Below are 450,696 nucleotides of genomic sequence, written 5' to 3' on the forward strand. Positions count from 1 at the left end.
CGGGTCCGGATCAACCACAACGGACTGTCCTTCGCGCGGCTGGACTTCCGCGCCGCCGACGTCACCGACGTGGCGCTCGCGATCCCGGGCCGCCCCGCGCTGGTCCGCGTCGACTGGGTCGAGGTGCGGGCCCTGCTGCCCGGCCAGACCGTGCCGCGGGTCGAGCGGTGGGACAAGCCCGAGGACTTCGCCGGCCTGATCCACGCCGCGACCCGGTGGCTGGGCGGAACGTTGTTCGAGTTCGAGGCGGCGGAGTCGGCGATCTGGATCCCCGTCTCGGCCCGGATGGGCGCACCGGCGACGTCGGGCCAGGTGACCGTCGCGTTCGCGATGCTGCCGAAGTCGCGGACCGGGCTGGGGGTTCACCCGCCGTCAGCGCCCCGGATGACGCGGGTGACCAGCCGGGTGCGCGAGGAGTACCGCGCCCGCGGCCCGGTCGGCCTGGCGACGTCGGCGGCACGGATAGCCATGCGGCAGCTGCGGAGCGGCAAGTGAACGACTACGGCACCCGCGAAGACCCGCACGCCCAGGCTCGCGCGGCTCGGCAACTGCCCCTGCTGCTGCACTCGCTGTCCCTGTTCCGGGAGATCTTCGAGATCGTCCATGCCCACCACCGGATCTCGACGGTGGTCGAGGTCGGCGTCGAGTCCGGGCAGGTCAGCGGCATCTACGCGGAACTCGGCGCGTCCGCGGTGTACTGCATCGACCCCGCGCCCACCGACGCGTTGCGGGCCGCGCTGGCCGAGAACGACGCGCTGCACCTGATCGAGGAACGCTCACCGGATGTGCTCGCCGATCTGCCCGTCGCCGACCTCTACGTGGTGGACGGTGACCACAACTACGCGACCGTCCGCGGCGAGATGGACTGGGTGCTGGCGAACGCGCCGGACGCGGTGATCGTGCTGCACGACGTGCTCTGGCCGTGGTCGCGGCGGGACCTCTACTACCTGCCGTCCCTGCTCGCGCCCGAAGACCGGCATCCGGCCAGCTCGGAGGGGCCGACGGTGTGGCACGACGGGTTGAGCCGGGCCGGTTTCGTCGGGCTCGGCGCGTTCACGGCCGCGCAGGAGGCCGGCGGCGAGCGCAACGGCGTGCTCACCGCGGTCGAGGACGCGCTGTCCGCTTCGGACGGCGGGCGGCAGCTGGCGGTGATCCCCGCGGTCTTCGGCGTCGGTGTCGTGACGCGGAACCAGGCGCTGCTCGAAGCACTCGCGCCGTACCGGGACTCGAAGCTGTTGTCCACCATGGAGAACAACCGGATCGCGCTCTACACGCGGGTCCTGCAGATGCAGTTCGAAGCGGTGGCGCACGCCGAGAACGCCGATGCGATGGCCGAGACGATCGCCTCGCAGCGGCGCGACATCGAGCGCCGCACCGCCGAGGCCGCCGATCTGCGGGCGCAGGCCGACGACCTGCGGCGGCAGAACGAACGGCTGCGCGAGCTGCTCGACGAACGCCCGGCGACGCTCGCCGACCGCGTTCTGCGAAGACGGTGAACCGGGCACGGGCCGGGACGGTCGCGGCCGGCGTCACCTGGGTCCTCGCCGCGACCTGGCTGCAGCTCATGCGCGGCCCGGGACTGCGCGCGTTCGACGTCGTGTGGGCCGAGGACGGCGGCGTCTTCCTCAACCAGGCGATGCGGCATTCGTTGTGGCACAACCTGTTCACGCCGCACGCCGGGTACCTGCAGGTGGTCGCGAAACTGGTGGTCCAGCCCGTCGCCGCGCTGCCGGTCTCCTGGGCGGCCGCGGCTCTGGCCGGGGGCGCGGCGCTGGTGGTGGCGTCGATTTCGCTGCTGGTGTGGTTCCGCAGTGGGCACGTGCTGCGGTCGCCGTGGGCACGGGTGCTGGTGACCGCGATCGTGCCGCTGCTGCCGCAGGCCGGGTTCGAGGTGAACGCGGCGGTCAACGATCTGCACTGGTACCTGGCCTACGCCGCGTTCTGGGTGCTGCTGGCGCCGCCCCGCACGATCGGCGGGCAGGCAGGTTCGGCGGCGGTGGTGGCGCTGGCAGCGCTTTCCGACCCGCTGACCGCACTGGTGCTGCCCGCCGCGATCGTCGGGATCGTGCGGTCACCGCGGCGGCTGGTGGCGTGCGTGGCGCCCGCGGTGATGGCGGTGGCGCTGGCCGTGCAGGGCTGGGTGCACCTGACCCGCGCGGCCGGTTACCGCACGAGCGACACGGTGTGGGGCGAGCTGCCCTCGATCTACGGGCTGCGGGTGGTGCTGAGCGCGGTGACCGGCGACCGGTTGCTGGGGCCGGTGTACGAGCGGCTGGGTCTGGGTCTGGTGGCGGTCGTCGGCGTGCTGGCCGCGCTCGCGGTGGCGGTGGTGCTGTGGCGGGCGGACCGGGTGGCGCGGCAGGTCGTGGTGGTGGCGCTCGCGTGTTCGGTGCTGTACCTGGTGGTGTCGATCGGACTGCGTGGCACGGACGGTTTCCTGGACCGCGCCGGGTTTTCGCTGAACGGCTCCCGGTACACGATCGTCCCGCTGCTGTTGGTGTGGACCGCGGTGGCCGCCGCGCTGGACCGCGTGCGTCCACGGGCGGTCGTCGGCGGGGCGGTCGCGGTGTTCCTGGGCGCGCAGGTGCTGACCGACTGGGGCGCCGCCGGTGTCCGCACCGGCGGCCCGTCCTGGCAGGACTCGGTGACCGCGGCGCGGGCCTCGTGCACCGCGCCAGTGCGCCCACCCCAGCCGACGCCGCTGGTGGCCGAGGAGGACGGCCCGGCCGCCGGACCGATCGTCCCCGGCCCCGACGACGTGACGATCATCGTGGCGCCGGTGCCACCTCCCGGCGAGGAGCTGTTGTTCGCCGTGGTGCTGCCATGTTCGGAGCTGGGCTGAGCGCCGGCCATCCACCACCTGCTCACCCACACCTCGGGGGTGGCAGCACCACCTGGTCCCGCTACCGCGACCGCGACGTGGTCGGCGTCATCCTGTGCAACCACGACGACGCCCGCTGGGCTAGCGGCGAACCGAAAGCCCCACGCGCTGGAACTCCTTGAGGTCGGAGTACCCGGTCTTCGCCATCGCCCGGCGCAGGGCGCCGAACAGGTTCACCGCCCCCTCCGCGTCCGCGGACGGCCCGAACAGCAGGGTCTTCAAGTCCACCTCGACGTCCGGCCCGGCGGCGACCCGGGAACGCGGCAGGTTCGGGTGCGCGGCCGCGGCGGTCCAGTACAGGCCGTGGCCGGGGGCCTCGGACGCGGCGGCGAGCGGGGCGCCGACGACCGTCGCGTCGGCGCCGCACGCGATGGCCTTCGCGATGTCGCCCGAGCTGGTGATCCCGCCGTCGGCGAGAACGTGCACGTACCGGCCGCCCGTCTCGTCCAGGTAGTCGCGCCGGGCCGCGGCCGCGTCGATGATCGCGGTCGCCATCGGCACGCCGATGCCCAGCACGCGGTCGGTGCTCGTCACGCCCGGCGTGTACCCGTGGCCGACGATCACACCCGCCGCGCCGGTGCGCATCAGGTGCATCGCCGTGCGGTAGTCCGACACGCCACCGGCGATCACCGGCACGTCCAGGCCACCGATGAAGTCCTTGAGGTCCAGCGGATCGGCGTCGTCGTGGGCGACGTGCTCCGCGGAGATGATGGTGCCCTGCACGACGAGGATCTCGACCCCGGCCGCGATCAGGTGCGGCGTCAGCTCGGCCGCGCGCTGCGGGCTGACCCGCGCCGCGACCGTCACCCCCGACTCCCGCACGCGGCGGATCGCCTCGGCGAGCAGCTCGGGCTGGACCGGCGCGGAGTGCAGCTCCTGCAGGGTCCGCACCAGCGCCGTGCGGTCGGCGTCCTTGGCGGCGTCCACCAGGCGGAGCAGCGCCTGCTCCGCGTTGGCGTGCCGGGCCCACAGGCCCTCCGCGTTGAGCACGCCCAGACCGCCCAGTTTGCCCACCTCGACCGCCGTCTCCGGTGACACCACGGCATCCGTCGGATGGGTGACCAGCGGGATGTCGAACCGGTAGGCGTCGATCTGCCACGCCGTGGAGACCACCGCCGACGACCGGGTACGCCGCGACGGGACGATTTCCACGTCATCGAGGTCGTACGCCCGCCGCGCGGTGCGTCCCATGCCGATCTCGACCAGATCGCGCACGTCAGGTCCCTTCTCGCCGCCTGTAGTGACGGTTCATTGTCGCTAGGCCATCGGTGTGACGTGCGCAGGGGGTCGTCAGCGCGAGGTGTAGTTGGGCGCCTCGACCGTCATCGTCACGTCGTGCGGGTGGCTCTCCTTGAGGCCCGCGGCCGTGATCCGCACGAGCTGCGCCTGCTGCAGCTGCGCGATGGTCTCCGCGCCCGCGTACCCCATGCCGGACCGCAGACCACCGACGAGCTGGTGCACGACGTTGGCCAGCGGGCCGCGGAAGGCGATGCGGCCCTCGATGCCCTCCGGCACCAGCTTGTCCTCGGACAGCACGTCGTCCTGCGAGTAACGGTCCTTCGAGTACGACTTGCGCCCGTCGCGCGACTGCATCGCACCCAGCGACCCCATGCCGCGGTAGGTCTTGAACTGCTTGCCGTTGACCAGGATCAGGTCACCCGGCGATTCGGCGGTGCCCGCGAGCAGGCTGCCCAGCATCACGGTCGACGCGCCCGCCGTGATGGCCTTGGCGATGTCACCGGAGTACTGGATGCCGCCATCGCCGATCACCGGCACGCCGGCCGGGCGGCACGCCTTGTCCGCTTCGTGGATCGCGGAGATCTGCGGCACACCGACTCCGGCGACGATGCGGGTGGTGCAGATCGAGCCCGGGCCGACGCCGACCTTGACCGCGTCCGCGCCCGCGTCGACCAGCGCCTGGGCGCCAGCGCGGGTGGCGACGTTGCCGCCGACGACGTCGACCGTGTCGCCCAGCTCCTTCTTCAACGTGGCGACCATGTCGACGACCGCCCGCGAGTGACCGTGCGCGGTGTCGACCATCAGCACGTCCACGCCCGCGTCCGCGAGCGCCATCGCGCGCTGGTGACCGGCCGCGCCGACACCGACCGCGGCACCGACGACCAGACGGCCGTCCGGGTCCTTCGTCGCGGTCGGGTACTGCTCGGTCTTCACGAAGTCCTTGACGGTGATCAGCCCGCGCAGCTTGCCCGCGCCGTCCACGATCGGCAGCTTCTCGATCTTGTGGCGGCGGAGCAGGCCCAGCGCCGCGTCCGCCGTGACGCCGACCTGCGCGGTGATCAGGTTCTCGTTGGTCATCACCTCGCTGACCGGGCGGCTGTGGTCCAGCTCGAACCGCATGTCCCGGTTGGTGATGATGCCGACCAGCGTGCCCGCCGCGTCCGTGACCGGGAGGCCGGAGATGCGGAAGCGGGCGCAGAGGGCGTCGACCTCGGCGAGCGTGTCGTCGGGCGAGCAGGTGACCGGATCGGTGACCATGCCCGCCTCGGACCGCTTGACGACCTCGACGGCCGCCGCCTGCTCCTCGATCGGCAGGTTGCGGTGCAGGACACCCATACCGCCCTGGCGCGCCATGGAGATCGCCATACGCGCTTCGGTGACGGTGTCCATGGCCGCGGACAGCAGCGGGACGCGCAGCGTCACGTTCCGGGACAGCCTGCTGGAGGTGTCCACACTGCTGGGGACGACGTCGGATTCGGCGGGCAGCAGCAGCACGTCGTCGAAGGTCAGCCCGAGCATCGCGAACTTGTCTTCCGGGGCGAACTCGCTCGTCATGTGGGTGGCTGACCTTCCTGGGGGTGGCGGGTGAACCTCTCGTCGATGGTATCCGGCGGTGGCCGGGAGGGGCCCCGGGCAGGCGCCAGACGTGACCGGGGAAACTCGCCCCTGTTTGACGGGATCGAAAGGCCCTGGACAAGCGACCCGGTCGGGCGGGTACGGTGCGACGCGTGCCGCACGAAGTGTTGCCCCCCGACCCGTTCGCCGACGACCCGGACGATCCCGCCCGGGACCTGGTCGGCTTCGGGGACGACGAGCTGGCCGAACCGATGGACGCGCAGGCGCGCGCCGAGTTGCTCGCGGACCTGTCGGACCTCGCGGTCTACCAGGCGCTGCTGGAGCCGCGCGGGGTGCGCGGGATCGTGGTCGACTGCGGCGAATGCGATCAGCCGCACTTCCACGACTGGCATCTGCTGCGCGCGAGCCTCGAGCAGTTGCTCGCGGACGGGCGCATGCGCCCGCACGAGCCCGCCTTCGACCCCGATCCGGCCCACTACGTGAGCTGGGACTACTGCCGTGGCTTCGCCGACGGCATCACCGCCACCGAAAACGCCTACTGACCACAGCACGACGAAGGGCCCGGCCGGAAGTTCTCCGGCCGGGCCCTCGCACGTGTGGATCAGTTGCCGCTCGTGCCCGTGTTCGAGCCGACGCCCGCCGGCTGCTGGCCCGTGCCCGCGTCCGGGTTGTCGTACCGGATGGTGCTGCCGGACGTGCCGTCACCGGGCGGCTGGGTGGTGCTGCTCTCGGTGGTCGGGGTCGGCGTGGTCGAGCTGCTCGACGACGGCGGGGTCGGCGTCGTCGTGGTCGGTTGCGGCGTGGTCGTGGTCGTGATCGGCAACCTGGTGGAGCTGGTCTGCGGCGGCGCCGCCGACGTGGGCAGCGAGGTCGACGAGTCCGGCGGCCTCGTGGTCGAACCCGGCAGCATCGAGGCGAGCTGCTGGTGCTCGGCCATCAGCTGGCTGAGGTTCTCCTCCTCGGTGACCTGGGACAGCTTCGCGGCGGCCTCGGCGAGCGCCTGCTGCGCCTCGGCGATGCGGCCCTGGGACAGGGCGATGCTGGCCTGCTGCAGATCGATGCGGGCCGCGGAGGCGGCCTCGACCGACCGCGCGTGGTCGGCGTAGAGGACCTTGGTCAGGCCCCACAGCGTGTCGCCGGGCTGGGCGTCGCGCGCGGCGATGCTGGTGCCGGTGAAGGCGATGGCGAGGACGGCGGCGGCCGCGGCGACGGGCACGAGCAGGCGGCGGCGGTGCGCCCGCTGCCCGTGGCGGCGGGCCAGCGCGGCGGTCTTGATGGTGGTGACCGCGGTGTCGGTGTCGATCAGCTCGGCGAGCGGTTCGCTGTCGATGTCCCGTCGCCAGGACAGCAGCAGCGCGTTGAGTTCCTGGTCACCGAGGTCGTCGGCGATGCCGGGATCGGATCCGCCGAGCGAGTCGAGCAGACCGTCGTCGGCGCGGATCGCGGTGAGGTCCGCCTCGAACTCCGCCTGCGACGAACTCATGGTGGGGTCGAACTCGAGCTCGTCGAGCTCCTGTCTGACGTCTTCGCGATCGGTCACTCAGGCCACCTCCTCGGACGCCAGCGCCTTGCGGAGCCGGGCCAGCGCGCGGTGCTGGGCGACACGGACGGCACCCGGCGTCGAGCCGACCGCGTCCGCGGTCTCCTCGGCCGACAGGCCCACGACCACTCGCAGCACCACGATCTCGCGCTGCTTGTCGGGCAGGACCCGGAGCAGCTGTGCCATGCGCTCGTTCAACTCCCCCTGCAGTGCGCGCTGTTCGGGCCCGATGTCGTTCTCGATCTCGTCGGGGAGCTCGGCGACGGGTTCGGCCCGGTTGCGCGCGGCGGCCCGGTGCGCGTCGGCCACCTTGTGCTGGGCGATGCCGTAGACGAAGGCCAGAAAAGGACGCCCCTGGTCACGGTACGAGGGCAACGCCGTGAGCACTGCGAGACACACCTCCTGAGCCACATCGTCTGCCGAGGCGAACGACCTCTCCTGTCGTCCGACCCTGGCACGGCAGTACCGCACCACCAGGGGACGGATAGCGGCCAGCAGCCGCTCGACCGCCTGGGGATCCCCCTCGACAGCGGCGGCGACTGGCTCATCCAGCCCGTCCCCCACAGTGGCCATCGCAGACAACAGTCCCAGCGTTACGTGTAGGCGTGCAAAATCAACGGCGCGGCGATCCCCACATCGCTCACACCGGTGATACCTACGGTACCTGCCGACACCGGTGTCGCGTATGCGCGGTCGGCTGTGACGCGCCCCGGTCACGGACGACCGAGGCCGCCCAGTATCGCACGGATGCGGCCCGCGGGAGTGTCGATGAGCGAAGCGGCGCGCGGATACGCGAAAAGTTTTCGCCGAACCCGCGCGACCGCGTCAGGAAACGAGTCCGCGGCGGAAGCCGTGTGCGACCGCCTGCGCGCGGTCCCGCACACCGAGCTTGCGGAACAGACGGCGGGCGTGCGTCTTGACCGTGTCCTCGGACAGGTACAGCTCGCGGCCGATCTGGCCGTTGCTCTTGCCCTGGCTCATGCCCCGCAGCACCTGCAGCTCGCGCTCGGTGAGCTGGACGCCGGGGTCGGCCGGCTGGCGCGGCGCGGGCACGGAAGTGCTGGCGAGCGTGTGGGCGAGCGCGGCGACGAGCTCCGGGCGGGACGCGTCCCAGCGCAGGTAACCGCGGGCCCCGCCGGCGATGGCGGCGGCGATGCTGCCGGCGTCGTCGGGAGCGCCGAAGACGATCACGTTGGCCTGAGGGTTGGCGGACACCAGCCGCCGAGTCGCCTCCACCCCGGCCGGCATCGCGCGCTGGGTGCCGACGAGCACGACGTCGACCGGCTGCCGCGAATACCGGGCCAGCAACTCGTCACCGTGCGCTACACAGTCGATGCGACTGACACCGGGGACAGCAGACATCACGCGGGTGAGCCCTTCGCGGACACTGCGTCGGTCGTCGCAGATCAAGACCGTCGTCACGGGTGTTCCTTCCTGCAGCCGGGTGACATTCCATATCCCCTATCGGACGCTTGAGGCCGTACCTTGACACGATCCGGTGGCTTTTTTTGGAAACTCTTCGCCCGGATGTCGGTATGGCCGTCCTGAGCCCCTGACCCCGGGTCAGACCGGTACCCACGGTGATTCACGTGCGAGCCGCCTCCCCTCGGGGTCAGAGCTTAGTAACACTGCGTGTAACACCGCGGCCGTTCTCGATCTGTGCCGGTCCGCGTCGGCGGGCCGCAGATCGGCCGCGATGAGCCCGGCGGGCCAGGACAACGAGGACAGGTCGTACTCCTCCGCCGTCGCCAGCGCACCGGACACCAGATCCCCGGCTCTTCGCTTGTGCCCGGCGGCGCCGAGCGCCGCGGCGAGCACGAGCCGGGACTTCACGACGTGCCGGACCGAGCCGGCGGCCGTGGCCTTCTCCAGCGCCGCCTCGGCGGGCGCGGTGGCCGCCGGGGCGTCGCCCGAGGCGAGCGCGAGTTCGGCGGTGACCCAGCCGAGCCGGACCCGCGTGCGCCAGTTCCGGGCGGCGGCCTCGCCCGCCCGCTCCAGCACCCGGCGCGACGCGGTGAGCCGTCCGGTGCCGAGGTGGTCCGCGGCGAGACCGAGGAGCGCGTCGGCGAGCGCGCCGCCGGCGTCCAGCCCGTCCGGATCGGCCCCCGGACCCGCGGAGGACGCCGGCCGGAGGGCGGCTCCATCGAGCCCGCGGGCGACGCCGTGACCGCCGAGTTGACGGCAGTGGGAGGCCCGGGTGCTCAACGCCAGCGACGCGACCACCGGATCGCGGTCGCGAACGAGACCGGCCAGCAGGGCCGCCGCGGCCGCGTACCGGCCACGCGCGCCCAGGACGATCGCGCCGAGCAGGCGCCGCCGGGGCGAACCCGCCACCGGGAGCACGTCCGGCGACCGCTGGTCACCGAAGGCCGCTCGTCGCAAGTCGATCTCGTGCACGTCAGTTCCCCACCAGGACGTACTCGATGCGGTCGGCCGCCGTCCGCAGGCCGGACAGCAGCTCGACGCGCTCGGGCAGCATCGGGGACCGCCAGCCCGCGCCGACCGCGAACAGGCGGCTGCGCAGCCCGCCGCGGGACACCTCGGGGAAGAGCGCGGGGTCGGCGTTGCCCGCGCGCTCGGACCACAGCACGACCGCCGCGGGCGAGCTGCGCCGGACGGCGGCCGACAGCGCGGGTCCGGGCAACGGCAGCCCGAACAGCTGCGATCCGATCCGGCGGACGGCCAGTCCGGCGGCCAGCACGTGCAGCGGCAGCGGGTCCTGCTCGCCGGGAACCCGGCTGAGCAGGACCGGACGCTGGTTGCGGGGGTGGTCGAGCACCGGCGTCGCCCGCACGATCGCGGCCAGGACGCACTCGGTCAGCAGCGCGTGCACCTCGACCCCGGCCGGGGCGCCGGGCCAGCCCGCGCCGCACGCCTCCAGTACCGGCGCGATCACGCCGTCCCACGCGTCGATGGCACCGGCACCGCCGATCGCGTCGTCGAGGGTCTGTTGCACGGCCCGCCCGTCGAGCGCGACCGCGGCCGAGCGGAGCCGCCGGGCGGCGGCGCCGTTCTGGGCGGCCGTCAGGTGCTCGGCCGGTGGCGGGAGCGGCTGGGCCGGGGTCTCCGGGGCGGCGCCGTCGGACTTCGGCATCTGCTGGAGCGCGTAGCGGGCGGCTTCGGCGGTGGACGCCCCGCGAAGCAGGGCCCGCTGCATGAGTTCGAGGCGCCCGATGTCGGAGGCGCAGTAGCGGCGGTGCTTGCCACCGGTGTGCCTGCTCGGCCCGAGGCCGTAGCGGCGGTCCCAGGTCCGCAGGGTCGACGGCGCGACACCCAGCCGCCGGGCAACGGCGGCCACGGGCATCGTCGGCTCGGCACCCCTGGGACGGCTCACCCGAACCAATATCCCGGTACCACCCGAACGGGGCAACCTGAATCGGTTTCGTTATTTCCCCTGTTTAGAGCGCTGAACTCACGCATCAGGGGGATACCTAACGGCTGAATCGCCTGGTTTTCCTTGAACAACTATTGGCGCGCTTCTAACGTTACCGCCGTTGCGCCATTTGGAGTAATCGCGGCCAACAAAGCAGGGGTGGCACGACCGAATCGGAGGCGGTCACGATGGCAGACACGCGGAGGCTCCCGGGTCCCAATGCCGATATCTGGGAATGGCAGCTACAGGGGTCGTGCCGGGGGATGGACAGCGGCGCCTTCTTCCACCCGGACGGCGAGCGGGGGCCGGCGAGGGCACGGCGGGAAGCGCGCGCGAAGGCGATTTGCCAGTCCTGTCCGGTGCTGCGACTGTGCCGCGCGCACGCGCTCGCGGTCCACGAGCCGTACGGGATCTGGGGCGGCCTGTCGGAGGCGGAGCGGGAGACCATCATCCGGACCGGGAAACCGCAGCTGACCCTTTCCGGCGGCTGACCGGAGAGGAATGACGGACGGCGCCCGGGAGAACGCCCGTCACCCGGGCGCCGTCTTTTTTCGCACGAATCGCGGCCACACGCTCATCGCCGCGTCGATGACCGCCTCCAGATCCGCCGGTTCCGCGCCATCCCGCGCCTCGATCGACAAGCCGTGCAGAACGGTGCCGTAGAACCGGACGATCGCGTCGACATCGGCTTCATCCCCCGCCGTGGCACGCAATCGCGCATCGAGTGCCACAAGGTTGTTCCGCCGCGTGGCCGCGAGGAAATCCCGGACGCCGTGGTTCCGTTCCGTGCAGTTGAGCGCGGCCAGCACGACCATGCACCCGCGCGGCCTGCCCTCGCCGACGTAGTCGCGGGCGGTGTCCCGCAACCAGTGCTCGACGACCTCCCTGGCCGTTCCCCCGTCCGGCGGCTCGTGCCCGAACCGCTCGCGGTAGCGCTCGACCGCCTCCCGGAACAGCGCCTCCTTGCCGCCGAAAGCCGCGTACAGGCTGGGCGAGCCGATGCCCATCGCGGTGGTCAGGTCGGTCAGTGAGGTGCCCTCGTAGCCGCGCTCCCAGAAGACGTACATGGCCCGGTCGAGAGCCGCGTCCCGGTCGAAGGCCCGTGGGCGGCCGCGTGGTGACATGGTTCGCATTCTATAGCGCTCGGCACAGAAGTCGCCTTAATTTCTGTGCCGATCACTACAGAAACGGAGGGCCGATGGGCTCGCTGGACGGCAAGGTCGCGCTCGTGACCGGGGGCAGCAGGGGAATCGGCGCGGCGATCGCGCGGAAACTGGCCGAGGAGGGCGCGGACGTCGCGGTGACTTACGAACGGTCCGTCTCGCGTGCCGACGAAGTGGTCGCCTCGATCGAAGGGCTGGGCCGGAAAGCGCTTGCCGTGCGGGCGGACAGCGCGGACGCGGACGCCCTGATCACTGCCGTGGACCGGGCCGCGGAGGCACTGGGCGGACTCGACGTGCTGGTCAACAACGCGGGGGTGTTTCCGCGCGGGACCGTCGAGGAGATGCCGCTGACGGACCTCGACCGGATACTGGCGGTCAACGTGCGGGCGGTGTTCGTCGCGACGCAGGCCGCCGCCCGGCACCTGCGGCCCGGCGGACGGGTGGTGCATCTCGGCAGCACGCTCGGCGAGCGCGTGACCGGCACGGGAATGAGCGCCTACGCGGCGACGAAGGCCGCCGTGGCGGGGATGAGCCGGGGCTTCGCACGGGACCTCGGGTCGCGGGGGATCACGTCGGTGGTGGTGCAGCCCGGGCCGACGGACACGGACATGAACCCCGCCGACGGGCCGCGGGCGGCGAAGTCGCTCGCACTGTCGGCCGTGGGACGGCACGCCGCGCCGGAGGACCTGGCGGCGACCGTCGCGCACGTCGCCGGACCGGCCGGGGCGTTCATCACCGGCTCGGTCATCACCGTCGACGGCGGCGTGAACGCCTGAGCCACCGCTTCCCCCATGCCACATCGGGGAACGCACCACTAATCGCGGCGTTGGTCCAGCATCTCCGGGCGCTGCTCGAACCCGGCTGACCGGTAGGTGGCGACGGCACCGACGTTGGAGCTCGGGGTGTAGACGATCGCGCTCGAGGAGCCCAGTTCCCGGAGCGCGGCCGCCGCGGCGACGGTGATCGCCCTGCCGTGGCCGCGGCCCCGGTGCTCCCGGTGCACGCCCATCGGTTCGAGCAGGCCGGGCCTGCCCGGTCCGGCCGACCACACCGTTGCCGCCGCCACGGCGTTGCCCTCGTCGTCGTAGGCGACCAGGCAACGGGCGTCGGCGTAGGGCGCGCCGGCCGCCATCACGTGCCACTGCTCGTCCGAGAAAGTCGACTTGTCGAACGAGGCGCGCTGCACCGCGGTGCGCACGTGCGCGTGCCCCGGTCCGATCACCTCGATCCGCAGGCCAGGGTCTTCCACCGGCTCGGTGAGGCCGCGGCACAGCGGCGTCCACGGCTCGTCGGCGTGCCAGCCGTCCTCGAACAGCAGGTCTTTGACCAGCGTCCCCCGTGGCGTCTCGGCGAACACCTTCCCCTGCGGCAGCACACCGCGCTCCGGCTCACGCAGGTCTTCGGCCAGGCGTCGCGCCAGATCCTCGTCGCGCCCGACGTCCGGCGCGAGCGTGAGCCGCAGCAGGTCGGGAGTGTCCAGCAAGCCGATGGCGACGATTCGCCCGTCGCGCCTCCAGGTGCGGACCGCCGCGGCCGTCGCCTCCGCGCCTGCTCGCCAGAACCAGCCCAGGTCACCGGGATGCAACTGCATCGGCGCCCCGTCGTGCTGCCACTCCCGCAGCACGTCGACAACCTCACCCAGGCCGCCGGGCCCGGGCCGGTCCACCTCGATCGCCATGCCCCGATCCCACACCACCACGCCTTCGGAACGCATCCGGATAACGGAGAAGGGCCCTCGCGCGGTGCGAGAGCCCTTCTCTTCGTGGTGTTCGCGTCAGTGCGCGTGCCCGTGGCCGTGGCCGGTGTCCTCCGGCTCCTCGACCGGCTTGTCCACCACGGTGCTTTCCGTGGTCAGGACGAGACGCGCGATGGACGCCGCGTTGGCGACCGCGGAGCGGGTGACCTTCACCGGGTCGACGATGCCGGCCTGCAGCAGGTCGGTGATCTCGCCGGTGGCGGCGTTGAAGCCGTGGCCCCAGCCCAGCTCCTGCACCTTGGACACGACGACCGCGCCCTCGTGGCCGGCGTTGGCGGCGATCCAGTTCAGCGGCGCGGTGAGGGCGTCACGCACGATGCGCACACCCACGGCCTCGTCGCCGGACAGTTCGGCCTCCAGCGCGCCGAGTTCCTTGACCGCGTGCACGATCGCGGAGCCGCCGCCGGGCACGATGCCCTCCTCGACGGCCGCCTTGGTCGAAGCCACGGCGTCCTCGATGCGGTGCTTGCGCTCGTTCAGCTCGGTCTCGGTGGCCGCGCCGACCTTGATCACCGCGACGCCGCCGCCCAGCTTCGCCAGGCGCTCCTGCAGCTTCTCGCGGTCCCAGTCGGAGTCGGTGGTCTCGATCTCCTTGCGGATCTGCGCGATGCGGGCGTCGATGTCGGCCTTGGTGCCCGCCCCGTCGACGATCGTCGTGTTGTCCTTGGTGATCTCGATGCGCCGGGCGGTGCCCAGCGAGTCGAGCCCGATCTCGGACAGCTTGAGGCCGATCTCCGAGGAGACGACCTCCGCACCGGTGACGACGGCCAGGTCGTCGAGGAACGCCTTGCGGCGGTCGCCGAAGAACGGGGCCTTCACCGCGACCGCGACGAGGGTCTTGCGCAGGGCGTTGACCACCAGGGTGGACAGCGCCTCGCCCTCGACGTCCTCGGCGATGATCAGCAGCGGCTTCTTGGACTCGGCGACCTTCTCCAGCACCGGGAGCAGGTCGGCCAGCGCCGAGATCTTCTCGCGGTGCAGCAGCACGTGGGCGTTCTCCAGGATCGCCCGCTGCTCCTCCGGGTTGGTCGCGAAGTGCGCCGACAGGTAGCCCTTGTCGAACTGCACACCCTCGGTGATCTCGAGCTCGGTGGCCAGCGTGGAGGACTCCTCCACGGTGATCACGCCGTCCTCACCGACCCGCTCGACGGCCTCGCCGAGCAGGGCGCCGATGGTCGCGTCACGTGAGGTGACCGTGCCGACCTGGGCGATGTTGTCGCGACCCTTGACCGGGGTGGCCTTGGCCTTGAGCACCTCGATGACCTTCTCCGCGGCGGCCTCGATGCCGCGGCCGAGACCGGCCGGGTTGGCACCGGCGGCCACGTTGCGCAGGCCGACCTTCACCAGCGACTGCGCCAGCACGGTGGCCGTGGTGGTGCCGTCGCCCGCGACGTCGTTGGTCTTGGTGGCCACGTTCTTGGCGAGCTGGGCACCCAGGTTCTCGAACGGGTCCTCCAGGTCGATCTCCCGCGCGACGGTGACGCCGTCGAGGGTGATCGTGGGCCCGCCGAACTTCTTGTCGAGCACGACGTGACGCCCGCGCGGGCCGAGGGTGACCTTGACCGCGTCGGCGAGCTTGTTCACGCCGCGTTCGAGCGCCCGACGAGCGTCCTCGTCGAAGTTGATCTGCTTGGGCATGGAAGTCCTCTCAGACAGCGAAACGCCCCGTCCCCGGCTTTCCAGCGGGGCCCGGGGCGTTCACCGCAGCGCCGTTTGTCAGTTGACGACAGCCAGCACGTCGCGGGCCGACAGGATCAGGTAGTCCTCGCCGTTGTACTTGACCTCGGTGCCGCCGTACTTCGAGTAGATGACGACGTCACCGACGTTGACGTCGACGGGGACGCGGTTGCCCTTGTCGTCGACGCGGCCCGGGCCCACGGCCAGAACCTTGCCCTCCTGGGGCTTCTCCTTGGCGGTGTCGGGGATGACGAGGCCGGACGCGGTCGTCTCCTCGGCCTCGCTCGTCTGGACAACGATCTTGTCCTCGAGCGGTTTGATGTTCACGCTCACCGGGTTGACCTCCACGGGTCGTCGAAAGCGTTGGCAGGTTTGGTGTTTCGGCGCCTACCACCCCGCCGTCGCGGGTGCCGGGGCGTGTGCGGTGCCTTCGATTAGCACTCTAGCCACGAGAGTGCCAGCCGCGCAAGGAGGGTCCACCAGAGCAGCCGAAACGGGTTGTCAAGAGGCTTGACCGGCGTCTTTGTTCCGTGCGGGCTTCAGACGAGCCGCCCGGTGAAGCCACCGGCGCGAAGTCGCTCGTACGCTGCCCGCACGGGTTCGGGCACGAGCTGGTCGATCGCGAATCCACGCTCCGCGTAGACCGTGATTCGCTGGGTGTCGCCGACCAGCATGGTGATCACCCGGTCCACATCTCCGATGGACTCGACGTACTCGTCCAGCGGCTGCGGCCGGGATGCGCAGAGAACGTCGACCTCGGGCCACAGTTTCCGGCAGGTCGCGTAGGCGCGGCGCTGCTGGTACGGGCGGCTGATCAGCGTCACGGTCCGCACCCGGACGTCCCGCTCTTCGAGGAGGCGCCGCGTGAGGGTGATGTTGTCCCCGGTGTTGCCTGCCTCGGTCTCCAGCATGATCGCTTCGCCGGGTACGCCGAGCCGCAACGCCTCTTCGCGGTAGTGGACGGCTTCGCCCCGCGGGAAGCGCTCGACCGTCGTGGGCGCGTTCGCGCCGGTGAAAACGATGAGCGGGAACATCCCCCGGTGGTACAGCCCGGCGGCGCAGGTGGCGACGCCGGAGTCGTGGCTGCCCAGCCCGATCCCGACGTCGGTGGGCCGCGGCTCGTGGTGCATGTCGTGGTAGTTCCAGAGCGTTTCGACGTCGGCACGGAGTTCGCCGGGGATGCGGGGCGAACGCTCGGGCATCGGTGACGCTCCTGATCGGTCGGGACCTGGCTCTCGGCAACTCCGAGCCGACCCAGCTTCCGGCTCACGGTGACACCGGAGTCGTAGCGCGCAGGACGGCGCATGCGCAGGAACTCCATTCTTCGAGACACTTCACTGGTCGACGTCGACGGCAATCCGTTTCGTTACGCGTTGCCAGACGAAGTACTGCGCATGTCCAAGGAGATCACGAAGAACGCGAGCGGACACATCGGCATGAGAGAGCCGGTCACCAACCCGGAAACTCGCGATCGCTACCTCGTCAGCCCACTCATCGAAGAGGCCATCACTTCGGGCCAGCTCGAAGGTGCGTCCACTGAGCGCCACGTTGCGAAAGAGATGATCCGAAGCGGGCGGAACCCCGCGACCCGCAGCGAACGAATGATCCTCAACAACTTTCACGTGATGCAGCGCATCGGAGAACTGCGCAACAAAAAGCTGACTTCTCGACGCCATTCGCGAGCTTCACCGTGCCGTCACGGACGGAAAGCTCGAAAATCCGGACGCATCGGGAAGATTCCAACGCCCGGACGAAGAACGGATCGCCGTGTGGGACGACGGGAACACGGTCCTCCATCGCCCGCCACTCGCGGAGTCACTTCCCGAGCGCATGCAGGGTTGTGTGATTTCGCGAACGGTCACACGGGCGAAGGTTATCTTCCTCCCGTACTCAAAGCCATCACCAGGGCTTTTGGCTGACGGAGTTTCTCTCTGTTTCGAAAATCTTGAATAAGGCTCGTGCGCAATACGCTCAGAGCTTCATCTACACCGAGCAAGACAATAACAACCTGACATACTTCCATCTCTATCATCTGAACATCATCAGGCGTTCCATCGACGAACTGCAGGGCTACCTGTCGGCGAAGATCGAGGAAGAACGCGGACTGCTCATGCGGGAAAAGACGGGCAGAAAACACGCATGGGTCCCGGCGGGGAACATCATCGAGGTTCTGGAAGAGCGCAAGGTCGGCGCCTGAACCATGAGCCGTGACCGGCGGCATCGAAGTCAACAGCAGGCGTCCCCGCGCCAGGCTTCCCTGCCCTCCTTCACCGCGACCGCCGCGATGACCAGTGCGACCACCGGGTCGGCCCAGGACCAGCCGAACAGGGAGTTCAGCAGGAGCCCCGCCAGCAGCACGCCGGACAGGTACGTGCACAGCAACGTCTGCTTCGAGTCGGCGACGGCGCTGGCCGAGCCGAGTTCGCGGCCCGCGCGGCGCTGGGCGAGCGACAGGAACGGCATGACCACCAGTGACACCGCGGCCAGCGCGATGCCCACTCCGGAGTGTTCGGCCGGGTCGGCGCCGAGCAGGCCGCGCACCGACTCGACGGTGACGTAGGCGGCGAGCGCGAAGAACGACACCGCGATGACCTTGAGCGCGGTCCGCTCCCGCGCTTCGGGGTCGCTGCCCGAGAACTGCCAGGCCACGGCCGCGGCGGAGGCCACCTCGATCACCGAGTCGAGCCCGAACCCGATCAGCGCCGTCGACGAGGCGACGGTACCCGCCGTGATCGCGACGATCGCCTCGATCACGTTGTAGGTGATGGTCGCCGCCACCAACAGCCGGACGCGTCGCGAGAGAACCGCCCGCCTGTCCGGCAGAACCGTCCCGGTCATCCCGCCACGACCTCGTTCAGGCACGGCTCGTCGGTCTCCACGGCCAGCACCACGTGGACCAGTTCGCCCAGCGCCTTTTCCAGGTGCGGGTCCGCCAGCTCGTAGCGCACCTGCCTGCCCTCGTAGGTGGCGACGACGAGGCCGCAGCCCCGCAGGCAGGCGAGGTGGTTGGACACGTTGGACCGGGACAGCCCCAGCCGCTCGGCCAGGCGGCCGGGGTAGTTCTCGCCGTCCAGCAGGGCGACCAGGATCCGGCAGCGGGTGGGATCGGCCAGCGCGCGGCCCAGCCGGGCCAGCGCCGCACCACGCGTCTCACAGGTCAGCACAGAGACAACAGTACAGCAGAAGCTGAACTATCACAGGTGGTGACGTAGTGATATGGCCATCTCACTCGTTGGGCGGTGTCGACCCCGGCGCGGCCTCCCTACGTTGGGATACGGCCCGGACACGACTGGAAGGAATGGTGATCCCATGGGTGGTTGCAGCTGTTGCAGCTCGTGCAGTGGCCCCGGATGCGGCTGCTGCGGAAGCTGCTGAACCGGCCTTGAGCCGAGCGGCCCCGGGACTCCAGCGCAGTGGTCCCGGGCCGTTCGTCGTCTACACCGTCAGCACGATCTTGCCGCGCACCCGGCCGCTCTCGCCCAGCTCGTGCGCCTTCACCGCGTCCTGAAGCGGCAGCACCTGCGAGACGTGCACCCGGATGCCCCGCGCGGCCCCGGCCAGGTCCGCTCCCGAGGGTTGGACGTAGAAGCGCCGGTAGCGCGGGTCCTCCGAGGCGTCGTTGCCCTGCGCGTCGATCAGCACGCCGTCCGGTTTCAGCGCCTCCAGCGACCGCCGGCCGTACTCGCCGCCGACCAGGTCGAACACCACGTCCACATCGGACACGGTCGTCGTGAAGTCCACGGCCGTGTGGTCGATCAGCTCATCGGCGCCCAGTGCGCGCAGGAAGTCGTGGTTGGCCGCCCGCGCGGTGCCGATCACGTGCGCGCCCCGCGCCTTCGCGATCTGCACGGCGACGTGCCCGACCCCGCCCGCCGCGGCGTGGATCAGCACCCGCTGCCCCGAGCGCACGTCAGCCAGCGCCTGCGAAGCCGTCAGCGCGGCCGTCGGCAACGCGGCCGCCTCGACGTGGTCCAGTTCGGCCGGCTTCGGCGCCACCATCCCCGACGGCACGGCAACGTACTCGGCATACGCGCCCCAGCGCGACATCACCAGCCCGAAGACCTCCGCGCCGGTCTCCTCGACCACGCCCGAGAAGTCCAGCCCGAGCCGGAACGGCGGCTCGGCGCCAAGGCCGTCGATCGCCCCGGCCCGCAGCTTCCAGTCCGCCGCGTTGATCCCCACCGCGTGCACCCGCACCAGCACCTCGCCCGGCCCCGGCACCGGCACCGGCGCGTCGACGAGTTCGAGAACTTCAGGGCCGCCCAGGGCCCGGACATCAACAGCCTTCATGGTGAAGATCCTGGAACGCCCGGGTATCCGTTGTGAAGAAGGCACCTTCCTGATATCCAGGTACCTCATGGATACCGTCCAGTCCTATCTCCGCGCCTGCCCGGCCCGCACGGTCCTCGACGCGCTCGCCAACAAGTGGACGCTGCTGGTCCTCTCCGCACTGCGCCGCAGCGCCGGCCCGGTCCGGTTCAACGCGCTGCGCCGCCAGCTCGAAGGCATCACGCAGAAGTCGCTCACCCAGACCCTGCGGACCCTGGAGCGCGACGGCCTGGTCGACCGGGCCGTCTACCCCACCGTGCCACCCCGTGTCGAGTACTCGCTCACCGAACTGGGTGCGCAGGTCGGGGAGATGTTCACCGTGCTGGGTGACTGGGCCGAGGAGCACGTCGGCGAGATCCTGTCGGCGCGGGAGGCGTTCGACAACCGGCCCGCACCGCAGCCACTCCGCTGAGGGAAATTCACCCTCCGGACACCTGATGGCGTTCGTCCCGTTTGCCCCGGACCGGCACCGTCGATGGGCCCCACTGGCTTCCCACCACGAGGAGTGCACGTGCCGGACACCCCGAAACACACCCGTCGATCGGTTCTCATCGGCGGCGCCGCCGCGGTCGCGCTGGGCGCCGGACTCACCCGGGCCTCGGCCTCGACCGGCGCCGGTTCCGCGCCAGCCGGCGAGGTCTTCACCCTCGGCGTCGCCTCGGGCGACCCGCTGCCGAACGGCGTCGTCCTGTGGACCCGCCTGGCCGCGAACCCGCTGGCCGAGGACGGCATGGGCGGCATGCCGGGCAAGGCCCTGCCCGTGCAGTGGCAGATCTCCCGCGACGAGCGCTTCACCCGGATCGTCCACTCCGGACAGACGTGGGCCGCGCCGGAGGAGGCGCACAGCGTGCACGTCGAGGCCGACGGTCTCGAACCGGGCACCGAGTACTACTACCGGTTCCGCGCCGGTCGCGAGATCTCGCCGGTGGGCCTCACCCGCACCGCGCCCGCCCCGTGGCAGCTGAGCCCGCTGACCATGTGCTTCGCGTCCTGCTCGCACTACGGCGAGGGCTACTTCACCGCCTACCGCCGCCTCGCCGAGGACCACCCGGACCTCGTCCTGCACCTGGGCGACTACCAGTACGAGTACGCCGCCAAGGCCACCGACGTGCGGACCGTGGCCGGACCGGAAACCGTCACGCTCGCCGACTACCGGCTCCGCCACGCCCAGTACAAGACCGACCCCGACCTCCAGCTCGCGCACGCGACCGCGCCGTGGCTGGTCGTGTGGGACGACCACGAGACCGAGAACAACTGGGCCGACGAGGTGCCGGAAGCGTCGTCGCAGACACCCGGCGCGGCGTTCCTGGACCGCCGCGCGGTGGCGTTCCAGGCTTACTACGAGAACATGCCGCTGCGCCGCAACGCCCGCCCGCGGGGCATCGACATGCAGCTCTACCGGCGCATCCAGTGGGGCCAGCTGGCCACCTTCCACATGCTCGACACCCGGCAGTACCGCGACGACCAGGCCTGCGGCGACGGTGTCAAGGTCGGCTGCGACGAGCGGCTTTCGCCCAACCGGACCATCACCGGCCAGGAGCAGGAGAAGTGGCTCGTCGACGGCTTCCGGAACAGTCGCGCACGCTGGGACGTGCTCGGCCAGCAGGTCGTCTTCTCCGAGATCGACTTCACCGCCGGTTCGCAGCTCGGCTACAACATGGACGCCTGGGACGGCTACAAGGCCAACCGCGACCGCATCGCCTCGGCGATGGGCAATTCCGGAGTCCGCAACGGCGTCGTGCTCACCGGCGACGTGCACCGCCACTGGGCGTCGGAGGTCAAGGAGACCTACGGGCGGCCGGACTCGAAGGGGGTGGGCGTCGAGCTGATCACGACCTCGGTGACCAGCGGCCGCGACGGCGACGACGACCCGTACCAGTCGGTGCTGGACGAGAACCCGCACGTGAAGTTCCACAAGAACCGGCGCGGCTACATCCGCACCCGGTTCACCGCGGACGAGCTGCGAGCCGACTACCGGATCCTGCCCTACGTGAGCAAGCCCGGCGCGGCCGCCGAAACCGCGGCGAGCTTCGTGGTCACCGACCGGGACCCGAGTCTGCACCGGATCTGACACGACGAAGGGTAGTTCCCTACCTCCTTGACAGTGTGTAGTTTTCTCGCTGCACCGAGGGAGGCAGTATGACACCGTTCACCCGCCGCAACGCTCTTCGCGCGCTCGCCGCCGGTACCGCCGGGGTCGCCGTGGTGTCCGCACCGGGCGCGGCGGCCGCCATGACAGGAGCGCGGCAGCGCGCGTTCGCAGCGGCCGCGGCGGAGTTCGGTGTCCCCGAGCCCGTGCTGCTCGGCGTGTCGTACCTCAAGTCCCGCTGGGACTCGCACAGCGGCATGCCGAGCACCGGCGCCGGGTTCGGCCCCCTGCACCTCACGGACCTGCGTGCCGTCGCGGGCGGGGGCAGTCACCACGACCAGGGCACCGACTCGCGCGGCGATTCCGCGCGCGGGGTGCTGACGCCGCACACGTCGTCCGCACTGCAGACCGTCGACCTTGCCGCCTCCCTGACCGGGGTGGACGCCGAGACGCTGCGCACCGACCCGGCGCAGAACATCCGTGGCGGCGCGGCGATCCTGGCCCACTACCAGCGTGATCTCGGGGTCCGCGCGGATTCACCGGCGGCCTGGTACGGGGCCGTCGCCCGGTTCAGCGGCGCGCCCGACAGCGGCACCGCGACGTTCTTCGCCGACGAGGTGTTCTCGACGATCAGGGCGGGCGCGAGCCGGACCACCGACGACGGGCAGGCCGTGACGCTGGCCGCGACGCCGGTGTCCCCGCAGCGGGACCAGGTGCGCGCGCTCGGACTGGCGACCCTCGAGGAGGGCGCGGCCGAGGCACCCGCCGGGCTGGCCGTCAAGTGGATCCCCGCGCCGTACCAGGACCTGGGCGAAGGCAACTACGGCAACTACGACAAGGCCGAGCGCCCGCACGACCAGAAGATCACGCACATCGTCATCCACGACACCGAATGCACCTACGACGCGGCGATCGGTCTCGTGCAGGACCCGACGTACCTGGCGTGGCACTACACGCTGCGCTCCACCGACGGGCACGTCGCGCAGCACGTGCTGACCAAGGACGTCGGCTGGCACGCCGGGAACTGGTACGTCAACGCCAAGTCGATCGGCGTCGAGCACGAGGGTTTCGCGGCGCAGGGCACCTGGTACACGGAGGCGATGTACCGGACCTCGGCGAGGCTGGTGCGCTACCTGGCCGCGCGGTACCGGATCCCGCTCGACCGCGAGCACATCGTGGGCCACGACAACGTGCCCGGCACCACCCCGCCGACCGTCGCGGGCATGCACTGGGACCCGGCGCCGTACTGGGACTGGGCGCACTACTTCGACCTGCTGGGCGCGCCACTGAACGCGCGGCCGGTGCGGCAGCCCACCGGCATGGTCCTGATCAACCCGGACTTCGCGTCCAACCCGACCGGCTTCACCGGTTGTGACACGGCGGATCCTGGCGCGGCGTGCCCGGCCCGCGGCTCGTCGGCGTTGTTCCTGCGCACCGAACCACGCGACGACGCTCCCCTGCTCGCGGACATCGGCCTGCACCCCGAGGGCGGGCCGTCGACCGTGGCGATCTCCGACGTGGGCAGCCGCGTGTCGACCGGACAGCGCTACGCCGTCGCCGAGGTGCGCGGTGACTGGACGGCGGTGTGGTTCCTCGGGCAGCAGGGCTGGTTCCGCTCGGCGGGGGCGGTGCCGGTGCTGGGCCAGGTGGTGACGCCGCGGCCGGGCCTGGACTCGATCCCGGTGTACGGGCGGGCGTACCCCGAAGCCGAGGCGTACCCGGAGGGGATCACGCCGCAGGAGATCGTGCCGCTGCAGTACACGATGCCCGCGGGCCAGAAGTACGCGGCAGGCCCGACGGTGCGGGCGGAGTACTTCTCGGCGACGACCTTCGACCCGGCGTCACACGTCGTGGTGCGGGGGAAGACGAAGTACGTGCAGATCCAGTTCGGGCACCGCTTCGGCTACGTCAAGCTCGACGATGTGACCCTCTCCCGCACCCACCCCTGACCGCGCGAGTCCCACGCTCCCGCGCACGAGTCCCACGCTCGGCGCGGGAGTGGGTCACGCCTCCAGCGAGACGATCCCCACCGGGAGCGCGGGGTTGGCGGAGAGGTCCAGCGCCGACGGCTTCTTCTCCGCCGCCACCAGGTGCGCGCCCAGCGCGGCGATCATCGCGCCGTTGTCGGTGCACAGCCGGGGCCGCGGGACGCGCAGTTCGATGCCCGCCGCTTCGCACCGCTCACGCGCCAGGCCCGACAGACGCGAGTTCGCGGCCACCCCGCCGGAGATCACGAGCGTCCCGATGCCCATCTCCTTCGCGGCGCGCACCGCCTTCGCGGTCAGCACGTCGGCCACCGCCTCCTGGAACGACGCCGCCACGTCGTTCACCGGGATCTCCGCGCCGCGCCGCTCGGCGTTCTCCACCCACCGCGCCACCGCGGTTTTCAGGCCGGAGAACGAAAAGTCGTACTTCGCGTCACGCGGACCGGTCATGCCACGCGGGAAATCGATCGCCGACGGGTCGCCCTCCTTCGCGGCCTTGTCGATCGGCGGGCCGCCCGGGTATGGCAGGCCCAGCACGCGCGCGACCTTGTCGTACGCCTCACCGGCGGCGTCGTCCACAGTGGAGCCGAGCTCGGTGATCGACCCCGCGATGTCGTCCACCCGCAGCAGCTGCGTGTGCCCGCCGGACACCAGCAGCGCCAGGCACGGCGACGGCAACGGACCGTGCTGCAGGGTGTCGACCGCGATGTGCCCGGCCAGATGGTTGACGCCGTAGAGCGGCACGTCCAGCGCCGCCGCGTAGCCCTTCGCCGCCGACACGCCGACCAGCAGCGCACCGGCGAGACCCGGCCCCGCCGTCACGGCGATGGCGTCCACATCGGACAGACCGAGGCCGGCTTTCGCGAACGCGCGCTCGGCGGTCGGCACCATCGCTTCGAGGTGGGCGCGGCTGGCGACCTCGGGCACGACCCCGCCGAAGCGGGCGTGCTGCTCGACGCTCGAAGCGACCTCGTCGGCGAGGAGTTCGACCGTGCCGTCGTCGTGCAGGCGGACGAGGCCGACACCGGTCTCGTCGCAGGAGCTTTCGATGCCGAGAACGATGCGGGACATCAGCCCACCTCCTGCTCGCTGACGGCCGGGCGCATCATCGTGTACGCGTCCGCGCCGGACGGGTGGTAGTAACGCTTGCGCAGACCGATCTGCGTGAAACCGTGACGCCGGTACAGCTCCTGCGCGCGCTCGTTGTCGGTGCGCACCTCGAGGAAGACCGGTGCGCGCACCTCGTCGGCGCGGGCGAGCAGGGCCTCCAGCAGCGCACGGCCGATGCCCTGACCCTGATAGCCCGGATCGACGCCGATGGTGTGGATGCTCGCCTCGTAGTCCCCCCGGCCGCCGACGACCGCGAGCCCGGCGTAGCCGATCAGGACGTCCTCGGGCGAGTACGCGCCGACGTAGTAGCCGCCTGCTTCGAGTTCGCTGTGGAACGCGCGGGCGCTCCACGGGTCGTCGCCCGCGAACAGCATCTTCTCGATCTCCACGCAGCGCGGGATGTCCTTGCGGCGCAGCTTGCCGAGCTTCACGACGTGGTCACCCGCTTCCGCGTGCCGGGCTCGACGGCGTCCGGGCGGCGCAGGTAGAGCGGCGTCAACGGGGCGGGCTCGGCGTTGGCTCGCAGTTCTTCCCGCGCCGCATCGACCAGACCCGCGGTGGCCGGGTAGTAGGGCTCGACGACTTTCGCGCTCAGCTTGTCCGCGTGGACGCGGGCCCCGTCACCGGCGGCGAGGGTGACGGCGAGCTCCGCAGGCGGCTGCACGTGTGGACCATCGGTGCGGTTGCCGTCGGCGTCGTAGGCGGCCCAGTACACCTCGCGGCGACGGGCATCGGTGACGACGTGGAAGGGCTCGTCCACGTCGACCTGCCGCGCGATCGCGTCGAGGCTGCAGACGGGGTGGACCGGAACGCCGAGCGCGTGCCCGAGAGCGGCGGCGGTGGCCAGACCGGCGCGCAGACCGGTGAACGGCCCCGGCCCGGCGCCGACGACGATCGCTTCGATGTCGGTGAGCGCGACGTTTGCTTCACGAGCCGCGTCGAGCGCGTGCGGCGTGATCAGTTCACCATGCGCCCGCGCGTCGAGAGTGACCCGCTCGGCGAGGACGGTGACGCCGTTGCCCGTGACGCCCGCGGCGAGTTCGGCGACCCCGGCGGTCACCGCGGGAGTCGACGTGTCCAGAGCCAGTACCAGCACAACTCTCCAGGGTACGGGCAGGGTGGTGACCTGCGGTTGGCGGGCTGCGCGTGAGGAGTGGGGTGGCGGGGGATGGGGCTCGGGCTCGGCGGGCTGTCGGGTGGGGGCTGCCGGGCCGGGTCGGGCCTGCCGGACCGGGGCTGCCGGGGCGGGTCACCTTTGGCGGGTGGGCGCTGGGCGCGTTGGCGGCCGGTAGGTGGTTGCGTTGGGTGCGACCTCCCCCGCCCCTCCGGTTGGAGTGTTTTAGTCGCTGAGCAGCGACTGAAGCGGGCTGGGGATGAGGGGCGGGGGAGGTCTCGGGCGGTCGCATGCGGCTTGCGTTGCCGGGTGGGGTTTGTGGCGCGCGGGGTGTGCGCGGGCGGCAAACACGGCGCCCGGAAGAGCAAACACGGCGACCGGAGCGGCGCTCGCGGCGGCGTGTTTGCCGGTCGGGAAGGTCAGGTGGGGTTGGGGTCCCAGCTGAGGAGGCGCACCTCGGCGACTGTGCGGAGGTGGTCGCGCATGGCGGTGGCGGCCGCGGTCGGGTTGCGGTCGCGGATGGACTCGGCGATGCGGATGTGCTGGTCCAGCGAGCGCGGTGGACGTCCGGGCTGGCGGAGTGACTCGTTGCGGCTTTCGGTGATCTGGTCGGCGATCGAGGCCATGAACTCGGCCAGCAGGGCGCTGTGGGCGGCGGCGGTGACGGCGGCGTGAAAACGGCGGTCTCCCTCGATGCCGGACTCGCCATCACTGATCTCAGCCGCCATGAAGGTCAGCGCCTCTTCCAGAGCCACCAGATCATCGTCGGTGCGGCGCATGGCGGCCAGTTCGGCCAGCTTCGTCTCCAGCGCCTCGCGGGCGTCGAGGACGTCCGGCAGGCGGCGACGGCGCTCGACCAGTCGATCGACCGGTTCGGCAGCCAGGGTGTCCCGCACCAGGTACGTTCCACCGCCGTGCCGGGTCTCGACCAAACCCTGCACCGCCAGCACCACGATCGCCTGCTTGACCGACGCACGGCTCACCCCGAGCCGCTGCGCCAGCTCACGCTCGGCGGGCAACCGGTCGCCCGCCCGCAGCCCGGCATCGGCGGCGTAGGCCCGGATCCGCTCAAGGACCTGCTCGTACAGGCGCGGACGGGCCATCGGACTCAGCGCGTCGGACACACCCCGGAGCGTACCGGGGCTTGACAGGCTGAGTGGCTGAGCCGCAAAGTGGTCCAGCCACTCAGCCACTTGAATCCCAACGGCGGGAGTTCTCCGATGTCCGCTGAGCTGATCTCGATCCTCGTCCTCGCGGTCGTCTTCGTGATCGCGACGACCCGCTCGATCAACATGGGCGTGCTGTCGTTCGCGGCCGCGTTCGGCGTCGGCACGCTGGCCGCGAACATGGACGCCGACGAGATCTTCGCCGGCTTCCCCGGCGACCTGTTCGTCGTGCTCGTCGGTGTCACGTTCCTGTTCGCCATCGCCCGCGCCAACGGCACCACGGACTGGCTGGTCGACGCCGCCGTCCGGCTCGTCCGCGGTCGCGTCGCGCTGATCCCCTGGGTCACCTTCGCGATCACCGCGCTGCTCACCGCGATCGGCGCGGTCAGCCCCGCCGCGGTCGCCATCGTGGCGCCCGTCGCGCTCGGGTTCGCCGCCCAGTACGGCATCCACCCGCTGCTGATGGGCGCGATGGTCGTCCACGGCGCGCAGGCCGGCGGGTTCTCGCCGATCAGCGTCTACGGCACGATCGTCAACGGCATCGTCGCGAACGAACGCCTCGGCGGCAGCGAAATCACGCTCTTCCTGGCCAGCTTCGTCGTCAACCTGGTCATCGCGGCCATCGTGTTCGTGGTGCTCCGCAAGCGGCAGGTGATCCGCACCGGGACCGCGGACCGCGAACTCGTCGCCGCGGGCACCGGCGGCGCACCACCCCCGCCCGCCTCCCCCGGCACCGGCGCACCCGAGCGCATCCGCCTCAACGCCGCCCGCATCGCGACGCTCGCCGCCCTGGTCGTGCTCGTCGTCGCGACACTGGTGTTCGACCTCGACGTCGGTCTGACCGCGATGACCCTGGCCGTCGTGCTCAGCGTGATCTGGCCCGTGACCAGCAAAAAGGCCGTCAGCGAGGTCACCTGGCCGACGGTGCTGCTGATCTGCGGTGTGCTGACCTACGTCGGCGTCCTGCAGGAGATGGGCACGATCGAGTGGGCGGGCGAAGGCGTCGGCGGCATCGGCGCGCCGCTGCTCGCCGCGCTCCTGCTGTGCTACATCGGCGCGATCGTGTCGGCGTTCGCGTCGTCGGTCGGGATCATGGGCGCGCTCATCCCGCTCGCGGTGCCGTTCCTCGCGCTGGGCACCGTCGGGCCGGTCGGCATGATCTGCGCGCTCGCGGTGTCGGCGACCGTGGTCGACGTCAGCCCATTCTCCACCAACGGCGCGCTCGTGCTCGCCAACGCACGCGAAGTCGACCGCGACTCGTTCTTCCGGCAGCTGCTCGTCTACGGCGGCATCATGGTCGCCGTGGTACCCGCCGTGGTCTGGCTCGTCCTCATCGTGCCCGGTTTCGGCTGACAAGTAAGGAGTTCCCGTGCCCGAACGGATGTTCCCGGCCCTGGCCGCGCCGCCCGAGAAGGAGGCGCTGCGCTTCGGCGAGGTCTCGCTCGACTACGCCGAACTGGGCGCGATCGCCGGTTCCCTCGCCCGGGAACTGCGCTCCCAGTCACCCACCCGGGTGGCCGTATGGGCAACGCCGACCATCCACACGAGCGTCGCCGTGGTCGCGGCACTGCTGGCGGGCGTGCCCGCGGTGCCGGTGAACCCGAAGATCGGCGAGCGGGAACTCGACCACATCGTGAACGACAGCGCCCCGTCGCTCGTCCTGTCCGAGCCCGGTGCGCGGTTGCCGGAGCGGCTGGCGTCCCTGCCGCGCCAGCAGGTCGCCCTCGTCGGCAGCCCCGGCGATCTGCCCGAGGAGCCCGGCGACGAGGCACCGGCGCTGATCGTCTACACGTCGGGCACCACCGGCCCGCCCAAGGGCGTCGTCCTCCCCCGCCGCGCGATCTCGACCACGCTCGACGCGCTGGAGGACGCGTGGCAGTGGACGGCGGACGACGTGCTGGTGCACGCGCTGCCGCTGTTCCACGTGCACGGTCTGATCCTCGGCATCCTCGGCCCGCTTCGCCGCGGCGGCACCGTGCACCACGCGGGGAAGTTCTCCACCGACGTCATCGCCCGCGAGCTGTCCACCGAGGCGACGATGATGTTCGGCGTGCCCACGATGTACCACCGCATCGCGGAGGAGGTGGGCGGCAACCCCGAGCTGGCGGAGGCACTGGGCAAGGCGCGGCTGCTGGTTTCCGGGTCGGCCGCGCTGCCGGTGCACGACCACGAGCGCATCCGGACGGCGACCGGGCAGCGGGTCGTGGAGCGCTACGGCATGAGCGAGACGCTGATGAACACCAGCGTCCGGGCCGACGGCGAACGCAAACCGGGCACGGTCGGGGTGCCGCTGCGCGGGGTCGAGGCGCGGCTGGTCGACGAGTCGGGCGCGGTGATCGAGGTCAGCGACGGCGAGACGGTCGGCGAGATCCACGTGCGTGGCCCGAACCTGTTCACCGAGTACCTGAACCGTCCGGACGCGACCGCGGAGGTGCTGGTCTCAGGCTGGTTCCGCACCGGTGACATGGCCACGCGCGACGCCGACGGCTACTACCGGATCGTCGGCCGCAAGGCCACCGACCTGATCAAGAGCGGCGGCTACAAGATCGGCGCCGGGGAGATCGAGAACGCGTTGCTGGAGCACCCCGGTGTGTCCGAGGCGGCGGTGACCGGTGAGCCGGACCCGGACCTCGGCGAGCGGATCGTCGCGTGGATCGTGCCCTCCGGCGAGCCGCCCGCGGGGCAGGAACTGGCCGATCACGTGGCTCGGCTGCTGTCGCCGCACAAGCGTCCACGGGTCGTGCGGTTCCTGGAAGCGTTGCCGCGCAACGACATGGGCAAGGTGATGAAGCGGGCCCTGGATGCGTGAAACGGCCCGAGCGGTGATCCGCTCCGTGTGCGACGGGTTCACCGAACTGCCCGCCCCGGACCCCGAAGAGTCCGCTGTGGACGGTCCGATCGGCTGGCCCGGCTACGACGACGCGCGGGCGCGGGCCGCTTCCCGCACCGGTGAACACGAGTCCGTGGTCTGCGGGGTCGGCAAGGTCGGTGACGTCGAGGCGACCGTGATCGCCTTCGAGTTCGGATTCCTCGGCGGTTCGCTGGGGCGGCGCACCGGTGAGGCGATCGAGGCGGCGTTCGCCAGGGCGCGGGAACTGCGGACGCCGGTCGTGTCGATGATCGCGACCGGCGGCAGCCGGATGCAGGAGGGCATGGCGGCGCTGACCCAGCTGCAGCGGATCGCGCGGCAGGCGGCGCTGACCAGGGCGGCCGGATTGCCGCAGGTCGCGGTGCTCCGGGACCCGACGACCGGCGGCGGCTGGGCGACGCTCGGCGCGGGCGCGGACGTGACACTCGCACTGCCCGGAGCCCAGGTCGGATTCGCCGGCTCGCGGGTGCGCCCGGAGGGGGACGCCTCCGCGTACACGGCGGAATCCCAGCTCGCGTCCGGGCACGTGGACCAGATCGTCGAGGACCTCCCGGAGCGCTTGGGCCGGTGGCTCACGCTGCTGACCAGCGCGGACGGTCATCCCGCGCCACCGCCTCCCGCCCTCGGCGCCGCGGACCCGCCCGCCGACGGATGGGCCGCGGTGGAAGCCGCACGCGCGGCTTCCCGCCCCCGCGCTGAGTCCTATTTGGATGCCTACTTCGACTGGCGCGAGGACATCAGCGGCGACCGGTGCGGTGGCGTGGACTCCGGTGTGCGGTGCGGGTTCGGGATGCGCGCGGGCGTGACCGTCGCGTATGCGACACAGTGCGGGACCGCGACGCTGCCCTCGGGTTTCCGGATGGCGGCCCGGCTGATCCGGCTGGCCGACCGGCTCGGAATCCCGGTGCTCACCCTGGTCGACACGCCGGGCGCGGCGAACGACCCGGCGGCCGAACGGTCCGGCGCGGGCGCGGCGATCGCCGAAGTGTTCGCGGCGGTGGCCGGCGCACGAGTGCCGGTCACGACACTGGTGATCGGCGAGGGTGGCTCCGGCGGCGCGCTGGCCTTCGCCCACCCGGAACGAACGTGGGTGGCGCCGGACAGCTACTTCTCGGTGACCTCACCGGAAGCGGCGGCATCGATCCTGAAACGCCCGCCGGAGGAGGTCCCGGCGACCGCGAACCAGCTGAAGCTGCGCCCACAGGACCTCGTGGACCTCGGCATCGCGCGCGGGATCGTCTAGATGGTTGATTCCGTGAAGTTGGTGTTAGTGGTCGTAGGCGGTGAGTGATCGTTTGCTGGTCAGGCCGGTGGTCCAGTTGTGCCAGATTGCGGTGGCCATGGCGAGTAGGCGTTGTGCGACGCGGGTGAACACCCCGGCCGGGGTGCGGCCACCGTGCGCTTCGAGGTTGAGCTGGCCTTTGAGGGTGTGGTTGACCGACTCGATGCGCTGGCGGACGCCGCCGAGGTTGCCGTTGCGGTAGGTCTCGTCTCTGCGGTCCGGGCGCAGCAGCTCCAGGCCCATCGTCTCGGTCAGTTGCTTGAATTTCTGGCCGGCGAAACCTTTGTCTGCCAGCAGAACTTGACCTTGGCGGAGGAGAGCGTGGTTGTGCTCGAGCAGGGTGGCCAGGACCTCGCGTTCACCGAGTTTGGGGTTGGCCAGGCACCACATGACCGGCATACCGTCGCCGGTGCACACGAGGTAGAGCTTCAGTCCCCAGTACCACCGAGAGTGTGACGCGCAGTAGCCATAGCTGGCGTGTCCGGCCAGGTCGGAGCGTTTCACTGTTTCCCGCGACCTTCCGCAGGGCACGGGGGTGGCGTCGGTAATCCACAGGTCGTCGAACCAGGACGGGCAACACGTGGCCAGCATGAGGATTGCTTTGCACAGCAACGGGTGCGCGGCTTTCAACCGCTTGTGGTAGCCGGACTGGGACAACATGGCGGGAAACATCGACCGCCATTCGGCATTGGCGTGGATGTGCCGGATCCAGCGGCGCTCGCTGTCAAAACGCTGCAGCACCTGCGCAACAGCCAGCGTGATCAGCTCACTGTCGGTGAGCTCCGGTCGCCGACCACGACCGACCCTGGGTGGCACCACATGATCGTCGATCAGCACGTACAGTGCGGTCAGGAGGGTGTTCAGTTCTTTCGTCACGGTTTGATCTTGAACACCCTCCTCCCAACCCCCCACAGCGGCTCCCCTCACCTGATCTTCACGGAATCACTCATCTAGGGGTGCAGGAGGATCTTCCCCGCCTCGGCTTCGGGGAAGCCCATGATCTGCAGCGCCCGTTCGGCGTCCTCCAGCGGAAACTCGTGGGTGATCAGCGGCGCCGGGTCCAGCAGGCCGGTCGCGAAGGCCCGCACCGCGTGCGTCCAGGCCCGCGACGGCGCACCGAACACGGTGTAGACGGTCACCGCGGCCGTCACCAGGTCCGCGGGGGCGATCGGCTCCGTTTCGCGGCCTGCCAGACCGGTGAGCACGACCCGGCCGCCGCGGCGGGCCATCCGGATCGCCTGGCGGCCGGTGCCCGGTGCGCCCGCGGCCTCGACAACCACGTCGAACCCGCCGGGCGCCGCGCCCGGGGTGCAGAAGCCGGTGGCCCCGCACCGCGAAGCGAGCGCGGCCCGCGACGCCCGCGGGTCGACCACCAGCAACTCGGCCGGTCCGCTCGCGGCGAGCAGCTGCGTCGCCAACAGGCCGAGCGTGCCGCCGCCGATCACCGCGACCCGTTCGCCGGGCACGACCGCGGCCTGCAGCGTCGCCGCCGCCATGCAGGCCGCCGGTTCGATCAGCGCCGCCGCGCGCAGGTCGGCCCCGTCGGGCAGCACATGCAGCAGCCGCGCCGGGATCCGGAGTTCGTCGGCCCACGCGCCGGGCTGGGTGAAGCCCGTCTCGTCGTACTCGGCGACGCACAGGGTGGTGTCGCCGCGGCGGCACGGCGCGCACCGGCCGCAGTTGCGGAAACCCTCACCCACCACGGGTTTGCCCAACAGCTCGGGGTCCGCGCCCGGCCCCAGCTCGACGACCGTGCCGGACCACTCGTGCCCCGGCACCACCGGGTACCGCACGAAACCCTCGGGCCGCGTCCCGGCCAGCAGTTCGCGGTCCGACCCGCAGATTCCCGACCACGCGATCCGCACGACGACCTCGCCGTGGCCGGGGTCCTCGGGTTCCGCCCGCGCGACGCTCAGCTTGCCCGGCCCCTCGATGACGACCGCGCGGCCCATCACCCCACCAGTTCCGGAACGCGCCCGATCCACGAGCCGTGGGGTTCCAGCGTCAGTTCCCGCACGTCGTCGGGCCGCCGGTCCAGGCGCACCACCAGGTGGTCGGACGACAACCGCTCCGCCGAACCCTCGCCCCATTCGACGACCACCGCGGCCGCTTCGAGATCGGTGTCCAGGTCCAGGTCGTCCAGCTGGGCCAGGTCGCCGCCCAGCCGGTAGGCGTCGACGTGCACCAGCGGCACACCGCGTGCCCCCGCGGGATGCACCCGCGCCAGCACGAACGTGGGTGAGCTGACCCGCCCGGACACCCCGAGGCCCGCCGCGATCCCGCGCGTCAGCACGGTTTTGCCCGCGCCGAGCGGCCCGGCGAGCAGCACCAGGTCGCCCGCGCGCAGCATGCGTCCGAGTGACTCGCCGAACGCCACCGTGTCCTCGGCCGTCGGTAACTCGATCATGGGTTCAACCACCGCCAGATCCGGCGCGGGCGGCCCTCGTCGGCCACCCCCGCGCATCGCTGTATCAGGTCGATGAGGTGGCTGTCGACCACCTCGGGCTGTTCGAGCTGCACCATGTGCCCGGCGCCGCGCACCCGCACCAGCTCCGCGTCGGGCAGCTCGGCCGCGATCCGCTCCGCGTGCGAGTACGGCGTGAACCGGTCGCTGTCTCCGCCGACCACCAGCACGTGGGCGTGTTTCAGACCGGCCAGCGCGGCGTAGCGGTTGTGGCTGCCCAGCGTGCCGACGAAGCCGACGAGTTCCTTCACCGATGTCACGGCGAGCATGTCGAGCATGAAGTCGACCAGCCTCGGGTCGACGTCGCGGGAGCCGAACGCGAGCAGCCGCACGGCCTGCCGGGTCAGTTGCCCGCCCGCGGCGCGCACGAACTCGACGAGCCCCGGCTGCCATCCCGCCAGCTCACCGACGCCACGGGTCAGCGGGTTGTACTTGGACAGCAACCCGCGCGGCAGGCCCTTTCGGCCGACCTCGCCCGCCGCGGTGGCGATGAACGCGACACCGCGGACGCGCTCGGCGAACAGCTGCGGGTTCCGCTGGGCCAGTTCCATCACGACCATGCCGCCCATGGAGTGCCCCATCAGCAGGACCGGCCCGTCGGGGGCGACGGCCCTGATCACGGCGTCGAGGTCCTTGGCCAGTTGCTCGATGGTGCTGGCCTTCTCGCTCGCGGGGCCGGACGTGCCGTGCCCGCGGTGGTCGTAGTAGACCTGCCGGACGCGCGGGAGCGTGAGCGAGGCCAGGTCGCGGCGCTGGTAGTGCCAGCTCAGTTGCGACAGGGCGAACCCGTGCACGCCCACGACGGTCAGTTCGGGTTCGCCGCCGTCGGCCGGGTCGATTTCGGACACCGACAGCGGCGTGCCGTCGTCGGCGGCGACGGTCGACGTGCGGTCCGGGTCGAGCGTGCCCAGCGGTTCGGCCACCAGGTGGTCGCGCTGGCGCTGTTGCTGGGCGGTGACCGCGATGGTGGCCGCCGCGGTGCCGGTGACCAGCGCCGCGGCGCCGCCGAGCACGGTGAGCAGGCGGCGGGAGACCATCAGCCGTCCTCCCCCACGTAGGTTCGCCGGATCCGGGGCCGGTACATGCCGGTCACGATCTCGTAGTCGATCGTGCCGATCTTGTCGGCCCATTCTCGCGCGGTCGGCTCACCTTTGCCGCCGTCACCGAACAGGATCACTTCGGCGCCGAGCGGCGGTTCGTCGTCCCCGCAGTCGACGACGAGCTGGTCCATGCACACGCGCCCGGCGACGGGCCTGCGTTTCCCGTGCAGCCACACGTCCATCCGGCCGGACAGGGTGCGCGGCACACCGTCGGCATACCCGGCGGGCACGAGCGCCAGCGTGGTGTCGCGCTCCGCGGTCCACGTGTGTCCATAGGAGACGGATTCGCCCGCCCGGATGCGTTTGGTGAGCACGACCGACGACCGGAACGTCATGACCGGCCGCAGGTCTTCGGGTTCCGGGTTGGGGTTGAGACCGTAGATCGCGATGCCCGGCCGGACAAGATCGAAGTGCAGGTCGGGCCGGTTGAGGGTCGCGGCCGAGTTCGCCAGGTGCCGCAACGGGTTCAGCCCCGCCGCGCGAGCGATCCCGTAGGCCGCGTGGAAGCGTTCGGTCTGCCGGTCGATCGACGGGTGCCCGGGCTCGTCAGCGCAGGCGAGGTGCGACCAGATCGCGACGACCTCGATGTCCGGGTCCGCGGCGGCTTCCTTGACGAGTGCGGGCCAGTCGGCGTCGGGACAGCCGTTGCGGGACAGTCCCGTGTCGATCTTGAGGTGCACCCGGGCCCGGTGGGACGTGCGGCGGGCGGCCTCGGCGATGGCGGCCAGTTCGGTCAGCGAGCTCGCGGAGAGGTCGACACCGGCGGCGATGCCGGTCGCGAAATCGACGTCCGGAAGGTCGAGCCAGGAGAGGATCGGTGCGGTGATACCCCCGCCACGCAGGGCGAGGGCCTCCCCGAGCGAACACGCCCCGAGCCAGGTCGCGCCCGCTTCGAGCGCCGCCCTGGCCACCGGGAGCGCGCCGTGACCGTAACCGTCGGCCTTCACCACGGCCATCGTCACGGCACCAGAGCCCGCCGCCCGGCCCGCGAGCAGGGCAACGTTGTGGCGCAGGGCAGCCAGATCGACGACAACCTCAGCGCGAACAGGATCGGGGAGTTTCATCGCCGGTCATTTTCCCATGGTGGATCGCGGTGGCGTCGCCCGGCGCCTTTGCAGGCGAGGTGACCGCTGGGCGCGCCGCCGTCCGGTAGTCGGTCACCGCACGACCTCCCCCGCCCCTCCTCGCGGGAGGTGTCAGTCGCTGAGCAGCGGGGTCAAGGCGGGGGATCCGGGCACGCCGTGGTTCGGCCCGCGTTGCGGGCAGCGGTTCTCGGTGTAGCAGCTCCGGGCCTTGCCTCAAGCCCCCTCCAACGGCACCCCGTGCAGAGCCTGCCGCGCCTCCAGGTGCCGTCCCCGGATCTCCTCCCCCGCCGCGCCGGACTCCGGCCGCTCCAGCCGTACCTGCGCCTCCATCTCCCACGCGGGCGGCTCCGCAGCTCCGGCCAGCGCCCAGGCGGCTTGGCGAGCCGCGCCCAGTGCTACGTGCTCCGCTGGTTCCGGGACCTCGACGGGGACGCCGAAGACGATCGGGGCGATGGCGCGCACCGCTTCGGACTGGGCGGCGCCGCCGATCAGCAGCACCCGTCGCACCGTCAGGCCTTGCGCCTCCATCGCGTCCAATCCTGCCGACAGACCGCACAACATGCCCTCGACAGCCGCGCGCGCCAGGTTGTCCGGGGTCATGTTGCCGCGACGCAAACCGTGCAGCGAACCGGCTGACTCGGGGAGGTTCGGGGTGCGCTCGCCGTCCAGGTAGGGCAACAGGGTCAAGCCCCCGGCGCCCGGCGACGCGGTCAGGGCGAGCTGGTCCAGTCCGGCGAGGTCGGTGCCCAGCATGGTGGCCGTCGCGGTCAGGACTCGTGCCGCGTTCAGGGTGCAGGCCAGTGGCAGGAAACGGCCGGTGGCGTCGGCGAAACCGGCGACCAGGCCGGTGGCGTCCGCGGGGGCCGCCTCGGTGACGCCGAAAACGGTGCCGCTCGTGCCCAGTGAGACGACGACGTCACCTTCCCCGAGCCCCAGCGCCAAAGCGGCGGCCATGTTGTCGCCCGTCCCGGCCGAGACCAGCACGCCCTCCGGCGTCTCGCCCGCTGCTTCCGCCGGTCCGAGCACCCGCGGCAGCTCCGGGGTCCGGCCGCCGAACGCCCGCGCGAGGATGTCCCGCCGGTAGGCACCTTCGCCGGGCGAGTAGTAGCCCGTACCGGACGCGTCGCCGCGGTCGGTCACCGGCTCGCCGCCGGCCAGGCGCCACGTGAGCCAGTCGTGCGGCAGCACCACGCGCGCCACCCGGTCGGCCAGCGCGGGCTCGTTCTCGGCGAACCACCGCAGCTTGGTGACCGTGAAACTGGCGACGGGCACGGACCCGACGGCCTCCGTCCACGCCGCCGGACCACCCAGCTCCCGCACCAGGTCCCCGGCCGCCTTGCCGGACCGGGTGTCGTTCCACAACAGCGCGGGCCGCACGACCTCGCCGTCATCGTCGAGCGTCACCATGCCGTGCTGCTGACCGCCGACGCCGATCGCGCGCACGCCGTCCAGCAGGCCGTCACTGGCTTCGGTGAACGCGCGCCACCATTCGCGCGGGTCCACTTCGGTCGCGTCCGGATGCGCCGCGCGGCCCGTGCGCACCACCGCGCCGGTGTCCGCGTCACACACCACGATCTTCGTCGACTGCGTGGAGGAGTCGACCCCGGCCACGAGCGTCTGCTTGCCTGTCATGTTCCCTCCGGAACCGTCGCTACCAGCACCTCCACGCCGAGCCCCCGCATCGCGGCGATCTCCCCGGCGGGCGTTTCGTCGTCGGTGACGACCAGGTCGTAGGCGCCGACGTCGCCGTAGGAGCAGGTCGCCGTCCGCCCGAACTTCGAGTGGTCGACCACCAGCACGTTCCGCTGCGACGCGGCCAGCGCCGCGACTTTCAGGTCCGCGTAGTCGCGCACCGGGTGGTACAGCCGCCCGCCGGCGATCGCCGCGGCGGAGACGAACCCGACATCCGGGCGCATCCGGCCCAGCGCGGCGGTGGTGTCCGCCCCGGCGCACGAGTCGAACTCGGTGTAGCGGCCGCCGAGCAGCCGCACCTCGATCCCGTCCCGCTCCCCGAGGATCCGGGCCTCTTCCAGCGAGTTCGTGACCACCACCATCGGGCCGCGGAACCGCCGGACGAGCGGGAACAACGTCGTCGAATCGTCGACGAACACCGTCTGCCCGGCACGCACCTCCGCGAACGCCACCTCGGAAAGCGCTTCCTTCACCGGCAGGTTGAGGGACTCGCGGAAGCGCTTCGCGGTCTCCATCGTCAACGCCGGGAACGCCGCGACCTTGCCTCGCAGCTTGCGCAGCAACCGGCGCTCGGCGAGGTCGTCGAGGTCGCGGTGCATCGTCATCAGGCTGACCCCGAACCGCTCGGTCAGCTGGTCGATGCGGATCTCGCCGCGGTCGATGACGTGCCGCAGGACCTCCTGGCGCCGCTGTTCGACCTCGGCGTCCGGCGGTCTAGGCACGCACGACCGCCTTGATCACCGAATCGTCCTTGCTCGCGACGGTCAGCGCCCGCTCGACCTCGTCCAGCCCGAACCGGTGCGTGACGAGCCGGTCCAGGTCGACCTCACCGGAGGCGGCCAGCGCGATAGCGGTCGGCCACGTGTTGGCGTAGCGGAAGGTGCCGGTGACCTCGATCTCGAAGTTCTGCACGTGCGCCAGCGGCAGCGGGATCTCGTCGCCGCCCATGCCGATCAGCACGACCCGTCCGGCGCGCCCGACCGACCGGATCGCCTGCGCGGCCGCGCCCGGCACACCGGAACACTCCAGCAGCACGTCCGGCGTGAACCCGTCGAGGCCCTCCCGTGAGACGTCGATCGTGCCCGTCGCGCCCAGCTCCCCGGCCACCCGCAGACGGCGCGGGTTGACGTCGGTGACCACGACCTCGCTCGCCCCGAACGCCCTGGCGGTCTGCGTGGCGACGAGCCCGATCGGCCCGGCGCCGGTGATCAGCACGCGGCTGCCCGGCGCGATGCGGGACTTCCGGCTCGCCCACACCCCCACCGACAGCGGTTCGAGCAGCCCGCCCGCGTCGTCGCTCAGCGCGTCCGGGATCGGATGCGCGAAGTCCTCCCGCAGCACGACGTACTCGCAGAACGCGCCGTCGACCGGCGGCGTGCCGAAGAACCGCATGCGCGGGCAGAGGTTGTAGCGGCCGGCCTTGCACTCGGCACACACCGAGCAGGCCACGCCGGGTTCGAGCGCGACGCGCGCGCCGATCTCGTGCCGGTGCGCGTCCTTGCCCCGGTCGACCACCACACCGCTGGGCTCGTGCCCGAGGACCAGCGGCTGCTCCACGACGAAGTCACCGATGCGGCCGTGCTCGTAGTAGTGCACGTCCGAACCGCAGGTGCCGACGGAGGAGACGCGGATCAGGACCTCGTCGGGCGCGGGCCGCGGCACGGGCCGCTCCTCGATCCGGATGTCGTGGATCCCGTACAGAACCGCGACCTTCATCGAGTCGTCCACCCGACGAACTTAACACAAAACTCGATAACTAGAGCCGGACGACCTGCCGGATCGCGTCCGGTATCCCGGACAGGATCCCACTCGCGGACACCGGCGCCCCGTCCGCGGCGATCTCACCGGCCAGCGAGTGCACGTGGGCGGCACAACCCGCCGCGAGCCACGGGTCGAGCCCGGCCGCGAGCAGCGCCCCGACCAGGCCGGACAACACGTCACCGGACCCGGCGGTGGCCAGCCACGACCCGCGCGCGACGTTGACCAGCACCCGCCCGCCCGGATCGGCGACGATCGTGACGTTGCCCTTGAGCAGTACGACCGCGTCGAACTTGGCCGCGGCCTCGCGCACCGACGCGACCCGGTCCTCTCCCGGTGGCCTGCCCATGAGCCGTTCGAACTCGCCCGCGTGCGGGGTCAGCACCAGCGGCGTGCCCGGGTCGCGGGCGTCGAGGACGTCGGGCTGCTGGGCCATCAGCGTTGTCGCGTCCGCGTCCGCGCACACCGGCACCCCGGCGCCGAGGACGTGCGTGAGCACCTCGCGGCCCTCCCGGCCGGTGCCGATACCCGGCCCGACCACCCACGCCTGCACGCGTCCGGCGTCGGTCACCGAACCGGTCGCGACGACCTCCGGCCAGCGCGAGCGCACCACGTCGGCGGCCGGACCGGCGTAGCGGACCATGCCGGACGTGCTCAGCACCGCGGACCCGGTCGCGAGCACCGCCGCACCCGGGTAGGTCGCCGAACCGGCCGCGATACCGGTGACACCCTGGCTGTACTTGTCGTCCCGGGGGCCGGGGACGGGCCAGGCGAGACCGACGTCGACCGGGTCCAGCTGCCGCAGGTCCGGCTCGTCGAGGTCCAGCCCGAGGTCGACGAACTCGACCCGCCCGCAGCGGTCCGGGCCGAGCACGTGGACCGGTTTGCGGGCGCCGAACGTGACCGTCCGGGTGGCTGTGACGGCGTCGCCGGGGACCACGCCGGTGTCCGGTTCGACGCCGCTGGGCAGGTCGACGGCCAGGACCGGCGCGCTGACGTGCTCCAGCAGAGCGGCCGCGTCCGGGCGCAGACCGCCGTGCGCGGACAGGCCCACGATGCCGTCGATCACCAGGTCCGCGGTCGCCAGCACCCGCGGACCGTCCTCGGCTCCGACGACGCGGCCCCGCGCGCGGCGCAGCGCGGCGAGCCCGGCGGGGTGCGCCTTCTCCGGATTGAGCAGCACCGCGGTCACGCCGACGTTGCGCCTTCGCAGGAACGCCCCGGCCCACAACGCGTCACCGCCGTTGTTGCCCGCGCCGACGAGGAGCACGACGTGGCGACCGGCGACCTTGCCGGTGTGCTCGGCCAGCATCTCGGCGGCGTGCACGGAGACCGCGAAGGCGGCTTTGTGCATCAACGCGCCTTCGGCGGTGACGGCCAGCAGCCGCTCCTCAGCGTGACGGATCCGTTCTGTGGTCCAGAAGCCTCGCACGGGTCGAGGCTAGCGGCGCGGAGCGCCTCCGTTGAGGGTGGTGGTGGGGAAGCGGCTGGCTGTCTACTCGACCGTGACGGACTTCGCCAGGTTCCGCGGCTTGTCCACGTCGTAACCACGCGAGCGAGCGATCTCGGCCGACAGCACCTGCAGCGGCACCGTCGACACGAGCGGCTGCAGCAGCGTCGGCACCGCCGGAACCTCGATCAGCTCGTCGGCGAACGGCCGCACCGTGTCGTCGCCTTCCTCGGCGATCACGATCGTGCGGGCACCACGCGCCTGGATCTCGCTGATGTTGGACACCAGCTTCGCGTGCAGCACCGCGCGCCCCTTGGGCGAGGGCATCACGACGACGACCGGCAGACCCTCCTCGATCAGCGCGATCGGGCCGTGCTTGAGCTCACCGGCGGCGAACGCCTCCGCGTGCATGTACGCCAGCTCCTTGAGCTTGAGCGCACCCTCCAGCGCGACCGGGTAGCCGACGTGCCTGCCCAGGAACAGCACCGCCTTCGAGTCGGCGATGCCTCGGGACAGCTCCCGCACCTGGTCCACAGTGGACAACACCTTGTGCACGGCGGCCGACATGCCCTCCAGCTCGGCGAACTCGCGGGCCACCTCGTCCGGGTACTTCGTGCCGCGGGCCTGCGCGAGCGCGAGACCGACCAGGTAGTTCGCGGCGATCTGCGACAGGAACGTCTTCGTCGCCGCCACGCCGACCTCCGGCCCGGCGTGGGTGTAGAGCACCGCGTCGGACTCGCGCGGGATCTGCGCACCGTTGGTGTTGCACACGGCCAGCACGCGCGCCTTCTGGTCACGCGCGTGGCGGATCGCTTCGAGCGTGTCCGCGGTCTCCCCGGACTGCGACACGGCGACGACCAGCGTGTCCCGGTCGAGCACCGGGTCGCGGTAGCGGAACTCGCTGGCCAGCTCGACCTCGACCGGCAGCCGGCACCAGTGCTCGATCGCGTACTTCGCGACCAGCCCGGAGTGGTAGGCCGAACCGCAGGCGACGACGAACACCTTGTCGACCTCGCGCAGGTCCTGGTCGGACAGGCGCTGTTCGTCGAGGATGACGCGGCCGCCCGCGAAGTGGCCGCGCAGCGTGTTGGCCAGCGCCTCCGGCTGCTCTTCGATCTCCTTGAGCATGAAGTACTCGTGGCCGCCCTTCTCGGCGGCGGAGAGATCCCAGTTGACCGTGAACGGCTTGCCCTGCGCGGGCTCACCGCCGAAGTCGGAGATGTCGTAGCCGTCCCGGCTGATGACGACGACCTGGTCCTGCCCCAGCTCCACGGCCTCGCGGGTGTGCTCGATGAAGGCCGACACGTCCGAGGCGACGAAGTGCTCACCCTCGCCGACACCCACGACCAGCGGCGACGACCGGCGCGCCGCGACGATCAGGCCGGGCTCGTCGGCGTGGGTCACGACCAGCGTGAACGCGCCCTCCAGCCGACGGCACACGACACGCACGCTGGCGGGCAGGTCACCGGCGGTGGGGCCGCCGGCGTAGGCGCGGGCCACCAGGTGGGCGGCGGTCTCGGTGTCGGTGTCGCTGGTCATCTCGACGCCGTCGGCTTCCAGCTCGGCGCGCAGCGCGGAGAAGTTCTCGATGATGCCGTTGTGCACGACGGCGACGCGCTCGGAGGCGTCGCGGTGCGGGTGCGAGTTGCGGTCGATCGGGGCGCCGTGGGTGGCCCAGCGCGTGTGCCCCATGCCCGCCGTGCCCGCGAACCGGTCGAGCCCGGTCTCGGCCAGCGCGCCCTCCAGGTTGGCCAGCCGCCCGGCCTTGCGCTCGACGGTCAGCGCGCCCGCGCCGTCCAGCACGGCCACACCTGCCGAGTCATAGCCCCGGTACTCCATCCGGCGCAGCCCGCCGAGCACGACGTCCAGTGCCTGCCGGTGGCCGACATATCCCACGATTCCGCACACACCACCAGCCTAACGAGGGAAACGGGGTGCTCTCCCCCGGCTCATCTCCACCGGAGGGGGAACCACACTTCCGCGAGGATGTTGCGCGGCCGTGCCGGGCCCGGCTGCCCTAAGCTCTCGACCATGGTCAGCAAGCCCAAGGAGCTGCTCGAAGAGCTGTCGCACGAGGGACCGCACGACGTGCTGCGGGGCAATCTCGCGCTCGCCGGATTGCCCGGTGTGGTCTTCACCCCACGGAGCGGCCTGAGCCTGCCCGCCGTCGCGTTCGGGCACGGCTGGCTGCAGCCGCCGGGGCGCTACCGCGGGCTGCTGAGCCACCTCGCGAGCTGGGGCATCGTCGCGGCGGCGCCCGCCACGCAGCTGGGGCCGCTGCCCTCGCACCGGCTGCTGGCCGCCGATCTGCGCACGACGCTCGACATCGTCACCGGCGTGCGGCTGGGCCCGGACAGCATCAGCGTCGATCCGGCGCGGCTCGGTGTCGCCGGTCACTCGACGGGCGGCGGATCGGCCGTGCTGGCGGCGGCTGCTTCGGACGGCGTCCGCTGCGTGGCGACCTACGCCGCGGCGCAGACCCTGCCGTCGGCGAGCGCGGCCGCCGCTTCGGTTTCGGCGCCGGGTCTGCACCTGGCCGCGGACGGTGACCTGGTCGCGCCCGCGATCGGCAACTCCGAGGCGATCGCCAAGGCGTGGGGCGGACCGGTCCAGTTCCGGAAACTCGACAAGTCGACACACCTCGCGGTGACCGAGGGCAGCCACTGGAGCCAGCGACTGCTGCACGGCAAGCCGAAGCACCGGGTCCAGACGCTGGTCCGGGCACTGTTCACGGCGTTCTTCCTGACGCACCTGACGAAGACGGACAAGTACCGGCCCCTGCTGGAGTCGGACGTGAAGCGCGCGGCGATCGACTTCGAGCGCGGCCCGGAGTCGGTCCCCGCCTGACCGGCGCGCGAGTCCCACCCTCCGGGGCGCGAGTGCTGCGTCGCGGGGCGCGAGCCCCACGCTCCCGCGCGCCAGTGCTGCGTTGCGGGGCGCGAGTCGCACGGTCCCGCTCGAGTCCCACGGTCCCGCGCGCGAATCCTGCGTTCCCGAGCGCGAGCCCCACGCTCCCGCGCCCGAGTCCTGCGTCCCCGACCGCGAGTCCCACCCTCCGGGGCGCGAGTGCTGCGTCGCGGGGCGCGAAGCTTGCCGGTCGTGCGCGGGCTGGCGCCGGTGCCCGGCCGAGGGGTCAGGCCAGCCAGTCCTTCGTGGAGTAGTCGTCCTCGACTTCCTCGGTGCGGACGTGCCGTCCGCGCGGGCGGCTGGGTGCTGCGTGCCGGTTCGTGGGCTCGGTGGCGAGGTCGGGGTCTTCGAAGTCCACGCCGAGCGAGTCGTTCGGGTCCGGTTTCTCGGGGCGCTCCCAGCCCGCGGCCGTGGTCCGGCTCGCGCGCTCGTGCAGGCTCTGCAGCTCCGTGGCGGCCTGCTGGACGAGGTCGTCGGCGCGAGCCTGGCTCTCCGCGAGACTCGTCTCGACACGACGGCCCGCCAGGTCGTTGCGGGCGGTGCGCTCGGCGCTGATCGCGTCGAGCTTCGCCTGGAAGCCGCTCACGAGGTCTCCTCGTCGTCCAGCGAACCGCTGATCCGGCCCGTCGAGCCCGCCACCGCGAAGATGTCCCCGTCGACGCGGTAGGCGCGCGAGGTCCGCTCCGGTTCGTCCTGGGCACCGGCGCCGACGGGCGGCATCCCGCCGACCATGCCGCTGTCCGGCACCGTGCCGAGGGTTGCCCCGTCGGCGGCGGGCACCGGCTGGTCGAGGGCACCGGGGTCGCCGAGGGAACCGCTGAGCGCGCCCTCGGTGGCCAGTCCGTCCGCCACGCCGCCGACGGTCGCCGGGACGGTCCCTTCCGTGACTCCGGAGGGATCCACGGGCAGCGGCGAAGGCTGCGAAACACCGTCCGCTGCGGCCTCGGACCGCCCTGCGGTCCCCACCTGCTCAGCGGCCGGATCGGGCGCATCGCCTTCGCCGGGGATGGGCGTGCCCGGCACCGAGTGCCCGGCCTGCTGCCCGTCCGCGGGCTCCTCGCCGAGGGTGTACGTCGTGGGGGTGCCGCTGCCGTCGTCGACGGTGACCACCGTCGGACCGGTCTCGCCCTGCGGGCGTTCCGCCGTGATCCGCAGGCCGGCGTCCTCGAGGTGGATCTTGCCGTCCGGCCCCGGCGTGTAGGCGGGCTGCGCCGGGTCCGCGGCGCCCCAGTTCAGCTGGTAGTCCTTCGCCTCGCCGGGACCGGTGTCGATGCTGATGCCCATCCGGCCGTCCTGGTCCGGTTCGGACATTTCGATCCTGCTGTCACCGCGCTGGACCGTCACGGTGTCCCGCTCCTCCGCCACCGGCGGCACCACCGGAGCAGGAGCAGCAGCGGGAGCAACCGGCGCGGCGGCAGGGGCAGCCGCGGGCACGGCCCCCGCACCACCACCGGACGCCCCACCACCGCCAGACGCCCCACCGCCGGAAGCGGCGCCACCCGCCGAACCGCCAGAGCCACCGGCCCCGGCGGCACCCGCGCTCGGCGTGACCACCGCGGCTGCGGCGCCGACGTCGGCGAACGGGTCGTCCGGCACCTTCTGCAGCTCCGTGTTCAGCGCCGACCACTGGCCCGCCACCGCGACACGCGTGTTCTCGCACATCGTCTGGAAGTCGCCGACCAGCCCGGAGAACCACGTGCAGAAGTTCGACAGGTACTGCTTCGCCCAGGCCTGGACCGCGTCCAGCAGCTCGTCGGACATCCCGAAGCTCGCCCCGGTGATCAGTTGCGAGGCCAGCGCCGGGTTCTGCGTGAACAGGAAACCGGTGAAGTGCTTGAAGTCGTCGGCGCTGGCGTTGCGGCCGAGCTCGGCGATCCGGGCGAGGCGGTCGATCTCCTGCGCGGTCAGCCCGTTCCGCTGCGGCCACGTCTGGAACGAGTACCGCAACACCCACGAAGCCTTGTCGCGGCAGGAACCGGCGATCGCGGCGACGGTGCGGGTGATGACGTCGGCGGCGTGTTCGAGGGACTGCTCGACCGTCTTGACCCCGTCACCGAACTTCGTCCAGGACGCGGAAGCCGCGTTCTTCCCGCCGCCCTCCCACTGGCCGAACAGGTTCTGCATCGCCTGGTTCTGCGTCGGCGACGCGTCCGCGACCGACTCCCGCACCTGCACGATCTCGTTCGCGCCCGCGGTGAACTTGGCGAAGGGGATGTCCCGCTGCTCGTCGTAGCGCTCGACGACGTCCTGCGCGAGCCGGTAGTCGGGCAGGCCGGGCGCGACGATCGCCCGCGCCTTGCTGTAGACCGGCAGCCAGGTTCCGAAGCAGGCGAGACCGGCGTTGCCGGTGTCCAGGATCTCGTTCGAGTTCCCGGCGCCGGGGTCGGTGTCCGAACCCTTCATCGCGTCCAGGCGCGCCTTGCCGTCGTCGACCGCGCGTCGCTGGTCTTCACGCGCGGCGTCGAGGTTCGCGTCGTGCTGGCCCTGCGCTGTGGAGTACGCGTCGTAGGCGTAGGCGCCGTCGCGGAGGTCGCCCGCGTCGAAGTCGAACCGGTCCTGGTAAGACTCCAGCAGCCGCTTCTTCTCGTTGTCGTTCTCGAAGCCGTAGACGACCGGGTCCGCGTTGCCGATGGCGTCGAAGTAGCGGGTCAGCAGCGTGCGCTTGGTGTCGTCGGCGATCTTCGGGTCGTCGACGAGCTGCTGGACCTCCTGGATCGTCGGCAGCCGTGCCACCATCAGCTCGCCGCCGTCCGCACGTCGGCCTGGGTCCGGTCGTCAGCCGCCGTGTAGGACTTGCCCGCGCCGGTCAGGTTGTCCGCGTACACACCGGACGCCCGCACGTAGCTGTCCACACACGCCACCAGCCGCTCCACCCCGGCCCGGTACCCCTCGAACGACTCGTGGTGCTTTCGGCCGAAGTCCCCGGCCGTGATCCGGACCTCACGCAGGGCGGCCAGCGTGTACTTCAGCTGTGTGCCTGCCTCGTCCCGGACCGCGCCCGCCGCGGCGTCCAGCTGCTGCGGATCGACCTCGTACCCGGCCACGACCACTTCCCCTCATCCCATGCCGTCCGCACAGAATGTACCCACCGGGTACGACAGTTCGCAGACAGTTCACGAGACCGACGAGACGACCCCCGCGAGCCGGTCCGCGGCGGTCTGCGCGATGTCCTGCGCCGGAGCCTCGACCATCACCCGCACCAGCTGCTCGGTGCCGGACGGGCGCAGCAGGACACGGCCCTCGTCGCCGAGTTCGGCCTCCACGGCCTGGACGGCCTCGCGCACCAGGTCGGACTTCGCGACCGTCGCCTTGTCCGTGACCCGCACGTTCACCAGCACCTGCGGCAGCTTGCGCATGACCCCGGCCAGTTCGGCCAGCGGCTTGCCGGTCGAGGCGACACGGCTCATCACGCGCAGCGCCGTGAGCAGGCCGTCGCCCGTGGTGGCCAGCGCCGGGAACACCACGTGCCCCGACTGCTCGCCACCCAGCGCGTAGCCGCCCGAGCGCAACTCCTCCAGCACGTACCGGTCACCGACGGCGGTCGTGCGCAGGGTGACCTCGTGGTCCCGCATCGCCAGGTGCAGGCCGAGGTTGCTCATCACGGTCGCGACGAGGGTGTCGTGCGTCAGCTCGCCGCTTTCGGCCATCGCCAGCGCGAGGACCGCCATGATCTGGTCACCGTCCACCAGCTCACCGGAAGAGTCCACGGCCAGGCAGCGGTCGGCGTCACCGTCGTGCGCGATGCCCAGGTCGGCGCCGTGCTCGACGACCATCGCCTGGAGGTCCTCCGGGTGCGTGGAACCGCAGCCGTCGTTGATGTTGATGCCGTCCGGGCCGGCGTGGATGGCGATGACCTCGGCGCCCGCTTTGCGATAGACCTCCGGCGCGGCGAACGAGGCCGCTCCGTTGGCGCAGTCGACCACGATCCGCAGCCCGGTCAGCGGGTGCGGGGTCGCGTCGAGCAGGTGGTCCGTGTAGCGCTCGATGGCGTCGTCGACGTCGGTGACGCGGCCGATCCCGGCGCCGGTGGGCCTGCCGCCATTGCCGTCCAGCCCGGCCTCGATCTCGTCCTCGATGCCGTCCGGCAGCTTGTGCCCCCCGGAGGCGAAGAGCTTGATCCCGTTGTCCGGCATCGGGTTGTGCGATGCGGAGATCATCACGCCGAGGTCCGCCTCCAGCGCGCCGACGAGGTAGGCGACGGCGGGCGTCGGCTGGATGCCCACGCGCAGGACGTCCGCGCCGGCCGAGGCGAGGCCCGCCACCACGGCAGCCTCCAGCATCTCGCCGCTGGCGCGGGGGTCGCGTCCGACGACCGCGACGGGGCGGTGCGAGCGGTCGTGCGCGGCGAGCACGCGGGCCGCGCTGGCCGCGACGGACAGCGCCAGCTCCGGCGTCAGCTCACCGTTGGCCAGGCCCCTGACCCCGTCAGTGCCGAAAAGGCGAGCCATCTGATCCTCTCCTCGAGCCGTGCGACCCCGACAACCTAGCGTCCCCCCCGTTCGACGGTAACGCTCACCTCGGACATCGTCGGGAGGGTGCGTTCCGCTGCACGGACGTGCTTTTCGCACGTTACACACGCACCCTGCGTGTCACTTGTGCGTGAACGACGAAGGCGCCCACCCGGAACCGGATGGGCGCCTTCGCAGGCAGCTGGGCGCGGATCAGCGCTTGCTGTACTGCGGAGCCTTGCGGGCCTTCTTGAGGCCGTACTTCTTGCGCTCGGTCGCACGCGCGTCGCGGGTCAGGAACCCGGCCTTCTTCAGCGCGGGACGGTCGTCGCCGTCGACCTCGACCAGGGCGCGGGCGATCGCCAGGCGCAGCGCACCGGCCTGACCGGAGATGCCGCCGCCGTCGAGGTTGCCGAAGACGTCGAACGACTCGGGCTTCTCGACGGTCACCAGCGGCTCACGGATGAGCTGCTGGTGCACCTTGTTCGGGAAGTACTCCTCGAGGGAGCGGCCGTTGAGCTTGAACTTGCCGGTGCCCGGGACGAGCCGCACGCGGACGACGGCCTCCTTGCGACGGCCGACGGTCTGCGCGGAGCCACCGGCGGCGCGCGACGGCCGCGGGGCGGCGGGCGTCTCGCTGGTCACGACCGCGGCCTCGGTGGCCTCGGCCGCGGGGGCCTCGGCGGCCACTGGGGTCTCGGTCTCGGTGCTGGTCACAGACACTTCCTCACTCACTGGGCGACCTGCGCGATCTTGGTGATCTGGAACGGCTGCGGCTGCTGCGCGCCGTGCGGGTGCTGCGGGCCCGCGTAGACCTTCAGCTTCTTGGCCTGGGCGCGGCCGAGCTTGTTCTTCGGCAGCATGCCCTTGACGACCTTCTCGAGCAGCCGGTCGGGCCGGGTGTCGAGCAGCTCGCCGAAGGAGCGCTTGCGCAGACCGCCCGGGTAGCCGCTGTGCCGGTACGCGAACTTCTGGTCGCGCTTGTTACCGGTCAGGCGGACCTTCTCGGCGTTGACGATGATGACGAAGTCACCGGTGTCCACGTGCGGTGCGTACGTGGGCTTGTGCTTGCCGCGCAGCAGCGTGGCGACCTCGGTCGCGAGCCGGCCGAGCACGACATCCTCGGCATCGATCACATGCCAGGCACGGGTGACATCGCCAGGCTTAGGGCTGTACGTGGGCAAGGGTTTACCTCGTGGTCAACGGTGCGTTTGGGGTCGGGTGCGCGCCCAGCACGAGATACCTGCTGCACGCACAACGACATATAAAGATACCCGCCGGGTTCGGCGACCTTGAAGGCGGGGTGTCCCGGGCTTACATACTAGGGTTACGCGAAGTCGACAACACGGTAATCCGCCTGGAGGGGGCCACCGGCGTGTCCGCGCGTACGAGATCAAGCCTACCGAGGTTCACCGCGGTGCTCGCCACCGCGGGCCTGCTCGCCACGACGCTCACCGCGTGCGGCAGCGCCGTCGCCGGCACACCCGTGCCCAACGGCGAGGACGCCGCCACGTACGTGAGCGCGAAGTTCGACGACACCCTCGAAGGGCTGTCCGACCAGCTCAACCAGAACGAGACGCGCAAGACGCGGACCGACACCGTGGTGCGGTTCGACGAGAAGCGGATCAACCAGACGATCAGCGCCGTGCAGCTCGGCCACCCGCCCGCCCGGCTGAGCCGCAACCACTCGAACATCCGCTCGGACGAATACCTGGACTCCTTCCACCCCGCGGACAGCCCGGTGGAGTACCTGCAGCTGGGCCCGCTCTACGCCGGCCTCGCCCCGACGCCGTGGGTGCAGATGCCCTACACCGCAGGCCAGTACAACGAGTGCTACTGGGAGGGCATGCAGAGCGTGTGCAAGCTGCTCGGCTCGATGCAGACGGCGGTCGAGGCCGGGCGGGCCATGCAGAGCGCGAACAGCAAGCCCGACGGCAGTCTCGAACTGGTCGCGAACGTCAGCCTGTCGGCGTTCATCGAGCAGGACGTGGTGACCTTCCCGGCGACGATCGAGAACGAGTTCACCGCCGACATGAAGGCCCAGACCTTCCGCACCCGGGTCACGCTCGACCCGCGGGGCAAGCTCACCGAAATCCAGATGCAGGGCAAGATCACCGGCAACGGCCACGAACTGGAGGTCGACATCCACTACCGGCTGGACGGCACCCCGAGCGAGAACGACCTGCCCAAGGTGCCGGACCCGTCGCAGGTCACGGTGCTCTCCAACAGCGCAGCGGTGAACGACTTCTACGCCCGCATGGGCGAGATCCAGGGCGGGTGAGCGCCGTGAACCAGCCGGGGTGGTGGGATCCGCACACGCGGCAGTGGGTCCCGCAGGCCGATCCGAACGCGCCGCGGGGCGGGCCGGGGCAGCAGCCATGGTCCGCGCCGGGCCAGCAGCCTGCGGGCGCGCCGACGCCCCCGCAGGCTCCGCAGGGATGGGGGCAGCCCGGACAGTGGAACGTGCCGCAGGGCGGACAGCAGGGAACCCCGAGCGGCCCCTTCCCGCAAGCACCCGGCACGCCGAGCGGCCCCGTCCCGCAGGCCGCGCCGTCGAGCGGTCCCATTCCGCGGCAGGGCCCGCCGACCGGCCCCCAGCCCGGGCAGTGGCAACCGAGCTACGGCGGGTTCGGCGCGTTCGGTGAGCAGAAACCGAAGCGCTCCAAGAAACCGTTCCTCATCGGGGGCGCGGTGATCGTCGTGCTGGCCGCGGCCGGTGTCGGGGCGTGGCTGCTCGGCGTGTTCCAGGGCGACACCCTCGACCAGGCCGCCGTGCAGGACGGCGTGACGAAGGTGCTGCGCGAGGACTTCGGCGAAGGGGACGTCAAGAACGCCCAGTGCCCCGAGGGACAGCCCGTCGAAACGGGTACCACGTTCGAATGCTCGGTGACCGTCGCGGGACAACCGAAGAAGGTCACCGTGCGCGTGCTCAACGACCAGGCGCAGTACGAAGTGGGAATGCCGCGCTGACGAAAAACCAGTGATACCAACGAAAAGAGCCCCAGCGCGACGCTGGGGCTCTTCCACGTTCAGCCGGAATCAGCCGCCGAACATCTTGGTGATGCCGGTGTCGGTCGACTGGTAGCCGTCCGCGATCTGCGGCAGCGCGGTGGCGATGCGGGCCAGGAGGCTCTTCATGTCCTCCAGCGCCTTGTTCCACTCGTCCTGCCGGTCGTGCCACGCCTGCATGGCGTCACCGGTCCAGCTGCCGGTCAGCGGCTGCAGGTCCGACTTCAGCTGCTCGAACAGGTTCTCCAGCTCGCCGCCGGTCTTGGTGCAGTCTTCCGCCGCCTGGTGGATGGTGGCGTAATCGACCTTCATCGGTCCCGACATGGTTGTCCTTTCTGGTCTGGAAAGTCAGGTGGGGTGACGGCGCTCAGGCCGCGATCACAGGCCTTCGAGCGCGGCCTGGAGCCCGCTCAGCTGCTGGTTGACGTCCTGGTCCTGCACCTCGTACTGGACACCGGACGACTTGAGCATCTCGCCGATGTGCTCGAGCGCGTCGTTCAGCTTCGCCGACTTCTGACCGAAAGCGTCCATGACCTCCTGGAACACCTTGGCCGCCGGGCCGGTCCAGCCGGCCTGCGTCGCCTCGATGTTGTTGGCCAGCTGCATGAGGTTCTGGTCCATCGCCAGCTTGGCCTCGGAAACCTTCAGGTGCGCGGCCGCAAATTCTGCCGGATCCCCTTCGAAACCGCCTGCCATGAGGATTACCCCCTTCGTTCGTGGTGTCGTCCGCAACGATCCCAACCGCCTACGGGCTTACGACGACGACCTTGCCATGGCCGGTTCCACCTTGTCCCGCTTTGCGCGGAAGTAGTTGCGAGAGTGAATGCCGCGCTCACCCGGACGTGTGCTCGTGCAATTTCAGACGCTGATGTTCAGCGAACGAATCACTTGTGTGCACGCGTTGTTCACCCGATCCCGCGCGGACTCATTCGCGTACACGCATCCGATGTTCACCTGGACATTGCCCTGCGCGAGCGCGTACCAGTCGATCGCGGCGTTCTGGTCCGACACGGCCTGGTGGTAGAAGACCACCTTCCGGCCGGCGTAGGTCGCGTTCGGGTCGAATCCGGAGTATTCGGCGGCGTTCGCCGCGATCTGCGCGCTCAGCTCCGACACCAGACGGCCGGGGTCCGCCGACGCGTCGTAGGACAGCGGGTGTTCCTGCACCGTCACCGAGTCGAGCCGGTTCTGCGCGTCGGCCGGCCTGATCAGGGTTTCGCGCTGACTCGGCTCGCCGCCCGTCTGCGTCCAGTCCGGCGGCGCCGTGAACTGGTAGTGGTACTGGGCGATGACCTTCCCCGGCGGCGGCTCGTCGTCGCCGTCCGCGGTCAGCACGAGCAGAAGACCGGCGGCCAGCGCGGCGACGAGCACGACCGCGCCGCCGATGATCCACGACAGCTTCGATGTGCGGGCCGGCGCCACCGCCGTCGCCGGAATCCCGCGCGGTGGCGAACCCGGCCCGTGCTGCGCCGGACGCGGTGGGCCCGGCGGCGGGCGCCGCACGCCCCGCGGGTTCTGCCGCGGCACGGCCGGGCCGCTGAACCCGCCGGGCGGAGTCGGCGGGCGCGGGGAGAACCCGGGGCGCGGCGTGTTCGGGTTGCGCACGACCTCCGTGCGCTGCTCGGCGAGCTGCCGCGCGGGCGAGCGTGATGGCGGCGCGGACGGGGCCTTTTGGACGGCGAGCAGCGCGCCGCGCGCCACGACCGTCTCCGGCTGGTCCAGTGTGGTCGGCACGACGCCGGTACGTTCGTGGATCAGGCGCGAGACCATCGGGATCCGGCTCGACCCGCCCACCAGGAAGATCGCGGTGAGCTGCTTCGGCCGCAGCTCGGCCTCCTCGATCGCGGCGCAGGTCAGTTCCACCGCGCGACTCAACGGCGCCGCCACCAGCCGCTCCAGATCCTCGCGCGTGACGTGCGCGTCGGCGAACGGCGGCGGCATCGGGACATCGGTGTAGGCGTGGCGGGACAGCGTTTCCTTGGCTCCGCGCACGTCCTGGCGCAGCACGCGGCGGCGGCGCCGGTCGGCGAGTTCCCTGCCGTCCACCAGCTGCCGCCAGGCCTCCGGATCCGCCGACGAGACCAGCCCACCGACGTGCTCCAGCAGCAGCTGGTCGACGTCGGCGCCGCCGAAGCTGGGATCGCCCCGCGTGGCCAGCACCTGGAACCCACCCCGGTGGCCGGGCACCCGGCTCACCACGCTGACGTCGACGGTGCCGCCGCCGAGGTCCAGAACGGCGAGGGTGGCGCCGGGCCGGTTGCTGATCTCGACCGTGCGGTCGGAGTTGATCTCCTCCGGCGCGAACGTCGCGGCGTGGAACACCGCCGCCGCGACCGGTTCCGGAACGAGCGTGACCTCGCGGGCCAGCCCACCCGCGGCCTGGCGCAGCAGCCGGGTGCGGACCGCGCCCCAGTCCGCGGGGTGGGTGAGCACGAGCAGGTCGACCTCGGCGCCGCCCGCCAGCCGCCGGGCCTCGCTCACGGCACGGTCGAGGACCGCGTGCACGACGTCGGTGACGCGCAGGACGCGTTCGCCGAGCAGCAGCTCGCCCTCGTCGATGCGGCGCTTCGGGTTCGGCTCGTACCGCGACGGATCCATCGCCGCCTGGCGGTCGGCCTCCTGCCCGACGAACAGGGTGCCGTCGGGTGCCGCGTAGACGGACGAGGACATCAGCGGCTGCCCGTCGACGACCGCCACCTGCGGCGGGCGCCCGTTGAACGCGGCCACCACGCAGGTACTGGACGTCCCGAAGTCCACTGCGACGTGCAACGTCACGACGCGCCTCCGTGCCGCGCCGCACGAACACCCGCCACGCCGCGGGCTGACCGTCCCCCGTGGACCCGCCGTGGGGCGTACCCGCCCGAATCCGGTCCACAGTGGACGATACGGGTCACTCCGGCTGGATCCACGACACCTGCATGAGCTGCTTGCCGATCTTGCGGCTGACCATGGTGCCGCGGCCGGGCGGCATCGGGCCCGGTTTGACGTTGCCCAGCAGCTGGCCTTCGTCCTTGCTGCCGTTCATCACGATGCCCGGCGCCGCGATCTCCTTCAGCTTGCCGATGATCGGGTCGTAGGACGCCCGCGACGCGCCACCGGTACGCCGCGCGACGACCATGTGCAGGCCGACGTCCTTGGCCTGGGCCAGGAACTCCGAGAGCGGCTTGAGCGGGTTGGACGTCTGCGTGGCCACCAGGTCGTAGTCGTCGACCACGATGAACAGTTCCGGGCCCTTCCACCAGGACCGGTTACGCAGCTGCTCCTGCGTGACGTCCGGGCCGGGCAGGCGCCGCGTCATCGACCCGACGATGTCCTTGATCATCCCGTCGAGCTGGTTGGACGACACCGCGTAGCCGAGCAGGTGGTTGCCCTCGACGAAACCGAGCATCGTGCGGCGGTAGTCGACCAGCACGATGACGGCTTCCTTGGCGGTGTAGCGCTCGGTGATCCCGCGGGTGATCTGGCGCAGCAGGTTCGTCTTGCCGGACTCGCCGTCGGCGAAGGCGATGAAGTGCGGGTCGGCCTCGAAGTCGAGGTAGACCGGGGCCAGTTCGTCCTCGTTGATGCCGATCGGCACGAGTTTGGTGTGCCGCTGCTTGTCCATCGACAGCACGTCCTCGTACGACACCATCTCCGGCAGCAGCCGCACCTGCGGCGCCGGACGGCCCGGCCACGCGGACTTGATCTTGGCGACCGCGTCGGCCACCCCCGCGCCGATCGTCTCCGGATCGCTGGACCCGTCGATGCGCGGCAGCCCGATCAGCATGTGCAGCCGGTCCCGCGTCAGCCCCCGGCCGGGGCGGCCTTCGGGCACGTTGACCGCGACGCGGCGGTCGATGTCGGACTCGCTGGGGTCACCCAGCCGCAGCTCGAACCGGGTGCCCAGCATGTCCTTGATGGCCGGGCGGATGTCGGCCCAGCGGTTCGCCGACACGATCACGTGCACGCCGTAGGCCAGACCGCGCTGGGCCAGCGCGGTGATCTGCGGCTCCAGCTCCTCGAAGTCGTCCCGCAGCGCCCGCCATCCGTCGACGATGAGGAACGCGTCGCCCCACGGGTCCTGCTCCGGGGTGATCTCACCGCGGCGCTTGCGGTTGCGGAACTCGGCCATCGAGTCGATCCCGAGCTGACCGAACAGACCTTCCCGCTCGTTGGCCAGCGCGTTGAGCTCGGCCACGATCCGGCGCGCCTTGTCCGGCTCCCGCCTCGCCACCGCGACACCACCGACGTGCGGCAGCCCGGACAGGCCGGCCAGGGTGCCACCACCGAGGTCGATGCCGTAGAACTGCACTTCCTCGGGGGTGTTGGCCAGCGACATCGACATCATCAGCGTGCGCAGCAGGGTCGACTTGCCCGACTGCGGGCCGCCGACGATCACGCCGTGCCCTGCCGCGCCGGAGAAGTCCGCCCACAGCGGGTCACGCCGCTGCTCGAAGGGCCGGTCGACGATCCCGATCGGCACCTGCAGCTTGCCGTTGCCGAAGAACCCCACCGGTGACAGACCGCGGTCGTCGGTCGGGTTGAGGTTGGGCAGCAGGGTGTCCAGCGAGTTCGACTCGTCCAGCGGCGGCAGCCACACCTCGTGCGCGGGCGGCCCCTGTCCGATCAGCCGGTCGACGATGACCTCCAGCTCGGTGGGCTCGGTGCCCTCCTCCTGCTGGGGCTTGGGCGCCGCCTCCACCCGCACCGGCTCCGGCTCCGGCTCCGGCTCCGGTGGCAGTTCGACGAAGTCCGGCACGAACAACTGCGGCCGCTTGTCCGCCCGCACCACGTTCGCGACCGGCCCCGCGGCCTGCATCCCGGCAGGCCGGTACGGACCGGACACGTAGGACGCCTTGAACCGCACCATCGTCGAGGTGTCGTACTTGAGGTACCCGGAACCCGGGATCGAGGGCAGCTCGAACGCGTCCGGCACCCCGATCGCGGCGCGCGATTCCGCCGCGGAGAACGTCTTCAGACCGATCCGGTAGGACAGGAACGTGTCCAGACCACGGAGCTTGCCCTCCTCCAGCCGCTGCGACGCGAGCAGCATGTGCATCTGCAGCGACCGGCCGACGCGGCCGATCTGGAGGAAGATGTCGATGAAGTCCGGCTTCGCCGTCAGCATCTCGGAGAACTCGTCGATGCAGATGAACAGGGCGGGCAGCGGGTCGAGGTCGGCGCCGTTCTCCCGGGCCTTCTCGTAGTCCCACACGTTCTTGTAGTTGCCCTTGGCCAGCACTTCCTGGCGCCGGTTGACCTCACCCGCGATGGCGTCCTTCATCCGGTCGACCAGTGTCAGGTCGCCCGCCAGGTTGGTGATGGTGGCGGCCACGTGCGGGGCCTTGTCCAGGCCGAGGAACGTCGCACCACCCTTGAAGTCGACCAGGATCATGTTCAGCGCGGTGCTGGAATGCGTGGCCAGCAGGCCCAGTACCAGCGTGCGCAGGAACTCCGACTTACCGGAACCGGTCGCGCCGATGCACAGGCCGTGCGGGCCCATGCCTTCGGCCGCGGCCTCCTTGATGTCCAGCTCCACCGCCTGGCCGAACTCACCGATCCCGAACGGCACCCGGTAGCGGTCCCGGATCGGGCGCGGCCGCCACGCCTGCTGCACGTCGAACGTCATCGGATCGCCCGGGATGCCCAGCAGTTCCAGCAGCGTCGGGTTGGACAGCAACGGCTCGTCCTCGGTGGCCTCCTGCGCCGCCGACCCCACCCGGTACGGGGCCAGCTTGCGGGCCAGCGCCTCGCATTCGACGACGCTCAGGGTGTCCGGCTTGCCGAACCACTCGATCCCGCCGCCGCTGCGCGCGCCCACGCGTTCCTTTTCCACCACCAGGCGCAGGCCACGGCGGGCGGCGAGGTTGCCCAGTGAGTCGGACAGGTCGACCAGCGTGACCCCGACCAGGCCCTCCTCCAGGATGATCTGCTCCTCGCGCGTGACCTCCGCGTCGTCCAGCACGATCACCACGTGCGGCTGGTCCGGCGACGGCGTCGCGTTGCGGGAGAACCGCGGCCGGTCGCGCAGCTCCGCGTCCAGCCACTGCTCGATCTGAGCCAGCGACCCCGACATCATCCGCAGCTGGCCGATCCCGTCGGCCAGTTCCGGGTGCTGCACGTGCGGCAGCCACTTCGCCCACTCCCACTCGGCCTTCGCCCGGCCCGTGGTGGCGAACGCGATCAACACGTCGTCACAACTGTGGAAGGTGACCAGCTGGGCCAGCATCGCCCTGGTCAGCCCGCGGGTCAGCTCCTTGTCACCACTCAGGCTCACCGCCGCGAAACCACGCAACGTGATCTGCGTCGGCAGGTCCGGCACGATCGAATGCGCGCGCACGAACCGGCGCAGCGCCAGCGTCGCGATCGGCTCCAGCTCGTCCACCGGGCCCGTCTGCGGCGGCACCAGCCGTGTCGCCAGCCGGTGCGAGCTGCGGCCCACCCGCAGGTGCAGGAAGTCCTGGTCGTTCTGGCGGCGCTCCCACATCCGGCGCGACGCGGCCAGCGACCACAACGCCTGCGGATCCGGGTGCACCCACTCCAGCGCGGCCCGCTGGTCCCCCATCGCCTCGCGGGCACGTTCCCGCATCTGGCCGAGGTAACGCAGGTAGTCCTTGCGGTCCTCGTTCATCTCGGCCTTCTTGGCCCCACCGGACTTGCCGCCGCCCGCGAACATGCCGCCCATCGACATGAGCATCATGAGCGGGAACATCAGCGTCAGCGGGCTGCGCGCGGCCGACCCGCCGGTGGTGAACATGACGGTGACCATGCCGAGCGTGGCCACGATCATGACCACCGGCATCATCTTCTGGACGACGTTGCCCGGAATGGTCCGCGGCACCTCGGGCGGGGGTTCGAGGTGCACCTCACCTCCCGGTGGGCGCGGCGCAGCAAGCCGTGGTGACCTCTTGAACTGCAGCGTGCTCACCGAAGGGTCCCCTCTTCGACTCGATGTTGCCCTGCTCCTCCAGCGCCCACACGGTAGCGAACACCGGCCCCGTCCAGGGCCGAGACCGCACAAGCGGCACCGAATGCCTGAAACCACCCCCGTGGCGGAGCCAGGTGCAGTAATACTAGGACCGCCCACCGACAGTCCGGAACGATCCGCGGGCACCGGGTGGGCAGGAATTCACGGGCGGCGGCTGACTCGGACCGGGTCGTTCGGTATAAGTAGCCCGCAGCATTCTCTCGGGTAGGGGGCAGGCAAGTGGCAACGGGCACGACGGTATTCAGCAGGGTGACAGTGGTCGCGCCCCGCACCAGAATCGACGTGGCACTGCCCGCCGACGTCGCGGTCGCCGACCTGATGCCGATGCTCCTGGACATGGCCCGCGAGACGGCGCCGGACGGTGGCGCCCGCCACGGCGGCTGGGCGCTGGCCAAACTGGGCGACGCCCCGCTGGACCCGAGCCGCACGCTCGCCTCGCTCGGCATCGTCGACGGTGACCTGTTGCAGCTGCGCAAGCGCAACGAGAACCCGCCGCCGCCGCTCTACGACGACGTGGTGGACGCGATCGCCGACGCCCAGCCGGACACCTTCCGGCCGTGGACCAAGGAGACGGCGCGGCGCATCGGCCACATCGCGGGCGGGCTGGCGCTGTTCACGGCGGCGCTGGCCCTGTTCATGGGCGGCCCCTTCTTCGGCGGCAACGGACTGGCCGCCGCACTGACCGCGGGTGTCGCCGCGATCGCGTGCCTCGCCGTCGGCGCGACGCTGGCCAAGGCATACCAGGCCGAGGCGACCGGTGTGGTGATCGCGGCCGCCGGCGGGTTGCCGTTCGCCTTCGTCGCGGGCTTCTCCGCCGTGCCCGGGATGACGGTCCGCGCGAACCTGCTGCTCGCGAGCGGTCTCGTGGTGATACTGGCCGCGGTCGCCATCATGGTCGTGGGCGCGGGCATCACGACGTTCATCGCCGCCGCCACGGCCGGGGTGATCGGCGTGATCGCGTTCACCGTCGCGACCCTGATCGCGCATCCGGCCGCCGGCATCGCCGCGGGCACCGCGGCAGGCTCGCTCGCCCTGATCTCCCTGCTGCCGCGCGCCACGATCTGGCTGGCCAAGCTGCCGCTGCCGCACGTGCCCGGCACCGCGGAGGAACTCAAAGAGGACACCACGTTCCCGGACTACACCGAGATCGAGCGCCGCACCGCCGTCGCCCACAACTACATGACGGGCCTGCTGATCGGCTGCGGCAGCGCGACCGCGATCGCCGCGATCATCACCGCGACCGCGCCCGGTGTCTGGGGCATCCTGACCGCGGCCGTCGCGACGATGGTGCTGCTGCTGCGCGCCCGTTCCTACGCCAACGGCAGCCAGGCCGTGGCGCTGCTGACCACCGGCATCGTGTCCGGTGCCGGCATCCTGATCGGCTGGCTGGGCACGCAGGCGCCGATAGGGCGTCTGCTGTGGGTGTTCGGCGCGCTCGTCATCATCGGCGCGGGGTCGCTCGTGGTCGGGGTGATCTTCCCGAACCAGCGCTTCTCGCCGCCGCTGCGCCGCACGGTGGAGATCTTCGAGGCCATCTGCATCGCCACCGTGCTGCCGCTGGCACTGGCCGTCATGGACCTCTACGCGACGCTGCGTCACATCTCGTTCGGCTGAGCATGACTCGAGGGGAAACGCACGTGCGCAGACTCGGGGTGCCCGGCCGGGTGGCGACCGTCATGCTGGCGGGGTCGATCGGGGTGCTGGCGACCGGAACGGCCGAGGCCCAGAGCGGGTACTGGGCGGTGCCGCCGCCCTACGTCGCCAGCTACCTGCCGGGTGACGGCGGGGGCCACAACAGCTTCGACTACCAGCCCAAGAACGCCTGTGTGACCCGCGACCTGGGGCAGCAGGACGTCGTGCTGCGGGAGAAGCCGTGGGGCCAGCAGTACCTGCAGATCGACGAGGCCCAGCAGCTGGTGCGGGCCAAGACCGGGTCGGCCGGTGGCGGTGTCCGCGTCGCCGTGATCGACACCGGGGTCACGCAGCACCCGTACCTCAAACGGCTGGAGGGCGGCGGTGACTACGTCGTCGCCGCCGACAACGGCCTCAACGACTGCGACGGTCACGGCACCGAGGTGGCCGGGATCATCGCCGCGAGCACACCGGCCGACCAGATCGGGTTCACCGGGGTAGCGCCGGACTCGACGATCGTGTCGATCCGCCAGTCCAGCCAGAACTACACCAAACCGGACTCGGCCGGTGGCACGAGCGGTCAGCAGACCGGCGGCCGCCAGCAGAACGACGCCAACGGCGCGGGCACCACGCAGTCGCTGGCCCAGGCGATCGTCCGCGCGGTGAACCTGCACGTCGACGTCATCAACATGTCGGTGGACAACTGCCGCCCCGCGGACGGCTCGATCACCGAAGGCGAGCGTGCCATCCAGGCCGCGGTGCGCTGGGCCGTGGACAACGACATCGTCGTGGTCGCCGCCGCGGGCAACACGTCGGAGACGTGCCCGCAGAACGACCAGGCGGACCCGAACAGGCCGCGGTCGATCGTGACGCCCCCGTGGTTCTCCGACGACGTCCTGTCCGTCGCGGCGATCGACGAGACCGGCGGCGTCGCGCCGTTCAGCGTCAACGGACCGTGGGTCAGCGTCGCCGCGCCCGGCACCAACATCATCTCGCTGGACCCGTCGAAGGGCTCGTCGCAGCTGGCGAACCAGACCATCGAGAACGACAAGGCCACCCCGATCCAGGGCACCAGCTTCGCGGCACCGTACGTGGCCGGGGTCGCCGCGCTCGTGGCCGCGCAGTACCCGCAGCTGTCGGCACGGCAGATCATGAACCGCATCCGGGTGACCGCGCAGCACCCCGGCGCCCAGGGCGGACGCGACAACTTCACCGGCTACGGCGTGGTGAACCCGGTGGCGGCGGTGACCGCGATCGTGCCGTCCGAGGAAGGCGTGGCCGCGGCGACCGCCGAGCAACTGCCGTCCGGGATGCCCGACGACGGGGGCAAGAGCTGGGCGCCGATGACCGTGGCGCTCATTGGCACCGGCGGCGGGCTCGTGGTGCTGCTCGTGGTGATGTTCGTCATGCGGACCATCCGCCGAACACGCCCGACGCGATAGGCGAGCGCCAGCGAGCTGCCGTGCCCTGAACGGAGCTGGGTGGTCATCCCGAAGCCGCCCGTGCGGCGAGGACTATCTCCCTTGGTCTTTAGAGCCCCCGGCAGGCGAGGCTCAGGATGGGGGCGGAGGTCTGGGGCCGTCGCGTGCGGCTTCCGTTGCCGGGTAACGGTTTTCGTGTGGGCAAAGGAACACCCCGCACAGCGGGTGCCGCGCGGGGTGTGTCCTGTGTGGAGTCAGTTGCCGGAGGAGCCCGAGCTGCCCGTGGCCCCGGCCTGCTGTTGCCGGCTGGGGAAGGTGCCCGCGTTGGGGGAGACCGGGACGGAGTCGTAGCTGCGTTGCGCGTCCTGTGAGTTGAGGGATGCGCCGGTCGGAAGCAGGCGCACGATCGCGTCCGGGGCCGGCCTCGGGTCGGTCAGGCCCAGTGCGTTCGCCGTGTTCGCGTCCGGGACGCCGTAACGCAAACCGCGGTCGGTGACCAGGGAGATCGGGCCCGTGGCGAACGACTGCTTCGACGTCGCGGAGCGGATCACGGCGCCGCGGCCTGGGGGCATGTAGAAGTTGTCGATCTTGAGGCCGTCGGGACTCGGCTGGCCGATCTTGATCAGCTTCGCGTCGGCGGGAACCGGGAGCTGGGTTCCGATGTAGACAGCCGTCTGCTGGTCCTCGGTGGCCGGGTCGCCCGGGTTGACGACGTTCCAGCCCAGGCAGGTGACCGGGCTCTGCGACGGGTCCAGCACGGTCGGCAGCTTCGAGGGCATCGTGTCGACCTTGAGCGCGTCGCCGTCGCCGGGCTGGATCTGGCGGATGCTGCTGATCACGTCCGGACGGACCTCGATCGGGCGCGGCGCGGAGTTGGAGTCCGACGAGAACCGGATCAGGTCGGCCACCGCCGGGGACACCCGCTGGATGCCGTTCTGCAGGATCACGTAGCTGTCGCTGGCGCCGCTGGACAGCGGGACCGCGAACACGTCACCGACGCTGAGGCCGAAGTTCTGCAGCGCCGAGAACTGCGACGAGCCGCCCTGCCCCGGGATCGTCGGCGGGGTGAAAGGCGTCACCTGCGGGATGGCGTTCAGCAGGCCGATCGAGATGCGGCGCGCGTTCTGCGGGTTCAGGCCCAGCGCCGCGTAGACACCGGCGCGGCCCGGGTCCAGCTCGGCCCGCACGGTGTTCGCGTTGGGCTGGTTCGGGTTCTGCTCCAACCGGTAGATCAGGTACTGCTTGCCGTTCTCCGCGGTGGCCAGTACGGCCTCGTCATCGCTCAGTTCGCGTCCCGGATTCGGCACACCGGCGAGCACCGTCGTGGCGTTCGTCGCCTGCTGCAGCGCGAGCTGCGTGGGCAGATCGGAGCGGATGGTCAGCTGGTCGCACACCGCCCAGTCGTCGGAGATCCGCTGGTCGGTCGAGGGCAGCAGCTGCGGCCCGTCCACGATGCCGGTCAGCCGCCCGCGCGGGATGTCCTTGAGCTGGTCGTCGGGGACCACCGACGGGGCCACCGCGGACGTCGCCCCGCCGCTCTGGCCCTGCTGCGACATGAGCAACAGCCGGGCCGACGCGAGGTTGAAGGTCGGGATGAGCTGCTTCGGGTTGCCCGCCACGACGTAGATCGCGCCGGACTCCTTGCCGATGACGATGTTGCCGGAGTCCGGCACGGCGGGCTTCGGGCTGATCAACCCGAAGATCACGAAGCCGACGACACCGAGCAGGGCCAGGAGGAAGCCGACGATCGTCGCTCTCCCGTGCGTCCGCATCGGATCGTGGAGCATGACCGAGTCACGCCGGACCAGCGCGGACTGCATGCGGCGCAGGACGAACTGGTAAGCGTGAACTTGCGATTTCGTTGTCGGTGTTGACGGCATTCTCGACCTACTGCTCCCCGAGTCGCGGTACGGTTCCGCAGGATAGCGGTACGGGAATGGGGCGGTGTGGGTTTCTCCCAACTCCGGCTAGGGTCAGGTTCCCGGCCGACTGTCCTGTCGGGGTCGCGAGAGGTACGAGGGGAAGAACGAGCGGATGTCGATCACCACTCCGCCACGTCCGGGCGGGCCGACGGGTTCGCCGCCGCCGAGGGGCCGTCCGCAGGGTCCGCCGCCGCGCCAGGGCAGGCCGGGAGGACCGGCAGGCGGGCCGGGAGGCCCCGCCGGACCACGCGGCCCCGGAGGCCCGGGGGGACCCGGAGGCCCCGGCGGTCCAGGCGGGCCCGGTGGCCGCGGCCCCGGAGGACCGGGTGGTCCCGGTGGCCCGAGCGGTCCGCCGCCCGCGCAGCCGCCCGCCGAACGCCCGGCACCGGTCGCTCCCCCGGCACGCCGCCGCGTCCTGAACACGCGGCTCGGCCCGATCCCGGTGACCAACCTCGTCGTGCTGGAGATCGGGCTGGCGATCGGCCTGATCCTCATCGCGATCAACGAGTCACTGCTCTACGTCGGCATCGGCGTGCTCGCCGTCGCCTTCATCGTCGCGATCCTGCGGTGGGGCGGTCAGTGGTTCACCCAATGGGTGGGTCTGACCATGCGGTACTCGTTCCGCGGCCACGACAGGGCGTCGACACCGCCCAAGCCGGACGCACCGGCCATCGCCGCCGGTGAGGTCTCCGTCACCGGCCCGGAGGACACGCGCGTCAGCCTGCTCCGGCTCGTCGTGCCGGACCTCGTGGTCGCGCACGGCAAGGACCACGAGCTGCAGGAAGTCGGGCTCGCCTGGCACGACGGCACGTGGACCGCGGTCCTGCTCGTCGAGCCGGCGCCCGCCCTGATCACGCAGGCGGGCGGGGCGCCGAGCCTGCCGCTCTCGGCGCTGGCGCCGACGCTGGAGGACCGCGGCGTCGTCCTGGACTCCATCCAGATGATCTGGCACTGCTACCCCGGCAGCGCGGCCCTGCCCGCCGACTCACCTGCCCTGACGTCCTACCTGGAGGTCCTCGGCCCGCTGCCCGCCGCGGCGCGGCGCACGACGTGGGTCGCGATCCGGCTGGACCCGCGGCGCTGCCCGGACGCGATCCGCGAACGCGGTGGCGGCGTCGTCGGCGCGCACCGGGCGTTGATCGGCGCGCTGTCCCGGGTCCGCAACGCCCTGGAGTCGCAGGGCGTGCCGACGCGTCCGCTCAGCCCGGACGAGCTGCTGCGCGCGGGCATCTCGGCCGCGGAGCTGACCGCGGCCGTCGCCGGGGGTTCGCGGGTGACGTTGAAGGAGAACTGGACCAGCGCGACCGCGGCGGGCATCGGTCACGCCAGCTACGCGATCAGCAGCTGGCCGAAGGGCAAGATCACGACCACGCTGAACGCGCTGACGAGCGTCCGGACGCTGTCCTCGACGGTGGCGATGGCCATTTCGCCCGCGGAGGACGAGGGCAAGGTCGCGCTGCGTGGCGTGGTCCGGGTGAGCGCACGCAACCCGCGTGAACTGGACACCGCGGACGAGCGGCTCAACTCGCTCGCCGACCGCGCCGGCGTGTCGCTGACCCCGCTGCGGGGCCTGCAGATCGACGCGCTCGCCGCGACGATGCCGATGGGAGGCACCGCATGAGCCTGCGGCTTCGTGACCCGGGCCGTCACTCGGGTGTCGCGCCGGAGTTCGTGGTGGACCCGGTGCTGCTGGACGCGGTCAGCCCGTCCGGTGACCGGGGCGGCATCGTCGTCGGTTCGGGCCTCAAGGGCGAGCCGCTGACGATCTCGGCACTGCGCGCCCAGCCGACGCGCATCGTGCTGGTCGGTGGTCTGTACCTGGCCCGGCAGGTTGCGCTGCGGGCGATGGCCGTCGGGGCGTGGGTGACCATCGCCACCGGTCGCCCCGCGGCCTGGCAGGTGCTGCCGAAGGCCGCGGGCCAGTCGAACGGCCGTCCGTCGCCACTGGTGACGATCCGGCGGCTGTCACCGGTCGAACTGCCGCGCCCGTCGGAGGACGCCCCGCTGCTCGTGGTCACCGACGGCGGCCCGACCCCGCAGGACCTGTTCCCGCCCCGCTCACCGTGGCACACGACGGTCTACGTGCTGCCCTACCTGCACCCCCAGGCCACGACGATCGCGAACGCGGCCGATGTCGTGTTGATGCAGCGCCTGCCCGCCGGACAGGCCGATCTGGCCGCCCGGATCTGGCGCCTGCCGCCCCAGATGGTGCGCCAGTTGACGACGTTGAAGGACGACCAGGTGGTGGCGCTGGGCCAGAACCTGTGGCGGCCGTTGCGTTTGGTGACGACGCCGAAGGAGCAGCAGCTGCTGGGACCGGTTCGTCGCGGGGATTGAGGCAGGTCTTGTAGCCGCTACGCGGGTTTCTCAAGCGCCGGGCTCGCAAGCTCGCAGTCGATTGCCCCTCCCGGACCCGATCCGTCAGTGTTTTGGCGATCGAGCAGACGCGTCAAGGCGGGAAAACGTGCCTTGACCCGCCTGATCGACCGCCAACGACGGCCGGGGATCGGTTGCGGGAGAGGAAAGCCCGGCAGACAAGGCGCCGGGTCGCCTCCGCGCTGCCGGGCGCAGCCCGCGAACGTGGAGTTCGGCAAACACGGCGCCCCGAGCGGCCAACACGCCGCCGGGAACGGCAAACACGGTGCCCGGAGCGGCCAACACGGCGCGGCGCGCGGCGTGTTGGCCGCTCCGGCTGGCGTGTTTGCCGTTCCGGTTGGCGTGTTGGCTCTTCCGGGCGGCGTGTTTGCTCTTCCGGGACACCACTCACCCGCACAACCGCCGCCCGGCAACGGAACCCGGCCACCCAGCCGCCCAGTCCTCCCCCGCACCCCGATACACAGCCCAGTTCTGCGGCCGATCAGGCGGAGTCAAGGTACTCTTTCCCGCCTTGACACCGCCTGCTCGGCCGCAGAAACAATGAAAAATCGGGGCGGCCACAGTCCCTCCGCGTAGCGGCTCCACACCCCAACCCACACCCCTGTGGACAACCCCTGTGGATTGTGGATAACTCAGGACGCCTCGGAAGCCGCGCGCATGTTCCGCGTCTGCTCCGCCCGCACCGCCAACTCCGAATCCGCCGGGTAGTCGACCCCGATCAGGGTCAAGCCATGCGCCGGAGCCACCGCACTGTCCCGCACCCCACCACGCAGCAAATCCGCCGGCCAGGAAACCGGTCGTCGACCATCCCCGACCAGCAGCATCGCGCCCACCAGGCTGCGGACCATCGAGTGACAGAACGCATCCGCCGAGACCTGGGCTTCCACGACGTGCGTGTCGATGCGCCGCCACGTGAAGCGTTGCAGCTCGCGGATCGTCGTGCCGGTCGCGCGCTGCTTGCAGAACGCGGCGAAGTCCCGCAGGCCCAGCAGTGCCTCGGAAGCCTCGTTCATCGCCGTCAGGGACAGCGGGCGTCCCCACGCGAGAGTGTCGAACCGGTGCAGCGGATCGACGCCCCAAGCAGCGTCGGAGACCCGGTAGCGGTAGTGCCTGCGTACCGCGGAGAACCGGGCGTCGAAACCCTCCGGAGCCACCCGCGCGTCCAGCACCCGCACATCGCCCGGCAGGAACCGGTTCCAGCGGTGCTGCATCCGCTCCAGATCGGGAATGCCACGGGAATCCACCGTGATGCGTCCCGCCGGGCCGGTGAACGGCTCCACGTCCGCGTGCACGACCTGCCCGGTCGCGTGCACCCCGGCGTCCGTACGGCCCGCCACCACGACCGACTTCGGCACGGCGGCGCCAGGGGGCTGCTTGGCGAGCGCCTCCTCCAGCAAGCCCTGGACCGTCCGTCGCCCCGGCTGGCGTGCCCACCCCGAGAACCCCGTGCCGTCGTAGCTGACGTCCAGGCGCAGACGAACGAGCCCGCCCTCCCTGTCGGGAGAAGCGGGCTCGTCGCGGGAAAACTCAGCCGTCAGGACTCGTCCTTCTTGGCGTCGTCCGTCGTCTCGGCAGCAGCCTCATCGGCGCCTTCGGCCGGGTCGGCGGTCGCCTCGGTGGTGGCCGACTCGGGCGCCTCGGCGTCCTGGTCGGTCGTCTCCTCGGCCTTGGCCTCCTCGGCAGCGGGAGCCGCGGCGGCGGGGGCCTCGTCCTTGGCGAACTTGGTCCCGCGAGCCTTCTCGGCCTCCGAGGTGACGGTCTTCTCGGACACCAGCTCGATGACCGCCATCGGGGCGTTGTCGCCCTTGCGCGGCAGCGTCTTGGTGATCCGGGTGTAGCCGCCCTTGCGGTCCGCGAAATGCGGGCCGATCTCGGCCAGCAGCTTGTGGACCACGTCCTTGTCGCGGATCACGCGCTGGATCTGACGCCGGTTGTGCAGGTCGCCGACCTTCGCCTTGGTGATCAGCTTCTCGGCGAGCGGCCGCATCCGGCGGGCCTTGGCCTCGGTCGTGGTGATCTTGCCGTGCTCGAACAGCGACGTGGCGAGGTTCGCCATCATCAGCCGCTCGTGGGCCGCGGATCCACCGAGACGGGGGCCCTTCGTGGGGGTGGGCATTGCTTCTCCTCGTAAATCCGGCCGCTGTCAGGCCGGCGCCCGCCCCGCACGATCACTCACCGGGGCGGGCGGCCGTCCTTACAGCTGCTCCGTCTCTGCGTAGTCCTGGCCGTCGTCGTGGCCGTTGTCCGACAGACCGCCGACACCCTCGGCGGACCAGCTCTCGCCGCCCTCGTAGGAGGCAGCGGCCGCGGTCGGGTCGAACCCGGGCGGGCTGTCCTTCAGCGAGAGGCCGAGGCCGACGAGCTTCATCTTGACCTCGTCGATCGACTTCGCACCGAAGTTGCGGATGTCGAGCAGGTCGGCCTCGCTGCGCGAGACCAGCTCGCCGACCGTGTGGATGCCCTCGCGCTTGAGGCAGTTGTACGACCGGACGGTGAGGTCCAGGTCCTCGATCGGCATCGCGTAGGCGGCGATGGTGTCCGCCTCCTGCGGCGACGGGCCGATCTCGATGCCCTCGGCGTCGACGTTGAGCTCACGGGCCAGCCCGAACAGCTCCACCAGCGTCTTGCCCGCGGAGGCGACGGCGTCGCGCGGGGTGATCGACGGCTTGGTCTCGACGTCCACGATCAGCTTGTCGAAGTCGGTGCGCTGCTCGACACGGGTCGCCTCGACCTTGTAGGTGACCTTCAGCACCGGCGAGTAGATCGAGTCGACCGGGATCCGGCCGATCTCGGCACCCGCCTGCTTGTTCTGCTGGGCAGGCACATACCCGCGGCCGCGCTCGACGACCAGTTCGATCTCCAGCTTGCCCTTGCCGTTGAGCGAGGCGATGTGCAGATCCGGGTTGTGCACGGTGACACCGGCCGGCGGCACGATGTCGGCAGCGGTGACCTCACCGGGGCCCTGCTTGCGCAGGTACATGGTGACGGGCTCGTCCTCCTCGGAGGACACGACCAGTTCCTTGAGGTTCAGGATGATGTCGGTGACGTCTTCCTTCACCCCGGGGACCGTGGTGAACTCGTGCAGCACGCCGTCGATGCGGATGCTGGTCACCGCCGCGCCCGGAATGGACGACAGCAGCGTGCGCCGCAGCGAGTTGCCGAGCGTGTAGCCGAAGCCGGGCTCCAGCGGCTCGATCGTGAACCGGGACCGGGTGTCGTTGATCGGCTCTTCGCCGAGGGCCGGTCGCTGGGAAATCAGCACTTTCTTCTCTTCCTTTCCTGCCGACGCCCGCCATATGACGCCGAAAGGGATGGCGAAGCGGCGGCACGCGGGTGCGCGCCGCCGCTACCGATCACTTCGAGTAGTACTCGACGATCAGCTGTTCCTGAACCGGAACGTCGATCTGCGCACGCTCGGGGAGCTGGTGCACCAGGATGCGGAGGTTCGACTGCACGACCTGCAGCCAGCCGGGGATCGGCCGGTCACCGAAGGACTCCTTGGCGGCCACGAAGGGCAGCATCTGAGCCGACTTCGGCCGCACGTCGATGATGTCGAACTTCTCGACCTGGTAGCTCGGGATGGTCACCTTCACGCCGTTCACGGTGAAGTGACCGTGCGCCACCAGCTGACGCGCCTGACGACGGGTCCGGGCCAGACCGGCGCGGTACACGACGTTGTCCAGGCGCGACTCGAGGATCTGCAGCAGGTTCTCACCGGTCTTGCCGGGGCGACGCGCGGCGTCCTTGTAGTAGCGGCTGAACTGCCGCTCCAGGACGCCGTACGTGTAGCGGGCCTTCTGCTTCTCCTGCAGCTGGAGCAGGTATTCGGACTCCTTGACCCGGCCGCGGCCGTGCTGGCCGGGCGGGTAGGGGCGACGCTCGAAAGCCTGGTCGCCGCCGACGAGGTCAACCTTGAGGCGCCGCGAGATGCGAGTCGCGGGGCCGGTGTAGCGAGCCATGTGTTGTTACTCCTCCCCGTTCCTCAGACCCGGCGCCGCTTGGGCGGGCGGCAGCCGTTGTGGGGCTGCGGGGTCACGTCCTGGATGGTGCCGACCTCGAGACCGGCGGCCTGCAGCGAACGGATCGCCGTCTCCCGGCCGGAGCCAGGGCCCTTGACGAACACGTCGACCTTCTTCATCCCGTGCTCGGCGGCCTTGCGGGCCGCGTTCTCGGCCGCCATCTGGGCGGCGAACGGGGTGGACTTGCGAGAGCCCTTGAAGCCGACGTGGCCGGAGGAGGCCCACGAGATCACAGCACCGTTCGGGTCGGTGATCGACACGATGGTGTTGTTGAAGGTGCTCTTGATGTGAGCGTGGCCGTGGGCCACGTTCTTCTTTTCCTTCCGCCGGACCTTCTTGGCCCCGGCGCGAGCCTTGGGTGGCATGTTCGGGTGTTTCTCCTAGCGCGAGTTGTCGGTCTGTGCGGCGGCAGCGGCGGCCTCGCGGGCCTCCCGCTGTCCCTGCCGGATCAGCGAGCCGGCGTCGGTGTAGAGCTGGCGAAGCGCCATCGGGCGGGCATACAGGGCCTTCGGCGAAACGCACGAATTGTTGCGGCGGCGCACCTGCCCGGCGCCGGCAACGACCTTCTTGCCCTGGATGCTCACTTCTTGCCAGCCTTCTTCTTGCCGGCGACCGTCTTCTTCGGGCCCTTGCGGGTACGGGCGTTGGTCTTGGTCCGCTGACCGCGGACGGGCAGACCGCGGCGCCACCGCAGGCCCTCGTAGCAGCCGATCTCGATCTTGCGACGGATGTCGGCCTGCACCTCGCGGCGGAGGTCACCCTCGACCTTGAAGTTCTCTTCGATGTGGTCGCGCAGCTTGACGAGGTCGTCGTCGGTCAGGTCACGCACCCGGGTGTCCGGGTTGAGCGACGTGGCCGCGATGAGCTCCTTCGAGCGCGTACGACCGATGCCGTAGATGTAGGTCAGCGCGATCTCCAACCGCTTTTCGCGGGGGAGGTCGACGCCGGCGAGTCGTGCCATGGCGCTTGATGCTCCTTCTGGTGTTTCGTCACTCCAGGTGTGCTCCCCGCCCGGTTCCGGGACCGACTCGCGTGTCGTCCGGAGCACTTGCGTGTCCGGTGTCCCGGCCCCGGCCTGGAGTCCGGGGGTCGGCCGGGCCGTGCGGCCCGGCAGGTGCGGGGAGGGTGTTCAGCTGTCCGTCCGCTCTGCGTCGCGCAGGCGGTGATCAGCCCTGCCGCTGCTTGTGCCGCAGGTTCTCGCAGATCACCATGATCCGGCCGTGGCGGCGGATCACCTTGCACTTGTCGCAGATCTTCTTGACGCTCGGCTGGACCTTCACGTCTCCTGCTTCCTTATGCGTTGCTCACCGTGTCACTTGTAGCGGTAGACAATGCGACCGCGAGACAGGTCGTACGGCGACAGCTCGACGACGACCCGGTCCTCCGGGAGGATGCGGATGTAGTGCTGCCGCATCTTGCCGCTGATGTGTGCCAGGACCTTGTGACCGTTCTCCAACTCGACTCGGAACATCGCGTTGGGGAGTGGCTCGATGACCCGACCCTCGACCTCGATGGCCCCGTCTTTCTTAGCCATGTCCTCCGCGTTTCGTGACTTGGTAGAGCAGCGAGTGGCTTCTCTTTCGTACCCGGCACACACGCCACCCCGACCCCGAGAACCCGAGCATTCATGAACACACTGCGAGCACACTGGAACCGGCGTGATGAGTACGCCGACTAGACAGTTTACGCAGCCGGTGTCGCGCCTCGCGAGGCGGGGTGATGTGTGGTAGGCAACGCCACCGACGAGGGTACGCCCGAACGCGCCCGGAGGGGTGAAACCGCAGGTCAGACGTCTTCCAGGAGGGTCAGGACGCGCGGGCCGGCGTCGGTGATGGCGACCGTGTGCTCCCAGTGACAGGCCCGGGAGCCGTCCGCGGTCACGACCGTCCAGCCGTCTTCGAGTTCGACGGTCTCGGCGCTGCCGCCGGTCAGCATCGGCTCGATGGCCAGTGCCATCCCGCTCTTGAGCTTCGGGCCGCGGCCCGGCTTGCCGACGTTGGGCAGGAACGGCTCCATGTGCATCTCGGTGCCGATGCCGTGCCCGCCGTACTCGACGATCTGCCCGTACTCGCGGCCGTCCGCGGCCGACGACGTCTCCGCCGAGGTCTGCACGGCGTGCGAGATGTCGGTGAGCCGCGCGCCGGGCACGGCGGCCTCGATACCGGCGAGCATCGCGGCACGGGTGGCGGCCGACAACGCCTGGTCGGCGGCCGAAACCGCGCCGATGGCCAGCGTGACCGCCGAGTCGCCGTGCCACCCGTCGAGGATGGCGCCGCAGTCCACGGACAGCAGGTCACCGTCGGCGAGCACCGCGGTCTTCGACGGGATGCCGTGCACGATCTGCTCGTTCACCGACGAGCAGATCGAGGCCGGGAAGCCGTGGTAGCCCTTGAACGAGGGCACCGCGCCAGCCGCGCGGATGGTCTCCTCGGCGATCTCGTCGAGGTCGGCCGTGCTGACGCCGGGCTTGGCGGCCTCCGCGACGGCCGCGAGGGTGCGGGCCACCACGATGCCGGCGGCCCGCATCGCCTCGAACTCGCCGGGGCTCTTGATCTCGATGCCGCGGTGGCGGCGGAGCACGGAGGGCACCAGGTTCACGAGCGGGCGTCGAGGGCGTTCACGATGCGGGTTGACACCTCGTCGACCTCGCCGACGCCGTCCACCTTCACCAGGATGGCCGAGTAGTAGTCCAGCAGCGGCGCGGTCTCCGACTGGTAGACCTGCTGGCGGCGGCGGATGACCTCTTCGGTGTCGTCCGTGCGGCCGCGGCCCAGCAGGCGCTCGACCAGGACATCCTCGGGCACGTCGAGCTGGATGACGGCGTCGATCCTGCTGTCCGACTCGCCCAGCATCTCGCCGAGCACCTGGGCCTGCTTGGTGTTGCGCGGAAACCCGTCCAGCAGGAAGCCGGCCTTCGTGTCGGACTCGGCCAGGCGCTCGCGGACCATCTCGTTGGTCACGCTGTCCGGGACCAGCTCACCCGAGTCGAGGTAGCGCTTCGCCTCCTCGCCCAGCGGCGTCTGCTCCGCCACGTGAGCGCGGAAGAGGTCACCCGTGGAGATGTGCGGGATGGAGAGCCGCTGCGACAGCGCTACCGCCTGAGTACCCTTTCCTGCTCCGGGCGGGCCGACAAGAACCAGGCGCGTCATCGCAAGAACCCTTCGTAATTCCGCTGCATCAGCTGGCTTTCGATCTGCTTCACCGTGTCGAGGCCGACGCCGACCATGATCAGCACCGCGGTGCCGCCGAACGGGAAGTTCTGGTTGTTGCCCTCCTGCGTGATGGACAGGAAGAAGTTTGGCAGGATCGCGATGATGCCCAGGTAGAGCGAACCCGGGAAGGTGATCCGGCCGAGTACGAAGCTCAGGTACTCGGCGGTCGGCCTGCCCGGGCGGATGCCCGGGATGAAGCCGCCGAACTTCTTCATCTCCTCCGCACGCTCGTCCACGTTGAACGTGATCGTGATGTAGAAGTACGTGAAGAAGATGATGAGCGCGAAGTACAGCAGGATGTGGGCCCAGCTGGACTGGTTGACCACGTAGGTCTGCAGGAACGCCTGCCACCCCGAGCCGCTCGTCGGGTCGCCGAACAGGCGGCTGATGAGGTCGGGCAGGTACAGCAGCGACGAAGCGAAGATGACCGGGATGACACCGGCCTGGTTCACCTTGATCGGCAGGTAGGTCGACGTGCCGCCGTACATCCGGCGGCCGATCATGCGCTTGGCGTACTGGACCGGGATCCGGCGCTGGCCCTGCTCGACGAAGATGACGCTGGCGATGATCACCAGGCCGAACACGCAGACGAGGGCGAAGACCAGACCACCCTGGCCGTTGAGGATGTTCATGCCCTCGGCCGGGATGCGGGCCGCGATGTTCAGGAAGATCAGGACGGACATGCCGTTGCCGACGCCGCGCTCGGTGATCAGCTCACCCAGCCACATCATGACCGCGGTGCCCGCCGTCATCGTGATGACGATCAGGGCCAGCGAGAAGATGCTGTTGTCCGGGATGATCGACTGCGCGCAGTCCGGGAACAGCTGGCCGCGGTCGGCGAGCGCCACGACACCGGTCGCCTGCAGGATCGCCAGCGCGATCGTCAGGTACCGGGTGTACTGCGTCAGCTTGCCCTGGCCGGACTGGCCTTCCTTCTTCAACTCCTCGAACCGCGGGATGACCACGGTCAGCAGCTGGACGATGATGCTGGCGGTGATGTAGGGCATGATGCCGGTCGAGAAGATCGACAGCTGCAGGAGCGCCCCGCCGCTGAAGAGGTTCAGCAGGGAGTAGATGCCCGACTGGTCGGCACCTGCCTGGCAAGCCTGCACATTGGGATAGGAGACCCCGGGCGCCGGGGTGACCGCACCGATCCGGTACACGGCCACGATCAACAGCGTGAACAGGATCTTCTTGCGCAGGTCCGGCGTGGTGAGAGCCGAGCGAAAGGCGCTGAGCACGCGGGGGACCTCCTCGGCGTCGCCGGTGGGTGTCACCGACGATCGGCTTGGCCGGCACACGGGCCGGCAGGAAACACCAGGTCGCTGGCAAGCCAGCAGCGCTCCGGGGCAAATGTCTCCCCGAAGCGCGTCGCCCGACTCTAACAGCCGGGAGTTGGCGGGCTGTGAGGTAGGCCGTGTTATGGGCTCGGGCCGACCGCACGGTGCAGGGTTTTCCGCCGCTGGGCGAGCGCCCGGCACTCCGGATCAAGAACCGGGTTGTTCCTCGCGCCGGGGTGCGGGTGCCTCTCCCCTGGCGGCGGCGGGTGGGCCCGTCTGCTGCTGCGGGGGAAACGGCGGTTGCGCCGGGAAGCCGTAGCGCGGGGTGATCGGGTCGTAGCCGTACTGCGGGGGCGGCGGTGCGGGCGCTCGTCTGCCCCGGCTCGCGGCCAGGACCGCTGCCACGACGGCGAGCACGGTGGCGCCCACGACGAGCCAGAAGCCGAGCCCCAGCCTGCCGATGGCCGCCACGTCGGCGAAGTTCTGCGCGGCGCCCGTCGGGCGGAAGCTCTCGTTCAGGCTGATCGCCTGCAGGAAGATCGACAGCGTGGTCGCCGCGAGGAAGCCGGCGCCGATCCCGGTCAGCAGCGCGGCGGCGAACTTCACGCCGGGCGTGGACGTGCGCCGCGCGGCGGCGAGGCCGACGGCGGCCGCGATGAGGAGCAGCAGCCCGGCGCCGCCGAGAGCCCAGCCGTTGCGGACCGGTTCGCCGAAGGTCGTCGTCGGGGTTCCCGGAGTGGCTGCTTCGGCGGAGAGGTCCCAGCCGGTCACCGTCAGCTTGAGCTGTGTCGCGCCCCGGAACCGCAGCTCGCCGATGAACAGCGCCAGAAACGCGCCGGTGACGGCGGACGCCGCGGCGAGCAGCGCCAGCACGGAACCCACGATCCGCTTGCCCTGCCACCCGGGCGGCCGCGACGGGACCGGCTGATAACCCATGGGACGTGGTGCCGCCGGGAACGACATGGTCCGATGGTGACACCGCCGCGACGGCCCTCACGTCACGAGAGCGTCACGATCGTCACAGGCCATCCGCAGAGAGCAGCACCTGCGACCGGATGGGCGCACACGAGAACGGCCCGCCGGTCGCGAAGACCGACGGGCCGTGTCACGGGTAAAAAATCAGGCCTCGTTAGCCGAGCCGCCCGCAGCCTCGAGCTTCTCCTTGGCGGAGCCCGAGAACTTGTCGGCGGTGACGTTCAGCTTGACGCCGTTCAGGTCGCCGTTGCCGAGAACCTTGACGAGCTCGTTCTTGCGAACCAGCCCGCGCGCGACCAGCTGCTCCTTGGTGACGTCGCCACCGTCCGGGAAGACCCGGGCGATGTCACCGACGTTCACCGGCTGGTACTCGGTGCGGAAGCGGTTCTTGAAGCCACGCAGCTTCGGCAGCCGCATGTGGATGGGCATCTGCCCACCCTCGAAACCGGCGGGCACGTTCTTCCGGGCCTTGGTGCCCTTCGTACCGCGACCGGCGGTCTTGCCCTTCGAACCCTCACCACGGCCGACGCGGATCTTCTCGCGCTTCGAGCCCGGAGCCGGGCGCAGGTGGTGGATCTTGATGGCCGTCATGCCTTGACCTCCTCAACAGTCACGAGGTGGCGGACGGTGTGGATCAGACCGCGGACCTCCGGGGTGTCCTCACGGACCACGGACTGCCGGATCTTGCGCAGTCCGAGCGTCCGCAGGGACTCCCGGTGGTTGTGCTTGGTCCCGATCTTGCTCTTGACCTGGGTGACCTTGAGCTGAGCCATGGTCAGACCCCCTGTCCCGCGCGCTGCCGCAGCATCCGGGCGGGCGCGACGTCCTCGAGCGGCAGACCACGACGGGCCGCCACCTCCTCCGGACGCTGGAGACCCTTCAGGGCCGCCACGGTGGCGTGCACGATGTTGATCGCGTTGTCGGAGCCCAGCGACTTCGACAGCACGTCGTGCACGCCCGCGCACTCCAGCACCGCACGCACCGGGCCACCGGCGATGACACCGGTACCGGCGCTCGCCGGACGCAGCAGGACCACACCGGCGGCCTCCTCACCCTGGATGGGGTGCGGGATGGTGCCGGCGATCCGGGGAACGCGGAAGAAGTTCTTCTTCGCTTCCTCGACGCCCTTGGCGATGGCCGCGGGAACTTCCTTGGCCTTGCCGTAGCCGACACCGACCTGACCGTCGCCGTCACCGACGACCACCAGAGCGGTGAAGCTGAACCGACGACCACCCTTCACGACCTTGGCGACGCGGTTGATCGCGACGACGCGCTCGAGGTGCGGGGTCTTCTCCTGGCCGGCCCCGCCACGGCCACCGTCGCGGCGGTCGCGGCGGTCACGGCGGTCGCGGTCGTTACCGCCGGGGCCGCCCTGTCCGCCGCCCTGCCGTGTACGTCCCGGCATCAGGCTTTCCTTCCATTCACGAACGTGTGCATCGTCCTCAGAACTCCAACCCCGCCTCGCGGGCGGCGTCGGCCAGCGCGGCGATGCGGCCGTGGTAGCGGTTGCCACCCCGGTCGAACACGACGCTGGAAATGCCCGCATCCTTCGCGCGGGCGGCCACGAGCTCGCCGACCTTGGCGGCCTTGGCCTTCTTGTCGCCCTCGAGCGCACGCACGTCGGCCTCCAGGGTGGACGCCGCAGCCAGGGTGTTCCCGGCCACGTCGTCGATCACCTGGACCGCGATGTGCCGCGAGGACCGGTTGATCACCAGGCGCGGCCGCTGGGCGGTCCCGCCGATCTTCTTGCGAAGCCGGAAGTGACGGCGCGCCTTCGCGACGCGGCGGCGGGTCGAGATGTCCTTGCCGACCGGCTTCCGCTTCTTCGTTGCCGTTTCGCTCATGATCACTTACCCGTCTTTCCGACCTTGCGGCGGATGCGCTCACCCTCGTAGCGCAGCCCCTTGCCCTTGTAGGGGTCCGGGCGCCGCAGCTTGCGGATCACCGCGGCGATCTCGCCGACCTGCTGCTTGTTGATGCCGGACACCGAGAACCGGGTCGGGCTCTCGACCTTGAAGGTGATGCCTTCCGGCGCCTCGATCAGCACGGGGTGGCTGTAGCCGAGGGCGAACTCGAGGTTGCTGCCCTTGGCCTGGACGCGGTAACCGACACCGTGGATCTCGAGCTTCTTCTCGTATCCGTCGGTGACGCCGACGACCAGGTTGTTGACCAGCGTGCGGGTCAGACCGTGCAGCGCACGGCTGGTCCGCTCGTCGTCCGGGCGCTTCACCAGAAGCGCGCCGTCCTCACCGCGCTCGACCGTGATCGGCTCGGCGACGGTGTGCGAAAGGGTGCCCTTGGGCCCCTTCACCGAAATGTTCTGGCCGTCGATGGTCACCTCGACCCCGGAAGGGACGGTGATCGGCTGCTTACCGATGCGCGACATGCCTGCTCTCCCTTCCGTTACCAGACGTAGGCGAGGACTTCCCCGCCCACACCATTGCGCTTGGCCTGCCGGTCGGTCTGGAGGCCGCCCGACGTCGAGATGATCGCGATGCCCAGCCCGCCCAGCACGCTCGGCAGCTCGGTCGACTTGGCGTACACCCGCAGACCCGGCTTGGACACCCGGCGCAGACCGGCGATGCTGCGCTCGCGGTTGCGGCCGTACTTCAGTTCCACCACGAGGTTCTTGTGCTTCTCACCCGGCTCGTCCCGGAAGCCCGAGATGTAGCCCTCGCGCTTGAGGATGTCGGCGATGTTCGCCTTGAGCTTCGAGTGCGGAACCACGACCTCGTCGTGGTACGCCGAGTTGGCGTTGCGCAGACGCGTCAGAAAGTCTGCGATGGGGTCGGTCATCGTCATGGTGACCTTCAACCTTTCTCGCCTGGTTCCCCTGCCGTGCAAGGGCCTGTGGCGAAGTGGGAGCTTCTGTCGTTCCTACCAGCTGGACTTGGACACGCCGGGCAGCTCGCCCGCGTGCGCCATCTCGCGCAGGCAAACCCGGCACAGTCCGAACTTGCGGAACACCGAGTGGGGCCGGCCGCACCGGTTGCAGCGCGTGTAGGCACGCACCTTGAACTTCGGCTTGCGGGCCGCCTTGGCGATGAGAGCCTTCTTGGCCATCAGTTCTCCTTGAACGGGAAGCCGAGCTTGCGGAGCAGCGCGCGGCCCTCGTCGTCGGTGGTAGCGGTGGTGACAACGGTGACGTCCATGCCGCGGGGGCGGTCGATGGAGTCGGGGTCGATCTCGTGGAACATCGACTGCTCGTTGAGACCGAACGTGTAGTTGCCGTTGCCGTCGAACTGCTTGGCCGACAGCCCGCGGAAGTCACGGATACGCGGCAGCGCGATGGTCAGCAGCCGGTCCAGGAACTCCCACATGTAGTCGCCGCGCAGGGTGACGCGCGCACCGATCGGCTGGCCCTCACGCAGCTTGAACTGCGCGATGGACTTGCGCGCCCGGCGCACCTCGGGCTTCTGACCGGTGATGGCCGCGAGGTCGCGGACCGCACCATCGATCAGCTTGCTGTCCCGCGCGGCGTCGCCGACACCCATGTTGACGACGACCTTGACCACGCCCGGGATCTGGTGGACGTTCTCGTAGCCGAACTCGCTGCGGAGCTCGCCCTTGATCTCTTCGCGGTACCGCGTCTTCAACCGCGGCACGATCTTCTCTGCGGTCGTCATCAGATGTCCTTACCGTTACGGCGCGAGATGCGAACCTTCTTGCCGTCCTCGCCGATGCGGTAGCCCACGCGGGCCGGCTTGCCGTCGGAGTCCACGACCATCACGTTCGACACGTGGATCGGGGCCTCCTGCGTCACGATGCCGCCGGACTGCGCGCCACGCTGGGTCTGCGAGATCCGCGTGTGCTTCTTGATCCGGTTCACGCCCTCGACCAGCACACGGTCACGCTCGGGGTAGGCCTTGATGACCTTGCCCTTGGCGCCCTTGTCCTTGCCTGCGATGACGACGACCGTGTCACCCTTCTTGACCTTCATGTTCAGAGCACCTCCGGAGCCAGCGAGATGATCTTCATGAACTTGCGGTCACGCAGCTCACGGCCGACCGGCCCGAAGATACGGGTCCCGCGCGGCTCGTTGTCGTTCTTGATGAGCACCGCGGCGTTCTCGTCGAACTTGATGTAGGAGCCGTCCGGGCGACGCCGCTCCTTCGTCGTGCGGACGACGACGGCCTTGACCACGTCACCCTTCTTCACCCCGGCAGCCGGGATGGCGTCCTTGACGGTGGCGACGATGATGTCGCCGATACCCGCGTAGCGCCGTCCCGAGCCACCGAGCACGCGGATGCACAAGATCTCCTTGGCACCCGTGTTGTCGGCGACTCGCAGCCGCGACTCCTGCTGGATCACGTCAACTCCTGTATGTCGCGCCGGTTCTCACTGGTTCGTGAGCCTGGCGGAACGGAGGAGGCCCGAGGTGGGCCTCCGATTACTTGGCCTTCTCCACGATCCGCACGAGCCGCCACCGCTTGGTGGCCGAGGCCGGGCGGGTCTCCATGAGGATCACGCGGTCACCGACGCCGGCGGTGTTCTCCTCGTCGTGCGCCTTCACCTTGCTGGTGGAGCGGAGAACCTTGCCGTAGCGGCGGTGCTTCTTGCGGTCCTCGAGCTCGACCACGATCGTCTTGTCCATCTTGTCCGAGACGACGTAGCCCTCGCGGACCTTCCGGTAGTTGCGACCGCTTTCCGCGCTCTGGACCGGCTGCGCGGCGAGCTCTTCGGTCTGCTCACTCATCAGGCAGCACCTTCTTCATTCTCGGCGTCGGGGGAAACGGACAGGCCGAGCTCGCGCTCCCGCATGACCGTGTAGATCCGAGCGATGTCGGCACGGACGGTGCGGAGGCGGCGGTTGTTGTCCAGCTGCCCGGTGGCCATCTGGAAGCGGAGGTTGAACAGCTCCTCCTTGGCCTCCTTCAGGCGCAGCACGAGCTCCTCGTTGGTGAGCTCACGCAGCTCTGCGGCGGCGACACCTGCCTGCGCCATCAGAACTCACCACCTTCACGGGTCACGATGCGGCACTTCATGGGGAGCTTGTGGATCGCGCGGCGCAGCGCCTCGCGGGCCTGGGTCTCATTCGGGAAGCTGAGCTCGAACATGACGCGGCCAGGCTTCACGTTGGCGACCCACCACTCGGGCGAACCCTTACCGGAACCCATGCGGGTTTCGGCGGGCTTCTTGGTGAGCGGGCGGTCCGGGAAGATGTTGATCCAGACCTTGCCGCCACGCTTGATGTGCCGGGTGATGGCGATACGAGCGGACTCGATCTGCCGGTTGGTCACGTAGTGGTGCTCAAGCGCCTGGATGCCGTACTCGCCGAAGGTCACCTTCGTGCCACCCTTGGCGGCACCGGAACGCTTCGGTGAGTGCTGCTTGCGGTGCTTGACCTTGCGTGGGACGAGCACGCCTCAGCCCTCCGTCTTCTCGGCCGCGTCCGGCGAGCCCTGCGCGGGCGCCTCGCTGGTCGCGACATCCGTGTCGGCCTTCGCGGCGGCAGCGGCGCGGCCGGCTTCGGTCGAGGTCGGCGTCGTGCCCTGCGCGCCGGAACGGCGCGGGCGCGACGGACGCTCACGGCGCGGACGCTCGTTGGCGGCCGCGGCGTCCCGCTCGGCCTTGGCCTTGAGGCCGCCGACCAGGTCGCCCTTGTAGATCCACACCTTCACGCCGATGCGGCCGAAGGTGGTGCGGGCCTCGAAGAAGCCGTAGTCGATGTCCGCGCGCAGCGTGTGCAGCGGGACCCGGCCGTCGCGGTAGTGCTCCGACCGCGACATCTCGGCACCGCCGAGGCGGCCGCTGCACTGCACGCGGATGCCCTTGACCTGCGACGAGCGCATGGTGGTCTGGATCGCCTTGCGCATCGCGCGGCGGAACGCCACGCGGTTTGACAGCTGCTCGGCGACACCCTGCGCGACCAGCTGGGCGTCGGCCTCGGGGTTCTTGACCTCGAGGATGTTCAGCTGGACCTGCTTCTTGGTCAGCTTCTCCAGCGAGCCGCGGATCCGGTCGGCCTCCGCGCCGCGGCGGCCGATCACGATGCCGGGACGCGCGGTGTGGATGTCGACGCGCACGCGGTCACGGGTGCGCTCGATCTCGACCTTGGAGATGCCGGCGCGCTCCATGCCGGTGGAGAGCAGCTTGCGGATCTTGACGTCCTCGGCCACGTACTCCGCGTACTGCTTGTCGGCGTACCAGCGCGACTTCCAGTCGGTGGTGATTCCCAGCCGGAAGCCGTGCGGGTTGATCTTCTGGCCCACTAGCGGCCACCTGCCTTCTTCTTACCGCTCTTCTTCGCTTCCGGACGCGAAACGACCTCGACCGTGATGTGGCTGGTCCGCTTGCGGATCCGGTACGCACGGCCCTGGGCACGCGGCTGGATGCGCTTGAGGGTCGGGCCCTCGTCGGCGTACGCGTTCTGCACGAACAGCGTGTCCGGGTCCAGGTTGAGGTTGTTCTCGGCGTTGGCCATGGCGCTGGCGAGCACCTTCGCCACCGGCTGGCTCGCCGCGTACGGCGAGAACCGGAGCACGGCGAGGGCTTCGGCGGCGCTAAGACCCTTGATCAGCTCGATCACCCGGCGCACCTTCGTCGGCGAGTCCCGGACGAAGCGAGCCCGCGCCACGGCCACCTGGGCCGGAGCGGTTTCTGGGGCTGTCATCGCTTGCTTTCCCTAACTCTCGTGTGCCCGCTCAGCGGCGGCGCGACTTCCGGTCGTCCTTGATGTGACCCTTGAAGGTCCGCGTCGGGGCGAACTCGCCCAGCTTGTGACCGACCATGGCCTCACTGACGAACACCGGCACGTGCTTGCGGCCGTCGTGCACCGCGATGGTGTGGCCCAGCATGTCCGGGATGATCGTGGACCGGCGGGACCAGGTCTTGATCACGGTCTTCTTGCCCGACTCGTTGAGAGCGTCCACCTTCTTGAGCAGGTGGTCGTCCACGAACGGGCCCTTCTTCAGGCTGCGTGGCATGTTCTCTTACCTCCCTGCTCAGCGCTTCTTGCCGGTGCGACGGCGGCGGACGATCAGCTGGTCGGACGGCTTGCGGCGGCGGGTGCGGCCCTCCGGCTTGCCGTTCGGGTTGACCGGGTGGCGACCACCCGAGGTCTTGCCCTCACCACCACCGTGCGGGTGGTCGACCGGGTTCATCACGACACCACGGACCGTCGGGCGCTTGCCGCGCCAGCGGTTGCGGCCCGCCTTGCCCCAGTTGATGTTGGCGTGCTCGGAGTTGCCGACCTCGCCGACCGTGGCGCGGTTGCGCACGTCCACGTTGCGGATTTCGCCCGAGGGCATCCGCAGCTGGGCGTACGGACCATCCTTGGCCACCAGCTGCACGCGGGCCCCGGCGGAGCGGGCGATCTTCGCACCGCCACCGGGGCGGAGCTCGATCGCGTGCACCACGGTGCCGACCGGGATGTTGCGCAGCGGCAGGTTGTTGCCCGGCTTGATGTCGGCGCGCGGACCGCTCTCCACCTTGTCGCCCTGGCGCAGCTTCTCGGGGGCGATGATGTAGCGCTTCTCGCCGTCGACGTAGTGCAGCAGCGCGATGCGGGCGGACCGGTTCGGGTCGTACTCGATGTGCGCGACCTTGGCCGGGATGCCGTCCTTGTCGTTGCGCCGGAAGTCGATGACCCGGTAGGCGCGCTTGTGACCGCCACCCTTGTGCCGGGTGGTGATCTTGCCCGACGAGTTGCGGCCACCGCTCTTGCTCAGCGGGCGCAGCAGCGACTTCTCCGGCTCCGACCGGGTGATCTCGGCGAAGTCCGACACGCTCGAGCCACGACGGCCCGGCGTCGTCGGCTTGTACTTGCGAATACCCATTGTCTGCTCAGTCCCTTACGCGGCGGGTCCGCCGAAGATCTCGATCGGCTTGCTCTCGGCGGACAGCGTCACGACGGCGCGCTTGATGTCCTTGCGCTTGCCGTACCCGAAGCGGGTCCGCTTGCGCTTGCCCTGCCGGTTCAGCGTGTTGACGCTGACGACCTTGACGCCGAAGATCTGCTCGACGGCGATCTTGATCTGCGTCTTGTTGGCGTCCGGCCGGACCACGAACGTGTACTTGTGGTCCTCGAGGAGCCCGTAGGACTTCTCGGAGATCACCGGCGCGAGCACGATGTCACGAGGGTCCGGGATGGCAACGCTGCTCACTGCGCTTCACTCCCTTCAACCTCACTGGCGCGCGCGGAAGCCTTGACCGGCTTGCCCTTGGTGGGCCCGGCGATGAAGGCGTCGTACGCGGCCTTGGTGAACACCACGTCGTCGTTGACCAGCACGTCGTAGGTGTTGAGCTGGTCGGGGTTGATCAGGTGCACGTTCGGCAGGTTGCGGGCCGACAGCCAGCCCCGCTCGTCCTCGCGGTGCAGCACGACCAGCAGGCGCTTGGCCTGGGTCACGGCCGCGAGGGCCTTCTTCGCGTCCTTGGTGTTGGGCTTCTCGCCCGGCACCAGCTCCGTGATGACGTGCACCTGACCGGCGCGCGCCCGGTCGGAGAGGGCACCGCGCAGTGCGGCGGCCTTCATCTTCTTCGGGGTGCGCTGGGTGTAGTCGCGCGGCGTGGGGCCGTGGACGGTGCCACCGCCGGCGAACTGCGGGGCGCGGGTCGAACCCTGGCGGGCGCGGCCGGTGCCCTTCTGCCGGTACGGCTTCTTGCCGCCACCGGAGACCTCGCCGCGGGTCTTCGTGTCGTGCGTGCCCTGGCGCGCGGCGGCCTGCTGGGCCACCACGACCTGGTGCATCAGCGGCACGTTGGCCTGCACGTCGAAGATCTCCGCGGGAAGCTCCACGGTGCCCTCGGCACTGCCTGCCGGGGTCTTCAGCTCGACGCTGGTCATTCGGTCGCACCACCCTTCGCGGCGGTCTTGACGAAGACGAGGCTGCCCTTGGGGCCGGGAACGGCGCCCTTGATCAGGATCAGGCCCTCTTCGGCACGAACGTCGTGGACGGTCAGGCCCTGCGTGGTGACCTTGACGCCACCCATGCGGCCGGCCATCCGCAGGCCCTTGAAGACACGGCCGGGGGTGGCGCAGCCACCGATCGAACCGGGGGCGCGGTGCTTGGCCTGGTTACCGTGGCTGGCGCCCTGGCCCTTGAAGCCGTGACGCTTCATGACACCGGCGTAGCCCTTGCCCTTGCTGGTGCCCGTGACGTCGACCTCCGAGCCGGCGGGGAACACCTCGGCGGTGATCTCCTGACCGATCTCGTAGCTGTCGGCGTCGGTCGTGCGCAGCTCGGCGAGGTACCGCCGCGGCGTCACGCCGGCCTTCTGGAAGTGGCCGGTCTCGGGCTTGTTGACCTTGCGCGGGTCCACGGCGCCGAAAGCCAGCTGCACGGCCTGGTAGCCGTCGTTGTCCTGGGTACGGATCTGGGTCACCACGTTCGGCCCGGCCTGCACGACGGTCACCGGAACGATCCGGTTGCCCTCGCCGAAGACCTGGGTCATGCCGAGCTTGGTGCCCAGGATGCCCTTAACTTGCCTGTCAGACATGAGTTCTTATCTCCGCCGCTCGCCCAACGCTTACTGGATGTTGACGTCGACGCTCGCCGGGAGGTCGATGCGCATCAGCGCGTCGACCGTCTTCGGCGTCGGGTCGAGGATGTCGATCAGCCGCTTGTGCGTGCGCATCTCGAAGTGCTCGCGCGAGTCCTTGTACTTGTGCGGCGAGCGGATGACGCAGTAAACGTTCTTCTCGGTGGGCAGCGGCACAGGTCCGACGACCGAGGCGCCGGTGCGCGTCACCGTCTCGACGATCTTGCGCGCGCTGGCATCGATCGCCTCGTGGTCGTAGGCCTTGAGCCTGATGCGGATCTTCTGTCCCGCCATGGTCGCAGCTCGTTCCTTCGTCTTGTGCCGCTATCTTCACCCGCGCTTTCGCGCCGGTTTCCGCACGTCAACGCCCTCGCGTCCGATCCACGCGGTCGGGCGTGTCGCGCCCGCTGCGCAGACTGATCCCGCAAGAGGATCGTCGTCGTGCCGGTTGGTCTTCACCGCGAGACGGCCGATGCCGGCCATCTGCCGCGCCCGTGCTCTCCCCCTGGGAACCCACGGACCAGGGCTACTCGCGCCGGGGCGGCCGAATCCGCGAGAGATATCGGCCGCCCCGCAACGAGCAACTCAACTAGTGTCGCACACGTGCTTTCGCAACCCGGCCCCGGGGGTGTATAGGCCCCCGGGGCCGGACGAAATCACTTGATGATCTTGGTGACCTGGCCCGCGCCGACGGTCCGGCCACCCTCGCGGATGGCGAACCGCAGACCCTCGTCCATGGCGACCGGCTGGATGAGCTGCACCGAGATCTCGGTGTTGTCACCCGGCATGACCATCTCGGTGCCCTCGGGGAGGGTCACGACGCCGGTCACGTCGGTCGTGCGGAAGTAGAACTGCGGGCGGTAGTTGTTGAAGAACGGCGTGTGGCGGCCGCCCTCGTCCTTGGCCAGGATGTAGACCGAGCCCTCGAACTCCGTGTGCGGAGTCGTGGTGCCGGGCTTCACGACGACCTGGCCGCGCTCGACGTCCTCGCGCTTGATACCACGCAGCAGCAGACCGACGTTGTCACCGGCCTGGCCCGAGTCGAGCAGCTTGCGGAACATCTCGACACCGGTGACGGTGGTCTTGGTCGACTTCTCGCGGATACCCACGATCTCGACCTCTTCGTTGACGTTGATCTGGCCGCGCTCCACGCGACCGGTCACGACGGTGCCGCGGCCGGTGATGGTGAAGACGTCCTCGATCGGCATCAGGAACGGGCGGTCGAGGTCACGCACCGGGTCCGGCACGTTGTCGTCGACGGCCTGCATGAGCTCGAGCACCGACTCGGCCCACTTCGCGTCACCCTCGAGCGCCTTGAGACCCGAGACCTTGACGACCGGAGCGTCGTCGCCGGGGAACTCCTGCGAGGACAGCAGCTCGCGGACCTCCAGCTCGACCAGCTCGAGGATCTCCTCGTCGTCCACCATGTCGGCCTTGTTCAGGGCCACCACGATGTAGGGCACGCCGACCTGGCGGGCGAGCAGCACGTGCTCACGGGTCTGCGGCATCGGGCCGTCGGTCGCGGCGACCACCAGGATCGCACCGTCCATCTGGGCGGCACCGGTGATCATGTTCTTGATGTAGTCCGCGTGACCGGGGGCGTCCACGTGGGCGTAGTGACGCTTCTCGGTCTGGTACTCGACGTGCGAGATGTTGATCGTGATACCGCGCTGCTTCTCTTCCGGCGCGTTGTCGATCTGGTCGAACGCGCGGGACTCGTTCAGCTCCGGCCACTTGTCGTGCAGAACCTTGGTGATCGCCGCGGTCAGAGTGGTCTTCCCGTGGTCGACGTGACCGATGGTTCCGATGTTGACGTGCGGCTTGCTCCGCTCGAACTTCGCCTTCGCCACTGGAATGTCCTCCTGGACTCTTGCTTTGCTTCACCGGCCGACGTGGCTTAGTCGGACAGCGACTCAATTTGGTCGGTTGGTGCGGACCTCAGGGGGAGCCCCGTGCGCGCCCGCGTTGGGTGCTGGAGGGTGTTACTCCCCCGTCGCCTTCGCGATGATCTCCTTCGCGACGTTCGAGGGAACCTCGGCGTAGGAGTCGAACGTCATCGAGTAGTTCGCCCGACCCTGGGTCCTGGACCGCAGGTCGCCGACGTACCCGAACATCTCGGACAGCGGAACCAGTGCCTTCACGACTCGGGTGCCTGCCCGCTCGTCCATGGCCTGGATCTGACCACGGCGCGAGTTGAGGTCGCCGATGACGTCACCCATGTAGTCCTCAGGGGTGGTCACCTCGACGGCCATGACCGGCTCGAGCAGAGCCGGGCTGGCCTGGCGCGCGGCCTCCTTGAGCGCCATGGAACCGGCGATCTTGAAGGCCATTTCCGAGGAGTCCACCTCGTGGTACGCACCGTCCAACAGGGTCACCTTGAGCCCGACGAGCGGGTAACCGGCCAGGACACCGTACTGCATGGCGTCCTGGGCACCGGCGTCCACCGACGGGATGTACTCGCGCGGCACGCGGCCACCGGTGACCTTGTTGTCGAACTCGTAGAGAGCGCCGTCGCCGGTCGCCAGCGGCTCCAGTTTGATGATCACCTTCGCGAACTGACCCGAGCCACCGGTCTGCTTCTTGTGCGTGTAGTCGAGCTTCTCGACCGTGCGGCGGATCGTCTCGCGGTAGGCGACCTGCGGCTTACCGATGTTCGCCTCGACCTTGTAGTCGGACTTCATGCGGTTGACCAGCACCTCGAGGTGCAGCTCGCCCATGCCGGCGATGATCGTCTGACCGGTCTCCTCGTCGAGCTGGACCTGGAAGGTGGGGTCCTCCTCGGCCAGCTTCTGGATCGCGGTCGACAGCTTCTCCTGGTCGGCCTTCGTCTTGGGCTCGATGGCCACGCGGATGACCGGCTCCGGGAACGTCATCGACTCGAGGACGATCGGGTTCTGCGAGTCGCACAAGGTGTCACCGGTGGTGGTGTCCTTCAGGCCGATGACCGCGTAGATGTGGCCGGCCTGGGCATCGTCCATCGGGTTTTCCTTGTTGGAGTGCATCTGGAAGATCTTCCCGATGCGCTCCTTGCGCTCCTTGGTCGAGTTGATGACCTGGGCACCGGAGGCGACCTTGCCCGAGTAGACCCGGATGTAGGTCAGCTTGCCGAAGAACGGGTGCGCCGCGATCTTGAACGCCAGCGCGGAGAACGGTTCCTCGGTGGACGCCTTGCGCGAGGCAGCGGTCTCGCCGTCGGGCAGGAAGCCCTCGACGGCCGGGACGTCCAGGGGCGAGGGCAGGTAGTCGATGACCGCGTCGAGCATGGGCTGCACGCCCTTGTTCTTGAACGCGGAACCGGCCAGCACCGGGAACGCCTCGCGGGTGACCACGAGCTTGCGGATACCGGACTTGATCTCGTCCTCGGACAGCTCCTCGCCGCCGAAGTACTTCTCCATCAGGGCGTCGTCGGTCTCGGCGACGGCCTCGATGAGCTTGTCGCGGTACTCCGCGGCGGTCTCGGCGAGCTCGGCCGGGATGTCCTCGACCGCGTAGTCCTCGCCCTTCTGGACCTCACCGCGCCAGACGAGGGCCTTCATGCGGACCAGGTCGATGACGCCCTCGAACTCGCTCTCGGCGCCGATCGGCAGCTGGATCGCCAGCGGGCGGACGCCCAGGCGCTCCTCGATGGTCCTCAGCGTGAAGTAGAAGTCCGCGCCGAGCTTGTCCATCTTGTTGACGAAGCAGATGCGCGGGACCTCGTACTTGTCGGCCTGGCGCCAGACCTGCTCGGACTGGGGCTCGACGCCCTCCTTGCCGTCGAACACCGCGACGGCACCGTCGAGCACGCGCAGGTTGCGCTCCACCTCGACGGTGAAGTCGACGTGACCCGGCGTGTCGATCAGGTTGATCTGGTAGTCGCCCCAGAAGGTGGTGGTGGCAGCCGAGGTGATGGTGATACCCCGCTTCTGCTCCTCCTCCATCCAGTCCATCGTCGCGGCGCCGTCGTGCACCTCGCCGATCTTGTAGTTGATCCCGGTGTAGAACAGGATCCGCTCGGTGGTGGTGGTCTTACCGGCGTCGATGTGGGCCATGATGCCGATGTTGCGGACCTTGTTCAGGTCGGTCAGCACGTCGCGTGCCACTGCACTGTTCCCCTGTCTCGAAGCTTGGGGCCCGGCCTGGCTTGTCTCGGCAGCCGGGCTACGTTCACCACCGGTAGTGGGCGAACGCCTTGTTGGACTCGGCCATCTTGTGGGTGTCCTCGCGGCGCTTCACGCTGGCCCCGAGGCCGTTGCTCGCGTCGAGCAGCTCGTTCTGCAGGCGCTCGATCATGGTCTTCTCCCGGCGGGCCCGCGAGAAGGAGACGATCCAGCGCAGCGCAAGGGTGGTGGAGCGGCCCGGCTTGACCTCGATCGGCACCTGGTAGGTGGCGCCACCGACGCGGCGGCTCTTCACCTCGATGCTCGGCTTCACGTTGTCCAGCGCACGCTTGAGCGTGACGACGGGATCCGTGCCGGTCTTCTCCCGCGCACCTTCCAGCGCGCCGTACACGATGCGCTCGGCGAGCGAACGCTTGCCGTCGGTCAGCACCTTGTTGACGAGCTGGGTGACCAGCGGGGAACCGTAGACCGGGTCGGAGATCAGCGGCCGCTTCGGGGCCGGACCCTTGCGGGGCATTAGCTCTTCTCCTTCTTCGCGCCGTACCGGCTGCGCGCCTGCTTGCGGTTCTTCACGCCCTGCGTGTCGAGCGAACCGCGGATGATCTTGTAGCGAACACCGGGCAGGTCCTTCACACGACCACCGCGCACGAGCACCATCGAGTGCTCCTGCAGGTTGTGGCCCTCGCCCGGGATGTAGGCGGTGACCTCGATGCCGCTGGTCAGCTTCACACGCGCGACCTTGCGCAGCGCCGAGTTCGGCTTCTTGGGCGTCGTGGTGTACACGCGGGTGCACACGCCACGCCGCTGCGGACTCCCCTTGAGGGCCGCGGTCTTCTGCTTGGCAGCCTTGTCCTGGCGGCCCTTGCGGACCAGCTGCTGGATCGTGGGCAATGGACCAGCCTTCTGTCGCGTATTGCTTGTTCCGTCTGTGTTCTCCCCGGCCCCCGAGGTCGGGCGTGTCGGCCCGCGTCTGGGCCTCACGGCCGCTGACGTTCCCTCGGATTTTCCGTGGAGCTCCGCTTCGCCGCGACCGTCGCCACGGTGCCGGAGCACCCCCGCTTGGCCGGAAAGCACGCAGAGCGGCCCGACGCATGCCGGGCACAGTCGTCAAAGATACCCGTCGTGAAGCAGGCGACGACATCGGGGGGCCCTAACGGGCTCACACCCGACCGTCGAGAAGGGCCCCGGCGAGAAGGTGATGCGGCGAGTCTAGCGGAAAGGCGGCCCCGCGGGGCCGTTTCGCGGACTCGCGGCTTCCCCGGAGCTGTCGTGAACCGGCAGGTCGGCAGGCATCTTCGGCAGTTCTTCCAACGCCGGAAACCGCCGGGCGATTCCCGCGTGGCGAAAGTGGTCGATCGAATCGGTGAGTTCACCGGAACCCCGCACCGGCCGCGCACGATTGGTGCATCATCCGATACCGAAGGTGCGTTGTCCACCACGGGGAGGAACCGCATGGCGTACGGCAGCCATGGTGATCTGGTCGGCGAGCTGCAGGAGAAACTGCGCCGGATCGACGAGCTGAAACAGAAGGGTGATCAGCGGCAGGCCGCGCTGACCCGGATGAAGGACGAGATCGGCGCGATGTCGGTCACGGTGTCCTCCCCGGACCGGACCGTCACGGTCGTCGCCGGTCCGGGCGGTGGCGTGCAGTCGGTCCGGCTGAGCGAGGAGGCGATGCAGGGCAGCGCCATCCAGCTGTCGTCGACCATCACGACGACGATCCAGGAGGCCGTCGCCGCGGCGGCCCGTCGGCAGGCGACGATCGTGCAGGACGCGCTCGGCGGGCAGAGCACCGTCCTGGAGCAGGTGCTGCAGACCCAGGCGGAGGCGTTCGGCACCAGCGTCGCGGCCTTGAAGGCGACGGTCGAGGCGGAACGCCCCGTGGTGCCGCAGCGGCCCATCGACCAGGGCGCGGACTTCACCGAGGAGGACTTCCTGGCCGAGCAGCAGCCGTCCCGCCCGTCCCGTCCGGAGGTCCACCGCAAGCCCGCCGAGGACGACGACTTCCTGGACCCGTTCGACGAGGGTGAGCGCCGGTGAGCGGCGGTTTCTCGGTCGACGTGGCCGCACTGCGCAGGACGGCCGCGGCCGCGGCGGGCCAGACGTCGCGGGTGGACGCGTTGCGGCGGTCGCTCGGGGAGGCGGACGTGCCCGCGGTGTCGTGGGGTCTGCTCGGCCAGCCCGTCGTGCACACGGTCTACAAGGACTTGCTCGATCAGTTGAAGGACCACCTCACGCAGATGACCGAGGGTTACCAGGCGATCGGCGCGAAGCTGACCACCGCGGCCGACCGGTACGACGGGATGGACGCCGAGGTCGTCGACGCGTTCGAGGGCATCGGCGAAGACCTCGACGAGGCAGCCGAGGGGGCGATCTGACGTGCCCGGAGAAGAGGGATCCCCCATCGACGAGACCGCTCCCGTGAAGATCTACTCGGCCGGGGCGGCGGCCTACGACGCCACCTCGAAGCTCCGGGAGGACCTGAGCGACGGGGATCTGGGCGCGCTCGCGGCGGACGCGGCGAACACGTTCAACACCGCCACGGGCTTCGTCAACGAGGCGGCAGGCACCATCACCGGCATCGTGTCCGACCCGCTGGGCTGGCTGATCTCGAACGGCGTCGGCTTCCTGATCAGCTGGATCGAACCGCTCAACGAGGCGCTCGAAGTGGTCACCGGCGATCCGGAGGCGCTGGAGGCGGGCGCCGACGCGTTCAACCAGCTGGGCGCCGACATCGAAACCCTGCGGGCGGACACCGAGCAGCTGCTCGTCGACGGCCTTGCCGACTGGCAGGGCCCCGGCGCCGCGGCCGCGGGTGAACGCCTCGCGGAGTTCCGGGACGCGCTGCACGGCACGGCGGGCGCCACCGGCGAGATCGCCACCCTGCTCGCCGTCAGCAGCGCCGTGATGAGCGTGATCAAGGACGTCGTCACCAGCATCATCAGCGATTTCGTCGAGTGGCTGATCGTGACGTGGCTGGCCGCGCTCGCGTCCTCCGTCGTCACCTGCGGCGGCTCGGTGGCTTCCGCGGGAGCCGCGACGGCCGTCCGCGCCGGCACGGAGACCATGAAGGTCAACCGCTGGGTGACGAAGTTGAAGTCGATCATCGACAAGCTCCACGACCTGATCGGCAGGATCCAGGGCTTCCTGCGCAAGATCCCCGGCTTCACGAAGCTCAGCGAAAAACTCGCCGACCACACGCTGACCGAAAACCTCACCGGGGACCTGGTCGGCAAGCTCAAGGACGGCACGACGACCCTCGGCGGGGCGATCCGCGAGCAGGCGGGCGAGAAGATCCGCGAATCGGCCGTCAAAGCGGCCAAGGATCAGGTGTTCTCGACCTACGACAACCTGCTCAAGGACGAGAAGGGCGACAAGATCGAGATCCCGGACATCGTGGGCACGGCCGAAAAGGCCACCGAAGCCCTCAAGCCGTTCCAGGACGCCGTCGACCGGCGCACCGCGGCGGGCGATCCCGACATGGACGACGCCGACATCGAGCGCGGACTGCGCTTCTGAGGCGCGAAAAGAAGGGGCCCGGGGCATGCGCCCGGGCCCCTTCCGCATGTCGGAGACCTATTCGTCCTCGTCCGGTTTCGCGTGGTCCGGCTTGCCCGGGTTGGGGTCGCGGGACAGGTCGATGGCCGGATGTCGTGGAGCCCCCTCGGGCGCCGCGTGCCGCCCCTTCGCCGGCTGCGCCTCCTCCGAGCCCTGATCTGCGTTCACAACGCCCTCCTCGTGTCGCATCGGTGTGAACCCGGGTTCACGCTACCTCCGCTCCGGAACACCGACATGACGAAGCCCCCGGCTCCGACGGGGGAACCGGGGGCTTCGCTTCACGAGCCGATCAGCGGAAGTCGCGACCGAAGTCGTAGTCGTCCAGCGGGACCGCGGCACCGGTGCCGGTACCGAACACATCCGGGGTGTAGTAACCGTCGTCGTAGGACGGGATGGCGTACGCCGCCACCCTGGCCTCCTCGGTCGGCTGCACCTGGATGTTGCGGTAGCGGTTGATGCCCGTACCGGCCGGGATCAGCTTACCGATGATCACGTTCTCCTTGAGGCCCACGAGCTTGTCGCTGCGGCCGTTGATCGCCGCGTCGGTCAGGACACGCGTGGTCTCCTGGAACGACGCCGCCGACAGCCACGAGTCCGTGGTCAGCGAGGCCTTCGTGATGCCCATCAGCACCGGGCGGCCCGAGGCGGGCTCGCCGCCCTCGGCCACGACCTGCCGGTTGTTGCCCTCGAACTTGGTCCGCTCGGGCAGCTCGCCCGGCAGGAAGTCCGTGGAACCGGAGTCGATGATCGTCACCCGGCGCAGCATCTGCCGGACGATGACCTCGATGTGCTTGTCGTGGATCGACACACCCTGGGCCCGGTACACCTTCTGGACCTCTTCGACGAGGTGCATCTGCGCCTCGCGCGGGCCCATCACACGCAGCACCTCGTGCGGGTCGGGCGTGCCCTCGAGCAGCAGCTGCCCGACGGCCACGTGGTCGCCGTCAGCCAGCGGCCCGGTCGGGGTGTTGGCCAGGCGCTGACGCTTCGACAGCTTGTCGAAGACGATCTCCTCGCCACCGTCGTCCGGGATGAGCGTGATCTTCCAGAACCGCTCGCTCTCCTCGATGCGCACACGGCCATCGACGTCGGCGATCGGTGCCTTGCCCTTCGGGACCCGGGCCTCGAACAGCTCGGTGACACGAGGCAGACCCGTGGTGATGTCGTCACCGGCGACACCACCCTGGTGGAAGGTACGCATCGTCAGCTGGGTACCCGGCTCACCGATCGACTGGGCGGCGACGATACCGACGGCCTCACCCACGTCGACGAGCTTGCCGGTCGCCATCGAACGGCCGTAGCACATGGCACAGACACCGACGGCCGACTCGCAGGTCAGCACCGAACGGACCTTGACCTTGGTGACGCCGAACGCGATCAGCTTCTCCATGGCCGGGTCGGACAGGTCGTCGCCCGCGTTGAGCACGACGTTGCCCTGGTCGTCGGTGACGTCCGAGGCGAGCGTCCGCGCGTACACCGCGGTCTCGACGTGGGCGCCGCGCAGCACGGTGCCGTCCGGCTGCTTCTCGCCGATCACCCTGGTCACGCCGCGGCTGGTACCGCAGTCGGTCTCCCGGACGATGACGTCCTGCGACACGTCCACCAGACGACGGGTCAGGTAACCCGAGTCGGCGGTCCGCAGCGCGGTGTCGGCCAGACCCTTACGGGCACCGTGGGTGGCGATGAAGTACTCCGCCACCGACAGGCCCTCGCGGAAGTTCGACTTGATCGGGCGCGGGATGTACTCACCCTTCGGGTTCGACACCAGACCACGCATACCGGCCAGCGAACGGACCTGGGTCATGTTGCCCGCCGCCCCGGACTTCACGATCATCGAGATCGGGTTGTCCTCGGGGAAGGCGTTCTCCATGATCTCGGCGACCTCGTCGGTCGCCTGGCTCCACACCTTGACCAGCTCGTTGTTGCGCTCGGCGTGCGAGAGCTGACCACGCTGGTACCGCTTCTCCACCTGCGCGGCCTTCGCCTCGTAGGTGTCCAGGATCTGCTTCTTCTCCGGCGGCACGATCACGTCGAACATCGACACCGTGACACCCGAGCGGGTGGCCCAGTAGAAGCCGGCGTCCTTGAGCCGGTCCAGGACCTGCGCGACCTGCGTCATCGAGTACCGCTCGGCGAGGTCGTTCACGATCGCCGCCTGCCGCTTCTTGGGCAACGGCTCGTTGATGAACGGGTAGTCCGCGGGCAGCAGGTCGTTGAACAGGACGCGGCCCAGGGTGGTCTCGGCCAGCCACGGCTGACCCGGCTCCCAGCCGTTCTCGGTGAGCCCGGCCTCCTGCGTCTTGTTCGGCTGACGGTCCTTGACGCGGATCTTGATCGGCGCGTGCAGGCCCAGCGTCTTGCGGTCGAAGGCCATGATGGCCTCGGACGGCGAGCTGAACGCCTGCCCGGTGCCGACCGCGTTCTCGTCGAGACGGGTCAGGTGGTACAGACCGGTGACCATGTCCAGACGCGGCATGGCCAGCGGGCGGCCCGACGCCGGCGAGAGGATGTTGTTCGCCGACAGCATCAGGATCCGGGCCTCGGCCTGCGCCTCGGCCGACAGCGGCAGGTGCACCGCCATCTGGTCACCGTCGAAGTCGGCGTTGAACGCCTCACACACCAGCGGGTGCAGCTGGATGGCCTTGCCCTCGACCAGCTGCGGCTCGAACGCCTGGATGCCCAGCCGGTGCAGGGTCGGCGCACGGTTGAGGAGCACCGGGTGACCGGTGATGACCTCTTCCAGCACGTCCCACACCTGCGGGCGGGCCCGCTCCACCATCCGCTTGGCGGACTTGATGTTCTGGGCGTGGTTCAGGTCGACCAGCCGCTTCATCACGAACGGCTTGAACAGCTCCAGCGCCATGTCCTTGGGCAGACCGCACTGGTGCAGCTTCAACTGCGGGCCGACGATGATGACCGAACGGCCCGAGTAGTCGACACGCTTGCCGAGCAGGTTCTGGCGGAACCGGCCCTGCTTGCCCTTGAGCAGGTCGGACAGCGACTTCAACGGCCGGTTGCCCGGACCGGTGACCGGACGGCCGCGGCGGCCGTTGTCGAACAGCGCGTCGACGGCCTCCTGCAGCATCCGCTTCTCGTTGTTGACGATGATCTCGGGCGCGCCGAGGTCGATCAGCCGCTTGAGGCGGTTGTTCCGGTTGATGACCCGGCGGTACAGGTCGTTGAGGTCCGAGGTGGCGAACCGGCCACCGTCGAGCTGCACCATCGGGCGCAGGTCCGGCGGGATCACCGGAACGGCGTCGAGGACCATGCCGCGCGGGTCGTTGCCAGTGGCCTGGAAGGCCGCGACGACCTTGAGCCGCTTCAACGCGCGGAGCTTCTTCTGCCCCTTGCCGTTGCGGATGGTGTCGCGCAGCTTGTCGGCCTCGGCGTTGACGTCGAACTCGGTGGCCAGCTTCTGGATGGCCTCCGCGCCCATACCGCCGGTGAAGTACTCGCCGTAGCGGTCGTACAGCTCGCGGTAGAGGCTCTCGTCCGCGATCAGCTGACGCGAGTCGAGCTTGGTGAAGGTCGTCCAGACCTCCTCCAGGCGGTCCAGCTCGCGCTGGGCGCGATCGCGGAGCTGCTTCATCTCGCGCTCGCCGCCCTCCTTCACCTTGCGGCGAACGTCGGACTTGGCGCCCTCGGCCTCGAGCTGGGCCAGGTCGGTCTCGAGCTTCTGCGCCCGCGCCTCGATGTCGGCGTCGCGCTTGGCCTCGATGTTCTTGCGCTCGACGCTGATCTCGTTCTCCAGCGTCGGCTGGTCGTTGTGACGCAGCTCGGTGTTCACGCTGGTGATCACGTACGCCGCGAAGTAGATGATCTTCTCGAGGTCCTTCGGGGCCAGGTCGAGCAGGTAACCCAGCCGCGAGGGCACACCCTTGAAGTACCAGATGTGGGTGACCGGGGCGGCCAGCTCGATGTGGCCCATCCGCTCACGCCGCACCTTGGCACGGGTCACCTCGACACCACAGCGCTCGCAGATGATGCCCTTGAAGCGGACCCGCTTGTACTTACCGCAGTAGCACTCCCAGTCGCGGGTCGGGCCGAAGATCTTCTCGCAGAAGAGCCCGTCCTTCTCCGGCTTCAGGGTGCGGTAGTTGATGGTCTCCGGCTTCTTGACCTCGCCGAAGGACCACTGACGGATGTCGTCGGCGGTCGCCAGGCCGATCCGGAGCTCATCGAAGAAGTTGACGTCCAGCACGTGGGTGCATCCCCTTGGGGTTGATTCGGCTAGAGGAGTCTGGGGACCGGGCGGGGCGGGTCATCCACCCCGCCCGGGCTCCAACGTCATTGCACGACGTCGTCCACCGAGGGCGACTCGTTGCGGGACAGGTTGATGCCGAGGTTGGCGGCGGCGCGCTCCAGATCCTCGTCGTCGGAGTCACGCATCTCGATCGCGGCACCGTCGCTGGAGAGGACCTCCACGTTCAGGCACAGCGACTGCAGCTCCTTGAGGAGAACCTTGAACGACTCGGGAATGCCGGGGTCGGGGATGTTCTCGCCCTTGACGATCGCCTCGTACACCTTCACGCGTCCGACCACGTCGTCCGACTTGATCGTCAGCAGCTCCTGCAGCGTGTAGGCCGCGCCGTAGGCCTGCATCGCCCAGCACTCCATCTCACCGAAGCGCTGACCACCGAACTGCGCCTTACCACCCAGCGGCTGCTGCGTGATCATCGAGTACGGGCCGGTGGACCGGGCGTGGATCTTGTCGTCGACCAGGTGGTGCAGCTTGAGGATGTACATGTAGCCGACGGCGACGGGGTACGGGAACGGCTCACCGGAACGGCCGTCCAGCAGCACCGCCTTCCCGTTCTCCTTCACCATGCGCTCGCCGTCCCGGTTGGGCCGGGTCGACGCGAGCAGGCCGGTCAGCTCCTCTTCCTGGGCGCCGTCGAACACCGGGGTGGCGGTGTTCGTGCCGGGCTCGACGTCGTACAGCTCCTGGTTGAGGTTCTGCGCCCACTCCGGGGTGCCCTCGATCTTCCAGCCCTGGGAGGCGAGCCAGCCCAGGTGCAGCTCCAGGATCTGCCCGATGTTCATCCGTCGCGGCACACCGTGCGTGTTCAGGATGATGTCGACCGGGGTGCCGTCCTCCATGAACGGCATGTCCTCGGCGGGCAGGATCTTGCCGATGACGCCCTTGTTGCCGTGGCGGCCGGCGAGCTTGTCACCCGGCTGGATCTTCCGCTTCTGGGCCACGTAGACGCGGACCAGCTCGTTGACGCCGGGGGGGAGCTCGTCGGAGTTGCCCCGCTCGTCCTCCTCGCGGGAGAAGACGCGGACGCCGATGACCTTCCCGGTCTCGCCGTGCGGCACCTTCAGCGACGTGTCGCGGACCTCGCGGGCCTTCTCGCCGAAGATCGCGCGGAGCAGGCGCTCCTCCGGGGTCAGCTCGGTCTCGCCCTTCGGCGTGACCTTCCCGACCAGGATGTCGCCGTCGCGGACCTCGGCACCGATGCGCACGATGCCGCGCTCGTCGAGGTCGGCCAGGACCTCTTCGGAGACGTTCGGGATGTCCCGGGTGATCTCCTCGGCGCCGAGCTTGGTGTCGCGGGCGTCGATCTCGTGCTCCTCGATGTGGATCGAGGTGAGAACGTCGTCCTGCACCAGGCGCTCGGAGAGGATGATCGCGTCCTCGTAGTTGTGACCCTCCCACGGCATGATCGCCACGAGCAGGTTCTTGCCGAGCGCCATCTCGCCCTCGTCGGTGGACGGGCCGTCGGCGATGACCTGTCCGGCCTCGACGCGGTCGCCCTCCGACACGATCGGACGGTGGTTGAAGCAGGTGCCCGCGTTGGTGCGGCGGAACTTGTGCAGCCCGTAGCTCTTGCGGGTGCCGTCGTCGTGCATGACGGTCACCAGGTCGGCCGAGAGCTCCTCGACGACACCGCCCTGCTCGGCGACGAGCACGTCACCGGCGTCGACCGCGGCACGCAGCTCCATGCCGGTGCCGACCAGCGGCGACTCGGCGCGCAGCAGCGGCACGGCCTGGCGCTGCATGTTGGCGCCCATCAGCGCGCGGTTGGCGTCGTCGTGCTCCAGGAACGGGATCATGGCGGTGGCGACCGACACCATCTGGCGCGGCGACACGTCCATGTAGTCGATCTCCAGCGGGTCGAGCAGCTCGACCTCGCCACCCTTGCGGCGGCCCAGCACCTGGTTCTCGGCGAAGTGGCCGTCGTCGGTCAGCGGCGCGTTGGCCTGCGCCTTGACGAAGCGGTCCTCCTCGTCGGCCGTCAGGTAGTCGATGTGGTCGGTGACCCGGCCCTCGACGACCTTGCGGTACGGCGTCTCGATGAAGCCGAACGGGTTGACCCGCCCGTAGGAGCACAGCGACCCGATCAGGCCGATGTTCGGGCCTTCCGGGGTCTCGATCGGGCACATCCGGCCGTAGTGGCTCGGGTGGACGTCACGGACCTCCATGCCGGCGCGCTCGCGGGACAGACCACCGGGGCCCAGCGCGTTGAGGCGGCGCTTGTGGGTCAGGCCCGACAGCGGGTTGTTCTGGTCCATGAACTGCGACAGCTGCGAGGTGCCGAAGAACTCCTTGATCGCCGCCACGACCGGGCGGATGTTGATCAGGGTCTGCGGCGTGATCGCCTCGACGTCCTGCGTGGTCATCCGCTCGCGGACGACGCGCTCCATGCGCGAGAGGCCGACGCGGATCTGGTTCTGGATCAGCTCGCCGACCGTGCGCAGGCGCCGGTTGCCGAAGTGGTCGATGTCGTCGACCTCGACCGGGACCTCGGACTCACCCTCGCCCATCTTGACCTCGCCCGCGTGCAAGCGGACCAGGTACTCGATGGTGGTGACGATGTCCTCTTCGGTCAGCGTGCCGGACTCGTACGGCAGCTGCAGGCCCAGCTTCTTGTTGACCTTGTAGCGGCCGACCTTGGCGAGGTCGTAGCGCTTCTCCTTGAAGAACAGGTTCTCCAGGAGCAGCTGGGCGCTCTCCTTCGTCGGCGGCTCGCCGGGGCGCAGCTTGCGGTAGATGTCGAGCAGCGCCTCGTCGGTGCCTGCCGTGTGGTCCTTCTCGAGCGTCGCGAGCAGGGTCTCCGAGAAGTGGAACCGCTCGCGGATCTGCTCGGTGGTCCAGCCCAGCGCCTTGAGCAGCACGGTGACCGGCTGGCGGCGCTTGCGGTCGATGCGGACGCCGACGGTGTCGCGCTTGTCCACGTCGAACTCGAGCCACGCGCCGCGGCTCGGGATGATCTTGACGCTGAAAACGTCCTTGTCGGTGGTCTTGTCGACGCTGGTGTCGAAGTACACGCCGGGCGAGCGGACGACCTGGGACACCACGACACGCTCGGTGCCGTTGATGATGAAGGTGCCCTTCTCGGTCATCACGGGGAAATCGCCCATGAAGACCGTCTGGCTCTTGATCTCGCCGGTCTCGTTGTTGATGAACTCCGCGGTCACGAACAGGGGGGCCGCGTAGGTCATGTCCTTGTCCTTGCACTCCTCGACGGAGGCCTTGACCTCGTCGAAGCGCGGGTCGGAGAAGGACAGCGACAACTTTCCGGCGAAGTCCTCGATCGGGGAGATCTCGGTGAGAACCTCCTCGAGGCCGCCGACGGGGTTCTCCTCGCCCTCGTTCACGCGGCGCTCGAACCACTTCTCGTCACCGGTGAACCACTGGAAGGACTGGATCTGCACGTCCAGCAGGTTGGGGGTGGGGAGGGGTTCGCGGATCTTCGCGAACGAGACCCGCTTGGGGGCTCCGGGAATTCCCGTCGGGTTCGGCTCCGTTACAGCCGAGGTGGTCGCAGCAGTGGCCTGGTTCGCGGGAGAGACTGCCAAGATGCGTCCTTCCGGGGACAATGAGCGGTGCGCAGCCGCGTTAGCAACAGCTAAAGCGACTGTCAAGGGTGCCGTGTGCCCACCATCCTAGCTCCCGTGTCCGGGCAGCCTGAAAGAGGGCAGCGCAAAGAAGCAGTCTAGCCCGAACGACGCGTTCTGTCGAGGGGGCCTCTCGATGGGGCCCGGACCTCGATCACGACGCCTTCAGGTACGCCTCCCGGCAGTCCCTCCCGCAGGGCGCTGCCGTTGGCGATAAGCGTGAACCCCCGGCGCCGAAGAGTCAAGGTGCCACGCGGCGAACCCGCCGGTTGGCGCAACGTCATCGCGGTGCGTGCACAGCTCCGACCTGCGGTTTTGCCACGTCCGCGGCAGTCCGCGGCTCATCCGGTGACGAGGGGTCACGGGTGCCACCACGGCGGGCCAAGATCGTTCCGGGTGCACGTGGAGCGATGCTTGCGCGAGCGGGAAGCGGGTGCGCGGGAACGACCACGGCCCGCCGGGCCGGTGCGGGCTCAGCGGGCCGTGCGGCGACGGGAACGGGGTCAGCCGGATGGCGTCGGGGACGCCGGTGGGGCGCCGGAGGCCGGCGGGGCGGTCGTCGTCGGTGTGGGCTGCTCGGAGTTGTAGGTGTTGAGGTCCGACACCTTCCACTTGCCGTCGACGTACTGCAGGTTCAGCCAGAGCTGCGCGCTGCCGCTGGAGGTCTGGTTCTGGTCGGTGCGCGTGGCGGTCTGGTCGACGAACACCATGACCCTCGCGCGGTCGCCCTCGAGCATGACGACAGCACTGCGCGTCGCCTTCACGGTGACCACGATCTTCTGCTGCGGGGCCAGCCGCTCGACCTCGCCCATCAGGCTCGTGTACCGGGCCCGCACCTCGTCGTTGAGCAGCAGGTCCTTCGCCGCGTCCTGGGTCTTGGCGATGTTGTTGAAGTCATAGGAGAACAGCGTCTCCGCGGCGCTGGACCCGGCCTGGCTGACCTCGGCCGTGCGGGCCGTGTCCAGCAGGGCCGTGTTCGACGTCATCGCCTCGGTGTCGTTCGCCTCGATCTTGAAGATCACGGCGGCGGCGGCCAGCACCAGCGCCAGGCCGAACAGGGCGCCGGCCAGGACGTACGGGCTCAGCTTCCGGCGCGGCGGAACCTCGGCGGGCTCGTCAGCGGGCTCCTCGGCGGCCGCGGTCTCGGCGTCCTCGTAGCTCTCGGGCTTCGGCTCACCCGCGTCGCGCGCCTTCGGGCTCGGGCGCGGCCGGGACGGCTCGGCGACCTCCTCCGGAGACTCCTCCGGCGCGGTCTCCTCGGCGGAAGCCTCCTCCGCGACGAACTCCTCGGGCTCGACGGCGTCCTCGTCGTGGGGCCGCGGGCTCGGCGAGGGACGCCGGATTCCGGCGCCGGCGACCTTGGGACGGCGGCGCACCGGCGGTTGCCGGCGAGACGGTGGCATGAGTAGGTCCTCTCCTCGTACGCCTGGCGGCCGTTACTGCCCGCTCACGAGCGGCACGGACCCGATCCCGGAGACCTTCCACTCGTCCCCGACCCGGGTCATCTGCACCTCGAGCCGCAGCGGCTTGGCGGCGGGCTGCGCGCCCTCCTTCGCGACCAGCGTGCTGATCGCGGCGAGGAAGCTCGCCTTCCCGCCGTGCAGGTCCAGTTCCTCCACCGCGATCTCCTGCACGGTGGTGGTCACCTTGGTCTTGGCGTCGGTCATCGCCTGGCGGTAGTTCTGCTCGGTGGCGGTGATCTGGTCGGCCAGCTCCTGGGTCGACACCGCCTTCTGCCGCGCGAAGTAGGCGTCGGGGTCGGTGTAGTCCAGCTCGGTGTACGCCTTGACGGCCGTGTTGCCCGTCCTGATCACGTCTTCGCGGGCCTGCGCCAGGTCCAGGTTGTCGTCGGCCGCGGCGACCCACCACTGGATGCCGAACACGGCGGCCACGATCAGCCCGGCCAGCGCCAGCGCGGCGGAGCCCAGCACCAGGTACCGGCCCGTCCGGTCCTCGCGAGGCTCGTCGCCGGTCACCTCGTACGGGTTCTCCTCGGGGGTGACCTCCTCGGTCTCCTCCCGCGGCTCGTCCGAACTCATAACTCTCCAGACTAGGTAGGTCGGGTCAGGGCAGTCCCAGCAGGCCGCTCAGGCTGGTGATCGACACCGCGGGCGAGCCGGCGACACCGGGGGTCCCCCGCATGTAGGCCAGCTGCTCCTCATCGCGGTCGGAGTTCTGCTGCACCGCCTCCGGCGACGGCGCGACCGGCACGCCGTTGTACGGCGCGTTCTGCGCGCCGCGCACGTCGATCGGGCTGCCCGCCGGCTCCGCGCAGTAGGAGCCCAGGTTCGGTTCGCGCGGGGTGGTCTCCGCGCCCGTCCGGTAGTCGTCCGGGTTCATGTAGCCCTTGGTGCACACCGGCGGGTCGAACAGGTTGAGCGCGAGCCCGAGGTGCGCGGTGCCGTCGCCGGGCGCCACGCTGCGGGCGCCGACGGCCAGCACCGGGTAGCTGACCAGCACCTGCTGGATGCCGTCCTGCCGGGTCAGCAGCAGGTTCGACGTGGTCAGCAGGTTCGCGGTCAGCTCGCCGAGACCGGGTCCGAGGTCGGCGACGAACTGGTTGAGGGTCTGCGCCGCACCGGGCGCGACCTCGATCAGCTTCCGGATGTCGGCGTCCGAGCCCTTGAGCGTCTGCGACAGCGAGTTGAGGTTGGCGCTGAACTCCTTGAGGTTGCCTGCCTGCTGGTTCTGCGTTTCGAGCACCTGCTCACCGGAGTCGAGCAGCTGCACGGTCTGCGGCAGGTACTGCTGCGCGGTCGAGGTGAAGTCGCGCGCGGTGTCCAGCAGCTCCTGCAGGTCGGGGCCGGTGCCGTTGAAGGCGTTGTAGGACTCGTCCACGACGGTCCGCAGCGCGTCCTTGGGCACCGACGAGGCGAGGCTGTTCAGGTCGGTGATGATTTGGTCGGTCCCGATCGGCACCTCGGCCTTGGCCGCCGGGATGACCGAACCGCCCTCCAGGTACGGGCCGCCGTCGGCGACCGGCCGCAGGTCGACGAACTGCTCGCCGACGGCGGACCGGTTCGCGACGACGGCCTGCAGGTTCGCGGGCACCTGCGGCGTGTCCGGCGCGATCTCCAGGTCGGCCTGCAGCCCGTCCGCGGTGAGCCGCAGCTGCCCGACCTTGCCGATGTTGAACCCGCGGTAGGTGACCTCGGCGCCGGTGAAGATGCCGCCGGAGGAGGTCAGCTCCAGCTTCACCGTGTAGCCGGTCTGGCCGAACACCTGGCCCAGCCCGGCGAACCGGATCAACGCGTACACGATCGCCACCACGGAGATGACCAGGAACGCGAGCAGCTGGATCTTCGTCTTGCGGACCAGCATCACACACCCCCCGCCAGCAGGCCGAAGATGCCCGCGACCCCGGTCTGTTGCGGTTGCCCACCGGCCGATCCGGTCGACGGGCCGGTGTTCTGCTGCTGCGCGGCCTGCTGCTCCTGCGGCAGCGGCAGCGGCAGCGGCGGCGGCTGGTTGGCCTGCTGGCCCTCGACGCCGCCGGTCAGTCCGTCCAGCGCGTCCGGCAGCAGGCCGCCGAGCGGGTTCTGCCTGCTGCGGCTGAGGTTCTGCAGCACGTTCTGCAGGTTGAGGTCGATCTTGGCGTAGAGGTTGAAGTAGTCGCCCTTCACGCCGTCGATCGCCGCGTCGGTGAACGGGTAGGTCAGCAGGATCTCCAGCGATTTGGGCAGGTCGGCGCCTGCCTCGCCGAGCTTCTGCAGCGTCGGCAGCAGCGCCCGCAGGTCGGCCACCAGGTTCTCCTGGCTCTTGTTCAGCGTGTCGACGGTGACGCCGGAGAGGTTCTGCAGCGCCTGCAGCATGGTGACCAGCTGCGTGCGCTGCTGCTCCAGCACCCCGATGCCGGGGCCGAGGTCGTCGATCGCGTTGACGATCTGGTCCTTCTGCCCGGCCAGCGTGCTGGAGAGCCGGTTCAGGCCGTCGAGCGCGCGGGTGATGTCGCCGGACTGGGCGTCCAGTGTGGACACCAGCTGCTCGGCGTTGTCCAGCAGCCGCCGGATGTCCGGCTCGCGGCCCTCGGTCGCGGCGTTGAGTTCCTTGGTGATGGTGTTGAGCTGCTCGACGCCGCCGCCGTTGAGCAGCATGGACAGCGCGCCCAGCACCTCCTCCACCTCGACGCTGCGGTTGGTGCGCTCCAGCGGGATCTCGGCGCCGTCGCCGAGCGTGCCCTGTGCCAGGTCGTCGCCCGGCGAGGCCAGCTCGACGTACTTCTCGCCGAGCAGGCTGGACTGCCGGATGTTGGCCAGCGAGTTGGCGGGCAGCTTCACGTCACCGTTGAGCCGCACGGTGACCTCGGCGTGCCAGCCGTCCGGGGTCAGCCCGATCTCCTCGACGCGGCCGACCGGGACCTCGTTGACCTTGACCCCGGCCTGCGGCACGAGGTCGAGCACGTCTTGGAACTGGACCTTCACCGTGTACGGGTGGTCGCCGAGGTCGGCGCCGCCCGGCAGCGGCACGTCGTAGATGCCGCCGAACGAGCAGCCCGACAGGGTCAGCGCCCCGGCCACCCCGGCGGCGACGAGCGCGAGTGCCTTCCTCACTGCGACGCCCCCGTTCCGTAGACGGTCTCCGCGAGCGGCAGCGGCAGCGGCGGCAGTTCACCGTTCTGCAGCGCGTGCACGGTCTGCGCGACCGAGGGCAGCGGCACCGTCTTGTCCAGCAGTGGCGCGATCGAGCCGCACAGGTCACCGATGGCGTCCAGTGCGTCCGGGGTCTGCTTGAGCAGATTGCAGATCATCACGATCGGCGGCTGGGTGAGTTCGTTGATGTTCGCCCGCGCGTCGAGCGTGCCGGAGGAACCGTTGTAGGCGTTGATGACGTTGTTCAGGCCGACCGGCGCGACATCGAGGATCTCGGCGAGCGCGCTGCGCTGGTCCACCAGCACCTTCGTCACGCTGGCCAGTTTGTCCACATTGGACTTCAACCGGTCCCGGTGGGTGTCGATGAACTGCTGCACCGTCGCGAGCGTCGTGCCCAGCTGCCGCACGGTGGCGGCGAGGTTGTCCTTCTCCCCCGCGAGGTAGCCGGAGACGTCGGCCAGCCGCGTCTCGAACTGCCGCACCTGGTTGTCGCTCTGCGCCAGCGTCGTGGTGAAGTCGGCGAGGTTGGAGACGGTCGCGAAGAGGTCGTCCTTGTTGCCGGACAACGTCTTCGACGCCTCGCTCAGCTTGGTGATCGTGTCGTGCAGGGCCTGGCCGTTGCCGTCCACGTTCTGCGCCAGCGTGGTCAGCAGGTCCGAGAGCGAGCCGTTCTGGTTGACCCCGTTGGGGCCGAGCGACTGGCTGATCTTGTCCAGGCTCTCGTACAGCTGGTCGACCTCGACCGGCACCGCGGTGCGCTCCAGCGGGATGGTGGCGCCCTCGCTGATCACCTCGCCGCCGGTGAAGGCCGGGGCGAGCTGCACGTACCGGTCGCTGACCAGGGACGGCGCGATGATCGCGGCCTGCGCGTCGGCCGGGACCCGCACCGACCGGTCGTACTCCATCTCGACCCGGACCCGGTCGCCCATCGGCTGCACCGAGGTCACCTCGCCCATCTCGACGCCGAGCACGCGCACGCTGTTGCCGACGTAGAGACCGGTCGCGCCGGTGAAGTACGCGGTCAGGTGCTTCTTGTCGGCGTCCTTGAGCGTCCACCACAGCACACCGGCCACGACCAGACCGAGCACACAGGCCGCGGCCACACCGCGCGCCAGCGATCGTCCGAAGCGGGTTTCGGTCATTTCTGGTTGCACCCCTCTTCGTTCAGGGGTCCGACCGACGGCAGGATCAGGCCGCAGATGTAGTTGTCGAACCAGTGCCCGTTGCCGACGGTGTTGGTGAACACGCGGATGTAGGGCGCGAAGCGGGCGATGCCCTGAGCCAGCGAGTCCTGGTTGCGCTGCAGCATCCCGGTCAGCTGGTCCAGCGAGGTCAGCACCGGCGTCAGTTGCGCGTCGTTGTCGGTGACGAGTCCCTGCAACTGCCGGGACAGCTCCTGCGCACCGGTCAGCAGCGTCGAGATCGCCTGTTCCCGCGCCGCGACCTCCTGCAGCACCAGGTTCCCGTCCTGCAGCAGGCGCGTCAGCTGCTGGTCGCGATCGGCCAGCGTCCGCGAGATCTGGTTGGTGTTGCTCAACAGCTGCGACAGCTCGGTGTCGCGCTTGGCGATCGTGTCCGACAGCTGGGAGAGCCCGTTCAGCGCGCCGCGCACGTTGTCCGAGGTGCCCGACAGGGTTTCGGACAGCACGTCGAACGATTGGGCCAGCTGGTCCGTGTCGATGTCCTCGACGGTCGTGGACAGGTCCCGGAACGCGTCCAGCACGTCGTAGGGCGCCAGGGTGCGTTCCTTGGGGATCGGCGTGCCCGGGTCGAGGGATGCCTCCCCGACCGGGTCGAGCGCGAGGTACTTCTGCCCGAGCAGGGTCTTGATCTTGATCGCCGCCGCGGTCTTGTCCCCGAGCCAGGTGTCCTTGACCTTGAACGTCACCTTCACCGCGGCGTCGTCCAGCTCGACGTCCATCACCTTGCCGACCTTGACCCCGGCGACCCGCACCTCGTCGTCGGCCTTGAGCCCGGCCGCCTCGGTGAACTCCGCCTCGTACGTCGTGCCCGCACCGATGATCGGCAGGTCGTCCGCGTTCAGCGCGGCGACGAAGGCCAGCACCATCAGCACCAGGCCGACGACCGCGATGGGCACCGGGTTGCGGGACTGGAAGCTCCTCATGCGCCACACCGCTCACGCGTCGCGGGCACGATCGGCAGGTTGATCTCCTGGTTGATCAACGGCGGCAGCGCGACGCTGCCGGTCGCCGAACAGAGGTAGAAGTTGAACCAGGAACCGTAGTCGGCCGTGCGCGCCAGCGCCGTGACCTTCTGCGGCAGGAACTGGATGAAATGCTCCACCAGTGGCTCGCTGTCGTTGAGGCTCTGGGCCAGCCCGCCCAGCGCCGAGATGTCGTTCTTGAGCGGTTCACGTGCCTCGTCGAGGAAGCCCGCGGTCGTGTTGGCCAGCCCGCCCAGCGCGTCGATCGCGTCACCGATCGAGTCGCGGTCCTGAGCCAGGCCGGTGGTGAGCTGCTGCAGCTTGTCGATCAGGTCGGTCAGCTGCGGAGTGTGCTGGTTGACCGCGTCGAGCACGGTGTTCAGGTTGGTCACCACCTCGCCGATCACCTGGTCCTTCCGGGCGATCGTGGTGGTCAGCGACGCGGTGTGCGCCAGCAGGCTGTCGATCGTGCCACCCTCACCCTGCAGGACCTGGATCAGCTCGTAGGACAGCTTGTTGACGTCCTCCGGGTTCAGCGCGCGGAACAGCGGTTTGAAGCCGTTGAACAGCTCGTCCAGGTCCAGCGCCGGCTTGGTGTGGTCCAGCGGGATGGTGCTGCCCGGTTTGAGCGTCTGGTCCTGACCGGTGGTGCCCTGGCCCAGCGAGAGGTACCGCTGGCCGACCAGGTTGCGGTACTTGATCTGCACCGTGACACCGGCGGGCAGGCTGCGACCCTGGTCGACCTCGAAATCGATCTGCGCCTGGCGGCGGTCGACGATCTTGACGTCGGTGACCTGGCCGACCTTCACGCCCGCGATGCGGACGTCGTCACCGGGCAGCACGAGCGTCGCGTCGGTGAACCGCGCGCTGTAACCGGTCGTGTCCTGGGTGTTGATGTTGGCGATGCTGATGCCGAGTACCGCCGTGAACAACACGGTGATCACGACGAACACCGTCAGCTTGATCAGCGGCGCGAGCAGGCCCCTCACTTCACCGTCACCTCCGCCCCGCGGTAGAGCGGGCCGACCAGCAGACCGGACCAGCCCGGCATGTCGGCCGGGTCGATCCCGACCTGCGGGCCGACGAGCTCGGACAGGACACCGAACTCGGCCGCGCTGTTGGCCGGGTTGCCGCCCGCCGCGCCGCCACCGTTGTAGCCGCCGGCGTCGGCGATCGTGTTCGCGGGCTGGAGCCCGTCACTGGCCGAGCGCGAACCGGGCGTCGGCTGCGCGCCGTCCTGGATCGGTCCCTCCGGCGGGTACTGCGGGAACGGCTGCGGGAAGTCCTTGACGTTGTAGCAGCGCGGACCCCGCTTGTCGTCGAAGCGCGGCTCGTCGCGGCCCGGCTCGTACGGCCCGCGCGAGGTGACGATCTCGATCGTCGCGTGCAGGCCGGGCTGGTCCGTGCCCTTGCCGAGCGCTTCGTCCACGAAGGGCACCAGCTCGGCCATCGAACCGAACAGGCACGGGTATTCCGGCGCGTACTTCGCCAGCAGCTCGGCCGTCGGGCGCGAGTTCGCGGCGAAGCTGATCAGGTTGCTCGCGTTGGCGCGCACGAACGATTCCAGGGTCTGCGAAGCGGCGGTCACGTTGCCGTAGAGGGCCTGCAGGTTCTGCTGCTCGTCGAACACCGTCTTCGTCGTCGTCGACAGGTTGTCCAGCGTCTGCACCAGATCAGGTGCCGCCTCGTCGAGGTTGCCGGAGAACTTCGCCAGCTCGCGCAGGTTCTCCTGCAACTGCGGCAGGTGCGGGTTCAGGTCGCCGAAGTAGGTGCCCAGCTCCGACAGCGTCTGCCCGAGCGTCTCTCCACGGCCCTGCAGCGCCGTGGAGATCGCGGTCAGCGTGCTCGACAGCTTCTCGGGCTGCACGGCCTGCAGCACCGGCAGCAGGTTGTCCAGCGCCTCCGACAACTGGATGGCGTTCTGCGTGCGGTCTTCCGGGATCACGTCACCGGCGGTCAGTGTCGCGTCCGCGGGCTGCCGCGGGATCTCCAGCGACACGTACCGCTCACCGAACAACGTTTTCGGCAGGAATCGGGCGCTCACGTTGGCCGGGATCATCTTCGCCGACTCCGGGTCCAGCGCGAGCGTCAGCGTGGCTCCCTCGGCATCCGCCTCGATCGACTTCACCGAGCCGACGATCAGCCCGCGCACCTTCACGTCCGACTGCACCAGCAGCTGGTTGCCGACCTCACCGGCCTGCAGCTTCACGTCCACGGTCTTCGTGAACGCCTTGTTGTACATGGCGATCGACAACGTCACGCCCGCGGCGAGCACCACGATCATGAGCAGGCCGAGCAGCCTGCGGCGCAAGGTCACCACCGTGTGCTCACCCCGCGATCCGGACCGTCACCGAGGTTCCCCAGATGGCGAACCCGATGAAGAAGTTGATGATGGCGACCGTCACGATGCTCAACCGCACCGCGCGGCCCACCGCCACACCCACACCCGCCGGGCCGCCCGAAGCGCGGTACCCGAAGTAGCAGTGGGTCAGGATGATCACGACGCTGAATATCAGCACCTTGATGAACGAGTAGAAGACGTCTTCGGGAGGTAAGAAGAGGTTGAAGTAGTGGTCGTACGTGCCCGCCGACTGGCCGTAGATGTAGATCACCACCAGCCGCGACGCCAGGTACGACGACAGCAGGCCGATCACGTACAGCGGGATCACCGCGACGAACCCGGCGATGATCCGGGTCGTCACCAGATAGGGCAGGCTCGGCACGGCCATCACCTCGAGCGCGTCGATCTCCTCCGAGATCCGCATCGCGCCCAGCTGGGCGGTGAAGCCGGCGCCGACGGTCGCCGACAACGCCAGGCCCGCCACCAGCGGCGCGATCTCGCGGGTGTTGAAGAACGCCGTCAGGAAACCGGTGAACGCCGAGGTGCCGATCGAGTTCAGCGCCGAGTAGCCCTGCAGGCCGACCAGCACACCGGTGAACAGCGTGAGGCCGATCATCACGCCGACCGTGCCGCCGATGACCGCCAGCGAACCCGAGCCGAAGCTCACCTCCGCCAGCAGTCGCAGGACTTCCTTGGTGTAGCGGCGGATCGTGCGCGGCGTCCACGCCAGCGCACGGACGTAGAACGACATCTGATCGCCGAAGTTGTCCAGCACCTCGAGTGGACGGTGGGCGATCCGCTTCGCCGTCTGACCGATGTTCGCCATGATCAGCTCAGCTTTCCGGGGACGATCTGCAGGTAGATGAGCGTGATCACGAAGTTCACGACGAACAGCAGCAGGAACGTGATGACGACGGACTGGTTCACCGCGTCACCCACGCCCTTCGGGCCGCCCGCGGGGTTCAGCCCGCGGTAGGCGGCCACCACGGCGGCGATGAAGCCGAAGATGAGGGCCTTGATCTCACCGACCCACAGGTCGGGCAGCTGGGCCAGCGCCGAGAAGCTCGCCAGGTACGCGCCCGGCGTGCCACCCTGCAGCACCACGTTGAAGAAGTAGCCGCCGAGCACACCGATGACGCTGACCATGCCGTTGAGCAGCAACGCGACGAGCATCGACGCGAGCACGCGCGGCACGATCAGCCGCTGCACCGCGGAGACGCCGAGCACCTCCATCGCGTCGATCTCCTCGCGGATGGTGCGCGCACCGATGTCCGCGCAGATCGCGCTGCCACCGGCACCCGCGACGAGCAGGGCGGTCACCAGCGGGGCGGCCTGCTGCACGGTCGCGAGCACGCTGCCCGCGCCGGTGTAGGACTGCGCGCCGAGCTGACGCGCGAGCGATCCGAACTGCAGCGAGATGACCGCACCGAACGGGATCGCGACCAGTGCCGTGGGCAGGATCGTGACGCTGGCGATGAACCAGGACTGCTGGATGAACTCACGCAGCTGGAACGGCCGCTGGAAGATCCCGCGGATGATGTCCAGCCCGAGGGCGAACAGTTTCCCGGTTTCGCGGAGCATTCCGATCCCGGGAACCTTGGCCGAAGTGGCCGACGAGCTCATGCCCCACCGGCCCCCGGTCCGCGCAACCGGTCGGTGGTCTCGGATCTGCTCGGCCAGCCCGACTGCGGCATCCGGGCGATCTCCTCCTCGGGCAGCTGCCCCTGGTGGTGTGAGGCCACCGGGCCGGTCGGGGCGGCGTGACGGCTTCCCGTGACCACCGCGCGACGCGGGCTGACACCGTAGCGCCGCTGCTCCTCCGGGGTCAGGGATTCGATGATCCCCTCCTGCGCCGCCGGGGGCAGCGTGTGCAGGATCTGCATGACCCGGTCCTTGCGGCGGATCGCGCCCTGTCGCGTCGGCACACCGGGCGTCGGCTGCATCTGCGCGGGAATGCCGGAGACATCCTCGACGCCGCCCGCGTGGTGACCGGCCTCGAACATCGCCTTCTCGGCGGCCATCTGGGCGGTGTCCTTCTCCTCGGACATGCCGATGGGGCCGTCCATGCGGCCGTTGAGGAACTGCTTGACGACCGGCTCCTCACTGGTCAGCAGCACCTCGCGCGGCCCGAACATGACGAGCTCCTTGCGGAACAGCATGCCCAGGTTGTCCGGCACCGTACGGGCCAGGTTGATGTTGTGGGTGACGATCAGGAACGTCGCGTCGATCTGCGCGTTGACGTCGATGAACAGCTGGGAGATGTAGGTGGTGCGGACCGGGTCCAGACCGGAGTCCGGCTCGTCGACCAGGATGATCTCCGGGTCCAGAACCAGGGCGCGGGCCAGTCCGGCGCGCTTGCGCATCCCACCCGAGATCTCACCGGGGAGCTTCTTCTCCGCACCGGCCAGACCGGTCATGTCGAGCTTTTCCAGGACGATCCGGCGAATCTCCGTCTCGGATTTCTTGGTGTGCTCGCGCAGCGGGAACGCCACGTTGTCGTAGAGGTTCATCGACCCGAACAGCGCGCCGTCCTGGAACAGCACCCCGAAGAGCTTCCGCGTTTCGTAGAGCTTGCGTTCGCTGCACCGCACGATGTCGACACCGTTGATCGTGCAGCTGCCGCGGTCGGGCTTGAGCAGGCCGATCATGGACTTGAGGAACACGGACTTGCCGGTGCCCGACGGGCCGAGCATGACCGACACCTCGCCCTGAGGAAGCGTCAGGGACACGTCCCGCCAAATGTTCTGCCGCCCGAAGGACTTGGTCAAACCCTCGACGACCACCTCGGCACCCATCGAACCTCCCGCAGCTCCGACGCCGTGGACAACACCCTGGCACACGCCTGCCCGGCGTCATGAGGGTGCAACGAGTCAAGTCCCGAGCAGGTTACTCACCAGTTTTTCAAGCCACAATCCAGGTGAACGAAAAAAGCGGACCATCCGCACAGGACGGTCCGCTTTTTCGTGATGCGGAATGCGCGAGTTACTTGACGCTGATCTTGGCGCCGGCAGCCTCGAGCTTCTCCTTGGCCGCGTTGGCGGCGTCCTTGTCGACCTTCTCCAGGATCGGCTTCGGGGCGCCCTCGACGAGCTCCTTGGCCTCCTTCAGGCCCAGACCGGAGACGACCTCGCGGACGACCTTGATGACCTGGATCTTCTTGTCGCCGGCACCCTCGAGGATGACGTCGAACTCGTCCTTCTCCTCCTCGGCCGGGGCGGCAGCGGCACCCGGGGCGGCGGCGACGGCGGCGACCGGGGCGGCCGCGGTGACGTCGAAGGTCTCCTCGAACTTCTTCACGAAGTCCGACAGCTCCAGGAGGGTCAGCTCCTTGAAGGCGTCGAGCAGGTCGTCGGTGCTCAGCTTCGCCATGATGGCGTTCCTTTCCTAACGGGTAGTACGGGGTGGGTGGTGGTTCAGCTCTCGGCGGGTGCCTCGTCGGACGCCGGGGCGCCCTCGCCCTGCTTGTCCGCGAGCGCCTGCGCAAGGCGGGCGACCTGGGACGCGGGGGCCTGGAACAGCGCGGCGGCCTGGGACAGCTTGGCCTTGAACGCGCCTGCCGCCTTGGCGAGGAGAACCTCGCGGCTGTCGAGGTCGGCGATCTGGTTGACCTCTTCGACGGACAGCGGGCGGCCGTCCATGTAGCCACCCTTGATGACCAGGGCGGTGTTGTCCTTGGCGAAGGTCTTCAGGGCCTTGGCGGCGTCGACCGGCTCACCCTGCACGAAGGCGATCGCGGTCGGGCCGACGAACAGCTCGTGAAGCCCCTCGATGCCGGCCTCTTCCGCGGCCCGCTGCACGAGGGTGTTCTTCGCAACCCGGTACTTGGCACTGGTGCCGAGAGCGCGGCGCAGCTGGGACAGCTGGGACACGGAGAGGCCGTTGTACTGCGTGACGACGGTGGCCGAGCTGTTGCGGAAGTGGTCCGCGATCTCGGCGACGGCCGCCACCTTGTCCGGCTTCGCCATGGGTCGCCTCCTCTCTTGGCTGGTTGTGACCGCCGTTTCCGAGGAGCCCCTGAACGGAGAAAACGCCCACGCGCAGCAAGCACGGGGCGTTGACGCGCACCGAGGGTGCGCTGCCTCGTTCCTCCTGCGCGGGCCGCCCCTCCGGGGCACTTCGCTTCGCGTCCGGGACGCGAAGAACCAGCGGTCTTCGGTAGAACCGCCGTCCATAATACATGTCCCTTGACAACCGGCGGCGCCACCCGTGAAGCCTCGATGCGTAGTGACCTCGCCACGGCGCGCAAGGCATCATGAGCGGGTGGTGGAGCAGCGACCAGGCCAGCAGCCGGACGACGAGCCGACCCCTCCCGGTGGACAGCCCACGCCCGGGGGCGCGGTCGAGCCCGCCCAGCAGCTCGATCCGGAACAGCTGCGCCAGTTCCAGCAGTTCCAGCAGTTCCAGGACTTCCTGCGCTACAGCGAGGCCCAGCGGCAGGGCAACGGGCAGATGGTCCCCACCCAGAACGCCCCGGTGCAGAGCGCTCCCGGCTACGGAGCCCCACCGGCCCAATCGGGCCCGGGCGGCCCGCCGATGCAGCCCCCGTACGGCGGCCAGCTCCAGCCCGCGCCCCCGCAGCTGCCCGCCCCCCGGCCGAAGATCAAGGCCCCCCGCTGGGCGAAGCGCCTCGCGGGCAAGCTGCTGTCGGCGTTCCTGTTCCTGCTGGTGCTGGTGATCGCCGGAACCCTGCTGTACCGCCACTTCTTCCCCGAGCAGGACCCGGACCTCCCCGCCTCCGAAACCGGCGGCGGCACCTACCACACCAACAAGATCTTCTCGACGGAGCCATACGAAGCGGTCCGGATGGTTTACGCCCAGACCGCCCAGAACCGTCCGGACCTCGCCTGCGGGTCGTTCGACATCCCGGTCCAGCAGAAGTTCGCCGAGGACCTCGGTTATCCCGACTGCCAGCAGGCCGTCTTCGCTCTGAAGGGGCAGGTCACGGATATCAACGAGTACGCCGAGTCGATTCCGAGCTCGGTATCCGAGCCGCCGCCCGGCGACACAGTGACGATCGACTCGTGCCGCTTCACCATTCGGGGCGGGCCTGCACTGGGGACATTCATGGTGCAGCGCGTCGAAAAGGGACAGTGGCTCATCACCGGCCACGAACCGGGCCCGATGACCTGTCCGCCACCGAGCACCACAAGCACTCCGGCAACCTCGACCAGCCGATGACGAAGGGCCCCGGTGCATGCACCAGGGCCCTTCGTGAACAGCTACAGCCGGATCAGACCGCTGCTTCCTCGGTGAGCAGGTTGCGCGTCCGGGCCGGGTCGACGGGGATTCCGCGGCCCATCGTGGTCGAGACGACGACCTTCTTGACGTAGCGGCCCTTCGCGGCGGACGGCTTGGCCCGCATGATCTCGTCGAGCGCGGCGGCGTAGTTCTCCACCAGCTTCTCGACCTCGAAGGACGTCTTGCCGATCACCAGGTGCAGGTTGGCCTGCTTGTCGACCCGGAAGTCGATCTTGCCGCCCTTGATCTCGGTCACGGCCTTCGCGACGTCGGGGGTGACGGTGCCGCTCTTGGGGTTCGGCATCAGGCCACGCGGGCCCAGGATGCGGGCGATCCGCCCGACCTTCGCCATCTGGTCCGGCGTCGCGACAGCGGCGTCGAAGTCGAGCCAGCCACCCTGGATGCGCTCGATCAGGTCGTCGCTGCCGACCGCGTCCGCACCGGCGGCCTCGGCCTGCGCGGCCTTGTCACCGACGGCGAACGCGATCACGCGGACGGTCTTACCGGTACCGTGCGGCAGGTTCACGGTGCCGCGGACCATCTGGTCGGCCTTGCGGGGGTCGACGCCGAGGCGCATCGCGACCTCGACCGTCTCGTCCATCTTGGACTTGGAAAGTTCCTTCGCGAGCTTCACGGCCTCCAGCGGCGCGTACAGCCGCGTGCGGTCGATCTGCTCAGCGGTCTGGCGGTAGACCTTGCTGCGCTTTGCCATGTCTGTCCTTAACTAGAAAAGTGGATCAGTTGTGGTGACGAGCCAGCGCGTGGCTCTCCCACTGCAAGCCCCGAGGGCTTATTCGACCGTGATGCCCATCGAACGGGCGGTACCGGCGATGATCTTGGCCGCTTGCTCGACGTCGTTGGCGTTGAGGTCCGACTTCTTGGTCTCGGCGATCTCGCGCACCTGGTCCCAGGTCACCTTGGCGACCTTGGTCTTGTGCGGCTCGGCCGAGCCCTTGTCGACACCCGCGGCCTTGAGCAGCAGACGGGCGGCCGGCGGCGTCTTCAGCTTGAAGTCGAACGACCGGTCTTCGTACACGGAGATCTCGACCGGCACCACGTTGCCGCGCTGCGATTCGGTCGCGGCGTTGTAGGCCTTGCAGAACTCCATGATGTTGACGCCGTGCTGACCCAGCGCGGGGCCGACCGGCGGAGCCGGGTTCGCGGCACCCGCCTGAATCTGCAGCTTGATGATCGCTGCAAGCTTCTTCTTCTTGGGTGGCATTCCTAGTTCCTATTCACTACCGAGTACCCCACGCGCCTGCCTGCGCGCGAGGGCCAACGATCCAGTCTACTGGACCGTCAGATCTTGGCGACCTGCGTGAACGACAGCTCGACCGGCGTCTCACGGCCGAAGATCGACACCAGGACCTTCAACTTCTGCGCGTCCGCGTTGACCTCGCTGATCGTCGCGGGCAGCGTGGCGAACGGGCCGTCCATGACGGTGACCGACTCGCCGACCTCGAAGTCGACCTCGACCGCCGGGGCGCCCAGCGCGGTCTTCGCCGCGCCCGGCTCGCCCTTGCCCTTGGCGGGGGCGGCCTTCTCGACCTTCGGGGCCAGGAACTTCAGCACCTCGTCGATGCTCAGCGGCGACGGCTTCGACGTCGCACCCACGAAGCCGGTGACGCCCGGGGTGTTGCGGACCGCGCTCCAGGACGCGTCGTTCAGCTCCATCCGGACCAGGATGTAGCCGGGCAGCACCTTCTGCTGCACCTGGCGGGGCTGACCGTTCTTGATCTGGGTGACCTCTTCGGTCGGGACTTCGATCTGGAAGATGTAGTCCTCGACGTCCAGCGTGGTGGTACGGGTCTCGAGGTTGTTCTTGACCTTGTTCTCGTACCCCGCGTAGGAGTGCACGACGTACCAGTCGCCCGGGAGCGTGCGCAGTTCCTTGCGCATCTTCTCCACCGGGTCCTCGTCGTCGTCCTCGGCGGGAGCCTCTTCGACGGGCGCGGCATCGGATGCGGTGTCGGACTCCGCCTCGGCCGGTTCGTCCCCGGCCGTCTCCGCCTCGCCGGATTCGGTGGTGGCGGTTGCGGCGTCCTCGTCGGGCGCTGCGGCCTCGTCCTCAACCTCGGTGGCCGCCTCGACCGGCTCGTCGTACTCGTCGCCGGTTGCGACGCCGTTCTCGGAGGTCACGTTCCGTCCTCTCACTTGATCGCTTGTCGTGTCCGTGCCGGCCCGCGGGACGCGCTCAGCCGAACAGCCAGAACACGCCCTTGCGGAACGCGAAGTCCAGCACCGAGACCAGCGCGACCATGAAGGCCACGAAGACCAGCACCACGGTGGTGTAGGTGACCATCTGCTTGCGCGTCGGCCAGATGACCTTGCGCAGCTCGGCCCACACCTCGCGGAAGAAGCGCACCAGCCTCGCGAATAGCGACGGCTTCTTGTCCTTGCGAGTCCGCTTCGGGGTCGCCCGCCCCTTCTTGACCTCGCCGGCCTTGGACTTGGCGTCAGCGGCCGGGGCTCCGGCCGAAGCCTTGCCCGCGGGACGCGCCTTGTCGCCCTCCTTGGCCGCCTTGCCCGCAGGCCGTGCGGAAGCGCGACGTTCGCGCCGCGCCGCGGCCGTGACCGGACGCGCAGCCCGCTTGGACTCCTGCTCCTGGTCCTTGCCGCCGGCGTCGTTGTCGCTCACGACCACTCCTCCGCTAAGGCACCTACATCGACGCAGGGGTGACAGGACTTGAACCTGCAACCTGCGGTTTTGGAGACCGCTGCTCTGCCAATTGAGCTACACCCCTTCGAGCAATCCAGCCGCTCGCTGGACGCCCTTGACCCTCCCCGCATGCCCTGCGGGGTCAGGCGCCGGACGTTCCAAGTTCGGAAGTCTACGGCAAGCCCTGAACGACCCCGCAACCGAGGGCCTCACTCCGGGCTCCCGCGTGCTTCGCGACACACCGGACGTGCGACTATGGGGGCCATGAGCGCACCCGCAACCGTCACTGCCAGCTCCCGGATCTCCGCCCGCATCGCGGGCATCACGCCGTCGGCCACGCTCGCCGTGGACGCGAAGGCCAAGGAGCTGAAGGCGCAGGGCCGCCCGGTGATCGGCTTCGGTGCGGGGCAGCCGGACTTCCCCACCCCCGACCACGTGGTGGAGGCGGCCGCGAAGGCCGTCCACGAGCGGGTCAACCACGGTTACACCGCGGCCGGCGGCCTGCCCGAGCTGAAGGAGGCCATCGCGGCGAAGACGCTGCGGGACTCCGGCTTCGCCATCGAGCCCAGCCAGGTACTGGTCACCAACGGCGGCAAGCAGGCCGTCTACTCCGCGTTCGCGACGCTGTGCGACCCGGGCGACGAGGTCCTGCTGCTGGCGCCCTACTGGACCACCTATCCCGAGTCGATCAAGCTCGCCGGTGGCGTTCCGGTGCAGGTCACGGCCGACGAATCGACCGGATACCGGGTCACCGTCGAGCAGCTGGAGGCCGCGCGCACCGACCGCACGAAGGTGCTGCTGTTCAACTCCCCGTCGAACCCGACCGGCGCGGTCTACAGCCGTGAGCAGATCGAGGCCATCGGCAAGTGGGCGCTCGAACACGGTATCTGGGTCGTCACCGACGAGATCTACGAGCTGCTGACCTACGACGGCGCCGAGAACCACTCGATGCCGGTCGTGGTGCCGGAACTGGCCGACCAGACGCTGGTCCTCAACGGTGTCGCCAAGACCTACTCGATGACCGGCTGGCGGGTCGGCTGGATCGCCGGCCCCAAGGACGTGATCAAGGCGGCGACGGGCTACCAGTCGCACCTCTGCGGCAACGTCTCGAACGTCTCGCAGCGCGCCGCGCTGGCCGCTGTCGCCGGGCCGCTGGACGTGGTCGCCGAGATGCGCGCCGCGTTCGACTCGCGCCGGAAGAAGATCGTCTCGCTGCTGTCGGACATTCCCGGTGTCGACTGCCCGACGCCGGAGGGCGCGTTCTACGTGTACCCGTCGTTCAAGCAGATCCTGGGCAGGGAGATCCGGGGCGAAAAGCCCTCGGACACGCTCGAACTGGCCGACCTGATCCTGCGCGAGGCCGATGTCGCCGCCGTGCCCGGTGAGGCGTTCGGGACCCCGGGCTATTTCCGGTTCTCCTACGCGCTGGCCGAGTCCGACCTCGTCGAGGGCGTGCAGCGGATCGCCGCCCTGCTGTCCGAGGCGAAGTAACCCGACCTGAGTAACCGGAGCGGCACCTTCCCAACGGGGAGGTGCCGCTCCGGCGTTTCCGGGGTAGCCGGGGCGGGTGGGGAAGAAGGTGCTGATCGGGGTCGTGGTGACCGCGCTCGTGGGCGCGGCGACCGCGGGTGTCGTGTACTGGCGCGGCGATCGCGGGGAGTCGGCCGCGCCACCGAAGCCGCCGGGTTCGGTGATCGGCCCCGGCACCGGCCGCTACGTCGCCCTGGGCGATTCGTACACGTCGTCGCCGAAGACCGGTGCCCGGGCGGGCCTGCCGGCCGGATGTGCCCGTTCGGACAACAACTACCCGCACCTGGTCGCCGCCAAGATCCGCCCCGCCTCGTTCGCCGACGTCAGCTGCGGCGGCGCGACGACCGAGCACCTGACCGAGCCGCAGACCACGCCCGACGGTGTCAACCCGCCCCAGCTGGACGCGGTCACCCCGGACACCACGCTGGTGACACTCGGCATGGGCGGCAACGACATCGGCCTGGTCGGCCTGGCACGGGACTGCCTCACCACGAACAAGGCCGTGTCCCTGTGCAAACCCCGCCTGACCGCAGGCGGCCGCGATGAGCTGGCGACCCGGATCGCCGACACGGCCCCGAAAATCCGCGAGGCGCTCACGGCGATCCACGAACGCGCCCCGCGCGCGCAGGTGGTCGTGGTCGGCTACCCGACGGCCCTCCCGGACGGCACGGGTTGCTGGCCGTTCCTCCCGATCGGCCCGGACGACGTCGCCTACCTGCGCACCTCACTGGCGAAGCTGAACACGATGCTGGCCACCGAGGCCAGACAGAACTCGGCCGGGTACGCCGACACCGCGACGCCCAGCAAGGGCAAGGACATGTGCGCCAAGGCGAGGGTGAAATGGGTCGAAGACGTGGTCCCGTCCTCCCCGGCGATGGAGCTGCACCCGAACGCGGTCGGCGAACGCGGAATGGCCGACGTGGTCCTGGACCTGGTCGACTAGCCCCCCGTTCTCCCCCGGCGAGTCCCACACGAACCGGCAAACACACTGCCCCGACCGGCAAACACGCTGACGCGAACGGCAAACACACTGCCCGGAGCGGCAAACACGCTCCCGACACCGTGTTTGCCGTTCCGGGCACCGTGTTTGCTCCTCCGGGCGCCGTGTTTGCCGCCCGCGCACAAAACCGGCCAGCGACCAACCGCCGCCCGGCAACGAAAGCCGAACCAAGACGTGCCCGGACCTCAGGTGACCGACTACTGCGCGGCGGCGCGCCCAGCCAGCGCCGGAGGCGCTTCCCCGCCAGCCGAAGGCGGCGCGGGTTCAAAGATCAAAAGCGTCCTCGCCGGACGGGCTGGCTCCGGGATGACCAGGGCCCCCGCAGTCCGGCTCACCTTGAGCGGGTGGTCGCTGACGCTCGTTCAGTCCAGGTCGAAGGCCAACCGGATCGCTTCGGTCAGCTCGTGTTCCTGCTCCGGCAGCAATCGGCCGATCTGCTTGCCCAGCGAGGTCTTCCGGATGGTCTGGATGTTGTCGCAGCTGACGACGCTGTCGTGGTCGAGTCCGTTGAGCTTGCCGACCCGCACCTCGGTCGACAGGCCGCGGATGGTGCTCGTGATGGGGGCGATCGTCACGCGGGTCAGGTGCGGGCGGATCAGTTCGCGGGTCAGCACCAGCACCGGCCGGACCTTGTCGAGCCGGGCCGTGTGGATGGGGCGCATCAGTCCAGGTCGTCCAGTGGGGCGGCGTGCTCGTCGATCCCGTCCAGATCGTCGGGCACGCCGCCGGTCAGCAGTGCGATGTCGCGCTCGGCGATGAATCGCCTGCGCTCCCGTTCCAGCGCGCGGAAGACCAGGTCGGCACGGCTCGTGGCCTTGCCTTCCTCCACCACGTGGTCGATGAACGACACCAGCTCGTCCGGCAGACGAACGGCGATCTGCTTGGTCATCCCATTATGGTACCAGTTTGGGATGCACCTCAGCGGACGACGGCCTGCGCCTTCCCGAGCACGGTCTTGCCCTCGAACTTCGCGGTGATGTCGACCCGTGCGCTGCCGTCCTCGCGGACCTCGGCGACCTTCGCGGTGAACTCGACGTCCGCCCCCTCGGGCGCGACCACGACGGGGCGGGTGAACCGGACGCTGTAGTCGACCAGCTTGCCGGGGTCGCCGAGCCAGTCCGTGACGAGCCGTCCGCCGAGCGCCATCGTCAGCATCCCGTGCGCGATCACGTCCGGGAGCCCGACCTCCTTCGCGAACCGCTCGTTCCAGTGGATCGGGTTGAAGTCCAGCGAAGCCCCGGCGTACCGGACCAGCTGGTCACGCGTGACGTGCACCTGCAGCGGTGGCAGCTCCGTGCCCTTTTCGTACGCCATCAGGCATCCTCCCCCCGCACGACGAGCTGCGCCCGTGTCGTGCACACCAGCTCTCCGGCGGCGTCGGTGACCTCGGCGCGCACGGTCAGGAAGTCGTTGCCGGCGCGGGACTTGATGTCCTCGACCGTCGTGGTGATGCTCAGGACATCGCCGGCGTGCACCGGCCGGACATGGCTGAAGCTCTGGTCGCCGTGCACCATCCGGCCGTAGTCCAGGCCCAGCTCGGGATCGGCGACGATCGTGTTGATCGCCTCCAGGTTGATGATCGTGAGGAACGTCGGCGGGGCGATGACGTCCGGATAGCCGGCCGCGCGGGCCGCCTCCGGGTCGACGTGGACCGGGCTGGCGTCGCCGATCGCCAGGGCGAACTCCCGGATCTTCTCGCGACCGACTTCATACGTTGAGTCCGGCGGGTACGTCCGCCCGGTGAACGAGGGGTCCAAAGGCACCCGGGAAGCCTACCTATCCCGCGAGCGCGGACAGAGCCCGTCCGGTCGCCTCGTCGAGCGGGTAGAAGAGCTCGATCGCCAGCTCGGACAGCGTCACGTCGGCCGGTGCGCCGAACGTCGCCATGGTGCTGAACAAGGCCAGCTCGCCGCCCGGCGCGCGGATCCGCAGCGGCACCTCGATCGGACTCCGGCGCGTGACCGGGCGCTCCGGACCGCCGGGCACGGGGTAGCGGCTGACCTCCTCGTGGAGGGACCGCAGTTCCGCGTCGCCGGTGATCCGCACCTGCCGCAGCAGCCGGTCGAGGAACAGCTCCCGCACCTCGTGCAGGTTGACCAGCCGGGCCGCGAGGCCAGCGGGGTGCAGGGCCAGCCGGAACACGTTCGGCCGCGGCGCCAGCAGCTCCGGCGCGATGCCGTCCATCAGGAGGGCCATGCCGCGGTTACCGGTCACCACGTTCCAGCGGCGGTCCACCACGACCGCCGGGTAGGGCTCGTGGTTCGTCAGGATCGTGTCGAGCGCGACGCGGATCGCCGACATCTCCTCGTCGTCGAGGTCGCGCTCGCGGTACGCCGGCGCGTACCCGGCGGCGAGCAGCAGCGTGTTCCGCTCGCGCAACGGAACATCGAGCGCCACGGTAAGCCGCAGCACCATCTCTCGGCTCGGCTGGGCGCGGCCGGTCTCGACGCACGACACGTGACGCGCCGACGTCTCCGCCAGCAACGCGAGGTCGAGCTGGCTCGAGCCTGCGCTGCCGCCGCCACTCCGGCAACAACTCGCCCACCCGGGCCTCGCTCGGCATGCGGTCAGGTTATGCGCCGGTGATCACCGTGGCCATGACCTCGGAGGTCATTGATCCGCATCGGCGGCGCTGCCAGCGTGAAGATCGAATCGAACGGAGGACACCGATGAACACCGCGAGAGCGAGTCTGCGGGCCGACGGGTGGGGCACCGCGATCTTCGGCGTCGTGATGCTGCCCGGCGGGCTCTACCTGTCCGGGCCGCTGGGGCTGCCCGCTCCCTGGTTCGCGCCACTCGGCGCCATGATGCTCACCGGGGGCGTGGCTTTGGTGCTGCTCGCCCGCCGCGCCGGCGTCCGCACCGCGGCTCGGGCCGCCGCGGGGGTCAACGCCCTGGCGGCGGTGGCGATCCTGGCGCTGATCCCTGTGCTGCCGCTCACCGCGCTGGGGGTGGTGTTCCTGCTCGCCGGCGCCGCGTGGGTCGCCACCTTCGCCGTGCTGGAGGCGCGGGCCTGCAAACACGAAGGCCGCCCCGGGAACCGGGGCGGCCTTCGGAAAAACGGTGTGCGCTGGCGTCAGCGGGTTTCCTTGTGAACCCGGTGCGTACCGCAGTTCGCGCAGAACTTCTTCATCTCCAGGCGATCCGGGTCGTTACGCCGGTTCTTCTTGGTGATGTAGTTGCGGTGCTTGCAGACCTCGCACGCCAGCGTGATCTTCGGTCGCACGTCGGTGGCAGCCACGGCAAAGCCTTTCTCTACACAACGAACCCCCCACAGGTGACCTTGGCTTCATCAGCCGACCCCTTGTGGGGGTCCAGGGGGCTTGCCCCCTGGCGGGGGCCTGGGGGTCCGACCCCCAGAGCAATGCGAAGCGGATCCGGCTCACGCACTCCGTGAGCACAGCCCGCCCATCCGCGTAGCGGTGGCCGGACTTGAACCGGCGACACAGCGATTATGAGCCGCTTGCTCTACCGACTGAGCTACACCGCCTTGACCGGCCTTCGGGCTTCGAACAAAAACCCTCGGACCACCGAGCCCCAATACGGAATCGAACCGTAGACCTTCTCCTTACCATGGAGACGCTCTGCCGACTGAGCTATTGGGGCGAGCCAACGTCGCAACGTTGAAGCCTCGAAGAGATTACCTGGTGGACTCTCCGGCCCGCGCAGGGGGGTCCCCTTTCACGTGAGCAACGTCAGGACCGTCTCCATCTTGCGCCCGACCGACCTGGCCGTGCGCGCCTGCAGCCACGCCTCCAGGCGGTCCTCGGCCAGCGGGCGCGAGATCAGGTAGCCCTGGGCCACGTCGCAGCCCATCGCCTCCAGCTGGTCGCGTGCGACGTCCTCCTCGACGCCCTCCGCGACGACCGCCAGGCCCAGCGAGTGGCCCAGCTCGACGATGGACCGGACCACGGCGAGGTCGCCGAGGTCGGTGCCCATGCCGAGGACGAAGCTCTTGTCGATCTTGACCTCGTCCACCGGCAGCTGCCGCAGGTAGGCCAGCGACGAGTAGCCGGTGCCGAAGTCGTCGACCGCCAGCACGATCCCGTGGCTGTGCAGCTCCCGCAGGATCGGCAGCGCCTTCGCCGGATCGGCCATCACGCCGGACTCGGTCAGCTCGAACGTGAGCAGCTCGGGCGGCACGTCGAACCGGCGCAACGCCTCCACCACCTTGGCCGGGAAGTCCTCGTCGGCCAGGTTCCGCACGGACAGGTTGACCGCCACCGAGATTCGCAGGCCCTCGTCCATCCACTTGCGGACCCGGATCAGCGACTGCTCCAGCACGAACCCGGTCAGCACGCCGACCAGGCCCGCGGCCTCGACGGCGGGCACGAACTCGTCCGGGTCGAGCCGCCCGAACTCCGGGTGCTGCCAGCGCACCAGCGCTTCCACGCCGAGGACCTGCTTGCTGGGCAGCGAGACCTTCGGCTGGTAGTGGACGCTGACCTGACCCTCCTCGATGGCCTGCCGGAACTGCGTGACCATCTGGAACCGGCGCAGGAAGATCTGGCCCATGCTGGGCACGTACCCGCGGACCTCCTCGCCGCCGCGGGTGGCGCGCACGGCGACGTCGGCGCGCTGCAGGAGCGCGTCCACGTCCCCGGGGTCGAGGGTGTCGTCACCGGCGGTGCAGGCGTAACCGACCATCGCGTTCGCCTCGACCGTCAGACGGTCGACGGGGTAGGGCACGGACAGCTGGGCACGCAGCCGCGCCGCCGCCTCGTGCACGTCCTCCTCGCGCACGCCCGTGAGCAGAGCGGCGAAGGACGCGCCCTCCAGGCGGGCGAGCGGGACGTCGGGGCCGAGCGCGTCGCGGAGGCGGCGTCCGGCGGCGATCACCATGCGGTCCGCCCACGCGTATCCGAGCGCGTCGCTGACCGCGGAGAAGACGTCGAGGTCGATGCGCAGGACCGCCGCGTCCTCGGAGGCGCTGTGCTCGGCCAGCGGTTCGCGTGCGACCTGGCGGAAACCGGGCCGGTTGAGCAGGCCGGTCAGCGGATCGTGGTAGGCGTCGTGGCGCAGGGTGGCGAGCAGGCGGCGGTTGTCCAGTGCGGTCGCCAGGTGACTCGCCATGGTGCCGAGCAGCTGCACGTCGTACTTGCCGAAGCCACGCCACCGGGACAGCCGGTCGTGCGCCTCGACCACGCCGAGCAGCTGGTTCGCGCTGCGCAGCGGGACGACCAGCGCCTCCTGCGCGCCGCGGCCGAGCAGTCCGGCGGCGATGTCGCTGTTGGCCTCGGTGATCCGGAAGTGCCGGACGTGCGAGCCGGGCAGCCGCAGCATCGGGTCGTCGGCGGGCAGTTCGGCCGGTGGCATCGGCTCGCCCGCGACGACCGCCCGCATGTCCGCGGTCGGTTCGAGCCGCAGCCGCAGCACGACCCGCCCCGCGGAGAGCTGGTCCTTGATGCGCTCGGCGATGGTTTCCCACTCGCTGGCGTTGACGCCGGCCGCGAGGTCGTCGGCGCCGCTGGCCGGGCGGGCCGCGGCCTGCTGCCCGGAGCGGGCGACCATCAGGCTGACGTCGGACAGCGCCTCCATGTCCCGCTGCTCGCGCAACAGGTCGGAGTAGGCCCAGTAGAGCGCGGACAGCCCGGCGAACACGGCGAGCACGAGCGGCCAGGCGTTGGCTGTCCCGGCGATCACGAGGTAGCCGCTCAGACCGACGGAGGCGTTGACGAACCCGACGACGAGGATGCGGCCGGTGAGCCGGAGCGCGGTGCCGATCCGCATGCGGCGGCGCAGCACCCGGACGGCGGCCAGCGCCAGCAGCGTGCTGGCCAGCGGCGCGGTCAGGGTGCCGGCGAGCGCGGCGGGCCAGGTCATCTCGGACGAGCCCATGATCTTCTCGACCAGTCCGGCGACCGCGAACGCGCTGGTGATCTCCAGCAGGAAGGCGCCCGCGTTGTAGAGGACGCGGCCGGAGACCCGGCGGACGACGAGCGTGCTGATCCCGGCCACCAGGTGCGCGGCGAGCACGACCTCGAACGGCGCCACGAAGAAGCCGATGACCAGCGGGATCTCGGTGAAGGAGATGGTCCAGGAGATGCCGGAGCGGACGTCGACGTTGATGCCGAGCTGTTCGGCGAGCAGGAAGGACAGGGCCAGCACCGGGCCGATCCACCAGAGCTTCGCCGAGCCGTGGAAGGGCATCCACAGCGAGACGGCGGCGGCGGTGAGCACGCCGACGGAGAACACCGTCAGCGTGTAGACCCGGAAGCGGCGCTCGTCCGCCTGAGCCTCGGCACCACCAGCGCCGGTGGCTGCCGCCGGGATGGGGGCCTCGGGCCTGCCATCGGAGTCCGGCATGCAACCTCCTTCCACCCATTCGCCCCAGTGCGCCCGCCGGTACTCATCGCGCACGAGATGGTGATCTCAGTACGAATGAGGGGATCACTGTACCCCGGAGGGCGTACTTCGGCCTCTTTCCGGCCGCCATGACATCACCTCATAGTTAACAACGCGCCAACTACGGTGACCAGCGGAGACTTCCGGGTGATGTGAGCTTGCGAGCAGTCGCTCCCGGTAATCACCGTTAAGCGCTTTCCGTCGACTACGACGCGTTCGCCGCGCGCCGCCGTGCTGCGCTCCTCCGGGACGTTCACGATTCCCGGGCGATCGAGATTACGGAAGCCGATGACGCAGCGTGGCCTGCGGCGATACACCCGGGAAAACGATTCCCGCAATGCGACGAGCATCTCAGTCCCGGGCACTGCCGCGACCGGGTCCGTTTATTCCCCCGAGCCGTCCGCTGCAAGCGAACTACCTGCGGAAACAAACCGGACCGCACGAAAGTTGAGCTAGACAGACTCAACCAGGTAGGGAGCAACGAAGATGACCGACACCAGGCTCCTCCCCGTACTGCCTCTCGACGACGACGTCGTGCTGCCCGGCATGATCGTCCCGCTGGAGCTGGACGACGCCGAGACCCGTGCCGCGGTCGATTCCGCGCAGGCCAAAGCGCCGAGCACGTCGTTCCCGGGCATCCGCTCAGTTCCGGCCGCGCAGACCGAAGTCCTGATCGTCCCGAGAGTGCACGGGGAGTACGCCGAGCTGGGCACTGTCGCGACCATCGAGCGCGTCGGCCGTGTCCCGGGCGGCAAGGCTGCCGTCCTGCTGCGCGCCACCCGGCGCGCCCGGATCGGCGACAACGGCGACGGTCCCGGCGCCGCCCGCTGGGTCCACACCGAACCCGTGGCCGAGATCGTCGGCGAGCAGGCGGGGACGCTGGCGGCCGAGTACAAGACCGTCGTGATCTCGATCCTCCAGCAGCGCGGCGGCTGGCAGATGATCGACGCGGTGCAGCAGATCGAGGATCCGTCCGCGATCGCCGACCTGGCCGGGAACTCGCCGTTCCTGAGCACCGGCCAGAAGCTGGAGCTGCTGCGCACGCTCGACGTCGCGGCGCGGCTGGAGAAGGCACTGGAGTGGAGCCGGGAGCACCTGGCCGAGGTCGAGGTGACCGACACGATCCGCAAGGACGTCGCCGAGGGCATGGAGAAGCAGCAGAAGGAGTTCCTGCTGCGCCGCCAGCTGGAGGCGATCCGCAAGGAGCTGGGCGAGCTGGACGGCACCGCCGACTCCGACGACTACCGCGCCCGCGTGGAGAAGGCCGACCTGCCCGAGCACGTCCGCACGGCCGCGCTGGCCGAGGTGGAGAAGCTGGAGCGCACCTCCGAGCAGTCTCCCGAGGGCGGCTGGATCCGGACCTGGCTGGACACGGTGCTGGAGCTGCCGTGGAACAACCGGACCACGGACGTGCACGACATCGCCGCGGCGCGCGCGGTGCTCGACGCCGACCACGCGGGTCTGGACGACGTGAAGGAACGGATCATCGAGTACCTGGCCGTGCGTGCCCGTCGCGCCGAAGCGGGCCAGGGCCAGGTCGGCGGGACGCATGGAGTAGAGACAGGGCGAAGCTCCGTTGAGGGCGGTGGTGGGCGACGGGCGGGAGCCGTGCTGGCGCTGGTCGGTCCTCCGGGTGTGGGCAAGACGTCGCTCGGTGAGTCGGTCGCGAAGGCGATGGGTCGCGAGTTCGTGCGTGTCGCGCTCGGCGGGATCCGGGACGAGGCGGAGATCCGCGGCCACCGGCGCACCTACGTCGGCGCGCTGCCCGGCCGCATCGTCCGCGCCGTCAAGGAAGCCGGTTCGATGAACCCGGTCGTCCTGCTCGACGAGGTCGACAAGGTGGGCGCCGACTACCGCGGCGACCCGACGGCGGCGCTGCTGGAGGTGCTCGACCCGGAGCAGAACCACACGTTCCGCGACCACTACCTCGAGGTCGAACTGGACCTGTCGGACGTGGTGTTCCTCGCCACGGCCAACGCGCTGGAGACCATTCCCGGCCCGCTGCTGGACCGCATGGAACTGGTCACGCTCGACGGCTACACCGAGCACGAGAAGGTCGTCATCGGCCGCGACCACTTGCTGCCGCGTGAGCTGGAGCGGGCCGGGCTGGGCCGCGACGACGTGCGGCTCACCGACGCGGCGCTGAGCCGGATCGCCGCCGAGTACACCCGCGAGGCAGGTGTGCGCGACGTGAACCGGACCATCGCGAAGGTGCTGCGCAAGATCGCGACCCGGGTCGCGCTGGACGAGGCGGCGCTGCCGCTGACCGTGGACGCGGCTGACCTGGAGACCTACCTGGGCCGCCCGCGGCACCTGCCGGAGTCGGCGCTGCCGGCGTCGACCCAGCGGACCGCGACGCCCGGCGTGGCGACCGGTCTCGCCGTGACCGGGGCGGGCGGTGACGTCCTCTACATCGAGGCATCGCTGGCCGATGCCGAATCGGGCGGCTCCGGGCTCACGGTCACCGGGCAGCTGGGTGACGTGATGAAGGAGTCCGTGCAGATCGCGCTGTCCTACCTGCGCTCGCGCGGCGCCGAGCTGGAACTTCCGGTCGGCGACCTGAAGGACCGGGGCGTGCACGTCCACGTGCCCGCGGGCGCGGTGCCCAAGGACGGCCCGTCGGCCGGGATCACGATGACCACGGCGCTGGCGTCGCTGCTGTCGGGCCGCGTGGTGCGGGCCGACGTGGCGATGACCGGCGAGGTGTCGCTGACCGGGCGCGTGCTGCCGATCGGCGGGGTCAAGCAGAAGCTGCTGGCCGCGCACCGGGCCGGGATGAAGACCGTGATCATCCCGCAGCGCAACGAACCGGACCTGGACGACGTCCCCGCGGACGTGCTGGCCCAGCTCGACGTGCACCCGGTGTCGAACGTGCGCGAGGTACTGGACCTGGCGCTGGCGCCTGCCACCACCCCCGTGGCCCAGGCCGCCTGACGCCTTCCGCGAGGCCGCCCTCCTTCCCGCGGGAGGGCGGCCTCCTCGTTTTCGGCTTGTCAGGAACACCCTGACAGTATTAGGTTCCGCCTGACACCAAATTCCAGTGAAGGGCGGGACCATGACTGCGACCGGCGCACGAGTTCTGGCTGCGTGTTCCTTCTGCATGAAGCCCAACACCGAGGTTTCGGCCCTCGTGGCGGGACCGGGCGTGTTCATCTGTGACGGATGTGTGGAGTTGTGCCGTCAGGTGATCGACGCCAACCCCGGCACGATGCCGCAGCTCGCTCCGTGGGAGCAGATCGACGATGTCGAGGAGGTGCTGTCGGCGCTCCCCCGCGTCGCCAGGACCGCAGACCAGGTGGAGCACAACCTGTTGGACTGGGTCCGGCGGGCCCGCGCACTGGGCGCGAGCTGGGCCCGTGTCGGCGACGCGCTGGGCATGGCCAGGCAGTCGGCGTGGGAACGGTTCTCCGGCGACCGGTGAGCGCTCAGCGGGCCGCGCGCTCGCGGTTGCGCAGTCGCGTGATCACGAAGGCCACCAGCGCGATCGCGACCGCCGCGATCACGCCGTACTGGAAGATCCCGGCGTAGTCGTTCACGATGTGCCAGTTCGCGCCGAGCAGGTAGCCGGCCACGACGAAGATCGTGTTCCAGATCAGGCTGCCCAGCGTCGTCAGCACGAGGAACCTGCCGAACGGCATCCGTTCGATCCCCGCGGGCAGCGAGATGAGACTGCGGAAGATCGGCACCATTCGTCCGAAGAACACCGCCTTCGTGCCGTGCCTGGCGAACCACGCCTCGGTGCGGTCGAAGTCGGACGCCTTGACCAGCGGGACGCGCAGCAACAGCGCGCGCGTCCGCTCCCGGCCGAGCCACGCGCCGAGGCAGTAGACGATGACCGCGCCGGCCACCGAGCCGAACGTGGTCCAGGCCAGGGCGCCGAGCAGGCTGAAAGTGCCCTGGCTCGCGGAGAACCCGGCGAGCGGCAGCACCAGCTCGCTGGGGATGGGCGGGAACAGGTTGTCCAGTCCGACGATGACGGCCGCGCCGAGGCCGCCGAGTGAGTCCATCAGCGAAACGGCCCAGCCCGCGAGTCCCCCGAGCGGTTCGGCCTGTGCAAGGTGAAGATCCATGCTTACGACGCTAGGAATCCGGACCGCGCGCGACCATGGGGCAGGGCACCCGATCATTCTGCGGAAAACCTCAGTACCGGCCGTCGGCACCACCGCTAACCTGGACTTATGCCCACAGTGGACCTCCGGCACGCGCTGCGTGTGACGGTGGGGCTCGCGCTCGGCGCGCTCAGCGCGTTCGCCGAGCTGGCCGTCGCCATCGTCGCCACGCTCGCGCTCGTCGTGCCCGCGGCGCGGACCGCGGTGTTCGACGTGACGTGCTGGTTCGCCGAGCTGGAACGATCCCGGCTGCGACGCTACCTGGACCACCCCACCCCCCCTGTCTACCGCGACGTCCGTGCCCTGCGCTATCTGGCGGTCCGCAGCCTGGCGGGCGGGCTCGGCGCCGGGATCTTCGTCCTGATCGGGCTGGGTGTGGCGACGGCGGGGATCACGGCATGGCGGATGCTCACCGGGCACCCGCTCGGCGACGACCAGGACTGGTACGACATGCCGGTCCTGCTCCTGATGGGCGCACTGCTGATCTTCCTGGCGGTGCAGGGGCTCATCGGCGTCGCCGCGCTCGACCGCAGGCTGGCCGACCACTTCTTCGGGCCGACGAAGGAGGAACGACTGCGGATGCGCGTCGCCGCGCTGACCAACAGCCGGGCCGAGGTCGTCGAGGCCGTCAACGACGAGCGACGGCGAATCGAGCGCGATCTGCACGACGGCGTCCAGCAGCGGATCGTGTCCCTGGGCATGCAGCTCGGCCGCGCGCGGAGGGCGAACGATCCCGAGCGGGCGCAGGCGCTGCTGCGTCAGGCACACGAGGAAACCCAGCTGGCGCTGCAGGAACTCCGGGATGTGGCGTGGCGGGTCTACCCGGTCGCGCTCGACGAGGGCGGGCTCGGCACGGCGCTCGAAGCCCTGGCGGAACGGTCGAGCCTCCCGGTACGGCTGAGGTGCGAGCTGGGCGACCGGGTGAGCCGGGCGACCGAGACGGTTGCCTACTTCGTGGCGTCCGAGGCCGTGACCAACGCGATCAAGCATTCGGCGGCGAACCGGATCGACATCGCGGTCACGCGGTCCGGCACGATGCTCACTCTGACCATCACAGACGACGGCGTGGGCGGCGCCCACATCGGGGGCAACGGCCTGTCCGGACTGGCCCGGCGCGTCGGCGCCGCGGACGGCCGGTTCGTTGTGGACAGTCCGATCGGCGGGCCGACGACCGTCGCGGCGGTGCTGCCGTGCGCGTGATCCTGGCCGAGGACTCGACCCTGCTGCGGGAGGGACTGGTCCGGCTGCTCGCCGAGGAGGGCCACGAGGTCCTCGCCGCGGTCGACAACGCCGTCGAACTGCTGGACGCGGTGTCGCGGAATCAGCCCGACGTCGTGGTCACCGACATCCGCATGCCGCCCGGTCACACCGACGAGGGCCTGCGGGCGGCGCTGGAGATTCGCCGCCGGTGGCCTTCGGTCGGGGTGCTGGTGCTGTCGCAGTACGTCGAGAAGCGGTACGCGACCGAGCTGATCACCGACGACGGCGGGCGGGTCGGGTACCTGCTCAAGGACCGGGTCATGCAGGTCGGCGAGTTCCTCGACGCGCTGGAGCGGGTCGGCGCGGGCGGCGCGGCGTTCGACCCGGAGGTGGTCCGGCGGCTGCTGGCGCGCACCACGCACGCCGACCCGCTCGCGACGCTGACCGCCCGCGAGAGCGAGGTCCTGGCGAAGATGGCCGAAGGACACACGAACGCCGGCATCGCGGCCGAGTTGTACGTTTCACAGTCCGCGGTGGAGAAGCACGTCAACGCCATCTTCGACAAGCTGCGCCTGGCAGGCGTCGCGGGCTACAGCCGCCGGGTGCTGGCCGTCCTGCGCTACCTCGGCTCCTGACCCACCGCGAGTCCCACGCTCCCGATCGCGAGTCGCATTACTGTCGAGCATGCTTTCGATGCCTGCCACCCTGCCCGAACACGGCGACGTGCGACTACGCCCCTTCGCCGACGGCGATGTCGACATGCTTCTCGACATGTCGACCGATCCCTACGTCCCCCACACCGGCACGCTGCCCGGGAACGCGACGCGCGACGAGGCGCTGGCCTACATCCGGCGCCAGCACGGGCGCCTGCAGACGGGGTTCGGGTACTCGTACTGCATTTCGGACCGCCGGACCGGCGAGGCGCTGGGGCAGACGGGCCTGTGGCTGGCGGCGGTCGCCCAGGGGCGGGCCAGCGCCGGGTACTGCATCGCGCCGCGGCACCGCGGTCGCGGACTGGCCGCGCAGGCACTGAGCGCCTTGACCGCGTTCGCGTGGACGCTCGAGGACGTGCATCGCGTGGAGCTGTACATCGAGCCGTGGAACACCGCGTCGGTGCGCACGGCCGAGGCGGCCGGCTACGAGCGCGAAGGCTACCTGCGCAGCCACCAGGAGATCGACGGCCGCCGCGTGGACATGCTGCTCTACGCGGCGCTGCGCTGACTCAGGACTCGCTCTCGACGAGGCTTCGCGGGCGCAGGTCGGTCCAGTTCGTCTCGATGTGGTCCAGGCATGCCTGGCGGCTGTCCTCCCCGAACACGATCCGCCAGCCCGACGGCACCTCGGCGAAGGTGGGCCAGAGCGAGTACTGGCCCTCGTCGTTGACCAGCGCGTAGAAGCGCCCGTTGTCGTCGTCGAAGGGGTTCGTCACGCAAGCCTCCAGAGCCGGGTTTGATAACTGAGGCTTACCTTAGTAAGCCGTGCTCAGGGGTGTCCAGCGGCGAAGAAGGTGACGAGGGCGTCGTTGACCACGTCCGGTCGCTCCAGATACCCGTAGTGCCCGGCGTCGGCGATCTCCAGGTACTCCGCCGACGGGATCGCTTCCGCGACCTCGCGCGCCAGGTACGCGGGCAGCCGCAGGTCGTCGGCGAACCCGATGACCAGGCAGGGGACCTCGATCGCGCGGTAGGCGTCGAGGCGGCTTTCGGTGATGTCGAGGTCGAGCTGGGCACGCAGTCCCGGCGTCCACACCGTGGGCGAGAACTGGAAGAGGTCGAGCCAGTCGGCGATCGCGGCGTCGTCGCGGAGCGTGCGCGGCGACAGGTTCTGCAGGGCACGCACCACCGCCTCGTACCGCGGCGGCAGCTCGATGCCGTTGTCCAGCAACTCCTTCTCCGCCGCACCCATCCGCGCCCGCATCAGGTCCTGCCGCCCGCGCGTCGCCATCAGCACCGAAGCGGTGACCAGCTCGGGGCGCGTGAGCATCAGCTCGGTGACGACCTGCGCGCCCATCGACGTGCCGACCAGACGGCACGGGCCGAGCCTGAGGTGCTCGATCAGCCCGGCGGTGTCGGCGACCAAGTCGTCGATGGTGAAACCCGGTTCCGCGGGCGAGATCCCGCGGTTGTCGAACGTGATGACGCGGTACCCGGCCTCGACGAGCGCGGGCACCTGATGCAGGTGCCACACCCGCCCGGTGGCCGCGGTCCCCATCACGAGCACCACCGGCTCACCGGCGCCCGTCTCGTCGTAGCCGATCTTGATCCCGTTGACATCGGCGAACGGCATCCGGCTACTTCACCCCGGTGACGGCGTAGTCGGCGGACCAGTCGAAGGCCGGCTCGCGGCGGCTCACGATCGAGGTCAGGATCTCCCCCACCCGCACCGCGGTGTTGGACAGCAGTGACGCGGTGATGCCGTGCGAGTGCTCGGTCCCGCCCTGCAGGTAGAGCCCGGCCTTGAGGTCCGGCGCCACCAGCCGGTAGTCGCGCTCGACGCGCAGGCGGCCCTGCTCGTCGCGGCGGCACTTCGCGGCCAGTTCGCCCAGCAGCGATGACGGGTCGGCAGGCCGGTACCCGGTCGCGTACACCACGAGGTCCGCGTCCAGCACCGTCTTCTCGCCGGTGGTCAGGGATTCGATCGCCATACGGACGCCGGACTCCGTCTCGTCGACGTCGACCGGGCGGCACGCGTTGAAGATCCGCAGCCGCTCCACGCCCTGCACCTTCTCGCGGTACACCCGCCGGTACAGGTCGTCGATCAGCTCCAGGTCGACGGCCGAGTAGTTCGTGTTGCCGTGGTAGTCCATCAGGCGGCGCTTGACGTCCTCGGGCGCGGTGTAGAACGCGTCGACCGCGTCCGGGTCGAAGATGCGGTTCGCGAACGAGCTGTCGTCGGACGGGCTGTAGCCGTAGCGCGCGAAGACCGAGCAGACCTCCGCGCGCGGGAACCGGTCGTGCAGGAAGGCCGTGACCTCCGCGGCGCTCTGCCCGGCGCCGACCACGACACAACGCGCGGGGTCGGTGATCCGGTCGATCCGGTGCAGCAGCTGGTGGTTGTGCCAGATCCGGTCACTCGTCGTGACACTCTCGGGAAGGTTGGGGCGCAAGCCGGTGCCGAACACGACGTTGCGCGCCCGCATCACCTCGCCGTCGGCGGTCCGCACGTCGAACAGCGTGTCGGCACCCGGAACCGGCGCGATCACGTCGACTTCGCGGTCGTAGGAAACGAGATCGCCGACCTTCTCCGCCGACCACTCCAGGTAGTCGTGGAACTCGATGCGCAGCGGGAAGAGGTTCTTGTGGTTGATGAAATCGACGAGACGTCCTTGACTGTGCAGGTAGGACAGGAAGCTGAACTCGCTGGCCGGATTCCGCATGGTGACGAGATCCTTCAGGAAGGACACCTGCATGGTGGCGTTGTCCAGCAGCATCCCCCGATGCCAGCCGAACCGCGGCTGGCGCTCCAGGAAACGCGCGGTGACCTGGTCGCCGCCCCCGGCGTTGTGCTCGGTGACGGCGATCGCCAGTGCGAGATTCGAAGGGCCGAAGCCGACCCCCACCAGGTCGTAGACCGGAACTTCCTGCGGTACTGGCATGCCCGTCCTCACCGTAGATGTACAACCGAGGCAACCCTAACCTAAGTTAGGGGAGGCTTAACTACTACATTCGGGGTGATGTTGATCCCGAACGAGGAGGACCGATGCGTGTCGCGATGTTCGGCTACCAGACGTGGGGACACCGCACGCTGCGTGCACTTCTGGACGCCGGCCACGAGGTGACGCTGGTCGTCACGCACCCCAAGAGCGAGCACGCGTACGAAAAGATCTGGTCCGACTCGGTCGCGGAACTCGCGGCGGAGCACGGTGTTCCGGTGATCGAGCGCAACCGTCCCGACGACGAAGTGGTCGCACGCCTCAAAGAGGCGCAACCGGACATCATCGTCGCGAACAACTGGCGCACCTGGCTGCCGCCGGAGATCTTCAACCTGCCGCCACACGGAACGCTCAACGTCCACGACTCGCTGCTGCCCGCCTACGCCGGTTTTTCGCCCTTGATCTGGGCGCTCATCAACGGCGAGAAGGAAGTCGGCGTCACCGCCCACATGATGGACGACGAACTCGACGCGGGCGGAATCGTCCTGCAGCGGGCGATCGAGGTCGGCCCACGTGACACGGTCACCGATCTGTTCCACCGCACCGTGGACCTCATCGGCCCGCTGGTGGCGGACGCACTTTCCAAGATCGAGAGCGGTGCCGTGGACCCGGTGCCGCAGGACCGTTCGAAGGCGAGCTTCTTCCACAAGCGGTCCATTGAGGACAGCCGTATCGACTGGACCTGGCCCGCCGCCGACATCGACCTCCTGGTCCGCGCCCAGTCCGACCCGTATCCGAACGCCTTCACCACCCACAAGGGACAGACCCTGCGGATCACGAAGACGTCGGTCTCCCAGGGCCGGTACGGGGGCACCCCCGGCCGGATCTTCATCCCCGAAGGAAACGGCGTGGTGATCGTCGCCGGCGCCGACGCGCGGTTCGGGAAGAACCACGGGCTGCTCGTCGAGCAGGTCCGCCTCGAAGACGGGACGGACCTGGCCGCGACGGACTACTTCAAGACCATGGGCGGCTACCTGGGCCGCTGACAGCCCACACACTGCCCCCGAGCGGCCAACACACCGACGAGAGCAGCAAACACACCGCGCGGCACCGTGTTTGCCGCTCCGGGCACCGTGTTTGCCGCTCCGGGCACCGTGTTTGCCGCTCTGGGACGGCGGGGGCCACCTACCGACCGCCACTCGGCAACGCAAGCCGAACAGCCGACGTACCCGGACCTCTCCCGCCCCTCATCCCAAGCCGCCTTCCCTCCAGCCGGAGGGGCGGGGGAGGTCGCACCCAAGGCGACCACCCACCGGCCGCCAAGCCGACCCCCCACCGGCCGCCACAGCAACCAGCCGTCAGACCGACCACCAGACCGGCACCCACCGGCCCCCACAGCACGCGCAGCGACTACCCCTTCTTCGCCCGGCTGGGAGCGACCCGAGGCGGCTCGTTGGGCTGCTTGGGATACACCGGCGGCCACGGCGCGTCCATCAACCCCGCAGCCATGTCCTTTTCGGACATCGCGAGCAGTGGCTCGATCGACTGCGGCCGCGAGCTCATCTCCGACCACGGATCCCCACGCCGCTCGACCAGCGACGGCACCGTCGCCGACGTCAGCGAACCAGGCTCCACAGTGGACAGCTCGTCCCAGGAGATCGGGCACGACACCTGGCCACCAGGACGTGGACGAACACACCACGCGCCGAACACCGTCTTGTGTGGCGCGTTCTGGTTGAAGTCCACGAAGACCCGCGCCCCGCGTTCTTCCTTCCACCACTGGGCCGTGACGAGTTCGGGGTGCCGCCGCTCCAGCTCGCGCGCCAGTGCGACCGCCGCGGCGCGCACCTGGTACGAATCCCATCGCGGCTCCAGCGCGACGTACACGTGCAGCCCGCGGGAGCCGGTCGTCTTCACGAACGACGCGATTCCCAGCGAGTCGAGCAGGTCCTTCGTCAGCACCGCCGCCTCCCGCACCTGCCCGAAGTCCACGCCCGGCGACGGGTCGAGGTCGATCCGGAGCTCGTCGGTCGACCCCGGCGCCGTCGCCCGGTAGGGCCACACGTGGAAGCCGATGCAGCCGAGGTTGACGGCCCACAGGATGTGCGCCAGGTCCGCCGCCACCAGCGCGTCGCTCGTCGTGCCGTTCGGCGTGGATACCACGGTCGTGGTCACCCAGGGCGGTGTCGACTTCGGCACCCGCTTCTGGAACCACGACTTACCGCTCGCCCCGTCGGGGTAGCGCTCCAGCAGCAGCGGCCGGTCCCGCAGCGTGTTCATCAGCGGGCCCTCGACGGACTGGTAGTAGCGGACCAGGTCGAGCTTGGTGGCGCCGGTTTCGGCGAAGTACACCTTGTCCGGGCTGGAAATGCTGACCTCGGTGCCCTCGATCGGGACGGCGCTCACGCTCTCACCTCGCTGAACAGGGCGGTCAGTTCCGCCGGTGGCACCTCTTCGAGCTGGTCGTAGCGGCACGAGCCCGGTTCCCGGTCGGGCCGGAACCGCACCAGGCGCGTCGCGTGCCGGAAGCGGCCCGCCTGCAGGTGGTCGTAGCGGACCTCGGCGACCAGCTCGATCCGGACCGGTTCCCACGACAGGTCCTTGCCCGCGTTCCACCGGCTCTGCGCACCGGGCATGCGGCGCCCGTCCGCCTCGAACGAGGCCCACTCCCGCCACGGGTGCTGTTCCAGCGCGCCCTCCCGCAGCGGCGCCAGTTCGTCGACCAGCTCGCGGCGGCGCGCGGCGGTGAAGCTGCTGGCCACTCCCATGTGCTGGAGGCGACCGCCGGGGTCGTAGAGCCCGAGCAGCAGCGACCCGACGCCGTTGCCGTCCTTGTGCATGCGGTACCCGGCGACCACGCAGTCGGCGGTGCGCTCGTGCTTGACCTTCCACATGACGCGCTTGTCCTGCTCGTAGGGCAGTTCGCCGGGTTTGGCCATCACCCCGTCGAAGCCGGCGCCCTCGAACCGGGTGAACCAGTCCTGGGCCAGGTCCGGGTCCCGGGTCATCGGGGTCAGGTGCACCCGGGCGAGCGAATCGTCGAGCACTCCTTCGAGGACGTGCCTGCGCCGGTGGAACGGTTCGCCGGTGAGATCGACGTCGTCGAGGGCGAGAACGTCGAAGGCGACGAAGCTGGCCGGTGTCTCCGCCGCCAGTTTCCGCACGCGGGAGGCCGCGGGGTGCAGGCGCAGCTGGAGGTTGTCGAAGTCGAGCCCGTCGCGGGTGACGATGACGATCTCCCCGTCGACCACGCACCGCTTCGGCAGCGCGGCCTTGAGCAGGTCGACCAGCTCGGGGAAGTACCTGGTCAACGGCCGGTCGTTGCGGGAGCCCAGCTCGACCTCGTCACCGTCGCGGAAGACGACGCACCGGAACCCGTCCCATTTCGGCTCGTAGTGCAGCCCGGGTTCGCGGGGCATCTCGTGCACGGCCTTCGCCAGCATCGGCTTGACCGGCGGCATCACGGGCAGGTCCACACGACGATGCTAGGCCGGGAAGGTCGTCCGCGTGCCATCCAAGACGAATCGTCCAACTTCTGGACAGAGTGTAAGCTGACCCCATGCTCGATCTCGAAGCCATCAGGGCCGCCGCCCAGCGAATCGACGGCGTCGCTCACCGGACGCCCGTCCTCACTTCCACGACGCTCGATCAGCGGACCGGCGCGAGCGTGTTCCTCAAGGCCGAGAACTTCCAGCGCATCGGGGCCTTCAAGTTCCGTGGCGCCTTCAACGCGATCGCCCAGCTGACGCCCGAGCAGCTGGCGAAGGGTGTTGCCGCCTATTCGTCCGGCAATCACGCTCAGGCGGTCGCCCTCGCGGCGCGGCTCAAGGGCACGCAGGCCGTCATCCTCATGCCCGAGGACACCCCGTCCTCCAAAATGGACGCGACCCGCGGGTACGGCGCGGAGGTCGTCACCTACGACCGCTACCACGGTGATCGCGTGGCGCTCGGCAACCAGCTCGCCGAGGAGCGCGGCCTGGCGCTCATCCCGCCGTATGAGCACCCGCACGTGATGGCTGGTCAGGGCACCGTCGCGCTGGAACTCCTCGACGAAACCGGTCCGCTGGACACGCTCGTCGCCCCGATCGGCGGGGGCGGGCTGATGGCCGGGTGCGCGACCGCGGCCAAGGGACTGCAGCCGGGGATCCGGGTGATCGGCGTCGAGCCCGAGCAGGCCAATGACACCGAGCTGTCCCTGCGGCAGAACGAGCGGGTGCGGATCCCCGTCGCCCGCACCATCGCCGACGGGCTCGCCGCCGACACCCCCGGTGAGCTGACGTTCTCGGTCAACCAGCGCCTGGTCGACGACATCCTCCTGGTCAGCGACGACGAGATCCGCGAGGCGATGCGGTTCGCGTTCGAGCGGCTCAAGATCGTGCTCGAACCCAGTGGCGCGACGTCGCTGGCCGGGCTGCTCAAGGGTGCCTTCACTGGCCGCGTCGGCGTGGTGCTGTCCGGTGGCAACATCGGCGTCGAACGCTTCCGCGAACTGCTGGGCTGACCACGGTCCGGGTGCCGCCCCGGCGAACCGGCACCCGGACCGGGAACCGAGCCCGCCCAGCGCGGACAGCAACAGCGACTCGGCCAGGAACTGTGTCCCGACCTGTCCCCGCGTGGCGCCGAGCGAGCGCCGCAACCCGATCTCGGCCCGCCGCTCCCGCACCGAGATCACCATCGTGTTCGCGACCCCGACACCGCCGACGAGCAACGCGACCGCGCCCAGCCCCAGCAGCAGCCCGGTGACCGCCTCGCCCGCCACCTCCCACCCGACGAGCGCGCCCGAGTCCAGTTCGGGCGCCAGCGGCGCCGGTTCCAGGATGCCCACGACGGTGAACCAGCGCCCGCCGATCAGCACCTCGATGTCCGGGCCGGCGCGGCTGATTCCCAGCCGTGCCGCCGCGTCCGAGCCGAGCGTCTCCGGGATCCGGTCGGTGCGGTAGACCTTCGCGTCGGCCAGCCGCGCCGTCGCCGACACCGACTCGACCGGCCCGATCCGCGCGACCATCTCCTCCGCCGTGTCCGGTAGCTGCGCCGTCTCACCGGTCATCGTGGTTCCCGGCGACACGGTGAGCAGGTTCGTGCCCAGCGCCGCCCTTCCGATGGCGTCCTGCGGGGCCCCCAGGGTCCGTCCGGAACCGGCGCTCCGCCTAGGGCCGAAAGCCCCGCACCTGCGGTTATCGCAGGCTACGGGCCAGGAACGCGACCGCCGCGGCGGCCACCATGGCCGTCGAAAGCCCCCACGGAAGACCGGCCCACCCGGCGATCGCACCGATGATCACGGGCTCGACCAGGAACCCGGCGAACCCGCAGGCCGCCACGGCCGCGACGGCCCGCCCCGGCGCGTCCCGCTGTTTCCGGCCCGCCGCACTCCACGCGACCGGCACCACACCCGCGACGCCGAGCCCGACGAGCGCGAACCCGAAGACTGCCGCGAGGGGTGCGGGTGCCGCGAGCACGACGACGAACCCGGCGAGCGCCACGACCCCGGCCAACCGCAGGAAGAGCACCGGACCGATCCGCTCGACGATGCGGTCCGCCGCCAGCCGCACGACGATCATGGTGACGGAGAAGGCGAAGTACCCCAGCGACGCGACCGCCGGCCCGGCGCCGGTGATGTCGCTGAGGTAGACCGCGCCCCAGCTGTTCACCGCGCCTTCCACGACGAATCCGCAGAACGCGACGATGCCGAGTGGGATCAGGGCCCGTTCGGGGAGGGCGAACGGCGAGCCTCCTTGCCCGCGGTCGGGGCCCTGGAGGAATCCGGTACCGATCGCCCACAGCGCGATCGCGAGGAGTGTCGCCCCGGCGAGGGGGAAGTGGGTGGTCACGGGCACGTGCCAGGTCTCCATGAGCGCGTCGGCGCCCGAGCCGGCGAGTCCGCCGATGCTCCAGAACGCGTGGAACCCGGCGAAGATCGGCCGCCCGTAGCCGTCCTCGACGCGGGCCGCGTGTGCGTTCATGGAAACGTCGAGCGTGCTGTTGCCGATCCCGAGAACCACGAGCGCGCCGACGAACACGGTGCTGTTCGGGGCGAACGCGACCAGCGGCAACCCGCCGCAAAGGATCGCCGCGCCCGCCACGGCGGTTTTCCGACTGCCGACGCGGGTGATCACCGCCCCCGCGAGGAGCAACGCGGCGACCGACCCGGCCGCGAGACCGAAAAGCCCGGTCGCGAGCTGCCCGGTGCTGAGCCCGAGCCCGCCCTGCACCGCCGGAACACGCGCCAGCCACGTCCCGAACGCGGCCCCGCACACCGCGAAGACGACCGACACCGCGCGGCGGGCACGAACCAGGTCAGTTGTCATGGTGTACCCGGATCGCCCACCCGTACCTGACGCGTTCCGCCGTCTGCCGGCGACGGCGTCGCTGAGACCGACCCGTCAGCTCCGTTCGAGCTCCGTCAGAAAGCGGGCCACCGTGCCCCGCCGCTGAGCCTCGTCCGCGAGCGACTCACCCACGATCCGCTCCGCCAGCTCGACCGCGAACCGGCTCAGTTCGGGCCGCATCTCGGCCGCGATGCGGCCCCGCTGTTCCGTCAGGTCGGCCTCGCCCCGCGCGATCAACCGGCGAGCCTCCTCCTGCGCCTCCGCACGCAGCTCGGCCCGCACCCGCTCGCCCTCTTCCCGCGCCTCGTCACGAATGCGCGCCGCCTCGGCCCGGGCATCGGCAAGCTGGCCCCGATACCGGTTCAACGCTTCGGCGGCTGCCGCCTGGGCCTTCTCCGCCTTCTCGATCCCACCCTCGATCTTCTCGGCCCGTGCTTCGAACAACGCCTCGAATCGGGGCACCGCGAACTTCGCGAGCAGGAAGAGAAGCACCAGGAACGCAACGAGCCCCAACCCGAGCTCGACGTAGTCGGGCACGACCGGGTTGTCCGCTGCCAGCACAGCATTCGCGAGGATCACGGAGACAACCTAACAACAGGCGAGGCCCCGGAGAGGGAAACTGCCCCAGGCCGCGCATCCGCCGACCCGGCGTGCGGCGGGGACCGCCACACCCGCCAGACAAGGTAAGGCAGGGCCGGACGGCCATGCGGGGCCTACCGGCAGTTGGCCCACAAATGGCCCACAACCATCCGCATACGCCTGCACCGGGGCGTACACCTCCGCCGAAACGACGAACGCCCCGCCAACCTGTTCGCGCAGGTCAACGGGGTGTTTGCCCAGTGTGGCGGGTGAGGGATTCGAACCCCCGAAGGCAGTGCCGTCTGATTTACAGAGCGGCGAGCAAAGCGCTCGTGACCAGGCGTTTTCCAGCATGATCACGGGCGCTTGGGGGCGCATTGGGTGCGTCCGCCCTTCCGAAGGGAGGCGTAGACGCTCCGCTCAGGTCTCATCAGGCGGGCCGGGGGGCGAACCAACCCTCGATGACGTCCGCAGACCGGCGCCGGAAGTCCGGATCATGCAGCGCGGCCACGTGCGCGTGGCGCCAGCGCCAGAAACCAGCCTTTTCCAGCAGCTCATGCAAGGCTGCGGCCCGCCAACTCCTCTTGCCCAAACTTCGTCCCGACCCTGCCACACTACGTACACAGCGTGCGACGGAGTGGAGGCGACAGGTTGACCAACTCGGCGACCCCCGAAAGGTGGCTACACGTGGCCCAGGCAATCGCCGCTCCTCCAGACGGTTCCGATGCTGGCGAGGTGATCCGTTGGTACCGGCAGCACCACAACCTCACCCAACAAGAAGCCGCTGACCTGCTCAACACCACCCAGTCGTGGGTGTCCAAGGTCGAAAAGGGCAAGCTCGTGCCCGGCCTCGCCGAGCTGCGCTCCATCGCGGCCAAGCTGCACATTCCGCCGGAACGGCTCGGCGTCCTGCCGGACCACTCCGCCGACGCCGTCCCCAAGCCCGGGCAGGTCAGCGAGGCAGGCGCGCCGCACGAGAGTCAGGAGCGCTGGAAGCTCGTGCGACGCGAGCTGAACGCGAACCGCGCCCTGCTGGGAGACCTCGCCTCCGAGCTGTACCCGCAGGCCCACTGCATCCCCGGGACTACCGTCCTCACTCAGCCGGAGTGGCTGCCGTCCGGGCCGGTCGAGCTGACCGACATTGACCTGTACTGGCTGGCCGAGGCGCTGCCGAAGCCGCCTATCACGGGTGGCATCGCCCAAACCGAGGGTGTCCGGCCGCTGGCCGCGGATGGCAACCACTTCCGGCTCTACTCGCGAGCCCTCCGCGACCTCGCCCGGCCGAAGCTGCTGGACAACCGCGTTAGCTACCGGCTCGCCGAGGTCGACTGGACCGGCGACAAGGGCCGCCTCGGGTTCAGCTACACCAGCTACTTCGACGTCCTGGACGTCTGCGAGGCCGCCGCCCACGAGTTCTCCGATGCGTGGCTCCGCGTCGGACGGAAGCGGCCCAGCCTCGCTCACCTGCCGCTGCGTCGCCACATCGCCGACCCGTTCGACCTGCTCGCCCGTCCGATGCTGCCCAGCATCAACACACTGACCATCCGACGCGACCCGATCGACGGGCACCGGATGTTCCTGCACCGTCGCGACGCCAAGGCCACCGCCGTTGCTGGCGGGATGTTCCACGTCATCCCCGCCGGGGTGTTCCAGCCCGCCGCCCTCGCGCCTGCTCACCAGGCCAACGACTTCTCCATCTGGCGCAACATCCAACGCGAGTACTCCGAGGAGTTCCTCGGCAACCCGGAGCACGACGGCAACTCCCTTGACCCGATCGACTACGAGGACGACGAGCCGTTCCGGTCGTTCGCGGCTGCTCGCGAGGCTGGCGACTTCCGCGTCTTCACGTGTGCCGTGGTGCTCGAACCGCTGACGTTGTGGGTGGAACTGCTGACTGTGGCCGTGATCGAGGCGCCGGTGTTTGACCAGCTCTTCGCCGACATGGTGGAGGTCAACGAGGAAGGCGCCGCCGTGAGCACCGAGGCTGGTCGCCCGACCGTGGGCATTCCCTTCAACTCGGAGTCCCGCGAGCGGTTGAAATCCGAACCGCTCTCGCCAATCTCGCGTGCGTGTATCGAGCTGGCCTGGCAGCACCGGAACATGCTCCTGGCAAGCTGACCGCGTGCGCGTTCTTGTCACCGGCGCTGCCGGGTACCTCGGACACGCGGTTATCGCTGCCCTCGCCGAGCGAGGACACGAGCCGGTGGCTTTCGTGCGTGACGCCACCAAGGCCCCTCGGCAGGCAACAGCGACGGCTGTCGGGGACGTCGAAGACCCGCCGAGCCTCCGCGCCGCGCTCCGCGATGTCGACGGCGTGTGTCACCTCGCGGCCCGCGCACGAGTTCGGGAATCCCTGACCGATCCCCTGCCCTACTGGCGCACCAACGTCAACGGCACGCTCAACCTGCTCGATGCCCTCACCGCCGGGGAGAACCGGGCCAGCCTCGTGCTCGCGTCGACGGCGGCCGTCTACGGCACCACGGCAACCCAGCCCATCCGCGAAGACGCACCGATCGCCCCGACGAACCCGTACGGCGCGACCAAGGCCGCGGCTGACCTCGCCGCGGCCAACGTCGCGGCCACGGGCCAGCTTGGGGCAATCAGCCTCCGCGCCTTCAACATCGCCGGCGCCGTCGACGGCCACCCGGACCGCGACTTCACCCGCCTGATCCCCAAGGTGCTCGCCGTACAGGCTGGCCTTGCCGGGGAGCTGGGCGTCAACGGCGACGGCGAGGCAGTTCGTGACTTCGTGCACGTAGCCGACATGGCGCACGCCTTCGTCCTCGCCGTGGAAGCGTGCTCCCCCGGCGAGTGGCGCGCCTACAACGTCGGCAGCGGCCACGAGTCATCGATCAACGACGTCCTCGCGACCGCCGAACGGGTCACTGGCCAACCGGTGCGGATCAAGCGGAACCCGCCCGCGAACGAGCCGCGTGTGCTGCTTGCAGACAGCCGTCGGATCCGCCAAGAGCTGGGCTGGCAAGCCCCGAACTCGGATTTGTCGCAGATCCTTTCGGACGCCTGGAACGCTCTGACCAGCTCATATGCCACCCGGGAATAGTCCTTTCCGGAATAGCGCGGACGCGACTGCGGATCACCTACCAACGTCGCCTCCGGTGCGGTGTTCTTGGTTCATGACACGGAACACGAACACCACCGAGGCGAGGTAACGATGGGTAAGAAGAGCAGCATGGTTCCGCTGCCGACCGGCGGCAGCGTTCTCCCGAAGTTGGTCGGTGGTCTGGTCGTCCTCGGGGTCCTCACCGTCGTGATCAAGCACCCCAACGACGCGGCGGTCTGGGTCAGAGCGCTCGCCGAAGCCGCGGGAGACGCCATCGACGGCGTCGCATCGTTCTTCCGCCAGATTGCTGGTTAGCTGTCACGTCCACTCGGCAGTCGGCCAACCTGCCGCTCAAGGTCGGCAACCCGCTCCTTAAGCTCCGCCAACGCAGACTCAACCCCCGCTAGTCGATCCGTACCAATGTCCGGTTCTTCCCCCCCGGCGATCCGTTCAAGGTGGTCCGCCGACCATCCCAAGGCGGTGGAGAGTGCGCCGAGCGTGCGCGGATTTCGATCCTTTGGAATGCCGTGCTGGATCTGCCGCAACGTGGCAACCGCGACGCGCGCTCGGCTGGCCAGCTCCGCTTGACCGATGGAGCGCTCCGCCATTCGAGTGTTGATCGCGTTCGCTACAGCCTGCCAGTCCTTCGCCATACAGCCTCCGAGATAGCGCTACTACCAGCGCAAATACTAGCGATCTCCGACCCAACTTAGTTCCCGTTCGTCGCGATGGCGCCACGTTCACCCGATTGGACGCGTTGCCGTAGCGCTACTAGTAGCGCTACTTTTAGCGCATCGCCAGAGCGATGAGGGACCTGAGGCCCTAGGGCCAGGTCCAGCGAATCGACTTCCTGTTCCTTGAAAACTTCATTTACCCGGCCTAGCTCGGAGAAAAGCTAGGGGCGGACAGGTAGCTAAGCCGTAAGCGACCCGCCTAGTCCGTTGCCCATGATGCAAGAAACTGGGCGAAATTCGATTTTTCATCCTCTGACGGCGCCATATCTGCTGTTCAGGGGGGCATCGGGCGGGTGGCGCGACGCTTCACGAGTCGCGCCGCCGCCCGTTCCTAGGTGTCTTTGTCTTTTCTGACGAGAAAGAGTTGATATGGATTCGAATGTGATCGAACGTCCCGTACTGGTGGCACTGCGGCTGTCGGAAGAGCGGGCGGCCGAGGGATATCTGACCGCGCGCCGGGAGATGGTGCGGCTGGCGTCGCGGGTCGCGTCGATTCGCCAGTTGGTGACGGAGCGGCCGATGCGGGCGGACTACCGGGCCGCGTTGCGGGATGCGCAGGCCGCGCATGGCGCGGCGGTGCAGCGCACCGGGCTGGCCTATCAGCGGTGGCATCGGGCTCAGTTGCGTTCCGACGCGCATTGGACCGACACCGCGGGCCGCGCCGCTTGACCCGTCACGACCTGCCAGAGCGGTCACCACTCACTACTGCCAGGCCGGGCCTGGTGATCACGACAACGAGGAGAGCAATGGAGTTCGCACGAATCCCCAGCGTCACGGCCCGCCGAGCCCTGTTCCCGCTGATGGATGAGGACATTACGGCGATGCTGATCGCCGACGACGCCACCGCCGAAGCCGCTGAGCTGGACTCGCTGATCGCTGAGGAGCTGGGCCCCGACTTCGCCGAGATCGATGCGTTAGTCGATCAGGCTGAGCGGGACTTCGCCGCTGCCGAGCAGGTGGAGTCCTTCCGGGTGTCGCGGGAGCTGACTGACCAGGTGCGGGCCCGTCGCGCGGCTCGCCGGGCGGCGCGGGAGTCGCTGCGGTCGCTGCCGGGTCGGTTCGACACGGCCGGTGAGGTGGCGGCGTGATGCGGGCGACCTCGGTTCGCGCGCTGGCGTTGTTCGGGGCGTTGCAGGCGACGTTTTCGGACGTGCACCCCTACTGCGATCAGATCGTTCAGTCCAGCGACGACGCGATCAAGAAGGGCCTGCCGGGGCGGGAGGGCGCCAAGCATTGTGCCCGGCACGTCGCCACCTACACCGCCGGGCAGGCGGTGGCCACGTTCGCGGTAACCGCGGCGCTGGGCTACCGGCTGCCGCTGCGGGCACTGGCCGCGGGCACGGCGGTGAATGCGGTCACGCACTACGTGATCGACCGGCGGGAGCCGTTCAAGCGGTTCTTGCGCTCCCGGTTCATCGGGAAGGGCGGCTACCTCGCCCACGCCACCGTCCAGCGCCGCGAGGGCGTGGTTGATGAGGGCGGCCCCGGCACGGCGCTGATGGAAATGGACCAGGCCACACACCGCCTCATCGGCGTGGCCGCCTCGCTACTCACGACCTACCTGGCCATCCGCAGCCAGGACTGACCACGGAAAGAGAACACATCGATGGACGCCAGAGACATCGCGGCGCGACTGCGCAGCACGGCCACTGAACAGGAGGGAGCCCGCTACCTCGCGGCGCTGGGGCTGGATCGGGAGGCGCTGCTGGCGGTGGCTGCCGCGCTGCGGCTGACCCGGGTGCAGCGCCTGAGTACCCGCAAGCTCACCGAGCGGATTTTGCAGCAGGCGATCGGGGCGCGCCGCAAGTTCGAGGGGCTGCGCACCTGGTGAGCGCACGCCCCGCCGTGAGCGGCCCGCCGCTCACCTTCCACACCCCCTCATTCCCCGCAATCCAGGACTGATCAGGAGAAACGCATGTTCGGCAAGAACAACCGCAAGCCCGGCAGGGAGATCGAGCACTCCCGGGTGCTGGAACTGACCGGCCGCTGCGCCGGATGCGGCAAGCGCACCAGCCGTAAGGCCAACTGCTGCGGCAAGCCCGCTTGCTCCCGCCGCATCGCCTCCCAGCTCTAACCCCCTCGACCACCGTCCTGAAAGGACCGACGTAGCGATGGCGAGCCGGTCGTGCTCTACGTCCGCCGCTGGCTCCCACCGCAGACAGGAGAAAACTACTGTGGGCTTCCACCTTCAGATCGGCAGCGTGTCCGGACCGGTCGTGGTCAACGGCCGGATCTATTACTCCCGCAACGGGGTCTCGGTCAACGGCAGCACCGTCACCGACGCCGTCACCGGTCGCCGGTTGTCCGGCCGCCCGATCCCGTACCCCGAACGCGGCTCGAACATGGTCTGCCGCGGCGAGCAGGTGTGGGTCAACGGTGTGCGCATCGACCCCGAGGAGGGCTGATGCCGCCGCGCTACCGGCCGCCGCGCACCGCCCGCCGCCCGGTGCCGATCACCGACGCCGAATACGAGCTGCTGTGCGCGTGCCGCTGCCCGCGGATGCGCGGCACGCACCTGGCCGGCCACTGCCGGACCGAAGCGTCCGGCAACGACCGGACGGAAAGGGCGGATCGCTGATGCCCCGCCAGACCACCACGCAGGACCCCGGCGCGGCCCGAACCGCCAAGCACGCGACCGCGCCGGGACTCCCCACCCAGCCCACACGAGACCAGAACAGGGAGGCCCCCATGGTGTCACAGACGATCGTTCATCAGGCCGCACGGCGTACTGGCTACCGCTACGAGCTGCTGGTCGCGCCGGTGGAGATCATCGCGCGCCGTCACCGCGAGGGCCAGTCGGCCTCGCAGATCACCCGCTATATGCAGGCCCAGCTCGGCCCGGATCACCGCGCCGCGTCGCGGTCGTTCGTGCAGTGGGTCATCACCGCGGCCGGGGGTGGTTCCCGGTGACCCCGCACCGCGTGATGGTGCCGGTGTGGGCCGAACTGCTGGACACCTCGGGTGAGGTGATCGAGCTGGCCCCGCTCAAGGTCGTGGTTCGTTACCGCGCCGACGACCCGTACGCGGTCGGTCTGGACTTCGAGGTCGGCTCGGATGTGTGGGTGTGCTGGCTGCTGGCCCGTGACCTGCTCGCGGCGGGCCTGGCCCTCACACCGAGGAGCGAGAACGAAGTCGGCGACGGGGACGTGGTGATCCGCCCGGACCGGGACCTGCCGTGGCGGGTGTGGATCGAGCTGTCCTCGCCGTCGGGGACCGGCTGCTACGCGTTCAAGCGGGACACCCTCGCCGAGATCCTGGCCACGACCGAGGCCCTGGTGCCGCGGGGCAGCGAGTCCGGCCGCATCGACTGGGACCACGAGATCGCGGTGCTGGGTGGTGAGGCGGCATGAGCGCCCGCATCACTATCGGCACCACCCCCGCGCGGCTGAAAACCCTGGCCATCCGCCGCTTCGAGACGACCACCGGTCGGCGGTGGCGTGAGGCCACTGAGACGCAGAAACGGACGTGGCTGGCCGACACGGAGCCGGTGGTGCGTGCCGAAGAAGGCATCGCCACGGACGCGGTGTGGCGGGGCGGGGCGTGGCAGCCCGCCGGTCAGGCCGATCTGTTCTCCCTGGCCGGTCCCGACGAGACGGAGGTGCCCTCATGAGCAAGACGAGGTTCGCGTTGCCCCAGCGCAGCAAGCTGCGGAAGGTGTTCTAGCTGGCCCTGGCCGTGCTCGCGGTGGTGTGGATCGTGCGCAACCCGCACCAGGTCCGCGACGGCCTGGACCAGCTCGTGCACGCCCTGTCCGTGGTGTTCTCGGGCTGGGGTGAGCGGTGATGACGGATCCGAGGAGCTGGGCGTTGCGCGTGCTCACTGACGCCGAGTACGCGGTGACGCAATGGACGTCTGTCGTCCGGGAGGGCGCCGAAGGGCGGGTCGGCAGCATGGAGGCCGAGGCCGTCATCACTGACGAGATCTACTGCCAGGCGCTGGAACTCTCCGATCTGGTGCACCGGGCCGCCGCGGCGTTTCGGGCCCGGGCCGAGCAGATCGAGCGGGGTGGCCGGTGATGTCGATGTTCGAGGTGTTGCGCACCTTCGGCACGAAGGCGCTGGTGAAGTTCGCCGCCGCGGTGGGGTTGTTCCTGGTGCTGCACCTGGTCCGGATCGTGCCGGTGCTGATCGCCACGGTGATCGAGGTGTCCATGCGCCGCTTGGACGCCTTCATTGTCGATCAGGCCAGCCGCGCCCCGTCCGGGCCGGTGAACCAGTTCTTCGCCCACCCCAACCCGACACGGGAGGAGGCCGTCCATGTCCGCACCTGAACACCGCCCCACCGGCCACACCGGACAGACCAGCGGCGGCGCGCCGGTGGTGTATCGGGCCGGTGAGGTGGTGGTGCACCAGCCCGTCACCCGCACCGCCCGGGCGGTGTCGTGGGCGGGCTACCACCTTGGCGAGCTGGCCGGGCTGATCGTCCCGATCGGACTCGGCGCCGCGGTGTGGGAAGGCTTTTACGCCCTGTCCGTGCTCACCGCGCTGGGCTGGACCGCCCACGAGGTCAACGCCCGCCGCACCCGCCGGGGACCGTCCACGAAGGACGGTGGTCGGGCGTGAGGGCGACGCGCATCGCGGAGGTAGCGCAGGCGTGGACGGTCGTGGTGGTCATCCCGACCGGGGAGATCGTGGCGGCCGGGAACTGGCCGGACCTGGCCGAGGCCCGCACCTGGGCACGCGCAACCAACCGGTCACGTCTGGCGCGGGTGCGGGCGGTGGTGCCGCTGGTGTCGGCCAGCGGCTTGACAAGCGAGCTGGAAAGGGGTGTGTGGGGATGAGCTGGCAGGACGAGCGGCGCGCGAACCGGCGCGCGGAGGCGCTGATCCGGCGCGAGGACGCCGCCGCGGCAGCGCAGGTCCGCATCGCCGAGCGGCAAGCCGCTGCCCAGATCCAGCGGGCGGAGGAGCAGGCCCGGGCCAAGGCCCGCGAGGAAGCCGCCGACAAGCGCCGCGCCCGGTGGCGCTCGGCGTGGTCGGGGCTGCGGGCGTGGCTGGGCGGGCATGTGGTGGAGCTGCTGATCTATCCGATCGCGTTGCTGTCCTTCGCCCTGGCCGCCCCGTCGATGGCCGCCTACGGCACCGCGGTCTATGGCTCCGCGCTGGGGGCGTTGCTGCCGGGGATCACCGAGCTGGGCATGTGGGCGTTCGCGGTCGCGGTCGTGATCGCGCGGCGCCGTCACCCGGACCGGTCGGTGTGGGGGTTGGTGGCCGGGGTGCTGGTGTTCGGCGCGGTGGCGTTCGGCATCAACTTCACCCACGGCCTCACCGTCGCCTGGGACCACGGCGTGGTGATGGGCATCGGGTCGATCGCCGGGGTGGTGGCCCACCAGCTCACCCTCGCCGGGCCGCCCCGTACCCGCGCCGAGCGGCGGGCGGCGCGGATCGAGCGTGCCGCCGCCCGCAAGATCGCCCGCGTCCGCACCGCCGCCGTGCGGGCGGCGGTCGCCGAGATCGACCCCGACGGCACCGCCCGGCTCGTGTTCGTCCCGGGCCGCTACACCCTGACCCGCCGCGGCTTGACCACCGCGACGGTGCCCGGGCTACCGGTCGCCGAGACCGGCGACTGGGACCGGGCGTTGGCCGATCTGCTCGCCACCGACGCCGCGGCCACCGACGCCGCGGCGGCGGGGGAGATCGAGCCGGACCCCACGCCGCGGGACTCGATCGAGGGCGGCGCGATCGCCACCGCCGACCGAGCCGGTGAACAGCAAAAATCGAGCCGCCGCGGCCCGAAGATCGGGGGCCGCCCAGCCCGGACGATCGGCCAGTTGCGCACCGAACTGGAGAAGTTGATGCGGGCCCGGCCGGGCTCGATCGATCCCACGAAGGCCGAGCAGATCCGCAAGGCGCTGCGCTGCTCACCCAAGTCCGCGCGCGAGTTGCGCGAGCACTACCGGAAGGGACACCAGGACTGATGAACCCGAACCCCGAGCCCGAGGCCGATCTCGCGCGGGTGCACTACCTGCCCACCACCCGCGCCGAGGCCGCCCCGGTAGAGGCGGACACCGAGGTGATCGAGGGCGAGATCGTCACCGACGCCGAGTACCGGGCCCGGCAGAAGGCCCTGGCGATCGAGCGGTACCGCGGCTACCGCCGCGACCTCGTCACCGTGGGGCGGGCCTCCCGGGCAGCGTTCGCCAGCGACCGGGGCAAAGCGTTCTGGAAAGCGACCGGTCGGCACCTGTTCGGCTACCCGATCGCCGGGGCCGGGGTGGTGGCCAAGCGGTGGCGCGACACCCACGGCGCGACCCGCTACGAGCGGCAGATGCAGCTCGCCGAGATGGAGGGCAACCACGAGCGGCTGCTGGAGTGGGAGGCCCGCGACACGGCGGAGAAGCAGCGCCGCCACCAGCGGGTCATGGACTGGGCCGCCGCCCCGGGGCAGTGGCTCAAGGCCGGCGCGCTCGGCGTGGCCGGGGTGGCCGGGTTGCTGCTGGTCCTCGGGGTGATCCTCGCGGTCAGCTCCGGGCACCTGGCCGACGTCATCGGCCCGATCAGTGCGGTGGTGGACGCGGTCGCGTTCGCGGTGTGGTTCCTGGTCACCTACGGCGTGTTCGTGCTGCTCGGCGGCACCGCGGCCGGGTGGTACTACCTGCACCACCAGGGCCGCACCCACGCCAACATGCCCGGCTGGCTGCGGGCGGCACCGGCGAGCTCCGGTGCTGGCCCGAAGGTCGAGGTGGACGAGTCGGTGATCATGAACGCGCTGCGCAACCTCGGGCACCCGGCGCTGAACAAGAAACTCAAGGAGGGCTGGGGCACCAGCATCACCCCGACCTGGGTGCAGCCGCCGCTGCCGCTCGGGCACGGCTGGGAATTCGTGCTCCGCCTCCCGGCCGGGGTGCCCGCGACCAGCATCAACGCCCGCAAAACCGTGCTCGCCCACAACCTCGGGCGGCGCCCGGAAGAGGTGTGGGTCGAGGTCGATGACACCGACCCGATGGCGATGAAATCCCTGGTCCTGGACCCGGGGTCGCTGCGGGAGCCGGTGCCGGACTATCCGCTGCTCGATGGCGGGCAGACCGACTTCTGGACCGGGTTCCCGGTCGGGATCGACGCCCGCTGGAACCAGGTGGACACCCCGGTGTTCGAACGCAACTTCGTGTGGGCCGGGATCATGGGCTCAGGCAAGTCCGAGCAGATCAACGACCTGCTCGCCGGGGCCGTGCTGGACCCGGCGGTGGACATCGACGTGTTCTGCTTCGCCGAGAACAACGACTACGAGTGGCTGCGCCCGATCGCCTCGACCATCTCCATGGGCGACACCGCCGAGAACGTCCAGGCGTGCATGGACCACATCCACGACCTGCACGACTCCCTCGCCGAACGCGGCCGGTTGCTGCGGGAGTACGGCATCAACTCCGTGACCCGCGAGGCCGCGGAACGCGATGACCGATTGCGGCCCCGCATCGTCATCATCGACGAGTGCCAGAGCTTCTTCCGGCAGGACAAGCCCGAGGACCGCCGTGAGCTGGTCAACCTGGTCGTCCGGTTCTTCTCCGCCGCCCGCAAGTACGGGATCGTGCTGGGATTCGCCACCCCGACCCCCTCCGACCAGTCCCTGCCGCGCGACCTGGTCGCCGTCACCACCAACAAGGCATGCCACGCCATCGGCGACAAGACCCGCAACAACGTCGTGCTCGGCGAGAAAGCCTACGAAAACGGGCTCTCCGCGCTGGAACTCAAGCCCGCGGTGAAAAAGGGCGGCAAGATCGTGGCCCTCAACGACGTGGGCACCTCCGTCACCGTCGGGTTCATGGACACCCCCGGTCTCCTGCGTGCCTTCCACCTCACCGGCGACCAGAAAGCCGCGCTCGCGGCCCGCGGTGTCGAACTGCGAGGCGGGCAGGTGCGCCGGGCCGCGATCGAGCAGCCGGTGCAGCGCGACCTGCTCGCCGACGTCGCCGCCGTGCTCCAGCCCGGAGAGGACAAGGCGCCCGCCACCGACGTCTGCTCCCGGCTGCGCACACTGGCCCCCGACCACCGCCCCTACGCCAGCCTCAAGGCCGAAGGGCTGCGGGACCAGCTCGCCCAGCACGGCTGCAAGGTCACCAAGGTCAGCGTCCTCATGGTGTTCACCGAACGTGTCCGTGACGCGCTCGCCGCCCGCGAGGGAGGGAACACCTAACCCCACCGCAAAACCCGCCCCCACACCGCATCCGGGGGCGGGTTTTCCCTCGCTCCCTCCGCTCCCTTCACCCCCATAACCGCAGATCAACCTAGGGAACCGGCACCAGGACGGCCCGAGGGGAATTTTCCCTGCCCACGCACCGATTCCCTCGCCCGCTCCCTGCCGGTTCCCTACCCCCGCACACCCACCAACGACTACACACAGTCACCACTGAGAGGACACCGCCTGCGATGGGACGTCCCCGCTACGACACCGACGACGCACTCAGCCTCGGCGCACTGGCCGCCCACGAAGCCGGACACGGCGTCATCGCCGTCGTGCAAGGCGTGCAGGTCCTGCACTGCCACCTCGGCGCCACCACCGGCTACACCCGCCACCGCAACGTCGATGCCGACCACCCCGAGATCGCGCTGGCGATCCTGCTCGCCGGGCAGGAAGCCGAAGCCTACTGGCTCACCCGCTACGCCGGTTACTGGTTCGGCTCCGCCCTGCGCACCGCCGCCGATGCCGCCGAACACGACCTGCGTGAAATCCGGCGCCTGCGCAAACGCCACGGCCTGTCCGAAAACCGGCTGCGGTCTCACACCCGCTCCCTCGTGCGGCGCCACTGGAACCGCATCGACCGCGCCGGACACCGCCTCTACAGCCGCGGTCGCCTCTCCGGCTCCGCCCTGTAGCAGGCCCCTCGTGCTGCTGCCGGGCCGTCCGCTGGCCCGCGTCCGGGCGGCCCGGCAGCGCCCACCCCACCCGCCGAAAAGAGGTTCGATGCCCACCCGCACCACGCTGGCCGCCGCCGTACTCGGCCTCGCGCTGCTCGCCGCGACCACCGCGTGCGAGATCCCCACCACCGCCACGACCCACGCCAGCCCGGCCGCCGCGTCAGCCGGACTAGCCGGATTGCCGATCGCGCCGGAGGACACCGGCGTCCACTACGACCGCGACGACTGGCCGCACTGGTCGCCCGTGCACGGCACCTGCAACGCCCGCGAACAGGCCCTGCTCGATCAGGGCCAGGGCGTGCGCGCCGACGACCAGTGCCGCCCCATCACCGGAACCTGGATCAGCGCCTACGACGGTGCCACCGTCACCGACCCGTCCACACTGGACATCGACCACGTGGTGCCGCTGGCCGAAGTCGCCCGCTCCGGCCGCATCGAGCACGGCCACCGCGTCGGCCCCCGCACCTGGACCCGCGACCAACGAGAGCGCTACGCCAACGACCCCGACGTCCTGATCGTGGCCACCGCCCGCGCCAACCGGTCCAAAGGCGACTCCGACCCCGCCCACTGGCTCCCCAACCGCGACCGCTGCGGCTACACCACCCGCTGGATCGAGGTCAAAACCCGCTACCACCTCTCCATCGACCAAGCCGAACACGACGCCCTGGCCACCGTCCTCGCGCACTGCCCGGAAGGGGGTGCCCGATGACCACCGAGGGTCCGCTGACCGAGTGGGCGCTATTCCTGGCCGGGATGGGGTGGCCGGTGTTCCCGCTGAAACCCGGCACAAAGCGCGCGCCCGCGATCAAGGAATGGGAGCGGCGCGCCACCACCGACCCCGACCGTATCCGCCGTGCCTGGTCGGGCAACCGCTGGAACATCGCCGTCGCCGCCGGACCAGCCGGGCTGGTGGTGGTCGACCTCGACATGCCCAAGCCCGGGGAGAGCGGCCCGGACGGGGCGGCCGCGCTGGCGGCCCTGGCCGAGCAGCGCGGCGGCCCGTTGCCGGACACCTTCACCGTCACCACGCCCTCGGGCGGGCGGCACCTGTACTTCCAGGCCCCGCCCGGAGTGCGGCTGCGCAACAGTCAGGGGCAGCTCTGCCCGCGGGTGGACACCCGCGCGGGAGGCGGGTACGTGGTGGCACCGGGCTCGGTCACCGAGCAGGGCGGCTACGAACTGGCCGATGAGCGCGACCCCGCCGAGTTGCCCGCCTGGCTCGTGCAGCTCTGCACCGAGAAAGCTACGCCGCGCACCACCGCGCCGCTCGCGCTGCGCACCGGCAACCCGACCGCCTATGGCGCCGCCGCCCTACGCGGGGAGTGCGACCGCATTCGCCGCGCGGACCCGGGCCGCCACAACGAAACGCTCGCCTCAGCGGCCTACACCGTCGGCCGCAAGGTCGGCGCCGAGCTGATCGACCACGCCACCGCCCGCGCCGAGCTGATCGCCGCCGGAAACACCCTCATCGGCCCCCAGCACTGGCCACCCAACCACGCCGAAGTCGCCCGCGTCGTCGACGCCGGACTCACCGCCGGATCGCGCAACCCGGTCCGCCGCAAGGAGGCTGCCTGATGCCCACACCCCGCACTGACTTCGACCGCCCCTTCCGCGGTCTGACCGCCACCATGGTCCCGCGGCGGCCTCGCACACCGGCTGTGTCGTGGGGCGACCTGGACGTCAGCCGGAACGAACTCGCGTGGCGCGCGCAAGCGGCCTGCCGCGACGACCGCGCACCGCAGGTGTTTTTCCCCGAGCAAGGCGGGCGCGCGGCCAAGACTGTCGCGCGAGCCAAACAGCGCTGCACAGGCTGCCCGGTCCGGGCCGAGTGCCTGAACTACGCCCTGGCCCGCCGCGAGGGATTCGGCATCTGGGGCGGGCTCACCGCCCACGAACGCCGCGCCCTGCTCCGCGGACGCCGAGCGCGCCGCAAGTCCGCCCACCGCGATCGGGAGGTTGCGCGGCTGACCCGCGCCGGGCTGACCGCGCGAGAGATCGGCCAGCAGCTCGGGATCACCCCGCGCACCGTCGTCCGCTCCCGCTCTCGCGCGCGCCTGAACCACGAACCCGGAGACCGCAAGGAGTCCTGATCATGAGCAGCACCGCGGACAACGCCCCCGAGCACGGCCAGCGGTTGCGCCTGTGGCCGGTCGGTGCGGGCGGACGGCCCCGGGTGCGGGTGGGGGCCGCACCCGAGACCATCCGCGTGCTCACCGAAGCACTGGACGCCCGCCTGATCCCCGACACCTACGTCTCCGACGGTGCACCGGTGGCGCTGGAGTCCGTCTCCGGCGCGGCCGATCCCACCGCCGGGGACGAGGACGTGGCGCTGCCCCTGTCGGCCAGCCCGCTCAAACCACCACTGCTTGCGTCGCTGCTGGCCGAACACGCCGACGTCGTGCGGCAGCGAGTGGACGAGAAGGGCGACACCGCCGACGTCGAAGTCTCACCCTCGGGAACGGTGCTGTCCGCGGTGCTCGCCCGCCGCTCCTGGCCCGGACTGCCGGTGCTGCGCAGGATCATCTCCACCCCGGTGCTCCGACCGGACGGCACGCTGCTGCAAGCCCCGGGCTACGACCCCGCCACCGGGTTCTACCTCGCGGGCAACACCCACCTGCCGCCGGTGCCGGAGAAGCCCAGCGGCGAGCAGGTCGCCGAGGCGCGGGAATTCCTGCTGGAACGGTTCCTGCGGGACTTCCCGTGGCGCGAGCCCGCCGACCGGGCGAACTACCTCGCGCTGCTCGTCACGCCGATCATCCGGCCCTTCACCCGCACCCTCGCCCCGTTCGGCGTCATCGACGCGTCCATGCCCGGCTCCGGCAAAACCATCCTCGCCGGGTGCGTCGGGCTGCTCGTGGGACAGCGGGTGCTGACCTGGACCGACTCCGAAGACGAACTCCGCAAAGCCATCACCACCGTGCTCGCCGACCAGTGCGGCGCGGTCGTGTTCGACAACCTCGTGGAGGGACACGTGATCGACTCCGCCGTCCTCGCACGGCTGGTCACCGAACGCACCTGGACCGACCGACGTCTCGGCACCAACGCCGCCGCCACCTACCCCAATGACCGGCTCTGGCTGGCCACCGGCAACAACCTGCGCACCGGCGGCGACATGGCCTCCCGCGCCGTGTGGGTCCGCCTCGACCCCAACTGCCCCCGCCCCGAGCAGCGCACCGGGTTCACCATCCCCAACCTCGACTCCTGGATCCTCGACCCCGCTAACCAAGCCACCGTGCTCTGGCACCTGCTCGTGCTCATCCTCGACTGGACCGCGGCCGGTGCCCCCACCGCCGCCGGGGTCCCACAGATGCGGCAGTTCACCCGCTGGGCCCAGCACCTCGGCGGGTTCCTCACCCACCACGGCATCACCGACTTCCTCGGCAACGCCGAACACGCCCGCGAACTCGATGACGACGCCGCCGAATGGCGAGCGTTCCTGCTGGCCTGGCACGACCTGCACGGCGAGCAGCCCCTCACCTCCCAGCAGGTACGGGGGAGCGCCGAAGTCATCATCGGCCCCGACCCCTGGACCGGCACCTTCCCCACCACCGCGACCGGGAAACCACTGTCCACCAAAGCGCTCGGACGGCGCCTCACCGGTCAGCTCGACCGCTGGCGCGGCGACGTCGTGCTACGCAGCGTGCCCGACCCGCACACCAAGATGCGCCTCTACTGGGTCGAACGCACCGGCTGAAAGCTCAAACCCGCGAAACAAACCCGGAAACCCCGCAAACCCCGCAGCAAAACAAGAAAACCAGTCCTGACCAGGGCAAACGACGGTTACAGCCTGCGGGGTTTCACTACTGGCGGCTCATCGCCAAACCCCGCAAACCCCGCAGAGTTGCGGGGTTTGCGGGGTTTGCCAAACCCGCCGAACTCCCCAAACCCCGCAAGTACATCCCCAGGTCAAGAGCCACTTTGCGGGGTTTGCGGGGTTTGAAACGCACTTCCGCCACCTCAGCCTGAACGTCCCCCCCCCCGTACCCGCCGAGCACCCCCGCCTCGATCACCAACGGTGACCAACACAATCGACTCAAGGAGGCTCCCATGCCCCGTAGCTCTGTCGCAGACCACACCGCTACATCTCGGAGGCCCGTCACTGCCATGGGAACCCCGTCCCGATTCCTCACCCTGAAAGCCTTCTGCGAAGAACTCCAGGTCGCCAAGTCCACCTTCTACGACTGGTGCGCGAAAGGCCGCGCACCACGCCACATCAAGCTGCCGAACGGCGAAATTCGCATCCGTCGTGCAGACCTTGATGCGTGGCTCGAATCCCGAGAGGTGGCCGCCTGATGGAGACCAGCCACGACGTCCGTATCTGGGCGATAGAGACGGTCAGGGGCAAGCGCAGGACAACCTACCGAGTTCGATGGCTTGTGGCAGGCAAGAAGTTCGGCGAGTACTTCGCGACAGTTGGGCTCGCTGACAGTTTTCGCTCGGATCTCGTCACCGCATCCCGTAAGGGCGAGGCGTTCGACACCGAGAGCGGTTTGCCTGTCTTGCTTATGCGGAAACTCGCGACAAAGCCGTGGTTCGAATTCGCCCGCGAGTACGCCGACATGAAGTGGCCGAACTCCTCTCCGCGATACCGCAAGTCCACTGCGGAATCGCTAGGACGGATTACGTTGGCCATGACGAGTAACCGCGGCTCGCTGCCCGAGGTAGGAAGCCCGGAAGGGCGGGCATTGCGGCAAGCTCTGATGTCGCTGTTCAACCCACGACGCGGTCAGCCGCACTGTCCGGCCGGATGACTGCCGAGCTGAATACCATCGCCCGGAACAGCCGGAACGTGAACGACCTGGAGAAGCCCGACGTTCTTCGGTCCGTACTGGCCGAACTCGAAACCAACCTGGACGGAAAGCGGGGATCGGCGAACACCGTGCGCATCCGCAAAGCCGCCCTCACCAACTCCATCGACTACGCCATCGAGAAGAAGCTGCTCGCGGGCAACCCGCTCGCCGAGCTAAAGACGAAGAGGCGGAACTACGTGCTCAAGGAAGTCGATCCGGCCTCTGTCATCAACCCGATGCAGGCACGGATGTTGTTGGAGGCAGTCGGGAACGCGGGGAAACCGGGGCCGCCACTGGTCGCCTTCTTCGCCACGATGTACTACGCGGGCTTGCGCCCCGAGGAGGTCGCGAACCTAAGCAAAGCGGACCTCGCGATTCCCGAGCAGGGCTGGGGTGACCTCAACCTGAGCGGTGCGCGCCCCGAGATCGGCAAGGAGTGGACCGACTCGGGAGAGGCAAGCGAAGCGGGTCCGCTAAAGCACCGCGAGGAGAACATCGGCCGGAAGGTGCCGTGCGCACCGGCGCTTACCGAGATCCTGCACAACCACCTCACCCAGTTCGGCACAGCCTCGGACGGTCGCCTGTTCCGCGGCGCCCGGGATGGCGGCCGGGTGGCGAGCAGCGTGTACGGGCGCGTGTGGGCCGCCGCGCGCGAGCTGGTGTTCACGGAGGAGGTCCAAGCTGGCCCGCTCGCCAAGCGGCCGTATGACCTCCGGCATGCGTGCGTGTCAACGTGGCTGAGTGGCGGCGTGGAGCCGACCCGGGTAGCGAAGTGGGCAGGCCACAGCCTCTCGGTCCTGCTGAAGGTCTACGCGAAGTGCCTCGACGGCGGGGAGAAGGCCGCTCGTGACCGCGCTGAGCGCGCCATGCGTGGCTGGTGAAACTCAGGGGCGTATTGGGGGCGGGATGCCGGACTGAGCCAGACCAACCCGGACGTAGCCGGACCATACGAGAACACCCCCGTGCCTGTCTTTGCAGGTCACGGGGGTGTTTGCCCAGTGTGGCGGGTGAGGGATTCGAACCCCCGAAGGCAGTGCCGTCTGATTTACAGTCAGATCCCTTTGGCCGCTCGGGCAACCCGCCATGGCCGGGCGCACCGGCCGGGCAGAAGTCTACCGAACGGTCCGGCGCGCGTCCGAGGGGGGCCAGCGCGGCGCTATGGTGTGGGCCAGCCGACAAGCGAAACGACGAGGTAGGACACGTGGCGGATCCGTCATTCGACGTGGTGAGCAAGGTCGACCGGCAGGAGGTGGACAACGCGCTGAACCAGGCGGCCAAGGAGCTGTCCACCCGCTTCGACTTCCGGGGCGTCAACGCCAAGGTCTCGTGGGCAGGCGAGGAGGCGTTGACCATCGAAGCCGACACCGAGGAGCGGGCGAGCGCCGCTGTCGAGGTGTTCAAGGAGAAGCTGATCAAGCGCGGCATCTCGCTGAAGGCGTTCGAGGCCGACGAGCCTGCCGTGTCCGGCAAGATCTACAAGGTCAACGGCAAGATCCTGCAGGGCATCGCCTCCGACAAGGCCAAACAGATCGCCAAGGTGGTCCGTGACGAGGGCCCCAAGGGCGTCCAGGCGCAGATCCAGGGCGACCAGCTCCGCGTCTCCGGCAAGAAGAAGGACCACCTCCAGGACGTCATCGCGCTGCTCAAGGACAAGGACTTCGGCATCGCGCTCCAGTTCACCAACTATCGCTGACCCAGGACGCCGCGGGGGCGCGGCTCAGCTCAGCAGCAGCGCCGCGTCCCACGGTGCCGGGTTCCCGGCGTGCGTCGCCAGTGCGAGGGCCGCTCCCGCGGCACCCTGCAACAACCCGGCGGCATCGATCTGCTCGCCGGTGTGCAGATGGTGCCGGAACCCGAACCGCGACGACGGATCGAAGGCCGTGAGGAGCCGTGCGGCGACCGCGTCGGCAGCCGGGGAACCCATTCGCCGGGTGATTTGCAGCAGGCCGGCGTCGCCGTGACAGAAGGTCGGGCCCTCGCTCAGGCCGGGACGCTCGACGGCGCCCAGGGCCAACGCGGCGGCCCCCGCGTCGCCCAGTTCGAGCGCCGCCAGGTGCAGCGCGAAAGCCACCCCGGCCGTGCCGTAGCACCACGCCGATCGCGAGGCGGGCACCGCCCGCCCGCTCACCTGCGCCTCGAACCCGACCCGCGACGGCCAGCCCACCCCCGACTCGTCCGTCCACGCCCACCGCAACAACCAGTCGCGGACCACGCGCATCGCGTCCGTCATCCCGGCGACCCGGTGGCCGTGCCGGTGGGCCAGTGACAACAGCACGAGTGGACCACTGATGCCGTGCGCCAGCCCGGCGTTGAAGTCCCCGCGCGGGTAACGCTCGCGGTCCACCTCCACCGTGTATCGATCCGGCGCGCACCACCAGCCGGGCACCTCGACACCGTCGACGACGGTCGGCCGCGTCAGCGCGACAAGGTACTCCAGCACCCGCTCCAGCGCCGACGAGCAACGGTCACCGCCCAGCGCCAGGAGCAGGCGCCCCCTGCCGGTGAGCCCGCTGATCACGTCGTAGTCCGCCATCCCGAGGCGCTCGGGCTTCGGCCACCGCTCGCACACCTCGGCGAGCGCCACACCGGCCTCGCGCAGCAACCCCTCGTAGCCTCCGCCGTGGACCCGCCGGTGGACCAACGCCGCGGGCACCAGTGCTTCCGGCGCCACCTCGCCCGCGGCCACGAGGTGCGCGTGACACACCGATGCCCAGGCCGGGTCATCCGCCGAGAGCACCGCGTGCAGGACGGCGACACCGGGATGACCGCCGAGCAGAGATGGCCCCAGACCCCGCACGGACCGCAGGCGCTCCCCCACCTCCCACGCGACGTCCATCGGGACCGCGGACCGCTGGTCCGCGCGATGCGATCGTCCGGTCACCGTCGTCACAGCGGTCCTCCCCAATGTCGGGTGCAGTCGGCAGACGCGTCACCACGAGCGCGTCGAAACAGCGGCATACCGCGAATGCGCACTGTGGCCCACAGGCTCGTGGCCGCGAGCGCGCCTGTGGGACTCATCGGCCGTGCCTGCCGCGGTCGAGGCGCAGCGCCAGGCCGCCGTGCACCAGTGCATACACCTCCTGCTCGCGCGCCCGGTCGATGCCGAACACCCGGTTGCAGTGCATATGGGCCAGGCTCAGCGCGACGCGCCCGTACCGGTCCGGCGGCAGCTTCGTCCGGTACTCCGCGAGGGCCTGGCTGCGCTGGCTCCACGGTTGGTCCAGTGACGGACGACCAGAGGTATCGATCGCCCCGGCCAGCTTCTCCCGGTTCTCGCGCGGCACAGATCGGCGCAGGTCGAGGGGGACCGTGGCGGCGAGCCACTCCAGGATCTCCGGAGGCTGTCCGAAATGACGGACAAGGTCGAGCACGCTCAGGGCCACCAGCCCGTCCGGCGCCTGCTCGATCATCGCCAGGGCCACCCGTGAATCGGCGTGGAACACCCGCTCGGCGTCGCCGATCGCGTCTGGACCGCCGTACCGCTCGACCTCGGGGTCGTAGCTGTCCAGCACCATCCGGGACAACAGCCCGTCCTCCCGCAGGCCACTCGCCCACGCGTGCAGACGCGGCAACAGCGTCGGCCACAGCGTGTCCGGTTTTCCGGCGAACCGGATCCGGAGATGCGGATCGGGGTCGGCATATCGGACGAAATGCCAGTCCTCCACACCGCTGACCATCTCGTGCAGGCGCGACTGGAGGATCTGCCGCTGCGCCGCGTCACTCGCGTAGAGCTTCGCGTACAACCAGTCTCCGCCGGGCAGTCGCAGCGCGTCGGACCGGGTCCGGCCGGCCGGAACGGGTCGCGCGGGAGCGCGTGTGCCCATCAGCTGGAAGACCACCTCACCCGCGTGACCGCCGAGCCAGCCGTCGCCGTGTGACAGCACCTCCTGGACGACCAGCCGCGGCGTCTTTCGCAGCTCCGCCTGGAACACGGTCCTGTGCCCGGGGTCGTCGAGATCGATCACGATCCGGTTGTCCGAGCTGGTGAGCTGCACCCGGCGGGGCACGTCCCACCGCTCCCGCCACGACCGGACGGCCGCGGACCAGTCGGCCGGAACGTCGAGCATCTCGCGACTGGGCAACCACCGTGCGGGCGCGAGGACCGTCCGTCCATACCGGACTCGCGGGAGGAACGGCGCCGTCGACAAGGCGCCCCACCGCCACGGCAGGCAGGACGGGTTCTCCTGTTCACCCAGCTCCAGGAGGAACCGCGCGACCGGCGGGATGTGCCCGCTACGCGGATTCAGCATCGAGCCGGACACCGGCGTCACCCGCTCGCCGGAATCCAGATCGACGAGGTACAGCTCGTCCTGGGTAGCGCCGACGGCCAGCTCGTCCAGCGCCAGGTCGCGGACATCGGCGACCGCCGGACCGCAGCCGACCGGAATCCGCACCGGCAACCGCTGCGGCACGGAAGCGACGTTCGCCGAGCGCGTTGTCCGCGGACGGCACGCGACCTGCGCGGCTCCGGCAGGCGAACCGTCCCGGACGAGCGTGGTCAACTCGGTGCCGAGCTCGGGCATCAGATGGGCGAACCGGGCGATCGTCGAACCTGCCTGCGGTGACCCGAGGTTCTCGCCGACGACCAAGCGGAACTCCCCGGTGCACAACGCTTCCCAGCTCGACGCGTGAATCTCCGCGCACAGCTCCATCGACACCGGCCGCCGCTCCGGCGGCTCCGGGGCGAGCACGTCGACCGTCTCGTCGTCGAGTTCGACCTCCGTCCGGCCCGACCGCGCCGCGGCCAGGACGAGATCCAGCACCGCGGGGCCGGAGTCCGAGCGGCGTGCGGTGAAATCCGGTAGTCCCAGGCCACGGTTGTCGTCGAGCAGCTCCAGGAGCGGGACCACACGATCACTTCCGTAGCGCTCCAGAAAGCGCTTCCGGTATTCGCCCAACCACACCGGTCCTGCCGTCCTTCCCCAGCGCCACAACACCTCGGCAGCCCGAGCCGCCTCCGCGCCGAGCGCGGCGGGCAAGGTCGCTTCGATGTCCAGCCGCAGATCGGTCTGGATGACATCGTCCGTCTCGTGTAGAGCCCGCATCCGGGCTGCAACGGCTCGCCTGCGCGACCATCGGTCGCTGACAGCGGCGTCGGCGTGGGCAAGGTCGGCGCGGATCGCCACGAGTTCGGCACGCAGCGGATGCGCTGCCGGCACCCGGTCCAGGACGTGCCCGAGCGGGTCGACGCAGTCCGGCGGCGGGTCGAGATCGGTGAGCAGCACTCCGACCTCGACGAGCTGCCCCAGCACTCCCTCGAACCCGGTGCGCCGGAACCGGCGGCACAGCTCCCCGAGCAGATCCGGCCACGAAACCGGAGTCCGGGCCGCCTCCCGCACCGCTCGCACGAGTGGCGTGAAGCGGATCGAAGCTTCGCGGCGGCGGGATTTCTCGTACCGCTCGGGAAGCACCAGGCGATCGCCGCGGACCACAGCCACGTTGTTCACGACCAGAACAGCTCGTGGCAGCACGAGTGGATCCGTTCGCAACCGCCGCAACAGGCCGTCCAACCACTCGGCATCGGTCCGACTGGTCGGACGGTGCCGCTCGCCGAACCGCAGTTCCGGCCGGTCGCCCAGCCGCACCGGCGCAATGCCCGCGAAAAGACCGAACGGCGTGGGCCGGCTGGCCATGCGCAGGTGGTACTTGGCGAGGGCGACGGCACTGCGCCGCCGGACCTTGTCCTTCACCGGCTCGCCGCGCGCCACACGGAGAACGTCACGCGCCAAGCTGGGGCTGGCGGCGTCGACGGCTTCCACCAGGACCTCGTCACGGGCGAGGACCTCCAGCGACGGGAGCGATTCCTCGGCTCGCGGTCGCACGGCGGCGCGCAGCAAGGCCAGTTCGGCACACGTGAACATCGCTCGCCTCCCGGCTGGACGGGTGGCGGGCCACGCGGACCCGCCACCCGGAACTCACGTCAGCAGGACGGCCACAGGGTCGCGCAGATGTCGCTGAAGCCCGACTTGTTCGTCAGCAGGTCGCCTTCCTGCGTCGGAGCGGAGATACGAAGGTCCAGGTCGAAGTCCTCGGGAGCCAGGTTTTCCATGTGATCTCTCCTTCGTTGTGAGCTGTGGCTCATGCCACTTCTCCGAACGTAGAGGATCGTTCAACGATTCATCAAGAGGTTGATTCTGACGTGGTATTGCGCTACAAAGTTGCCTTTTGTCCACCTTCGCCGCACAGGCACCCGTCACGCTGTGGTCTAATTCGGCCGCCGAGAGTGAGGGGGCCCGATGCGCCGAATGATCGCGCTGGTGCTGACGCTGCTGGTCGCGGTGACGACCACGATCGTCCCGGCCGAAGCCGCGCGACGCGGCGACCTGGGCGTCGGTGCTTATCCCCGAGCGATCCGGCTGGAGCACACGCCGTTCCTGCGCGGCAGGATCATCGCCTCCGTCAACAGCTGGGACAGCGGTGGCGCCTTCGCCCGGATCTTCGAGAGCGCCGACGAAGGCGCCTCGTTCCACCAGGTCGGCGAGGTTCGCGATCCCGAGGGCGCGCAGGGCGAGTGCTGCGGCAGCATCTACGAACTTCCCCAGCGCGTCGGCAGGCTGCGTGCCGGAACCCTGCTGTGGGCGGCGTCCTACGGGCAGAACGGTGGCGCCGGCCGTCGCATGTCGATCCGCGTCTGGTCCAGTTCGGACGGTGGTCGGAACTGGACCTTCCGGTCCGAAGCGGCCCGTTCACACAACCACGACGGAGTGTTCGAGCCGGAGTTCACAGTGGACAGTGGCGGTACACTGTGGATCCACTACGCCGACGAAACCGAGGCACCGCGGTACAGCCAGGTGCTCAACCGCGTCGGCTCCACCGACGGCGTCACCTGGGGGACCAAGCAGACCACGCTCGCGATCCCGCCCGACCGGGTCCGTCCCGGCATGCCGGTCGTGCGCGAACTGCCCGACGGCCGGTACTACTTCTCGTACGAGATCTGCAACTACGGCAAGCGGTACTGCGACCCGTACTTCAAGATCTCCGCCGACGGCGCCAACTACGGCGACCCCGCCGACCCCGGCACGCGGGTGGCAACGGCGAACGGCAGTTACTTCCAGCACGCTCACACCGTCACGACCTTCCCCGGCGGACCGAACGGCGTTCGGCTGCTCATGGTCGGCCAGATCTACACGGACAGTTCCGGCCGTCCACTGCCGTCCAACGGTCAGGTGCTGCTCGCCAACGACCACCTCGGATCAGGTGACTGGTACGAGATACCCGCACCGGCGCCGGTTCCGAACGCGCACAACGACTTCTGCCCGAACTACAGCTCGTCACTGTTACCTGTGGACAGTGGGCGCAACGTTCTCGAACTGGCCGCCGACTACGACGGCGGGGTGTGCAAGGTCTACTTCGGCACCGGCCCGGCGTCCTGATACGCCTTGTCCAGTGCCGCGGCGAAGGTCTCCACGGACTGGGCACCGGAAACGCCGTAGCGGCGGTCGAACACGAAGAACGGCACGCCGTTGGCACCCAGCGCACGCGCCTCGTCGATCTCCGCGCGGACCTCGGTCGCGTAGGCACCGTCGTCAAGCACCCGGCGGACCTCGTCACCGTCCAATCCGGCTTCCGACGCCAGTTCAACGAGCGAGCCGACGTCGAACACCGAACGCCGCTCGGTGAAATAGGCGCGGAAGAACCGCTCGGCGACCGCGTCCTGCAGACCGCGCCCCCTGGCGAGCTGCAGCACGCGGTGCGCGTCGAAGGTGTTGCCGATGACCCCGCCGTCCAGGTGGTACTCCAGTCCCTCGACGGCGGCCAGCTGCGTGAGGCGCTCCTCGTTCGCGGCGAATTCGGCCTCGTTGATCCCGTACTTCGAAGCGAGGAGCGCCGCCTTGGGCTGCGGCTCGCGCGGTGCGCTCGGATCGAGTTCGAACGAGCGGAAGGTCACCTCGACCTGGTCACGGTGCTCGAAACCGGACAGCGCGCGCTCGAAGCGCCGCTTGCCGAGGTAGCACCACGGGCACACGACGTCGGACCAGATCTCCACCTGCACGAACTGGCGAACGTCGTGCGGCGGCGGACTATTCCGCGAGGAGGCCGATCAGCCACATGGCGAGCACCTGCTCGGCGTCGGAGCGCGCCTGCGCGGGGTTCTCCGCGTAGGTGATCATCAAGGCCGCTTCGTTCACCGCGCTGAGGATGAGCTGGGCGAGCGCCGCGACCGGAACGGGCTTGAGCAGCCCCTGCTCCACCGCGTCCTCCAGCAGTCGCACGATCAGGCCCAGACCGTGCTCGGCCTCCAGCTCGCGCCAGGCGGCCCAGCCCAGGACGGCGGGAGCGTCCAGGAGCGAGATCTGACGGCATTCGGGGCGCTCGCAGGCATCGAGGAAGGCTTTGAGCGCGTAGAGCAGGACCGTGGCGAGGTCCGGCGCGTCCTTGGTGGCGGCCTCGACCTCGGCCGTGACCTCCAGCTCGACCTGCTCGAACACCGCGCGGAACAGGCCCTGCTTGTCGCCGTAGTGGTGGTAGAGGGCGCCGCGGGTGACGCCCGCGGCGCGAACGATCTCGTCGGCGGGCACGGCCTGGTAACCGCGCTCGGCGAACAGTTCGCGGCCCGCCGCCATCAACGCGGCCCGGGTGCTCTGGGATCGCTCTTCCTGGGTTCGGCGCACACCCCTAATCTGCCATGACGCCGACGAAGGCCAGGATGTGCCGCACCAGCACGGCGGGCTGGTCCTCCGGGACGAAGGCGTAGGAGTCGGCGACCTGGACGAGCCGGGCGTCCGGCAGGAGCGCGGCGAGGCGACGGCCGAGGCGGAGCGGGAAGGTCCGGTCCTCGTCGGCCCACACCAGCAGGACCGGCTTGTCGAACGCGCGCAGCTTCTCCGCGGCTTCCAGCGTGTAGCGGGAGTGCACGGCGCGGAGGACCTTGCGCAAGTCGCGGCGGATGCCCGGCTGCCGGTGCGCGGGCGCGGTGTAGGAGTCGACGATCGCCCGCGGGATCGGGTACTTGGTGAGGCCACCGAAGACGAGCGGCGTCCGGTGCAGTGCCCTGACCTGCAGAAATGCGGCAAGCGGGCGCATCGATCCGGGGATCTGGGCGAGCAGGGTGAGCGGCCTGAACGCGGGCGGGAAGAAGTAGTCGAACGAGTCCGAGGGAGTGAGGACGACGCGTTCGACCCGCTCGGGACGGCGGGACAGCATGATCTGCGTGAGGGCGCCGCCGGTGTCGTTCGCGACGAGGACGACACCGCGGAGGTCGAGCGCGTCGAGGAAGTCCGCGATGAGGTCGGCGAGGCCGGTCGGGGTGAGGTCGGCGTCCGGGTGGAGCGCGGTTTCGTGCGCGCCGAGCGGGAGGTCGAGGGTGAGACACCGGAAGCCGGCGTCGGCGACGTCCGGCGTGACGTGGCGCCAGAGGTTGGCATTGACGAGGACTCCGTGGATGAAGACGACGGGCCGCCCCTCGCCCCGGTCGAAGTAGCGGACGTCACCGTGGCGGAGCGCCACGTGCTTTTCCTGGCCGAGTGCTGGTGAGCGAGTCATGCCGGCGAAGATACATACAAACTGTATGTATGTGAAGTGGCGGGCGCGCTAGGGTGGTTCCGGATCGATCCGGACGGGTGAACGAGGAGCTGGGGTATGAAGGGCATCGTGCTGGCGGGCGGCAGCGGGACACGTCTGCACCCGATCACCCAGGCGGTGTCGAAGCAGCTGTTGCCGGTGTACGACAAGCCGATGATCTACTACCCGATCTCGGTGTTGATGCTGGCCGGGATCCGGGAGATCCTGGTCATCTCGACGCCCGCCGATCTGCCGAACTTCCGGCGCCTGCTGGGATCGGGCGACCAGTTCGGGCTGCAGCTGAGCTACGCGGAACAGCCGAGCCCGAACGGCTTGGCCGAGGCGTTCGTCATCGGGGCGGACTTCATCGGCGACGATGACGTGGCCCTGATCCTGGGCGACAACATCTTTTATGGGCAGGGATTCTCCGGGCGGATGCGACAGGAGGTCAGCGCGCTCGACGGGTGCGTGTTGTTCGGGTACCCGGTGAAGGACCCGCAGCGGTACGGCGTCGGCGAACTCGACGGGGCCGGGCGCCTCGTGTCGATCGAGGAGAAGCCCCAGCGGCCGAAGTCCAACCAGGCGATCACCGGGCTGTACTTCTACGACAACCAGGTGGTGGAGATCGCTCGCGACCTCACCCCATCGGGTCGTGGCGAACTGGAGATCACCGACGTCAACCTGACGTATCTGCGTGAGGGCCGCGCGAAACTGGTCGAGCTGGGACGCGGTTTCGCCTGGCTGGACACCGGCACGCACGACTCGCTGCTGGAGGCCGGACAGTTCGTGCAGGTGCTCGAACACCGGACCGGGGTGCGGATCGCGTGCCTGGAAGAGGTCGCGCTGAAGATGGGGTACATCGATCCGGAGGAATGCCTGGCGCTCGGGCGGAAGCTGTCGAAGTCCGGGTACGGGGACTACGTGGTGGCATGCGCTCGTTCGGCCGGAGCCGTCGGGTAGGTCGGCGTCGCCACGGCGACGGTGCGCGCTCGGACCGCCGTGCTCTGCCGTTGCCCGTGCCGAGGCCCGCCGTGGTCTGCACGCGCGGGCTGCGGGTCGCGGGCGCGTGCGCGGACACCTCGCACGGGTACGAGCAGGCACCTCGCGCGAGCACGAGCAGGTACCTCGCACGGGCACCAACGGACATCTCGCGCGGGCACGAACACGCACCTCGGGCAGGCACGAACGGGCACCTCGCGTGGGGATGAGTGGGCACGGCGTGTGGGGATGAGTGGGCACGGCGTGTGGATGCGAACGGGCACCTCGCGCGGGCACGAACACGCACCTCGCACGGGCACCAACGGACACCTCACGCGGGCACGAACGGACACCTCGCGCGGGCACGAACGGGCACTTCGCGCCGAGATGAGCAGGCACCTCGCGCGGACGCGAACGGGCACCTCGCTTGGGTACGAGCACGAATTGGGCACGTCGTGCAGGCACGAGTGCGCAACTCGCGCGAACACGAAACGGACATCTCGCACGAGCCGGAACGGATAACTCGCGCGCGCACGAGTGTGACCTTCGTGCAGGTACGAGTATGAATGGGCACTTTATGGAGGTACGAGTGCGCAACTCGCGCTAGCACGCGCGGGCATCTCGTGTGGGCGCGAACGGACACCTCACGCAAGCGGCGGGCGAACACGAACGGCCACCTCACACCGACACGAACGGACACCTCACGCACGCACGAGTGAGCCCTTCGCGCCGGTACGCGCACGAATGGGCGCTTCATGCAGGCACGAGTGCGCAATCGCGCGAGCATGAATGGGCGACCTCATGCGGACACCGGGTGGGCTACCCGGCCGACACGGGGCCGCATCGTCGTTACCTCGGAAGCGTCACCACGGGACCGCAGCTCAGAACGGGCCGCGGCGGGCCATGTCCTCCAAGCGCCGGATGCGGTCCTCCATCGGCGGGTGCGTGGAGAACATGCGCGACAACGTCTCGCCGGGGCGAAAGGGGTTCGCGATCATCAGATGCGACTGGGACACCAGCTGGGGCTCCGGAACGAGTGGGGCCCGCCGGGTGCCGGAGTCCAGTTTGCGCAGCGCCGAGGCCAGCGCGAGGGGGTCACCGGTGAGCTGCGCGCCCGAGGCGTCGGCCTGGTATTCACGGGAACGGCTGACCGCCATGCGGATGATGCCCGCCGCGATGGGACCCACCAGGATGATCAACAACGACACCAGCGGGTTGTTGCCCTCGCGGTCGTTGCCGCCGAACACACCCGCGAACATCGCCAGGTTCGCCAGCACGCTGACGACACTCGCGAGCGCGCCCGCCACGCACGAGATCAGGATGTCCCGGTTGTAGACGTGCGACAACTCGTGCCCGAGCACCGCCCGCAGCTCGCGCTCATCCAACAATCCCAGGATGCCCGTGGTGCAACACACCGCGGCGTGACGAGGGTTCCGCCCGGTGGCGAAAGCGTTCGGAGCGGCCGTCGGGCTCACATAGAGCCTCGGCATCGGCTGGCGGGCCGACGTCGCCAGCTCCCGCACGATCCGGTACATCGCCGGCTGCTCCGCCTCCGACACCGGGCGCGCACGCATCGCACGCAACGCCAGGGTGTCCGACTTGAAGTAGGCGTACGCGTTCATCCCCAACGCCACCACCAAGCCGATGAACAACGCGCCACGGCCGAACAGTGAACTGATCGCGATGATGATGGCACTCATCAGCCCGAGCAACAGCGCGGTTTTCACGCCGTTCTGGTGCCTGTGCACGTGCCCTGCGCCTCCCTTGCCAACGCTCATTTTTCCAACGCCCGAAACGGATGTGAAGTTCCTTCGCCGAACTCGGAGCGCGCGCGAGCCCGCATCCGGTTAGTGTTCGACCGGGTACCCCGTGGACGAGTGGGTCACCCACCGGGGAGGTTGGGCATGGGCAGAGCCAACATCAGCCGCCGGACCGCGTTCTCCCTGGTCGCCGGGGCCGGGCTGCTCGCGCTGACCCCCGCGGCGTTCGCGGCGGGCTCACCCGCCGGACCGGCGCCGCGGCTGGTCTCGGTGCCCGTCGGGAGACAGCCCCAGGCGGTGACGGTGAACCCGGTCACGGGAACCGCCTTCGTCGCGAACACCGGGGACCGCACCATCACGATCGTCCAAGGCGGACGCGCCGTCGCCACCGTCGGCATCCCCGGAAGACCGTCCGACCTCGCCGTCGATCCGGCCACCGGGCTGGTCCACGTCGCGAACAGCACCTCCGGCACCACAGTCGTAGTCGACCCGGCCACCTCGGCCACCGTCACGATCATCCCGTCCGGCGACGGCTCCTCGGTGCTCGCGCTCGACCAGCGAACATACAGTCTGTATGTAGGTTCCGGGGATCAGGCGCGGGTGGGCCGGATCGACCTCTTCGGCGGCGTGATCAGGAACACCATCGAGGGGCCGGGCAAGGGGTTCGCGGCCGCGGTGATCGACGAAAGAGCACGCGCGGGTTACTTCGCGAGCCTCCAGACCGGCTCCATCGAAATCCTCGACCTCGCCACCGACACGTTCACGAAGAGCATCCCCGTCGGCGACGGCCCCTCCGGCATCGCGCTGCACCGGCGCACCGGCAGGGTTTACGTCGCGAACTCGGGTATCCACCACCTGTCCGTGATCGACGGCGCCACCCGCGGGGAGACCCGCACGATCCTGCTCCGCAGCGAAGCCTCTTCGGTGGCGGTGCACGAAAGGAGCAACACGGTCTACGCCAACGGCGGGCCGGACGGCCTCGTCCGCATCGACGGCGCCCGCGGTGAGATCACCGGTGAACTGACGCTCGGCATCAACCCCGGCAACGTCGCCGTCGACCAGCGCACCGGCGCCGTGTACGTCACCGACCCGCTGCGCGACCGGCTGCACGTCGTCACCGGATTCTGAATCCTGGAGCAACTCCGGGTATAGGTTCGAAAAGGCAGGAACACGATTCGACAGAGGGAATCCATGAAACTCGGACTGCAAATTCCCGACTTCACCTGGCAGGGCGGACCGGCCACGCTCGGCGGTGATCTCGCCAGGGTCGCCCGCGCCGCGGACGACGCCGGGTTCGAATACCTCGCGGTGATGGACCACTTCTTCCAGATCGGCCAGGTCGGCCAGGTCGAGAACGACATGCTCGAGGCGTACACGACCCTCGGCTACCTCGCCGCGCACACCGACCGGGCCAAACTGCTGACCGTGATCACCGGCGTCATCTACCGCCAGCCCGGCGTCCTCGCCAAGGCGATCACCACCCTCGACGTGCTCTCCGGCGGCCGCGCCGTGCTCGGCATCGGCGCGGGCTGGAACGAAGAAGAGTCCCGCGGACTCGGTTTCCCGTTCCCGCCCACGGCGGAACGTTTCGAGATGCTGGAGGAAACCCTGCAGTACGTGCTGCGGATGTGGTCCGACGACGACGGCCCGTTCGACAGCGACCACATCCACGCCGAGCGGCTGATGAACGTCCCGCAGGCACTGTCCACACCGCACCCGCCGATCATGGTCGGTGGCAGCGGCGAGAAGAAGACGCTGCGGTTCGTCGCGAAGTACGGCGACGCCTGCAACATCTTCAACGGCCCCGAACTCGAACACAAACTCGACGTCCTGCGCGGTCACTGCGAGGCCGAGGGCCGCGACTACGGCGAAATCACCAAGACCGTCTACCACCCGCTGGACATCGGCGCGAACGGCGAAAAGACCGAAGAGCTCAAGACCGAACTGCGCCGGCTGAACGGGCTCGGTGTCGACGCCGCGATCGGCGCCCTCCCCGGAATTCCGAACACCGATCTGATCGAAATCTTCGGCAAGGACATCATTCCCTTCGCCGAAAGCCTCTGACCCCGTCCCCGGCGCGGCGGACGGCAACCACCGCCGCGCCGGGGACGGTTTGTCACTCGCGAAACCCGCTCCAGGTAAGCGCTTTTCCACACGAGGACGCCCGTAACGATCTCCTCCCGCCCGCCGACCTCTGGGTCAAGCCGGTGGCGGCGGGGAGGATTTTCCATGAAGATCAGCGTCTTCGGGCTCGGGTACGTCGGATGCGTTTCGGCCGCATGCCTCGCCGGCGAAGGGCACGAGGTCATCGGGGTCGACGTCAACACCGTCAAGGTCGACCTCATCCGGCAGGGCAAGGCGCCCGTCGTCGAAGAACGCATCGGCGAACTGACCGCCGGTGTCGTGGCCAGTGGCGCGCTCGAAGCCACCACCAGCGTCGGGGAAGCGATCGCGCGCAGTGAGATCTCGCTGGTCTGCGTCGGTACCCCGTCCGCGCCGAACGGCAGCCTGTCCACGACGTTCCTGGAACGCGTGACCGAGGAGATCGGTGGCGCGCTCGCGGCCAAGACCGGTCGGCATACTGTCGTGTTCCGCAGCACGATGCTGCCGGGCACCTGCCTCGACCTGCTGGTCCCGATCCTGGAGAAGTCGTCAGGGCGCACCGCGGGCGTCGACTTCGGCGTCGCCGTGAATCCCGAGTTCCTCCGGGAAGGCAGCAGTGTCAAGGACTTCTTCGACCCGCCCAAGACGGTGATCGGCGAGCTGGACGACGCCAGCGGCGACGCGGTCGCCAAGCTGTACGAGAGCCTTCCCGGTGACGTGTTCCGGGTGCCGATCCCGGTCGCGGAGATGATCAAGTACGCGGACAACGCCTTCCACGGCCTCAAGATCGGGTTCGCCAACGAGCTGGGCGCGATCTGCCGCGCACTGGGCCTGGACTCACACCGCGTGATGGACGTGTTCCTCGCCGACCGCAAGCTCAACGTCAGCCCCGCCTACCTGCGGCCCGGCTTCGCCTTCGGCGGTTCGTGCCTGCCCAAGGACCTGCGCGGCCTGGTCTACGCCGCGCACCGCGCCGACGTCTCGGTGCCGCTGCTCTCGCACGTGCTGCCCTCCAACGAAGAACACCTGCGGCGCGCCTTCGATCTGGTCGCCCGCACCGGCAAACGGCGCGTAGGTTTGTTCGGCCTGTCGTTCAAACCGGGCACCGACGACCTGCGCGAGAGCCCGCTCGTCGAACTCGCGGAACGCCTGCTGGGCAAGGGCTACGACCTCAAGATCTACGACGCCAACGTGAGCCTGTCCCGGCTGATGGGCGCCAACCGCGAGTACATCGAAAGCCGCCTGCCGCACCTGGGGCAGCTGCTGGCCGGCTCGGTCGACGAGGTGCTCGACCACGCCGAGGTGTGCCTCGTCGGCAGCACCGACCCGGCCGTCCTCGCGGCACTGCCCCGGGCGGGCGGCCGCATGCTCATCGACCTCGTTCGCCTGCCCGACGCCGCGGTGCGCCGGACCGAAGAAGGATACGTCGGCCTTGCCTGGTAAAGCGCTGATCCTCGTCGAGAACCTGTCCGTGCCCTTCGACCGTCGGGTCTGGCAGGAGTGCACCACGCTGCGCGACGCCGGGTGGGAGGTGCACGTCATCTGTCCACAGGGGATGAAGCGGGACACCGAGCCGGAAGCCGCAATCGACGGCGTGCACATCCACCGCTATCCGCTGAAAGCAGCGACCGGCGGCCCAGCGGGTTACCTGCAGGAGTACGGGTCGGCGTTGTGGCACACGTTCCGGCTGGCCCGCCGGGTCGGCCCGGTCGACGTCGTGCACGCGTGCAACCCACCCGACCTGCTCTTCCTGGTGGCGCGCATGCTCAAGCGCCGTGGCGCCAAGTTCGTCTTCGACCAGCACGACCTGGTGCCCGAGTTGTACCTGTCGCGCTTCGACCGGGGCAAGGACCTGCTCTACCGCGGCGTGTGCGCGCTGGAGCGGGCCACCTACCGGGCCGCCGACGTGGTGATCGCGACCAACGAGAGCTATCGCGACGTCGCCCTGACCCGCGGCGGCAAGCGCCCGGAGGACGTCTTCGTGGTGCGCAGCGCACCGGTCGTCGAGCGGTTCCACCACGTCCCGCCGGAGCCGGACCTCAAGCGGGGCAAGCCGAACATGCTCTGCTACCTCGGTGTCATGGGGCCGCAGGACGGTGTCGACTACGCCTTACGGGCGCTGGCGAAGCTGCGGGACGACCTGGACCGCACGGACTGGCACGCGGTGTTCGTCGGCTCCGGTGACGCCTTCGACGCCATGGTGGCGCTGTCGCGCGAGCTCCGGCTGGACGACCAGGTCGAGTTCACCGGACGGATCCCGGATGCCGATCTCATCCGCTATCTGTCCACAGCGGACGTCTGCCTCGCGCCGGACCCGATGAACCCGCTCAACGACGTGTCGACCATGAACAAGATCATGGAGTACATGGCGATGCGACGCCCCATCGTGTCGTTCGATCTGCGCGAGGCACGCGTCTCCGCGGGCGAAGCCGCCGTCTACGCCCCGCCGAACGACGAGCTGGAGTTCGCCAAACTCACCGCCCGGTTGCTCGACGACCCGGCGGAACGGGAACGCATGGGTGACCTGGGGGCCGAGCGTGTCGCGGGCCCGTTGTCGTGGGCCAATTCGGCCAGCACGCTACTCGAAGCGTACGACGCGACCCGGCGGTGATTTCCCCACCACCACGGCGAAATCCGCGTCGGAAAAACGCCCGGTCGCGTTTTGAACAAGCCGGTAACCAATCCGGGAACCGCCGCGACGTGGTTTGTGAAAGCCCATCCGCTCGCGGCCGGGCGCATCTCGCGAAAGGGGGAGTGTGGCGTTGAACGACGACACCGTCCGGCTGTCCGTGGTCGGCAGGATCCTGCGCAGGCGCTGGCGCGTCCTCGCCGCACTCGCCGCGCTGGGCGCGCTGGTGGGTGCCGGCGCGTCGCTGCTGTTCTCCCCCGGCTACCAGACGGTCTCGAACGTCCTGTTGCAGGGCGCGCCGGATTCCAGCGAACTGATGACGGAAGCCCAGGTCGCGACGAGTTCCGTGGTGCTCGACCGGACCGCGCAGGCCCTGGCCTGGGGCGTGCCAGGGCCGGGGCTGCGCGATTCGGTGACCGCGGACGTCGCGGAGGGCAACATCGTGGCGATCACCGCCGAGGCCGAGACCCCGGAGAAGGCGCGGCAGCTCGCGGACCAGATCGCCAAGGAGTACGTGAGCTACTCCGCTCAGCTCATCGGCGGCACGGCGGACGCGGCCAGTCAGATCCGGCAGGAGCAGGAGGACGCGCTGCGCCGCCAGGTGCAGGAGACCAACGACCGCATCACCGATCTGGCCGCCGACGTGCGGACCGTGACGGTGGAGAGCGTCCAGGTGCGCACCCAGCTGGAAACGCTGCGGACGTCGCTGACCGAGGCGATGGCGAAGCTGGACGAGCTCGACGGCACCGGACGTCAGGCCCAGATGGTTGTGATGGGTCCCGCCGAACGGCCGGCCGCGCCAGCCGCGCCGACGATGACCCACTTCATCGGCGGGGGCGCGATCGTGTTCTTCCTGCTCGGCGTGCTCGGTCATCTCGTGGGCGCGCGAGTGGACCGGCGGCTGCGCGACGAGACCGAGATCGCCGCCGCGGCGGGCGGCCCGCTGCTGGGCAGCGTGGACGTGCGCGCCGCGCCAGAGGATGCCGCGGCACCCGCGTCCCGGCGCTGGTGGTCGAAGCTGCTCAAAACCGACGTGCCGTGGAACCTTTCCGACCTCAACGCCTCCGCCGACGCGGCCAGCCGCGAGATCCGCTACCGCCGGGTGCTGTCCCGGCTGGGCGACGGGTCCGGGGTGTTCGCCCGTGTCCTCGTGCTGGTCGCCGACGACGACCCGGTGGCCAAACGAGCGGTGGCTCAGCTGGTCTCCGCTGGCCGGGACAGCCGTCCCGAGCTGCGCGTGGTGATGGTCGACCCGGAACGGCCGACCGTGCCCGACGACAACGACTCCGCCGGTGTCCTGCTGGTGGTCGCGAGCGGGAGCCGGACGGGCTGGGAGCTCGTCGCGCTCTCCGGTGCCGCCGCCGACGCCGGGCAGCGGGTGCTGGGTGCCGTCGTCGCCCAGCGCACCGCGGCGGTTCCCGCACCGGACGGTGACGAGCCGGTCGGCGATCAAGTAGTGGCAGGTTCAGCGTGACGGCACCGGAGAACACCCAGAACACACAGCCGCTGCTGGATCTCCAGCGCGTGCTGATCGCGATCCGACGCCGCAGGCGGCTGTGGCTCTCGGCCGCCGTGCTGGGCCTGCTCGCGGGCGCGGTGCTGGCGTTCCTCTCGCCGACCCCGCCGACCGCGGTGACCCGGCTGCTCGTACTGCACGCGGAGGACGCGCCGAACGACAGCGGCACGCTCATCAAGACCGACGTGGCGATCCTGGAGACCACCCGCGTCGCGGAGGCGGCGCTGCGGAAGCTCGGTTCCACCGAACCGCCGGAGCGGTTCGTCAAGTCCTACACCGGCACCGGCCTCACCAACAATGTGCTGGAACTGCAGGTCACGGCGGACAGTTACGGCGAGGCGGTCGCCAAGGCGCAGGCACTGGCGGACGCGTTCATCGCCGACCACTCGGCGCGCATGCAGGCGGCAGCCGACGCGGAAGCGCAAGCCCTGCTGAGCCAGCGCGACCAGATCCAGACCGAGCTGACGGAGGTCGACCGGCAGATCGCCTCCTCCGCGAACCGCAACAGCCAGATCGGCCCCGCCGAGCTGCAGTCGCTGTACGCCCGCCGCGCCGATCTGACCTCACGGGTCTCCGACTTCACCAACCAGGCCAGTGAGGCGAAGATCGGCACACCCCAGCTGGCCGCTGGAACGCAGATCGTGGACGCGCCACGTCCGATGGCCGCATCGCCGCTGGGTTCGCTCGTCACCAACGCGGGCATCGGGCTCGGGTTCGGGCTGATCGCCGGGCTGGGGCTGGCCGCGGTGATGAGCGTGGTGCGGGACCGGCCGCTGCTGCGACGGGAGGTCTCCGCCCACCTCGGCGCGTCGGTCATCGCGCAGCTGCCGAAGCCGCGTCCGTGGCAGAACGGTGTGGCACAACGGGAACGCGTCGCGGCGACAGTGGCCCGCACGGTCCGGGACGGCGGCAGCGTGTCGGTGCTCGAACTCGGGTGCCCGAAGGTCGCGGCGGCGCTCGCGGTCGGCATGGCCGGGCACCTCGGTGACGACGTCCGGATCGTGGACGACCTGCCACACCGTGATGTCACCGCACTCGCGCCCGATCGCGTCATCGACGGCGGTGCCGCCGGGCAGGGCCGGATCGGGGTCGGCACGGTGTCCCCCGGCACCGCGTGGACCGACCTGCGGCGCCTGGGCTCGGAGACCGTGCTGGTCGTGCAGGCGGGGAAGGCGAGCACGCTGTGGCTGCACACCGTCGCCCGCCAGCTGGCCGACCTGGGCATTCCGGTGATCGGTGTCGTGCTCGTCGCGCCGGACCCGCGGGATCGCACGGACGGCACGCTCTGGGACGGGCTGCACACGGCGTTGCGCGGGCGGGCGACCGCCGTGCCGAGGAACGGCACCGCGTCCGCGAACTGGTTCGCCCGGCTGCCCTCCGCCACGACGGGCAGGTCCGAGCAGACGCTGACCCTCACTCCCGTGCACGACCTCCCCACCAAGCAGTTCACCCCGGTGACACCCCCGACCGACAACCCGGAGGCACACGTGAACGGCAAACTGCCCGTCGAGCACGAGAGCTGACCGGCGCATGTGCGGTATCGCAGGAACTTTCCGCTGGCCCGACGGCGGCCCGCTGACCGACCGGCTCACCGAAACGCTCGCGCACCGCGGACCGGACGGCTCGGGCCGCTACGACCACGGCGACGTCCACCTCGGTCACCGGCGGCTGTCCATCATCGACCTGTCCGAGACGGGCGCGCAGCCGATGGTGTCCGGCGGGCTGGCGCTGACTTACAACGGCGAGCTGTACAACGCGCCCGAGCTGCGCGCCGAGCTGGCGGCGCACGGCGTGCGGTTCCGCGGTACCTCCGACACCGAGGTGCTGCTGGAGGCATGGCGGCGCTGGGGCGTGAAATGCCTGCCGCGGCTGCGGGGAATGTTCGCGTTCGGCATCTTCGACGAGCGCACCGGTGAGCTGTTCCTGGCGCGGGACCAGCTGGGCATCAAGCCGTTGTTCTACGTGCGCCGCGGGGACGGGATCGCGTTCGCCTCGGAGCTGAAGGCGCTGGCCGGTGCGGTCGGCGGGCTGCACGTCAACGAAACCACGCTGGTCGCGTCGCTGTTGTACTACTGGGTGCCGGACAGCCGCTGCGCCTACCGCGAGGCGCGCAAGCTGCCGCCGGGCACCTGGATGCGCTGCCATCCGAACGGCCGCGTCGACACCGGCCAGTACTGGAACCTGCGTGACGTCGCGGCGGAGGCGCAGGCGGGGCCGCCCGCGGACCTCGCCGCGGTCGTCGAGGACTCGACGCGCAAGCACCTGCTGTCCGACGTGCCGGTGGCGACGTTCCTCTCCGGCGGGCTGGACTCCAGCTACCTGACCGCGCTCGCCGCGAAGTACCAGCCCGGAATTTCCGCCTACACCATCGGTTTCCGTGCGGAGGACGCCAAGTTCGAGGCGATGCCGGACGATCTGCGCTACGCCCGGACCGTGGCGGAGCGCTTCGGCGTGGACCTGCACGAGATCGAGATCGCGCCGAACGTGCAGGAACTGCTGCCGCACCTGACCTACCACCTGGACGAGCCGATCGGCGATCCGGCGGCCATCAACAGCTACCTGATCTGCACGGCCGCGCGCGAGGCCGGCGTGAAGGTGATGCTGTCCGGGATGGGCGCGGACGAGCTGTTCGCCGGGTACCGCAAGCACCTGGCGAACCTGATCGCGTTGCGGTACCAGAAGATCCCGAGCGGTGTGCGCAGGCCGGCCGCGTCCCTTGTGGACCGGCTGCCGGTGGCCACCTCGAAGCGCGGGTTCCGCTCGGTGCGCTTCGCGAAGCGGTTCCTCTCCTTCGCCGAACTGCCCGAGGAGACCGCGTTCCGGCGCAGCTACACGATGTACGACCGGGACGAGCTGCTCGGGCTCGTGAACCCCGACCTGGCCGGTGCGGTGGACGACGTGCTGACCGAGCACGCCGACACCTACCACGACAACCTGCTGGACGATTTCGTCAACCGGATGTGCCTGGCCGACGCGCGGATGTTCCTGCCGGGCCTGAACCTGACCTACACCGACCGCTCCACCATGGCCGCCTCCACCGAGGTGCGGGTGCCGTTCGTGGACGTCGAGGTGGTCCGGGCCGCGTTCAGCCTGCCCGGCAACCGCAAGATCGCCGGGCGGCAGGGCAAGGCGGCGCTCAAGGAGGCGGCGTCCTCGATCCTGCCGAAGGAGATCGTCTACCGGCCGAAGGGCCTGTTCAGTGCCCCGCTGCGAGCGTGGATGAGCCGCGACCTGGCGCCGCTGGTGCGCGAGGTCGTGCACGACGGCGCGCTGGTCCGGTCCGGTCTGCTGCGGCGCGAGGCGCTGCAGCAGCTGGTCGACGAGGACGCCGCGGGCCGCGAGGACCGGTCCAAGCACCTCTGGCACGTCCTGACCCTGGAGTACTGGTACCGCGGCGCGACCGAAGCCGGTGCGGCCGAGCGAGCAGCGTGAGGAGCCCTGGTGAAACAGGTCGTACAGAACTACAAGAGCGGCGAGCTGGCGCTGCTGGACGTCGAGGCGCCCGCGTGCAAGCCGGGCGGCGTGCTGGTGCGGACCGCGTTCTCGCTGATCTCCACCGGCACCGAGATGATGAAGGTGTCCGAGGCGAGCATGTCGATGCTGGGCAAGGCACGCTCGCGGCCGGACCAGGTCGCGAAGGTCATGCAGAGCGTCGCGACCAACGGCGTCGGCGCCACCTACCGCAAGGTGATGAACCGGCTCGATTCCTATACGCCGCTGGGATATTCGCTGTGCGGGGTGGTCGAAGAGGTCGGCCACGGGCTGAAAGACACAGCCGATGTGTCCGTTGGAGATTTCGTCGCGTGCGCTGGGAACGAGCACGCGCTGCACTCCGAGCTGAACTGGGTGCCGAAGAACCTCTACACGCGCGTGCCGTCCGGGGTCGAACCGCGGCACGCGTCGTTCGCCACCGTGGGTGCGATCGCGATGCAGGGCGTCCGGCGTGGCGAACCGCAGCTCGGTGACGTCGCGCTCGTCATCGGGCTGGGCCTGATCGGGCAGCTCGTGGTGCAGCTGCTGTCCGCGTCCGGGGTACGGGTGGTCGGCGTCGATCCGGATGCCGAGCGGTGCAAGCTCGCCGAACGCCTGGGCGCGTCGGTGTGCGGACACCCGTCCTCCGGTGAGGTGGAGGTCGCGGTCGGCGAGCTGACCGGCGGGCACGGCGTCGACCAGGTGTACCTGGCCGCGGGGGGCAGCACGAACGAACCGGTCGAGCTGGCCGCGAAGCTGGCGCGCGACCGCGGGCGGGTGGTCGACATCGGCAAGTGCCGCCTCGACCTGCCGTGGAACGCCTACTACGAAAAGGAACTGGACATCCGGTTCTCTCGCTCGTACGGGCCCGGCCGCTACGACCCCGAGTACGAACTGGGCGGCCGCGATTACCCGATCGGCTACGTGCGGTGGACCGAGCGCCGCAACCTGGAGTGTTTCCTCGACCTGATCGCGCGCGGCCGGGTCGATGTCGAGCCGCTGATCTCGCACGTCGCCGACTTCGGCACGGCGGTCGAGACCTACCGCAGGCTCGACGAAGGCGAACTCAAGGCCGTCGCCGTGTTGTTCCGGTACCCGGGCGTGGGTCCCGGCCCTGCCGAACCTTCGCTCACCGCCGCGATTCCGGACCGTGCGCCGATCCGCACGTCCCAGCGCATGGGCAAGGTGCGGACCGCGTTCATCGGAGCGGGCAACTACGCGTCCTCGATGCTGTTGCCGCACTTGGCCGAGCGCGAGGACGTGTCGCTGCGGCGCGTGGTCACCACGTCCGCGCTGTCCGGGGCCAACGCCAAGCGCAAGTTCGGGTTCGCCGAGACCTCCACCGACGTCGACGCCACGCTCGCCGATCCGGACATCGACGCGGTTTTCGTGGTGACCCGGCACAGTTCGCACGCCGAGCTGACCCGCCGCGCGCTGCTGGCCGGCAAAGCGGTGTTCGTCGAGAAGCCGCTCGCGCTCAGCGAAGCCGAGCTGGGCAAGGTGCTCGGCGCGATCGAAGAATCCGGCAACGAGGCGCTGCAGGTCGGGTTCAACCGGCGGTTCGCGCCCCTGTTGCACGAGGCGAGGAGCCAGTTCGGACGGCGCATCGGCCCGGCGTCGGTGCGCTACCTGGTCAACGCGGGCCGCCTGGAGCACGGCAGCTGGTACAACCAGGCCGATTCCGAGGGCACCCGGTTCGCCGGCGAGGGCGGCCACTTCATCGACACGGTGAGCTGGCTGCTCGGCGCCGACCCGGTCTCGGTCTACGCCTGCGCCACCCCCGACCAGCAGGACCTGCAGATCCTGCTGCGTTACCCGGACGGCTCGACCGCGGCGATCACCTACGCCACCAGCGGTTCGGCCGGTTTCCCGAAGGAGACGCTGGACGTCGTCGCCGACGGCAGGGTGCTGAAGTTCGACGACTTCGCGCGCGCCTCGGTGTACGCGCGCAAACGCTGGGCCAGCTCGCGCATCCCGAAGGGCCGCGACAAGGGCCAGAACGCCGAGCTGGACGCGTTCGTCACCGCGGTGACCTCCGGCGGCCCGATGCCGATCCCGCTGGAGTCGCTGGTCGCGACCACGCTGGCCACGATCGCGGTGCAGACCAGCCTGGCCAGTGGGGCGCCGGTCCGGATCGGAACGTCCGCATGACCGACACCGGCTGGTACCTGCGGCGGCTGTCGCGGATGGGACCGCGCGAGGTCGCCGGGCGTGCGGCGGACGTGCTGAACCGGCGGCGGCTGCGGGGCGGGCTGCCCGAACCGTCCACTCCCCTGCCGCGGCGCGGGTTCGCCATCACGCTGAGCGAGGGCACGTTCGCCGTCGTCCCACCGGACGCGCGGGCCCGCGTGCTGCACACCGCGGACCGGCTGCTCGACGGGCGCGCCGAGTACTTCGGCGTGGTGCGTCACGACATGGTGAGCCCGGACTGGTCGTTGGACCCGAAGACCGGACGCCGCGCGCCTGCCGACACCTTCGCCTTCGACATCCCCTACCGGCTCGAAGACGTCGTCGGCGACATCAAGCAGATCTGGGAACCGTCCCGGCACCAGCACCTCACCGTGCTGGCCACCGCGTACGCCCTGACCGGCGACAGCCGTTACGCGCAGCGCGTCGCCGACCACCTCAAGGGGTGGTGGGCGGCCAACCCGCCGATGACGAGCGTGCACTGGGTCAGCGGGATCGAGCTGGGCATCCGGCTGCTGTCCTGGGTGTGGGTGCGGCGGCTGCTCGACGGCTGGGACGGCGCGGCCGGGTTGTTCGAGGACAGTCCCGAGGCGCTGCACCAGATCTGGCACCACCAGCGGTGGCTCGCCACGTTTCCCAGCCGCGGGTCGTCGGCGAACAACCACGTCATCGCCGAGGCCGCCGGGCAGCTGGCCGCCGCCTGCGCGTTCCCGTGGTTCCCCGAATCGGACGGCTGGCGGTCGGCGGCCCTGCGTTCGCTCGACGAACACCTCCAGCACAACACGTTCGATTCCGGCCTGAACCGGGAGCTGGCCAGCGAGTACCACGGTCTGGTCCTGGAACTGGGCGTGGCGGCCGCGGTCGAGGCCGAAGCGGCCGGGATCGCCGTGCCGGACTCGCTGTGGGCCACGCTGCGGCGGATGACCGACGCGCTCGCTGCCGTCGTGGACGTCCGGCTGCACCCGCCGCGTCAGGGCGACAGCGACGACGGCCACGGTCTGGTCCTCGACGGCGCCGGTACCGACCGCTGGTCCTCGCTGCTGTCCACCGGCGCCGCCCTCTTCGGACGGCTCGACTGGTGGCCCGCCCCGCGCGGCGGCGACGCCCGCACTCCGCTGCTCGCCGCGCTCGCCCGGTCCCACCCCTCGCCGGACCGGCCGCGCACCCGGACCGACCACTTCGCCGACGCGGGACTGACGCTGCTGCGCACCCCGCCCGGCGACGGCCACGGCGAGATCTGGTGCCGCTGCGACGGTGGTCCGCACGGGTTCACCTCGATCGCCGCGCACGCCCACGCGGACGCGCTGTCGGTGGAGGTGCGCCACGACGGCATCGACATCCTCGCCGACCCGGGCACCTACTGCTACCACGGCGAACCCGAGTGGCGGGCCTACTTCCGGTCCACCCTCGGCCACAACACGGTGCAGCTCGACGACACCGACTCCGCCACCTCGGGCGGACCGTTCCTGTGGACCCGGCACGCGAACACCCGTGTGCTGGCCCGCCCCGGCGGCGGGGTGCTGCGCTGGTGCGCCGAACACGACGGGTACCGCGTGGCCACGCACCGGCGGACGGTCGAACTCGATCCGGCGCACCGCGAGCTGCGGATCAGCGACGAGATCACCGCCGAGCGGCACCACCCGGCGCGGCTGGCGTTCCACATCGGACCCCGCGTCGCCGCCGAACTGTCCGACCGAACGGCCCTGCTCACCTGGACCTCGCGCGGCCGGGAACACGCCGCCGTCCTCGACCTGCCCGCCGGGCTGACCTGGACGCCCCACCGCGGGCAGACCGACCCCCCGCTCGGCTGGTACTCGGCCGGCTACGGCCGCCGCGAACCGGCCACCACGCTGATCGGTAGCGGTCTCACGGGGCGCGGCGGCGTCCTCACCACACTCTTGCGCTTTTCCGACTAGGAGGTGCTTCCGCCGTGCGCGCACGAACGACCACACGAACCCGCTGGGTGATGGTGCTCCTCGGCGTGCTCTCGCCCCTGGCCGTGCTGGGCTGCACCCCGGGCAGCGACCAGGCGAACACCACGATGGCACTGCCCGTTCACGGCGCCTGCGCCACCCTGCCGCCCGGCCCGGCCGAACCGCCCGCCGGAGCGGTCGTCGTCGACCCGGCCATCCCCGGCGACCTGCAGGCCAAGACCAAGGCGAGCCCGGCGGGCACGACGTTCTGGCTGAAACCGGGCACGCACACCCTCGGTACCGACGAGTTCGACCAGATCGCGCCGAAGGACGGCAACCGCTACGTCGGAGCCCCCGGCGCGGTCGTCGACGGTCGTGACCTCAACCGGTACGCCTTCACCGGCAAGGCGAGCAGGGTGACCATCGAGCACCTGACCGTCACCGGATTCGACGCGCCGGACAACGAGGGCGTGGTCAACCACGACTCCGGCGCCGACTGGCTGATCCAGTCCAACCTGCTCACCGGCAACCACGGCGCCGCGCTGATGGCAGGCGCGCGTCAGGTGATGAAGGGCAACTGCCTCAAGGACAACGGCCAGTACGGGCTCAACGCCTGCTGCGGCGAAGTCACCGACCTCCTGCTGGAGGGCAACGAGTTCGTCGGCAACAACGCCGACGACGTGGAGAGCAAGTACCCGGACGGCTGCGGCTGCACCGGCGCGATGAAGTTCTGGGAGGTCGACGGCGCCGACATCCGCGGCAACTGGATCCACGACAACCGCGGTCCCGGTATCTGGGCGGACACCAACAACAACGACTTCCTGATCGAGAACAACCTCATCGAGGACAACGACGGCAACGCGATCTTCTACGAGACCTCCTACAACGCGGTCATCCGCGACAACACGATGAAGCGCAACAACGTCGTCGGCGGCCGCGAGTTCGTCGACCGGGACGACAACTTCCCCACCGCGGCGATCTACATCTCCGAGTCCGGCGGCGACGCGCGGGTGCCCGCCCGCACGGACAAGATCGAGATCTATGGCAACGACCTGGAGGACAACTGGTCGGGTATCACGCTGTGGGAGAACGCGGACCGGTTCTGCAACAGCCCGGCCAACACCTCCACCGGCACTTGCACGCTCGTCGTCGGCGATGTCGCGAAGTGCGCCCCGCCAGGAATCCTGCGCGAGCCGCTGCTGTCCGACTGCCGGTGGAAGACCCAGAACGTGCAGATCCACGACAACCGCTTCGCCGTCGACCCGAAGGCCATCGACTGCCAGGCGATGTGCGCGCGCATGGCCGTGCTGTCCAACTACGGCAGCTCCCCGGACTGGTCGCCCTACCAGGCGGAGACCGTGCCCGAGGCCATCACGTTCGACCAGCACAACCGCTGGTACGGCAACGACTACACCGGCCCGTGGACGTTCGTCGCCCACGACGCCAGCACGCTGGTCGAGCAGACCGAGTGGCAGGCCACGCCCTACCGGCAGGACCAGGGCAGCACGTTCGCGGTGGGAGGTGGCGGTTGATGAGCCTCGCCGAAGCGCGGGGCCGCCCGCTGGAGGACGACTCGGTCCAGGAGGGCCCGAACACCGGGAAGATCCTCGGCGCGATCTGGGCGCTGCTGATCTTCAACACGCTCGCCACCCAAGGCGTCTCGGCGCTCATCCCGGTGCCGCGGCCGGTGACGCAGGCGCTGACGATGAGCGCGGTGGGCATCGCGTTCGCGCTGGCCCTGCTCGCCAACCCGCGCCTGAAGGTCCGGCCGAGCGCGTTCCTGATGCTGCTCAGCCTGCTGCTGGTCGCCAGTTTCGCGAGCAGCGTGCGGATGGAGTCGGGTATCGGATCGCTGTTCCGGTGCGCACGGCTCGGGCTGTTCACCGGGACGTTGTGGCTGATCAGCCCGTGGATGAACGGGTCGATGCGGTTCGTGCGGCAGCACATCGGGGTGCTGACCGTGCTGCTGGCCACGGTCGCCGTCGGGCTGGTGATCTCGCCGGGGTCGGCCATGCCGGAGCTCAACGACGGCCGCTTGACCGGCGTGCTGTGGCCGCTGACCCCGACCCAGATCGGGCAGTACGCGGCGATCGCCGCGGGGCTGGCCGTGCTGCTGTGGATCACCAAGCTCACCGACGCCCGTAGCGTCGCACTCGTCGGCGGGCCCGCGGTCGTCCTGCTGGTGCTGACGCACACTCGCACCGCCACCCTCGGCCTGGTCGTCGGGCTGGTCATCGCGATGTCGTCGATGTGGCTCACCAGCGCGCGGGCGCGCCGGACGTTCGCGTGGGGCATCGCGGTCGCCGGGATCGCGGCGGGACTGCTGGGACCACTGCTGCAGACGTGGATCCTGCGCGGACAGGACTCGGAGAACTTCGGCAACCTCACCGGGCGCGCCAAGGTGTGGGAACGGTTGCTGGACGAACCACGCACGTGGTTCGAAGAGGTCTTCGGCACCGGACTGTCCAACAAGTCCTTCGACGGGCTGCCGATCGACAACAGCTGGCTCGCCGTCTACCACGAACAGGGGTATCTCGGCGTGACGATCGTGGCACTGTTCCTGATCACGCTCGTCGTCGTGGCGGTTTCGCGCCCGCCGTCGCCGCAGCGGGCGTGCGCGCTGTTCCTCATCACCTACTGCCTCGCCGCCTCCTACACCGAGGCCGGGCTCGGCGATGCGTCGCCGTACCTGCTCCATTTGGCTGTCGCGGCTGGGCTGCTCACCTCGCCGGGACAGCGCGCGGGATACCTCGATCCACAAAGGACCGGGTCGTGACGCGCGACGGCGTAACGGTGTCCCGTCCGCGCGCGACCTCCAAGCAACCGGAAGAGGTGGTGGAACCGTGAGCCAGCCAGGGGTTCTGCTCGACCGCGACGGCACGATCATCGTCGACAGCGGGTACGTCGGCTCGGTCGACCGGGTCGAGTTCATCGACGGGTCCATCGAGGCCATCGCGGCGCTCAACCGCGCGGGCATCCCGGTGGCGGTGGTGACCAACCAGGCCGGGGTGGCGCGCGGCTACTACGGCATCGCCGATGTCGAGCAGGTCCACAAGCACATGATCGCCGAGATGGCGCGGCACGGCGCGCACGTCGACCTGTGGCTGTTCTGCCCCTACCACCCGGACGGCATCGTACAGGCGTTCGCTCGCCGCAGCGCCGACCGCAAACCGGGGCCGGGCATGGCGCTGGCCGCGGCGGAGGCGCTCGACCTGGACCTGGCCAAGTCGTGGGTGGTCGGCGACAGCCCCTCCGACGTCGGCCTCGCCCGCGCGGTCGGTGCGAAGCCGCTGCACGTCGGGCCGGCCGGGTCGGCGGTCGACAACGTGGACACCTTCGCCGACCTCGCCGCCGCGGTGCGGTTCATCCTCGGCGACGGCGAGCTGGCCATGGTCACGCGGGACGAACGGCCGGTCAAGTTCCCCGCCGCCCGGTTCCACCGCGCCGACTCCTACGGCGGTGCCTACGTCAACGAGCTGGCCCGCGCGTTCGCCACCGTCGACCTGGAGCAGGTCAGCCGCGCGGCGAAGATCCTCAACGACGCGCACGACCGCGACGCGGCGATCTTCGCCTGCGGCAACGGCGGATCCGCGTCGATCGCCAACCACCTCCAGTGCGATCACCTCAAGGGCGTCCGCAACGGCACCGGCGTCACGGCGCGCGTGCTGAGCCTGAGCACCAACGTCGAACTGTTCAGCGCCATCGCCAACGACCTCGGCTACGAGCACGTCTTCTCCTACCAGCTGCAGTCGCAGGCGCGGCCGGGTGACGTGCTGATCACCATCTCGTCCTCCGGCCGGTCGCCGAACATCGTGCGGGCGATCGACTGGGCCGTGGCGAACGGGATGCACACCATCTCGCTCACCGGTTTCGCAGGCGGCGCCGCCCGCCGTCGCGCCCACGTCTGCCTCCACGTCGACTCCACCAACTACGGAATCGTCGAAGACGCCCACCAGGCGTGCATGCACCTGCTGGCCCAGTACGTCCGACAGTCGAGGATGACCCCAGATGCCGTTGCCTCCCAGACCTTCTGACCGCATGCGCGTCGCGATCAACCTGCTCACCGACGATCCGGTCAACCCCTCGGGCGCGCACTGGTTCTGGACCCGGGTGATCCCCGAGATGGCGAAACGGCTCACCGACGGCGAGTCGTTCCACCTGATGGTGAGCCCGAAATCGCGGCCGACGCACTCCGGGTACGGGCGGGGCGTCGACTACATCACCTACCCGTGGTCGAACGAGAAGCGCAACCTTCGGACGCTGTCCGAGCACGTGTACTCACCGCTGCGCCTGCCGCTGGGCAAGATCGACGTGCTGAACACGCTGATGGCGCCGATCGTCAGGTCGGCGCCGAAGCTCGTGGTGCACATCAAGACCCTGCACGCCTACACGACACCGCAGGCGATCACACCGGCCGCGCGGCTGTACCGGCAGCTGAGCTACCCGCGCACGGCCCGTCTCGCGGACGCGATCATCCTCAACTCGCGCAGCCTCGTCGACGAGGTCCAGCAGTACCTGAAAGTCGATCCGGCGAAGATCCGGCTCATCCCCGAGGCCGTGGACCACGACCTGTTCCGCCCGGGGGACCGGGACGAGGCGTTCGAGCACGTCTCGCGGCGCTACGGCGTGCGGGAGAACTTCGTGTTGTTCGTGTCTTCGTTGTGGCCGTACAAGAACTGCGAGGGTCTGATTCGCGCGTTCGCCGCGGCGAAGTCCGAGCTGGGCGGGCGGCAGCTGGTGGTCGTGGGACCGGGCCGTGACACCGAGTACGTCGGCGAGCTGAAAGCGCTGGCGTCCGAACTGGGTGTGGCGGGCGACATCGTGTGGGTCGGCGGGGTGCCGCTGGAGGAGACCGTGCACTTCTACCGCGCGGCCGACGTGTTCGTGTACCCGTCGCACAACGAGACGTTCGGCCTGCCGATCCTGGAGGCGATGGCGTCGGCGTGCCCGGTGGTCACCTCCAACGTCACGGCGATGCCGGAGACCGCGGGCGGTGCGGCGCTGCTGGCCGATCCGAAGGACTCCGACTCGATCGCCGACCAGATCGTCAAGGCGTGCGGTCCGGAGGGCGAGCGGTTGCGCCTGCGCGGACCGGAACGCGCGGGCGAGTTCACCTGGGCGGCGACCGCCGAGCGGACGCTGGAGGTCTACCGCGAAGTCCACGAGGGGCACGCCGAATGAGGGTCCTGGTCACCGGCGGCGCCGGATTCATCGGTTCGCACACGTGCGACCGGCTGGTTTCGCTCGGGCACGAGGTGACCGTGCTCGACGTGCTCGCCGCGCCGGTGCACCGCGGCAAGCCGGAGCACCTCACGCCCGGCGTCGAGTTCTACGAGGGGGACGTGCGCAACCGCGACCTGATGCGCAACCTGCTGCGCCGCGCCGACGCCGTCTACCACTTCGCCGCCTACCAGGACTACCTGCCGGACTTCGCGAAGTTCACCGACGTCAACGTCACCTCGACCGCGATGCTCTACGAGATCGTCGTCGCGGAGAAACTCGACCTGGCGCGGATCGTGGTGGCGTCTTCGCAGGCCGCGATGGGCGAAGGTCTCTACCGCTGCCCCGAGCACGGTGAGCAGACGCCGGACATGCGGCCGGAGTCGGCGTTGATCCAGGCGAACTGGGATCTGGGCTGTGTGGTCTGCGGCGGGCCGATCGAGATGCTGCCGACACCGGAGCGGATCGCCAACCCGCAGAACGCCTACGGCATGTCCAAGCACGGCGGGGAGGTGGTGGCGGTCAACCTCGGGCGCCGGTACGGCATCCCGACGGTCGCCCTGCGCTACAGCATCGTGCAGGGGCCGCGGCAGTCCGTGTTCAACGCCTACTCCGGCGCGTGCCGCATCTTCAACCTGCACTACCTGCTCGGCAGCGCGCCCACTCTGTACGAGGACGGCCGGGCGATCCGCGACTACGTCAACATCCACGACGTCGTCGACGCGAACGTGCTGGTGCTGACCGACGACCGCGCGGCGGGCCGCGTGTTCAACGTCGGCGGCGGCACCGGCTACACCACGCAGGAGTTCGCCGAGATCGTGCGACGGCAGTACGGTTCCGCGCTGCCGGGCCGGATCAGCGGCGAGTACCGCTTCGGCGACACCCGGCACATCACCTCCGACATCGACGCGCTCAAACAGCTGGGCTGGTCGCCCACGCGGACCCCGGCCGACTCGGTCGCCGAGTACGCGTCGTGGCTGCGCGGCATGCCGGGCCTGGACGCGATTCTGGCCGAGGCTGACGCCACGATGCGCGCGCTCGGCGTGGTCCGCAGGGCGGAAGCGTGAAGGCGTTCCTTCTGGCGGCAGGGAAGGGCACGCGGCTGCGGCCCCTGACCGACCACACGCCCAAGTGCCTGGTCGACATCGGCGGGCAGACGATGCTGGACGTCTGGCTCGACGCGCTGGAGGCGGCGGGTGTCGACGAGGTGCTGATCAACCTGCACCACCTCGCGCCGCTGGTGTGGGCGCACCTCGCCGAGCGACGAGGTGGTCTCCTCGTGCACGCGGTGCAGGAGCCGGAACTGCTCGGCAGCGCGGGCACGCTGTGGGCCAACCGCGGGTTCGTCGACGGGGAGGACATGTTCCTGGCGCTCAACGCGGACAACCTCACCGACTTCGACCTGCGGATCCTGATCGAGGAGCACCGGGCCGGCGGGGCGATCGCGACGCTGTCGGTGTTCCACGCTCCGGATCCGACGCGGTGCGGGATCCTCACAGTCTCCGACGGCCTGATCACCGGCTTTGCCGAGAAACCGGCCGAGCCACCGAGTGACTTGGCCAATGCGGGGATGTACGCGTTCTCCCCCGCCGTCCTCGACCTGGTCGCGCCACCGGCCCGCGACATCGGCTACGACCTGCTGCCGGAGCTCGTCGGGCGGGCCCGCGCCGTCCCGCTCGGCGATTCCTGGTTCCTCGACATCGGCACCCCGGAAGCACTGGCACGCGCCCGGGCGGAATGGCAAGGCAGGCGAGCATCGTGATCATCACCCAGACCCCGCTGCGCATCGGGCTCGTCGGTGGCGGCACCGACCTGCCCAGCTACTACCGCGAGCACGGCGGCCGAGTCCTCAACGCGGCCATCGACAAGTACGTCTACGTCGTGGTGAAGCAACGTTTCGACGACGAGATCTACGTGAACTACTCGCGCAAGGAAATCGTCTCCCGCGTCGAGGACCTGGAGCACGAGCTGGTGCGCGAGGCCCTGCACATGGCCGGGGTCCGCAGCGGCGTCGAGATCACCACGCTCGCCGACATCCCGTCGGCCGGGTCCGGGCTCGGGTCGTCGTCCTCGGTGACCGTCGGGCTGCTGCACGCGCTGTTCGCCTACCAGGGCAGACAGGTGACCGCCGAGGAGCTGGCCGAGCGGGCCTGCGCCATCGAGATCGACCGGTGCCGCAAGCCGATCGGCAAGCAGGACCAGTACGCGGCGGCGTTCGGCGGACTGTGCGATCTGCAGTTCGGGCCCGGCGACGGGGTCGGTGTCGAGCAGATCGAGCTGCCCACCGCGGACCGGCGGAAGCTGCAGGAGGAGCTGATGCTGTTCTTCACCGGCATCACCCGCAGCGCCGACACGATCCTGGGCGAGCAGAACGCCAACATCGGCGACCGGTTACCGCAGCTCGGGCAGCTGCGCGACCTGGCGGGCGAGGCGGCGGACGGCCTGCGCGGCCGGGACCTGTCCGCGCTGGGCACCGCGTTGCGCAAGAGCTGGGAAGCCAAGCGCGCGCTCGCCTCCGGCGTGTCCAACCCGCAGATCGACGAGGCCGTCGAAGCGGCGCTGTCGGCAGGCGCCTCGGGCGCGAAGGTCACCGGCGCGGGCGGCGGCGGGTTCCTGCTGGTCACCTGCCCGCTGGAACACCAGCAGGCCGTGCGCGACCGGCTCACCACCATGCGGGAACTCCCGATCAAACTGGAGCGGCTCGGATCCCGGGTCATCTTCAACGTGCACCGCGACATCTGGAGCTGATGAACACCTCGACGCCCCCTCCCGCCATCCCGCTCGCGCTGCGCCTGCCACTGGCGGCGGTGGCGTTCGCCGCGGCCGCGGTTTCCGTGGTGTTCGCGGTGCTCTTCGCCGGAGACCGTACCGGGACCGGGCTCGACCGGAGCGCCTACGACGCGTTGAAGGGCAGCGTCGACGGGGACGGGTTCGGGTACGACGTGTCCTGGACCATCGGCACCGCGGGTGATCCGTTGTGGGCAGGCGGTCTGGTGGTGATCCTCGCGGCGATCTGCTTCGCGTTGGAACGCAGGCGGCTGGCGCTGCTCTCCCTCGCCGGCCCCGCCTTGACCGGGGTCGTCACGACGGTGGCGAAACCGTTGGTGGAACGTGTGATCAACGGCGACCACCTGTCCTACCCCAGCGGGCACACGGCACTGCTCACCTCGCTCGGAATAGTCGTCGGACTGCTGCTCACCGACCTGTTCCGGCTCGGCCGCGCCCGCGGGCTGCCCCTCGTGCTGGGCCTGGCCCTGCTGTGCGGCGCGGCGATGTCGTGGTCGCAGACCGCGTCCCGGGTCCACTACCTGACCGACACGATCGGCGGCTTCTGCTCCGCGGTCACGCTGGTGATCGCCACCGGCCTGGTCATCGATCGACTAGCCGATCGGGTGAAGGTCAAGGGGTAACGGCGCTTCCCGCCACGACGACTCCTGTAGACGGACAGAGCTACGGACGGGGGCCAGTGGATGAAGACGAGCAGCCGCGTGGCGGCGCTCGCGCTCGGGGCGGGTGTCCTCGCGGTGGCGGGGATCGTCGCCGTTTCCATCCCCGATCCTGCCCCTCCCGTCGGTGCCCCGCCCGTGGCGAACGCCGCCCCGGCTCGATCCGCTCCGCCTGCCGCGGTGTGCGGCAGCCCGTCCCTCACCGGTCCGGCCACCCCGCCACCGGGCGCCGTCGTGGTCCCGTCGGGCAGCAACGCGGACTTCGACTTCGGCACCCCCGGCGCGACGTACTGGTTCGCGCCCGGCGTCCACACGCTGGCCCCCGGCGAGTACTCGCAGATCGCGCCGGGCGAGGACGCGACCCTGCTCGGCGGGCCCGGCGCGGTACTCGACGGCAACCGGGACAACCGGTACGCGATCACCGGACGCGCCACCGGCGTCACCATCCGGTACCTGACGGTCCGCAACTTCGTCGCGCCACGCGACGAGGGCGTGGTCAACCACGACTCCGGCGACGGCTGGACCGTCGAGCACAACACCCTGACCGGCAACCGCGGGGCGGCTTTGATGGCGGGCGCCGCGAACCGGATCACCGGGAACTGCCTGCGCGACAACGGGCAGTACGGCCTCAACGCCTACCAGTCCGGCAACCGGATCACCGGGCTCGTGGTCGAGGGCAATGAGTTCACCGGCAACAACACCGAGGACTGGGAATCCCAGATGCCCGGCTGCGGCTGCACCGGCGCGATGAAGTTCTGGGCGGTGAACGGCGCTGACGTCCGGAACAACTGGATCCACCGCAACCGCGGCACGGGCCTGTGGGCGGACACGAACAACAACGACTTCCTGATCGAGGGCAACCTCATCGAGGACAACGAGGGCACCGGGATCTTCTACGAGATCTCCTACAACGCGACGATCCGCGGCAACACCCTGCGGAACAACGGGTGGGCGACCGGGCGCGAGTTCGCCGGCGAGCGCGACCCGTTCCCGGCAGGTGCGATCTACCTGTCCGAGACCGACGGCGACGCGCGCGTGCCCGCGCGGACCGCGAAGATCGAGGTCACCGGCAACCTGCTGGAAAACAACTGGGGCGGGGTCGTCGCGTGGGCGAACGCGGACCGGTTCTGCAACTCCACGGCGTCCACGACATCGGACTGCACGCTCCTGGTCGGACCGGAAAACACCGCTGTGTGCTCACCCCCGGCGATCACCCGCGAGCCGCTGTTCACCGACTGCCGGTGGTGGACCTCGGACCTGGACGTCCACGGCAACACGTTCACTTTCGACCCGGCCGCGGTCGACGGCGGCTGCCCGGTGGAGTTCTGCGGCCGGATGGCGTTGCTCTCGAACTACGGCAGCTCACCGGAGTGGTCACCCTACCAGGGCGACGTGATCCAGCAGCACATCGTGTTCTCCGCAGGCAACCGGTGGCACGACAACACCTACCTCGGCCCCTGGCGGTTCACGGTTCCGGACATGAGCACGACGGTGACGGCGGCGGACTGGACTTCGGCGCCCTACCGGCAGGACGCGGGCAGCACGTTCGACGGCCGCCCGCACGGATGAGCGGAGGTTCCCATGGGACGCGAACTGTGCGCGGAATCCGAATACCCGGCGGCATTGCTCGCCGTGGCGGCGTACCGGCTGCCGGGCGCCGACCGGGCGTTCCCGGCCGAACCGTTGCCGTCCGCGGAGTGGGACGCGGTGCTCGCCGCGGCGCGCAAGCACCGGATGACGGGCCTGTTGATGGCGGCGATCGCCGCCGGCGCGTTCGCGGCGACCGGTGAGCAGGCGGAGTCGGTCAAGTCCGCGCACGCCCGGAACCAGATGCGGGTGCTGGCGCTGGAGCGCGAACTGCTGCGGGTGCTCGACCTGCTGGAGGGCGCCGGCATCGAGTCGCGCCTGCTCAAGGGCGCCGCGGTGGCGCACCTGGACTACCCGGACCCGGCGTTGCGGTCGTTCAACGACCTGGACGTGCTGGTGCGCGCGGACGACATCGAGCGGACCGTCGAGGTGCTGGGCACCGCCGGGTTCGAACGCACCCTGGCCGAGCCGCGGCCGGGTTTCGACCGGCGGTTCGACAAGGGCATGACGCTGCGCCCGCCCGCCGGGTACGAGCTGGACCTGCACCGGACGTTCGTGCTGGGTCCGTGGGGCCGGATGGTGGACCTCGACGCGGTGTGGGATTCGGGGCAGTCGTTCACCGTCGCGGGTCGTCAGGTGCTCGCGCTGTCGCTGCCGAACCGCTTCATGCACGCGTGCTACCACGCCGCGCTCGGCGACTGGCCCCTGCGGCTCGGGTCGCTGCGGGACGTGGCGGAGATGTTGCGCAGGCTCGACCGCGACAGCTCCGCGGTGCTGCGGCTCGCCGCGTCGTGGGGCGCCGAAGCCGTCGTCGCCGCTGCGGTGGCGGACACGGTGCGGCTGCTGGGTATCAAGGTGCCCGGCCCACTGGCCCGGTGGGCGGTGGCGTACGTACCCAGCGCACGGGAGGAGTCGTGGCTGGCACTGCACACCCACGCCGGGAAGACCTTCACGGCGCAAGCCGTGGCAACGCTGAAGGTGCTTCCCTGGCGGGACAAGCCGAGCTACCTGAGGGCCCTGGTGTTCCCCGACGCGCAATACACGGCGGACCGGCACCGCTCCCCCCTGCGGCGATTCACCTACGCCCTGCGCGAGGTACGCAAAGGCACGCCAGTCAGGTAGCCCTGCCCCGGCTCAGGCCGAGGCGAGCCACGCCTGCTGCAGGAGGGTCATCGACGGCGCGTGCGGTTCCGGCGAAAGCCAGTTGTCCCGCAGCGCCTCCGGATCCACCAGCTCCGGATCCACGCCCCGGCCGGTCCACGTCCGCGCGAACGCGCGGGTGCGTTCGGTGAACACGGCACCGGTGAAGGTCGCTTTCGTGCCGCGTTCCAGGATCTCGCGCGGCAACAGGTCACCGAACACGTCGCGCATCGTCGCGGTGCGGCCGCTCCACCCCCAGAAGCCGGCGGCCCGCGCCATCGCCGCCACGAAGTCCGGCTCGGCGAAGGTCTGCACGTAGCGGCAGTCCAGTTCGGACCCCAGCGCCCGCATCGTCCGGTACGCCACCAGCGCGCAGCGACGGGTGGTGAACTGCCAGGCGTGACGGCCCGCATGCAGGGCGTACGCGGCCGCGTCGGCCGCGTCCCGCTCCGCCAGGATCTCGTCCGCCGCGGCGCGCAACCACGGGCGCCGGTACCGGTTGCGCAGCGCCGCCCGTCTTCGGACGGCCGCCGGGACGAGTGCGCGCGCCACGTCCGGGTACACCCGGGGGCGCACACGGCCACGCGCCTTGAGCACCTTCGTCAGCGGCGTGATGCGCTTGAGCCCGAACACCTCGTCCCCGCCCTCGCCGGTCAGCAGTACTCCGCCGCGCGCCGCGTCCATCATCCGCCACGTCGGGGTGAAGTTCGGTGGCCACACCAGACCGTGCCGCCGCAACACCGCGGTCGCGATCGAGCCCACGGCGTCGTGCTCGTCGCGCACCGTCAGGATGATGCGTTCGGTGATCCCGAGGTGCGCCAGCACCGCGTCCTGCCACGCGGTTTCGTCCGACTCCGGCGCGTCCGGGTAGCGCAGGGTGATCGGCAGTGGCAGCGGCAATCCCGCACGCCGGGCGAGGCCGACGGCCGCTGCCAGCAGTGACGACGAGTCACGCCCACCGGAAAACGCGACCAGGCACGGCGTCCGCGTCAGGTGCGCGAGCAGGATCCGGTCGAGCACGCGCCGCGGCTCACCAGGGACGCCGGGCGGCAACGGGATGAGGTCGTACCCGTTGATCCACCCGCCCGCGATCTCCAGCGGGTCCATTGTGTACAGCGGCACGAGGTGCTCACCTTCTCCCCCGGCGGTCACGGAGCCGGCGGCATCACCGGCTCCGTGACCGGTGGATCGTCACGAGTAGTCGTTGTTGTCGCCGAGGATCGGCACCAGCCAGGTCAGGCTGTCCGGTTTCTGACCGAACAGGTTCGCCTGGGTCAGATCCGTCACCGAGCCCAGGAGCGTGATTTCCGGGATGGCATATGGCTCGCGCATGTGTTCACCTCCCCCCGCTTTCCGGGGGAACAGGAAAATCTCGGCCAGGAGAACATCAGGTCACCGAAATCGGGCCCGCGGCGAAATCCGCGTCCAGCCTGCTCCCGGTCGACTGACCCAGGGTGCGCTCGGACAACGAGCCCACGTCGTCGATGCGGGACGCGGCATATTCTTTCTTCATGTCACTCCTTTCCGTTGCTCGGCGACGAACGGGAAGCCGAAGACCTCACCGTGGATTCGCCCGAATGCGTCAGGCCGTTACGACCGCTCGGCGAGTGTGCTGATGAAGTTGCCCAACCGGTACCGCGATAATTCCTCTCGACGCGCTGGAACACGCTTTCCGCCAGGTACGCTTCATCGGTGGGGATCAGGCGGATCGTGCGGGCTTCGGTGGTCACACCGCGGCTGATCGCGGCCGCGACGCGTGAGGTCGCGGCCGCCGACCGGTTCGGCACCGTCACCGCCGCGGTCTACCAGCTCATCGGCGCCGTCGGCGCGCTCGGGGTGGTCGCGGCCAGCAAGCTCGCTTTCGACGCGTTGCTGCAGCCGGAAAGAGCCCGCTTCGGGCTCACCGTTTCGTTGCTCGCGCTCGCCTTCATGACCGCACTGTCCGGTTCGGTCAGTGCGTTGCAGACGCAACAGCACCGGCTGCTCGGCGAACGCGTGTCGCAGCGGGTCTGGGACAGGGTGCTGGACACCACGGCCCGTGCCGACCTGGTGACCTACGAGTCGTCCGGGTTCGCGACCTCACTCGAACGCGTGCAGCAGAACGCGCTCACCCGGCCGTTCGCGGTGACCACGGCACTGCTCGGGCTGACCGGCAGCCTGCTCGGGGTGGTCACCATGTCGGCGGTACTGATCGGGGTCGAGCCGTTGCTGGTGCCGATCCTGCTGGCCGCCGGGGTGCCCGCGGTACTGCTCGCGCGCTGGGCGAGCCGCACCGAGTTCGCGTTCGCGCACCGGATGACTCCGCTGTTCCGCCGTCGGAACTACCTGCGGCAGCTGCTGACCCAGCGCCCGTACGCGGCGGAGCTGCGGGCGTTCCACTCGACGAAACCGTTGCGGGTCCGGCACGGCGAGCTGAACGACACCATCAACGTAGCGGTGCGGCAGCAGGTCCGGCGCCGCCAGGTGATCGCCGCGCTCACGACGGTCGGGGTCGCGGTGTCGCTGACGGTGGCTTTGCTCGCGATCGTCGGACTCGTGCGTGGTGGCCGCATCGATCTGCCCGCGGCGGGCGCGGCGGCGATCGCCGTCCGGTTGCTGAGCGGCCAGCTCGGCACGCTGTTCACGTCGGTGGGTGGCCTGCTCGAATCGGCGCCGTTCCTCGAGGATCTGGAACGGTTCACCACGTCGGCCCCGCGTCCGTTGCCCGCCGGGGAGAAGCGCCCGTTGACGCGGGGGCTCGTGTTGCGGGACATCAGTTTCCGCTACCCCGAGCAGGAGCGGCCGGCGGTGGACTCGGTGGACGTCGAGATCGGCGCGGGCGAGGTCGTCGCACTGGTCGGCGAGAACGGTTCGGGGAAGACCACGCTGGCCAAGATCGTCGCCGGCCTGTACGACCCGGACCTGGGCACCCGTCGGTGGGACGACGCGGACCTGACGGCGGCCGACGTGCGTGCCTCGGTCACCGTGATCTTCCAGGATTTCGTGCGCTACCAGATGACGCTGCGCGAGAACATCACGATCAGCGACGGCGACCGTCCCGGCAGCGAAGACCAGGTCCTCGACGCGGCGCGGCGCGCGGGAGTGCTGGGCGTGACGCGGGACCTGCCGCACGGGCTGGACACGATGCTGGGCCGCGACCTGGACGAGGGTTCCGACCTGTCCGGCGGACAATGGCAGCGCGTGGCACTGGCGCGTGCCCTGTACCGGGACACCTCGCTGGTGGTGCTGGACGAGCCCGCCGCCGCACTCGACCCGCGCGCCGAGCACGAGCTGTTCACCGACGTGCGGGCAATGCTCGGCGGACGTTCCGCACTGCTCATCTCGCACCGCTTCTCGAGCACCCGGATGGCCGACCGAATCTACGTCCTCGACGACGGACGTGTCGTGGAGTGCGGCACACACGACGAACTGATGGCACGAGCAGGCCAATACGCCGAGCTGTACCGCCTGCAATCCGCCGCCTACCGATGACCGTCTCCCACACGGAACGCGGACTTCGCGCGCGGGCACCCAGAACTCGCGCGCGGGAAGGTGGGACTCGCGGAGGCTCCCGGCGAGTCCCACCTTCCCGCGCGCCGAGTCCCCCACTCACGCACGCGGACCCCGCGCTCGCCACCACCATCCGCCAACGCGAGGGTCCCACCCCCCTCCCGCAACCCGATCCCCGGCCAGCTTGGACGCCAAGGACACTGAAAGATCGGGTACAGCGCCTACCCCGAGACAGCCGTCAGCAACTCATCCAGCACCGCTCCCGAAAACGGCGGCCCCCAGGGCACCACCGCCTCGTACACAGGCACCCGCTGCACCAGATCCGCCAACCACTGAAACGCCAGATCCATCACCACGGGATCCCGCCACCCCAGCACTCGCGGAAACTGGCTCATCCGCACGAACGCCCGCGCCCCCGCCAACCGCTCCACGGACACCCGCTCCGCATCCCGGCTGGGTCGCGGTATCACGCAACCCGCCAACGGCAACGCGCCCGCAGCCACCGAAGACCGCAACGCCAACCGCCCATCCGCAGTCGCCCGCACATCGGACGCCGGCGCGGCATCAGCCAGCAACCGCGCCCCCATCCGCAACCGGTTCTCGGTACTGCCGGGATACACCGTCCCATCCGGATCCACCCGCAGCACGTCATCAGCGACCAACGAACAGCCCCGCCCGCAGAAGGCAGCCGCCAGAGTCGACTTCCCCATCCCCGAAGCCCCCACGAAGGCCAACGCCCGCGAGCCGACTCGAACGGCACTCGCATGCAGCACCAGATGCGAGTTCAACGTCAGATGGACCGCCAAGAGCGCACCGGTCGCCAGCACGGTCAGCAACCCGTGATCGGCGGAAGGATCCAGGAAGTACGTCACCTCACGCAGCAACGGATCGCCCACGAAGTCGCACAACCCCGGATACCGCAGCACGGTCCCGTCGGACGACGTGGCGAGGGTGAAGAACACCCGGCCATCCGCCTTGGCCAGCTCGGCCCGGCGCCGCCCGGCCAACGCCGAATCCGGCACCGCGCGGTCCGCGCCCCGCCGCAGCACCAGATCCGGCTCGCCGCCGTCACCCTGGGGCAGCGCCAGTTCGACGTCGCTCCAGATGGTCAGGCCGTGCGCCTGGTACGTGAAGTCCATCGTGGTCACCTCGCCGATCCGAGTACCGCGTACCGCTCCGCCGTGGGATCGAGCGCGCCGCCGTCGATCTCCAGCCACGAGTGGGCCGAGAAGGCCCCGTCCGCCTCGCGCCGCACCCCGATCCGCAGCACCGGTGACAGCTCGCGCAGCCGGTGCCCGATCAGCAGGCACTGCCGCAGGCACGTGTCTCCGGCAGGCCACCGCGACACCACGAAGTACGAAGCCTGGATCGGCGCGCGGGTGTACCGCGGCAACACGGCGAGCGACGTCGCGCCGGCCGTGCTGGTCAAATCGCACCGCACCCCGAGGTGGCGGCACGTCTCCCGGAGGTCGCGCCTGCGCAGCAGGAACTCGATCCGCACCATCGCCGGAAGCGCCCGCAGCACCTCCCGGGCCAGCCGTACCCGCCGCCTCACCGGTTCTCCCTCCCGGCCAGCCATGCCTGCTGCAGCAGCATCGCCGTCGACGCCGGCGGTTCGACGGACAACCACGCGTCCCGCAACGCGTCCGGGTCCACCAGTGAGGAGTCCGCCCCGGAGCCGTCCCAGCCGAGCGCGAAATCCCGCGATCGCGCCCCGAACCGCGAAGCGTTGAACCTCGGCTTGTCCCGCCGCGCCAGCACCGCATCCGGCAGCAGCCCGTCCGCCACCAGCCGCGTCCCGGCGGCTCGGGTCATGGGCGGCGCGGCGGCGTGGGAGGCCACGAACGACGGGTCCGCGCACGGCTCCACCAGGCGGCAGCCGTACCCCGCCACCACAGCGGCTCGCGTCGCGAAGCCCAGCGCGAAAGCCCGCGTGGCCAGCGCCGAGCGAACACTCGCGCGCCAGCTCATCGGCCGCTCCGCCGTCTCCCGCCACACCGCGCGCCGCAGTTCCGGCCGCAGCCACGGCATCGGAGCCGCGCGGCGGGCCACCACCCGGCGCGCGGCCCCGGGCGCCATGCACAGTGCGAACTGGCCCCAGTCTGCCCGGGTCAACCCCCGTCCACGACGGCGCGCCACCGCCCGCAGCGTCCCGAGCCGGTGCCCGCCCAGCACCTCGTCCCCCGCGTTCCCGGTGACCGGGCTCCCGCCCGGCGCGTGCGCCGCGAGCAGCAGCGTGTTGCCCAGCGCCGCCGGGTAGACCGGGCTCCGCCGGTCGAGCAGTACCGGTGCGACCAGCGGTCCGATGACGTCCAGCTCGTCCCGGACGTCCCTGCGAACCCAGGTCTCCACGCGCAGGTGCCGGATCACCGCTTCCTGCCACGCCGACTCGTTCGCGGCGGCGTCGCCGGGATACCGGAACGTCAGCGCGATCGGCGGCGCGAGCCCTTCGCGCGCTGCGAGATCCATGGCCACCGCGAGCAGCACCGACGAATCCCGCCCACCGGAAAAGGCGATCACACAAGGCTCGCGCGTCAACGCGGGCCGCAACGCCTCTCGGAGCGCTCGCACCGGGTCCGTGACCGCACCGGCCGGAAACGGCGCGGCACCGGAGGGACAGCCGAGCGCGATGTCCACTCCGGACAGCCGCGTGTCAGTGGAGTAGCTCAGCATCGCGGAGACTGCCGAGGAACGCTTCGACGTCACGACGCGCGGTGTCCGCGTCGATCTCGTACTCGTCCACGATCGCCGTCACCAGGTCGTCGAGCGACCGGTCCTCGGCGAGCAACTCGAACAGCCGGGTCCCGACCCCGGTGATCGTGAAGTACCTCGACGTCGACAGGCTCAGCACGATCGTCTCGTCACCGATGGTGCGAGCCGAGATGTCGGATGCCCGAACGCGCATGGCGGCCCTCCTGGAGCTGGCGGCTTCATACCCGAGTCGCCGATGATCACCGGCGCGTTACGGCGAAACGAACCCACGCGGCGCACCGACTCCCAACGGTGACCATCGCCGTCCTGCCCGAACGGAACGCTCTGCCGGATGCCATGCGGCGGCCGATGCTGATCCTGGGTTGGCCCGCCGCCGCGGCGGTCGTCGTGCTCGGTGTCCTGCTGTACCGCGGAAGCACCGCAAGCGCGTTCGACCGGTGGGCGCTGGAGGCGTCCGGCGGCGCCATCCCTTACCCGTCCCAGCAATGGCTTCTGGCGCAGATCGTCGACTTCGCCGGTGAACCGGTCGGCGCCGGGCTGCTGGTGTCCGCGTCGATCGCGATCTGCCTGGTTCTCGGGCACCGGCGTTCCGCGCTGCTGGCGATCCTCGGGCCGGGCCTGTCGGTCGCGGTGACGACGCTGCTGAAACCCGTGGCAGGGCGCACGATCAACGGTCCACACCTGTCGTTTCCGAGTGGGCACACGGCCGTCGTGACCGCGATGGCGCTGGTGTTCGCGTTCGTCCTCGCCGACCGCATCGGACTGGGCCCGCGCGCCGGAACCGCCGCGGTGCTCTACGCCGCGGCCACCGCGGGTGCCGTCGAGGCGTGGGCGCAGTTCGGCATGGTCGTGCACTACCCGAGCGACACGTTCGGCGGCTTCTGCGTCGCCCTCGCCGTCGTGCCTGCCGTGGCGGCGGGAATCGACCGCGTCACGCGTAGGGGCGGAACACCGGCTTGACCGCACGACCGCCGATCCACGGCGCGGGGTCCTCGACGTCCAGCGCCTTGCGGTAGACCGCGCACGCTTGGGCCACCACGTCCACCGTGCGGTCGATGTCGGCCTCGGTCAGCGCACTGCTGACCACGAAGGACGGTCCGAGCACCCCGCCGGCGATCAGCTGCCGCAGGAACAACGTCCGGTACGGCTGGGACGGCCGGAACTCCGTGTCGAGTGTGCCGAAGACCAGGTTGCTCGCCCGCCCGCGCACGACGACGTGCTCGCCGACGCCCATCGCCGCGGCGACGTCCCGCACGCCGGAGGCCAGCCGTTCGCCGAGCGCGTGCAGCCGCGCGGCGACGCCCTCCTCGACGTAGGTGTCCATCACGGCCATCGCGGCGGCAAGCGAGTGCGTTTCGGCACCGTGCGTGGTCGACAGCAGGAACACGCGCTCCCGCGAGTGCCGCAGCCCGCCCAGCTCCATCAGCTCCCGCTTGCCCGCGAGCGCGGACACCGCGAAGCCGTTGCCGAGCGCCTTGCCGAACGTCGACAGGTCCGGCGTCACCCCGTAGCAACCCTGCGCACCGGCCTCCGACCAGCGGAAACCGGTGATCATCTCGTCGAACACCAGGACCGTACCGTAGCGGTCGGCCAGTTCGCGCAGTCCGGCGAGGTAACCCGGGGGCGGCTCGACCGCGGACGCGGCCTCCAGGATCAGGCACGCGACGTCGTGTCGCCGCAGCACGTCCTCGGTCGCGGCCAGGTCGCCGTAGGGGAAGCGCACGGTCAGCCCGGTGATCTCGCCCGGGATACCGGCGGGCATGCCGGTGGTGCCGATGAACCAGTCGTCGGTGGAGAAGAACGGCTGGTCACCGCAGATCGCGACCACCCGCCGGCCGGTCGCCGCACGCGCGAGCCGCACGGCCGCCGTGGTGACGTCGGAGCCGTTCTTGGCGAACTTGACCATCTCCGCGGTCGGCACGGTGGCCAGGAACTTCTCCGCGGCGGCCAGCTCGACGATGCACGGACGCACGAAGTTCGTGCCCCGGTCCAGTTCGCGCCGCACCGCCTCGACGACGCGCGGATGGCCGTGACCGAGGCTCACGGACCGCAGACCCGACCCGTACTCGACGTAGGAGTGCCCGTCCAGATCCCACACGTGCGCGCCGCGCCCGTGCGAGATGACCGGCGCGAGGCCCTCGGGGTACTGGTCCTCACCCTTGGCGTAGGTGTGCGCGCCGCCGGGCACGAGCGCGTGCAGGCGCTCGTTGGCTTCGACGGACCGGGGCAGGGTCTGCGCGTCCATGACTGTCACCTCAGAGTTCTCAAAACTTCGCCGAGTGACGGGGCGCGCCGGTCCCGCTCGGAGGTCAGGGTCACCGGCAGCGGCCACGGGATGGCCAGCTCCGGGTCGTCGAAGGCGATCGCGACGTCCTCGGACGGGTCGTGCGGCCGGTCGATGCGGTAGGACACGTCGGCGGGGTCGGTCAGTGCCTGGAAACCGTGCGCGCAGCCGGCCGGCACGTACACGGTGACCTGGGTTTCGCCGGAGAGCCGGAAGTACTCGACGTTGCGGAACGTCGGCGAATCCGGCCGCAGGTCCACCACGACGTCGAACACCTCGCCGAAGGAGCAGCGGACCAGTTTGGACTCCCCGGCACCGGAGCGCAGGTGCATGCCGCGGATCACGCCCTTGCGTGACCGGGACAGGCTGTCCTGCGCGAACCCGTCCGGGTCGATGCCGACCGACGCCGTCACCTCGCGGTCGAACGTGCGGGAGAAGAACCCGCGCTCGTCGACGTGCGGGGCCGGTTCGAACAGCCACGCCCCGGCGATGGCGGGAACCGGAACGGCTTTCATGCCTTGCTCCTCTCGATGACCGTTTCGGACAGTGTGGCGAACTGGCGCTCCAGGCGCTCGCGAATCACCCGATTTCGCTCTTTCAGGACAGCGATCAGTTCCTCGCGCCGGTCCTCCAACTCGCGGAACTGCTCGATCAGCCGGCCGAAATCGGGTTCCCGCGCGGACTGGCAGAACCCGCCGAGCCCCATCGTCTCCATCAGGACGTCGTTCTTGCGCGCGTAGCCCAGCGACAGCGTCGGCTTCGCGGTCTTCAACGCGCACAGCACGTTGTGGTACCGGGTGGCGACGACGACATCGACGGCGGCCATCTGCCGCATCAGATCGTCCAGCGAGGTCAGCGGTTCCGCCACGATGTCCGCGCCGGGGACGGCCGCGAGGATCTCCGTGATCACCTCGTCGTCGGCCACATCGCCGGTGAACAACCGGACCGGGCGACCCTCGTCGGCCAGCAGGCGCACGAACCGCTTCACCGCGGCCAGGTAGGCGCGGTTGATCTCGTCCGCGCGGGCACGGTCGTCGTTGCCGCCGTGGAAGGCCATCACCCCGACGCCGACCGCACCGGTCGCGGGCCGCGACTCGGGATCGGCGAGCCCGAACGCGAGGTCCGGGAAGACCTCGTCGGCACCCACGTCCACGCCCATCCGCCGCATCGCCTCACGCGAGTGTTCGTCGCGGTAGGACCGGTAGTGCGCCAGCCGCGCCGCGCGCGTGATCACCCAGCGGGTCGCCCGCTTGCGCACCACGTCCGACCCGACGCTGACCAGTGCGACCTTCGTACCGGTCAGCCGGGCCGTGGCGCCGAGCAGGAGCAACGAATACGGCAGCGCCCACGGCCGCAGCGGCAGCGTCGCCTCCAGCACGCCCATGCCCGGCACGATCACCACGTCGTACTTCCGCACCCAGGCCCAGGTCCGGAACGGGTCCAGCAGCTTGCCGAGCACCTTGAGCCCGGCCGCCCGCAGACCGGTGGCGTCGCCCGCGTGCGGCTCGTACCACTGCAGGTGCGTGGCCGGCGCACCATAACGCGCGGTGAGCCGCTCCGGGCCCATCGCGAGGAAACCCAGCTGCGCGTCGGGGTATCGCTCTCGCACCCACCTGATCACGGCGTCGAGCGAGCCGTCGTTGCCCAGGTTGCCCGAACCGAGGATGCCGAAGAACCCGATCCGCGTCACGTGATCAGCCCCGCCTTCCGCAGGGGCTTGCCGCCCAGCCACTCGGCGATGACGCCGTAGCAGCGCCGCCGCTCGCCCGACGACAACGGCGCCCGCCGGATCGCGACGAGGTACCCGGCGAGGTAGGCGGCGAACAACCGCGCCGTCGACTGGCCCTGGCGGCGCGGGTCGAGGTTCGCGCACACCTTCTGCACCGAACCCAGGTTGTCGCCGCGGCCGGGGTGCTCGCGCCGGAAGAACATGACCTCGGGGACCTGCACGAACGTCCCGTACAGGGCCAGCTCGCCGACGAGCTTGCGGCCCGCGTTGTGGTAGCTGTCGTGCGGGGCGATCCGGCGCATCACCGAGGTGCGGATGACGCCGTAGAAGTCGTCGCCGCCCTCGACGAACATGAGGCTGCGGAACCGTTTCGCGGTGTCCGGCGAATCCGTGTCCAGCGTGTAGTCGTAGTTCTCCAGGATCTCACCGCGCTCGTCCACGATCGCCATGTGCGAGTGCGCGAGCACGGCTTCCGGGTGTTCGTCGAGCGCCCGCACGCACTTCTCCAGCAGCTCGGGCGCGAACAGGTCGTCGTGCGCGGCCCACTTGAAGAACTCGCCGCGCGACGCCTGCACGACGAAGTTGTGGTTGGGCGCGGCGCCGATGTTGCACGGCTGTCGCAGGTAGCGGATCCGCTCGTCCTTCGCCGCGTACTTCTCGCAGATCTCCCGGGTGCCGTCGGTGGAGGCGTTGTCGGAGATGACCAGCTCGAAGTCGGTGAAGGTCTGCGCGAGCAGGTTGTCGATCGCTTCGGCGACGTAGTTCTCCCCGTTGTAGACCGGCAGGCCGATGCTCAACCTCGGTGCGTTCGTCATGGGGTCCTCGCTTCCTCGGGAACGTACTCGCGGACGGCGACGTGCAACTGGCTCCACCAGACGAACGCACCGGCGAACGTGGCGCACGCGACGCCCCAGCCGGACCCGACGGCCCCGCCGATCGCGGCACCGGACAGCCCGCCGACGACGTAGAGCGCGGACGCGATGAGCTGGCAGCGCATGCTGCGCTTGGCCGCGCCCAGCGCCCGCAGGCCGGACGCGGCACCGCCGATGAGACTTGCGTTGAAGACGGACAGCGTGGCCGGGATGATCATCGCCTGCGCGGTGTGCCAGACGTCGCCGAGCACCCACTCACCGAGCCGGTCGTTGAGGAGCACCAGCAGCGCACCGCCCCACAACAGCGCGCCGAGCGCCTGGCTGCCGCCGAGCACCAGGCAGAACGTGGTCAGCCTGCGGACGTTGCGCCGCACCACCCGCGCGGCCTCGGGCACCGCGACGAACGCGAGTCCCATCAGGACGGCCAGGAACGGCCCGAGCAGCAGTTCACCGCCGCGCACGGTACCGACGGCCGCGACCCCGGCGATCGCGCCCAGCCCGTACATCCGGATCTGCGACCCGCCGCTGTTGCTGACGTTCTCGACGAGGTAGCGAGGGCCGAGGTCGCGCTGGTCGTGCAGCCACCTCCGCACTCCGGCGACACCCGGCCGCAACCCGGTCTGGCGGTAGCCGTAGAGGGCTGCGACCGCGGCCGCGCCACCCCAGGCCAGCAGGAACGCGACGACGCTGCCGTGCAGGTCGGCCAGCACCATCGCGGGGATCATCGCGACGCCCCACAGCAGGTCGTTCACGAACGCCTTCCGCCCCTCGCCGGAGGCGAAGAACGCGAACCGCCAGCTGTCCTGCAGCAGCAACGCAGGCAGGATCACGCCGAGCGCGATGAACGCGGGCCCGACACTGCCCCCGGCCACGATGCCGGACAACACGCTGACCAGACCCGCCGCGGCGCCGACGGCGAGCGCGGTCGACGACGACCGGGCCACCGCCGGGCGCCACGCCGCGGCGTCGACACCGCTGAACCGCACCATCAGCGGATCGGTCGCGAGACCGCGGGACACGTTGAGCATCACGCCGTAGGTGACCCAGGCCAGGCTGAAGATGCCGAACGCGGTGACGCCCAGTTCGCGGGCCACGTAGATGCCGACGACGAAGTTCGTCATGCTCGACACCGCCTGGTCGCCCAGCCCCCAGGACAGCCGCCCGGCCATGGCGCGCAGCCCCGAGCGCTGGGGCGTCGAGCGGCGGGGGGTCACGCGATCACTCCTTCACGAGTCCGGCGTCGTGCAGCGCGGTGGCCGCAGCGGCGACCGCCTCGAAGCCGAGGCCGGACCGTTGTGCGATGCCGAGCAGGTCATGGTCGCCGTCGGCGAGGTTGAGGACCCACAGCATCGCCATCTGGGCCTGTTTGGCGTCGCTGCGGCCGCCGAGGGAGTCGTACAGGCCGCGCTTGCCGAGTTGCGGTTCGCCGTAGGGGCTGAGGTTCGTGTAGCGGCGGTTGCGGTCGAGAATCGCGAACGCCTCTCGCAGCACGACGAGTGTGTCTTCCATTGCCGAAGGTGAGATGAAGTCCGGGTTGTCGGCGGAGGTGTGGTACTCGGGGTAACCGGCGTACGGCGTCCGGGTGAGTGAGCCGACCCCCAGGTTGAATCCGGGCGAGCAGAACTGCCGCTCGTCGTAACCGTACGGTGAGAAATCGGCGATCCGATGTGGACGGTCACGCAGCGCGTGCTCCAGAACGCGGTCGATCTCGGCGGCGCCGCGTCTCGACCGCTTGTACGTCAGGTCGCCCCGGTCGCCCGCGCACGCGAGGACGATGCCGTGCCGGATCCGCTCGACCCGGTTGCGGGCCAGCCAGGTGATGGCGCCGATCGTGCCGGGCATGAACAGGAAACGGTAGGTGTAGTAGGGGTTTTCCAGGGCCTGCGCGAGTGACACCGCGACCGCGATCCCGGCGAGGTTGTCGTTGGCCAGTGACGGGTGGCAGACGTGGCAGGACACGATCACCTCGTCGTCGACCCGCCCCGGTACGACGTGCTCGCCGTAGCTGAGGTGCCCGTCCGCGAGCGTCGAGTCGATGCGCACCTCGTACTCGCCGTCCGGCAGCGCGTCCAGCGTCTCCTGCGCGAGGCAGAAACCCCAGGTCGGCGAGTAGTAGCTGGTGCGGTAGGGCACCCAGGACGGATGGTCCGGCAGCGTGTGCAGGTGCGGCCGCAGCTCGGCCAGCGTCATGGTCGCCGCGACCGGCACGCTGTATCCGACGACGTGCAGGTTCGACTCCCGGAAGTCGACCACGCGCTTGCCGTCGGCGTCGGCGATGTAGGCGTCGCGGATGTTCCACTCCTGCGGCACCGTCCAGTCGAACACCTGCGTACCGGTGGGCACCTCGTGCCGGTCCAGCGGGATGTGCTCGCCGATGGCGTCCAGCGTCGCGCGGACGCCGTCCCCGGTGATGCTCCGGCAGAGCGGGTACATCCGCTCCACCAGCGCGTGCATCTCCCCTCCGGTGAGCATCAGGTGAACCGCAGCGTGTCGTCGACCGCGCCGTGCGCGCGGTGGTGCTCGAGCCGCGCGAGACGCGTGAAGCTCTGCTCGAACGTCCGGTGCGTGAGCCCGTGCCGCTGGTAGGCGTCGATCAGCTCGACCGCGCCGTCCTTGACCGACCAGTCGCAGGTGAAGCCGGGGACCGCGGCGCGGAACCGGGAGAAGTCGACCCGGTAGGACCGCGGATCGGCGCCCGCCTCCCCGGTGATCCGCCGCCGCGACCCCGGCACGGCCTCGACGACCTGCTGCGCGATCTCGGCGACGGTCACGTTGTTGCTCTCGGTACCGATGTTGAACGCCCTGTCGTGCACCGCTTCGCGCGGCGCCACCAGCGCGGCGGCGAACGCCTTCGCGATGTCCTGGGCGTGCACCAGCGGCCGCCACGGCGTGCCGTCGGAGAGCACCAGCACCTCACCGGACAGCCATGCGTGCCCGACCAGGTTGTTCAGCACGATGTCGGCCCGCAGCCGCGGTGAGAACCCGAACGCGGTGGCGTTGCGCAGGCAGACCGGGCTGAAACCGTCGTCGGCCATGCCGTGCAGATCGTCCTCGACCAGCACCTTCGACTCCGCGTACGGCGTCACCGGCCGCAGCGGCGCGTCCTCGTTCACCAGGCCCGCACCACCCGAAGCGCCGTAGACCGAGCAGGTCGAGGCGTACAGGAACCGGGACACCCCGGCGTCCTTCGCCAGACGGGCCAGCCGGACCGCCGCCCTGTGGTTGATGTCGTAGGTCAGCTCCGGGGCGAGCGCGCCCAGCGGATCGTTCGACAGCGCGGCCAGGTGGATCACGGCGTCCACTCCGGACAACTGCGCGGGCGTGACGTCACGCAGGTCCACCCGGTGGCCGGCCGGGTCCTGCGGTGCCGGGCCGAGCACGCAGTCGTCGAACAGCCCCGAGTCGAGACCGGTCACCTCGTGCCCGGCGGCGGTGAGCACCGGCGCCATCACCGTGCCCAGATACCCCTTGTGCCCGGTCAGCAGCACACGCATGGCTCAGCCCTCCAGCTGGAGACACATCTTCTTGACGTGGAAGGCTTCCGCGTACCGCGCCTGGCATTCGATGCCCCGGATGCGGGCGAGGCCGAGGAAGGCTTCCCGGTCGTACCAAGGACGATGTCGCTGCGAGGGATACTGCCGTTGCAGCAATGCGGCCTTTTTCTCGGCGAGTTCCCGGGCCAGCGGCACGTAGACCGACGGCGTGGTCAGATCGCCGTCCCACTTGACGATCTCGTAACCGAGCGTCAGGTGCCCGCGGAACGCCGTCGGCACGAGCTCGGCGAGACCGCGGTGGTCCTGGTGCGCGTCATCGGTGCGGGGCGCGAGAATCAGGTCCGGATCGGTGCGCGACCGCAGCTCCTCCAGCGCGTTCTTGACCTCGTCCCAGTGCGCGGGCAGCCGCCCGTCCGGCATCTTGAGCACGGTGACGTCGAGGTCCGCACCGGGACAGAAAGCGGTGAGCGCGGCCCGTTCCTCGTCCTCACGCTCGCTGCCTCCGCCGGAGAGCACCAGTGCGTCCACGCGCAGTCCGGGACGGCTCATCGTGAGCAACGTCCCGCCCGCGCCGATCGCGATGTCGTCGCAGTGCGCGCCGAGCACCACGATCCGCTCCAGCCGTTCGGGAACCAGACCGATCACGCCGGCACTCTGTCCTTTTCCCACAACGCCCACGGCCGCACGCCGCGCGTGTACGCCTCGTCCAGGGCGTAGCGCTCCTTCACGGTGTCCGTCGGCTTCCAGAAGCCGCGGTAGGGGTAGGCCAGGAGACGGCCGCGCTTGGCCAGTTCGGCGCACCCATCGGCCACCAGGTCACCGTTCTCCGGGATGTGGTCGAAGACATCCTGCCGCAGCACGAAGTACCCGCCGTTCTCCCACAGCGGCATCTCGCTGACCGCCGTGATCGAACCGACCAGACCGCCCTCGTCCATCTCGACGCAGTGGAACGACGACTGCGGCGGTACGACCATCATCGACGCGCCCGCCCCGGAGCGTTCGAACCGCTCGATCATCTCCGGCAGTGGTGCGTCGGTGAGCACATCGGCGTAGTTGGCGAGAAACATCTCGTCGCCGTCGAGGTGTTCGCGCACGCGGCGCAGCCGCTCCCCGATCGGCGACTCGATCCCGGTCTGCACGAACGAGATGGTCCAGTCGGCGATGTCGGTGGACAGCAGCTCCGCGCGTCCGCCGCGCAGGACGAAGTCGTTGGAAGTGGTTTCGGAGTAGTTGAGGAAGAAGTCCTTGATGTGGTGCGCCCCGTAGCCGAGGCAGAGGATGAATTCGGTGTGCCCGAAGTGCGCGTAGTACCGCATGACGTGCCAGATCAGGGGGCGCGGCCCGACCATGGCCATCGGCTTGGGCACGTCGGAGGCGGTGCCATTGCGCATCCGCATCCCGTACCCGCCGCAGAACAGGACGACCTTCACGATGGGTTCACCTCGACGATTTCCAGGCTGGGGATGGGAAAGACGAGCTTGCCGCCCCACTCCCCGACGTAGGACAGCTGGTGGGTCAGTTCGTCCCGCAGGTTCCACGGCAGGACCAGGACGTAGTCGGGCCGGCCCGCGGCGATGCGGTCCGGCGGCAGGATGGGGATGCGGGTGCCGGGCGTGAACCGGCCGTGCTTGTAGGGGTTGCGGTCGACCGTGTAGGCGAGCAGGTCGGTCCGGATACCGCAGTGGTTGAGCAGCGTGTTGCCCTTGCCGGGCGCGCCGTAGCCGACCACGGTGAGGCCGTCGTCGGCCGCGTCGATGAGGAACCGCAGCAGGTCTCGGCGCACCTTGGCGACCCGCTCGGCGAACTGCGTGTAGCCGGAAAGTTCGAGCAGCCCGGCGGCTTTTTCGCGGGCCAGCACGTCGAGTACGCGCGTGCTCGGCTCACCGGCGGTCTCGGCGGGCCGGGCCCACAGCCGGACCGACCCGCCGTGCGTCGGCAGTAGTTCGATATCCACAAGGGACAGTCCGCCGGAGGCGAGCGCACGTTGCGCCGAAGCCACCGTGTAGTACTGGAAGTGCTCGTGGTAGATCGTGTCGTACTGGGTTTTCTCGATGAGCGTGAGCAGGTGCTGGACCTCGATCGACACCCAGCCGTCGTCGGCGACGAGCGCGCGCAGGCCCTTCGTGAACCCGATGACGTCCGGGATGTGCGCGTAGACGTTGTTGGCCACCACCAGGTTCGCGGGCCCGTACTCCTCGCGTACACCGGCGCCGCTCTCCGGACCGAGGAACGCGGTCAGCGTCGGCACGCCCGCGTCACGCGCGGCCTGGCCGACGTTCACCGACGGCTCGATACCCAGGCAGCGAATGCCCTGTGCCACAACGTGTTTGAGCAGGTACCCGTCGTTGCTGGCAACCTCGACGACGAACGAATGGGCGTCCAGACCCAGCCGCTCGACCGCCCCGGTGACGAACCTGCCCGCGTGGTCCACCCAGGACCGCGAATACGACGAAAAATAGGCGTATTCGGTGAACGTGTCCTCGGGCGTGATCAACGGCGGAATCTGCGCGAGACGGCATTCCGCGCACACCCGCAGGTGCAACGGAAAGGTATTTTCCGACTCGTCCAGTTGTTCCGCGGTCAGGAACAGCTCGCAGGGCGGCGTGGCACCGAGATCGACGACGCTGGCGAGGTTCGCGGAACCGCAGAGCCTGCAGTTGGTCATGCCCCTGATTCGGAGACCGGGCGGGGGCTGTTACAGACCGCGGAACCCCGGCGCGGCACCGATCTCGAAATGAGATGTCGTCTTCACTTGCGGATCTCCAGCGTGCAGCACTTCGGGCCGCCACCGGCCTTGCGCAGTTCGGAGATGTCGACGAGCACCGGTTCGTACCCGCGGACCACGAGCCGTTCCGCCAGATCGGTCGCCTCGGACGGGAGCACTACGTTGCGCCCGTCGGACACCCCGTTGAGCCCGAAGCACTCCGCGTCGGCCGCGGTGGCGAGCACGGCGTCCGGGAACACGCGCGCCAGGACCCGGCGTGATCCGGCGGAAAACGCCTCCGGGTAGTACGCGATCCGCGCCGGTGTGCTGTCGGTGGCTTCGCTGAGCACGAACAGCGCGGTGTCGAGGTGGTAGTAGCGCGGATCGGTCAGCCGCAGCGACAGGACGGGCACGCCGAGCACCTCCTGCGCCTCCGCGTGGGCGGCGGGGTCGGTGCGGAAACCGGTGCCGGCGAGCAGCATCCGGCCGGTCCAGGCGAAATCGCCCTCGGCCTCGTTGACGAACGAGGGCATGACGACCTCGCGGTAGCCGTGCTCGACGAACCAGCGGCGGAAGTGCTCGGCCTCGGCGGCCCGCTGCGGCGCACGGAAGCGTGAGCCGAGCACCCGGCCGTCGACGACCGTGCCCGAGTTGGCGGCGAAGACCATGTCCGGGAGCCCCGGCTGCGGCTCGATCTCCTCGACCGTGTGACCGAGACGGCGGTAGGTGTCACGCAGCTCGCGCCATTGCGTCAGCGCGCGCTCGGCGCTGACCGGCCGCGCCGGGTCCATCCAGGGGTTGATCGCGTACTCGACGGCGAAGAACCGGGGCGGGCACATGAGGTATCGGCGGGTGGTCGGTACCCGTGTCGTCATGTCTCCACGGTATGGCTCGATTCAGGGACACTCAATCGCTGTCTCTTGCTCACAGACCTGCTAAACATTGCGTGTGAACACCCTGGATCAGCAGATCGTTTCGTGTCTCGTGACGAACGCACGCGCCAGCTACGCCGAGATCGGCAAGGTCGTCGGGCTGTCCGCACCGGCGGTCAAACGCCGGGTGGACCGGCTGCTGGAGACCGGCGTGCTGCGTGGGTTCACCGCGGTCGTCGACCCGGAGGCGCTGGGCTGGGGCACCGAGGCGTTCGTCGAGGTCCACTGCCGTGGCAACATCTCCCCGGCCCGCATCCGCGCCCGGCTGGAACCGCTGCCGGAGGTCGTCGCCGCGTACACGGTGACCGGCGCGGCGGACGCGATCGTGCACCTGCGTGCCGCCGACATCCACCAGCTGGAGACGGCGCTGGAGCGGCTGCGCGGGCTCGAAATCATCGACCGGACGGTGTCGACGGTCGTGCTGTCCCGGCTCCTTGAGCGGCCGCCCGATCCCGCGACATGATGTCGACCATGGTCGAACGCATCGTGGCCGAGCGACGGGGCAAGGTCGCCGTCCTCACCGTCGACGCCCCGCAGCGGCGTAATTCGCTCACCGTGGCTCTTTCCGCCGAGCTGGCACGGGCCGTCACCGAGGCGGAGCAGGACGAGAACGTGCACGCGCTGGTCGTCACCGGCACTCCGCCCGCGTTCTGCGCCGGGGCCGACCTGACGACACTGGGCAGCGCGCAGGAGGAGGGGCTGCGCGCGGTTTACGAGGGCTTCCTCGCGGTGGCGCGGTGTTCGCTGCCGACGATCGCGGCCGTCGGCGGCGCGGCGGTCGGCGCCGGTCTGAACCTCGCGCTCGCGGCGGACGTCCGCCTGGCGGGCCCGCGGGCGAAGTTCATCCCGCGGTTCCTCGAACTGGGTCTGCACCCCGGCGGCGGATTCACCTGGATGTTGCAGCGCGCGGTGGGTATCCAGCGGGCGCGGGCGATGACGTTGTTCGGCCAGTCCCTCGACGCGGCGGCGGCTGAGGAGGCCGGGCTGACGTTGCGCACCGTGGACGGTGACCACGACACGTTGCTGGAGGCGGCTCTCGAACTGGCGGAACCGGCGGCCCGAGCGCCGCGCGAGGTGGTACTCGCGACGAAGTTCTCCCTGCGGCAAACCTCGACTATGGCTGAGCATTCCCGTGCCGTGGACACCGAGATCGAGCCGCAGGTGAAATCGCTGAACTCGCCCGGTTTCGCGGAACGACTGGCATCCGTGCAGGCCAGGATCACCACACGGAAGTAACTGTTACCGCCAGTATCGGGTAACCGGGATCACACCCACGATCCTCGTCACAAAACAGGAAGTAAGGTGGAGGTATCGGCGGAAGTGTGCCCACCGGCCACGTGTCGACGAGGACGCAGCCTGTCGGGAGAGAGGGATTCTCTGACCCATGAGCACGAGCACGAACGGCCACGGTGTGCTGTCGGCGAGCCGGCCCACCGAAGTCGCCAAGCTGGACCGCGTGGTCATCCGGTTCGCCGGTGACTCCGGTGACGGGATGCAGCTGACCGGCGACCGGTTCACCTCCGAAGCCGCGGCGTTCGGCAACGACCTGGCCACCCTGCCGAACTTCCCCGCCGAGATCCGGGCGCCACAGGGCACCATCCCGGGCGTCTCGTCGTTCCAGGTCCACTTCGCCGACTACGACATCCTCACCCCCGGCGACCGGCCGGACGTGCTGGTCGTGATGAACCCCGCGGCGCTCAAGGCGAACCTGCGGGACGTGCCCGCGGGCGGCACGATCATCGTCAACACCGACGAGTTCTCCAAGCGCAACCTCACCAAGGTCGGCTACGCCACCGATCCGCTCGAAGACGAGTCGCTGTCTGCGTTCCAGGTCCACCGGGTCGCCATGTCGACACTCACCCAGGGAGCACTGGAAGGCACCGGACTGGGCAAGAAGGACGCCGAGCGCTGCAAGAACATGTTCGCGCTCGGGCTCCTGTCGTGGATGTACCACCGGCCCACCGAGGGTACGGAGGCGTTCCTGCGGGAGAAGTTCGCCAAGAAGCCGGACATCGCCGAGGCGAACATCCTGGCCTTCCGCGCGGGCTGGAACTACGGCGAGACCACCGAATCGTTCGTGACCACCTACGAGGTGGCGCCGGCGAAGCTGGACAAGGGCACCTACCGGCAGATCACCGGCAACACCGCGCTGGCCTACGGCATCATCGCCGCCGGTCAGCGCGCCGGGCTGCCGGTGCTGCTGGGCACGTACCCGATCACGCCGGCGTCGGACATCCTGCACGAGCTGTCCAAGCACAAGAACTTCGGCGTGCTGACCTTCCAGGCGGAGGACGAGATCGCCGGTATCGGCGCCGCGCTCGGCGCCTCCTACGGCGGCGCACTGGGTGTCACCTCGACCTCCGGGCCGGGTGTGGCGTTGAAGTCGGAGACCATCGGACTCGGCGTGATGCTGGAACTGCCGCTGGTCGTGATCGACGTGCAGCGTGGTGGCCCCTCGACGGGTCTGCCGACCAAGACCGAGCAGGCCGACCTGCTGCAGGCGATGTTCGGCCGCAACAGTGAATCGCCACTGCCCGTCATCGCGCCGCAATCCCCCGGTGACTGTTTCGCGGCGGCCATGGAGGCGGTGCGGATCGCGCTGACGTACCGGACCCCGGTGATCGTGCTGTCCGACGGCGCCAACGCCAACGGGTCCGAACCCTGGCTGATCCCCGACGCGACCCAGTTGCCCGACCTGTCGGTCACCTTCGCCTCGCAGCCCAACGCCACGGACGGGTCCGGCGAGTTCTGGCCCTACATGCGGGATCCGGAGACGCTGGCGCGTGAGTGGGCGGTACCCGGCACGCCTGGTCTGGAACACCGCATCGGCGGTCTGGAGAAGCAGGACGGCAAGGGCAACATCTCCTACGATCCGGACAACCACGACCACATGGTCCGGTTGCGGCAGGCCAAGGTCGACGGCATCGACGTGCCCGACCTGGAGATCGACGACCCTTCCGGCGAAGCGCGCGTGCTGGCGCTGGGCTGGGGCTCCACGTTCGGTCCGATCGGCGCCGCGGCCCGCCGCGTCCGCAAGCTCGGCATGCCGATCGCGCAGGCGCACCTGCGGCACCTGAACCCGTTCCCGAAGAACCTGGGCGAGGTTCTGGCGCGCTACGACCGCGTGGTGGTGCCGGAGATGAACCTGGGTCAGCTCGCCTGGCTGCTGCGGGCGAAGTACCTCAAGGACGTGCACTCCTACACCAAGGTCGCCGGCCTGCCGTTCAAGGCTGAGGAACTGCAGCACGTCTTCACCGACATCATCGAAGGAGCGCTGACCCGATGACCGCCACGGATCTCGGTCTTCCCCAGGTCGGTGGTCTGGATTTGGTCCCGACCACGGACGAGACCCAGAAGGCGAAGGACTTCAAGTCCGACCAGGAAGTCCGCTGGTGCCCCGGCTGCGGCGACTACGTCGTGCTCAACACGGTGCAGTCGTTCCTGCCCACGCTGGGACTCAAGCGCGAGAACATCGTGTTCGTCTCCGGCATCGGCTGCTCGTCGCGGTTCCCGTACTACCTCAACACCTACGGGATGCACTCGATCCACGGCCGCGCCCCGGCGATCGCGACCGGCCTGGCCACCACGCGGCCCGACCTGTCGGTGTGGGTGGTCACCGGTGACGGCGACGCGTTGTCCATCGGCGGCAACCACCTGATCCACGCGCTGCGCCGCAACGTCAACATCAAGATCCTGCTGTTCAACAACCGGATCTACGGTCTGACCAAGGGCCAGTACTCGCCGACGTCCGGGCAGGGCATGGTCACCAAGTCCACACCGATGGGTTCGGTGGACACCCCGTTCAACCCGATCTCGCTGGCGCTGGGCGCGGAGGCGACTTTCGTCGGCCGCGCCCTGGATTCCGACAAGAAGGGCCTCACCGAGGTGCTGACCGCCGCGGCCCGGCACCGCGGCTCCGCGCTGGTGGAGATCTACCAGAACTGCCCCATCTTCAACGACGGCGCGTTCGACGTGCTCAAGGACAAGGACGAGGCGGCTCAGCGGATCATCCCGCTCCGTGCCGGTGAGCCGGTGCGGTTCGGTTCCGAGGGTGAGTTCGGCGTGGTGCCCAACCGGTGGGGCGGGTTCGAGGTCGCCAAGGTGGCCGAGGTCGGCGAATCAGAGCTGATCGTGCACGATCCGACGATCACCGACACCGCGTACGCGTTCGGGCTGTCCCGGATCGGCGACCAGAACCTCAACCACACCCCGACCGGCATCTTCCGCCAGGTCTCCCGCCCCACCTACGACGACGACGCCCGCGCACAGGTGGAGCAGGCCCGATCGGCCAAGCCCGCCGACCTGCAGGCGCTGCTGACCGGCAAGGACACCTGGACGGTCGACTGATCCGCACCGACGAAAAGAGGTCCCGCGCTGTCCGTGCGGGACCTCTTCGCGGCCGGGCTTACAGCGGCCGGAAACCGACGCGCTCGGCGTCCTCGGCCGAGCGGAACCACACCTCGGCCACCATCCGCGCGAACTGCGGGGAGTCCGTGGTGCAGTAGCGCAGCGCCGTCACGCTCGCCTTCACCGTGAAGTCCTCCGCCGGGCTCCCGCCACCGGGCCGCGGCATCGCCGAACCCGGCCCGAACGGCCCCGGCGGCACGGCCCCGTGGGACTGCGACGGGGCATCGGCTGCCCGCGGAGCCGGCTCGAACAGGGACCCGCTGCGGCCACCCTCCTCGGGCCGCGTCGGCTCACGCCGCTCGACGGTCCGCATCGACGGCTGAACCGGCTGCGGTGGGTCGAACGCGTGCGCCGAGCGGCGCGGCTGCCGCTTCGGCAGGATCTGCGTGGTCTCGGTGGCCACCTCGTCGTTGGCGGACGGCTGCTGCTCGTCCGCACCGAACGCGTAGGCCGGCGGCTCCGGCTCCGGCTCCGGCGCCGCGAACGGCGTGAAAGGCGTCGCCGCATCCGGCGTCTTCGGCTGCTCGGGTGCGTGATCGGGGTCGAACAGCGACCCGCGCTCCGGCGCCTGGTCCCGCTCGAACAGTGAGCCCCGCTCAGCCGCCTGGCCTGCCTCGAACACGGAGGTCTGCTCGGTCTGGGCGCCCTCGGATTCCGGACCAGCCGCGTGCACGCCCTCGGAGCGCGGCTCGTCCGGCGAACCCCGCTCGAACGCCCTGCGCTCAGCCTGCTCCTGTTCGAACAGGGAGCCGCGCCCCTGGTCCTCCCGCTCGAACAGCGAACCGGCCTCCGCCGCCTCGTCCCGCTCGAACAGCGAACCGCGCTCCGACGCGGCATCCCGGCCGGTGTCACCGAGGTCCCGCCCGAAGGCATTGAACAGCGTGGTCGCCTCCGCCGGAGCCTCCGGCTCCAGCGCACCGGTACCGCGGTACTCTCCCTCGGGCTCCAGCACGCCCGCCCCGCGGTACTCACCGTCGGCGGCCCCGCGGTACTCCGGTTCGTCGTCCTCAGCCTCGGCCGCGAACAGCGAATCGTCGTCGATCTCCGAGCCCGGCTGGTACGACCGCCCGGCCAGGCTGTCCCGCTCCAGCCACGACGGCGCCGGGTGCTCCTCGCCCAGCGCCTCCTCGACGGCGGGCTCCTTCCTCGCGACCGGCGCGGACACCGGGTCCGGGTCGCGGTCGAAGCTTCGCGTCGGCTGCGCGGCCGGTGCGCTCTGCGCGGCGAGGAGCCTGCGCTCCAGGTGCCGGCTTCTCGCCTGGGCCGGTCGTGCCAGGAACAACCAGGTCAGCAGCACCCCGACCACGAATGCCGCCGCGCTCCACAGCCAGACCTGTCCGAAAAGGGACATCCGTGCTGTCCTTCCTCTCCTACCGCGCGGTTACCACTGTGAGTGACGCCGCAGCGGCACGCGCATGACGCGGCCCGCCCCGCGCGTACTTACCGTGTCCGCGCGACGAGGTAGTCCGCGACCGACTCGCACGCGTCCCGCGCGGGCCCGGCCGGCAGGGGGGCCAGCTCCGTCCTCGCCCGCTGAGCGTAGTCCGACAGGGTGACCATGGCGCGGTCCAGGCCGGTCGAGGCCCTGAGCAGGGTCAGCGCCTCCTCGACCAGGTCGTCTTCGGTGATCGGCCCGGCCAGCAGCTCGACCAGGCGCGGGTCGCTGTCCGGGTCGGCCAGCGCGTACAGCATCGGCAGGGTGCGCACGCCCTCCCGCAGGTCGGTGCCCGGGGTCTTGCCGGACTCGTGCGACGGCGACGCGATGTCGATGATGTCGTCGGAGATCTGGAACGCGGTGCCGATGATGTCGCCGAACCGCTGCATCGCGGTGACCACGTCCGGTTTCGCGCCGGAGACCATCGAGCCGAACCGGCCGGACGTGGCGATCAGCGAACCGGTCTTCTGCGCGATCACGGTCAGGTAGTGGTCGACCGGGTCCTCACCCTCGCCGGGGCCGACGGTCTCCCGCATCTGCCCGGTGACCAGCTCGCTGAACGTCTCGGCGAGGATCCGGGCCGCGTCCGTGCCCAGGTCGGACACCAGCCGCGACGCGTGCGCGAACAGGAAGTCGCCGGTGAGGATGGCGATGCTGTTGGTCCAGCGGGCGTTCACGCTGGGCGCGCCGCGCCGCATCGTCGCCTCGTCCATGACGTCGTCGTGGTAGAGGGTCGCCAGGTGCACCAGCTCGACCGCCGCCGCGGCGATCACGACGTCGGAGTGGTTGCCCTCGCCGAACTCGCCCGCCAGCAGCGTCAGCATCGGACGGAAGCGTTTGCCACCCGCCTCGACCAGGTGCGACGCGGCGTCGTGGACGGCCTGCACCTCGCTGCGCGCGGTGTCGCGCAGCAACTCCTCGACGTCGTCCAGTCCAGCGGCCATCGTGCGCAGCAGCTGCTCGTCGGCGATCCGCAGGCCCACGCTCGCGCGCAGCTCCTCGATCGTGCTACCCCGGTGCCGCACTGACACGTTGTCCGCCCTCTCCGCACTCCACCGACCGGTCCTCACCAGCGTAATGGCTGCACCCGGGCCACTTGCCCACCCATTGCGAACCGTCCCGGTGATGCGTGTGACAGCTCCGGCCACACCATCGGGTGAGGTGCCCCACAGGTGCTCCTGACCAGCACTAACGTTCGCGAAGTGACCAGCAGGAGGGCCCAGAACACCATCGTCGCGACGATCATGCTCGGGATGCTGCTGGCCGCGCTCGACCAGACGATCGTGTCGACCGCCCTGCCGACGATCGTGGCCGACCTCGGCGGCGCCAACCACCTGTCGTGGGTGGTCACGTCCTACCTGCTCGCCGAGACGATCATGACGGTGCTGATCGGCAAGTTCGGCGACCTCTACGGGCGCAAACGCGCGTTCCTGGCCAGTGTCGTGCTGTTCCTGGCCGGTTCGTTCCTGTGCGGGTGGGCGGACTCGATGGGCATGCTCGTCGCGTTCCGCGCCCTGCAGGGCCTCGGCGCCGGCGGGCTGATGGTGACGTCGGCGGCGGTGATCGCCGACGTCGTCCCACTGCGTGAACGCGGCAAGTACCAGGGCGCGATCGGGGCGGTGTTCGGCGTCTCGACGGTCGCGGGCCCGCTGCTCGGCGGCTTGTTCGTGGACCACCTGAGCTGGCGGTGGGCGTTCTACGTCAATGTGCCGCTCGGGGTGCTGGTGATCGCCGTGGCGGCGGTCGCGCTGCCGACGGTGAAGGCGTCGGTCAAGCCGCGCATCGACTACCTGGGCATCGTGCTCATCGCACTGGCCTCGACCGGCCTGACGCTGGTGACCAGCTGGGGCGGCACCGAGTACGCGTGGGCGTCGCCGGTGATCATCGGGATGGCGGTCGGCTCGGTCGTGCTGCTGGTGTCGTTCGTGCTGGTGGAGCTGCGGGCCGCGGAACCGATGCTGCCGATGCGGCTGTTCCGCGGCCGGGTGTTCTCGGTGGCGGGCATCCTGAGTTTCGTGGTCGGGTTCGCGATGCTCGGCGGCATCACGTACCTGCCCACCTACCTGCAGCGGGTGCAGGGCGCGAGCGCGACCGAATCGGGGTTGCGGATGCTGCCGCTCGTGGTCGGGATGCTCCTGACCGCCGTGGTCAGCGGCACGGTGATCAGCCGCACCGGGCGCTACCGGCTGTTTCCCATCGCGGGTTCGCTCGTGCTGGCGCTGGGGCTGTTCCTGCTGTCGCACCTGGACGCTTCGACGGGTTTCTGGGTCACTTCGGCGTACATGGTCGTACTGGGTCTCGGCCTCGGATGCACGATGCAGGTGCCCACGATCGTCGTGCAGAACACGTCCGACTACGAGGACCTCGGGGTGGCCACGTCCGGCGTGAGTTTCCTGCGGACGCTGGGGAGTTCGTTCGGGGTGGCGGTGTTCGGCACCATCTACGCCAGCAACCTGCCGCCCCAGCCGAGCACCGAGTCCTATGTGGACGCGATACAGACGATGTTCCTCATCGCATCACCGGTGGGACTGCTCGCGCTGCTGGTCGCCCTGTTCCTCAAGGAGGTCCCGCTGCGGGACACGTCGAAGGCGCTGGCGTCGGGCAACAGCGGTGTCGGGGAGGGTTTCGCGGTGCCGGGTTCCGGCGATTCGCGGCAGGAGCTGGAGAAGGCCGTGGCGACGGTGTGGTCGAAGCAGCGGACCGATCCGGGACCGGAGATCCTGGCCCGTTCGGGTGTTCCGCTGAGCTACGCGCAGGCGTGGATGATCGCGCGGATCTACCGCAACAGCGTCGATGACGGCGATGCCACGCTGCAGGAAATCGCCGACGAAACCCGTGTCCCGGCAGGCATCTTCGAGCCGACGGCCCGTCAACTGGTCGCCGCGGGACACCTCACCGAGACCGACGGGCACTTCACGTTCACCGGCCAGGGCAGCGACACGTTCGCCCGGCTGGTCGGCGCGTGGCGCCTGTGGGTACTCGACAACGTGAGCCGGTCAGACGCCGCGGCGGGCCGGGACTTCACCGCCTGCATCGACGAGATCGCGACACAGCTGATCAGCAACAGCCGCTCGCTGGCCCCCGCCGGCCGCCACGCAAGCCCGGTCGGCTGACCGACGCCCGCCGCTCCCCGACTCCCGCCGAACGACACGCGACGCCCGGTCGGCGGATCACCTACCCGGCCCGGCCCGCCCGGCGACGCACCCTTCCGCGCACCCGACAGTGCCCCGCTGTCAAGCAGGTTGCCTCCGCCCCGCCGCCAGCCTCCGCACTGCCCCGCCGCCAGCCTCCGCGCAACCCGCGCCAGCACTGTCGACGTTCGACTGCCGCCTTACCTCCTGCCCCTGCTGCCCGCCCCGTAGCCCTGCTTTCCCATCTCCCCATGGCCCACCAGCCGTCCGCCCAGCCGCCGCTCCCTTAGCACATCCCACCGACAAAACCCGCACCTCAAATCGTTTTCCACGGGAGTTGTCCACATCGCCTCCAGCCATCCACAGAATCCAGTTCTGTTTCCCACTCCGCCCCTTTTCGGGGCATGCTCGAACCATGACCGAACAAACCCATCCCGGCCGCCGCACCCGCAACCAGGCCGTCCGCGTGGCCCTGGATGAAGCACGAGCACACGGACTCGCCCACCGGCACCTCCGGAAACTGATGCGCGTGGCATCCCGAAACCCTTGCCACTGCGGCGAAGTGCACCACCACACGTGCTCCTACAGCGAGGTCGTGCGAAGACTCCGATCAGGCCGGGCCGCACCGGACTCGGGTTGATCCTTCCGGACGGCACGCACCTGACTCGGAGAAGTTCACGAGGGTGCCGTTCGGCGAGGACTCACGTACGTCCCTTTGGACCGCACCGTGAACACCAATCCCCAGTCACGCAGTATCTGCGTCGCGTGGCGCGCCGTGCCCAACGAAACCCCGTACTCGGCGGCCAACCGTCGTTCAGCGGGCAGTGGCGCGCCCGACCGAAGATCACCTCGTTCGATCCGCTCGGCCAGGTGATGAGCCATGTGCTCGTAGACGTACCCTGGCTCGTCACCCAGGTCGTACATCGCCGAAGCGGTTGCCGTCATGCGGTTTCACGGGTCGGGCTCGACAGTAGCGAGCTGTGGTTCATGGTGACGTCCAGCCAGAACTCGGCCATCGCTCTGGCTGCGACCAGATCCGCCACTCCGATGTCCTGGTGCACACCTTCACCATTGGTGAGCCGCCACGGGTACTTGTGCCCTGGCGTCGCCCGGAGCGTCCATCTGCCACCCTGCCAGTAAACCCGGTGCGCCTCCCGGTTCACGGTTGTCCATCGCTGCTTCGGCCCCATTCCCTCTGCCCCTCACATCGCACTCTCACTGAAAGCCACGCTAGGACGGAAAAGATCGATGAAGCCACAACCGGTCACGCACTTACATGAATTCGTCCCGAGCAGACAACAGAAAGGCCCGCGCCCGGTCACCCGTGAGCGCGTAGCCACGGAAGAACTCGAAGAGGTCGAGGTGGTACTGCACATCTTTGTGCTCGCGGTAGTCCACACGACCGGAGAACAGCTCGACCATGACCAGCCGTTCGTCATAGACGTGGAACGAGTTCAGGGGTGCCGCAGGAACGCCAGCGGTGAGCGGAACGACGCCCACATGGATGTTCGGCCGCTCCGCCAGCGCCACCAGGTGCTCACACTGTCGCACCATTCCCGGTCGACCAATCCGTTTCCACCGGACGGCTTGTTCGGTCAGCAGAACGTGAAACTGTCGCGTCGGGTACTCGAGCACCGTTTGCTGATCGAGCCGCGCCGCTACTGCTTTTTCCACGTCGCGGACCGGCGAAGTCGGCAGCGTCGGCGTGAGGGCAGCACGGGCATACTCCGGTGTCTGGAACAAGCCGCCGATCATCACCGGCAGGAACGATCGCTGGACACCGCACAGCTCGATGATGTGTTTGATTTCGGTCTGGGCACGCCACAAGCCCAGTTCCGCAAGGGCCCGGCCGGACACATGGGCGACGTTCGCTCGCCGGGCGACCGTCACCAGCCTGACGGCCAGTTCGTCCGGCACTTCGAGCGCCTTGACCATGCGTTCCACGTCCCCGACGCTGGGCAGTTCCTTGCCGCGCTCGATGCGGCTGACCTTGGACTGCGACATGGCGCAACGGGCCGCCAACCGTTCTTGCGACAAACCGGCCGCGCGGCGAAACCGCTGCAGTACGGCGCCGAGCTCCGGGCTCGCGGGCCGGTTTCCGTCAGCCGCGATACTCACCGAACGGCACCGCTTCAGCCAGCGCCAAGTCACGCCACCGCCGGTACAGGTCGAGATCCGCCGGGTCGGCGAGTTCGCGGTCGCGCAGGGTGCCGTCCGGGTTGAAGTTGAGGAGCAGCACCGTCTCGTCGTCGAACAGCCAGAAGTCCTGGCTCGGCAGGCCCAGCTCCCGATCCGTGAGATCGAGGATCCGGTAGTCCTCACCTGCTGCGATGTTGCCCGGAATGGCCCACGCGAACAAGTACCGGGTGTAGTCGCTGAAGGGCCGCCGCACCACCTTTGCTCGCTGCATGGTTCTTCCGGCGACAACGTGCTGCCGGACGGAGGCTTGCCAGGTGAGGTTGTAGTCCTCGGGCTTCGGCTCGCCAGCCAGGAACAGCCCGTATGACGCCTGGTCTCGCGGGATGGTGTAGGTCTGCAGGGTCTCCAATCTGAAGGCCGAACGCTCGAACTCGCGAAACAGCGCGCTTGATACTTCGTTGCTCAACGGCACTCGACGGCCTCCGACAGCTTGGGCAGTGCTTCGCGCACTACGGCAAGCGGCAGTTCGACAGCCTGCTCCCCCGCGCCCAACTTGATGCCGCAGGTGACGGCATTGCCCTGGAAGACGACTGTTCCCCGGTCGGACAGATAGACGGTGGGGCAGTCATCGTCGGGACAACCACCGGCGATCTTACGTAACTCCATCCCGCTAGCTTGGTGATCGTTCTTCGAAGAGGCAAGCGACAGGACGCACCAGTCACGCTCCCGCATAAACTTCGATCGAAACGCCCGCCATAAGAAAATGCCCTCCACCCATCAGGGCGAAGGGCACTCCCGGTGACCTGGCCTCAGAAGGCGAAGGCGCCCGCTCCCGCCCAGTCCAGTGCGAAGGCCGGGGCGATGCCGAGCAGCAGCGTGATGATCACGCCCAGCGTGATCGCCGCTGTGGTGAACGCCCCCGGCACCGTCACCGCGGGGCCGTCGGGGGCGGGTTTGGAGAAGTACATCAGCACGACCACCCGCAGGTAGAAGAACGCGGCGACGGCGCTGAACACCAGCGCGATCACCACCAGGGGTGCCATGCCGTCCCGCAATGCCGCCGAGAACACGACGAACTTGCCGACGAACCCGCTGGTCAGCGGGATCCCGGCGAGAGCGAGGAGGAGGAACGTGAACACCCCGGCCAGCACGGGCGACCGTTTGGCCAGCCCGGCCCACGCGGACAGGTGCGTGGCCTCGCCCTTGGAGTCGCGCACCAGCGAGACCACCCCGAACGCGGCGAGCGTGGTGAAGCCGTAGGCCAGCAGGTAGAACAGGGTTCCGGACAGGCCCTCATCGGTCATCGCGAGCGTCCCGACGAGCAGGAAACCGGCGTGCGCGATGGACGAGTAGGCGATCATGCGCTTCACATCGGTCTGGGTCAGGCCGAGCACGGCGCCGATCGCCATGGAGATGATCGCGACGGCCCACAGCACGCCGCGCCACTCCCAGCTGGTCGATTCGAACCCGACGGTCAGCACGCGCAGGATGCCGCCGAACGCGGCGACCTTCGTGCAGGCCGCCATGAAACCGGTGACCGGCGTCGGCGCGCCCTGGTAGACGTCCGGCGTCCAGGTATGGAACGGGCCGACCGAACCCTTGAACAGCAACCCGACCACGAGGAGGCCCATGCCCGCGAACAACAACATGTCCGAACGGTCCGAACCGGCCGCGGCGTTGGCGATGTCGGCCAGCTTGACCGAACCGGCGTAGCCGTAGAGCAGCGCGAGCCCGTACAGGAAGAACGCCGACGAGAAAGCCCCGAGGAGGAAGTACTTGACCGCCGCCTCTTGCGACAGCAGACGCCGACGCCGGGCCAGACCGCACATCAGGTACAGCGGCAGGCTCAGCACTTCGAGCGCGATGAACATGGTGAGCAGATCGTTGGCCGCGCAGAACGTCATCATCCCGCCCAGCGCGAACAACGCCAGCGGGAACACCTCGGTCTGCATCCCGGTCGACCCGGCCTGGGCCCGGTCCTGCACGGTGCCCGGCCGGATCGCGGCCTGCGCGACGAACGCCCCGCCCGGCTCGACCGAGCGGTCCGCGATCAGCAGGATCGCGGGCAGCGCGAGCGCCAGCAGCGTACCCCACAAAAACAGGGCAGGCTTGTCGACCGACACGGCACCGCTGAGGGTGGTCAGGCCCTTGACCGGCGAACCGCTGACGTACACGGCGAGCGCGACACCGGCGGCGGCGAGGCCCACCAGACTGAGCAGCACCTGCGACGGCCACCGCATGTGCCGGGGCAGGAACGCCTCGAACAACACGCTGACGCACGCCGCGCCAAGCACGATCAACACCGGCAGGATCGCGTCGTAGGAGATCTGCGGTGTCGCGATTTGCCCTTGCTGGGCCAGAATCCCGAGCATTTCACTGGCCTCCGTTGAGTGCGGAAAGCGTCGCGTCGACCGACGGGGTCACCGTGTCCAGCACGGGTTGGGGGAAGAAACCGAGCCCGATGATCAGCACGACCATCGGCACCAGGATCGCCAGCTCCCGGCCACCGAGGTCCCTGATCGTCCTGCGGGCGCCCAGTTCGGGTGCGATGGCCGCGCCCGGTCCGCCGCCCGCGCCGATCAGCGCGGTCCCCCGCACCGGGCCGGTCATCAGCCGCTGGTACAGCCACAGGACGTAGGCGGCGGCGAGCACCATGCCGACGGTCGCGAGGATCGCGTACACCGGCTGGGTCTCGAACGCGCCCAGCAGCACCAGGAACTCACTGACGAACGAGTTGGTACCCGGGAGGGACAACGTGGACAGACCCGCGATGAGCAGCATGCCGCCCAGTAGTGGCGTCAGCTTGAACATGCCGCCGTAGTCGGAGATCCGGGTGGACCCGCCGCGGGCGATCACCAGGCCCAGCACCACGATCAGCATGCCGGTCGCGAGGCTGTGGTTGAGCATGTAGGTCACCGCGCCGACGGTCGCCTGCTGGGTGAAGGCGAAGATGCCCAGCGCGATGAACCCGAAGTGGGCGATCGACACGTACGCGACGAAGCGTTTCATGTCCTGCTGCCCGGCGGCGAGGATCGAGCCGTAGAGCACGCCGATCACGGCGAGCACCAGCACCAGCGGCGCCAGGGCTTTGCTGGCTTCCGGGAACATCGGCAGGCAGTACCGCAGGAACCCGAACGTGCCGACCTTGTCGAGCACACCGACCAGCAGCACGGCCACCCCGATGGGCGCCTCACCTGCCGCGTCGGGCAACCAGGTGTGGAACGGCACGAGCGGCGCCTTGATCGCGAAGGCGAGGAAGAACCCGAGGAACAACCAGATCTGGGTGCCCGTGGGCGCGTCCCGCACCACCGTGACCAGGGTGGCCCAGTCGAAGGTCCCGTCACCCAGCTCGTCGGCGGCGAGCGAATAGGCCCCGATCGCCGAGGCCAGCATGATCAGACCGCCGAGGAAGGAGTACAGGAAGAACTTCACCGCCGCGTACTGCCGGTTCGCGCCGCCGTAGCCGCCGATGAGGAAGTACATCGGAATCAGCATGATCTCGAACAGCACGTAGAACAGGAACACGTCGGTGGCGGCGAACACCGCGATGGTGAGAGCCTCCTGCACCAGGATCAGCGCGAGGAAACCACCCGCGCTGCGGTCCTGCGGCAACTTGTCCGCCGTGCCCAGCGCGCCGATGACGATCGGCACCAGGAACGCGATCACGGCGATCATCACCAGCGCGATGCCGTCGATGCCGAAGGAGATGTGCACCCCGAAGCTCGGGATCCAGTCCATCGAGGTGGTCTGCTGCAGGCGGGCGCCCGCCGGCTCGTAGGCAGCCCACGTCGGGATGATCATCGCCAGCTCGACGAGGGAGAACACCACGGCGGCGAGGACGGCGAGCCGGTCGTTGCGGCGCAGCCCGGTGACCACGCACGCACCGACGAGCGGCCAGAGGATCAGGGCCAGAACCCAGGTCATGAGAACCTCACCATCAGCAGTGCGGCGACGAGGACGAACGAGCCGGCCAGCATCGACAACGCGTAGGAGCGGACGAAACCGGTCTGCAGTCTGCGCAGCCGCCCTGACCCGCCACCGAGCGCGGCGGCCAGGCCGTTGACCGCGCCGTCCACACCACGGCTGTCGAGGTAGACCGAGAAGCGGGTGAGCCACATGCCCGGCTTCGCGACCAGCGCCTCGTTCACCGCGTTGCCGTAGAGGTCCTTGCGGGCCGCCTTGACGACGACGGACACGTTCTCCGGGCGTTCGACCGGGGTGTCCCGGCGCCCCACGACGAGCCAGGCGACCAGCACGCCGAGCGCGGACAGGGCGACCGTGATCCACGGGATGAGCGAGTGCGGGATCACGGTGTGCTCGGCCTCGCCGAGTTCACCCAGCGCGGGCGCGAGCCATTCGGAAAGCCGGTCGCCGAGCGCGAAGAACGCGCCGGCGCCGAGCGAGCCGATGGCCAGGACGATCATCGGCGCGGTCATCACCGGTGGCGACTCGTGCGGGTGGAACTCCTTGCCCTCGGCGGTGCGCAGGTCCTTCCAGCGTTCCTTGCCGAAGAAGGTGAGCAGCATCAGCCGGGTCATGTAGAAGGCGGTCAGTGCCGCGCCGAGCATCGCGGCGAGGCCGAACACCCAGCCGCGCCAGCCTTCCTGCCCGAAGGCGGCCTCGATGATCGCGTCCTTGGAGAAGTAGCCCGACAGGAAGGGGAACCCGATGAGGGCCAGGTAGCCGAGCCCGAAGGTGACGAACGTGATCGGCATGTGCCGGTACAGGCCACCGAACTTGCGCATGTCGACCTCGTCGTTCATGCCGTGCATGACCGACCCCGCACCGAGGAACAGCCCGGCCTTGAAGAAGCCGTGCGTGAGGAGGTGCATGATGCCGAGCGCGTAGCCGAACGGCCCGAGTCCGACGGCGAGCATCATGTAACCGATCTGGCTCACCGTCGAGTAGGCGAGCACCTTCTTGATGTCGTCGTAGGCGCAGCCGACGATGCACCCGATCAGCAACGTGACCGCGCCGACGAGCGTGACGATCAGGCGTCCGGTCTCGGTCTCGTTGTAGATCGGGTTGGCGCGGGCGACCAGGTACACCCCCGCGGTGACCATGGTGGCCGCGTGGATCAGGGCCGACACCGGGGTCGGGCCCTCCATCGCGTCCGGCAGCCACGCCTGGAGCGGGAACTGGCCGGACTTACCGCACGCGCCGAGCAGAAGCAGGATCGCGATCGCGGTGATCACGGCGGGCGGCGCGTCGCCGATGCGGTCGAACACGCCCGCGTAGGTGACCGTCCCGAGGTACTTGAACATCAGGAAGATCGCGAGCGCGAGCCCGACGTCACCGACGCGGTTCATCAGGAACGCCTTCTTCGCCGCGGTCGCCGCGGACGGGCGGTCCGAGTACCAGCCGATCAACAGGTACGACGCCAGGCCGACGCCCTCCCAGCCGAGGTAGAGCGTCACGAAGTTGTTGCCCAGCACCAGAACCAGCATGGAGGCCACGAAGAGGTTCAGGTACCCGAAGAACCGTCGCCGGTCGCGGTCTTCGGCCATGTAGCCGATCGAGTAGATGTGGATCAACGCGCCCACACCGGTGATCAGCAGGACGAAGACGAGCGACAGCGCGTCGATCCGCAGTCCGAAGTCGATCTGGAGGTCACCGACGCCGATCCAGGTGAACATCCTGGAGTCGGTCACCTGGCCGTCGCTGCCGAAGAACAGCACCAGGCCGTAGACGAACGACGCGATGACCGTCGCGCACCCGAGGAGGTGACCCCAGCCGTCGGTGCGCCGTCCCCCGGCCAGCAGGACGAGCGCGCCGAGGGCCGGGAACGCGACCAGCAGCCACGATGATGCGATCACGCGGATCCTTTCTGCGGCGCGGAGCGCCTCCGTTGGGAGTGGGCTCCGTCAGTACTTGAGCAGGTTGGTGTCGTCGACCGAGGCCGAGCGGCGGGTGCGGAAGATGGCCATGATGATCGCCAGGCCCACCACGACCTCGGCGGCGGCGACGACCATCACGAAGAACGCCATCACCTGGCCGTCGAGCTGCCCGTTGATGCGGGAGAACGTGACCAGGGACAGGTTCACGGCGTTGAGCATCAGCTCGATGCACATGAACACGACGATGGCATTGCGCCGGACCAGCACGCCGACCGCGCCGATGGCGAACAGCAGGGCCGACAGCAGCAGGTAGTAGGTGGGGGTCATTCGTCGTCACCCTTCCCGACCAGTGCGTGGGCGTCGGGCTGCGGATCGGTGCCCTCGACCTGCTTGCGTTCGGCCTCCAGGCGGGCCGTCGGGGTGGACTCGATGATCGTGGACAGCGACTCCGGCGCGACCGAACCGTCGGGCAGGATCGCCGGCGTCATCACCGAATGGGAGGTGGCGAACACGCCGGGCCCCGGCCGGGGCGAGATGCGGTCGTACTCGCCGCGGAACCGGGCCTCCACGAGTTCCTTCTGCGTCCGGCGCCCGCGTTTCTCGTTGAACGCCAGGACCATCGCGCCGAGGGCGGCGGTGATCAGCAGCGCCGAGGTCAGCTCGAACGGGAACAGGAAGTCGGTGAAGATCATGCGGCCGAGCCCGCCCGCGGTGCCGTCCGGCGCGGGCGCGGGCGTGACGTTGGACAACGCACGGGTGAGCGCGGTGGCCATCAGCCCGGCGATGCCGATACCGAGGATCCCGCCCCACAACCGCTGCCCGCGCAGCACCTCGACGACCGAATCGGAGCTCTCCCGCCCGACGAGCATCAACACGAACAGGAACAGCATCATGATCGCGCCGGTGTAGACGATGATCTGGGTGAACCCGAGGAACGGCGCCTGCTGGACCATGTAGAGGATGCCCAGCGAGAACATCGTGAGGGCCAGGAAGAGCGCCGAATGCACCGCGTTGCGCGCGAAGATCAGTCCGAGCGCGCCCAGCAGGGCGATCGGACCGAGGATCCAGAACGCGATCGCCTCGCCGGTGGAGACCGCCTCCGCGGCCTGTGCCAGCACCATCACCGCACCTCCTCAGCGGTGGTCCCCGCACCCTGGAAGCGGCGCGCCCCGGCTTCCCCACTGTGGCGTTCGTAGCGTTGAACGCCACCAATGCCACCTCGGGGAACTTCGGTCACGCGCGGCAGCGCGGACGTGCGCGTCATTGGATCGCCTCCTCGCGGGACGTTTCCACCGTCTCGCCCGTCGGGACGCCCCGGCCGCGGGCGAGTTCCGGACCGTGCACGTAGTAGTCCTGTTCGTCGTCGCCCAGGCGCATGGGGTGCGGGGGCTGCTCCATACCCGGCAGCAAGGGCGCGAGCAGATCCTCCTTGGTCCAGATCAGGTTCTGGCGGTCGTCGTCGGCCAGTTCGTAGAAGTTGATCATCGTCAGGGAACGGGTGGGGCAGGCTTCCACGCACAGACCGCAGCCGATGCACCTCAGGTAGTTGATCTGGTAGTCCGCGCCGTACCGCTCGCCGGGTGAGTACCGGGCGTCCTCGGTGTTGTCACCGCCCTCGACGAAGATCGCGTCCGCCGGGCAGGCCCACGCGCACAACTCGCAGCCGACGCACTTCTCCAGGCCGTCCGGGTGCCGGTTGAGCTGGTGCCTCCCGTGGTAGCGCGGCGCGGCGGGCGCCCCGATCTCCGGGTACTCCTCGGTGGCCACCTTCTTGAACATCGTGCCGAAGGTGACGCCGAAACCCTTGATGGGGTCAAACAGTCCCATCGGAACCCTCCTTCCCGGCGCCCACCTGGGCAGGCTCCGAAGTACGGACCGCCGCGCGACGCCGGCGCTTCCCGGCGCCCCGCTCGGGCACCTCGGGCACCCGCAGGTCCAGCGGCGGCAACGGGAAACCGCCACCGGTGACCGGCACCGAATCCTCGTCCGGCTGCTTCTTCTCCGGCACCAGCAACGCGATCGCGACCGCGACCACCACGACGACCGCCACCCCGATCAGGATCTGCGCGGTCGAGAGACCACCGTTGTTCCGGATCGCGCGGATCGCCGAGATGATCACGATCCACGCCAGGTTGGCGGGCACCAGCACCTTCCAGCCCAGCTTCATGAACTGGTCGTAGCGGTACCGCGGCAGCGTCCCGCGCAGCCAGATGAACCCGAACAGCAGCGCGAACAGCTTGACCAGGAACCAGATGATCGGCAGCCAGCCCTGGTTCAGCGGCGAGTCGAGCCCGACGAACGGGAACATCCACCCGCCAAGGAACAGGGTCGTCGCGAACGCCGAGACGATCACCATGTTCACGTACTCGGCGAGGAAGAACATCGCGAACTTCATCGACGAGTACTCGGTGTGGAACCCGCCGACCAGCTCCGATTCGGCCTCCGGCAGGTCGAACGGCGCCCGGTTCGTCTCACCCACCATCGACACCAGGTAGATCAGGAAGCTCGGCAGCAGCAGGTAGAAGTACCAGCCGGACGACTGCGCGTCGACGATGTCGCCGGTCGCCATCGACTGCGAGTACAGCACCACGCCGACGATCGACAGGCCCATCGCGATCTCGTAGGAGATCACCTGCGCCGCCGAGCGCAGGCCGCCCAGCAGCGGGTACGGCGAACCCGACGACCACCCGGCCAGCACGATCCCGTACACCCCGACCGACGAGCAGGCCAGGATCACCAGCACCCCGACCGGCAGGTCGACCAGCTGCAGCACGGTCTGTTCCCCGAAGATCGACACCCGGGGCCCGAACGGGATGGCCGCCAGCGCGATCAGCGCGGGCACCGCGGACAGCACCGGCGCCAGGAAGTACACCTTCCGGTCGGCGCCGTCCGGGATGACCTGCTCCTTGAACGGCAGCTTGATCGCGTCCGCGAGCGACTGGAAGTAGCCGCCGGGGCCGACGCGGTTCGGGCCGGGCCGGTTCTGCATCCGGCCGATCGCCTTGCGCTCCCACACGATCAGGAAGATCGTCAGCAGCGGCCCGATCAGCAGGACCACGACGGCCTTGATGAGGACGAGCCACCACGGGTCGTCCGCCAGCAGTTCCGCACGCGTCATCTGCTCCGGTGCCTGTGCCAGCAACGGTGTCATCGCCGCACTCCCTCGATGTTGACGAGCGCTCCGTGCCCGGCGCCGAGATCCCGGCGCAACCGCGAGCCGTCCGAGTTGCCCGGCAGCCACACGACGTCGTCGGGCAGGTCGGCGACCTCGACCGGCAGCGTCACCGCGCCCCGGCTGGTGGAGACCGTGATCTCGTCACCGAGCCCGGCCGCCGTTTTCGCCGACACCCGCGCGACCACCGGCCGCGCCGTCCCGGCCAGGTGCGGCTCGTCCACCTGCGACGATCCCCCGTCCAGCAGCTGCCGCCAGCTCGCCAGCCGCGCCTGCCCCGGGCCGGGTTCGGTGACCGGGATCCGCAGCGCGGTCGACGCGCTGAACGGGACCGGCACGGACTTCGTCTCACCGAGGCGGGACAGGTCGCCGAACGCGGCCGCCGGGGTCTGCGTGAACAGGTCGGCGTCCATCTCGACGGCGAGCGTGTCGAGCACCCGGCAGTCCGGCAGGGCGCCGGTGCCTTCGAGCGTCGCGTCGAACTCGCGGCGGCGGCCCTCCCAGTTGACGAAGCTGCCGGACTTCTCGACCACCGGCGCGATCGGCAGGACGACGTCGGCGTGCTCGGTGACCGTGCTCGCCCGCATCTCCAGGCTCACCACGAACTCCGCACGGGACAACGCCTCCCTGGCCAGCGCCGGATCGGGCAGGTCGTCCAGATCCACCCCGCCGACGACCAGGCCGGACAGGTAACCGCCGGCGAGCGCGCCGACGATGTCGTTCGTGTCGCGGCCCGGTTCGGCGGGCACGCTCACGCCCCAGGCGTCCTCGACCTCGGCGCGCGCCGTCGCGTCGGTGACCAGCCGCCCGCCGGGGAGCAGCGTCGGCGCCGCACCGGCCTCCAGCGCGCCGCGCTCGCCCGCGCGCCGCGGGATCCACGCGACCCGCGCACCGGTCCGTTCGCTCAGTCGCCGGATCGCGGCGAACAGGCCCGGAACCTCCGCCGCTCGCTCGCCGACCAGCACGACCGCGCCGTCGGCTCCCAGCGCCGACTCGACGTCCGCCGCGTGCTCCGGGATCCCGTCGAGCGCGGCTGCCTCGCTGCCGGGAAGGCAGGCCAGCAGCTCACCGGAGGTCTTGCGCACCGACGGCGTCGTCCACTGTCCCAAGTGGACCACGCGGGTCTTCCGGCGCGCGGCCTTGCGGAGGCGGAGGAAGACGATCGGCGCCTCCTCCTCGGGCTCGAACGCCACGCACAGCACCGCGGGCGCGTTCTCGATCGCGCCGAACGTGACGCCGTTGTCCGGCGTCGTGCCCGTCACCTGCGCGGCGAGGAAGTCCAGCTCCTCCGCCGAATGCGCCCGCGCGCGGAAGTCGATGTCGTTGGTATGCAATGCAACGCGCGCGAACTTCGCGTACGCGTAGGCGTCCTCCAGTGTCAGCCGCCCGCCCGCGAGCACCGCCGCGCCGCGGTTGTCGCGGGCCTTGGCCAGCCCGTCGGCGGCGATCCGCAACGCCTCGGTCCACGGTGCTTCCCGCAGCTCGCCGGAGGCGTCACGCACCAGTGGCCGCCGGATCCGGTCCTCCGCCGTGGCGTAGCGGAACGCGAAGCGGCCCTTGTCGCAGATCCACTCCTCGTTGACGTCCGGGTCGTTGGCGGCGAGCTTGCGCATCACCTTGCCGCGCCGGTAGTCGGTGCGCTCGGCGCAGCCGGACGAGCAGTGCTCGCACACGCTCGGCGCGGACACCAGGTCGAACGGCCGCGACCGGAATCGGTACTGCGCGCTGGTCAGGGCCCCGACCGGGCAGATCTGGATGGTGTTGCCGGAGAAGTACGACTGGAACGGCGCGCCCGACGACGTCCGCGAGGCGAGGTCGAACACGTCCGCCGTCTCCGCCGTCCCGATCTGCTGGTGCGCGCCGCGCTCCAGCAGGTCGATGAACGGGTCACCGGCGATCTGCGCGGAGAACCGCGTGCAGCGCTGGCACAGCACGCACCGTTCGCGGTCGAGCAGCACCTGCGACGAGATCGGCAGCGGCTTCGGGAACGTGCGCTTGGTGTCGCGGAACCGCGAGTCGGCGCGGCCGTGCGCCATCGCCTGGTTCTGCAGCGGGCACTCGCCGCCCTTGTCGCACACCGGGCAGTCCAGAGGGTGGTTGATGAGCAGCAGCTCCATCACGCCCTGCTGGGCCTTGTCCGCGACCGGCGAGGTCAGCTGCGTTTTGACGACCATCCCGTCTGCGACCGTCATCGTGCAGCTGGCCTGCGGTTTCGGCATCGGCCGCCCGCCCATCTCGACCTCGACGAGGCACTGGCGGCAGGCCCCGGCCGGGTCGAGCAGCGGGTGGTCGCAGAACCGCGGGATCACCGTGCCGAGCCGTTCGGCGGTGCGGATCAACAGCTCACCCTTGGGCGCGATGACCTCTTCGCCGTCGATGGTCAGCTTGACGTGTCCTTCCGGGACCGGCGTCTCGGTCCGGGGTTCTTCCGGTGCGATCGTCATGCCTGAGCTCCCACCAGTTCACGCTTGTTGCTCTCGCACAGGGCGAGGAATTCGTCGCGGAAGTACTTGATGCCGCTGGTGATCGGGCTGACCGCGCCGTCACCGAGCGCGCAGAACGACCGGCCGAGGATGTTGTCGCAGACGTCGAGCAGGGTGTCGATGTCCTCGGCGGTGCCCCGCCCGTCGACCATCCGCTCCAGGATCTGCGCCAGCCAGTACGTGCCCTCGCGGCACGGCGTGCACTTCCCGCAGGACTCGTGCTCGTAGAACTGGGTCCACTTCATCACGGCCCACGGCACCGAGACGGTCTCGTTGAACACCTGCACCGCTGTCGTTCCCAGCATCGACCCGGCCTCGGCCGCGCCCTCGAAGTCGAGCGGGATGTCCAGGTGCTCGGCGGTGAACATCGGTGTCGACGATCCGCCCGGCGTCCAGAACTTGAGCGGGATGCCGTCCTTCATGCCGCCGCACAGTTCCAGCAGCTCCCGCAGCGTGGTGCCCAGCGGCGCCTCGTACTGGCCGGGCTTCTCGACGTGCCCGCTGATCGAGTAGATCTTCGGCCCCGGCGACTTCTCGCGGCCCATCTTGCGGAACCACGACGACCCGGCGTTGACGATGAACGGCACGCTCGCGATGGTCTCGACGTTGTTCACCGTGGTCGGCGCCGCGTAGAGACCGGCGGCCGCGGGGAACGGCGGCTTGAGCCGCGGCTGACCGCGGCGGCCTTCGAGCGAGTCGAGCAGCGCGGTTTCCTCACCGCAGATGTACGCACCGGCACCGGCGTGCACGGTGATGTCCAGGTCGAACCCGGAGCCGAGGATGTCCTTGCCCAGGTACCCGGCCCGGTACGCCTCGCGCACCGCCGCGGACAGCCGTCGGTACGGGTGCAGAGCCTCGCCGCGCACGTAGATGAAGCAGTGGTGCGAGCGCATCGCGTACGCGGCGATGATGCAGCCCTCGACCAGCGAATGCGGGTCGGCCATCATCAGCGGGATGTCCTTGCAGGTCCCCGGCTCGCCCTCGTCGGCGTTGATGACCAGGTAGTGCGGTTTGTCCTCGTTCGGCGGCATGAACGACCACTTCACGCCCGCCGGGAAACCCGCGCCGCCGCGGCCGCGCAGTCCGGCGTCCTTGACCAGCTGGACGAGCTGCTCCGGCGTGCCGCTCAGCGCCTTGCGCACCGCGGTGTAGCCCTCCAGCTGCTCGTAGGTGGACAGCCGCCAGGAGTTGGGCGAGAGCCAGCGCTTGGTGAGCACCGGCGTCAGCGGATCACTCATTTCTTCTCCACCTCCGGCAGCGGCACGTCCTCCATGACCGGGGCGGTCCAGCCCCGCTCCTCGGCGATTCGCGCGCCCATCAGGGTTTCCGGCGCCTGGGACGGTCCGTCCACCTGCGACCGGTACAGGTCCTCGTCCTCCGGGAAAAACCCGGCCAGCTGCAGCTCGGCGCTCTTGAAGTCGCCCAGCGGCGCGCCGCGCGAGGGCTGCGGCTTCTCGCCGCGCCGCAACGCGTCGACGAGTGCGACCGCGCTGTCCGTGGTCTGGTTGTCGTAGTACTCGTAGTTGACCTGCAGCACCGGCCCGAGGTCGCAGGCCGCCAGGCACTCGGCGTGCTCCAGGGTCACCGACCCCGGCTCACCGGGCGTGCCCGCGGTTTCCTCGTGCGCCAACGGTTGCCCGTCCTCGCCGAGGTGCTCCTGCAGCGTGCGGTAGATCGCGTCGCCACCCAGCGCCGCGCACAGCGTGTTGGTGCACACGCTCACCAGGTGCTCGCCGCACGGCTTGCGCTTGTACATGGTGTAGAACGTGACGACCGCGCTGACCTCGGCCTCGGACAGGCCCAGCTGCTCCGCGCAGAACGTCACGCCCTCCTGGCTGACGAACCCCTGCACCGACTGGACCAGGTGCAGCATCGGCAGCAGCGCCGAGCGGGACTGCGGGTAGCGGGCCATCAGCTCCTGCGCCTTGGCCACGGTGTCCGCGTCGAACAGTTCCTTCATATGGGTCATCGATCCACTCCACCCATGACCGGGTCCACCGACGCGACCGCCGCGATCACGTCCGCGACCAGGCCGCCCTCTGACATCGCCGGCAGGGACTGCAGGTTGACGAAACTCGGTTCCCGCACGTGCACGCGCACCGGCCGGGTGCCGCCGTCGGAAACCAGGTGGAAGCCCAGCTCGCCACGCGGCGACTCGACCGTCGAGTACACCTGGCCCGCCGGGACCTTGAAGCCCTCGGTGACCAGCTTGAAGTGGTGGATCAGGGACTCCATCGACTGGCCCATGATCTTGCGGACGTGTTCGAGCGAGTTGCCCATGCCGTCGCTGGAGATCGACAGCTGCGCGGGCCACGCGATCTTGCGGTCCTCCACCATCACCGGGCCCGGCTCGATCTTCTTGAGGCACTGCCGGATGATCCGCAGCGACTGGTGCATCTCCTCGACGCGGCACAGGTAGCGGCCCCAGCAGTCGGCGTCGGTCGACGTCGGCACGTCGAAGTCGAACTCGTCGTAGCGCGAGTACGGCTCGATCTTGCGCAGGTCCCACGGCAGCCCCGCCGAACGCAGCACCGGACCGGTGACGCCGAGCGCGAGGCACGCGTCGACCGGCAGGTACCCGACGCCCTTGAGCCGGTTGCGCCAGATCGGCTGGCCGGTGAACAGCTTGTCGTACAGGGGAAGGCGCTCGTCCATCGTCTTGACGAACTCGCTCACCTTCTCCTTCCAGTCCGCCGGCAGGTCCTGCGCGACGCCGCCGGGACGGATGAACGCGTGGTTCATGCGCAGCCCGGTCAGGTACTCCAGCAGGTGCAGCACCTCTTCGCGCTCGCGGAACCCGAACGTCATCGCGGTGGTGGCGCCCAGTTCCATGCCGCCGGTGGCGATGTAGACCAGGTGCGAGCCGATCCGGTTGATCTCGGACAGCAGCACCCGGATCAGCTCGGCGCGCGGCGGGGCCTGGATGCCGAGCAGCTTCTCCACACCGAGGCAGTAGCCCAGCTCGTTGAACAGCGGGGACAGGTAGTCCATGCGCGTCACGAACGTGACGCCCTGGGTCCAGGTCCGGTACTCGCAGTTCTTCTCGATGCCGGTGTGCAGGTAACCGATGACCGTGCGGAGCTGGGTGACGGTCTCGCCCTCCAGCTCCAGCACGAGCCGGAGCACGCCGTGCGTCGACGGGTGCTGCGGGCCCATGTTGATGACGATCCGCTCGTCGTGCTGGGCGTCCTCCAGCACGTCGTCCCAGTCACCGCCGCTGACGTGGTAGATGCGGCCTTCGGTGGTGTCGCGGGATTCGGCGTAACCGGTGCTGTCGGTGCTGTCGCGGCCGGCGTCCGTGGTGTCGGTACCGGTGCTGACCTCCGCGATTCGATCGGTGCTCACGAGTACGACCTCCGCTGATCGGGGGGCGGGATCTCCGCGCCCTTGTACTCCACCGGGATCCCGCCGAGCGGGTAGTCCTTGCGCTGCGGGTGACCGTCCCAGTCGTCCGGCATCAGGATCCGGGTCAGTGCCGGGTGGCCGTCGTAGACGATGCCGAACAGGTCGTACGCCTCGCGCTCCTGCCAGTCGGCGGTCGGGTAGACCTCCACGACGGACGGGAGGTGCGGGTCCTCGACCTCGACCGCGACCTCCAGCCGGATGCGCCGCCGATAGGTCATCGACGTCAGGTGGTACACCGAGTGCAGCCGCTGCGGTACGTCCGGCCCGTAGTCCACACCGGACACCGAGCTGCACAGCTCGAACCGCAGCCCGGCGTCGTCGCGGAGGATGCGGCACATCGCGACGAGGTGCTCGCGGTCGACGTACAGCGTGATCTCGCCGCGGTCGACCGTCACCTGGTGCACCGACTCGGCGGGCACGCCGTTCTCCGACAGCGCGGCGAAGAACTGGTCGGCGAACTCGTCGAACCAGCCGCCGTAGGGCCGTTCCGCGGGCGGTGGCAGGTAGGCGGGCAGCCGCAGGCCGCCGTAGCCGGAGGTGTCACCGCTGTCGCGGACGCCGAACATGCCGCGGCGCTCGCGGCCGGCGACGATCGGCTGCGCCGGGCGCGGTCCGCGTGGCTCCAGTCCGGTGTCCGGCCGCTGGGCGCTGGACTGCTCGCCGCCGGTTTCGGGGGTTTCTTCAGCCATGCCGCATCACTTCTTCGCGTACTTGATCGACGACGGGATCAGCTCGGTCCGGTGCCCGGCCTTGAGCGCGGCGCGGCGCGGCCCCAGCGGCTCGTCCTGGATCTTGGCGTGCAGCTTGAGGATCGCGTCGAGGAGCATTTCCGGGCGCGGCGGGCAGCCGGGCAGGTACATGTCGACCGGCACGATGTGGTCGACGCCCTGCACGACGGCGTAGTTGTTGAACATGCCGCCCGAGGAGGCGCAGACACCCATGGCCAGCACCCACTTCGGCTCGGCCATCTGGTCGTAGATCTGACGCAGGACCGGGGCCATCTTCTGCGTGACCCGGCCCGCGACGATCATCAGGTCCGCCTGGCGCGGGGTCGCGGAGAACCGCTCCATGCCGAAGCGGGCGATGTCGTAGCGCGAACCGCCGACGGTCATCATCTCGATCGCGCAGCAGGCGAGCCCGAAGGTGGCGGGCCACAGCGAGTTCTTGCGGGCCCAGTTGACCAGTTTTTCCAGGCTGGCCAGCAAAATTCCGTTGGGGAGCTGCTCTTCGAGTCCCATGACGTCCCTCCCCTAGTTCCAGTCCAGCCCGCCACGCCGCCAGACGTAGGCGTAGGCGAAGCCGACGGTCGCGATGAACAAGACGATCTCCACCAGGCCGAACAGGCCGAGCGCGTCCGCCGACACGGCGAACGGGTAGAGGAAGACCATCTCGATGTCGAACAGGATGAACAGCATCGCGGTGATGTAGTAGGCGACCGGCATCCGGCCGCCACCCACCAGCGGCTGCGGGGACGGTTCGATCCCGCACTCGTAGGCCATCTGCTTCGCCCGGTTGTACCGCTTCGGCCCGACGAGCGGACCGAGCAGCACGGAGAACACCGCGAACGCGGCGGCGAGGACGAACAGGAGGACCAGGGGCAGGTACATCTCCAGCCCCGGGGACGAGGCAGCCTGCGCGAGGGAACCGGGGGACTTCAGCACGGTTGATGCCGTCCTTTCCGCGCCGTTGCGAACGTGCCGCTTGTGAAATAGTTCACAAGCTTCCGTGCGAAGTTGTGAACCCGTTCACAAAGCATGGGTGCAGTGTAGGACGTGGCTCACATTGTTGTCGCGGGGTGTTTCGGGTAAGGCAAACCTAACCAAAAGAACCGCTGGTGGAGGCCCATAAGCCCGAGACCAGCACTAAAAGGATCTTCGTGATCACCGGACGTGGAAAACGTGTGACGCAACCCACGGCCGAAGGGCCCAACCTCCCCCGTTTGCGAGTGAGATCACCCCTCGAACGGCTGTGACAGAGATCATCTTCGACCGTCTGACGCACGCGAATGTGGAACTCACGTTCAGGAACGTAGGACTCGGGCGGGGGAACGTGGGACTCGCGGGCAGGTTCGGCGAGTTCCACCTTCCCGACGCCGAGTTGACCGTTCGCCGCCCCCGGCCACCCGCCTAGGGCGTGTCTCCAAAAGTTTGTTCTGGTTGTAGGTGATGATCGGCCGGTGGTTCGTGCTGGGGTGATCTCGGATGAGTTGTGGGCGTTGGTAGCGCCGCTGATGCCTTCGCGGGAGGGCCTGCGTGGCCGGCCACTGTCCGATCACCGCCGGATACTGGAAGGGATTGCCTGGCGATTCCGGACGGGGTCGCCGTGGCGGGACCTGCCGGAGGAATTCGGGCCATGGCAGACGGTTTGGAAACGGCACCACAGGTTCTCCATCGACGGCACCTACCAGCGGATGTTCGATGTGGTGCGGTCAAGGTGCGGCATCGACGCGAACGACGATCTCGCCGAGTTACTGTCGATCGATTCCTCAGTCGTGCGGGCACACCAGCACGCCGCGGGAGCGCCGACCATCCCGGGCCGAGCCCTGGCCGCAGCCACCGACCACACAGGGGGCAGCCTCGAATGACACGAATCCGGCCTACGAGCCCGACGATCACGCGCTGGGCCGCTCCCGGGGTGGACTGACCACCAAGATCCACGCGCTGGCCGGCGCGGCTTGTGACCTGGTCGCGGTGCGACTGACCGCCGGACAAGCCGGAGACAACCCCCAGTTGCTGCCCCTGCTGGATGACTACCTCGCCTCCGCGTTCACCGACGCCGGGCCGCGCGATGTCCGGCTGTTGGCCGACAAGGCCTACTCTCACCCCTCGACCCGCCAAGAACTGCGCCGACGCCGGGTCAAGCACACGATCCCTGAACGCCGTGACCAGCTCGCCACCCGGAAGGCCAAAGGCTCCGCCGGCGGCCGACCACCGGCGTTCGACGAGGAGATCTACAAGCAGCGCAACACCATCGAGCGGGCATTCGGCCGTGTGAAGCAGTGGCGCGGGGTGGCCACCCGCTACGACAAGTACGCCCTGACCTTCCTCGGCGGCGTCCTCCTGGCAGGAGCAATCATGATCTCCCGCACCGCTGCCCGGAATTAGGAGACGCACCCTAAGCGCTCGGAGTCAACCGAGCCGCGATCGAGATCATCCGATCCACCGCGTCGCCGCCCTTGGCGTCGTAGCACCCGGACAAACCCTTGTAGATCAACGGAATCAGCGGATTCACCCGCAGCCCGTACCTGGTCGCCGCGCGCATCACCTTCGGAGAGCCGATGGCCTTCGCGAAGACGTTGCCCAACCGGTAATACCCGCCCATCAGCTCCTTCAACGCGAGCGGATAGCCGTGCAGCGCGCGTTCCCGTGACGGGCCCTCGCGGCGGGCCAGTGCCTGCACCACGAACTCAGAGGCCAGCTGCGCCGACTCCATCGCCGCCGAGATGCCTTCGCCGTTGAACGGGCTCACCATGCCGCCCGCGTCGCCGAGCAGCAGCAGGCCGTCGCGGTAGTGCGGGGTGCGGTTGAAGCCCATCGGCAGGCCCGCGCCGCCGATCCGGCCGACCGCGTTCTCCTCGCGGTAGCCCCATTCCTCGGGCGTCGAGTCCAGCCACTGGCGCAGCAGGGCGCGGTAGTCCATGTTGCGGAAGGACTTCGACGTCGACAGCATGCCCAGCCCGACGTTCACCGTGCCGTCGCCGAGCGGGAACGCCCAGCCGTACCCGGGCAGCAGCTCCGGGTTGCGCGGATCCTTGCGGTCCCACAGTTCCAGGTGGCCCTCGATGAACGGGTCGTCGTGCCGCGGGCTCTTGTAGTAGCGCCGCACGGCGACGCCCATCGGGCGCTTCTCGTCGGTCTCGATACCGACCGAACGGGCCAGTCGCGCCGACACGCCGTCGCACGCCAGCACCAGCGGCGCGTGGTAGCGGACCGGGGTCTTCTCGGGCCCCTGCTTGCCTTCCACGCCGATCACGCGCCCGGTGCGCTCGTCGGTGATCGCGCCGGTCACGGTGGTCCGCTCCACCAACCGGGCACCCGCCTCGACCGCGGTCTTCGCCAGCAGGTCGTCGAAGTCCTGGCGGGTGCGCGAGACGCCGTAGGGCGGGTAGCTGGTCAGCTCCGGCCAATCCAGCTCCAGCGTCAGCTCGCCGGTGCGGATCCGCAGGCCGCGGCTGTGCACCCAGCCAGCGTCCTGGCTGGTGTCGATGCCCAGGTCGATGAGCTGCTTGACGCCGCGCGGGGTGAGGCCGTCGCCGCAGACCTTCTCGCGCGGGAACTCGGTCTTCTCCAGCACCAGGACGTCCAGCCCGGCGCGCGCCAGGTACGTCGCGACCGTGGATCCGGCCGGACCGGCGCCGACGACGATTACCTGAGCGTCCTGGGTCATGCTTCGGAGTCTACGGAAGGCCGCACGGCGCGATGGATGGCGACGACGCCCAGCGTGAGGTTCAACCACTCCACCTTGGTCCAGCCCGCGCTCGCGACGATCTGCGCGAGGCTTCGCTGGTCGTGCCAGGCGGCCATGGATTCGGCCAGATAGGAGTACGCCTCGGGGTTGGTCGAGGAGAACCGGCCCAGCAGCGTCATCGCCCGCAGAATGAACCGCTTGTAGAGGAACCGGATCGGCGGGAACGTGGGCGTCGACACCTCGCAGATGACCAGCCGCCCGCCCGGTTTGACCACGCGCAGGATCTCCTCCAGCGCGGCCTTGGTGTCGACGAAGTTGCGGAGGCCGAAGCTGATCGTCGCGGCGTCGAAGCTGCCGTCGGCGAACGGCAGGTGCAGCGCGTCGGCGGCGACCATCGGGACCCGGCGGTGCTTGCCGCTGCGCAGCATGCCCAGTGAGAAGTCCGCGGCCAGGCACCACGCGCCGCCGCGGGCGTACTCGGCGGTGGACACCCCGGTGCCCGCCGCGAGGTCGAGCACCTTCTCGCCGCGCCGGGCGTCCAGGACGCGGGACGTCGTCGTGCGCCAGCGCCGGTCGAACCCGAAGGTCATGACCGAGTTCGCCCGGTCATAGCCCTTCGAGACGCCGTCGAACATGGCGGCGACCTCGTGCGGATCCTTGTCCAGGCTGGCGCGGCTCATCTTTGAAGACTAGCCGCGGCGCTCGCGCCTCGATTGAGGGTGGCGGTGCCCGAGAACGGTGAGCATCCCCCGCACGCTCGCGGGCCAGGCGAACTCCTCCGCGCGCGCCCGCGAAGCCGCACGTCGCAGGTCTTCCGGACTCTCCAGCAGCCCGGTCACGGCCGTGGCGAACGCGACCGGCAGATCGGCCACCGCGGCGCCGCACCCGGGCCGCACGATCTCCCGCAGCGCCGAAGACTGCGACACCACCACGGGTGTCCCGGACGCCAGCGCCTCCAGGGCCGCGAGTCCGAACGTCTCGTGCGGGCCCGGCGCGAGCGAGACGTCCGCGCTGGCCAGCAGCCGCGCCACCTCGGTCCGGTCGGACACGAACCCGAGGAACGTCACCGGCAGCCCGCGCGCCCGCCGCTCCAGCGCGCGGCGGCGTGGCCCGTCCCCGGCGATCACCAGCCGCACCCGGTCGCCGGACTCGGTCAGCTCGGCGACCGTGTCCACGCTGCGCTCCACGTGCTTCTCCGGCGACAGACGTCCACAGTGGACGAGCAGAGCGTCCGCGCCCGCCGCGAGTTCGCCGCGTAACGAAGCGTCTCGGTAGCCAGGACGGAACGCGGCGAGATCGACGCCCAGCGGCACCTGCCGCACATTGGCGACCCCGATCCGGTCGAACTCCTCCCGCGCGAAGGACGTGGTGCAGACCACCGTGTCGTAGTTGCCCGCCATGCGCCGGTTGGCGGTGTCGGCGACGCGACGCGCCAGCGGTCCGGGCACCAGGAACTGCTCCAGCAGCCGGTCCAGTCGCTCGTGCGAGATCACCACGCTGGGCACGTCGTGGCGGTGCGCCCACACACCCATCCCGCGCAGCGTCAGCCGGTCCGACACCTCCAGCCGGTCCGGGCGCAGCGCCGACAGCAGCACACGAACGCGGTACGGGTCGACCGCGCGGTAGCCGCCGGTGCCGGGGATCTTCGGTGCGGGCAGGCTGATCCGCCGCACCCCGGTCGGCAGCTGTTCCTCCGCCGCGTGGTGGCCTGGCACGACCAGCGTCACGTGGTGGCCGCTGGCCACGTACCCGGCGCCGAGGTGGTGCAACGCCGTTTTCAGGCCCCCGGAGCGGGGACCGTAGAAGTTCGCCAGCTGGACGATGTGCATGGCATCAGGCGGCGCGCGCGACGCGGCCGGTGACCACCTCGTAGTGGTTCACCAGCTCCGCGCACACCGCGGGCCACGTCCGGCCCAGCACCACCTTGCGGGCCTTCGTGCCCAGCCGCTCACGCAGCGCGGGGTCCCGCAGGTCCCGCACGCGCCGCACGAGTTCCTCACCGAAGGCTTCGGGATCGGGTGGCAGCAGGTACCCGGTGCGGCCGGGCAGCACCAAATCGCGCGGACCGCCCGCGTCCGGCGCCAGCACCGGCAACCCGGAGGCCATCGCCTCCTGCACCGCCTGGCAGAACGTCTCGTGCGGGCCGGTGTGGACGAACACGTCCAGGCTCGCGTAGGCGGTGGACAACTCGTCGCCGTAGCGCGCGCCGAGGAAGGCGGCGCCGGGCAGCCGTTCGGCCAGCTCCTCACGGTCCGGCCCGTCGCCCACGACCACCAGCCGCACCCCGTCCATCCCGGCCAGCGCGGCGAGCCTGCCGACCTCCTTCTCCGGCGCGAGGCGGCCGACGAACCCGACCAGCAGCTCTCCGTCCGGCGCCAGCTTCGCCCGCAGATCCGGATCGGCGTGCGCGGGTGAGAACCGTTCGACGTCGACGCCGCGGCCCCACCGGTGGACGCGCGGAATGCCGTGCTCACGCAGGTCTTCGACCGACTGGGTGGACGGCGCCAGCGTCCGGTCCGCCTTGGCGTGCAGCCGCCGCACCCACCGCCACGCCGCCCGCGCGCCGAGCCCGAGCCCGTAGGCGGTGGCGAACCCGGCGATGTCGGTCTGGAACACCGCGATCGAGGGCACCCGCAGGCGCCGCGCCGCGGCCAGACCGCGCGCCCCGACGACGAACGGCGAAGCGAGGTGCACCACGTCCGGGCCGAACGCGGTGAGCGCGGTCAGCACCGTGCGGGTGGGCAGGCCGATCGGCAGGGAGTTGACCACCGGAAGGTCCAGCGCCGGGATCCGCACCACGGGAGCCCCGCGGTAGTGCGACGGCCCGGCGAGCCCCGGTGCGACCACCATGACGTCGTGCCCGGTGTCGGCCAGGTGCTCGATGACCCGCAGCACGGAGTTGGTCACGCCGTTCACCTGCGGAAGGAAGCTTTCGGTGACGATGGCGACTCGCACGGGGATCACCGTGACACCCGGTCCGGTTCGCCCGGCGAAGGCCGCGTGACGTCGGGACCAACGGTGCTGGAACTTCACGAAGCTTTCTCCGCTTCACCTGGGTGTCGCGTACCGGACATCTCCCACCGCCACACTCGGCGAGCGTGACCCTCCTCTCCGCCCGCCCGCCCCAGCCGGTCGAACCGGGCTTGCTGTCGCGAGCGCTCGAGGTCGCCGGACGGCTGGCCAACGACGCCACCGACGTGATCACCGCGACCGCGGGCCGTGGCGCCCACCCCGACGTCGCGGACTCGCCGTTCGACTGGGTCACCGACACCGACCGCATCCTGGAACGGCACACGCGCCGCGTGCTGACCGCCGAGTTCCCCGGCATTCCGGTGGTCGGCGGCGAGTTCGGTGCCGACATCGGCGCCGACGTCGCGACCTACCGGTGGGTGGTCGACCCGGTCGACGGCACCGCCAACTACGTGGCCGGGGTACCGTGGTGCGCCTTCAGCCTCGCGCTGGTCGACGTCTCCGGACCGGTCGTCGGCGTGGTCGCCGACCCCTACCGCGCCCAGATCTACGCCGCCGCCCGCGGCCGCGGCACGCGGGCCAACGGCAAACCCGTCAAACTGGTCGACCGCAACCGGATCGCCGGGTCGATCGTGTGCACCGAGCTGGCCCGCAAGGGGCCGTGGCCGGGCATGGGCTCGTTCATCGAGCGCGCCGCCGAGGCCCACGCCGGCGTGCGGGTACTCGGCTCGGCCGCACTGTCGATCGCGCAGGTCGCGCTCGGGCACGCCATCGCCGCGGTGCTGCACAGCTACCACGAATGGGACGTGGCCGGTTCGGTCGCGCTCGCCATCGAAGCGGGCGCCGTCGTGCTGGACCGGCGCGGCGAAGGCAGCAGGCTGCCGACCGACGGCCTGCTCGTCGCCGCCCCGAGCGTCGCCGAGGAAGTCCTGTCCTGGTGGCAGGAAACCGAACGGGAGATCCGCGCGTCCTAGGCCCGAGAAGATCACGGACCCGGGAGACGAACCCATGCTGATTTACGGCTGGCGCAGCAGCGTCCAGGAACTGGCGACCGCGACGTACCTGTGCGGCCAGTGCCAGAACCCGAGCGCGCACGCCCTGCGCCGCGCCGTCACGAAGTTCACGCTGTTCTTCATCCCGCTGTTCCCGATCAACTCGAAGTACTTCACGGTGTGCACCTTCTGCGGCATGACGAACAAGCTGACCAAGGACGAGGCCAGGCAGGTGCAGGAGATGCAGCAGCAGGCGCCGGTGCGGCAGGCCCCGATGCCGCAGGCACCGGCGTACCCGGCCGGGTACCAGCAACCGCAGCCGGGATACGCGCCGCAGCAGATGCGGCAGTACCCCCAGCAGCAGATCCACCCGCCGCGACAGGGCTTCTAGCGCACCACGCGGTAGTGGAGGAAAACGACCTTCGAGCTGAACGTGCGCGTCTCGACGAGTTCGAGATCCACCCGGCGGTCGCGATGGTCGAAGTACGGCGTGCCGCCGCCGACCAGCACGGGGAGAACCCTGATCCGGTACTCGTCGAGCAGCCCCGCAGCGGCCACCTCGGCGGCGAGGGTCGCGCCGCCGACTCCGATGGCGCCGTCCCCCGGCCCGGTCCGCAACCGCTCGATCTCCTCCGCCACCGTGCCGGTCGCCAGGCGCGCGTTGCCCTCGACCTCCCGCAGCGTGGTGGAGAACACGACCTTGGGCAGTGCGTTCCAGAGCGCGGCGAACTCCAGTTCCGCCTCGTCGAGGGAGTGCTTCCGCCCGGCGGTCTCCCAGTACAGCATCGTCTCGTACAGCCGCCGCCCCATGAGGTGAACGCCGAGGTCGCGAACCTCGTCGGTGGCGAAGCGGAACACCTCCTCGTCGGGAGCCGCCCAGTCGAAGCGGCCGTCCGGCCCGACGATGTAGCCGTCCAGCGAGGTGGTCAGCGAGTAGGTCACGCTGCGCATCGGGCCCTCCGCTCAGCCGGATGTGACCGGGGCGTCGTCGGCCACGGCCTCCGGTGTCCGCGGCGCCGTGCGGCGCAGGCGCTGACCGATCACCCAGGACACCGCGACGGCGACCAGCCAGGTGATCAGGACCGTGCTGCCCAGCGGCAGCAGGGTCAACGTCGCGGTGCGGCCCGCGACGCGCGCCAGGTCGGGGTCGGCCGCGTCGTACTCGATGCGCACCAGATCACCCGCGACCAGGCCGCTCGGGTAGAGCACCCCGTTGTTCGGGCTGTGCACGACACCGTCGGGCGTTTCGAAGCGAATGATCGTCCGGTCCCACGTGACGGCGTCGACCTCGGCCGTCGCCGTGCCCAGGTTGCCGGTGATCGCCTGGTCGTTGCGGATCGCCGCGAGCAGCAGTCCCGCGCACAACACGGTGATCACGACGGCGACGGCGAGCACGCAGCGACGGCCGATCCTCAGCCACCGCAGAGTTCTCGCCGTCACTCGTCCGAGCATAGAAGGTCCGGGTTAACGGCTCTCTCCGGCCGCCAGCTGCTGGTGCGTGCGCTGGATCGCCGGATACGACTTCGGCTGCGCCGCCGCACGCAGTGCGGTGGTGCCGTTCGGGCCGGTGGACGGCTTGCCCGCGGTGAACAACCAGGTCTGGAACAGCTGCTGCAACGGTTTGCCGGAAACCTGTTCGGCCAGTGCGACGAAATCGCTGATACGGGCGTCGTCGCCGCGGTGCTCGGCGACCCAGGTGCGCAGGATCGTGAAGAACGCCTCGTCGCCGACCTCGGTACGCAGCGCCTGCACCGCGAGCGCGCCGCGGTCGTAGACGGCGTCGTCGAACTGGTTGGCCGCGCCCGGGTCGCCGGGCAGGACCTGCCAGAACGCGTCGTCCGCCGGGTAGGAGTCGTAGACGTACTGCGCCAGTTCGGCCGCGGTGCCCTCACCCTGGTGCTCCGACCACAGGTACTCCGCGTAGCTGGCGAAGCCCTCGTTGAGCCAGATGTCACTCCACCGGCCCAGCGACACCGAGTCGCCGAACCACTGGTGGGCGTTCTCGTGCGCCACGACGGAGGTGTTGGTGCCGGAGACGAAGAACTTGTCGCTGTACACCGGCCGGGTCTGGGCTTCCAGCGCGAAGGACAAGCCGGTGCTCACGACGCCGCCCTGCGCCTCGAACGGGTACTCGCCGAACTGGCTCGCCAGGAATTCGATGATCTCCGGGGTGCGCTCGACGCTCGCCCTGGCCGCGCCCAGCGAGTCGCCGGTGGTCGGGTCGTAGGCGGTGACGAACGGCTGCCCGCTCGGGGTCGTGGCCTCGTTGACCTCGAACTTCCCGACCTCGAGCGTGGTGGCGTAGGTGTTCTGCGGCTGCGTGCTGCGCCAGTTCCAGCGCGTCCAGCCCGCCCGGTTCTTGGTCTTGCGGACGAGGGTGCCGTTGGACAGGGCGGCGACGTCGTCGGGCACCTCGACCGAGATGTCGTAGCTCGCCTTGTCCGTGGGGTGGTCGCTGGAGGGATACCACCACTGGGCGTTCTGCGGCTCGTCCACGGCGAGCGCGCCGTCCGGGGTCTTCTTCCAGGCGGTGTGGCCGTCGATGGTCACGGTGGAGGGCGTGTCGGCGTAGGTGACGACCACGGTGACCGGCTGGTTCCCGGCGAGCGGCTTCGCCGGGGTGACCTCCAGCTCACCTTCGCGGACGGTCCGGAAGGTCGCGTTCACGTTGTTCACGCGGATCTCGCGCACCGCGAGGCCGAAGTCCAGGTCGAAGCTGGACAGCTCCTGCGTGGTGGTCGCGAGGATGGTCGTCGTGCCGGACAGCTGGTCGGTCGCGGGCTGGTAGGTGAGTCGGACGTCGTAGTGCGCGACGTCGTAGCCACCATTGCCCGCGAACGGGTAGTACGGATCGCCCGCGCCGGCGGCACCCGGAGCGGGCGCGGCAGTGGCGGTGGCGGCGAGCAGAACGGTCGCCATTCCAGTGGTCACGGCCCCCAGGCCGGCGCGAGTTCGCAGACGCATGCGGGCACGCTAGCGAGAAACCTTCTCACCGGACACGGCCGAAAGATGGTTTCCCACTCCCCGGACCACCGGTCAGGCGAGAGCCGCGGAGACCGCGGTGTGGATGCGGGTGTGCAGGTCGCGGTGACGCGAACGGTCCACCTGCACCTCCACGACACGCAGGCCAGGGGCCGGGCGGACCGCTTCGCGGAACTCCCCGATCGTCCCGGCCCGCACGTGCGGGATGCCGAACCCCGCGCACAACGACGCGAGGTCCGCGCCGTGCGGGGTGCCGAAGACGTGCTCGAACGCGTCCCTGTGCTCGGGGGCACCCTGTTCCAGCAGCGAGAAAATGCCGCCGCCGTCGTCGTTGAGCACCACGATCGTCAGGTCCGGGCGCGTCTCCGGCGGCCCCGCGAGCAGGCCGTTGACGTCGTGCAGGAAGGTCAGGTCGCCGAGCAGCGCGTAGGACTGGCCGCGGTGCACCGACGCCGCCCCGATGGCCGTCGACACCGTGCCGTCGATGCCCGCCACACCGCGGTTGCGGTGCACCAGCACGTCCGGGCGCATCCGCCCGGCCAGCGCCACATCCCGCGCCGGATTCGACGAGCCGACCACCAGCAGCGCGTCCGACGGCAGGGCGTCGACCAGTTCCGACGCCAGCCGCAGCCCGCTGGGCCACTGCTCCTGCCGCAACGCGGCGCTCACGGCCCGGCTCGCGGCACCGTCCGCGCGCTGCCACGCGGCCAGCCACTCCGGATCGGCCGGCTTGGTCGGCGAGTCGAACCACTGCCCGACCTGCCGGACGTTGTGCGCGGGCGCGGGCCAGTCCGAGTCCGGGCGCACCAGCAGCACCTCGACGTCGGCGTCCGACAGCAGCTGCTGGATCTGCCGGAACACCGTCGGCCGCCCCAGGCACAGCACCTGCTCCGGCTTGTGCCGCCGGATGAACTCCTCGGCGCCGAGCAGCCACACCCCCGACGAGATCGCCGACGACCCGTGCAGGCCCAGCCCGCCGGTCTCGGAGATCACCGGCCAGCCGTGCTGCTCACCCCACTCACCGGCCGCGCGCACGCCACTGTCACACGCGATCACCAGTCCACAGCGCGACGACGGCACCACGAACGACGGCAGCGCACCGAAGTCGGGCAGCTCCGTCCAGCGCTCACCGCCGGGGCGGCCCTCCAGCGACTCGAACCACTCACCGTCACCGTCGGGCACCAACGGCTCGCGGAACGGGACGTTCAGGTGGACCGGACCGCACCGCCACTCGCCGTAGGCCGCGTTCCAGGCCCGGCAGATCTGGCTGCGCCAGTACGCGTTCTGGCCACCGCGCCGCTCGGCGACGGCCAGCTCGTCGAAGTAGCGCACCGCGCCGCCGTAGAGCCGCTGCTGCTCGATCACCTGGTTCGCGCCCGCGGCCCGCAGCTCCGGCGGGCGGTCGGCGGTCATCACGATCAGCGGCACCCCGGCGCGATCGGCCTCCAGGACCGCGGGGTGGAAGTTCGCGGCCGCGGTGCCGCTGGTGCAGACCACCGCGACCGGGCGGCCGGTGCGCGCCGCGATGCCGAGCGCGAGGAAGCCCGCGCCCCGCTCGTCGATGCGGACGTGCAGCTGGAGGCGCCCGGCGGAGGCCGCGTCGTAGAGCGCCAGCGACAGCGGTGCGTTGCGCGAGCCCGGGCAGAGGACCACGTGCGAGACGGTGTTGCGGACCAGTTCGTCCACGATCACCTTGGCCTGCGCGGTCGACGGATTCACCGGCCACCGCCCGGCGTGTCACCCGTCACCACAGTCACACGGCCTATTCTCCCAAACGTGCATGACGCCCAGGTTTCCGAGCTGTTCGACCCGTCCGTCTGGACCGAAATCGAGGGTTTCGGTTTCACCGACATCACCTACCACCGTTCCGTCGAGGCCCGCTCCGGCAAACGCGTCGTGCGCGTCGCGTTCGACCGCCCCGAGGTTCGTAACGCCTTCCGCCCGCACACCGTCGACGAGCTGTACCGCGCTCTGGACCACGCGCGGATGAGCTCCGATGTCGGCTGTGTCCTGCTGACGGGGAACGGTCCCTCGCCCAAGGACGGTGGGTGGGCGTTTTGCTCCGGTGGTGACCAGCGTATTCGCGGTCGGTCCGGCTATCAGTACGCGAGCGGCGAGACCTCCGACACGGTCGACCCGGCGCGGGCGGGCCGCCTGCACATCCTGGAGGTCCAGCGGCTGATCCGGTTCATGCCGAAGGTCGTGGTCGCGGTGGTGCCGGGCTGGGCCGCGGGCGGCGGGCACTCGCTGCACGTGGTGTGCGACCTCACGCTCGCCTCGGCCGAGCACGCGCGCTTCAAGCAGACCGACGCCGACGTGGGTTCGTTCGACGGCGGGTTCGGCTCGGCGTACCTGGCGCGCCAGGTGGGGCAGAAGTTCGCGCGGGAGATCTTCTTCCTGGGCCGCGACTACACCGCCGAGCAGATGCACCACATGGGGGCGGTCAACGCGGTCGTGCCGCACGCCTCGTTGGAGGCGGAGGCGCTGCAGTGGGGCTGGGAAATCCTCGGCAAATCCCCGACCGCGCAGCGGATGCTCAAATACTCGTTCAACCTGATCGACGACGGGCTCGTCGGACAGCAGGTCTTCGCGGGCGAAACCACCCGTCTGGCCTACATGCAGGACGAGGCGGTCGAGGGGCGGGACGCCTTCCTGCAGAAGCGGGACCCCGACTGGTCCGGGTTTCCTTACTACTACTGACGTGCGGCGGGGATAGCTTGCGCGTGGCGACCACCCGAACGGACTAAACCGGCAGGCCCGCCCGGTAGGCGATGCCACGCAGCTGCCGGCCGACGGCATCATCCTTGGTCTTCGTGAGCACCTCACCGATCACCGAGATCGTGACCGGGCGCCGCAGGACGTGCGCGGGTGGGAGCAGCTCCGCGCGCCGGATCATCCGCACCGCCTCATCGCGGCGTTTCGAGGGCCTGGCCAACGCGGGCCCTCGCCCTGCGTTCGGCCGGATCCTCTGCGCCACCGACACGAGGGACGAAGCCAGCGCCAGCGAACCGGACAGCTGCAATTCGTCCCGATCGACCAGTGGCAACTCCACCGCCTGGAGGGCGCGTGACGCCACGTCGAAGCATCCGGCGGCAGGCAGTCCGAGCGACGTGCCGCGCGCGACAGGCTCATCGAGCCGTTCGGCGGCCTGCCGCGCGATCCGGCTCGCCTGGCGGGCCGGGTCCACGGTGGTCGCCCGGTGCCACGTCGAGGGCGCCGGCCAGCGCGACGATCAGGGATCGGCGGTCGAGCGCCCGGTCACCGGATTCGAGCCGGGACAGGTACGACGGGGAAATCCCCGTGAGCCCGGCGACGACGGCGAGGGACTTTCCACGGGCGTGACGGATTCGCCGCAACGTCGAACCGGTCCCCGAGGGCACCGCACCCCCTCCACGAGAACGCGGGCGTGGCGGGTCCTCCCAGGGTAGCGGCGTCTACGCTCGACAACCGTGCGTGAAGTGTGGCTGCGGGGTCCGGAATCGGTCGACGAGCTGGCCGGGGCGGTCGCCGCGGCGCTCGACGGGGGTGACGCGGTCCTGCCCCTCGACGGCGGCGATCCGAAGGCTTCCGCGCTGCTCGCGGGGATGCGGCCGGACCAGCCGGTGGAACCGGGGACCGCGGTGATCATCGCGACGTCCGGGTCCACCGGGGAGCCCAAGGGCGTCCTGCTGTCCGCGGAGGCGCTACGGGCCTCGGCGACCGCCACGCACGCCCGGCTCGGGGGGCCGGGGCGCTGGTTGCTCGCCACCCCGGCGAACTACATCGGCGGCCTGCAGGTGCTGGTCCGGTCGATGGTCGCCGGGCAGCCGTTCGCGGTCCTGCCGCCGGGGCCGTTCCGGGCGGAACGCTTCGCCGAGGCCGCGCGGCCGGTGCTCGCCGGGGACGGGCCGCGCTACACCGCGATGGTCCCGACCCAGCTCACCCGCCTACTCGACGCGGGCGGCGCCGGCCTGGACGCGGCCCGCGCGTTCGACGCGATCATCATCGGCGCCGCCGCCACGACCCCGGCCCTGGGCGCCCGCGCCGGAGAAGCAGGCGTGCGGATCGTCCCGGCGTATGGGATGAGCGAGACGGCCAGCGGCTGCGTCTACGACGGCGTCCCGCTCGACGGGGTCGACGTGCGCATCGCCGACGACGGCCGCGTCCTGCTCACCGGGCCCGTTCTCACTCACGGCTACCGCCTGCGGCCCGACCTCACCGCGGACGCCTTCGACGGGAAATGGTTCCGCACCGGCGACCGCGGACGGTTCGGCGGCGGGCGCCTCGAAGTGCTCGGCCGCATGGACGACGTGATCAACACCGGCGGCGTCAAGGTGTCCGCCGCCGCGGTGGAACGCCTGATCACAGCCCTGCCCGGAGTACGGGAATCATGCGTCGTGGGTCTGCCGGACCCCGAATGGGGGCAGATCGTGGCTGCCGCGGTCATCCCCGAGGGTGACGGGCCCAGCGTCGACGACCTCCGGACCGCGGTCCGGTCCGAGGCCGGGGCGGCAGCCGTGCCGAAGCGAGTCGAGTTCGTTACCACACTCCCGCTCCGCGGGCCCGGCAAAATCGACCGGACGGCGGTCGCGGAGCAGATTTTTCCCCCGGTTGGTTGACACAGCGCGCGGACCGCTTTTCAGTTAGCCCATGATCTCGCTCAAACGTTTCCTGGTCGCGGCGGTAGGAGCCGCCCTCGCCGTCCTCACGGTGACCGGCACCGCGGCGGCCGGACCGCCCCAGCCGGACTCCGGCACCCTCACCTGGTCCGTCCCGGTCACCGGGGAGTAGGCGCGCTCGACGAGAATGCAGTCATGGCGACTGTGACCGAATGGATCGAGGGTGCCCGTCCCCGCACGCTGCCGAACGCGGTGGCACCGGTGGTGGCGGGCGTGGGGGCGACGGTCCAGCTGGGGGCCTTCTCCTGGTGGCAGTCGGTGCTCGCGCTCCTCGTGGCGCTCGCGCTGATCATCGGCGTCAACTTCGCCAACGACTACTCCGACGGCATCCGCGGCACCGACGCCGACCGGGTCGGGCCGCTGCGCCTGGTCGGATCCGGTGCCGCGGCGCCCAAACTCGTGCTGACCGCGGCACTGACCTGCTTCGCCGTCGCCGGGGTCACCGGGCTCGTCCTGGTCGCGGTCACCGGGCGGTGGTGGCTGCTCGCGATGGGCGCCGCGTGCATCCTCGGCGCCTGGTTCTACACCGGCGGCCGCAAACCCTACGGCTACGCGGGGCTCGGCGAGCTCGCGGTGTTCATCTTCTTCGGCCTGGCCGCCGTGCTCGGAACCGTGTACGTGCAGGCCGGGACCATCAGCTGGGAGGCGCTCGGCGCCGCGGTGGCGGTCGGATGCTTCTCGATGGCCGTGCTCGTGGCCAACAACCTCCGGGACATCCCGACCGACCGGGTGGCGGGCAAGGTGACGCTCGCCGTCCGTCTGGGTGACGGCGGCACCCGCCGGTTGTACCTGGCGCTGATCGCGGTGCCCTACGTCGTTTCGGTGCTGCTCGGGGTCTGGCACCCGTGGGTGTTGATCGCGCTGGTCACGGCGCCGATGTTCGTGGTGCCGGTGCGGGCCATCACCAGTGGTGGGACCGGGCCGCGGCTGATTCCCGTGTTGAAGGACACCGGGCTGGCGATGCTGGCCTGGTCGGTGCTGACCGCGGTGGGGCTGGGGGTTTCTTAGGCTCTGGCTCTGGCTCTGGCGCTACGCGGGTTTTGCGCTACGCGCGTATCCAGGGCACCGGGCTTCGCTTCGCTACGCCCGGGCCGAGCGCTTCGCGCCGGCGTTGTCCCTCCCGGACCCGATCTTTCAGTGTCTTTGGCGGGGGATCGGGTTGCGGGAGGGGGCTGGTTCGGGGGTGGGTCGCCTTGCGTTGCCGGGTGGCGGTTTCGTGGGGGTTGCGTGCGTGAGCGCGTGAGGTCTGCGTCGGCTAAGGGGTCCACTTGCCGGTGTCGAGGAAGCGTTCCATGCGGGCCATGTGCGGGTCGAGGTCGAAGCCCTGGCCGGTGATCCACGCGTCGTTGTAGTAGGTGTGCGCGTAGCGTTCGCCGCCGTCGCAGATGAGGGTCACCACGCTGCCCACCTGGCCCGCTTCGAGCATTCCCGCGATGATCTCGAAGGCCGCGTACAGCGCGGTGCCGGTCGAGCCGCCCGCCCAGTGGCCGGTGCGTTCCCGCAACAACCTGATCGCGGCCATCGACGCGGCGTCGGGGACCTGGATCATGTGGTCGATCACCGTCGGCACGAAACTCGGCTCCACGCGCGGCCTGCCGATGCCTTCGATGCGTGAGGGCATGCCCGTGGTGTAGTCCATCGCGCCGGTTTCCCACGCACCATAGAACGACGAGTTCTCCGGGTCGGCCACCGCGATTTTCGTGGTGTGCCTGCGATAACGCACGTACCGGCCGAAGGTCGCGCTCGTCCCGCCCGTGCCCGCGCCCACGACGATCCAGGATGGCACCGGATGCCGTTCGGCGCGCATCTGGGCGAACACCGACTCCGCGATGTTGTTGTTGCCGCGCCAGTCGGTCGCGCGCTCGGCGTAGGTGAACTGGTCCAGATAGTGCCCACCGCACTCGGCGGCGAGCCGTTCGGCCTCCGTGTACATCGCGGACGGAATGTCGACGAAGTGACACCGGCCGCCGTAGAACTCGATCAGCTCGATTTTCTCCCGGCTGGTGCGGCGCGGCACCACCGTGACGAACTCCAGGCCGAGCATGCGGGCGAAGTACGCCTCGGACACCGCGGTCGACCCGCTGGACGCCTCGATCAACGTCGTGTCCGGGCCGATCTGCCCGTTGACCAGCGCATACAACAACAGCGACCGGGCCAGCCGGTGCTTGAGCGAGCCCGTCGGGTGCACCGACTCGTCCTTCAAGTACAGGTCCACGCCCCACTCGGGCGGCAGCGGGAAGCAGTGCAGGTGGGTGTCGGCGCTGCGGTTGGCGTCGGCCTCGATGAGGCGGATCGCCTCACGCACCCACGCCCTACTCGTCGGCGGCATCCTCGCCCCGCAACTGGGCACGCAGCTTCGCCCGCTCACGGGCCCGGTGCTCGTTGCGCACCGCGAGACCGGCGGTGACCCGCGCGTTCAGCCCGCGGAACGCGAGCAGCCCGACCGGCAGGCCCACCACCACACCGACGGCGACGGCGACCAGCAACGGCACCTTCACCAGGACGAGCACGACCGCCACGACGACGACCAGCCCGAACCGCGCGAGGAGGTAAAGCGTCAGGTCGCGGCCCAGATGAGTCCGAGTCTCGCTCACGTCTGCCGAGCCTACGCGCCGCCCGGTGGCGGATCTTCGAGCACCGTGTTGTTCGGACGGCCCTCGAACCGCGTCGACAGCACCACCGTGGTCCGCGTGCGCGCCACCCCGCCGATGCGGCGCAGGCGGCCCAGCGTGTGCTCCAGCTCGTCGACCGTCGGCACCCGGACCTTGACCACGAACGCCTCGTCACCGGCCACCGCGTAGCAGCTTTCGACCTCGTCGAGGGTGCCCAGCTCGTCGGCGACCTCGTTGTCGTCGGCGGACTCGGTGGGCTGGATCCCGACCAGCGCCGTCACGCCAAGGCCGACCGTGCTCGGGTTCACCGTCGCGTGGTACCCCGTGATCACACCGGCCGCTTCGAGCTTGCCGACGCGCTCGTGCACGGACGACGCGGACAGGCCCACGGTTCTGCCCAGCTCCGCATAGGTGGCCCGGCCGTTCAGGCGCAGCGCGGCGATGATCTTGCGATCCAGGGAGTCCACGACGACCAGCCTAGGCGGCCCTTTACCCAACGGCGGCGGACGCCGCGCGGGGGCATACTTAGCGTCCGCAAGCTGGGCGTTTTGTCCATTACTTACCCTTTACTCTTCGACAACCGTTCGAGTACCTGGCGGGTGAGATGCCACGATTGCGCCGTTGAGTGAACCGGGGTTTCGACCTCCGGTTTAGCAGGTTGGTCGTGAAGGAGGCGGAAAATGACCGCGAGCACGGGAGGGCGCCTGCTGACGCCCGGCGAAGTCGCCGCGTTGTTCAGGGTGGACCCGAAGACCGTGACCCGGTGGGCGACCGCGGGCCGCATCGGCTCGATCCGCACCCCGGGTGGGCACCGGCGCTTCCGGGAGACCGAAGTCAACGCCCTGCTGGCCGAGCTCACCACGGACGCCAACGAGCCGTCCCGCGTCTGAGCACGAAGCGAGACCCCGCGGACCGGCGCGACAGGCCGGGACCCGCGGGGCCCGAGCGCGTCAACCGGAACTCACAGCGGAGGGGTTACCCTCGGTTGAAGCAGTTCCGCGCCAACGCACTCGGAAGGGAGCGGGCATGATCTACCTGCTCGCAGCGATCGGAGCGCTCACCATCGCTGTCCTGTTGTGGCGAGCCTTCGGCCCCGAACGCGTCGGGGTGGCCTCGCGCACCCCCGTGGCGCCCGACGACGACCCCGACTTCCTGCGCAAACTCGGTGAGCAGCAGCCGAAGAAGTCCGAAGACGACTGACCTACCGTTTACCCGGGAACGCGTCCGCCATCGTCGCGGCGAGTTCCAGGAGCGCCAGCCGCGTCTCGGGGGTCAGGCGCTCCAGTTCGATCTCCGCGCCCTCTTCCAGGTGCGGGTCGAACGGGATCCGGCAGACCGCGCGGGTCCGGGCCGCGAAGTGGGCGGCCAGCTTGTCCAGGTCCACCGAACCCGCCCTGGGCCGCACCGAGTTGATCACGGTGATCGAGCGTTTCACCAGGTCGCCGTAGCCGTGGGCGTCCAGCCAGTCCAAGGTGGCCGACGCGCTGCGCGAACCGTCCACCGAGCCCGACGAGACCACGACCAGTGAGTCGGCCGCGTCCAGGACGCCCTTCATCGCCGAATGCATCAGACCGGTGCCGCAGTCGGTGAGCACGATGTTGTAGAAGTGCTCCAGCACGTTCACCGCACGCAGGTAGTCGCCCTCGGAGAACGCCTCCGACACCGCCGGGTCCTGCTCGCTGGCGAGGATCTCCAGCCTGCTGGCGCCCTGTGAGGTGTAGGCCCGCACGTCGCTGTAGCGCGTGATCTTGTCCGCGTCCCGCAGCAGGTGCCGCACCGTCGCGGTGGTCTCGATCGGGATCTTCTGCGACAGCGTGCCGCGGTCCGGGTTGGCGTCCACCGCGATCACCCGGTCCCCCCGCAGCGCGGCGAACGTCGAGCCGAGCGTGGTGGTGATGGTGGTCTTGCCGACACCGCCCTTGAGGCTCAGCATCGCGATCCGGAAACACCCGCGCAGCGGCTGGTTCACGCGCGCGACCAGCTCGCGCTGACGCTGTTCGAGCGGGCTCTCCCCCGGGTTGATCAGCTTGCCGGAGGCGACGTAGACGGCCTTGCGCCAACCCGACTGGGGCACGCGCTTCGGCGGCCGCACCGCCCGCTCCGGCGCGGCGTGACGCGGCCGGGACGGTTGCGGGAGGGGCGGATAGGGGTACTGCTGCGGTTGCCCGTACTGCTGCTGCAGCGGGGGCAGGTTGGGGTCGTAGCCGGGCTGCGGCGGTCGCTGCGGGGGCGGTTGCGCCGGGTGCGAGCTGGAGTCGGTGCGTTCGTCGGAGAAGTAGGACTCGGGCTCTCGCGGCTCGGTCATCAGCCGACCCCGGCGTAGGAATGCAGACCCGTCGTGACCAGGTTGACGAAGAACAGGTTGAACACCGTCACCGCGAACCCGACGACGTTGATCACCGCGGCACGCGTGCCGCGCCAGCCCGCCGTGGCCCGCGAGTGCAGGTACGCCGCGTAGACGACCCAGGCGATGAACGCGGTGGTCTCCTTGGGGTCCCAGCCCCAGAACCGGCCCCACGCGGCCTCGGCCCACACCGCGCCGCACAGCACGCCGAAGGTGAACAGCGGGAACGCGAACACGGTGGTGCGGTAGGCGATGCGGTCGAGCACCTCCGAGGACGGCAGCCGAGCACCGAACCGGGCGAAGCGCTTCGGGTCGCGCTCGTGCGCCGTGCGCAGCAGGTAGAAGATGCTGGCCACGCCGGGCACCAGGAAGACACCGGAGGACACGGCGGCCGCGGACACGTGGATGGTCAGCCAGTACGACTGCAGCGCCGGCTGCACCGGGGCGGCCACGGTGTAGAGCATCGTGCCGCCGACGAACATCAGGATCACGACCGGCAGCAGCAGGAATCCGGACAGGTGGCGGGCCGGGAACTTGCGGATCACCACCAGCCAGGTCACCACGGCGATGAACGTCACCGCCATGATGTATTCGTACATGTTGCCCCACGGCACGCGGTGCGTCGCCAGCCCGCGCAGCACCAGCGCGGCCAGGTGCAGCACGGCACCGAGGATCGTCAGCGCGGCACCCATCCGGCCGACACGCTCCGCCCGGCCCCGCGCGGCGCGGGCCGACGCGTTTTCCACCGGAGGGGTGACGGACTCGGTCGTGTCCGGACCGCCTGCGCCGACCAGTTCGCGAGCGCGCTCGCGGGTGCGCTGCGCCGCCTGGCGGCCCTTGGCGCCGAAGGACTGTTCGATGAGGAAGAAGACCAGCGCCAGGACGTAGATGGCGGTGGCGGTGGTGTAAGACCAGTCGGAGTACTGGGACAAGGTCTCGTTGACCGGCATTGCCTACCTCTTCTTCTTGCCTGTGAGCAGCTCTTCCGCGATCCGGGTGAACTCCTCGCCGTAGCCCGCCTGGTCGGTGCGGGCGAGCCCGCCCACCTCGACCAAGGTACCCGTCCCGGACCCGCCGCCCGGGACGACCCGCACCCACAGCCTGCGGCGTTTGATCACCAACGACAACCCGAGACCCAGCAGCATGGCGATGGCGAACCCGAGCACGTACGTCTGGGTGGGGTCGTGCGAGATCTGCAGCGACACGTAGCGCTGCACCCCGTCGAACCGCACCACGGTGCCGTCGTCGAGGGTGACCGTCTGGCCGACACCGAGGTTCGAGCGGGCCACCCTGGTCAGGCGCCCGTCGTCCACCATGGACTGGTCGATGGAGAAGATCGACTGGCTCTGCCCGGAGTCGAGCCCGAGGTCCCCGCGCATCACGTCGATCGCGACCATCGGGTTGGTCTGCTCCGGGCCGCCGCCGGTGAGCACGCCGCCGTGCAGCAGTCCGTCCGGCGCGAACAGCCCGGTGATGGCGATCTGCTTGGTGCGCCGCTCGAACGGGTCGGTGATGCCGGGCGGGTCGGCGAACTTGGTCGCGCCCTCGTTGAGGGTCCCGGTGGGGTCGGTCGGGCGCCACTGGGTCGCCAGTGTGCGCTCGGCGCCGTCCGGCCAGGTGACCGTGAAGATCGGCGTCCACCCGTTGCCCAGCAGGTAGACCCGGTCACCCGCCAGGCGCAGCGGTGAGTTGACCTCGAGCAGGTAGTCGCGCCAGGTGCCGCTCTCCAGATCGGCGCCGGCCTGGTACTGGACGTTCGACTTGTACTGGACGGGCTGGCCCGCCTCGGTGTACTCGGCGGAGAAGTCGTTCACCTTGACGCAGAACGGCGCCAGCTCGGTGCCGTCGACACGCAGGCCAGGGGTGAACGAGTCGTAGGCGTAGATCCCGGAGTTGCAGAACTGGGACCCGTCGGCCTGGACGATCACCTGGCCCTCGTAGGTGTACATCTTGCCCAGCGCGAACGCGAGGATCAGGCCGAGCATCGCGAAGTGGAAGACGAGGTTGCCGGTCTCGCGCAGGTAGCCGCGCTCGGCGCTGATCGTGCGGGCGCCGTCGGCCTCCTCGCGCTCGACCGTGCGCCAGCCCTTGAGGCGGGCGCTGGCGGAGGCCAGGACGTCGTCGGCGTCGCGGTCGGTGGTGGCCCCGCTGAAGTGCGGCAGCCTCGACAGGTTGCGCGGCGTCAGCACCGGCTTGGCGCGCATCGCCTTGAAGTACTCGACGCTGCGCGGCAGCAGGCAGCCGATCAGCGAGATCATCAGCAGCAGGTAGATCGCCGAGAACCAGACGCTGGAGTAGACGTCGAAGAACTGCAGGCGGTCCAGCAGCGTGCCCCACCAGCCGTGTGCGGCGATGTACTCCGCGGTCTTCGGGGCGTTGAGCGTGCGCTGCGGCAGCAGCGCGCCGGGCAGCGCGGCGAGCGCGAGCAGGAACAGCAGGATCAGCGCGGTGCGCATCGCGGTGAGCCCGCGCCAGGTGTTGCGCAGGAACGCCAGGACGCGCCTGCCCGGCGAGTTCCGGTACGGCTTGGGTTCCGGCGGTGCTTGGGTGGCGGTCACAGCGGCAGCACCGTGTCCGTCACGAAGGCGTTGCGCATCCAGCTCACCAGATCTCCCCACAGGCCGGTGACCAGCAGCACCCCGACGACGAGCAGCAGCGCCCCACCGAAGATCTGGACCCGGCGGCCGTTGCGGCGCAGCCAGTCGGTGGCGCGCACGGCCCAGCGGGCGCCGAACGCGATGAGCAGGAACGGCAGGCCGAGACCGAGGCAGTAGACCAGGACCAGCAGGAACCCGCGGGCACCGCTGGAGCCGGTGCCCGCCGCGAGCGCGAGTACCCCGGACAGCGTCGGGCCGATGCACGGCGTCCACCCCAGGCCGAAGACGGCGCCCAGCAGCGGCGCGCCCAGCAGGCCGCCGCGCGGGACCCGGTGCGAGCGGACGTCACGCTGCAGCGCCGGGATGAGGCCGAGGAACACCAGCGCCATCGCGATGGTGACCACGCCCCCGACGCGCTGCAGCAGGTCCTGGTTGACCAGCAGGGCGTCGGCCAGCCACACCAGACTGCCCACGCCAGCCGCGAAGACGACGGTGAAACCGAGCACGAACAGGCCGGCCGCGCCGACGACCGCGTAGCGGCCCTTCTTGCGCTCCTCCTCCGCGGTGATGGCGGGCGCGTCGGCACCGACCAGCGCGGCGAGATAGGCGAGGTAACCCGGCACGAGCGGCACGACGCACGGCGAGGCGAACGAGATGGCGCCGGCGACCAGGGCGACCCCGGCGGCGAGCAGCAGCGGCCCGGAGGTCGCCAGCTCGGTCACGGAGTTCACGGTTCGAGGGTAAGCAGTGAGTTCGGTGTGAGTTCACCGGGCTGGCCTCGGCCGATCGGCCGAGGCGGTCGAGCTGATCGACCGAAGCGGGCACCGCGGCCGCCACCCTACCTTTCCCGGCATGACGATTTCGCTGCGTGCCCACACGTCGCTGTCCGTGCTGGTCGGGGCACCGCTGGTGTGGGAGATCTCTCGCGTCGATCTCGCCTGGGAGTCGCTGCCGTTCCTGCTCTGCTGCGGGTTCACCGCGGCCGCGCCGTGGCTCGCGCTGCGGTTCGGGTGGTGGACCGGTGTGCTGCCCGCGGCCGTCGGCGTGCTGGGCTCGGCCGGGTTCGTGCTGTGGCTGGACCACCTGCCCGCGCGGCCCGAGGTGGCGAACCTGCCCGCGGTCCAGATCGCGGGCGTGCTCGCGGTGCTGGTGATCGTCGTGCGCGACGCCGGGCCGTGGGGCGCCTGGCTGGGCGGCGTCGTGCTGGCGTCGTCCACCGCGGCCGCGGCCACCGCGATCCAGCTGTGGACGCGGGCCCCGCACTACGCCCCGACCGTCGCGGGTACCGCGCTCCTGCTCTTCGGCGGGGCGCTGGCCTCCGGCGTGTACCTGCGCTCCGGCTACTCCGCCGCCAGCCGCTGGACCACCGGCAGCACGTCGGCGGCCAGGATGGACCTCAGGTAGACCGCGGCGACCCGCTGCTGCTTGTCCAGGATGATCGTGGACGGCACCGCGTTGCGCGGGTAGCCGGAGAGCTTGAGCAGGCTGCGGCCCGGCGCGTCGTAGATCGAGGGGTAGGTCAGCTGCCGGTTGCGGACGAAGTCCTGGGGCGCCGACCGGTCGTCGTCCCGCACGTCGAGCCCCAGCACCTGCACGCCCTGCGCCCGGGTCCGCGTGTGGAGCTTCTCCAGCTCCGGCGCCTCGGTGCGGCACGGCGCGCACCACTGGCCCCAGATGTTGAGCACGACGACCTTGCCCGCGTAGTCGGCCACCGAGATCGTCTTGCCCTCGTTCATGAGGTCGTCACCGGACATCTCCGGGATCGGCTGCCGGTCGGCGCCCTCGTAGAAGATGTCGGTCTTGCCACCCGGCGCGACGAACTGGAAGTTGCTGCCCTGCGAGACCGCGTCGTCGCCGGTGCTGCACCCGGTGAGCACGAACGCGGCGGCCAGTACGGCCGCGAGGACCCGCCTCATGCCCCGGTCACCTTCGGATCGGTGGCGCCGGCGGGCTCGCTGTAGACGATGTCCACCAGCTTCTCGCCGTCGAACACCAGGCTCGTCAGCGAGGCCAGGGAGCACTGGCGGCGGCGCGGGTCGTGCCACAGCGGCTTCGCTTCGAGGAACCGGCGCAGCGTCCAGATCGGCAGCTGGTGCGACACGCACAGCGCCTCGTGGCCCTCGGCCGCGGCGCGGGCCCGCTGGACCGCGCCGAGCATCCGGTGCGCGATCTCCACGTACGGCTCGCCCCACGACGGCAGGAACGGGTTGCGCAGCTTGTTCCAGTGCCGCGGCCGGCGCAGCGCGCCGTCGCCGACCGCGACCCGCTGGCCCTCGAACTGGTTGCCCGCTTCGATGAGCCGCTCGTCGGTCCGCACGTCGAGCCGGTGGGCCGCAGCGATCGGCGCCGCCGTCTCCTGCGCGCGCTGCAGCGGTGAGGCGACGACCACCGTGATGTCGTGCGCGGCGACCGCTTCGGCCACGGTCAGTGCCTGGCGGCGGCCGCGTTCGGAGAGGTGGAACCCGGACAGGCGGCCGTAGAGGATCCCGTCGGGGTTGTGCACTTCGCCGTGACGCAGGAGGTGGACGATCGTCGTCACTGGCGAGCCTCCGCAGCTGCCTTCGCGGCCGACGGCAGCGCGGCTTCGATGACCTCGAACGCGGCGTCGTCCATCGCGGCGTTGACGAACCACGCCTCGAACGCGCTCGGCGGGCCGTACACGCCGCGCTCCAGCAGCGCGTGGAAGAACGGCGGGAAGCGCCAGGTGTCGGAACTGGTGGCGTCGTGGTAGTTCCGCACCGGCTCCTCGCGGAAGAACACGCTGAGCAGGTTGCCCGCGTATGCCACGTGGTGCGGCACGCCCGCCTTGGTCAGCGCCTCGGTGAACAGGGCGCCCAGACGCTGCGAGTTCGAGTCGAGCTTGCGGTACACCTCGTCGTCGGCCGCGCGCAGGGCCGCCAGGCCGCTGGCCACCGCGACCGGGTTCCCGGACAGCGTGCCCGCCTGGTAGACCGGGCCGGTCGGGGCCAGCCGCGCCATCACGTCGGAGCGGCCGCCGAACGCCGCGGCGGGCAGCCCGCCGGACATGACCTTGCCGAACGTGTACAGGTCGCCGGGCACGCCCTCGACGCCGAACCAGCCGGACTTCGACACGCGGAAGCCGGTCATGACCTCGTCCATGATCAGCAACGCGCCGTGCTCGTGCGCGATCTCCCGCAGCTTGGCGTTGAAGTCGCCCTCCGGCGCGACCGCGCCCATGTTGCCCGCGGCGGCCTCGGTGATGATCGCCGCGATCGAGTCCGGGTTGTCCGCGAAGGACTGCCGCACGGCCTCGATGTCGTTGTAGGGCAACACGATGGTGTCCGCGGCCTGCGCACCGGTCACACCGGGCGAGGTCGGCAGCCCGAGCGTCGCGACACCCGAGCCGGCCTGAGCGAGCAGCGCGTCGACGTGCCCGTGGTAGCAGCCGGCGAACTTGACGATCTTGGCGCGCTCGGTGAACCCGCGGGCCAGCCGGATCGCGCTCATCGTCGCCTCGGTACCCGAGTTGACCAGCCGCACCTGGTGGACCGGATCGACGCGGTCGATGATCTCCTCGGCCAGCTCGACCTCACCGATCGTCGGCGTGCCGAACGACAGGCCGGAACTCGCGGCGGCGCGTGCGGCTTCGACCACCGCCGGATGCGCGTGCCCGAGGATCATCGGCCCCCACGAGGACACCAGGTCCACGTAGCGGTTGCCGTCGGCATCCCACAGGTGGGCACCCTCGCCGCGCACCATGAACCGCGGCGTGCCGCCCACCGAGTTGAACGCCCGCACCGGGGAGTTCACGCCGCCGGGTGTGACGGCGGCGGCCCGGTCGAACCATGCCCTGGACTTGTCGACTTCGTGCGTCACGGGCCCCAGTCTTGCAAAGGACTCGTCAGGCCTGGTTCAGGTGTCCGGCGAAGTAGCCGAAGTCATCCTCGTCGCGGGCCTTGCGGCGGCGCCGGACGCGGACCGCCAGCAGGACCTCGCGCACGGCGTCGACCACGAGTACCGCGGCGACCGTGCCGACGCCGATCGCCCCCGCCAGCCAGCTGCCGATCCAGCGCGTGCTGGTCAGGACCGTGCCGTCGGTGAGGGTCACCGTCATCGTGTGGACGCCGGAGTCCCACAACCGGAACGCGGCCCAGACGGCCACGGCGGCCAGCACCAGCTCGGCCAGCGCGACCAGTGCGCGCCAGGGCTGGTGCAACCTGGCCTGTTCACGCCGCTCGTTCACGTGACCAGCCTCTCATGCAGCGCGGTCCGCAGCGCACCGGCGTCCTTCGCCCAGGCGAGCACCACCGTGTCGTCGGTGAGGCGGACGGGCAGCGTGTCGTACTTGCCGGGCACCGTCCAGCCGCCGCCGAGCACGCGCGCGCCGGTGGGCGCGCCGACGTCGTCGACCTCGGCGATCTGGTCGAGCGGCAGCCGTTCGCGGCCCTGCCACAGCTCGTCATCGGTGACCTGGACGGTCAGGAAGCGGCGCCGCGCGTAGACCCACGGCGCGGTGATCGTGGCCAGCCCGAGGCCGACGATGACCCAGGCGATGGCGTGGGTGGTGCCGGTGAGCAGTTCGGCGAGGTAGCCGAGCACGGCGAAGCCGGGCCCGTAGGCCAGTGCCGACCAGCTCGCGCCGCGCTCGATGAACCCGGCCACGGCTACCGGCGGCCGACCTTCGGGAAGAACCCCTGCACGGACGGGATGTAGAGCAGCGCCAGCGCGGCGAGGGCGAGCAACGTCGCGATGAGCGTGAACCCGGTGTAGGCCTGCAGCAGGAACTGGAACAGCAGGGTGATGATCGCCAGCACGGTCAGCACCGTGCGCGCCGAGCGGGTGCCCTGGCGGGCCTTCCACGCGAACAGGATGTAGAACACGGCGAACGACACGGAGCCGACCAGCAGCATCGCGAACAGCACCGTGGTGCCGGAGGAGATCTTGTCCGGCGTCACGTCGGGGTTGGTGTTCGCCTCGATGAGCCGGTCGATCACCACCTGGCGGGTGAGGAACACCACGAGGTAGGCGATGACGAAGAGGACCCCGCTGACGACCCACAGCCAGAAGGACACCTGCACCGGTTTCGGCGCCGGGGGACGCGGTTCGGTCTCGTCATCCGGCAGGCTCGGCGCCGGGGGCAGGCCCTTGGCGCGGCGCTCGTCGTCCGATTCGTTCCCTGCGGTCACCCGGTAGAGACTACTGGTCCCCGCCTCCGGGGCTCAGTCGAGCCAGGCGGCGGCCTCGGTGGCCCAGTAGGTGAGGATCATGTCCGCGCCCGCGCGCCGGATCGAGGTCAGCACTTCGAGGATCGTGCGCTCGCGGTCGAGCCAGCCGTTCGCCGCGGCGGCCTCGACCATCGCGTACTCACCCGAGATGTTGTAGGCCGCGACCGGCACCGGGGACGCGTCAGCCGCCTGACGGAGAATGTCCAGGTAGGACAGCGCCGGCTTGATCATGATCGCGTCAGCGCCCTCTTCGAGGTCCAGCTCGATCTCACGCAGCGCTTCGCGCGCGTTGCCCGGGTCCTGCTGGTAGCTCTTGCGGTCGCCCTTGAGCTGGGAATCCACCGCCTCGCGGAACGGGCCGTAGAACGCGCTCGCGTACTTCGCCGAGTAGGCCAGGATGGCGGCATCGGTGTGACCGGCCCCGTCGAGCGCCCTGCGGATCACGCCGACCTGACCGTCCATCATGCCGCTCGGCCCGACCACGTGCGCCCCGGCCGCGACCTGGGCGACCGCCATCCGCGCGTACAGCTCCAGCGTCGCGTCGTTGTCGACCGCGCCGCGGTCGTCGAGGACACCGCAGTGACCGTGGTCGGTGAACTCGTCCAGGCAGGTGTCGGCCATCAGGACGGTCGAGTCACCCAGCTCGGACCGCAGATCGCGGAGGGCGACGTTGAGGATGCCGTTCTCGTCGATCGCGCCGGAACCGGTGGCGTCGCGCTCCGCGGGGATGCCGAACAGCATCAGCCCGCCGACACCGGCCCGCACCGCCTCGACGGCCGCCTTGCGCAGCGTGTCACGGGTGTGCTGGACGACCCCCGGCATGCTCGAAATCGGCCGCGGCGCGGTGGCGCCCTCGGCGACGAACAGGGGCAGGATCAGCTGACGCGGCCGGAGGGTGGTCTCGCTGACCAGGCGGCGCATGGCCGGGGTGGTGCGCAACCGGCGGGGACGATGCTCGGGGAACACCCCCTCGACGGTACTCCGGCCCCGGACACGGCTCAGGGCCGCCCGTGACATCTCACAGACGGCCCTGAGCAGGGAAGATCAGGAAGAACGGCGGGTGCGCTTCGCCTTGCGCGGCGGCGGCAGGGCGCCCTCCGCGCGCAGCTTGGCGGCGTGCGCGGCGAGCGCGTCCACCAGGTGCGGCACGTCGGCCACCTCGGGCTGGACGTCCACCCGCAGACCGAACTCCACGGCGGTCTCCGCGGTCTTCGGCCCGATGCACGCGACCAGCGTGCGGGTGTGCGGCTTGCCCGCGATGCCGACCAGGTTCCGCACGGTCGAGGACGAGGTGAAGCACACCGCGTCGAACCCGCCGGTCTTGATCATCTCGCGGGTCTCGGCCGGCGGCGGCGCGGCCCGCACGGTCCGGTAGGCCGTCACGTCGTCGACCTCCCAGCCGCGCTCGACGAGCCCGGCCGACAACGTCTCGGTGGCGATGTCCGCGCGCGGCAGCAGGACGCGGTTCACCGGGTCCAGGATGTCGTCGTAGGGCGGGAACTCGGCCAGCAGGCCCTCGCTGGACTGCTCGCCCTGCGGGACCATCTCCGGGTTGATCCCGAAGGCACGCACGCGCTCCGCGGTGGCCTCACCGACGCAGGCGATCTTCACGCCGGAGAACGCGCGGGCGTCGAGGCCGAACTCCTCGAACTTCTCCCACACCGCGCGCACCGCGTTGGCCGAGGTGAACACGATCCACTGGTAACGGCCGTCGACCAGGCCCTTGACCGCGCGCTCCATCTGCGCGGGGCTGCGGGGCGGCTCGACGGAGATCGTCGGAACCTCGTGCGAGGTGGCGCCGTGGCTGCGCAGCCGCTCGGCCATCTCCCCGGCCTGCTCCTTGGTGCGCGGCACCAGGACCTTCCAGCCGTAGAGGGCGCGCGACTCCCACCAGGACAGCTTCGAGCGCTGCCCGGCCTGCTCGCCGATGGTCACCACGAGCGGGCCGACCAGCTCACCGGCGTCCTGCGACAGGCTCGCCAGCGTGGTGTCGACCGTGCGCTGCGTGTTGATGGTGCCGTTCGCGGTGACCGCGACCGGGGTGGTGCCCGCCAGACCGTGCTCGGTCAGCGCGCCCGCGGCCTCGGCCAGCTGGGCCGACGTCGCGTGCAGCACGATCGGGCCCGGCGCCGAGGCGACCTTCACCCAGTCCACGTCACCGCGGACGTCGACGTCGGTGTAGCTGCCGCCGAGCGCGATGCCGGCGTAGGCGGGCACGGCCGAACCCGGGGCGATGCCCGGCACGACCTCGAAGACCGCGCTGGTCTTCGCCACGGCCTGCACCTCGGCCACGGCGGCCGCGCTGGTCAGCGGGTCGCCGCTGGACAGGCGCAGCACCAGCCGCCCGCCCTTGGCCTCGTTGGCGAGGTCCTTGGCGACCTCGGCGGGCTCACCGACGGCGGGCCGCACCTCGGCGTCCGCACTGGCGCCCGCGAGCACTCCGGCGGGCACGTCCGGATCGGTCACCACGACCTCGGCCTTGGCCAGGAGCTCCTGGGCACGTACGGTCAGCAGTCCGGCGTCGCCGGGGCCGGAGCCCACGAAGGCGACGCGCCCAGCGGTTGTCCGCGCGGGGGTCATCGTGTCTTTCTCCTATGAGTCGGCGCGAACGCGCCGAACCGTTCGAGGAACTGTTTCACCGTGATTCGCGGCCCGGGCCGGACAGCGCGCCGGCTCCGAGGTCGAGCAGCTCCGCGGCCAGTGCGCGGCCGAGTTGCTCCGCTTCGCTCTTGCCGGCGACCGCCGAGGCGCGCAGCAGCTGCACGGACTCCTCGTCGAGTCCGGCGGCGGCGACCCCGCGCAACGACACGCTCTCGATGACCGAGCCGTCCGCGTCGAGATCTTCCACCACCTCGGCGAGTGCGCCGACGGGCGCGCTGCAGCCGGCTTCGAGCGCGGCCAGCATGGCCCGCTCCGCCGTCACCGCGGCCCGTGTCGCTTCGTCGTCCACAATGGACCGAAGAAGGTGTTCGATGTCCACGTCGTCGACGCGGCACTCCGCCGCCAGCGCACCCTGCGCGGGTGCGGGCAGCATCTGGATCGGGTCCAGTGTCTCAGTGATCTTCTCGGCCTGCCCGGTGCGGACGAGACCCGCGCGCGCCAGCACGACGCCGTCGAGCTCGCCGTCGAAGACCTTCCGCATGCGGGTGCCGATGTTGCCGCGGATCGGCACGATCTCCAGGCCGAGGCCGAGCGCGCGCAGCTGCGCCACGCGGCGCGCGGCGCCGGTGCCCACCTTCGAACCCGGCGGCAGCTCACCCAGCGTCAGACCGTCGCGGGCGATCAGCGCGTCCCGCGGGTCCTCCCGCCGGGGCACGGCGGCCAGCACGATGCCCCGCTCGGGGGCGGTCGGCAGGTCCTTGTACGAGTGCACGGCGACGTCGACCTGCTTGGTCAGCAGGGCCTCACGCAGCGCCGAGGTGTACACCCCGACGCCGAGCTCGGTGACCGGCGTCTTCTTGTCCCGGTCGCCCGCGGTGGAGACGTGCACGACCTCCACCTGCTCACCGGCCTTGCGCAGGGCGTCGGCGATGATCTCGGTCTGCGCCAGGGCGAGCGCGCTGGCCCTCGTCCCGATCCGGATGGTTCTCGTCACTGGCTTTCACCGTCTGTCCTGGACTGGGAAGTGGGGCTGGCGACCACGGCGGGCGAGGCCGGGTCCAGCTCGAACAGCTCCCGCAGCGCGTTGGCGTAGTCCGTGCCCTGGGTTTCCGCGGCGAGCTGCTTCACCCGCACCGTCGGCGCGTGCAGCAGCTTGTCCACCACCCGGCGCACGGTCCGGTTGACTTCGTCGCGGACCTCGGCGTCGAGGCCGGGCAGCCGGTGGTCCAGCCGCAGCATCTCGGCGTCGACGACCTCGGCGGCCCGCTTGCGCAGCGCGGTGACGGTCGGGGTGACCGCGGCGCTGCGCTGGTTGGCGAGGTACTCGCGCACCTCGTCCAGCACGATGCCGTTGGCACGGGCGATCTGCCTGGCGCTGCCCGCCGATCCGAGCGAGTCCATCCGCTTGCGGACGGTCTCCAGGTCGACCAGGCGCACGCCGGGCAGGGTGTCCACGTCGGGGTGGACGTCGCGCGGCAGGCCGAGGTCGCACACGACCACGGGCCGCCCGCCGCGCGCGAGCAGGTGCTCGGGGGTGACCACGACGTCCTGGGCGCCCGTGCAGGCAACCACCACGTCGGCGTCGGTCAGGCGGGCGGTCAGCTCGTCCATCCCGGCCGCGACGGCGGGCACGCCCTGCTCGGTCACGTTGGCCGCGAGCCGTTCGGCGTTGGCCTGCGTCCGGTTCACCACCGTGATCCGGCCGATGCCGCCCTTGCGCAGCTGGCTCGCGGACAGCGCGCCCATCGAGCCGGCGCCGACGATCACCGCGTGCTTGCCTGCCAGGTCGGGCGCTTCGCCGAGGGCCTCCGACACCACGGACGCGCCGAGGTGGTCCAGCCCGGTCTCGGTGTGCACGCGCTTGCCGACGCGCAGGGTCGTCTGGATCAGCTCGTGCAGCGTGCGGCCGACCGTGCCGGCCTCGCGCGCCGCCGCGTAGTAGTTGCGGATCTGGCCGAGGATCTGGGTCTCGCCCACGACCATCGAGTCCAGGCCGGAGGCGACGGAGAAGATGTGCTCGACGGCGGCACCGGCGTAGTGCACGTACAGGTTGTCGTAGAGGTCCGCGGCCGCGCAGCCGGACTGGCGAGCCAGCACCTCGGACACGTCGGCGAGACCACCGTGGAACGCCTCGACCACCGCGTAGACCTCGATGCGGTTGCAGGTCGAGACGACCATGACCTCGTTCACGTGCGTGGACTGCTGCAGCTCGTGCAGCACCTTGTCCAGCTCGGTCGCGGGCACCGCGACCTTCTCCAGCGTTCGCAGGTCGGCGGTGCGGTACGACAGCCCGACGGCCAGGACACTCACTTACCGCACCACCATTCCGTTACCCACGTTCTCCGCTCGCCGGGCCACGTGGAACGACAGGATCTGCAGCTCCACGGCCAGGTCGACCTTGCGCACCTCGACATGGTCGGGCACCTGGAGTACCACCGGCGCGAAGTTCAGAACGCACTGCACGCCGCCCTGGACCAGACGGTCGGCGACCGTCTGCGCCGCGGGCGGCGGCGTGGCGATGACCCCGATCGAGATGCCCCGCTCCGAGCACACCTCGGGGATGTCGTTGAGGTGCGAGACCGGGATCCCGCCGACCGGCACGCCGATCAGGTCGGGGTCGATGTCGAACAGCGCCTCGACCGGGAACCCCCGGCCGGGAAAACCTCCGTAGTTGGCCAACGCATGTCCGAGGTTACCGATTCCCACCACCGCGACCTTGTGTTGTCGCGTAAGTCCCAGAATGCGTTCGAGCTGGGCCACCAGGACGGCCACCTCGTAACCGACGCCACGCGTGCCGTAGGAGCCGAGGTAGGAGAGGTCCTTGCGCAGCTTCGCGGAGTTCACCCCGGCCGCCGTGGCCAGCTCCTCGCTGGCCACGGTGGTCGCGCCCTGCTCGGACATCGCCGACAGCACGCGCAGGTAGACGGCGAGACGGGCGACGGCGGCCTCCGGGATCGAGCGGACCCTGGCCTCCTCGCCACCGTTCTCGGTGACCGCGGGCATCTCCGCGGTGGGGGCGTTGTCGGCATCGGGGGTGGACAGCTTCCGGGCGACGGCCGAACCGTTTCGCCGGTCACGCTGTGACACCACGCTGGTCTCCTCGTCCGACGTTCGCGAATTCCCTCTTGACCCGGGCCGTGAAGTCGGGTTCGATGCACGGCCATCCGAGGGGTACCGGCAATACGGTAGCCACTTGTGAACGCAGGCACAAAGTGGCTGGTCAACCGCATGACCCAACACACATTCCCGGGCTCCCCTTGACCGGCTGTGATCGACTGGCGGGGTAGATCCAGGAAAACCGGCTGGGGGTCGTGCGTGCGCGTGTGCCTGGTGTCGCATCGCCTCGGCGGGTTCGACGGCGTCAGCGTGGAGGCGGCCAAGTGGATCTCCGCGTTCCGGGCGCTCGGCGCGCAGGTGACCCGCGCTGCCGGTCACTTCGTCGACCACGAGCCCGGCGACGTCGTGGTGCGCGGCCTGTGGGCCGACCGTCCCGGCGGTGATCCGCCCGCTGTGGACCACGACACGATCCGCACCCTCTGCCGTACCCACGATCTGTTGGTCCTCGACAACGCCGGATCGCTGTGGAGCGCGCCGGAGGCGTCGCTGGCCTGGCAGGAGCACGCGCTCGCCGCCGGGATCCCGACCGTGCTGCGGCACCACGACCCGGCGTGGCAGGGCACCGCGCTGCGGCCCGTCGACGAGCACGTCGTGCCCCTGCACCACCCGGCCCACCTGCACGTGCTGATCAATCACCGCACCGCGCGCGAGTTCACCGAGCGCCACCCCGCGCTTGCTCGGGCGGGCGCGCTGCGCGTGTTGCACAACCGCATCGACGTCGACGGCCTCGCCCGCGGCGACCGCGACGGGACCCGGGCGCGCCTCGGCGCCGGCGCGCGGGACACGCTCGTCGTCCACCCCGCGCGCGTCGAAGGGCTGAACAAGAACATCCCCGGCGCCGTGCGGTTCACCCGCGAACTGGCCGCCAAGCTGGACAACCCAGTGCGCCACTGGCTCACCGACGACAGCCCGGCGAACGGGCCGGTGGCCGAGGCGCTGCGGCACGCACCGGGGCTGGTGCGTGGCCGCGTCGCCGACCCGGCGGACCTCTACGCCGCCGCCGACCTCGTCGTGCTGCCCTCGACCTGGGAGGGCTGGGGACTGCCGGTCACCGAAGCCGCGGCGGCGGGACGGCTCGTCGTCGCCGGGCCCTACCCCGTCCTGGACGAGATCCGCGCGCTCGGTCTCACCGTGCTCGACCCCGGCGAGGTGCCGCGGATCGCGGACCTGCTCACCGGCGGCCCCGTCCCGCTGCTCGCGGCGAACCGGGCGGCCGTGCGCCGCCACCTCGACGCCCGCGACCTGCCACGGGAACTGACCGAGGTCGTCACGCACGCCCGTGCCCTGGCTACCGGGCGGTGAAGCTGATGGTGTGCCAGCCCGTCGCACCGTCGGGTACGACGTCGGCCCGCTGGTCGGTCTGGGTGTAGCCGCTGCGGTCCGTCGCCCGCACCTTGACCAGGTGGCTGCCCGGCCCGGCCGTCACGTCGGCCCACCACATGCGCCACGCGTCGACCGTCACCTCGGTCGACAGCTCCGCGGGCACCCACGGGCCGTCGTCGATGCTGACCTCGACGCGGTCGATCCCGGTGTGCTGCGCCCAGGCGATCCCGGCGACCCGCACCTGCCCGGCGGGCACCGTGCCGCTCGGCGCGTCGATCCGGGACTCGGTCTTGATCGGTGCCTGCTCGGACCAGCCGCGCTGCAGCCAGTACGGCGTCCGGGCGTCCCAGGTGGTGACCTCCAGGTCGCGCACCCACTTCGTCGCCGAGACGTAGCCGTAGAGCCCTGGCACGACCAGCCGCGCCGGGAACCCGTGCTCGATCGGCAGCGGTTCGCCGTTCATGCCGATCGCGAGCATCGCGCCGACGCTCCGGTCGGTCATCGCGGACAGCGGCGTGCCCGCGGTCCAGCCGTCCTCGCTGGTGGAGAACACCTGCTGGGCGCCGGTCCGAACGCCGGCCTCGTCCAGCAGGTCGGCGAGGTCGACGCCGACGAACCGCGCGGTGGAGATGTAGGGGCCGCCGACCGGGTTGGACACGCAGCACAGCGTCACGATCCGTTCCACCAGCGGCCGGTCCCGGATGTCGGACCACGAGTAGATGACCTCGCGGTCCACCATGCCGTGGATCCGCAGCGACCAGTCCTCGGTGCGCACCTGCGGCACCACGAACGCGGTGTCGATCCGGTAGAAGTCCGCGTTGGGCGTGAAGAAGGACGGGGTGCCGAACTTCGCGAAATCCGCGCCCGCCGGGACCGGTGGCGCGGTCCGGGCTGGCACCAGCCGTCCGACCGCCGCGCGCGAGCCCTCGGCGTCCTTGCTCGTGCCGATCAGCTGCCCGGCGACCCCGGCGACACCCGCCCCGGCCACCGCGATCAGGAAGTTCCGGCGGGCCGTCGACGAGTACTGCCCGTCGAGCGCGCTGCGGTGCAGCCACGCGAACACCGCGAGCCCGGAGGCCAGGCTGACCACCGGCGCGAGAACCGCGACCTGCCCCAGGTCCGGCCTGGTGAACACCGCGACCACACCGAGCACGCCGACCACGCCGACGAACACCAGGCCGGGCGCGGGACGTCGGCGTGAGGCCAGCCCGGCGCCCACCGCGAGCGCCACCGCCACCACGGCCATCCCCGCCAGCAGCACGGCCTTGTCCGCGGTGCCGAACGCGCGGACCGCGAAGTCCTTGAGCCAGCCCGGCGTCACGTCGATCGCCGCGTTGCCCACGGCGAAGAACGGCGACGCGTTCGTGCCGACGAAGCCGGCCACCAGGTGTCCCGCGCCGAGCGCCGCGACCAGCGAAATCACCCCGATCAGCCCGGCGACGGGCGCGGACAGCCGTGGCGTCTCGGGTGGGGCGTCGGCGAGGTTCGTGCTCACCCCACCAGTCTGGCCCGGCCGGGCGTCCCGGGGGGTTACCGATCGCTTACGCCAGCGCGGCGCGGAGCCGGTCCTCCTCGACCTTCCAGTACCCGTGCTCGGCGCCGTCGACGAGGATCACCGGCACCCGGTCGCCGTACTCGGCGCGCAGCTCCGGGTCGCCATCGACGTCCTCGGCGCGCCACGGCACGTCCAGTTCACCGCAGATCCGCTCGACGTCGCGCTCCGCCTGCGCACAGGACGAGCAGCCCTGGCGGGTCATCACGGTCACTTCGTGGGCCATGACGGGAATCATCCCCGCAACCGGACGCGCCGCAGCTTGCCGGTCGGCGAATGCGGCAGCTTCCCGGCGAACTCGACCGTGTGCGGCACCTTGTAGCCCGCCAGGCGGGACTCGCAGTGCTCGACCACCTGCTGCTCGGACAGCGACGCCCCGGGCGAGGGCACGACGACGGCCTTGACCCCCTCGCCGCTGCGCTCGTCCAGCACCCCGACCACGGCGACCTCGGCCACCTCCGGCAGCTGCCCGATGACCTCCTCGACCTCGTGCGGGTACACGTTGAAGCCGTTGACGATCACCAGGTCGTTGGCGCGGTCGACCAGGTGCAGATCACCGTCGCTGTCCAGGAAGCCGACGTCGCCGGTGCGGAACCAGCCCTCGGCGTCCGGCCCGTGCGCGCCGTCCGGCCAGTAGCCGGAGAACAGGTTCGCGCCGCGGATCGCGACCAGGCCGGTGCCGTCGCCGTCCTCCTCGAACACGTCCTCCGGATCGTCCGGGTCGAGCGGCACCGGCTCACCGGACCCGTCCGGCCCGACCAGCCGCACCTCCACGCCGGGCAGCGGCCGACCGGTCGACCCCGGCTTCGGATAGCCGGTGACCAGCGTGGACGTCACCACCGGCGCGGTCTCGGTCAACCCGTAGCCCTCGAAGACGCCCAGCCCGGTCTTCTCCCGGATCGCGGCCAGCACCTTCGGGTGCAGCGGCGCGGCGCCCGAGGTGAGCAGGCGCACGGTGGCCAGGCCCTCGCCCAGCTCGTCGCGGTCGAGCGCGGCCAGTTCGCCGTACATCGCGGGCACGCCGCCGATCACCGTGACCCGGTGCTCGGTGCACGCCCGCAGCGCCTGGCGCGCGTCGAACCGCTCCGCGAGCACGGCCGTCGCGCCCACCGCGGTGGTCAGCAGCAGGCCCGGCCCGAGGCCGTAGACGTGGAACAGGGGAATCGCGATCAGGACCCGGTCCGGATGTCCGACCGGCGCCGGGTCGAGCTTGCCCAGCTGGTCGAGGTTGGCCAGCAGCGCGCGGTGGGACAGCATCACGCCGCGCGGCGGACCGGTCGTGCCCGAGGTGTAGGACAGCACCGCGGTGTCCTCGCCACCGCCGAGTGCGGTGAAAGTCTCCCCCGGTCCGATTTCCGGGCGCAGCACCGGCGCGTCCGGCGTCCCGTCCTCGGGGTCGCGGCTGATCACCAGCCGCGCGCCGCTGTGCGTCAGCACGGTCTCCAATTCGGCGCGCGGGGCCAGCGGTGAGACCGGCGTGGCAACCGCTCCGCACCGGGTGACACCGAACAACGCGACCGCGAAGTCCGCCGAGGTGGGCAGCCGCAACGCCACGCGGTCTCCGGGCTCGACGCCCTGGACGGCCAGACGCGCCGCGAGACCGCTCGCCGCCGCGTCGAGTTGCGCCCAGGTCAGGCTGAGACCGGCCGCGGTGTCGATCACCGCGACCGAGCCCGGCCACCGCTGCGCGGCGCCGGAGAGCAGGTCGGCGAGGTTGCCCGTGTTCATGAGAGCAGTGTGGCATCAGCTCACCCGGTGTGGGGGCCTTCGGTGATCGTCGCTCTTCCGAGACCCCCACCACTACCTACTTCCGGGTAACTACACGTATGCTGCTTCTCGCGTCGTAGTGGTGCTGATCACTCGGGGTCGGACAGAGGAGTCGCCGTGACCAACTGGCTTGCCGCCCGTCCAGCGGGCCTGCACGTCGGCACGGTCGCCCGCGCGGACGCGGTGCCGGACGAGCAGGCGGGGCCGTGGGCCCTGGTCCGCGCCGCCCAGCAGGGCGACACCGCCGCCTTCGGGACGCTCTACGACCAGTACGTGGACGTCGTCTACCGCTACGTGTACTTCCGCCTCACCGACCGCGAACTCGCCGAGGACATCACCAGCGAGACGTTCCTGCGGGCACTGCGCCGGATCTCTTCGGTCAGCTACCAGGGCCGCGACGTCGGCGCCTGGTTCGTCACCATCGCCCGCAACATCGTGCTCGACCACCTCAAGTCGAGCCGGTACAAGCTCGAAGTCGTCACCGACCAGGTCGCCGACTCCGGTACGGCACCCTTCACCGGCCAGTCCGGACCCGACGCGGGCCCGGAACAGCAGGCGGTCACCAGCGCGACCCGCACCGCCCTGCTCACCGCGATCTCCGGACTGGGTGAGGACCAGCGGGAATGCATCGTCCTGCGGTTCGTCCAGGGCCTGTCACTGGCCGAGACGGCGCAGATCATGCGGCGCAACGAGGGCGCGATCAAGGCACTCCAGCACCGCGCCGTGCGCAAGCTCGCACAGCTGTTGCCGGACGGGTGGCGCTGAACCCGTAACAACCGGACTGTTTGCGTCGTTGCAGCAGTTGTGGAACAACCCCGGTGGACGGCGCGTGAGCTGGAGGTCATCTCCGGCCTGCGCGACCTGGGCCGCGCCGTCGAACCGGACGGGGACACCAGGGCCCGGATCCACCGGGACATCGAGCGGAAGCTGGAGACCGGGCCGGGCCGCCGCCGTCGCGCGGTCGCGACGCTGCTGGCGGCCGCGGCCGCGTTGATCGTCTTCACCGGCGGGGTCGGGCTGGTGCTCTCCCGGGGCTCGCTGCCCGGCGATCCGCTCTACGGCATGAAGCGGGCGGGCGAGTCCGCCGAGCTGCAGTTCACCTTCGACGAGGCGGCACGCGGCGAGAAGCACCTGCGGTTCGCGTCGAACCGGCTCGACGAGCTGGCCGCGATGGACTCCCCGGACACGAACGCGTTCCTGACATCGTTGTCGGCGTTCGTGGCGGAGGCGAAGACCGGTACCGCGCAGCTGACCGTGGCCGGCGTCCAGGGCGACACCGGCAGGTTCGGCCAGCTGCGGACCTGGGCGCGCGAGCAGAACGCGAAACTCATCGGTTTCGACGTGCCGAGCGGGGCGCGGACCGGGTTCGAACAGGCAGGCGCACTGCTGAAACGCATCGACGAGCGGGCGCTGACGCTGTCGACGCGCCTGTCCTGCTACCGCATCACCACCGGCGACTCCGACGACCTCGGGGCCGTTCCCGCGAGCGGCGACTGCACGGTGCCCGACGCCCTGCCCGGAACCACGCCAGACCCGGCGGCGGAACCACCCGTGAGCAGCGAATCCCCGGCACCGGTCGAGATCGCGACCACCCCGACCCAGCGCGAGAGCGCCGCGCCGGTCGTGCCCCTGCCGACCGGGCCACTGCCGTCGAGCACCTCGACGAGCCCGACGGCCCAGCAGCCACCGATCAGCGCACCGGCCATGCCGCCGCCCTCGACCGTCCCCACGCCCTCGCCGCCGCCGCTGATCTCGATCCCGCCCCTGATCCCCGGACTGCCCGGACTGGGCATCGGCTGAGGAGTCAGTGCAGCACCTTCAAGCCGACCACCCCGGCCACGATCAGCCCCAGGCACAGCAACCGCGCCACGGTGGCGGGCTCGCCGAGCGCGATCATCCCGTAGACGGCGGTGCCGACCGCGCCGATCGCGACCCACACCGCGTAGCCGGTGCCGATCGGGATCGTGCGCATGGCGTAGGACAACCCGGCCATGCTGGCGACCAGCGCGACGACGAACAACACACTCGGGACCGGGCGGGTGAAACCGCGGGCGGCGTTGAGCGCCGCCGCCCACGCGGTTTCGAGAAAACCGGAAACGATGAGCACGAGCCAAGCCACGACCACGAACCTCCGACGACGAGGACCACTGTTCCGCGTCGTCTTGTCGTGCCGGGTACGACGGCTCGTCCGGGGTGGCGCACCACCGCCGCCCAGACTACCCGTGACCGCAACGCTGTGACCGGAACACCACGAACAGTAACCCACGGGCAGGCTCGCCAGCCCTGACCGCGACCCGGCGGTCAGGGCCCGGAGGGAACCAGATCGGGGCCGCGGCGGGTGGGGATCGGCTGATCCGGATGCGTGGCGCCCTCGCTACGCTGACCCCAGGCACAAGTGCAGGAGGCGGTGTGCGTGTGGCGCAGCAGGGGTGACGGCCCGGAACGCGAGCGGCTCGCCGAGATGGCGGGCGAGGCGTCCGCCGATGCCGCCGTGGCCATGGAGTCGCAGCTCGACCAGCCGCCGGCCCCTCCGGACCTGACCGCCGCCGCGTTCTTCGACGTCGACAACACCATGATGATGGGCGCGTCGATCTTCCACTTCGCCCGCGGCCTGGCCGCGCGCAAGTACTTCACCACCTCCGACCTGGCCGGGTTCGCCTGGCAGCAGATCAAGTTCCGGGTCGGCGGGCGCGAATCGCACAGCGGCGTGCAGTCCAGCCGCGAGCAGGCGCTGTCGTTCGTCGCCGGCAAGACGGTCGCCGAGATGAACCAGGTCGGCGAGGAGATCTACGACGAGCTGATGGCCGACAAGATCTGGTCGGGCACCCGCGCGCTGGCCGAAATGCACCTCAACGCGGGCCAGCGGGTCTGGCTGGTGACGGCGACGCCGGTCGAACTGGCGGCGATCATCTCCCGGCGGCTCGGCCTGACGGGCGCGCTGGGCACGGTCGCGGAGCACGTGGACGGCGTCTACACGGGACGGTTGGTCGGCGACATGCTGCACGGCCGCGCGAAGGCACACGCGGTACGTGCGCTGGCCGCGCGGGAGGGCCTGAACCTCCGGCGCTGCACGGCGTACTCGGACTCGTCCAACGACATCCCGATGCTGTCCGTGTGCGGCACCGCGGTGGCGGTCAACCCGGACGCCGGCCTGCGCGAGATCGCCCGCGCCCGCGGCTGGGAGATCCGCGACTTCCGCACCGGCCGCAAGGCGGCCAAGATCGGCGTCCCGTCGGTGCTCGGCGCGGGCGCGGTGGCCGGCGCCGTGGCCGCCGGAATGGCCTACCGCCGCCGCTGAGCCCGCTCGCCCGATGCGGCACCGGGGAACGTCAGTCCCGGAACGGGCTCCGCCGGTGCGCCAGCCGCCGGTACAGCGCCGTCTGGATCGACTCGCGCACCTGGTCGGTCAGCGAGAACACCAGCATCGGGTCGTCGAGGTCGTCGTCGCTGTAGGAGTCGGTCGTGATCGGCTCACCGAACTCGATGTGCCACTTCGTCGGCAGCGGGATCGCGCCCAGCGGCCCGAGCAGCGGGAAGAACGGCGTCACCGGGAAGTACGGCAGGCCCAGCAGCCGGGCCAGCGGCTTCAGGTCACCGATCTTCGGATAGATCTCCTCCGCGCCGACGATCGAGCACGGGATGATCGGCACCCGCGTCCGCAGCGCCGCCGACACGAAACCCCCGCGGCCGAACCGCTGTAGCCGGTACCGGGACCCGAACGGCTTGCCGATGCCCTTGAACCCCTCCGGCCACACACCCACCAGTTCGCCCGAGCGCAGCAGCCGCTCGGCGTCGGCCGCGCAGGCCAGCGTCTGCCCCGTCTTGCGGGCCAGCGCGCCGAGCAGCGGCGTCTGGAACACCAGGTCGGCGCCCAGCATCCGCAGGTGCCGGCGGTCCGGTGTCTCGTCGTGCACCGCGACCGCCGTCATCACCGCGTCGAGCGGCAGCGTGCCGGAGTGGTTGCACACGATCAGCCCACCACCCTCGGCCGGCAGGTTCGCCACCCCGTGCGCGGTGACCCGGAAGTACTTCTCGTACAGCACCCGCAGTGGCGGCAGCACGAGCGTCTCGGTCAGCTCCCGGTCGAAGCCGAACTCGTCGACGTCGTAGTCGCCGGTCAGCCGGTGCCGCAGGAACCCGAGCAGCCGCGACACCGGATCGGGATCCGCCGCCGGGGTGGGCACCTCCTCGGGTGCCGCGCTCTTCGCCGGGAACGCGACGACGGGTGCGTCGGCCGGGGTTTCGCCGGGACGCGATGCCGCGTCCGCCGGCTTCTCGCGGCCGGGTGCGCGCAGGGGGATGACCTGCGCTTCCGCGCTGCTGGTCGTCACTGGTCTTGCCCCGCTTTCCGCTCACTGGTCATCGGAGGGCCGCCAGCACCTTGCCCGCCGCACCGGCCAGGTGGTCACCGTCGAGCACGGGCCGCAGCCCGCGCCCGGTGACGTAGTCGTCGAAAGCCGCCTCGCTGGACCACCGCGGCCGGTAGCCGAACACGTCGATCAGCCTGGTCGTGTCCACGACCCGCCCGTAGTTGAGCAGGCGCACCTGGTCGTGCGAGAAGTCCACCCTCGCGCCACGCAGCACCTTCGCCGCCGACCCCACCATCGTCCGCGGCACCGGCAGCTCGACCCGGCCCGCGCGCCGGATCGCCTGCGACAACGTCAGTACCCCGTCCCCGCCGACGTTGAACACACCCGGTTTGTCTTCCAGTGTCGCCTTTTCCAGGACCGCCAGCGCGTCCGAAGAGTGCAGCAGCTGCATCCGGGCGTCGTAACCGAGCACGGTCGGCACGACGGGGAGCGCGAAGTAGCGCGCCAGCACGGTGTCCACGTCGGGCCCGATGACGTTGGTGAACCGCGCGGTGGTGATGGTCATGTCCGGGCGGCGGCGCGCCAGACCACGTACGTAGCCCTCCATCTCGACGGCGTCCTTCGCGTAGCCGCTGGAGGAGGCCGGGATGAGTTCCGAGTCCTCGGTGAAGACCGCCTGCGAGCGGGGCCCGGCGCCGTACACCGCGGCGGTGGACTTCACGACGAGCTTGCGCACCTTCGGAGCGCGCTGGCAGGCGGCGAGCAGGCGCATCGTGCCGATGACGTTGACCTCCTTGATCGCCGTCCGGCGCGCCGGCCCGGCGGGGTGCACGGTGGTCGAGCAGTGCACGACGGTGTCCACCCCGGCGGAGTCGATGACCTTGGCGATCAACGGGTTGCGGATGTCGGCCCGGACGAACTCGGCGTGCCCGAGCCGCCGCAGCACCGTGCGGGACGGCGGGGCGGTGTCGACGCCGATGACGCGTTCGAGATCCGGGTGGTTGCCCAGCCGTACCAGCAGTCTGCCTCCGAGTTCGCCGCCGACCCCGGTGACCAGCACGACAGTGGACGCCATGAATCCCCCTGACAAGGGTGCGGGATGTGGTGTTCGCGGCAGTCGCCGATGCTACCTCGCAACCGGGCCCGCGTCAGGAGGCCTAACACGCTATTAACCCAGGTCAGGGACTTTGGTCACTGATCGGCGAAACGCACGTGGCCCGCCCGGAGATCCGGACGGGCCACGACGAGAGCATTCGGCGCAGGCTTACTTGCCCTGCTTGCGACGCTGCATCCGCGTCCGGCGCAGCAGCTTGCGGTGCTTCTTCTTCGACATGCGCTTGCGGCGCTTCTTGATCACCGAGCCCACAGGTGCTCCTTCACGGTTCGTCTTCTTCACACGCTGCCCAGCGCAACGTCCAAAGAGTTGAAGCGCTACAGGCACGAGCGGCCCTTAAGGTTACCGGGCAGGCCCACGCACAGACGCAGGCCCCCGGCCTAACACTTGTTCGGAGGAGACCTGCGTAGCGGTGCGAGTGGCGGTGCGAGCTGCTCGGGTGGAAAGAGCAACGGCTCCGCCGCTCAGCGCCTACCCCACGTCGAAGTAGGCGCTCTCCAAATACTCGTGTACGGCCTTCTCGGGCACCCGGAACGACTTGCCGACGCGAACGGCCGGTAGCTCGCCCGAGTGCACGAGCCGGTAGACGGTCATCTTGGAGACCCGCATCAGCGTGGCCACCTCGGCGACCGTCAGGAACTGGACCTGCCCTACGGCGGGCACGTCCTTGTTGTTCGACGGCATACGTCACCGTGCCCTTCGACACGTGTCGTGCCGCTCGGCTTCCCCACCGGGCGGTACCGACACGCACGTGCTTCACCCTTGAGGGTAGCGGGACACCTGGGGCCAATGCGACGCCCGGCCGGTACTTTCCCGCGAAAGTGCCCGGACGGTGGCGCCCGTTCGGCCTAGTCAGAGCCTGTCCGGGGCAGGTGCGCAGGGCTATTCGTGTGCTTTGCCGAGCTGCACGGACCGGTCGCGGGCCGCTTCGATCGCGGCCAGCAGCGCCGCCCGGACGCCGTGCTTCTCCAGTTCGCGGATGGCGTTGATCGTGGTGCCCGCGGGGGACGTGACGGCCTCGCGCAGGATGACCGGGTGCTCGTCGGTGTCGGCGAGCATCTTCGCGGCACCCACGGCGGACTGGATGATCAGCTTCTCGGCCACCGCGCGCGGCAGGCCGAGCAGGATCCCGGCGTCGATCATGGCCTCGACCAGGAAGAAGAAGTACGCCGGCCCGGACCCGGACAGCGCGGTGACCGCGTCCTGCTGCGATTCGGGCACCTCGACGACCTGCCCGACGGTGGCGAGCATCTCCTTCACCAGCGCCACGTGACCGGCGGTGGCGTGCCTGCCTGGCGACACCGCGCTCATCGCCTCGCCGACGACCATCGGGGTGTTCGGCATGACTCGCACGACCGGGACACCCTCGGGCAGACGGCGCTCGTAGAGGCTGGTCGGCAGACCCGCGCACAACGACACGACCAGCGAGCCCGGCCCCACCAACGGTGCCAGTTCGGCCAGCACGGGCTCGATGTCCTGCGGCTTGACCGCGACCACCAGCACGTCCGCGCGCTTGGCCGCCTCCGCGACCTCGACGCCCGCGATGCCGTACCGCGCGGTCAGCTCGGCCGCGCGCTCCGGGTGGCGCTCGGTGAACAGCAGCTCCTCCGCGCCGCGACCGCCCTGCAGCAGGCCGCCCAGCAGCGCCTCACCGATCTTGCCCGCACCGAGAACCGCAATCACCGTCATGTCACCAGCGTGCCAAAGCCCGCTCGCACCCCGAAGACGGGGCCGCCCCCCAATGCCACATCGGGGAACGTGTCAGTGGGACGGGGCGAGAGCCAGCTGGCGGGCCTGGCAGACGAGGCGTCCGGCGGAGTCGATCACCGTCGCGTCCGAGTCGAACCACGACTCCTGCACCGCGCGGCAGTCGACCTGCACCCGCAGCCACCCCGGCGCGGGCCGGGCCCGCACCAGGGCCGTGAGCTGGGCCGTCGGTGCCCAGCCCACCCGTCCCAGGTTGACCACCACCGGCGGGTTGATGTCGGCGGCGACCAGGGCGAAGTAGGTGTCCGGCACCGAGTGCCTCGGCCTGACCCACAGGCGCATCCGCGGCGGGTCGCCGTTGCGGCCGGCCAGGTAGCCCGCCGTGGCCGGGTCGATCCGCACCTCACAGCCCTTGGCGAGGTTGAACGCGCCCTCCGACGTGTCGCCGCTGAGGTGGATCGCGCGCGGCGGCGGCTCGACCGGCATCTGCGGCAGGTCCGTCCACTCCGCGCGCCGCACCGGCAGCCGCCCGGTGGTGATCGTCGCCTCGACGCAGCTGCGTCCGCGCTGTTCCAGCCGCACGGCGACGACCGTCGCGCGGCGGCCGACCTTGCGGATGTCCGTGCGCAGCAACGCCGGCCCGACCGCGGGCGGCCGCAGGAACTCGGCGCTCACCGCCAGCGGATCCGTCGACGGCTCACCGCGCTCGGACAGCACCGCCAGCGCCGACCGCGCCATGAGGGCCATCAGGAACCCCCCGTGCGGGTGAGAGCCGATGGCCCACTCGTGCCGCAGGTCCGCGGTCAGCGTGCCGTCCCCCAGCGACCGGACCGCGCAGGCCACCTCGAAGGCCCTGGGGTCCGGGACCTCTGCCGCGCTCACGAACGGCTGACCAGCGCGCGCAGGAAGAACCCGACGTTCGCGGGGCGCTCGGCCAGCCTCCGCATCAGGTAGGCGTACCAGTGCTCGCCGAACGGCACGTAGATCCGCACGGTCTCCCCCTCGCCTGCCAGGCGCCGCTGCTCGTCCGGCCGGACGCCGTAGAGCATCTGGTACTCGTAGCTGCCCTGCTTGCGGCCGTACCACCGGGCGCGTTCGGCGAGGATCGCGATCAACCGCGGATCGTGCGTGGCGAACATGGGATAACCGTCACCGGCCAGCAGCAAGTTCGCACAACGGACATAACTGAGGTCGACCTCGTGGGTGTGCGAGAACGCCACTTCGCCCGGTTCGGCGTAGGCGCCCTTGCACAGCCGGATCCGTGAGTCGCCCACCGCCAGGTCGCGGACGTCGTCCTCGGTGCGGCGCAGGTACGACTGGAGCACCCCGCCCACCCACGGCCAGGTGCGGCGCAACTCGGCGAGCGCGCGCAGGGTCGCGTCGGTGGTGGTGTGGTCCTCCATGTCGAGGGTGACGGTCGTGCCGCACTGCTCGGCCGCCGCGCACACCCGGTACGCGTTGTCGAGCGCGAGCCGTTCGTCCAGGCGCAGGCCGAGCGCGGACAGCTTGACGCTGACCTCGACCCGCGCCGTCAGCCCCTCGGCGTAGAGCCGGTCGAGCAGCGCCAGGTAGGTCTGGACCGTCCGCTCGGCGTGGAACGGCTCGGTCACGTCCTCGCCGAGGTGGTCGAGCGTGACCCACAGCCCGTCGTCGACCAGGCGGCCCACGCGCGTGACGGCGTCGGCGACCGTGTTCCCGGCGACGAATCGCTCGACGACACCTGAGGTTCCCGGAGTTGTCGCCACGAGGCGGCGGACCACCTCGCTTCCGGCGGCGGCGAGAATCAGCGAGCGCAGCGGGTTCACGACAGAAACTTTACGTGTTCATCTATCGGAAGCCCATGATCCGGGGCACTCGCGGACGTGAGATGTTGATCTTGTAAAAGGGCCTCACTGCCCCAGGTGGAAGCGGGCGAACAGCAGGGCCTCGGCCAGATCACGGGCCCGGTCCGCGGCGCTGACGGCACGGCGCGTGTTGACCTCCAGCACCACCTGACCGGTGAACGACGCCACGACCAGCTTCTCCAGCAACTCGGCGCACGGCTGGTTCCCCCGGCCCGGGACGAGGTGTTCGTCCTTCGGGACACCCGTCCCGTCCGCGAGGTGCACGTGCGTGAGCCCGGACCCCATCCGCTCCGCCAGCGCCATCGCGTCCATGCCGGCCGCGGCGCTGTGCGACAGGTCGAGCGTGTAGTGCCGGTACCCGACTTCCGTCGGGTCGATCGACGGCCGGAACGCCGACACGCGCGCGTCCCGGCGCCCGCCGGGCGGGCGGACCTTGAACATGTTCTCGACCGCGATCTCGACGCCGGTCTCGTCCTCCAGCCCCGCCACGAGGTCGGGGAACATATCGCCGTAACGGCGCTGCCACCGGAACGGCGGGTGCACCACGACCGTGCGCGCGTCCAGTTCGATGGCCGCCTCGACGCTGCGCCGCAGCCGGACCGCCGGGTCCGGCGACCACACCCGCTGGGTGATCAGCAGCGACGGCGAGTGCACCGACAGCACCGGTACCCCGGTGTCGCGGGACAGGCGCCGCAGCGCACCGACGTCCTGGCTGAGCGGGTCGACCCAGACCATCACCTCGACGCCGTCGTAACCCAGCCGCTGGGCCAGCTCGAACCCGGCGCCGGCCCGCAACGGCCAGACCGACGCGGTGGACATTCCGATCGGTACCGGCACCGCTCGCGCTACCTCGACAACAACAGCAATGCCGCGGGCGAGACGGTCACCACCAGGCCGACCAGCACCGCGAGCACGGTGGTCTGGATGTCGTCCGCGCGGCGGATGCGCCGCACGATCCACACCAGGGCCACGATCACGACCAGCGCGGCGATCAGCGCCACGGCCGGGATCTGTCCCCAGATCCAGTTGAAGCCGAGCCACACCGCGGCACCGCCGACGACACCACCGGCGAGCTGGCCCGCCATCGACAACCACTGCTTCGCCGGCGATGCCTCGGAAACCTCCCGCTCCGTGGCCTTGACCGGTTCGGCCTCGTCCTCGTCGGGCTCGTCGTCGTAGTCGAACGCCGCGGCGTCGGCGGCTTCCTCGGCCGGGCCGAAGTCGCCGAACTCGTCCACGTCGTCGTCATCGTCGGCGAACGGGTCGTGGAACCCGGTGGCCTCGAGGGCGTCCTCGGGCTCGTCCCGCGGCGGGGGGCCGGGCGCGAACGGCGTGAAGCCGGACGGATGCTCGGGTTCCGCGGGCACCGCGGGCATGAGGCCGACCTCGGTGTCCTCGTTCTGGGCCTCGTCGCGGCGACGGCGCCAGCGCTGCAACCCGGCGGGCGGCGCGGCCAGGCCCGCGGGCGGCCCGTCGGGGACCGGTTCCTCGGGCGGACCGGCGTCGCTGACGGGCTCGAACTGCTCGGTGCTCGGATCCGGCGGCGGCGTGACCCGCGCCGGTGCCCGGCGGGGACGGCGCGGCGGCGGGAAGGTCCCGGTGGCGCGCCCGCCGGCGGGCGGGGCGTCCGGATCGACCGGCGCGTCAAGGCCGTCCAGGCGCGCGGACAGCCCGGTGGCGGTCTCCTCGGCCGAACGGCGGCGCAGCGGCGGCGGGGCCGCGTCCGCGGGCGGCGGCACGGGCAGGGCACCGGACTCCTGCGGCGGCGGAACCGGCAGCGCACCCGGCTCCTGCGGCGGGCGCCGCACGAAACCGGAGTCCTGCGGGTGCGGACGCCGCATCGGCATCGAGTCCTGCGGCGGCGGCAGCGCGCCGCTGTTCGGGCGCGCGAACCCGCCCGAATCCTGCTGACCGCGACGCGGCAGGGCACCGTTGTCGGGACGCTGCTCGGGCGGCACCGGCCGCGGCAGGGCGGCCGAACTCTGCTGGCCGGGGTTCTCCGGCGGAACCGGTCGCGGCATCGCCGCGGAACTCTGCTGGCCAGGGGGAACGGGAGGCACGGGCGGCGGGCCCTGCTCCGGGCGGCGGAACCCGCCCGAGTCCTGACGGCCCGGTGAATCCGGCATCGCGCGGCGGCCGCCGTTGCGACCGGGCGGCGGGGGCGTCGCGCCGTTGGAGCGCACCCGGTCGATGATCGCCTGCGGACCGGTCTCCGTGACGCTGTGACCGCCGTGACGCGGACCGTCGTTCTCCTCCGGCGCCACGTCCTCGTCGTCGGCGGCACGCCGACGACGCCGCCTGCCCTCGAGGTTGTTCCCCCCGTGCAGGGCGAGCAGCTCGGCGACGGTCTTCTGCGAGCGGTCTTCTCGGCTCTCTCGGCTCATCGTGTCATCCCAAACAGCGCGTAGGGCCACAAGACGCGGGCTCGTGTACCGCACACGCCCACCACCGCCTTACGCATCCTTCCGCCTTTCACCGTGCCTGATCGAGCTCACCGAGGTCCAGCCGCTTGCTGTCACCGGTGGTTTTGCCGCGGCGAACAGCCGCCCCGTCGCCGTTGGAGTGATCAAGTCGCCGCAGGATGACACCCTCCCGCAGCGCCCAGGGACAGATCTCCAGTTCTTCCAGCGCCAGCGCCCGCATGGTGGCCTGTGCCACCAGCGCGCCCCCGGCCAGCTGGTGGGCCCGGCTCGCGCTGACCCCTTCCAGTTCGGCGAGGTCGGCCGCCTCCATCCGGGAGATGAAGGCGATGAGCTGCCGCAGTGCGGTCTGGGACAGGGTACGGCGTACCCGCGGGCCCTCTGCGGAGGGAGCCGCCCCGGTCAGCCTGGCCAGCGAACGGAACGTCTTCGAGGTCGCCACCACGCGGTCCGGCGGACCGATCTTCGCGACCCGTTTGGCCAGCGGCGCGAGCTGGTCCTCCAGCCACGCCGACGTCGCGACCAGCTCGGACCTGGTCGGCGGATCGTGGCTGAACCGGGTGCGGGTGATGCGGCCCGCGCCCAGCGGCAGCGAGTCCGCCAGCTCCGGTTCCTCGTCGATCCCCATCGCGACTTCCAGCGAACCGCCCCCGATGTCGAGCACCAGCAACTGACCGGCCGACCAGCCGAACCACCGCCGCACCGCGAGGAAAGTCAAGCGTGCCTCGTCAACGCCGGACAGGACGCTCAGTTCGACACCGGTCTCGTCGGCGACCTTGCGCAGCACCTCGGCGCTGTTGTCGGCCTCGCGCACCGCCGAGGTGGCGAAGGCCATCAGCTCCTCGCAGCCCAGCTTCGCCGCCGAGACCTTCGCGTTCTCGATGGCCTCGACCAGCGCCTGGGCACCCTGCTTGGACAGGTGGTTGGCGCTGGTGATCTGCTCCGCCAGCCGCAGCACCGTCTTCTCCGAGTGCATCGGCGTCGGGTGCGCGCCACGGTGCGCGTCCACCACCAGCAGGTGGACGGTGTTCGAACCGACGTCGAGGACCCCTAGGCGCACAAAGCACTACGGTACCGGGCCACGCACTGTGCGGCTGCAAAGTGCCGGATTGGCCACCTCTGCTTGCTCAGGTCTCGAACTTGTACCCCAGACCGCGCACCGTGACGAGGTGACGCGGCGAGCCCGGGTCCGGCTCGATCTTGGAGCGCAGGCGCTTGACGTGGACGTCGAGCGTCTTGGTGTCGCCGACGTAGTCCGCGCCCCACACCCGGTCGATCAGCTGACCGCGGGTGAGCACCCGTCCGACGTTGCGCAGCAGGTATTCGAGCAGGTCGAACTCCTTGAGCGGCAGCGACACCTCGCCGCCGTCGACCGTGACCACATGGCGCTCGACGTCCATCCGCACCGGGCCGGCCGCCAGCACCAGCGGCGCCAGCTCGCCGTCGCCACCGGTCTCGCCGCCGCGGCGCAGGACCGCGCGGATGCGGGCGATCAGCTCGCGCGCCGAGTACGGCTTGGTGATGTAGTCGTCGGCGCCCAGTTCGAGGCCGACGACCTTGTCGATCTCGCTGTCGCGGGCCGTCACCATGATCACCGGCACGGCCGAACGCTGCCGCAGCTGCTTGCAGACGTCGGTACCGCTCATGCCCGGCAGCATCAGGTCGAGCAGGACGATGTCGGCGCCGTTGCGGTCGAACTCGTCCAGGGCCTGCTGACCGGTCCCGGCCACCGCGGCCGTGAACCCCTCCTTGCGCAGCAGGAAGGCCAACGGGTCGGCGAACGACTCCTCGTCCTCGACGATGAGCACTCTCGTCACTACTTTCCTCCCTGGTTCCGGCCGTCGTTGGCGGCGGTCACGAGCCGCGACAGCTGCGCGGGGGTCTGGTCGGCCCGTTCGCCGGGGGTTCCGTCCCCGTTGCGCCCGGACTGGTGCATCGGGATCCGCAGTGTGAACGTCGATCCCGTGCCCGGCCTGCTCCACAGTTTCACGTCGCCACCGTGGTTGGCCGCGACGTGCTTGACGATGGCCAGGCCGAGTCCTGTTCCGCCGGTGGCGCGGGAGCGCGCCTTGTCCGCGCGGTAGAAGCGTTCGAAGACGCGCTGCTGGTCCTCCTCGGCGATGCCGATGCCGCGGTCGGTCACCGCGATCTCGACCATGCCGCCCGCCAGCCGTCGGCTGATCGACACCGGGCTGCCCTGCGAGGAGTAGTTGACGGCGTTGTCGAGCAGGTTCGACAACGCCGTCACCAGCAGCGTCCGGTCCCCCTCGACGAGCAGGCCGCTGGGGTCGTCGGTGGTCACGTCGATCTCGCGCGACTCGGCCGCCAGCCGGGTGCGGCCCAGCGCCTCCCGCACGACCGCGTCCACCTCGACCACGTTCAGATCGGGCAGCCGCTCGGCGCCCTGCAGCCGGGACAGCGCGATCAGTTCGCTGACCAGCTGGCCGAGCCGGGTCGACTCGTGCAGGATCTTGCCGCCGAAGCGGCGCACCTCCTCGACGTCCTCGGCCGCGTCCAGCACGGCCTCGGCGAGCAGCGCGATCGCGCCGACCGGCGTCTTCAGCTCGTGGCTGACGTTGGCGACGAAATCGCGCCGCACGGCTTCCAGCCGGGCCGCCTCCGAGTGATCGACCGCCTCGACGACGGTGAAGCCCTCGCCGAGCGGCCGGATCTCCGCGACCACCGCCTCCGGCTGGCGGCCGCGGGCCTCCAGCGGGGACAGGTCGATCTCCATCGGGTCGCCGGTCTCCTCGACCTGTTCGGCCGCGACCCGCGCCCGCGGATCGGCACGATTGGCCTGGACCAGTCCCAGCGCCTCGGCGCGGCGGTTGAACAGCACCAGGTCACCGAAGCGGTTGAGCACCAGGATGCCGTTGCCCGAGGAACGCACCAGCCGGAGCAGCAGCTCGGCGACGGTCGGCCCGGCCGGCCTGCGCTGGGCCCGTCGTTTCTTCAGGTGCGGGACGAGGAAACCGGCGATCAGGCCGACCAGCAGACAGCCGACGGCCAGTGCGACTGAACCGGCAACACTCACGTGTGAATCGTAAGCACGGAAGTGACCGTTTGGCCTAGTCCTGGCTGCCTTCTCGTGATGGCTGTGACACCTTCACGGCGCCTGTTTCCACGTGCTTCAACCTGCGTTTACTTGATCCGCCCCGTCCCGTGACCAATCACTCTTCCCGGTGCAAACCGTCCAACCGGGCCAGCTCGTCCGCGGACAGCCGCAGCGACGCCGCCGCGATGTTCTCCTCAAGGTGATCGAGGCTGCCGGTGCCGGGGATGGCGAGCACGTTCGGTCCCTGGTGGAGGGTCCACGCGAGCCGGACCTGGGCCGGGCTCACGCCGTGGTCCTTCGCGATGGCCGTCACGGTTTCGTCCTCGGCCCCGCTGGCGATGGCGAAGAACGGGACGAACGCGACTTTCTGCTCCGCGCACAGCCGGACCAGTTCGTCGTCCTCCCGACCGGCGGTGAGTCCGTACTGGTTCTGCACGCACACCACCGGCGCGATGGCCTGCGCCTCGGCGAGGTGCTCGGCACCGACGTTCGAGATGCCCAGGTGCCGGATCAGACCCTTCTCCCGCAGCTCGGCGAGCGCGCCGAAGCGATCGGCGATCGAGCCGGTGCCGCGGTCGAGTGCGGCGCCGATGCGCAGGTTGACGACGTCCATGTGGTCACGCCCGAGCTGGCGGATGTTCTCCTCGACCTGCAGGCGCAGCTCCTCCGGGCGGGCTTCGGGCAGGAACTCGCCTGCCAGGGTACGGCCGGGCCCGACCTTGGTGGTGATCACCAGGTCGTCGCCGTAGGGGTTGAGCGCGGAGTTGATCAGCTCGTTGGCAGAGCGCAGCGGTGAGAAGTAGAAGGCGGCCGTGTCGATGTGGTTGACGCCCAGCTCGACGGCGCGGCGCAGAACCGCGAGGGCCTGGTCGCGGTCGATCCTGCCGTCGTGGGAAATGGGCAGGCGCATCGAGCCGAAGCCCATGCGGTTCACCGTGAGGTCGCCGAGTTGCCAGGTGCCGGCCGCGCCGGCGTCGATCGTTTCGGTCATGACTCCAGCCTGGCCGGTCGTCGCGGGCGCGGCCGGGATTGGCAACTTGCTGCCACACTGGTTGTCATGGAGTCCGCGGGTGTCCTGGTGAGGGGCCAAGCCGAGCTGTTCGCGCGCACGGCGCACCTGTTCGATTCCGCGCGGGAGATCTTCTGCGCGGCCAACGATTTGCGCACCTGGGCGAGCGTGCACCAGGCGCCGCCCACGCGGCGGGACACGACGGGCACGACCGTGCGCAAGCTCTACCGGCCGGCTTCGCTGCTCGACGCGGGCGGGGTCGAGCAGCTGCGCGAGCGCGAGCGGCTGGGCGCGCAGATCCGGATCACGGCGGACGAGATCAACGAGACGATCGTGCTCGACCAGAAGGTCGCGATACTGGCCTCCGACACCGTGGGCCTGGAGCGCTGCTACTCGGTGATCACCAGCCCCGAGGTGATCAGCAGCGTGACGTCGTTGTTCAACGCCGCCTGGCGCGCGGGCACCGACCTGTCGGTGTACGACGCCGAGTTCGCCGAGCTGCGTGAGCTTGCGCCGCGGATCCTCGACGAGCTGGCCACCGGGTCCAAGGACGAGGCGGCGGCCAGGACACTGGGGCTGAGCGTGCGCACCTACCGCCGCCGGGTCGCCGAACTGATGTCCGCGATGGGCGCGAACTCGCGCTTCCAGGCCGGTGTGCGGGCACGCGAGCTAGGTCTGGTCTAGCGCTTCGAGGTGGTTCCGGAGCACCGCCAGCACCTCGTCGGCTGGCCACAGCTCCGGGTACAGCACGCCGTTGAGGCTGAGGCCGTCCAGTAACGCGGTCAGCCGAAGGACCTCGGCCTCGTCCGGATCGAGCGCGGCCAGGATACGGCGGACCAGCGCGCGGGTGCCGCGAGCCGATTCGCTCGCGAGGTCGGCCAGGCCGGGGTCGGTGCGGGCCGCATGGACGAACTCCAGGAACACCGTCACCTCCGCCCTGCGCGTCTCGTCCAGCGGCAGCAGCTCGGCGAGCAGTTCGACCCGCTTCTCGCGCCGCTCGTCCGCGGACAGCCCGCTCGCGTCGCCGAGTGCCTCGACCTTCCGCGCCAACCGCACCGACACTCGATCGATCACCGTGCGCATCGCGAAGCGCATCAGCTCGGCCTGGCCCTCGAAGTAGTGCCGCACGGAGCCCACGTTCAGACCCGCCTCCGCGGCGACGGTCCGCAGCGACACCCGGTGCAGGCCCTCCCGCACGGCCAGGCGGAACAACGCGTCCGCCACCTCGGCGCGACGACCTTCCGGGTCCACGATCTTCGGCACCTGGCCTTTGTATCACAGCTGTGCTAACTTCTATTTGTCACACCTGAGATATAAAGGGGGCGTCATGGAAACAGTGCTCACGGTTCTGCTGGTCCGGTTCGCGCTGATCGCCGCGGTCGTCGTCGCGGTCGCACTCGTGGTGCTGGCGGTGGTGCTCGTCCTGCACCGGCGCGGCCGGGGCGATCAGGCACGGCGGGTCGCGGAGACCGCCGCCGACTTCGCCCGGCGCCGCATCGGGCGGTGAACGCGCGAAGGCCCGGCTCCCGAGGGGGAGCCGGGCCTGGCGCGGTTCGGTTCAGCGACCCTGGTTGGCGACCGCGGCGGCAGCCTCGGCGGCGGCGGCAGGGTCGAGGTAGGTGCCGCCCGGGTTGGTGGGCTTGAGGTTCTCGTCGAGGTCGTAGCGCAGGGGGATGCCGGTCGGGATGTTGAGGCCGGCGATGTCGTCGTCGGAGATCCCGTCAAGGTGTTTGACGAGGGCACGCAGCGAGTTGCCGTGCGCCGCGACGAGCACCGTCTTGCCCGCGCGAAGGTCGGGGACGATCGCCGAGTCCCAGTACGGCAGCAGCCGGGCGACGACGTCCTTGAGACACTCGGTGAGCGGCGCGCCGGGGCCGTAGCGGGGGTCGGTGTCCTGGCTGAACTCGCTGCCGCGCTCGATCCGGGGCGGCGGAACATCGTAGGAGCGGCGCCAGAGCATGAACTGCTCCTCGCCGAACTCGTCGCGCACCTGCTTCTTGTTCTTGCCCTGGAGCGCGCCGTAGTGCCGCTCGTTGAGGCGCCAGTCCCGGCGCACGTCGATCCAGTGCCGGTTGGCGATGTCGAGCGCGATGTTGGCGGTCGAGATCGCCCGGCGCAGCAGCGAGGTGTGCACGACGTCCGGCAGCAGCCCCGTCTCGGCGAGCAACTCACCACCCTGGCGCGCCTCCTGCTGCCCGAGCTCGGACAGGGGCACGTCGACCCAGCCGGTGAACAGGTTCTCGGCGTTCCAGGTGCTCTGCCCGTGGCGGAGCAGCACCAGCGTCCCAAGTTCGGCCATACTCGTCAGCCTGCCAGAACACCCGCCGCGACCGGACGACGCCCCAGGTGAGAGCCCCCTCTACACACAGTGTGTTACCACTCAGTAGGTGTCCGATCGGCGACTCTTTCGCAGGTTGAACACCAGCCAGGAAAGTGACACTTACTGCATACCGTTAACACAGACAGTGAGAATCACTCGAATGGAGTAACCAGTAGTCTTGTGATTACTGGTGGACATCTGACAAGTTGGCTTACGTCCCGCTCGGCTGGAATTCCACGCACTCCCCAGCCGGTCGCGGGGTACGACCGCAGCCTGTCTCCCCCTGCCGGGCTGCGGCCCCGCCGGCCCCGTTGGCACTCCCCCTCGCCACCGGGTCCAGAAGCGGCGGGAGCGTTCGCGGGGCGGCTTGAGTTCGCGACTCCCCCTCCCTCAAGCCGCTCCGCCCTCCCCGCGCTGACCTTCCTCCGCACGCGACTCCCACGCTCCGCACCGGCCAACACCCCGCCCGCACCGGCAAACACACTGACCGGAGCGGCCAACACGCGGACCGGAGCGGCAAACACGCCGGTGCCGTCGGCGTGTTTGCTCTTCCGGGCGCCGTGTTTGCCACTCCCGGCGCCGTGTTTGCCGTTCGCGGCGAGAGCCCCGGCCACCGCAACACCGCCACCCACGACAGCAGCCACCGCCCCGGCAACCGCCGCCCGGCAGCGGAAGCCGAACCAAGACGTACCCGGACCTCCCCCGCCCCTCATCCCAAGCCGAACTCGGTCGCTGACCAGCGGGGTCAAGGTACTCTTTCCCGCCTTGACGCCGCTGCTCAGCGACCGAAACCATCCGCGAGGAGGGGCGGGGGAGGTCGAACCCAAGCCGACCGACTACCGGCCGCCACAGTGACCAGCGGCCACCTCGCCAGCCGAAGGCGCGAGTTCAAAGATCAAAAGAGTCCTCGCCGGACGGGCTGGCTCCGGGATGACCAGGGCCCCCGCAGTCCGGCTCACCTTGAGCGGGTGGTCGCTGGGTGGTCATCCCGTCGCCTGATCTGAGGCCTATCACTGTGAGCCAGGCCCGCAAGGTTGCATCGTCGGCTGCGCGCTGGCAGCGGATGTTGCGGGCCTGGCTCACAGTGATCGAGACGGCCTCAGGCGACGGGATGACCACCCAGCTCGTTTTGGGGCAGGGCAGCTCGCTGGCGCTCGCCGCTACTCCGTCAAGCTCCCGGGCTCGCGTCCGCCTTCCGGCTCCACCAGATGCCGGAAAGCCTGCAGGTTGGCCAGACTCTCGCCCCGGCTCACGCGCCAGTCCCATTCGCGCTTGATGCTCGTCGCGAAGCCCAGCTCCAGGATGGTGTTGAAGTCACCGTCCGCGGCTTCCAGGACCTGCCCCAGGATCTTGTCGAGTTCCGCCTCGGACACCGTGTCCAGCCCGAACCGGCCCACCAGGTAGATGTCCCCCAAAGCGTCCACCGTGTAGTGCACGCCATACAGCTTCGCGTTCCGGCGCAACAGGAAACGGTAAACCGCCTCGTGGTTCTCGTCCGGGCGGCGGCACACGAACGCTTCCACGGCGAACGCGTGCTCCCGCTCGATCAACCACACGTTGGTCTGCAGCTTCTTCGTGCCCGGCAGGGTGACGAAGTACCTGCCCTCGTCCTTGCGGTCGTAGGACAACTCCGCCTGGTCCAGCGCGGACCGGACGACCTTGTCGACCGTCATACCGCGACCTCCTCGTGCAGTGCGGCCAGCGTGCGCGAGGCCGCGGCGTACGTGTCCAGCAGCGCGTCCGTGGTGCGCGCCCACGAGAAACGCCGCGCGTGGACCAGCGCGTTCTCCGCCAGTTCGGCACGCCGGTCCGGTCGCAGGGCCACGCTGGCGAGCGCGCCCGCCCAGTCCCGCGCCGCGTGCGAGGGGACCAGCAGCCCGGACACCCCGTGTGCCACCGCCACCGGGAGACCACCGACCTCGGCCGCCACCACGGGCGTTCCGCACGCCTGCGCCTCCAGCGCGACCAGGCCGAACGACTCGTTGTAGCTCGGCACCGCCACCACGTCCGCCGCGCGGTACACCTCCGCCAACCGGGTGCCCGGCTGCGGCGGCATGAATCGCACCACGTCGTCGATACCCAGCGAAACCGCCAGCTCACGCAGGGCCTGCGGCTGCTCCAGACCGGTCCCCGACGGACCGCCCACCACGAGCACGACCAGCCGCGACCGCAGCTCCGGCCGGCGCTCCAGCAGGTGCGCGGCGGCGTGCAGCAACACGTCCGGCGCCTTCAACGGCTGGATCCGGCCCGCGAACGCCAGCACGACGGCATCCCGCGGCAGGCCCAGCCGGCGGCGCGCGCCGGACTGCGAACCGGGCACGAACCGGTCCAGGTCCACGCCCGGCGCCACGGTGTGCACCCGCTCCGGGTCCGCGCGGTAGAGGTCCACCAGCTGCCGCGCCTCGACGGGCGTGTTCGCGATCAGCCGGTCCGACTCCGCGACCACCTGCTCCTCGCCGATGACCCGCGTCCGCGGCTCGGGTTTGTCGCCCTCGGCCAGCGCCGCGTTCTTGACCTTCGCCAGCGTGTGCGCGGTGTGCACCAGCGGCACGCCCCAGCGGTCCCGCGCCAGCCACCCCACCTGGCCGGACAGCCAGTAGTGCGAGTGGATCACGTCGTAGTGGCCCGGCTCGTGGAACGCCTCGGCCCGCAGCACGCCCGAGGTGAACGAGCACAGCTGCGCGGGCAGCTCGTCCCGGCCCAGCGGCTCGAACGGACCAGCGGGGATGTGCCGCACCAGCACCCCGGGCGCCAGCTCGGCCACCGGCGGCTGCTCGGACGAGGTCGCGCGCGTGAACACCTCGACGGCGATCCCGCGCCGCGCCATCTCGACCGCGGTCTGGGTGATGTAGACGTTCATGCCACCGGCGTCACCGGTGCCGGGCTGTTCCAGGGGCGACGTGTGCACCGACAACACCGCGACCCTGCGCGGCCGGAATGTGGGCGTTCGTCGTGATCCGCGCAGCGAGATCGTCACCTGGTTCACTCCCGTGTCAGTCTCTGTCCGCTTCAGGGCGGAGCCCGTGAACGACAACGCTCACGGGCCCCCACCATCTTCCCAGCGGTACGAGACCGTCACAGTGCGGACTTGGCCTGCCAGGCGCTCCAGGAGACGAGCCAGTCGTTGACGTCGGAGTTGACGACCGGTCCGAGCTTCGACCCGGTGATCTCCACGGGGTCGCCGATCAGTGCCGAGTCGAAGTAGTTCTTCGCGTCGGATTCCAGCAGGTTGACGCAGCCGTGCGAGGTGTTGGCCTTGCCGATGTTGGCCGCGTTGTCCTGGTTCTCGTGGATGAACTCGCCGTGGTTGGAGAACCGGCAGGCCCACTTCTTGTTGACGTTGGTGTAGCCGTAGCGCGCGTTGTCGAAGATCGCGCTCGGCTCCTTCGTCATGATGATGTAGGTGCCGTTGGGCGTGTTCAGGTTCACGTCCGAGTCCTTGCCGTTGCTGCACGGGTAGCTCTTGGACAGGGACCCGCCCCGGTAGACGTTCATCTTGTGGTCCGGGGTGTTGATCTTCACAACCTGGTTGCGGCCGATCTTGAACTCGGTGGTGACGTCGGCCCGCGGGTAGGCGCCGCCGCCGAGGTCCGTGCCGTACAGCTTGGCCTCGACCTTGACCGTCGTGCCTGCCGGCCAGTACTCCTTCGGCCGCCAGTCGACCTGCTGGTCGGACAGCCAGCCCCAGGATCCCTCGACGTCGGTGGACGTCTCGATCTTGAGCGCCTGCTCCACCGCGGCCTTGTTCTTCACGGCGCTGGTGAACTTGACGCTGACCGGCATCGCGACGCCGACCGTGACGTCGTCGGCCGGGTTCAGGGTGACGCGGACCGTCGAGGCCGGTTTGAGCGTCGAGAAGCTGCCGGTCAGCGTCACCGGCTTGCCGTCGGTGCCGGTGGCCGTCGCGTCGTAGGTGTAGGTCTTGTCGTAGCCGAGCGCCTCGCTGCTGGTCCAGCTCGTCTTGTCGTCGCTGAGCGCGCCTTCGACGGCCTTGCCGTCCGGGTTGGTGAGCTTGACCTCGGTGAGCGTGCCCTGCGCGACCCGCACGGTGACCGGCTGCAGCACGGGCACGTCCGTGGCGTCCGCCGCGGGCTCGGCCGTGATGACCGCGGCGGGTGCGGCCGGTGCCTCCGGTGCCGCCGTGCCGCCGTCCTGCGTACCGTCGCCGCCGCTGGTGCACGCCGCGGCCACCGTCGCCGCGCTCGCGGCGAGCGCGGCCTTGAACACCGTGCGCCTCTCGATCACCCTGCTACCTCCGCACTCCGTACTTCTCCTCGGGCATCGACCGACGCCCGGCCCTGCCGCGTTACCGGCATGTCCCCCGCTGGGAGTATGTGCGGTATGACCAAGCGAACCGCAGTGATCACCGGCGCCAGCGCGGGCATCGGCGAGGCCACCGCCCGCGCCCTTGCCGATGCCGGATTCCACCTGGTGCTCGGGGCTCGCCGCCTCGACCGCCTGGAGAAGCTGGCCGCCGAGGTGTCCGGAACCGCACACGTACTGGACGTCACCGACCCCGCTTCGGTTGCCGCATTTGTCCAGCGGGTTCCAGACTGCCACGTTCTGGTGAACAACGCGGGCGGTGCCCGTGGTCTGGAGCGGGTCGTGGACGCCGACGAGGACCACTGGCGCTGGATGTGGGAGGTCAACGTCCTGGGCACGCTGCGCATGACGAAGGCGCTGCTGCCGAAGCTGATCGCCTCCGGTGACGGTCACGTGGTGAGTGTCACGTCGATCGCCGGGCACGAGGTGTACGACGGCGGCTCGGGCTACACCTCCGCCAAGCACGCGCAGTCGGCCCTGCACCGCACGTTGCGATCGGAGCACCTGGGCGATCCGGTGCGGATCACCGAGATCGTGCCGGGGATGGTCGAGACGGACTTCTCGGCCAACCGCTTCGACGGCGACACCGAGCGCGCCGCGAAGGTCTACCAGGGCATCACCGCGCTGACGGCCGAGGACGTGGCCGACGTCATCGCGTTCGCCGTCACCCGGCCCTCGCACGTGAACCTCGACACCATCGTGATGAAGCCGCGGGCACAGCTCAACGGCAGCCGCAGCCACCGCGAGTGATCACAGAGCGCAGTTGATGAGCAGAGGTTCGGGACGCAGCGTGACGCCGAAGCGGGCGTGCACGCCGTCCCGGACCTCGCGCGCCAGCGCCAGCAGGTCCGCGGTGCTGGCGCCGCCCCGGTTGGTCAGCGCGAGCGTGTGCTTCGTGGACAACGACACCCGCCCGCCCGGCCCCGCGTAGCCCTTGCCGAACCCGGTGTGGTCGATCAGCCAGGCCGCGGACAGCTTCACGCCGCCGTCCGCGGGGTAGCGCGGCATTTCCACGTCCGCCAGCGCCGCAGGCAGCTCGGCGACGATCGGGTTGGTGAAGAACGAGCCCGCGCTCCAGGTGTCGTGATCGGACGGATCGAGCACCATGCCCTTGCCCTGCCGCAGTTCCAGCACCGCTTCGCGCGCCTGCGCGGCCGGGACCCGCGCCCCCAGCTCGACGCCCAGGGTGCGGGCCAGTTCGGCGTAGCGGACCGGCGCCGACAGGCCGTCCCCGCGCAGCGCGAACCGGACACTGAGGACGATGCCCCAGTCCTCGCCTTTCAGGACGCTCGTGCGGTAGCCGAAGCCCAGGTCGTCCGCGGTCATCGTGCGCACCTCGCCGGTGCGGCGGTCGTAGCACTCGACGGAGGTGAGCAGGTCCGCGACCTCGCAGCCGTACGCCCCCACGTTCTGGATCGGCGTCGCGCCCACCGAGCCGGGGATGCCGGACAGGCATTCCAGCCCGCCGAACCCGGCCTCGACCGTCGCCGCGACGAAGCCGTCCCAGTTCTGCCCGGCCTCGACCACGACCTCGTCGCCGTCGATGCGCCAGCCGTGCGTCGCGATCTTCACCACCGTGCCGGGGAAGCCGTCGTCGCCGACGACGAGGTTCGACCCGCCGCCGAGCAGCAGCACCGGCCCGTCGACCGAACGCACCGCGGCCAGCAGATCGTCGGTGGTCCCGGCCACCACGAACGCGCGGGCTGGCCCGCCCAACCGCAGCGTGGTGTGGTCGGCCAGGGTCGTCTGGGTCGGTGTTTCGAGACGGCTCACGAGGACAAACGGTACTGTCTGGCCCCATGGCATCCCGTATCGAGCACCGTGCGGAGTACGCCCAGGGCGTCGCCGAGGTGTTCGCGGCCGAGACGAGCGAGGAGGCGCTGACCGCGCGCCTGGCCGAAATCGGCGGCAAGAACAGCGCCCTGCTCAGTCATTCCGCCGACGCGGACGGCGCGCGGTACACGCTGCGCCAGGGCATCGAGGCGGAGAAGCTGCCGCAGATCGTGCGCAAGCTGCAACCCGGCGACCTCTACGTCGACCGGGAACACACCTTCACGCGCGGCGGTGACGGCTACACGGGCACGGCGAAGGCCACGGTGAGCGGGATGCCCGGCGAGATCACCGCGCGCACCGAGATCCGCCCCGCGGGCGAGGGCACCGTGGTCGAGACGCGCGGCGAGGTCAAGGTCAAGATCCCACTGGTCGGCGGCAAGCTGGAGAGCTTCGTCGCCGGTGAACTGACGAAACTGCTGGCCCGCGAGGCACAGTTCAGCGCCGAATGGCTCGCGCGCACTTCGTAGGCGCGCCGACCCGAGGAACCACGAACCCCAACCGCCTGCGCCGCGTCGACCGCTGGCTGGCCGGCACCCCCGAGGTGTCGGCCGTGCTGCGCCGCGCGCCGGACCCGCTGGTCGTGGACCTCGGGTACGGCGCGTCCCCGGTCACCACGGTCGAGCTGGCCACCCGGCTGCGGCGGGCGCACCCGGCGGTCAGGGTGCTCGGGCTGGAGATCGACGCGGAGCGGGTCGCCGCGGCCCGGCCCGCCGCGAACCCGCCGTTGCTCGACTTCCGGCAGGGCGGTTTCGAGCTCGCGGGAACGCGGCCGAACCTGGTCCGCGCGTTCAACGTCCTCCGCCAGTACTCCGAGGACGAGGTCACCGGCGCGTGGAAACTTGTCCTCGACGGGCTCGCGCCCGGCGGTCTGCTCATCGAGGGCACGTGCGACGAGATCGGACGACTGTCCACCTGGGTCACCCTCGACGCGAACGGTCCGCGTACGCTCACCCTGTCCTGTCACGTCGGCTCGCTCGACCGTCCGTCCACATTGGCCGAACGGTTGCCGAAGGCGCTGATCCACCGCAACGTCCCCGGCGAGCGCGTCCACGACCTGATGTCCACGTTGGACAGTTGCTGGGCCGCCGCCACGCCGCACCGGACGTTCGGCGCCCGCTCCCGCTGGCTGGAAACCGTGCGCCTGCTCGCGGAGCGGGGTTGGCCGGTGCTGAGCAGGCCAGGGCGGATCCGCCTGGGCGAGCTGACCGTCCCGTGGCACGCGGTGGCACCCGAAAGCAGGTAGGGGCACCCCTACTTCCGTAGGAGGGACACCACGTACGGGCCTTCCCCTGGTTGTCCCTGATATTGGCGGAAGTCCCTGGCTCAGGAGCCGTCCGCGGCGACACGATTCACCGCATGACCACAACGCTGGGGAGCAGGCAGTACGACGCCGTCATCACGACGGACGCCGACATCGTCCGGGCGTGCCAGAAGCTGCGGCACAGTGTGTTCACCACGGAATTCGGCGCCGCCCCGCATCCCAGCGGGCTCGACGTCGACGAGTTCGACGGCGTCTGCGAGCACCTCGCCGTCCGCCACGAGGGCGCAGTGGTCGGCACCTACCGGCTGCTGCCGCCCGGCCGGTCGGAGCGCCTGTACTCGCAGTCGGAGTTCGACCTGGGCGGACTGGCCCCGCTGCGGCCGTCGCTGGTCGAGACCGGACGGTCCTGCGTCCACCCGGAACACCGCTCCGGCGGTGTGATCAACCTGATGTGGGCGGCGATGGCCCGCTACGTCGTCGACCACGGCTACCGCTACCTCGCCGGATGCGCGTCGGTGTCGCTCGACGACGGCGGCACCGCGGCGGCCGCGACGTGGGCGCTGGCCCAGGCCAACCACCGCCCGGCCGGGGAGTTGCGCGTCGCACCGCACCGGCCGTGGATCCCGTTGCCGCGTGGCGAACGGCCGCCCAGCTACGCGCAGGTGCCACCGCTGCTGCGCGGGTACCTGCGCCTGGGCGCGTGGGTGTGCGGGCCACCGGCGCACGACCCGGACTTCGCCGTGGCCGACTTCTTCACCGTTTTGGCGGTGGACCAGATCAACGAACGCTACCGCCGCTACTTCCTCGGGGACAATTCATGAGCCCGTGGGACGTTTCTTCACCTTGTACCCCTCGCTGCGTCACCCACCGGCTGCCTGAGATCACCACACTGCTGACCGTGCGACGGTGGCTGGCACTGAGCTCGGTCCTCGCCGGCGTGCGGCGGGGGAACCTGCGGCCACACGCCCGCGGGGTGCTCGACGCCCTCGGGATCGCCCTGGACGCGAACACCGACCTGCTCCGCGTACCCGGCGGCACCGGCACGCTGGTCGTGGCGAACCACGTGTCGTGGCTGGACATCGTGGCCGTGCTGGCCGTCGACCCGGTCGGGTTCCTGGCCAAGCGCGAGGTGCGCTCGTGGCCGGTCATCGGGCCGCTCGCCCAGTCCTGCGGCACCCGGTTCATCGGCCGCCGCGAGCTGCGTGAACTGCCCACGGTGGTCGCCGGGCTGGCGGACGCGCTGCGGGCGGGCGAATCGGTCGTGGTGTTCCCGGAGGGCACCACGTGGTGTGGCGGCCCCGGTGGGACGTTCCGGCGTGCCGCGTTCCAGGCGGCGATCGACGCCGGGGCGCCGGTGCGGCCGGTGACCTTCTCCTACACGCAGGGCGGGCGGCCGAGCACGGTCGCGGCCTTCGTCGGCGACGACGGGCTCCTGCCGTCCCTGGCCCGCGTCGCGCGAGCCCGTGACCTGCGGATCGGACTCACCGCGCACCCACCGCTCGACCCGGTCGGCGACCGGCGCGGGCTGGCCGCACACGCCCAGGACGTCGTCCGGTCCACCCGGGTCCCGGCCCATGCTTGAAGTCCTGGACCACATCGGCGAGCTGCTGCAGGGCACCCTCGGCTCACCGTGGCTGTGGCTGATCGTGTTCGCGGTGGCGGGGCTGGACGCGCTGCTGCCGTTCATGCCGAGCGAGACGACGGTGATCACGGTCGCCGTGCTGCTCGGCACCGACCTGCCGAAACTGGCGTTGCTGGCGGTGGTCGCGGCGGTCGGGGCGCTCGCCGGGGACTGCCTCTCGCACGCGGTCGGCCGTGGTGCGGCGCCCGCGCTGACCCGGTGGTTGCGCGCGGGCGAACAGGACCGCTACGAGTGGGCCCGGGGCCAGGTCGAGCGCAACGCCGGGCTGCTGATCGTCGCCGGCCGGTACATCCCGGGCGGCCGGGTCGCGAGCGGGCTCGCGACAGGCAGCATGGGGGTGCCGTTCGCGCGGTTCGCGGCGCTGGACGCGCTGGGCGCCGGGATCTGGGCGGTCTACAGCGTGATCATCGGCGCGATCGGCGGCGCGAGCTTCGACGGGCAGCCCGCCAAGGGGCTGCTGCTGTCGTTCGCCATCGGGTTGATCATGGTCGGGGTCATCGAGGTCGTCAGGCGACTACGCTCACGGCATGGTGCACGACGAGTACCTCGCGACGATCGAGAACCAGTGCCGGGCCCTGCGGACAGCGGCGGCACAGGCCGGGCCGGAGACACCGGTGCCGACCTGTCCGAAGTGGACTGTCCAGCGCCTCGTCGGCCACCTGGCGAAGGTCCAGTCGTGGGTCCGGTCCGCGATCGCCGATCCCAGCGGCGAGAACGTGACACGCGGGCAGGCGCCCGAAGAGTGGACTGAACTGCTCGGCTGGTGGGACGAGCAGGCCGCCGGAATGCTCGCCGAGCTGGCCGATCCGGCCACGCCCGCCTGGCTGCCGTGGACCCGGTACCCGCGGACCGCCGGGTCGTGGGCACGGCGGCAGGCGCACGAAGCGGCGATCCACCGGCTGGACGCCGAGCACGCGCTCGCGGGTGCCGATGGCCCGTCGGCGGTCCCGTCGCTGGTGTTCGAGCCGGAGTTCGCCGCCGACGGCATCGACGAGCTGATCGCCTGGATGCTGCCGACCCGCGCGAAGTGGGACCAGTTCGCGGTGTCCGGTTCGCTGCTGGTGCACGCCGCCGACGCCGGACGGATGTGGCGGGTCGTGCTGCGGCCGGAGCAGCCCGCCTCGATCGAACCGGTGACATCCGCGTTCGAGGCCGACGCGACGGTCGCCGGTACCGCCGACGCGGTGTACCGGCGGGTGTGGGGACGGCCCAGCCACGCCTCGGTCACCGGTGACGTGCGTCTCCTGGAGCCCCTGGCCGCGCCGTGAGCAGGGGCGGCGGGGAAGATGGGGCCGTGTCCGAACGACGTTATGTGATCACCTTCGGCTGTCCCGACCGCACCGGCATCGTCGCGCGCGTCTCGTCCTTCCTGGCGGACGCGGGTGGGTGGATCGTCGAGGCGGCCTACCACACCGACCCGGACACCGGCTGGTTCTTCACGCGCCAGGAGGTGCGGGCCGACTCGCTGCCGTTCGACGTGGACGAACTCCGGGCGCGCTTCGCCGAGGTGGCGTCGTCGCTGTCGGCCGAGTCGAACTGGCGCGTCGAGGACACCGCCGAGCGGCGCCGGGTCGTGATCCTGGTGTCGAAGGAAGGGCACTGCCTGTACGACCTGCTGGGCCGGGTCGCGGCCGGTGAACTGGACGTCGACGTGCGCGCGGTGATCGGGAACCACGACACGCTGGCGGACATCACGCGCGCGCACGGGATCCCGTTCCACCACGTCGACTTTTCGGCGGAAGACAAGGTCGCGGCGTTCGCGGAGGTCCGGAAACTGGTCGACGAGCACGATCCGCACGCCGTCGTGCTGGCCCGGTTCATGCAGATCCTGCCGCCCGAGCTGTGCCGGTCCTGGGCGGGGCGGGCGATCAACATCCACCACAGCTTCCTGCCGTCGTTCATCGGCGCCCGGCCCTACCATCAGGCGCACCGCCGCGGCGTCAAGCTCGTCGGCGCGACCTGCCACTACGTGACCGCCGACCTCGACGCCGGGCCGATCATCGAGCAGGACGTGATCCGCGTCGACCACGGCGACACGGTGCCCGACCTGGTGCGCAAGGGCCGCGACATCGAGAAGGTCACGCTCGCGCGCGGCCTGCGCTGGCACCTGGAGAGCCGGGTCCTGGTGCACGGCAACCGCACGGTGGTGTTCTAGGACACGACGATCGCGCCGACGATCGCCAGCGTGTAGACGACGACGGCGGCCCGGACCGCCCTGGTGCGGCGCCGTTCCGGGACACCTCGGAGCAGCCAGGCCAGCCCCGGAACCACGAGGACCGCGTGCATCGTGACGGCGTGCACGGGCTTGAGCGAACCCGCGGTCGTGTACGCGAGCTGCGGCTGTCCCTCTCGGGCCAGCGTGACACCGTCGGCGATCATGATCGCGCCGACGATCATCGCCGCGAAGAGCACGACCAGCCCGAACCGCAGGGCCAGCGTCATTCCCGGGCCGAGGTCCGTGGTCTTCCAGGCGGCCGCGGCGAACCCGAGCACGGTCACGATGATCACCCCGCCGCCGGCGGCCAGGCTGTACGAGACGGCCGTGTCGAAGCCGGTCTCGAAGTTGAAAGTGCGACGGCCTCCCGCGCCACACCTGCAACGTCACCAGTGCGACCTCGACAACGCTCACGACCGTGAGCGCGCCGAGCAGCACGGCGCGGCGGCGCACGGACAGGAAACTCGTCGCCCAGGCCACGCTGGCGAGCGTGAGCCCGAAGGACAGGCCGAACGTCATGGCCTTGCGGTAGGAGAGCGGGCCCTCCCACGTCGTGCCCGACGCGACGAGGACCACCAGGTGCACGAGACCACTGGTGACCAGGACGGCGGACACCAGATAGGCAGCCCGCTCGACGGGTCCGCCGCGGGTCCAGACAGCGCGGGCTTCCAGGAGGGCGGTCATACCACCGATGGTCGGTGTTCCCGGTCCGGATGGCGTCCGCCCGGAGACGTCTCCCGGCCGTACGTCCGCTGCCGTACTCAGACCCGGACGAGCATCTTCCCGGTGTTGGCGCCCGCGAGGAGGTCCAGGAATGCCTGCGGAGCGTTACGCAGCCCCTCGACGATCGTCTCCTCGTACTTGAGTTCGCCGGAGCGCACCAGCGGCGCGACCTCCTCGACGAACTTCGGCTGCAGGTCGTAGTGATCGCCCACCAGGAAACCGTGGATGTCGAGCCGCTTGCCGACGATCTGCATCAGGTTGCGCGGCGCGGCGGGCGGCTCGGTCGCGTTGTAGAGCGAGATCATGCCGCAGACGGCGAAGCGGGCATGCAGGTTCGCCGAGTCGATGGCGGCTTCCAGGTGCTCGCCGCCGACGTTGTCGAAGTAGACGTCGATACCTTCCGGCGCGGCCTCTTCGAGCTGCTTCGCGACCGGGCCGTCCTTGTAGTTGAACGCGGCGTCGAAGCCGAGGTCCTCGATCAGGTGCCGGACCTTCTCCGCCGAACCGGCGCTGCCGATGACCCGCTTGGCGCCCCTGCGCTTGGCGAGCTGACCGACCACCGAACCGACGGCGCCAGCCGCGCCGGAAACGAACACGGTGTCGCCGGGCTTGAACCGGGCGATGTCGGTGAGCCCGGCGTAGGCGGTGAGACCGGTCATCCCGAGCACGCCGAGGTACGCCTCGCGCGGCGCGGCATCCGCGTCGATCTTGCGCGCGTTCTGGGCCGTGACCACCGCGTGCGACCGCCAGCCGAAGCCGTGCAGCACGAGATCGCCGGGCTCGAACGCATCCGTGCCGGACTCGACGACCTCGCCGACCGCGCCACCGAGCATGACCTTGCCGACCTCGTACGGCGGCGCGTACGACTTGGCCGAGTTCATCCTGCCCCGCATGTACGGGTCGACGCTGATCTCGGTGTTGCGGACCAGCGCCTCACCCTGCCCGGGCCTCGGCACCTCGACGTCGACGATGTCGAAGTTGTCCAGCGTGGGTGTTCCCTGCGGGCGGGACGCCAGCCGGATCTCCGTGGCAGATGCGCTCACAGTGCACTCCTCGGTCGAAGGTACGGGTGTTCCACCGACCACCAACGCGCTAACCGGGGCGCTGATTCCGCTTTGTGGCTGAGGCGACAACCTCAGGCCAGCTCCGCCAGCTTGCCCAGGACACCGTCGTAGATCCGGCGGAGCCCGCCCGGCGCGAAGGTCTTCTCGAAGAAGCCGCCGATGCCGCCGGCGCCCTCCCAGCTGGTCTCGATCCGGACGGTGCTGCCCTCGCCCGCGGGCCGCACCGTCCAGGTCGTGACCATCGTCGAGTTGGCGTCGGTCTCGACGAGGGTGCCCGCTTCCGGCTCGGACACACTCGCCGCGACGTCCCGTACCCGCTTGGAGGTGGCCTGCAGCTTCCACTTCGCCTTCGTCCCGGCGCCGGTACCGCCCTCGACCACCTCGTAGTCGCGGTAGTGCTCGGTCAGGATCTTCGGCCTGGTCCCGGCGTAGTCGGCGACCAGCGCACGCACCTTCGCAACCGGCGCGCCGATCGTCCGTTCCGCGCTCGCGGTGACCTTCGCCATGAACCCTCCCTGCTCGGACTGCCTTGCCGCGACTCTATCGATCAGATGAGGCCCTGCTGCGACAGCCAGTCCTTCGCCACGTCGGCCACCTGGTCGCCGTCCTCGTCGACCTGCTTGTTCAGCTCGCGCAGCTGGTCGGTGGTGAGTTTCGCGCTGACCGCGTTGACCGCCGCCGCGAAGTCGGCGCCCCGCTCGTCCAGGACCTTCTGGTTCACCGCGGGCACGATGTTCTCGGTGGCGACGATCTTCTGGTCGTCCTCCAGCGCGGTGAAGTCGGGCGTGCCGACCAGCGGGTTGACCGAGTCGAGCGGGATGACGGTGACCGCACCCGAGCGCAGCTGCTCGACCCGCGGGCCGGACTCCTGGATGCTCGAGAACGTGACGTTCAGCTTGTAGACGTCACGGAAGCCGACGAAGCAGTTGGCACGGGTGCCGCACTCCGGCGGCCCGCCCAGCACGACCTTGTCCAGCTTCTTGAGGTCGCTGATCGTCTTCAGCCCCTGCTGCTGCGCCAGGTCGGACTTCACGACGTAGGTGTTCTTGTTCTCCGCGGGCGCGTAGTCGAGCAGCCCGACGCCGGAGGCCTGGAACAGCTCCGCCAGCTTCGCGTGCTCCGACGCGGCGTCCGTCGGCGCCTGCTCGTTGAAGCCGGAGCTGATGGCCGCACCCTGGTACTCGGGGATGAACTGCAGCTCACCCGACTTGAGCGACGGGTACACCAGCTCGCGCGAGCCGATGTTGAACTTCCGCTCGACCGGGTAGCCCTGCGCCTCCAGCGCCTGCGAGTACACCTCGGACAGGATCTGGCTGTCGGTGAAGTTGAACGACGCCACCACGATCGGGGCGCCCCCCTTGCTCGGCGCTGCCGAACCGCCGTCGTCCCCGCCCCCGCACGCCGTCAAGCCGAGGACCGCCACCGCGAGCACCCCCGCCGCCCGCAGGCTCCGTGTCCATCGCATACCTGTTCACCCTCCCGGACTGTTGGATCGAAGCGACCCTATCCGCGACCACCGACAGAAACCACATCGTGAGATCGGCCGCCGGAACGTGTCGGTCCCCGTTTGTATGCTCGCCGGGTGAGCGAGTACGTTCTGGCCGCGAGCGACCGGCCCCTGTTCGAGTGGCGCTGGGTCGAGCGCAACGCGGACGAGATCGTGCAGCGCCTGGGCGAGCACCTGGCGCTGACCGCCGCCGCGCTCGCCATCGGGCTGGTCCTGTCGGTCGCGCTGGCCGTGCTGTCCCTGCGGTGGCGCTGGTTCTACGCGGTTTCGCTGGGTGCCGCCGGTGCGCTGTACGTGATCCCCAGCCTGGGCGCGTTCGCGCTGCTCGTGCCGTTCTTCGGGCTGTCGTTCACCACCGCGGTCATCCCGCTGGCCACGTACACGCTGCTGATCCTGCTGCGCAACATCGTCACCGGCATCCAGCAGGTGCCCGCGGAGGTTCGGGAGGCCGCGGTCGGCATGGGCTTCACGCGCCTGCGCCTGCTGACGCAGGTCGAGTTCCCGCTCGCGCTGCCGGTGGTCATCGCGGGCCTGCGGGTGGCGGCCGTGACGACGATCGGCCTGGTCACGGTCACCGCGATGCTCGGCATGGGCGGCCTCGGATTCTTCATCCGGCAGGGCATCCAGACCACGACCCCCAACCCGACGGCGATCATCGTCGGCATCGGGCTGTCCATCGTGCTCGCCGTGGTCGTCGACGCACTGCTCTGGCTGAGCGAACGTGCACTGGCCCCGTGGGCGAGAAAGGCGGGGCGCGCATGAACGCCATCGATCAGGCCCTCGACTGGCTGGCCCAGCCGGACCGCTGGAGCTGGACCGCCCCGGCCGGGATTCCCTACCGCACCCTGGAGCACCTGGGTTTCTCCGCGTTGTCCCTGCTCATCTCGGTCGTACTGGCGGTCCCGCCCGCGCTGGTCCTGGCGCACTACCGCCGCGGCGCGTTCCTCGCGAGCAGCGCGGTGAACATCGGCCGGGCCATCCCGAGCTTCGGCCTGATCATCCTGTTCTGGTACCTGGCCAGCCGCTGGGAGGTGGACACGTCGTTCTGGCCGCTGATGCTCGCGCTGGTCGCGCTGGCGCTGCCGCCGTTGTTCACCAACACCTACGCCGGGGTGGTGTCGGTGGAGCCGGAGGCGGTGGACGCGGCCCGCGGCATCGGGCACACCGAGGGCCAGATCATGCTGCGGATCGAACTGCCGCTGGCGCTGCCGGTGATCCTCGCGGGCGCGCGGGTGTCGTTCCTGCAGCTGATCGCGACGGTGGCGATCGGCGCGATCGTCAACGACGGTGGCGGTCTCGGCCGGTTCATCGTGGACGGTTTCGCGCAGGGGGCCGGCGGCTACGGCGAGATCCTGGCAGGGGGTTTCGCGGTGATCGTGCTGGCGCTGGCCTGCGAGGGGGTGTTCGCGCTGCTGGAGCGTTTCGCCGTGCCGCGCGGCCTGACCTTGTCGCGACGGGCCGCGTTGTCTACGCGACCGGTTTAGCGAGCCCGTCGATCACCTCGGCGCCGGGCAGGTCCGCCAGGAGCGCGCCGGTGACCAGGAGTTTCCCGCCGCGGATTCCGCTGCCGATGACGAGTTCGGGCGAGTCGGCGACGGCCTGGTCGATGAGGACGGGCCAGTCCGCGGGAAGCCCGACGGGGGTGATCCCGCCGTAGGCCATGCCGGTCAGCCGGACGGCCTCGTCCATCGGGGCGAAGGATGCTTTACGCACGTCGAGGCGCCGTTTGATGACGCCGTTGACGTCCGCCCTGGTGGTGGCGAGCACGAGCGCCGCGGCGAACCGCACCTCACCACCTCGCTTCCCGGCCACGACGACACAGTTGGCCGACGCGGTGAGTGGTGATCCGTATGCCTCGCAGAAGGCGGCGGTGTCGGCGAGTTCCGGGTCGATTTCGACGGCGGCGACGCTGTCGGGGTCGAGGTCGGCGAGCGCCTTCGCGACGGGCTCGGCGAGCAGGTCGGTGCGTTCCGTGGCCGGGTGCACGGTCAGGCTTCCGGCGATGGTCCAGGTTCTCACCACCGCAAGAATAGGGACCTACCAGTTCTTGCCACCGCGCTGCACCTCGATCAGCTTCGGGCGAACGTCGACGAGGTAGACGAGGACGGCGACCAGCCCGGCGATCCAGAACAGGCTGCCGGCGCCGCCGAAGCCGAACAATCCCATGGCGACCGTGCCCGCCCCCGTGATGGCGAGCCAGATCGGTTTGGTCTTGCGGTCGGCGGCCTGGTAGGCGTCCGACCGCTGCAGCAGGGCGTGAACGAACGCGCCGAGACCCGCCAGGGTGCCGACCCAGCCAATGACCTGCATGATCCAGAACGCGATGAACGGCACTTTCCCAGCCTACGTCCCTTCGCCCCCGCCGTCGGAATCCCCTGTGTCCAGAATGCCACGAAGACGCCACCCCGTCACCGGCGCCGGTCCCACGCCGACGACGACGAGCGGTTGCCCCCTGCCGGTGAATGACGGTCGCGCTGCGCGGCCTGGTCGGGCTGCCTGGTGGAGCTGCTTGGTCGAGCCGCCTGGTCGGGCTGCCTGACCGAGCCGCCTGACCGAGCCGCCTGACCGAGCCGCCTGACCGAGCCGCCTGGTCGGGCTGCCTGACCGAGCCGCCTGACCGAGCCGCCCGGTCGGGCTGCCTGGTCCGTGGCGGGGCCCGGAGTACCCGTACGACCTGGCCAGATCCTCAGTCAAGGCCGCCGGGTTGCGGACACGGCACGAACGGTCGAGTCGTGCCCGCACCATCGGCCCACTCACGCCACTGCCGCGGCACGAACGGTCCACCCGTTGCATCACCGCTGGCCCAGCCGCAGCCTCACCACCGGTTCCACTCACGCCCGCCCGCCGGGCCGCTCGCACCGGCATCGCGGTCCAGCCGTGCCCGCCTCAGTGGTCCACTCGCTCCCGCCTCAATGGTCCATCCACACCGCACCCTCACCAACGGCCACCCGCAGCACCTCCACTGGCCCACCCGCACCGGCACGAACGGACCATCCGCGCACACACCTGCGGCCCATCCGCGCGACCGCCGCGCCAACCGCCCTGCCTGCAACACCACCGCTGCCCCAGCCGCAGCCTCACCAACGGCTCCACTCGTGCCCGCACCACCGGACCCCTCGCGGCCGCATCAGTGGCCCGCCCATGCCCGCACCAGCGGCCCACCCGCGCCACCACCTCACCAACGGCCCACCCGCACCGCCACGAACGGCCCACTCCCGCGCACCAGCGGCCCACCCGCGCGACCGCCGCGCCAACCGCCCTGCCTGCAACACCACCGCTGCCCCAGCCGCAGCCTCACCAACGGCCCACCCGCATCGCCACGGACGGCCCACTCGCGCCCGCTCCAACGGCCCACCCGCGCGAAAAACGGCCCGGCCCCCAAGGGGAACCGGGCCGTACCGGGCCGTACGTGCCATACCGGACCGTCTGAAGACGTTCGCCTACTTGGTCGTCTTCGGCGTGGTCGCGTTTGCCGGGCGCTTCGCGGGCGTGGTGCTCCGGCGGGTGGCCGGGGTCTTCGTCGCGGTGGTCTTGGCGGCCGGCTTGGCCTGCTCGTCCTTCACCTCGGACTTGACCTCGTCCTCGATCCGGTCCGCGACCTCGTCCGCGGCCTCCGCGACCTTCTCGCCGCCGGTGCGGGTCCGCTTCGCGACCAGGCCGAGCACCTCCTCGACCCGCTCGCGGGCCTCGGTGCTCACCTCGCCGACCCGGCCCTGCGCGGACACCAGCGCCTCTTCGACCTGCTCGACGACGCTCTTCACCCGCGGCTCGGCGAGGAACTTGTCCCACGCCTGCTCACCGGTCTCGGCCAGCTTGTTGTACAGCTTCAGCGCGGCCTCGGTGTAGTCGTCGATGGCCTTGCGCAGCTCGGCCGGGTCCAGCTTCTCGCGCAGCGTGGTCACCTCGGTCGGCAGCTCCTCGATGTTCTTCCGCGCGGCCTCGCTGCCTTCGACGACACGCTCGCGGGCCTTGCCCACGGCGTCGACGACGGCCTGGCCTGCCAGGTTGCCTGCGCCCAGCGCGGCAAGCAGCGGGGTGCGGAGCTGGTCGATGGCGGTCTTGGTGTTGGGCATTGCGCTCACTCCTTGGCGATGACGGTGGTCTGTCCTCGATCGCCGTCCGCCGCCGCGTTCTCCCGGCGGAACGACTCGTACACGTCGAGCAGGACCTGCTTCTGCCGCTCGGTGAGCTCGGCGTCCGCGCGGATCGCGTCGGTCACCGGCCCACCGGTGGGCAGGTCGAGGATTCCGGCCTGCACGTAGAGCGCTTCCGCGGAGATCCGCAGCCCCTTCGCGATCTGCTGCAGGATCTCCGCGCTGGGTTTGCGCACCCCGCGCTCGATCTGGCTCAGGTACGGATTGGACACTCCCGCGAGCTTCGCCAGCTGCCGCAAGGAGATCTTCGCGTTGCTGCGCTGCTGGCGGATGTACTCGCCGATCCCGGAGGCGAGGTCGGCGACCTTCTCCACCGGTCCGCCCGCCGGGCTTTCGTGGCCGTTGTCCTCCGGCATGTTCGATCCATCTCCTCGCGACAAAACCAACGGTACGCCGTGGTGCTAGCTCTTGCAAGCACCCTGCTTGCAACCTTCGGGTGTTACTCGGGCCACCCGTTACGGTTACAGGTGTGCACAGCACCGCACGCCTGCGGCACCGGCTGGCCGAATCACTGCGCCGCGACGGCGTGCTCACCGATCCGGCCTGGCTCGACGCGTTCCGGCGCGTGCCGCGGCATGTGTTCGTGCCCCGCTACTTCCTATCCCAGCCGGGCGGCTGGACCGCGGTCGACCGCACGGATCCGGTCCGGCTCGACCACGTCTACGCCGACCGGGTGCTGGTCACCCAGCTCGACGGCGATCCCGACGCGTGGCACCGGGCCCGCCGGGGCGGCCGGGCGCACGGCAATCCCACCTGCTCGTCGAGCATGCCGGGGATCATGGCGGTGATGCTGGACGAGCTGTCCGTGCAGGACGGGCACAACGTGCTCGAAATCGGCACCGGCACCGGCTACAACGCGGCCCTGCTGTGCGAACGACTCGGCTCGTCACGAATGTCCACAGTGGATGTCGACGCGAGCCTGGTACGCCAGGCAGCGGAGCGGTTGTCGCTCTGCGGCTACCACCCGTCGATCCTCGTGGGCGACGGTGCGGACGGGTTTCCGGCGAAGGCGCCCTACGACCGCATCCTCTGCACGTGCTCGGTTGCCGAGGTGCCGATCGCATGGCTGGAACAGACCGCGCCCGGCGGGATCGTGGTGACGACCCTGAACCGCCCGATCGGCGCCGGCCTGGTGCGGCTGAACGTCCTGCCGGGGGCGGTCGCCCGTGGCCGGGTGCTGGCCCGTGACGGCCGGTTCATGCCCCTGCGCGCGCACCGCCTGCCCGGCCTGCCGCCACTGCCCGGCGTTTCCGGACTCGCACGGCGGACCAGCCTGTCACCGGAGGCAGTTCTGCGCGCGTCGAGCCGGTTCGAGTTCTTCGCGGGACTCGCACTGCCACGTGTCATGCCCGTGTCCCGCGGGGCGGACACGTTCGTCCTGCACGAGGACGGTTCGTGGGCGATGGTGACCACTCACGGCGGCCGGACGATGGTGACCGAGGGCGGCCCGCGGCGGTTGCGGGACGTCGCCGAAGCGGCTCACCAGCAGTGGATCGGACTGGGCAGACCCGGCCGCGAGCGGTTCGGGGTGACGGTGACACCGCAGCGGCAGGAGATCCGGCTCGACGATCCGGACGGGGATCACCGCTGGACGTTGGCCTGAGGCAGCCGGTCTTCGATCCACTCGACGACGCGGTCGACCGTGGCCGCGAGCGGGGCGCTCGTCGTGTCGAAGAGCGCGACCGGCGGATCGAGGTTGTCCGCGTTCTTGTGCAGCCAGGCGTTGAATTCGAGCATCTCGGCGATGCGGGGTTCGTCCCAGCCGCGCCACGCGGGGCGGGCACGCAGGCGCTCGGCGAGCACGCCGGGATCGGCGACCAGCGCGAGGTAGTGGATCTCGCTGAACAGGGCACGCTCGGGAAGGCGCTCGAACTCCGGTGGCACGACGGTCCCGCACAGCACGACCGGGCGGCCGTTCTGGTGGATCATCGCCACCATCCGCAGCCACGTTCCGCGGAAGGTGGGATGCCCGTCGACGTCGTCCCGTAGCCCGGCGACCCACAGGACGTCCTGCTCCAGCACGGTGACGCGCCAGCCGAGCCGTCCGATGAGCGCGGGCCCCGCGGTCGACTTCCCGGCCCCGCTCGGCCCGGTCAGCGCGAACAGCGGCAGGCGCCGGAAGGGCCAGCGGTGACCGCACCGGTGGCACAACCGTTCGTCGCCCGCCACGACCGGGACCTCGGCCAGGTCCCCGCATCGGGGGCAGATGCGGGGATCCAGCATCGCTTCCGGCATCGCGTCAGTCGAAGAGCCCTTCGAGGAAACTCCGCTTGCGATGACCCCGGTGGCCGTACGGCCGCGGTGAGTCGGAGTAGTAGCCACCGCCGCCCTGGTACGGCCGAGGGGAATCACCGTAGCCGCGTCCACCTCGGTACGGGCGCGGCGAGTCGCCATGACCGCCGTACGGCCGCGGCGAGTCCCGGTACGGCGCGGCGTGCCCGGCCCCCTGGTACGGCGGAGGAGCAGCGGCGGGGCCGCCGTAGTAGGCGCTTTCCGCACCCACGATCTGCTCCAGCTCGCCTCGGTCCAGGAAGATGCCGCGGCAGCCCTCGCACTGCTCGATGTGGATGCCGTTCTTGTTGACGGTCCGCATCACGTTCTGACACTTCGGACAAATCACATATGCCACCCTACGCATGATCGGGGTGCCGGGAGCGGAGCGCCGCCAGTTTTCCGCACTCGGCTTCGCACCAGAGGTCAGCAGGCGCAGAGGCAGAACGGATGACCGGCAGGGTCGGCGTAGACGCGGAAATGCTCGGGGGCGTCGTCGAGCAGTTTCGCGCCCAGCGAGAGCGCGCGCCGGTGCGCCGCGTCGAGATCGGTGACGTCGAGATCGAGGTGCAGCTGCTGCGGCGCGTCCTGTCCCGGCCATTCCGGGGGCCGGTAGGACTCCACTCGCTGGAACGAGACCCGGACACCGCCCGGATCGCTCAGGTCCACCCAGTCGTCGTCGTTCACCTCGGGTTCGGGCAGATCCAGCAGGCGCGCGTAGAACCTCGCCAGCCCGGCGGGGTCCGGGCAGTCGAGGACGATGGCGCCCAGCTTCGGTACTGCACTCATGGACGGTCCTCTCCGTTCGGGTCGGCCTGAACGCCCGGTCGAGTTACCCACAACACGCCTGTGGACAACTCATCCACCTGTGGACAACCAACGAAAGGGCAGGTCAGAACAGCAGCTGCGCCACCGTGTAGATCACCAGGCCGGCCAGTGCACCGACGACGGTGCCGTTGATCCGGATGAACTGGAGGTCGCGACCGACCTGCAGCTCGACCTTGCGCGAAGTCTCCTCGGCATCCCACCGTTCGACGGTGTCGGTGATGATCGTCGTGATCTCCCGCGAGTAGTTGCGCACCACGTAGGCGGCCGCGCCCTGGACCCAGCCGTCGACCTTGCCGTTGAGTCCCTCGTCCGACACCAGCCGCTCGCCCAGGTTCCGCAGCCCGTCGCGGACCCGGCGGCGCAGTTCGCTGGACGGGTCCTCGGCCGCGTTGAGCAGCATGCCCTTCGCGGTGCTCCACGCCGACCCGATCAGCTTCTGCACGTCGGGGTGGTCGAGGATCTGCTGTTTGACCTGCTCGGCGCGGGCCATGGTGTCCGGGTCGTTCTGCAGGTCGGCCGCGAACTCGCCGAGGAACTTGTCCAGCGCCAGCCGCATCGGGTGGTTGACGTCGGTCTTGACCGCCCAGGCGAAGGACAGCACCTCGCCGTACACCTTGTCGGCCAGCATCGCGTCGACGAACTTCGGCGACCAGGTCGGCGCACGGTCGGAGACCACGCGAAGCACGGTGTCGTGGTTGTCGCGCACCCATTCGTAGGCGCGATCGCACATCAGGTCGACCAGCTTGTAGTGCGCGCCGTCGGCGAACACCTGCTGCAGCAGCTTGCCCAGCGGCGGTCCCCACGGCTGCCCGACGACGCGCCGCACCACCGCCTGCTCCATGACGGCCTGCACGTCCTCGTCCTTGAGGACCGTCACCACCCCGCGCACGACGGTGGCGAGTTCGGAGGTGACCCGTTCGGCGTTCTCCGGCCTCGCCAGCCACTCCCCGAACCGCCGGGAGACCTCGACGCGCCGCAGCTTGTCACGCACCACCTGCTCGGACAGGAAGTTCGCGCCGACGAACTCCCCGAGGCTGCTGCCGATCACGTCCTTCTTGCTCGGGATGATCGCCGTGTGCGGGATCGGCAGGCCCAGCGGGCGCCGGAACAGCGCGGTCACGGCGAACCAGTCGGCCAGCGCGCCGACCATGCCCGCTTCCGACGCGGCACGCACGTAGCCGACCCAGCCGGGCCAGCCCGCGGACTGCGCCCAGGTGGTGAGCAGGAAGATCACGGTCGCACCGAGCAGGAAGGCGAGCGCCACCAGCTTCATCCGGCGCAGCGCCTGCCGCTTGCCCTCCTGGTCGGGGACCGGCGGCAGACTCGTGTCAGCGGGGGTCGGTTGCTCCACAGGGCCATTGTCCGTGAGGATCGGCGATTATGCGCGAACCAGTTCTCGTCCCCCGCCTGCGGCCGTTCACCTCGACCATCTTCGCGGAGATGACCGCACTCGCGGTGCGCACCGAAGCGGTCAACCTCGGCCAGGGCTTCCCGGACACCGACGGGCCGTCCGGAATGCTCGACGCCGCGAAGAACGCACTGTTCGGGGGTGCGAACCAGTACCCACCGGGACCGGGACGGCCCGAGCTGCGGGCGGCGATCGCGCGGCACCGGTCCCGGTACGGGCTGTCCTACGACCCGGACAGCGAGATCCTCGTCACCGCGGGCGCCACGGAGGCCATTTCCGCCGCGCTGCTCGCGCTGACCGAGCCCGGCGACGAAGTCATCGTGATCGAGCCGTACTACGACTCCTACGCCGCGGCGGTCGCGATGGCCGGGGCGACCCGCCGGGTGGTGTCGCTCGTCGAGGGCGCCGACGGCCGGTTCGCGCTCGACCTGGATGCCCTGCGCGCGGCGGTCACCCCGTCGACGCGGGCGATCCTGGTGAACTCGCCGCACAACCCGACGGGAACCGTATTCACGCGCGACGAACTCACCGCGGTCGCGGAGCTGTGCGTCGAGCGGGACCTGATCGCGGTGACCGACGAGGTGTACGAACACCTGGTGTTCGACGGCGCCGAGCACCTGCCGCTCGCGGCTTTCCCGGGGATGCGGGACCGGACGGTGTCGGTGTCCAGCGCGGGCAAGACGTTCAACTGCACCGGCTGGAAGATCGGCTGGGTGTGCGGCAGCCCGGAACTCGTGGCGGCGGTGCGGGCGGCGAAACAGTTCATGACGTTCGTGTCCGGCGGTCCGCTGCAGCCGGCGGTGGCCCACGCCCTGGATCACGAACTGCCGTGGGTCGAATCGCTGCGGACATCGCTGGCCGGCAAACGGGATCGGCTCTCTGCTGGCCTCGCGGCGGCGGGTTTCGCGGTGCGCCCGAGCCTCGGCACGTACTTCGTCTGCGCCGACGTGCGGCCGCTGGGCTTCACGGACGCGGCCGAGCTGGCGTGGCAGCTGCCGGAGCGGGTCGGCGTGGCGGCCGTGCCGGTGAGCGTGTTCACCGACCATCCCGCCGAATGGCGGCACGTGCTGCGGTTCGCGTTCTGCAAGCGGGACGACGTACTGGACGAGGCGATCGGGCGACTGCACAAGCTGGCATGACGGAGCCGCCATCTCACGCGTGGTCGTACCCGCGGGCCTCCAGGTATCTGCGCATGCGGTCGAGTGCCCTTCGCCGGATGGGGCCCACGCTGCCGACAGAGATGCCCAGTGCGGCGGCGATCTCGGCGTGGCTGGCGGGCGGGTCGTGGAGCAGCATTTCGACCAGGTTTCTCTGCACGCCGGGTAGCTCGGCCACGGCGCGGTGCACCAGGGCGTCCCGTTCGGCGGTCAGGACCAGACGCTCCGGGACGGTCCGCTCGTCGGGCGCCTCGCAGTCCGCGGGGATCTCCCGGCGCCGCGATTCCAGCATCCGCAACACCTGCCGGCGGGCGGTCGTCGCCAGCCAGGCGGGGAGCCGGGACGGCTCGCGGAGCGTCCGGAGCTGTGCCAGCGAAACCCAGGTGTTCTGGCAGACGTCCGACGCGTCGGCCTCGCCGAGGTGGTGTGCGCGCGCCACGCGCAGCGCCACCACGGACAGGCCCCGCACCAGGGCACACCACGCGCTCTCATCCCCGCGCCACGCCCGGGCCAGCAAGTCGATCAGCTCGAAATCGGTCATGGAACTCCTCGCGATCATCAATCGCGACTCAGATGCCGCCACCGGCACGACAGCTCCCGAAAACCGCTGGTAGGCGAGAATTTGAGTAGAAGTACGCACACGGTGCGTGATCAACTAACGAACAAGCACACGGAAGGCGGAACCAGGGTTCCGCCGTACGGGGCTGGATCGATCGCTTTCGAGGTGAAACACTCGCCACCGGTACGGGAATCAGGCCGGTATTCGCATCCCTGATGACGTGACCAAAAAACACTGTGGGATGTCGTTCGTGGACGGTGGTGGTGGCGATGCGTGACGCGTTCCGCGCGCGACCGCTGCCCGTCGAACTCCGGCTGCTGCTCGCGGGCGGCTTCGTGGTCGCGGGATGGCTGCTCTGCGCGGTCCTCGGCGCGCCCGCCGCCGCCGCCGACGAAGCGCCGTCCGAACCGGACACGACCAGTGTTCAAGAGCAACCGGGCCTCCTCGGCACGGTGACCGGACTCGTCGGCGCTGTCACCGAGACGGTTGACCACACACTCGCGACCGTCACCGGTGTCGTCACCAGCACGGCTGATCAGGCGACCGAACCGATCGCCGCGATCGTGGACACCACCGTCGAGACGATCACGCCAACGACGCCCGAGACGTCCGCAGCTCCCGAGGACGAGCCGGTCACGAAGGCGGCGAAGACCGAACCGGCCGCCGTCGAAACCACCACCGCGACGACGGCCACCGCTCCGGCCACGCCCGTGGAACCGGCCGCCGCGCCGGTGCACCACGTCGTGCACCAGGCGCCGGCAGCCGCGCACCGGCCGGCGCCCACGCCACCCCCGCCACCCCCGCCGCCGAACGTCCCGGACGCGCCGCGGGCCGGCAACGCTCCGCCGCCTCCGGCACCCACCTCTCCGGGTGATTCCGGATGCGCCGTCACCGTCTCCCACGACACCGGGAACAGCGGCCGCGACCTGCTGGCCGTGCTCGGCGCCCGCACGTCGCCCCTGGCGGTTCAGCCGATCGTGGGAGCGCTGACCTGCGGTTTCGTGGGTATGGGCACAGAAGCGGGCCTGCCGCCCACCTCGCCGGACTGACGCGAGACACGGTCACACAGGCGACCCGCGTCCACAACAAGATCAACTAGCGGGGCACTTTTCCCAGCGCCCTCGGGCCCATCCGTCTTCCCGACCGGCCAACCGCGCCTGGCCGGATCGGGCGCCGGTCCCGGCGTCGCGATGCCCCCGCGACGCCGGGGCCCCACCGGGCACGTGCCGCGAGTTTCCGCTCACCGCGCCGAGCAGAAGCCCGCGCACGCGCCCAGCCGCGATGACCCGCCGGCACGTCGAGGGGCGGTGCCGGCGGGTCACCGTGGAACCCGGCCCGGAGTGATCCGGACCGGGTACCCCGGCAGCCGGTGCGCCGGACGTACCAGCCGTACTTCCTCCCTGGAGCGGTTGAGGGCCGTCCGGCGCGTCGGCTGTGTCACACCACCGAGAGGTCGTCGGCAGGGACGGCACGCACCGAAGCCGCCGCCAGCGCGAGCCGGCCGACCGCCTCCGTCAGCCGGTCCGGCGTCTGCGTGAACGGCAGCCGCAACCAGCGCTCCAGCCCGCCCTGAGCGCTGAACCGCGATCCCGGAACGACCTGCACACCGTGGTTGACCGCCGCGACGGCCAGCCGCGTGCTCATCGGCTCCGGCAGACGGCACCACAGCGACATCCCGCCGCCCGGAACGCGGAACCGCCAGTCCGGCAGCTCCCGCCGCACCGCGTCGGCGAGCACGTCACGGCGCTCGCGCAGCCCGGCCCGGCGGGCGGCCAGTGCGTCCTCCGGCGCGTCCAGCAGTTCGGCCAGCACGAGCTGCTCGAACACCGGCGACCCCAGGTCCGAACCGAGCCGGGCGGGTGACAGGCGGGCCAGCATGTCCCCGGACGCCCGGATCCAGCCGATCCGCAACCCTCCCCAGTGCGATTTGGACGCGGTACCGGTGGTGATCACCCAGTCGTCCGCGAACGCGGCCATCGGCCGGGGGCCGTCCCGATCGTCGTCGAGGTTCAGCTCGGCGAGGGTTTCGTCCACGACCGCATACGTTTGCGTGCGCGTCAGCAGCTCGCCGAGCCGGTCGCGTCCGGACTCGTCGAGCCGTCGCCCGGTCGGGTTGTGGAAGTCGAGGATGAAGTACGCCATTCGTGGCGCGGTCTGGCGCACTGCGGCGTCGATACCGGCGAGGTCCCAGCCGTGCTCGCCGAGCGCGACGGGCACGGGAGTCGTGTGCGCGGCGCCGATCGCTTCGAGGGCGTTCGGGTACGTCGGCTGCTCGACGAGCACCCGGTCGCCGGGGTGGGTCAGCATCCGCAGCGCGAGGACGAACGCGCTGTGTGCCCCGTTGGTGATCATGATCTGGTCCGGTGTGGTGGGCAGACCGCGGGCGGTGTAGCGGGCGGCGAGACGCTCGCGCAGGATCGGCAGGCCGCGGCCGGTGTAGCCGGGCTGCCCGATCTCGTCGACCAGCATCAGCCGCGCGCGGTCGACCGCGGCCATCAGGCCCGGGATGGCCGGCAACGACCCGCGGACCAGGTCGATCGCCTGTGGACTGTGCGATGGCGCCATCTCGGGGGACCGCCCGCGTGGTGAGGTGATCCACGAGCCCGCGCCACGGCGGCTGGCCACCAGTCCCCCGTCCCGCAACCGGTCCAGCGCGGCCGCGACCAGCGTGCGGCTCGCGCCCAGCGCCTCGGCCAGCTCCCGTTCCGACGGCAGGCGGGTGCCGACGGGGAGCTGCCCGTCCAGCACTCCCAGCTCGATCGCGGCGGCCAGGTCCACCGCGCCCTGACGAGAGCCGCTGCGGCGCCAGGACCCGAGGATCACAGCCAATCTGCGGGCCGAGATCCGGCCGATGGCATCCATGAGGGCCAATTGTTGCAGATTGGCTCTGGTATCTCGGTCCACTCGGGCGCAAGCTTGGACATCGTGACTGCTCTCGATCTCCGGCCGGTGCGCGTCTCGGTCAGCCCCGCGCGCCGGCTCACCCAATTGCTGGCCGGTCTCGCCCTGTACGGCGCGAGCATGGCGATGATGACGCGCGCCGGGCTCGGCCTGGCCCCGTGGGACGTGCTGCACGAGGGCCTGACCGAGCGGACCGGGCTCAGCTTCGGCACGGTCGTGGCGATCGCGTCCGTCGTCGTGCTGCTGCTGTGGATCCCGCTCCGTCAGCGCCCCGGCCTCGGCACCGTGGCGAACGTGCTGGTCGTCTCGGTGACCGTGGACCTGGTCCGAGCCGTGCTGCCGAACCAGCACGCGATCGGCTGGCGGATCGCGCTGATGCTCGGCGGGATCGCGCTGAACGCGTTCGCGACCGCGGCCTACGTCGGTGCCCGCCTCGGACCGGGCCCGCGCGACGGCCTGATGACCGGCCTGTCCGCGCGCACCGGTTGGTCCGTTCGCGTGGTGCGCACCGGTATCGAAGTCACCGTGCTGGCGGCGGGCTGGCTACTCGGCGGCACCATCGGCGCCGGGACCGTGCTGTACGCACTGGCGATCGGCCCGCTCACCCAGGCGATACTTCCTCGCGTCGCCTGGCGCGAGTCACGCTAGGGCCTGCCGGACCCGCCGCGCGTCCACCTCGAACCGGGCGAGCACGTCGGCGGCGGGTCCGCGCAGGGCGGTCAGGGCGAGCAGGATGTGTTCGGTCCCGAGTTCCTTGCCGCCCAGGGAAATCACCTCCTTCAGGCACACCTGCAGGACCTTCTTCGACTCGTCGGCGAACGGGATGTGCCCGCGCCTGCGGCCGTGCCGGCCCGCGAGCGCGTTCGGTCCGTGAGCCTGTTCCACGCGGTCGAGGATCGTGTCGACGTCGATGCCGAACTCGCCGAGCGCTTCGGCATCGGCCTCGGTGATCCCGCCCCGGCGGCGCACGCGGGCGGTCTCGGCGGCCACGTCGTCGAGCGCCACCCCGAACCCGGTCAGCAGGCGGGCCGCCTTGCCCTCCGGGAAGTGCAGCAGCGCGACCAGCAGGTGCAGCGGGTCGATCCGCGGCGAATCGAGGCGGATCGCGTCGCGTTGCGCCTCGACCACGAGCTCGCGCGCGTCCGCGGTGAACTTCTCGAACATCACTGCCTCCCGTACTTCTTGTGCACGGCCTGCCTGCTCACGCCCAGTTCGGCCGCGATGTCCTGCCACGACCAGCCCTGGACCCGCGCACTGCGCACTTGCACGGCCTCGAGCTGTTCCAGCAGGCGCCGCAACGCGGCGACGGCGCGCAGGCCGACCTGGGGATCGCGGTCGCCGGCACGGGCGGCCAGATCGGTTGCCTCGGTCATGACGTCAACCTACGTTGACGTCAGCGATGTGTCAACTGTGGTTGACGGCTAGGGTCGGGTCCGTGCCCGGAATTCAGGTGGCCGAGCGAGCCGGGGTGGGCCTGGACGGACATCCGCGGCCGAGCGAGGACCGCGTCGTCGTGCTCGACCACGCCGTGGCGGTGCTCGACGGCGCGACGTCGTCCGACCCCACCCAGCCCTCCGGCGGCTGGTACGCGGAACGGCTGGCGTCCCGGCTCGCCCACGAGCTGACCGGCGACGGGGACCTGCCCGCCGTACTGCGACGGGCGATCGCCGGGGTCGCGAACGCGGAGGGCCTGCGTCCGGGGCTGTCGCCGTCGAGCACGGTCGCGATCGTGCGCTGGACGGCGGAGCGCGTGGATTCCCTTGTGCTGGCGGACAGTCCGATCGTCGCTTTCGGACAGACGGTGGACCTGCTCGCCGACGACCGCCTGGTCATCCTGCGCCGCGGGGGAAGGCTGCGCACCCGCCAAGCCGTGCGGTCGCTGCGCAACCACCCGGACGGCTTCTGGGTGGCCGAAGCCGATCCCGGCGCGGCGGCCCACGCGCTCACCAGCAGCAGGCCGCGCGCCGGACTGGACGCCGTCATCCTCGCCACCGACGGCGTGTCCTGCGGTGTCGACGACTACGGCCTGTTCACCTGGACCGAAGCACTCCACCTGGCCCGCGCGAAGGGGCTGAACGCGGTGCTCGACGCGGTGCGCGCGGCGGAGGACAGCGACCCGGACGCGCGACGCTGGCCGCGCGCCAAGCGCCACGACGACCAGGCGATCGTGCTCGTCGAGTTCGCCGGACCCGGACGACCCTAGGGGAAAGATCGGGGACTTCTCCGGATTCTCCGCGGCGCCGACGGCGGAAAGCTTCTCCCATGGGGATTTCCGGAGGTCTACCGGGCGAGAGAACCCGGCCCTGGCTGCTCGTGGCGCACGTCGCGATCGGCTGGGGACTGTTCGCCGTCCTGATCCTGCACGTGGTCAGCGGGCGCAACCCGGTGTGGGCGACGTTGTCCAGTTACGCGCTCACCGACGGCGGGGTCGGCCTGCTGGGTGCGAGCATGATCGCGATCGCCGTCGGATCGGTCGCCCTGCTCGGCGCGCTGCGGGCCGCCGGGCACCGGCTCAGCCGCACCACGCGGGTCCTGTTCTGGGCGTGGTCGTCGGGGCTCGTCGCGGCGGCCCTGTTCCCGGCCAGCTACCCCGAGCGGTTCAACCCGGTGAGCGGCCAGATCCACGAATACTCCTGCGCCATCGCGTTCCTGAGCCTCGCCGCGCTCGGCTGGACGCTGCCCGAACGGCTGCGCACGCACCCGGCGATCGTGCGGCTGACCCTGCTCACGCTCGGCGGCGTGGCGCTGTTCGGCGTCAGCTACCTCATGCCCGGCGTGCTGCCGGTCGGGCTGAGCCAGCGCCTCGCGCTCGCCGCGGACATCGGGCTGCTGCTCACGATCGCCCGCGCGGTCGCGGCTCCGGTTCTCGCACCGGAACCACAGCCGGAACGGGTACCCGGCTGACCGCCGGGGCACGTTCAGTACGCGGTGCGACCGCCGTCCATGACGATCGTGGTGCCGGTGATGTAGCGCGCCCGCCCCGACACCAGCCACGCCACGAGGTTCGCGACATCCTCCGGTTCCGCGACGAAGCCGAGGGGCGTCTCCTTCACCGCACCGGCCGCCGCGACGTAGTCCTCGGCGCGGCTGGCCCTGGTCTCGACGTCGCCCGGCGCGATCCCGACCACGCGAACGCCGTACTCGGCGAGATCGCAGGCCAGCGCCCTGGTGAGACCACCGAGCCCGGCCTTGCTGGCGACGTAGGCCGGCACGTCTCGCTGTGCCTGGAACTCGGCGATCGAACTGATGTTGACGACCACGCCCTCGTTGACGACGAGCTGGGAGAACGACTCGCGCGCCAGCCGCAGCGGCGCCTTGAGATTGGTGTCGATGATCCGGTCGATCAGCTCGTCGTCACCGCTCTCGACGGGACCGAACGCCGCGTAGCCGCTCACCCCGGCGTTGTTGACGAGGATGTCGAGTCTGCCGAACCGCCGCACGCATTCCGCCACGGCGTCCCGGCATCCCGCTCCGGTGGCCAGGTCGTGCGCCCCGACTTCGATCAGCTCCGCGAACGGGTGCTCGGCGAAGTGCTTGCGCCCCATGCTGGCGTCCTCTTCGGACCGCTGGACCACGAACACCTTCATCCGCTCGGCCGCCAGGCGCCAGGTGATCCCGGCACCGATGCCCGTCGCCCCTCCGGTCACCAGCGCGGTCCGCTGTGCCCCGTCCGTCATCGCGTCGGCTCCTCGCGCCATGGTTTCTACCAGAGAAACGCTGATTTCACGGTACAAGGCGCGTTCGGACGACGTCAACGACCGGTGCCCTCCCTGATCCGGAAGACCGGGAAACCGGGCGCGATCTCCCGCAGCACGTCGTCGGACGAGTCGTGGTCGACACCCTCGAAGAAGCGGCCCACCTCCCACTTCCACTTCCGCAGGTAGGTCCGCAGCACCACCGGCTTCTCGGCGTCGGGCAGTTCGACCGGTTCGAAGGGCACCGTCCGGCGCCCGAGCCGCAGCTGTCCCTCGCCCGCGGCACGCAGGTTGCGCACCCACTGCGTCTGCCCGCGCGGGGCGACGAGGTAGCGCTGCCCGTCGATCGTCAGCAGGTTGACCGGCGTCGACCGGATTTCGCCGGACTTGCGGCCCCGGACGAGCAGAACGCGACTGCCGGCCATGCTCACTCCCAGCCTGGTCAGGAACTGCACGGCCGAGTTGAAGAATCCGTCACCCTTGCCCGGCTCGATGTAGCGGTTCATCCGTGCCTCCTCCAGTGTGCGAGAGCGGTGCTCTCGGTCAAGAGCAGTGAACACCTGCCGTCATCCACTGTCAAGAGCAGTGCTCTCTAATTTGTGCGGCGATCTCTGCGCTGGCACACTGGCGGACATGCCAGCCAGCAAGACCGCACGTGAACGCGCCCGCGCCGAACTGACCAGGGAAATCAAGGACGAGGCGCGCCGCCAGCTCGGCGAGGTCGGGCCGCACGGCCTGTCCCTGCGGGCGGTCGCGCGTGAACTGGGCATGGTGTCCTCCGCGCTCTACCGCTACTTCCCCAGCCGCGACCACCTGCTCACCGAACTGATCATCGACGCCTACAACGCCGTCGGCGACGCGGCCGAACGCGCCGACGACCCGTCCGCGCCACCTCGCGACCGCTGGCGCCGCGTCTGGGCCGCGACGCGAGACTGGGCCAAGCAGCACCCGCACGAGTACTCGCTCATCTACGGCTCCCCCGTGCCCGGTTACCAGGCGCCCCAGGACACCATCCCGCCCGCGGGCCGGGTCGCGCTCGTGCTGGCGCGCATCGCGGAAGCCGCCGACCTCACGCCCGCGACACCGGCCCGCCCACTGCCCGCCGAACTGGCCGGACAGGCGCGCGCGGTCCGGACGGCGCTCGACACGAAACTGCCCGAGGAGGACATCGTCCGTTTCATGAGCGCGTGGACCCACCTGTTCGGGACGATCAGCTTCGAGCTGTTCGGCCAGTACGCCAACACGGCCGATCCCGCGGACACCTATTTCGCCTACGTGGCAGAGCAACTGGCGGACTTCGTCGGCCTGCGGTGAACGTTTTACGCGTTGTGGCAGACTCGTCACATGGCGGCAGATGACGAGGTGCTGCGAGCCGTCGAGGGAAGTCTCGACCGGCCATCCGCGGCGCGCGTGTACGACTACTTCATCGGCGGAGACCACAACTACGCGATCGACCGCGCCTTCGGCGACAAGGTCCGCGCCCGTCTCCCGTTGATCCCGGACTCGGCGGTCGCGTGCCGCCAGTTCCTCGGGCGCGCGGTGCGCTACTGCTCGAAGGCGGGAATCCAGCAGTACGTGGACATCGGGTCCGGTCTGCCCACCGCGGGCAACGTGCACGAGGTCGCCGACGAGGCGCGTCCGGAGGAGGACACCAGCGTCGTCTACATCGACAACGAGCCGATCGCGCTGGCCCATTCGCAGCTGCTGCTCGCCGACACCGCCGATCCCGAGCGGCACCGGGCGATCGCGGGCGATCTGCTGGAGCCGGTCGACCTGTGGAACCGGGTCGAGGAGACCGGCGTCATCGACTTCGACCGACCGGTCGCGCTGGTCGTCAACGCGGTGCTGCACTTCATCAAGGACGAGCAGCGGCCGCACGCCGCGCTCGACTTCTACCGCGACCAGCTCGCGCCCGGCTCGTACCTGGTCATGTGCCAGCTGACCGACGAGAACCCGGCTGACGACGAGGAACGGCGCGCGCTGGACGATCTCAAGGAGTACTACGAGAGCACCACGAACCCCGGGCAGTACCGCTCGCGCGAGGAGTTCGTGAAGTTCTACGGCGACTTCGAACTGGTGGAGCCGGGCCTGGTGTACGCGCCGGAGTGGCACACCGACGAGCACGCCCTGTTCGCCGACGCGCCGTCCAAGTCGCGCATCCTCGCCGCGGTGGCCCGCAAACGCTAGGGAACGTGGTCGCTGAACCAGGCGGCGGCGAGCTGGGCGACGGTCTCCAAAGCGCCCGTCTCCTCGAACAGGTGCGTGGCGTTCGGGACGATCTCGATCCGCCGCGGGCCGCCCAGCTCGGTCGCCGCACGTTCGTTGAGGCGCAGCACCTCTTCGTCCCGTGCGCCGATGACGAGCAGCGTCGGGCTGGTGACCCGGCCCAGCGCGTCGCCCGCCAGATCGGGGCGTCCGCCGCGGGAAACGACCGCGCGCACGCGCCCGGGTTCGGCTGCCGCGGCGCGTAATGCGGCGGCCGCGCCGGTGCTCGCGCCGAACAGGCCGATCGGCAGCCCGGCGGCCTCCTGGTGGTTGGTCAGCTCCGCCATCGCCGCCCGCAGCCGTTCGGTCAGCAGATCGATGTCGAACCGCCGGTCGCCGCCGTCCTCGTCCGCGTTGAGCAGGTCGAACAGCAGGGTGGCGAACCGGTTGTCCTGCAGTTCGCGCGCGACCGCGATGTTGCGGGCGCTGTGCCGGGAACTGCCCGAACCGTGGGCGAACACGACGACACCGATCGCGTCGGCCGGAACGGTCAGATCGCCCTCCAGGCCGGGGTCGACGGTGAGCGGGACGGTCATGGCGCCTCCAGCAACTCGATGACCTCGTCGTCCTGCGTCTGACGGAAGTCGGCGTACCACTGCCCGACCGACCGGAAACCGTGTGGCGCCAGCAGGCACAGCACCTCGTCCGCGTCGCCCTTGAGCGCCGCGGACGCGTCCGGGGCGCACACCGGCGCGGCGAAGACGAGGCTGTGTGGCCGGTCCCGGCGCAGCGCCCGCAACGCGGCCCGAGCGGTCACACCGGTGGCCAGCCCGTCGTCGACGACGAGCACGTCCCGGCCCTCGCGCGATCGCGGCGGCCTCCCGCGCTGGTAGACCGCCACGCGGCGGCGGGCCTCGGCTCGTTCGGCCTCGCAGGCATCCGCCAGCTGGTCCGGCCGCAGCCCGAGCGCGTGCAGCGAATAGTCGTCGTAGTAGGCGGGCCCGTCCGGGGTGACCGCGCCGATCCCGAACTCCGGCTGGCCGGGCGCGCCGATCTTGCGGGCGACCGCGACGTCCAGCGGGGCGTCCAGCACCTCGGCCACGGCCCGGCCGACCACGACCCCGCCGCGGGCCAGGCCCAGCACCAGCGGATCGCGCCACTCGTGGCTCCGCAGCAGCTCACCCAGCTGCGTGCCCGCCTCCCGGCGGTCGCGGTACTCGTGTCGCCGCCTCATGCCTCACGGTGTACCCGTGGCGATGGTCGTCAATCCGGTGCCACACCTCACCCGGCCCGGCGACGCGCGGTTTGGCCCCGGCGCCTCTGGGTTACCGTGACCGCGAAACCCCCTCGCCAGGAAGGAACCCCGAAGCCGATGAGGCCGGCCCAGCCCCTGACCCGGCGCCTGCTGCTCGTCCTGGCCGCCGGAGCCCTGCTCGCGGCGGTCGTCGTCTACGCGAGCAGCGACGAAGCCGGGCAGCAGCAGCCCCCGGCCGCCGCCCCACCCACCACTCCCCAGTCGAAGATCGCCGCGGCCCAGGGGCCCGGCGCGTGCGCCACCGTGATCGGCGAACTCACGCCCCGGCAACGGCTCGCGCAGCTCGTGGTCGTCGGCGTGGACGCGTCCGATCCGGGGGGCGCGGCCGAGGTGGTGAGTTCCGAGCAGATCGGCGGCATCTTCCTCGGCGGCAACGCGACCGCCCTGCTGGAGGACAACGCGCTCGCCCAGGTCCAGAACGCGGCCCGGCTCCCGGTTTCGGTCGCCGTCGACGACGAGGGCGGCCGGGTCCAGCGGATCGACGACCTCGACGGTTCCATCCCCAGCGCGCGCGAGATGGCCCGGACGATGACCACCGACGAGGTCCGCGACCTGGCCCGTGAGCGGGGCCGGGCGATGGCCGCCCGTGGCGTGACCGTCGACTACGCCCCGATCCTCGACCTCACCGACGCCGCCGCGGGCGAGGTGATCGGCGACCGGTCTTTCAGCGCCGACCCCGAGACCGCGCGCCGCTACGCGCAGGCGTTCGCCGCGGGGCTCTCCGAAGCCGGTGTCGAACCGGTGCTCAAGCACTTCCCCGGCCATGGCCACGCCACCGGCGACTCGCACAAGGGCGAGGTCACCACCCCGCCGTTGGACGAGCTGCGTCAGAACGACCTGGTCCCCTACCGGGACCTCGCCGGGTTCGGTGACGTCTCGGTGATGGTCGGGCACCTCGACGTGCCCGGTCTGACGGACGGCGAGCCCGCGTCGCTGTCCCCGGCGGCCTACCAGCTGCTGCGCGGCGAATTCGGGTTCCGTGGGCCGGTCGTGACCGACGACCTGGGCGCGATGAAGGCCGTCACCCAGCGCTATCCGCTGCCGCAGGCCGTGGTGAAGGCCATCCAGTCCGGCGCGGACCAGGCGCTGTGGTCCGACGGCGGCGACGTCGCGCCGGTGCTCGACGCGATGGAGAAGGCGACGGCCGACGGGATGCTGACGGCCGACCGGGTGACCGACGCGCTGACCACGGTCCTGCGCGCGAAGAATGCCTGCTGAGAAAGGGCGGCTGCGCCGGCCGGCTCCTCGACGCTGAGGTTCCGGCCGGCGCAGCGGGATCTGGGGCGTCTCGCCGCCGGAAAGTCTACGTAAACTTCGCGGCGGCTCAAGAGCCCGTATTCGGATCGAAATAGTCCCTGGTCAGGCGGCGTCCTGCATGATCTCGTGCCGCTGGGGCCAGTGCGACCAGAACGCCCCGGTGTAGCCCAGTTCGATCAGCCGCAGCAGGAACGGGTTGTCGGCGTAGTTGTTGTCGTCCTCGGTGATGCCGGGCAGCGTCGGCAACATGACGCGGTGGTACTCGGAGGCAGGCACGAGGTCCCACAGCATCTGCACGCTGTTGACCCAGCGGCCGCTGGGCGAGCCGAGCGTGGCCGGGTCCTCGGGCAGGTCGGGCGAGAGGAAGTACACCGGCCGGAACCGCCCGGCCGCGTCGAAGGCGAACTGCCGCTCGTACTCGACGATGCCGTCGCAGGCCGCCCGCGGCTTCAGCACGATCGGCTCGGTCGCCGAATCGGACTGCAGACCGGGCACCGTCCGGCGCCCCCCGCACTCCTCGGCCATCCGGATGCCCAATGGCGAGTACGGGAACGCGCGGATGCCGAGGCTGTACCCGGCCACCGCGACCTGCAGGTCGAGCGTGCGCTTCACGGCGTCGGTCATGGTCACCGCGGTCTCGCCCGGCATGCCCAGCAGGACCTCGACCATCACCGGCAGCTCGACCTTCGCGATCTTGGCGCACAACTTCTGCACGTCGTCGAAGGTGTAGTACCGGCGGCCGCCCGCGGAGACCTTCCAGCCGTCGAGCACGTCGTCCCGGACATGGTCCGGCGCCAGGTTGATGCCCGCGCAACCGGCGCGCACCAGCAGGTCGAGCAGCTCGTCGTCGAACGGCGTCGGCTGCGCGTAGATCCACAGCTTGAGGTCGTGCAGCGGTGTCGAATGGTCGGTGTCGCGGCGCCGGATGATCTCCCGCAGCACGTTCTTGCTGTGTGCGATGACGAGGTTGAACTCACTGTCGGTCGTGTGCAGGTCGTGGACACCTTGTGCGCACAGTGTTTCCATCTCGTCCACCACGGAATCCACCGCGCGCCGGGTGAAGTGCGTGCCCTTCGCGTCGGGCTCGACGCAGTGCGCGCACGCGTAGGCGCAGCCGTTCTTCGTCAGGATGTTGCCGAGCCCGCCGCCGCGGTAGTAGCGCAGGTTGTCGACCTTCCACGGCTGCCCGGACCGGCGGGTGTAGGTCGTGACCCGGTTCATCGGCGAGGTCAGCGGACGGCCGCGGCGGCCCAGCTCCGGCGCGATCTTCTCGACCCGCCCCCGGCCGCGGTTGACGAGCAGCCCCGGCACGGAGTCCGGGCGTTCGCCGTCGAGCAGCGCGTTCGCCAGACCGACGATGATCCCCTCACCCGGGCCTTTCACCCCGAACGGGATGTCGAAATGGTCTACCAGCGCGAACGGCATCGACGAAAACCCGACACCACCCGCGATGATCGGGGCGGTGGAATGCGTTTTGATCTCGTCGATGATGGCGCGGTGGCTGTCCAGGAAACCGCGTTGCTGCTGCGCGTAGATCGTGTCGGTGTTGCGCACCGTGACCCCGACCAGGAGCGGCCGGTGATCCGCGAAGTACTCGCGCAGCACGGTCCACCAGTCGTCCCGCCGGAACGTGAGGTCCACGACGTCCACATCGAACCCGTCGGCCTCCAAAGAGGTCGTCAGGATGTCCAGTGCGTACGGCGTGATCGGCGGGTGGACGAGATTCGGGTTGACCAGTGTGACCAGAGACTTTCCCATGGGACTCCCACTCCTGCGAGCAACGAGAACGTTCGCTGCAAAAATGACAAAAGCGGGATCCGATATTCAGGGGTTGTCTTTCACTGGCGCCAGCGAAGCTGTTTGGCCGTCCGCGCGGCGGCCCGCAGCTCGTCCGGGGGCAGTTCGAGCACCCGGCTCAGGTGGCGCTGCCAGTACGGGCCGGGCACCCGCTTGCCGCGCTCCCAGCGGGAGACCTCGCCCCGCCCCAGGCTTTCGTTGCCCGAGGCCAGGACGAGCTCGTCCGCGAGCTGGTACTGGGTGAGCCCGCGCTCGTGCCGCACCGACCGGATCAGCCTGCCGATCGGCACCGAGTCGCGGGCCACCACCGCAGCCTCGCCGCTCATCGGACCGGAACTACGAGCGCCGCCCGGGCACGGTTCGTCCGGTGCCTGCCGTTGTCCTCGTCACGCACGATGAGCCCCTTCGCATTCGAGTAGACGTCCAGACCGTCTGTGCAACGTCGCCTTGGGCGACTCACCGAACCGGTCGCGGTACGCCGCGGAGAACCGGCCGTGGTGCATCAACCCGTACTTGCTGGCGATTTCCCCCACTGTCGTGACTTCGACCTGCGCCGCCGACAGCTCGTCGTGCACCCGCTGCAGCCGCACACCGCGCACGTACTCGCTGGGCGAGCTGTCCAGCTGTTCCCGGAACGCTTTCTGCAGCGCCCGCACGCTCACGCCGGACTGGTGGGCCAGGCTGGCGGGTGTGTGCGGTGCTTCCGGATTGCTGTGGATCAGGTCGAGCGCCGTGCGCAGCGACCGCGAGGGCGCGGGACGGTCCCTGCCCTCGATGATCGCCGTGTAGTTGTGCGGCTGCGCCAGCAGCAACCCGGTGATCAGATTGCCCTCGAACTGCTCCACGGCGGCCGGGTGGGAGAGCATCGTGTCCGGCTGGTCCAGCTCGGAGACGCCGTAGGCCAGCGTCCGGTACCAGCTGCGGCCGTAGCCGTGCGTGATGTCCATCCCGAGCCGGAACCGCACCGGCTCCGACACCGCGCCGTCGTTGAGCTCGGCCAGGCGCGCCTCCAGCGCCGACCGTTCGATCCTGATCACGAGCTGGGCGCAGTCGTCGGTCAACCGCATGCGCAACGGATCTTCCGCGCTGACCACACCGGCCTTGTCCGGTCCGGTGCCGGTCCGCTGGTGGCCGCACTGGATCATCCCCCGGCCGATGACCGGAGCCAGTACGACGTAGAAGGAGCCGAGCTCGCCAGGCTCGACCCGGACGTCGGTGCCGTAGGCGATCACCGAGATCGCCACGTTTTCCAGACGACGGCAGTTCATCCGCGTGTCCAGACGCGGATTGCGGCCGACCGTGTTCATCGAATGCGGGCAGAAGACGCGGCCCACCCGCTCGCGGGTGTCGTCGACGTCCCGCGAGTGGAAGAGCCGGTACTTGTCGAGCGGTAGAACGGTCATGTCCCGGGCAGTCGAAAAGATCAACGTACGGTGGCGCCGACTCCCATACACCTCCAATGCACCACTGTCCGTTGTTTGTCGTTCAACCGCTACCGGCGAATGGGCGAATTTGCCAAGTGCAATTTGCAGCGAGCGCGTCAGCCCATCCCTCAGCGGCGGTTTTCCCTACTCGGCGGCCGGTCGCAGGACCGCCGTGAACTGTCGCAGGGCACCTCCCTGTTCCACGATGCGGAAGCCGGTCAGCTGGTCCGCCTTCGACCAGACGGTCTCCGCCACGTCGACGACGTATTCGAGGTGACTCAGCGTGTACACCCGGCGCGGCAGCGTGAACCGCGCCAGCTCACGCGGCGCCGGGGTGTCCGGGCCGCCCGCCGGATCGGGCCTGCCGAAGACGAGCGTGCCCAGCTCGGTCACGCGCACACCACCGGTGAGGTAGAGCGCGTTGGCGAACGCCGTCGCAGGCAGCTCGTGCGGCGGGATGTGGGGCAGCAGCTCCCCGGCGTCGACGTAGACGGCGTGGCAGCCGGTGGGCTGCAGCACGGGCAGCCCGGCCAGGCCGAGCTGCTCGCCGAACCAGCGCGCGCACTCCGCGCGGTACTGCAGGTAGTCCGGTTCGGTGACCTCCAGCAGCCCCTGCGCGAGCGCCTCCAGATCGCGCCCGGCGAGACCGCCGTAGGTCGGGAACCCCTCGAAGGCGATGAGCTGGTCGCGGGCCAGGCGTGCGAGGCCGTCGTCGCGCAGCGCGATGAGCCCGCCGATGTTGGCCATCCCGTCCTTCTTGAGGCTGGCCCAGCAACCGTCCGCCAGCTCGAAGACCATCCGGGCCACCTCGCGGGGCGTCAGGTGCCCGTGGCCGTCCTCGCGTTCGGTGACGAGATAGGCGTTTTCGGCGAACCGCGACGCGTCCAGGTACAACGGGACGCCGTAGCTGTCACACAGTTGCCGCGTCGCCTTCACGTTGCGCACCGAAACCGGCTGTCCGCCGCCCGCGTTGTTGGTGACGGTGAGGACGACGCACTTCACCCGGTCGGCCGATTCCCGCAGCAGGTCCCGCAGCCGGTCGATGTCGATGTCGCCGCCGAACGGGTTCAGCTCACCGGGCGCGACCGGCACCGGCAGGTCGACAGCCAGTGCGCCGGCGGCCTCCACGCTCGCGCGGGTGCTGTCGAAATGCGTGTTGCTCACCGAGATGTCGCCGGGCCCCAGCAGCAGACCGAGCAGGATCCGTTCCGCCGCGCGCCCCTGGTGGACGGGCAGGACCTCCGGGTACCCGGTCAGGTCGCGCACCACCGCCTCGAAGCGTTCGAAGGAGCGCGCGCCGGCGTAGGACTCGTCACCCCGCATCAGCGCGGACCACTGCGCGGCCGACATCGCCGCCGTCCCGGAGTCGGTCAGCAGGTCGATCGTGATCGCGCGGGCCGGGACCCGGAACAGGTTCCAGCCCGCCGCCACGAGCGCGTCGCGGCGCTCCCGCGCCGAGGGGAACGGGATGGGCTCGACCGCCTTGATGCGGAAGGGCTCCATGAACGGCGGCACGCGCGGCTCCTCTGCTGGTCATCGGGGACAACCAGACAAGACTGGGACGATCGCGGGCGGCGACGGTAGGGGCCAGTTCGCCGCGGGACCGCCCACTCGGGTGAGCTGGGACACAATCGGGGCGCGATCTGTCCTCGTTGGCCCTGTCCGCGCGCGAGGATCAGCGGTGTGGAAGTGGCGGAGAACCTCGTAGGCTTCGCTTTTCAACCGCTCTACAGCCTCAACACCGGTGGCGTCGTCGGCGTCGAGGCACTGGCGCGCCCGCCCGGCGGCCGGATCCAGGACCTGCTCAGCGAGGCCCGGCGCCGTGGCCGCCTGGTCGACGTGGACGCCGGTCTCGTCGCGCAGGCCGTACTCGCCGAGTCCGCCCACGAAAGCCTGCTGCCGCTCCACCTCAACCTGTGCGCGCTGTCGGCCGCGGCTCCGCAACTCGTCCTCGATCCCCTGCTCCACTCGCTCGGCCGGACCGGGCGGCGGCCGCGTGAGATCGTGCTGGAGATCGGCGCCCCGTTCCACGGGGTCTCCCCGAAGGCCCTGCTGGCCGGGATGCACCGCTTCGCCGAACTGGGGTTCCGGCTGTCCTTCGACGGGCTCGGCTCCGGTGACCTGCCGCTGAACCTGCTGGCCGAGGCGAAGGTGGACCTCGTCAAGCTCGACCGCACGGCGCTGCGGCGCCTGCCCGGTGACGCCGCGACGGTCGCACTGGTCGAGTCGCTGGTCCACTTCACGTCGCGGACCGGCATCCGGCTCGCCGCCACCGGGATCGAGGCCGAGGAGCAGCTCGCCACGGTGCGCGGGCTCGGGGTCCGGATCGTGCAGGGCAACCTGTTCTCCCCCGCCCGCACCGGGGTGATGCCCTCCGGACTGGTCACCGCGCCGCCGGGGCCCGCGCTGCCGGTGCCGCCGACCCCGACGGCCGCTCCACGGGTGGACGATTTCCTGCACGCGGCGACCACCCTGCCGGACGATTCGACCTGTGACGACGTGCGCCGGGTCCTGCTCGACCACGACGCGCCCACCGGGATCGTGGGCCTGGACGGGCAGCGGCGGCCGCGCTGGTCGATCGACCGGGCCCGGTTCCTGCTGGACCTGACCGGCCCGTTCGGGCACGCGCTGCACGCCAACAAGGCCGCGGCGCGGCTGGCCGATCCGCCCCGCACGATCCGGACCGGTGCGGGTGCGCTGGAACTGCTCGACCTGGTCGCCGACGCCGGTCTGGTCCGCCGGGGCGACGACATCATCGTGGTCGGCGAGGCGGGTCAGTGTCTCGGTGTGGTGTTCGTGACCGAGATCGTGCGCGGCATGGCCGAGGCGAAGATCGAGGAAGCGGCCGCGCTGAACCCGTTGACCCGCCTGCCCGGCAGCGACACGGTCGCGCGGGAGGTGGACCGCCGGATCGCCGCCGGCCGTCCGCTCGTCGTGGCGTGGCTGGACGTCGACTCGTTCAAGCGGGTCAACGACACGGCCGGGTTCGCCGCGGGCGACGAGCTGATCCGCACGCTGGGCCGCGCGCTCACCGACCTGGCGGCGAAGCTGCGCAGCGTCACGGTGAGCCACGTCGGCGGCGACGACTTCCTGATCGCCTGCGACATCGACGAGATCCCGGCCATCGCGGACACCCTGCTCGGCACGCCGTGGACCGCGGAGCACCTGCCGGTCACGGTGTCACTGGCGACGGTGGTGTGCGCGGGTACCGCCGCGAAGTCCTACCGCGAGGTGTCGCGCTTGCTGGCGCCGCTGAAGAAGCGCGCGAAGGACGTCGAGGGATCGAGCTGGGTCAACAGCTGGCCGGGGACGGACCGGTTCGAGATCCTGCGCGGACGCGGCTATGACTCATTTCGAGCGCCGAATCAAGTCCTCTGAGAATTGTACGTCCATTTTGGCTAACCCCGTCGGGTGACGACAGTGAACAACTGACGCATTCACCGGCCAACCCGCATTCGGTCACCCGGTAGTGTGACAACGTGGGAGCCCCGGCGGCCCTCGTGATCAACCCCGTCATAGCGCGCACAGGCGCATCTTGGAGCAACCGTGGAATCCGCGCCTTTTAACGCCGTTCTACCTTCCTCCCGTGAACGTCCCAGACTTCGATCCCAGCGAAACCCCTGGCTACATCTACGAGATGATGGCCGAGCACCTGGCGGCCCGAATCGAGGCGGGCGACCTGCGCCCCAACACGCCACTCCCGGCCGAACGACGGCTGGCCGTGGAGTACGGCGTATCCCTTGGCACGGCACGACATGCGACCCAGATCCTGCGCGAGCGCGGCCTGGTGTTCACGATCCGCTCGAAGGGCACCTTCATCGCCGACGAGGCACGCAGAAGAGCGACTTCCGGTGATTCGTGAACACCTTTCACGGGCGCGCCTGCCGAGAATTTCGGACGATACCGCGAAAAAGCGTCCGCTACCCCATACGCATTCGCCACTGTCGTCATCTAGAGTGCGGATGCACGTGCATTCGCACGGTGCAATGATGCCGAGGAGTGGTCGTGGTTCCTGATCTGCCCGCGAACCCGCTGTCGATCGAACTCACGCTCACGCACCGGCGATTCTGGTGGCAGATCGACGACGAGGATGAACAGCCGGAACAATGGGACGCCTCCGCGGACGTCTCCGAACTCGACGTGTGCCCGGACGATCTGCGCCACGTCGGGGACATCGCGCTCGTCATCGCCGATCTGACCAAGGAACGGAACCTGCTCGATTCGGTCGTGCTCGGTGAGTGGGCGCTGGAGTTCATCGCGGAGACGGTGATGGACCCGGACCAGGGCAAGCTGCACCCCGAACTGGACGCACGCATCAGCCAGGGGCCGCCCCGCATGGTGATCCTCAGGCGCATCGACCTGACCGAACCGTGGCGCGGTCACGGCCTGGGCGCCGCGCTGATCGCCAGCGCGCTGAGGATCCTGTCCCCCAACGCACGCCTGGCCGCCTGCCGCGTGTCCCCATTGGACTTCACCGTCCCGGGAGCGGACCGCATCACGGCCGAACTGTCCAGCCTGCGGGCCGGCGCGATGCTCGAAAGCATCGGCTTCCACCGCTGGCGGGGAGTCCACCTGGTGGACCTCAGAAACCCCACCCTGGTCGACGCGCGCATGGACCTGCTCGACCAGTGGTGGCCCGGCCAGGACGAGGACTGATCACGTCAGAACAACGTCTGCGCGACCCCGGTGAGGACGTACTCCTCGTCGACGATCGGCACCACCCTCCACTTGTCCCACGTCGTGCACGGGTGCGAAACGCCGAACGCGAGGCGGTCACCGACCTCGAGGTCATGCACACCCCGGACGTAGGCGTGCTGGTCGTTGACCGCGACCACCTCGCCGGACGGCGCCTTCTCCAGGGTGGACGTGCCACGCCGGATCCGGTGCAGCGGAACCGGGAATCCCGCGTCCACACCGGTGTCCCGCTTGCCGAAGTCCACAATGGCCAAATCCGGTTCCGGCCGGGACAGCACCCGCGACCACAGTTCCAGACTCGGCCGCAATGACATCAGCGGGTACTCGGTCGCGAGCAGCTGCCGGTAGGTCTCGTACCCCAGCGAGTCGTGCGTGACGTAGCACCCGCTCCGCAGCACGACGCGGATCGGGCGGCCGTTGCGCCACGGCGGCGCGAGTTCCCCGGCGACCAGCTCGATGTACTGCGTTCCTCCGGCGGTCACGACGAACTCGCCGTCGCCGGCGTGACGAGCGAACACCTCGTCCGCGAGCTCCTTCAGCTCACCGAGCCAGCCGCGCACCTCGTCGAGGAGCCGGCCGTCGAGCCGGCCGGGGATCACCCCTTCGAACCCGCCGACACCGGCGAGTTCCAGGTGCGGCGACCCGGCGATCCGGCCCGCGAGCGCGACGGCGGCTTCGACCCCGCGCACCCCGGTTCGCCCGCCGGGCACGCCGAGCTCGACGATCACTGGTAACCGCCGCGACCTCGGTCGGCGGCCGAGCTGCCGCTCGAGAACTTCAACGCCGTCCACCGAGTCGGCGTAGCAGTAACAGGTGAAACCCGGGTCGTGATCCAGCTCGGTAATGAGCCATTCGATCGCCCCTGGATCGACGAGTTCGTTGGCGAGCAGCAGCCGGTCGGCGCCGAGGCGGCGGAACGCGGCCAGCTGAGTGGAAGTGGCGAGCGTGAGTGCCCAGGCGCCGTGGCTGACCTGCGCCTGGGCGATCTCCGGCGACATCGTGGTCTTGACGTGGGGAGAAAGTGACAGATCGTGCTTCGCGCAGAAGTTCTCCATCGCGGCGAGGTTGTGGTCCAGGTCCCGCTGCTTGAGCACGAGCAGCGGGGTCCGGAAGCCATCCGACAGGACGCCCAGGCGTCCGGGCAGTGCGGACGCCTCGATACCCGACAGTCCCGACGGGAATCCCTTGTGGTGGTCGGCGATGACGACGCCGGGTGTCCAGAGCCGCAAACTTCACTCCGTCCGGTAGAGGGTGTCGAGGGGCGTTTCGCGGAACCGGCGGCAGTACCAGATCCGGAACTGCTCGCTGTCCCGGAAACCACAGCGCCGCGCGGCCTGTTCGACCGTCGTACGCGGCAACTCACCCGCCACGAGGAGACGGCGAGCGCAGTCCAGCCGGAGGCCACGCCGGTACTCGAACGGCGGGCACCCTTCGTAGTGGCGGAAGGCGTGCACGAGGTCCTGCTCGGAAACACCGGCGGCCATCGCCAGCTCGGACACGCTCAGCTCCTTCGCCGGGTCCGCCGCGTGCATCAGCACCTTGGCGAACTCGCTCACGAGTGGCTCGACCTCGGGGACCGCCCGCCGCCCGATCACTTCGCTGTACTCGTGCGGTTGGTGGCGCAGCAGCCAGTCGACGAAGATGTCGTCCGAGTGCCGCGCGAACCGCGACTTCGACCGGCCGAAGAAGCGCTCGGCGCTCGTGATCAGCGGCTGGCTCCTGCCGGTCAGCTCGGCGACCGCGGGTCCGAAACGGATCGGGGTGTCCGGCCGGACACCGGTGATCCTGGTGAGCCTGTCGTGCATGGCCCGTTGCGCGATGCGGACCAGCTTGAGGTAGCAGTCCGCCGAGGCCTGGAAGCCGAAACTCTGGCCGGGCGAAGCGGTGACCACGTCTCCGGGACCGGCTTCGAGGTAGGCGGTTCCGACGCGCAACACACACCGGCCGCTGAGCACGGTGGTCGTCGCGTAGGCGTCCCGCGGCACGGTCAGGCGCACAACCACGTCCCGGCCATAGGTGACGGTGGCGGAGGTCAACTGTGTTCCGTGGTGCCGGTGCATGCGGAGGTCCATGTCCCCCGGGCCGCCCTCGGGCAGCAGCTCGTGCGGGCCGAGCACCGGCTCGGCGGCGCGCACGGCGAGTTCGGGATCTGCGGTGCGGATGTAGGCGAAGTGGAAGCCGCTCATTGCTCGGGGGTCTCCGTTTCGGGGTCCAGCGGCGGGTTCTAGCAGCGGAGAGTGCGGTCGGGGGACTCTCCGAAAACGATGGTGTATTCGGTCACGAAGCCGATCCGGTCCGGGAACCCCCAGCTGCGGGCCACGTCGTCGAGGCAGGTCTCGGCCGGATCCGACACCTGCAGCATCCGGTGCACGGCCCGCAGCCGTTCGCGGAGCAGGAACGCGGCCACTGAAACGCCTCGGTAGATGCGGAAGCCGGTCTCCAGGCGCGCGAGACCCACGCCGAGCGCGTCTGCCAGTGCACGGGGCGACCAGTCCGGCCGTGGAACGGCACGCACGAGTTCGGTCGCGTCGACCACGGCCCTGGCACGGGCGGGGTGGGCGGCGGCCCGGCTGAGCCGCTCCGAATAGTTGCTGTGCTGCAGTACCAGAAGCCGGGAGACCAGCCAGTCCTCGAACCGCCCGGTCCACGACTGCGCGAAGGGCTTATCGTGCCTGCCGACCCGGCCGATCTCGTTCAACAACGTCCGGTACCACAACCATGGCGCTCCCTTGGCCACGTCCATGCCGAGATCGAAGCGGATCGGACGGTCGGGCTCGTCGTCCAGGAGATGACGCAGGGCGCGCTCGACGGTGGCTGACTCGATCTTCACAAGAACCAGCCGGGTGTCGGAGGACAGCGACATCCGCAGGGACTCTTCGGGGGAGCTCACCACGATCCGGGAGGTGTGTGCGGCGCTCTGGTCGCGCCCGGACCACACCACCCCACGTCCGTTGATGTGTGCCTGTACCACCAGGAAACGCTGTGTGCGGCCGGGATCCACCAGAACAGGAGCGCCGTATTCGACATAATTCAGCACGACGTCGCGCAGACGTGTGGAATTCATCCTCGCGTCGAGCGGTACGGCGAAATCGACGACGTCGAGGTGGTGGTCGCACAGCACGCTGGACATGAGATCCCGCGTTTGATCGATGTCGTGGGAACGAAAAACCTCGTACTGCTGCAAAGGACGTGTCAACATACTCTGCGATTCGTCGCGGCGGCCAAGGAGGTGCCCGTGTTGCCAGGCCGGAGTACCGACCCTACAGGAGTGCTGAAACGAGCGTTTCAGATGACACATGGTACTCCGAAGAGCCGATCGGACAAGTCGGTCTACCGCACACGGTGTGCCTATCTCGGAACGATCACGAGGAGTTCGGCGAGGTGCACCGCGCGCACGCGCGAACCCCGTTTCCGCAGGCCAGTCTTCAGTTGCCGGAGACAACCCGGGTTGACCGCGACCACGAAATCGACCTCGGCGGCCTCGATTTCGTCGATTTTCACCGACAGGATTTCGCCGCTTTCCCGCGGCCGTAAGATCGAATAGGTGCCCGCCGCGCCGCAGCACGCGCCCGCCGACGGCAGTTCGACGTACTCCGCGACGGCCCTGATCAACTCGCGCGGCTGCCGCGAAATGCCGAGCCCGTTGCGGAGGTGGCACGAGTCCTGCAACGCGACCCGCGCCACGCGGCCGTCGACGAGCAGCCGCCCGCTGGGCAGGTGGTCGTGCTCGACGAGGTACTCACTCAGCTCGCGGACCCGCGGCCGGCCCACGTGGGCCGCCAGGTGCGCGGCGCATCCGCCGGACGTGGTGACGATCGTGCCGGGCAGGGCGTCGCCGAGAGACTTCGCCATGCGCTCCCCGGTTCCGGAATCGCCGTTGTGCGCATGCAGCGCGCCACAACAGCCCTGGCGTTTCGGCACGGACAACCCGGGAGCCAGTTTCCGCGCCGCGTGGGACACGCGAGGAAACAACCCGCGTTCCACACAGCCGAGCATGAGCGACGGCCCGCTCGCGCTAGTCACCGTCCTCGCGTGCCGTCGCACCAAACCCTGCGCCCGCACCAGCCACGACCGTGAGACCAACGCCATCAGCAGCCGCGCGGGCAGTGGGCTGCGGCGCCCGCTCCACTGGTGGTCCCGCCACTCTTCCAGCAGGTTCCCGTACTCGACGCCGGCCGGGCACACCGGCTCGCACGCCCGGCACCCGAGGCAGAACGAAGCCTGTTCGGCCAGGGTCGGATCGTCGTCCTCCAGATGACCGGTTTCCAGTGCCCGCATCAGCGAGATCCGGCCGCGCGGCGAGGATGCCTCGTCGCCCGTCATCGCGTACGTCGGGCAGGCCGGCAGACAGTAGCCGCAGGAGATGCACCGGTCCAGCAGGGTTTTGGAGAAGATCATGAACCGAGCTTTCCGGGGTTGAGGATGCCCGCCGGGTCGAACGCGGTCTTGATCCTGCGCAGCAGGCCGAGCTGGGTCGCGCCGAGCCGGTCGGCGAGGAACGGCAGTTTCGCCGAGCCGACGCCGTGCTCGCCGGTGATCGTGCCGTCGAGCCGGATCGCGGCACGGAACACCTCGGCGAACGCCTTGTGCACCCGGCCGACGGCGTCCTCGTCGTCCGGGTCCAGCACGCACGTCGGGTGCAGGTTGCCGTCACCCGCGTGACCGAACGTCGCGATCTGCAGATCGAACCGGTCCGCGATCTCGTCGATCCGCCCGACCATCTCGGGCATCCGCGGTCGCGGCACTGTCACGTCCTCCAGCACCGTCAGCGACCCGAGCCGGGACAGCGCGGGCAATGAACACCGGCGCGCCGCCAGCAGCGCTTCGGAGCGCACGATATCCTCGGCCACGGTGACTTCGAGTGCACCGGTCTCCGCGCAGATCTGGCGCATGCGCAGCATGTTCGCCGCGACCGTCGCAAGCGGACCGTCTTCCCCGAACAGCAGCAGCGCGCCGGCATCCAGACGCAACCCGAGACCTGCGTACTCCTCCACCACGGCGACGCACTTGCGGTCGAGGAACTCCAGCGTGGCCGGCACAATCCCCGCCGAGATGATCGCGCCGACGGCACGGGACGCCTCGGTGAGCGATTCGAAGTAGGCGACGCCGGTGTTGCTCTCGGCGGGCGCGGGCAGCAGCGCCACGGTCGCCTCGGTGATCACGGCGAGCGTGCCCTCCGAGCCGGTGAGCAGCCGGGTCAGGTCGTATCCGGCGACGTCCTTCCACAGGCGACCGCCGGTGCGCACGACCTCACCGGTGGGCAGGACCGCTTCCAGGCCGAGCACGTAGTTGCGGGTCACGCCGTACTTCAGTCCGCGCAGCCCGCCGGCGCACGTGGCGATGTTGCCACCGACCGTAGCGGTCGTGCGGCTTCCCGGATCTGGCGCGTAGAGGAGGTTGCGGGCGGTGGCGGCGTCTGCGAGCCGCGCCGTCGTCACGCCCGGCTGGACCCGCGCGAGCAACTCGTCCGTGCTGATTTCCAGGATCTGCGTCATTCGGGTCAGCGCGAGGACGATCCCGCCGCGCACCGGCACGGTGGCCGCGCACAGGTTGGAGCCCGCGCCACGCGGCACGACCGGAACCCGGTGTGCGGTGGCCAGCCTCAGGACGCGGGCGACCTGCTCGGTGGTGGCCGGGAAGACCACCGCGTCCGGCACCTGGTGGAACAGCGGGGTCGCGTCCCTGGCGTAGACCGCGAGGTCACCGGGCGCCTGGTGGACGTGACCGGCACCGACCACGTCGGCCAGTGCGCCGGCGAAGTCACGGTCGAGGGCCATCAGGCCTGGCCGCACTCGTTGCGCTGGCGTCCGAGGCCGGACACCTCGGTCTCGACGACATCGCCGGCCCGTAGGTAGGCGAAGCGGCCGGACAGCGCGACGCCCTCGGGGGTGCCGGTGTTCACCAGGTCGCCCGGTTCCAGCACCAGGAACTGGGAGAGGTGCCAGATGATCTCGTCGACGGTGAAGACCATGTCCGAGGTCTTCGAGTCCTGGCGGGGTTCGCCGTTGACCCACGAGCGGATCTCCAGCACCTGCGGGTCTGGCACCTCGTCCGCGGGAACCAGCCACGGCCCTACCGGGTTGAACGTCTCACACGACTTGCCCTTGGACCACTGACCGCCGGGCCTGCCGAGCTGGAAGGACCGTTCGGAGACGTCGTCGGAGGTGATGTACCCGGCGATGCACGCGCGGGCGTCGGAAAGCGCTTCCAGGTATCGCGCGCGCTTCCCGATGACGACGCCGAGTTCGACCTCCCAGTCGGTGCGCTCCGATCCGCGGGGGATCAGCACCTGGTCGTACGGGCCGACGACCGTGTTGGGCGACTTGTGGAACAGGATCGGCTCGGCGGGCGGCGGATCACCGGTCTCGGCCGCGTGGGCCGCGTAGTTCTGCCCGATGCACAGAACGGCGCCCGGCCGGGTGATCGGCGCCCCGATCCGCATCCCGACCACGTCGATCTCGCGCAGCACACCGTCCGCGAGCGCCGTCCGCACCCGGCGCACCCCGTCGCGCGCCAGGAAGGGCCCGTCAACGGCGGGGGTCAGCGGCGCCAGGTCGTAGTGGCGGCCGTCTTCCAGCACGACGGGACGTTCCCGGCCGGGATCGCCCACCTGCATCAGTTTCATCCGTCTACTCCGGGAATTCCGCTGCTTCGAAGGGGTACAACGGCTTGCGCCGGTGCTGGTAGGTGAACCGCTCCAGGTTCATCGCGGTGATGCCCTCGGTGTCGACGACGACCATGCGGCGCGCGATCGTGCCGTAGGAGGCCCGCGGCGAGTTCACCCCTTTGGCGACGACGATGTGGTAGCGCCCCGGATCGACGCCGACGCTGAGGAGCTGCTGCAGGCTGGAGTTCATGACGGCCTTCGAGCCGAGGACGAGCGTGTGGCCCTCCACGGTGTCGAGCACCGCCGTCGGCCCCTGGTCGAAGAACCGGAACCCACCGTGCGTCGCGGTCGGCTCCTCGAACCGCCCGTCGGACACCGTCCGGACCGTCCCCCGAACCTCGACAGGTTTGCCGGCGGAGTGCGGGTTCTTCGCCCCCACGTGGAGGTTCACCCCCGCCCCTACGCCGGCCTCGATGCACCGGCGCACGGATTCCGGGTCCGACAACGTCTGCACCAACGGACGGGCCCCGCTGTCCAGCGCGGCGCGCAGGATGACGGTCGAATCACCCGGTGCCCCACCCCCGATGTTGTCGCCGACGTCCAGCAACACCACCGGCCCCGACGGCTCCCGCGCCGCGAGCTCCAGCGCCTCGTGCACGGAACGCTCCCGGGCCTGCAACTCCGCGCGGTGCTTCCAGACCTGGCTGGCCAACTCCTGCGCCGCCGCTTCGGCCTCGGCCTCGCCGCCATCGTGGATCGCGATGCAGGACATTCCCATGTGCGGGACGTCCGCGTAGGGGAAGCCCTCGACGACGCTGGCCGAGAGGAGACCTGGCCACGAGGCGATTGCGCGGGCTCTCGCCATCAGCTCGGCCATCGGCTTCTCGTCGGTGTCCTGCCGCGCGATGTTCACGACCAGGGGCAGCGGCACCAGCGCCTGCTGGGGCCGGATCTCGCCACGCACGGTGGCCGCGATCATCTTCGTGCAGTCGATCCCCCGTTCCCTGGCGTCCACGTGCGGGTTCGTCTGGTAGACGAGCGTCACCGTAAGCGCCTCGACCAGCTGCCGGGACACGTTCGCGTGCAGATCGAGGACAGCGCCGACGGGAACGTCCGGCCCGACCACTGCACGCACTCTGGAAGCGATCTCACCGTCCACGTCAGGCAGGTGTTCCGCCACGGCCGCACCGTGCAGGTTCAGCAGAACACCGTCCCACGGGCCCCTGGCCTCGAGCTCGGCGAGCATTTCACCCACCAGCCATTCGAAGGCGTCCTCGGTGATGGCGCCGATCGGCGTCACGAAGGCGAAGAGGATCGGCTCGATGTCGATGTCCAGCTGCCGAGCCGCCGTGAAGTATCCGCCGAGCGTCGTCGCCGATTCGGCGTAGTCCCTGATGATCTCGGCGTCACGCACGACTCCACCGCTTTCGAAGAGCCGCCGGTCGGCCTTGAGCGGAGAGAACGTGTTGGCCTCGTGGTAGAGGCCAAGGGTGGCGAAGCGCATCTCACCCTCCCGTATGGGCGACGACGTCGACCTCGAACCTGATGCTCTCCGGGAGGCAGCCGGTGACGGTCGTCCGCGCGGGAAGCGGATGGGTGAAGTATTCGGTGTAGAGCCGGTTGAACTCGGCGAGGTCTCCCGCGTCGCGGACGTAGGCGCCGACCTTGACTACGTCGGACAGTTCGAGCCCGGCGGCGGCGAGCACGCGGATCACGTTGCCGAGCGATCGGTGCATCTCCTCCGCGAAGGTGCCGGGCACGATGGAACCGTCTTCGTCGACCGAGGCCTGACCGGAAACGAACACGAAATCACCGGCGCGCACGAACGCAGCGAACTTCGCGGTGTTGCCGTCCCGGTTCATGGTTCCCGTCACCGGCCGGCCCCGTCCGCCAGCGCCGACTCGAACCGGGTCAGTGCGGCATCGAGTTCCTCCTCGCCGTGGCAGGCCGACACGTACCAGACTCCCCGTCCGGCCACCCAGAGACCGTGACGGACCAGATCGCGCGACAACCGCTCGTAGCGGGCCAAGTCAAGCTGTTGCAGCGTCCGGTAGTCACGGACCTCGGCTTCACCGAACGAGACGTGGAACGCGGCGGGGATACCTTCGACCCGCAGCGGCAGGTCGTGTTCGAGACCGAGATCCCGCAACCCGACCATGAGCGTCTTGCTGTGTTTGGTCACCCGCTCGTACGGCGGGTCCTCCAGTAGGCTCGTCACCGTCGCGGCGACCGCGGCGGTCGCCATGACGGAACCGTTGAAGGTCCCGGAGTGGTTGACCTCGCCGGTGCCGAACCTGGACATCAGCCCCTCGCGCCCGACGAGCGCGGCTACCGGAAAGCCCCCCGCGATCGCCTTTCCATAGGTCGCGAGGTCGGGCTGGACACCGTAGCGCTCGGCTGCCCCACCGAGACCAAGCCGGAAACCGGAGATCACCTCGTCGAAAATCAGTACGACACCGTGCGCATCGCACAGCCGCCGTACCGCCTCGAGGAATTTCGGCAGCGGCTCGATAACCCCCGTGTTGATCATGACCGGCTCCATGATGACGGCAGCAACCTGCTCACCGTGACGCTCGAGCGCGTCAGCCACCTGATCAGCGTCGTTCCACGGCAACACGATGAAATCGTCGAGGTGACCCGCAAGCTGCCCCTTGCTCGCGACGGTCCAGGCACCGTCGCGCGGCGCCGTCAAGACGTTGTCGAGCCAGCCGTGGTAGTGCCCTTCGAACCGGACCACCTTCGTGCGCCCAGTGACCCCACGCGCGAGCCGCAGCGCTCCTTGCACGGCCTCGGTGCCGGACACGCCGAACCGGATCATGTCGGCCCAGCCGACCGCCCGGCATACCAGTTCCGACGCCCGGACTTCGAGTTCGTGTTGCCCGCCGAAGATCACGCCGTCGCGGCAGGCTTCGAAGACCGCGTCGATCACCCGGTCCGGCGCGTGCCCGAGGAAATTCGGCCCTTGCCCCAGCAGGTAGTCGACGTAGTCTCGGCCGTCGACGCCGTACAGCCAGGCTCCCTTGGCGCGCTCGATGAACTCCTGCGCACCGGCGAGCCGGACGTTCGAGTGAACCCCACCCGGAGTGCGTTCGAGTGCCCGCCTTCTGAACTCGGCCGACCGGCCGCTGAGCAGAGTCGAGTCGTTGGGCATGAAGATCCTCTCCCACAGCCCAGGACGGCTCGAGCCGATTTCGCCAGGGCTCTCGATGCGGTTTCATCTAGTGAAACTAGAAATCTATGTTGCGATTCACGGTACGACCGCGATGTGCGCACCGTCAAGGGGTCGGGTTCAGACCTTCCTTGGCCCCCTGACACGCCTGTTCGGGCCGGACTAAGATCTGAAACGTCCAACTTGCCGTCCGAAACGAGGAGAAGCCGTGGCTCGGCGCCGTAAGCAGGAACCCGAAGACGCCAACCGGTCGGACAGCGGTTCGCCGGACGAAGAGCGCGACTATTCGGTTCGCGCGGTCGAACGGGTCTGCCTGATCCTCAATCTGCTACAGGAGTCGGTCGACGGAATCACCTTGAACGAGGTTGCCCAGACCACCGGTTTGCCGAAGTCCTCGGCCTTCCGCTACCTGTGGACGCTGGAGAACCACCGCTACGTCGAGCGCGACGAGGAGCGCGGGGTGTTCCGGCTCGGGCTCGGGTTCGTCGGCATGCAGTCCCGGCACCTGGAGATCCTGCGCGAGCGCGCCCGCCCCTCGCTGGAGACGCTGCGGGACGAGTTCGGGGAGACGGCGAACCTCGGCCTCCTCGACGGCGACCACATCATCTACATCGAAATCGTGGAAAGCCGCCGCGGCGTCCGGTTGGCCGCTTCCCGCGGGGATCACGACCCGCTGCACTCCACGGCTCTGGGCAAGGCCATCGCCGCACACCTCCCCGAGGACCGCGTCCGGCACCTCCTCGAAACCACTGGACTCCCCACCCGCACGGCGAACACGATCACCTCGCTCGACGACTACATGAGCGAACTGGCGAAGGTGCGCCGCGTCGGCTACGCGGTCGACAACGGCGAAAACGAGGAGGACGGCCGCTGCGTCGCCGCACCGCTCCTCGCAACGCACCTCCCGGCCGCGATCAGCGTCAGCGGCCCGGCATCCCGATTCACGATGCAAGACGTGAAGCGGGCCGCCAAGAGCCTGATCGAGGTCGCCGCCGGCATCGCGACCAACCCGCAGCCGCAGGAGGTCACCGACTGAGTGGCCAAGGGCATGCCGCCGACGGTCCACTTCACCGGGTGAGCACACGCCCCGGACAGGCTCCGGTGAACGTGCCCCCGGCGACAACCGCTGTTCCGTTGACCCACACGTCGCTAACGCCACTCGCCAACCGACACGGGTCCGTCCAGGTACCCACCTCTCGGACGTTCGGCAGATCAAATACCGCGACATCGGCCATCGCTCCAGGAGCAAGGCGGCCGCGGTCGGCGATGCCGACCCGTTCGGCGGCGGCGAGCGTGCTCTTGTAGATCGCCTCCGACGCGCTGAGGAATTGTTCCTCGACCACATACCTCTGCAGGAGCCGCGCGTGTGCGCCGAAGTTGCGGGGGTGGGGCCGACCAGGCGCCGTTTCCGAGAGTGCGCTTCCGTCGCTGCCGAGGATCGCCAGTCGGTGCTGCAGGAACGCTCGAACGTCGGATTCGACCCGGTAGAACAGGACCACCTGCGCGCGATTTCCGTGCCGTGCACAGAGCCGCAAGCAAAGATCCTCCGGTGTCACGCCTCGGCGCGCTGACGCGTCCTGAACCGTCATACCCTCGAGATCTTCGTCTCCGGAGCCGGCGAGAGAAACGAGGACCCTGTTCCAATCCCACGGGATACTTCCGAACAATCCCTCGGACAGCCCGGACCGGGCGCGCTCGTACTCTCTCTTGTCACGCAACCGAACGGCAATTGCCTCCTCCCCATCCTCTTGGAGCCACGCCGGCAGATACTGCGTCAAAGACGAGGCCGACGCGTTGTAGGGGTAGATGTCGAACTTGATATCGACTCCCTCTCTCTCGACCTCCTCGAACCTCCCGAGCACGTCCCCCGCGCGACCCCAGGCCTGCGGATCGTTGAGCGCCACGTGGGAGAACTGCACGCGCGCTCCAGTCTGCCTGCCGAACTCGAATGCCTCCTCGAACGCGTCGAATCCCGTGGTGGCACGCGCGTGAGTCGCATACAGCGCGTCGGCTTCGGCGACCACTCGCCCGAGCTCATGAAGTTCGGCTGGGCCGGCGAAAGCCGACGGCACGTATGTGAGTCCCGTCGACAGCCCGAAAGCCCCCTGCTCAAGCGCATTCCGCAACAATGCAACCATCCTGCCTCGCGATTCAGCGGTCAGATTCGCGCTGCCGGATCCGGTCGCGGCTATGCGGAGTGCGCCGTGGCCGACCAAAGCCGCGACGTTCATAACGGGCCTGCAGGCGGTCACAGCATTGACATAACCTTCAAAGTCGACCCAGCTGGTCGGAATCCGCGGAATCCCCAGACCCTTGAGAAATTCCTCAAGCTGCCCGCGCCGAGAAGGCTCGACAGGAAAAGCCGAGAATCCGCAGTTGCCGACCACCTCAGTGGTAACGCCCTGCATGATCTTGCTTGGCGCCGAGTGGTCGAGGAGAAAGCTGGCGTCAGAATGCGTGTGTATGTCGATGAACCCGGGGGCGACAACCTTTCCCCGGCAGTCCACAACGCGCCCCGCCCCACTATCCGGACCTTCGCCCGGAATGACCTCGACAATCCGATCAGCTCGGAGAACGACATCTCCCTCGAACAACGAGCCGCCGCTTCCGTCCGCGATCAAGCCGCCCCGCAGCCAGACCTCATCCTCGTTGGACATACACCAATCCTCACACTATCCAGGGGTGCCAGGAATCCTGCCCGCCGACGTCCGGTACCGCACGTAGCCGCCGCACGGACGCCGCAATTTCACGCACGAACAACCAATGTTCGCGCAGGGCTGCCGGGGCGAGATACCCAGGTTTGGTCTGCCCTACGTGCCTCAGCAAAGCGCGCGCACGCTCGTCGACCTCCGCGCTGTCGTTCCGCTCATCATCAGGCCGCCTCACGAGTCTGAGCACGTCCAGAAAGAGCTCGAGGGATTCAATGGTCCGGTGCATTTCGCACTGCCACCGGGCGAGCGGATTTGCCCAGTACCGCACCTCCCCGCCCCGAGGCATGAGAGTGGTCGCCTCCCGCAAGGTCGCCGCGACTTGCCGCAAAGCATCGGCCACTGGCGGCTGCCTCGACGAAAAGGCGACCAGCAGGTCATCCGGATACTGAGAGGTGGGCACCCCGGAATCGGCGAAATAGGGGAGAATCTGGTCGGCCAGGTACATCATTGTCGGGTAAGACGCGCTGACTGTGCTGGCCAGGTCGTACGCTTGCTCGGCATCGGACCACGAAGCGGGTGAGACGTACTGACTCCACCGGCGACGGAAACCGACTGCCCCGCCTGACGCCGCGTAGTTCCACGACAGGTCCGCCAAACAGGCGACGTTCTGGTGATCCGCCACGTCGGGAATCCAGTACGCCAAAGTTCCAGTCGCTCCCCCCATCACCCCTTTCCGCACTGCGGTGGAGATGTTGGGAGTGAAGTCCTGTGCGAACAGGTGCGGGAACAGCCCGGTGGTGGGTGCGACCCAGGTCTCGACGCGCGTCGCGAACGGTTCGGGAACCGGATCGTTGTACTTCCACCAGACGATCGCCGGGGTCGGCAGGCCCAGCTCCTCGATCCGATCGAGATAGGTGTCCAGCACCCCTTCCCGGACCAGCGTGTCGTGCCAATGCACCATCTCGATTCCGTAGTCCGCGAGGACGGCGCCGACGAGCACCAGATACTCGACGAGCAGTTCTCCCGGACCGAGATTCCGGCAACCTTCGCACACGCAGTACGGACTGACCAGACGCTCCCGATCTCGCGGATCCACGTTCCGGATCGGGTAGTACTCGTCTCCTGCGACATGGAGGCGGCGAATACCGTTCGGCCGCAAATGCTGGTCCACGAGATTGCGAATCAGGAGACGCAACGCCTCCCGCGCGTCGGTTCGCGACAGGCAGTACCCGTAGCCGGTGGGGTCCCCATCCGCCCCCACGGCGGACAGTTCAGTCACTACCCGGGGAATCAGCGTCGAATGCCCTGGCCCACCGAGATGTGGAACCACTTCGACACCTCGGTCGGCCGCATATCCACAGATGTCCGCGAACAAGTCCTGCTCGAAGATAACCGGCACGTATTCGAGATCGCACTCCCGTTCCCGATCAGGGTCCCAGGTCGTGATCCGGCTCGTGGTCCTGAGTTCCGGAAACTGGGCGAGCGGAGTGAATAGGTACTCCGCGGGCCGGTCACCGTGCCGGATGTCCCAGCAGCCGTAAATGGACAGCCCCATCGTGTTCAATTTCAGCTGGGACAGACGGTCGATGAGGTTCTGCCAGTCGCTGAGCTCCATGAGATCGGTGCCAGCGAATGACTCGATGAACACGCCACGGACCGGAAGCTCCGGGCCGTCCTCGATATCCGCGACCGGCAGCCACGCCCGATCGTGGCCGTCCCACACATCGACCAACGTACGAATCGCGTGCAGAGCGCCACGGGGGTCCGAGTACTCCACCCGGATCGACCCCTCACGTAACTCCAGGCGGTAATGCTCGGCCGGCAGGCGGCTCGTCGCGAAGTCGATCGGTACAACCGGCACGCCGGACGCGTGCGAGTGCATTCCAGAGATGTCCCGGACGGTTTCGACGTAACGACTGACCTCAGGCGCGACGTCTCGCCACATGAAAGCAACGCAGGGAAACGTCATCTGCTCGTGAATAATTACGGTATGCGGCTGCGGGATCAGTGCGGGGAATCTCGAACGGGTCGGCGAATCGTCTGCGGTCATTTGAGATCCTCGTCTTGAGGCCACGCCTCCGCTGAGGCGTGCGGCAACCAGGCCACCCATACACTTTTTGCCGCCGCCGAGCAATCCCACGAGGCGGGCTGAACTACGGGTGCCAGTTCGCGACATTACAAGAAACTCCGACCGCCTGTCGCAGGCAGCGTCTTTCACCCGACGCAGGCAACGCCAATGTCACATCATCGTCCATCCGGCGTCGACGCGTAGCGTCTGCCCCGTAAGGAAGGAGCTGTCCGGACCAGCGAGAAAACTCACCACGTTGGCGACATCTTCCGGCCGCCCACGTCGCTTCAGGACCTGATGCGCGAGCACCGTACGGTCCAGGTCTTCGGAATCGAACGACTCCCGTTCCTCTTCAGTCTGAATAGCGCCCGGGAGTAGACAATTAACGCGGGCACCCGCAGGTCCAACCTCTCGCGCGAGCGACCGGGTGAATCCGAGCAAACCAGCCTTTGTCGTTCCGTAGTGCAACGCGTTCGGCGCGCCGGTCTCGGCAAGCACGCTGCTTACCACGATCACGCTGGCCCCCGCGTCACACGGACTGCGAAACGCCCTTCGGCAGCAGAGGAAGCCCGACGTCAGGTTGACCGCCAAGATCTCATTCCACTCCCGTAGCGAGATGTCTGTCCATTCGTGGCGATCGGTGCTCGCAGCGTTGAGGACCAAGGTCGTCACGCTACCGAATTCGGATTCGCATTCGTCGAACATCGATTCGACCTGGGCAGGTTCCGTGACATCCGCGGGGACCACAAGGGCCCTGCCACCGACATCGTGGATCTCTTCCACCACCTGCTTCGCAAGACTGATCATCGGTTCACTGGGGAAGCTGTTGACGACCACCGCCATCCCGTCGGCGGAAAGCCTGCGGGCGACTGCCGCGCCGATGCCTCTAGACGCCCCTGTCACCAGAGCTACAGGTTCCGCGCGGAGGTCGGACGACGCCCGCTCCGGCCTCGCACTGCCCATCCGGCACACCTCCGCTACTTCGACCGTCGTGACCCCTGTATTTCAGCAGACAAACCTCCTAGTTCACAAGACGAATCGTGGAACCGTCGATGCACGACGTCCCCCTGAGGTGAGCACGCGGAGGGGCGCGAGCCCACCTGGCCCACACTTGACAGCCCGAACCACACGATTCACTCTGTGTTCCATCAGACGGCACCGACATTTCATATGTGACCCGAGACCTTCGAGCCCAGACTGCCGGGATCGTCTCGGGCAGGTAACTATCGGACAACTTTACGAGGTGGCTCGTGACGCAGATTCTCATCACCGGCGCATCCGGGCGGGTCGGATCGACGCTCGCCAAAGCAGCTGTTGCACAAGGGTTCTCGGTACGCGGGATGGTGATGCCTGGCGAGCGGTTGTCGGTGGGTGGTGTGGAGGTGGTGGAGGCGTCGTTGACTGATGGTGGGGCGTTGGCGCGTGCGGTGGCGGGTGTGGATGTGGTGGTGCATCTGGCGGCGCAGATGGTGCTGGGTGAGTCGTCGGTGGAGCGTTATTACGACGTCAACGTGATGGGTACGTTGCGTTTGCTGGAGGCGTCGGTGTCGCAGTCGGTGCCGGTACGGCAGTTCGTCTACGCCAGCACGGACAACACCTACGATCCGGCGCACGCTCCGCGGGAACCCATCACCGAGGACCACCCTCAGTTCCCGGGTGACTACTACGGAACCTCGAAGGTGCTGTGCGAGCAGTTGGTGCGTAACTACCAGAAACTGCACGGCCTGAACTACACCATCCTGCGTTACGGATCGGTTCTGGCCCCCAACGAAGCCGTCGCGTTGTTCCGCCTGGATTGGGTCCGCGGGTTCCTGGCCACCCACACCACCGCCGGCCGCCGCAGCAACCTCTGGCAACTCCTCGCCGGTGGGGACGACTTCCTCGGCGCACTCCAAGAGCAGATCGGCGACCGCACCGGCAATCCCGCCCTCGCCCTCACCGGCCCCGACGGCCGTCCCTGGGCCATCCACACCTCCGACGTCCGCGACACCGTCGCCGGCACCCTGGCCGCCATCGACCACCCCAATGCCATCAACCAGGACTTCAACATCGTCGGACCCCGCACCACCACCTTCACCGAAGGCGCCACCGTCATCGCCAAGCACTACAACCTCGACCTGCTCACCGCCCACATGCCCGCCACCCTCGCCTTCGAACTATCCACCCACAAAGCCACGCAACTCCTCGACTACCACCCCCACCACGACTTCGACTCCACCATCACCACCGCCCAAGACCCCAACCCCACACCCGACTACACCCCCGTCACACAAGGCTGGATCCCCACAAGCGATGCCGCACCCGCGGACGCCTGATCCTCGAAGAACAGGTCTGACCATGTCCAAGGACCCGAACACGACGTTTTACTGGACCCGTCGAGAAACCTTGCGTTTCGCCGCCGCGACGGCCCTTGGGCTGTCCGCCGGCGTCCCGGTGCTCGCCGGCTGTTCCGTCGGATCGCAGGGGTCGGCCACGAACGCCGGCCCACCCCCGTCGCAGCCGACCGGCACGCTGCGGGTCGCCCACCTCGGCGACCCGACGAGCCTCGATCCTTCCCTGGCGGGCAACGCGGTTTCGCTGCCGATCATCTCCCACAACGTCTACGAGAGCCTGCTCGGTTTCGATGGTGACACGTCGAACCTCGTGGGCGTGCTGGCCGAACGCTGGGAGTCCTCACCCGACGCCAGGGAATGGACGTTTCACCTCAGGGAGGGGATCACCTTTCACGATGGCGCGCCACTCACCTCCTCCGCCGTGAAGAAGACTTTCCAGTACTACAAGAGGTCCGGCACGCAATGGGGCGTGCTCCTTCCGCCGAACGCGACTTTCGATGACACGAACCCGCGGGTGATACGGGTCAGCAGCCCCGACAGTTTCCCGGACATGGGCCGGAACGCCACTCTGATCCGGATGATTTCCCCGAACCTCGTCGATCAGGGGCCGGACGCGGTGAACAAAACTCCGACAGGAACCGGGCCGTTTCGCTTCGAGAGTTACACGACGGCGAAGAGCCTCGTGCTGAGCGCGAACCGTCAGTTCCGCGGCCCGGGACCGTACCTGGAAAGACTCCAGTTCCAGATCATCCCGGACGCCTCCGCCCGGGTAGCCGCGCTGCGCTCGGGCAGCGTGGACCTGGTATTCAACGTCGCGCCAAGCGATGCGGGCACCCTCAAGTCAGCCGGCAACCTCGCCGTGACCGAGAAACCGCTTTGGCGGGTGGGCCAGCTGATCCTTTTCAGCAACCATCGGCCCGTCGACAACGTGGTACTGCGTCGGGCGCTCGCCCACGGGATCGACAAAGAGGCGATCATCAAATCGATCCTGAGAGGGGTTGGGAAGCGCCAGGACAACGTTCTTCCCGAGGGGGTCTACGGCTACCAGCAACCCGCCACCCAGTACCCCTACGATCCGAACAAGGCCCGGGAACTCCTGGCGCAGAGCGGCCTGACCACGCCCGTGGAGCTCGAGGCGGTCTGGTCACCCGAACTCGGTGAGAACATCGGTCGAGTCGAACAAGCGATCAGTGGCATGCTCTCCGAGATCGGCGTGAACCTGAAGGCAACGCAGATTCCCTTCGCCGAGGTCACCAAGGTCATCGTCGATCCCCAGCAGAAGCCCTACCACGCTGTTGCCGGCGAACTCGGATGGTTGACCGGTGGTCCGTTGTTCTTCGCGACCAAGTACTTCCAGCGAACTTCGGAGTTCGCCGCGATGAACGATCTCAATAACAAGATGCTGACCACTCCGGACGGACCTGAGCGGCTCCGACTCCTGGCGGAGATCCAGGAATTGTTTGCACAGCAACTTCCCGTGATTCCGCTCTACAACTCGGTCCAAGTCGACGGCCACTCCACCTCGGTTCAGGGTTACAGCTCACCGAAGGACGGTTTCCAACCCAACTTCGGCCAGGTCTACCTCAGCCAGTGACATTCGCCGACCGAAGGGGCGGTTCTGTGGTCACCCGATTCGTCTTGACCCGGTTGCTTCAAAGCGTCGTAGTGGTTTTCGGCGCCGTCGTCATCAGCTTCCTCCTGACCAACGTCATTGGCAGACCGGCGGACGTGATCGGTGGGCCGCAGATGACCGCCGAGGAACGCGCGGCTCTGAACGCTCAACTCGGTTACGACAAACCGCTGCCCGCACGTTTCGTCCAGTACGTTGGAGGAATGTTTCGAGGTGACTTCGGGATTTCCTACCGAACCAGCTCTGATGCCATGGGCGAGGTGATGACTGCTCTACCGAACACCCTCATTCTCGCCATTCTGGCCATCGTGCTCGCCTCGGCTCTGGCGCTCGTGTTGACAATATTCAGCGCGCGACACCGTGAATCCCGGGCTGACCGGGGCCTCCGCCGCACCATTGGGGCATTGCAGGGAATGCCGGAGTTCTGGCTCGGACTGATGCTCATCCTGATCTTCTCCGCGAACCTCCAGCTCCTTCCGAGCTTCGGTTTCTACGGCCTGTCATCACTGATACTGCCAGTACTGACTCTCGCGTTGCCCACGGTCCCGACGCTGTACCGGGTCTTTCGCGGGCAGATGCTCGACGTTCTTGGCAACGACTTCGTCGAAGCCATGCGGGCACGTGGGTTGAGCGAACGGCTGATCGTGTACCGTCACGCACTTCGTAACATGGTGGGTCCCGGCGTGAACTTCGCCGCTCTACAGCTGGGCTACCTGATCTCGAACTGCGTGATCGTGGAAACCATCTTTTCGTGGCCAGGTATCGGAAACCTGTTGATCTCGGCTGTGCTCACCCGTGACTTCGCAGTGGTCCAGGCAACCATCATCATGGTGGCCGCCTTCTACGTACTACTCAACCTGATCGCGGACATCTTCATCCTGATCAGCGATCCCCGTGTGCGGACGGTGAAAGCATGAACCTTCTCACCAGCAAAGCGTCGAAGCGTCGTACTCGTCCCGGCGGCACTTCCCTTCGTACGGGTGCCACGCTTATCGGCGCTCTCGCGTCCGGCGCTGTCGTAGCACGTTTCTTGCCGATTGATCCGAATTCACAGGAACTCGCGGAGTCCTACCTCGCCCCATTCTCCGGAAACCACCTGCTGGGAACCGACGTCCTCGGCCGCGACCTCCTGGTGTGGTGTGCCTACGGCGTTGCAACCTCGCTGACCGTTGCGCTCGCGGTCGTTTTCATCAGCGCTCTGCTCGGTGTACTGATCGGCGCATATGCCGCCTACACCGGCGGTTGGGTCGACGCCGTGCTGATGCGGCTCGTCGACCTGCAGCTCGCCGTTCCGCCCCTCCTGATCTTCCTCGCGGCTTCCATGGTCATCCAGCCGAGCTACACCACAATGGTTGTCCTGTTGTCCTCGGTCGGATGGGTGCCTTACGCGCGACTGGTGCGGGCGAACGTCCTCGTCGACCGCGAACGCGGTTATGTCGCCGCGGCACGCCTGGCGGGTACACGTCGCATTGGCATCCTGTTCGGACATCTCATTCCCGCGGCCGGGACACCCATCATCGTGTACGCGTCACTCCACGTCGGATTCGTAGTCCTGTCCGAGAGCGCACTGTCCTTCCTCGGACTCGGTTTCCAGCCGCCGACCGCGAGCCTGGGCTACATGATTTCCCAGGGCCGGGACCAGTTGGTCGGGGCATGGTGGATCGCGACCGTACCCGGCCTGGTGATCATCCTGCTCGTCGTCTCGGCGAATCTCATCGGTGACGGCCTGCGTGACCGGTTCCACCTCGACTCCGGAGGCCTCACATGACCAGTCCCGCGCTCCAGGTCCAGGATCTCGAAATCGTCACGCCGAACGGCACGCGCCTGGTTTCCGGGATGACCTTCGAGGTGTCGGCCGGTCACCTGCTCGGTCTCCTCGGGGAGACGGGAGCCGGGAAAACCCTCACAGCACGCGCGGTACTGGGGCTTTTGCCACGGACCCTCCGAGCCAGTGGGAAGGTCAGCTTCGATGGCCGCACCTGGCACGCGCTGGATCACCCGGAAGAGGTAACACACCTTCTCGGTACTTCGACTGGACTCATGCTCCAGAACCCGGCAGCGGCATTCGATCCGATGCACCGTGTCGGGCGCCAGCTGATCGAGTCCGTCGTGCACAAACGCCTGATGACGCGGCGCGAGGCCACTTATCGCGCCCGTGAGCTGTGCGAGTACCTGGGTCTGTCGGACACGGACGAACTGTTCCAGCTCTACCCGCACGAACTGTCGGGCGGAATGGCGCAACGTCTGGCCCTGGCGCTGACGCTCATGCCGAGACCGAAGTTGATCGTGGTCGACGAACCGACCTCCGCCCTGGATGCGAACCTTCGCGTCGAAGCGCTACGGCTGCTCCGATCGATAGCCGAAGAATCGGGAATGGCCGCGCTTCTGGTCTCACACGATCTGGGACTCGTCAGCAGGTACTGCGACAGTATCGCGATCGTGTACGCCGGGCGGCTGGTCGAGTACGGATCGATGACTGCGGTCATCTCGGCTCCCACTCATCCGTATACAGCCACGCTGCTGAACTGCGGACTCACCCTTGACCGCCCCTCCCGCATCCGGCTGCCGGTGATTGCCGGCGAGCCACCTTCGCCGGGCAACTGGCCTTCGGGATGCTCGTTCCACCCGCGATGCCCCGACGCGCAGGACCACTGCGGAGACGAGCGTCCCCTGCTCACCAATGACCACGATCGTGGCTACGCGTGCCACCATCCCCGACGAGAGGGCCGGACGTGCGAAATCTGACGGACACGATGGTCGAGACTGCGACGATACGCATCAATTCCCTGACCAAAGATTTCCGGAATCGGAAGGGCATGGTGCGGCATGCGCTCGATTCTGTCGAGTTCGCGGTGAAACGCGGGATGACCACCGCAGTAATCGGCGAAAGCGGCGCGGGGAAGTCGACGTTGATCCGGTGCGTCGCCGGGCTCGAGAAGCCGACGCGGGGTTCAGTTGCGATCAACGGCCGCCAGGTTGCTCCACCCCGGCACGGCAACACCAGCCCGGTTCAAATGGTGTTCCAGAACCCCGCTGACGCCCTGAATCCCGTCCGAAGCGTCGGATGGAGCATTTCCGAGCCACTGAGGAAGCTCCGCCGGCGCGAGCGTCGCGTACGCGTGGCGGAGCTGATGGCCTCGGTTGGCATCGATCCAGCACGCCGCAAGGATCGCCCGAGAGCGTTTTCGGGCGGTCAGCTCCAGCGGATCGTCATCGCCCGTGCGCTCGCCTCATCCCCTGAAGTGCTGCTGTGTGACGAACCCACGTCCGCGCTCGACGTCTCGGTGCAGGCCCAGATCGTCAACCTTCTGCTCGAGTTGCAGGAGGAACACCTGTTTGCTTGCATCGTCGTCACCCATGACCTGGCGGTGGCGAGGGCACTCGCTGACGATGTCATCGTGCTACGGCACGGGAAGATGCTGTTTTCCGGTCCCCTCGACGTCGTCATCGAGGACAGCCAAGAACTGGACCCCTACGTGCGGCAGCTGGTGCGCTCGTCCCAGCAGATGGAGATCAAGAAGGTCGCGCGCGAACAACTGGCTTGATCCGTCGGTGCCCGAGAGCGAGCCTAAGTCTTCACGATCGCGGATCGCTTGTGGGGATCCAGCCTTGTGTGACGGGGGTGTAGTCGGGTGTGGGGTTGGGGTCTTGGGCGGTGGTGATGGTGGAGTCGAAGTCGTGGTGGGGGTGGTAGTCGAGGAGTTGCGTGGCTTTGTGGGTGGATAGTTCGAAGGCGAGGGTGGCGGGCATGTGGGCGGTGAGCAGGTCGAGGTTGTAGTGCTTGGCGATGACGGTGGCGCCTTCGGTGAAGGTGGTGGTGCGGGGTCCGACGATGTTGAAGTCCTGGTTGATGGCATTGGGGTGGTCGATGGCGGCCAGGGTGCCGGCGACGGTGTCGCGGACGTCGGAGGTGTGGATGGCCCAGGGACGGCCGTCGGGGCCGGTGAGGGCGAGGGCGGGATTGCCGGTGCGGTCGCCGATCTGCTCTTGGAGTGCGCCGAGGAAGTCGTCCCCACCGGCGAGGAGTTGCCAGAGGTTGCTGCGGCGGCCGGCGGTGGTGTGGGTGGCCAGGAACCCGCGGACCCAATCCAGGCGGAACAACGCGACGGCTTCGTTGGGGGCCAGAACCGATCCGTAACGCAGGATGGTGTAGTTCAGGCCGTGCAGTTTCTGGTAGTTACGCACCAACTGCTCGCACAGCACCTTCGAGGTTCCGTAGTAGTCACCCGGGAACTGAGGGTGGTCCTCGGTGATGGGTTCCCGCGGAGCGTGCGCCGGATCGTAGGTGTTGTCCGTGCTGGCGTAGACGAACTGCCGTACCGGCACCGACTGCGACACCGACGCCTCCAGCAAACGCAACGTACCCATCACGTTGACGTCGTAATAACGCTCCACCGACGACTCACCCAGCACCATCTGCGCCGCCAGATGCACCACCACATCCACACCCGCCACCGCACGCGCCAACGCCCCACCATCAGTCAACGACGCCTCCACCACCTCCACACCACCCACCGACAACCGCTCGGGCGCCCTACCGACGCACCGAACGTGATGGCCGGCGCGCACGAGTTGCGGAACGAGCGTCGAACCCACCCTGCCGGACACGCCTGTCACACAGATCAACGCCATTTGCTGTCGCTCCTTCTCGCGTCGCGAAGGTTTTCCCGCGACCTCCGTTTGATCACTTCGACCACTGCTTCATCGATGTTCTCGTTCGTCGGTACCGCATTTTCGTGATGACCCCTATCAACGTCGCAAGACAGCGCCGCGTCGATCGCTCGCTGAACACCGGCAGGCGTGGCTGCACAGTCGAAAACGGAATCCGCTTTCGCCCGCCCGTCTTGTCGTGACCCGATGTTGACAGTCGGTGTACCGAGGAGCGGAGCTTCGAGAAGACCGCTCGAGGAGTTCCCGACCACGACGTCGCAGTGCCGCACGAGGCCGAGATAACCGCGCTGCCCGAGGGACGGCACATACGTGGTGAAGCTCGGATGCTCGGCGACGAATTGCGATATCGCCACCGATATGTCGCCGCTGCCGTGATCGACGTTCGGGGCGGTGAACACGATTGTTCCGTGCTCATACTGCGCCAGTACAGCCAACAGCGCGTCCAGCGCTTCACCCGTTTCCTCCGGCTTGCCGGTGACGGGATGGAGGGTGACCGCAAATGAAGGCGACCGCAATTTCCTGCCCAGGCGGTCCTCCAGATCCCGCCGGTCAATCAGGTTCTCCGTGATACCGTGCTCGACGTTCATCCGTCCGGCATCGTGAACACAGTCCTCGGCGACGCCCATTCGGATGAGCTGTTTTCGGTCTTCCTCGGCGAACACGAAATGAAGGTGAGCGATCCTGGAAATAGCGTGACGAATCCGATCGTCCGCCGACCCCAGCGTGAGTTGCCCACCGCCGAAGTGAACCACCATCGTGTTCCTTGGCAGGGCGGCGAGAACCGCGGACAGCGCTTCGTACCGATCACCCAGGACGCACAGGACATCCGGCTCCATCCGCGCCAACGCGTCGGCATAACCGAGTATGGCTAGGCCCATGGATTTCGCGACCGAGACCGGGCTGTCTCCAGCCAAGACCATCTCAACGCGATCTGCGACCCTGAACCCGTCTTTCTCTATCACTTCGACGGTGTTTCCCTGTTCACGCATCAGATGGCCACCGCTCGCCAAAATCCGGAGATCGATCTCAGGATCGAGATCCAGCCTCCGCAGAACCGGAATCAGAGGACCGTAGTCGGCCCGGGACCCGGTGAACACACAGATCTTCACCGTGTCCGATCTCAAGGCTGCGTCTCCGACTCAGGAGCGTGTTTCTGCTGCGGGCCATCGTGAGCGAGGACGTTGCAGAGTCGCGTCACAACACGGCCCTGCTCCTCGGACGTGATTCCGAGCGAACTGGGCAGCGATAGGCCGTTCTGGTAAAGATCTTCAGCAACGACCCCGCCCAGACGTTCACACGACTCGTAAGGGCGCTGCCGATGCAAAGGCGGCCAAAGACGTCGTCCTTGAATGCCCCGTTCGTTGAGCTCGTGTACGACGTCGGCGACACGATTGTTCTGGCCTCGGAGCAACACCGAGTAGAGCCAGTGTGACGGTGACGCCCAGTTCGCGCGCGGCGGACGGCGCAAAGGCGCAGAAGCCAGCAACCGATCATACTGCTCGGCCATGGTCCGTTTGCGGAGTAGGAAGGAATCCAGCTGCTCCAACTGAGCCAACCCTACAGCGGCTGCGATGTTGCTCATCCGGTAGTTGTAACCGATCTCGTCGTGGACGTATCCGTGCTCGCTGGATTTCGCCTGGTTGACGAGGTGCCGTGTCCGGCGAGCAGCCGCCGCGTCGTTGCTCACGACCATCCCACCGCTGCCAGAAGTGATTAGCTTGTTCCCGTTGAAGGAAAAGCAACCCAAGTCTCCCACTGTACCGACCTGGCAGCCCTCGACCATGCCGGCCCGCCAGCGGGCCCCGTGAGCCTCCGCCGCGTCTTCGATGAGCCGGATCCCGAATCGACTTCGCAGCTCGAAGAGTGGTTCGATATCGGCAGGATGGCCAAGTACGTGAACCACCTCGACGATATCTGGGATGCGGCGTCCGAGGCGCGCCCGTCGACAGACATCGTCGTACAACAGCTCGGTGTTCATGTTCCACGTCTGTTGCTCACTGTCGACGAGCAGAAGGTCCGCACCGGTGTAACTCACGGCGTTGGCTGACGCGATGAACGTGAAGTCCGACACCGCGATCAGCTTGCCCGGCCCCGCACCCGCGATACGCATCGCCACGTGGAGAGCCGCGGTACCGCTCGCACACGCCACGGCGTGCCGGCTATGGACCCGCTCGGCGAACTTAATCTCGAAGTCGTTCACGAACGGGCCTGCCGACGACACGAAATTACTCTCGACACACTCCCGCAAGTATGCCAACTCGTTGCCTCCGAGTAGCGGCTCGGACAGCGCGATGCGGTCCGCCGCAGTCATCGGTGGTACCTCTCAGACCTGAGGTGATCAACGCGGGGCTTCATCCATTCCACGGTAAGCGCGAGTCCCTCCGCTAAATCCGTGGCCGGTTTCCAGCTGATAAGGTCCCACGCACGACTCGGGTCGGACAGCAGTATCTCGACTTCACCCGCATCGGGGCGGAATCTCAAGGATTCGGACTCGATCTCCGCAGAAGCCCCCGTGACCTCGCAGCAGAGCTCGAACAGTTCCCCGATCGACACGCAGGAGCCCGTACCGAGCTGTACCACCTCTCCCGGAGGCACGTCCGACACCGCAGTTCGCAGGAACCCGTCGACCGTGTCGGCGACGTAGGTGAAGTCGCGTTTCGGCCATACACTTCCCAAGTTCACGACTTCCCGGCCAGCGAGGAGCTGAGCCAAGATGGTGGGGATCACCGCCCTGAGCGACTGCCTGGGCCCGAAGGTGTTGAACGGCCGAAGCGTGACGACGTCGATGCCGAACGACCGCGCGTACGCCTCGCACAGTTTGTCGGCCGCTATCTTGGTCGCGGCGTACGGGGAGAAAGCCCGGAGTTCGTGGCTTTCGCGGATCGGCACGTGCTCCGGAGTTCCGTACACCTCGCTCGTGGACGTGTTCACCACGCGTGGTCCGTTCGACTCCCGCGCCGCTTCGAGCACATTCAGCGTGCCGACGACGTTGGTATCCACGAACGAAGCGGGCGCCTGGTAGCTGTACGGGATGGCGATCAGGGCCGCCAGATGGAACACGACGTCGGTGTCTTCGACCAGCCCCCGGACACACTTGGCATCCCGGATGTCGCCCAGCCGCAGATCGAGGTTGCGCGGATGGCGGGCGTCGAGCTCGTCGAGCCAGCCGTACGAGCCGTTGGAGTTGTAAACACAGAGAGCACGAACCTGCACTCCCTCGTCCACCAGCCGTTCGACCAGGTGGCTTCCGATGAAGCCGTCAGCCCCTGTTACGAGCACACGCTTACCAGTCAGTTCGCTCACCGGCCACACCTGCCGTGATCAGCGTCGTATCGAGGAGTTTCCACGAAACCTGTCTATTCCGGGGAGAAGAGCCGGCCACAGACGGCGACTTCAGCTGATTGCCCGCATCGATTCCGGGAACGTTGACAGGCCCAGCCGGGAGGACGATACTCAACTAGGCATTTCACTCAGCGAAACCGCGCCGGTGTAAGTGAGCTCCTACCTCCCGTCACCGGCCCCAACCAGACTTTCCGAGGTTCATGCCCGGAACCAGCCACCCTTACGATGATCACGACAGGGAGCCGACCGCTGATGCACCCGCGCTATCTCGACACCATCGAGTACCAGGCCATGGACATGCCCACAGCGCTCATCCTGCGGTTCTCCGGGACGCTCGACAACGCCGCCCTTGTCGAAGCGTTTCGAGTCCTCTGCCATCGTCGCGCCGCCCTGCGAGCACGAATCAGAGGGACGGAACAGGGGTTCGAGTTGTACCTCCCGCGTGACGACGAGACACCTGCTGTCTCGTGGCATCCCGGTTGCTCCGACGCCGAACTCGAGCGCGCCTCGCTGGAAGATCTGTGCAAGACGGCGATGCCCTGGGATATCGCGGCGGCTGTCGCGAAGCTTACCGTCTTCACGAGTTCGTCCGGCGGCGTCATGCTGATGCACACCGACCACGCCATCGCCGACGGACAGGTCAAGCTCGCTTTCCTACGCGAGTTTCTGGAGATCTACACGACGTTGTCCCAGCATGGTCAGGTGAGTCCAGCTGTCTCGTCCGACCTACCATCGCGACCGTCGGAAGTTCTCGCCGGCAGGTTGGGGATCGACGCACCGGGGGACCACCCGAGACCGTCCGACGCTCCGAGCTTCACCAAGGATGAGGCCTTACGCCACTACATCACCTTGTCCGAACGACAGACTGCTGCGCTACTCCGCGCGGCGAAAAGGGCTGAAACGTCTGTGCACGCCTACCTCTGCGGAATCCTCCTGCGCTGCCACCGTCGGGACCGCGGAGACGCCCTGCCGTCATCGATGATGGCTTGCTGGGCTCCGGTGCACCTGCGGCCGCGCGTCTCGCCGCCGGTCGCTCCGCCGGAGACCACGAACTTCGTCGGTATCCACACCGCACCGATCAAGGTCGAAATCGACGACGACCCCGCCGCGATCGGCACCAAGGTGAAGCAGCAACTCGACGAATCGATTGCCGACCAGGACATCCACCGCATCTTGCTGACAGACTCCTTCCGGCAGGACGAGGTCCAGGATCTTGGCTCGGCCAACTACCTCGACAGCGTCAGCCTCAGCAATCTCGGTCGTTTACCGGAGTTTTCGAGCCCGCCATCGATCCGTATCACCGATTTCCAGCTCTTCACCCACCGCGTCATGGCACCTTATCCGTGCTACGTCACGTACAACTACAATGGGCGACTGACAATCCAGTGCGTCTACCGCCCAGATCTGCACTCCCGCGCCGATACGGACCGGTACGTCGCCTCCATCACGGCGGAACTCCACCGCATGACAACCGCGCCGCTCGACGAGGACTGACGCGATATGACCCCGGCCCTCGATGACCTCGGATCGCTTGACCTGACGAAGTGGATCCGTGCCGGCGACCGTCTGCTCTGGTCCCAGGGCAACGCCGAACCGCTCACACTCATCGAGCAACTGATCGCCCAGCGATCCCAACTCGGCCCACTCGATGTGTTCCTGACGTTGTCGTTCGGGAATCACCTGCAGAAGGAACACGGCGACACACTCCGGTTCCAAGGGCTCGGCGGTCTCGGCGCGAACTCGCGACTGTCCCGGCTCGGCGTGCTCGACGTTCATCCCATGCAACTGAGCCAGTTCTGCCAGGACATACACACCGGACGCTTCCCGATCGATGTCGCATTCGTCCAGTTGGCGGGCCCCGATTCGGAGGGTAACTACAGCGCCGGCCTGGACCACACTTACACGGACGATCTCGTGACGCGTGCCCGTGCGGTCATTGCCGAGGTCAATACGAACGCTCCGCTGACCCGGGGAACGCGGACGATTCGAGCCGACGAATTGGACGCGGTCGTACGCACCGATCGCCCGATTCACCCCGCGCCGTCAGCCGCGCCAGACGAGGTGGACCGCAGGATCGCCAGGCACGTCGCCGACTTCGTGCCGAAACGCGCTACGCTCGAGGTCGGCATAGGTACGCTGCCGTCCTGTGTCCTCGATGCGCTCCAGCACCACCGTGATCTCGGCATCCACACGGGCATGGTGACAAAGCCGATGCTCGATTTGATGGAGTCGGGGGCGGTGACAAACTCCTACAAGTCATCTGACGCCGGTCGTACCACCGGCAGCTCACTGGCGTTCGATCCATCACTCGATATCGGGCAGTATCCTGTCCTGTTCCGCCCCTCTCGCCAGGCACTGAGTGCCGGCGTGCTGGCGGGGCAGCGGCGGATGACCGCCATCAACGCGGCGGTCGAGGTGGACCTGAGCGGGCAGGTGAACGCCGAGTACGTGCCTGGGGGCTACGTCGGCGGTGTCGGTGGCCTTCTCGACTTCGTGCGAGGAGCACGCGCGTCGGACGGAGGACGCTCCGTCATCGCGATACGCTCGCGCACTTCCCGCGGTCGGCCGCGCATCGTCCCGGCTCTGGCGGGCGGGGTGGTCACGGTCCCGCGCAGCGATGCCGACATCGTAGTCACCGAATGGGGAGCCGTCGAGCTGGCCCGCGCCTCGCTGGCTGAACGGGCAAGACGATTGATCTCGATCGCACATCCCGAAGACCGGGAGAACCTCACCGCAGCCTGGCGCGACCAAGAGTGACACCAGATCCCCTGCCGGAGGCAATCCATGCCGGAAGGTTTGTTACGCGGCTGTCGCGTCATCGACCTGTCGACGTTGTTCGCCGGCCCCTTCGCCGCGATGATGCTGGGTGACCACGGCGCGGATGTCGTCAAGGTTGAACATCCGTCGGGTGACGACCTGCGGAATTGGGGACACGAAAAGGATGGTCACCCGCTCTTCTTCCGCATGGTGAACCGCAACAAGCGGTTGATCGCGGTGGACCTGCACGAAGACGCGGGCCAAGAGGTGATTCGACGGCTCCTCGCCGATGCGGACGTGCTGATCTCGAACTTCAGACCGGGCCGCCTCGAAGCGTGGGGACTTGGCTGGCCCGATTTGCGCCGGCTCAATCCCCGTCTCGTACATGCCGCGGTAAGCGGCTTCGGACAAACAGGTCCGTACAGCCGGCGTCCCGGCTTCGGCACCATTGCCGAAGCCATGAGTGGGTTCGCGGCAGTCACGGGAACACCGAGCGGTACTCCTGTACTGCCCCCGTTCGGGCTTGCGGACGGTATTGCCGGAATCACCACCGCGTTCGCCGTTTCAGCGGCGCTCTGGGACCGTGAGCGCACGGGAAGCGGTGTGCAGATCGACACCGCACTGTACGAACCGTTGATGTCGGTCGTCGGCAGCCACATCGTGGAATACGACCAGCTCGGGTCCCTCCAGGAGAGAATGGGCAACGCTGTCCCTCAGATCGCACCGCGCAACACCTACCGCACTCGCGATGGGCACTGGGTCGTCCTTTCGGGAGCCGCCCAGAACGTCGCCGAGCGGCTGTTACGGCTGGTGGGTGGCGAGGAGGCAGTCAACGATCCCCGTTTCGCCACCAACCCGGCCAGACTGGCCAACCGGGAGGCGCTCGACCGGCTGATCGGCCGGTGGATCACAGTACGCCCTCGATCGGAGGTCCTCGATTCGATGGCGGCCGCGGACGTCGCGGTCGCGCCTGTGTACGACGCTTCGGACATTCTGGGGGACGAGCATTTCAGAATTCGCGGAAGCATCATCGAGGTCGAGGACATGGACCTCGGATGGGTACGCATGCAAGGCCCGTTCCCGGCAGTCCCCCAGCGACCCGGGTCAGTGAGCCGTGCGATCCGCGACGCCATCGGGACCGACACGGACACTGTACTTCAGGAGCTGGGGTACGCACCCGCGGAGATCAGCGAACTGGCGTCATCGGGCACGATCGCTCGACGCGCTCCGACCACCCGGCCCTGCCGGTAGCGCGGCCGCCGCGACGATCGCGGACAACACAGCCAACCCGCTACTTGCCCAGGCCACGAGCTCGTAGGTGCTGCTGAGCAACACGACCGGGGCGTCGCTGCCATTGGCGACGTGGCGCGTGACAACCGAAGAGAAGACCGCGAGCCAGAACGCGGCACCCACCTGCTGAGCGGTGTTGATCAGACCAGATGCCGCTCCGACATCGCCAACGTCCAAATCGGACGTCGCTAGCACTCGTAACGCTATGCTTACGCACGAGGCGCCCAGGTACAGCACGAAAACAGCGCCCGAGATCATCAATGCGTCCATACCGGCCGGTCCCGTTCCCGCCGTTCCCAACAAGACCGATCCGGCCGCCGCGATCGCCGCGGCCGCCGTCACCAATCGCCGCACGCCGATCAAGGGAATGAAGCGTTGCGCGGCGAACGAGCCGAAGACCACGGCGAAGGACGCGGGCAGGAAGACCAGACCCGTGTGCCCTGACGAGTACATCATGACGTTCTGGAGGTACATCGTCGCCACGTAGATGCCGCATGCGGGCGCACCACACAAGAGAAACAGAGTCAGGTTCGCGACCGTCAGGGACCGGACCCGGAACATCCTCAGTTCGATCATCGGGTTTGGATGCACGTGTTCGACGAGGACGAACATCCCCCCGAGCAATAACGCGAGCGCGAGAGCCCCGAGCGTCGGCGGTGCCGTCCAGCCAGCACTTTCCACGCTGATCACCGCGTACACCAGCGCCAGCAACGCGCCGGTCACGGCGATGGCGCCCAGGAAGTCGAATCGCCCTCCCCGCTCCAGTCGGAACGGCGGTACTGATCGTCGCGCCAGGACCAGGATCGCGACGCACACGGGGAGGTTCACGAAGAAGATCGACGGCCAGGAGAACAAGTCGACCAAGGCTCCGCCCGCCACCAGCCCGGTCGTCGCTCCGCACCCGCTGACGATGCCCCACAAGGTCAGCGCCCGGCGTCGTCCAGGGCCGTCGTGGAAAGTCCGGACCAGGATCGCCAGTGCAGCTGGAGCCATGAGGGCCGCGCCCAGCCCCTGCGCGAACCGTGCGCCGACCAGCATGTACGGCGAGACCGACAGTCCACAGATCACCGACGTCACGGCGAAGATCCCGGTACCCCAGAGGAACGTGACCCGCTGTCCGATCACGTCGGCACACCGGCCGCCGAAAACCAGGAACCCGCCGAAAACCAGGATGTACGAGTTGATCACCCAGGTGACACCGGCCCCCGAAAACCCTAGGTCCCGCTGGATCGACGGCAGAGCGACGAATCCGACGAACGAGTCGAGCACGACGGCGAACTGCGCCAGGCAGACCGCCGTCATCGCTTTGGTTTTCGCCGCCGTGCTCAGTCCGGGAACGTGGGTCGCCGGGGCCGCACTCATGCCTCGGCGACCCTGCCTCGGTCGATTCGGTCAAGAACGAGCCGTGCCCTGGCGACGATGGGCTTGCCGACCGCCTCGCCCTCGATCGCCGTCATCGAACCGGTCTCGAACGCGTCGATGACCGCCCGCGCCCAACGCACCTCCTCGGCCGACGGGCCGAACGCCTCCGCGACGAGTTTGACCTGCCGCGGGTGCAGACAGAGCTTCCCAGTGAATCCCAGCTTGGCCGCGTGTTCCGCGTCCGCGCGTACCAGGTCGAGGTCCTCGATCGCCGTGGTCACACCGTCGACCGGTGGCGTGATTCCAGCCGCCCGCGATGCCATCACGACCTGGGAGCGGGCGAAGAACATCGCGTCCCGATCGGCATGGTCCACCCCTAGCTCACGCCCGAGGTCGGCATTGCCGAACACGGCCCGGGTCACACCGGGCACGGAGCAGATGTCGCGCGCGTCGACGATTCCTGTCGCCAACTCCAACAGGGGCATTACGCACGCCTCGGGGCGCATCACGTCGATCACCTGGCGCACCTGGCGAGGACAGGTCACCTTCGGCACCATCACCCCGCACCCCCGGCCGGCCAGCATCTCCAGGTCGTACCGGTACCACGGGGTCGCGTCGTCGTTTATGCGCACGATCCCGGAGCCGCCTTCGTCCAACCACGCGCCGATGTTGTCCCGTGCCTGGTCCTTCTCGGCCGGAGCGACCGCGTCCTCGATGTCGAAGACCACGATGTCGGCTCCGGAATCGACCGCCTTGGGAAACCTGTCCGGTCTGTTACCGGGGACGAACAACAGGGTCCGGGCTTCGGTCACAGCCTCATAGAGGGACGACATGCTCACTCCGCGATTCGTGTTCGGGTGGACCAGGCGAAGACCGGCGTCGCGCCTGGTGTCTCCGTCTCGATGAGTTCGAAATGCTCGTAGCCGGCAGCGAAGGGGACCTTGAGACGCCCGTCCGGCAGGAGTTCGGAGTCGATGTCCAGCACCGCCGGGATTCCGGCGGGACCGCCGGTGAGCTGGACCTGGATCTTGGTCGCTTCGGACATCACTGCCCCCTTGCCTGTGCCAGTTCGTTGGGCCTGCCGATGTCCTGCCAGTCATCACGAAGGGGCCAAAGACCGACCTTTTCTCCGCGGCTCAGGCAATCCTCGAACAGGCGTGTGATGGGGAATTCCTGATCGACCGGGATCCGGCCGATCAGGACTGGGTCCACCGTGTAGATGCCGGCATTGACAGGCCATTCCTGTATCGGCTTCTCGACGATCCGGGTGAGCTGGTTGCGCTCGGACCGCAACACACCGAAGGGCACCTCGTGGTGGTAGGTGCTCGTGGCGATAGTCGCCAGCACCTGTTCCTTCCGGTGCGCTTCGAGCAGTCCGCTGACCGAGAAGTTCGTGACCAGGTCGCCGTTCATGACCAGCAGCGGATAATCAGCCTGGTACCCCAGGTCGCCCAGCAGCCGCAGGGCCCCACCGGTGCCGAGCGGCACGTCGGGGTCCTCGCGCAGGTACTCGATGCTACAGCCGAGGTGCCCGCCGTCACCGAAATGCTTCTCGATGATGTTCGCCAGGTAATTGACTGAAAGGAATATCTTCTCCACTCCGGAGCCGACGAGATGCAGCACCAGGCGTTCCAAGATGGGACGGCCCGCCACCGTAAGCATCGGCTTCGGAACGGTCTTCGTAAGAGACCCCAGCCGAGTACCCTTGCCGCCCGCCATGATCACCGCCCAGTTCGGCAGCTTCGGCACACCGATGATCCGCCGCTCCACGTGCAGCCCGATCACGCGGTCGACGGAGTCGACCACAGGGATGTTGCGAACCCCCAGCGCACGCATCAGATCCAGGACGGCGGCACGATCAGCCGCCTGGTTCGCGGTCGCGCGCCACGGACGCACGAGCGGCGTGATCGGATCGTCCAGTGACACGCCGCCGAGCAGGGCGCGCCGCAGGTCCTGTTCGGAGACGGCACCCACCAACCGGGTGGAATCATCCACCACGAAAACATCGCTGAGGTCGTTCATGTCGACGACGGTGAACGCGTCGCGCATGGAGGCGTTCGATCTGAGCAAAAGGTCCGACAAGCACATCTTCCGTCCGTTCGTCGCGTCTCGACCGAGGAGAACGAGATCCAGGGTTTCCCAGCCCAAAAGCTCACAGCCAGGGACCGAGTTCAGTCAGGTGCCGCGTGCAGACGTCCGAGGGCGCAAAACAGATGAAAGCGTGCGCGAAACGTACGGTGCGGGGGCCAGTTCCGGGACTACGGTCATGACTCCAATCGGCGGAACTAGGAGCCCTGAGGATCATGGAAGTGGACCTGAACCAGCCCATCTCGCACCTCATCCGGGCCGCTCGGCGGGAACGGAAGCTCAGCCAGTACACCCTGGCGCGTGAGCTGGCGACCGTGTCGGGGCGGCCGACCGTCACGCGTGACCTGGTCGCCCGGTGGGAACGTGGGCACCAGATCCCGAGACTGGGCACCCGACGATGGCTGTCCGTCGTCCTGCACGTGCCCCAGGAACACCTCGACCAAGCGGCCGCGGCGGCCCGACGGCGCAACCGGCTCGGGCACGCCGTCGTCACCGAAAACGCGCCCGCATCGCCCGGGCCCGCTCGCCGCGCGCAGGGGACCCCGGCGCTGCTGCCGGTGTTCCGGTCGCGCGTCCAGGCCGGCATTCTCGCCGCGACACTATTGAACCCGGACCGCTCGTTCAGCCTCACCGAACTCGCCGAACACTCCGGCAGCTCACTGGCCTCCGTGGACAAGGAGAACAAGCTCCTGGAAAAGGCCGGCATCCTCACGAGCCGCCGCGAAGGCACCATCCGGCTGATGCGCGCGTCCGGGGACGGGCCGCTCGCGCGCCCGCTGGCCGAGCTGCTGCGCCTCACCTACGGCGTGCCGCAGATCATCGGCGAGGAGTTCGGCAGCGTGCGCCACGTGCTGCGGATCCTGGTCGGCGGCGTGTGGGCCGACCGGTTCGCCGGCCTGCCAGGGCCCGCCCCGGAAAGCATCGAACTGCTGGTCTCCGTGCAGCCGGGAACGCCACCGGACGAGCAGGCCCTGCACACCGCCGCGCGCCGGGCCGAGCAGCGGCTCAAGCGTCCGGTGAGCTTCTCCATCGCCGCGCCCGAGCGCGGTGTGGACGGCTTCCAGATCCCCCGCCAGCGGCCAGGGCACCCGGTCGTCGAGATCGCGCCCATCCGGCCCCGGCAGGCACCGCTGACCTCGGGTATCGGGCTGACCGGGCACGACGTCGTCCACCAGCTCGTCCGTTCGGGTCACCTCGACCTCGTCGGCGGGCCGGCGGCGAACGCGCAACCGTTCCTGGACCTGGCGGCCAAGCACATCTCGTCCGCGGAGCGGCTGGTGGAGGTCTCGGCGGACTCGGCGTTCCTGCTGCTGGCGAAGGCCGCGCAGCTGATCGGCGCCGGCCTGCTGGCGCGCCAGGGGCTGCGGCCCGCGCTGTCGGCGCCCGAACAGGTCGTCGGGACTGCCGTGGCGGCCCAGTTCGGGCACCAGTTCTCACAGATCGAGCTGCTCCGCCAGCGCGCACGCGAACTGGACATGCCGACCAGCCGGGACAGCCACATCCTGCCCTCGGAGGCCAAGACCTACCTGGGGACCGTGCGCACGCTGCTCGCGGCCGCGCGTGAGGTCGCGGGCAAGCTCGCCCTGTTCCACTGACCGGTCCGAAACGGAACCGAGACCGGGGCGGCGAAACGAAAATGTCGGCCCCCACGGCTAACCTCGCAGAAAGTGGACGACCACCTCGACGTGGAGGTGCGCGATGACGGTTCTGCGTACGGTCGCCGGCGAGATCGCCAGCGTGGTGACGCACGCGATGCGGTATCCGGCGGGCATCCGGCGCCGGTGGGCGCTCCCGCCCACCCCCGGGAACACCACTTTCGCCGTGCCCGGGCGGCCGCTCGTGGTCCTGCCCGGTCTGGCCGACAACACCGCGATCTTCACCGACCTGAAGATCGCACTCGACCGTTGCGGCGCCGGGCCGGTCGTCTCGTTCAGCTACAGCCTGCTGCTGCACGACGTCCGGTCCGCCGCGAGCCGGCTGGCCGAGCAGATCGAGCAGCTGTGCGAGGTCACCGGCGCGCCGAAGCTCGACCTGGTGGGGCACAGCCTGGGCGGCCTGATCGCCCGGTACTACGTGCAGCGCCTCGGCGGGCACCAGCGGATCGGCACCGCGGTGACGGTCGGAACCCCGCACGGCGGCACGGTGGCGGCCTGGTTGCTGTCTCCGATGCCGCTGGCCCGGCAGCTGCGCCCGGGCAGCGACCTGCTGACGGAACTGGCCCGGCCCGCGCCCCAGTGCACGACGAAGTTCGTCACGTTCTCCGGTGACGGCGACGAACTGGTCCTGCCCGCCAGGAACGGCCGGTTCGAGCATCCCGACCTCCAGGTGCGCAACGTGGTGCTCCCCGGGGTCGGTCACCTGGCGCTCGCCGCGCACCGCCAGGTCGTCGAGGAGATCTGCGCGATGTTCGGCCCCGTCGCCGCCGACGACGGGGAGGCACTCACCCGGTCGGCCTGATGGGGGCCAGTGATGAACCACCCAACCCGACGACGAAACCTGTCCCGCCGGGCGATGGCGATGCTGCGGGCGGTGAGCGCCGGCCGCGCGGAGATGACGTGCAGCTCGGAACCCGACCTGTTCATCGACGGGCTCCCCTGCTGCGACCAGGTCACCGCGCACCTGCTCGCGCACGCCGGGCTGCTGTGCCCGTCGCGGCCGGGTCTGCTGGGCCAGCGGGTCGGCGTGCGACTCACCGAGGCCGGGCGGGAGGTCCTCGCCGCCCCACCCGAGGCGGCCTGAAAACCGCGAGCGAGGACGGCGTCGCGGCGACACAATCGGCGGCATGACCTGGACGCTGGACGAGCTCGCCCATGCCGGACCCGAACACCTCGACCCCGATTTCGTGGCCGGCTTCGACCGCAAGCAGGGACGGCCCGACCCGTCGGAGGACCTCGCGCTGCTGGACGGGCGCGTCGTCGTCGACCTGGGTGCCGGCACCGGACAGTTCGCCCTCGCCGCCGCGAACCGGTTCGAACGAGTGGTGGCGGTCGATGTGTCGCCGGTGATGCTGGACGTCATCCGGGCCGCCGGACGGGACAACGTCGAGTGCGTGCAAGCCGGTTTCCTCACCTACGAGCACCGGGGCGAGCCGGCGGACGCGGTCTTCACACGGCACGCGCTGCACCAGCTGCCGGACTTCTGGAAGGCGATCGCCCTGCACCGCGTCGCCGGGATGCTCCGGCCGGGCGGGACCCTGCGGCTGCGTGACCTGATCTACGACTTCGCCCCGCACGAGGCGGACGTCGTGATGGCGGAGTGGTTCGAGCACGCGGCCACCGACCCCGCGACCGGGTACACGCGCGACGACCTGGCCGAGCACGTGCGGACCGAGCACAGCACCTTCCGGTGGCTGCTCGAACCGATGCTGGCGGCGGCCGGGTTCGACATCGTGGACGCCGAGTTCACCGGCCGGGTGTACGGGGCCTACACCTGCGTGAAGCGGCCCTGAGCAGATCGCGCGAGGGCCTCCTGTACCCTTCTCAGCGGAGGATTGGCCGAGCGGCCTAAGGCGCACGATTGGAAATCGTGTTGGGTGTAACAGCCCTCACGGGTTCGAATCCCGTATCCTCCGCTCTCGGCCGGGACGCCGGGTATCCGCTGGATGCCCGGCGTTTCGCCGTTCCGGGCCTCGACCGCGTCGCTCCGTCGCCGGCCCGTCGTATCATCGAGCCACCAACGGGGCCCCGGACGTGTGAACGCGTCCGGGGTCTTCTCGCTTCACCCGGTTGCACCAGTGACCAGGCTCATGGTCGCCGCCGCTCTACCGATAGTTTGATGACAGGCCGCACACGCGGCACGACCAACCGCTAGCTCGAGGAGAACCCGCGTCACTATGGCCGGAGTGGAAGAGATCCGCGCTGGGATCGCGATGGCGAACGAGAAGTGCAACGCCGGCGTCGCAGCCCTGCAGCAGGCCGCTCAGGCACTCGAGGAGGCCCAGCAGATCCTGGGCCAGGTCACCTCGGGCAGCACGCAGCCGGAGGTGACCCAGGCCAACAGCATGCTGGCCGAGGCCCTGCAGGGCATCAGCGGGCAGCAGAACACGATCCAGGCGGCGGTGTCGTCTGCCGAGTCCTACGCCGCTCGCCTGTAGATGTTCTCGCTCCCCGAACTGCAGGCGCAGCTCGCCGCGTTCCGTGCGAAACTGGCCGAGGCAAGCGAACACACCAACCGTGCGGTGGAACTGTTGGACGAAGCACGCGAAGTGATCGTGAACGCCCACGAACTGGCCGACCCCTGGGTGCCGCCGGAACTCGCGGCGGCCGTGGACCGGCTCGGGGCGGACGCCGAGCGGCTGCGCGCCGCGGACGATCTGGTGAACACCTACCTGGCCCGGCTGTAGGCACGCGATGCCCAAGGCCAATGAGCAGAAACGCCGGGTCGTGTCGGCTCTGGGCGCCGTGCGCGAGAAGCTCGGTATGGTGCTCGGCGCCGCTCAGGCCGGACGCCAGATCGCCGAAGCCGAGCTGGCCAGGCTCCAGCTGGAACAGCAGGTCGTACGGGCGGGCATCGACGCCGCGGCCGGGGACGAAAATTTGGCGGCCGCTCTGCGTCATCCGGTGATGGCCGGTGTCCGCGACAAGCTCGACGCCCAGCGGAACGCTTTCTACGCGGACGCGGCGACCGTGCCCGCCCGCCTGCGTGACCTCGTGGCGCAGGCCGCGTCCGGCCCGGCGAGCCTGCCGCCGAGCGCGTGGCTCGGCCGGCCGGGGCTGGAACCGCTGACACCGCCACCACTGTGGCGCATTGGCTCGTCCACAATGGACAACTCGGGCCCGTTCCCGGTCGTGGTGCCGCTGCTGGACGACTCGCACCTGGCGATCACGACGGCCCCGCGGACCCGGCAGGCCGTCGAATCGCTGATCGAAGGTCTGTTGCTGCGGGTGCTCAGTTCGATGGAGCTGGGCTCGGTGCGGGTGCACCTGTGGGACGTCGCTCAGCTGACCGCCGTACTGCCGAACCTGTACCCGCTGTCCCGCACCTCCGCGGTCACGTTGTACGACCCGGACCAGCTGGGCGTCTTGCTCGACGAGGTCACCGGCCACATCCGCCGCATCCACGCGCAGACCATGCAGGCCGGGCACACCTCGCTGCGCGGGCTGCGCGACCAGCTCGGCCAGCGCATCGAGCCGTGGCGGGTCGTCGTGCTGTTCGGCAACGGCGAGACCTGGGCCGCCGAACCGCTCCGGGAACTCAAGCGCATCGCGGGCGCCGCGCTCGCCGCCGGGATCTCGCTGATCACCGTCGACATCCCGACCGTGCTGGCCGGGTCGTTCGAGAACATCCGGATGCTCGGCGAGCACCGCGCGGCCACCAGCATGACCGGCCCGAACCTGGTCGTCGACCTGGACCAGCCGATCCCGTCCGCCGAGGTCAGCGCTGCGGCGAGCAGGCTGGCCGACGCATTGGTCGAGAAGCAGGGCGGCCCGCGCTCGTTCCGCGATCTGCTGCCCGCCGAGCTGGGGCAGGAAAACTCCGCGCGTGAACTGCGGGCGCCAGTCGGGTTCTTCGAGGGTGACCCGGTCGAGGTCGTGATCGGCGACGCGAGCCCGCACGCGCTGATCGGCGGCCCGAGCGGGTCGGGCAAGACGAACTTCCTCTACGCCCTGCTCGGCAGCCTCGCCGCGCGCTACCCGCCGGACGAACTCGCCCTCTACCTGCTGGACTTCAAGGAGGGCGTGTCCTTCGCCGGGCTCGCGCCGGGCCGCCGCGACGCGAGCTGGCTGCCGCACGCGCGGCTGATCGGGGTCAACGTCAACACCGACCGCGAGTTCGGCCTGGCGCTGCTGCGGTTCCTCGCCGACGAGCTGCGCCGCCGCTCCGCCGCAGCCAAGGAGCACGAGGTCACCGACCTGGCCGGGCTGCGTGCCCAGGACCCGGGCGGGCACTGGCCGCGGATCGTCGCGGTGATCGACGAGTTCCAGTACCTGTTCGCCGGCCGCGACGGGGTCACCAACACCGCGACCGCACTGCTCGAAGACATCGCCCGCCGCGGCCGTGCGCAGGGCATCCACCTGATCCTGGCCAGCCAGGACATCGCGGGCATCGACGCGTTCTGGGGCAAACCGGCGGTGTTCGAGCAGTGCACGCTGCGCATCGCGATGCCGAAGGCACGGCGCGTGCTGGCCGAGACCAACATGGCCGCCGTCGCCGCGCCGAAGTGGCACGCGGTGGTCAACCACGATTCCGGGGTGGCACACGGGAACCAGCTGGCGCACGTGCCCGACGCGAGCAGCAAGGACATCTTCTCGTCGCTGCAACGGGAGCTGTGGGAGCGTTACGCCCAGGAACACCAGCGGCCGCGGCTGTTCGACGGGGCCCACTCGCCCCTGCTGGAGCACTCCGGCGCGTTCACCGCGCTCACTCCCGGCGGGACGCCGCGCGCGTTGCTGGGCCAGTCGATCGACGTGGCGGACACGGCGTGCGAGGTCGAGCTGACCGGTGCACCGGGCCGGAACCTCGCCGTCCTGGGCACCGCGATCGCCGAGGCGCTGTCCATCATGGACGCCGCCGCGCGGTCGCTGGCGCGGCAGTACCCGCGGCACGAGGTCGAGTTCCTGGTGGCGTGCCTGGTCGACCGGTGCGCGCCCGCGGTCGGCGAGCTGGCGGACGGTCTCGAAGCCGACGGGCACCGCGTGGTGCGGCTGAGCGACGTCGAGCTGGGCGAGCACATGGCCAAACTCGCCGAGGAGCCGCCCGAACACGCGCGGATCCTGCTGCTCTACGGCGTCGACGGCGCGCTGCCGCTCCTGGAGCAGAAATCACCCGGTCAGCTGAAGAGCGGGCTCGACCACTTCCGGCTCGTCCTCAAGCAGGGGCCCGGAAAGGGCATTCACACGATCGGCTGGTGGCGCAGTACGGCGCGGCTGAAGGACACGCTCGGGTTCGCCGGCACCGACGACATCGGGGCGTGGGCCGCGCTGGATGTGCAGGGCTCCGAGCTGAGCCAGTTCGCGGCCGGGCAGGTCGTGCACTGGTCGCCGCGGCCGGGCCGGGCGTTGTTCTTCGACCGCAGCACGCACGTCTCACCCGAGGTGATGATCCCCTTCGACCGGCCGGAGCACCCGTCATGAGCGCGGCGATGGAGTACAAGCAGATCGTCGGCCTGGCCGGGAAGGCGGCCGAGGAGCTGCGCGCGTGGGAGCGGCGCCGGGCCGAGGAGCTGGACGGCGAGATCGCGGCCGCGGAGGCCGCGGTGGTCGAGTCCAGGGAACGGGAAACCCGGACGGTGCAGGGCGCGCAGCACTGGTGGCGGATGGCGCAGGACAACGTCAGCCGCCTGCCGTGGCTGGAGGTCGGCGCCGACCCGTCCCCCGCGCCGCACGGATACGCCTCGCGGCTCGACCTCTACCTGCGCGAGGTCAAGGAGGCATACCAGGAGCTGGTCGACGCGGTGCTGTCGCTGGGCTGGCGCGCGCGGCGCTAGTTCGCCGGGCGCATCCAGGTCTCGGGTTCCAAGGTGTCCGGCTTGGGCATCGGGCGGCGGATGTAGGCCCGGGCCCAGCTCAGGTCGCCCCGCAGGGCGGCCGGGACCACGGGCGAAACACCGCGGCGGGGGAGGTGGTCGACGGTCGCGCGTACCCAGTTCATGGTCATGGGACGTTGCGCGGGTGTGGTTGGTTCCTCACGGAACCGCTGGGGAGTCGGTCACGTCGTAGCAGCCAGCCCGAGAGAAAGAGGATCCGGTGAACCGCGATCTGACCACCCAGTCCGAAGCCGTCCAGGAGCGCCAGGTCGCGCGGCGCCGCCAGGCCGCCCAGCAGGTGACCACCGCGCAGGACGACTGGGGACTGGTCGAGGTCGGGGTGGCGGCGGGCGGTGAGGTGGTCGAGGTCGCCATCAACACGGCACTGTTCGAGCAGGTCAAGCCGTCCGACCTGGCCGAGGCGATGCTCCAGGCCGCCCGCGCCGCTCAGCGCAGGGCGAAGCAACTGCACCGCTGACCGCCGCCGCGGGAGGTGCGGCGGCGGCCGTCGGATGCTCAGAAGATCGGGCGGTAGCGGATGATCTGCGGGTCGTGGTCGCTGGCCTGCTCGGCGAACTCGGCGTTGATGTGCACCACGTCGTAGTCCACCCACCACATCGCGCGGGAGGTCAGAATGTGGTCGAGCACCTGCGAGTTGCCCTCGTAGACGTAGCTGTACCGCTCGTCTTCGGGCAGCCGGTCGATCTGGTCGGTCAGCGCGCCGCCCCGGGTGAGGGTCTTCAGCGCGGGTGAGAACTGGTAGTCGTTCAAATCGCCGGCCACGATGACGTCCGCCCAGCGGTCGGCTTTCAGTAGCTGGTCGACGAATCCGCGCAACACCTGCGCCTGCTGCCCGCGCTGCTCCTCCGAACTCCGGGTCGGCGGCTGGTAGCGGCCGTGGATGGGCTGGTCGCCGCCCTTCGAGTTGAAATGGTTGGCGATCACGAACACCGTGTGGCCGTGGAAGACGAACTCGCCCGTCAGCGGCTTGCGGCTGTCCTCCCACGCGGCGTTGCCCGGGTCGATCCGGCCCGGCGACGCCGACAGGTGCGGCTTGCCGCGCTCACGCAACACGGACACGGGCGTGGTGGCGTCGCCGCCCGGACGGTCCACAAACGACACCCGGCGCGGGTTGAACAGGAATCCGACGCGGATGTTGCCGCCAGGCTCGCCTCCGTCGGTGAGGTCCTGCGGGTCGATCTGCCGCCATTCGTAGCGCGGGCCACCCGCGGCGGCGATCGCGTCGGTGAACCGCTGCAACGTCTGGTCCGCGGCCACCACACCGTCACCCTCGGCGGCGGCGCCGTTGTTGTCCTGGATCTCTTCCAGGGTCACGATGTCCGGTGACGCGAGGCTGTCCACGATGCCGTGCGCCAGCTGGTCGAACTTCGCCTGATCGTCCACAGCGGACAGGTTCTCGACGTTGTAGGTCGCCACGGCCAGCTCGCCCGGCAGCTGCCTGCGCGTGGTCTCCGGCTGGAGGCCGCCGTCCCTGACCTCGCCGAGCGTCGTCGCTTGCAGCGTGTAACCGCCGAAGCTGTCGTACTCCACCGGCCCGGAGGTGAGCCCGGTGAGCGTGTCACCGGTGTCGGCCTGCGGGAACGGGCGCTGCGCGAACGGGATCAGCGACTCGATCTTGAGGACGCCGGTGTTCGGCTCGTCGTACCCGGTGTAGACAGTGCCGCCGCGGTCGGTGCGGTTCTGGCGCGGCTTTGTGGTCACGTAGACCTCGTTGTACTCGGTGGACGGCCCGACGACGCGGACGTCCCGCACGCTGACCGTCTCGCCCTCGTGCGCCTCCCAGAAGTCCAGCGAGTACTTCGACGGCTCCAGCGGCAGGTTCTCGGTGTTGCCGCCCGCGTCCGGCGCCAGCGTGCCGGGCACGGTCGTCGGCGTGAGCGCGGTCGGCGCGGGCAACGGGTTGTCGCTCGACTCGACCGTCCACCGCGGACCGGTGATCTCCGTGGTGGACTGGTAGATCGAGTTCGCCGGACTGTCCGGGTAGTACTCGGTGACGGTGCCGGACACCGTGACCGCGTCGCCGACGGCCACGGCGGGCGTGGCCGAGCCGGTGAACACCAGTACGCCCTCGCTGGTGCGCGGGTCGCTGTCGGGCCGCGGGTCGGTCATCCAGAAGCCACGCGCGGAGCCGAACGTGCGCAGGGCGGTGACGATGCCGGTCACGCCGGTGACCTTCTTGCCCGCCAGCGGCGACAGGCGCGTGGTGCCCTGGACGTCGTGGATCTTGGCCGGGGTACCGCCGGCGTCGCCACCGGAGGTCTCGCCCTTGGTGTTGACCGGGGTCGGGGCGCCGGAGGCGAAGTCGGCGGCGTTGTCATCGGTGTCGGTGAGGGCGGTGCGGGCCGCCGAGGTCGTGTTGCTCGGAGCGGGGGCCGGACTGCCTTCGCGAACGGTCGCCGAGCCGTAGCCGACGAGGTCGTGCACGACCGGGTCGGCGAGGCAGTCGGCGGCGGTGAGGCACGTCAGGGCTGTGGTGCCCCGGACGAGGGCGACGGTGCCGGAGGTGGCCGACATCGCGATCGAACCGGCCGCGTCGGCGGTGGGCAGGGAGACAGTGCCACCCGATCCGGTGGACTCGGCGACGAGGTAACGACCGTTCCGGGTGACCGTTCCGGTGAGCGGGGTGACCTGCCACCTGCTGGACGCGCTGGGCGAGCCGGGCAGGTACTGCACGCTCCAGCCGTCGAGTGCCGTGGCCGCCGACGCGGCGATCTCGATGAAATCGCCGGTCAGCGTGGCCCCGCTGTTGCCGCCACCCCCGTAGACCTCGGCGATCACCGCGTCCGCGCTCGCCGCCCGCGCGGGCATCACCGCCACGGACAGCCCGGTCAGAGCGGCGGCGGTGAGCACGCCGATTCTTCGAGTGGTCGTCACCCTGAGTCCCCTCGTCTGCGCATCAGTCGAGGAATCTTCCCTCTGTGAGGTGAGTCGAAGGAAGATTCAGTGGCAACAACCGGTAACGGTTCGACCAGCCGGCCTACGACGAAGGGCGGTCAGTGGTCGTTCACGTAGGAACTCTTCGTCGCGTAGCTCGTGCTGACGCCCTTGTAGTACAGCTCGATGTACGCGCCCTCCGGCAGGTTGTAGGCACCACCCTGGCTCGCCGAATGCGTCACGCAACTCCCGTTGCCGTTGGAGACGACGGCCTTGTACCGCCATCCGCCGTCGGCCCACACGTTGACCTGCGCGCTGGACCCGTTGGCCTCCGCGTCGCAAACCGAAATGCGGTCGCCGTACTCCTCGACGTAGACCGTGACGCCGAGGTCCCGGTAGGTGTGGTCCCACCCGTCACCGGGCGGTTCGGGAGAGGCTGCGGCACTGCCGGCGGTCGCGAGTACCCCGGCCGCCGTCAACGTCGCGACGGTGAACAGTGTTCGAACTCTGAGCGGTGTCATCGGGAGATCCTACGGCCGGATGATCACCGGTGACAGCAGCCGAAAAGACGAACGCCGGGCCTTCGCAGGAAGGCCCGGCGTTCGATCCGGCGGTAGCGGTGGGATTTGAACCCACGGACGGGGTCAACCGTCACACGATTTCGAGTCGTGCTCCTTCGGCCGCTCGGACACGCTACCGCCGACTAGGTTACTAGACGCCCCGGAGCGACCTGCAGGCACTCCTCACCTGGTGCGGAACCGGCGCTGCGCGTCACGCGCCGCGGTGGCTGCCCAGTCCGCCACCTCGGTCGTCGTCTCGTGGACGACGCCACGGAGCCGCTCGGTGCGACCTGCCACCTGGTGGCGCCTGCTGCCGGTCAAGCGGCCGTACAGCTCGCGCGCCCGGCCGCGGGCTTGGCGGGATCGGCTGGACACCCGGTTCTTCACGACGTTCATCGACCCTCCTTCGCTGCGGTCAGCGACGGGCTACCCGCGGTGTCGCGGAATCACACGTCCCGGTGACCGGCGAAGAAGTCCGCCATCAGCGCGGCGCACTCGGCTTCCAGCACGCCGCCACGCACCTGCGGCCGGTGGTTGAGCCGCCGGTCCCGCACCACGTCCCAGAGCGACCCGACCGCACCGGTGCGCGGCTCCCACGCCCCGAACACCACCCGCGCGACCCTGGCGAGCACGAGCGCGCCGGCGCACATCGTGCAGGGTTCGACCGTCACCGCGAGCGTGCAGCCCTCCAGCCGCCAGCCGTCGCCGAACACAGCGGCCGCCTCCCGCAACGCGAGGATTTCGGCGTGCGCCGTGGGGTCGCCCCGCTCCTCGCGGGCGTTGTGGGCGCGCGCGAGCAGGCGGCCATCCGGGGCGAACACCGCGGCGCCGATCGGCACATCCGGCCCCGCCTCGCGCGCGGCGGCGAGAGCCGCGGACACCAGATCGGCGTCGGACACGTCAGATCTCGTCGAGCAGCGCCGTGAACTCGCCGCCGAAACCGCAGCGCTGCGCGATCATCTGCAGCTGCTCGTCGGGGTAGAGGTCCACCTCGCCCGCGATGACCTCGAGTTCCGGCCCTGGCAGGCCGACGTCGGCGAGGATGTCGAGATCGCCCTCGGGCCAGATCGAGTCGTCCTCCTCGTCCGGCGGGTCGACGCGCAACACGTCGAGCACGTCGGCGGCGATGTCGTAGTCCAGCGCCGCCGCCGCGTCCGACAGCAGCAGCGACGGGCCACGCGGGCTCGGCCGCACGATCACGAAGAACTCGTCGTCCACCGCGAGCAGGCCGAACACGGCCCCCGTGGACCGCAGCTTGGCCAGTTCGGTGATCGCCGCGTCCAGCCCCGTGAGCGCACCGGCGTCGAGCGCGTTGCAGCGCCACTTGCCGTCCTCCCGGACCACGGCCACCGCGAATCCCGCAACCGGCTCCTTCACCGACATAGCGCACACCGTATACCTGGACGGATCATCGGTGCAGTCGCTCTGCGAGGATCGGATGATGACCGGACCCACCGAGTTGCCCCCATTGCCGGACACCCGCCTGGCCGCGTTGCGCTCCGAAGCCGACGCTCTGCAACCGGCCACGGTCGCGCTGCGCCGCGAGATCCATCGAAAGCCCGAACAGGGCCTCCATCTGCCGCGGACGCAGGCCGCCATCCGGCGGGCACTGGACGGTCTGCCGTTGGAGATCACCGAGGGCAAGGCCACGACGGCGCTCACCGCGGTGCTGCGTGGCGAGCAGGACGGTCCGTCGATCCTGCTGCGCGGCGACATGGACGCGCTGCCGCTGCAGGAGGACACCGGGCTCGAATTCGCCTCCGAAGTGGACGCAACGATGCACGCGTGCGGCCACGACGGGCACGTCGCGATGCTCGCCTCGGCCGCACGGCTGCTGTCGGCCCGCCGCCACGAGCTGGCCGGCTCGGTCGTGTTCATGTTCCAGCCCGGCGAGGAGGGCTACCACGGCGCGCGGCACATGATCCACGAAGGCGTGCTCGACGCGGCGGGTTCGCGGGTCGAGCGCGCGTTCGGGATCCACCTGCTCTCGCACGTCGAGTCCGGGCTGATCACCACGCGGCCCGGTCCGCTCATGGCCTCCAACGACACGTTCACCGTCCAGGTGATCGGCAGGGGCGGGCACGGTTCGAGCCCGCACAACGCGATCGACCCGGTGCCCGCCGCCGCCGCGATGGTCGGGGCGCTGCAAACCATGGTGACGCGGCGGATCAGCGTGTTCGACCCGGCGGTGGTGTCGGTGACGCGCATCGCGGCGGGCACCACGACGAACATCATCCCGGAGACGGCCGAGCTGACCGGCACGATCCGGACGCTGTCCGAGGCCACCCGCGCCCAGGTGAAGGCCGATCTTCCCGCGGTGTGCGAGGCGATCGGGCAGGCGCACGGCTGCCGTGTGCTGGCCGACGTCGAACCCGGCTACCCGGTCACGGTCAACGATCCGGACCAGGCGCTGCGGGTGCTCGACCTCGCCCAGCGCGTGCTCGGCCGCGCCGAGCTGATGGCCGATCCGATCATGGGCGCCGAGGACTTCTCCTATGTGCTGCAACGGGTCCCGGGCGCGTTCGCGTTCCTCGGCGCGTGCCCGCCGGACGTCGATCCGGCCGAGGCGCCGACCAACCACTCCAATCGGGTACGCCACGATGAAGGCGCCTTCCCGGCCGGGGTCGCGATGTATGCGGCCTTCGCCCTCGACGCACTGGCAGGATGATCCACCGTGCGAGACGTATGCGTGATCGGGCTCGGGTTGATCGGCGGCTCGGTGCTGCGCGCGGCAGCGGCGGTCGGACGGCAGGTCTGGGGCGCCACCTCGGCGGCAGCCGACGCCGAAGCATCCGTCGCTGAGGGTTTCGACGCCTCGACGGACGTGGCGGCCGCGCTGCGGCGGGCCGCCGAACGGGAGGCGCTGGTCGTGCTGGCCGTGCCGCTGACCGCGGTCGAGGAGGTGCTGCGGACTGTCGACGAGCACGCCCCGTCGTGCCTGCTCACCGACGTGACCAGCGTGAAGACCGGTGTGCTGACCGCGGCGCGCGCGCTCGCCCCGTCGGCCCGGTTCGTCGGCGGGCACCCGATGGCGGGCACCGCGGAGTCCGGGTGGCGGGCCGGCAACGCGGCGTTGTTCGGCGGCGCGGCGTGGGTGGTGTGCGTGGAGGACGACACCGATCTGGGCGCGTGGGCGGAGGTCGCCCGGTTCGCGATCGATCTCGGCGCGCACGTGGTCCCGCTGACCGCGGCCTCGCATGACGAGGCCGTCGCCCGGATCTCTCACCTGCCACACCTGCTGGCCGCGGTGCTGGCTTCGGTCGGCGCGGACGGCGGCCCGGTCGCGATGGCACTGGCCGCCGGCTCCTACACCGACGCCACGCGGGTCGCCGCCACCCGGCCCGGACTCGTGCGCGCGATGACCGAGGGGAACCGGGACGCCCTGCTCCCGGTGCTCGACGAGGCACTCGGACGCCTCGGCGCCATGCGGGGATCGCTGGCCTCCACCGGCGGCCTCGCGGTCAGCATCAACTCGGGGCACGAAGGCGCGCGGGCACTGGCGGACGCCAGGCAGGCGACACCGTCGGGCGTCCGCGTCGCGCTGGGCGCGCCGGACGCCCGCGACGGCCTGCGCGCGCTCGGCGAGCGCGGCGGCCGTATCACCGCTCTCGCCGACGACACCGTCATCGGCGAGGTGCGGTAGCTGTTACGGCTGGCTGGTCGGGCCGGACTGGGGTCCGGACGGGCCGGGTCCGCCCTGCGGTCCGGGGCCGGGGTCATCGCCGGACTGGTTCTTGTGCAGGAAGTCCTTCGCCTTCCCCGTCACGTTGTCGATCTTGCCGGAGTGCTGGCCGAACCTCGACTTCGCGAAGCCGCTGGCCTTGTCGATACCGCTCTCGATCTTGTCGGCGTTCTGGTCGAGCGCCTGCTGCGCCTTCTTCTTGATCTCATCGAAGTTGATGCCCATACCCCTATGAAACACCGAGGTCAGCGCACCCGCATCCGGTAAGCCCCTGGTTTACTGCTGAGTAACCCCCTTACTCCGAGCGGAAGGTCGCCGATGCCCGCCAAGACGTTCACCTTCGAGGTCACCCGCACCAGCACGGCCGCGCCCGCGACCCTGTTCCGGCTGGAGACCGACGGCGCGCGCTGGTCCGAGTGGGCGAAACCGCTCATCGTCGTGTCCCGGTGGGACCGGTGGGCCGACCCGGTGGGCGGCGTGGGGGCGATCCGGGCCGTCGGGGCGTGGCCGCTGCTGATGCGTGAGGAGACGCTGGAGTACGAGCAGGACCGGCGTCACGTCTACACGCTGGCCGAGCCCGCGGCGGTGCGCGACTACCGCGGCGAGGTGCTGTTCGAGCCCCACGGCACCGGCACGCGGCTGACCTGGCGCGGCTCGTTCCGGGAAAAGGTCCCTGGCACCGGCCCGATCGCGCACGCCGCGCTCCGCACGGCGATCAAGTTCCTGTCCGCGAAGCTGGTGAAGGCCGCCGAACGCTAACCGGCGCCGAGGACGAGGAAGGGGCGGCGGAGCGGGTCGGCGGCGGTGGCGTGGGCCAGGGCCAGCGCGGGCGGGGTGCCCGCGGCCAGGCGCCGGTGCAGATCGGTCATCGCCTCCGCCGCCGCGCGGTCGCCCACGCGCGCGATGGCCCCGACGATCGTGCGTGACCCGCTCGCCAGCAACGCACCGGCGAAGCCCAGTGCCTCCTCGCCCGGCCGGATATGGCTCATCGCCAGCTCGCACGCGGCCAGCACGACTCGGTCAGGCGGGCGCCGCAGCTGCGCGGTCTCGTGCGCGAACAACGGCCCGTCGACCAGTTCGAGCCGGGAGAACAACGCGTTGGCCGGTTCGTGCGCGCCATGCGCGACCAGGTGCGCCAGGCCCGAGCCGTCGAGCGCCTCCAGCACCGCCGAGCTGGTCGCCGACTCGCCGTCGACCAGCTTCGCCGACGGGTACACCGAGCGCAGTTGCTTCACCTCTCCGATCGCACCCGGTACCCCCGGTCCGCCGACCAGCACGACCGGATCGATCAGCTTACGGTTCATCGCGGTCACCCACGCCGTCGCCGACGGCGCGATCGACAGCGGGCGTCCCCGCAACGACGGCAGCGCGGACCACGGCAGCGCGTACAGCGGCCCGGTCGGCACGATCACCAGCTCGCGGTCGCCGATCGCGTCGGCCAACGGCCGCACCACCTGCTCGTCGAGCAGCCGCGCACGCTTCTCCGCCGACGCCGTGACCGCCGCGACCAGCGGTTTCGGCAGGTGGTCCGGGGCGAGGGCGTTCAGGTCGGCGTGCAGCTGCCTGGTGATCTCCACGACCTCGTCCAGGGCACCCAGCCGGACCAGCGCGAACCGGCCGTCCCGCACGACCACCGCGGACAGCTCACCGCCCTGCCCGATCAGGCTGACCAGCACGCGGTCACCCAGCTCGGCGGCGACCTCCTCGGGCGAGCTGACCGGCCGCGGACGTCCCCACGGGCTGGTGTACCAGCCGAGACGGCCCGCTTCGCGCTGCAGCCGGGCGTACCGCTGTTCGAGCGCCGTCACCGGCTTGCCGTCGAGACGGTTCTGCTGGGCGAGCCGCTGCACCTGCCGCATCTCGGTGATGAGCCGGGCGAGCACCGGATCGTCGATCGCGGGCAGCGGTTCGTAGCGGTAGACCTGCGCGCGGGTCCGCTCCTGCCACGCGAACAGCCGTCGCGCGCCCGCGTGCCCGCGGGTGTTGCCCAGCACCAGCCCGACCGCCAGGCGCCCCAGTTCCTGGCCGTGCACCGCGGTTCCGCACACCAGGTCCAGCCCGCCCATGCGGTCCCGGACCCGGCTCAGCTCGGTGAACCCGCCGCGGGCCTGCGCCAGCGCGGCGCGTGGACGGCCGGTCGCCACGGCCAGCTCGGCGCGGCACAGGCGCAGCAGCATGACGTGGTCGATCGGCGTGGTGCGGCGCGGTCTCGGCACGCGCGCGAGCAGGTCCGCGGCCGTTCCCACGTCGCCGCGGCGCACCAGCAGCCGCACGGCGAGCAGCCTGGCGACCGCGGCCTCGTCCCGCAACGCCATCCCGGCCAGCCGGTCCGCGTGCGTGATGAGCGTCGTGACGAGCCGCGCCGGTGGTTTGCGGGCGCCACCGAGCGTCTCGGTGGCGTCGGCCCGCAGCCGGGTCAACGCGGCCACCTCGGCCCAGCGGTCGTTGCCGCGGCTCAGGAAACGCCGCCGTGCGCGTCCGGCCAGCCGCCGCGCCAGTGCCAGGTCGCCGTCCAGGATCGCGGCCGCCGAGCGGGCGACCTCGGCCTCGGCGATGTCCTGCGTGTTGCGGCTGGAATACAGCTCGGGCAGGACGTCGTCGAGGTGCCGTGCCGCGTCCTCGGACAGACCGGCGACGAGCAGCGCTCTGGCCTGGTCCACCCGCAGGCGCGCCAGCCACCCGTCCGCCGCGTCCGCGTAGATCCGCGCCGCGTGCTCGTAGTGGCGCAGCGCGCCGGGGATGTCACCGACGAGCTGTCCCTGTTCCCCGAGCAGGTGCCGGACCTTGCCCTCCAGCCGGAACAGCCCGTGCTTCGTCGCGAGTTCCAGGCAGCGGGTCAGGTCGGCCAGGGCCTCGCCCGGATTGTGCAGTTCGATGTGGATGTTGGCGCGGTTCATCAGATTGCGGGTGAGCGAAAGCCCGTTGTCGTCGGCTTCCCCTTCGAGCACGGGCAGGATCTCGTCGAACAACGCCAGCGCCTCGCCGAGGCGCCCCACCCGGCCCAGCACGAGCGCGCGCTGGGCGCCGACCAGCGCGCGCAGCACCCGCTGGGAGGCACCGGGGCGCAGTCGCCCGGTCAGCGCGAGGGCGTCGTCCAGGTGGCGAAGGCCCGCCGCGGCCGATCCGGTCTCGGCCTCGGACATCGCGAGGCCGACCAGGATCCGGGCCCGCAGCGTGATCGTCCCGGCATCGTCCGGCCCGGATTCCAGCACCTGCAGGGCCCTGGCGAAAAGGCGGACCGCCTCGACGTTGCGGAAGTTGCCCGCCGCGTCGGTGGCCCGGCCACGCAGCTCGGTTGCCCGGTCGAGAACACGCCGGGGATCACGCGCAGCTGCCACGCGTTCTATCTGAGCACATCCGAAGACCAGAAGGAGCGGCCGGTTGACCTACAGGACGACGGCGGGCGTGACGACCGTCCGGCGGCTGCTGACCCCGCCGACCGAGATCACGATCTGGGTCGTCCCGCGCGGCACCTCGTCGAGCACGAACCGGCCGCCCTCGTCCGCGATGGTCGCCGACGAACCGTGCTCGGCCACCCTGACCTCGACACCGTGCGAACCGGCCGGGACGAGCCAGCCGTCGATGCGGTGGCACTGCCCGATCCGGGTCAGGTTGATCATCACCGTGAGATCGCTGACCGTGAACGTGATCGTGCCCTCGTCGGTGATGCTGCGGACACCGGCCAGCGCCGGTTCGGCCCGCTCCCACTGGGCGATCTCGAAGTCGAGGTTCTCCAGTTCGAGGGCGAACTGCACGCGCTCGACGAGACCTTCGGGCGGCGGATCGACGGCGGCCAGCACCCGGCCGAGATCGGCCAGGAGCCCTTCGTCATCGGGATGCGCCCCACCTCCGGGCCCCTGGATGTCGTTCATGCGCTGCCCCCTTCGATGTCCAGCAGTTCGCGCATCGTCTTCAGGCAGCGGCCACGGTTCGGGCCGATGCTGCCGCGCGGCATCTGCAGCGCTTCGGCGACGAGCCGGTACTCGGCGCGGCCGGCCAGCACGGTGAGCCGCAGCAGTTCCTGGCACCGCTGCGGAAGCCTGCGGAACGCCAGCCACAGCCGCTGGTCGCGTTCGGTGCGCAGCACCTCGGCCTCCGGTGCCGGTTCCGTGCTCTGCACGGTCTCGGCCAGCTCGTCGGTCAGGGGCACCGGCGGCGGCTTGCGGCCACGCACCCGCTGCGACTCGTGGCGGGCCGTGACCACCAGCCAGCCTGCCAGCGCTTTCGGTTCCCGCAGCCGGTCCAGATGGCTGACCAGCGCCAGCCACACGGTCTGGACCACGTCCTCGGCCGAATGCGTGTCCAGACCCTGACCACGCGCGACGTTCCACACGAGCGGCGTCAGCTCGGCGACCAGACGGTTCAGGGCTTGTCTGTTGCCCGCGCGGGCAGCCTCCAGGCAGGCCTCGAACAGCTCGGGTCCGCGGAGTCCCTCCCAGGAGGGATCCGCCTCGGCGGTCCTCGCTTCCGTCACCGCGTTCGCCCCCACTCCGGGTGGTTCTCCTCGGGTCAGCGCTGGCCAGTATCTCCGGCCCGTCACCGTGCAGAGGACGGATCCGGCGGCCAGATACACACATCACTCGTTCGGAGTAGTCACGGCCAGGACGAACGTGACGGAGCGACGCGGCTCCACCTCCCACGGCCGCGCCAGCTCCGCCCGGAGCAGGTGCCGGCCGGCCCCGACGACGTCGAGTGCCAGCCGGCGCACGCCCCCCTCGCCCGGTGACCCCTCCCCCGGGGCCACCCCCCTGGACCGGACGTGCTCGTCCGCCACCACGCGGACCGCGTCCGGCAGCGACCAGCGCCACCGGTAACCCGACGAGCGGACCTCCGGCAGGCACAGCTCCACCGTGTCCCCCACACGCAGCTGTGCCGTCTCCCCCGAATCCGCCTGTGCGAGCCGGATCTGTGCCACTGACTGCTCCCCAGGGTGGCGGTGGCCGGCGGCCCCCTCGGCTGCCGGCCACCGCCGGTCTCGGTGTCCGGCGGTCAGACCAGGAGCTGATCGATCTGACCGGCGGCGTTCTCGTGGAAGGACACCGCCAGCCCGTGGTTGCGGGCCAGCAGGGCCAGTGCGGTCAGCGAGCTGCGCCCGTCCCCGGTGGACGCGAGCCGCTTCCAGCCGAGGCCGGCGATCTCGGCCCACACCCCCGGCGCCGCGCTCGTCGACCACAGGCGCGTGACCGCGCGGTTGTGCACCCACACGCCCTGCGTGGGCTGGGTGGGGTGCGTGGGCTGCGGGGGCTGCGGCGCGGCGCCGTTGCCGTTCGGCGAGGGCGGGACGTTCGGGTCGTACACGCCGGTCGGCGGCGGCGTGTTGGGGTCGTACACCCCGGTCGGCGGCGGCGTGTTCGGGTCATACACCCCGGTCGGCGGCGGCGTGTTCGGGTCATACACCCCGGTCGGCGGCGGCGTGTTCGGGTCATACACGCCAGTCGGCGGCGGCGTGTTCGGGTCATACACCCCGGTCGGCGGCGGCGTGTTCGGGTCATACACCCCGGTCGGCGGCGGCGTGTTCGGGTCATACACGCCAGTCGGCGGCGGCGTGTTCGGGTCATACACCCCGGTCGGGGGCGTGTTCGGGTCGTAGACCCCGGTCGGCGGCGGGGTGTTCGGGTCGTAGACCCCCGCCGGGGCCGCGTCATCCTCCGCGGTCAGCGCGGCCAGCTCCACGTTCGGGTCGTCCTGCGGGCCGGTCCCCGGCGTTTCGCTCTTGCTCGTGGTCATCCTTCACTCCCCTTCAGTACGTGGTGGCAACCTTGGTCAGCACGCCGTGGTCGAGGAACGGGCTGACGGGATGACCGCCCGCCCGCGCCTCGGCCAGCAGCGCGAGTTGTCGGCCCACGCCGCCGGCGTCCCCCGAGAGCCGGACCCAGCCCAGCTGCTCCAGACACACCCATTCGCCCGCACCGGCGGAGAACAGGCGCAACGCGCGCTGCGGCGGGAGCCACGCGCGCAAGGTGACCCCGGTGCAGCCGAGCGTCGTCGGCCGCGGTTCCGGGTAGTCCTCGATGAAGGCCTCGCCGTAGGCGATCCGGAAGAAGCCGGACTCGCCCCAGTCGGTGCCCCACGAGTTCTTGGCGATCCAGCAGTTCTGCTCGTCGTCCCACCCGATGAGCGCGACGCAGTGCCCGCCGTTGCTCTCCGTGGTGGTCGCGCGGTAGATACCGCCCGCGTAGTGGAAGAAGTCGTCGTAGATCACCATGCAGGCGGTGACCGGGCCGTAGCCGTAGATGTGGTGCTTGATCGCGGCCGGGTCCTGCGTCAGGTCGACCACCCCTTCGGCGCGGGCGACGCGGTTCACCCAGTCCGGGTTCAGCGCGCCGCTTCCCTCGTCCGAGTAGGGCCAGTAGTCCTCGAAGGTCACGCCCTTCGCGGCGCAGTCCCCCATCAGGTCATCCGGCCAGGACCCCGTGTCACCCTCCTGGCGGTGCCCCGGCGCGAAGCCGAAGAACAGGTGCGCCTCCGACAGGTCCAGGCGCATCCCCGTGTTGCGCCGCGTGTAGGCCGCTGTCCCCTCCAGTGTCGCGACGGTGCCGAAGGCGCTGCACGACCCGGACTCCCCCTGGTCCTTGACGGGCGTCACGTAGCTGCGGCCGCAGACGTCGCGAAGGTCGAACTTGACCGGCAGCGTGCCGCCCGGCGCGTGCAGGCCGGTGCAGCGCTGGCCGGCGGCCCCGAGCGCGACCTCCAGCATCCGCCCGGGCAGTTCCGCCCGCGCTTCCACCTCGGCCACGCTCGGGGCCGGCACCCCCAGTCGCACCCGTCGCGACTCACCGGCCAGCCGGCTGAGCACCGTCTCCCCCGCCCGCCACGGATCCCCCATCGTGGCGAGGGAATCGCGAACCGCGGCGATTTCCTCGGCGAAGGGCCGGGGAGAGCTCATGCTGTCCTCCACTGGTGTCCAACCTGCCAACGCCCCTATGACGCGAGGGACCCCACACCAGATACACAGCGGCAGAACTTTTTCCAAAGCACCTGGTCGGCGGTGGCCGGTTTCACCCGTTCAGACCAGTGTGCCGTCTCCTGAATACCGGGAGTAGGCGATCAGGCCGCTTCGGCGAGCTTCTCCGCCCAACGGCGGTATCCGGCGGGACCGGGGTGGAACCCGTCGGCGGCGAACAGGTCCGGGTTCACCACTTCGCGTGGCACCGCGCAGTACGTGACGCCTGGCAGCGCGGCGAGCGCCGCCGCGGACGCGTCCAGCGCGGCACCCCGCAGGCCCAGCACCAGTCGCAACGGCTGCGGCAACGAGGGGAACGCACCCAGCGGCGGCACACCCGCGAGCAGCACCGGCACCGGACCGAGCGCCCGGCGGACCGCCACCACCAGCGCCAGCAGGTCCCGCCGGTACCGGTTCGCCGAGCGCATCTCGATGGTGTCGTTCACGCCGAGCGCCACGACCACGAGATCGGCGGGCTCCCGGCAAGCCTCGGCGAGCAGCTCGGCCGCGACGGTCCGCGCGTTCGCCCCGGTCCGGCCCGCGACGCGCCAGTCGATCCCGCGCCCCCACCGCCGCGCGAGAGCGGACGCGAGCTGCCCGGTCAGCGCCTCCTCGTGGGTCTCCGCCCCGACGCCGTCCACTGTGGACTCACCGATCACCAGCAGGCGCAGCGGTCCGGGCCCGGCCACCGACCCGCTCGACGGCCCGGACGCGCCAGCCAGGCGAGGCGTGGTCCGCCGAACCCGCAGTCCCTGCGCGACGAGCCACGGCGCGAGGGCGATGGTGGCCGTGGTGGCCAGGAGATTTCGTGAAGTTGACACGTGTGCACATTAGTCTCCGCCACCAGCGACGACCAGGCCCGTCAGCGCGGCCGCCTCAGCCACCGGCGACCGACACGGCCACCCCCGCCAGCCCGGGATTCCCGGCCGCACGCAGCACGTAGTCGGCCAGGTCGGCACGCGAGATGGTGAAGCTCCCGCGTACGTTTCCGCTGGTCTCGCTCGCGATCCGGCCGGTGTGCGGCTTGTCGGTGAGCTTCGGCGGGCGCACGATCGTCCAGTCGAGCCCGGAGGCGGACACCCGCCGCTCCATCTCGCCCATGTCCGCGTACGCCTCACGCAGCATGCGGATCAGCAGGGGCTTGACCAGCTGCCGGGTGAACCAGCCGTCGCCGTCGGAGTGCATTCCGCTGTTGCTCACGACCACGAGTCGTCGCACGCCCGCGGTCCCCATCGCGGTCATGACGCTGCTCGTCCCGTCGCGGCAGATGACACTCGGCCCCTTCTCACGCGGCCCCAGCGCGGAGATCACGACCTCCCGGCCGGTGATCGCCGGCACGAGACCGGCCGGGTCGAACACGTCCGCGGTCACGACCTCGAGCCGCGCCTGCGACGGCACGTCCAGCCGGGCGGGATCGCGCACCACCGCCGTCACCTGGTGCCCCGCGGCCAGCGCCTGCCGGACCACCTCGACACCCGTTCCGCCGGACGCGCCGAACACGGTCAGTTTCATGGCTTCCTCCTGGTTAGTGTTCACTCACCTGCTATAGTCGGTGAGCATTCACTCACCGTCAAGCGAGCACTGAGAGAACGCTGAGGACACCAGTGGGCACCAGGGAGAAAATCCTCGCCGCGGCCACGCGGATCATGCGCGAGCAGGGGTACGCACGAGCCACCACGAAGGAGATCGCACGGGCTGCGGGGTTTTCGGAAGCCGCACTGTACAAGCACTTCGCGGACAAGACGGAGATCTTCCTCGGCGTGCTGGCCTCACAGCTGCCGCGGCTGGACGCGATGCTCAGCGACCTGACCCCGGGTCGCGGCACCCTGCGCGGCAACCTGGTCCGGGTCACGAGCACCGCGATCGGCTTCTACGCCGAGAGCTTCCCGATCGCCGCGTCCCTGTTCTCGTCGCAGGACCTGCTGACCGCGCACCGCGACGCCGTGCACGACCACGGTGCGGGTCCGCGTACCCCGGTTTCGCGTCTGTCCGGTTACCTCCGCGCGGAACGGAAACTGGGCCGCTTGCCGTCCACAGCGGACCCGGATTCGATGGCGGCCCTGTTGCTGGGCGCGGCTTTCCAGCAGGGTTTCCTGAAGCACTGGGACACCGAAGCAGTCGACGCCACCGCGCTGGCGCGTAAGCTCGTCAAGGCAGTCGTGCCGGTCTAGCGCGCCACGCGCTCACGCTCCCAGCGCTGCAACAACGTGGGCAGTTCCTTGATGACGAACGCGAGGAAGTCACGCATCTCCGCGAGCCGCTTGCCCGCCGGGGTGTCCGCTCCCACCGCGTCGACCCCCTCTTCCGCGGCGTCCCGCCACATCTCCATCAGCCGGTCCCGCTTGCGCAGGCTCGCGAACCACATGTCGTCGAGGACCCGGTAGTGGTCGCGGCGCTCGCCGGGTTCACGCTCCCGCTCGATCAACGCCACCTGCTCCAGGTAACGCACGGCCCCGGACACCGCCGCCGGGCTGACCTGCAACTTCTCCGCGATCTCCCCGGCGGTGAGCCGGCTGTCGTCAGTGACGATCAGAGCGGCGAACACGCGCGCGGCCATCCGCTGGATGCCGAGCTGCGTCAGCACGAGGGCCAGCCGCTCGACGTACCGGCGGACCTGCTCTTCGTCCCGCATGCTGATGATCCTTCCTCGCTCGTCCAGCGCTTCAGCCAATCTATACGTTTTCCTAACTTCACAACTTTGTGAAATCACTGTAGCTTCGCTCGCATGGACAACGCCATCTCCATCGAGGGCCTGGACAAGTCGTTCGGCGCGACGAAGGCCCTCGACGACCTGAACCTGCAGGTCAAGACCGGAGAGGTGCACGGGTTTCTGGGTCCGAACGGGGCCGGGAAATCCACCACCATCCGCGTCCTGCTCGGTCTGCTGCATGCGGACAAGGGCACCGCCCGCCTCCTTGGCGGCGACCCCTGGCGTGACGCCGCGAACCTGCACCGGCGGCTCGCCTATGTCCCCGGTGACGTCAACCTCTGGCCCAACCTGTCCGGCGGCGAGGTCATCGACCTGCTCGGACGGCTCCGCGGCGGCCTCGACAAGCACCGTCGCGACGAGCTCATCGAGCGCTTCGACCTCGATCCGAAGAAGAAGGGCCGTACCTACTCCAAGGGCAACCGGCAGAAGGTCGCGATCGTCGCGGCCCTGTCCTCCGACGTGGAGCTGCTGATCCTCGACGAACCGACCTCCGGGCTCGACCCGCTGATGGAGGCCACGTTCCAGTACGCGATCCAGGAGGAACGCCACAAGGGCCGCACGGTGCTGCTGTCCAGCCACATCCTCGCCGAGGTCGAGGCCCTGTGCGATCGGGTCAGCATCATCCGCAACGGCCACGCGGTCGAAACCGGCACCCTGAGCGAACTGCGGCACCTCACGCGCACCTCGATCGTCGCCGAGCTCGCCGGTCACCCGAACGGCTTGAGCAAGCTGGCGGAGGTGCACGACCTGAAGGTGGAGGGCAACCGCGTCCGCTTCGACGTCGAAACCCAGTCGCTGGACCAGGTGCTGCGCCAGCTGACCGAGGTCGGGGTGCGCAGCCTGACCAGCCAGCCGCCGACGCTGGAGGAGTTGTTCCTCCGCCACTACACGACCGAAGCGAGCACGCGATGACCGCGCTGACCGGCACCCGGCACCTCGTCCGCCTCGCGCTGCGACGCGACCGGATCGTGCTGCCGCTGTGGGTGCTCGTGATCGGTTTCCTGCCCGCGAGCACCGCCGGCGCCTACGAACAGCTGTACCCGGACGAGGCCAGCCGCGCGTCATTGACCGCGGGGATGGGCGCGAACCCGTCGCTCACGCTGCTCTACGGTCCGCCGTTCGACCTGTCCACCGCGGGCGGGTTCACCGCGTGGCGCTTCGGCGTGTTCGCGCCCCTGTTCCTGGCCCTGGCCTGCATCTTCACGGTCACGCGGCACACGCGGCAGGAGGAGGACACCGGGCGACAGGAGCTGCTCTCGTCGACGGTCACCGGGCGCTACGCCGCCCTGACGGCCGCGCTGATCACCGCCGGGATCGGTGCCGTGGGAACCGGTGTGCTGATCGCGCTCGGCCTGACCGGCGCGGGCCTGCCGTCAAGCGGCGCGGTCGCGTTCGGGCTCGGGGCGACGCTGACCGGGCTGGTGTTCGCCACGGTCGCCGCGATCTCCGCGCAGCTGGCCGAGTACTCGCGCACGGCCAACGGGGTCGCCACGGCGGTGCTCGGGTTCGCCTTCCTGCTGCGGGCGGTCGGTGACTCGGCCACCGACGTCTCCTGGCTGTCCTGGCTCTCCCCACTCGGCTGGTCGCTGCAGATCCGGCCGTTCGCGGGTGACCGGTGGGCCGTCGCGGTGCTGCTCGTCGGCGCGGCACTCGTGCTGGCCTCGGTGGCCTACCGGCTGCTGCCGCGCCGCGACGTCGGGATGGGGATCTTCCCGGCGCGACCCGGTCCGCGCACCGCGGCTCCCGGTCTGCGGTCGCCGTTCGCGCTGGCGTGGCGGCTGCACCGGGGCGCACTGACCGGCTGGATCGCCGGGTTCGCGGTGATGGGTGCGCTGTTCGGGTCACTCGCGGCCGGCATCGGCGACGTCGTCGGGGACAGCGCGCAGGCACAGCAGATGTTCGAGCGGCTGGGCGGCGCGCGGAACCTGGTCGACACGTTCCTCGCGGCGATCGCGAACATCTTCGGCCTGATCGCGGCGATGTACGCGGTGCAGGCGACGTTGCGGATGCGCACGGAGGAAACGGCGCTGCGGCTGGAGCCGCTGCTCGCGACCCGGGTGCGGCGGCTGGCGCTGGCGGGCAGCCACCTGGTGTTCTCGCTGCTGGGGACGGCTGTGCTGCTGGTGGTCGCGGGACTGTTCGCGGGATTGCTGCACGGGCTGCGGGTCGGCGACGTCGGCGGCCAGGTGCCCGCCGTGCTCGGGGCGACGGTCGCGCAGGTGCCCGCGGTGTGGGTGGTCGTCGGGATCTCCGTGGTGGTGTTCGGATTCGCGCCGAAGTTCGCCGCGGTGGCGTGGGCGGTGGCCGGGGTGTTCCTGCTGCTGTCGCTGTTCGGGCCGGTCGTGCAGGCGCCGCAAGCGGTTCTCGACGTTTCGCCCTTCACGCACGTGCCGAAGCTGCCGAGCGCGGACTTCACCGTGACGCCCTTCGCATGGCTGCTCGGGATCGCGGTGGTCACGCTGGCCGCGGGACTGGCCGGATTCCGGCGGCGCGACATCGGTTGACCCGATCGGGGGAAGAGCCCGGGTCCCGTCAGGGATCCGGGCTCTTTTTTTTGTCGGTACCCCTCGCTAGCTTGAACTCCGATCAAGGGGAGATGGGTATGCACTGGGGTGTGTTGCGACACGGGGATTTCCGGCGCCGGTGGCTGGCCGACGCGCTCAGCCAGTTCGGCGACCGGATCAGCCTGCTCGCGGTTCCGCTGCTGGCGTTGCCGGTGGGCGCCCACGTGGGGCGCACGGTCGTGTTCGGCTCGGTTCCGGCGACCGCGCCCCGCCTGTCCCGATGGCTGATGCGGCTCTTCGGCGGGGCGGCGGTCGGGGTGAACGCGGTGAGCTTCCTGTGGTGGGCGGGATGGCTGCGGCGGCCCCGCGGCCCGAACCGGGGCGCGGCCGCGCGCGCCCGCGCCCCGCTGCGCCGCGAGATCACCGAGAGGCTGCGGGATGTCATTCGGGCACCCGGTGCTGCGCGCGATCGGCGGGCATCAGTTCTGCCTGAGCGTGTGCCAGCGGTTGCAGGGGCGGATGACGGCGACCATGACGTCCCTGGTCTTCGCGCCGGCTCCGGCCGGGAGCCTGCTGGCCGGAGCGCTCGGCACCACGCTGGGGTTGCGCGCCACGTTGTGGCTGGCGGGCGCCGGTGTGGCGGCGTCCGCGCTGTGGCTGGTCTGTTCACCACTGCGCGGGATGCGGTGGTTGCCCGAGGCATACGAGGAGGTGGGCACGGGTAGTCACGGGCCATGACCCTTGACGGAGTACCGCACCAGCTTTTCCTCGCCGGGCAGTGGCGTGACGCCGCGGACGGCAGCCGGTTCGGGGTGGCGGATCCGGGGACCGAACAGCAGCTGTGCGAGGTCTCCGACGCGCAGGACGCCGACATCACCGAGGCGATCGAGGCGGCCGCCGCGAAACAGGAGGAGTGGGCCTCGACGCCGCCGCGTGAGCGGGGCGAGGTCCTGCGCCGCGCGTGGCAGCTGATGACGGACCGTGCCGACGACCTGGCCCGGTTGATGACGCTGGAGATGGGCAAGAGCATCGAGGAGTCGAAAGGGGAGGTCACCTACGCCGCCGAGTTCTTCCGGTGGTTCTCGGAGGAGGCCGTGCGCATCGACGGGCGCTTCGCGCGCAGTCCGGCCGGTGGTGGTGGCCGGATGCTCGTGTCGAAGCATCCGGTCGGCCCGTGCGTGCTGGTGACGCCGTGGAACTTCCCGCTGGCCATGGGGACCCGCAAGATCGGGCCCGCCATCGCCGCCGGGTGCACGATGCTCGTCAAGCCCGCGCAGCTGACGCCGCTGTCGATGCTGAACCTCGCCGGGCTGCTCAAGGAGGCCGGGCTGCCGGACGGCGTGCTGAGCGTCCTGCCGAGCACGTCGGCGAGCCGGGTCGTGAACCCGGCGCTGGCGGACCCGCGGATCCGGAAGCTGTCCTTCACCGGATCCACCGAGGTCGGGCGCAAGCTGGTCGAGCAGTGCGCGCCGAACCTGCAGCGGATGTCGATGGAGCTGGGTGGCAACGCCCCGTTCCTGATGTTCGAGGACGCCGACCTGGACGCGGCGGTGCAGGGCGCGGTCACGGCGAAGATGCGCAACAACGGCGAATCGTGCGTGGCGGCGAACCGGTTCCACGTGCACTCGTCGGTGGCCGGGGAGTTCGTGCGGCGGCTGACCGAGGCGATGTCGTCGCTGAAGACCGGGCACGGCACCGAAGACGGGGTGAAGGTCGGGCCGCTGATCAGCGCCGAGCAGCGGGACAAGGTGGTCGAACTGGTCGACGACGCCGTGTCCCGCGGCGCACGCGCCACCACCGGCGGCAAACCGTTGGACGGCGACGGCTACTTCTACGCGCCGACCGTGCTCACCGACGTCCCGCCGGACGCCCGGATCCTGCGCGAGGAGGTGTTCGGCCCGGTCGCGCCGGTGACCACGTTCGACGACGAGGACGAGGCCGTGCGGACCGCCAACGACACCGAGTTCGGCCTGGTGGCGTACGTGTTCACCCGCGACCTGGACCGCGCGATCCGCGTGGGCGAGCGCATGGCCACCGGGATGGTCGGGCTGAACACCGGGCTGGTGTCGAACGCCGCGGCGCCCTTCGGTGGTGTCAAGGCGTCCGGGTTCGGCCGCGAGGGCGGCGCCGAGGGCATCGAGGAGTACCTCGACGTGAAGTACCTGGCGCTCTCGCTCAGCGGGACTCCGTAGCGATCCGCACTCCGAGTCCGATGAGGACGGTCGCGGTGAGGCGGTCGAGCCACCGTTTCACCGCGGTCCGCATCAGGAACCGGCGTGCCTGGTTCGCCAGCAGCAGGACCGTGCTCATCCACGCCCAGCCGAGCGCCACGTGGACGAAGACCAGCAGCGCACCCCAGGCCGCCTGCCCGGACCCGGCCGGCAGGAACTGCGGGAGCAGGCTCAGGTAGAACACACCGACCTTCGGGTTGAGCAGGTTCGTCACCAGCCCGGCGCGCAGCGCTCCCCGCCCCGGCTCGACGATGACCTCAGCGTCCGGCACCTGGTGCCGGAAGCTCCGCCACAGCGCGGAACCGCCGAGCCACAGCAGGTACGCCGCCCCGCCGATGCGCACCACGTCGTAGGCGATGCGGGAGGCCGCCAGCAGCGCGGTCAGCCCGGCGATGCTCGCCGTCCCCCACACCAGGCAGCCGAGGTTGATGCCGGTCAGCGCCCGGAAACCGGCCCGGCGGCCGCCGAGCAGTGTGTGGCGCAGCATCAGCATGGTGTCCAGGCCCGGGGTCACCACGGCCACCAGCGCCACGAGCGTGTAGGTGAGCAGCGCGGAGACCGGCATGCGATCACTACAGCAGGGCGTCGGTCCCGTTGACAACGGATTTCGTGGAGACGGCGCGACCGCTCTACGGTGGAGCCATGATTTTCATCACCGCGAAGTTCCGCATCCTGCCCGAGCACGCCGACGAGTGGCCCGCCATCGCCCGCGACTTCACCCTCGCCACCCGCGCCGAGCCCGGCTGCCTGTGGTTCGACTGGTCCCGCAGCGTCGAGGACCCCAACGAGTACGTGCTGGTCGAAGCCTTCCGCGACGGCGAGGCGGGCGGCGTGCACGTCCAGTCCGACCACTTCAAGGCCGCGCAGCGGGACCTGCCGCAGTACCTCGCGGAGACGCCGCGCGTCGTCAACTTCGAGGTCCCGCAGGACGACTGGTCCGAACTGGGCGAGATGGCCGTGCGGCGCTAGGCGCGGAGGCCGTCGCTGATGATCCTCGCCAGTGGCCGGCCCTCCGGGGCCTGCCGCTGGATCGCGAGGTAACCGGCGAGCAGGGCCGCGAGGTCGCCGGGTTCGACGTCGGCCCGCACGGTGCCCGCGGCCTGCGCGCGGCGCAGCAGGTCGGCGAACGCGGCGCGGAACTCGCTGCTCTCATCCGAAGTGGCCTTCATCGGCAGCCCGGTGCTCGCCTCCAGCGCGTCGCACAGGGCCTTGTTCAGCAGTGCCTGCGCGGCCACTACGTCGAAGAACTCGAAGAACACCACACCCGGATCGCCCGCTTCGAGCCGCTCGCGGGCCTGCTCGGTGAGCCACGCGATGCGGTCCAGCACGACGGCCTCGAACAGCATCTCTTTGCTGGGGAAATGCCGGTAGACCGTGCCCGCGCCGACTCCGGCGCGGCGCGCGATCTCGTCGAGGGGCACGGACGGGCCCTCGTCGGCGAAGGCCGCGTGCGCCGCGGCCAGCACGCGCGCCCGGTTGCGGCGCGCGTCGGCACGCAGTCCGCTGCGGCCCGCTGAGGTGGTCATCACGTCCGAGTCTAGTCAGCCGCCGGCGGTCACGGCCGGTTCCGCGAACAACCCGACCAGACCGGGCCACGCGCCGGGCACGAGCAGCACCGCCAGCACGGTGAACACCGGGACGATCAGGAACTTCTCGACGCCCTTGCCCGTGCGGAACCGCAGGAACGCGGGCGGCCGCAGCTCGTACCAGGTCTCCCCGGCGATCGGCACCGGGAACAGGAAGGGGCAGCCGGATTCGGTGAGCGCGTCGCCGAGGCAGTGAGTGAAGCACCCCGCCGCGACGGCGATCCCCAGCCAGCCGGTGAGCTGCGACAGTTCCGCCGCCGCGCTCGCCGTCAGCGCCCACCACACCACACCGCCACCGGCGACGATCAGCAGCCAGTCGCCCAGGGCGTCGGCCGCGAGCAGCAACGCGAACACCACCACCCCGGCAACCACGTACCAGCCGCCTGCCCGCGTTCCGTACGTCGTCGCCACGCCAAGGCCCGCCGCGAACAGCACCGTGTGCGACAGGTGCCGGTGGCTGCCCCTGCCCGGCTCGTCCCGCGGGCCCTTCGTCACCTGGTACAGGCCCGCGGACGCATGCCGCAGCAGCCAGCACAGGAACCCGGTGATCGGCCCGAGCAGCTTCGAGGCGCGGGCGTGGGGGTGGTCGAGGTCCGGCAGCAGCGCGAAGCCCGCGGTCGTCGCGGCGAACGCCAGCGCCTGGTGCACGGAGCCGGCGCCGATGGCCGGGGCGAGCGCGAGTCCGGCGCACCAGCCGGTGAGCGCGTGGGTGGAGCCCATCATGGAGAAGATCTTGGCAAGATGGACGGTGACCGACGCGAAGGGACGCGCATGACCACGGACTCGCCCAGTGATGATCTGCGGGCGTTCTGGGCCGAGCGGCGCGTGTGCGTGCTCACCACGTTGCGTCCGGACGGGTCGCCGCACGTGGTGCCGGTCGGGGTCACCGTGGACGAGAACTTCACCACGGCACGGGTGATCTGCCGTGGTGGCAGCGTCAAGGCGCGCAACGTGCGTGCGACCGCGCCCGCCCGTGTGGTGGTCAGCCAGTTCGAGGGCCGCCGTTGGTCGACTTTGGAGGGAACCGCGGTGGTGCGGGATGATCCGGGCTCGGTGTCCGATGCGGAATCCCGCTACGCCGAGCGCTACCACCGCCGTCCCAAGCCGAACCCGGAGCGCGTCGTGATCGAAATCCGGCTCGATCGGCGGCTGGGCATGAGGTAAAGCACACGGATGGCGGGTTGCGGACGAACGGGAAGATAGGGCAGTAATCAAGGGTGCGGACCGTGAAGACTCTCAAGATCGACAGCCCGTTCGCGGGCGGCACGACGTGGGACGTCGTCGATCGGACCGTGATCGGCGCGCTGGCTCCGTCGATGATCGGCACGATGCGCCGGGGCTCCGAGGACTTCCTGTGGTTCGCCGAACGCCGCATCGCGGGCCACCAGCTGGGGCGCCCGGGCCGCTGGGACCACCCGGTGGAGCGGGAACTGCTGGGCTGGCGGTCGCGGCTCGCCTTCGAGCTCGACCCGCCCGTCGTGGTGCCCGAGATCGACCTCAAGCTGTCGCACTGGGTGCGCAACACGCACGAGGAGTTCCTGCGCCGCCTGCCGGAGACCGGTGGCATGGTGCAGCTGCAGAGCGTGCGGGACGTGGACGCGTGGCTGCACACCCTGATCGACCACTACAAGGCCGTCAAGGCCGCGGGCGAGGAACAGCTGGACCCCGACGCCCGTGCCACGCTCATGGCGTGGTTCCGGAACACCTTCTTCAAGATCCGCAGGGCCGCCGACCGGGTGGGCCTGACGCGCGTCCGGCCCTGACCGGCTTCAGCTGACCGGCTGCCACCACGCCTCCACGGCGGTGGGCGCGTCCACGTCGATCCGTTCCCCCGGCCGGGGAATCGCCACCGCCACCCCCTGCGCCTTGGCTTCCTTCCACACCCGCTCGGCCGGTTCGGACCATCCGTGCATGGCCAGCCGGAACGTCCCCCAGTGCACCGGGACGAGCAGCCCGCCGCGGGCGTCCACGTGCGCGGCGACCCCTTCCTCGGGTGTCATGTGGATGTCCGGCCAGGCCGGGTGGTAGGCCCCGACCTGCACGAGGGCGGCGTCGAACGGGCCGTACTTCTCACCGATCGTGCGGTAGCCCTCGAAGTAGCCCGAGTCGGCCGTGTAGAACACCTTCCGGCCCGACCGCGCGACGATCCAGGACGCCCACAGCGTGTTGTTGCGGGTGAAGGCGCGACCCGAGAAGTGCTGCGCGGCGGCCGCCGTGATGTCGACACCGCCCGCCGAGACCGACTCGTCCCAGTCGAGTTCGATGATCCGCTCGGCCGGGATCCGCCAGCGGCGCAGGTGCGCGCCTACCCCGAGCGGGACCACGAAGGGCGCGCTCTGCGTTCGCGCCAGCTCGACCACCGTCGGGCGGTCGAGGTGGTCGTAGTGGTCGTGCGAGACGATGATCACATCGAGGCGCGGCAGGTCGTCGAGCCGGTGCGGCGGCTCGTGCATGCGCTTGGGGCCCGCGAACCGCGACGGGGACACGCGGGTGCCCCACACCGGGTCGACCAGCACCTTCCGGCCGTCGATCTCGATCAAGGACGATGCATGGCCGTACCAGGTGACGTGCAACCCGCTGTCGCCCGGCGCGCCGGGCGGGACCATCGGCACGGGGCCGGTGGGTTTGCGCTGCTGCTTGCCGAACACCATCTCGCCGACCAGGTCTCGGGCCCGCGTCGGCTGGACGAGCGGCGGGGCGAGGTTGCGGAACCGGCCGTCGTGGAACTGCGGGGAGCGCCGCATGCGCTCGGGGTCGGGGCTGCCGCCGAAAGCCACGGGGATCTCCCACAACGCCACGGCCGCGGCACCGAGGAGCGCGGGCAGTGCCCACCGGATCGTTCTCGCCATGTCCGGAAAACTACGCTCCGCCCCCGGAAGTTCCCAGTCGAGCGAGCACCGATCTTCGACTCCCGGATGAGGAAGGCGACCGGCGTTATGGGTGGTGAAGTCTCCCGCCCGTCAACGATCAGCCGGCACGGGTCTCGTTGACCAGCCACTCCAGGAACTCGGAACTACCGCCTTCGATGGGCGTCGCGATGATCTCCGGAACCTCGTAGTTGTGCTGCGCCTTGAGCAGCTCGACCAGCGGCGCCACCCGGTCGGCCGCGGTCTTGATCTCGAGGCGCCACTCGGGGTCGGCCTGGACCTCACCGTTCCACCGGTAAACGCTCAGGATCGGGCCGACGATCTGAGCGCACGCGCCGAGGCGCGCCTCGACGGCCTGTGCCGCCAGCTCACGGGCCGTCGGTTCGCTGTCGGTCGTGGACGACACGATCACGTGTTCGCGCATGGGCCCGATTAGAGCACCGTGTCCGTCTCAAGCCCAGCCCGGCTGACTGCCCTCGCGCTGTTCGTCGGCGTCGGCGGCGGCCTGGTGCGTCAGCGCCGCGACCGCCTGCTCCATCTCGCTGCGCACCTGGTCCTCGTCGGTGCGGTCGGTGTGCAGGGTGATCGTGATCTCGCAGAGCGCCGCGCCGCGGTCGAGAACGTGCAGCTCGCCGCAGTCGTCACCGTCGCTCTCGGTGCCCCACGCGAGTTGCCTGCCCGCTTCGTCCTTGCGCAACCAGCCTTCGTCCAGGTGCTGGGGCAGGAACCGCGGCAGGTTCGGCGCGTCGGAGATGAACGCGAACGCCTCATCGGCGGGCAGCTCGGCGGTCGCGGTGTACTTGAACGTTCCCATGAAACCTCAAATATCCGTGTGGCGCAGCGCTAAACCGGGTACATAGGGCCTTATGCGACTCGGCGTTCTCGACATCGGCTCGAACTCGGCTCAGCTCCAGATCGTGGATGCCCACCCCGGCGCACCGCCACTGCCCGCACTGGCCGTGAAGGAGCCGACACGTCTCGCCGAGCAGATCGAGGAGAACGGAGCGATCTCGGAATCCGGGGTGTGCCGAGCCGTGGACGCCGTCGAGTCGGCGCTCGAAGCCGCCCGGCTGCACCGCGTGGAGCAGCTGTTCCTGTTCGCGACCTCGGCGATCCGCGACGCGAAGAACCGGGACGAAATCATCAACCGGATCGAGGAGCGCACCGGCGTGCGCCCGCAGTTCCTGACCGGTGAGGACGAGGCCCGGCTGACCTACGCGGCCGCGCACCGCTGGTACGGCTGGTCCGCCGGCCGCCTGCTGCTGCTCGACATCGGCGGCGGCTCGCTCGAAATCGCGCTCGGCCGGGACGCCGAACCGCAGCTCACCCTGTCCCTGCCGCTCGGGGCCGGACGGCTGACCCGGATGTTCCTGCCCGACGATCCGCCGTCGGCCGCACAGGTCAAGGCGTTGCGGCGGCACGTGCGGGACATGCTGCGCGAGGTCGCCGACAGGCTGAGATGGGAGGGCGTGCCCGCGCGCGCGGTCGCGACCTCGAAGACGTTCAAACAACTGGCCCGGCTCGCGGGCGCACCGCCACAGCGGCAGGGCCCGTTCGTGCGGCGCATCCTGACGATCGACGCGCTCAACGCGTGGATCCCCCGTCTGGCGGAGATGAAAACGTCCGACCGGGCGCGTCTGCGCGGGGTTTCCGCACCGCGCGCGCGGCAGATCCTGGCCGGTGCGATCGTCGCGAAGGCGACCATGGACACGCTCGACATCCGCAAGGTCGACGTCTGCCCGTGGGCGCTGCGGGAAGGCATCATGCTGCACCACATGCAGACCCTGCAGGTCTACGACGGGCTGCCGCTGCAGGCGATCACCACCGGCGTGCCGGAGGTGTCGGCGCGGCCCGCCACGGGTAAATCGCTGGTGGGACTGAGCCGGGGCGCGTGAGCGGTGTTCGAGGCCGACGGCCGGACCGCTGATCCTTCCTGCGCACCCGATGACGAGGGTCAGCCGCGCAGCTGACGGACCACGTAGCGGGCGTCGCGGCCCACGCCACGCAGGCTGGCCGAAACCAGAGTGCTCTGCCACTCCAGCCCGACGTACCCGAGCCCGCGGTGGGTCGTGGACACCCCGCGCCGGTGCAGCGGCATACCGCGCGCGTCCACGGCGCCGAGGCCGTCCAGGTAGGGCATGTCCGGCCGGTAGCCGGTCGCGAGCAGCAGCGTGTCGACGGGCTCGCGGCGGCCGTCGGCCCAGACCACGTGGTTGCCGTCGAGGCGGGTGAACATCGGGCGCCGATCGGGAAGTCCGGCGCGGACCCGGCGCCGGTAGTAGCCGCTGTCGATCACCGGAACGGTCGGCGGATCCCCCTTGATGCGGCGGGGCAGGAACGCGACGCCGGTGACGGTGAACCAGAACTGCAGGTCCTTGCCCAGTGGCCGCTGGGGTGCGTAGTTCACCGGCTTGCGCGTCGCGAGGGTCACCGACGAGTGCTCGGCCAGCTCCGCCGCGATCTGCACACCGGAGTTGCCCGCTCCGACCACGACGATCCGCTGGTTCGCCAGCGCGCCGGGTTCGCGGTAGCCGGCGGCGTGCACAACCTTGCCGGTGAAGGATTCCAGACCCGGCAGCGCGGGCACGTGTGGTCGCCCGAACCATCCGGTGGCCGCGACGACCATCGGCGCCTCGAACTCCGCACCGGCCCGCACGACGAAGTTTCCGTTGTGCCGCACCGATTCCACGCGGTGACCGGTCCGGACGTCGACGCCGAGGTCCGCGGCGTAGTCACGCAGGTAGGCAACCACCTCGTCACGGCGCGGGTAGTGCTTCGGGTCGCCGGGAAAGCGCTTTCCCGGAAGGGCGCTGTAGCGCGCGGGCGAGAACAAGGTGAGGCTGTCGTAGTAGCGGGGCCAGGAACCGACCGGTTCCGCCTGCGCTTCCAGCACGAGCGGCCGCAGCCCGGCCTCTCGCAGCGCGTACGCGGCGGCCAGCCCGGACTGGCCGCCGCCGATCACGATCGCGTCGGGCATCGCACCTCCCCGCATCCGGCACCCGTCACGGTAACCGTCACCGGGGGAGGCGCGACATTGTTATTTCCCTACGAGAACGCCCGCAGCCGCAGCGAGTTGCTCACCACGAACACCGAGCTCAGCGCCATCGCGGCACCGGCGATCATCGGGTTGAGCAGGCCGAGCGCGGCCAGCGGCAGAGCCGCCACGTTGTAGGCGAAGGCCCAGAACAGGTTGCTCTTGATCGTGCCCAGCGTGCGGCGCGCGAGCCGGATCGCGTCCACCGCGCCCCGGAGATCGCCGCGCACCAGCGTCAGGTCGCTCGCCTCGATCGCGACATCGGTGCCGGTGCCCATCGCGAGGCCCAGATCGGCCTGCGCGAGCGCGGCCGCGTCGTTGACGCCGTCGCCGACCATCGCGACCCGGGCGCCCTGCCCCTGCAGGCGCTTGACGGCGTCGACCTTGTCCGCGGGCAGCACCTCGGCGATGACCTCGGTGATGCCGACCTCGGCGGCGACCGCCTTCGCGACCGCCTCGTTGTCGCCGGTCAGCAGCACCGGGCGCAGGCCGAGCGCCGTGAGCCGCCGCACCGCCTCGGCGGAGGTCGGCTTGATCGTGTCGGCCACCACCAGGACCGCGCGGGCCTTGCCGTCCCAGCCGAGCGCGACGACGGTCCGGCCGAGCTCCTCGGCCTCGGCCTTCGCGTCGGCGAGCGATTCCGGCAGGTGCAGGCCCCATTCAGCGAGCAGCGCGGCCCGGCCGGCGACGACCGCCCGCCCCTCGACCACGCCCTGCACACCGAGACCTTCGACGTTGCGGAACTCCGACACCGGCGCGTGATCCCCGACCGCGGCCGCGATGGCCTTCGCGACCGGGTGCTCGGAGGCGTGCTCCAGCGAACCGGCGACGCGCAGCACCTCGTCGCGGTCCTCGCCGTCGGCGACCCGCACGTCCACCAGCGCCATGCGGCCGGTGGTCACGGTGCCGGTCTTGTCCAGCACGACGGTGTCGATGCGGCGGGTGGACTCCAGCGCCTCCGGCCCCTTGATCAGGATGCCGAGCTGCGCGCCCCGGCCCGTGCCGACCAGCAGGGCCGTCGGCGTGGCGAGGCCGAGCGCGCACGGGCACGCGATGATCAGCACGGCGACCGCGGCGGTGAAGGCCGCCGTCGCAGGCTCACCGGAGGCGAGCCAGGCCACCAGCGTCACCAGCGCGAGCACCAGCACGATCGGCACGAACACCCCGGACACGCGGTCGGCCAGGCGCTGGACCTGCGCCTTCCCGGTCTGGGCCTCCTCGACGAGCTTCGCCATCTGGGCGAGCTGGGTGTCCGCGCCGACGCGGGTGGCGCGCACCACGAGCCGTCCGCCCGCGTTGACGGTCGCCCCGACGACGGCGTCACCCGGGCCGACCTCGACCGGCACGGATTCGCCGGTCAGCATGCTCGCGTCGACCGCGGACGAGCCATCCTCGATCTCGCCGTCGGTCGCGATCTTCTCGCCCGGCCGCACCACGAACCGGTCGCCCACGACCAGCTGCGACGCCGGGATCCGCACCTCGGCGCCGTCCCGCAGCACCGTCACGTCCTTGGCACCCAGCTCCAGCAGCGCCCGCAGCGCAGCTCCGGCGCGGCGCTTGGCGCGGGCCTCGAAGTAGCGCCCGGCCAGGATGAACGTCGTCACCGCGGCGGCGACCTCAAGGTAGATGCGGCCCTCGCCGCTTCCCCGCTCGATGGTGAACTCGAACGGATGAGTCATGCCGATCTCGCCCGCCGTGCCGAAGACCAGCGCGTACACCGACCACAGGTAGGCCGCGAGGGTGCCGACGGAGATGAGCGTGTCCATCGTCGCGGCACCGTGCTTGAGGTTGGTCCACGCGGCCCGGTGAAACGGCAGGCCCGCGCCGAACACGACCGGCGTAGCGAGTGCGAGGGAGATCCACTGCCAGTAGTCGAACTGCCAGGCGGGAACCATCGCCAGGGCGATCACCGGCACGGACAGCACCACCGACGTGAGCAGACGGTCCCGGAGACCACCGGCACTGTCGGCCGCTTCCGGCCGCGGGAGTGTCGCGGAGTAACCGGCCGCCACGACGGCCTCGACCAGTTCCTGCGGTTCGACCTCGGCGGGATAGCTGACCTTGGCCTTCTCCGTGGCGTAGTTGACGGTGGCGGTGACACCGTCGAGCTTGTTGAGCTTGCGCTCGATGCGGTTCGCGCATGAGGCGCAGGTCATCCCGCCGATGGCCAGCTCGACCTCGGTCAGCTCGGATGCGGCTGTCATCGCGTCACCGCTCGGCGAGCGAGTACCCGGCCTCGTCGACGGCGGCGCGGACGGCGTCATCGCTCAGCTCGGCGGCGCTCACGACGGTCACGGCACCGGTCGGCAGGTCGACCCTGACCTCGGAGACACCGGCGATGGCGCCGATCTCCTCGGTCACGGACGCGACGCAGTGCTGACAGGTCATCCCGGTGACGGTGTAGACGGTCTCAGTCATGCCTCCGACTATACCCCCTACCCGTACGCGGAATCACTCGACGCTCGTCGACCAGCGCTCCTCGATCCGGCCCAGCCGCCACACCAGCCAGGCGACCACCCAGGTCACCAGGAACACGCCCACCAGTACGAACCCGACGTAGTCCAGGTTCAACTCGGCGACCGCGAACAGCGGTCCGCTGGTGATGCCGGCCTGGTCGACGAGCACCGCGATCAGCTCGATCACACCGATGACCAGTGCGACCACGACCGACAGCGAGGTCACCGTGATGTTGTAGAAGATCTTGCGCGCCGGCCTGGCGAACGCCCAGCCGTAGGCGTAGTTCATGAGGAACCCGTCGGCCGCGTCGAACATCGTCATGCCCGCCGCGAACAGCACCGGCAGAACGAGGACGGCGTACCAGGGCAGCGCGAACGCCGCGGCCCCGCCCGCCAGCACCAGCAGGCTGACCTCGGTGGCGGTGTCGAACCCGAGGCCGAACAGTACCCCTACCGGGTAGATGTGCCACGGTTTGCGCACCGCCGCGGTGGCCTTGCCGAGTACGCGGTTGAGCAGACCGCGGCTCGCGAGCCGGGCCTCCAGTTCAGCCTCGTCGAACGCGCCGCGCCGCATGTCGCGGGCGACCCTGAGGATGCCGATGAGGACCACCAGGTTGATCACGCCGAGCAGGCAGAGGAACGCACCCGACACCGAGAGCCCGATCACGCCGGTCACGTCGTGCAGGGTCGACGAATCATCCACGACCTCCCCGGCAATCGCCCGCACTCCGAGTGACAACAGCAGGCACAGCATGAACACGATCGTGGAATGCCCGAGCGAGAACCAGAACCCGACCGTGAGCGGCCGCTGCCCGTCGGTGATGAGCTTGCGGGTGGTGTTGTCGATGACGGCGATGTGGTCGGCGTCGAAGGCGTGCCGCATGCCCAGCGTGAACGCCGTGACGCCGAGACCGATGCCGAACACCCCGGACTGGCCGATCGCGAAGTGCTGCGGCACGACCAGCAGCGCCAGCACACCCCAGCCGGCGACGTTGAGCGCCAGGATGAACGCCACCATCCCGGCCACGGACAGCCGCTCCCGCCTGGCCAGCGGGATTCGATCACTCACAGCAACCCTCCAACACCTGTTCGGGTAATCAGATGAACAGATGACTTGGTCCGATGCAAGGAGGCGCATACGGGGAGCGGGTATGATGAACCGAGTTCCGAAAGTGGAGGCGGCATGGCGAGCTACAGCGGCGACAAGGACGCCTACCTCAAGCGACTGCGCCGGATCGAGGGGCAGATCCGCGGCCTGCAGCGGATGGTCGAAGAGGACAAGTACTGCATCGACATCCTGACCCAGGTCTCCGCGGCGACGAAGGCGCTGCAGTCCTTCTCCCTCGAACTGCTCGACGAGCACCTGTCGAGCTGCGTGGTGGACGCCGCCCGCGCCGGCGGCAGGGAAGCCGAAATCAAGGTCCGGGAAGCGAGCGACGCCATCGCCCGCCTGGTCAAGTCCTGACACCCTCCGCGCCCAGCACACCCACCCGGCAACGCACCCCGCTCCGGCCTGCGCCCCCTGCCCTTCCCCTTCCGTTTAACCGTCACGCATCCGGAAACCCCCAGCGCATGAGCGCGACCACAGTCCCGGACGTGGCGCGCGGACATCTCGACATCCTGGACGAGACGCTCGGCGCGCTCCGTCTGCAGGCAGCACGGCTCACGCGCTGGGGCCACGTGCTGGCCGAGCGGCTGAGCGAGGGCAACCGGCTTCTCGCGGCGGGTAACGGCGGGTCCGCGGCCGAAGCCCAGCAGTTCACGGCGGAGCTGCTGGGCCGCTACCACGACGACCACCCGCCGTTCTCGGCGATCGCGCTGCAGGCCGAAACCTCGAGCCTGACGGCGGTGGGTGACGAGTACGAGTACGACCACGCCGGGATCTTCGCCCGTCAGGTGCGCGCCCACGCCCGGCCGCGCGACGTCCTGTTGCTCATCTCCGCCACCGGCCGCAGCCGGAACCTGACGCGCGCGGCCCAGGAAGGCGTGCACGCGGGGGCGAACGTGTGGGCACTGACCGGACCGGGACCGAATCCGCTCGCGAACGCCGTGGAGGACGCGCTCTGCCTGCCCGGCACGGCGGCGACGGTTCAGGAGGCGCACCTCGTGGCGGTGCACATCCTGTGCGCCACGGTGGACAGCGCATCGTCCACATCGGACACGGAACGCAGGGCGTCCTGAAACCCGGGGAAGAACCACCCCGAATTGTCAGACCCCACCCCTAGAGTCACCCCCATGCCCGTCCACCCCGCCCCCGCGAAGAAGCCCCCGGTCACCTCACCCCGGCAACGGCAGTGGATCGTTGCCGTAGAGCCGTCTGCTCTCGATCGAACCGTCCCGCCGCTGGATCCTCAGCACGCTCGGGCGGTCGGCGCGCGCCAGCTTCGCGGCCGCACGCACCGCGTCCCGCTTGCGCTCGTGGTGCGACACCACGGATTCACCCCGGCGCACGTCCCAGCTACCCAGCAGCGGCGACACCCAGTAGACCGTTCGCGACATCGAACAACTCCCTCCTCGACTGTTGCAATACTGCAACCACATCCCAATAGTACACCACCGTTGCACCCCCGCAACGATTCGGCAAAACTGCGACGCGAGAAACGGAGGTGTGCCACGTGGCCGGACGATTGGACACGAACAGGCTCTACGCGACCCTGGACGCGGAGCGGGAATCGCGCGGGCTGTCGTGGCGGCAGCTCGCGGCCGAGGCCGGGGTGAGCGCGTCGCTGGTCAGCCGCATGGGCAACGGCCACCGGCCGGACCTGGACGGGTTCATCGCGCTCGTCCAGTGGCTCGGCATGCCTGCCGAGACGTTCATGCTGTGGCCGCAGGGCATGCCGGACACCCGGCGGCGCCCCTCGCTCGAAGCGCAGCTCGCGCCGCTGCTCCGGGCCGAGGCCGAGCTCGACGAAGGCGACCGGCAGCACCTGCTCGACGTCGTCGGGCTGACGATGCGACACATCCGCGCCAAGAACACCAAGGAGTCGAAATGACGTTACGCCGTGGTTTCAAGAAGGAGGCCAGAGCGCTCGCACTGGAAGTCCGCGAGGAACTGGGCGTCGAGGTCTTCGCGCCGCTGGACCCGTGGGCGCTGGCCGAGCTGTACGGCATCGAGGTGCACGATCTGAGCAACCCGATCCTGCCGCGGGATTCGGTGCGCTACCTCACCGAGGAACGCCCGCACGTCTTCTCCGCGGCGCTCGTCCCGCTCGATCCGAGCGGTGCGGTGATCATCGAGAACCACGTGCATCCCCTGCGCCGCAGGCGATCCACGATCGCCCACGAGATGGCGCACGTCCTACTGGAGCACCCGTTCGGCCCAACCCTGACCGACGAGAACGGCTGCCGTTCGGCGGTCGCCGGGATCGAGGAGGAAGCCACCGAACTGTCCGGCGAACTCCTCATCCCCACCGACGCGGCCAGGATCGCCGCGTTCAAGGGATGGTCGGACCACTCGGTGGCCAACCATTTCCGGGTCAGCGTCCGCATGGCGACGTGGCGCATGAACATGAGTGGAGCGCGCCGGATCGCCGCACGGGCACGGGGAAAGTGGGAGGCAGGTTACGCCACCTCCGCCTGACCGCTTGTCCACACAGCGATCCACAGGTGGACAAGCCTGTGGACAACTCGACGGTCCATTCAGGACCGCGAAAAGGGGGTAGCACGAAGGCGGCCGAAACGGGTTAACCACAAGGGAAGAACTCGTGCACGCCGAACCACGACAGGACGAAGCCGTCGACGAACGACCACGTGTCCCGGTTCCACAGCGCTAGGCCGTGCCGGCGGCTTCCTCACCGAACAGCTCGCCCACCGCACGCGCCCGCAACCGTTCCAGTCGCGTTGCCTGGCTGCGGCCGTTCGCGATCAGCTCGTCGAGCCGGTCGGCGTCCAATCGCGCGTCCACGGCGGCTCGCGCGCGCAGCGTCCGCCACGCCGCGACCTTGCCCTCGACCCCGAGGCGCAGCCCTTCGAGTTCGACGACGCGGCTGAGCGGCGAGCGGCTGAGCATCCGGCCGTTGAGCTTGAGCCTGCCGGCCTTCTCCAGCAGCCACCCGGCCCAGCGCCCGCCGGGCCCCGCGGGTTCGCCGATGGCGCGCATCATCCCGGTCAGGGCGTCGAGGTCTTCGGCCATCTCCTCGGCGAGCCGGTCGAGCTTGCCGTTGCCGGCCCACCCGGCCTCCGAGCGCGCGAACCGCCGGGCCAGCTCCACCCCGGCCGTCACGACGGCCACGTGATCGTTGAGGTAAATGCCGAGCAACGTGCGACCCATACCGGCGAGTACCCGCCACCGGCCAGCTCAATCCCGTTCCGCCGCCCCGGGGGAACGCTCCCCGCGAGAATGCCGCCCGGGGCGGAAAGGGCTTACCGAACACTGTCGCCACCGCTCTTCCCGACGTGGAAAGATGCCGTCAGGCCACCGGATGCCCGACGCGATCGTCAGATGATCAGCTTTGGCGGCCGTTCCAGTGCGGCGAACGCTTGTTGATCACGAACGTGCGCCCCCGGCGCCGCACCACGATCGAGCCCGGCCGGTGCTTGAGCGACCTCAGCGAACTCCTGCTCTTCATGACCCGCTCCCTTCTCGCACCCGTGTCAACGCTCGGAGGACTCCCGTGATTCCTTGGGGTGCAAGGGTGTGCCGGCGACCGCGCAGTGCACCTTCACGGGACTGCCCGGCTTCGGTTTCGCGCGCCCGGGCACGAGAGCGAACGAGATCACCGCGCCCGCCACCAGCAGCCCGGCGCACACGAGCATCGCGGTGCGGTAGGCGGGCGCGAGCGCCGCGGGGTCGGTCAGGCTGCCCGTGCCGATGCCCGCGACGAGCGGCAGGACCGCGACGGCGAGCAGGCCCGCGGTCCGCGCGATCGCGTTGTTCGCGCCGCTGGCCACGCCCGCGTACTGGTCGTCGAGCGCGCCGAGCGCGGTCGCGGTCAGCGGCGCGACCGTCAGTGACAACCCGAGCCCGAACACGATGACGGCGGGCAGCACTCCGGTCAGGTACGAGGGGTGCGCGGAGACCCGCGACAGCAGCACGAGCGCCACCGCGCAGATGACGGGTCCGACGGTCATCGGGATCCGCGGGCCGGTCCGCTGGCCCAGCGCGCCCGCCCGCGCCGACAGCAGCAGCATCAACGCCGTCACCGGCAGCATCGCCGATCCGGCCGCCACCGGCGAGTACCCGCCCACGACCTGCAGGTTCAGCACCACCAGGAAGAACACGCCACCCAGCGCGGCGTACACGGCGAACGTCACGAGGTTCGCCGCGGTGAACGGCCGCGACGCGAACACGCCGAGCGGCAGCATCGGGTGCGGCGAGCGGCGCTCGGTCAGCACGAACGCGACGATCCCGGCGACGCCGACGGCCAGCGCCACCAGCACCGGCGGTGCGCCCGCGCCGAGCGACGGCCACGCCGTGAAGCCGTAGCTCAACCCGGCCAGCCCGAGCGCCCCCATCGCCGCACCGGTGTAGTCCAGCTGCCGCGCGGCCTCCGGGTTGCGCGTCTCCGGCACGTGCCGCAGCGCGACGAGGACGACGACCAGGGCGAGCGGCACGTTGATCAGGAACACCAGCCGCCAGCTCGCCACCTCGACGAGCCAGCCGCCGAGGAACGGCCCGAGCGCACCGGCGATCCCGCCGAGCCCGGACCACGCGCCGATCGCCTTCGCGCGGTCGTCGGGGTGGAACGACGCCTCCAGGATCGCCAGCGAGCCGGGCGTCAGCAACGCGCCACCGACCCCCTGCAGGACCCGCGCGGCGACCAGCGTCCAGATGTCCGGCGCGAGCCCGCACAGCAGCGACGCGACCGCGAACCAAGCCACACCGAGCACGAAGATCCGCCGCCGCCCGAACCGGTCACCGAGCGAACCGCCGAGCAGGATGAGCGCGGCCAGGCTGAGGGTGTACCCGTTGACCGTCCACTGCAGACCCGAATTGCTCGCGTCGAGATCGGTGCCGATCTTCGGCAGGGCGATGTTGACGACGGTCGCGTCGAGGAACGTCACGCCGGAACCGAGCACCGTGGCGAACAGGACCCAGCGCCCCGCGGACCGGCCGTACCGGAGCGACGGTTCTGCCATGGTCACGACGTCACATCGTCTTCGGCGTGGACAGCCCGCGCAACCCCGTCCGACGCCGCGTGGCAAGCGCCGAAACCGTCGGCGCGCGCGACGATCCGGCCGCCTTCGAGGCGCACTGCCACCTCCGTCGCGTCACTGACCGCCGGGACACCGGCCGCCGCGGCCAGCTCACCGCCCTCGTCGCACACGATCCGCAGGCCCGGCCAGGCCGTCGCGGGGAACGCCTGACGCAGGCACGCGGCGACCTCGGTGACCACCAGCCGGGCGAGCGCCCCCAGCTCGGCGGGATCTCCGGTGACGATGACGAGCGTGACGTCGGCGCCGTCGCGTACCGCGTCCTCGACGGCGGAGAGCCGGTGCAGGCCCAGCACCGCGACGACACCGTCGGGCGGGATCGCCACGGCCTCGCCGCGCACCAGGTCGAACGCCTCGCCCGCGGACCACTGCTCGTCGGCGGGCCGCGCGGGCGGCGCCACGGACGGCGGCGCCCAGAAGTCGCTGAACCCCAGGTCCGCCACCTGCTCGCAGGTGGTGATCACGTCGAACGGCTCGACGAACCCGGGCGCGGCGACGGTCAGCTGCCGCGCGCCGTGCAGGGTCGTCAGCAGGGCCTGTGCCCGCCGCACGTACCGCGCCCTCGGCCAGCCCTGCTCCGGGGGATCGAGCCGTTCCATCGCCAGCGCGAGCAGCACCGCGTCCAGGTGGAGCAGCTGGGTGAAGGGCAGCCGGACCCGGTCGTCGGCCATCACCTCGGCGGGCAGGTCGCGTCCGAGCGCGGCATCGCGCGCGATCCAGTCCCGTGCGAACGCCCCGAGCGCGGACCGCAGATCGCTGCCCGGCCGGGAATGCGGTGCGGCTTCCGCTCTCGTGGCGAGATCGGCCAGCACCGCGAAGTAGAGCGCCCGCTTGCCCGGGAAGTTGGAGTAGACGGCGCCGCGGGTCAGCTCGGCCCGCTCGGCGATGACGTCCACCTTGGCGTCCCGGAAACCACGCTCGGTGAACTCCTCCAGCGCCGCGACCAGCACCTTCGCGCGGTTGCGCTGCTGCGTCTCCGCCCGGCTCAGTCGCGCCACTGATCCTCCCTCGTTGCAATCCGCTCGTGCCCACGATATCGTTCCTTACAGATGACATGAACATCTGTTATTAACATTTGGAGCGTGGAGTGGTTCCCGAGATTTCCCTGACCGATCCCGAGGTCATCGCCGACCCGTTCACCGCCTACGGCCGGGCGCGGGAGCAGGCACCGCTGGCCCGCGTCGGCGCGCCCGGCTTCGGGCCGGTATGGGCGGCGACCCGGCACGAGACCGCGCGGGCGGTGCTCGGCGACGCACGTTTCGAACTGCGGCCGGACAGCTACCAGACGCCGGACGTGCCCGAACACTGCCGGGCGTACATGCACACGATGTCCGAAATGGAGGGTGCCGGGCATGCGCGGTTGCGCCGCATCGTCTCGCCGGCGTTCTCGGCCCGCCGGGCGCTGGACTTCCGGCCGCGGATCGAGCCGCTGGTCGCCCGGCTGCTCGACGCCCTGCCCGCCGAGGCGGATCTGGTGCGGGACTTCGCGCGGCCGCTGCCGATGGACGTGATCTGCGAGCTGGTCGGCATTCCCCACGAGGACCGGATGCGCTGGCGGGAGTACGGGATCGCGGTGGCGTCCGGTAGCGGCCCGGCGTTCGCGGCGTCGATCCCGGGCATCATGACCGGCGCGCGCGCCGCGGTCGCCCGGGGACGCGAGGAGCCGCGCGACGACGTCCTGGGCGACCTCGTCCGCGCCGACGACCGGCTGAGCGAGACGGAGATGGTCACGCTCGTGTGGCAGCTGGTGATGTCCGGGCAGACCCCGGCGAACCTGATCACGAACGCGGTCGCCGCGCTGCTGGAGCACCCGGACCAGCTGGCCGTTCTGCGCGCCGACCCCGGCCTGATGCCGCGCGCGGTGGACGAACTGATCCGCTGGTGCGGCCCGACGCTGCTGACCATCCCGCGCTACGCCCGCGAGGACGTGACCCTGGAGGGCTGCCTGATCCGCCAGGACGAACCGATCGTCACCGCGGCGGCCGCGGTCAACCGCGACCCCCGGGCGTTCGACAACCCCGACCACCTGGACGTGACCCGCCCCGGCAGCGGCCACCTCGGCTTCGGCCACGGCCCGCACTTCTGCCTGGGCGCCTCACTGGCGCGAGTGCAGACCGAGGTCGCGCTGACCGCCCTGCTGAGCCGCCCCCTGGAAGCGGTGAAGGTCGAGCGCGCACCGGACCCCGGAACGTGGCGCCTGAACTCCCTCGTCGTGCGCGTGTGAGAGCGGGCCGTCACCGCGCGTTGATCGGACGGGCCGGCACGCCGACGACGGTCGTCTTGGACGGCACGTTCCGGGTTACCACGGCTCCGGCGCCCACCACGACGTCGTCGCCGAGGGTTACGTCAGGTAGGACGATGCCCCCCATACCGATCGTGGTCCCGGCGCCGATCCGGCTACGGGCACCGACGACGGACCGCGGGCTGAGGGTGACCTGGGATCCCACGACAGCCTCGTGACAGATCAGGACGTCCGCGTCGACCAGCACGTGCCGCGCGAGTATCACAGCTTCCTGAACATGCGCACCGGGCATGAGCACCGCGCCCGGACCGATCGAAACTCGCTTCTCGACCCGAGCACTGGGATGGCGTACGAGGCCGGGCTCCTTCTCGATACCGCTCGCGTACTCGTCGAGTCTGCGCCGAACAGCGAGGTCCGCCAGACCGATCACGTACGCCGTCTCCAGTTTCTCGAGCACCTGGTCCCCGCCGAGGAGCGGAGCACCATTCTCTGTCGTCTGTTGATCCGGTTCACCGGTCAGGCCGAGGAAGTGGACCTCCTCGATGTCGTCGAGCGCTCCCACGATCTGTCGTGCGAGACCACCAGCTCCCAGAACGACCAGGTTGTTCGTCATACGAGGCAACACCCACATCGACGGTGGAATCGGTTCCGGGTCAACGTATCGGTTTGTGGGCATCCCGTGAGCCCCGCGATTTTCGCCAACGGACGAGGACTTGCACCTTTGTCCCCTAGAGTGTGGGGAGGTGAGGCAGCGGCGCCCTTCGTCATCTGCCAATGGGGCCAGTACACACAGCCGAGCCGGGAGCACGGGTGAACCTGCAGCAGCATCACCAGTTCCACGTCCACCAGCGCGTCACCATGATGGTGAACCGCTACGAGGTCTTCGCCGACGACGGGCGGGGTGAGCCGGGGCCGTTGCTCGCGTTCGTCGAGCAGAAGCGCATGACCTTTCGCGAGCAGGTGACGCTCTACACCGACGAGAGCAAGCAGTACGTGCTCGCCGCGTTCAAGGCACGCAAGGTCATCGATCTGGCCAGCGCGTATGACGTCACCACCGCGGACGGGCAGTCCATCGGCGTGTTCGGCAAGGTGTTCGGCAAGTCGCTGCTGCGGTCGACGTGGCGGCTGGAGCAGCCGGGCCAGCCGCCGGTCGACATCAGCGAGCGCAGCATGGCCCTGGCGCTGTTCCGGCGGATCTGGGACTTCCTCCCGTGGGTCGGTGACATCCCGTTCCCGTGGAAATACCACTTCGACTTCGTCCGTGACGACCGCCCGGTGGGCAGCTTCGAGAAGAAGACGCGCTTCCGCGACCACTACGTGGTCCGCGTGGACGACCCGGCGCTGGACCGCCGCCTGGTGCTCGCGCAGGCCGTCGCACTCGACGCGCTGCAGTCCCGCTGAGCACCGCTGGGCAGCGTGATCGGCCCGTCCGCTCCCTCAGGGCGTCGACTACCCGGCGACGCACGGCATCGCGCGGGGCCGCCGGCAGCGGCCGCTCCGGATCCCGTTTCAGGTGCCCGCCCTGGCCCCGACGCGGCCCGAGCGCTACCTGACCGTGGCCGACGAAGCCGTGACCGCGATGGTCGACCCGCCTTTCGATGACCTCCAGGCACGCGCCCGGGCCGGCCTGCTGATCTCGGCCTGCGCGCCTGGACCGCTCGTCACCGGCGAAACCCCGCGCATCGAAGCGATGGCCCAGGTCCTGATCGTCAGCGCGACGGCCGTTCGCACGTAACCGTCCCGAAAAGCACGAAACCCCCTGTCGCCAGGGGGTTTCGTGGTCTTGCTGTCTCAACCAGACGCGCGCCCGAAGGGATTCGAACCCCTAACCTTCTGATCCGTAGTCAGATGCTCTATCCGTTGAGCTACGGGCGCTTGTTCAGTTTTCACCTTAGCACTCGGGGTCCGAGTGCCCGGCGGAGGCTCCGGGATTTGAACCCGGGAGGGGGGGTTACCCCCAACCGCATTAGCAGTGCGGCGCCATAGACCAGACTAGGCGAAGCCTCCCGGATCTCACGACCACTGCTGAGCAAGCGTACACAGGCCCCGAAGGCCCCGGCAAAGCACCCCCTCAACGTCGCAGCAAGCGGCGCAACCTGGGGGAACGTCCGCCGAGTCCTTCGGCCTCGAAAACAGCCACTCCGACGCGCGGGAGTTCCCGGACGCCCGGGTACACCAGGAACCGGGGCACCCAGCGTGGCTGGAACTTGGCGTTGAACCGGTAGAGCGTCTCGATCTGCACCCAGTGTGACATCCATCCCAGGAACTTCGCCGACGCTCGGGCGACCGGGCCCGCGCCGATGCGCCGCCCCTGTTCCATCAGCTTCCGGAACGCCGCGAAGTTCAGCGAGACGTACTTCACACCGTGATCGCGCGCGGCGAGCAACAGTTCGGAGATCATCAACTCGTTGATGCCGTTGTCCGCGGCGTGGTCGCGGCGCATGACGTCGAGCGACAGCCCGTCCTCGCCCCAGGGCACGAACTGCAGCAGGCCACGGACGACACCCTCCTGCTCCGCGGTCACCAGCACCGAACCCGGATCACCCATGCGGCCCAGCGCCATCGAGAACCCACGCTCGGTGTCGCTTCCGCGCCACTTCGCAGCCAGGGACTCCAACTCGGCCAGCTCGCCGTCGACGAGGTCCTCGGCCCGGCGCACCCGGACGGCGTATCCGGCCCGCTTCGTCTTCGCCACCGCCTGCCGCACCCCGCGCATCACGCGCCCGTCCAGGGTGAAGGTCTCCGCGTCCACCACGGCCTCGTCGCCGATCTCCAGCACGTCCAGGTCGAACCGGGCCCACGCCGTCGCGCCCAGCTCCGAACAGCCCATCGCCGCCGGGACCCAGCCGTGCCGGCGGCACACCGCGAGGAACTCCTCGATCGCGCCCGGCCATGCCTCGTTGTCGCCCAGCGGATCGGCCGAGGCGACCGCCGCGCCGGCGATCACGCGGTACGTCACCGCCGCTTTGCCGGACTTCGAGAACACGACGAACTTGTCGTCCCGCAAGGCGAAGTACCCCAGCGAGTCGCGGGCGCCGTGCTTGTCCAGCAGTGCCCGCAGGCGCGTCTTGTCGTCCTGGCTCAGGTGCGGCGCGGGCTCGGCCGAACGCAGCAGGAAGTACGCGGCGAGCACCACGGCACCGAGTCCGAACAGGAGCCCGACCGACGCGACCAGGTCCTCCATCCACTCCAGGTGGAACACGGCCGGCCCGCTGACCCCGAACAACGCCAGCGCGGACTCCGCCATCCGGTCGACGAACGGCAGTGGCTCCACCACCCGGTCCGGTGACAGCGACACCAGCGCGACGTTGATCACGAACCCCGCGACCAGCAACTGCAGGAACACCCGCAGCGAGACCCACTTGCCGGTCACCGGGTCCGGCTGCGCGACGAAGTAGGAGCGATTGAGCACCAGCGCCACGGCAAGCGCGACCGACACGACCCCGGCGCCGAACACGTGCCGCATGCCGAGGTGCGACACGGCGAGCAGGATGCTCGCGGCCAGCGCGAGCTGCCACGCCCGCCGCTTGCGCCGCTTGAGCCCGGACGCCAGCAGGATCAGCAGGACCCCGACGACCAGCACGACGGCGGCCGCACCGGTCGTGGCGTCCTGGGGCAGCTCCAGCCACTCGGCCACGTGCCCGCGCATGCCGCGACGACCCGCCGGCACCACGACCGACACGACGGCGAGCAGCCCGACCAGCCTGGTCACCCAGGTGATCGCCACGACCGAGGCCGCCCCCGTGACGCGCCAGACCGCCTGCCGCTCCCCTGCCACCGACCTCCCCGACAACCCCTACTCCCTTACTCCCCTCGCCATGTCGACGAAGGGCTGCAGCGCGGCCGGGTTCGCGAGCGCGTCCCGGCTGACCGCCTTGTCCGGCGTCACACCGGTCAGGATCTTCTTGACCGGCACCTCGCACTTCTTACCGTTCAGCGTCCGCGGCACCTCCGCCACCTGGATGAACCGGTCGGGCACGTGCCGTGGTGACAGGCCGCGCCGCAGGTGCGCGCGCAGTTCCGGCTCGACGGCGGCAAGATCGTCACCGGGCGCCATCACGACGAAACACAGGAGTTCACCCTCCGTATTCCCCACGCGCGTGGTGTCGATGACGAGCGAGTCGGCGATCTGGTCGAAGCCTTCGACGATCCGGTAGAACTCCGCGGTGCCCATCCGCACGCCGCCGCGGTTGAGTGTGGAGTCACTGCGTCCGTAGATCACCGCCGAACCGCGTGGGGTGATCCGGATCCAGTCGCCGTGCCGCCACACGCCGGGGAAGGTGTCGAAGTACGCCTCGCGCAGGCGTGAGCCGTCGTCGTCGTTCCAGAAGGACACCGGCATCGACGGCATGGGCCCGGTCACGACCAGTTCGCCGACCTCGTCGACCACCCCGTGCCCGTCCTCGTCGAACGCCGTCACCGCCGCCCCGAGCGCGCGGCAGGACAGCTCGCCCAGCCACACCGGCACGTCCGGCGCGGCCCCGACGAACGCCGCGCACAGATCGGTGCCGCCGGACACCGAGCAGATCTGCACCGACCGGCCGATCTCGTCGGCGATCCAGCGGAACCCGTCGTCGCTCAGTGGCGCACCGGTCGACCCGAGCGCCCGCAGCGCGGACAGGTCGAACTCGGCGGCCGGACGAACGCGAGCCTTGAGGCAGCTCTGGATGAACGGCGCGGAAGTGCCGAAATAGGTGATGCGCTGCTCGTCAGCCAGGCGCCACAGCCGGTTCAGGTCCGGGTGACCGGGACTGCCGTCGTACATCACGATCGTCGAGCGCGCGAGCAGCCCACCGAGCAGCAAATTCCACATCATCCAGCCGGTGGTGGTGAACCAGAAGAAGCGGTCGCCCGGCCCGAGATCCATCTGCAGCACGGTCGCCTTGAGGTGTTCCAGCACGATCCCGCCGTGGCCCTGCACGATGCCCTTCGGCAGGCCGGTCGTGCCGGACGAGTAGAGCACCCACAGCGGGTGGTCGAACGGCACCGCCTCGAACGAGAGCTCCGCGCCCGCGTGCGCGGCGAGCAGCTCGTCCCAGTCGAGGGCCCCCTCGACGCTGCCACCGGCGTAGTCGACGACGACGGTCGCGGTCAGTGAAGGGATGCGGGTGCGCAGCTGCTCGACCGTCGGCCGCACGTCGAACGACCGTCCGTTGTAGACGTAGCCGTCGACCGCGACGAGCACCTTCGGCTCGATCTGGGTGAACCGGTCGCTGATCGCGCGCACGCCGAAGTCCGGTGAACAGGACGACCAGATCGCGCCGAGGCTCGCGGTGGCGAGGAACGCGATCAGCGTCTGCGGGCAGTTCGGCGCGAGCGCGACCACCCGGTCGCCGCGGCCGACACCGAGCGCGGCCAGCGCCGCCCGTGCCGCGCCCACCTGCGACCGCAGCTCGCGGTAGGTGAGGCGGGCGTTCAGCCCGTCCTCGCGTTCGAAGATCACCGCGCGGTCGTCGTCGGCACCGGTCAGTGCGTGCTCGGTGTAGTTGAGGGTGCCACCGGGGAACCACTCGGCGCCCGGCATGCGGGCTGCGGTGAGGACCGCGCCCGGCGTCGAGTGCCAGCGGACGCCGAGGAACTCCGCCGCGGCGCCCCAGAACTCCGTGGGCCGGTCGACGGAGAACCGCCACAACTCGTCGTAACCGTCCAGGGACACGTCACGCTCGGCGCGCAACCAGTCGCGGAACGCCTGAATCCTGCTCGCGGCGACCCGCTCCGGGGCCGGGCGCCACAACACTTCCGGGGTGTCAGCATCGGTGGTCACCCCGGAAGGGTATTAGCGGAGGTGGGCGTCGAACCAGCTCAAGGTGCGCTGCCAGGCCTCGACGGCGGCGCCGGGGTCGGCGTCGAAGCGGTGGTTGGCGCCCGCGTAGCGGACCACGTTGGTCGCCACCCGCGAGCCGGCCGCCGCCTCGCGCAGCTTCTCCACCTCGGCCGCGCTCAGCTCGTCACCGGCGTCGCCGTACAGCCCCAGCCACGGGCTGACCAGCTCACGTGCGATCTCGACGAGCCCCGGCTTCTCCGCCACGCCCTGCCCGCCGACACTGACCGCGGCGCCGAGCTTGCGGTTGGCGGCGACCAGCAGCGCGGCCGTGCCACCCATGTCGAAACCGACCACGCCGAGCAGGTCGGCCTGCACCCCTCGGTCGACCAGCCAGGCCAGCGCGATGTCGGTGGCCGCCAGTACGCCGTCCGCCGACGGGTCGCCCTCGATGTGCGGCGCGACCGCGAGCCATCCCTCCGCGGCCAGGCTCGAAATCAGCAGGCGCACTCCGTCGGTGACCCCGCCGACCTCGTGCAGCACGACGAGCCCGCCCCGGACGACGTTGTCGGGCTCGGCGGAGGTCAGCTCGATCGCGCGTCCGTCGTCCCGCCGGTAGTGCTCGGTGTGCGTCTCCGTCATCGCCCTACTCAACCACCCCCGGGTGAACGGGAGTCAACAGAAATCGCGATCAAGTGTCCGGGATAACGTGGCAGGAGCGCGTTCGACCGAAGGAGCCAGCCATGTCCGTCCAGACCCGCCCCGATCTCGGCTCGCTGCCCGCCTACGTCGCCGGGCGGACGGTGCCGGGCGCGATCAAGCTCGCGAGCAACGAATGCCCTGGCGGTCCCCTGCCCAGCGTGCGGGCCGCCATCGCCGACGCCGCCGCGGACGTGCACCGCTACCCGGACATGGGCGTGACCGCGCTGGCGGAGCGGCTGGCCCGCAAGTTCGGTTTCCCGGTCGAGCGGATCGCGCTCGGCTGCGGCTCGGTCGCGTTGTGCCAGCAGCTCACGCAGGCCCTGTGCGCACCCGGTGACGAGGTCGTGTTCGCGTGGCGCTCGTTCGAGGCATACCCCATCGTCACGCAGATCGCGGGCGCGACATCGGTGCAGGTGCCGCTGGACTCGACGCACACGCAGGACCTGGACGCGATGCTCGCCGCGATCACGCCGAAGACGAAGCTGGTCTTCGTCTGCAATCCGAACAACCCGACGGGCACCGCGAACCGGCGCGAGGAGCTGGTCCGCTTCCTCGACCAGGTCCCGTCGCACGTGGTCGTCGCGCTGGACGAGGCCTACCGCGAGTTCGTCACCGATCCCGGCGTGCCGGACGGGATGGAGTTCGCGCGCACCCGCGACAACGTCGTGGTACTGCGGACGTTCTCCAAGGCCTACGGTCTGGCCGGCCTGCGCGTCGGCTACCTGGTGGGGCCCGAGGACCTGACCGGGGTGGTGCGCCGGGTCTACATCCCGTTCAGCGTGAACTCGCTGGCGCAGATCGCGGCGATGGCCTCGCTCGACGCCGAGGACGAGATGCGCGAACGCTGCGCGGAAATCGTCACCGAGCGGCAGCGCGTCGCCGACGAACTGACCGCCGCCGGCTACGAGGTGCCCGAGACGCACGCCAACTTCGTGTGGCTGCCGCTGGGCGACCGCGCACTCGAGTTCGCCGAGCACGCGCTGGCCAACAAGGTCGTCGTGCGGGCCTTCGCCGGTGACGGCGTGCGGGTGACGATCAGCACCCGTGACGAGAACGACGCGTTCCTGCAGGCGGCGCGCGGCTTCAGCCGTTGATCACCAGCTGCACGATCGCGGCGATCCCGACCACGACGATCACGCCGCGCAGCACCGTCGGCGGCAGCCTGCGCCCGATCTTGGCGCCGAGCTGCCCGCCGACGGTCGACCCGACGGCCAGCAGCGCGACCACCGGCCAGCTGACCGGCGCGACGAACGCGTAGATCGTGCCCGCCACCACGTTCACCACGGCGGAGAGCACGTTCTTGATCCCGTTGAGCCGCTGCAACGAATCGGTCAGCAGCATGCCCATGAACGCCATGAGCATGACGCCCTGCGCCGCCGTGAAGTAGCCGCCGTACACGCCGACCAGGAAGATCAGCACCATCAGCAGCGGGCCGTGCGAGCCACCGCCCGCCCCGGCCTCCCGCCGCCGCGTGACCCACGCCGACACCCGTGGCTGGATGATCACCAGCACCACGGCCAGCCCGACCAGCACCGGCACGATGGCCTCGAAGGCGTCGTGCGGCAGGGAAAGCAACAGCACCGTCCCGCCGATGGCGCCGAGGAAAGACGGGATCGCGTAGCGCGCCACCCGCCTGCCCTGCCCGGTCAGCTCGTGCCGGTAACCGATCGCCCCGCTGATCGTGCCGGGCGCGAGCCCGATCGCGTTCGACGTCGTCGCGGTCACCGGCGAGTAGCCGAGCGCGACGAGAACGGGGAACGTGACCAGCGTCCCGGAGCCGACGACCGTGTTGATCGTGCCGGCCCAGACCCCGGCCAGGAACACCAGCAGCGCCTCCCACCAGCTCATCGGGGGACCCCGCCGGATTCGTCGAAAACCACCGTCATACCCCCATGAAACCGTGGCGTTTCACCGTGCACGCCGCCGGGTAAGAAGCGGGGCATGGACACGACGACGCTGCGCCCTCTGGTGGACGCGACCGGTCCGTTCACGTCCGTCTACTTCGAGGATTCGCACGACACCGCGGACGCGGAGAAGCAGCTGGAGCTGAAGTGGCGCGAGCTGAAGGACTCGCTGACCGCCCAGCACGCCCCCGACGGCGCCCTCAGCGCGCTGGAGGCCGCGATCATGGACGGCGCCCGCGCGACCGGCCGGAGCGGGCGCGTGCTGCTCGCCGCGGGTGCGGAGGTCCTGGTCGACGAGCAGTTGGCTGGTCCGCCCGCGTCGACCATCGCGCGCGTCTCCGGCCTGCCCTACCTGCTGCCGCTGGCGCGGTACGGCGAGCTGCGCCTGTCGCACGTGGTCGCCGATGTCGACCAGGTCGGCGGCGCGATCAGGGCCTACGACGCGCACGGCGAGGAGATGGCTTCGGAGGAGGTCACCGGTCAGGAGCACCCGGTCCACAAGACCCGCGGCGGCGGCGAGGCGCACCACCGCATGCAGCACCGCGCGGAAGAGATCCGGCACCACAACGCTTCCGATGTCGCGGCCGCGGTCGCGCGGCTGGCCGAGCGCACCGGGGCCGAGCTGATCGTGGTCGCCGGCGAGGTGCAGGGCCGCAAGGCGGTCATCGAGGAACTGCCCGAGGCCGCGAAGTCGATCGCCCGCGAGGCGACCCACGCCGACGTCGCCGACGAGCTGGCCGAGGCCATGCGGCAGAGCCGTCTGAGCGAGGTCACCGAACGCTTCCGCGGGGCCCTGAACCAGCCGGACGGCCTTGCCGTGCAGGGTCTGGAGGCCGTCACCGCCGCGCTGCGCGAAGCCAATGTGGAGACTCTCCTCGCCGGCGACCCCGGCGAGGACATGGTGTGCACCGGCTCCAGCCCCGCGCAGATCGCGCTCGGCGAAGAGGAGCTGAAAGCCTACGGCGCGAGCGAAACCCACCGCTGCCGGGCCGACGAGGCGGTCCCGGCCGCGGCCATCGCGGTGAACGCGGACCTGGTCCACGTCGACGAGGGGCTCGTCGACGGATTCGGCGCGATCCTGCGCCATCGATGAGGAGTACGTCATCACATTAGCTACACGCAGCTTCCGACCGGTAACCGGACCGAGCGAACTTCCCACGTTCGAGGCATGATGGTTCCCAGGCAATTCTCGAACGACGGTGAGGTGAACGTGACGGACTGGGAGCCACCGTCCTTGCGAGCGCAGAACGAGATCGAACTCTGGCTCGGTGCCGACCTGGCGCACCTGCCGATCGTCCGGTCCGTGGTGGCCACGCTGGCCACCCGCGCCGACTTCGACCTGGATTCGATCGCGGACCTGCGGCTGGCCGTGGACGAAGCGTGCTCGACCCTGATCACCAGGGCGGTGCCGGATTCCACCATGCGCTGCCGCTTCGTGGTGGAGAACGACGAGCTGCGCTTCCAGGGCACGGTGTTGTCCGACCAGGGCAGCGCCCCGAGCACCAAGTCGTTCGGCTGGCGGGTCCTGAGCACGCTCACGGACTCCGTCGACACGCGCGTGAAGTCGAACGGGCAGGGTCACCAGGTGGACATCGAGCTGGCCAAGCGGCGCATCGTCGTCGACATCCCAGGGGCAGGCGCGTGACCGGTTCCCGGACGGAGCCGACGAAACCGACAGCATCGAACGAATACGGGCACCTCGCCCCCCTGTTCGAGGAGCTGGCGGATACCTCGGCCGATGACCCCCGCCGCGCCGTGCTGCGCGACGAGCTCGTCACCGGGCACCTGCCACTGGCCGAGCACATCGCGCAGCGGTTCTCCGGGCGCGGTGTGGCGAAGGAGGACCTGGTCCAGGTGGCCACGGTCGGGCTGATCAACGCCGTCGACCGGTTCGACGCGAGCCGCGGATCGGACTTCCTGTCCTTCGCCGTGCCGACCGTGATGGGCGAGGTCCGCCGCCATTTCCGGGATACCGGGTGGCTCGTGCGGGTGCCGCGCCGGCTCAAGGAGCTGCACCTGTCGATCTCGAGCGCGAGCACCGAGCTGGCGCAGCGGCTGGGCCGGGCACCCACGCCGAGTGAGATCGCGAGCCACCTCGGCGTCGGCCAGGACGAGGTCTACGAGGGTCTGGAAGCCGGCAACGCCTACCACTCGATGTCGCTGGACGAGGTGCTGTCCGGGGACACCGAGAACCTCGCGCTCGGCGACACGCTGGGCGAGGAGGACGCGGGACTGGAGGGCGTCGAAAACCACGAGGCGCTGCTGCCGCTGATCCAGGACCTGCCGGAGCGGGAACGCAGGATTCTCGGGCTGCGGTTCGTGCACAACATGACGCAAACCCAGATCGCGGAACGGATCGGTGTCTCCCAGATGCACGTGTCCCGGCTGCTGGCCCGCACGCTGCAGCGGCTGCGTGACGGGCTCACCGAGCAGGACGGAGAGTCCTGACCTGCGGTTTTGCCGAGTGCTCCGCAGGGTAACCGCTGATCATGACGGATCCCGGGTGGCGCGCGCCGATGCTGGCCACGCTGACCCAGCAGCCGTTCTCCCGCGAGAACTGGCTGTTCGAGCGCAAGCTCGACGGGGTGCGGGCGATCTGCTCCCGGGTGAGCGACGGTCCGCCGGTGCTGTGGTCGCGCAACCACAACGACATCAGCGACGGCTATCCGGAGCTCGGAGAGGCGCTCGCCGGGCAGGGCGGATCCGCGTTCACCGCCGACGGTGAGATCGTCGCGTTCGACGGCAACCAGACGAGCTTCGCGCGGCTGCAGCAGCGCATCCACCTGACCGACCGGCGGCGCATCGAGGCCACCGGCGTCGCGGTGTACCTGTACCTGTTCGACCTGCTGTCCTTCGACGGCCACGACATGACCGGACTGCCGCTGCGGCAGCGCAAGCAGCTGTTGCGCAAGGCGTTCGACTGGGGCGGGCCGTTGCGGCTGGCCACCCACCGCAACACCACGGGTGAGGAGTACTTCGACCACGCGTGCGCCCACGGCTGGGAGGGCGTGATCGCCAAACGCGCGGACGCGCCGTACCGGTCCGGGCGTTCGGGTGACTGGCTGAAGTTCAAGTGCGTCAAGGAGCAGGAGTTCGTCGTCGGGGGGTTCAGCGCCCCCGGCGGATCCCGGACCGGGTTCGGCGCGCTGCTGGTCGGCTACTACGACCGCGGCCGGTTGCGGTACGCGGGCAAGGTCGGCACCGGGTACACCACGGCGACCCTGACCGAGCTGACCGGCGCGTTGACCGGGCTGGAGCGGCGCCGGTCGCCGTTCGACGAGCCGGTCCCGGAGCGCGGGCCACGCTGGGTCGAGCCGAAGCTGGTCGTGCAGGTCCGGTTTTCGGAGTGGACCGGGGACGGCAAGCTGCGGCATCCTCGGTTCACGGGGGTGCGTGACGACAAACCGGCCGCGTACGTGGTGCGGGAGGCGTGATGGCACGGGCGATCTGGAGCGGCGCGATCAACTTCGGGCTGGTGACGGTGCCGGTCGAGCTGTACAGCGCGACCGAGGACCACACGGTGCACTTCCGGCAGTTCGAGCGCGGGACGTCGGACCGGATCCGGTACAAGCGCGTGAACGAGCGGACCGGTGACGAGGTCGCCTTCGAGAACATCGTGAAGGGCTACGACCTCGGCGACGGCGACTACGTGCTGGTCGAACAGGACGAGCTGGACCAGATCGCGCCCGGCCGCTCGCGCTCGATAGACATCGAGTCGTTCGTCGACATCGAGGACATCGATCCGCTGTACTTCCAGAAGAGCTACTGGCTGGCGCCGGCGAAGGAGGAGTTCGGGCGCGCCTACGGGCTGCTGATGCAGGCGATGGCGAAGACGAAAAGGGCAGGGATCGCGCGGTTCGTGATGCGGGGCAGGGAACACATCGCCGCGGTCCGCGCGGGCGACGGTGTGCTGGTGCTGGACACGCTGTTGTTCGCCGAGGACGTGCGGGACCCGTCGAAGGAGCTGAAGAAGCTGCCGGAGAAGTCGGAACCGCGGGGCCGCGAGCTGGAGATGGCGGTCGCCCTGATCGACTCCATGGCGGACGACTGGCAGCCCGGCGCCTTCCACGACCAGTACAACGAGCGGGTCCGCAAACTCATCGACGACAAGAAGGCGGGCCGCACGGTGAGCGTCGAGGAGGCCCCCGCCGAGCCGACGAAGGTGGTCGACCTGTTCGAGGCGCTGTCGCGCAGCGTGGAAAAGCGGAAGAGCTCCTCGGGCGGCTCCGGGAAGTCGTCCTCGGGCGCCGAGAAGAAGGCGTCGTCCGGGCGCTCCCGCAAGCAGGCCGAACCCGACCTGTCCGAACTGAGCAAGGCGGAGCTGGACCGGATGGCCCGCGAGCTGGACATCAAGGGCCGGTCCAAGCTCAACCGCGCCGAGCTGGAAAAAGCCGTTCGGGACGCTCGCCCCGGACGGTCCCGGAAACGCGCCTCCTGAGGCTGTCTCGCCCCATTCCCCGGACGAACGAGCCCCGGTCCCCGCCGGGGCAATACGATCACGAACGTGTCGAAGTTCGCCCAGCTCACGAGACTCCGCGTGGTGCTACGCACCGCCCTGGGGTTCGTCGTGCTGGGCGTCGGGTCGAGTGTGTGCGGTGCGGCGGCCGTCTGGTTGCTGCTGTTCCTGCAAGGCATCCCCGCCGACATGGGCGAGCGTAACTGGATCCTGCTCACCTGCGCCGCCGCGTACGTCCTGCTGTCGGTGCTCGTCGGCTCGGCGTGGACGGCCGTGCTGCACCGCCGCACCGCCGTCTGGGTCGCCCAGGGCCGCCGTCCCAGCACGGACGAAGCGCGCCGCGCGCTGCGACTGCCCCGCGACCTCGCGCTGGTCAGCGGCACCCTGTGGCTCGGCGGCACCGTCGTGCTCGGCACCCTCACCGGCTTCCTCGGGTCCGCGCTCGACGCGCTGGGCGTCACGCTCGCCGTCGGCCTCGGCGGGTTGCTGACCGTCGGCTTGATGTACCTGGCCGCGGAGTGGCTCGGGCGGCCGATCCTGGTCCCGGCGCTGGAAGTGAGCCCACCACGCACCGCGGTGTCGGTCAGCGTCCTGTCGCGGCTCGCGATCACCTGGGCGGTGGCGAGCGGTGTGCCGCTGCTCGGGGTGCTGATCCTGGTGGCGCCACCGAACATCGGCAACGCGGACCAGACCGCCAGCCTGATCATGCTGTCGATCGTCGGCCTCGTCACCGGCGCGATCGGCACCGCGCTGCTGGCACGCGCGGTCGCCGCGCCGTTGCGACGGCTGCGGATGGCGGTCGGGCTGATCACGCGCGGCCGCAAGGACGTGTCGGTGCGCGTGGACGACGCCAGCGAGATCGGCTCGCTGCAGGTGTCGGTCAACAGCATGGTCGCGGGGCTGCGCGAACAGGACCGGCTGCGGGACCTGTTCGGCAGGCACGTCGGCATCGACGTGGCCCGGCACGCACTCGAGCACGGCGCCTCACTGACCGGTGACGTGCGGGAGGTGGCCGCGTTGTTCGTCGACGTCGTCGACTCGACCGCGCTGGCCTACCGGCTGCCACCGGAGGAGATCGTGCGTAAGCTCAACCGGTTGTTCGACGCGGTGGTGTCGGCCGTGGACGCGCGCGGCGGGCTGGTGAACAAGTTCCAGGGCGACGCCGCGCTGTGCGTCTTCGGCGCGCCGACCCGGCTTGCCGACCCGGCGACGGCGGCCCTGTCGGCGGCCCGCGCCATCCGGGACGCGGTCCGCGAAACGGGTGAGCTGGACCTCGGCATCGGCGTCGCCTGGGGCCGGGTGTTCGCCGGGCAGCTCGGCAGCAGCAGCCGGCTCGAGTACACGGTCATCGGCGACGCGGTGAACGAAGCGGCGCGGTTGACCGAGCACGCCAAGCACGCCCCCGGCCGGATCCTGGCCAGCGACACCGTGTGGGCGGCGGGTTCGGCGGGCGAGCAGGCGCTGTGGTCGCCGCACGAGGCGCTCCAGCTCCGCGGCCGGGAGGCGACCACGAAGACGTGGACGAACTAGGCTTCGCCGCCGGGTTTCACGTCGGGCCAGGTCAGCAGTGTCGAACCCCAGGTGAGGCCGGCGCCGAAGGCCGTCAGCAGCACGCGGTGACCGGGCTGGAGGTCGCCGTCGTCGCAGGCGTCGGCGAGGGCGAGCGGGATGGAGGCCGCGCTCGTGTTGCCGACGTTTTCGATGTTGACGACGACGCGATCGTTCGCGACGCCCAGCTGCTTCGCGGTGGCCTGCAGGATGCGAACGTTGGCCTGGTGCCCCACGAACCGGTCGACGTCGTCCACGGCAAGCCCCGATCGGGCGAGCACCGCGCGGGCCGATTCAGCCATCCGGGCGCACGCGTGCCGGAAGACCGCGGTGCCCTGCATGGTCAGATAGTGGTCGTGGGGATCGTCCGAGTGGCGTCGCTTGGCGCCGCCCGCGGGGACGATCAGCAGGTCGGCGTTCTCACCCTCGCTGTGCAGGTCGAACGGACCGAGCGCGCCGGGTTCGCCGGCGCTGCCGGCGCGCAGAACGACCGCGCCCGCGCCGTCACCGAAGATCGGGACGGTGCTGCGGTCGGCGGGATCGCAGTAGCGGCTGAAGGCGTCCGCGCCGACGACGAGGACCCGGCCGGCCACCCCAGCGGCGATCAGGCCGGCGCCGGTGGCGAGTGCGTAGATGAACCCGCTGCAGACGGCGTTGACGTCGAACGCGGCGACCCCGCTGAGCCCCAGCGCCGCAGCGACCTGCGGTGCACTGGCCGGACACAACTGGTCCGGTGTCGCCGTCGCGAGCACGACGGCGTCGACGACGTCGGAACCGCTGCTGCGCAAGGCGTTCCGCCCCGCGGCGACGGCCATGTCCACAGTGGATGTTTCCGGTCCGGCGATCCGGCGCTCGCGGATCCCTGTGCGTGAGCGGATCCATTCGTCCGAGGTGTCGAGGTGCCGGGCGAGGTCGTCGTTGTCCACCACCCGCGGAGGCAGCCAGGCTCCCAGACCGGCAAGGACCGCGTGGTGTCCTTCATGCATGAATCCCTTGTAGGGGCTACCCCTGGGTAGACCGGTGAGTTGTGTTCCAGGTCACAAGACCGCTCCCCGGAAGGACTACGCGGACCGGAACCGTCACCCGGGTTCGGCCCAGCCGGGGACACTCCGGCCGCGGGCGCTGAGCCCGTGCTTTGCTGACCCGCCAACTGCTGTCGCTGCACCGCTCGACGCCTTCGCGCGCCGCAAGCCGGCGAGCCGGCCGCGTGGGTTGGCGCCGCGGGAGGCGTGTTCCGCCATTCCTCCGCCGAAGCTCGCCCGGACCGACGGCCCAGCCAGAACCTCGTTCAACGCATCCACCGCATCGGCAGCGGTCGGACACGCCTCCAACCTCATCGCACCCACTACCGCCGCCGCACCCACCACCGCTGGCGCACCAACCACTGCCACCACCGCTGCAACCACGCCCACTGCCGTCGCCACCGCACCCACTACCGCCACCGTTGCACCCGCACTGACTACCGCCACCGCCACCGCACCCACTACCGCCACCGCCGCCGTTGCCACCGCACCGACTACCGCCACCGCCATCGCCACCGGACCCACTGCCGCCGCCGTCGCCACCGCACCCACTGCCGCCGCTGTCGTCGCCACCGCACCCACTGCTGCCGTCGCCACCGCACGCACTGCCGCCGCTGCCGTCGCCACCGCACCCACTGCTGCCGTCGCCACCGCACGCACTGTCGCCATCGCCATCGCAGCCACCACCGCACGCACTGCCACCGCCGCCACCAGCCGCCACCGCCGTCGTCGCCATCGCCACCGCACCCACTGCCGCCGCCATCGCCACCGCCACCGCACCCACTGCCGCCACCGCCGCCGTTGCACCCGCCATCGCCATCGCCTCGAAGAATCCGATCACCCGCCCCGCCGATGTCACCACCCCGGTCGGCCTCGCTGGAGGATCTGGTCGTGCGCCACCTCGCGGCACTCCGACCGGTGCGTGTCGCCGACGTGCAGGCCTGAGAGTGGCGTCACCACGCCCGGCGGGCGCCGGATCGACCGCGGCGCGACCTGTGTGTTTCCCGGCGACCAGGGGCGTGGGCTGTGCGCCCTGCCGAATGCGGCGCGTGCCGGCCCGGAGACGCTCCGCGGTTCATCACCGATTTCGACAACCTGTTGCTCGCGCACGCCGACCGCGGCCGCGTCCTCCCGGAGCACACCCGGAAGCGTCCGGCGTGCCGGATGGCGTCTTCCCGGGCACGATTCTGACCGCTGGGTTGGCGCGCGGCAGCGGACGGATCATCCGCATCCGGGGCGAGGCGGCGCTGGAGATCGAACCGTACGAACGCTTCTCCACAAAGGACAGGGCAGCTGTGGCGAGCGCGGGGCGTGACGGCTGCGTTTCGCTGCTGGCGAAGATGCCCGTGACATGCGCTTCGCGCGCCTCGCGTGACCCGCGCCGCACACCCGGTTTTGGTTACGATGCGGAGGTGCCCGCCGCCGACCTGGACAAACTCGACTGCGAGATTTTGAAACGCCTGCAGGACGACTCACGAACCATCGCCGAGTCGATCGGGGCCGACGTGGGCTTGTCGGCCGCGGCGGTACAACGTCGCATCAAGCGACTGCGGCAGACCGGGGTCATCTCCCGTGAAGTGGCGGTGATCGAGCCCCGAGCGGTGGGGGTCGACATGACCTTCATCGTGATGGTCGAGATGGAACGCGAACGGATCGAGGTGCTCGACGAGTTCCGGAAGCAGGTGCTGGCCGATTCCGCTGTGCAACAGTGCTACTACGTTACGGGGTCAGCGGATTTCGTCCTGGTCGTGCACTGCCGGAACATGGGTGAGTTCGAAGCGTTCACGCGCCGCATGTTCTTCGACAACGGCGAGGTACGGCACTTCACCACGAGTGTCGCGATGGACCGCGTCAAGGTGAGCCTGGCCGTTCCCCTGAACGGTGGCTGACCCGGACAGCTCCGCGTGTTACAGGATCGAGAATTTTGCACCGGATCCGGTGAAAGTCGTCCGCGAGGCATCATTTTCGGCGCTCGCTTACATCTCATCGCTGTCCGACCCGTTCGCGCCGGGAGCGCGAACCAAGACCGCGAGAGGTGGCACGTGAACACCGATACCGTCACCCAGAGCCAGTTCGTGTCACTCAACGGCTCCAGTGCTCCAGTCCTGTCTCGACTGTCGTACGTGGCGAGCGAGCCGTTTGCCGTGAACATCGCGTTCCGCACGGAACGCGGACGCTGGGTGGAGTGGACCTTCGCCCGTGAGCTGCTCGTCACGGGCCTGCGCGAGCCGTGCGGCATCGGCGACGTGCGAGTCCGGCCCGACCTGTCCACCGACGAGGGCATCCTGATCCTGGAGATCGAGTCCCCCGACGGCTACGCACTGGTCGAGATCGAGCGCGAGGACGTGGAGCGGTTCCTGGACGCCGCCACGGAACTCGTCCCCCTCGGCACGGAGAGCGACTCCTTCGACGTGGACGCCTTCATCGACGAGATCACGAACGTCTGACCTGGCGCCGCACGCACATGCGGCGACAGGTCGGCTCCGGCCGCGCCCTCGCTCGGAAGGCGCGGCCGACGACACGCCGCCCCCACAGCGCGGCACCCCAACGCAGCAACACGGCCGCCGCACGCCACATAACCATGGCGCCCCGCAGTGCGGCACCACGGCCACGCGCGCCCGGCCAGACGACCTCGCTGGCTCTCCTTCACCGGCATGGCGGCATCGGGACACCGCACCCTACTGCCGCAGCGGTAACTCACTTCGCAGGCGGCGTTCGACGACCTGGAGCCCGCGCTCAGTCCCCGAGCGGCCCGAACGACCTGATCGATCGGTCCTGCTCGTCGCCGAAGTCCCCGGGCTGATTCGTCCTGGCCCACGACCAGGTCTCGATCAACTGCTGGAGCCGCTCGTTCAGACTCAGACTGGACCGGTCCTGCCGCGACGGCGTCTCCTCAACGGTCTCAGCCCGCGCTTCGCCACCCTTGGACGGTGTGGTCGGCGCGGCGACTTCCGTCTTCTTACGGGTCGGCTGCGTCGCCTTCGTCGTCACCGGCGCGGAGAGCGGTTTCGGACTCGGCGCGGCAGCCTGCGGAGTCACGGTGCTGCTCGGCGCCGGCTCGGTCGGCGCGGCAGGCACCGGGGTCGGCACAGGTCCGGCGGCCACGGCAGGCACCGAGCCGGACTCGTGCTCAAAACCGAAGGTGTTACCCCCGATCCAACCAAGCACCACAAGCACGACAGCCGCTCCAGCCACCATCAGGTTGCGGCGGACCTGCCGGAGCACCTGGCGCTCCTCGCCCACCACCGCTGCCTCGCTCAGCCCTGCCGCGAGCGCGACATCAAGCTGCCCGGACGCCACGGCGAAGTCGAGAACGCCCATCTCCCCGTCGCCTTGCGACCTGGCTGGTTGAGGTGCGCTCGCTGCAACGATGCCCGTGCGATCCGCCAGCTGCACGCTCCGCACAAGCTCGCCCGACCTGTCACGCAGGATCGTGCGCGCCATCAACACCCTCCATCGGCACAGCGTGGCAGTTGCTCTTCACCCAACCGCCTGTCGGCGTCACCCGACCAATCACGAGGCAGGCGGCGGTTCGGCAAAAAGCTACCAGCGCAATGACTTCGTCAATGCCGAGAGACTCTCACTTTCCCCGATCACGGAGGAAGATGACTCTATCGGGTGATGATCAAGCGTGTAGGTTTCGCACAGCGTGATCAACGAACATCGAACCTCCGCTAGCCTCCTCCTCCGTTACGTTCTGACTGTGCTCACCTCGCTTCGTTGCTCGTTCCCCACACCCAGGCCGCGATCGCGACCCGGTTCCGCACCCTGAGCTTCCGCTGGACGCTTCGTAGATGCGTTTTCACCGTGCCGACCGAGACCGCCATCAGCTGCGCGATTTCCTCGTTGGTCCGCGCTTGCGCGACGAGCCTGACGACCTCTTGCTCACGGCCGGACAGTGCCGCGGCCTTCCGCCCGTTCATCCCCGGGTGACCCAGCCTCCCGAACAGGCGCCGCGTCATCTGAGGACTGATCAACACGTCTCCTGCCGCAGCCGCACGGATTCCCTCGACGAGCAAGGTAGGCCCCGACCTCTTGAGCAGGAATCCACACGCCCCGTTCTGCAACGCCTTGTGCGCGTACTCGTCGAGCTCGAAGGTCGTGAACACCACGACACGCATCGGTTCCGTCACCTCTGGCCCGGCCAGCAGCCGGGTGACGGAAAGGCCGTCCCGCTTCGGCATCCGCACGTCGACCAGCACGATATCCGGCTGTACCTCGCGCGCCCATCTCACCGCTTCGTCACCGTCGGCTGCCTCGGCGACCACCTCGATGTCCTCTTCGGCGTCGAGGATGCGCCGCACGGTCCGGCGCACCACCTCCTGATCATCCGCGATGAGGACGCGGGTCGCCGTCATCGGTTCACCGGCAGCACCGCGTGAAGCGCCCAGCCGACCGGTCCCACCGGGCCTGCCCACAACGTCCCGCCCAAGGCCGTGATCCTCTCCCCCAGGCCACGCAACCCGGTGCCACCGGCTCGCGACCGCCTGAACCTGCCGGACCGTCGCAACCCGTCGTTCGCGACCCGGACGATCAGGTGAGCGCCGTTGCGGTGAACCTCCACGACGACCTGGCGGGCTGCTGGCGCGTGACGGCGAACGTTCGTGAGAGCCTCGAGCACGATCCGATAGGCAGTGCTGGTGACCTCGGGTTGCAGGCCCGCTGTCCTCTCGTCGAACTCTAATCGGACGTCGAACGAGCCCAGCGCTTCGAACCGGCTGACGAGGCCGGGTAGATCCGCGATCGTCGGCAGCGTCTCGCCTTCGGCCCCGTCCTCGATGTCTCCTTCAGCGCGCAACCACTGGAGCACCTTGTCGATCGAGTCGAGAACGCGCACACCTGCATCCTCGATGTTCTTCAAGGCAGAGTCGGAATCAACCGGACCGCGCCCGGGAACACGCGCCGCCTGCGCTTCCAGGATCAGCCCAGTCACCTCGTGAGCCAGCCAGTCGTGCAGGTCCCTCGCCAACCGCAGACGCTGGTCACGCCGCGCCACGCGGACCGACTCCACCCGCGCGTCGTCGAGCGAGCGCAGGTACAGACCGATCGCGATGCTTCCTACCGCCACAAGACTCCAGCAAAAGCACCACGCGCCGACGTCAGCCGCTTGGGGAGACGCTCTGGCACCAGCGGTGAGCCTCAACGGCGCCAGCACGACCGCGGCTGTGACCGCACCACCCACCAGCAGTGCACGCATCCGCGGGACAGTGCGGACCACCTGGACGAGCACGCAGAGCAGGAGCACCGTCTCGAGTAGCAGCCATGCGGCCAGACCGTTCGCCGAACCCCCACCTTGCCGGAAGGTGGTCAGCACCGACACCACGGCAGCGGCGGCGGACGTCGCCTCGACGAGTCGCGGACGCCGCCGACGACCCAACGCATTACCCAACGCCACAAGGAGAATCGCCAGCGCGGAGACGGTGGGAAGAACCGTTCCTGCCGGCATCCCCGCGAGAACCGCGCACATCGCTCCCAGAACAGGGACCGGCCATCCCAGCTCGGCCGCCGTTCCGCGGCCGACTCTCGTCGTGGTCTCCATGTTCGTCCCCCTCCAGTCGTGTGGTGATGATCCGAGAATGCACGACGCACGCCGGAAGCACCATCTACCAAAAGGAAGATATTTCGCGGAGGCACTCGAAAATAGATCGATCGGGTGCGAACAAGCTTTCGATATTCGTGTAGGGTCGGAGACGTGAAGCAGTGCACAGAAGGACAAAAGTTCCTGGTGCGCAACACAATCAACCGTCAAGGAGCGATCATGCCCAGCATCAGCCCTACCTCACTGTTCTACCTTTCGCGGTCGCGCGAAAGGACCGGAGGCCGACGCACGGAAATACCAGGTGGCTCACCCACGAAAGGCTCGATTTCGACGAGCACGTGCTGGCCGGTGCACCCCTGGGAGAGCCGGGAGGAGGGTACGTCGGCGGTGAGCACATTGGGATTGCCGTGCACGCACAGGGAACCGACCGGGTCGAACCAGGCGCCGGTCGGAAGCTGTACCACACCGGGCCGAAGATCCGTGGCGAGCACGGCGCCCGCGAGACAGGCCCCTCGGTCGTTGAATATCCGGACGACGTCACCTTCGTCGATGCCGCGCGGCTTTGCGTCCAGAGGATGCAGGCGAACCGCTTCCCGGCCGGCGACCTTCCCACCCTGACTGACTGCGCCGCCGTCCAGCTGCCCGTGCAGCCTGGTTCGCGGCTGGTTGGCGATGAGCTGCAACGGAAAGCGTTGGGCACGCTCACCGCCGAGCCACTCGACGGGTTCGAGCCATGCCGGGTGCCCCGGACAGTCGTCGTACCCGAACGCGGCGACTCGCTGGGAAGTGATCTCGATCCTGCCGCTCGGAGTCGCGAGACGGTGTGCCACCGGATTGGCACGGAAGTCCGACCAGAGCGTCCGTTCGGAGCTGTCGTTCGGCAACCGGTATTCACCGGCCTCCCAGAAGTCCGGAAAGGACGGTACTGCAACGCCCTGGTCCACCAGGCGCTCCCGCCATGACTCGTAGAGATCCACAAGCCATTCACGTGGCGTGCGGCCCTCGGTGAACTGGTCCTCGATGCCCAGTCGGGCAGCTACCGCACCGAGGATCACGTAGTCGTCCCGTGCCTGCGCATGTGGCTCGGCAATACGGTGCATCGCGATGAGGTGGGTGTCGCGGCGGCCAGAGCCGAAGTCCTCGCGCTCGAGCGCGGTCGTGGTGGGCAGCACGATGTCCGCGTGCCGGGCGGTGGCGGTCCAGAACGGTTCGTGCACGATGACCGTGTCCGGCTGGGAGAACGCCTTCCGCAGCCGGTTGAGGTCCTGATGATGGTGAAAGGGGTTGCCTCCGGACCAGTACACGAGACGGATGTCGGGGTAGACGCGTTCGGTGCCGTCGTAGTGGTAGCGCGTTCCGGGGTTGAGGAGCATATCCGCGATCCGAGCCACCGGGATGAACTGCCGGACAGGGTTGGTGCCCTGTGACAGGTGCGGCACGCGGAAGTCCGGGCCGATATCGCCGGTGTCGCCCATCGAGCCGTACCCGTGCCCGAACCCGCCGCCGGGCAGGCCGATCTGGCCGAGCATGGCGGCCAGCGCGATCGCAGCCCACACGGGTTGCTCACCGTGCTCGATCCGTTGCAGGGACCAGGTGACGGTGATGAACGTGCGGTGCACGGCCATACGGCGGGCGAGGGCGACGATGTCCTCGGGCGGGATCTCGGTCAAGGCACTGGCCCAGGGGGCATCCTTGGCGATGCCGTCCTCGGCGCCGAGGAGGTAACGCTCGAACTCGGCGTAACCAGTGCAGTAGCGATCGAGGAACTGCCGATCGTGCAGGTCTTCCGTGGCGAGGGTGTGCGCGAGCCCGAGCATAAGCGCGGTGTCGGTTGCTGGGCGGATGGGATACCACCGGGCCTGGAGACGGTCCGGCAGGTCCTCGCGAAGCGGACTGATCAGGGCGACCTCGACGTTCCGGTCAGCGAGCTGCGCCAGGAAACCCGGGGTGTGGTGCCGGGTGACACCGCCGGGCGTGACGAACACGTTCTTCTCGGGCACCCCTCCAAAGGCGACGAGGAGTTCGGTGTTCGCCACGATCGTCGGCCAACTGGAACCGTTGCGCAGGGCGTCCACGGCGCTGCCGACGATGTACGGGAGCACCACCGAGCTGGTGCCGTTGCTGTAGGTGTTGCGAGAGGAGGTGAAACCACCGAAGGCGTTGAGGAACCGGTGCAACTGGCTTTGGGCGTGGTGGAACCGGCCGGCACTCGCCCAGCCGTAGGAGCCACCGTAGATGGCTTCGTTGCCGTGTTCGGACCGCACTCGGAGAAGCTCGGTCGAAAGCAGGTCGAGCGCCTTGTCCCAGCTGACTTCGACGAAGTCCTCGTGGCCACGTGCCGCATCTGGGCCAGGTCCCCGCTCCAGCCAACCGCGGCGGACGGCGGGCGCGGCGATCCGGGTGGGATCGGTCACCGCGCTCGGCACGTTGCCGAGCAAGGGCGACGGGGAAGGATCCTCAGGATGGGCAGCCACCTGGAGTGCGCCGTTCTCGTCGAGTCCGGCGGAGAAGGCTCCCCAGTGTGAGGTGCTCGGCCGCAAGCGCATAGGTCTACAACTACCAGGAAGGATGGTGATTGCCTCTGGCATGAGACGGTGACGTCGTCCATGGACGGGCAAGGCTGACCACCGAGGTCACGACGGGCGAATGCTGGCGAGGTCCGACGACGTCGCCCTCGAATCCCACAGCATCATGCCCCTTTCCACCGGCAACCGCGTCGGACGACCAATGCGTGTTGTGTCAGTGGCCGAGTACGCCCTGATCATGATGGCCGCCGCGAGGCGGGCCCCGTGGCCTGACCTGTACCCGACGGCGCCCCACTGCCCCGCACGGGCAGCACGACAGCGGCAGCGCGAGCGGGAGCGCGAAGTGGCAGCGGGAGCGGGAGCGGGAGCGCGAAGCGGCAGCGCGGGCTTGGCGGCGGCGCGGGCTTGGCGGCGGCGCGGGCTTGGCGGCGGCGCGGGCTTGGCGGCGGCGCGGGCTTGGCGGCGGCGGGCCCCGACGTCAGGGCCCGCCACCGGCGTCAGGGCTTCGGGCCGGTCGCCGCCGGGCGGTCGGGTTGGTTCGACCACTGGGACCACGAGCCGGGGTACAAGGCTGCGTCGATTCCGGCGATGGCCAGTGCCGCGACTTCGTGAGCCGCGGTCACACCTGAACCGCAGTAGACGCCGACTGGGCCTTCGGCAGCGCCGAGCTCGCGGAAGCGTGTGCCGAGCTCTCCGGCCGAGCGGAAGCGACCGTCGGGGGTGAGGTTGTCGCTGGTCGGTGCGCTGACGGCACCGGGGATGTGGCCGGCTCGCGGGTCCACAGGTTCCTGCTCGCCGCGGTAGCGCTCCCCGGCGCGCGCGTCGAGGAGCGCACCCTGGTCCGGCAACGCGGCCGCTTCGTCCATGGAGAGAACGGGCAGGTGTCCGGGTTCCAGGACGACATCGCCCGGGTTCGGGACGCGTCCGAAGCCGGTCTCCAGTGGCCGGTCGTTCCACGCGGCGAGCCCGCCGTCGAGGAGCCGCACGTCCGCGACCCCGGCCCAGCGCAACAGCCACCAGGCACGGGCGGCGGCGAGGTTTCCGCTGTTGTCGTACGCGACGACGGTGGAATTCGCGTGGATGCCCCACCGGCGAGCCGCGGCCTGGAGGGCCTCCACGTCCGGAATCGGGTGTCGTCCTTGCGCGGGTGAGGCCGGGGCCGCGAGTTCCGTGTCGAGGTCGACGTACACCGCTCCCGGTAGGTGGCCGTCAAGGAAGTGACGGTGCCCATTCGGATCGCCCAGCGCCCAGCGCACGTCCAGCAAGACCGGCGGGTCGGCCGACTCGAGCCGGCGCTGGAGTTCGTCCGTGCTCACCAGCACCGGGGGACGAGACAGCGCGAGTTCGGCGAAATCGGCGGATCCGGGGGCTTCACCGCGGGCGGCGGCCAGTGCAAGTCGTCGTTGCAGGGCTTCGTTCAGTGGCGTCGGCACGCCGTGCAGCCGTCCCAGGAGGACGATTTCGCCGTTGAGGAAGTCACCCTCAACCGAACCGGTGCCGCGGACCAGGCTCTGTCGGGTCGAACTGCCGCCGCGAGCACGACCCGGGATCTCCACCGGGTCCGCCGCGGCAGTGTCTACTTCGGACTCCTTACGCAGGTCGGCCGGATCTATGCCGGCTGCGGCCAGCACCCGGCGACCTTCGGTGCGGACGTCCTTCCCGAAGGATGCGGCGCGCGCGTCCAGCCCGAACAAGGCGTCGACAGCGTTGCCCAGGTTGGCGAGCAGCTTGCCGGCCTTCCACCGCAGCAGGTCCGGCACGATCTGGACGCCGAAGCCCGCGGTCCGCAGGTCAGCGGCGATCTGTTCGAGGCGAGGGTCGTCGCCGGACGGGAACTGTCCCAGCCACAGGATCCCGGACGTCTCGGCGCCCTGGGCGCTGACCTCGCCGGGCTCCAAATAGGACGTCGGCATCCACAGGGACGCCCCGAACACCGGGGCGAACCGGCGCAGGGCCGCGCGCTCGTTCTCCAAACCGTTCTGCAACATCAGCACGGGCAGATCGGCGGCGACGCCCGAACCGGCGGGGCGCCAGGCCCATTCCTGGAGTACCTCCTCGGTGTTCTGGGTCTTGGTCGCCACCACCAGGACGTCGTCCGGAGCGAGTTCCACCTCGGCGGCGCCGGTCGCGACCGGAATCCGTACGAGCTGCTCGCCGGACGGCCGGAAGTACCTCAGACCCCGCTCGCGGATCCTCGCGCCGTGCTCGCCACGAGCGATCAGCACGGACGGAACACCGGCGAGTTGCAGTTGAGCGGCGACGGTCGAGCCGACCGCGCCCGCCCCGATGATGACGTAGCGCATGAGTCCATGGTGCCCGATCTGCGCCGCCGCTGATGTCGAGCAGGGTCGGCGGTCTGGAGACGTGCCGGATGGGTGTTTGCCGACACTCGACAGCGCGGCCGACCGGGCGCCAGGCGGGGCAGGCGAGCAGCCGGCGGTGAGCGGTCGGCGCTCACGCGGGCAGCCGGGCGTCGGCACGTAGTTGGCCGCGCGGCGATGAGCGGCCGGGCCGCGACAGGCAGCCGGGCCGCGACAGGCGTTCAGCCGGGCGACAGGCACTTGGCGTTGTGGCGAGCAGTCCGGCTGCGGCGGACGGCCGGGCGACGGCAGCCGATCAGCAGGACGACCAGGCAGCCAGCACTTTCACCAACAGCCCGGCTGCGGGGATCAGCAGGGCTGCGGGCGCCATGCCGGGCAATCAGCCGGGCGACAGGCAGCCAACACTTTTCGGCAACAGGCGGGCGGCCGGGCGATGAGCGGCCGGGACGCGACAGGCGGCTGGGATGCGACCAGGCGGGCGGCCGGGCGACAGGCACTTGGCGTTGTGGCGAGCAGTCCGGCTGCGGCGGACGGCCGGGCAACCCCAGGCGAACACCAGGCCGACCAGGCAGCCAGCACTTTCGCCAACAGCGGGTCAGCGGCGAGCAGCTGAGCGGTGAGCGGCCGGGCAACGCCAGGCGATCAGCAGGACGACAGGCGGTCGGCGCTTTCGCGAGCAGCCGGGGCTGCGACAGGCAGTGGGCGACCGGGTGGCGGGCGCACGACCTCAGCGTGCGTGCTCGGCTCCGGTCAGCGAGTACTCGGGGGCTCGATCTGTCCGGCGTTGCACGCCGGACCCACGGCTCCGTCACCACATCGGCTCCGCACCACATCGGCTCCGTGACCACATCGGCTCCGTGACCACATCGGCTCCGCGATCACAGTCGCGCCGTGCCACAGCGGCTCCGCGATCACAGCGCCGCGCGATCACAGTGGCGCCGTGCCGCAGCAACTCTGCGCCGCAGCGACTCCGTGGGCCGCAGTGATCGAGCGATCACCGGCAACGGCCACTCGACCACGAGCGCGTAGCGGAAACGCGCAACATCGGGCGACCACAAAGGCCCTCAGCGACCGCGAAAGACCGCGCCGACCAACCCGGCCAACCCGGCCAACCCGGCCATCCCGGCCAACCCGGCCATCCCGGCCATCCCGGCCATCCCGGCCATCCCGGCCATCCCGGCCATCCCGGCCATCCCGGCCGAGTGGAGCATCCCGGTCGAACCTCGTGCAACAAGATCGTGACCTGCGGGGCTCAACCGGGCCGCCCCGCGGGACGTCTATCGCCGTGTAGGGAACGGACGAGACCTGGGGGAACGGCGTGAGTGTGAAGAAGATCGTGGCCGCCGTGATGGGCGCCCTGGTGCTCACCGCTTGCGGGAACGCCACCGAGCAAGCGACGGGCGTCCGGGACGTGGCCGCCACCGCCGCCACCGCCGCCGACACCACCACCCCCGCCGCGCCGGTGACCACCACGACCGCCCCGCCGTCCACCACCACCGAGGCACCCGCCACCACCAGCAACAGCTCCAGCACGAAATCCACCACCAAGAAGACCACGACGTCCACCAGGAAAGCTTCCGCGGGCGTCCCCTGCGCGGCCACGGCCGAGGCGTGCGTCGACCTCTCCGCGCGCAAAGCGTGGCTGCTCGAGGACGGCGAGGTGGTCTACGGCCCGGTCCAGATCATGCCCGGTATGCCCAGCAACCCGACCCCGGTCGGCACCTTCAGCGTCACCTCGAAGGTCAAGAACTACCACAGCCGCGAGTTCGACGCCCCCATGCCGAACTCGGTCTTCTTCCAGCCCGGCATCGCCTTCCACCAGGGCAGCCTGTCGAAGTACTCGCACGGCTGCATCCACCTGTCGAACGG

General features: G+C 69.9%; 474 protein-coding genes, 8 tRNA genes, 3 pseudogenes and 1 riboswitch (2 of these 486 cut by a window edge). Of the genes and pseudogenes, 179 read left to right on the forward strand and 306 right to left on the reverse strand.

Annotated elements, in window-relative coordinates; all coding sequences use genetic code 11:
• The 3 genes in view from HNR02_RS05225 to HNR02_RS05235 are tightly spaced (each overlapping or abutting the next) and all read left to right on the forward strand, a layout consistent with a single transcriptional unit that may run on beyond the window.
• Positions 1–495, forward strand: the end of a protein-coding gene (locus HNR02_RS05225) for an HAD family hydrolase (RefSeq protein ID WP_179772070.1). It extends 2,127 nt beyond the left edge of the window; the window shows 495 of its 2,622 coding nt (coding positions 2,128–2,622); its start codon lies off the left edge, out of view; the stop codon is at positions 493–495.
• Positions 492–1,496, forward strand: a complete 1,005-nt coding sequence (locus HNR02_RS05230) for a class I SAM-dependent methyltransferase (protein WP_179772071.1) — start codon at positions 492–494, stop codon at positions 1,494–1,496. The genes HNR02_RS05225 and HNR02_RS05230 overlap by 4 nt, the downstream gene beginning before the upstream one ends.
• Complete coding sequence (locus HNR02_RS05235; RefSeq protein WP_179772072.1) at positions 1,493–2,842, forward strand: glucosyltransferase; 1,350 nt, start codon at positions 1,493–1,495, stop codon at positions 2,840–2,842. The genes HNR02_RS05230 and HNR02_RS05235 overlap by 4 nt, the downstream gene beginning before the upstream one ends.
• Positions 2,843–2,962: 120 nt before the next feature.
• On the opposite strand, the gene HNR02_RS05240 is transcribed toward HNR02_RS05235, so the two are convergent.
• Positions 2,963–4,096 carry a GuaB3 family IMP dehydrogenase-related protein gene (locus tag HNR02_RS05240; protein ID WP_179772073.1) on the reverse strand — a complete coding sequence of 378 codons (1,134 nt, stop codon included), beginning with the start codon at positions 4,094–4,096 and terminating at the stop codon, positions 2,963–2,965.
• Positions 4,097–4,171: 75 nt separating this feature from the next.
• On the reverse strand, positions 4,172–5,674 hold the full coding sequence (gene guaB, locus HNR02_RS05245; protein ID WP_179772074.1) for an IMP dehydrogenase: 1,503 nt from the start codon (positions 5,672–5,674) through the stop codon (positions 4,172–4,174).
• Positions 5,675–5,847: 173 nt separating this feature from the next.
• Here guaB and HNR02_RS05250 point away from each other — a divergent pair, with 173 nt between their 5' ends.
• On the forward strand, positions 5,848–6,237 hold the full coding sequence (locus HNR02_RS05250; RefSeq protein WP_179772075.1) for a DUF5319 domain-containing protein: 390 nt from the start codon (positions 5,848–5,850) through the stop codon (positions 6,235–6,237).
• A gap of 59 nt (positions 6,238–6,296) precedes the next feature.
• Here the strand turns inward: HNR02_RS05250 and HNR02_RS05255 are convergent, their stop codons facing one another.
• The 5 genes from HNR02_RS05255 to HNR02_RS05275 form a co-directional block, all read right to left on the reverse strand.
• Entirely contained in the window at positions 6,297–7,235 is a 939-nt protein-coding gene (locus tag HNR02_RS05255) for an anti-sigma-D factor RsdA (protein WP_312860905.1), read from the reverse strand.
• On the reverse strand, positions 7,236–7,808 hold the full coding sequence (locus HNR02_RS05260; protein ID WP_179772076.1) for a sigma-70 family RNA polymerase sigma factor: 573 nt from the start codon (positions 7,806–7,808) through the stop codon (positions 7,236–7,238).
• A gap of 252 nt (positions 7,809–8,060) precedes the next feature.
• Positions 8,061–8,657: a response regulator transcription factor gene (locus HNR02_RS05265; protein ID WP_017986686.1), complete on the reverse strand. Its 597-nt coding sequence runs from the start codon at positions 8,655–8,657 to the stop codon at positions 8,061–8,063.
• Between the two features lie 141 nt (positions 8,658–8,798).
• Positions 8,799–9,632 (reverse strand): hypothetical protein, encoded by an 834-nt coding sequence (locus HNR02_RS05270; protein WP_179772077.1) that lies wholly within the window; start codon positions 9,630–9,632, stop codon positions 8,799–8,801.
• A gap of 1 nt (position 9,633) precedes the next feature.
• Positions 9,634–10,533 (reverse strand): MerR family transcriptional regulator, encoded by a 900-nt coding sequence (locus tag HNR02_RS05275; RefSeq protein WP_179775719.1) that lies wholly within the window; start codon positions 10,531–10,533, stop codon positions 9,634–9,636.
• A 263-nt stretch (positions 10,534–10,796) separates the two neighbouring features.
• Between HNR02_RS05275 and HNR02_RS05280 the strand changes: the two genes are divergently transcribed.
• Complete coding sequence (locus tag HNR02_RS05280) at positions 10,797–11,099, forward strand: WhiB family transcriptional regulator (RefSeq protein ID WP_179772078.1); 303 nt, start codon at positions 10,797–10,799, stop codon at positions 11,097–11,099.
• Between the two features lie 39 nt (positions 11,100–11,138).
• Here HNR02_RS05280 and HNR02_RS05285 read toward each other — a convergent pair whose 3' ends face one another.
• Positions 11,139–11,732, reverse strand: coding sequence for a TetR/AcrR family transcriptional regulator (locus HNR02_RS05285; protein ID WP_179772079.1), 594 nt, complete (start codon positions 11,730–11,732; stop codon positions 11,139–11,141).
• A 74-nt stretch (positions 11,733–11,806) separates the two neighbouring features.
• Here HNR02_RS05285 and HNR02_RS05290 point away from each other — a divergent pair, with 74 nt between their 5' ends.
• Positions 11,807–12,547, forward strand: a complete 741-nt coding sequence (locus HNR02_RS05290; RefSeq protein WP_179772080.1) for an SDR family NAD(P)-dependent oxidoreductase — start codon at positions 11,807–11,809, stop codon at positions 12,545–12,547.
• Between the two features lie 38 nt (positions 12,548–12,585).
• On the opposite strand, the gene HNR02_RS05295 is transcribed toward HNR02_RS05290, so the two are convergent.
• From HNR02_RS05295 to HNR02_RS05310, 4 genes are all read right to left on the reverse strand, one after another.
• Complete coding sequence (locus tag HNR02_RS05295) at positions 12,586–13,485, reverse strand: GNAT family N-acetyltransferase (RefSeq protein ID WP_376772822.1); 900 nt, start codon at positions 13,483–13,485, stop codon at positions 12,586–12,588.
• Between the two features lie 60 nt (positions 13,486–13,545).
• A complete protein-coding gene (gene groL, locus HNR02_RS05300; RefSeq protein ID WP_179772081.1) occupies positions 13,546–15,165 on the reverse strand; it encodes a chaperonin GroEL in 1,620 nt (539 codons plus the stop codon).
• 78 nt (positions 15,166–15,243) lie between these two features.
• Entirely contained in the window at positions 15,244–15,537 is a 294-nt protein-coding gene (gene groES / locus HNR02_RS05305) for a co-chaperone GroES (RefSeq protein WP_179772082.1), read from the reverse strand.
• Positions 15,538–15,743: 206 nt separating this feature from the next.
• Complete coding sequence (locus HNR02_RS05310) at positions 15,744–16,406, reverse strand: YdcF family protein (RefSeq protein WP_179772083.1); 663 nt, start codon at positions 16,404–16,406, stop codon at positions 15,744–15,746.
• Positions 16,407–16,508: 102 nt separating this feature from the next.
• Between HNR02_RS05310 and HNR02_RS05315 the strand changes: the two genes are divergently transcribed.
• Together HNR02_RS05315 and HNR02_RS05320 are read left to right on the forward strand one after the other, a co-directional pair.
• A complete protein-coding gene (locus HNR02_RS05315) occupies positions 16,509–17,123 on the forward strand; it encodes a hypothetical protein (RefSeq protein ID WP_179772084.1) in 615 nt (204 codons plus the stop codon).
• A gap of 26 nt (positions 17,124–17,149) precedes the next feature.
• Complete coding sequence (locus tag HNR02_RS05320) at positions 17,150–17,401, forward strand: hypothetical protein (protein WP_179772085.1); 252 nt, start codon at positions 17,150–17,152, stop codon at positions 17,399–17,401.
• Between the two features lie 29 nt (positions 17,402–17,430).
• Here the strand turns inward: HNR02_RS05320 and HNR02_RS05325 are convergent, their stop codons facing one another.
• The 3 genes from HNR02_RS05325 to HNR02_RS05335 all read right to left on the reverse strand — a co-directional run bounded on the left by HNR02_RS05325 (position 17,431) and on the right by HNR02_RS05335 (position 19,494).
• Positions 17,431–18,042: a cation efflux transmembrane domain-containing protein gene (locus tag HNR02_RS05325; RefSeq protein ID WP_179772086.1), complete on the reverse strand. Its 612-nt coding sequence runs from the start codon at positions 18,040–18,042 to the stop codon at positions 17,431–17,433.
• Positions 18,039–18,368, reverse strand: a complete 330-nt coding sequence (gene cmtR, locus HNR02_RS05330) for a Cd(II)/Pb(II)-sensing metalloregulatory transcriptional regulator CmtR (RefSeq protein WP_179772087.1) — start codon at positions 18,366–18,368, stop codon at positions 18,039–18,041. The genes HNR02_RS05325 and cmtR overlap by 4 nt, the downstream gene beginning before the upstream one ends.
• A gap of 271 nt (positions 18,369–18,639) precedes the next feature.
• Positions 18,640–19,494 (reverse strand): NADP-dependent oxidoreductase, encoded by an 855-nt coding sequence (locus HNR02_RS05335; RefSeq protein ID WP_179772088.1) that lies wholly within the window; start codon positions 19,492–19,494, stop codon positions 18,640–18,642.
• Positions 19,495–19,561: 67 nt separating this feature from the next.
• On the opposite strand from HNR02_RS05335, the gene HNR02_RS05340 reads away from it, so the two are divergent.
• From HNR02_RS05340 to HNR02_RS05350, 3 genes are all read left to right on the forward strand, one after another.
• Complete coding sequence (locus tag HNR02_RS05340) at positions 19,562–19,945, forward strand: winged helix-turn-helix transcriptional regulator (protein WP_179772089.1); 384 nt, start codon at positions 19,562–19,564, stop codon at positions 19,943–19,945.
• Between the two features lie 63 nt (positions 19,946–20,008).
• Entirely contained in the window at positions 20,009–21,604 is a 1,596-nt protein-coding gene (locus tag HNR02_RS05345) for an alkaline phosphatase D family protein (RefSeq protein ID WP_179772090.1), read from the forward strand.
• Between the two features lie 68 nt (positions 21,605–21,672).
• Entirely contained in the window at positions 21,673–23,571 is a 1,899-nt protein-coding gene (locus HNR02_RS05350; protein ID WP_179772091.1) for an N-acetylmuramoyl-L-alanine amidase, read from the forward strand.
• A 54-nt stretch (positions 23,572–23,625) separates the two neighbouring features.
• On the opposite strand, the gene tsaD is transcribed toward HNR02_RS05350, so the two are convergent.
• The 4 genes from tsaD to HNR02_RS05370 all read right to left on the reverse strand — a co-directional run bounded on the left by tsaD (position 23,626) and on the right by HNR02_RS05370 (position 26,955).
• Entirely contained in the window at positions 23,626–24,678 is a 1,053-nt protein-coding gene (gene tsaD / locus HNR02_RS05355; RefSeq protein ID WP_179772092.1) for a tRNA (adenosine(37)-N6)-threonylcarbamoyltransferase complex transferase subunit TsaD, read from the reverse strand.
• A complete protein-coding gene (rimI, locus tag HNR02_RS05360; protein WP_179772093.1) occupies positions 24,678–25,148 on the reverse strand; it encodes a ribosomal protein S18-alanine N-acetyltransferase in 471 nt (156 codons plus the stop codon). Before rimI ends, tsaD begins: the two co-directional genes overlap by 1 nt.
• Positions 25,145–25,813: a tRNA (adenosine(37)-N6)-threonylcarbamoyltransferase complex dimerization subunit type 1 TsaB gene (gene tsaB, locus HNR02_RS05365; RefSeq protein ID WP_179772094.1), complete on the reverse strand. Its 669-nt coding sequence runs from the start codon at positions 25,811–25,813 to the stop codon at positions 25,145–25,147. Before tsaB ends, rimI begins: the two co-directional genes overlap by 4 nt.
• A 437-nt stretch (positions 25,814–26,250) precedes the next feature.
• Positions 26,251–26,955 (reverse strand): FadR/GntR family transcriptional regulator, encoded by a 705-nt coding sequence (locus HNR02_RS05370; protein ID WP_312860907.1) that lies wholly within the window; start codon positions 26,953–26,955, stop codon positions 26,251–26,253.
• A gap of 96 nt (positions 26,956–27,051) precedes the next feature.
• Between HNR02_RS05370 and HNR02_RS05375 the strand changes: the two genes are divergently transcribed.
• The 3 genes from HNR02_RS05375 to HNR02_RS05385 are packed head-to-tail and all read left to right on the forward strand — an operon-like array spanning position 27,052 to position 31,109.
• A complete protein-coding gene (locus HNR02_RS05375) occupies positions 27,052–28,350 on the forward strand; it encodes an SLC13 family permease (protein ID WP_179772095.1) in 1,299 nt (432 codons plus the stop codon).
• 16 nt (positions 28,351–28,366) lie between these two features.
• Complete coding sequence (locus HNR02_RS05380) at positions 28,367–29,806, forward strand: acyl-CoA synthetase (RefSeq protein WP_179772096.1); 1,440 nt, start codon at positions 28,367–28,369, stop codon at positions 29,804–29,806.
• Positions 29,799–31,109: a carboxyl transferase domain-containing protein gene (locus tag HNR02_RS05385; protein WP_179772097.1), complete on the forward strand. Its 1,311-nt coding sequence runs from the start codon at positions 29,799–29,801 to the stop codon at positions 31,107–31,109. Before HNR02_RS05380 ends, HNR02_RS05385 begins: the two co-directional genes overlap by 8 nt.
• Before the next feature lie 24 nt (positions 31,110–31,133).
• On the opposite strand, the gene HNR02_RS05390 is transcribed toward HNR02_RS05385, so the two are convergent.
• The 10 genes from HNR02_RS05390 to glmS all read right to left on the reverse strand — a co-directional run bounded on the left by HNR02_RS05390 (position 31,134) and on the right by glmS (position 42,605).
• Entirely contained in the window at positions 31,134–32,024 is an 891-nt protein-coding gene (locus tag HNR02_RS05390; RefSeq protein WP_179772098.1) for an IS982 family transposase, read from the reverse strand.
• 74 nt (positions 32,025–32,098) lie between these two features.
• Complete coding sequence (locus HNR02_RS05395; RefSeq protein ID WP_179772099.1) at positions 32,099–33,100, reverse strand: zinc-dependent alcohol dehydrogenase; 1,002 nt, start codon at positions 33,098–33,100, stop codon at positions 32,099–32,101.
• Positions 33,100–33,555: a tRNA (adenosine(37)-N6)-threonylcarbamoyltransferase complex ATPase subunit type 1 TsaE gene (gene tsaE, locus HNR02_RS05400; protein WP_179772100.1), complete on the reverse strand. Its 456-nt coding sequence runs from the start codon at positions 33,553–33,555 to the stop codon at positions 33,100–33,102. Before tsaE ends, HNR02_RS05395 begins: the two co-directional genes overlap by 1 nt.
• Positions 33,552–34,649: an alpha/beta fold hydrolase gene (locus HNR02_RS05405; RefSeq protein WP_179772101.1), complete on the reverse strand. Its 1,098-nt coding sequence runs from the start codon at positions 34,647–34,649 to the stop codon at positions 33,552–33,554. Before HNR02_RS05405 ends, tsaE begins: the two co-directional genes overlap by 4 nt.
• Entirely contained in the window at positions 34,649–35,776 is a 1,128-nt protein-coding gene (gene alr / locus HNR02_RS05410) for an alanine racemase (RefSeq protein ID WP_179772102.1), read from the reverse strand. The genes HNR02_RS05405 and alr overlap by 1 nt, the downstream gene beginning before the upstream one ends.
• Before the next feature lie 234 nt (positions 35,777–36,010).
• A complete protein-coding gene (gene xylB / locus HNR02_RS05415) occupies positions 36,011–37,429 on the reverse strand; it encodes a xylulokinase (RefSeq protein ID WP_179772103.1) in 1,419 nt (472 codons plus the stop codon).
• Positions 37,426–38,211 (reverse strand): DeoR/GlpR family DNA-binding transcription regulator, encoded by a 786-nt coding sequence (locus HNR02_RS05420; RefSeq protein ID WP_179772104.1) that lies wholly within the window; start codon positions 38,209–38,211, stop codon positions 37,426–37,428. Before HNR02_RS05420 ends, xylB begins: the two co-directional genes overlap by 4 nt.
• The gene (locus tag HNR02_RS05425) at positions 38,204–39,217 is read right to left on the reverse strand and encodes an NAD(P)-dependent alcohol dehydrogenase (protein ID WP_312860908.1); all 1,014 of its coding nucleotides are present in this window, start codon (positions 39,215–39,217) and stop codon (positions 38,204–38,206) included. Before HNR02_RS05425 ends, HNR02_RS05420 begins: the two co-directional genes overlap by 8 nt.
• 28 nt (positions 39,218–39,245) lie before the next feature.
• Complete coding sequence (locus HNR02_RS05430; protein ID WP_179772105.1) at positions 39,246–40,679, reverse strand: NAD(P)H-hydrate dehydratase; 1,434 nt, start codon at positions 40,677–40,679, stop codon at positions 39,246–39,248.
• A 63-nt stretch (positions 40,680–40,742) separates the two neighbouring features.
• Positions 40,743–42,605, reverse strand: coding sequence for a glutamine--fructose-6-phosphate transaminase (isomerizing) (gene glmS / locus HNR02_RS05435; protein ID WP_179772106.1), 1,863 nt, complete (start codon positions 42,603–42,605; stop codon positions 40,743–40,745).
• A 123-nt stretch (positions 42,606–42,728) separates the two neighbouring features.
• Between glmS and HNR02_RS05440 the strand changes: the two genes are divergently transcribed.
• Entirely contained in the window at positions 42,729–43,544 is an 816-nt protein-coding gene (locus HNR02_RS05440; RefSeq protein ID WP_179772107.1) for a dienelactone hydrolase family protein, read from the forward strand.
• A 286-nt stretch (positions 43,545–43,830) separates the two neighbouring features.
• On the opposite strand, the gene HNR02_RS05445 is transcribed toward HNR02_RS05440, so the two are convergent.
• The 6 genes from HNR02_RS05445 to rplM form a co-directional block, all read right to left on the reverse strand.
• Positions 43,831–44,190 carry a hypothetical protein gene (locus tag HNR02_RS05445; protein ID WP_179772108.1) on the reverse strand — a complete coding sequence of 120 codons (360 nt, stop codon included), beginning with the start codon at positions 44,188–44,190 and terminating at the stop codon, positions 43,831–43,833.
• A complete protein-coding gene (locus tag HNR02_RS05450) occupies positions 44,187–46,340 on the reverse strand; it encodes a hypothetical protein (protein ID WP_179772109.1) in 2,154 nt (717 codons plus the stop codon). The genes HNR02_RS05445 and HNR02_RS05450 overlap by 4 nt, the downstream gene beginning before the upstream one ends.
• Positions 46,340–46,648, reverse strand: a complete 309-nt coding sequence (locus HNR02_RS05455; protein ID WP_312860909.1) for a hypothetical protein — start codon at positions 46,646–46,648, stop codon at positions 46,340–46,342. The genes HNR02_RS05450 and HNR02_RS05455 overlap by 1 nt, the downstream gene beginning before the upstream one ends.
• 69 nt (positions 46,649–46,717) lie before the next feature.
• Positions 46,718–48,052, reverse strand: a complete 1,335-nt coding sequence (glmM, locus tag HNR02_RS05460; protein WP_179772111.1) for a phosphoglucosamine mutase — start codon at positions 48,050–48,052, stop codon at positions 46,718–46,720.
• A gap of 213 nt (positions 48,053–48,265) precedes the next feature.
• Positions 48,266–48,769, reverse strand: coding sequence for a 30S ribosomal protein S9 (gene rpsI / locus HNR02_RS05465; RefSeq protein WP_179772112.1), 504 nt, complete (start codon positions 48,767–48,769; stop codon positions 48,266–48,268).
• A gap of 14 nt (positions 48,770–48,783) precedes the next feature.
• A complete protein-coding gene (gene rplM, locus HNR02_RS05470; protein WP_179772113.1) occupies positions 48,784–49,236 on the reverse strand; it encodes a 50S ribosomal protein L13 in 453 nt (150 codons plus the stop codon).
• Between the two features lie 233 nt (positions 49,237–49,469).
• Between rplM and HNR02_RS05475 the strand changes: the two genes are divergently transcribed.
• Together HNR02_RS05475 and HNR02_RS36420 are read left to right on the forward strand one after the other, a co-directional pair.
• On the forward strand, positions 49,470–50,333 hold the full coding sequence (locus tag HNR02_RS05475) for a hypothetical protein (RefSeq protein ID WP_179772114.1): 864 nt from the start codon (positions 49,470–49,472) through the stop codon (positions 50,331–50,333).
• A gap of 5 nt (positions 50,334–50,338) precedes the next feature.
• Positions 50,339–51,022: a DUF4333 domain-containing protein gene (locus HNR02_RS36420; protein ID WP_312860910.1), complete on the forward strand. Its 684-nt coding sequence runs from the start codon at positions 50,339–50,341 to the stop codon at positions 51,020–51,022.
• 69 nt (positions 51,023–51,091) lie between these two features.
• Here HNR02_RS36420 and HNR02_RS05485 read toward each other — a convergent pair whose 3' ends face one another.
• The 4 genes from HNR02_RS05485 to eccCa all read right to left on the reverse strand — a co-directional run bounded on the left by HNR02_RS05485 (position 51,092) and on the right by eccCa (position 57,968).
• Positions 51,092–51,373: a WXG100 family type VII secretion target gene (locus tag HNR02_RS05485; protein WP_376772921.1), complete on the reverse strand. Its 282-nt coding sequence runs from the start codon at positions 51,371–51,373 to the stop codon at positions 51,092–51,094.
• A gap of 66 nt (positions 51,374–51,439) precedes the next feature.
• Positions 51,440–51,757 (reverse strand): WXG100 family type VII secretion target, encoded by a 318-nt coding sequence (locus HNR02_RS05490; protein WP_179772116.1) that lies wholly within the window; start codon positions 51,755–51,757, stop codon positions 51,440–51,442.
• 162 nt (positions 51,758–51,919) lie between these two features.
• Positions 51,920–53,836 (reverse strand): type VII secretion-associated protein, encoded by a 1,917-nt coding sequence (locus HNR02_RS05495; RefSeq protein WP_312860911.1) that lies wholly within the window; start codon positions 53,834–53,836, stop codon positions 51,920–51,922.
• A 115-nt stretch (positions 53,837–53,951) separates the two neighbouring features.
• Positions 53,952–57,968, reverse strand: coding sequence for a type VII secretion protein EccCa (gene eccCa, locus HNR02_RS05500; RefSeq protein WP_179772117.1), 4,017 nt, complete (start codon positions 57,966–57,968; stop codon positions 53,952–53,954).
• Positions 57,969–58,277: 309 nt separating this feature from the next.
• Between eccCa and eccD the strand changes: the two genes are divergently transcribed.
• Both eccD and mycP read left to right on the forward strand, forming a co-directional pair.
• Positions 58,278–59,642 carry a type VII secretion integral membrane protein EccD gene (gene eccD, locus HNR02_RS05505; protein WP_179772118.1) on the forward strand — a complete coding sequence of 455 codons (1,365 nt, stop codon included), beginning with the start codon at positions 58,278–58,280 and terminating at the stop codon, positions 59,640–59,642.
• A gap of 23 nt (positions 59,643–59,665) precedes the next feature.
• Positions 59,666–61,102 carry a type VII secretion-associated serine protease mycosin gene (gene mycP / locus HNR02_RS05510; protein ID WP_179772119.1) on the forward strand — a complete coding sequence of 479 codons (1,437 nt, stop codon included), beginning with the start codon at positions 59,666–59,668 and terminating at the stop codon, positions 61,100–61,102.
• Between the two features lie 233 nt (positions 61,103–61,335).
• Here mycP and eccB read toward each other — a convergent pair whose 3' ends face one another.
• Complete coding sequence (gene eccB / locus HNR02_RS05515) at positions 61,336–62,961, reverse strand: type VII secretion protein EccB (protein WP_179772120.1); 1,626 nt, start codon at positions 62,959–62,961, stop codon at positions 61,336–61,338.
• A gap of 484 nt (positions 62,962–63,445) precedes the next feature.
• Between eccB and eccE the strand changes: the two genes are divergently transcribed.
• Positions 63,446–64,624, forward strand: coding sequence for a type VII secretion protein EccE (gene eccE, locus HNR02_RS05520; protein ID WP_179772121.1), 1,179 nt, complete (start codon positions 63,446–63,448; stop codon positions 64,622–64,624).
• Positions 64,621–65,340, forward strand: coding sequence for a hypothetical protein (locus HNR02_RS05525; RefSeq protein ID WP_179772122.1), 720 nt, complete (start codon positions 64,621–64,623; stop codon positions 65,338–65,340). The genes eccE and HNR02_RS05525 overlap by 4 nt, the downstream gene beginning before the upstream one ends.
• Positions 65,341–66,011: 671 nt before the next feature.
• On the opposite strand, the gene truA is transcribed toward HNR02_RS05525, so the two are convergent.
• From truA to rpsL, 38 genes are all read right to left on the reverse strand, one after another.
• Positions 66,012–66,848, reverse strand: a complete 837-nt coding sequence (truA, locus tag HNR02_RS05530) for a tRNA pseudouridine(38-40) synthase TruA (RefSeq protein WP_218903532.1) — start codon at positions 66,846–66,848, stop codon at positions 66,012–66,014.
• A 65-nt stretch (positions 66,849–66,913) separates the two neighbouring features.
• Entirely contained in the window at positions 66,914–67,495 is a 582-nt protein-coding gene (rplQ, locus tag HNR02_RS05535) for a 50S ribosomal protein L17 (protein WP_179772123.1), read from the reverse strand.
• Positions 67,496–67,573: 78 nt separating this feature from the next.
• Positions 67,574–68,641, reverse strand: a complete 1,068-nt coding sequence (locus tag HNR02_RS05540) for a DNA-directed RNA polymerase subunit alpha (protein WP_179772124.1) — start codon at positions 68,639–68,641, stop codon at positions 67,574–67,576.
• A gap of 91 nt (positions 68,642–68,732) precedes the next feature.
• Positions 68,733–69,338 carry a 30S ribosomal protein S4 gene (gene rpsD, locus HNR02_RS05545; RefSeq protein WP_179772125.1) on the reverse strand — a complete coding sequence of 202 codons (606 nt, stop codon included), beginning with the start codon at positions 69,336–69,338 and terminating at the stop codon, positions 68,733–68,735.
• Positions 69,339–69,361: 23 nt separating this feature from the next.
• Complete coding sequence (gene rpsK / locus HNR02_RS05550; protein WP_017986633.1) at positions 69,362–69,763, reverse strand: 30S ribosomal protein S11; 402 nt, start codon at positions 69,761–69,763, stop codon at positions 69,362–69,364.
• A 15-nt stretch (positions 69,764–69,778) separates the two neighbouring features.
• Positions 69,779–69,982, reverse strand: a complete 204-nt coding sequence (locus HNR02_RS05555; protein WP_179772126.1) for a hypothetical protein — start codon at positions 69,980–69,982, stop codon at positions 69,779–69,781.
• Positions 69,979–70,359: a 30S ribosomal protein S13 gene (rpsM, locus tag HNR02_RS05560; RefSeq protein ID WP_017986631.1), complete on the reverse strand. Its 381-nt coding sequence runs from the start codon at positions 70,357–70,359 to the stop codon at positions 69,979–69,981. Before rpsM ends, HNR02_RS05555 begins: the two co-directional genes overlap by 4 nt.
• Before the next feature lie 205 nt (positions 70,360–70,564).
• The gene (gene rpmJ / locus HNR02_RS05565) at positions 70,565–70,678 is read right to left on the reverse strand and encodes a 50S ribosomal protein L36 (RefSeq protein WP_004558882.1); all 114 of its coding nucleotides are present in this window, start codon (positions 70,676–70,678) and stop codon (positions 70,565–70,567) included.
• A 32-nt stretch (positions 70,679–70,710) separates the two neighbouring features.
• Complete coding sequence (gene infA, locus HNR02_RS05570) at positions 70,711–70,932, reverse strand: translation initiation factor IF-1 (protein ID WP_005443304.1); 222 nt, start codon at positions 70,930–70,932, stop codon at positions 70,711–70,713.
• 251 nt (positions 70,933–71,183) lie between these two features.
• A complete protein-coding gene (map, locus tag HNR02_RS05575; RefSeq protein ID WP_312860912.1) occupies positions 71,184–71,996 on the reverse strand; it encodes a type I methionyl aminopeptidase in 813 nt (270 codons plus the stop codon).
• Positions 71,993–72,547: an adenylate kinase gene (locus tag HNR02_RS05580; RefSeq protein WP_179772127.1), complete on the reverse strand. Its 555-nt coding sequence runs from the start codon at positions 72,545–72,547 to the stop codon at positions 71,993–71,995. Before HNR02_RS05580 ends, map begins: the two co-directional genes overlap by 4 nt.
• Complete coding sequence (gene secY / locus HNR02_RS05585; RefSeq protein WP_179775727.1) at positions 72,544–73,851, reverse strand: preprotein translocase subunit SecY; 1,308 nt, start codon at positions 73,849–73,851, stop codon at positions 72,544–72,546. Before secY ends, HNR02_RS05580 begins: the two co-directional genes overlap by 4 nt.
• A 246-nt stretch (positions 73,852–74,097) precedes the next feature.
• Entirely contained in the window at positions 74,098–74,853 is a 756-nt protein-coding gene (locus HNR02_RS05590; RefSeq protein ID WP_179772128.1) for a hypothetical protein, read from the reverse strand.
• A 156-nt stretch (positions 74,854–75,009) separates the two neighbouring features.
• Positions 75,010–75,456, reverse strand: coding sequence for a 50S ribosomal protein L15 (gene rplO, locus HNR02_RS05595; protein ID WP_179772129.1), 447 nt, complete (start codon positions 75,454–75,456; stop codon positions 75,010–75,012).
• Positions 75,453–75,638 carry a 50S ribosomal protein L30 gene (gene rpmD, locus HNR02_RS05600; protein ID WP_020417566.1) on the reverse strand — a complete coding sequence of 62 codons (186 nt, stop codon included), beginning with the start codon at positions 75,636–75,638 and terminating at the stop codon, positions 75,453–75,455. The genes rplO and rpmD overlap by 4 nt, the downstream gene beginning before the upstream one ends.
• Positions 75,639–75,640: 2 nt before the next feature.
• Positions 75,641–76,270 carry a 30S ribosomal protein S5 gene (rpsE, locus tag HNR02_RS05605; RefSeq protein ID WP_094003903.1) on the reverse strand — a complete coding sequence of 210 codons (630 nt, stop codon included), beginning with the start codon at positions 76,268–76,270 and terminating at the stop codon, positions 75,641–75,643.
• 37 nt (positions 76,271–76,307) lie between these two features.
• On the reverse strand, positions 76,308–76,709 hold the full coding sequence (gene rplR, locus HNR02_RS05610; RefSeq protein ID WP_218902671.1) for a 50S ribosomal protein L18: 402 nt from the start codon (positions 76,707–76,709) through the stop codon (positions 76,308–76,310).
• Positions 76,710–76,711: 2 nt separating this feature from the next.
• Positions 76,712–77,251, reverse strand: a complete 540-nt coding sequence (rplF, locus tag HNR02_RS05615; protein WP_179772130.1) for a 50S ribosomal protein L6 — start codon at positions 77,249–77,251, stop codon at positions 76,712–76,714.
• A 17-nt stretch (positions 77,252–77,268) separates the two neighbouring features.
• On the reverse strand, positions 77,269–77,667 hold the full coding sequence (gene rpsH, locus HNR02_RS05620) for a 30S ribosomal protein S8 (RefSeq protein ID WP_179772131.1): 399 nt from the start codon (positions 77,665–77,667) through the stop codon (positions 77,269–77,271).
• A gap of 75 nt (positions 77,668–77,742) precedes the next feature.
• On the reverse strand, positions 77,743–77,928 hold the full coding sequence (locus HNR02_RS05625; RefSeq protein ID WP_091505019.1) for a type Z 30S ribosomal protein S14: 186 nt from the start codon (positions 77,926–77,928) through the stop codon (positions 77,743–77,745).
• Entirely contained in the window at positions 77,928–78,491 is a 564-nt protein-coding gene (rplE, locus tag HNR02_RS05630; RefSeq protein ID WP_179772132.1) for a 50S ribosomal protein L5, read from the reverse strand. The genes HNR02_RS05625 and rplE overlap by 1 nt, the downstream gene beginning before the upstream one ends.
• Complete coding sequence (gene rplX / locus HNR02_RS05635) at positions 78,491–78,805, reverse strand: 50S ribosomal protein L24 (RefSeq protein WP_179772133.1); 315 nt, start codon at positions 78,803–78,805, stop codon at positions 78,491–78,493. The genes rplE and rplX overlap by 1 nt, the downstream gene beginning before the upstream one ends.
• Before the next feature lie 2 nt (positions 78,806–78,807).
• Positions 78,808–79,176 carry a 50S ribosomal protein L14 gene (gene rplN / locus HNR02_RS05640; RefSeq protein WP_017986615.1) on the reverse strand — a complete coding sequence of 123 codons (369 nt, stop codon included), beginning with the start codon at positions 79,174–79,176 and terminating at the stop codon, positions 78,808–78,810.
• Between the two features lie 79 nt (positions 79,177–79,255).
• Entirely contained in the window at positions 79,256–79,561 is a 306-nt protein-coding gene (rpsQ, locus tag HNR02_RS05645; RefSeq protein WP_179772134.1) for a 30S ribosomal protein S17, read from the reverse strand.
• Positions 79,561–79,809 carry a 50S ribosomal protein L29 gene (gene rpmC, locus HNR02_RS05650; RefSeq protein ID WP_017986613.1) on the reverse strand — a complete coding sequence of 83 codons (249 nt, stop codon included), beginning with the start codon at positions 79,807–79,809 and terminating at the stop codon, positions 79,561–79,563. Before rpmC ends, rpsQ begins: the two co-directional genes overlap by 1 nt.
• Positions 79,809–80,228: a 50S ribosomal protein L16 gene (gene rplP, locus HNR02_RS05655; RefSeq protein WP_179772135.1), complete on the reverse strand. Its 420-nt coding sequence runs from the start codon at positions 80,226–80,228 to the stop codon at positions 79,809–79,811. The genes rpmC and rplP overlap by 1 nt, the downstream gene beginning before the upstream one ends.
• 3 nt (positions 80,229–80,231) lie before the next feature.
• A complete protein-coding gene (gene rpsC / locus HNR02_RS05660) occupies positions 80,232–81,077 on the reverse strand; it encodes a 30S ribosomal protein S3 (RefSeq protein WP_179772136.1) in 846 nt (281 codons plus the stop codon).
• Positions 81,077–81,478 carry a 50S ribosomal protein L22 gene (gene rplV, locus HNR02_RS05665; protein ID WP_179772137.1) on the reverse strand — a complete coding sequence of 134 codons (402 nt, stop codon included), beginning with the start codon at positions 81,476–81,478 and terminating at the stop codon, positions 81,077–81,079. The genes rpsC and rplV overlap by 1 nt, the downstream gene beginning before the upstream one ends.
• Positions 81,479–81,509: 31 nt before the next feature.
• Positions 81,510–81,791, reverse strand: a complete 282-nt coding sequence (rpsS, locus tag HNR02_RS05670; RefSeq protein ID WP_033384221.1) for a 30S ribosomal protein S19 — start codon at positions 81,789–81,791, stop codon at positions 81,510–81,512.
• Between the two features lie 18 nt (positions 81,792–81,809).
• On the reverse strand, positions 81,810–82,643 hold the full coding sequence (rplB, locus tag HNR02_RS05675; RefSeq protein WP_179772138.1) for a 50S ribosomal protein L2: 834 nt from the start codon (positions 82,641–82,643) through the stop codon (positions 81,810–81,812).
• A 15-nt stretch (positions 82,644–82,658) separates the two neighbouring features.
• Complete coding sequence (rplW, locus tag HNR02_RS05680) at positions 82,659–82,970, reverse strand: 50S ribosomal protein L23 (protein ID WP_179772139.1); 312 nt, start codon at positions 82,968–82,970, stop codon at positions 82,659–82,661.
• A complete protein-coding gene (gene rplD, locus HNR02_RS05685; protein WP_179772140.1) occupies positions 82,967–83,653 on the reverse strand; it encodes a 50S ribosomal protein L4 in 687 nt (228 codons plus the stop codon). The genes rplW and rplD overlap by 4 nt, the downstream gene beginning before the upstream one ends.
• A complete protein-coding gene (gene rplC / locus HNR02_RS05690; RefSeq protein ID WP_179772141.1) occupies positions 83,650–84,306 on the reverse strand; it encodes a 50S ribosomal protein L3 in 657 nt (218 codons plus the stop codon). Before rplC ends, rplD begins: the two co-directional genes overlap by 4 nt.
• Positions 84,307–84,336: 30 nt before the next feature.
• Positions 84,337–84,642 carry a 30S ribosomal protein S10 gene (rpsJ, locus tag HNR02_RS05695; protein ID WP_003883485.1) on the reverse strand — a complete coding sequence of 102 codons (306 nt, stop codon included), beginning with the start codon at positions 84,640–84,642 and terminating at the stop codon, positions 84,337–84,339.
• A 362-nt stretch (positions 84,643–85,004) separates the two neighbouring features.
• The gene (gene tuf / locus HNR02_RS05700) at positions 85,005–86,198 is read right to left on the reverse strand and encodes an elongation factor Tu (RefSeq protein ID WP_179772142.1); all 1,194 of its coding nucleotides are present in this window, start codon (positions 86,196–86,198) and stop codon (positions 85,005–85,007) included.
• Positions 86,199–86,330: 132 nt separating this feature from the next.
• On the reverse strand, positions 86,331–88,430 hold the full coding sequence (fusA, locus tag HNR02_RS05705; RefSeq protein WP_179772143.1) for an elongation factor G: 2,100 nt from the start codon (positions 88,428–88,430) through the stop codon (positions 86,331–86,333).
• A 64-nt stretch (positions 88,431–88,494) separates the two neighbouring features.
• Positions 88,495–88,965: a 30S ribosomal protein S7 gene (gene rpsG / locus HNR02_RS05710; protein WP_179772144.1), complete on the reverse strand. Its 471-nt coding sequence runs from the start codon at positions 88,963–88,965 to the stop codon at positions 88,495–88,497.
• Positions 88,965–89,339: a 30S ribosomal protein S12 gene (gene rpsL / locus HNR02_RS05715; protein ID WP_003102113.1), complete on the reverse strand. Its 375-nt coding sequence runs from the start codon at positions 89,337–89,339 to the stop codon at positions 88,965–88,967. The genes rpsG and rpsL overlap by 1 nt, the downstream gene beginning before the upstream one ends.
• A gap of 561 nt (positions 89,340–89,900) precedes the next feature.
• On the opposite strand from rpsL, the gene HNR02_RS05720 reads away from it, so the two are divergent.
• The 3 genes from HNR02_RS05720 to HNR02_RS05730 are packed head-to-tail and all read left to right on the forward strand — an operon-like array spanning position 89,901 to position 91,967.
• On the forward strand, positions 89,901–90,488 hold the full coding sequence (locus tag HNR02_RS05720) for a YbaB/EbfC family nucleoid-associated protein (RefSeq protein ID WP_179772145.1): 588 nt from the start codon (positions 89,901–89,903) through the stop codon (positions 90,486–90,488).
• Complete coding sequence (locus HNR02_RS05725; protein ID WP_179772146.1) at positions 90,485–90,826, forward strand: type VII secretion target; 342 nt, start codon at positions 90,485–90,487, stop codon at positions 90,824–90,826. The genes HNR02_RS05720 and HNR02_RS05725 overlap by 4 nt, the downstream gene beginning before the upstream one ends.
• 43 nt (positions 90,827–90,869) lie before the next feature.
• Positions 90,870–91,967, forward strand: a complete 1,098-nt coding sequence (locus HNR02_RS05730; protein WP_312860913.1) for a WXG100 family type VII secretion target — start codon at positions 90,870–90,872, stop codon at positions 91,965–91,967.
• Positions 91,968–92,024: 57 nt separating this feature from the next.
• Here the strand turns inward: HNR02_RS05730 and HNR02_RS05735 are convergent, their stop codons facing one another.
• From HNR02_RS05735 to rplJ, 16 genes are all read right to left on the reverse strand, one after another.
• A complete protein-coding gene (locus tag HNR02_RS05735; RefSeq protein ID WP_179771173.1) occupies positions 92,025–92,174 on the reverse strand; it encodes a hypothetical protein in 150 nt (49 codons plus the stop codon).
• A gap of 121 nt (positions 92,175–92,295) precedes the next feature.
• The gene (locus HNR02_RS05740; protein ID WP_179772147.1) at positions 92,296–96,207 is read right to left on the reverse strand and encodes a DNA-directed RNA polymerase subunit beta'; all 3,912 of its coding nucleotides are present in this window, start codon (positions 96,205–96,207) and stop codon (positions 92,296–92,298) included.
• Between the two features lie 86 nt (positions 96,208–96,293).
• The gene (gene rpoB / locus HNR02_RS05745) at positions 96,294–99,809 is read right to left on the reverse strand and encodes a DNA-directed RNA polymerase subunit beta (RefSeq protein WP_179772148.1); all 3,516 of its coding nucleotides are present in this window, start codon (positions 99,807–99,809) and stop codon (positions 96,294–96,296) included.
• A gap of 542 nt (positions 99,810–100,351) precedes the next feature.
• The gene (locus HNR02_RS05750) at positions 100,352–101,251 is read right to left on the reverse strand and encodes a hypothetical protein (RefSeq protein ID WP_179772149.1); all 900 of its coding nucleotides are present in this window, start codon (positions 101,249–101,251) and stop codon (positions 100,352–100,354) included.
• 33 nt (positions 101,252–101,284) lie between these two features.
• Positions 101,285–101,887: a hypothetical protein gene (locus tag HNR02_RS05755; protein ID WP_179772150.1), complete on the reverse strand. Its 603-nt coding sequence runs from the start codon at positions 101,885–101,887 to the stop codon at positions 101,285–101,287.
• Positions 101,888–101,912: 25 nt separating this feature from the next.
• Positions 101,913–103,169: an MlaD family protein gene (locus HNR02_RS05760; protein WP_179772151.1), complete on the reverse strand. Its 1,257-nt coding sequence runs from the start codon at positions 103,167–103,169 to the stop codon at positions 101,913–101,915.
• Positions 103,169–104,398: an MCE family protein gene (locus HNR02_RS05765; RefSeq protein ID WP_179772152.1), complete on the reverse strand. Its 1,230-nt coding sequence runs from the start codon at positions 104,396–104,398 to the stop codon at positions 103,169–103,171. Before HNR02_RS05765 ends, HNR02_RS05760 begins: the two co-directional genes overlap by 1 nt.
• On the reverse strand, positions 104,395–105,579 hold the full coding sequence (locus HNR02_RS05770) for an MCE family protein (protein WP_179772153.1): 1,185 nt from the start codon (positions 105,577–105,579) through the stop codon (positions 104,395–104,397). Before HNR02_RS05770 ends, HNR02_RS05765 begins: the two co-directional genes overlap by 4 nt.
• Positions 105,576–106,562 carry an MCE family protein gene (locus tag HNR02_RS05775; protein WP_179772154.1) on the reverse strand — a complete coding sequence of 329 codons (987 nt, stop codon included), beginning with the start codon at positions 106,560–106,562 and terminating at the stop codon, positions 105,576–105,578. The genes HNR02_RS05770 and HNR02_RS05775 overlap by 4 nt, the downstream gene beginning before the upstream one ends.
• Positions 106,559–107,590 carry an MCE family protein gene (locus HNR02_RS05780; RefSeq protein ID WP_179772155.1) on the reverse strand — a complete coding sequence of 344 codons (1,032 nt, stop codon included), beginning with the start codon at positions 107,588–107,590 and terminating at the stop codon, positions 106,559–106,561. The genes HNR02_RS05775 and HNR02_RS05780 overlap by 4 nt, the downstream gene beginning before the upstream one ends.
• Complete coding sequence (locus tag HNR02_RS05785; RefSeq protein ID WP_312860914.1) at positions 107,587–108,921, reverse strand: MCE family protein; 1,335 nt, start codon at positions 108,919–108,921, stop codon at positions 107,587–107,589. The genes HNR02_RS05780 and HNR02_RS05785 overlap by 4 nt, the downstream gene beginning before the upstream one ends.
• Positions 108,922–108,928: 7 nt before the next feature.
• The gene (locus HNR02_RS05790; RefSeq protein WP_179772156.1) at positions 108,929–109,768 is read right to left on the reverse strand and encodes an MlaE family ABC transporter permease; all 840 of its coding nucleotides are present in this window, start codon (positions 109,766–109,768) and stop codon (positions 108,929–108,931) included.
• 2 nt (positions 109,769–109,770) lie between these two features.
• Positions 109,771–110,565: an MlaE family ABC transporter permease gene (locus HNR02_RS05795; RefSeq protein ID WP_179772157.1), complete on the reverse strand. Its 795-nt coding sequence runs from the start codon at positions 110,563–110,565 to the stop codon at positions 109,771–109,773.
• On the reverse strand, positions 110,562–111,737 hold the full coding sequence (locus HNR02_RS05800) for an ABC transporter ATP-binding protein (RefSeq protein ID WP_179772158.1): 1,176 nt from the start codon (positions 111,735–111,737) through the stop codon (positions 110,562–110,564). The genes HNR02_RS05795 and HNR02_RS05800 overlap by 4 nt, the downstream gene beginning before the upstream one ends.
• Positions 111,738–111,924: 187 nt before the next feature.
• Positions 111,925–112,311, reverse strand: a complete 387-nt coding sequence (gene rplL / locus HNR02_RS05805; protein ID WP_179772159.1) for a 50S ribosomal protein L7/L12 — start codon at positions 112,309–112,311, stop codon at positions 111,925–111,927.
• A gap of 44 nt (positions 112,312–112,355) precedes the next feature.
• Complete coding sequence (rplJ, locus tag HNR02_RS05810; RefSeq protein ID WP_179772160.1) at positions 112,356–112,907, reverse strand: 50S ribosomal protein L10; 552 nt, start codon at positions 112,905–112,907, stop codon at positions 112,356–112,358.
• Between the two features lie 295 nt (positions 112,908–113,202).
• Between rplJ and HNR02_RS05815 the strand changes: the two genes are divergently transcribed.
• Entirely contained in the window at positions 113,203–114,120 is a 918-nt protein-coding gene (locus HNR02_RS05815) for a hypothetical protein (RefSeq protein WP_179772161.1), read from the forward strand.
• Positions 114,121–114,172: 52 nt separating this feature from the next.
• On the opposite strand, the gene rplA is transcribed toward HNR02_RS05815, so the two are convergent.
• The 5 genes from rplA to HNR02_RS05840 form a co-directional block, all read right to left on the reverse strand.
• Positions 114,173–114,892 (reverse strand): 50S ribosomal protein L1, encoded by a 720-nt coding sequence (gene rplA / locus HNR02_RS05820; RefSeq protein WP_179772162.1) that lies wholly within the window; start codon positions 114,890–114,892, stop codon positions 114,173–114,175.
• 78 nt (positions 114,893–114,970) lie between these two features.
• Positions 114,971–115,402: a 50S ribosomal protein L11 gene (gene rplK, locus HNR02_RS05825; protein ID WP_179772163.1), complete on the reverse strand. Its 432-nt coding sequence runs from the start codon at positions 115,400–115,402 to the stop codon at positions 114,971–114,973.
• A 77-nt stretch (positions 115,403–115,479) separates the two neighbouring features.
• Positions 115,480–116,319 carry a transcription termination/antitermination protein NusG gene (gene nusG, locus HNR02_RS05830; RefSeq protein ID WP_179772164.1) on the reverse strand — a complete coding sequence of 280 codons (840 nt, stop codon included), beginning with the start codon at positions 116,317–116,319 and terminating at the stop codon, positions 115,480–115,482.
• A gap of 55 nt (positions 116,320–116,374) precedes the next feature.
• Positions 116,375–116,824 (reverse strand): preprotein translocase subunit SecE, encoded by a 450-nt coding sequence (secE, locus tag HNR02_RS05835; RefSeq protein ID WP_179772165.1) that lies wholly within the window; start codon positions 116,822–116,824, stop codon positions 116,375–116,377.
• 27 nt (positions 116,825–116,851) lie between these two features.
• Positions 116,852–116,924, reverse strand: a tRNA-Trp gene (locus tag HNR02_RS05840).
• Positions 116,925–117,103: 179 nt separating this feature from the next.
• Between HNR02_RS05840 and HNR02_RS05845 the strand changes: the two genes are divergently transcribed.
• Together HNR02_RS05845 and HNR02_RS05850 are read left to right on the forward strand one after the other, a co-directional pair.
• Positions 117,104–118,330, forward strand: a complete 1,227-nt coding sequence (locus HNR02_RS05845; RefSeq protein ID WP_179772166.1) for a pyridoxal phosphate-dependent aminotransferase — start codon at positions 117,104–117,106, stop codon at positions 118,328–118,330.
• Positions 118,331–118,406: 76 nt separating this feature from the next.
• Positions 118,407–119,312, forward strand: coding sequence for an SGNH/GDSL hydrolase family protein (locus HNR02_RS05850; RefSeq protein ID WP_179772167.1), 906 nt, complete (start codon positions 118,407–118,409; stop codon positions 119,310–119,312).
• Between the two features lie 419 nt (positions 119,313–119,731).
• Here the strand turns inward: HNR02_RS05850 and HNR02_RS05855 are convergent, their stop codons facing one another.
• Genes HNR02_RS05855 through HNR02_RS05875 form a run of 5 tightly spaced genes read right to left on the reverse strand, consistent with a single transcriptional unit; the run spans position 119,732 to position 121,784 of the window.
• The gene (locus tag HNR02_RS05855) at positions 119,732–120,031 is read right to left on the reverse strand and encodes a type II toxin-antitoxin system PemK/MazF family toxin (protein WP_179772168.1); all 300 of its coding nucleotides are present in this window, start codon (positions 120,029–120,031) and stop codon (positions 119,732–119,734) included.
• Entirely contained in the window at positions 120,031–120,258 is a 228-nt protein-coding gene (locus HNR02_RS05860; RefSeq protein ID WP_179772169.1) for a YlcI/YnfO family protein, read from the reverse strand. The genes HNR02_RS05855 and HNR02_RS05860 overlap by 1 nt, the downstream gene beginning before the upstream one ends.
• A 29-nt stretch (positions 120,259–120,287) precedes the next feature.
• Entirely contained in the window at positions 120,288–120,683 is a 396-nt protein-coding gene (locus HNR02_RS05865; RefSeq protein WP_179772170.1) for a MaoC family dehydratase, read from the reverse strand.
• Positions 120,683–121,132: a MaoC family dehydratase N-terminal domain-containing protein gene (locus HNR02_RS05870; protein ID WP_179772171.1), complete on the reverse strand. Its 450-nt coding sequence runs from the start codon at positions 121,130–121,132 to the stop codon at positions 120,683–120,685. Before HNR02_RS05870 ends, HNR02_RS05865 begins: the two co-directional genes overlap by 1 nt.
• Positions 121,133–121,145: 13 nt before the next feature.
• On the reverse strand, positions 121,146–121,784 hold the full coding sequence (locus tag HNR02_RS05875) for an MmyB family transcriptional regulator (protein ID WP_312860915.1): 639 nt from the start codon (positions 121,782–121,784) through the stop codon (positions 121,146–121,148).
• 254 nt (positions 121,785–122,038) lie between these two features.
• Here HNR02_RS05875 and HNR02_RS05880 point away from each other — a divergent pair, with 254 nt between their 5' ends.
• A complete protein-coding gene (locus tag HNR02_RS05880) occupies positions 122,039–122,464 on the forward strand; it encodes a hypothetical protein (RefSeq protein ID WP_179772172.1) in 426 nt (141 codons plus the stop codon).
• Here the strand turns inward: HNR02_RS05880 and rpmG are convergent.
• From rpmG to HNR02_RS05900, 4 genes are all read right to left on the reverse strand, one after another.
• Entirely contained in the window at positions 122,446–122,610 is a 165-nt protein-coding gene (rpmG, locus tag HNR02_RS05885) for a 50S ribosomal protein L33 (RefSeq protein ID WP_179772173.1), read from the reverse strand. The genes HNR02_RS05880 and rpmG overlap by 19 nt on opposite strands.
• Before the next feature lie 176 nt (positions 122,611–122,786).
• A tRNA-Met gene (locus tag HNR02_RS05890) sits at positions 122,787–122,859 on the reverse strand.
• A 43-nt stretch (positions 122,860–122,902) separates the two neighbouring features.
• Positions 122,903–122,975: transfer RNA gene (locus HNR02_RS05895), tRNA-Thr, on the reverse strand.
• A gap of 75 nt (positions 122,976–123,050) precedes the next feature.
• A complete protein-coding gene (locus HNR02_RS05900) occupies positions 123,051–125,675 on the reverse strand; it encodes a putative bifunctional diguanylate cyclase/phosphodiesterase (protein ID WP_179772174.1) in 2,625 nt (874 codons plus the stop codon).
• A 525-nt stretch (positions 125,676–126,200) separates the two neighbouring features.
• On the opposite strand from HNR02_RS05900, the gene lon reads away from it, so the two are divergent.
• Positions 126,201–128,648, forward strand: a complete 2,448-nt coding sequence (lon, locus tag HNR02_RS05905) for an endopeptidase La (RefSeq protein WP_179772175.1) — start codon at positions 126,201–126,203, stop codon at positions 128,646–128,648.
• A 121-nt stretch (positions 128,649–128,769) separates the two neighbouring features.
• Positions 128,770–129,135 carry a ClpX C4-type zinc finger protein gene (locus HNR02_RS05910; protein ID WP_179772176.1) on the forward strand — a complete coding sequence of 122 codons (366 nt, stop codon included), beginning with the start codon at positions 128,770–128,772 and terminating at the stop codon, positions 129,133–129,135.
• Between the two features lie 4 nt (positions 129,136–129,139).
• Here the strand turns inward: HNR02_RS05910 and HNR02_RS05915 are convergent, their stop codons facing one another.
• Positions 129,140–129,784, reverse strand: a complete 645-nt coding sequence (locus HNR02_RS05915; RefSeq protein WP_179772177.1) for a DedA family protein — start codon at positions 129,782–129,784, stop codon at positions 129,140–129,142.
• 108 nt (positions 129,785–129,892) lie between these two features.
• On the opposite strand from HNR02_RS05915, the gene HNR02_RS05920 reads away from it, so the two are divergent.
• The 3 genes from HNR02_RS05920 to HNR02_RS05930 are packed head-to-tail and all read left to right on the forward strand — an operon-like array spanning position 129,893 to position 132,244.
• Entirely contained in the window at positions 129,893–131,023 is a 1,131-nt protein-coding gene (locus HNR02_RS05920) for a sensor histidine kinase (RefSeq protein WP_179772178.1), read from the forward strand.
• Complete coding sequence (locus HNR02_RS05925) at positions 131,014–131,658, forward strand: response regulator transcription factor (protein ID WP_179772179.1); 645 nt, start codon at positions 131,014–131,016, stop codon at positions 131,656–131,658. Before HNR02_RS05920 ends, HNR02_RS05925 begins: the two co-directional genes overlap by 10 nt.
• A 58-nt stretch (positions 131,659–131,716) precedes the next feature.
• A complete protein-coding gene (locus tag HNR02_RS05930) occupies positions 131,717–132,244 on the forward strand; it encodes a GNAT family N-acetyltransferase (protein ID WP_246338504.1) in 528 nt (175 codons plus the stop codon).
• Between the two features lies 1 nt (position 132,245).
• Here HNR02_RS05930 and HNR02_RS05935 read toward each other — a convergent pair whose 3' ends face one another.
• From HNR02_RS05935 to HNR02_RS05945, 3 genes are read right to left on the reverse strand one after another with little or no spacing between them, the layout of a single operon-like run.
• The gene (locus tag HNR02_RS05935; RefSeq protein WP_179772181.1) at positions 132,246–132,452 is read right to left on the reverse strand and encodes an MbtH family protein; all 207 of its coding nucleotides are present in this window, start codon (positions 132,450–132,452) and stop codon (positions 132,246–132,248) included.
• A 53-nt stretch (positions 132,453–132,505) separates the two neighbouring features.
• Complete coding sequence (locus HNR02_RS05940) at positions 132,506–133,309, reverse strand: alpha/beta fold hydrolase (protein ID WP_179772182.1); 804 nt, start codon at positions 133,307–133,309, stop codon at positions 132,506–132,508.
• Between the two features lie 4 nt (positions 133,310–133,313).
• A complete protein-coding gene (locus tag HNR02_RS05945; protein WP_179772183.1) occupies positions 133,314–134,618 on the reverse strand; it encodes a lysine N(6)-hydroxylase/L-ornithine N(5)-oxygenase family protein in 1,305 nt (434 codons plus the stop codon).
• A gap of 104 nt (positions 134,619–134,722) precedes the next feature.
• Between HNR02_RS05945 and HNR02_RS05950 the strand changes: the two genes are divergently transcribed.
• Positions 134,723–135,661, forward strand: a complete 939-nt coding sequence (locus tag HNR02_RS05950) for a methionyl-tRNA formyltransferase (protein ID WP_179772184.1) — start codon at positions 134,723–134,725, stop codon at positions 135,659–135,661.
• Positions 135,662–136,025: 364 nt separating this feature from the next.
• Here the strand turns inward: HNR02_RS05950 and ligD (HNR02_RS05955) are convergent, their stop codons facing one another.
• Together ligD (HNR02_RS05955) and HNR02_RS05960 are read right to left on the reverse strand one after the other, a co-directional pair.
• Positions 136,026–137,021: a non-homologous end-joining DNA ligase gene (gene ligD / locus HNR02_RS05955; RefSeq protein ID WP_179772185.1), complete on the reverse strand. Its 996-nt coding sequence runs from the start codon at positions 137,019–137,021 to the stop codon at positions 136,026–136,028.
• Entirely contained in the window at positions 137,018–138,091 is a 1,074-nt protein-coding gene (locus HNR02_RS05960; RefSeq protein ID WP_179772186.1) for an ATP-dependent DNA ligase, read from the reverse strand. The genes ligD (HNR02_RS05955) and HNR02_RS05960 overlap by 4 nt, the downstream gene beginning before the upstream one ends.
• Positions 138,092–138,174: 83 nt before the next feature.
• On the opposite strand from HNR02_RS05960, the gene HNR02_RS05965 reads away from it, so the two are divergent.
• On the forward strand, positions 138,175–139,116 hold the full coding sequence (locus HNR02_RS05965; RefSeq protein ID WP_179772187.1) for a threonine ammonia-lyase: 942 nt from the start codon (positions 138,175–138,177) through the stop codon (positions 139,114–139,116).
• 45 nt (positions 139,117–139,161) lie between these two features.
• On the opposite strand, the pseudogene HNR02_RS35300 reads toward HNR02_RS05965, so the two are convergent.
• The 3 genes and pseudogenes from HNR02_RS35300 to HNR02_RS05980 all read right to left on the reverse strand — a co-directional run.
• Positions 139,162–139,707 (reverse strand): annotated as a pseudogene (locus tag HNR02_RS35300) (ABC transporter permease); the annotation flags it as partial.
• Between the two features lie 82 nt (positions 139,708–139,789).
• Positions 139,790–140,920, reverse strand: coding sequence for an MFS transporter (locus HNR02_RS05975; protein WP_179772189.1), 1,131 nt, complete (start codon positions 140,918–140,920; stop codon positions 139,790–139,792).
• Positions 140,921–140,995: 75 nt separating this feature from the next.
• The gene (locus tag HNR02_RS05980) at positions 140,996–141,520 is read right to left on the reverse strand and encodes a F0F1 ATP synthase subunit B (RefSeq protein ID WP_179772190.1); all 525 of its coding nucleotides are present in this window, start codon (positions 141,518–141,520) and stop codon (positions 140,996–140,998) included.
• A 735-nt stretch (positions 141,521–142,255) separates the two neighbouring features.
• Here HNR02_RS05980 and HNR02_RS05985 point away from each other — a divergent pair.
• From HNR02_RS05985 to HNR02_RS05995, 3 genes are all read left to right on the forward strand, one after another.
• Positions 142,256–143,638, forward strand: a complete 1,383-nt coding sequence (locus HNR02_RS05985; protein ID WP_218902673.1) for a helix-turn-helix domain-containing protein — start codon at positions 142,256–142,258, stop codon at positions 143,636–143,638.
• A 4-nt stretch (positions 143,639–143,642) separates the two neighbouring features.
• Positions 143,643–144,581, forward strand: coding sequence for an NAD-dependent epimerase/dehydratase family protein (locus HNR02_RS05990; protein WP_179772192.1), 939 nt, complete (start codon positions 143,643–143,645; stop codon positions 144,579–144,581).
• Positions 144,582–144,710: 129 nt separating this feature from the next.
• Positions 144,711–144,896 carry a hypothetical protein gene (locus tag HNR02_RS05995; RefSeq protein WP_246338507.1) on the forward strand — a complete coding sequence of 62 codons (186 nt, stop codon included), beginning with the start codon at positions 144,711–144,713 and terminating at the stop codon, positions 144,894–144,896.
• Here the strand turns inward: HNR02_RS05995 and HNR02_RS06000 are convergent.
• Positions 144,893–145,234: an XRE family transcriptional regulator gene (locus HNR02_RS06000; protein ID WP_179772194.1), complete on the reverse strand. Its 342-nt coding sequence runs from the start codon at positions 145,232–145,234 to the stop codon at positions 144,893–144,895. The genes HNR02_RS05995 and HNR02_RS06000 overlap by 4 nt on opposite strands.
• A 450-nt stretch (positions 145,235–145,684) precedes the next feature.
• On the opposite strand from HNR02_RS06000, the gene HNR02_RS06005 reads away from it, so the two are divergent.
• The 24 genes from HNR02_RS06005 (at position 145,685) to HNR02_RS06115 (ending at position 159,837) form a co-directional block, all read left to right on the forward strand.
• Positions 145,685–145,984, forward strand: coding sequence for a hypothetical protein (locus tag HNR02_RS06005; protein WP_179772195.1), 300 nt, complete (start codon positions 145,685–145,687; stop codon positions 145,982–145,984).
• Positions 145,985–146,061: 77 nt separating this feature from the next.
• The gene (locus HNR02_RS06010) at positions 146,062–146,403 is read left to right on the forward strand and encodes a hypothetical protein (protein WP_179772196.1); all 342 of its coding nucleotides are present in this window, start codon (positions 146,062–146,064) and stop codon (positions 146,401–146,403) included.
• A complete protein-coding gene (locus tag HNR02_RS06015) occupies positions 146,400–146,900 on the forward strand; it encodes a hypothetical protein (protein WP_218902676.1) in 501 nt (166 codons plus the stop codon). Before HNR02_RS06010 ends, HNR02_RS06015 begins: the two co-directional genes overlap by 4 nt.
• A 21-nt stretch (positions 146,901–146,921) precedes the next feature.
• Positions 146,922–147,146, forward strand: coding sequence for a hypothetical protein (locus HNR02_RS06020; RefSeq protein WP_179772197.1), 225 nt, complete (start codon positions 146,922–146,924; stop codon positions 147,144–147,146).
• A gap of 84 nt (positions 147,147–147,230) precedes the next feature.
• On the forward strand, positions 147,231–147,389 hold the full coding sequence (locus HNR02_RS06025; RefSeq protein WP_179772198.1) for a hypothetical protein: 159 nt from the start codon (positions 147,231–147,233) through the stop codon (positions 147,387–147,389).
• A gap of 100 nt (positions 147,390–147,489) precedes the next feature.
• Entirely contained in the window at positions 147,490–147,720 is a 231-nt protein-coding gene (locus HNR02_RS06030; RefSeq protein WP_179772199.1) for a hypothetical protein, read from the forward strand.
• On the forward strand, positions 147,720–147,893 hold the full coding sequence (locus HNR02_RS06035) for a hypothetical protein (RefSeq protein WP_179772200.1): 174 nt from the start codon (positions 147,720–147,722) through the stop codon (positions 147,891–147,893). Before HNR02_RS06030 ends, HNR02_RS06035 begins: the two co-directional genes overlap by 1 nt.
• 110 nt (positions 147,894–148,003) lie before the next feature.
• Positions 148,004–148,225, forward strand: coding sequence for a hypothetical protein (locus tag HNR02_RS06040; RefSeq protein WP_179772201.1), 222 nt, complete (start codon positions 148,004–148,006; stop codon positions 148,223–148,225).
• A complete protein-coding gene (locus tag HNR02_RS06045) occupies positions 148,222–148,665 on the forward strand; it encodes an SsgA family sporulation/cell division regulator (RefSeq protein ID WP_312860916.1) in 444 nt (147 codons plus the stop codon). Before HNR02_RS06040 ends, HNR02_RS06045 begins: the two co-directional genes overlap by 4 nt.
• Positions 148,662–148,925 carry a hypothetical protein gene (locus HNR02_RS06050; protein WP_179772202.1) on the forward strand — a complete coding sequence of 88 codons (264 nt, stop codon included), beginning with the start codon at positions 148,662–148,664 and terminating at the stop codon, positions 148,923–148,925. Before HNR02_RS06045 ends, HNR02_RS06050 begins: the two co-directional genes overlap by 4 nt.
• Before the next feature lie 172 nt (positions 148,926–149,097).
• Positions 149,098–149,331, forward strand: coding sequence for a hypothetical protein (locus tag HNR02_RS06055; protein WP_179772203.1), 234 nt, complete (start codon positions 149,098–149,100; stop codon positions 149,329–149,331).
• Positions 149,331–149,585, forward strand: a complete 255-nt coding sequence (locus tag HNR02_RS06060; protein WP_179772204.1) for a hypothetical protein — start codon at positions 149,331–149,333, stop codon at positions 149,583–149,585. The genes HNR02_RS06055 and HNR02_RS06060 overlap by 1 nt, the downstream gene beginning before the upstream one ends.
• The gene (locus HNR02_RS06065) at positions 149,572–149,877 is read left to right on the forward strand and encodes a hypothetical protein (RefSeq protein WP_179772205.1); all 306 of its coding nucleotides are present in this window, start codon (positions 149,572–149,574) and stop codon (positions 149,875–149,877) included. Before HNR02_RS06060 ends, HNR02_RS06065 begins: the two co-directional genes overlap by 14 nt.
• Positions 149,874–150,095, forward strand: coding sequence for a hypothetical protein (locus HNR02_RS06070; protein WP_179772206.1), 222 nt, complete (start codon positions 149,874–149,876; stop codon positions 150,093–150,095). The genes HNR02_RS06065 and HNR02_RS06070 overlap by 4 nt, the downstream gene beginning before the upstream one ends.
• Positions 150,092–151,231, forward strand: coding sequence for a hypothetical protein (locus HNR02_RS06075; RefSeq protein WP_179772207.1), 1,140 nt, complete (start codon positions 150,092–150,094; stop codon positions 151,229–151,231). Before HNR02_RS06070 ends, HNR02_RS06075 begins: the two co-directional genes overlap by 4 nt.
• The gene (locus tag HNR02_RS06080) at positions 151,231–153,444 is read left to right on the forward strand and encodes an FtsK/SpoIIIE domain-containing protein (protein ID WP_179772208.1); all 2,214 of its coding nucleotides are present in this window, start codon (positions 151,231–151,233) and stop codon (positions 153,442–153,444) included. The genes HNR02_RS06075 and HNR02_RS06080 overlap by 1 nt, the downstream gene beginning before the upstream one ends.
• A gap of 233 nt (positions 153,445–153,677) precedes the next feature.
• Positions 153,678–154,124, forward strand: a complete 447-nt coding sequence (locus HNR02_RS06085) for a hypothetical protein (protein WP_179772209.1) — start codon at positions 153,678–153,680, stop codon at positions 154,122–154,124.
• Positions 154,125–154,212: 88 nt separating this feature from the next.
• On the forward strand, positions 154,213–154,875 hold the full coding sequence (locus tag HNR02_RS06090) for an HNH endonuclease family protein (protein WP_179772210.1): 663 nt from the start codon (positions 154,213–154,215) through the stop codon (positions 154,873–154,875).
• Complete coding sequence (locus HNR02_RS06095; RefSeq protein ID WP_179772211.1) at positions 154,872–155,741, forward strand: bifunctional DNA primase/polymerase; 870 nt, start codon at positions 154,872–154,874, stop codon at positions 155,739–155,741. The genes HNR02_RS06090 and HNR02_RS06095 overlap by 4 nt, the downstream gene beginning before the upstream one ends.
• Positions 155,741–156,256: a WhiB family transcriptional regulator gene (locus HNR02_RS36030; RefSeq protein WP_281377184.1), complete on the forward strand. Its 516-nt coding sequence runs from the start codon at positions 155,741–155,743 to the stop codon at positions 156,254–156,256. The genes HNR02_RS06095 and HNR02_RS36030 overlap by 1 nt, the downstream gene beginning before the upstream one ends.
• 2 nt (positions 156,257–156,258) lie before the next feature.
• Positions 156,259–157,860, forward strand: a complete 1,602-nt coding sequence (locus tag HNR02_RS06105) for a hypothetical protein (protein WP_179772212.1) — start codon at positions 156,259–156,261, stop codon at positions 157,858–157,860.
• A gap of 410 nt (positions 157,861–158,270) precedes the next feature.
• Positions 158,271–158,459, forward strand: coding sequence for a helix-turn-helix transcriptional regulator (locus HNR02_RS06110; RefSeq protein ID WP_179772213.1), 189 nt, complete (start codon positions 158,271–158,273; stop codon positions 158,457–158,459).
• On the forward strand, positions 158,459–158,917 hold the full coding sequence (locus tag HNR02_RS35310) for a hypothetical protein (protein WP_246338509.1): 459 nt from the start codon (positions 158,459–158,461) through the stop codon (positions 158,915–158,917). The genes HNR02_RS06110 and HNR02_RS35310 overlap by 1 nt, the downstream gene beginning before the upstream one ends.
• Entirely contained in the window at positions 158,914–159,837 is a 924-nt protein-coding gene (locus HNR02_RS06115) for a tyrosine-type recombinase/integrase (RefSeq protein ID WP_246338511.1), read from the forward strand. Before HNR02_RS35310 ends, HNR02_RS06115 begins: the two co-directional genes overlap by 4 nt.
• A 120-nt stretch (positions 159,838–159,957) precedes the next feature.
• Here HNR02_RS06115 and HNR02_RS06120 read toward each other — a convergent pair.
• Positions 159,958–160,039: transfer RNA gene (locus tag HNR02_RS06120), tRNA-Tyr, on the reverse strand.
• Positions 160,040–160,157: 118 nt separating this feature from the next.
• Between HNR02_RS06120 and HNR02_RS06125 the strand changes: the two genes are divergently transcribed.
• The gene (locus HNR02_RS06125; RefSeq protein WP_179772214.1) at positions 160,158–160,649 is read left to right on the forward strand and encodes a YajQ family cyclic di-GMP-binding protein; all 492 of its coding nucleotides are present in this window, start codon (positions 160,158–160,160) and stop codon (positions 160,647–160,649) included.
• A gap of 24 nt (positions 160,650–160,673) precedes the next feature.
• Here the strand turns inward: HNR02_RS06125 and HNR02_RS06130 are convergent, their stop codons facing one another.
• The 3 genes from HNR02_RS06130 to HNR02_RS36035 form a co-directional block, all read right to left on the reverse strand.
• Entirely contained in the window at positions 160,674–161,846 is a 1,173-nt protein-coding gene (locus HNR02_RS06130; RefSeq protein ID WP_179772215.1) for a lanthionine synthetase C family protein, read from the reverse strand.
• A gap of 124 nt (positions 161,847–161,970) precedes the next feature.
• Positions 161,971–164,817, reverse strand: coding sequence for a lantibiotic dehydratase (locus HNR02_RS06135; RefSeq protein WP_179772216.1), 2,847 nt, complete (start codon positions 164,815–164,817; stop codon positions 161,971–161,973).
• 59 nt (positions 164,818–164,876) lie between these two features.
• Entirely contained in the window at positions 164,877–165,005 is a 129-nt protein-coding gene (locus tag HNR02_RS36035; protein WP_281377186.1) for a hypothetical protein, read from the reverse strand.
• A gap of 187 nt (positions 165,006–165,192) precedes the next feature.
• On the opposite strand from HNR02_RS36035, the gene HNR02_RS06140 reads away from it, so the two are divergent.
• Positions 165,193–166,329 carry a sialidase family protein gene (locus HNR02_RS06140; protein ID WP_179772217.1) on the forward strand — a complete coding sequence of 379 codons (1,137 nt, stop codon included), beginning with the start codon at positions 165,193–165,195 and terminating at the stop codon, positions 166,327–166,329.
• Here HNR02_RS06140 and HNR02_RS06145 read toward each other — a convergent pair.
• The 3 genes from HNR02_RS06145 to HNR02_RS06155 are packed head-to-tail and all read right to left on the reverse strand — an operon-like array spanning position 166,302 to position 168,439.
• Positions 166,302–166,949 (reverse strand): DsbA family oxidoreductase, encoded by a 648-nt coding sequence (locus HNR02_RS06145; protein ID WP_179772218.1) that lies wholly within the window; start codon positions 166,947–166,949, stop codon positions 166,302–166,304. The genes HNR02_RS06140 and HNR02_RS06145 overlap by 28 nt on opposite strands.
• 28 nt (positions 166,950–166,977) lie before the next feature.
• On the reverse strand, positions 166,978–167,568 hold the full coding sequence (locus tag HNR02_RS06150; protein WP_179772219.1) for a TetR/AcrR family transcriptional regulator: 591 nt from the start codon (positions 167,566–167,568) through the stop codon (positions 166,978–166,980).
• Positions 167,569–167,572: 4 nt separating this feature from the next.
• Entirely contained in the window at positions 167,573–168,439 is an 867-nt protein-coding gene (locus HNR02_RS06155; RefSeq protein WP_179772220.1) for an alpha/beta fold hydrolase, read from the reverse strand.
• Positions 168,440–168,535: 96 nt separating this feature from the next.
• On the opposite strand from HNR02_RS06155, the gene rfbA reads away from it, so the two are divergent.
• On the forward strand, positions 168,536–169,417 hold the full coding sequence (gene rfbA, locus HNR02_RS06160; protein WP_179772221.1) for a glucose-1-phosphate thymidylyltransferase RfbA: 882 nt from the start codon (positions 168,536–168,538) through the stop codon (positions 169,415–169,417).
• A gap of 899 nt (positions 169,418–170,316) precedes the next feature.
• Here the strand turns inward: rfbA and htpX are convergent.
• Positions 170,317–171,183: a zinc metalloprotease HtpX gene (htpX, locus tag HNR02_RS06165; RefSeq protein ID WP_179772222.1), complete on the reverse strand. Its 867-nt coding sequence runs from the start codon at positions 171,181–171,183 to the stop codon at positions 170,317–170,319.
• Positions 171,184–171,339: 156 nt separating this feature from the next.
• On the opposite strand from htpX, the gene HNR02_RS06170 reads away from it, so the two are divergent.
• The 19 genes from HNR02_RS06170 to HNR02_RS06260 all read left to right on the forward strand — a co-directional run bounded on the left by HNR02_RS06170 (position 171,340) and on the right by HNR02_RS06260 (position 196,389).
• A complete protein-coding gene (locus HNR02_RS06170) occupies positions 171,340–172,323 on the forward strand; it encodes a YncE family protein (RefSeq protein ID WP_179772223.1) in 984 nt (327 codons plus the stop codon).
• Between the two features lie 63 nt (positions 172,324–172,386).
• The gene (locus tag HNR02_RS06175) at positions 172,387–173,259 is read left to right on the forward strand and encodes an LLM class F420-dependent oxidoreductase (protein ID WP_179772224.1); all 873 of its coding nucleotides are present in this window, start codon (positions 172,387–172,389) and stop codon (positions 173,257–173,259) included.
• 165 nt (positions 173,260–173,424) lie between these two features.
• On the forward strand, positions 173,425–174,741 hold the full coding sequence (locus HNR02_RS06180; protein WP_179772225.1) for a nucleotide sugar dehydrogenase: 1,317 nt from the start codon (positions 173,425–173,427) through the stop codon (positions 174,739–174,741).
• Positions 174,731–175,909, forward strand: a complete 1,179-nt coding sequence (locus HNR02_RS06185) for a glycosyltransferase family 4 protein (protein ID WP_179772226.1) — start codon at positions 174,731–174,733, stop codon at positions 175,907–175,909. Before HNR02_RS06180 ends, HNR02_RS06185 begins: the two co-directional genes overlap by 11 nt.
• 145 nt (positions 175,910–176,054) lie before the next feature.
• Complete coding sequence (locus HNR02_RS06190; RefSeq protein ID WP_312860918.1) at positions 176,055–177,401, forward strand: exopolysaccharide biosynthesis protein; 1,347 nt, start codon at positions 176,055–176,057, stop codon at positions 177,399–177,401.
• Entirely contained in the window at positions 177,398–178,966 is a 1,569-nt protein-coding gene (locus HNR02_RS06195; RefSeq protein ID WP_179772228.1) for a Wzz/FepE/Etk N-terminal domain-containing protein, read from the forward strand. The genes HNR02_RS06190 and HNR02_RS06195 overlap by 4 nt, the downstream gene beginning before the upstream one ends.
• Positions 178,967–178,973: 7 nt before the next feature.
• Positions 178,974–180,875: an asparagine synthase (glutamine-hydrolyzing) gene (gene asnB / locus HNR02_RS06200; protein WP_179772229.1), complete on the forward strand. Its 1,902-nt coding sequence runs from the start codon at positions 178,974–178,976 to the stop codon at positions 180,873–180,875.
• Positions 180,876–180,884: 9 nt separating this feature from the next.
• Entirely contained in the window at positions 180,885–183,065 is a 2,181-nt protein-coding gene (locus HNR02_RS06205; protein WP_179772230.1) for a bi-domain-containing oxidoreductase, read from the forward strand.
• Positions 183,062–185,017, forward strand: a complete 1,956-nt coding sequence (locus HNR02_RS06210; protein WP_179772231.1) for an alginate lyase family protein — start codon at positions 183,062–183,064, stop codon at positions 185,015–185,017. Before HNR02_RS06205 ends, HNR02_RS06210 begins: the two co-directional genes overlap by 4 nt.
• 50 nt (positions 185,018–185,067) lie before the next feature.
• On the forward strand, positions 185,068–186,546 hold the full coding sequence (locus HNR02_RS06215) for a right-handed parallel beta-helix repeat-containing protein (RefSeq protein WP_179775733.1): 1,479 nt from the start codon (positions 185,068–185,070) through the stop codon (positions 186,544–186,546).
• A complete protein-coding gene (locus HNR02_RS06220; RefSeq protein WP_179772232.1) occupies positions 186,546–187,790 on the forward strand; it encodes an O-antigen ligase family protein in 1,245 nt (414 codons plus the stop codon). The genes HNR02_RS06215 and HNR02_RS06220 overlap by 1 nt, the downstream gene beginning before the upstream one ends.
• 67 nt (positions 187,791–187,857) lie before the next feature.
• Positions 187,858–189,048 (forward strand): HAD-IIIA family hydrolase, encoded by a 1,191-nt coding sequence (locus tag HNR02_RS06225; RefSeq protein WP_179772233.1) that lies wholly within the window; start codon positions 187,858–187,860, stop codon positions 189,046–189,048.
• Positions 189,049–189,052: 4 nt separating this feature from the next.
• Entirely contained in the window at positions 189,053–190,195 is a 1,143-nt protein-coding gene (locus HNR02_RS06230) for a glycosyltransferase family 4 protein (protein WP_179772234.1), read from the forward strand.
• Complete coding sequence (locus HNR02_RS06235; protein WP_179772235.1) at positions 190,192–191,301, forward strand: SDR family NAD(P)-dependent oxidoreductase; 1,110 nt, start codon at positions 190,192–190,194, stop codon at positions 191,299–191,301. Before HNR02_RS06230 ends, HNR02_RS06235 begins: the two co-directional genes overlap by 4 nt.
• Positions 191,298–191,996 (forward strand): nucleotidyltransferase family protein, encoded by a 699-nt coding sequence (locus HNR02_RS06240; protein WP_179772236.1) that lies wholly within the window; start codon positions 191,298–191,300, stop codon positions 191,994–191,996. Before HNR02_RS06235 ends, HNR02_RS06240 begins: the two co-directional genes overlap by 4 nt.
• The gene (locus HNR02_RS06245; RefSeq protein WP_179772237.1) at positions 191,993–192,982 is read left to right on the forward strand and encodes a GHMP family kinase ATP-binding protein; all 990 of its coding nucleotides are present in this window, start codon (positions 191,993–191,995) and stop codon (positions 192,980–192,982) included. The genes HNR02_RS06240 and HNR02_RS06245 overlap by 4 nt, the downstream gene beginning before the upstream one ends.
• Positions 192,982–193,644 carry a phosphatase PAP2 family protein gene (locus tag HNR02_RS06250; RefSeq protein WP_179772238.1) on the forward strand — a complete coding sequence of 221 codons (663 nt, stop codon included), beginning with the start codon at positions 192,982–192,984 and terminating at the stop codon, positions 193,642–193,644. The genes HNR02_RS06245 and HNR02_RS06250 overlap by 1 nt, the downstream gene beginning before the upstream one ends.
• A gap of 60 nt (positions 193,645–193,704) precedes the next feature.
• Complete coding sequence (locus HNR02_RS06255; protein WP_179772239.1) at positions 193,705–195,249, forward strand: right-handed parallel beta-helix repeat-containing protein; 1,545 nt, start codon at positions 193,705–193,707, stop codon at positions 195,247–195,249.
• Positions 195,250–195,261: 12 nt separating this feature from the next.
• Complete coding sequence (locus HNR02_RS06260) at positions 195,262–196,389, forward strand: nucleotidyltransferase family protein (RefSeq protein WP_179772240.1); 1,128 nt, start codon at positions 195,262–195,264, stop codon at positions 196,387–196,389.
• Between the two features lie 12 nt (positions 196,390–196,401).
• On the opposite strand, the gene HNR02_RS06265 is transcribed toward HNR02_RS06260, so the two are convergent.
• The 3 genes from HNR02_RS06265 to HNR02_RS06275 all read right to left on the reverse strand — a co-directional run bounded on the left by HNR02_RS06265 (position 196,402) and on the right by HNR02_RS06275 (position 197,920).
• Positions 196,402–197,529, reverse strand: a complete 1,128-nt coding sequence (locus tag HNR02_RS06265; protein WP_312860919.1) for an asparagine synthase-related protein — start codon at positions 197,527–197,529, stop codon at positions 196,402–196,404.
• A gap of 69 nt (positions 197,530–197,598) precedes the next feature.
• Positions 197,599–197,739, reverse strand: coding sequence for a hypothetical protein (locus tag HNR02_RS06270; RefSeq protein ID WP_179772241.1), 141 nt, complete (start codon positions 197,737–197,739; stop codon positions 197,599–197,601).
• Between the two features lie 55 nt (positions 197,740–197,794).
• Positions 197,795–197,920 carry a putative RiPP precursor gene (locus HNR02_RS06275; protein ID WP_218914263.1) on the reverse strand — a complete coding sequence of 42 codons (126 nt, stop codon included), beginning with the start codon at positions 197,918–197,920 and terminating at the stop codon, positions 197,795–197,797.
• Between the two features lie 179 nt (positions 197,921–198,099).
• On the opposite strand from HNR02_RS06275, the gene HNR02_RS06280 reads away from it, so the two are divergent.
• Positions 198,100–199,878: an ABC transporter ATP-binding protein gene (locus HNR02_RS06280; protein WP_179772242.1), complete on the forward strand. Its 1,779-nt coding sequence runs from the start codon at positions 198,100–198,102 to the stop codon at positions 199,876–199,878.
• Between the two features lie 239 nt (positions 199,879–200,117).
• Here the strand turns inward: HNR02_RS06280 and HNR02_RS06285 are convergent, their stop codons facing one another.
• Genes HNR02_RS06285 through HNR02_RS06300 form a run of 4 tightly spaced genes read right to left on the reverse strand, consistent with a single transcriptional unit; the run spans position 200,118 to position 202,801 of the window.
• Positions 200,118–201,035 (reverse strand): hypothetical protein, encoded by a 918-nt coding sequence (locus HNR02_RS06285; RefSeq protein WP_179772243.1) that lies wholly within the window; start codon positions 201,033–201,035, stop codon positions 200,118–200,120.
• 5 nt (positions 201,036–201,040) lie between these two features.
• Positions 201,041–201,451, reverse strand: coding sequence for a lasso peptide biosynthesis B2 protein (locus tag HNR02_RS06290; RefSeq protein WP_312860920.1), 411 nt, complete (start codon positions 201,449–201,451; stop codon positions 201,041–201,043).
• Positions 201,448–202,569, reverse strand: coding sequence for an asparagine synthase-related protein (locus HNR02_RS06295; protein WP_179772244.1), 1,122 nt, complete (start codon positions 202,567–202,569; stop codon positions 201,448–201,450). The genes HNR02_RS06290 and HNR02_RS06295 overlap by 4 nt, the downstream gene beginning before the upstream one ends.
• Entirely contained in the window at positions 202,550–202,801 is a 252-nt protein-coding gene (locus HNR02_RS06300; RefSeq protein ID WP_179772245.1) for a PqqD family protein, read from the reverse strand. Before HNR02_RS06300 ends, HNR02_RS06295 begins: the two co-directional genes overlap by 20 nt.
• A 98-nt stretch (positions 202,802–202,899) precedes the next feature.
• On the opposite strand from HNR02_RS06300, the gene HNR02_RS06305 reads away from it, so the two are divergent.
• Positions 202,900–203,568 (forward strand): phosphatase PAP2 family protein, encoded by a 669-nt coding sequence (locus HNR02_RS06305; protein WP_179772246.1) that lies wholly within the window; start codon positions 202,900–202,902, stop codon positions 203,566–203,568.
• On the opposite strand, the gene HNR02_RS06310 is transcribed toward HNR02_RS06305, so the two are convergent.
• The 11 genes from HNR02_RS06310 to ddaH all read right to left on the reverse strand — a co-directional run bounded on the left by HNR02_RS06310 (position 203,540) and on the right by ddaH (position 214,566).
• On the reverse strand, positions 203,540–204,853 hold the full coding sequence (locus HNR02_RS06310) for a glutamate-1-semialdehyde 2,1-aminomutase (RefSeq protein WP_179772247.1): 1,314 nt from the start codon (positions 204,851–204,853) through the stop codon (positions 203,540–203,542). The two genes, HNR02_RS06305 and HNR02_RS06310, sit on opposite strands and share 29 nt — an antisense overlap.
• Before the next feature lie 5 nt (positions 204,854–204,858).
• Positions 204,859–205,407, reverse strand: a complete 549-nt coding sequence (locus HNR02_RS06315) for a dTDP-4-dehydrorhamnose 3,5-epimerase family protein (protein ID WP_179772248.1) — start codon at positions 205,405–205,407, stop codon at positions 204,859–204,861.
• Positions 205,404–206,582 (reverse strand): polysaccharide pyruvyl transferase family protein, encoded by a 1,179-nt coding sequence (locus HNR02_RS06320; RefSeq protein ID WP_179772249.1) that lies wholly within the window; start codon positions 206,580–206,582, stop codon positions 205,404–205,406. The genes HNR02_RS06315 and HNR02_RS06320 overlap by 4 nt, the downstream gene beginning before the upstream one ends.
• On the reverse strand, positions 206,579–207,436 hold the full coding sequence (locus HNR02_RS06325; protein ID WP_179772250.1) for a glycosyltransferase family 2 protein: 858 nt from the start codon (positions 207,434–207,436) through the stop codon (positions 206,579–206,581). Before HNR02_RS06325 ends, HNR02_RS06320 begins: the two co-directional genes overlap by 4 nt.
• Complete coding sequence (locus HNR02_RS06330) at positions 207,433–208,662, reverse strand: MATE family efflux transporter (protein WP_179775736.1); 1,230 nt, start codon at positions 208,660–208,662, stop codon at positions 207,433–207,435. Before HNR02_RS06330 ends, HNR02_RS06325 begins: the two co-directional genes overlap by 4 nt.
• Before the next feature lie 49 nt (positions 208,663–208,711).
• Positions 208,712–209,965 (reverse strand): DUF4910 domain-containing protein, encoded by a 1,254-nt coding sequence (locus tag HNR02_RS06335; protein WP_179772251.1) that lies wholly within the window; start codon positions 209,963–209,965, stop codon positions 208,712–208,714.
• Positions 209,965–210,987, reverse strand: a complete 1,023-nt coding sequence (locus HNR02_RS06340) for an NAD-dependent epimerase/dehydratase family protein (RefSeq protein WP_179772252.1) — start codon at positions 210,985–210,987, stop codon at positions 209,965–209,967. Before HNR02_RS06340 ends, HNR02_RS06335 begins: the two co-directional genes overlap by 1 nt.
• 3 nt (positions 210,988–210,990) lie before the next feature.
• The gene (locus HNR02_RS06345; protein WP_179772253.1) at positions 210,991–211,632 is read right to left on the reverse strand and encodes a PIG-L deacetylase family protein; all 642 of its coding nucleotides are present in this window, start codon (positions 211,630–211,632) and stop codon (positions 210,991–210,993) included.
• Positions 211,629–212,417: a sugar phosphate nucleotidyltransferase gene (locus HNR02_RS06350; RefSeq protein WP_179772254.1), complete on the reverse strand. Its 789-nt coding sequence runs from the start codon at positions 212,415–212,417 to the stop codon at positions 211,629–211,631. The genes HNR02_RS06345 and HNR02_RS06350 overlap by 4 nt, the downstream gene beginning before the upstream one ends.
• Positions 212,414–213,652, reverse strand: a complete 1,239-nt coding sequence (locus HNR02_RS06355; RefSeq protein WP_179772255.1) for a class I SAM-dependent methyltransferase — start codon at positions 213,650–213,652, stop codon at positions 212,414–212,416. Before HNR02_RS06355 ends, HNR02_RS06350 begins: the two co-directional genes overlap by 4 nt.
• An 83-nt stretch (positions 213,653–213,735) precedes the next feature.
• The gene (ddaH, locus tag HNR02_RS06360) at positions 213,736–214,566 is read right to left on the reverse strand and encodes a dimethylargininase (protein ID WP_376772824.1); all 831 of its coding nucleotides are present in this window, start codon (positions 214,564–214,566) and stop codon (positions 213,736–213,738) included.
• 73 nt (positions 214,567–214,639) lie between these two features.
• Here ddaH and HNR02_RS06365 point away from each other — a divergent pair, with 73 nt between their 5' ends.
• The 4 genes from HNR02_RS06365 (at position 214,640) to HNR02_RS06380 (ending at position 218,970) form a co-directional block, all read left to right on the forward strand.
• Positions 214,640–215,086, forward strand: coding sequence for an Lrp/AsnC family transcriptional regulator (locus HNR02_RS06365; RefSeq protein WP_179772256.1), 447 nt, complete (start codon positions 214,640–214,642; stop codon positions 215,084–215,086).
• 8 nt (positions 215,087–215,094) lie between these two features.
• Positions 215,095–215,859 (forward strand): enoyl-CoA hydratase, encoded by a 765-nt coding sequence (locus HNR02_RS06370; RefSeq protein WP_179772257.1) that lies wholly within the window; start codon positions 215,095–215,097, stop codon positions 215,857–215,859.
• A gap of 148 nt (positions 215,860–216,007) precedes the next feature.
• Complete coding sequence (locus tag HNR02_RS06375) at positions 216,008–217,909, forward strand: 2-oxoacid:acceptor oxidoreductase subunit alpha (RefSeq protein WP_179772258.1); 1,902 nt, start codon at positions 216,008–216,010, stop codon at positions 217,907–217,909.
• Positions 217,906–218,970 carry a 2-oxoacid:ferredoxin oxidoreductase subunit beta gene (locus tag HNR02_RS06380; RefSeq protein WP_179772259.1) on the forward strand — a complete coding sequence of 355 codons (1,065 nt, stop codon included), beginning with the start codon at positions 217,906–217,908 and terminating at the stop codon, positions 218,968–218,970. Before HNR02_RS06375 ends, HNR02_RS06380 begins: the two co-directional genes overlap by 4 nt.
• A gap of 58 nt (positions 218,971–219,028) precedes the next feature.
• On the opposite strand, the gene HNR02_RS06385 is transcribed toward HNR02_RS06380, so the two are convergent.
• Both HNR02_RS06385 and HNR02_RS06390 read right to left on the reverse strand, forming a co-directional pair.
• Complete coding sequence (locus HNR02_RS06385; protein WP_179772260.1) at positions 219,029–220,381, reverse strand: sunset domain-containing protein; 1,353 nt, start codon at positions 220,379–220,381, stop codon at positions 219,029–219,031.
• 89 nt (positions 220,382–220,470) lie between these two features.
• Complete coding sequence (locus tag HNR02_RS06390) at positions 220,471–221,490, reverse strand: polyprenyl synthetase family protein (RefSeq protein WP_179772261.1); 1,020 nt, start codon at positions 221,488–221,490, stop codon at positions 220,471–220,473.
• 177 nt (positions 221,491–221,667) lie between these two features.
• Between HNR02_RS06390 and HNR02_RS06395 the strand changes: the two genes are divergently transcribed.
• On the forward strand, positions 221,668–223,578 hold the full coding sequence (locus HNR02_RS06395; protein ID WP_179772262.1) for an MDR family MFS transporter: 1,911 nt from the start codon (positions 221,668–221,670) through the stop codon (positions 223,576–223,578).
• 693 nt (positions 223,579–224,271) lie between these two features.
• Here the strand turns inward: HNR02_RS06395 and HNR02_RS06400 are convergent.
• The 18 genes from HNR02_RS06400 to HNR02_RS06485 form a co-directional block, all read right to left on the reverse strand.
• Positions 224,272–224,541, reverse strand: coding sequence for a winged helix-turn-helix domain-containing protein (locus HNR02_RS06400; RefSeq protein ID WP_376772825.1), 270 nt, complete (start codon positions 224,539–224,541; stop codon positions 224,272–224,274).
• Positions 224,542–224,868: 327 nt separating this feature from the next.
• On the reverse strand, positions 224,869–225,714 hold the full coding sequence (locus tag HNR02_RS06405; RefSeq protein WP_312860921.1) for a helix-turn-helix domain-containing protein: 846 nt from the start codon (positions 225,712–225,714) through the stop codon (positions 224,869–224,871).
• Complete coding sequence (locus tag HNR02_RS06410) at positions 225,698–226,201, reverse strand: DUF6879 family protein (protein WP_179772263.1); 504 nt, start codon at positions 226,199–226,201, stop codon at positions 225,698–225,700. The genes HNR02_RS06405 and HNR02_RS06410 overlap by 17 nt, the downstream gene beginning before the upstream one ends.
• Positions 226,198–226,401 carry a hypothetical protein gene (locus HNR02_RS06415; protein ID WP_179772264.1) on the reverse strand — a complete coding sequence of 68 codons (204 nt, stop codon included), beginning with the start codon at positions 226,399–226,401 and terminating at the stop codon, positions 226,198–226,200. Before HNR02_RS06415 ends, HNR02_RS06410 begins: the two co-directional genes overlap by 4 nt.
• 143 nt (positions 226,402–226,544) lie before the next feature.
• The gene (gene nuoN, locus HNR02_RS06420) at positions 226,545–228,107 is read right to left on the reverse strand and encodes an NADH-quinone oxidoreductase subunit NuoN (RefSeq protein ID WP_179772265.1); all 1,563 of its coding nucleotides are present in this window, start codon (positions 228,105–228,107) and stop codon (positions 226,545–226,547) included.
• A gap of 1 nt (position 228,108) precedes the next feature.
• The gene (locus HNR02_RS06425; protein WP_179772266.1) at positions 228,109–229,659 is read right to left on the reverse strand and encodes an NADH-quinone oxidoreductase subunit M; all 1,551 of its coding nucleotides are present in this window, start codon (positions 229,657–229,659) and stop codon (positions 228,109–228,111) included.
• Complete coding sequence (nuoL, locus tag HNR02_RS06430) at positions 229,656–231,551, reverse strand: NADH-quinone oxidoreductase subunit L (RefSeq protein WP_179772267.1); 1,896 nt, start codon at positions 231,549–231,551, stop codon at positions 229,656–229,658. The genes HNR02_RS06425 and nuoL overlap by 4 nt, the downstream gene beginning before the upstream one ends.
• A gap of 48 nt (positions 231,552–231,599) precedes the next feature.
• The gene (gene nuoK / locus HNR02_RS06435; protein ID WP_179772268.1) at positions 231,600–231,899 is read right to left on the reverse strand and encodes an NADH-quinone oxidoreductase subunit NuoK; all 300 of its coding nucleotides are present in this window, start codon (positions 231,897–231,899) and stop codon (positions 231,600–231,602) included.
• Positions 231,896–232,693 (reverse strand): NADH-quinone oxidoreductase subunit J, encoded by a 798-nt coding sequence (locus HNR02_RS06440; RefSeq protein ID WP_179772269.1) that lies wholly within the window; start codon positions 232,691–232,693, stop codon positions 231,896–231,898. The genes nuoK and HNR02_RS06440 overlap by 4 nt, the downstream gene beginning before the upstream one ends.
• Before the next feature lie 139 nt (positions 232,694–232,832).
• A complete protein-coding gene (gene nuoI, locus HNR02_RS06445) occupies positions 232,833–233,399 on the reverse strand; it encodes an NADH-quinone oxidoreductase subunit NuoI (RefSeq protein WP_179772270.1) in 567 nt (188 codons plus the stop codon).
• Positions 233,386–234,723 carry an NADH-quinone oxidoreductase subunit NuoH gene (gene nuoH, locus HNR02_RS06450; protein WP_179772271.1) on the reverse strand — a complete coding sequence of 446 codons (1,338 nt, stop codon included), beginning with the start codon at positions 234,721–234,723 and terminating at the stop codon, positions 233,386–233,388. The genes nuoI and nuoH overlap by 14 nt, the downstream gene beginning before the upstream one ends.
• Positions 234,720–237,188, reverse strand: coding sequence for an NADH-quinone oxidoreductase subunit G (locus HNR02_RS06455; RefSeq protein WP_179772272.1), 2,469 nt, complete (start codon positions 237,186–237,188; stop codon positions 234,720–234,722). Before HNR02_RS06455 ends, nuoH begins: the two co-directional genes overlap by 4 nt.
• The gene (gene nuoF, locus HNR02_RS06460; RefSeq protein ID WP_179772273.1) at positions 237,185–238,465 is read right to left on the reverse strand and encodes an NADH-quinone oxidoreductase subunit NuoF; all 1,281 of its coding nucleotides are present in this window, start codon (positions 238,463–238,465) and stop codon (positions 237,185–237,187) included. The genes HNR02_RS06455 and nuoF overlap by 4 nt, the downstream gene beginning before the upstream one ends.
• The gene (gene nuoE, locus HNR02_RS06465; protein WP_179772274.1) at positions 238,462–239,196 is read right to left on the reverse strand and encodes an NADH-quinone oxidoreductase subunit NuoE; all 735 of its coding nucleotides are present in this window, start codon (positions 239,194–239,196) and stop codon (positions 238,462–238,464) included. Before nuoE ends, nuoF begins: the two co-directional genes overlap by 4 nt.
• Positions 239,193–240,572, reverse strand: a complete 1,380-nt coding sequence (locus HNR02_RS06470) for an NADH-quinone oxidoreductase subunit D (RefSeq protein WP_179772275.1) — start codon at positions 240,570–240,572, stop codon at positions 239,193–239,195. The genes nuoE and HNR02_RS06470 overlap by 4 nt, the downstream gene beginning before the upstream one ends.
• Positions 240,569–241,321 carry an NADH-quinone oxidoreductase subunit C gene (locus HNR02_RS06475; RefSeq protein ID WP_179772276.1) on the reverse strand — a complete coding sequence of 251 codons (753 nt, stop codon included), beginning with the start codon at positions 241,319–241,321 and terminating at the stop codon, positions 240,569–240,571. Before HNR02_RS06475 ends, HNR02_RS06470 begins: the two co-directional genes overlap by 4 nt.
• A gap of 6 nt (positions 241,322–241,327) precedes the next feature.
• Complete coding sequence (locus HNR02_RS06480) at positions 241,328–241,870, reverse strand: NuoB/complex I 20 kDa subunit family protein (protein ID WP_179772277.1); 543 nt, start codon at positions 241,868–241,870, stop codon at positions 241,328–241,330.
• A gap of 12 nt (positions 241,871–241,882) precedes the next feature.
• Entirely contained in the window at positions 241,883–242,239 is a 357-nt protein-coding gene (locus tag HNR02_RS06485) for an NADH-quinone oxidoreductase subunit A (RefSeq protein ID WP_179775740.1), read from the reverse strand.
• Between the two features lie 569 nt (positions 242,240–242,808).
• On the opposite strand from HNR02_RS06485, the pseudogene HNR02_RS06490 reads away from it, so the two are divergent.
• Positions 242,809–243,750 (forward strand): annotated as a pseudogene (locus HNR02_RS06490) (IS5 family transposase).
• Here the strand turns inward: HNR02_RS06490 and HNR02_RS06495 are convergent.
• From HNR02_RS06495 to HNR02_RS36425, 4 genes are read right to left on the reverse strand one after another with little or no spacing between them, the layout of a single operon-like run.
• Positions 243,747–245,018 (reverse strand): geranylgeranyl reductase family protein, encoded by a 1,272-nt coding sequence (locus HNR02_RS06495; RefSeq protein ID WP_179772278.1) that lies wholly within the window; start codon positions 245,016–245,018, stop codon positions 243,747–243,749. The pseudogene HNR02_RS06490 and the gene HNR02_RS06495 overlap by 4 nt on opposite strands.
• Complete coding sequence (locus HNR02_RS06500) at positions 245,015–245,719, reverse strand: demethylmenaquinone methyltransferase (protein ID WP_179772279.1); 705 nt, start codon at positions 245,717–245,719, stop codon at positions 245,015–245,017. The genes HNR02_RS06495 and HNR02_RS06500 overlap by 4 nt, the downstream gene beginning before the upstream one ends.
• 9 nt (positions 245,720–245,728) lie before the next feature.
• On the reverse strand, positions 245,729–246,868 hold the full coding sequence (locus HNR02_RS06505; RefSeq protein WP_179772280.1) for a glycosyltransferase: 1,140 nt from the start codon (positions 246,866–246,868) through the stop codon (positions 245,729–245,731).
• A gap of 4 nt (positions 246,869–246,872) precedes the next feature.
• Complete coding sequence (locus HNR02_RS36425) at positions 246,873–247,994, reverse strand: glycosyltransferase family 4 protein (protein WP_312860922.1); 1,122 nt, start codon at positions 247,992–247,994, stop codon at positions 246,873–246,875.
• Positions 247,995–248,137: 143 nt separating this feature from the next.
• Between HNR02_RS36425 and HNR02_RS06515 the strand changes: the two genes are divergently transcribed.
• Both HNR02_RS06515 and HNR02_RS06520 read left to right on the forward strand, forming a co-directional pair.
• On the forward strand, positions 248,138–248,983 hold the full coding sequence (locus HNR02_RS06515; protein WP_179772282.1) for an inositol monophosphatase family protein: 846 nt from the start codon (positions 248,138–248,140) through the stop codon (positions 248,981–248,983).
• Between the two features lie 34 nt (positions 248,984–249,017).
• Complete coding sequence (locus tag HNR02_RS06520) at positions 249,018–249,392, forward strand: zinc-ribbon domain-containing protein (protein WP_179772283.1); 375 nt, start codon at positions 249,018–249,020, stop codon at positions 249,390–249,392.
• On the opposite strand, the gene HNR02_RS06525 is transcribed toward HNR02_RS06520, so the two are convergent.
• The 4 genes from HNR02_RS06525 to menD all read right to left on the reverse strand — a co-directional run bounded on the left by HNR02_RS06525 (position 249,389) and on the right by menD (position 253,702).
• Positions 249,389–249,952 (reverse strand): dihydrofolate reductase family protein, encoded by a 564-nt coding sequence (locus tag HNR02_RS06525; protein WP_179772284.1) that lies wholly within the window; start codon positions 249,950–249,952, stop codon positions 249,389–249,391. The two genes, HNR02_RS06520 and HNR02_RS06525, sit on opposite strands and share 4 nt — an antisense overlap.
• 12 nt (positions 249,953–249,964) lie before the next feature.
• Positions 249,965–250,441, reverse strand: a complete 477-nt coding sequence (locus tag HNR02_RS06530) for a DUF3592 domain-containing protein (RefSeq protein WP_376772828.1) — start codon at positions 250,439–250,441, stop codon at positions 249,965–249,967.
• 24 nt (positions 250,442–250,465) lie between these two features.
• Positions 250,466–251,965, reverse strand: coding sequence for a M1 family metallopeptidase (locus HNR02_RS06535; protein ID WP_179772286.1), 1,500 nt, complete (start codon positions 251,963–251,965; stop codon positions 250,466–250,468).
• Between the two features lie 72 nt (positions 251,966–252,037).
• Entirely contained in the window at positions 252,038–253,702 is a 1,665-nt protein-coding gene (menD, locus tag HNR02_RS06540) for a 2-succinyl-5-enolpyruvyl-6-hydroxy-3-cyclohexene-1-carboxylic-acid synthase (protein WP_179772287.1), read from the reverse strand.
• Between the two features lie 57 nt (positions 253,703–253,759).
• Between menD and HNR02_RS06545 the strand changes: the two genes are divergently transcribed.
• Positions 253,760–254,683 (forward strand): 1,4-dihydroxy-2-naphthoyl-CoA synthase, encoded by a 924-nt coding sequence (locus HNR02_RS06545; RefSeq protein ID WP_179772288.1) that lies wholly within the window; start codon positions 253,760–253,762, stop codon positions 254,681–254,683.
• 43 nt (positions 254,684–254,726) lie between these two features.
• On the opposite strand, the gene HNR02_RS06550 is transcribed toward HNR02_RS06545, so the two are convergent.
• Positions 254,727–255,170: a hypothetical protein gene (locus HNR02_RS06550; RefSeq protein ID WP_246338512.1), complete on the reverse strand. Its 444-nt coding sequence runs from the start codon at positions 255,168–255,170 to the stop codon at positions 254,727–254,729.
• Positions 255,112–255,363 carry a helix-turn-helix domain-containing protein gene (locus tag HNR02_RS35315; protein WP_312860923.1) on the reverse strand — a complete coding sequence of 84 codons (252 nt, stop codon included), beginning with the start codon at positions 255,361–255,363 and terminating at the stop codon, positions 255,112–255,114. The genes HNR02_RS06550 and HNR02_RS35315 overlap by 59 nt, the downstream gene beginning before the upstream one ends.
• A 69-nt stretch (positions 255,364–255,432) precedes the next feature.
• Between HNR02_RS35315 and menE the strand changes: the two genes are divergently transcribed.
• From menE to HNR02_RS06565, 3 genes are read left to right on the forward strand one after another with little or no spacing between them, the layout of a single operon-like run.
• Positions 255,433–256,581: an o-succinylbenzoate--CoA ligase gene (gene menE / locus HNR02_RS06555; protein ID WP_179772289.1), complete on the forward strand. Its 1,149-nt coding sequence runs from the start codon at positions 255,433–255,435 to the stop codon at positions 256,579–256,581.
• Positions 256,582–256,612: 31 nt separating this feature from the next.
• Complete coding sequence (locus HNR02_RS06560; protein WP_179772290.1) at positions 256,613–256,753, forward strand: hypothetical protein; 141 nt, start codon at positions 256,613–256,615, stop codon at positions 256,751–256,753.
• Positions 256,754–256,776: 23 nt separating this feature from the next.
• On the forward strand, positions 256,777–257,649 hold the full coding sequence (locus HNR02_RS06565; RefSeq protein ID WP_179772291.1) for a 1,4-dihydroxy-2-naphthoate polyprenyltransferase: 873 nt from the start codon (positions 256,777–256,779) through the stop codon (positions 257,647–257,649).
• Positions 257,650–257,896: 247 nt separating this feature from the next.
• Here HNR02_RS06565 and cds1 read toward each other — a convergent pair whose 3' ends face one another.
• Genes cds1 through HNR02_RS06580 form a run of 3 tightly spaced genes read right to left on the reverse strand, consistent with a single transcriptional unit; the run spans position 257,897 to position 259,720 of the window.
• Positions 257,897–258,970, reverse strand: a complete 1,074-nt coding sequence (cds1, locus tag HNR02_RS06570; RefSeq protein WP_179772292.1) for an L-cysteine desulfhydrase Cds1 — start codon at positions 258,968–258,970, stop codon at positions 257,897–257,899.
• Complete coding sequence (locus tag HNR02_RS06575) at positions 258,954–259,235, reverse strand: DUF4229 domain-containing protein (protein WP_179772293.1); 282 nt, start codon at positions 259,233–259,235, stop codon at positions 258,954–258,956. The genes cds1 and HNR02_RS06575 overlap by 17 nt, the downstream gene beginning before the upstream one ends.
• A gap of 11 nt (positions 259,236–259,246) precedes the next feature.
• Positions 259,247–259,720: an Lrp/AsnC family transcriptional regulator gene (locus HNR02_RS06580; RefSeq protein WP_179772294.1), complete on the reverse strand. Its 474-nt coding sequence runs from the start codon at positions 259,718–259,720 to the stop codon at positions 259,247–259,249.
• A gap of 213 nt (positions 259,721–259,933) precedes the next feature.
• Here HNR02_RS06580 and HNR02_RS06585 point away from each other — a divergent pair, with 213 nt between their 5' ends.
• Positions 259,934–260,143, forward strand: coding sequence for a BldC family transcriptional regulator (locus HNR02_RS06585; protein ID WP_179772295.1), 210 nt, complete (start codon positions 259,934–259,936; stop codon positions 260,141–260,143).
• Between the two features lie 136 nt (positions 260,144–260,279).
• The gene (locus HNR02_RS06590; RefSeq protein WP_179772296.1) at positions 260,280–260,453 is read left to right on the forward strand and encodes a hypothetical protein; all 174 of its coding nucleotides are present in this window, start codon (positions 260,280–260,282) and stop codon (positions 260,451–260,453) included.
• Position 260,454: 1 nt separating this feature from the next.
• Here the strand turns inward: HNR02_RS06590 and HNR02_RS06595 are convergent, their stop codons facing one another.
• From HNR02_RS06595 to HNR02_RS06610, 4 genes are read right to left on the reverse strand one after another with little or no spacing between them, the layout of a single operon-like run.
• Complete coding sequence (locus tag HNR02_RS06595) at positions 260,455–261,558, reverse strand: MinD/ParA family ATP-binding protein (protein ID WP_179772297.1); 1,104 nt, start codon at positions 261,556–261,558, stop codon at positions 260,455–260,457.
• Positions 261,558–262,547, reverse strand: coding sequence for a c-type cytochrome biogenesis protein CcsB (ccsB, locus tag HNR02_RS06600; RefSeq protein ID WP_179772298.1), 990 nt, complete (start codon positions 262,545–262,547; stop codon positions 261,558–261,560). Before ccsB ends, HNR02_RS06595 begins: the two co-directional genes overlap by 1 nt.
• Before the next feature lie 3 nt (positions 262,548–262,550).
• Positions 262,551–264,155, reverse strand: coding sequence for a cytochrome c biogenesis protein ResB (resB, locus tag HNR02_RS06605; RefSeq protein ID WP_179772299.1), 1,605 nt, complete (start codon positions 264,153–264,155; stop codon positions 262,551–262,553).
• Positions 264,152–264,925 (reverse strand): cytochrome c biogenesis CcdA family protein, encoded by a 774-nt coding sequence (locus HNR02_RS06610; RefSeq protein ID WP_179772300.1) that lies wholly within the window; start codon positions 264,923–264,925, stop codon positions 264,152–264,154. Before HNR02_RS06610 ends, resB begins: the two co-directional genes overlap by 4 nt.
• A 121-nt stretch (positions 264,926–265,046) precedes the next feature.
• Here HNR02_RS06610 and HNR02_RS06615 point away from each other — a divergent pair, with 121 nt between their 5' ends.
• Complete coding sequence (locus HNR02_RS06615; RefSeq protein ID WP_179772301.1) at positions 265,047–265,598, forward strand: hypothetical protein; 552 nt, start codon at positions 265,047–265,049, stop codon at positions 265,596–265,598.
• Here HNR02_RS06615 and HNR02_RS06620 read toward each other — a convergent pair.
• The 11 genes from HNR02_RS06620 to HNR02_RS06670 form a co-directional block, all read right to left on the reverse strand.
• Complete coding sequence (locus tag HNR02_RS06620) at positions 265,535–266,110, reverse strand: TlpA family protein disulfide reductase (protein ID WP_179772302.1); 576 nt, start codon at positions 266,108–266,110, stop codon at positions 265,535–265,537. The genes HNR02_RS06615 and HNR02_RS06620 overlap by 64 nt on opposite strands.
• Entirely contained in the window at positions 266,107–266,733 is a 627-nt protein-coding gene (locus tag HNR02_RS06625) for a histidine phosphatase family protein (RefSeq protein WP_179772303.1), read from the reverse strand. Before HNR02_RS06625 ends, HNR02_RS06620 begins: the two co-directional genes overlap by 4 nt.
• Positions 266,730–268,031 carry a glutamate-1-semialdehyde 2,1-aminomutase gene (gene hemL, locus HNR02_RS06630; protein WP_179772304.1) on the reverse strand — a complete coding sequence of 434 codons (1,302 nt, stop codon included), beginning with the start codon at positions 268,029–268,031 and terminating at the stop codon, positions 266,730–266,732. Before hemL ends, HNR02_RS06625 begins: the two co-directional genes overlap by 4 nt.
• A gap of 25 nt (positions 268,032–268,056) precedes the next feature.
• The gene (locus HNR02_RS06635) at positions 268,057–268,398 is read right to left on the reverse strand and encodes a hypothetical protein (protein ID WP_179772305.1); all 342 of its coding nucleotides are present in this window, start codon (positions 268,396–268,398) and stop codon (positions 268,057–268,059) included.
• On the reverse strand, positions 268,395–268,817 hold the full coding sequence (gene mce1N / locus HNR02_RS06640) for a transport-regulating membrane protein Mce1N (RefSeq protein ID WP_179772306.1): 423 nt from the start codon (positions 268,815–268,817) through the stop codon (positions 268,395–268,397). The genes HNR02_RS06635 and mce1N overlap by 4 nt, the downstream gene beginning before the upstream one ends.
• A gap of 2 nt (positions 268,818–268,819) precedes the next feature.
• Complete coding sequence (locus tag HNR02_RS06645; protein ID WP_179772307.1) at positions 268,820–269,341, reverse strand: hypothetical protein; 522 nt, start codon at positions 269,339–269,341, stop codon at positions 268,820–268,822.
• Positions 269,342–269,374: 33 nt separating this feature from the next.
• Positions 269,375–270,346, reverse strand: a complete 972-nt coding sequence (gene hemB, locus HNR02_RS06650; protein WP_179772308.1) for a porphobilinogen synthase — start codon at positions 270,344–270,346, stop codon at positions 269,375–269,377.
• 78 nt (positions 270,347–270,424) lie between these two features.
• A complete protein-coding gene (locus HNR02_RS06655; RefSeq protein WP_179772309.1) occupies positions 270,425–271,960 on the reverse strand; it encodes a bifunctional uroporphyrinogen-III C-methyltransferase/uroporphyrinogen-III synthase in 1,536 nt (511 codons plus the stop codon).
• A gap of 55 nt (positions 271,961–272,015) precedes the next feature.
• Complete coding sequence (gene hemC / locus HNR02_RS06660) at positions 272,016–272,975, reverse strand: hydroxymethylbilane synthase (RefSeq protein WP_179772310.1); 960 nt, start codon at positions 272,973–272,975, stop codon at positions 272,016–272,018.
• Complete coding sequence (locus tag HNR02_RS06665; protein WP_179772311.1) at positions 272,972–274,291, reverse strand: glutamyl-tRNA reductase; 1,320 nt, start codon at positions 274,289–274,291, stop codon at positions 272,972–272,974. The genes hemC and HNR02_RS06665 overlap by 4 nt, the downstream gene beginning before the upstream one ends.
• Entirely contained in the window at positions 274,292–275,071 is a 780-nt protein-coding gene (locus HNR02_RS06670) for a redox-sensing transcriptional repressor Rex (RefSeq protein ID WP_179772312.1), read from the reverse strand.
• Positions 275,072–275,311: 240 nt separating this feature from the next.
• Between HNR02_RS06670 and HNR02_RS36430 the strand changes: the two genes are divergently transcribed.
• On the forward strand, positions 275,312–276,400 hold the full coding sequence (locus HNR02_RS36430) for a glycosyltransferase (protein ID WP_312860924.1): 1,089 nt from the start codon (positions 275,312–275,314) through the stop codon (positions 276,398–276,400).
• Here the strand turns inward: HNR02_RS36430 and HNR02_RS06680 are convergent.
• The 3 genes from HNR02_RS06680 to HNR02_RS06690 are packed head-to-tail and all read right to left on the reverse strand — an operon-like array spanning position 276,387 to position 279,701.
• Entirely contained in the window at positions 276,387–277,916 is a 1,530-nt protein-coding gene (locus HNR02_RS06680) for a molybdopterin-dependent oxidoreductase (RefSeq protein ID WP_179772313.1), read from the reverse strand. The two genes, HNR02_RS36430 and HNR02_RS06680, sit on opposite strands and share 14 nt — an antisense overlap.
• Before the next feature lie 46 nt (positions 277,917–277,962).
• Positions 277,963–278,199: a glutaredoxin family protein gene (locus HNR02_RS06685; protein WP_179772314.1), complete on the reverse strand. Its 237-nt coding sequence runs from the start codon at positions 278,197–278,199 to the stop codon at positions 277,963–277,965.
• Between the two features lie 8 nt (positions 278,200–278,207).
• Positions 278,208–279,701 carry an AMP-binding protein gene (locus HNR02_RS06690; protein WP_179772315.1) on the reverse strand — a complete coding sequence of 498 codons (1,494 nt, stop codon included), beginning with the start codon at positions 279,699–279,701 and terminating at the stop codon, positions 278,208–278,210.
• 156 nt (positions 279,702–279,857) lie between these two features.
• Between HNR02_RS06690 and HNR02_RS06695 the strand changes: the two genes are divergently transcribed.
• Both HNR02_RS06695 and HNR02_RS06700 read left to right on the forward strand, forming a co-directional pair.
• Positions 279,858–280,505, forward strand: coding sequence for a sigma-70 family RNA polymerase sigma factor (locus tag HNR02_RS06695; protein WP_179772316.1), 648 nt, complete (start codon positions 279,858–279,860; stop codon positions 280,503–280,505).
• A gap of 39 nt (positions 280,506–280,544) precedes the next feature.
• Complete coding sequence (locus tag HNR02_RS06700; RefSeq protein WP_179772317.1) at positions 280,545–281,540, forward strand: DUF5667 domain-containing protein; 996 nt, start codon at positions 280,545–280,547, stop codon at positions 281,538–281,540.
• A 4-nt stretch (positions 281,541–281,544) separates the two neighbouring features.
• On the opposite strand, the gene HNR02_RS06705 is transcribed toward HNR02_RS06700, so the two are convergent.
• Positions 281,545–281,859 carry a DMT family transporter gene (locus HNR02_RS06705; RefSeq protein WP_179772318.1) on the reverse strand — a complete coding sequence of 105 codons (315 nt, stop codon included), beginning with the start codon at positions 281,857–281,859 and terminating at the stop codon, positions 281,545–281,547.
• A 32-nt stretch (positions 281,860–281,891) separates the two neighbouring features.
• Positions 281,892–281,951: riboswitch (guanidine-III (ykkC-III) riboswitch) on the reverse strand.
• Positions 281,952–282,201: 250 nt separating this feature from the next.
• Between HNR02_RS06705 and HNR02_RS06710 the strand changes: the two genes are divergently transcribed.
• Positions 282,202–283,038, forward strand: coding sequence for an HAD family hydrolase (locus HNR02_RS06710; protein WP_218903584.1), 837 nt, complete (start codon positions 282,202–282,204; stop codon positions 283,036–283,038).
• A 31-nt stretch (positions 283,039–283,069) separates the two neighbouring features.
• Here the strand turns inward: HNR02_RS06710 and HNR02_RS06715 are convergent, their stop codons facing one another.
• From HNR02_RS06715 to HNR02_RS06775, 13 genes are all read right to left on the reverse strand, one after another.
• Complete coding sequence (locus tag HNR02_RS06715; RefSeq protein ID WP_179772320.1) at positions 283,070–284,071, reverse strand: lysophospholipid acyltransferase family protein; 1,002 nt, start codon at positions 284,069–284,071, stop codon at positions 283,070–283,072.
• A gap of 28 nt (positions 284,072–284,099) precedes the next feature.
• Positions 284,100–285,125: an NAD-dependent epimerase/dehydratase family protein gene (locus tag HNR02_RS06720; protein ID WP_179772321.1), complete on the reverse strand. Its 1,026-nt coding sequence runs from the start codon at positions 285,123–285,125 to the stop codon at positions 284,100–284,102.
• Positions 285,126–285,314: 189 nt separating this feature from the next.
• Positions 285,315–285,416, reverse strand: coding sequence for a 30S ribosomal protein bS22 (locus HNR02_RS06725; RefSeq protein ID WP_017986394.1), 102 nt, complete (start codon positions 285,414–285,416; stop codon positions 285,315–285,317).
• A gap of 219 nt (positions 285,417–285,635) precedes the next feature.
• Positions 285,636–285,848: a helix-turn-helix domain-containing protein gene (locus tag HNR02_RS06730; RefSeq protein ID WP_179772322.1), complete on the reverse strand. Its 213-nt coding sequence runs from the start codon at positions 285,846–285,848 to the stop codon at positions 285,636–285,638.
• A 198-nt stretch (positions 285,849–286,046) separates the two neighbouring features.
• On the reverse strand, positions 286,047–286,853 hold the full coding sequence (gene proC, locus HNR02_RS06735; RefSeq protein ID WP_179772323.1) for a pyrroline-5-carboxylate reductase: 807 nt from the start codon (positions 286,851–286,853) through the stop codon (positions 286,047–286,049).
• Positions 286,854–286,925: 72 nt separating this feature from the next.
• Entirely contained in the window at positions 286,926–287,753 is an 828-nt protein-coding gene (locus tag HNR02_RS06740) for a thioesterase family protein (protein ID WP_179772324.1), read from the reverse strand.
• Entirely contained in the window at positions 287,750–288,676 is a 927-nt protein-coding gene (locus HNR02_RS06745) for a proline dehydrogenase family protein (RefSeq protein ID WP_179772325.1), read from the reverse strand. The genes HNR02_RS06740 and HNR02_RS06745 overlap by 4 nt, the downstream gene beginning before the upstream one ends.
• Before the next feature lie 84 nt (positions 288,677–288,760).
• Positions 288,761–289,534: a sugar phosphate isomerase/epimerase family protein gene (locus HNR02_RS06750; RefSeq protein ID WP_179775742.1), complete on the reverse strand. Its 774-nt coding sequence runs from the start codon at positions 289,532–289,534 to the stop codon at positions 288,761–288,763.
• A gap of 26 nt (positions 289,535–289,560) precedes the next feature.
• Positions 289,561–291,099: an Rv0497 family membrane protein gene (locus tag HNR02_RS06755; RefSeq protein WP_179772326.1), complete on the reverse strand. Its 1,539-nt coding sequence runs from the start codon at positions 291,097–291,099 to the stop codon at positions 289,561–289,563.
• A gap of 88 nt (positions 291,100–291,187) precedes the next feature.
• On the reverse strand, positions 291,188–292,195 hold the full coding sequence (locus tag HNR02_RS06760; RefSeq protein ID WP_179772327.1) for a Ppx/GppA family phosphatase: 1,008 nt from the start codon (positions 292,193–292,195) through the stop codon (positions 291,188–291,190).
• A 67-nt stretch (positions 292,196–292,262) separates the two neighbouring features.
• The gene (locus tag HNR02_RS06765) at positions 292,263–292,952 is read right to left on the reverse strand and encodes a response regulator (protein ID WP_179772328.1); all 690 of its coding nucleotides are present in this window, start codon (positions 292,950–292,952) and stop codon (positions 292,263–292,265) included.
• Complete coding sequence (locus HNR02_RS06770; protein WP_312860925.1) at positions 292,952–294,169, reverse strand: sensor histidine kinase; 1,218 nt, start codon at positions 294,167–294,169, stop codon at positions 292,952–292,954. Before HNR02_RS06770 ends, HNR02_RS06765 begins: the two co-directional genes overlap by 1 nt.
• Positions 294,170–294,305: 136 nt before the next feature.
• Positions 294,306–295,181: an oxidoreductase gene (locus HNR02_RS06775; RefSeq protein ID WP_179772329.1), complete on the reverse strand. Its 876-nt coding sequence runs from the start codon at positions 295,179–295,181 to the stop codon at positions 294,306–294,308.
• A 66-nt stretch (positions 295,182–295,247) separates the two neighbouring features.
• On the opposite strand from HNR02_RS06775, the gene HNR02_RS06780 reads away from it, so the two are divergent.
• Positions 295,248–295,883 (forward strand): response regulator transcription factor, encoded by a 636-nt coding sequence (locus HNR02_RS06780; protein ID WP_179772330.1) that lies wholly within the window; start codon positions 295,248–295,250, stop codon positions 295,881–295,883.
• Here HNR02_RS06780 and HNR02_RS06785 read toward each other — a convergent pair.
• Entirely contained in the window at positions 295,869–296,462 is a 594-nt protein-coding gene (locus HNR02_RS06785) for a TetR/AcrR family transcriptional regulator (protein ID WP_179772331.1), read from the reverse strand. The genes HNR02_RS06780 and HNR02_RS06785 overlap by 15 nt on opposite strands.
• 64 nt (positions 296,463–296,526) lie before the next feature.
• Here HNR02_RS06785 and HNR02_RS06790 point away from each other — a divergent pair, with 64 nt between their 5' ends.
• Complete coding sequence (locus tag HNR02_RS06790; protein WP_179772332.1) at positions 296,527–296,706, forward strand: hypothetical protein; 180 nt, start codon at positions 296,527–296,529, stop codon at positions 296,704–296,706.
• A gap of 51 nt (positions 296,707–296,757) precedes the next feature.
• On the opposite strand, the gene HNR02_RS06795 is transcribed toward HNR02_RS06790, so the two are convergent.
• From HNR02_RS06795 to HNR02_RS06810, 4 genes are all read right to left on the reverse strand, one after another.
• Positions 296,758–297,498, reverse strand: coding sequence for a phosphoglyceromutase (locus HNR02_RS06795; RefSeq protein ID WP_179772333.1), 741 nt, complete (start codon positions 297,496–297,498; stop codon positions 296,758–296,760).
• A 1,181-nt stretch (positions 297,499–298,679) separates the two neighbouring features.
• Positions 298,680–299,192 carry a type III secretion system chaperone family protein gene (locus HNR02_RS06800; protein ID WP_179772334.1) on the reverse strand — a complete coding sequence of 171 codons (513 nt, stop codon included), beginning with the start codon at positions 299,190–299,192 and terminating at the stop codon, positions 298,680–298,682.
• On the reverse strand, positions 299,189–300,496 hold the full coding sequence (gene mshA, locus HNR02_RS06805) for a D-inositol-3-phosphate glycosyltransferase (RefSeq protein WP_376772831.1): 1,308 nt from the start codon (positions 300,494–300,496) through the stop codon (positions 299,189–299,191). Before mshA ends, HNR02_RS06800 begins: the two co-directional genes overlap by 4 nt.
• A gap of 98 nt (positions 300,497–300,594) precedes the next feature.
• A complete protein-coding gene (locus tag HNR02_RS06810; protein ID WP_179772335.1) occupies positions 300,595–301,764 on the reverse strand; it encodes a L,D-transpeptidase in 1,170 nt (389 codons plus the stop codon).
• Between the two features lie 96 nt (positions 301,765–301,860).
• On the opposite strand from HNR02_RS06810, the gene HNR02_RS06815 reads away from it, so the two are divergent.
• A complete protein-coding gene (locus HNR02_RS06815; RefSeq protein WP_179772336.1) occupies positions 301,861–302,592 on the forward strand; it encodes an SDR family oxidoreductase in 732 nt (243 codons plus the stop codon).
• Here the strand turns inward: HNR02_RS06815 and HNR02_RS06820 are convergent, their stop codons facing one another.
• Positions 302,593–303,615 (reverse strand): UDP-N-acetylmuramate dehydrogenase, encoded by a 1,023-nt coding sequence (locus HNR02_RS06820; protein ID WP_179772337.1) that lies wholly within the window; start codon positions 303,613–303,615, stop codon positions 302,593–302,595.
• Positions 303,616–303,641: 26 nt separating this feature from the next.
• Here HNR02_RS06820 and HNR02_RS06825 point away from each other — a divergent pair, with 26 nt between their 5' ends.
• The 7 genes and pseudogenes from HNR02_RS06825 (at position 303,642) to purU (ending at position 308,733) form a co-directional block, all read left to right on the forward strand.
• Positions 303,642–304,142: a DUF2505 domain-containing protein gene (locus HNR02_RS06825; RefSeq protein ID WP_179772338.1), complete on the forward strand. Its 501-nt coding sequence runs from the start codon at positions 303,642–303,644 to the stop codon at positions 304,140–304,142.
• Positions 304,121–304,918: a class I SAM-dependent methyltransferase gene (locus tag HNR02_RS06830; protein WP_179772339.1), complete on the forward strand. Its 798-nt coding sequence runs from the start codon at positions 304,121–304,123 to the stop codon at positions 304,916–304,918. The genes HNR02_RS06825 and HNR02_RS06830 overlap by 22 nt, the downstream gene beginning before the upstream one ends.
• Before the next feature lie 113 nt (positions 304,919–305,031).
• Complete coding sequence (locus HNR02_RS06835) at positions 305,032–305,757, forward strand: GNAT family N-acetyltransferase (RefSeq protein WP_179772340.1); 726 nt, start codon at positions 305,032–305,034, stop codon at positions 305,755–305,757.
• Positions 305,758–305,834: 77 nt separating this feature from the next.
• Positions 305,835–306,518, forward strand: coding sequence for a lysophospholipid acyltransferase family protein (locus HNR02_RS06840; protein WP_179772341.1), 684 nt, complete (start codon positions 305,835–305,837; stop codon positions 306,516–306,518).
• A 103-nt stretch (positions 306,519–306,621) separates the two neighbouring features.
• A pseudogene (locus HNR02_RS35325) lies at positions 306,622–306,981 on the forward strand (DedA family protein); the annotation flags it as partial.
• Between the two features lie 124 nt (positions 306,982–307,105).
• The gene (locus HNR02_RS06850) at positions 307,106–307,846 is read left to right on the forward strand and encodes a maleylpyruvate isomerase family mycothiol-dependent enzyme (protein WP_218902689.1); all 741 of its coding nucleotides are present in this window, start codon (positions 307,106–307,108) and stop codon (positions 307,844–307,846) included.
• 26 nt (positions 307,847–307,872) lie between these two features.
• On the forward strand, positions 307,873–308,733 hold the full coding sequence (purU, locus tag HNR02_RS06855; RefSeq protein WP_179772342.1) for a formyltetrahydrofolate deformylase: 861 nt from the start codon (positions 307,873–307,875) through the stop codon (positions 308,731–308,733).
• Here the strand turns inward: purU and HNR02_RS36435 are convergent.
• The 4 genes from HNR02_RS36435 to HNR02_RS06875 form a co-directional block, all read right to left on the reverse strand.
• Complete coding sequence (locus HNR02_RS36435; protein ID WP_312860926.1) at positions 308,730–309,077, reverse strand: hypothetical protein; 348 nt, start codon at positions 309,075–309,077, stop codon at positions 308,730–308,732. The two genes, purU and HNR02_RS36435, sit on opposite strands and share 4 nt — an antisense overlap.
• A 477-nt stretch (positions 309,078–309,554) precedes the next feature.
• Positions 309,555–310,559, reverse strand: a complete 1,005-nt coding sequence (locus HNR02_RS06865; RefSeq protein ID WP_179772343.1) for an NADP-dependent oxidoreductase — start codon at positions 310,557–310,559, stop codon at positions 309,555–309,557.
• Between the two features lie 92 nt (positions 310,560–310,651).
• Positions 310,652–311,086 carry an SRPBCC family protein gene (locus HNR02_RS06870; RefSeq protein WP_179772344.1) on the reverse strand — a complete coding sequence of 145 codons (435 nt, stop codon included), beginning with the start codon at positions 311,084–311,086 and terminating at the stop codon, positions 310,652–310,654.
• Positions 311,087–311,127: 41 nt separating this feature from the next.
• Positions 311,128–312,045, reverse strand: coding sequence for an ABC transporter substrate-binding protein (locus HNR02_RS06875; RefSeq protein ID WP_179772345.1), 918 nt, complete (start codon positions 312,043–312,045; stop codon positions 311,128–311,130).
• Positions 312,046–312,162: 117 nt separating this feature from the next.
• Between HNR02_RS06875 and HNR02_RS06880 the strand changes: the two genes are divergently transcribed.
• Both HNR02_RS06880 and HNR02_RS06885 read left to right on the forward strand, forming a co-directional pair.
• Positions 312,163–312,849 (forward strand): ABC transporter permease, encoded by a 687-nt coding sequence (locus HNR02_RS06880; protein WP_179772346.1) that lies wholly within the window; start codon positions 312,163–312,165, stop codon positions 312,847–312,849.
• Positions 312,846–313,571 carry an ABC transporter permease gene (locus HNR02_RS06885; RefSeq protein WP_179772347.1) on the forward strand — a complete coding sequence of 242 codons (726 nt, stop codon included), beginning with the start codon at positions 312,846–312,848 and terminating at the stop codon, positions 313,569–313,571. Before HNR02_RS06880 ends, HNR02_RS06885 begins: the two co-directional genes overlap by 4 nt.
• On the opposite strand, the gene HNR02_RS06890 is transcribed toward HNR02_RS06885, so the two are convergent.
• The 4 genes from HNR02_RS06890 to HNR02_RS06905 all read right to left on the reverse strand — a co-directional run bounded on the left by HNR02_RS06890 (position 313,555) and on the right by HNR02_RS06905 (position 316,597).
• Entirely contained in the window at positions 313,555–314,106 is a 552-nt protein-coding gene (locus HNR02_RS06890) for a YbaK/EbsC family protein (protein ID WP_179772348.1), read from the reverse strand. The two genes, HNR02_RS06885 and HNR02_RS06890, sit on opposite strands and share 17 nt — an antisense overlap.
• Positions 314,107–314,124: 18 nt before the next feature.
• Positions 314,125–314,421, reverse strand: coding sequence for a DUF2516 family protein (locus tag HNR02_RS06895; RefSeq protein WP_179772349.1), 297 nt, complete (start codon positions 314,419–314,421; stop codon positions 314,125–314,127).
• 1,106 nt (positions 314,422–315,527) lie between these two features.
• Positions 315,528–316,160, reverse strand: coding sequence for a hypothetical protein (locus tag HNR02_RS06900; protein WP_179772350.1), 633 nt, complete (start codon positions 316,158–316,160; stop codon positions 315,528–315,530).
• A 5-nt stretch (positions 316,161–316,165) separates the two neighbouring features.
• Complete coding sequence (locus HNR02_RS06905; RefSeq protein WP_179772351.1) at positions 316,166–316,597, reverse strand: helix-turn-helix domain-containing protein; 432 nt, start codon at positions 316,595–316,597, stop codon at positions 316,166–316,168.
• A 113-nt stretch (positions 316,598–316,710) separates the two neighbouring features.
• Here HNR02_RS06905 and HNR02_RS06910 point away from each other — a divergent pair, with 113 nt between their 5' ends.
• The gene (locus tag HNR02_RS06910; RefSeq protein WP_179772352.1) at positions 316,711–317,844 is read left to right on the forward strand and encodes a methyltransferase domain-containing protein; all 1,134 of its coding nucleotides are present in this window, start codon (positions 316,711–316,713) and stop codon (positions 317,842–317,844) included.
• Here the strand turns inward: HNR02_RS06910 and HNR02_RS06915 are convergent.
• The 4 genes from HNR02_RS06915 to HNR02_RS06930 form a co-directional block, all read right to left on the reverse strand.
• A complete protein-coding gene (locus tag HNR02_RS06915; RefSeq protein ID WP_179775746.1) occupies positions 317,823–318,464 on the reverse strand; it encodes an ATP-binding protein in 642 nt (213 codons plus the stop codon). The genes HNR02_RS06910 and HNR02_RS06915 overlap by 22 nt on opposite strands.
• Positions 318,465–318,480: 16 nt before the next feature.
• Positions 318,481–318,879, reverse strand: coding sequence for a TFIIB-type zinc ribbon-containing protein (locus HNR02_RS06920; RefSeq protein WP_179772353.1), 399 nt, complete (start codon positions 318,877–318,879; stop codon positions 318,481–318,483).
• Between the two features lie 59 nt (positions 318,880–318,938).
• On the reverse strand, positions 318,939–319,301 hold the full coding sequence (locus tag HNR02_RS06925) for a VOC family protein (protein ID WP_179772354.1): 363 nt from the start codon (positions 319,299–319,301) through the stop codon (positions 318,939–318,941).
• 103 nt (positions 319,302–319,404) lie between these two features.
• On the reverse strand, positions 319,405–320,691 hold the full coding sequence (locus tag HNR02_RS06930) for a DUF445 domain-containing protein (RefSeq protein ID WP_179772355.1): 1,287 nt from the start codon (positions 320,689–320,691) through the stop codon (positions 319,405–319,407).
• Positions 320,692–320,720: 29 nt separating this feature from the next.
• Here HNR02_RS06930 and HNR02_RS06935 point away from each other — a divergent pair, with 29 nt between their 5' ends.
• On the forward strand, positions 320,721–321,887 hold the full coding sequence (locus tag HNR02_RS06935) for a pyridoxal phosphate-dependent aminotransferase (RefSeq protein WP_179772356.1): 1,167 nt from the start codon (positions 320,721–320,723) through the stop codon (positions 321,885–321,887).
• A gap of 13 nt (positions 321,888–321,900) precedes the next feature.
• Here the strand turns inward: HNR02_RS06935 and HNR02_RS06940 are convergent, their stop codons facing one another.
• Complete coding sequence (locus HNR02_RS06940; RefSeq protein WP_179772357.1) at positions 321,901–322,446, reverse strand: RNA polymerase sigma factor; 546 nt, start codon at positions 322,444–322,446, stop codon at positions 321,901–321,903.
• A gap of 287 nt (positions 322,447–322,733) precedes the next feature.
• On the opposite strand from HNR02_RS06940, the gene HNR02_RS06945 reads away from it, so the two are divergent.
• On the forward strand, positions 322,734–323,513 hold the full coding sequence (locus HNR02_RS06945) for a hypothetical protein (protein WP_218902692.1): 780 nt from the start codon (positions 322,734–322,736) through the stop codon (positions 323,511–323,513).
• A 388-nt stretch (positions 323,514–323,901) separates the two neighbouring features.
• Here the strand turns inward: HNR02_RS06945 and yczR are convergent, their stop codons facing one another.
• Positions 323,902–325,326, reverse strand: a complete 1,425-nt coding sequence (gene yczR / locus HNR02_RS06950) for a MocR-like transcription factor YczR (protein WP_179772358.1) — start codon at positions 325,324–325,326, stop codon at positions 323,902–323,904.
• A 63-nt stretch (positions 325,327–325,389) separates the two neighbouring features.
• Between yczR and yczE the strand changes: the two genes are divergently transcribed.
• Positions 325,390–326,013, forward strand: a complete 624-nt coding sequence (gene yczE, locus HNR02_RS06955) for a membrane protein YczE (RefSeq protein ID WP_376772833.1) — start codon at positions 325,390–325,392, stop codon at positions 326,011–326,013.
• On the opposite strand, the gene HNR02_RS06960 is transcribed toward yczE, so the two are convergent.
• Together HNR02_RS06960 and HNR02_RS06965 are read right to left on the reverse strand one after the other, a co-directional pair.
• On the reverse strand, positions 326,005–326,529 hold the full coding sequence (locus HNR02_RS06960) for a Clp protease N-terminal domain-containing protein (RefSeq protein ID WP_179772359.1): 525 nt from the start codon (positions 326,527–326,529) through the stop codon (positions 326,005–326,007). The genes yczE and HNR02_RS06960 overlap by 9 nt on opposite strands.
• Entirely contained in the window at positions 326,529–326,738 is a 210-nt protein-coding gene (locus HNR02_RS06965; RefSeq protein WP_179772360.1) for a helix-turn-helix domain-containing protein, read from the reverse strand. Before HNR02_RS06965 ends, HNR02_RS06960 begins: the two co-directional genes overlap by 1 nt.
• Positions 326,739–326,800: 62 nt before the next feature.
• Here HNR02_RS06965 and HNR02_RS06970 point away from each other — a divergent pair, with 62 nt between their 5' ends.
• Positions 326,801–327,568, forward strand: a complete 768-nt coding sequence (locus HNR02_RS06970) for a protein phosphatase 2C domain-containing protein (protein ID WP_179772361.1) — start codon at positions 326,801–326,803, stop codon at positions 327,566–327,568.
• Between the two features lie 59 nt (positions 327,569–327,627).
• The gene (locus HNR02_RS06975) at positions 327,628–328,269 is read left to right on the forward strand and encodes a DUF998 domain-containing protein (RefSeq protein WP_179772362.1); all 642 of its coding nucleotides are present in this window, start codon (positions 327,628–327,630) and stop codon (positions 328,267–328,269) included.
• A 14-nt stretch (positions 328,270–328,283) separates the two neighbouring features.
• Here the strand turns inward: HNR02_RS06975 and HNR02_RS06980 are convergent, their stop codons facing one another.
• Positions 328,284–329,042, reverse strand: coding sequence for an SDR family NAD(P)-dependent oxidoreductase (locus HNR02_RS06980; RefSeq protein ID WP_179772363.1), 759 nt, complete (start codon positions 329,040–329,042; stop codon positions 328,284–328,286).
• 74 nt (positions 329,043–329,116) lie between these two features.
• On the reverse strand, positions 329,117–329,566 hold the full coding sequence (locus HNR02_RS06985; RefSeq protein ID WP_179772364.1) for a nitroreductase family deazaflavin-dependent oxidoreductase: 450 nt from the start codon (positions 329,564–329,566) through the stop codon (positions 329,117–329,119).
• 127 nt (positions 329,567–329,693) lie between these two features.
• Here HNR02_RS06985 and HNR02_RS06990 point away from each other — a divergent pair, with 127 nt between their 5' ends.
• Complete coding sequence (locus tag HNR02_RS06990; protein WP_179772365.1) at positions 329,694–330,374, forward strand: TetR/AcrR family transcriptional regulator; 681 nt, start codon at positions 329,694–329,696, stop codon at positions 330,372–330,374.
• Between the two features lie 30 nt (positions 330,375–330,404).
• Positions 330,405–331,247, forward strand: coding sequence for an SAM-dependent methyltransferase (locus HNR02_RS06995; RefSeq protein ID WP_179772366.1), 843 nt, complete (start codon positions 330,405–330,407; stop codon positions 331,245–331,247).
• Here HNR02_RS06995 and HNR02_RS07000 read toward each other — a convergent pair.
• Both HNR02_RS07000 and HNR02_RS07005 read right to left on the reverse strand, forming a co-directional pair.
• Entirely contained in the window at positions 331,244–331,861 is a 618-nt protein-coding gene (locus tag HNR02_RS07000; RefSeq protein ID WP_179772367.1) for a dienelactone hydrolase family protein, read from the reverse strand. The genes HNR02_RS06995 and HNR02_RS07000 overlap by 4 nt on opposite strands.
• Entirely contained in the window at positions 331,858–332,499 is a 642-nt protein-coding gene (locus HNR02_RS07005) for a phosphoribosyltransferase (protein WP_179772368.1), read from the reverse strand. Before HNR02_RS07005 ends, HNR02_RS07000 begins: the two co-directional genes overlap by 4 nt.
• A gap of 138 nt (positions 332,500–332,637) precedes the next feature.
• Here HNR02_RS07005 and HNR02_RS07010 point away from each other — a divergent pair, with 138 nt between their 5' ends.
• Positions 332,638–333,798, forward strand: coding sequence for a glycoside hydrolase family 3 N-terminal domain-containing protein (locus tag HNR02_RS07010; RefSeq protein ID WP_179772369.1), 1,161 nt, complete (start codon positions 332,638–332,640; stop codon positions 333,796–333,798).
• Positions 333,799–333,939: 141 nt separating this feature from the next.
• Here the strand turns inward: HNR02_RS07010 and tsrT are convergent, their stop codons facing one another.
• The 4 genes from tsrT to HNR02_RS07030 all read right to left on the reverse strand — a co-directional run bounded on the left by tsrT (position 333,940) and on the right by HNR02_RS07030 (position 338,573).
• The gene (gene tsrT, locus HNR02_RS07015) at positions 333,940–335,595 is read right to left on the reverse strand and encodes a tryptophan 2-C-methyltransferase (RefSeq protein WP_179772370.1); all 1,656 of its coding nucleotides are present in this window, start codon (positions 335,593–335,595) and stop codon (positions 333,940–333,942) included.
• An 80-nt stretch (positions 335,596–335,675) separates the two neighbouring features.
• Positions 335,676–335,960, reverse strand: a complete 285-nt coding sequence (locus HNR02_RS07020) for a helix-turn-helix domain-containing protein (protein ID WP_179772371.1) — start codon at positions 335,958–335,960, stop codon at positions 335,676–335,678.
• Positions 335,961–336,020: 60 nt separating this feature from the next.
• The gene (locus tag HNR02_RS07025) at positions 336,021–337,037 is read right to left on the reverse strand and encodes an AraC family transcriptional regulator (protein ID WP_179772372.1); all 1,017 of its coding nucleotides are present in this window, start codon (positions 337,035–337,037) and stop codon (positions 336,021–336,023) included.
• Between the two features lie 165 nt (positions 337,038–337,202).
• Positions 337,203–338,573: a tryptophanase gene (locus HNR02_RS07030; protein WP_179772373.1), complete on the reverse strand. Its 1,371-nt coding sequence runs from the start codon at positions 338,571–338,573 to the stop codon at positions 337,203–337,205.
• Between the two features lie 168 nt (positions 338,574–338,741).
• On the opposite strand from HNR02_RS07030, the gene HNR02_RS07035 reads away from it, so the two are divergent.
• The 3 genes from HNR02_RS07035 to HNR02_RS07045 all read left to right on the forward strand — a co-directional run bounded on the left by HNR02_RS07035 (position 338,742) and on the right by HNR02_RS07045 (position 341,714).
• Positions 338,742–340,436: a GGDEF domain-containing protein gene (locus HNR02_RS07035; protein ID WP_179772374.1), complete on the forward strand. Its 1,695-nt coding sequence runs from the start codon at positions 338,742–338,744 to the stop codon at positions 340,434–340,436.
• A gap of 208 nt (positions 340,437–340,644) precedes the next feature.
• Positions 340,645–340,920: a winged helix-turn-helix domain-containing protein gene (locus tag HNR02_RS07040; RefSeq protein WP_312860927.1), complete on the forward strand. Its 276-nt coding sequence runs from the start codon at positions 340,645–340,647 to the stop codon at positions 340,918–340,920.
• Positions 340,921–341,063: 143 nt separating this feature from the next.
• Positions 341,064–341,714: a hypothetical protein gene (locus HNR02_RS07045; RefSeq protein ID WP_179772375.1), complete on the forward strand. Its 651-nt coding sequence runs from the start codon at positions 341,064–341,066 to the stop codon at positions 341,712–341,714.
• A gap of 5 nt (positions 341,715–341,719) precedes the next feature.
• Here HNR02_RS07045 and HNR02_RS07050 read toward each other — a convergent pair whose 3' ends face one another.
• From HNR02_RS07050 to HNR02_RS07090, 9 genes are all read right to left on the reverse strand, one after another.
• Positions 341,720–342,982 carry an alanine racemase gene (locus HNR02_RS07050; protein ID WP_179772376.1) on the reverse strand — a complete coding sequence of 421 codons (1,263 nt, stop codon included), beginning with the start codon at positions 342,980–342,982 and terminating at the stop codon, positions 341,720–341,722.
• Positions 342,983–342,985: 3 nt separating this feature from the next.
• Complete coding sequence (locus tag HNR02_RS07055) at positions 342,986–343,939, reverse strand: AraC family transcriptional regulator (RefSeq protein WP_179772377.1); 954 nt, start codon at positions 343,937–343,939, stop codon at positions 342,986–342,988.
• A gap of 38 nt (positions 343,940–343,977) precedes the next feature.
• A complete protein-coding gene (locus tag HNR02_RS07060; RefSeq protein WP_179772378.1) occupies positions 343,978–344,883 on the reverse strand; it encodes an AraC family transcriptional regulator in 906 nt (301 codons plus the stop codon).
• Positions 344,884–345,101: 218 nt separating this feature from the next.
• Positions 345,102–346,151: a (Fe-S)-binding protein gene (locus HNR02_RS07065; RefSeq protein WP_179772379.1), complete on the reverse strand. Its 1,050-nt coding sequence runs from the start codon at positions 346,149–346,151 to the stop codon at positions 345,102–345,104.
• Complete coding sequence (locus HNR02_RS07070; RefSeq protein ID WP_179772380.1) at positions 346,148–347,530, reverse strand: FAD-binding oxidoreductase; 1,383 nt, start codon at positions 347,528–347,530, stop codon at positions 346,148–346,150. Before HNR02_RS07070 ends, HNR02_RS07065 begins: the two co-directional genes overlap by 4 nt.
• Positions 347,530–348,378 carry a fumarylacetoacetate hydrolase family protein gene (locus tag HNR02_RS07075; RefSeq protein ID WP_179772381.1) on the reverse strand — a complete coding sequence of 283 codons (849 nt, stop codon included), beginning with the start codon at positions 348,376–348,378 and terminating at the stop codon, positions 347,530–347,532. The genes HNR02_RS07070 and HNR02_RS07075 overlap by 1 nt, the downstream gene beginning before the upstream one ends.
• A 4-nt stretch (positions 348,379–348,382) precedes the next feature.
• On the reverse strand, positions 348,383–349,864 hold the full coding sequence (locus HNR02_RS07080; protein ID WP_179772382.1) for a M81 family metallopeptidase: 1,482 nt from the start codon (positions 349,862–349,864) through the stop codon (positions 348,383–348,385).
• Between the two features lies 1 nt (position 349,865).
• Positions 349,866–350,234, reverse strand: a complete 369-nt coding sequence (locus HNR02_RS07085) for a RidA family protein (protein ID WP_312860928.1) — start codon at positions 350,232–350,234, stop codon at positions 349,866–349,868.
• Entirely contained in the window at positions 350,231–351,511 is a 1,281-nt protein-coding gene (locus tag HNR02_RS07090; RefSeq protein WP_179772383.1) for an aspartate aminotransferase family protein, read from the reverse strand. The genes HNR02_RS07085 and HNR02_RS07090 overlap by 4 nt, the downstream gene beginning before the upstream one ends.
• Positions 351,512–351,737: 226 nt before the next feature.
• Between HNR02_RS07090 and HNR02_RS07095 the strand changes: the two genes are divergently transcribed.
• Positions 351,738–352,565 carry an IclR family transcriptional regulator gene (locus HNR02_RS07095; protein WP_179772384.1) on the forward strand — a complete coding sequence of 276 codons (828 nt, stop codon included), beginning with the start codon at positions 351,738–351,740 and terminating at the stop codon, positions 352,563–352,565.
• Between the two features lie 31 nt (positions 352,566–352,596).
• Here HNR02_RS07095 and HNR02_RS07100 read toward each other — a convergent pair whose 3' ends face one another.
• The 3 genes from HNR02_RS07100 to HNR02_RS07110 all read right to left on the reverse strand — a co-directional run bounded on the left by HNR02_RS07100 (position 352,597) and on the right by HNR02_RS07110 (position 357,211).
• A complete protein-coding gene (locus HNR02_RS07100) occupies positions 352,597–354,186 on the reverse strand; it encodes an N-acyl-D-amino-acid deacylase family protein (protein ID WP_179772385.1) in 1,590 nt (529 codons plus the stop codon).
• A gap of 10 nt (positions 354,187–354,196) precedes the next feature.
• Entirely contained in the window at positions 354,197–356,230 is a 2,034-nt protein-coding gene (locus HNR02_RS07105) for a glycoside hydrolase family 20 zincin-like fold domain-containing protein (protein ID WP_179772386.1), read from the reverse strand.
• Between the two features lie 189 nt (positions 356,231–356,419).
• The gene (locus HNR02_RS07110; protein ID WP_179772387.1) at positions 356,420–357,211 is read right to left on the reverse strand and encodes an SDR family NAD(P)-dependent oxidoreductase; all 792 of its coding nucleotides are present in this window, start codon (positions 357,209–357,211) and stop codon (positions 356,420–356,422) included.
• A 287-nt stretch (positions 357,212–357,498) separates the two neighbouring features.
• Between HNR02_RS07110 and HNR02_RS36050 the strand changes: the two genes are divergently transcribed.
• Genes HNR02_RS36050 through HNR02_RS07140 form a run of 6 tightly spaced genes read left to right on the forward strand, consistent with a single transcriptional unit; the run spans position 357,499 to position 363,756 of the window.
• Positions 357,499–358,563, forward strand: coding sequence for an NAD-dependent epimerase/dehydratase family protein (locus HNR02_RS36050; protein WP_179772388.1), 1,065 nt, complete (start codon positions 357,499–357,501; stop codon positions 358,561–358,563).
• A gap of 22 nt (positions 358,564–358,585) precedes the next feature.
• Complete coding sequence (locus tag HNR02_RS07120) at positions 358,586–360,175, forward strand: ABC transporter substrate-binding protein (RefSeq protein ID WP_179772389.1); 1,590 nt, start codon at positions 358,586–358,588, stop codon at positions 360,173–360,175.
• Positions 360,172–361,128 carry an ABC transporter permease gene (locus tag HNR02_RS07125; protein ID WP_179772390.1) on the forward strand — a complete coding sequence of 319 codons (957 nt, stop codon included), beginning with the start codon at positions 360,172–360,174 and terminating at the stop codon, positions 361,126–361,128. The genes HNR02_RS07120 and HNR02_RS07125 overlap by 4 nt, the downstream gene beginning before the upstream one ends.
• Positions 361,125–361,979, forward strand: coding sequence for an ABC transporter permease (locus tag HNR02_RS07130; protein WP_179772391.1), 855 nt, complete (start codon positions 361,125–361,127; stop codon positions 361,977–361,979). The genes HNR02_RS07125 and HNR02_RS07130 overlap by 4 nt, the downstream gene beginning before the upstream one ends.
• A complete protein-coding gene (locus HNR02_RS07135; protein ID WP_179772392.1) occupies positions 361,976–362,956 on the forward strand; it encodes an ABC transporter ATP-binding protein in 981 nt (326 codons plus the stop codon). Before HNR02_RS07130 ends, HNR02_RS07135 begins: the two co-directional genes overlap by 4 nt.
• The gene (locus HNR02_RS07140) at positions 362,944–363,756 is read left to right on the forward strand and encodes an ABC transporter ATP-binding protein (RefSeq protein WP_179772393.1); all 813 of its coding nucleotides are present in this window, start codon (positions 362,944–362,946) and stop codon (positions 363,754–363,756) included. The genes HNR02_RS07135 and HNR02_RS07140 overlap by 13 nt, the downstream gene beginning before the upstream one ends.
• Positions 363,757–363,787: 31 nt before the next feature.
• Here HNR02_RS07140 and HNR02_RS07145 read toward each other — a convergent pair whose 3' ends face one another.
• Genes HNR02_RS07145 through HNR02_RS07160 form a run of 4 tightly spaced genes read right to left on the reverse strand, consistent with a single transcriptional unit; the run spans position 363,788 to position 368,185 of the window.
• Entirely contained in the window at positions 363,788–364,843 is a 1,056-nt protein-coding gene (locus HNR02_RS07145) for an NAD-dependent epimerase/dehydratase family protein (protein WP_179772394.1), read from the reverse strand.
• Positions 364,834–365,991, reverse strand: a complete 1,158-nt coding sequence (neuC, locus tag HNR02_RS07150; protein WP_179772395.1) for a UDP-N-acetylglucosamine 2-epimerase — start codon at positions 365,989–365,991, stop codon at positions 364,834–364,836. Before neuC ends, HNR02_RS07145 begins: the two co-directional genes overlap by 10 nt.
• Positions 365,992–366,002: 11 nt before the next feature.
• Positions 366,003–367,193, reverse strand: coding sequence for a DegT/DnrJ/EryC1/StrS family aminotransferase (locus HNR02_RS07155; RefSeq protein ID WP_179772396.1), 1,191 nt, complete (start codon positions 367,191–367,193; stop codon positions 366,003–366,005).
• Positions 367,190–368,185 (reverse strand): SDR family NAD(P)-dependent oxidoreductase, encoded by a 996-nt coding sequence (locus HNR02_RS07160; protein ID WP_312860929.1) that lies wholly within the window; start codon positions 368,183–368,185, stop codon positions 367,190–367,192. Before HNR02_RS07160 ends, HNR02_RS07155 begins: the two co-directional genes overlap by 4 nt.
• 291 nt (positions 368,186–368,476) lie before the next feature.
• On the opposite strand from HNR02_RS07160, the gene HNR02_RS07165 reads away from it, so the two are divergent.
• Genes HNR02_RS07165 through HNR02_RS07175 form a run of 3 tightly spaced genes read left to right on the forward strand, consistent with a single transcriptional unit; the run spans position 368,477 to position 372,232 of the window.
• Positions 368,477–369,718 carry a phthiocerol/phthiodiolone dimycocerosyl transferase family protein gene (locus HNR02_RS07165; protein ID WP_179772398.1) on the forward strand — a complete coding sequence of 414 codons (1,242 nt, stop codon included), beginning with the start codon at positions 368,477–368,479 and terminating at the stop codon, positions 369,716–369,718.
• 6 nt (positions 369,719–369,724) lie between these two features.
• Positions 369,725–370,981 (forward strand): acetyl-CoA hydrolase/transferase family protein, encoded by a 1,257-nt coding sequence (locus HNR02_RS07170; protein WP_179772399.1) that lies wholly within the window; start codon positions 369,725–369,727, stop codon positions 370,979–370,981.
• A gap of 27 nt (positions 370,982–371,008) precedes the next feature.
• A complete protein-coding gene (locus HNR02_RS07175) occupies positions 371,009–372,232 on the forward strand; it encodes a CaiB/BaiF CoA transferase family protein (protein ID WP_179772400.1) in 1,224 nt (407 codons plus the stop codon).
• Here the strand turns inward: HNR02_RS07175 and HNR02_RS07180 are convergent.
• From HNR02_RS07180 to HNR02_RS07195, 4 genes are read right to left on the reverse strand one after another with little or no spacing between them, the layout of a single operon-like run.
• A complete protein-coding gene (locus HNR02_RS07180) occupies positions 372,182–373,633 on the reverse strand; it encodes an MFS transporter (RefSeq protein WP_179772401.1) in 1,452 nt (483 codons plus the stop codon). The genes HNR02_RS07175 and HNR02_RS07180 overlap by 51 nt on opposite strands.
• On the reverse strand, positions 373,630–374,466 hold the full coding sequence (locus HNR02_RS07185) for an HpcH/HpaI aldolase/citrate lyase family protein (RefSeq protein WP_179772402.1): 837 nt from the start codon (positions 374,464–374,466) through the stop codon (positions 373,630–373,632). Before HNR02_RS07185 ends, HNR02_RS07180 begins: the two co-directional genes overlap by 4 nt.
• A gap of 2 nt (positions 374,467–374,468) precedes the next feature.
• Positions 374,469–374,678 (reverse strand): DUF5988 family protein, encoded by a 210-nt coding sequence (locus HNR02_RS07190; RefSeq protein WP_179772403.1) that lies wholly within the window; start codon positions 374,676–374,678, stop codon positions 374,469–374,471.
• Positions 374,678–375,721 (reverse strand): nucleotidyltransferase family protein, encoded by a 1,044-nt coding sequence (locus HNR02_RS07195; RefSeq protein WP_281377187.1) that lies wholly within the window; start codon positions 375,719–375,721, stop codon positions 374,678–374,680. Before HNR02_RS07195 ends, HNR02_RS07190 begins: the two co-directional genes overlap by 1 nt.
• 215 nt (positions 375,722–375,936) lie before the next feature.
• Between HNR02_RS07195 and HNR02_RS07200 the strand changes: the two genes are divergently transcribed.
• From HNR02_RS07200 to HNR02_RS07240, 9 genes are all read left to right on the forward strand, one after another.
• Positions 375,937–377,316, forward strand: coding sequence for a transcriptional regulator (locus HNR02_RS07200; protein WP_179772404.1), 1,380 nt, complete (start codon positions 375,937–375,939; stop codon positions 377,314–377,316).
• Positions 377,317–377,419: 103 nt separating this feature from the next.
• Positions 377,420–378,178, forward strand: a complete 759-nt coding sequence (locus tag HNR02_RS07205) for an esterase/lipase family protein (protein WP_179772405.1) — start codon at positions 377,420–377,422, stop codon at positions 378,176–378,178.
• Positions 378,179–378,232: 54 nt separating this feature from the next.
• Positions 378,233–378,460 (forward strand): hypothetical protein, encoded by a 228-nt coding sequence (locus HNR02_RS07210; protein ID WP_179775752.1) that lies wholly within the window; start codon positions 378,233–378,235, stop codon positions 378,458–378,460.
• A 43-nt stretch (positions 378,461–378,503) separates the two neighbouring features.
• Positions 378,504–379,169 carry a class I SAM-dependent methyltransferase gene (locus tag HNR02_RS07215; RefSeq protein WP_179772406.1) on the forward strand — a complete coding sequence of 222 codons (666 nt, stop codon included), beginning with the start codon at positions 378,504–378,506 and terminating at the stop codon, positions 379,167–379,169.
• A 36-nt stretch (positions 379,170–379,205) separates the two neighbouring features.
• Positions 379,206–379,292, forward strand: a tRNA-Ser gene (locus HNR02_RS07220).
• A gap of 261 nt (positions 379,293–379,553) precedes the next feature.
• A complete protein-coding gene (locus HNR02_RS07225; RefSeq protein WP_167101203.1) occupies positions 379,554–379,814 on the forward strand; it encodes a hypothetical protein in 261 nt (86 codons plus the stop codon).
• On the forward strand, positions 379,815–380,063 hold the full coding sequence (locus HNR02_RS07230) for a hypothetical protein (protein WP_179772407.1): 249 nt from the start codon (positions 379,815–379,817) through the stop codon (positions 380,061–380,063). It abuts the gene before it with no gap.
• Between the two features lie 7 nt (positions 380,064–380,070).
• Positions 380,071–382,794 carry an FtsK/SpoIIIE domain-containing protein gene (locus tag HNR02_RS07235; RefSeq protein WP_179772408.1) on the forward strand — a complete coding sequence of 908 codons (2,724 nt, stop codon included), beginning with the start codon at positions 380,071–380,073 and terminating at the stop codon, positions 382,792–382,794.
• Entirely contained in the window at positions 382,791–383,147 is a 357-nt protein-coding gene (locus tag HNR02_RS07240) for a hypothetical protein (protein WP_179772409.1), read from the forward strand. The genes HNR02_RS07235 and HNR02_RS07240 overlap by 4 nt, the downstream gene beginning before the upstream one ends.
• Here HNR02_RS07240 and HNR02_RS07245 read toward each other — a convergent pair.
• Entirely contained in the window at positions 383,144–383,311 is a 168-nt protein-coding gene (locus tag HNR02_RS07245) for a hypothetical protein (RefSeq protein WP_179772410.1), read from the reverse strand. The genes HNR02_RS07240 and HNR02_RS07245 overlap by 4 nt on opposite strands.
• Positions 383,312–383,406: 95 nt before the next feature.
• Between HNR02_RS07245 and HNR02_RS07250 the strand changes: the two genes are divergently transcribed.
• Positions 383,407–383,664: a YbaB/EbfC family nucleoid-associated protein gene (locus HNR02_RS07250; protein WP_179772411.1), complete on the forward strand. Its 258-nt coding sequence runs from the start codon at positions 383,407–383,409 to the stop codon at positions 383,662–383,664.
• A gap of 38 nt (positions 383,665–383,702) precedes the next feature.
• On the opposite strand, the gene HNR02_RS07255 is transcribed toward HNR02_RS07250, so the two are convergent.
• The 6 genes from HNR02_RS07255 to HNR02_RS07280 form a co-directional block, all read right to left on the reverse strand.
• The gene (locus HNR02_RS07255; RefSeq protein WP_179775753.1) at positions 383,703–386,015 is read right to left on the reverse strand and encodes a DUF8508 domain-containing protein; all 2,313 of its coding nucleotides are present in this window, start codon (positions 386,013–386,015) and stop codon (positions 383,703–383,705) included.
• A gap of 185 nt (positions 386,016–386,200) precedes the next feature.
• Positions 386,201–386,602 (reverse strand): hypothetical protein, encoded by a 402-nt coding sequence (locus HNR02_RS07260; protein ID WP_179772412.1) that lies wholly within the window; start codon positions 386,600–386,602, stop codon positions 386,201–386,203.
• A gap of 90 nt (positions 386,603–386,692) precedes the next feature.
• Positions 386,693–386,779, reverse strand: a tRNA-Ser gene (locus HNR02_RS07265).
• Positions 386,780–386,824: 45 nt separating this feature from the next.
• Positions 386,825–387,037, reverse strand: a complete 213-nt coding sequence (locus tag HNR02_RS07270) for a CsbD family protein (RefSeq protein ID WP_179772413.1) — start codon at positions 387,035–387,037, stop codon at positions 386,825–386,827.
• Between the two features lie 50 nt (positions 387,038–387,087).
• Entirely contained in the window at positions 387,088–387,540 is a 453-nt protein-coding gene (locus tag HNR02_RS07275; RefSeq protein WP_179772414.1) for a nucleoside deaminase, read from the reverse strand.
• A 1-nt stretch (position 387,541) separates the two neighbouring features.
• A complete protein-coding gene (locus tag HNR02_RS07280; RefSeq protein ID WP_179772415.1) occupies positions 387,542–388,024 on the reverse strand; it encodes a tRNA adenosine deaminase-associated protein in 483 nt (160 codons plus the stop codon).
• A gap of 58 nt (positions 388,025–388,082) precedes the next feature.
• On the opposite strand from HNR02_RS07280, the gene HNR02_RS07285 reads away from it, so the two are divergent.
• Together HNR02_RS07285 and HNR02_RS07290 are read left to right on the forward strand one after the other, a co-directional pair.
• Positions 388,083–389,309: a M20 metallopeptidase family protein gene (locus HNR02_RS07285; protein WP_179772416.1), complete on the forward strand. Its 1,227-nt coding sequence runs from the start codon at positions 388,083–388,085 to the stop codon at positions 389,307–389,309.
• A gap of 6 nt (positions 389,310–389,315) precedes the next feature.
• Positions 389,316–390,284, forward strand: coding sequence for a prephenate dehydrogenase (locus HNR02_RS07290; RefSeq protein ID WP_312860930.1), 969 nt, complete (start codon positions 389,316–389,318; stop codon positions 390,282–390,284).
• 3 nt (positions 390,285–390,287) lie between these two features.
• Here the strand turns inward: HNR02_RS07290 and HNR02_RS07295 are convergent, their stop codons facing one another.
• Positions 390,288–390,548, reverse strand: coding sequence for an antitoxin (locus HNR02_RS07295; RefSeq protein ID WP_179772417.1), 261 nt, complete (start codon positions 390,546–390,548; stop codon positions 390,288–390,290).
• 93 nt (positions 390,549–390,641) lie between these two features.
• Between HNR02_RS07295 and HNR02_RS07300 the strand changes: the two genes are divergently transcribed.
• Entirely contained in the window at positions 390,642–391,082 is a 441-nt protein-coding gene (locus HNR02_RS07300) for an SRPBCC family protein (protein ID WP_179772418.1), read from the forward strand.
• Here the strand turns inward: HNR02_RS07300 and HNR02_RS07305 are convergent.
• From HNR02_RS07305 to HNR02_RS07340, 8 genes are all read right to left on the reverse strand, one after another.
• Positions 391,079–393,466: a CHAT domain-containing protein gene (locus HNR02_RS07305; protein WP_246338790.1), complete on the reverse strand. Its 2,388-nt coding sequence runs from the start codon at positions 393,464–393,466 to the stop codon at positions 391,079–391,081. The genes HNR02_RS07300 and HNR02_RS07305 overlap by 4 nt on opposite strands.
• 243 nt (positions 393,467–393,709) lie before the next feature.
• Positions 393,710–394,195 carry a carboxypeptidase regulatory-like domain-containing protein gene (locus HNR02_RS07310; protein WP_179772420.1) on the reverse strand — a complete coding sequence of 162 codons (486 nt, stop codon included), beginning with the start codon at positions 394,193–394,195 and terminating at the stop codon, positions 393,710–393,712.
• Entirely contained in the window at positions 394,192–394,797 is a 606-nt protein-coding gene (locus HNR02_RS07315; protein ID WP_179772421.1) for an RNA polymerase sigma factor, read from the reverse strand. Before HNR02_RS07315 ends, HNR02_RS07310 begins: the two co-directional genes overlap by 4 nt.
• A gap of 102 nt (positions 394,798–394,899) precedes the next feature.
• Positions 394,900–395,238, reverse strand: coding sequence for a protease inhibitor I42 family protein (locus HNR02_RS07320; RefSeq protein ID WP_179772422.1), 339 nt, complete (start codon positions 395,236–395,238; stop codon positions 394,900–394,902).
• A 74-nt stretch (positions 395,239–395,312) separates the two neighbouring features.
• Positions 395,313–396,050: a hypothetical protein gene (locus HNR02_RS07325; RefSeq protein ID WP_179772423.1), complete on the reverse strand. Its 738-nt coding sequence runs from the start codon at positions 396,048–396,050 to the stop codon at positions 395,313–395,315.
• A gap of 13 nt (positions 396,051–396,063) precedes the next feature.
• Entirely contained in the window at positions 396,064–397,209 is a 1,146-nt protein-coding gene (locus HNR02_RS07330; protein WP_246338515.1) for a C1 family peptidase, read from the reverse strand.
• A gap of 161 nt (positions 397,210–397,370) precedes the next feature.
• The gene (locus tag HNR02_RS07335; protein ID WP_179772424.1) at positions 397,371–398,087 is read right to left on the reverse strand and encodes an SGNH/GDSL hydrolase family protein; all 717 of its coding nucleotides are present in this window, start codon (positions 398,085–398,087) and stop codon (positions 397,371–397,373) included.
• Between the two features lie 55 nt (positions 398,088–398,142).
• On the reverse strand, positions 398,143–398,778 hold the full coding sequence (locus tag HNR02_RS07340) for an NAD(P)-dependent oxidoreductase (protein WP_179772425.1): 636 nt from the start codon (positions 398,776–398,778) through the stop codon (positions 398,143–398,145).
• 92 nt (positions 398,779–398,870) lie between these two features.
• On the opposite strand from HNR02_RS07340, the gene HNR02_RS07345 reads away from it, so the two are divergent.
• Positions 398,871–399,437 (forward strand): TetR/AcrR family transcriptional regulator, encoded by a 567-nt coding sequence (locus HNR02_RS07345; protein ID WP_179772426.1) that lies wholly within the window; start codon positions 398,871–398,873, stop codon positions 399,435–399,437.
• Here HNR02_RS07345 and HNR02_RS07350 read toward each other — a convergent pair.
• A complete protein-coding gene (locus HNR02_RS07350) occupies positions 399,434–399,898 on the reverse strand; it encodes a GbsR/MarR family transcriptional regulator (RefSeq protein ID WP_179772427.1) in 465 nt (154 codons plus the stop codon). The genes HNR02_RS07345 and HNR02_RS07350 overlap by 4 nt on opposite strands.
• Positions 399,899–399,991: 93 nt before the next feature.
• On the opposite strand from HNR02_RS07350, the gene HNR02_RS07355 reads away from it, so the two are divergent.
• The 4 genes from HNR02_RS07355 (at position 399,992) to HNR02_RS07370 (ending at position 404,672) form a co-directional block, all read left to right on the forward strand.
• A complete protein-coding gene (locus HNR02_RS07355) occupies positions 399,992–400,888 on the forward strand; it encodes an ABC transporter ATP-binding protein (protein WP_179772428.1) in 897 nt (298 codons plus the stop codon).
• Positions 400,885–402,480, forward strand: a complete 1,596-nt coding sequence (locus tag HNR02_RS07360; RefSeq protein ID WP_179772429.1) for an ABC transporter permease — start codon at positions 400,885–400,887, stop codon at positions 402,478–402,480. Before HNR02_RS07355 ends, HNR02_RS07360 begins: the two co-directional genes overlap by 4 nt.
• A gap of 438 nt (positions 402,481–402,918) precedes the next feature.
• The gene (locus HNR02_RS35335; protein ID WP_246338516.1) at positions 402,919–403,218 is read left to right on the forward strand and encodes a hypothetical protein; all 300 of its coding nucleotides are present in this window, start codon (positions 402,919–402,921) and stop codon (positions 403,216–403,218) included.
• Positions 403,215–404,672: an NAD-dependent succinate-semialdehyde dehydrogenase gene (locus tag HNR02_RS07370; RefSeq protein ID WP_179772430.1), complete on the forward strand. Its 1,458-nt coding sequence runs from the start codon at positions 403,215–403,217 to the stop codon at positions 404,670–404,672. The genes HNR02_RS35335 and HNR02_RS07370 overlap by 4 nt, the downstream gene beginning before the upstream one ends.
• On the opposite strand, the gene HNR02_RS07375 is transcribed toward HNR02_RS07370, so the two are convergent.
• Entirely contained in the window at positions 404,656–405,276 is a 621-nt protein-coding gene (locus HNR02_RS07375; protein ID WP_179772431.1) for a LysE family translocator, read from the reverse strand. The two genes, HNR02_RS07370 and HNR02_RS07375, sit on opposite strands and share 17 nt — an antisense overlap.
• Before the next feature lie 77 nt (positions 405,277–405,353).
• On the opposite strand from HNR02_RS07375, the gene HNR02_RS07380 reads away from it, so the two are divergent.
• Complete coding sequence (locus HNR02_RS07380; RefSeq protein ID WP_179772432.1) at positions 405,354–405,680, forward strand: putative quinol monooxygenase; 327 nt, start codon at positions 405,354–405,356, stop codon at positions 405,678–405,680.
• On the opposite strand, the gene HNR02_RS07385 is transcribed toward HNR02_RS07380, so the two are convergent.
• A complete protein-coding gene (locus tag HNR02_RS07385; RefSeq protein ID WP_179772433.1) occupies positions 405,677–406,237 on the reverse strand; it encodes a TetR/AcrR family transcriptional regulator in 561 nt (186 codons plus the stop codon). The genes HNR02_RS07380 and HNR02_RS07385 overlap by 4 nt on opposite strands.
• 15 nt (positions 406,238–406,252) lie before the next feature.
• Positions 406,253–407,017 (reverse strand): metal-dependent hydrolase, encoded by a 765-nt coding sequence (locus tag HNR02_RS07390; protein WP_179775756.1) that lies wholly within the window; start codon positions 407,015–407,017, stop codon positions 406,253–406,255.
• 21 nt (positions 407,018–407,038) lie between these two features.
• Here HNR02_RS07390 and HNR02_RS07395 point away from each other — a divergent pair, with 21 nt between their 5' ends.
• The gene (locus HNR02_RS07395; RefSeq protein ID WP_179772434.1) at positions 407,039–407,461 is read left to right on the forward strand and encodes a TIGR03618 family F420-dependent PPOX class oxidoreductase; all 423 of its coding nucleotides are present in this window, start codon (positions 407,039–407,041) and stop codon (positions 407,459–407,461) included.
• 62 nt (positions 407,462–407,523) lie between these two features.
• Positions 407,524–408,060 (forward strand): hypothetical protein, encoded by a 537-nt coding sequence (locus HNR02_RS07400; protein ID WP_246338518.1) that lies wholly within the window; start codon positions 407,524–407,526, stop codon positions 408,058–408,060.
• A 6-nt stretch (positions 408,061–408,066) separates the two neighbouring features.
• Here HNR02_RS07400 and HNR02_RS07405 read toward each other — a convergent pair whose 3' ends face one another.
• From HNR02_RS07405 to HNR02_RS07415, 3 genes are all read right to left on the reverse strand, one after another.
• On the reverse strand, positions 408,067–409,146 hold the full coding sequence (locus HNR02_RS07405; protein WP_179772436.1) for an MBL fold metallo-hydrolase: 1,080 nt from the start codon (positions 409,144–409,146) through the stop codon (positions 408,067–408,069).
• A 118-nt stretch (positions 409,147–409,264) separates the two neighbouring features.
• Positions 409,265–409,588, reverse strand: coding sequence for a divalent-cation tolerance protein CutA (cutA, locus tag HNR02_RS07410; RefSeq protein ID WP_179772437.1), 324 nt, complete (start codon positions 409,586–409,588; stop codon positions 409,265–409,267).
• A 27-nt stretch (positions 409,589–409,615) separates the two neighbouring features.
• Positions 409,616–409,978, reverse strand: a complete 363-nt coding sequence (locus tag HNR02_RS07415; RefSeq protein ID WP_179772438.1) for an SRPBCC family protein — start codon at positions 409,976–409,978, stop codon at positions 409,616–409,618.
• Positions 409,979–410,030: 52 nt separating this feature from the next.
• On the opposite strand from HNR02_RS07415, the gene HNR02_RS07420 reads away from it, so the two are divergent.
• Complete coding sequence (locus HNR02_RS07420; RefSeq protein WP_179772439.1) at positions 410,031–411,059, forward strand: Ppx/GppA phosphatase family protein; 1,029 nt, start codon at positions 410,031–410,033, stop codon at positions 411,057–411,059.
• 59 nt (positions 411,060–411,118) lie between these two features.
• Here HNR02_RS07420 and HNR02_RS07425 read toward each other — a convergent pair whose 3' ends face one another.
• The 4 genes from HNR02_RS07425 to nicT all read right to left on the reverse strand — a co-directional run bounded on the left by HNR02_RS07425 (position 411,119) and on the right by nicT (position 415,672).
• Positions 411,119–412,141, reverse strand: coding sequence for a flavin-containing monooxygenase (locus tag HNR02_RS07425; protein ID WP_179772440.1), 1,023 nt, complete (start codon positions 412,139–412,141; stop codon positions 411,119–411,121).
• Between the two features lie 68 nt (positions 412,142–412,209).
• A complete protein-coding gene (locus tag HNR02_RS07430) occupies positions 412,210–414,402 on the reverse strand; it encodes a heavy metal translocating P-type ATPase (protein ID WP_179772441.1) in 2,193 nt (730 codons plus the stop codon).
• Between the two features lie 4 nt (positions 414,403–414,406).
• Entirely contained in the window at positions 414,407–414,616 is a 210-nt protein-coding gene (locus HNR02_RS07435; RefSeq protein WP_179772442.1) for a heavy-metal-associated domain-containing protein, read from the reverse strand.
• A 33-nt stretch (positions 414,617–414,649) separates the two neighbouring features.
• Positions 414,650–415,672 carry a Nickel transporter NicT gene (nicT, locus tag HNR02_RS07440; protein ID WP_246338792.1) on the reverse strand — a complete coding sequence of 341 codons (1,023 nt, stop codon included), beginning with the start codon at positions 415,670–415,672 and terminating at the stop codon, positions 414,650–414,652.
• A gap of 165 nt (positions 415,673–415,837) precedes the next feature.
• Between nicT and HNR02_RS07445 the strand changes: the two genes are divergently transcribed.
• Both HNR02_RS07445 and HNR02_RS07450 read left to right on the forward strand, forming a co-directional pair.
• Positions 415,838–416,119, forward strand: a complete 282-nt coding sequence (locus tag HNR02_RS07445; protein WP_179772444.1) for a metal-sensitive transcriptional regulator — start codon at positions 415,838–415,840, stop codon at positions 416,117–416,119.
• Positions 416,120–416,226: 107 nt separating this feature from the next.
• Positions 416,227–416,835, forward strand: a complete 609-nt coding sequence (locus HNR02_RS07450) for a D-sedoheptulose-7-phosphate isomerase (RefSeq protein ID WP_179772445.1) — start codon at positions 416,227–416,229, stop codon at positions 416,833–416,835.
• A 96-nt stretch (positions 416,836–416,931) separates the two neighbouring features.
• Here HNR02_RS07450 and HNR02_RS07455 read toward each other — a convergent pair whose 3' ends face one another.
• Positions 416,932–417,153 carry a DUF2188 domain-containing protein gene (locus tag HNR02_RS07455; RefSeq protein WP_179772446.1) on the reverse strand — a complete coding sequence of 74 codons (222 nt, stop codon included), beginning with the start codon at positions 417,151–417,153 and terminating at the stop codon, positions 416,932–416,934.
• 116 nt (positions 417,154–417,269) lie between these two features.
• Between HNR02_RS07455 and HNR02_RS07460 the strand changes: the two genes are divergently transcribed.
• Together HNR02_RS07460 and HNR02_RS07465 are read left to right on the forward strand one after the other, a co-directional pair.
• Positions 417,270–417,647 (forward strand): helix-turn-helix domain-containing protein, encoded by a 378-nt coding sequence (locus HNR02_RS07460; RefSeq protein WP_179772447.1) that lies wholly within the window; start codon positions 417,270–417,272, stop codon positions 417,645–417,647.
• Positions 417,644–418,234 carry an ImmA/IrrE family metallo-endopeptidase gene (locus HNR02_RS07465; RefSeq protein WP_179772448.1) on the forward strand — a complete coding sequence of 197 codons (591 nt, stop codon included), beginning with the start codon at positions 417,644–417,646 and terminating at the stop codon, positions 418,232–418,234. The genes HNR02_RS07460 and HNR02_RS07465 overlap by 4 nt, the downstream gene beginning before the upstream one ends.
• A gap of 189 nt (positions 418,235–418,423) precedes the next feature.
• Here the strand turns inward: HNR02_RS07465 and HNR02_RS07470 are convergent, their stop codons facing one another.
• The 4 genes from HNR02_RS07470 to HNR02_RS07485 all read right to left on the reverse strand — a co-directional run bounded on the left by HNR02_RS07470 (position 418,424) and on the right by HNR02_RS07485 (position 421,805).
• Entirely contained in the window at positions 418,424–418,924 is a 501-nt protein-coding gene (locus tag HNR02_RS07470; RefSeq protein WP_179772449.1) for a hypothetical protein, read from the reverse strand.
• Positions 418,925–419,099: 175 nt separating this feature from the next.
• Complete coding sequence (locus HNR02_RS07475; RefSeq protein ID WP_179772450.1) at positions 419,100–419,222, reverse strand: ribosomal protein bL36; 123 nt, start codon at positions 419,220–419,222, stop codon at positions 419,100–419,102.
• 25 nt (positions 419,223–419,247) lie between these two features.
• Positions 419,248–420,732 (reverse strand): MFS transporter, encoded by a 1,485-nt coding sequence (locus tag HNR02_RS07480; RefSeq protein WP_179775757.1) that lies wholly within the window; start codon positions 420,730–420,732, stop codon positions 419,248–419,250.
• A gap of 2 nt (positions 420,733–420,734) precedes the next feature.
• Positions 420,735–421,805, reverse strand: coding sequence for a TetR/AcrR family transcriptional regulator (locus HNR02_RS07485; protein ID WP_179772451.1), 1,071 nt, complete (start codon positions 421,803–421,805; stop codon positions 420,735–420,737).
• Between the two features lie 89 nt (positions 421,806–421,894).
• Here HNR02_RS07485 and HNR02_RS07490 point away from each other — a divergent pair, with 89 nt between their 5' ends.
• The gene (locus tag HNR02_RS07490; RefSeq protein WP_179772452.1) at positions 421,895–423,031 is read left to right on the forward strand and encodes a cytochrome P450; all 1,137 of its coding nucleotides are present in this window, start codon (positions 421,895–421,897) and stop codon (positions 423,029–423,031) included.
• A gap of 10 nt (positions 423,032–423,041) precedes the next feature.
• On the opposite strand, the gene HNR02_RS07495 is transcribed toward HNR02_RS07490, so the two are convergent.
• On the reverse strand, positions 423,042–423,662 hold the full coding sequence (locus HNR02_RS07495; protein ID WP_179772453.1) for a PglD-related sugar-binding protein: 621 nt from the start codon (positions 423,660–423,662) through the stop codon (positions 423,042–423,044).
• 197 nt (positions 423,663–423,859) lie between these two features.
• On the opposite strand from HNR02_RS07495, the gene HNR02_RS07500 reads away from it, so the two are divergent.
• Entirely contained in the window at positions 423,860–424,450 is a 591-nt protein-coding gene (locus HNR02_RS07500) for an LURP-one-related family protein (RefSeq protein WP_312860931.1), read from the forward strand.
• Positions 424,451–424,562: 112 nt separating this feature from the next.
• Positions 424,563–424,784: a hypothetical protein gene (locus HNR02_RS07505; protein ID WP_179772455.1), complete on the forward strand. Its 222-nt coding sequence runs from the start codon at positions 424,563–424,565 to the stop codon at positions 424,782–424,784.
• A 67-nt stretch (positions 424,785–424,851) separates the two neighbouring features.
• Here HNR02_RS07505 and HNR02_RS07510 read toward each other — a convergent pair.
• The 5 genes from HNR02_RS07510 to HNR02_RS07530 form a co-directional block, all read right to left on the reverse strand.
• Positions 424,852–424,924, reverse strand: a tRNA-Arg gene (locus tag HNR02_RS07510).
• A gap of 42 nt (positions 424,925–424,966) precedes the next feature.
• Positions 424,967–425,056 (reverse strand) — tRNA-Ser (locus HNR02_RS07515).
• A gap of 64 nt (positions 425,057–425,120) precedes the next feature.
• Positions 425,121–426,827, reverse strand: a complete 1,707-nt coding sequence (locus tag HNR02_RS07520; RefSeq protein ID WP_179772456.1) for a phosphatidylglycerol lysyltransferase domain-containing protein — start codon at positions 426,825–426,827, stop codon at positions 425,121–425,123.
• 18 nt (positions 426,828–426,845) lie between these two features.
• Positions 426,846–428,813, reverse strand: a complete 1,968-nt coding sequence (locus tag HNR02_RS07525) for an acetoacetate--CoA ligase (protein ID WP_179772457.1) — start codon at positions 428,811–428,813, stop codon at positions 426,846–426,848.
• 12 nt (positions 428,814–428,825) lie between these two features.
• Positions 428,826–429,452 carry a dienelactone hydrolase family protein gene (locus HNR02_RS07530; RefSeq protein WP_179772458.1) on the reverse strand — a complete coding sequence of 209 codons (627 nt, stop codon included), beginning with the start codon at positions 429,450–429,452 and terminating at the stop codon, positions 428,826–428,828.
• Between the two features lie 101 nt (positions 429,453–429,553).
• On the opposite strand from HNR02_RS07530, the gene hisC reads away from it, so the two are divergent.
• Positions 429,554–430,606, forward strand: coding sequence for a histidinol-phosphate transaminase (gene hisC, locus HNR02_RS07535; protein ID WP_179772459.1), 1,053 nt, complete (start codon positions 429,554–429,556; stop codon positions 430,604–430,606).
• Here the strand turns inward: hisC and HNR02_RS07540 are convergent.
• Complete coding sequence (locus HNR02_RS07540) at positions 430,596–431,360, reverse strand: sulfite exporter TauE/SafE family protein (RefSeq protein WP_179772460.1); 765 nt, start codon at positions 431,358–431,360, stop codon at positions 430,596–430,598. The two genes, hisC and HNR02_RS07540, sit on opposite strands and share 11 nt — an antisense overlap.
• Before the next feature lie 93 nt (positions 431,361–431,453).
• On the opposite strand from HNR02_RS07540, the gene HNR02_RS07545 reads away from it, so the two are divergent.
• The 6 genes from HNR02_RS07545 to HNR02_RS07570 all read left to right on the forward strand — a co-directional run bounded on the left by HNR02_RS07545 (position 431,454) and on the right by HNR02_RS07570 (position 437,402).
• Positions 431,454–432,509, forward strand: coding sequence for an Rv2629 family ribosome hibernation factor (locus tag HNR02_RS07545; protein ID WP_179772461.1), 1,056 nt, complete (start codon positions 431,454–431,456; stop codon positions 432,507–432,509).
• Between the two features lie 117 nt (positions 432,510–432,626).
• Positions 432,627–433,061, forward strand: a complete 435-nt coding sequence (locus HNR02_RS07550; RefSeq protein WP_312860932.1) for an ATP-binding protein — start codon at positions 432,627–432,629, stop codon at positions 433,059–433,061.
• The gene (locus HNR02_RS07555) at positions 433,058–433,864 is read left to right on the forward strand and encodes a SigB/SigF/SigG family RNA polymerase sigma factor (RefSeq protein ID WP_179772463.1); all 807 of its coding nucleotides are present in this window, start codon (positions 433,058–433,060) and stop codon (positions 433,862–433,864) included. The genes HNR02_RS07550 and HNR02_RS07555 overlap by 4 nt, the downstream gene beginning before the upstream one ends.
• Before the next feature lie 41 nt (positions 433,865–433,905).
• Positions 433,906–434,850, forward strand: coding sequence for a non-homologous end-joining DNA ligase (gene ligD / locus HNR02_RS07560; RefSeq protein WP_179772464.1), 945 nt, complete (start codon positions 433,906–433,908; stop codon positions 434,848–434,850).
• Positions 434,850–435,854, forward strand: coding sequence for a non-homologous end joining protein Ku (gene ku / locus HNR02_RS07565; RefSeq protein ID WP_179772465.1), 1,005 nt, complete (start codon positions 434,850–434,852; stop codon positions 435,852–435,854). Before ligD (HNR02_RS07560) ends, ku begins: the two co-directional genes overlap by 1 nt.
• 66 nt (positions 435,855–435,920) lie before the next feature.
• Positions 435,921–437,402, forward strand: a complete 1,482-nt coding sequence (locus HNR02_RS07570; RefSeq protein ID WP_179772466.1) for an adenylate/guanylate cyclase domain-containing protein — start codon at positions 435,921–435,923, stop codon at positions 437,400–437,402.
• On the opposite strand, the gene HNR02_RS07575 is transcribed toward HNR02_RS07570, so the two are convergent.
• Together HNR02_RS07575 and HNR02_RS07580 are read right to left on the reverse strand one after the other, a co-directional pair.
• Positions 437,399–438,406, reverse strand: coding sequence for a beta-ketoacyl-ACP synthase III (locus tag HNR02_RS07575; RefSeq protein WP_179772467.1), 1,008 nt, complete (start codon positions 438,404–438,406; stop codon positions 437,399–437,401). The genes HNR02_RS07570 and HNR02_RS07575 overlap by 4 nt on opposite strands.
• Positions 438,407–438,499: 93 nt before the next feature.
• Entirely contained in the window at positions 438,500–439,153 is a 654-nt protein-coding gene (locus tag HNR02_RS07580) for a hypothetical protein (RefSeq protein WP_179772468.1), read from the reverse strand.
• Positions 439,154–439,468: 315 nt separating this feature from the next.
• Between HNR02_RS07580 and HNR02_RS36735 the strand changes: the two genes are divergently transcribed.
• From HNR02_RS36735 to HNR02_RS07595, 3 genes are all read left to right on the forward strand, one after another.
• Positions 439,469–439,633, forward strand: coding sequence for a hypothetical protein (locus HNR02_RS36735; RefSeq protein WP_179772469.1), 165 nt, complete (start codon positions 439,469–439,471; stop codon positions 439,631–439,633).
• A gap of 221 nt (positions 439,634–439,854) precedes the next feature.
• Positions 439,855–440,331 (forward strand): Lrp/AsnC family transcriptional regulator, encoded by a 477-nt coding sequence (locus tag HNR02_RS07590; protein ID WP_179775758.1) that lies wholly within the window; start codon positions 439,855–439,857, stop codon positions 440,329–440,331.
• A gap of 153 nt (positions 440,332–440,484) precedes the next feature.
• On the forward strand, positions 440,485–440,889 hold the full coding sequence (locus HNR02_RS07595) for an SsgA family sporulation/cell division regulator (protein WP_179772470.1): 405 nt from the start codon (positions 440,485–440,487) through the stop codon (positions 440,887–440,889).
• Positions 440,890–441,178: 289 nt separating this feature from the next.
• Here HNR02_RS07595 and HNR02_RS07600 read toward each other — a convergent pair whose 3' ends face one another.
• The 6 genes from HNR02_RS07600 to HNR02_RS35020 all read right to left on the reverse strand — a co-directional run bounded on the left by HNR02_RS07600 (position 441,179) and on the right by HNR02_RS35020 (position 450,038).
• Positions 441,179–441,886, reverse strand: coding sequence for a hypothetical protein (locus tag HNR02_RS07600; protein WP_179772471.1), 708 nt, complete (start codon positions 441,884–441,886; stop codon positions 441,179–441,181).
• 263 nt (positions 441,887–442,149) lie between these two features.
• Positions 442,150–442,800, reverse strand: a complete 651-nt coding sequence (locus tag HNR02_RS07605) for a response regulator (protein ID WP_179772472.1) — start codon at positions 442,798–442,800, stop codon at positions 442,150–442,152.
• Positions 442,797–443,981, reverse strand: coding sequence for a sensor histidine kinase (locus HNR02_RS07610; RefSeq protein WP_179772473.1), 1,185 nt, complete (start codon positions 443,979–443,981; stop codon positions 442,797–442,799). Before HNR02_RS07610 ends, HNR02_RS07605 begins: the two co-directional genes overlap by 4 nt.
• 248 nt (positions 443,982–444,229) lie before the next feature.
• Positions 444,230–446,569, reverse strand: a complete 2,340-nt coding sequence (locus HNR02_RS07615; protein ID WP_312860933.1) for a molybdopterin-dependent oxidoreductase — start codon at positions 446,567–446,569, stop codon at positions 444,230–444,232.
• Positions 446,570–447,003: 434 nt separating this feature from the next.
• On the reverse strand, positions 447,004–448,809 hold the full coding sequence (locus tag HNR02_RS36440; protein WP_179772475.1) for a rhodanese-like domain-containing protein: 1,806 nt from the start codon (positions 448,807–448,809) through the stop codon (positions 447,004–447,006).
• A gap of 1,082 nt (positions 448,810–449,891) precedes the next feature.
• Positions 449,892–450,038 (reverse strand): hypothetical protein, encoded by a 147-nt coding sequence (locus tag HNR02_RS35020; protein ID WP_218902702.1) that lies wholly within the window; start codon positions 450,036–450,038, stop codon positions 449,892–449,894.
• Between the two features lie 107 nt (positions 450,039–450,145).
• On the opposite strand from HNR02_RS35020, the gene HNR02_RS07630 reads away from it, so the two are divergent.
• Positions 450,146–450,696: the 5' portion of a L,D-transpeptidase gene (locus HNR02_RS07630; protein WP_312860934.1), read on the forward strand. 61 nt of this gene lie beyond the right edge of the window; only the first 551 of its 612 coding nucleotides appear in the window; the start codon lies at positions 450,146–450,148; its stop codon lies beyond the right edge, outside the window.

Source organism: Amycolatopsis endophytica (assembly GCF_013410405.1).
Classification (GTDB): domain Bacteria; phylum Actinomycetota; class Actinomycetes; order Mycobacteriales; family Pseudonocardiaceae; genus Amycolatopsis_E; species Amycolatopsis_E endophytica.

Bases quoted from the DNA above. Each gene is read 5' to 3' on its own strand.
- guaB (WP_179772074.1), bottom strand. From the start codon at position 5,674: ATGACGAGCGAGTTCGCCCCGGAAGACAAGTTCGCGATGCTCGGGCTG.
- HNR02_RS05260 (WP_179772076.1), bottom strand. From the start codon at position 7,808: ATGGCCACTGTGGGGGACGGGCTGGATGAGCCAGTCGCCGCCGCTGTC.
- HNR02_RS05280 (WP_179772078.1), top strand. From the start codon at position 10,797: ATGGCAGACACGCGGAGGCTCCCGGGTCCCAATGCCGATATCTGGGAA.
- HNR02_RS05285 (WP_179772079.1), bottom strand. From the start codon at position 11,732: ATGTCACCACGCGGCCGCCCACGGGCCTTCGACCGGGACGCGGCTCTC.
- HNR02_RS05290 (WP_179772080.1), top strand. From the start codon at position 11,807: ATGGGCTCGCTGGACGGCAAGGTCGCGCTCGTGACCGGGGGCAGCAGG.
- HNR02_RS05295 (WP_376772822.1), bottom strand. From the start codon at position 13,485: ATGCGTTCCGAAGGCGTGGTGGTGTGGGATCGGGGCATGGCGATCGAG.
- groL (WP_179772081.1), bottom strand. From the start codon at position 15,165: ATGCCCAAGCAGATCAACTTCGACGAGGACGCTCGTCGGGCGCTCGAA.
- HNR02_RS05310 (WP_179772083.1), bottom strand. From the start codon at position 16,406: ATGCCCGAGCGTTCGCCCCGCATCCCCGGCGAACTCCGTGCCGACGTC.
- HNR02_RS05315 (WP_179772084.1), top strand. From the start codon at position 16,509: ATGCGCAGGAACTCCATTCTTCGAGACACTTCACTGGTCGACGTCGAC.
- HNR02_RS05325 (WP_179772086.1), bottom strand. From the start codon at position 18,042: ATGACCGGGACGGTTCTGCCGGACAGGCGGGCGGTTCTCTCGCGACGC.
- HNR02_RS05335 (WP_179772088.1), bottom strand. From the start codon at position 19,494: ATGAAGGCTGTTGATGTCCGGGCCCTGGGCGGCCCTGAAGTTCTCGAA.
- HNR02_RS05340 (WP_179772089.1), top strand. From the start codon at position 19,562: ATGGATACCGTCCAGTCCTATCTCCGCGCCTGCCCGGCCCGCACGGTC.
- HNR02_RS05345 (WP_179772090.1), top strand. From the start codon at position 20,009: ATGGGCCCCACTGGCTTCCCACCACGAGGAGTGCACGTGCCGGACACC.
- HNR02_RS05350 (WP_179772091.1), top strand. From the start codon at position 21,673: ATGACACCGTTCACCCGCCGCAACGCTCTTCGCGCGCTCGCCGCCGGT.
- tsaD (WP_179772092.1), bottom strand. From the start codon at position 24,678: ATGTCCCGCATCGTTCTCGGCATCGAAAGCTCCTGCGACGAGACCGGT.
- HNR02_RS05375 (WP_179772095.1), top strand. From the start codon at position 27,052: ATGTCCGCTGAGCTGATCTCGATCCTCGTCCTCGCGGTCGTCTTCGTG.
- HNR02_RS05385 (WP_179772097.1), top strand. From the start codon at position 29,799: ATGCGTGAAACGGCCCGAGCGGTGATCCGCTCCGTGTGCGACGGGTTC.
- HNR02_RS05395 (WP_179772099.1), bottom strand. From the start codon at position 33,100: ATGGGCCGCGCGGTCGTCATCGAGGGGCCGGGCAAGCTGAGCGTCGCG.
- tsaE (WP_179772100.1), bottom strand. From the start codon at position 33,555: ATGATCGAGTTACCGACGGCCGAGGACACGGTGGCGTTCGGCGAGTCA.
- HNR02_RS05405 (WP_179772101.1), bottom strand. From the start codon at position 34,649: ATGGTCTCCCGCCGCCTGCTCACCGTGCTCGGCGGCGCCGCGGCGCTG.
- alr (WP_179772102.1), bottom strand. From the start codon at position 35,776: ATGAAACTCCCCGATCCTGTTCGCGCTGAGGTTGTCGTCGATCTGGCT.
- xylB (WP_179772103.1), bottom strand. From the start codon at position 37,429: ATGACAGGCAAGCAGACGCTCGTGGCCGGGGTCGACTCCTCCACGCAG.
- HNR02_RS05440 (WP_179772107.1), top strand. From the start codon at position 42,729: ATGGTCAGCAAGCCCAAGGAGCTGCTCGAAGAGCTGTCGCACGAGGGA.
- HNR02_RS05450 (WP_179772109.1), bottom strand. From the start codon at position 46,340: ATGGTGGCACGGCTGCCGACGATCCAGGAGGTCCAGCAGCTCGTCGAC.
- glmM (WP_179772111.1), bottom strand. From the start codon at position 48,052: ATGGCTCGCCTTTTCGGCACTGACGGGGTCAGGGGCCTGGCCAACGGT.
- HNR02_RS05485 (WP_376772921.1), bottom strand. From the start codon at position 51,373: ATGAAGGTCGATTACGCCACCATCCACCAGGCGGCGGAAGACTGCACC.
- HNR02_RS05490 (WP_179772116.1), bottom strand. From the start codon at position 51,757: ATGGCAGGCGGTTTCGAAGGGGATCCGGCAGAATTTGCGGCCGCGCAC.
- eccB (WP_179772120.1), bottom strand. From the start codon at position 62,961: ATGCCGTCAACACCGACAACGAAATCGCAAGTTCACGCTTACCAGTTC.
- HNR02_RS05525 (WP_179772122.1), top strand. From the start codon at position 64,621: ATGAGCCTGCGGCTTCGTGACCCGGGCCGTCACTCGGGTGTCGCGCCG.
- rplQ (WP_179772123.1), bottom strand. From the start codon at position 67,495: ATGCCCACCCCCACGAAGGGCCCCCGTCTCGGTGGATCCGCGGCCCAC.
- rpsD (WP_179772125.1), bottom strand. From the start codon at position 69,338: ATGGCTCGCTACACCGGCCCCGCGACTCGCATCTCGCGGCGCCTCAAG.
- rpsK (WP_017986633.1), bottom strand. From the start codon at position 69,763: ATGCCACCCAAGGCTCGCGCCGGGGCCAAGAAGGTCCGGCGGAAGGAA.
- rpsM (WP_017986631.1), bottom strand. From the start codon at position 70,359: ATGGCACGACTCGCCGGCGTCGACCTCCCCCGCGAAAAGCGGTTGGAG.
- infA (WP_005443304.1), bottom strand. From the start codon at position 70,932: ATGGCTAAGAAAGACGGGGCCATCGAGGTCGAGGGTCGGGTCATCGAG.
- HNR02_RS05580 (WP_179772127.1), bottom strand. From the start codon at position 72,547: ATGACGCGCCTGGTTCTTGTCGGCCCGCCCGGAGCAGGAAAGGGTACT.
- HNR02_RS05590 (WP_179772128.1), bottom strand. From the start codon at position 74,853: ATGTCGTTCCCGGCGGCACCACGTCCCATGGGTTATCAGCCGGTCCCG.
- rplO (WP_179772129.1), bottom strand. From the start codon at position 75,456: ATGACGGCCATCAAGATCCACCACCTGCGCCCGGCTCCGGGCTCGAAG.
- rpmD (WP_020417566.1), bottom strand. From the start codon at position 75,638: ATGGCTCAGCTCAAGGTCACCCAGGTCAAGAGCAAGATCGGGACCAAG.
- rpsE (WP_094003903.1), bottom strand. From the start codon at position 76,270: ATGCCGGGACGTACACGGCAGGGCGGCGGACAGGGCGGCCCCGGCGGT.
- rplR (WP_218902671.1), bottom strand. From the start codon at position 76,709: ATGAGCGAAACGGCAACGAAGAAGCGGAAGCCGGTCGGCAAGGACATC.
- rplF (WP_179772130.1), bottom strand. From the start codon at position 77,251: ATGTCGCGCATCGGTAAGCAGCCGATCACCGTCCCTTCCGGGGTCGAG.
- rpsH (WP_179772131.1), bottom strand. From the start codon at position 77,667: ATGACGATGACCGACCCCATCGCAGACTTTCTGACGCGTCTGCGCAAC.
- HNR02_RS05625 (WP_091505019.1), bottom strand. From the start codon at position 77,928: ATGGCCAAGAAGGCTCTCATCGCCAAGGCGGCCCGCAAGCCGAAGTTC.
- rplE (WP_179772132.1), bottom strand. From the start codon at position 78,491: ATGACGACCGCAGAGAAGATCGTGCCGCGGTTGAAGACGCGGTACCGC.
- rplX (WP_179772133.1), bottom strand. From the start codon at position 78,805: ATGAAGGTCAAGAAGGGTGACACGGTCGTCGTCATCGCAGGCAAGGAC.
- rpsQ (WP_179772134.1), bottom strand. From the start codon at position 79,561: ATGAGTGAGCAGACCGAAGAGCTCGCCGCGCAGCCGGTCCAGAGCGCG.
- rpmC (WP_017986613.1), bottom strand. From the start codon at position 79,809: ATGGCGCAGGCAGGTGTCGCCGCCGCAGAGCTGCGTGAGCTCACCAAC.
- rplV (WP_179772137.1), bottom strand. From the start codon at position 81,478: ATGACAGCCCCAGAAACCGCTCCGGCCCAGGTGGCCGTGGCGCGGGCT.
- rpsS (WP_033384221.1), bottom strand. From the start codon at position 81,791: ATGCCACGCAGCCTGAAGAAGGGCCCGTTCGTGGACGACCACCTGCTC.
- rplB (WP_179772138.1), bottom strand. From the start codon at position 82,643: ATGGGTATTCGCAAGTACAAGCCGACGACGCCGGGCCGTCGTGGCTCG.
- rplD (WP_179772140.1), bottom strand. From the start codon at position 83,653: ATGACCAGCGTCGAGCTGAAGACCCCGGCAGGCAGTGCCGAGGGCACC.
- rplC (WP_179772141.1), bottom strand. From the start codon at position 84,306: ATGTCTGACAGGCAAGTTAAGGGCATCCTGGGCACCAAGCTCGGCATG.
- rpsJ (WP_003883485.1), bottom strand. From the start codon at position 84,642: ATGGCGGGACAGAAGATCCGCATCAGGCTCAAGGCCTACGACCACGAG.
- rpsG (WP_179772144.1), bottom strand. From the start codon at position 88,965: ATGCCCCGCAAGGGTCCGGCCCCGAAGCGGCCGCTGATCTCCGACCCG.
- HNR02_RS05720 (WP_179772145.1), top strand. From the start codon at position 89,901: ATGGCGTACGGCAGCCATGGTGATCTGGTCGGCGAGCTGCAGGAGAAA.
- HNR02_RS05750 (WP_179772149.1), bottom strand. From the start codon at position 101,251: ATGCCACCGTCTCGCCGGCAACCGCCGGTGCGCCGCCGTCCCAAGGTC.
- HNR02_RS05755 (WP_179772150.1), bottom strand. From the start codon at position 101,887: ATGAGTTCGGACGAGCCGCGGGAGGAGACCGAGGAGGTCACCCCCGAG.
- HNR02_RS05760 (WP_179772151.1), bottom strand. From the start codon at position 103,169: ATGCTGGTCCGCAAGACGAAGATCCAGCTGCTCGCGTTCCTGGTCATC.
- HNR02_RS05770 (WP_179772153.1), bottom strand. From the start codon at position 105,579: ATGACCGAAACCCGCTTCGGACGATCGCTGGCGCGCGGTGTGGCCGCG.
- HNR02_RS05775 (WP_179772154.1), bottom strand. From the start codon at position 106,562: ATGAGGAGCTTCCAGTCCCGCAACCCGGTGCCCATCGCGGTCGTCGGC.
- HNR02_RS05790 (WP_179772156.1), bottom strand. From the start codon at position 109,768: ATGGCGAACATCGGTCAGACGGCGAAGCGGATCGCCCACCGTCCACTC.
- HNR02_RS05795 (WP_179772157.1), bottom strand. From the start codon at position 110,565: ATGAGCTCGTCGGCCACTTCGGCCAAGGTTCCCGGGATCGGAATGCTC.
- HNR02_RS05800 (WP_179772158.1), bottom strand. From the start codon at position 111,737: ATGGGTGCCGAGGTGGTCGTCGAGGGTTTGACCAAGTCCTTCGGGCGG.
- rplL (WP_179772159.1), bottom strand. From the start codon at position 112,311: ATGGCGAAGCTGAGCACCGACGACCTGCTCGACGCCTTCAAGGAGCTG.
- rplJ (WP_179772160.1), bottom strand. From the start codon at position 112,907: ATGGCGAAGCCGGACAAGGTGGCGGCCGTCGCCGAGATCGCGGACCAC.
- rplA (WP_179772162.1), bottom strand. From the start codon at position 114,892: ATGGCAAAGCGCAGCAAGGTCTACCGCCAGACCGCTGAGCAGATCGAC.
- rplK (WP_179772163.1), bottom strand. From the start codon at position 115,402: ATGCCACCCAAGAAGAAGAAGCTTGCAGCGATCATCAAGCTGCAGATT.
- HNR02_RS05845 (WP_179772166.1), top strand. From the start codon at position 117,104: ATGAGCGCACCCGCAACCGTCACTGCCAGCTCCCGGATCTCCGCCCGC.
- HNR02_RS05855 (WP_179772168.1), bottom strand. From the start codon at position 120,031: ATGCGCCCCATCCACACGGCCCGGCTCGACAAGGTCCGGCCGGTGCTG.
- HNR02_RS05860 (WP_179772169.1), bottom strand. From the start codon at position 120,258: ATGACCAAGCAGATCGCCGTTCGTCTGCCGGACGAGCTGGTGTCGTTC.
- HNR02_RS05865 (WP_179772170.1), bottom strand. From the start codon at position 120,683: ATGGCGTACGAAAAGGGCACGGAGCTGCCACCGCTGCAGGTGCACGTC.
- HNR02_RS05875 (WP_312860915.1), bottom strand. From the start codon at position 121,784: ATGGTGCTGCGGCTTACCGTGGCGCTCGATGTTCCGTTGCGCGAGCGG.
- HNR02_RS05880 (WP_179772172.1), top strand. From the start codon at position 122,039: ATGAACACCGCGAGAGCGAGTCTGCGGGCCGACGGGTGGGGCACCGCG.
- HNR02_RS05900 (WP_179772174.1), bottom strand. From the start codon at position 125,675: ATGCCGGACTCCGATGGCAGGCCCGAGGCCCCCATCCCGGCGGCAGCC.
- lon (WP_179772175.1), top strand. From the start codon at position 126,201: ATGACCGACACCAGGCTCCTCCCCGTACTGCCTCTCGACGACGACGTC.
- HNR02_RS05910 (WP_179772176.1), top strand. From the start codon at position 128,770: ATGACTGCGACCGGCGCACGAGTTCTGGCTGCGTGTTCCTTCTGCATG.
- HNR02_RS05915 (WP_179772177.1), bottom strand. From the start codon at position 129,784: ATGGATCTTCACCTTGCACAGGCCGAACCGCTCGGGGGACTCGCGGGC.
- HNR02_RS05920 (WP_179772178.1), top strand. From the start codon at position 129,893: ATGCCCACAGTGGACCTCCGGCACGCGCTGCGTGTGACGGTGGGGCTC.
- HNR02_RS05930 (WP_246338504.1), top strand. From the start codon at position 131,717: ATGCCTGCCACCCTGCCCGAACACGGCGACGTGCGACTACGCCCCTTC.
- HNR02_RS05940 (WP_179772182.1), bottom strand. From the start codon at position 133,309: ATGCCGTTCGCCGATGTCAACGGGATCAAGATCGGCTACGACGAGACG.
- HNR02_RS05945 (WP_179772183.1), bottom strand. From the start codon at position 134,618: ATGCCAGTACCGCAGGAAGTTCCGGTCTACGACCTGGTGGGGGTCGGC.
- HNR02_RS05950 (WP_179772184.1), top strand. From the start codon at position 134,723: ATGCGTGTCGCGATGTTCGGCTACCAGACGTGGGGACACCGCACGCTG.
- HNR02_RS05965 (WP_179772187.1), top strand. From the start codon at position 138,175: ATGCTCGATCTCGAAGCCATCAGGGCCGCCGCCCAGCGAATCGACGGC.
- HNR02_RS05975 (WP_179772189.1), bottom strand. From the start codon at position 140,920: ATGACAACTGACCTGGTTCGTGCCCGCCGCGCGGTGTCGGTCGTCTTC.
- HNR02_RS05995 (WP_246338507.1), top strand. From the start codon at position 144,711: ATGGTTCCGCTGCCGACCGGCGGCAGCGTTCTCCCGAAGTTGGTCGGT.
- HNR02_RS06000 (WP_179772194.1), bottom strand. From the start codon at position 145,234: ATGGCGAAGGACTGGCAGGCTGTAGCGAACGCGATCAACACTCGAATG.
- HNR02_RS06005 (WP_179772195.1), top strand. From the start codon at position 145,685: ATGGATTCGAATGTGATCGAACGTCCCGTACTGGTGGCACTGCGGCTG.
- HNR02_RS06010 (WP_179772196.1), top strand. From the start codon at position 146,062: ATGGAGTTCGCACGAATCCCCAGCGTCACGGCCCGCCGAGCCCTGTTC.
- HNR02_RS06020 (WP_179772197.1), top strand. From the start codon at position 146,922: ATGGACGCCAGAGACATCGCGGCGCGACTGCGCAGCACGGCCACTGAA.
- HNR02_RS06025 (WP_179772198.1), top strand. From the start codon at position 147,231: ATGTTCGGCAAGAACAACCGCAAGCCCGGCAGGGAGATCGAGCACTCC.
- HNR02_RS06035 (WP_179772200.1), top strand. From the start codon at position 147,720: ATGCCGCCGCGCTACCGGCCGCCGCGCACCGCCCGCCGCCCGGTGCCG.
- HNR02_RS06040 (WP_179772201.1), top strand. From the start codon at position 148,004: ATGGTGTCACAGACGATCGTTCATCAGGCCGCACGGCGTACTGGCTAC.
- HNR02_RS06050 (WP_179772202.1), top strand. From the start codon at position 148,662: ATGAGCGCCCGCATCACTATCGGCACCACCCCCGCGCGGCTGAAAACC.
- HNR02_RS06055 (WP_179772203.1), top strand. From the start codon at position 149,098: ATGACGGATCCGAGGAGCTGGGCGTTGCGCGTGCTCACTGACGCCGAG.
- HNR02_RS06060 (WP_179772204.1), top strand. From the start codon at position 149,331: ATGTCGATGTTCGAGGTGTTGCGCACCTTCGGCACGAAGGCGCTGGTG.
- HNR02_RS06065 (WP_179772205.1), top strand. From the start codon at position 149,572: ATGTCCGCACCTGAACACCGCCCCACCGGCCACACCGGACAGACCAGC.
- HNR02_RS06075 (WP_179772207.1), top strand. From the start codon at position 150,092: ATGAGCTGGCAGGACGAGCGGCGCGCGAACCGGCGCGCGGAGGCGCTG.
- HNR02_RS06080 (WP_179772208.1), top strand. From the start codon at position 151,231: ATGAACCCGAACCCCGAGCCCGAGGCCGATCTCGCGCGGGTGCACTAC.
- HNR02_RS06085 (WP_179772209.1), top strand. From the start codon at position 153,678: ATGGGACGTCCCCGCTACGACACCGACGACGCACTCAGCCTCGGCGCA.
- HNR02_RS06090 (WP_179772210.1), top strand. From the start codon at position 154,213: ATGCCCACCCGCACCACGCTGGCCGCCGCCGTACTCGGCCTCGCGCTG.
- HNR02_RS06095 (WP_179772211.1), top strand. From the start codon at position 154,872: ATGACCACCGAGGGTCCGCTGACCGAGTGGGCGCTATTCCTGGCCGGG.
- HNR02_RS36030 (WP_281377184.1), top strand. From the start codon at position 155,741: ATGCCCACACCCCGCACTGACTTCGACCGCCCCTTCCGCGGTCTGACC.
- HNR02_RS06105 (WP_179772212.1), top strand. From the start codon at position 156,259: ATGAGCAGCACCGCGGACAACGCCCCCGAGCACGGCCAGCGGTTGCGC.
- HNR02_RS06110 (WP_179772213.1), top strand. From the start codon at position 158,271: ATGGGAACCCCGTCCCGATTCCTCACCCTGAAAGCCTTCTGCGAAGAA.
- HNR02_RS35310 (WP_246338509.1), top strand. From the start codon at position 158,459: ATGGAGACCAGCCACGACGTCCGTATCTGGGCGATAGAGACGGTCAGG.
- HNR02_RS06115 (WP_246338511.1), top strand. From the start codon at position 158,914: ATGACTGCCGAGCTGAATACCATCGCCCGGAACAGCCGGAACGTGAAC.
- HNR02_RS06135 (WP_179772216.1), bottom strand. From the start codon at position 164,817: ATGTTCACGTGTGCCGAACTGGCCTTGCTGCGCGCCGCCGTGCGACCG.
- HNR02_RS36035 (WP_281377186.1), bottom strand. From the start codon at position 165,005: ATGGAAAACCTGGCTCCCGAGGACTTCGACCTGGACCTTCGTATCTCC.
- HNR02_RS06140 (WP_179772217.1), top strand. From the start codon at position 165,193: ATGCGCCGAATGATCGCGCTGGTGCTGACGCTGCTGGTCGCGGTGACG.
- HNR02_RS06155 (WP_179772220.1), bottom strand. From the start codon at position 168,439: ATGACTCGCTCACCAGCACTCGGCCAGGAAAAGCACGTGGCGCTCCGC.
- rfbA (WP_179772221.1), top strand. From the start codon at position 168,536: ATGAAGGGCATCGTGCTGGCGGGCGGCAGCGGGACACGTCTGCACCCG.
- HNR02_RS06170 (WP_179772223.1), top strand. From the start codon at position 171,340: ATGGGCAGAGCCAACATCAGCCGCCGGACCGCGTTCTCCCTGGTCGCC.
- HNR02_RS06175 (WP_179772224.1), top strand. From the start codon at position 172,387: ATGAAACTCGGACTGCAAATTCCCGACTTCACCTGGCAGGGCGGACCG.
- HNR02_RS06180 (WP_179772225.1), top strand. From the start codon at position 173,425: ATGAAGATCAGCGTCTTCGGGCTCGGGTACGTCGGATGCGTTTCGGCC.
- asnB (WP_179772229.1), top strand. From the start codon at position 178,974: ATGTGCGGTATCGCAGGAACTTTCCGCTGGCCCGACGGCGGCCCGCTG.
- HNR02_RS06210 (WP_179772231.1), top strand. From the start codon at position 183,062: ATGACCGACACCGGCTGGTACCTGCGGCGGCTGTCGCGGATGGGACCG.
- HNR02_RS06215 (WP_179775733.1), top strand. From the start codon at position 185,068: ATGGTGCTCCTCGGCGTGCTCTCGCCCCTGGCCGTGCTGGGCTGCACC.
- HNR02_RS06220 (WP_179772232.1), top strand. From the start codon at position 186,546: ATGAGCCTCGCCGAAGCGCGGGGCCGCCCGCTGGAGGACGACTCGGTC.
- HNR02_RS06230 (WP_179772234.1), top strand. From the start codon at position 189,053: ATGCGCGTCGCGATCAACCTGCTCACCGACGATCCGGTCAACCCCTCG.
- HNR02_RS06235 (WP_179772235.1), top strand. From the start codon at position 190,192: ATGAGGGTCCTGGTCACCGGCGGCGCCGGATTCATCGGTTCGCACACG.
- HNR02_RS06250 (WP_179772238.1), top strand. From the start codon at position 192,982: ATGAACACCTCGACGCCCCCTCCCGCCATCCCGCTCGCGCTGCGCCTG.
- HNR02_RS06255 (WP_179772239.1), top strand. From the start codon at position 193,705: ATGAAGACGAGCAGCCGCGTGGCGGCGCTCGCGCTCGGGGCGGGTGTC.
- HNR02_RS06260 (WP_179772240.1), top strand. From the start codon at position 195,262: ATGGGACGCGAACTGTGCGCGGAATCCGAATACCCGGCGGCATTGCTC.
- HNR02_RS06270 (WP_179772241.1), bottom strand. From the start codon at position 197,739: ATGCGCGAGCCATATGCCATCCCGGAAATCACGCTCCTGGGCTCGGTG.
- HNR02_RS06275 (WP_218914263.1), bottom strand. From the start codon at position 197,920: ATGAAGAAAGAATATGCCGCGTCCCGCATCGACGACGTGGGCTCGTTG.
- HNR02_RS06285 (WP_179772243.1), bottom strand. From the start codon at position 201,035: ATGGACTTCACGTACCAGGCGCACGGCCTGACCATCTGGAGCGACGTC.
- HNR02_RS06295 (WP_179772244.1), bottom strand. From the start codon at position 202,569: ATGCTGAGCTACTCCACTGACACGCGGCTGTCCGGAGTGGACATCGCG.
- HNR02_RS06300 (WP_179772245.1), bottom strand. From the start codon at position 202,801: ATGCGCGTTCGGGCATCCGACATCTCGGCTCGCACCATCGGTGACGAG.
- HNR02_RS06310 (WP_179772247.1), bottom strand. From the start codon at position 204,853: ATGGACGCGCAGACCCTGCCCCGGTCCGTCGAAGCCAACGAGCGCCTG.
- HNR02_RS06315 (WP_179772248.1), bottom strand. From the start codon at position 205,407: ATGAAAGCCGTTCCGGTTCCCGCCATCGCCGGGGCGTGGCTGTTCGAA.
- HNR02_RS06325 (WP_179772250.1), bottom strand. From the start codon at position 207,436: ATGACGAACGCACCGAGGTTGAGCATCGGCCTGCCGGTCTACAACGGG.
- HNR02_RS06330 (WP_179775736.1), bottom strand. From the start codon at position 208,662: ATGGCCGGGCGGCTGTCCTGGGGGCTGGGCGACCAGGCGGTGTCGAGC.
- HNR02_RS06335 (WP_179772251.1), bottom strand. From the start codon at position 209,965: ATGCTCACCGGAGGGGAGATGCACGCGCTGGTGGAGCGGATGTACCCG.
- HNR02_RS06340 (WP_179772252.1), bottom strand. From the start codon at position 210,987: ATGCGTGTGCTGCTGACCGGGCACAAGGGGTATCTGGGCACGGTGATG.
- HNR02_RS06355 (WP_179772255.1), bottom strand. From the start codon at position 213,652: ATGACCAACTGCAGGCTCTGCGGTTCCGCGAACCTCGCCAGCGTCGTC.
- ddaH (WP_376772824.1), bottom strand. From the start codon at position 214,566: ATGACGACACGGGTACCGACCACCCGCCGATACCTCATGTGCCCGCCC.
- HNR02_RS06370 (WP_179772257.1), top strand. From the start codon at position 215,095: ATGGTCGAACGCATCGTGGCCGAGCGACGGGGCAAGGTCGCCGTCCTC.
- HNR02_RS06375 (WP_179772258.1), top strand. From the start codon at position 216,008: ATGAGCACGAGCACGAACGGCCACGGTGTGCTGTCGGCGAGCCGGCCC.
- HNR02_RS06380 (WP_179772259.1), top strand. From the start codon at position 217,906: ATGACCGCCACGGATCTCGGTCTTCCCCAGGTCGGTGGTCTGGATTTG.
- HNR02_RS06385 (WP_179772260.1), bottom strand. From the start codon at position 220,381: ATGTCCCTTTTCGGACAGGTCTGGCTGTGGAGCGCGGCGGCATTCGTG.
- HNR02_RS06400 (WP_376772825.1), bottom strand. From the start codon at position 224,541: ATGACGGCAACCGCTTCGGCGATGTACGACCTGGGTGACGAGCCAGGG.
- HNR02_RS06415 (WP_179772264.1), bottom strand. From the start codon at position 226,401: ATGGAGTTACGTAAGATCGCCGGTGGTTGTCCCGACGATGACTGCCCC.
- nuoN (WP_179772265.1), bottom strand. From the start codon at position 228,107: ATGCTCGGGATTCTGGCCCAGCAAGGGCAAATCGCGACACCGCAGATC.
- HNR02_RS06425 (WP_179772266.1), bottom strand. From the start codon at position 229,659: ATGACCTGGGTTCTGGCCCTGATCCTCTGGCCGCTCGTCGGTGCGTGC.
- nuoK (WP_179772268.1), bottom strand. From the start codon at position 231,899: ATGACCCCCACCTACTACCTGCTGCTGTCGGCCCTGCTGTTCGCCATC.
- HNR02_RS06440 (WP_179772269.1), bottom strand. From the start codon at position 232,693: ATGGTGCTGGCACAGGCCGCGGAGGCGGTCTCCACCGGCGAGGCGATC.
- nuoI (WP_179772270.1), bottom strand. From the start codon at position 233,399: ATGGGACTGTTTGACCCCATCAAGGGTTTCGGCGTCACCTTCGGCACG.
- nuoH (WP_179772271.1), bottom strand. From the start codon at position 234,723: ATGACACCGTTGCTGGCACAGGCACCGGAGCAGATGACGCGTGCGGAA.
- HNR02_RS06455 (WP_179772272.1), bottom strand. From the start codon at position 237,188: ATGACGATCGCACCGGAAGAACCCCGGACCGAGACGCCGGTCCCGGAA.
- nuoF (WP_179772273.1), bottom strand. From the start codon at position 238,465: ATGAGTGATCCGCTGACGCCGGTGCTCACCAAGCGCTGGCTCTCGCCC.
- nuoE (WP_179772274.1), bottom strand. From the start codon at position 239,196: ATGACCCATATGAAGGAACTGTTCGACGCGGACACCGTGGCCAAGGCG.
- HNR02_RS06475 (WP_179772276.1), bottom strand. From the start codon at position 241,321: ATGGCTGAAGAAACCCCCGAAACCGGCGGCGAGCAGTCCAGCGCCCAG.
- HNR02_RS06480 (WP_179772277.1), bottom strand. From the start codon at position 241,870: ATGGGACTCGAAGAGCAGCTCCCCAACGGAATTTTGCTGGCCAGCCTG.
- HNR02_RS06485 (WP_179775740.1), bottom strand. From the start codon at position 242,239: ATGTACCTGCCCCTGGTCCTCCTGTTCGTCCTCGCCGCCGCGTTCGCG.
- HNR02_RS06495 (WP_179772278.1), bottom strand. From the start codon at position 245,018: ATGACCCAGGACGCTCAGGTAATCGTCGTCGGCGCCGGTCCGGCCGGA.
- HNR02_RS06500 (WP_179772279.1), bottom strand. From the start codon at position 245,719: ATGAGCCGCGCCAGCCTGGACAAGGATCCGCACGAGGTCGCCGCCATG.
- HNR02_RS06505 (WP_179772280.1), bottom strand. From the start codon at position 246,868: ATGCACATCGTCCAGCTGGCGAACTTCTACGGTCCCCGCTCCGGGGGC.
- HNR02_RS06520 (WP_179772283.1), top strand. From the start codon at position 249,018: ATGCTGATTTACGGCTGGCGCAGCAGCGTCCAGGAACTGGCGACCGCG.
- HNR02_RS06525 (WP_179772284.1), bottom strand. From the start codon at position 249,952: ATGCGCAGCGTGACCTACTCGCTGACCACCTCGCTGGACGGCTACATC.
- HNR02_RS06535 (WP_179772286.1), bottom strand. From the start codon at position 251,965: ATGCGTCTGCGAACTCGCGCCGGCCTGGGGGCCGTGACCACTGGAATG.
- HNR02_RS06560 (WP_179772290.1), top strand. From the start codon at position 256,613: ATGATCTCGCTCAAACGTTTCCTGGTCGCGGCGGTAGGAGCCGCCCTC.
- HNR02_RS06565 (WP_179772291.1), top strand. From the start codon at position 256,777: ATGGCGACTGTGACCGAATGGATCGAGGGTGCCCGTCCCCGCACGCTG.
- cds1 (WP_179772292.1), bottom strand. From the start codon at position 258,970: ATGCCGCCGACGAGTAGGGCGTGGGTGCGTGAGGCGATCCGCCTCATC.
- HNR02_RS06585 (WP_179772295.1), top strand. From the start codon at position 259,934: ATGACCGCGAGCACGGGAGGGCGCCTGCTGACGCCCGGCGAAGTCGCC.
- HNR02_RS06590 (WP_179772296.1), top strand. From the start codon at position 260,280: ATGATCTACCTGCTCGCAGCGATCGGAGCGCTCACCATCGCTGTCCTG.
- HNR02_RS06595 (WP_179772297.1), bottom strand. From the start codon at position 261,558: ATGACCGAGCCGCGAGAGCCCGAGTCCTACTTCTCCGACGAACGCACC.
- ccsB (WP_179772298.1), bottom strand. From the start codon at position 262,547: ATGCCGGTCAACGAGACCTTGTCCCAGTACTCCGACTGGTCTTACACC.
- HNR02_RS06615 (WP_179772301.1), top strand. From the start codon at position 265,047: ATGACGATTTCGCTGCGTGCCCACACGTCGCTGTCCGTGCTGGTCGGG.
- HNR02_RS06620 (WP_179772302.1), bottom strand. From the start codon at position 266,110: ATGAGGCGGGTCCTCGCGGCCGTACTGGCCGCCGCGTTCGTGCTCACC.
- HNR02_RS06655 (WP_179772309.1), bottom strand. From the start codon at position 271,960: ATGACCCCCGCGCGGACAACCGCTGGGCGCGTCGCCTTCGTGGGCTCC.
- HNR02_RS06685 (WP_179772314.1), bottom strand. From the start codon at position 278,199: ATGGCCCACGAAGTGACCGTGATGACCCGCCAGGGCTGCTCGTCCTGT.
- HNR02_RS06690 (WP_179772315.1), bottom strand. From the start codon at position 279,701: ATGAACACGGGCAACCTCGCCGACCTGCTCTCCGGCGCCGCGCAGCGG.
- HNR02_RS06710 (WP_218903584.1), top strand. From the start codon at position 282,202: ATGGCGGGCGAGGCGTCCGCCGATGCCGCCGTGGCCATGGAGTCGCAG.
- HNR02_RS06720 (WP_179772321.1), bottom strand. From the start codon at position 285,125: ATGGCGTCCACTGTCGTGCTGGTCACCGGGGTCGGCGGCGAACTCGGA.
- HNR02_RS06730 (WP_179772322.1), bottom strand. From the start codon at position 285,848: ATGCCGTCGAACAACAAGGACGTGCCCGCCGTAGGGCAGGTCCAGTTC.
- proC (WP_179772323.1), bottom strand. From the start codon at position 286,853: ATGACGGTGATTGCGGTTCTCGGTGCGGGCAAGATCGGTGAGGCGCTG.
- HNR02_RS06750 (WP_179775742.1), bottom strand. From the start codon at position 289,534: ATGTCCACCGCGTCGGTCTGGCCGTTGCGGGCCGGCGCCGGGTTCGAG.
- HNR02_RS06755 (WP_179772326.1), bottom strand. From the start codon at position 291,099: ATGAGCCGAGAGAGCCGAGAAGACCGCTCGCAGAAGACCGTCGCCGAG.
- HNR02_RS06775 (WP_179772329.1), bottom strand. From the start codon at position 295,181: ATGACCGAAACGATCGACGCCGGCGCGGCCGGCACCTGGCAACTCGGC.
- HNR02_RS06780 (WP_179772330.1), top strand. From the start codon at position 295,248: ATGGAGTCCGCGGGTGTCCTGGTGAGGGGCCAAGCCGAGCTGTTCGCG.
- HNR02_RS06790 (WP_179772332.1), top strand. From the start codon at position 296,527: ATGGAAACAGTGCTCACGGTTCTGCTGGTCCGGTTCGCGCTGATCGCC.
- HNR02_RS06795 (WP_179772333.1), bottom strand. From the start codon at position 297,498: ATGGCCGAACTTGGGACGCTGGTGCTGCTCCGCCACGGGCAGAGCACC.
- HNR02_RS06800 (WP_179772334.1), bottom strand. From the start codon at position 299,192: ATGACGGTCGACAAGGTCGTCCGGTCCGCGCTGGACCAGGCGGAGTTG.
- HNR02_RS06815 (WP_179772336.1), top strand. From the start codon at position 301,861: ATGACCAAGCGAACCGCAGTGATCACCGGCGCCAGCGCGGGCATCGGC.
- HNR02_RS06825 (WP_179772338.1), top strand. From the start codon at position 303,642: ATGGCATCCCGTATCGAGCACCGTGCGGAGTACGCCCAGGGCGTCGCC.
- HNR02_RS06830 (WP_179772339.1), top strand. From the start codon at position 304,121: ATGGCTCGCGCGCACTTCGTAGGCGCGCCGACCCGAGGAACCACGAAC.
- HNR02_RS06835 (WP_179772340.1), top strand. From the start codon at position 305,032: ATGACCACAACGCTGGGGAGCAGGCAGTACGACGCCGTCATCACGACG.
- HNR02_RS06850 (WP_218902689.1), top strand. From the start codon at position 307,106: ATGGTGCACGACGAGTACCTCGCGACGATCGAGAACCAGTGCCGGGCC.
- HNR02_RS06870 (WP_179772344.1), bottom strand. From the start codon at position 311,086: ATGGCGAAGGTCACCGCGAGCGCGGAACGGACGATCGGCGCGCCGGTT.
- HNR02_RS06875 (WP_179772345.1), bottom strand. From the start codon at position 312,045: ATGCGATGGACACGGAGCCTGCGGGCGGCGGGGGTGCTCGCGGTGGCG.
- HNR02_RS06885 (WP_179772347.1), top strand. From the start codon at position 312,846: ATGAACGCCATCGATCAGGCCCTCGACTGGCTGGCCCAGCCGGACCGC.
- HNR02_RS06900 (WP_179772350.1), bottom strand. From the start codon at position 316,160: ATGCCCAACACCAAGACCGCCATCGACCAGCTCCGCACCCCGCTGCTT.
- HNR02_RS06905 (WP_179772351.1), bottom strand. From the start codon at position 316,597: ATGCCGGAGGACAACGGCCACGAAAGCCCGGCGGGCGGACCGGTGGAG.
- HNR02_RS06915 (WP_179775746.1), bottom strand. From the start codon at position 318,464: ATGCTGGATCCCCGCATCTGCCCCCGATGCGGGGACCTGGCCGAGGTC.
- HNR02_RS06920 (WP_179772353.1), bottom strand. From the start codon at position 318,879: ATGCGTAGGGTGGCATATGTGATTTGTCCGAAGTGTCAGAACGTGATG.
- HNR02_RS06925 (WP_179772354.1), bottom strand. From the start codon at position 319,301: ATGAGTGCAGTACCGAAGCTGGGCGCCATCGTCCTCGACTGCCCGGAC.
- HNR02_RS06935 (WP_179772356.1), top strand. From the start codon at position 320,721: ATGCGCGAACCAGTTCTCGTCCCCCGCCTGCGGCCGTTCACCTCGACC.
- HNR02_RS06940 (WP_179772357.1), bottom strand. From the start codon at position 322,446: ATGACCGATTTCGAGCTGATCGACTTGCTGGCCCGGGCGTGGCGCGGG.
- HNR02_RS06945 (WP_218902692.1), top strand. From the start codon at position 322,734: ATGCGTGACGCGTTCCGCGCGCGACCGCTGCCCGTCGAACTCCGGCTG.
- yczR (WP_179772358.1), bottom strand. From the start codon at position 325,326: ATGGATGCCATCGGCCGGATCTCGGCCCGCAGATTGGCTGTGATCCTC.
- HNR02_RS06960 (WP_179772359.1), bottom strand. From the start codon at position 326,529: ATGTTCGAGAAGTTCACCGCGGACGCGCGCGAGCTCGTGGTCGAGGCG.
- HNR02_RS06965 (WP_179772360.1), bottom strand. From the start codon at position 326,738: ATGACCGAGGCAACCGATCTGGCCGCCCGTGCCGGCGACCGCGATCCC.
- HNR02_RS06975 (WP_179772362.1), top strand. From the start codon at position 327,628: ATGGGGATTTCCGGAGGTCTACCGGGCGAGAGAACCCGGCCCTGGCTG.
- HNR02_RS06980 (WP_179772363.1), bottom strand. From the start codon at position 329,042: ATGACGGACGGGGCACAGCGGACCGCGCTGGTGACCGGAGGGGCGACG.
- HNR02_RS06985 (WP_179772364.1), bottom strand. From the start codon at position 329,566: ATGAACCGCTACATCGAGCCGGGCAAGGGTGACGGATTCTTCAACTCG.
- HNR02_RS06990 (WP_179772365.1), top strand. From the start codon at position 329,694: ATGCCAGCCAGCAAGACCGCACGTGAACGCGCCCGCGCCGAACTGACC.
- HNR02_RS06995 (WP_179772366.1), top strand. From the start codon at position 330,405: ATGGCGGCAGATGACGAGGTGCTGCGAGCCGTCGAGGGAAGTCTCGAC.
- HNR02_RS07000 (WP_179772367.1), bottom strand. From the start codon at position 331,861: ATGACCGTCCCGCTCACCGTCGACCCCGGCCTGGAGGGCGATCTGACC.
- HNR02_RS07005 (WP_179772368.1), bottom strand. From the start codon at position 332,499: ATGAGGCGGCGACACGAGTACCGCGACCGCCGGGAGGCGGGCACGCAG.
- HNR02_RS07010 (WP_179772369.1), top strand. From the start codon at position 332,638: ATGAGGCCGGCCCAGCCCCTGACCCGGCGCCTGCTGCTCGTCCTGGCC.
- tsrT (WP_179772370.1), bottom strand. From the start codon at position 335,595: ATGGGAAAGTCTCTGGTCACACTGGTCAACCCGAATCTCGTCCACCCG.
- HNR02_RS07020 (WP_179772371.1), bottom strand. From the start codon at position 335,960: ATGAGCGGCGAGGCTGCGGTGGTGGCCCGCGACTCGGTGCCGATCGGC.
- HNR02_RS07025 (WP_179772372.1), bottom strand. From the start codon at position 337,037: ATGACCGTTCTACCGCTCGACAAGTACCGGCTCTTCCACTCGCGGGAC.
- HNR02_RS07055 (WP_179772377.1), bottom strand. From the start codon at position 343,939: ATGAGCGGCTTCCACTTCGCCTACATCCGCACCGCAGATCCCGAACTC.
- HNR02_RS07060 (WP_179772378.1), bottom strand. From the start codon at position 344,883: ATGTCCAGCGTGCTGTGCGACCACCACCTCGACGTCGTCGATTTCGCC.
- HNR02_RS07065 (WP_179772379.1), bottom strand. From the start codon at position 346,151: ATGATCTTCTCCAAAACCCTGCTGGACCGGTGCATCTCCTGCGGCTAC.
- HNR02_RS07070 (WP_179772380.1), bottom strand. From the start codon at position 347,530: ATGGCCCTCGACCGTGACTTCGCCGGCGCACTGGCCGACGTGGTCGGT.
- HNR02_RS07075 (WP_179772381.1), bottom strand. From the start codon at position 348,378: ATGAAACTGATGCAGGTGGGCGATCCCGGCCGGGAACGTCCCGTCGTG.
- HNR02_RS07080 (WP_179772382.1), bottom strand. From the start codon at position 349,864: ATGCGCTTCGCCACCCTTGGCCTCTACCACGAGGCCAACACGTTCTCT.
- HNR02_RS07090 (WP_179772383.1), bottom strand. From the start codon at position 351,511: ATGCCCAACGACTCGACTCTGCTCAGCGGCCGGTCGGCCGAGTTCAGA.
- HNR02_RS07100 (WP_179772385.1), bottom strand. From the start codon at position 354,186: ATGTCCAACGAGGATGAGGTCTGGCTGCGGGGCGGCTTGATCGCGGAC.
- HNR02_RS07105 (WP_179772386.1), bottom strand. From the start codon at position 356,230: ATGACCGCAGACGATTCGCCGACCCGTTCGAGATTCCCCGCACTGATC.
- HNR02_RS07110 (WP_179772387.1), bottom strand. From the start codon at position 357,211: ATGGGCAGTGCGAGGCCGGAGCGGGCGTCGTCCGACCTCCGCGCGGAA.
- HNR02_RS07120 (WP_179772389.1), top strand. From the start codon at position 358,586: ATGTCCAAGGACCCGAACACGACGTTTTACTGGACCCGTCGAGAAACC.
- HNR02_RS07130 (WP_179772391.1), top strand. From the start codon at position 361,125: ATGAACCTTCTCACCAGCAAAGCGTCGAAGCGTCGTACTCGTCCCGGC.
- HNR02_RS07135 (WP_179772392.1), top strand. From the start codon at position 361,976: ATGACCAGTCCCGCGCTCCAGGTCCAGGATCTCGAAATCGTCACGCCG.
- HNR02_RS07145 (WP_179772394.1), bottom strand. From the start codon at position 364,843: ATGGCGTTGATCTGTGTGACAGGCGTGTCCGGCAGGGTGGGTTCGACG.
- HNR02_RS07155 (WP_179772396.1), bottom strand. From the start codon at position 367,193: ATGACTGCGGCGGACCGCATCGCGCTGTCCGAGCCGCTACTCGGAGGC.
- HNR02_RS07165 (WP_179772398.1), top strand. From the start codon at position 368,477: ATGCACCCGCGCTATCTCGACACCATCGAGTACCAGGCCATGGACATG.
- HNR02_RS07170 (WP_179772399.1), top strand. From the start codon at position 369,725: ATGACCCCGGCCCTCGATGACCTCGGATCGCTTGACCTGACGAAGTGG.
- HNR02_RS07175 (WP_179772400.1), top strand. From the start codon at position 371,009: ATGCCGGAAGGTTTGTTACGCGGCTGTCGCGTCATCGACCTGTCGACG.
- HNR02_RS07180 (WP_179772401.1), bottom strand. From the start codon at position 373,633: ATGAGTGCGGCCCCGGCGACCCACGTTCCCGGACTGAGCACGGCGGCG.
- HNR02_RS07185 (WP_179772402.1), bottom strand. From the start codon at position 374,466: ATGTCGTCCCTCTATGAGGCTGTGACCGAAGCCCGGACCCTGTTGTTC.
- HNR02_RS07190 (WP_179772403.1), bottom strand. From the start codon at position 374,678: ATGTCCGAAGCGACCAAGATCCAGGTCCAGCTCACCGGCGGTCCCGCC.
- HNR02_RS07195 (WP_281377187.1), bottom strand. From the start codon at position 375,721: ATGTGCTTGTCGGACCTTTTGCTCAGATCGAACGCCTCCATGCGCGAC.
- HNR02_RS07200 (WP_179772404.1), top strand. From the start codon at position 375,937: ATGGAAGTGGACCTGAACCAGCCCATCTCGCACCTCATCCGGGCCGCT.
- HNR02_RS07205 (WP_179772405.1), top strand. From the start codon at position 377,420: ATGACGGTTCTGCGTACGGTCGCCGGCGAGATCGCCAGCGTGGTGACG.
- HNR02_RS07210 (WP_179775752.1), top strand. From the start codon at position 378,233: ATGGCGATGCTGCGGGCGGTGAGCGCCGGCCGCGCGGAGATGACGTGC.
- HNR02_RS07215 (WP_179772406.1), top strand. From the start codon at position 378,504: ATGACCTGGACGCTGGACGAGCTCGCCCATGCCGGACCCGAACACCTC.
- HNR02_RS07225 (WP_167101203.1), top strand. From the start codon at position 379,554: ATGGCCGGAGTGGAAGAGATCCGCGCTGGGATCGCGATGGCGAACGAG.
- HNR02_RS07230 (WP_179772407.1), top strand. From the start codon at position 379,815: ATGTTCTCGCTCCCCGAACTGCAGGCGCAGCTCGCCGCGTTCCGTGCG.
- HNR02_RS07235 (WP_179772408.1), top strand. From the start codon at position 380,071: ATGCCCAAGGCCAATGAGCAGAAACGCCGGGTCGTGTCGGCTCTGGGC.
- HNR02_RS07240 (WP_179772409.1), top strand. From the start codon at position 382,791: ATGAGCGCGGCGATGGAGTACAAGCAGATCGTCGGCCTGGCCGGGAAG.
- HNR02_RS07245 (WP_179772410.1), bottom strand. From the start codon at position 383,311: ATGAACTGGGTACGCGCGACCGTCGACCACCTCCCCCGCCGCGGTGTT.
- HNR02_RS07255 (WP_179775753.1), bottom strand. From the start codon at position 386,015: ATGCCCGCGCGGGCGGCGAGCGCGGACGCGGTGATCGCCGAGGTCTAC.
- HNR02_RS07260 (WP_179772412.1), bottom strand. From the start codon at position 386,602: ATGACACCGCTCAGAGTTCGAACACTGTTCACCGTCGCGACGTTGACG.
- HNR02_RS07270 (WP_179772413.1), bottom strand. From the start codon at position 387,037: ATGAACGTCGTGAAGAACCGGGTGTCCAGCCGATCCCGCCAAGCCCGC.
- HNR02_RS07280 (WP_179772415.1), bottom strand. From the start codon at position 388,024: ATGTCGGTGAAGGAGCCGGTTGCGGGATTCGCGGTGGCCGTGGTCCGG.
- HNR02_RS07285 (WP_179772416.1), top strand. From the start codon at position 388,083: ATGACCGGACCCACCGAGTTGCCCCCATTGCCGGACACCCGCCTGGCC.
- HNR02_RS07295 (WP_179772417.1), bottom strand. From the start codon at position 390,548: ATGGGCATCAACTTCGATGAGATCAAGAAGAAGGCGCAGCAGGCGCTC.
- HNR02_RS07300 (WP_179772418.1), top strand. From the start codon at position 390,642: ATGCCCGCCAAGACGTTCACCTTCGAGGTCACCCGCACCAGCACGGCC.
- HNR02_RS07305 (WP_246338790.1), bottom strand. From the start codon at position 393,466: ATGTCCGAGGCCGAGACCGGATCGGCCGCGGCGGGCCTTCGCCACCTG.
- HNR02_RS07310 (WP_179772420.1), bottom strand. From the start codon at position 394,195: ATGAACGACATCCAGGGGCCCGGAGGTGGGGCGCATCCCGATGACGAA.
- HNR02_RS07325 (WP_179772423.1), bottom strand. From the start codon at position 396,050: ATGACCACGAGCAAGAGCGAAACGCCGGGGACCGGCCCGCAGGACGAC.
- HNR02_RS07330 (WP_246338515.1), bottom strand. From the start codon at position 397,209: ATGAGCTCTCCCCGGCCCTTCGCCGAGGAAATCGCCGCGGTTCGCGAT.
- HNR02_RS07340 (WP_179772425.1), bottom strand. From the start codon at position 398,778: ATGAAACTGACCGTGTTCGGCGCGTCCGGCGGAACGGGTGTCGAGGTG.
- HNR02_RS07350 (WP_179772427.1), bottom strand. From the start codon at position 399,898: ATGCGGGACGAAGAGCAGGTCCGCCGGTACGTCGAGCGGCTGGCCCTC.
- HNR02_RS07355 (WP_179772428.1), top strand. From the start codon at position 399,992: ATGGACAACGCCATCTCCATCGAGGGCCTGGACAAGTCGTTCGGCGCG.
- HNR02_RS07360 (WP_179772429.1), top strand. From the start codon at position 400,885: ATGACCGCGCTGACCGGCACCCGGCACCTCGTCCGCCTCGCGCTGCGA.
- HNR02_RS35335 (WP_246338516.1), top strand. From the start codon at position 402,919: ATGTCATTCGGGCACCCGGTGCTGCGCGCGATCGGCGGGCATCAGTTC.
- HNR02_RS07370 (WP_179772430.1), top strand. From the start codon at position 403,215: ATGACCCTTGACGGAGTACCGCACCAGCTTTTCCTCGCCGGGCAGTGG.
- HNR02_RS07375 (WP_179772431.1), bottom strand. From the start codon at position 405,276: ATGCCGGTCTCCGCGCTGCTCACCTACACGCTCGTGGCGCTGGTGGCC.
- HNR02_RS07380 (WP_179772432.1), top strand. From the start codon at position 405,354: ATGATTTTCATCACCGCGAAGTTCCGCATCCTGCCCGAGCACGCCGAC.
- HNR02_RS07385 (WP_179772433.1), bottom strand. From the start codon at position 406,237: ATGACCACCTCAGCGGGCCGCAGCGGACTGCGTGCCGACGCGCGCCGC.
- HNR02_RS07390 (WP_179775756.1), bottom strand. From the start codon at position 407,017: ATGGGCTCCACCCACGCGCTCACCGGCTGGTGCGCCGGACTCGCGCTC.
- HNR02_RS07395 (WP_179772434.1), top strand. From the start codon at position 407,039: ATGGACGGTGACCGACGCGAAGGGACGCGCATGACCACGGACTCGCCC.
- HNR02_RS07405 (WP_179772436.1), bottom strand. From the start codon at position 409,146: ATGGCGAGAACGATCCGGTGGGCACTGCCCGCGCTCCTCGGTGCCGCG.
- cutA (WP_179772437.1), bottom strand. From the start codon at position 409,588: ATGCGCGAACACGTGATCGTGTCGTCCACGACCGACAGCGAACCGACG.
- HNR02_RS07415 (WP_179772438.1), bottom strand. From the start codon at position 409,978: ATGGGAACGTTCAAGTACACCGCGACCGCCGAGCTGCCCGCCGATGAG.
- HNR02_RS07420 (WP_179772439.1), top strand. From the start codon at position 410,031: ATGCGACTCGGCGTTCTCGACATCGGCTCGAACTCGGCTCAGCTCCAG.
- HNR02_RS07425 (WP_179772440.1), bottom strand. From the start codon at position 412,141: ATGCCCGACGCGATCGTGATCGGCGGCGGCCAGTCCGGGCTGGCCGCC.
- HNR02_RS07430 (WP_179772441.1), bottom strand. From the start codon at position 414,402: ATGACAGCCGCATCCGAGCTGACCGAGGTCGAGCTGGCCATCGGCGGG.
- HNR02_RS07435 (WP_179772442.1), bottom strand. From the start codon at position 414,616: ATGACTGAGACCGTCTACACCGTCACCGGGATGACCTGTCAGCACTGC.
- nicT (WP_246338792.1), bottom strand. From the start codon at position 415,672: ATGGTGGCGTTCATCCTGGCGCTCAACGTCGCCGGCTGGGGTGTGCTG.
- HNR02_RS07445 (WP_179772444.1), top strand. From the start codon at position 415,838: ATGGCGAGCTACAGCGGCGACAAGGACGCCTACCTCAAGCGACTGCGC.
- HNR02_RS07450 (WP_179772445.1), top strand. From the start codon at position 416,227: ATGAGCGCGACCACAGTCCCGGACGTGGCGCGCGGACATCTCGACATC.
- HNR02_RS07455 (WP_179772446.1), bottom strand. From the start codon at position 417,153: ATGTCGCGAACGGTCTACTGGGTGTCGCCGCTGCTGGGTAGCTGGGAC.
- HNR02_RS07465 (WP_179772448.1), top strand. From the start codon at position 417,644: ATGACGTTACGCCGTGGTTTCAAGAAGGAGGCCAGAGCGCTCGCACTG.
- HNR02_RS07470 (WP_179772449.1), bottom strand. From the start codon at position 418,924: ATGGGTCGCACGTTGCTCGGCATTTACCTCAACGATCACGTGGCCGTC.
- HNR02_RS07475 (WP_179772450.1), bottom strand. From the start codon at position 419,222: ATGAAGAGCAGGAGTTCGCTGAGGTCGCTCAAGCACCGGCCGGGCTCG.
- HNR02_RS07480 (WP_179775757.1), bottom strand. From the start codon at position 420,732: ATGGCAGAACCGTCGCTCCGGTACGGCCGGTCCGCGGGGCGCTGGGTC.
- HNR02_RS07495 (WP_179772453.1), bottom strand. From the start codon at position 423,662: ATGACGAACAACCTGGTCGTTCTGGGAGCTGGTGGTCTCGCACGACAG.
- HNR02_RS07530 (WP_179772458.1), bottom strand. From the start codon at position 429,452: ATGACGGAGACGCACACCGAGCACTACCGGCGGGACGACGGACGCGCG.
- hisC (WP_179772459.1), top strand. From the start codon at position 429,554: ATGTCCGTCCAGACCCGCCCCGATCTCGGCTCGCTGCCCGCCTACGTC.
- HNR02_RS07540 (WP_179772460.1), bottom strand. From the start codon at position 431,360: ATGAGCTGGTGGGAGGCGCTGCTGGTGTTCCTGGCCGGGGTCTGGGCC.
- HNR02_RS07545 (WP_179772461.1), top strand. From the start codon at position 431,454: ATGGACACGACGACGCTGCGCCCTCTGGTGGACGCGACCGGTCCGTTC.
- ligD (WP_179772464.1), top strand. From the start codon at position 433,906: ATGACGGATCCCGGGTGGCGCGCGCCGATGCTGGCCACGCTGACCCAG.
- ku (WP_179772465.1), top strand. From the start codon at position 434,850: ATGGCACGGGCGATCTGGAGCGGCGCGATCAACTTCGGGCTGGTGACG.
- HNR02_RS07575 (WP_179772467.1), bottom strand. From the start codon at position 438,406: ATGCATGAAGGACACCACGCGGTCCTTGCCGGTCTGGGAGCCTGGCTG.
- HNR02_RS07600 (WP_179772471.1), bottom strand. From the start codon at position 441,886: ATGGCGCGCACGATCCTGCGTGACAGGTCGGGCGAGCTTGTGCGGAGC.
- HNR02_RS07605 (WP_179772472.1), bottom strand. From the start codon at position 442,800: ATGACGGCGACCCGCGTCCTCATCGCGGATGATCAGGAGGTGGTGCGC.
- HNR02_RS07610 (WP_179772473.1), bottom strand. From the start codon at position 443,981: ATGGAGACCACGACGAGAGTCGGCCGCGGAACGGCGGCCGAGCTGGGA.
- HNR02_RS07615 (WP_312860933.1), bottom strand. From the start codon at position 446,569: ATGCCAGAGGCAATCACCATCCTTCCTGGTAGTTGTAGACCTATGCGC.
- HNR02_RS36440 (WP_179772475.1), bottom strand. From the start codon at position 448,809: ATGCGCTACGTCATCATCGGGGCGGGCGCGGTCGGCTCGACCGTCGCC.
- HNR02_RS35020 (WP_218902702.1), bottom strand. From the start codon at position 450,038: ATGCTCCACTCGGCCGGGATGGCCGGGATGGCCGGGATGGCCGGGATG.